The sequence below is a fragment of the Croceitalea marina genome (assembly GCF_042684265.1).
Taxonomy (GTDB): domain Bacteria; phylum Bacteroidota; class Bacteroidia; order Flavobacteriales; family Flavobacteriaceae; genus Croceitalea; species Croceitalea marina.
In genome coordinates this window covers 1-426809 of sequence record NZ_JBHULB010000006.1, presented here as the reverse complement: position 1 = coordinate 426809, position 426809 = coordinate 1, and the positions used below count along the sequence as shown (strand labels likewise).

Here is a 426809-nt window from a genome sequence, read left to right as displayed (position 1 = left end):
ATAATAATTAGTTATCCGTTGTTCGGATAGCTAATTGTAGGATATGAGGTTCCTGGGATGCTTTAGTTTAAGAATCTCAGAGGTTCTTTGATGGCTGACATGAGTATAAATCTGGGTTATGTTAATAGAGCTATGTCCCAAGAGTTCTTGAATATATCTAATGTTGATATTGGCTTCTAAAAGTTGTGTAGCAAAAGTATGTCTGAAAACATGCGGAGTTATACCACGGTTGATTCCTGATTCTTGAGATATTTTTTTGATAAGATTACGAACAGATTGCTCGGAAAGGCGATGATTCAAACGATTTATAAAGAAGAAAGAGTTCTCATTTATCTTTTCTCGAAATAAGCTATGGTAGTCTTTCAACGCATTTATTGTCTCGCCATTGGTGATGGGAATGATACGTTCTTTATTTCCCTTACCTAGGATTCTTACTGTGCCAAAGTCAGAATGTATGTTAGACATTTTTAGAAAACAAAGTTCTGAAACACGAATTCCAGTTGCGAATAACAACTCCACAATAGCTATATTTCTAACAATTTGTCGGTACGTCATAGAACTCTTGGAAGCTTCTGATTTTTGAGATTGAAGCTGTTTAAGTATTGCGGTAACTTCCTTTAGTGACAACACTGAGGGTAGTGACTTTTGGACTCTTATGTTAATACGTATTTTATCAAATGGATTTTCCGAAATGCAATCTTCATATAAAAGATGACTATAGAATACCTTAAGGGTTGCTATTTTTCTTTTGACCGTCCTAGGAGCATACTTATTGATGTGAATCAAATGCTTCTTAATATGTTCTTTTTGAATTAATCTAAAATCCTGGATGTCAAATTCATCTTCGATATATTTTTTGAATTGTTTGAGATCTGATGTATAGGCCTCAATAGTTTTTTCACTCAGTTTTTTTTCCGTTTTACAATGAGAAAGAAAGTGGTTTAAATACATAATCTGGTTTTTGGTTAAAACCAATCAATGTAGAATTATTTTGACATACTGAAAACTAAAAAAAGATAGAATGCTTGAACCAAAACAAACATTGACTATCTATTGATTACAATTGGTGTCATTTGACTTTTATTTTGGATATTCTCTTTCTATGTATTCTATACAAAATACTTAATCTAATAAATAAGACTTAAATCAAATTTTTGCCACTTTTTAATTTTAGTGGTAAACTTTTGATTTCCAATTTTTGCCACTTTTTTGTATTTTTGGTAAAAATTTGATTTTTAACAATGCCAAGAATTATTGAAAATAGGTTGATAGACAACTTTAAGGGACGTGATTCTTTTGATAGGAGCGAACTCTATGAGTTTTATCTCGATTTTGAACCTGACCTTAAAGAAAGCACGTTTAGTTGGCGTATCTATGACCTTAAGAAGAAAGACATCATTAAGACGATTGGTCGTGGTCGGTATGTAATTTCATACAAGCCCAAATACAAGGCAAATCCATCTGAAAATATCCTCAAAATAGCAAGAAAGGTGAATGACCAGTTTGAGGATATTGACTACTGTATCTGGGAAACCCAGTGGCTTAATCAGTTTTCAAGGCATCAGACCTTCAATAAAATAATTCTTGTTGAGATAGAGCGAGAATTTGTTGATTCATTGTATTACTATCTCAATGATAATCTCCGTATGGATATTTATCTGAAACCTGATGAAAAGGATATTCAATTCTATATTTCAGAAAGTGATACTTCCGTAGTCATACAACGGCTTGTGACAAGAGCACCCAAGAGCAAATTGAAGGTCGGTAAAACATCGGTTTTTGTCGCTACCCTTGAAAAGATAATGGTTGACCTGTTTGCTGAAGAGCGCCTTTTCCACTTCTACCAGGGCTCCGAAATGACCCATATCTATGAAAATATCATCAAAGCCTACAGTATCAACTTCACCAAGCTTTTTAGTTATGCCAAGAGACGAAAGAAAGAACAGGAGATAAAACAATTTATGAGCAGCCATCTTCTCAATACCCTAGATAATATACTAAATGATAGATACTAAGAGCTTTTCAAGAGAATGGATGGATGGTTTTCGCGGTAAGAAAGAGCATAAGTCCATCAACGCAACTATATTAGAGAAAATGGTGAATGCCCTGTCGCTTTTGGAACAGCTGAAAGTAGCAGGTCTTGATTTTGTCTTTAAGGGAGGTACTTCTCTGGTACTGCTTTTGAAAGAAGGCAACCGCTTCTCGATTGATATTGATATCATTGCCCAAATCGAACGTGAACCTCTGGAAGCCTTACTCAACGATGTGGTCAAAAATTCCCATTTCAAAACTGTAACACTCAATGAGCGGCGCAGTTATAAAGAAGGTATTCCAAAAGCGCACTATACCTTTGAATTTGATTCTGTTTATAATCCCGACGTTCCCGGAACTATTTTACTCGATATCCTTTTCGATAGTTCGCATTATCCAGAGTTTATAGAGGCTTCTATTGATACATACTGGCTGGCCATTAATGATGAGCCCACAATAGTAACTGCCCCATCGGTCAATGCCATAACCGGTGATAAATTGACGGCTTTTGCGCCTGAGACCATAGGTATTCCATATTATAAAGGTGACGAATCTTTTGCAATGGAAATATGTAAGCAGCTTTTTGATTTAGGTCAGTTATTTGAACGAATTACCGATGTTACCATTGTTAAAAAGAGCTTTTCGGCTTTCGCGAAAGCAGAGTTGGGCTATCGAAATTCAGATGAAGAATTTAAGGCAAGAAACCTTTCAGAATCAAATGTACTCTGGGACACCATAAACACTTGTGTTATCATTGCCAAAAGAGAACGGAATGCATCAACTGACACCAAGGAAAAGTTTGTAGATCTGTTCAGAGGAATTCGTAGTTTTTCAGCCTTTTTGATGACAGGCCATTTTAGGATTGAGCAGGCCATGGCGGCTTCGGCCAGAGTAGCGTATTTATGTGCCAACTTATTGCAGAAAGAGCCAACAGCCATTGAATATTTTGAAGGTCAGGACACGGCCAAGTTGGCTATAAAGCATGCAGATTGGACATTTCTGAATAGACTTAAGCGTCAACCTGACAAGTCTATATTTTATTATTGGTATAAAGCAGTGGAACTGATGGAGGATTAATGAATGGCCCCAATGAAAAATTTAAAAACGAAATACTTCAATCCCACTTTGGATTTAATAGAGATTCTGAATCAAGACCAGACCTTTACAATTGTTGCTATTGACCATCATTTGGATGGCTGTTCCCTTGAGTTGAAAAAGTCAGATGGAGAATTTAGCTTTGAAACCATCTCTCCGTTAGTAGGTGGTCTGCAAAACCACAAAGAAATTCAATTTGAAAGGTCGGACAGTCTGAAATTCGTCAATGAAAACAGAACACTCCATTTGCAGGGAAAGGACTATCTGGCAAACGATATTGGTTACTTGGAGCATGATTCCAAGTATTCCAAGGGAACCATTTCATCATTTAGTACCAATGTGATAACGAATGATTCGAAAGAGGTTTTATTGCGGTATGTTGTTCCAGTTGGTGAGAAAAACAAATTGGACTTAAGGGATTTTAAAAAAACACTGTTCCAAGTTGGAAATGGTACTTCTTTATTATTTGCCTGTAATATAGATGGCCACGGCTTTGACCTTATCAATGTTCGGAAAGATGGTTTTTATTATTTTATCATAGATTGCTTAGAGCCTATTCAAAAAAAAGAGTTCCAAAAAAAATGTTACAATACCCTTTTGGGCATCGCATTGCTTAAGGGTGATCTGGTGCTTAATGAAAGCTACCTGTTGACCTTTGACGATAGTAAATTAAAAGAACCGAAAAGTATAGAATATACTTCGATGCGCTCTTCGGTGTTTTCCAACCAACCTCTGATAACAACAAACCCCTTTTCAGTAAGAATCTTTGATGAAGATTTTGAGAGGGATGAAAAGGGAATGATTTCCGAATCTCAAAGGAAAAAGTTGTATGAAGGAATAGTTGATGTCTCCTCAGACGTTTTCTCAAAACTTGTTACGCTCTTCTGTGAAGAAGAGAAGGTACAAAGGGCAGCATTACTGTACATATTGGGCCATAAAGCCACATTGGAAATTAGGATACCCAACTATTACGTGGCACTTGAAGCCATTACTAGTTACTTATCGCGTACTGTAATGGATAGTTCGAAGAAACTAAACCCAATCAAGGACAAAAAGATAGCCAATGATTTGATTGAAGAAATCAAGATATTGATTCAGGATAAGAAAGAACAAAAGGGATTAACGGATGAAGAAATCAATATACAAGTGTTATTCAAAAATGTAGATAGGCTTAATAGTCCACCAAATGCAGATAAATTGGCAAAATCCTTTGAGATTATTGGTTACGGGCTCACCTCGGAACAATTTAAGATGATTAAGGATAGAAATAGCTATTTGCACGGGAGTTTTATTAAGACCGAAAGTGAAGAGGAAAGATTTCGAGATGCTCTTCATTTGAGTTTAAGATTACATTTTCTAATTGGAGTACTTCTTTTAAAGCAAGTGGGTTATGATGGTAAAATTATCAATTATGCCAAGTTGTTGTCGCATATAACTGGAAAGGAGATTGATGAAGAAGTTTTGATCAACATAAATGAACAAACAAATGCAGTTTAAGTTAGGCGTAACATTTGAAGCCTGTTTTCCCGGGGAAGACCGAAAATCTCTCAATGAGTATCTGAGTGCAATAAGTCGTGATACCTTATTGAAAACAGGTTCTCACTTTCTTGGCTTTAATACAGAGAAATCTAGGTACAGTGATGTCATTTCTTTTATGAATATGTTCTTCTCGAAAGGGAACCAAAATTTTGCTAACAATGCATACCAGAATCTATTGAACTACGTAGCACAGGCTGAGTACGCTATTGCCGACTATGAAATTCCATATGTCGGGAGTAGCCTTTTGTTTTTTGAATACGTTTTTGATAATGTTTCCGAAGATATTGAAACAGAAAAAACTAATGAGGAAATGGAACAGGACATATTTAAAGCCTACCTAAACCTCAATCAGATTGCATTCACGGATAGAGGAATTGCACAAAAGGAGGCCGATGAAAAATCAGGTATACAATTTACGCCTGCTCAGGTATTGCTAATGTTGCAATTTCATAATTATGATTTAACAAATTACAGAACTGACAAAGTCTTTACCTGTCAGTTTCTGAGAGCTATATCTTACTTTGAGTTTCTTTCTGGTATTGAGCAGTGTGCGCCTTTATTGAATGCCTTTTACAAGTACTATGGTGTTGAGAATTACAATGAATACTTGCGACGTCTATTGGGTATTACCCATTCAGTTTTAATGAAAGATAAGGAAACCCATACGGAAATTCATCTAGAAGACCCTTCCCACGAAGATTTCATAGATAAGCACATTTTATCACCTGATGACATAGCTTCAGAGCTTGATTTTGTGACTTTAAGAAGTAAGCCGCTGTACAAGATTGAAGACCTAAGATACCGTATTATCTCACCTCTTTTCGTAATCGAGATGATTTACAATGGACTATATTTTAGGCTAAAATTAATTAACGATAAGTTACCAGATGACCAAAAAGTAAAAGGGTTGTATGGACTTAAAACTTATGAATACAGTGAGCAATACGCTCTCGATACAATACTGAAGGAAATATTCGGGAACCGCTACGTTCAAAAATCAGGAAAGGAACTTGACCAAGTAATGAATAGTGCACCAGATTACTATGTTCGAAATGGTAAAAGATCGATGCTATTTGAATCCAAGGATATATTAATATCCAAAGAGTCAAAAACAAGTCCTGATTATAAGGTTCTTAACGATGAACTCAGATTGAAGCTGTTTGAAAACGAAAAGAGCAAACCAAAGGCCGTTAGACAACTTGTAGCAAATATTGAGATTCTATTAAAGGGTGAAGCTGCTTACGACCCAATTTTCCCAACAAAGCGTGGTATAATAAGACCAGTATTGGTGGTGCATTATCGAATGTTCAATACGGCCGGCATGAACAGTATCGTAAATAGTTGGTTTAAGGATGAACTCACCAAGTTGGAAAAAAGTGGTCTGGATGTTTCTAGAGTTCAAGATATTGTCATTATAGATATAGATACTCTCATGTTTAATAAAGAAGCCCTGCAATCAAAAAAAATACAATTATGGGACGTTCTAATGGAATATCAAGAAGATTATCTAAGGTTTGAATTATCAAAGGCAAAGCCAAAACCTCGGTCTGAAGAAGAGGGTATCGCAATGCTGAAATCGTCGTATAAACCATTTTCATTCTTTCTTGATAACAAGGTCGAAAAATTCAAACTCACCAGAACCCCTAGAGAGCTATTGGAGAAAGCAGCTCCACTTTTTCCAAAGTAGAAGTTTTATTCGTTCAATTCAGTTCTCTCATTCAAGGGAAAGATTCATACCAAGCGTAACTTGGACATATACCTCAATTCTGACGTATAAATACTAGAACCTAAATTCTAATTAGCTTATTTTATTGGGATTTCAGTGTCTTCACATTTTTGTGCTCACCGAATAGGTAACTTTTCATAGGCACGACCGGATTAACCGCATTAAGTTTTCAAAAACAATATTTTTGGTATTCAAACTGAGGTAAGGATGTATTGTAGATATCTAATTACCGTTATAGCGGTAATTAATCGGTATTATCGAAGGTTATTAAGACTTTTAAGTGGTTAAACTTTATTTTTACCGCTATAACAGTAAAATATATTAAATTCTTTGTAGTTAGAGGCCTTATATTATTAAATTACTTACTTTTACCGTTTAAACAGTAAAAATGAATGATTTTGATTTGGGCCTGATGGTGAGAAACCATCGTAAAAAAGCGGGGCTCACTCAGCTGGAATTGGCCAATTTGGCCGGAATTGGGAAGACCACTGTTTTTGATATTGAAAAAAACAAGGAGACAGTCCGTTGGGACAACCTTCTCGCGGTGCTCCGTGTCTTGAACATAAAGATAGAATTTAAGAGTCCCTTGACCCATTAGGTATGAGAAAAGCAGTGGTACTTGTCCATGGAAAAAGAGCAGGAGTCCTTACGGAGGTCTCCGCTAACGAATATAATTTTGGCTATGATAGTGATTACGATGGCGAGGCCATCTCGTTGACCATGCCCATTGGCCAGGAAAGATACAGTTTTAGATCCTTCCCCGCTTTTTTTGAAGGTCTGTTGCCCGAGGGTATCATGTTGGAGGGGTTATTGAGGATCGCAAAAATCGACGAAAAGGACTATTTCTCACAGTTAATGGCCACAGGGGCCGATCTAGTCGGTGCCGTGACCGTAAAACCAATAGATGGCGAATAGGTGTCCGATTACATACGAACCTTGCGGTACGGCGAAATATAGTCGGGGCGGACTCAAAATGATCGCCCCCAAGTTACTTGATTTGAAGGATTTGCCCTATACGGCGGCCGAATTGAGACGGGAAGCGGCAAACAGGGCTAAAAAACTGTCTATTCAGGGGGTACAGCCCAAATTAAGCGCAACTGTTTCCGTGGTGGATCAGGAATTCAAAATTGTGGATCAGTTTGGATCATATATCATCAAGCCTCAAAACGATTTGTTTCCCCAGTTGCCCGAAAATGAAGACCTGACCATGCGTATGGCCAAAACCTTTGGTTTAAATGTGCCCTTTCATGGGATGGTCTATGCCAAAGATGGTAGTTTATCGTATTTTATCAAACGTTTTGATCGCTATGGCAAAGGGAAAAAATACGCCGTTGAGGATTTTGCACAACTGACTGGAAATACAAGGGATACCAAATACAGCTTTACCATGGAAAAATTGGTTCCCGTCATTGACGAATTTTGCTCATTTCCTTTGGTGGAAAAGGCCGATTTTTTCAAAAGGATTATCTTTTGTTATGTTACCGGAAACGAGGATATGCACCTAAAGAACTTTTCCCTGATCACTAAAAATGGAAAAATTACCTTGGCACCGGCCTACGATTTGTTGAATTCCTCAATTGCCATCAAAAATCCCGATGAAGAAATTGCATTGACCCTTAAAGGAAAAAAGAGCAATTTAAAGGCATCCGACTTTATGGATTATTATGCAAAGGAGCGATTGAAACTTAACGAAAAAACCATAATGGGAATCTTAGGGGAAATGAAGGAAACAATACCGGAATGGAAGGAGTTGATAGAAATTTCGTTTCTTTCAGATGAGATGAAAGAGAAGTATTTTAATTTGTTGGAATCAAGGTCTGATATGTTTTGACATTTAGAGTCAATTTACCTGTTTGCCATTGAAGGCTTGCCATTTCGGACAATGTCATTTGAGTGCAGTGCAGGTCGTTTTTGCCAACTTGTTTTTTGAATATCACCAAATCTTTGGGTTTTATCTGTGGTAAACTGCTTTTGTTAATAGTATTCCATATCACGATATGGAATATTGAAATGTAAAATGCTACAAGAAATTATCGCGTATCGCGATACGCGATAATTATATTTTAAATATGAATTCCCAGTTCTAACTCTCAAATCGCCAAGCTTAGTGGGGTCTGAATTTCGTTACATTTTTGTGTTCCATTAAATAGGTGACTTTTGATTATACCGAACGTAAAAAGCTATTGATGACAAGCTACGCCCTTTAAACAAAAAAATCCATTCGAGTTAATGTGCCATAAATGGGATTTCGTAATCGGAAGTCCAAAGACTGGATTTTCTTTACACAATTATTGGCAAATGATACTTTGGCCTTAGCTCAATACTTCTTGAAAATCCAGTCTTTGTCCAGATCATTTTAAGGGGTTTATAATAAAAGAGGCCCCGGTTGTTTTTCGGGGCATCGAAAAACAGGCAGGACATAACCAATTCCAATTCAAAACCCACTTGCCGCGGTCGCTTCATTTCCCATACGCTTCCCTTACAATCGGTTTTGAAGGAATTGCTAATGCCCTTATGGAACTTGTCAAGACCATGCTGGGTTTTGGAAAGAAATAAGTTCTTCACTGCCTTGTTTTTAGCCCGTTGGTAAAAAACTACGTGGCGAACCTTCCTGATTTCTTCCCAAAAGTCTTGACAAAACCCACCGCTTTTATTGTGCTGTGCACGCAAGAAATCAAACAAACACCCCTTAAAATTCAATTTCAATTGAAATCCAAAACAGGGGAATTAGTAATCCTGTCTGCCGACAAGGCAGGCCTTTAAATCATTTAATTATGGGTACTATCAAGAATCATGTACAGTTGATTGGTCATATCGGGGAAGATCCCAAAGTGACTACTTTGGAAAGCGGAAGAAAGGTTGCCAGGTTTCTTTTGGCGACAAACGAGCATTACAAGGATGCCAACGGGGCCAAGCAAACGGACACCAATTGGCACAGCGTGGTGGTCTGGGGCAAGACCGCCGAAATCATCGAAAAGTATACTTCCAAAGGCAAGGAAATCGGTGTTTCGGGTAAACTCAAGACCCGAACCTATACCACCGATGACGGCAACCAACGCTATGTAACGGAGATCGAGGCGAACGAAATCCTATTGCTCGGGGGCAAGAACGGCAATGCAAATAAGGCCTAACAAAGAGAAAGAGGGCGCACACTAACCACAGTTTTGCCCTCTTTTTTCATTTCTACAATCTAAAACTAATGTAAAATGAGAAATAAAGTTAACGAAATAAAAGTAAGCTACTGTGAAAAACTCGGGGTCATCGATTCCCAACCGATGACAGATTCGGAACAAGTGGCCAAATTGCTCTATGACAACTGGGATGGAAATACCATCGGTTTGCAGGAAACCTTTAAGGTGTTACTGCTCAACAATGCCAATAAGGTCAAGGGCACTTATCAGGCCTCCACGGGGGGTATCGTGGGTACGGTGGTGGATATACGCCTGCTCTTTGCGGTGGTATTGAAGACCGCATCGACAAACATCATCTTGGCGCACAACCATCCCACAGGTACGTTGAAACCAAGCCAAGCGGACAGGCAAATCACCAAAAAGATACAAAAGGCCGCCGAGCTCTTTGACATTCGGGTATTGGACCATCTGATCATCGTCCCCCATGGAAAGTACTTTAGTTTTTCCGATAGTGGATTGCTGTAAAACCCGTGGTCATGATACCATGCAATTACAACAATCTGGATGAAGAAACCCATGCCTATCTGCATTCGCTGTCCAGAAAGGATGTGGAGATTCGGTTTGGCGAACAGTTGTGGGCGTTGCCAAAAAATACCATTTGGACTATGACCAACTGGTGGAATCGGAAACACAACGAAACCTTGACAGTTACAAGTATGTGTTCCGTATTTGAACACCAAAACGAAGCAAAAAAGCCCATCCATAATGATGGGCTTTCGTTGTATATTAAACGCTGAAATCCCTATATTTATAATACAATAAATCACGGTCAATAGTTCCGATACGAATCGGAATAGATTTGACTTTCCCATTGACCGTAACTACATTTTTTAAAGAAAAGCAATCTGTCCTCGGACAGGATTGTTAGAAATTTTGGTCCCGCGAGCGGGACGAAAAGGAGAAGCAAGAGGATAACAGGCTAACGCCCTGTTACGGGTTTGCGGTTTTTGTCAAAACATTGATTTATAACGAATTACCCAAATTAGAAAAAGGATGTTAAGGGAAACGGTCGATATTTTTCACGGAAAAATGCCACCAGCCCAATAAAACCAGCAAATTTTTCACGGAAAAATGGACAAGGGATATGAAAAAGAACGTTTTGAGAGCTTGAGCATCAAGAGCTCGATTGCAAAAAAATTTAGACGGTTCAGTAAGAGAATGGGAGCCTCCCAATCCATGACGCTGCTCTTGATGCTTGACTTTTTTGAGGCCAACGGGCTTTCCCCAAAGGAATCCCTGGGACCGCATATGCATACGCTCGAAAGCCTGATAAAAAAACGCATCAATGCGGTGATGGCGGTCATCAAGGACATCGAAAAGAACCAGACCAAGCCCACCGCTGCCATGATGCATGCACTCTTTGAGGGAGAAAAGGAAACCGATAAGAAGCCCCTGTTGACCGAACGGAAGAACACCGCCAAAACGCTGGAATCCGAATTGGAACAATGGAAAAACAAAACAGGGCAGTCCCGTACCCCTGAATCCTAAAAGCAAAACAGCATGTATATCACCATCAGCCCCCAACAGACCAAGGGCAACTTTAATCAAAGTGTATCGGATTATGTGGCCTATCTCGAAAAAGAAAATTTGGATTTGGCGATTCCCGAAAAAGAATATTTTTTTAACCAAAACGGGGATGAAATTGCTGCGGAGCAGGTCATTGTCGAAATCGACAAAAACACCGCACGGCTCAGCAAGCATGAACCCAAGTTCTATGCCATTACCGTCAGTCCAAGCCCAGCAGAACTGCGACACCTCCAAAATCCAACTATGGATGTAAAGCACTATACCCGAGAACTGATGAAGACTTATGCCGCATCCTTCCATCGGGAAATTGAGGGCCGTCCGCCCAATGTTGACGACATCAAGTATTTCGCCAAAGTCGAACACCAACGCCACTTCAAGGGTACTGATCGGGAGATACGGGAAAACCAGCCCACGGCAACCAAAATTCTGGAATTGCAGCACCACATGCGACGCATCCAAAGAGGGGAGGAGCAAGGGAAGGTTTCCACACTCCAAAAACGAATTGCCCGATTGGAACAATCGGCCCCACACCAACTCGACGGAAAACGTATCGTACAGGGTATGCCCAAACCAGGGATGCAGACTCATGTGCACATCATCGTTAGCCGTAGGGATGCCAGCAACTCGGTCAGCCTTTCCCCCGGAAGCAAGTATAAAGCGTCCGAAGTAGTACTCCATGGAAAAACCGTAAAACGGGGCTTTGATCGAGACCGTTTTTTTACCGAGAGTGAGAAACTGTTTGACAAGCAGTTTGGCTACCAACGGAACTTTGTGGAACGCTATCAATCCCGTAAGCTTTTGCTCAACAACCCCAAACTGTACTTCGGCGCCATCCTGGGACTGCCCGCAAATGAAAAGGACCTGGCACTAAAACTATTGGGGAAGTCGGGCATTCCCATATTGCCCAGTATTCCGACCAATAAAGTGCAGTTCGCCCTAAAGACCATCAAGGCCCTAAAACGTGGTATGGGCAAAGCCATTAACTCAGGTTCCATTGGAATTTAAACCGTAAACGAAAGGACCATGTCAGAACATTGGAAGTTGATTATCGCAGTAGGTGTCCTGGGGAGTGTAATCCTGTTATTTCTCTACAAAAGAACACGCTTTGCACTTCACCTTGGTATTTTGGTCATTATTGGATTATCCTTCATGCTTCATGGCTATGGGAAGGTTCCCTGGCCACCTGTATTGCTGGGTTTGGTCTGCCCTTTACTATTGGTCCATGTGGTCTTTTACGTATTTTTACACAAAGACAGTGGACAGGAAAAACTGACCCCGTTTACAGCGGTGCTGCAGCATCAAAAAGGCAAGTTGGTCCTTCGGAACATCCGTAGGGGCATTTCCATCATTGCCTCTGCAGGGAGCGGAAAAACGGAAAGTGTGGTCGCTCCCTTGCTGCATCATTTTGCCCAACACGGGTTCTCGGGGGTTATCCACGACTATAAGGATTTTGAGCTTACCGAGATTGCCCATCCCCTGATCGATTCCAAATTGACCGATTTTTATTGTATCGGGTTCAATCCCATCCACCATCGGGTCAACCCCATTGCACCCCGCTATATGGACTCCGAGGAAAGTGTCAACGAACTCTCCCGGGTGTTGGTCGAAAACCTCCTGGAACAAAAGGAGTCCGGAAGCACGGGCAGCAACAAATTCTTTACCGATGCCGTGGAAGGCCTCTTGGGCGGGATGATCTGGAAACTTAAATCGGAATATCCCCAATACTGTACCCTGCCCCATTTGATGGCCCTCTACCAATATCTGGATATGGAAAGCCTCGAAGCCTTTTTAAAGGGCAACCATACCGCCAAGGCCATGGCCGATGCCTTTATCAATGGCACCAAATCGGAACGCCAGACCGCAGGGGTACGGAGTACCTTGTCCAACGCCCTGAAAAAGATCAGTACCAAACGGAACTTTTATGTGCTCTCTGCGGATGAAGTGCCGCTCAACATCAACCAACGGGAACGGCCCACCATCGTTTCCGTGGTGAACAATCCCAAATACGAGACCGCCTATGCGCCCGTAATCGCTACCATCATCCATACCCTGACCAAGCAGATGGCAGTACGTAGAGCGCGGCCTTCTTTCTTGTTAATGGAGGAGGCCCCGACCTTGCGTTTGCTCAATATGCACCGTATTCCGGCCACCTTGCGCAGTTATGACATTTCCACCATCTATGTGATGCAAGACAAGGTGCAGAACGATATGCTCTATGGCGAGAAGGCCAGTCGTGCCATTTTGAGCAACCTCTCCTACCAGTTCTTTGGTAAGGTAAACGACCCTGATACGGCCAGATATTACGAACGCTTTTTTGAATTGGTCAAAAAGCCGACCACCAGTGTCAACCGAAGCCGGACCATCAATTTTGATACCCGTGTGACCACGGGGGAAAGGGAGGTGAGCAAGATACGGGCGGATGTGTTCTTTCGTTTGCGGCAGGGGGAGTTTATAGCTTTTGCAGACGGGAAGGAGCAAAAAATACGCTTCAAAGAACCCCAATTGCAAAAAGGACTGCCCGAGGTCCCGAACAAAGGGGCCATTGATTTGGAAGGGAACTTTTACCGCATCCACGACGAAATCCGTGCCCTCTTCGAGAAATGAGCTAAGGCAGCTTTACGGTCAAATTTCGGCTGCCGTGGGTCTCCAGGACTTTCAGTTGCAAGCGTTCTTCAGCGTTTAGGGTAAACTTCGGATAGACGACCACAAAACGGAGTTTTGCACCAGAACCGATGACCTTGGGCATTTGATGGAAGTACAAGGGCGAAATGGGCAATTCCTGATAGGAGGCCTTCCGCTTTTGGGTGCCCAGGACCTTCAACAATTGCAACTGCCCCAATTCATAGGGGATGGCAGAACGATTTTTCAGTTCATACACGACGTAGACCTTATCACCATGGTACAAGCTTTCAGCCATACGGATGCGGAGGCCCTTTTGTCGTTTGATATGATGAAAGGAACCTTGGCGTTCCAGTAATTTTTGGCAGTTCTGGGCATAGTCCGGTTTAGGGTCGGGTGGAATCCGAATCGTATCTTTTTCCAGTGTGCCAGTCCCGTCCTTTTGGAGGGGCTTTTTAATTTGTTGATCCGTTGAAATAAAATGGTGCAATTCACTCAGGGTATCCCGATAGGCCAGGATAAAGCCATAGAGATTTCCATCCAAAGTTCGCACCAACAGATTGCTCTCCCTGCCTTTTTGGGCCTGCAACAGTCCGAGGTTTTCCGCTATCTCCCGGTTAAAGCCAAACGTAAAATGCTCACTACCGGTGATGCCCTTATCGATGGGGCTTTCAAAGGATAGGGATAGGACTTGGTGGGCATTGGCATAGAGTGTATCCAAGAACTGCCCTTGGGCCAGAATGGCGGTGTGGGTTCCTAACAAAACGGAAAATAATAGGATTTTTTTCATGGGAAACGGTTTATGGGTTTCGTGTGATGTAATTAATCGATATTGGGTTGTAGCAGTAGCTGGTGGCCGTCCAAAACAGTAATCTTAAGGTTACGTTGCCGCCGTTGAAAGACGTTTTTCAGACCCCTGACCTGGGGCAGTCCGGCGATATTGATGTCTTGGACCACATCCTCGGCGACTTCCCGGGTCGCTTCCTCCCGAAGGGAGTTTTCCAGATACAGCCCTTGCATTCCGTCCTGCAGGTCATACGCTTCCCAGTCCATGGGGAGCTGACCGATTTGGGTGATGTGCAACAGCACCCGGTTGGGCCGAAAACGCACCGTCCCGAACACCACCGTATGGGCTGGAAAATGCTGCCCTTCCAAGATTACGGCTTCCACCAACCGCAATCGGATACGGCTGTTCTTGCGCAGGACCTGTTTCCCGTCCACTGCGACCAGTATGTTGGCCGTGTGTAAATGTTCAAAGGCTTCGGGATTCGCAGCAAAAAAAAGTTGGTGCTCCAGGCCCAGCTCTTCGGGAGATAGGGCAGTTTCAGTAACCATTTTGATGGGATCGTTTGGAATCGATTGGGCAGCTTTGGAGTCGGCTTTCTTTTCAAAATCAAATTGGTAATTTTCTGCATACGGCCGTTGTTCCCGGATGCTGTCAATGATTCGTTGCTTTTCATACTCCATATAGTCCGGATTGAAGTACCCTTTCTCATCGATCATATGTTCCGGATAGACGGAAGGCACTTGGGTCTCCCGTTCTTCCTTTAGCGCATCGATGGCCTCTAGTTTGCTGGAGTACTCGGATTCAGTGTCTTCCCACTGCGGAACTTCGGGTTGGGTCAGGGTATCCTCTGGTTCGTCGTTTCCAGTCATTAGGATATACCCGTAACTGCCCAGAAAGATTAGGAGGATCCCGATGACCCCTGCAAATACGATTTTGTTCTTTTCCAGTATCATGGTGTACTATTTTTCGTTTTGGATTTTACGTAAGGTTTTTTCAAAGAAATCAGTGATTAACAACCCATGGGGATTGTTGGGAAAATGCCGCTCCACTTGGATCAGTTTTCCCGTGGTAAGCAGTTCGTAACGGTCTATGACCGTTCCGCGCTTGATTTCAAAAAGGGTACGGGTCTGGAAGGGAAGCGGCCAATCCTCTAACTCGATTTGGGTATCCACGTGGGTCACTTCCTGTACCAGGGAGTACTGTACCAAACGGTTATAGGTGCCCTCCAGTTTCTTTTGGCGGTACAGTTCGTCCACCGAGGCATCGCCCCACCACAGCGCCTTTTCCATATGGGCCTCAAAGGTGGAGGCATCGATACCATAAAAAACTTGATGGAACCGCTCCAGATGGGCCAGGGCCTCCACTTCCAGTTGTTGGTGTTGGTCTTCCCACTTTAGGGGCAGCACTTCGCCCTGGGAGTCGATGGCAAAGGCATTCTGTAGGCTTTCCTTGTGGATATGGTAGGCCATCCATCCGGAGAAGCCACTACTGAGCAGGGCCATCACCGCCACACTGATGACAATGACACGGTTGATGCGAAAAAGGGTGTGGATGTTTTGATACGAAAATTTCATAGGGTTTATAATTAATGCCTCAATGAGGCTTTAGGAGCTGAATAGTTTTAGGGTAAAGGAAGTGGCCTTCTTGTACAGTTTGAACTTCAAAAAGACGATAAAACCAATGGTGCCAAGTTCCACCACCGGACCGAAAATACGACCGCCCACATCGGTACCGAACAGCGTGGACCAAAAGTTGGTGGTAATCTCGGTATAGAGATTGTTGACAAAGACATTGACCAAAAAGAAGGCGGGCACCAACATATAGACCCCGGCATAGAGCTTAAAGAAACCATAGGCCATGGAGCGGAACTTTTCAAAGACGGCCAGACTGATGACCAGCGGGAAAAAGGCCTGCAGGATGCCCAATAGAAAATACCGCTCCGCCAAAAAGAGCGGATAGATGAACAGATCTACCAGCCAGAGGAACAGGCTCAGGATAAAGGCCAGGATCCGCCACCCAAAGAGGGGCGTCACCAACGCTTCATAGAGCAAGGCCATCGCTTTTTTGGCGGCCTCCATAGCGCCCACTTCCTCCTCGATCGGAATATCCTGTAATTGGAGGGGGAGGAGCGCCGGGGCCGTGTCCCGATATTGTCCCTCAATGGCCACCAAAATACCATCAAAAAAGCCCAATACCTGATCGGAAAAGATGACCAGGAGCACCACCATCAGATTCTTGGCCAGGTCTCTGGGATGCAACCCCCAGGTATAGCCTTCCTTTTCGGCCACGCCCTCATTGTATTTTTTGAGGATGTTGACCAAAAAGAAGAGTACGGCCAGAACTTTTATCCCAAAAATGGTGTATTGGGAAAAGTCACTGTCCCGGATGGTCTGAAAGACCGCATCCACATATTCGAGGCCGATGCCCAAAATGATGGTCGCAACTTGCATCAATAGTTGGTTTCGCGGTTATTGATCAAGTCCTGCATCCTTCGAAAATCAATGATGTCCCGGTACCGCTGGGTCTTCTTGGTGATCTCGGCCGCCATTTCCTGGGACTGCCGCTCCTTTTCCTTCAGCATTGCCGTGCGCTCAGCATCGGACATTTTCAGAAAATCACTGGACAAAATATGGTTGATAAAATCGAGGTCATCGATGGCCGTGGCCATGATCAGCTCAAAGGAGGTGCTTATCTGTTCCACTTCCTCGGGATGGACAAAAGGGGAACCCAAAATAGCGTTCAAGTCCTGTCGTACGGTACGCAGCAAAATATCGTGGTTCCGGGCCAGTTCCCGAACTGCTTTCAATTGTTGGATGGCATTGTTCACCTTGACGATATTATCTTTTTGCTCTTTCAGAAATTCCACGGTCTTCAACAGCTCGGCGGTTTGTTTGGCGGACTCCACCAGCGATTTGGCCATGCCGATAAAGTTGGTATTATCATAAACCGGCATCCCCTGGGCCACACCGTGGCCTTTTATTAGAAGAATGAATACGGTAGTTGTGATAATGGTTCGAACGTTTTTCCTGAAGGTTCGTGTCTTTTTTGTTTTCATGTTGTTGTGCTTTTTTGGGTTAAAAATTCATTGATGGCTTTTTCCATCGAGCCATACTTTCCATAAAGGGCCATGATCGCCTCGGATTCGACGCCGTCGGTGAGGTAGGCGGCGTATACCTCAGGAGGCACTTCCAGACGGAAGACATTGCCCTCTTTCCCTATCTTCAAAAAGAACTCGGTATATTTTCGTTCCCCGGTCAGGTCGTTCTGCATGGATCGGAGTTGGTCCATATCGTGGTCAGAAAGGTTGAGTCTATCCTTTAGGTCTTTGTAGCCCTTTTCATTGCGAAGGCTATAAATGACCTGGGTATTTTCCAAAATACTGGCCGAGGTATGGGTGTCTGGCAATTGGTTGATGCTCTGTAGAATGATACCGATGGCTCCGTTCTGCTTTCGGATGGCCTGATAGTAGAATTCCACACTCTCCAGCACATTGCCGAACTTCAGTTGCTTGGCGAACTCATCAAAAAGGATAATGCCCCGCTCAGAGCGGTTACGCCAAATGGTGCGCTGGATGGCGGTCTTGATAAGCTTGAGCATGATGGACAGCAGTTCCTTATGGTCCTTTACCTCGTCCAACTCGAAAATAATCAGGCGTTTGTCCTCCAAGCGATACGTCTGGTCTTCACTGGAGGCAAACAAAAAACTGTACAGACCGTTGTCTACATATTCGGATAGGATATGGAGAAAGTCGGCTACATCAAAATGCACGGCATCAATATTCAGACGCTCCAGCAATGCCTTATGGTGTTCAGCCAAAAAAACATAGAACCCGTTGAGGGAATGCCCGGAGCGAACGGCCTCATAGTAGGCCAACAACAGTTTCTTCAGGGCCACCGACTGTGATTTGGAAATTGGACTATCGGCGGCATAAAGCTCGAATAGAAAATGGGCCAGGTCTTCCAAACGCTCGGGGTCCAAATCGGCCTCAGAAGTGATGTAAAAGGGATTGATGCCTAGGTTCTGCCCCTTTTCATAGCGCAGGATGGCATGTTGATCGGGGTAGAGCTGGGCAAACTTGGTATAGGAACCCCCCAAATCGATGATGACCAGACGTACCCCACTTTCAAAATATTGACGCAAAATATGGTTGGCCAAAAAGGACTTGCCCTCGCCTGTGGGCGCAAAAATGGCAAAGTTCCGGGCCTTGATACGTTTCTTCTGTTCGTCCCAGACATCCTTAAAGACAGGGATGTTAAAGACCCGTTCATTGAATAAAATGCCCGTGGTATCGGATTGGTAATTGGTCGTATTCAAAAACAGGCAAAGCGCATGCTTTAAATCGGTCACATAGAGATCCCCATCCGAAAAGTTGGGGGCATGGCAGGGATAGCTGTTCAAAAAATAGTGGATGCGCACCGCTCCCTTGGGATGGTAGGGGAGAATATCCAGTTCTTTCAAAGTGGCCTTGATCTTGGAGGCAACGGATTCCAATTGGGACTTTTCTTTATGCCAATAGATGATATTCAGGTGACCTCGGATGACCTGGGATTGGTCGTCCTCATTGATGTGGTCCCGGATTTTCGAGACCTTTTCAAGTACTACTTTGTTTTGCGAACCAAAATTGGAGCTCTTGTTCAGCTCTTCAATTTTCTTGTCCAATGACTTGCGCCATTTTTGTTTGTCATCCAGATAGAGAATCTGGTTGACGATATGGTCTTCCTCCAAGGTAAGGCCCAACCCATCGATAAAGCCCTGGTGGAAGCTAAAGGCGTCCGAAGTATAACTTGGGTTGGGGATACTGCTCTGCACGGTTTCCCCAAAACACAGTTCGCTGTTGATCGCCAACACATCAAAATGATGGTCGCCAACTTGGATACCCTTACTTCCCAAGAGGATATCCGTATCCATATCCTCGGCAAAGCCATTGAAATAGGCATGGGTGTGGGCTTCAAAGACTTCAGATTGCATGGGTTGTATGGAAAACTTCCGACTGTTGTTGAGATAGTTGACGGCATCCGTAACGTTTCGGACAAAGTGTTGCAAACGATCATCCTGTTCCTTGGGAAGTGCTTTGGGAACCTTCAAAAAAGGGTTGCAATATTTGGACTGCTGCATTCCCTTGTTGTGCGGAAGGATGAAGTACAGCTGGCTTTGGTGTTCCATAGTTTCCCGACCTTGGAAATGCTCGGCCGTGGCCTTTTCCAAAAAACTGTGTTGGGGCAGGGCAGAAGTATCAAACGCTTTTTTTCGGTAAGTGTCCTGTTTGTGGATGATTGTTCCGGTGGGCAAGGATTTTAAGGCCTGGAACCAAGTGGCGTGCAGTTCCTCAAAATCCGTTTCCGAAAGGGAGTGGATTTCGGGAAGGGAGATTGCATAGGCCAGGACCACATTGCCATTACTGGCAAAGACGGTATTTCCTTCCATAGTCAAAATGGGGGAACGCGAAGCAAAATCAATGGTCTTCATAATCCAAAAAGCTGTTTTGTTTATTGCTGATATGTTTGGGGAAGGGATGGCCCAGTTGGAGCAGCTGTGGCCGATGGGCGATTTTGGTCAATACCACATACAGTATGGGGTTCCAGAGCAGGGCACCCAAAATGCTTCCCAAACCAAAGGAAAAGATGATGACCAACAGGGAACCTATCACGGAGACCATCTGTAGGGCAAACAGGGTCAATGGCAGCCCAAACAATAAGGCGCGTTTGCGTATGTTTCGATACACTTCGTACTTTTTCATTAGACAGGGATTAAAAAGGCCTCTTTAGGTCTTAGACCACGATTCCGATGAGATAGGTGAAGATGCCCACAACGGCCCCCGCTATAAGGACGAAGACCAATACTCGGGTAATGCCTTTTTTGAGGTCTGCATTCTCTCCAAAAAAATGTCCCGCATTGAACAGAAAGCCAATCAAAAAGATGACCCCCAGAATGATGGGAAAAATGGCCCGGATGGTATCGGAAACATCATTGACGGAATCCTCAATTCCGCCGATTTGGGCAAAAATGGAATTGGAAACTAGAACTAAAAAAAGGGTAACATACAGTGATTTTCTCATATCAAAAGTGCTTTAGGTTTTGATTTTTTTTGATATTCGGAAATTACTATCTGGAGTACCTAAAACACCTGATTTTCAGTTATTTGTTAGTAAAATTATGATTGACTGAAAATATCTTGGCTTAGTTACAAATGGCATTGATTTATATGGATTGCAAATCTGCCGGTGTTCATAAGTCAGATTGTTGGAAATTCATAATTGTAAAAAAAAGCTTTTTGTAATCTAAGTAAGAGAAGCAAGAGGGGAAATTAGAAGGAAGAGGAGGAGGAGGCAGATTCAGTTAATATATTCTGAATAAATAATTATTTTCTCCATTGGATTTCCTGAAATCGGGAACTACATTCACGTGTATGTTTGAATTATGAAGCAGGTTCAGTATTTCTTCTAAATCCAGTTGTTAAAGTTATAATTTATAAGTATTTTCCTATTTCTTATAAGGAAGCTTAATGCGAATACTGGACCGGACAATTATCATTAGATAGAATATACTCTTGTTCTTCAACGTTCCGATTACGAAGAAAACTAAATTACAATACAATATCATATGGCCTTTGACCATAAAGAATTAATACTTGAAATTCAAGATCAATATCTTGCAGATGACAACAATAGACCATGGATAGTGGGCTTTAGCGGGGGAAAGGACTCCACTCTTTTACTGCAACTGACATGGTTAGCAGTAAAGAAGATTTCAGAAGCTAATAGGACTAGGCCAATTTACGTGGTATGTAATAATACTTTGGTTGAAAATCCGAAAGTAATTGAGTTTGTTGAAGGGGTTTTAGGTAAGATTCAGAAAGCGGCACATGAACAATCGATGCCGGTTTTTGTAAAACAAACTACTCCAGCTTTGGAAGATACTTTTTGGGTCAACTTAATAGGGAAAGGCTATCCATCTCCAAATAATGTTTTCCGGTGGTGTACTGAAAGACTCAAGATAAATCCTACTACAAAATTTATCCTTGAAAAGATTAGTGATTCAGGTGAAGTGATTATACTACTTGGAACAAGAAGTGATGAAAGTTCCAATAGGGCCAAAAATCTCAAAAAGAGAGAGGTTAAAGGTAGTAGGCTAAGGAAACATATTTTGCAGAATGCCTATGTATATGCGGCTATTAAGGATGTTAAAACAGATGACCTCTGGCAGTACCTTGCCCAAGTTCCCTCTCCATGGGGGGCTTCCAACAAGGAGCTCATTACACTTTATAAAAATGCCAACAGTGGTGATTGCCCCTTAGTGATTGATAAAACTACCCCTTCTTGTGGAAATAGCCGCTTTGGATGCTGGGTCTGTACTGTAGTAAAGAGGGATAAATCTATGGAGGCGCTTATTGAAAATGGGGAAGATTGGATGGAACCCTTAATGGAGCTTAGGGATTTGCTTGCTGCTTCAAGGGATGATGAAAATGCAAGAGAAAAAAAACGTAAGGATGGAACGGAGGAAGATGGAAAACTAGGCCCTTACAAGCCAAAATTTAGGGCAGATTTTCTTGAATCGCTTCTCAAAGCTCAAAAAGAGATACAAGTGGAGCAACCTGATATCAACCTGATCAACTATCAAGAATTAGTGGCGATTCAAGTGCTTTGGCACAGAGACAACATTTTTGATTTTAATGTTGCCGAGATTTATGGAAAAGTACTTGGTAGAACTCTTGACTTACAAGATAGTAACGATCAAGTTATAAGAGAAAAGCAAATGTTAAAAGAGGCCTGTCAAAATGACAATGAAGATTTCCAACTTATTAATGAACTATTGGCCCTACAAAAGAGCAAGACCATCTTGATGAAAAATTATGGGTTGCAAAATGACCTTGAAAATCACCTTGAAAAAGTTGTAAAAAACAGTAAAACAAGCTAACAGTGGTTATCAGTAAGGTAGAGTTTTGTAATTATGGTGTTTACAAAGGGTTAAATCACATAGATTTTGCACCGACCGTTGACAAAAATGTATTTGTCATTTCTGGTGAAAACGGTTTCGGCAAAACAACTTTCCTAACAGGCTTAGTTTGGTGTCTCTATGGGAAACTCATGGCGGATGTTGATGAAAAATATAAAAGGGAGATTTATGAGGCAGGAGGATATAAAAAGTATGCTGCCAAGCGGTTGAACCGAACAATATCAAATAAAACCTCATATTATGTGAGCTTAACCCTTTCTGACGTTTATATTCCTTCCGTTCCTTGTGAGAACATCAAAATAACACGTCGTTTTGATCTGGTAAAGAATAACGACCGGTTAGAAATACTGATTGATGGACAAGAGAATGAGTTAACCAAATCAGTGGGGTTAGAGATTTTCATCCATGATTTCATTTTGCCCAAGGAAATTGCAAAATTCTTTTTCTTCGATGCAGAGAAAATAGTTTCGCTTGCAGAAATGAAATCGATAGAGGATAAAAAAAACCTTGGGAAGGCATATTCGGAGGTTTTGGGTATTAAAAAATACGTTGATCTTAAGAACAACCTTCAAGATTTGAGATTACGTCTTAAAAGAAATTCCGCTTCATTGAGGGAACAGCAGAAATTTGTAGATCTCAAAGAACGATTGGACAAGCTTCAAAGTCGAATGGAATTCAACTTAGAACAAGTCGAAATGCTCTTGGAAGAGAAGGAAACAAAAAAAAGACAATCGGAGCAATTTCAAGAAAAGCTGATTCGTGAAGGCAACTCCTTATCTGTTGAAGAGCTAATAGACCTCAAGAAACTACGAGAACGACTTACCGAGGAACGTAAAACAATCAGAAATCAGCTTAAGGATTTATTGGAATTGGCACCCTTTGCCATTGCTGGCGCGAAACTAAAAGAAACACATCAGCAGGCCAATCGTGAAGCGTTGAGCAAATCAGGAAGGATAAACCCCGATATTCTAACTGACAAGGCAAGAAGAATCGTGGATAGGTTCAAGAAGTTGGGATTTGACGATGCCGACTTATCAATAAATGACAGGGAGGAACTGATACAAGGGCTGCAAAAGGCAATAGTGGATGAATTTGCAGGTGACAAAGAAGACTTTAAAGTGCTTTTAGATTTTAGTGAAGCTGAATACAGAGAATTTAACGCAATTTGGGATAACCTTACGCTTTCGTACAATACCGCTTTCAAAAATCTTATCACTGAAGACCGGAACAATAGATTGGCTTTCAACAAAGTGATTCGAAAGATCTCCAATGCCGAATCCAAGGAAAATGACCTTTTGGTTAAGGAAATTCGTCGGGAAAAAAATATGGTCGATAAGCGGATTCTGGAAATAGACGAAAAAATGGCTACTATCCACCAGGATATAGGGAGTAAACAAAGGGAACTCACAGTAATCTCTAGGCAAGTTTCCGAACTAGCTAAAAAAATAGAGTTGGAGGAATCTGATAGAAAGAAGGATGAATTGGCAAAAAGACAAATGGAAAACCTTGAGCGATTTCTTGTTCGGCTCAAAAATGATAAAAAATCAACACTTGAACAAAGGATAAAGGATGGTCTCAATCGACTAATGCACAAAACTGATTTCGTCAATCAGGTGGAAGTTGAAATACAGGATGAAATCATTGATATCAACCTTTATGATAAATCCAAGGAGATTATTTCAAAGGAATCCTTATCGAAAGGGGAGCAACAGCTTTATGCAACATCTATCCTGAAGGCCCTGGTGGACGAATCCAATATTAAATTCCCGATTTTCATCGACAGTCCCCTTCAAAAGTTTGATAAGAAACATTCCAATAATATTATTAAGGATTTCTACCCCAATGTTTCCGAACAAGTGGTGTTGTTCCCTCTTTTGGAAAAAGAATTAAATAAAGAAGAATATGCTTCCCTACTACCAAACATAAACGCCACATTTTTAATAAAGAATATAGGATATAGTCATTCGGAGTTCCTAAAAATCAAACCATCCAAACTATTTGATACTTACCATGAGCACGTTTACACATATTAGGACTTCCAGTGCAAATAAATTAAGAGTTACGGAGTTGACCAGGAGACTGCAACTTGGTCCCGAAAATGTAATTGCCAGAATCGCATTAACCTATTCCCTTTCCAAGAATGAAAAGCTGGATTTGAATAATATTCAAAATTCATCAGGTAAGGAGTACAGGCAAAGCGTTCTTTTTGGGAATTACACTCAAAACTATATTGCTTTAATCTGTTCTCATTATGGTCTTTATCGAACAGATAAAGACATTCCCAAGTACATTAAAATGCATATCGACCATGGTTTAGAACTGATTGATGATGAAATTCAAAATAACCCCAATTTGAATGGCTTCGATTTTCTAGTGGATAAAATTGATGAAGGGCTTAAAACAATGTAATTAATGCTTCGTGATGCTACATTTGAAATTGTTTATTCGACAGGGGAGAATGATCCTATAGAATTCTACATCGAGGCATTAATGGAAAGTCAATTCCTTGATCTTGGACTTGGTTTTTTTAGTTCCAGTGGTTTCAAGGTCCTTAGTCATGGATTTGCCTATTTTTTAAGCCAAGGTGGAAAGGTAAGGCTCATCATTAACAACATACTTACAGAAAAAGACAAGGAAGCCATTTCGAAAGGCTTACAGCCCAATAGAGGGGTTATTATTGAGAAACGCTTGGTAGCGGATATCAAATCGCTTCAAAAAACTTTATCCAAGCAAGATTGTCATTTTTTCAACTGTTTATCTTGGCTTATTTCGAAAGACAAAATCTCTATTATATCCATAGTTCCAAAAGATAATAATATCGGTATCGCTCATCAGAAATTTGGGATTTTTATCGATCGTAATTCTGATAAGGTTGCCTTTACCGGATCGCTGAACTTTTCCGAAAGCGCCTTTTTGTACAATCTTGAAACTATAAGTTGTTACCGATCTTGGACAGATGAAAAGGACCGAGTAAATTATTATAATACTTTATTTAGAAAAATTTGGACTGGTCAAAATCCGTATGTGGAATTTGTGCCAATTGATAATATTAAAACAACTATATCCAATCTTTTTCCAGTATCAAACATTGAGGAACTTCTAGGTACGGAGTTGGATTTAATTGATCAAAAGCTGAAAAACCCTTCTACCGATTCGGTTAGTGTTAGATTGAACAAATTGAGGAGTAAAATTTTGAGCAAAGGTATTAGCAATTCGTCGGGACATTTGGCAAATTCTTCAACCTTACAACCGAGGGACTATCAGCAAGAAGCCATTGATTGTTGGATAAAAGATGACTATAAGGGCTTTTTTGAAATGGCAACAGGTACAGGAAAGACTTATACAGCATTATTCGCTTCATTGGCCTTAAAAGAAAAGCTTGGGGGCAAGTGTTTTATTCTTGTTCTTGTTCCAACAATCTCGCTAGCAGAGCAGTGGAAAAAGGAAATTAAAAATGTAGGTTATAACTCGGTAATAGTTGTTTCGTCTTTTCATTCCAAATGGGATCAGGATCTTACAAGAGCCATAAACGCTTTTAAGCTTGGAAGCATAGATCATATAGTTTGTATTAGCACTTATGATTCCTATAAGTCAGACCGTTTTAATGGTTTTCTTGATAAATTTCCAAGTCAAAGTCTGCTCATCGCCGATGAAGCCCATGCAATGGGAGCTCCTCAAATGTTACAAAACTTACCTTATCAGATATCAAATAGATTAGGTCTATCCGCAACGCCTCACAGACATTTTGATGATTCAGGTACACAGAGGTTATTAGAGTTTTTTAGTTCCGAAGATAGACCAACCTTTAAACTCGGTTTGAAACAGGCTATTTCATTGCAGTTCCTTTGCCAATACAAGTTGTTCCCCCATTTGGTAGAGTTGAATGAAGAAGAATATGAGTCCTATATTGAACTAACTAAAAAAATCTCTAGACGGGCACATATAAAGCAAAACAAATTTGAAGAATCAGACCATTATCTGGAAAAGCTTTTAAGGGACAGGAGAAACATCTTGAATAGAGCCTCAGGGAAGTTTGAAATCCTTGATAAGATTATCAACAAAATCATTGAGGAGGATGGTGAGGTAAAACATACGTTGGTATATTGTCCGGAGGGAAGTGATTCGGAGGAAGATGGCCGAATCATAGATAAATATGGTAGGTTTTTAGGGCTTGAAAAAGGATTGAGAATTGGAAAGTTCATTGGAGAAACTACCGTAGAGGAAAGACAACGCCTTCTAGAAGACTTTGATAGCGGAAAAATCCAATGTCTTATAGCAATGAAATGCCTTGACGAAGGCGTTGACATAAGACAAACAAAGACAGCGATTTTTTTGGCGAGTAGTACTAATCCAAGACAGTACGTTCAAAGAAGGGGAAGAGTTCTCAGAACACACCCCAAAAAGAGTTTTGCATATCTACATGATATTTTAGCCGTTCCGCCGAATTTGCCAAAGGATCAAGGTGTGTTGGAAGTAGACAAAGCTATTATAAGCCAAGAGATGAGCAGATACATTGAGTTTGCTGAAGATGCAATCAACTATGTTGAAGCAATAGAGCCAATTAAACCAACAATCGAGAAATACCAGCTTACGATATGAGCAGCAAGTATGATGAAATATTGACCAATCTTCTCACTAGGTTTTCTACAGATTCAGAAGTTGAAGAGTCCACAAGAAGAATTGTTAGAGACGTGATTAATGCAGAAATGAACAAACTTAGTCTCAAAACCCCACATAAAATATTGGTGGAAATTAAACAAATCATCGAGCGTGAGGCTAAACAAATCTCTTCCAAGACATGAAGATATTGCGATTAACCATAAAAAACTTCAAATCTTATAGGGAATCGCAAACCATTGAGTTTGCTACTGATAACGTGAAATCCATTACTATTTTAGAAGGACAAATGGGGCATGGGAAGTCGAATTTTCTAAACGCTTTTTATTGGTGTTTATTCGATCAGTATTGGGATGGTGATAAGAATGAATTGATTGAATCTCCAGATCCCAACACAGTTTACATGTTTAACAAAGGGGCTACACTTGACCTCTCGAATGAGGGCGAACACATCGAGATGAGTATTCAAATAGAGTTCCTTGATGATAATGGAAACAAATATATCGCCTCTCGTTCGCAGACAGGGTTTTATAGCAAGAAAAAATGGACCTTTAAACGACATTCTGAATTAAATCTTGAAAGAAGAAGCGCAGCAGACGGCACAAGTAAGATTTATGAAGGAGAAGCAGCTATTAACGAAGTAGAAAAATTGTTTCCACCTTCACTTTCCAATTACTTTTTGTTGAGAGGTGAGAACCGAACGGAACTGGTGAAATTACAGGGGAAATCAAAGTTTCAAGAGGCCCTTAATGAATTGTCCAAAGTCGCCCTTTTCAAACGGTGCGTGTTGCATCTAGAGAAAATAAAGGATGAATTGAGAAGAGAGCTAGCTGAAGATGCAGAAGAAGAAATTAAACGCCAAATCGAAGATGCGCTCAGTAGGAAAGAAAATGCTATCAAGGTTAATAATGATTACCAAGAAACACTTGCCCAGTTAGAAACTGTTGAACAAAAGAAAAAGGATGAATATCAATATTATCGGGATCGCATAAAGAAAGACCGTGACGCCTTAGAACTTAAGGGTAAAATTGAGATAGAAGAAAACCAAATAAAGCAGATAGGAAAACAACTCGATCAACTATTTGAAGACCAAAGGAAACAAGTAACTCGACATTGGGGAAGCTTGCTTATCCAAGACTTGATTGAAAAAACCCAAAAGCGGTACCAGGAAGCCGTTAATTCTGGCACTTATCCACCCGATATTAAATCCTCAGTAATAAAAAAGATACTTCACGACCTAAGATGTATCTGTGGCCGTGAAGTTGAAGAAGGTTCTCGGGAATACCAACTTATTGAACGACTAAAAGAAATCAATTCGTATGATCACCTTATTGGTCAAATTGAAGCCATAGCCAGCAACTTTGACCGATTAAACAATTTGTTAGAGTGCTATCCTATTGATATCAAAGAACAGTCGACCAAAGCCCAAGGCTTTCAAGCAGAAATACATACGAAAAATGAACTCATTGAGAACTACAAAAAAAGGATTGGAGATATTGATGAAACGCTGGAAGAGTTGCAAAACAAACAAGATGAAGCTCATAAAGAACTAATAAATACCAACAACAAAATTAAGGAGACCAAAGAACTAATTTTAACCAAAAGGAAAGAGCTTGAAAGCATTGAAAAAGAGTTGACGGAATATGAAAAGAAAATTAAAAAAAGTAAACTCCCTGCTATTAAACTGAACCTAGCGGAAAAATCTTTGAGGGAAGCGCGAAATCTCAAGAAACAATATGAAAAAGCAATCTATAGAGACCTAGAAAGTTATACTCAGGAGCATTGGGATTTACTTGTGTATGATAAGCTAAACTATGATCGTATCAACCTTGATCCAGATGAGATGTATTTTGAAATATATGATAAGGAGGGCAACCCTAGTAGGTCCATTATGAACACCGGGCATTCCATACTACTGGTACTTTCTTTCATCTCTGCGCTGACACGTATTGCTCGTGAAATATGGAAAGAAGAGTATCCATTAGTTATGGACGCCCCTACTTCTGAAATTGGTGAAAGCGCCATGGAATCAGCTTTAAATGGTTTCACGAAGGTATTTAATCAGGCTATAGTAATTCTTAAAGATGGCAGTGTAGCCCATGATTTGCCCAAAAAATTAAAAGAAAAGGTTGGGAAACGCTATTGGATAGAATTTCAAAAGGAAAAACAGCATTCAAGTATAATAAGCAAAGAATTGAACCATGCATAACGATTTCAGGCTTTACACAAGTAAGCAGGCCTTTGAGATATACAATGAGAATTGTGGAGACAAAAAACTTTTTCCAAAAAAATCGGATATGTATTTCTGGTGTGTGACTTTAGGGTACAAGCATGCGCCAAACCTAATACCTTCCAGTTTAGGTCCTGAGAGACAAGGTGAAATACACTGGGGAGCTTTTGACGATGATATCCAAAAGCCTTTTCTTAACATGGTAGCAGTAGAAGCCAATAATAGTTTTGATGTTTTAGCCGATAACAAAGAGGCGCAGGAAAAATTCAGGGATATTATTCAAGCATATGCTGAATTAGGATTTACTTTATTGTGTACTAATATGAATGGGCATTTTACTTCGGATAAATTGATGGAGATAATCATTAATGAAACAATCTAATTTGTATGTTTAAAAAAATACTAAAAAGACTCAGCAGCCTCATCTTCACAGCAGAACAAAAAAGAATAATATCAGATTGCAAAGTTGCTAATAACGAAGAACACAGTCAATGGTTTCTAAATAATGTTCTATTCCCCTTGATTGTTATTGGTTTTCCTCTAATGATGTATTTTTTCATTCCCTCAAAAATAAAAAATTGGGAAACACTGGTTTTCAATGGTAGTATTTCGTTACTAGGTATTAACATACTATTCAGTATGTCTAGCTACCTTATTAAATTTCAAAAGATTGGTTCTACCGTCAAAAGCAAGGATGAAGAGGACAAACAAGAAAAGGATAAAATCAGCGTGCGCATGTACCACCTAAGAAGTCGGCTGGATATCTACAAAAACGTTCTGATTTTGACAGGTGGGATTCTGTATTTCACTCAAGTATTCTTTATTATGCCAGACAACAATTGGAGTTATTATTTCTTCGTGGTAATTACTGTAATAATATTGATAGTTTCAATATATATAGGTCGATATATGTTCATAATCAGAGATGATTTTTTTCAAAAGACTTTTTACAAAGAACTTAAGGGCCCAATTGTGGATAACAAAAATAGATGGCAAGAAAAATATGGTCAGACCCAATAAGTGGAAGTATGATGAAGGTAGATAATGTAATTAAGACGCAAAAGGTCAAACAGAACAATCAAGAGTTCTTGATTGGTGTTTTTACCATTGGACAGATTCTTAAATTCACAAGATACACCGAACGGTTAATCGTAAATTACGATGACAACAATTTCCCAATTTATAATAAGGAAATCCAAAGGAAGACTGAGAAGTCAAGAGTTGATAAGATTGCAGATTTTTTGATTAATGACCCTGACGCCACTTTTCCTACAAACATTGTATTGGCAGTGCCTGGGGCTGTGATTGAACACTTAGATGAAGAAGGTGATATGGTTTCTCTAACGCTAAATAGGGTGGTATTTGATGAGGTTGCAAAACCTGAAGGGGACGTACATTTGACCATTATTGATGGTCAACACCGTATCAAAGGAATTGAACAAGCGATTTGGCGTCTAGAGCAGCAGATAAAAAGTCTTAGAGATGTTTTACGAGGAGGTGCGCAAAATAATTCTATAGAAAATAGATTATCCCATTTTAGCAAAAGATTAAAAGAGCTCAAAGAGATTGAGTTAATGGTTTCCTTTTTCGTGGATCCTACGCTAGAATTTCAAGCTATGATTTTTTCAACCATAAACAGAACCCAAAAAAGCGTTCCACAAAGCCTTGTTTATGAGCTTTTCGGATTGAGTACTGGTGATTCTCCACAAAAAACAGCTCTCCAAATCACACTTTCTTTGAATAGTTATGAAAACTCACCCTTTTACAATAGGGTGAAATTACATGGAGGATCTTACGCAATTAACCAAAGTCCACCTCTGACCCAATCAATGATGGTCAAATCCATTATTGATCGTATATCCGTTAATATTAGAGAAGCTGAAAATGATCGTTTTAGGTCAAGAAAAGAATTATTAAAAGGTGGAAATGACAGTCATATTTTTAGAAAATATTATGCCCGGAATGAAGATGATAAAATCGCTGATATCATGTTTTCCTATTTTGAAGCAGTAAGAAGAACATTTCAGGATGCTAATGGCAACAGTCTTTGGGAATTCCCTAGCAATGTCACTAAACCTCAAAACATATTGCACACAACAGTAGGGTATCAAGCTTTGTTAATTCTACTGGCAGAAATCCTATCCAATGTATCAACAGATAAAAGAGATGACGTAAACACATACCAGAGCTTTTTGAAAAAAGCAAAGGGCATTGATTTCTTCAACATCGAAAGATATCCTTTCACAAGTAAATCCCGAAAAATATTTTATTATGACCTTAATCTAAGGATTTGGCCTCCCAAGAATAACCAAGACGAAAGAGTAATTAAATTAAATGATTCATTATCAAAGCTCTAATTTCAGTTTTTGAGGTTAGAGAAATTTTGACAGCGAATACTGGTAATTTCAAAACATAACCTTTCCATTTGTTTAGTTGAAAAGGTTTATTAAGTTAAGATTTAATCTATTCAATTTTTTTAATTCCTATTTTTATTTGTAATAATCAATTAAACCTAATGTCATGTCAGTTTTCTTCCATGGAAGTTTCGGGCTAAACAGAAGTTATATGGCTGGAGTGCTTAAAACACTCATCGATAGTCCTTCATCGAGTGCTGAAGATATAGCTAAACCATTTGGATTTAAAGCACCTTTCACCAATCGATACAAAGCTTGGCTTCAAAAAACAGGTATCTTAAAAGGCAAGGAACTTACTGCGAATGGCGAAATTATCTTTAATAACGATTCAAAACTAGATACTTTGGTTACCCAGTGGTATATGCATCATCAATTGACCAAAAGTCCTATCAATGCAGAGGCATGGCACTTTTTCATCAAAGAATTCCTTCCTGGAAAAAGTAAATTTAGCCGAGACGAATTGGAGCAGGCTTTGGGCGTGAAGCTTATGGGGCATAGTGTAGAGCATTTTTCGAAAGGGCGTCCTATGAATAAGAGAATCTCAAGAAAGTTACTTGATTGTTATTTGCAAGATGAGGGATTAGGTAAACTTGGTTTTTTGGAAGTACGTGGAAAAAACCAATACAATGTTCAACAGCCTAGGGAAATACTAGGTCCGTGGAAAAATATTCAGGAGTTATCCAACACATACTAAGTACTCATAGCCCTAAGTTCTTCAACCACCGACCGAACTTTTTCAATAGTGGTTTTGATTTCCTCCCTATTTGTAAAACGACCAAGGCTAAAACGAATGGTCGAATAAGCTTCCTGTTCTGAAAGTCCCATGGCTATCAACACATGGGAAGGTTCAATCTTAGTAGAAGTGCAAGCTGAACCATTCGAAACAATAATTGACTTCAAACCCATCATAATGGCATCGGCATCGGCTCCGCTAAAACAAACACTGCAAATGTTGTAAAGACGATTGATTTTGTTACCATTTAGTTTTGTATCCGGGATTTTCAGTAATTCTTCTTCTAGTTCATTTCTCAGTTTTTCAATAGCTTCTTTGTCCTTTTCCATATCTCGAGCGGCAATCTCAGCAGCCATGCCAAGCCCCACTATCCCCGGAACATTGGAAGTGCCGCTACGCATACCACGTTCATGTCCTCCACCGTGAATCAAAGGGACAAGTTTGACCTTATTGGGTCTTCGTTGCCTAACAAAAAGTCCCCCTATTCCTTTAGGGCCATAAATTTTGTGTCCAGAAAAAGCCATGATATCTATTCCTACGGTATCTACATCAATCGGTATTTTTCCAAAAGCTTGGGTAGCATCCGTCATAAAAAGGGCTCCTGTCTTATGGGTCAAATCAGCAATTTTCTTAATTGGTTGAATCACCCCGGTCTCATTATTTGCCAGCATGACAGAAACCAAAATGGTATCCTCTCTTAAAGCATTTCTCAATTCCTGCAAATCGATAAGACCTTCTCTGTCAACTCCTAGATAGGTAATTTCAAATCCTTTGGTTTCTAAGAATAAACAGACATCCAGAACTGCACTATGTTCCGTCTTAACCGTAATGATATGTTTTCCTTTACTTTGATAAGATTCCAATACACCTTTGATAGCAAGATTGATAGCTTCAGTAGCTCCCGAAGTAAATATGATTTCGTGCTGCTCTGACCCAACTAAGGAACCAATTTGTTCTCTTGATTTTTTTATTGCATCCTTGGCTTGATGGCCAAATCCATGATTGCTTGAAGCATTGGCATATTGCTCTTTCAGAAATGGCATCATTGTCTCCAAAACTTTGGAATCTATGGGTGTGGTAGAACTATTGTCCAGGTATACCAAGGCTGTAACTTCTTTATTCAAAAATAAGCAACTATTGTCTCTTATCCCCACTCCTCCCATCAAAAGCCACCAAATTGAACAGCTCCCGCATCCTGCTTCTGACACGGTTCCCATACAACTCCTCCAGCTCCTGCGCATTCAGGTTCGTAGTAGCATGCGTCTTGATACCATGCTTTATAAAAAGCTCATGACGGGAGAGCAGGATTTCCCCCAGCACATTACAGTCCTTTCCAAAATGCCTGCCCATCGGTTCCACCCCCAAGTCATCAAAACAAAAGAATGGGCCATTACCGTAATCCTCAATGGTGCGATACCCGATATGGTTAAAAGCAAAGACCACATTCCGGGAGGGGATAATCTGGTAAGGCCGTTGGTGGGGCACGATATGGCGCAAGAGTTTCATCAGACTCGTCTTCCCACAGCCTACCGGGCCGGAAAGCAATAAGCCCTTATCAGGTTCAATACCGTGTTTTTTACAGTTTTCAAAGTCCCTGATATAGTAATGGGAGAGTTTTAAAAGAATGTCATGATCTTCATCATAAATCTTGAAATCTTTTCCAAAAAGCAGTTTCCCTTTGGCATTGAGATAGATCAAGATTTTCGGAAAATCATAGACCACCGTGCGCCCGTCAAATTTTCCGATGGAATATTCCACGGCACCTTCCTTGATTTTACAGGGGCTCACCATAATCCTTTTCTTTGGTGGTTTTCAAGTTGTCTCGTATCGGGACAGTGGCAGCAGGTTTCTTCCCGTTTTTTGGTTTAGAAGTTTCAAAATTTTCAGGTTTATTTCTGTTTAGCTTGTTTTTTAAGGTTTGTATAGGTTTGTTTATAGGTACCACCGCTTGTCCATCACCTGTCCCATTTTGGTCAGAGCTTGGGTACAGCACTTGTTCGGAACTTGTCCCAAATTCGAACATCTTAATACGGCTTCCCCGAAAAGGATTATGCGAAGGGGTGTACAGCAAATAACACCAATGGCTCAACTCCTTGATGCAACGGTGATAGGTGGATTTGGAACCGATCTTGGAGAGCTCCATCACCTCTTCCCGATTGATATGAAAGGTCTCGGAAAAATGATATTGGTTCCAAAGTTGGAACAGTCCCATATACAGGCTTATATGGGTAGGATTCAAACGACCATCCTTGGCAAACTGTTGAAAGACCGCATTCAAATGTCGGATATAGTTCATCTAATAGCGATTGTAGATGCGGTTTTCCTCCATTACCCTTTGGATGTCCTCGGCATCATAGAAGATGACACCACCTACTTTGGAGTAGGGTAGGGTGCCATTGATCCGCAGGTTCTGCAGAGTGCCCGGACTGATTTTCAAGAATTCCATCACCTCATTGGATTTTAGGTACCGTTTTAGGCCACTGCCCTTGTGTTGGGCCAGGAGCTTTCGCATATCCTCCAGCAGTTCGACTTTGAACTCTCTTAAATCATCAGTGGTAATAATACTTGTTGGCATAGTAAAGGGTTTTAAAGAAAGGGGCCATCCGTTTAACCTTTTTTTGACGGCCCCTGACCTGATTTGACTTTCGTTGGACAAAACTGTTGCGGTTTTTTTGAACTATTTCAATAGCTATGATAGAGGTGGGCTATTTTTTTTACCATTTAATTTGAACATGATTATCTCTAATTTGTAATGAAGATTAAGGGCATTTCGAGGTTTTTTGGAGACTGGAGGGTATAATTGGAAATTACCCAAGTTGGGTCATAGGTGGGTATTAATGGTACGTCTATTCGTCCAAAGATTCCATGCGTTGGTTCAGCATTTCAATTAATTTGTCCAAGAACTTGGTCCTACTGGTTTTTCGTGATCTTATTTCAATAAAGGTATGGTAGTAATTTCCTAGGTCAATATTATAAAAATGCTCAAAATGGGAAGCCAGTTCCTTGATGTCCACAGTTCCACTATTAATTGAACTACTGGCATGGAGTGCATAAAGTAGCTCTATTAAATCGGTCTTGCTCCCTGTCCAAAAAAGATTTGAAGGTTTTTGTATAGGCATATTTTCTGGTGTTTCTATGATTTTGTCCAAATAATCCACTTCCCCTTGTAGGTAAACGATAAGCATATCAAAGGCCATTATGGTCGAAACCGTACCATCTTGACATGTTGAAAATTGATCATCAATAAAGAAATGGAAAGAATCCAATGGAAGTCTTAGGTCGCGGTTGCCCCGAACAAAGTAATGTTCGTCTAAAGATTTAGCACCACGACGGTAGTAATTGTAGAACTCAAGATTATCGTTAAAGAAGGTCTGGAGCTTATCTATTTGATGTTTTAAATACTTGATTTGAGAGGTGTTGTTGCCTCTAGGGCGCTTACTTTCGATATTAAAGAGCTTTCCGTAATAAATGAGTTTACTGAAAATTTGGGGTTTTACATGTTTGAAGAAATGGATTTCACACTCTTGGGTAGTGAAGGGTTTTTTCTCAATCTCCAGATGTAGTTTCTTAATGTATTTTTCTGCTAATACAATACCCTTTTCGGCTTTAAACAGAATATCCCCTTGGCCATTTTCCAATTTTTCCAGTCGGGCCTCGAATTCCGTAAGCAGTTTTTGGTATTTCATTTGTCGTTGTATGTCTCACTGACCTTCCATTATTCCGAGGAGTTCTAAGGCATAGTTGTCAGCGGTCTGTAAATAAGCATACTTTTCAATGACCTGAGCTCCCAACTTCTTCTTTTCAAAAGAAGCCGTCATCCCCATATCAATTTTTTGGTAGCCTAACTCAATTGCTCGATCGATGGTCATCAATAATAAGAGCCTATAGGTACTGAAATCACGAAGCCGGTCATAGTCCATTCCGATGAAAGCTGGTACATATACCTGACCAGAATTCTTGTAGCAGAGCATGACCCCAATTATGGTTTCAGGCTTGCCCAAAGGATAGACCGTAATGAATTCCCATTGTGGGTGTACGTTCATTTCGCTAAATAGTTTTTCAGGGAAGGGAAATGTATTGAGTCCTTGATTGTTTCCGTGTACACTACCATACAACTTTTTGATCTGTACTAGTTCGAACCGGGTGGTTTTCTGAACGACCTTTACTTGAACCTTTTCCAAATAGGGTTTTATGTCTTTTCGATAATGTTTTCGGTTTCGGCTGGATAACTTGTTTAGGTAATCCTGAAGGTCAACGACATCCGTCAGGTTCACGATACAGGAATTGGGCATTTGAACTCGTACAAAGCCATGGCCCTGAAGGTTTCGGTGCCAAGGTGTTTCTTTTTCAAAATCACGGAGAACGATCATTTTTGCATCGAACTCACGTTGCAAATCTTCCATTATGCGGATCAAATTGTTGATTGCAGCGTTGGCTTTTGGGTGATTTCCGTCCCAGTAGAGGTGATCTCCTTCAGTGAATAAAGACCCAATGGAAACGACCATCGAAGTCAAATGATAGGGGTCTTCTAGACGTTGCGTTTCTATCGCTCGTGAAACATTTTCGTTGGCCAGCATATCATCTTTCCACAAGGCATGGGTCAAGAAAGTTGTCAGTATGATTTTGTCCTGCTCATCTTTGATAACCACATAGCGAAAGTCCCAATTGAACTCTTTTACATGGTTATCCTGAAATACATTTTCAAGAAACTTTAACCCTTCCCAGTCGTATGCTCCTTGACCTGCCATTCGACTATTCCATAACCCTTTATCCACTTCCTTGATGGTTTTCTTAATGTCAATACGAAGACCATCATTCGAAATATTTCCGCTGGTTGTCTTTGGCGCTAAGTTGAAGGCATGAAAAACACGTTCTGGGGTCGTCTGGGTTTCTTTCAGGGCTTTAGGGTAATGATATTCCATGGCGGCAACCAATGCCTTGATTTCTTCTTTTTGATTGTGTCGGGAGATGGTAATTCGCACTCCTGTATTCTTTACGGGAACGGCAGGAAAAATCCCTAGGTTCACATAGAACCCTTCATTCATTAGCCGGTTGACAAAATTGTATCCGGTTTTTGGCATTCCTGTCCCAATATAAAATACAGGGGATTCATTGTGGTCAATAAGCGGAAGATCGGTACTTGCCAAAAATGCATTGAAACAGTCAATCCGTTCTTTCAGTTCCCCTTGTAGTTCGTAGATGTCTTTGGACAAGTGGATTTTGGCCGATGCGATGGCCGCAGCTACCGATGCCGGTTCTAACTGGGCCGAAAATGTCAATGGCCCACCAAAGGTCTTGATTTTTTGATATAATTCCATATCGGAACAGGCCAATAGGGCGCCGCTGGCTCCGAAGGTTTTGCTCAAGGTTCCGAAAAGCAAGACATTCGGGGGTAGTTCTTTCAGTTTACTCAACACATATCCAGTTCCGTTCTTTCCGACCCAACTCATGCCATGAACGTCATCAAAATAGAACCGTAATTGTGGATATTTTTTACCGAGTTCCATTAAATCATTTACCGGGGCGAAGTCGCCATACATCGAATAAATCCCATCGGCCATATACCATATGTGCCTTTTGGAATGGGTGTATTTTTTTAGTTTGTCCTCGAGCATTTCCAGATTGTTATGCCGAATCATTTCTATGGGAACACTTCGTGTTTTTAACATTTTGGCCGCATTTTGTACGCTCCAATGGACCTGATGATCTAAAATGATAACGTCATTATCATCCACGGCACTGGGGATGACCCCAAGATGTCCTAAAGTGCTGTTCTTCGTTATGATAACAGGTGCTTGATACATTGCAGTAACAAGCTCCTCAAGCTCACGGTACAACGGGTTGGAAATGTAGGATTTCGATAATGGAAATTGTGTGCCGTAATTCTCAATGGCCTGAATCGAAGCCTTTTTTAATCGTTGGTCTTGTTCAAGTCCAAGATAGCCCGTAGTCCCAAAATGGAACAGGTCCCGATTCTTGACTTTTATCTTCCTTCCGGAAAAGGAATCACCTTCGGCATATAAATGCAGGACACCCTCTTGCTTGGCATCCGTAAATACTTCATGTACCGTGTTTAAAAAGTTATGATGTTTGATCTTCGCCATACCACTAAATTTTACTGTGAAGTAAAATGTAATAGTATTTGTAGGAAAATAGTTTTTTAGTGCATTCTAAAATCCTTTAGAGTAAAATTATAATCCTTTATGATTAAGATTTATTTCCCTTTGAATCAATAAACATCAAAACTTTAGTCAATTTAACAGTTTATGATTTATTAACTTTAAGGTATTAACCAGTTTTCTATTTTAATGACTTCCTTTAAAGAAAATGAATATGCCACATACCATATTCAAGAAAGTATTTTGCATATCGTTTACAAATCAAAGGTGACCATAGATTTACCTGCAGCAGTGCGAATTGTGCAAGATCGCCTAAGGTTACAAGAAGGGCTCTCCTATAAAGTCTTGTGCGATATACGGGGTATTTATGAAGTGGATAAACCGGCAAGGGACTATCTCGCCATTGAAGGGTCGACTATGGTTACCAAGGTAGCCTATCTCATTGAGCCAACAATTTCAAAAGCTATATCTGAATTTTATTTGCGAATCACTAACCCGCCTATACCTTCAAAAGTTTTCTTTAGTGCAGAGGATGCCAGACTATTCCTTCTTGAAAATGAATAGATGAAATTGTTGGCTGGGGTCAGTGAAACTTTATAGAGGGGTGACAAAAACTATGGAAAAATTGCAAAAAATAACGCTGGACCGAATCAACAAAATGTTGATGGAAATGGCCAGCGGTAATTTTTTCTACAGGTTGGAACGTTCCAACGAAAATGATAGCCTAGAGTCCATGACCCTTGTTTTGAACATGTTGGCCGAAGAGGTTCAGGAAATCCTAATACATCAGGGATATGCCAATACGAACGGTATTGCAAAGTATTTGATACAGCTCAATTTTCTGTTGGATTTGCAGGGGGTCATTAAAGGGGTCAATAAGAATACATCGTTGACATTGTCCTATTTAAAAGAAGACTTAATAGGTCAACCTTTCGATACATTCCTCGATATGAAATCTAAAAAGGTATGGGTCAAGTTTTTTAAGAAAGCGGCCTCGAAAGGGCTTTGTGAAACTTCGTTGAACCTCACCTTTGTTTCTAAGGAAGGACTTTTACTGCCTCATACATGTCATGTCGGTTGTTGCGAGGGGAAAGGCGGTGATACTTGTGGGTTTTGGATTACCGTTGTGCTTTTTTCAAACGACCGCTCCGAGCGGGACGAGCTTCAAAAGAAGGATGTCATATCCAGCAAAGAAAAGAAAACAGCGATTGAGGCCGGAGGTTTGAAGACGACAAAGAATCGTCCAAAACTGAGTTTCGAGGATATCCGAAAAATAAGGGAGGGAAGAAATCTTATCCTCAATAACCTTGAGAAAGATCTGCCTTCACTGCGAGAATTCGCATTGCAATTGGGCACCAATGAATTTAAACTTAAATATGGTTTTAAAGAGCTGTTCGGAACAAGTGTATACCGTTTTTTGCTACGGGAAAGATTACGGAAAGCAAAGATGTTGATTGAGTTTACCGATTTTACCATAAAGACCATTGCTTATAAAACAGGATTTAAAAGTATACCACATTTTTCAAGGGTGTATAAGAAAACCTATGGTTATGCACCCAGTGAACTAAGAAAAATCTCTAGAAAAGAACGCGATAAATGAATTGCCCTGGTCAATTCCTGTTGGATATCAAACAATCCTTCACAAGTAAATAGCGACCGCTATTTTTATCATATCAGCACAAATGATATGATTCAAATGCAAAAGTTAAAGCAAGTAACCCCTTATGGTATAAGCATGCTATTTGGTGCGCTGTTTTTGTATGCGGCTACCATCAAGCTGTTAAACTATCGCGAATTTAGTTCCCAATTGACAGAGCCCACCGTTTTAAGGAACTATTCAGCAATCATGGCTTCTGTGGTACTCGTTTGCGAACTTGTAGTTTCGTTCTTATTGTTCGCAAAAAAGTTTAGGCTTCAAGGGCTATGGGGTGGTTTTGGCCTAATAAGCATTTACACGATTTATCTTTTATCCATCTTGAATTTTAGTGATGTTGTCCCTTGTTCTTGCCTGGGAGTGTTTTCCGGTTTGGGATGGAACAATCACATCTTTTTCAATGCGGTCTTACTGGCAGTTGCATTAGTAGGAATCTATTGTTCCAAAAGACACGGTATCAACCTAAAACAGAATACTGCGTAGTAACAGGGTAAGCCGAAAACCTGTAAAAAAGAGTAGGTATTAATATTTAAATGTTATCGTATGAAAACTAAGTTGATTAAATTTATGTTGCCAGCTTTCGCCATTGTATTGGCCTTTAGCTTTGCTTTTGCTTCGGAAGGAGAAACGGCTAGTCAAATAGCCTATTACAACCATCCGATTCTAGGAGTGCAGTCCACCATGGTAGGAAGTGAATGTGGACAGGGCGGTCAGATTGCATGTCAGTTCAACGGGTATCAATTGTACGCCGAACCTGCATTATCTACTGAATTGCGTAAAAACTGATGCTAAACCCTTTTGGTCGTCAAAATGAAAAGGTGCCTTGGAACAAGGCACCTTTTTAACTAATTCAAATTAACAAAATCGCCATGTCCGGTCATCGCACGAATTCCAACACATGGTTTCTTTTCAAAGCCTTCCTTGAAAAGCTTGGTGAAATGGTTATAACATCTCGTTTATTTTTTTTAGGCAAAGCTTCCAGTGACCTTTGGAAAAAACGTTTTCCTCTCTTTCCATGGTGTTTTCAACAGCTTCCTTTAGGATTATTAGTTGGCCCATCAATATGCCCTTTGAATAATCGGTATAGTCCATGGCCTTACTGTTGGAATCAATGTTCATTCGTTCCTGTTCCAATATAGATTTCATTTTATCTAAATAGGTCATTTGGATTTCCTGCTTTCTTCGGTCAATAGGTTCCGTACCAATCTTTAGCTCCTTAAATATTCCGGACTGTAGTGTTGTTAGATAGTTCTTAAGTAAACGGTCATAACCCTCAAGGGTTTCCATATATTCTAGACGTTTCATCCTTTGGGGTCGTAATAGCTCGAACAATAGTTGTTGTTGGAAAGCCAATATTTTATCTGGATGACTGCTATAATTAATTCGAAGGCTAAAGTCTGGTCTGGTCAACCATTTGGGAGGATTGAACGTTTGTTCAATTAAAAATTCAAGGGCTTCTTCTTGGGTCCCCAAACCCAAGGGGGTATAAATGTTGCCAGGTTGGTTCAAGGATTTGTAGTGGATATGATAGCCCCCGATTAATGAGGTGACGTGGCGCATATGCTTATACCATAGTTCCAAGGTTTTGTGATATAGTCGCTCCAATCTAACATTGTCGTTTTGTTCATGGCATGCTTGAGGTAGGAGTTCAATAACCCGCTTCACATTCTTCAATGCCAATTGGGTACTCTTCACAGGGTCATTCGTCTCAACGACCTCATTGGTTTCGGCGGGACCGATAACCTCATACTGACCATTATTGTAACGGTACCATGGAACGGAATCCTGCAATCGAACAAGGTGCTCCAATGCAGCTTCCTCGTCCGTTCCTTCTGAAAATTCCGTGTAACCCCATTGGATATTGTAGATATCGGTTGGCCCTACTTTTTGAATTAATAACGAAGGCGGTATGCTATCCTCTGGTTGTGGGATGTTATTGGGCCTGGTATAGTTCATAATGCTTGGGGTATATCCCATGGTTTCCAACCAGTTGATATCGTTCATCTTTTCAACGGGATAGCTGAATTCCCCAAAGTTGCTGTCCATGATTCCAAAAGCATGTCCCGTTTCGTGTGCGGCTAGGCATTGGTACATCCTTCCTAACAACGCATCCGGTAAGGGAAATTTTTGTGCCCTTTTATCCAAAGGGGCCAATCTGGTAAAGTACCTATCCTCATAATTTTGACGTGATGCCTCTAAAATGATATCACACCTTAATATCTCCCCGGTTCTGTAGTCTTTTATATCCGATGGTTTCCCTCCATATTCCTCCTTTTCGCTGCCTCTAAAATATTTTTCCTGCGACCAATACACGATATTGTTGTTAATGCTGTTCCTTTCCCAATCGCTAAGACTATCCATCTCCCGAACCAAGATGGCATCCTTGAATCCCGCAGCCTCAAATGCTGGAAGCCACTCCTCTATGCCTGCCTTGATATAAGGCCTCCACTTTTTGGGAATTTCCGGAGCCATCAGAAACGTTATGGGTTTTATCGGCACACTTAATTTTTGGTCGCTGTATTTCTTTTCAAGGCGCCAACGGGAAATATTGGCAATATCGTTTTTGGTGCCATCGTTATCAATCCCAAAATCGATACCGAACACCTCTTCGTTCCAAAACCCCATGCGATAATCGTAGCGTCTTGCTTTCATGGGTTTCCCTAAGGCACAGAATCCGAAATAAATGGGGAAGGAGATTTTAGATCCGTCCCTAATGACACCACGCCGGGTTTTGATGATGACCTCGCGGTCAAAGTCCTTGGAGCCAAGAAGCAAGGAAATCTGGGGAATGGGACTACCTGTAAAACCAGAGGGCCATTGGGGCCATTCGATATCCATTCCCAATACAAGCTTCGTGATATTTATGCAATGGCCACTTTGGTTTTCATTTTTGTTTTCCAGCGGAAATACGGCCAGAATGTTGTCCAGTAAAGGAAGTTTTCTTTTAAAGGGTATGATTATTCCTGATGTGGATCGAACGCTCTGAGACTTTAAGATCAGGTTGTTCCTATGCCGTGACCAGACCACCTGCATATATTTGCGCATATACTTTTCTTCGTAACGAACGAAGAGCATGGGCTTTTCAAGCAGGTGTTCGGGAACCTGTAAATAAAGTTGGTCCCCTTCAATGAAAGTGGTTAAAAAAGTCTTGCTGTCAATCGATTCCAAGGTTTTGGCGTCTCCCTTGGTTAGCATAACACCTTTGGACGGGTACGCCAAGGCATACAGAAAGAAAAAGCAACTTATAATGACGTTCTTCATGATGTTGAATTTATTTTGAAGCGAGAAGGGGAAGTAATATGCTCCTGATTTTGCAAAATGTTGGTGCCATGCAGAATCCATTAATATCCGGGGTTCTGCGGTAAGAGATTGGGGTTGGTCTCAAGTTCTGTTTCAGGAATGGGAAGCAGTACATTTGTTGGCTTCCAGTTCATCTTTAAATCCCCTAGTGCTTCTACTGCTGTAGCCGTTCTTTTGAGGTCAAACCAACGTAATCCTTGCTCGGTAAAAAGTTCGACACGCCGCTCTTGAAGTATGGCGTTCACGAGTTCATCTGCGGTGGCAAAGGAAGTGTCAGGCAATCCCGCCCTATTTCTGATGATATTCAAGTCTTGTAAACCCCCAGGAATATCACCTGTTCGTGCCCTGGCTTCCGCACGTATCAAGTATTGTTCCGCCAAGCGGAATAGAATGGAGTATTCCAAAGATTCCGTTTCATTCAGGGTAGCCTTGTATTTATGGGCAAACCTTAGGGTAACGGTGTTGTCCGTATCAGAAATGGTATCGGTCCATTGGGTCTTACGTAGGTCACCTTCTTCAAAGGCCGACGATAGGTTATCGGTCAAACTGTAGGTCTGTCCTGGAATGAACCTGATGACCAATTGGTTCGCTATTTGTGTATTCTTTGGGTTCTCCCCGTCCCTCAGTTGCCATATGGTTTCCGAGGATTCTTTTAGGAAGACATTGCCGAGGTTCGCTTCCAATATAAAAGTATTGATGAGTTCAGACGCTAAGAATGTGGCCTCTTCCCAATTTCCTGTCCATAGATACATTCTTGACAATAAGGCCTTGGCGGCCCATTCGTCGGGAAGCACCCGTTCTGCGGAATTCTGTCCAGTTCCCTCAAGCAGGTCTACCGCCGTAATAAGGTCTGATATGATAGTATTTACAACAGTTGTCTCTGGGTCGCGCACCACAACGTTATTTTCTAAATAATCGGTTGTGGTGATGTAGGGCACATCGCCATATAACATGACCAAAAGGCTGTGCATATAGCAACGAACAAACAATGCCTGTCCTTTGAACAGGTCTTTTTCCGCTGCGGTCAGGTCAGTTGAATTCTCGATGCCTTTTATGATATCGTTGGCACTATAGATGATGTTGTAGGCCTGGCCCCACCACCCAGTGATAACATCATTGCCTGGCAAAACGTTATGGAGGTATAATTGTGAGTATCCGGCATCGAACCCATAGTAGTCCAATTCGTCGCTATAGATGCCCAAACCTGTGGTCACCCCAAAATTTCCAGAAACCATACCTTGTTCCCGCATTTTAAAATAGATACTGGCCAAGGCAGATTCAACCGTCGCTGGATCGTCAAATACAGTTTCTGACACCAAAAAATTCTTTGGTGGTCCTACGTCTACAAAGTCGGAACAACTGAAAAGCCCAAGTGTTAAAAACAGAAAAGTAATATTGGGGGAGTTGAATATACGTTCAAACCAATTTTTGGTACGTGGTGGGTTGCCGATGGTGTTTTTTGTTCTGTATGTCATTTTTCAAGATTTTGGTTAAAAGCCTAATTGAATTCCGAGAGTAATCTGTCGTAACTGGGGTAATGTGGTGTTTGAGGGTTGTTCTGGGTCAGGACCCCTGTAGTTGGTAAAGGTCAAGAGGTTTTGCCCTTGTACGTATACGTTGAGGTCGAGCCCAATTTTAAGGTCAGGTACTTTATAATTGATTGAAATATCACGCAATCGTATAAATGAGGCATCGGAGACGGCAGCATTGCTGCTTTCTTGAAATGAACCCGTATCCTCCTCGAATGCCAAGCCCCCAGAGGCTCTTTGTATCGGGCTTTCGTCTCCGGGCTGTTGCCATCTATCCAAAAGCAACGTACTGGAGTTGCCTCGAAACCCCGGAGTGGCACCAAATCTCAATTCATTGAATGCCAGTTGTTTTTTAAACTGTAGAAAGAAATTTAAAGTTAAGTTCCGGTAACTGATGCTATTGCCCAGACCTCCAAACAATCGGGGTCCAAAATCTTCTACCCATTGCCTATCCTCTAAACTGCTGATGGTTCCATCCCCATTGTAATCCTCAAACTCATAAATGCCCGTTTCTTCGTTTACGCCCAGGGCATTGTAAAGTCTCACAATGGTTAAGGGCTCACCTATAATGAAGCGATTGGCAAAGGTGGAGGATTCCAATCCATCGAAAGCAACAAGTCTGTTTCGGGGAACCGTTAGATTTAAAGTTGTTGACCAAGTGAAGTTCTTTGCTTTGAAATTTACGGTACGAATGTCCACTTCAAATCCCGAATTTTCCACAGTGGCATCAAAATTTCCCGTCAGTTCGGGAAAACCCGTCGTAGCTGCCAATGGGATTCCGATCAATTGGTTCGATGAGCGATTCCTGTACCATGAGGTATTGATCAAGAGGCGGTCCTTAAAGAAACCGAGTTCCAGAGCGGCTTCCAGTTTTTTATTGGCCTCCCAGCCAAAGAGGGGATTGAAAATACCCGTTGGTTCCAGAATTATAGTACCGTTATAGTCGAACCCGGTAATGTTGTACGTATCTAAAAACCTATAATCTCCAATGTTGTCGCTTCCGGTGGCGCCAAAACTACCCCGTAATTTCCCATAGCTTAATATGGAGCTTCCTTTAAGGCCATTTTCCTCCGAGAATAACCATGCCAGACCTATGGCACCAAAATTTCCGAACTGTTTTCCCGGTCCGAATCGGGAAGATCCATCCCTGCGCCCGGTTAGGTTAAGGATATATTTATCCCAGAATTTTAGGTTCAAGCGTCCAAATAGGGCATTGTACTTATACTCGCTGTCGGAATCCTGCAGCACCTCTAAAGTGTTGGCAGCCGTCAAATTCTGTAAAAGTTCATCATTGGGAAAGCCCGTACCCCTTTGTATGAACTGTTCCGTGTTCTCTTCTTGAAAGGTCGTTCCGATCAAGAAGTCCATCTTCATCCAGTTCCATTGGTTCTTCCAATGCAGCTGTGGTTCCACGATCCATGAGTTCCTTTTGGAGCCATTGGTAGTCAGTGAGGCATAGTTTTGAGGGGTTAACCCCAGACTGGGGTTTCTTGCCGAACTGGGTAGGGTTCGATAAGAATCCAACCGATAACTGTTAAAGCCCAAGCTGGTTTTAATTTCTAGGTTGGGTCTGATTTTATAGGATACCAGTGCATTTGTAATCAGCGTATTGGTCGTCACCCCAAATTGTTCTTCCAGTGAGGCCAACGGATTGTCCCATGTATTGTTTTCCCAATTGATATTCCCTTCATCATCCAATAGTTCGGGAGCATTGGGTTCTAGCGTATAGGCCCTATTCGTAAAGTCCGTTCTTGGAAGCATATTTCTTTCATTGGTGAGGCTGGTGGAAAGATTCAATTTGAAACGTTTGTCGGTAGAGCTGTGGTTCAGGTTGCTGTGAAGGGTAGCTTTTTTGTAGTTAGCGTCCCCAAGAAATACTGTGGTTTCTTTATTGTACGCTCCACTGACCAAAAACTGCGTGTTTGAACCACCTCCCGAAACCGAGACCTGAGCATTGTTTCTGTAAGCTGTTCCGCCAATAAGCTTTTTTTGCCAATCTGTTTGGCGGTCATTATCCCATGATTTAACATCTGGCCAAACAAAATCGAATGAGGGATCCTCTAAAAACTCACCGAAACCATCATTTTCGATTCCTTCCCGGCGTATTTCCAAATACTGTTCGGTGTTGAGCAGCTCTATGAAATTGGATACACTCCCCAAAGAAGTACTGAAATGGGCGTCAAACCGTGTTTTTCCGGTTTTCCCCTTTTTGGTGGTGATAAGCACAACGCCGTTTGCCGCCCTAGAACCATAAATTGCTGTGGCATCAGCGTCTTTTAACACCTCGATGCTTTCAATATCATTCGGATTTAGGGCATTTAAAGGGCTGATGTTTCCCCCAAGTATTTGCCCCGAAACGTTCGATGAGCCCAGGCTTTGTGAGCTGAATGGAACGCCATCAACAATGTAAAAGGGATCTGAGGCCCCATCAATAAAATTCCGGCCCCGTATTTCAACATCGAAACCACCACCGGGAACACCCGTGTTCTGGACGATGTCAACGCCGGATAAACGCCCCTGCATGGCTGATAATGGATTGCTCACCGGTTGTTTTTCCATGGTCTTTGCCTTGATGGTAGCAATATTACCGGTACGTTCTTTCTCGGTGACCGTGTAATAGCCAGCGTTCAGTATCACCTCGTCCAACTGGGTGATTGCCTCCTGTAGCGTCACATTTATCACCTGTTTGCCGTTGATGGCAATTGTAAGGGTTTCAAAACCAATTGCTGAAAAGAGAAGTTCACCATCGGGTTCAGCAGCAATACTGTATGTGCCATCCATGGTTGAAATTGTGCCATCATCAGTCTGACCCACCAAGATGGTCACCCCACCAAGGGGCAGGCCGTTGACATCGGTAATCGTTCCCGAAATGGTACTCTGCTGCGCTTCCCCATATCCGACGTTGGGTGGTGTGTTGGTAGCTCGGCCCTCCACTTTATGGCAAAATAATGGGGAGAGCAGTGCGTACCCGATAAGCATAAGGGTAAGGGGATTGTTTAAAGTTGGATGTTTCTTCATAATTCAATGTGTTTCGTTAGTTATTGGTTTTATAGCCCGGTATTACCAAAAAGAGGTATGGCGGTCTATGTTTTCCGCTGTGTACCCTTTTCAAGTCAAAAGGCATAACAGGCCCTGTTCTTTTTATGCAAGGGTTATCCGTTCCAAGTCATTGCGCGCTTGGATCTGGAAAAATTAAAATTGTGATGGCTATAATGCCCTGTATGGCCGGTTACCATGAAGTACGCTATCGTCGGCTATGGGAAAAGGAGTGTCGTCAACCGGAGATTAATGTCGTAGAAAATACCCATAACTACAATCAAGGATCAAATCGGACCTTTTGGCTTCTTTTTAAAGAGGACATCGAATACCGTTGCCTCATTCCTGTATCGAAATGTTAGCAGCGGTATCGTACCTGATATTAAAAGCACTGTGTATTTAGTTGCCATTTTAACCTTTAATGGTTTGGCGAAATACGTACAAATCAATTTCAAAAAGCGCTAAGAAAAGTTGGGCGTGAAACTCAACTTACCCACTAGAGGTACTGGTATACCGTGCAGAGATAAGAGAGCTCACGCCCGGGTCGTGAGCCAATCTACTTATCATCTCTCTGCAAAAATTACCAGTTTTCTAGTAGAGACTCTAAGCGATGACTTCAAATATGTTCTATACGAAGAATCGCAAAAATATTAAATCGGATACTAATATAATGAAATATCATAATGCGGTAAAATATTACCGCATTTTTTTATGCTAAAAAAAGCATATTCCAAAATTGAAATCATTTTAGGATGAAAGAAAGATTGAAAAGAGAAATTTTGGTATTATTTGGTAAAAGACTTAAGGAACTTCGCAAGCAAAGAAATCTTAGCCTAAGAATGTTGGAGAAGGAATGTGAAATTGACAACAGTTATATCAGCAAAATCGAGCACGGTAAAACAAATATTAGCTTTCATACAATTATCGAGTTGGCAGGGGCATTAAAACTACATCCAAAAGAATTGTTTGACTTTGAGTTTGAATGGAAGCATGACGATTTGGGTTAACATATATCTTTAAAGTTCATTATGGTTGTTCATTTTATTTCATTTTCCCTTTTCTTTATTGCCTTCAAAGTTTAATGGCGTATACCTTTAGATGTGACAAGTGAAAGGTTTATGCCCTTCTTTGTGCAACGTTTAAAATTTAAGACTACCTTTAGTATTAATAGCCATAATAATTGGTCATGTGCGCATTGCCGCCACGCTCTTTAAATCCAAATCATTAGAAGGCGAATACAACGAAAAGGTTACTCTGCGGTATAGGACAATCAGATATTCAAGAAACCACTATTACATTAACCAAATATCCCTTTGAACCTTCAGTGGCTTATCCGCAAAAAGTATTTTCCGCTATTGAAATGGAATCAATTTGTATTGAATTTGGAGTGTGCAAAATTCATGTTGCCGGTGATATAGTTTTTGTATCCTCAGAAAAGAAAGAGGAATTAAGGGATTTTTCAATAAGAAATACCATCACCTTATCAAAACATAGTTGGAACTGGGATTGGATTTTGGAACCGTATCTAGATACAGAGTTTACTGCTGCAAATGAAAAAATGGTCGAACAAAGACTCGTCGAAAACGGATTTAAAATAGCGGAAATAGAAAACATCAGAAATGAAGTTGGCAAGCAGATGCTTAAGTACAATTTTAACACCATGCTATGGGATTGGTCTAGTTTAGGACTGGCAGATGTGTTATCAGCTATGAGGGCCAAGTATAACAGAGAACGGTTCAGGGCATTTTACATGAGAGCCTTGGAAATAGAGCTGCGAGCACCTGGCAGCTAACCCTGTAACAAAAATAAAATGAAGAAAATTCAACTTTTAATTTTCAATGACCTGTAAGCACCTGAACAGACTGGAAAAAGACCTTATTCGTAAAAAGGTTAAAGTCCGTTTTCGGGGTCAGGCTTGGGGTCGTGATTGCAGGGAGTGGGTCTATTTTGACTGTTTTTTTTCAGATTTAGAGGAAACCATACGACGTTTTGATATGGATGGTGAAATCATTAAGATACACACGCACCTCGGTACTCATGATGGTCAAGAGCATGGTTTGGTTTGTAGCAAGTGTAATGATGGTATTATGGGGTATCACCCCAATTCTACAAAGCAGAAGGGCGATACCGCAATTACCTACACCTAGATATAAAGGCATATAGGTATCGTTATACCACCTCTTACTCCAAAGTTTTTTTAAGGTATGGTATACCGGACAATGTGACACAATCAATACAATCTTGATTTCTGCACTATTGAATTATCAGCAGGCATATGTATGAACCGATATTTAGTCAAAATATCAAAAAGGTAAAAAATGATTCGCTTGTTTAGGGGTTAAAGCATAAAACAAGTGATTTGTCACCAACACAAAATGATAAAATCAACCTTTTATCAACCCTAAATTACTTGCTCACCTTGATATTTACATTGAAATTGTATCAAAACAGTATTCAACATTTAAATAAATATCCAATAGTCTCCGCTATGATATAACCTACCTAATTTCTTACGCAATGAAAATGATTATGCATAGTATTCCGTTAATATAGTATTAGGGTTTCCCTCAAAAGGAGTATTTTTTTATTGGGATGTGATGGACTTCATTTACCCAAAAAGAAGCCAGGCAAAAACAAAACGAACTTTCTTAAACTGCAGTCAAACAACCATAATAAGGTCAACATCATGAAACGAACAACTATGAAATATTCAACTATTGCCCTATTAATTATTTCGCTTCTAATCACTGGTTTCAAATCAAAAGAAAACGCAGATATTAAAGACCAAGAACCTAAAGTTGTTACTATTAGTATTGAAATAGATGCAGGTACTTCAAAAATATGGGATATAATTACCAACAAGGATTACGCAAAAATATTGGGTAATATATTTGTTAAAAATGGATTTGTTCAATCTGAATGGCAACTCAATTCAAAAGTGGATTTCATCTACGAGCCTGATTACATCGTATATTCAGGCACGATCACCAAACTCATAGAAGAAGAATTGATTCAAATTGATTACAGCATCAATGGATTGGAATACGTAGAAAAATTTTCAATTGAAAACGACGATTCCAGTACTAAACTTTCAATTGTCATCAGTCCTTATGGTAACGATTTTAACCAACAAAAAGTTATGTGGCAAAATTGGCTATTAAAAGTCAAGGAATTAAGTGAACAACAATGAAAATAGTATAAGCTTGAAACATACACAGCATTGAATAGTTTGTAAAGCGAATTTTTTCTTGATTAACAACAGAATAACTTCGGTCAATAAAAAGATGTTTCATGAACTGCTAGGTCTGCGTACACAAAAGATGCTACCCATTTCGTCTGGCTCGTTATCATTCGTTAACTTACTGATTAAAAATAAATACGTTAAATAATAAGAGCCGCTTTCAACTATGAAATTTGAAAGGATACTATTAAAATATAAAAAGTATTTTCTTGTACTCGCTATTGTGTTGACTTCTGTAGCAATTTCAATAAGATCACATGATGGCAAAGTGGATTTAATCCTAAGGGATTATCCAATCATTATATTTTTAATGATGATAATCAGTATATTCTTATTCGTCCTCTATGCTGAAGTTAATAAAAGGAGCATTGGGAATCTTTCACTTCAAATTAAGGAGCGGTCAAAAGACAAAGGTGAAGACTTTAATCAATTACTTTTCGAGTTGACCGGCAGACAAAAGGAAGTTTATGATTTGATAATTGCAGGTAAAACGAATAAGGAAATAATGTCTGAACTTTTCATAGAACAGAGTACTTTAAAAACACACATCAATCAAATCTATAGAAAGTTGGATATTAAAAACAGGAAAGAGCTAAAATCAAAATTAAACCACCAATAAGCGAGCACGAAACTATAAATCAACCTTTTCTCAACCTTGAATTACTTGTCTTGGTGACTTGCTTTTTGGAAATTGCAACACTGAATTTTTAATAAAAACCATATTATTATGAAAAGCAAGTTGTTGTATCTCACTATGTTTTTACTAATTGTTTGTCTCCCATTTCGTGGAAGTGAGAATAAAGTTCGTTGGCTATGGGAGGATTTGCCATGGATACCTGTGGTATTGATATTGATTTCTTTGATTTGTTTAGGGACCTATATTTTCAAGATAGAGAGAATCAATAAAAAAAATCTTCTTTCATAAGCGAAGATATTTCCCTTCTTATGTTTTGATATGGATGGTGAAATCACTAAAACACACATGCACCTTTGCGCTCATGATGACCAGCATGTCCTGATTCTTTCTAAATATTAAAGGACTTTAGGGATATCATCCCCATACATTAAAAGAAAATATAGATGAGGCCTTATAATATGAATAGTACTAAACATGCTGCTTTTTATGGTACTTCTAATGTTCGAAACCAATATAGAAAACAGCTGTGACCAATAAAGAATTAGCAATAGCCTCAGTCAATACAGTACGGGGTCAATTTCATTTGTTGGTTAACGGCTTAAAGGAAGAACACTTATCGAAACCTTCCAAGTTCACCAAAAGAACGATACGCGGTGTTTTGGCACATATTATAATCGCAACGGACAGGGCATACCCCATGTTGCTTGAAAAAGCAAAAAAATCGAAACCTATGCCGTTGTTTTTTGGAACTGCATTGGGACACTACTTTTCTTACAGGTATTCCGAATATGCAGGCAGTAGGATACGTTTTGGTGAGATGATCGGCACTTACGAAAAGGCACATGAAAAGTTAGTTCAATTGATTGTTAAAATAGAGGATGATGAATGGCAACTTACAACGAAACTGCCTAAACCAAGCAACCGTTCGTTGACCATATTAGAGCTATTTACCTATCAGGTCCCCCATCACTTTAAAGTGCACCGCGATGAAATCACCAAGACAATTTCTTAAAAGGCATGAAGGGTCTGGAAATTTAATGCCACTTAACATTATGCAAAATGGTAGTTTTTAAGAAGGGAATAATATTAAATTCAACCGATGCATTGATAAGGAAGATAACTGTATATAGTTTTTAGAGTAAAGCGCATCGATGTTGGGCGAGGCTTGTCAATTTTACTTGAAAACAGCCTTTAACAATAGTAAAGCTAAAGCATCGTTACATTCCCCCCATTTATCAATATTTTTGGACGGATGGTATAATCTGGCATTACGATACATTCAATCTGCCCTCGATTTCTAACTATGGCATTGAGTTTTTCAATAGAATCCCGTAGTGACCAAGTCATTTTAAAACCAAAAACGATACTTATGGTAATTCCTTCATTATCCGTCCATTCACCAAGATAGTGCACAATGAAAGGTTTGTTACCGCTTGATTGCCTTTTTCTTGCTTTTTTAACCAAGCGAACCTTTATACTGTCACCAGGTTGTAGACCACAGCTCTTAATTTTTCTGTTATCCTGTTTCTTGAAAGAACGGATTTTACGTTGCAATGCCAGATGCCCAATTGCTAAACCTACTATATGAACAATAGGAAGGACTAGAAATGGCATCTTGAATATTTCATAAGAGATACTGGCGCCATCGGTTGAGCTGGCATGTTGTGCTAGAATTTCATACATGCCTAGACAGCCGAAAACCAAAGCGGGATATTGGAAAATCACCAACATCAACTGTGACTTCAAATTATGAGCCAATACGCGTTCTGCATGTTCTGGTTGGGATCCATAACGCAGCATATGACGACAGGTATATAAGATATCAATTGAGGTTGTGAAGTTGAAATCATATTCCCCAACACGTTTTTTCACTTTAAAACGTTTTTTTTCAGGGTCTTGAAGGTCATAGTAATAATCCGTATCCCTAAAGAAACCTGAGCCTATCCAAACATATTCAACAGGTCGTCCATAAATGATTTGGGAAATTAACATCAACCATTTGCTTATCAGCGGTACAAACGCAAAAAGTCCGAAAGAAAAGAAGATAATAGCCGCATGTCCACCACCATTTTGCCACCACCATTGTAAGACTTCGACGGCACTTGCACATGACCCGTAACTAAGTATAAAGTCCGCAAAGTATAGTATCCCAAAAAGAGCGATTATTAGGATGATGGTAGCAAAGGTTTTCATATTTTAATAGTTTAATAATCGAGAAGATTGAATAAAAACAAAACTGTTATCAAAGTCGGTTTTATTGCCATAATCATAGGATTGGCACTCTATACCTACATGGCATATTTTACCGGTTCATACGAGGGATATGGTGGGGGAGGAATGAGTGGCCTTCCTGCTGCGGTTATCATTATTATCTCTTTTATCTTTATGGGACTTGGAATTATGATGTCCCTCTCGGCTTTGCTTTGGCGTTTTTTGAAAAAAGCAAAGGATGCCAAAAACTGATTTTTAAAAAATGGTAAGCAGTGGAACCGTTGAAAAATGGAAAGCATGGTGTAGGTTTAAAAGTGATTGCGTGTGGATGTTTTATCTGAATGATTCGCCGTTTCGTTTATGAGTTGTCCAAAAAGGCCATTACTATTCTAACGGTGATTAGTGACCCTATGATAATTAGCAGAGCCAAAATATAAGCTCTGGTAAGAGTTCGCTTTTTTGTGTCGTTTGAACTACTGGATTTTCTTCGTGACTTCTTCTTGTTTCCCAATAGAAAGTCTTCAAACACCAGTAAGAATTCCATAATCGCATCAATCATTTTAGAAATTTTAATTCTTGTACCACCCCTCTTTACTTATATATTCAGTCGATTGTTTTAAAAAGTAATACGACACTCTTTTGGAGCGTTCTTTTTTATGATTTTTTTATCTTCTTTTGAAATAGAATTCTGGGTCAAAATGAGGTCTTTTAATTCTTTCAATTCGGACAAAACATTCGGGAAATGACGAAGTTCGTTGTTGTGCAACATCAGTCTTTTTAGAGCCTTCAACTGTCGTAATTTGTCCGGCATCACCCTAATTTGATTATCATACAGGTCCAGTTCTTCCAGCTTGGCCAGTTTAAACAAGGCATCAGGGAGTTCGCTGAGTTCATTCTTCTCTAAATACAAATGGGTCAATTGGCCGAGTTTCCCAACTTCAGAAGGCAATGTTTTTATGGTATTATTTTTCAAGTTCAATACGCGAAGATTTTTGAGGGAATACAGGGCTTTTGGCGATTCTTTGATACGGTTCATGTTCAAGTCCAAAACTTCAAGATGCTTAAGTTGGTCAATCCAAGGAGGTATTACTTTAACGTTATTACAGAATACATCCAAATGCTGAAGTTGGGGCATTTCAGATAAAAATTCCGGTAATTTTTTAAAATTATTATAGCAAATCTTTAGTGTTTTTAGTCGCTTTAGATTTTTGATCTCTTGAGGTAGGTCACGCAGATTATTTGAAGAAAGGTCCAGTATTTCCAATTGTTCCAGCATCCCGATTCGTCTGGAAAGTAATTTTAGATTTTTACGGCTTAGGTCGAGCTGTTTTAGGTTTTTAAAATAGGGCAGTTCCAGCCCTGCCACCAAACATTGAAAGGGGTAGTTCCTTATCCTAGAAGAAAACTTGGTCTGTTCATCTTCTGATAGCTTTGCAATCAGGCGAAATGCTTTGTTCAATTGTGACTCATTTTCGGTATCCAGCAATTTGTAGATGTCCTCTGATGTATCGCTCCGGCCGACCTTTATGATATTGATTTTTACAGATTTTTTACTCTCGTTAATATCCAACAATTGTTGGACCGTCTTGGTTTCCATATCCAAGACCTGTATTTGGTTGTTATCCTTGTATAGGATACACTTGGAACCGGATATGGAAAAACCCATCAATTTTCTTCCTGTCCAAACCGAAACCTTTTCACCGGTATCTAGGTTCCATTGCTCAAGTTTATCATCACAATACGTAAAAATCCGTGTTCTTTCAATATCAGTTTGTATGCTTGCGTTTTTCTTAGGAAGTGTGTAAGTGCCCAATTGTTTCGCAGTTCTTAGGTCAAAGACATGTAATTCGTTAAGGTTCAGCACCACCAAATTGTCGTTACAAACCGATACCTTCGGGTACTCCAGTCCTTCAATAGCATAGCGCTTTACTTCATGGTGTATGGTATCAGTAATGGTATACAGGTTAAAATCCTTGCTTCCATCCAAAGTTTCAACAACAGTTTTCTTACCGTCATATTCCCAAATGTCGCTGGTGAAGTATTCAACGGGTGATTCCCTTATCATATCATCTACGAGCAGTTCATCTTCATAGTATTTTAGGCCTTTAAAACCTGGATTCCAGCCCATGTACTCTTCTAACTCCTCGGCAGGATAGCCTAGTAATTCGTTAAGATTGATGGTGCCGGCACCACCGTGGTTTCCCGAAAAAATGGGATGGTTGTCATCGACCCAACCTAAAACCTGGGTATTTAGGGTAACCCCTCCCAATTGCCGAATTTCATTTTTTTCCAGATCCCAAATCGTGGCTTGTGCCCCAAGGTTACTTAGCACCAATCTTTTTCTGTTTGGTGATAAAGAGGTGGCAAATACCTCAATTCCGATTTCTTTCTGGAAATGGTGCAGGGCAGTACACTCTTCAAGGTCTACTAAAAAACGATGGTTTTCGTAATGAACCAGAACCCAATGGCTGGTTATGAATAATACGGATTTTAACTGCTTCATTTTAAAGGTCTATTTCTTGCCGACGCATGCACTTTTAACCAATAACCTATGGGGTATAGCTGTTTAGTAATTCGGCTTTCCGTTCTGTATCCGCATTGGACATTTTCAGTATCAGGTCGGTCAGCTTTTCTTCATCTATATGTTTAATTTGACCCAAATAGATATTCATTTCCTGAGCACCGATGGCCTCGTTCAATTTCACGGCACTTCTATAGAGCATCCCTTTGGTTTGTGATGGTTTGAATCGTTTGTCAATAATGAGGCAAATGTACTTTTGACCAGTAATCGTAGTGAAATAGGCATCTTGAATCAACTCCCAAACAATGTAATTTCTACTGGCACTTCTTGCATAAATCCCAATTTCATTGATAATTAAATTGGGTCTGTTGTCCAATAGGTTTATGATTCCCATGATGAAACTAAAACCGAAAATGACCACGGATCCCCAGCCCAGCATCGGTTTTTTTGAAATGAAGTAAATCCCGACTATGATAAACGGTACGCACGATAGCATGAGTAAGATTGCCTTTTTCTTCGAATTGTAAAAGCGTATTTCTGGTATATCGTGTTTCATTTTTTTATGGTAAAAGTTAAGGTTCGTCTATGTGGAATAGTCCTCTATCTGTATTAACTTCCATTGCTTATCTATATATCTGAAGGTGTATTTTAGGTGCACACCATTGGCAACACCCCTAAACAAAAGCACTCGGTAGTCTGATTCTATATTTTGATTTAGCGTTACCAGTTCTCTTAATGATTTGTTCAAGTTGATATATTTCCAAGTGTCAAGAAGGAAGGTGTCCTTAAGGGTTTCGTATTCATTTTGGTAATCCAGATGAAAATAAGGAAGGGGGAATCTGATATGATGTCTTTGAAAAACCGAGTCCAAAGAGAAGGTATTTATAAAGGAAAAAAACGCATAGTCATCGTTTTCCGATAGGTGCGTTCTGAAGGTCTTATCCAGGTACCAAGTTTCAGATTTCGGATAAAAAGTCAGATTTTCGATGGTTAAGGTTTCAAAGCAGATAATCGATACGTTTATGGGATTAATACCAAAGTCCCTTTCAAAATAATTCAGGGTATCAGATTGTATTAGGGAGTGAAACACTTTTTCTTTTGAAAAAGACATAGGACTCCAATGCTCCTTTGTCGTGATGGTTTTTTGGTCTACTTGTGCAGGGAAACGTACCTGCTCTTTTTGGAAAGTGCTGTCAGACATGAAATGGATAAAAAAATCCATAAAATTCCCTTTTCCTTTTTGGGAACTAATGGAAGAAACTGCATTGGATGCTCCACCAGGGGTTTGAACCTGTGTCTTTTTCGGTTTCGGTTGACAGCTAAGAATAAAAAGGGCCAGTAGGGCTATTCCTGTTTTTTTCATTGTTTTTTTAGTTTAGACCAATCGTTGATTACAATTAGGAGGAATACTAAAAAGAAAACCCCTGCGATAGGAAAGGTGATAAACAAATACCACGGCATACTCATCCAATAACAATTACCCTCATGACAGGGTTTACCAGTATTCAGCTCGGTGATATACGCACCAATCAGCCCAATTAAGATTGGGCTTAGGGCAAACAGTCCAATAATCAATAGACCAACGGGAATTCTCCATAGGTGCTTTTTATGTTTGATCAGTAGGGCCTTCATATACGGTGTGTTTGTTTGTTCTTAATTCAGTTCAATTGGTCTCCGAAATCGAACGGGGCATTTCTTTTCTTTAATTCTGCCAGGCTTTTCAAAATATCTTCATGGCCGTTGTTCAGTAGTTCGCGGTAGGCTAAATCAAGTAGTTCCCAATGTTCTTTTAGGTAGCCCTTGAACAAAGCATAATTGATATTGCTTCGTATTTTTTGAATGGTATTCCTTCTTTTCAAATAGCTTTTAATGTTGTCTATCAAGACCCTTTCCTTAAAGCAACCCCATTCACCCGCGATGTTCGTTAAGTTGTGATAGAGTACCGGGAAAACTTCGTTTTTGTTGATTGCTTTTATTTCTGTGACGGTATAGGGGCTTAAAAGAACATAATAAGCGATATCCAGGTAGTCACTTTTTTGAAGTTCCGTATCCAGATAAAATAAGGATAGTGCTATCCATATGGGTTTTCGCTTGGCGATGTCTATTGTACCCTTCATTCTTTAAGCTTTCAACCCGGATCTTCGCTCCGGTATTCTAGTTTTACAATTAGGTTTTGCTCATTGAAATAAATCTTTATGTAGTCGGATTCCCCGCCGCCCATGATATAAAAAATGTGAAGTTCCATTTGGCGTCCGTCCGTAATTTCATATCGGTTCCAATCTTTGACGAGCTGTTTGAGATTGAATTGATATACATAACTACTGTGTCCCTTTCTTTCACAATTGCCCCAGCCATAGCCATCATTATTCAATGTAATTTCAATATCCGAATCAATTTGGTGAGCTGTCAAATCACCTAAACGTCCCATGGTCATCCCTTCACAACGGTCGTCTTTATAATATTTTAAGGTCCATGAGTCACCGAAATAGCTACTTAATTCGGATCCTTTACGCAATCGATTAAGAAATTTCTCTGCGGGTTTTCGAAAAGGGTTGTCTTTTTTAGCGGATTGTTTTGGTAAATTGACTTCAAAAATTTCCTTGTTGTCCCTTGCAAAGACCAATAACTCCTCGGCGAGTTCAATTTTTTTGTTCAATTGCTTTTTCCCTTTTTCGGTCAAGCTCCACATCATGTTTTCACCATCGATTTCCTTTTGTGCTTCTGAAATAAACTCGTACAAGAAAGTTGTGCCTTTTGCAGGCAATCCCTTTAGCAGCTCAAGCCTACCGATTGAAAATTTTACCTCATAAGATGATACTTCAGAACGCTCAACATGAAGTGCTTTTTCATATTTTTCAGTGGCATCGATATAATGTTTGTTCTTCTCAAGTTTTAAACCCCGATACCACAAGTCATAAAATAGGCTATCACCTTCGTATCCATTGTTCAAACTTGCTTCATATTGACTTTTCACCGTTTTAAAGTCAAATGAAAATGCCTTTTTAAAAATAGTGGTGCTCGGGTCAACCTGTGCTGTTCCGATATATGCAAGCACAAAGAGCAAAGGGACTGTAATCAAAATGTTTTTTCTCATCCTATCGTTCAATTCGTTGTATTTCTATTGAGTACCAAAACTGCCTTTTCCTTTGCAAGTCCTATTTCTGCAGTAGCACCACTATTAAAGTCCAAAAAATCCGTTTCGATACCATCACTAAAAATGATACCGTTCGAGGGCATCAATGATTCTATAAAAAGCTTGGTGGAATTTTGGATTTCCCCCACTGTGATTCCTATTTTGGTACGTACACTTTTAAAAGGTTCTCTAACGGCAAAGAGTAACTGGTTGCTTTTGACCGCAGGTTTTCTCCTCTCCAAATCCTCATGGAGCATATGGGTTAAGCCATAGGCCATATTGAACAGCGAACTCAGCCAACCCGTGGCCCCCGCCGCGGTAGAAATAATAATCCCGCTGGAAGACTGTTCCTCCTTGTAGTTTTTAAAGGAAATCATATACCGTGCTGAGGTATGGGATGATGGCCCAACAAATAAATCATTGAAGGCCAATAGCCGTTGCCCATCATTTAATTTGGCTTCGGCGAACTGTAAAGTGTTCGCATAATGGTTATCCTCAAATACTGAAAAAACACCATCAATGAAATCGTGCGAATCAAAGGGCAATAATACCCCATCATATCGCTTTTTATCGGGGTTTATGGCTATCATGGGCAAACCTTTGGAATATTTGGCCGTATTGGCCACAAGTCCATCCTGGCCTACTACTACAATGATATTGTTATCTGAAAAAATATAGGACGGTAAAAATTCCCGTTCCACGATTTTGCACTTGATGACCTTTGAAAGATTGGTCTGTACACTATCCAGAACACGGTGAAACGTATCATGCTCCAGCTCATAATCCCTAAAATCCCCACCAAGGCGTTCGATGTAGAACTTTGCCTGAGCCTTTGTGTTGAAGCGTGTCACCAAGCTTTCAAGACGGGTTTTGTTTTTAACGATTATGGCGTATTCGGCGTCCATTATTGGGTGTCTTTTGATTCCGTTAACAGGGAATTCAACAATTCTGGACTGATGTTTAAATTGCCGATTTTTTCCGCATTATCAGCCAGTTCCCTAAAGGCAAGGGCCATGTTCATTTTTGGGTCCGCATTAGTATGAAGCGCAGTCAGTAATTTCCAATCCAAGTTTCGATATGGTTTTAAGGTAGCCTCTAAAACATAACCTTGGGTTTCGGCTTCGGTTCTATCATTTGTTGTTTTTAAGGCGATAAATTCTTCACGCTGTTTTTCTACCGCTATATCCGCACCTAGGGTCATTTCCCTTAACTTTTTATCGTTTTCGGCTTTCAAGACATCCGATTCCATTTTCTTTTGGACTATCTGTTTGTTCTTTTCTTCTACGGCTATTTCGGTGTTCAGTTCAGATTCTTTAATGATACGTTCTTGCTCTACGGCGAAATTTCGTCGCTCATAGATGGCCTGATCCGCTTCTTGTTGCAGTTTTTCCCTGGTTTCCGTTTCCAGTGCTTTCCGCATATCGGGCGTGGGTCGCACTCCTGAAACGTTGACACCGGTAATTTGAATTCCTATTTTACCAAGGGCTTCTGACGATTGTAACCCTGATGTTATAGTGGTTTCAATATCTTTCGCCGCATGAATAGCGATTTTCATATCAGTGTTCAGTATAAAGGCCGATACTGATGACCGGGCCATATTGATGATGCGTTGGTTCAGTTTTTCCAGGTCATTTTTTTTGTGCTTACCTTCTTTGTCCACCGTAAAATCAAATATATCTGCCAGCTTTTTTGGGTCTTCAATGTGATAACTCACTTCGCCTTGTATGGAAACAGTCTGATAGTCCTTCGTGGTTTCGGGGAAAATAAAGGGGAGGTCATTGCTTCCCATCGGTATGGCCACAATAGAACTTTTAGGTTCATAATAAAAGAAGGAGAGGCCTCTGCCTTCTTTTTTGACTTTTCCGTTTTTGTAGTGTAAAACGTAGGTCATCGCATCAAATTTGATATGTTTTATTCCAAGCATAATTTTGTTTTTTCTGAAAGGGTATGTTTTATAAGTCTTGAATTTTTTATGAACTACAATCGGTCGTTACCCGATCAATTAGGGTCAAATACCATCTTTTATCCAGTCGCGTTAGATAAAAAATAAACTCACCTTCAGTACGGTCACATACCACTATTCTATGACTGTTTTTTTCCAGCTTCTCGAAGGATTTAATTTCTTTTTCAGAAATGTTGGCATCCATATAGGTATTTAGGTTTTTCGCTGTTTTGGATAGTAGGTGACTCGTTTTAGTGGTGTCACAATACATTCCGGTTTTTGTCCATTCAAAAGTTTCACAATCATAGGATGGCAGCGGTTCAAAGGATACTCTATAGTCGGTGGAGAAATCGTAATATGGAAAATAGTCTGGAACCGGAGTTTCAAAATCCAGGATTGCAGTCTTCTGGTATTGGTCAAATATTCCGAACCTAAACACTATGATGACGCCTTGTTTTTTGGATACAAAGCCATTTACCGTAGCTTGATCTTTTTCCTTGAATGCAGTGACCAATTTTACAATGGCACTTTCAAAATCACTAGGTGGTAACTGCGCAGAACAGGCCAGGAGCGATAACCCCATTAAAAGTGATAGATGGTATTTGATTTTTTGTTTTTTCATTTCCGGTCACATCATATAGTCTAATTTGGTACTGAAGGAACTAGTCATACATATTGATCATCCTGAAAATTTTCAAAGACCCATTGGGTTCCCTTTTCCAAAGCTTAATATTCTTGCTTGTACTGATGCCAGAGCTCCAATCATCCCTCCAATTTTCAATGGTAGAGCTGTATTCAAGCGCATAGCCGTCCAATTCAATTATTCCATCCGTCCGCACATCCAATTTTTCAAACAGCGGTTCTTCTTCACTTAATTCGATTAAATGGTTTTCAATGGCCTTGCGTCCTTTCGCAATAGGATGAAAGCCCCCTATGAGCATCGCATCATTTGAATAGAACAGAGACCATCGCTTGGTGTCCCCTTCCATAATGACCTTCTCCATGAGACAGTTTAATGCCTCAATCTCAAAGCTGATATTGTCGTTGACTAAAATGTGAGGTTCTAGCGCCATTCGCACGGAAGGCACATCCTTGAATCTCAGTTTATCACCAAATTCGACCCAATTATCATAGCTCCATGCCTCGGTAATAAGCTCATAGGTGCCCTTTGAAGTGAGTTCCCAAACGTTTTGGTATTTTCCCGTTAAAAGATATTCTCCTTCAATATCAGAAATATTCATTTGGAACCTTCCGAGCTCCACCACTCTTGATTCCAAATCCAAGATTTCAATGTTTTCCCTTCCATAGCTGTCTATTTCGAACCTTTCAAAAAACGCCACATAATACATGGCGGATGGGATTAAACCCAAAACGGTTTCTTGGAACTCAGGCATCAACCGCACGTTCTCTCCATATCGGTCCTGCACAAGTCTAAAGTTCTCGTTCCTGTACATGGCCTCATAATCTTTGCGAAACGTATCCAAGAAAGCCACCACTTCTTTACTTGGTGCAGTATCTTTTTGGGAATAACCGAGATGTCCAAGACATATGGAAAGTATTAAGTAAACAGCTTTTTTGTTGATTTTTAATTTCAATTATTGTAGTTGTGGGTTCAGTGCTTTTTCTTTGGCTTGTTCATTTGAAATAACCGGTATTACTTCAAACTCACAAAATTCCTTCCAATGGTTCATCCATTCTTTGAGTTGCTCGTAGGTTTCGCTTTCCATAATAGTATAACAGGTACTCATTCCTTCGTCCACCCAACTATCAACATAGGTTACGCCTTCTGGAAGTTGTCGACCTACGATTTCCATTCGTTGATACAGTTTTTTGATTTTATAGCGATAATATCGTTCGATGATCATGTATGTCATAGTTTAACTTTGGTTTTATAGACCTGTTGTTTTATCTTTTCTAAATTAGTTTTGTGCATTATTTCCCAATGTTTTTGATGGATTCAATAGTGCAACCTTATAGGTCTGAAAGCCGATGGTAATCAGGGCCAAGACCATGACAAGACCCAAGGCCACTAATAAGGTCCACCAAGGGAATTCAATACGGTAGCTATAATTTTCCAACCATTGCTGCATGGCAAAGAACAATAGGGGAACGCTGATCAATGTTGCCATGGCCACGAGATAAACAAAGTCTCTGTAAAAAAGCAGTACAATCTGCTTTATCGAGGCACCGAGCACTTTCCGTACCCCAACTTCTTTGGTGCGCTGTGCGGTCATAAATGCTGCTAGACCGAACAAACCGAGGATGGCAATACAAATGGCAAAGACGGAGAAAACACCAAAAACTTGACCGAAGCGCTGTTCTTCTGCATAGAGTTTGGCAAATCGGTCATCCAGAAAATTATATTGAAGTACTGCGGTAGGAAAAAAAGCACGCCACTTCTCATTAATATAGTCTAAGGAACTGGCCATGTTTTCAGGCCGTATTTTTACCATCATATTTCCGTATCCCCAGCCACCGCCATATCCCCAATCCGAAAAATAGGCAGTTGGTTCAATGGCACTTTTCAAAGAGGTACGATTTACATCTTTTACAATGCCGATGATTTCATAGGCAATACTGCTTTGGTCTTTACCGTAACGTATGCGCTTTCCAATGAGCGATTCATTGACCTGTAGCCCCAAATTTTCTATAAAGGCCTCATTTACAATAACCGCTTGGGCATCATCAGCGAAGTCTTTTTTGAAGTTACGTCCTGCCAGTAAGTCCATTTGAAGCAATGGGATTGTTTTTTCATCAATTCCAAGGCTGTAGAAGGTGCCTTCGGTTACTTCCGTCAGCCCGATCAATTGCACTCCTGCGCCCGATGAATTGATATCGGCACTGCCTCCACCTGGTAAATTGGTTAAAACAGCGGTTGAGAGTACGTTGCTATTTTTTTTCAGTTCGTCCTCAAAATTAGTTGCCTTTTTCAGTGCCGATTTCCATGAATCCGCTTCTAGCTCGGGCAGGCCAAAGCCAATAACCTGATTTATGTTCATTCCCTTGTCCTTGGAACGCATATAATCCACTTGGGTGACGACCACCAAGGTGGCACTGATCAGTAGAATGGATATGGCAAATTGAATCACCACAAGCCCCTTACGTAGAAAAACACCTTTTTTAGAATGCCTGAACTTCCCCTTGAGAACCGTTACGGAATCGAAGCCCGACATGAGCATGGCTGGGTAAGCCCCTGAGATAACGGTGCCAATCAAAAAGAAGATAAAAAGGCGTTGGATAAAGAATGTATCCTTCCAAATGTCCACCAATATTTCCTTACCCACCAGATTATTGAATAACCCAGCCAATAATACACAAAGAATATAGGCAACAAAAGCAGCAATGAAGTTGATAAGAACAGATTCTAAAAAGAACTGGGTGCCCAATTGCCAACGGTTCGCTCCGATTACCTTTCGCAGCCCAACTTCTTTTGCACGGTTTATGGCCTTCGCCGTCGAGAGGTTGATATAGTTCACCCATGCAATCACTAAAATGAACAGCGAGATGAACATTAGAATTTGCACAGATCTTGCGTTGCCGTGAACTTCGGGCTCGTAGGTAAAATCAGAATATAAGTGAATACGCTCCAGAGCTTGTAAATTGAGTACCAATTTGGTGTCCGAGCCGATATATTTTTTGGAAAGCTCAGATAATTGTGGTCTTAATTTGGTTACATCCGTATCTGGCAGAAGACGTAAATAGGTGTAGTAGTTGAAGCCACTCCAGCCATCTTCTTCCAAACGCTCCTTTATACTGACGATGGACATCAGCATCTCAAATTTATAGTGGGTGTTGGGGGCAATATCTTCAATAATGGCAGCCACATTGAATGATCTGTTAAAATCGTTATGTATAAAAAGGATTTCACCAACCGCATTTTCCTTGTTGAAATATTCAAGGGCCTTGGATTTTGTCAAAATCAGTTGATTGGGTTCCTGTAATTTAGCGGCACTTCCATAAAGAACTTCGTAGTCAAAAAAGTCAAGAAAGTTCTGGTCCACGCCCAAGACCAGAGGCTCTTGTAATAAGTCTGAATTATTTGTAAAAACAAGGGGGCCGAATTTAAAGGTGGTGGTGTGGCCTACCACCTCAGGTAACTCTTCTTCCAAGGCTGGCCCGGAAGGATAAAAAGACATGGCGTCACGAACCCTTATTTCACCGTCAACGACCTGATCTGATGTCAATCGGTAAATATTTTCGAATTCAGTAAACTGTTTATCGTAATTTTTTTCAAAAGTAATATAAGACGATACCATAAGATAGGCCACAAGACCAAGTGCCAACCCAAAAACATTAATGATGGTGTAAAACTTATATTTTACAAGGTTTCTGAACGATATTTTAAAATAGTTGCGAAACATAGCATGGATTTAAAAAATGCGATAGTAAATCAATGGCCATTGTATGATGATACTACCCATAAGGTTATCGTTAAAAATATTGATCATCTCAATCACAATTTCATAACCTATTGTTATTTAATATTTTACATCTTATTATTTTAAACCCAACCATGACACAGCATTTCGGATAATTTGTCCGTAATTACTTCCGGCCTCATAGTTTTCCTTTCGTTCACCCGGCTGCAAAAACACCAATTTGCCGAAGACGCCGTCACCGTTATCATCAAAATATTTAATATGGCCAGAGGTATGGGGGTTGGGCGTTCCGGCTATCGTGTGTGAAAAGAGCGGTATAATTTCGTTGATTTCATGGCCAAAATTTGCACTCGGTTTAAATTCAATATTGTTATAGATTTCATCATATATGGTGATATTGGGGTAATGCGAATAGCTTGGATTACCACTTTGATAAGGGCCTGAAGTCCAATTTGCAGGGCTTTGTAAGGCAGTTTCAAGGGCGGCAATACCGTAGGTTGTTATAAAATGCCCGTGATTGGTGGCCACTAAGTTATAGCTGGTCAAGTTGGAACCGGACCACGTAGATGCCCCGGATTCTATTTCAAACAGCTCGTCGGTGATAATGTCCTTTCCATTATCATCATATAGGCCATGGTGAATGCCCAATATATTGCCTCCATTATCTGCATACTCCAATAGGGCGTTCTGCAAATTGACCGATACCCCACTGGCCCAGTGTTTATAGAAAATGATAACGTCATAAACACCTAAGAAAGCCCTGATTTCATCTACGGAATCTTCATTATAAGGAAGATCGTCCGTAATGTTCACCTCTTCGACACTAAAATTAAAATCGTCCATAGGTGAACTATTCTCCAACAAATCCTGTAAATGGGTATAGTCCGCTGGTAGGTCATCGGGCAAGGTTCCAAAATTACAGGGAATATCATTGGTGGTTGTATTACTGGCATCACAGTCCTCAGGGTTTACAGGACCACCATGAAGAACGAGTACCGATAACGCACTTGAAAGGTCGGAAGCCATAGGATGCGTTTCAATAGTATTTAATAGCGATTTGGCTGCGTGGGCGACCGTTTGGGAATACCAGTCCCTTGTGGTCAGTACCTTATAATCGCCTGCATTGGAGCCAAAGGAGGAATGGGGGCTGGATATGGTTACCCGATCTGAACTGCCAAAGGCCAAATCACCTGTTTCTTCACCACGGTAATTGACATTGAGCAGTGCTAGATTCTTGGCCGTTTCAGATTCTGGAAATCCCGTGGCATAACCATCTTTTAGAAGACTGTAGCCCAAAGACTCCAAACCCGGTCCGGAAGTACCGGGTATTCGCCAAAATGGGGCCAAAGAGGCTCCATGGCATTGCGCCATGACCGGTTTTCCCTGAGATAGGGCGTCAAGGGCCAGGGCATTCAATTTTTCGGCCGTGGCCTGTATCGATTCTGCGCTTACCGTTCGATCACCTGTACCTTGTGCGGTATATGTTCCATCTACGCGATAGTCTTGGGCTCCGGTGCCACCAACGATAATCAGGGCATCATAAGATGCCATGTTCTCAATATCTAAAATACTTCCGTTAACATTGACAAAAGGAGGATTGGGTAGCTCATTGTCCACAGAGTTCCAAGTGGCGCCAAAGGACTCCTGAAACTGGGAAAGAAAAATATCATGACCTACACTGGGGAGGCTGGTGGAAACAATCCCTCCTGTGAGGGTATAGACTGCTGCGGGCTGCTCATTGGCGCTGCGTACATCAACGGTATAACCAACGGCCTCCAAAGCCCTGCGCATGATAATATATTCCGAATAGTAGGCATCTTCGTGTGAAATGAACAGGAGTACGTTTTTATCAGTTAGGCCGGTATCCGGTTCTGGTAAGAAACCTACGGTGACTTCATAATCTTGTGTTGAACCGTCTTCTGCGGTGACCGTATAAACTATGGGATTCATGAAATCTTGAACTCCTTTTGGTTCATAGTCCGCATTGGGTGACACTTCAATGGTAGGGGTTAGGGCCGATCGGTCAGCCCTAAAAGGAACAAAAGCGGCCACACTAAAGGCGGTCTGTTCGATGTCGCCCACCACATCTTCAGTAAGCTCAGTATTGTCTTCTGCCCTAAATCCAAAACCAATAAGCACTTTATCTGAAGGTAAACTAAGCTCGTTATCGGGCACAGTAGTACCATTGCCATCATCGGTATTGCACGAGTATTGGACGATTGCCATTAAACTGATCAGTAGGTATGTTAACTTGGGGTGTTTCATAGTTTAAGGGTTTTATAGTAGTAGAACCTTCCCGATCCAGTCAATGAAATCGGGAAGGGTGGCACCAACCATCAACCAACATTAATCCGTAATGTTAAAGATTGTCGCTATTTCTGAATAGGTCATTTTTGAGTAGTCTAGCTGTGCTGATTTTCCCATAGTGTCGGGGGTACCTCCATCAATGAGTACATATCGGTAACTCTCTAAAGCTGGCACAGGTGCCAATAGGGTCAAGGTCACTTGTACTGCCAGTATACCTGGAGTATCAATTGCATAGGTATGGATTTGGCCGTTACTGCTAGAAAAATAAACGGGCAGTGGATAGACCTCAGTGTTTTCCCTTCCGAACACTAAAATGACCCCATTATCCATGATATCTTGGGTCAAATCTGGTGCCTCAATGGTAAAACGCGTAACTTCTTGCGTTAATGGATTGGGAAAGCCAGAGGTAATCCAAGGGGAGTAAGTTACATTTTCAGTCCCTTCAGGACCTTGTTGCCCAGCTTCACCCTGCAGGCCTTGCTCGCCCTGTGGCCCAACAGACCCATCGGCCCCATCTTCGGAGGAACAGGAAACCAAGGATAGTATCAAACCAAAAATTATGGTGATACCTATGTTACGAAATTTAAAATATGATAGTCGTTTCATCGTATGAATTCTTTTTGATTAATCGGTAATGCCAAAATATTGCGCTACTTCTGAATAGCTCATTTTGCTAAAATCTTGTGCAGGGGCTTTACCCGTTTCCTGTTCTGTACCAGGGATGATGATATAGCGAACGCTTTCTATCAAGGGTGTCGTAGAACCCATTTCTGCAATGTTGACCACAAGAATGCGAAGTTGATCATCGTCTGTAATTGAAAAATTATATGCCTGTCCAATAAGAGGGTTCTCAAAGGGTAAGGGTGTAACTTCTTTTGACGTTAATTGAGCATACACAAATAAAGCTCCATTTTCTTTAAGCAATGAAGTGAATTGCTGAGAATCGATGTTGAAACCGGAAAGACCATTAGGCAATGGGTTTTCTAACTCGGATGGAATCCAATCGGAATAGAAAAAATCAACAGTTCCCGTTGGACCGACCTCTCCTGCTTCTCCCTGTTCGCCCTGTGGACCCTGAAGTCCTTCCAGACCAGCATCACCATCAGAACAGGCAGTGATTGCCAGTAATGGCAATAGGACAGAAAAAAAGTGTTTTAAGCCATAGTATGTTTTGTGAAAATTCTTCATCGTAATGTGTTTAAGGTATGTCTATCGTTAATCTTGAATGTCAAAATAGGCGGCGACTTCTTCATAGGTCATCGTATTTAAATCTTTGTTTGCACCTTTGCCCGAGTTTTCGGTACCCCCGGGAATCAAAACATAACGGTATTCCTCAGCCAGTAAGAAAGATGCCGTTCCTGGTGCAGGCCTATTAACGGAAATGGTCAGTTCATTGAGGGCCATTGAAAATTGATATTCTCGGACAACAAAGCCAGAGTCTAATTCAAAAGGTAATTGCCATAGGGCAAAAGTCCCATCAGATTCAGTCTCTAATTTGGCAAAGACCAGAACAATACCTTCGTCAATCATACGCTGACTGAGAGAAGGTGCATTAACGGTAAAACTGCTGGTGCCGACGGGCAAGGGGTCGGGAAATTGCGTAGGAAACCAGTCTGAATAGATGACGGTACCCACCCCGGTTTCACCTACAGGCCCGGGTAAACCTTGCTCGCCCTGTGGGCCGTCTGCGCCGTCCATACCATCTTCGCCTGAGCAGCCCGTTAGAATTACTGAACAGCACAAAGGCAATAGGACGCATGACTTTATAAGATATTTAAAACGTTGTTTCATGGTGTTATTGTTTTGTAAAAAGACTGCCCTCACTCTTAAAAGGGTTTGAAGAATGAGGGCAATCCCGTTTTATAGATTAAAATACGCCACGACCTCATCGTAGGTCATTTTGGTAAAGTCTACTGTCGTACCGTTTTTTTCAGTGGTGTTGCCGGGGTTGGGAATGATAACATAGCGGTAATCTTCGATTAGAGCTCCGTTTCCATCTAAATCAATCAATTCATTTACCGTAGAAACAATTATCGTTAGCTCTCCCAATCTTTGTTGAAAGCGAAACTCAAAGTCATTGTCGATAAGTGCTGGTAGACGTTCTATGATTTGATTTTCCAAAAGGTCTTCCCTTCTACCAAACACCAAGACCAGACCAGTATCCATTATATCTTGGGATAGCTCTGAGGCATCAATGGTAAAACTGGCGCTGGTCGCAGTTCCAAAATCTTCCTTTAGCTCGGAATTAATCCATTCCGAAGCAAAATAACGTTCAGGGCCAAGCTCGCCCGGTTCCCCTTCGGATCCTTGAGGCCCTTGGTCGCCAACCAATCCTTGCTCTCCTGCAGGACCTTCAGGTCCAATAGGGCCATCCTCTGATGAGCAGCCCACCAGTAGTGTCAATAACAGTGACAAGCACAGGATGCAGCCTTTAATTTGAATTATATGTCCTTTCATAATCGATTTAATTTTATTGTGCTTCTTTTTAATTCCTCCTTATACCTTAGCTTAAAAGAGATAATCAAGTACATTATTTTATTTTTCTAAATAGGCCATAAGCTCTTCATAGCCCATCTTGGTATAATCTACACTTTGTCCCTTGTTTGCTCTAGTCGCGTTACCAGGATTGGGTATGATGACATAGCGATAGTCATCTATCAACTGGGCATTTTCATTGATATTATCAAATTCTACTGCGGTGGAAACAAGAACATTCAGTTCGCCCACCCTTTGCTGAAACCTAAAATTGTAGCTATTGTTTAAAAGTACAGGCAGGCTTTCTATAATATCATTGTCAAAAGCATCTGTACGCCTGCCGAACATTAAGATTAGACCTGTATTCATAATCTCTTCGGTAACTTGCGGTGCATCTATAAAAAAGCCTGCGGTGGTGGTGGCGGGATAATTTTCTTCAAATTCATTAGGGATCCAACTAGAAGAAAAATACTCTACAGAACCAGGTTCGCCTTGTTCCCCCTGTGGTCCTTCGGGTCCGGCAACTCCTTGCTCACCTTGTGGGCCAGCAGGCCCTATCGGGCCTTGATCGCCATCGTTGGAACAAGAAATAACCAAAGCGGTGATGCATAGTACACTAAGAATTGATTTAAAAAATTTCATTTGTTTCATAATTGAATGATTTAATTATAGATAAGGTTTACTTGTTGGGAAACTCGTTTTGTTCAATAGGTATATTCCGTCAATCTTTGATCTCAAAGAGTTCGGCAATTTCTTCGTAGCTCATTTTGGTGTAGTCCTTCACAGCTGACTTTCCAGAATTGGATTGCCCACCTGGAATGAGGACATAGCGGAAATCTTCAAAAAAATCAAAACCACCGTCCCCATAAAGAAGGGTGGCATCTACAAATAAAGAAGATTGGGTTGCCGCGCCTGCTGTTAACCTCACCGAATATTGAACTGATTCAGACGCCCCTGATACAGTATGAGGTAATTGATAAATATCGTTTAAAACAGCGTTTACGGGACGACGCCCATACACCAACAACACATCGGTTTGAGCATCAAAATCAGAATTGAGAAGGTTATCGAGCAACATCGAATCAAATGCTGAGGTTTCAAAATCTGCGGGAATCCAATCGGAAAAGATGACATTGGCCGTACCGGGTTCCCCATCCTGCCCATCTTGACCGTCCTGTCCGTCCTGTCCGTCCGCACCAGGAATTCCTTGCTCACCTTGTTCGCCTTGTGGGCCTTCGGGGCCTTCTGGGCCAATAGAGCCTTGGTCACCGTCTATGGAGCAAGAAAATAACACAGCTGTGATACATACTGTTGTAGCAATTGTTTTTAAAAAATTAATTTGTTTCATGATAAAATAATTTTAATTAGGAATTAAGTTTACGTTTTGGGAACTTGTTTTATATAGGATAGGGAGACATCAAATCATCAATCTTTTATATCAAAGAGTTCAGCAATTTCTTCATAGCTCATTTTGGTGTAGTCGGGAGTAGAATTACTTGACTTTGATGCTTCGGAAATGGGTTGACCATCCATGATGACCACATAGCGGTACTGATCAAAATAGTCAAATTGACCATCACTAAAGTTGTTTGGAGCATCGGCGTAAATAAAAAGCTCATTGCCGTTGTCTAAAAAAGACCAGTAGTATTCATCATCGGTAACCTGATAAAAGGGAAGTAAAAAAATGGATGCATTACCATCAGTATTAACTCGACCATATACCAGCACCAAATCGGTTAGTGCATCTAATTCTTCAATAGGAATTTCACCCAAGTCTTGAAAACTAAAAGTTCCAATACTACTAAAACTTTCATCTATCCATTCTGAATAAAACACATTGGCCGTGCCATCTTCACCATCTTGTCCATCCGCTCCCGATGGGCCTGGCACTCCTTGTTCCCCTTGTGGGCCTTCGGGGCCAATAGGGCCTTGGTCACCGTCTTTGGAGCAAGCGAAAAGAAGACAAACAATGCATGGGATGAACAATGATTTCTTCAAAAAAAATTTGAATATGGTCATGGGCAAGATTTTGAATAGGTTGTTTCTGTTGTTGGGAACTTTCGTTTCAGACTTTGTTACATTTTATATGCATCTAGCCTAAAGTTTGTTTTGAACCAAAACTATTTTATAAAACCTTCTGTTTCAGTTGAATTCGGATGGATGGTACAAACCAATTTGTCAGCTATATGGTTATCTTTATAGATGGTCAACAAACTGCCGATTGGACCATTTGTGCATTTCATACAGCTACATGACCATTGATACACTAGTTCTTACGGTTGGTCATTATTGCTAAAATAAAACGCCAACTAGATCGTACTTTGAATGTAAACTGAACCAACACATGATCCGAGCCATTATTATAGACGACGAGCTGGCGGCCGTAAACAATTTGAATTGGGAGCTGCAAAAGTTTTCCAACTACATTAAAGTTGTGGAAACGTTTACGTCGCCAGTTGAGGCCATATCCGGTATCAATTATCTAAAGCCCGACTGTGTTTTTTTGGATATTGAAATGCCTGAAATGAATGGCTTTGCTCTCCTTAAAAAATTGGAGTTCCGCAATTTTGCCGTAATCATTACCACGGCTTATAACCAATATGCTATTCAGGCCATCAAGGAGAATGCACTGGATTACCTTTTAAAACCCATTGGTGGTGACGAGATAAAGGATATCATTGAAAAGCTCAAAAACCAAAGTAGCCCGCAACAATTGCAACATCAGTTTCAAGAAACCATGAAGGCCTTGTCGTCGGTGAATACCGTGAAAATGATTCAGATCCCTGTAAATGGAAAGATCGTATTCATCAAAGTGGACGAGATTATTTACTGCCAGTCTGATGGTAATTATACCCGCATATTTCTGGACACGGGCAAAAATAAGTACGTTTCTAAAAAGTTGAAGGAAGTGGAAGAGCTACTTCCGGAGAGCCTTTTTTTTAGAATACATAATTCATACATCATCAACACCCTCAAAGTAATGGAATACTTTAAGGGAGACGGGTATGTGGTGTTGAGCAATGAAGAGAAGATTCCCGTATCGCGAATCAAAAAAGATGCCTTTCTGGAAAAGATGTCATTTTGAGCAGTATGAAAGGCAAATCACATATTATGGAGTTTTTGGAGAACGGCAGTCAGAATGGCCTTGGCTTTTTGGTGGTAGCTGTGCTTTTCTATCTTTTCGTGTTTTTCCTCATCCAATATTTTCAGCACGAAAAACGCTTTTATCTATGGTACAGTCTATATGCTGTGGTCAATGGTATAAGTCTGATGCGGCATGTTAAGGGGGTGTTCTTTACTGATTTTTTTGAATCTTCTGAGGGGCTACGGTTTTCCATGGATTTCCATTATCCAGCCCAATACTTAGGTACGGTCCTGTTCACCTATTTCGTGGTTGAAATCATGCGGTTGCGGGAGAGCTTTCCAAAATCGATTAGAATTATAGATTATTACTATGGTACCAGTGCAGCTGTGTATCTCATATTATCAACCTTGTTCATTTTTGACCATCAGAACATGGTCGTTCGATATTATCATGCTTTTGTTCATATTCCCTTGGGGTACGGAGTATTCTTTTGGACGCTTTTTATGGTTTTCAATAAGCGAATGATTATCAAGCCTTACATTCTTTCGGGTATGTTGGTTTTGGGTATTTCATACCTACTGCTGTTCATTACCACTATTAAAGAGGTTACCGTTGACGACCAATACCTGTATATTTTTTATATCGGTATTTTGGTTGAAAGCCTTTTGTTCGCCCTTGCCATTGGCCTAGAGCAAAAAATGGTCTACATACAGAATGTTGCCATTCAAAAAAAGTTGGTCTCCCAATTGGAGGAAAACCAAATCATAAAGAACGGTATCAATCGTGCCCTTTCTGAGGAGCTGGAACTTACCAAGAGCAGCGTTTTGGAACTTTCGGAAGAGGCGCAAAGGGAACGCACCGAAAAACTGACCTTAAAATTCGAGAACAAGTTTTCCCAATTGCGGTTGGATGCCCTTCGGAGTCAAATGAACCCCCATTTTATTTTCAACGCCCTGAATTCCATAAAAAGTTATCTCATTTTAAACGATCAAGAAAGGGCAGTATACTACCTCGGGCGATTTTCAAAATTGATTCGTAGTCTTCTGGAGAATTCCAGAAAGGAAGAGATTTCATTGGCTGAAGAGCTCAAAACCCTGAAAATGTATATGGAGATTGAGGGTGACCGGTTTAAAAATGATATGGCAATCACGATTGATGTTGATAAATCTTTGGATGTCCATAACATAAAGGTTCCCGCTTTGTTTTTACAGCCCTTTGTTGAAAACGCGATTTGGCATGGATTGACCACAAAAAGGGGTAAAAAGGAATTAAATATTACGGTGTACAAAACGACAGCTTCCCCCAAGTGCATTTCCATACAAATTGAGGACAACGGTATTGGTAGACAGGCGACCCAAAAAAGAAATGCCCAGAACCCCCTTAAAAAGGAGTCTTTGGGCCTAAAGCTCATAACCGACCGTTTGGAACTTTTTTCCAAAAAAAATGGGAAGAACTATTCCTTTCAAATTAAGGATTTGTTCGATGATACGGGCAAGGCAACTGGCACGGTTGTAGAGATAAAAGTGCCGTATGAAAGCAATGAAATATTGCAAAAAATGAATACAGATTAAAATGTAAATACATGAAAATTAATTGGTTAAAAGTAGTACTGGTTTCCGTTTCCATAGCAGTTGCGGGATACTTTATAGGAAATATGCATAAAACAGCCAAACAGTATGACCGTTTTGTACAGGTAAAAGGCCTATCTGAGAGGGAGGTAGACGCTGATCTGGCCGTTTGGCCCATAAATATCACTTTAACGGCAAATAACTTAATGACGCTGAAAAAGGATATTGAAAACCAAAACGAAGCACTCTATAACTATTTTGTAGAACAAGGTTTTAAGAAGGAGGAATTGACCCAGGGAAGTACCAATATCAATGATACCTGGTCAGACCTGTATAATAATAAGAACGCACAGTTCAGGTATTTGGCAAAGTCGGAGTTTACGGTTCGAACGAAAAATATCGGTCAGCTTCAAAAAGCACTTTCCGAATCTACAGACCTTATGACCAAAGGAATATTGATAAGTTCCAAAAATACATGGAGACCCATTGAATATATTTTTGATGGTTTAAACGACATCAAACCTTCCATGATAGAAGAGTCCACCAAAAATGCACGTGAGGTAGCGGATAAGTTTGCCCTTGATTCCGATTCTAAGGTGGGCAAGATACGCATGGCAAAACAAGGTCTTTTTACCATAAGTGACCGCGACTTGAATACGCCACAGATAAAAGTGGTCAGGGTGGTCTCCACCATTGACTTTCAATTGGAGGATTAGTTACCCTAAAAAAGAGTATTTAGAACCCAATACGATTTTACCGATAGTAATGACGGAATTGCTTATACATTTTCGAGAATCTGAGTGGGAATATCCCAAAAAAGGCGTGGCTCAAAAAGTCTATTCTTTTGGTGGCAGACAACTGCGATTGGTACGATTTGACGATGGTTTTAGGGAGGAATATTGGTGTCAAACAGGTCATGTTGGGTATGTTTTGGAGGGTGAAATGGTCATTGACTTTGAAGATAGATTGGAATACTACAAAAAGGGAGATGGACTATGGATAGAGGAAGGTTCAGGTCAAAAGCATTGTTTGTTTATACCAAAGAACAAATTTGTCGAGCTTATTCTCTTTGAAACCAAAAACCAATAAAGGACCCAAATATTGTAAAGAACTATGATAAAGTTGAGATTGGCCACCATAGATGACCTTGAATTGCTAACTTATTGGGAGACTAAACAACATGTTATAGACAGTGATCCGAATGATGATGAATGGAATTGGGAACTGGAACTTAAAAGGAATCCTGAGTGGAGGGAACAGTTGATTGCAGAGGTAAATGGTAAGCCTGTTGGAGTGGTACAGATTATAGACCCCGATAAAGAAGAAACACAGTATTGGGGTAATGTGGAACAAAATAAAAGGGCAATAGATATATGGATTGGAGAGGAAGAAAACTTGAACCGCGGATATGGTACCCTAATGATGAACTTGGCTATCGCCAGATGTTTTGAAAATCCAGTAGTGGCTAGCATTCTTGTGGACCCACTTCAAAGCAATATCAAGGCACATCGGTTTTATAAAAGACTGGGATTTGAATTTATTGAGGAACGAGAATTTGACGGTAATGTTTGCCTCGTCTATGAATTAAAAAGAACTGTTGAAAATAGCGCTGAAATACAATGAAAACCTTCCTAACATATCTCATAGGGCTTATTGGGGTAGTGGTTTATCCTCAAAATCCTGAGGTGTGGATTGCATTTAAAAAGAAAGATTCACAGTTGATTGGTTTTAAGGATTCAAAGGGTCAAATAAAAATTGAGCCTAAGTTTATGGGGTTTACCATTGCCAAAAAATTTGAAGATATCATTGCCGTAATGGAAGAAAAAGAAACTGGCTACAAGACTTATTACCTAACCAAAACAGGTGAAAAAGTCGGAAAGGATAGCCTGTTCATTTATGATAATAGGGCCGATTGTGAGCATGAGGGCTACATAAGGTTTAGGGATAAGAAAACGGATAAGGTAGGGCTATTCAATAAGGATGGAAATGTTGTTATCCCTGCTGTCTATGATGCGCTTTCAAGGGCACATGATGGTTTGGTTTGGGGACTAATGGGGGCACAAAAGAAGTGTTTGGACGAGCACAATAAACATGGGTGTGAACACTTTAGTTGGGAAGGTGGAGAGGAGTTTTTAATAACCACGCAAAACAAGATTGCCGTAGTCGGTTTTAAACATGCCGGTAAACTTGATATGTATTCTATGACTGTTGAAAGCGAAGCCACCACCGATACAACCAAAAAGAGTTACAAAGGCCTAAATGGCAAGTACTACACCTTTCTTGATGTTGAGAGGAACTTTAATCGTTGGATGAAAAATAAATTACTACCTCATCTCAGGGCAAGTAAGGCAGCTGGTTTCATGCATGATAGCATTACCTCATGGAACGAAACAATCGGATGGGTAACTGAACCTAGAAAGGAGTTTGGTTCAAACCATTTTAAAGAACTTAAAAAGAGCCTATTTCAAGTAAAAAAAAGAGGTATGGATTTTTTCGTCACTCGCAATGGTTTGAATCCATTCATCTATGATTCGCCTGGTTTTGAAAAATATTTTACTAATTGTGGAGAAGCTAGAATTGAAAAATACCCGGTAATGACCTTAGTTCTAAACCACTCAAAGGATGGGGCCCGACAGGATCATTTTGAGTTTTTAAAAACGGATAACGGTTATCGTTTGATAGGTATGTCCCTTCAAAATGATATGGAATGAATCGAAAAGTAAAACTATTCATACTCCTTATGAATTTTATGGTGTTGTTTTTCCTTTTTCAAACGGAGTTTGGACCTAATGCTTGGAGGTTGCTCACTGGCAACGGCTATGACATACCCGTGGAAAGTTCAATTTTCGAGTTTAAAGTAACCCAGATGAACACGGGAAGCGGCGATTATTGGCTTTATGGAGAAGACAATGAGAATTATTATACGAAGATGGAAAATAGGGATAATGTGCCATACAAGGCCATATCCAAAAACGTGGCGTCAACAATCCAAAGTTTTAAAAGCTTGGACTACACCACATGGAATTTAACCGAATAATAATTTAAAATTAAGAGTTATGAATTCTATTGTCAGATTCGTATTTGTTTTGTTCTTTTTCTCATTTTGTTTTTTTCAAACGGGGTGCTCCTCAGATAGTATTGAATCCGTGGGTTCCGAAGACCCTATTTCAGAAGACCTGCCCCCAGCACCAGATGAACCCGATGTCGATACTGGCGACATTGAATTGGGCATATCGGGTATATCAGTAGCTGACTTTAATCTACCGCCGCAGGATGCTGATGGATTTACCGTATTGGTGCCTAATGCAGACAGTCAATTTATTTATGTGCATGCTACCAATGGCAATGACGAAACAGGTCAGGTTTACCAGGCCAACAACCCTACCATCGGTAATGACCCCACAAACCCAAGTGGTGAGGTACAAGCTTTTGCCACCATTGCCGCGGCTTTTGCGCAAATGAGGGAGGGAGAGCCGGATTGGTTGCTCTTGGCTGCCGGAGAGCATTGGGAAGAATCACTTGATTTAAATAGAGGCAGGTCTGCTTTAGAAAGATCGGTGGTTACGGCTTATGGTGAAGGTGATCGACCCCAACTAAGGACAGGCACAAACAGGGGTATAAGATCTGGACAGCCACGATTTGTTATACTCTCTGGAATTAATTTCTGGGCACATACACGTGATGATGAAAGTGATTTATTTGTCTCCTATGCTTCTGAAAATGACACCAAGAGTTTTAGGATCTTTACTTTTGCGAACGAGGCGGCTAAAATTGAGGATGTCCTCATCGAAGACTGTGTATTTAGATCTTATGTAACTGCCGAGGTATTGGGTTCGACCGCACCAGATTTCCCTATGGAACGTGTGGTATTCAGAAGAAATATTTTTTCTAGAAACTATTCTTCAGGTATTGGGATTGTGCATTCTCAAGGTATTTACCATGATGGGTCTAATGATAACGGCCAACCGGTATTTTTGTTGGAGGAAAACACCTTTGATCATAATGGCTGGAGAATACAGGCTGACCCCGGTTTTGATAATAATCCATTGGATGGCCGGGCAACGGGTTTTAATCACAACATCTATTTTTCATCAGTAAAAAATGTAGTCGTTCAGGGCAATTTCTTCTTGAGAGGTTCTTCAGCAGGAAACAAATGGAGGTCAGATACCGAGGGAAGTTCTCACAATGTATTGATTAATAATAATTTGTTTTTTGATAACGAAGTATCGCTCAGCATTGGAGGAAATGATCGTGAAAGCTATAGATTTCAAAACTTTGAAGTCATCAACAATGTCATTACCGATATGGGGTTGTCAAGACCTACGAATAGGGAATTGGGTTGGGGCATTGATTTTAACGATGTGTTGAACGGTATTGTGGATAACAACATCATTACACGGCAGGAAAACCCAGAAGTGACAACCGTTTTTGCCATGGCCGTTTATGCCACGCAGGGATCCCAAGCAGACGCATTGCAGATCAGCAACAATATTGTGTATAACATTGATGCAAATCTTGCTGCCACACCCAATTGGGGTTCAGGCGTCGTCAGGATGGGTGGTGATATAACGAATGTTCAATTTGAGGGTAATCAATTTTATTTTAATGGAGGGCAGTCAGGTACGTTGCTGACCTATTTCTCGGCCGATGTTGATTTTGATGGCAATCAATACTTCAGTGCCTTGGAGAGCGATAGATGGTTTGCTTTTAATGAGGAATTCATGAGTCTTGAAGCATGGCAAACTCAGGTGGAAGCAGGTGCTACTCTATTGGACGTTTCCCAATGGCCAAACCCAGATAGAAATATTGATAGCTATATTAGCACCATTGGTTTAGGTTCGACCAATGAGGATTTCATTGATGCGCTATACCAACAGTCCAAAAACAGTTGGGACACCCGTTTATCAGCACCAACGGTAAACGCTTGGATACGATCAGGTTTTGGAAGCAATGAATAGTTACTTATATGTTCGCTAACATAGTAATGGAATCAAAGAATATGCTATCAAAATATCAGAAATATTTTATTGGAATTGCCATAGTATTATCATCAATAGCAATTTCAATAAGATCTAGTGAAGGAAAAGTTAGTTTAATCTTAGGTGAATACCCATTCGTTATTTTTTTATTGGTAGTATTTAGTTCATTTTTAGTTATAGTATATTTTCAAATTAATAGAAGAAAAATTTCAAGGCTTTCAAATCAAATCAGGGAGCAGTCAAAGATTAAAAGTGAAGAAGCTGATGCGCTTCTCAATGAATTGACAGAGAGACAAAAGGAAGTCTATGATTTAATTATTTTGGGAAGGACAAATAAAGAAATAATGACTGAGCTATTCATCGAACAAAGCACGCTGAAATCTCACATTAATCAGATATATAGAAAAACTAATATTAAAAGTCGGGGTGAACTGAAGTCAAAAGTGAAACGTTGACAGTCAGTATTTTGCATAAATATCAACCCTTTATCAACCCCAAATTACTTGTTTAAATGAATCACTAAATACAAATTGCGACAATAAATCTTTAATTAAAACTACACTGATATGAAAAGTTATTTATTGTATATCGCAATTTTTTTACTAATTCTTTGTCTACCATTAAGAGGTAATGAAAACGAAGTTCGATGGCTATGGGAGGGCCTTCCTTGGATACCCTTGACATTGATATTTATCTCATTGATGTGTATGGGGTTCTATTTGCACAAGAAAGAAAGAATTAAATAATATAGTATGTATAATTTTTCATATTTCAAGGAAAAAGACCAGAGCAAAATTTTGGATTTTATAGAAGATAATCCGTTTGCATTTTTAACCGGTAGTGATGCCTCAGGGAATCAAGTAGGAACTCAAACTCCTATTTTAGTTGAAGAACGGCAAGGAGAGTTGTTTTTACAAGGGCACATCATGCGTAAAACAGACCATCACAAGGCGTTTGTCGAAAATGCACAAGCATTAATTGTGTTTACAGGTCCCCATACGTATGTGAGTGCTTCTTGGTATTCAAATCCTAAAATTGGTTCCACATGGAATTATATGAGCGTGCATGTTGGTGGTGAAATGAATTTTATGTCTTCCGCCGACCTAGTCAAGTTTATGAAGAAATTGACTTTAAAATTTGAAGGAGGAAATAATCAGTCTCCCACATATTTCGATAACCTTCCTGACCATTTTTTGGAAAAGATGATGCCAGCGATTGTTGGATTTGAAATTAAGGCAGATAACATTCAGAATGTCTTTAAATTGAGTCAGAATAGAGATGAAGAAAGCTATCATAATATCATTTCACAACTTGAACAGCAAGGAGGAAATGCTACTTTAATCGCTGCAGAAATGAAAGATAGAATTACGGAATTATTCCCACCTGGTGCGGTGTGGGATCCGGACCAATTTGATTCTTAGAATGATGAATTTATAACAAGCCTTTTTGGAGGGTTAGTTGAAGTACTTCTTCAGGAACTTCATATTATTACATCAATTGTTGATGTATCAATAAAATTAGTATATTTGGTCCATGCAAAGAATTGAAGATGTTATATTGTTTCAAATAGATTGGACGAGCAAGGTTTCAAAACAATACTCCCAAAGCGAATTTGACAGGTTGTGCCTGGGCATTACCGTTGAACAATGGATCATATTGAAGATAGTTTCTGAGTCTACCGCAGTATCACAAAGGGAACTGGCAAACAAGTCCCATCGAGATCCAGCATCCATTACCCGCACACTTGATATTCTGGAAAAGAAAGGGTTGTTAATAAGAGAGGCCATTCCAGATAATAGGAGAGCTTATAATATCGGTTTAACAAAAAAGGGAGAAAAATTTATTAAAAACAATATGGAATTGATAAATATCCATCGAGCCAATAGTATCAAGGGCCTATCCAAAGAAGAGATTGGAACGCTAAGTGAGATACTTGGAAAAATAAGAAAGAATATGAGTTGATATTTTTTATTCTTTAAATTGATATATCAACAATTGATGATAAATATAATTGCAATATAATGAAAAAACTAGTTTTTGTTTTGTTAATATTCATTACTTCAAAACAGTGTACGGCACAAGACATTCCCAAGAAAGTAATTTCCAAAAATGGAATGGAGGTGAGTTGGTATTTTGAAAAAGACACTGTTCATTTTGAAATGACCGCTCCAACAAAAGGTTGGGTAGCTATAGGATTCAACACACATTCAGGCACTCAGGGAACGTATCTTATCATGGGGAATGTCGTCAAAGGACGACCTAATGTTGTGGAACATTATACGCTATCTCCCGGTAACTATAAAACCATAGAGTCCCTAGGTGGGGTGGTACAGCTGAAAAGTATTTCGGGTATTGAAATCAACAACAGTACGATGCTTCAATTTTCATTGCCAAAAGACTTTACTAGTACCCATCAAAGAAAATTATCTGAAAATACTCAATACACCATGTTGATTGCCTACAGCCAGCAAGATGATTTTCAACACCATTCTATCATGAGAACTTCAATAAAAGTCAAACTTTAATTAGATGCCAATGAAATGATGAAAACATAATTATTCGCTGTCCTTATAGATTAAACAAAAAAACAAAAAACATGAAAAATAATAATTTAGTATTGATTGTCTTTGCCCTGATGTTTATTACTGGTTGTGTCGCCCAAGATGATGACAATTCCAGGATTAAAGCAGTTATTACCCAGTTTTCAAAAGCCGGGGACAATAATGATGCAGTGATGTTGGAAACATGTTTGGATGATAATTACAGAATTGTAATGAATCGTTTATTCGGTAGTTCTGATGTCTCTGTTATGGACAAGGCAGTTTATTTGGATAAAATACATTTAAAGGAATTTGGTGGTGATTCAAGGATCTTGACCATTGAAAAAATTGTCTTGAATGAAACAACAGCAAGCGCTAAAGTAGTTCTAAAAGGAACGAAATCGACATTTACATCGTTGTTTGCCCTTGTTAAGGACACACAGGGGAATTGGAAAATAATAGGTGAGATGCCCATAATGCAGCAGATATAACTACTTCTGGTTATTTTGAGAAGATAGGTCTGTGGTGCTAACTCCATGGGCCTATTTTATTGATACCCAAATCTTCAAAATTCCATCCCTGCAAAGTTGTGAAATTTGTAAAAAGATATTTTGCCCAGCTTTTGGTCTTGGAATTGTTCTGCCATTAAATCACCATTTTTTACCTATGATTTCCAGATAACTCATTCCGCTTCCAAATATCTCATTTGGGCATTTCGTGAAACCGTACTTTTTATAAAACTCTTCCTTGTTTGGAGCCGCTAAAAGTCCAATACTTGATTGTGGTAAGGCATTCTCTTTTAAATAGGTTCTAATACCATCCATTATGATGTTTCCATAACCTTTTCCCATGGCTGTAGGATGAACAATAACATCTGAAACATAAAAGAATAAAACCCCATCTCCTACAATTCTTCCAAAGCCAACTAGTTCTCCATTGTCTAGGATACTAATTGAGAATACTGAATGCTTTAAGCTCTTTTTTGCCGTCTTCTCGTTTATATTTCCCCATCCAGCGTATTTCCTTAATCTTACATACTCCGAAGGAGTAGGCAACCGATTTTCTAAAACCTCCTTTCCCATCGTGTTCCTGTTCTAATTATTCTCACTTAATACTTCGGTATTATTTGGTCTGAGCCCAGAAAGTGTTTGCCTTACATTTGCGCTAGCTTTTTCTTCAGTATGGCCATGTCATCCGATACTTTTTCATTAATGATTTTGGCATAGTGTTGTGTGGTTCTCAGGTTTTTATGTCCCAACATCTTTCCTACGGTTTCAATGGGTACGCCATTGGAAAGGGTTACCGTTGTGGCAAAGGTATGACGTGCCAAATGAGTGGTCAGATTCTTTTTTATGCCACAAAGGTCGGCAATCTCCTTTAGATAAGCGTTGGCCTTTTGATTGCTAAGAACAGGCAATACACAATCGCCGTTTACTACATTGGGATGGTCTTTGTATTTTTCTAGGATGGTAAGGGCAGTGGGGAGTAGGGGAATGCTAAATTTTGCATCTGTTTTGGTTCGTTTTGCCTCTATCCATAACTCTCCATCAATATTTCTGACCAAATTATCTTGAGTCAGTTTCTTAACATCAATATAGGCTAGTCCTGTGTAGCAACAGAAAACAAACATATCTCTAACCATATCAATGCGTGGCCAGTTAATGTCAAGATCTACTAGACGTTGTAGCTCTTCCGTGGATAAAAATTCACGATCGACCCATTTGAATTTTACTTTGTAATTGTAAAAGGGATCTCTCGCCAACCAGCCATTCGCCACCGCCAGACGGATAATCTTCTTAAAATTATTGATATACTTCAGAGCACTGTTATGATTGCAGTCTTTAACAGATTTCATAAAGTATTCGAAACGGGCAATGAATTTTAGGTCTACATCTTGGACAGGCAAATCTTCCCGTTTGTATTCATGGCGTATAAATTCCGCGATATGGTTTCTTGTGGTGAAGTACCGTTTCCAGGTACCGATGGCAAATTCCTTGTCCACCAGTTTTCTCATTTGGCGGTTGTGTTCGTCAAATACCACAAGGAGCATTTTAATTTCTTTGTCTTTGCCTAGATAAATATTTTTGATATCGATAGCAGTAAATGGATTCCCTTCCTCAACGAATTGAAATTGAATCTTGTTTATCTTGGCACGAATCATATCAAGATACTGATTTAATTGAACAGCTTCCATACCGGAACCACGCATTCTTCCTGTTTTGGCATTCCACTTTTCAGGGTCTACTTTACGAGAAATACTTAGTTCACTTCGCTTGCTATTTACAGTCAAACGCAGGTATATCGGTACTTTTACGTGTTTTTCGAAATGTTTACCTTTTAAGTAAAATAGCTGTGAGAAAGAATTATTCATTTTTCGTTCCTTTTTAAACGTGTATCAAGTTACAAAAAATAAAAATATCTATTTTATAATTAACATAAAATCAGTAAATTACAAAGAAATCGGTGAGTACTTTGTCTAATATAAATACTCACCGAATTACTCACCTAACATATGATGTTATTTGGGTATAAACGAAATTGTATAAAATAAAAAAGTCCTGTAAATCAAAGATTTACAGGACTTTAGTATAATTTGACATTCTAAAAGTGGAGCCGGGGAGAATCGAACTCCCGTCCAAACAAGCAATTATAAAGCTTTCTACATGTTTAGTTTTCGTTTGATTTTCGATATGTACCTGACCGAAAACCGCCCAATACATACTTAGCTCCTTAAGATTTTGGTGACACTACCAAAGCGAATAGTATCCTTGTGTTGACTTTTATGGTGTCTTTAAACGAATCGCCGTCAACAAGGGCTATTCAAAGACATCTCGCTTCACTACCTTGTAGTGACGAGGCAAATCTTACTATAATTCAGATTATGCGGCAAGAGCGTAATTATTATCGCCAATTAAAAGTGTGAATCCTGAGATTAACGAGCTATAATCCAGCGCTCGACATGCTTACATTACCATTGGTCTCGCTGTCAAAACCAGTCGGCCCCATAATTTCAATGAACAATTTTTAAAAGGATAGCAAAGTTACATAATTTATCTACCTAGAGCAGAAAAGTTTGCCCACCCTTTTCAATACCCTTATTTTAGGTCAATAATTATACCAATTGACAATGAAGTTCGGAATTATACAAGAACGTAAGAACCCACCAGATAAAAGAGTCGTTTTGTCACCTGCATTATGTCAAAGCGTTTTAGATAAATTTCCCGATGCAGAACTAGTAGTTGAGCCATCTCCTATTCGGGTTTTTTCTGATGAAGAATACACCAAAGCAAGAATAGAGGTTGCAAGTAAGATGGAAAATTGCGATGTCCTTTTAGGTGTAAAGGAAGTACCAATTAGTGCTCTAATTCCGAATAAAAAGTATTTTTTCTTTTCTCACACCATTAAAAAACAATCGTATAATAGGGATTTGTTGCGTGCTATTTTGGCAAAGGATATCGAATTGTACGACCATGAGGTTATTACCAATCAGAACGGGCAGCGTTTAGTAGCTTTTGGCAGGTATGCGGGCATTGTAGGGGCCTATAATGGAATACGTGCCTATGGACTAAAATTTGAGTTGTTCGAGTTGCCCAAGGCCGAAAATTTAAAGGATCAAGCTGCTTTAATTGCAGCGCTAAAAGAAGTGCATTTACCGAACATTAAAGTGCTTTTGACTGGGCGAGGAAGGGTCGGTAATGGGGCTAAGGAAATGTTGGATGCCATGAAAATGAGAAGGGTCAACGTCTCCGAATATTTAGAGGATAGTTTTGATGAGCCTGTTTATTGCCAGATAGATGCTTCAGAGTATAACAAAAGAAAAGATGGTGTGCGGGGTAACAAAGCTGATTTTTTTGCTAACCCTGAGGCATACAAATCGAATTTTTTTCGATTCGCGAAGGTTACGGACTTCTACATTGCAGGTCATTTTTATGGTGCTGGAGCTCCTTTTTTATATACTAGGGAAGATGCGAAACATTCAGAATTTAAAATTAAGGTTGTAGCCGATGTTAGTTGCGATATAGATGGGCCAATAGCTACTACAATTAGGTCTTCAACAATTGCTGAGCCTATTTATGGGTACGAACCACAATCGGAAAGAGAGGTGGATTTTAAAGATAAAGCGGCCATTGCCGTAATGGCGGTCGATAATTTACCGGCAGAATTACCTCGTGATGCCAGTGATGGTTTTGGGGAGGCTTTTTCAAAATATGTGATTCCTGCATTTTTTAACGGTGACAAAGATGGTATTCTTGACAGGGCAAGAATGACTTCGAATGGAAAGCTCACCGAAAGGTATCAATATTTGCAAGATTACGTTGATGGTAATGAAAATTGAATAGATTGATAAATTCTATTCTCTGCAAGTTAAAGGTGTCTTCAAAATAATTATATTGTAGCGCTTTAAACCAACCATGAGATTTATTTGGACCAATACCTTTGAAGCTACGGATGAGACAAAAAAGCTCTGTCTGGACATGGAATATCTGCTCAGAAAAAAGATTTCAAGGTTTTTAATTTCAAACTGGGACGAGCTAATGGACGATTTCGATAAGCTTGTTTTTGATATAGATATGGTTACAAAAGAGATAACCATATCAGATGATTCTCCCATCGGTTTAAAAAATATAATACTTCAAGATTTTTACCGAGAATTTAACCCAAATGGGCCAGGGCCAAAACCCATAGGCAAACTGCTTTAATCTGTCAGTTTAAGCTTCCAAGGTCTATCAGAATCTTTTTTGATGTTATTTTTTTGTCTACTTGGCGTTAGACAAACCATTAACAATGCTTTTAAATCGAAATAGTGTCGTTAGCATAAGTGTTCCAAAAAATATAGCTACAAGCCAAGCTAAGGGTTGCGTAGTGCTTTCCATAATTTGGATGAAAGTTTTCCATGGATTTATAAAAATATCCCAACTATTTAAGCGAATTACCCTTCCTAAATAAACCCCAAATCCGCATAAGAAAGCTATTAATACCGTATAAACATTAATCATTTTCTTAGCATAGTTGAGACTGTATAATTCACGCATTATTTTAAATGAATAAATGCCAGAAAAGAATCCTGTTAAGGCAAAGCTGGCGATTGTTAGAAAATCGAGCAAAAAGAATGTAGGGTTTGAAAGCTGAAGATGGATAAAATCAGTAATGATATAAGGTGCATTAGGCAAGAAAAGTAACCAGAGAAAAGTAAAACCTATTTTACTCCATGGTTTTGCCATTAGTTCGGGGTTCTTATAGATGATAAGCGCTATGATAAACGGAATTAGCGCCAAAAGTAAGTTCCATCCTAAGAAAAGAAGAAAAAATTCTTGTGTAAGCTTAATACGTAAAATGAGTATTAAAACTGAACATGCTACACCTGCGGACAGATAACTTATCTCTTTGAATTTTTCGTTTACAAGTTCTCTTAATTTCATTGAAGTTTAATTATTAGGTGAATGAATTCTTTGTGATTTAGAGTAAGGGCTACTGCTATAACACAGTAAGCCCTTCAACAACCAACTAAAATATTTTAAGACTGATTCCAATCTATTTTTTTTGAGGCAAACATTATTATCGCCAGAATTACAAAAAGACCGATACTACCAACCAATAAGGCATAGTTTTCTAACTGTATGATGACAAAAATGAATGCATAAAGTGCCGTCATAGAAGAAAATACGAGTAATGGAAATTTGATATTTTTTAGGATCGTTCGTGAATAAATAGTAATCAAGCCGATAACCGCCGACCCTGCTATTAAGTAGGCTTTTAGATAATTTTGATGTTCAGAAATAGAAATCAGTAGGGTATAGAACATGACTAGGGCCAAACCGATCATTAAATATTGAAAGGGGTGAATGTCTATTTTACTTATAATCTGAATGAGTAAAAATACAAGTAGGGTTAGCCCAATAATCATAAGACCATACTTACTGGTGCGTTCTGTTTTTTGATAGTCATCAACAGGTATGATCAGATTGGTGCCAAAAGAAAAAGCAGAAAGACTTGGTAGTCTGTCAAAGAACTGTTGCCCAAACTGACGATTGGTTTCCAGTACTTTCCAATTGGCTTCAAAACCATTTTTACTTATTTTTTTGGTTTTATCATCAGGTAAAAAATTACCGTTGAAACTAGGGGAATGCCAATCAGATTTCATGTTTACCAGCGTCTCTCTACCAACAGGAATAAATTGTAAGCGCTCACTTCCATTTATCTTAATATCCATAGAAAAAGCCAATTCAGTGTCATTCTTAATGTTTTTTAAAAAGTTACTGGATAATGTGCTCATGGCTTGATCGTCAAATAAAGGCTTTAGGTTTACTTGGCTAGTGTCTAACTGAATGGATATTTCATTGCGAATACCTTTTAAATTTGAGGTCTTCATCAGAACTGTTGCTTTGTTCCAAAAAATATCCTGCTCAGGAATTTCTTCTGCTGAAAAGTCGAAACCCTGAAAATTGCCTTTAAGATGGATGTCGGAAGTATAAACCACGGACTCATAAATACCTCGTTCGAGAGATTCCGTGTCTATTTGAGCATTTATATCGAGATTTTCAGGAAAAAAATAAGCATCATGAAATACATCTTCAAAGGTTTTTATATAGGTCTTTGAATTCGGATCAAACACTTTTTCCTCTTTGTAAGTTTTATAAGGAATTTTAATAATCGGTCCGTAAAGAGTGACCTGATTGCCCCATTTTTGGTTGATCTCTTGAATAACCTCGGTCTGTCTATAGCCTCTTTCGCGTATCAGGTCTTTTACAAAACTTAAGGGAATTAGAAGTATTACTAAAATAAACCCTACAATGAGCATTCTTGCTGAGATAGATGTTTTGAACCAGTTTCCTATTCGACTTCTTTTTGTTTCCATAATATATATTTAAAGTACTTTGTTTTTCAAAGTGAATTCATAAAAAAATTAGTTTTTCTTGTTTATAAGGTTTTCCAAAGCGGCAATATGTTCTTTAAACGCAATTCGACCGCTTTTGGTAACACTATATTTGGTATTTGGTTTTCGCCCTATGAATGATTTTTCCACTGTAATATAATTTGCCTTTTCTAATGTTTTGGCATGGCTGGCCAAATTGCCATCGGTGGCACCCAATAGCTCTTTTAAGGTGTTAAAATCCACATTTTCGTTAACAACAAGTACTGACATTATACCCAAGCGAATACGATGGTCAAATAGTTTATTAATGTTATCTATAAGCCCCATGTTATGCTTTATCTTCTTTGAAGTAGATTAAGCTCCCATAAATGATATGTAAAAAGCCAAAACCAATAAGCCAGAACCAAAACCCATAACCTGGCATTGCTGCGCAGATAAGTCCTAGAACAATCTCAGTATAACCAAGATACTTTATAGTGCCAATAGTGTATTTTGAAGCGCTTACCAAGGCAAGACCATAGAAAATGAGCATGAGAGAACCTGTTAAACCATAATGCTGACTGCCCAACTTTATAAGTATGTATATGCCTCCGGTCACCAGTGGTACTAAAAAGCTCGCTAAGAGCCTTTTGGTTGTGGCATCCCATAATTTTTCGTTGTTCTTTTTGGCTTTTTTCGAGCTCAGTAAATAGGCGGTGATAAGGCTTAGACCGGCCACGGCCATAAGAATTGCAATAATCAGCTTAAAGTTCCAGCTATGTAATGTAACATAGCTTCCCGGTTCTGGAAGCAGAAAGAAATAGGTTATGGCAGCTCCGGTTATGGCGTATAGACCAGCCATTATTCCCGATAGCCCGCTCAATGAGATAAACCGCGATGAGCGGTTCATCAAATCTTTGATTTGAGAAATGTCTTCTAAGTATTTTTCCTTTCCCATATTAAAGTACTTTGAAATTCAAAGTTAATATTTTTTTGAATTACACCTCCTTTTTTAACAAAGTTTATGATTGTTGATTATTTTTAGTTTATGAATCCTGCGGAAGATTACATTTTAAGTCAAAATGAACCTTACAGAAGTATTTTGCTGCATTTAAAGGCAACGATTGAAGCAGTAGTGCCAAATGTTGATTTAAAATTTAAATGGAACATTCCCTGCTTTTATGCTGGTAAAAGTCCGATCTGTTACTTGAACGCATCACCAAAAAAGAAGTTTGTAGATATTGCCTTCTGGAACTCCGCTCATTTGACCAAGCATTTAGATAAAATGGTCACCGAAAACAGAAAGGTGGTCAAATCACTTCGATATACAACACTTGAAGAAATAGATGATGCTATATTAGTAGCTGTTTTGGAGGAAGCTTATACCTTAAGAAGTAAAGGGTTCTACTAGTTGTACTAGAGATTATTTATGGTAGCCCTAATGGCGACCAAATCTTGCAGTAATTTCTCCAACAAGCTTAAATCCAACATGTTTGCCCCATCACTTTTTGCATTGGCAGGGTCAAAATGGGTTTCCATAAAAAGGCCATCTACTCCCGCGGCTATTCCTGCTCTGGCCATTGTTCCTATAAGCGCTGGTCGGCCACCGGTTACGCCAGATGATTGGTTGGGTTGTTGTAGCGAATGTGTTACATCTAAAACAACCGGAGCGTACTGCTTCATAGTTGGTATACCCCTAAAATCTACGACCATATCTTGATAACCGAACATGGTGCCTCGATCTGTAATCCACACTTTTTCGTTATCAGATTCTTTCACTTTGGTAACGGCATGTTTCATACTTTCAGGACTCATAAACTGTCCTTTCTTAATGTTTACGGTTCTTCCTGTCTTTGCGGCCGCTACAATTAAATCTGTTTGGCGGGCCAAAAACGCAGGAATTTGTAGAACGTCAACATACTGGGCAGCCATAACGGCATCTTGTTCCGTATGAATATCAGTAATGGTAGGAACATCAAAGGTCTCGGATACTTTCTTAAGGATTTTCAATGCTTTTTCATCCCCAATACCCGTAAAAGAATCTATCCGGCTTCTGTTGGCCTTTTTAAAACTTCCTTTAAAAACATAAGGTATTTTTAGATCATCAGTAATTGCTACTGCTTTTTCTGCAATGCGTAAAGCCATTTCTTCACCTTCAATAGCACATGGACCAGCCAAAAGAAAAAAGTTGTTACTATCTGTATGTTTTAGCTGAGGAATGAGACTTAACTGCATAAGTATATGTTTTAGGCAAAAATACTATTTTGAAAAAGTATCTGTTACTATACCACCCAAATTTACCTACTATGCAAAAAATAATACTCTTGGTCTTGGGACTATGGACTATCAGCGCCCATGGGCAATTTGGTAAAAACTGTGAACTGAGGCAGTTGAAAATAAATCTATTTAACCCAGGTGTCGAATACGAAATGGCACTCGGAGTAAATAGTACACTAGACTTTAGGGTGGCTTGGCAGGCTGCTATTGAACCCGCATCTGAGAACCCTGTTGAAGATTATGATTTCTTTCCGGCAATAACGGTCCAGAATAGATATTACCACAATTTTAATGGACGAGATAGAAGAGGAAGGCAGATTTATGGTAATTCAGGGAATTATATAGCACCTTCTGCTGCGGTTTTCTCACCAGACTCCAGACTGGTCGATGGAGTTCTTGTAGATGGTATACATGGCTATGCCGGGTTGGTCTATGGAATACAACGAAGTTATAACTCTGGCTTAAGCTTTTCTGTCGATGCGGGAGCAGGATATTATGTTGGACCTTTTAGAGGTGGAATTCAACCGGTAGTGAATTTAAGTATCGGTTGGATAGTAAGTGAGAAACGTTGGTGCGTAGGGAAATGATTTTCACCTCTCTGATAGAACGCTTATAATGTTCTAGTTGATTTTTGCGGTATGGTATTTGGTAAATCAATCGAATAACTAAAGATCAAGCAAAAATGAAAACCAAGTTTTTTCTAATTACTTTATTAATAGCTTCATTATCATTTGCTCAGGCTACTAAAAATGTTGAAGAATCCCTGATAAAGGTGAATTTTATAAATCCTGGAATTGAATATGAGTGGGGTTTTGCAAAAAATCAAACATTTGATGTCTCGGCTGCACTACAATTTGGAGCAAGAGGTGGCAGTGACAGAGGTTTTGACTGGGCACTGATACCCGCTTTTAATGCGTCCTATAAATATTTTTATAACTTAAATCGAAGAAAAGAAAAAGGCAAACGTATTAGGGGTAATTCGGGTAACTTCATTGCCCTAAACAATACAACTTTTTTAAATGAGACCATTATTGGAAACTTAAATGTTACTGGTGGTTATTTTGGGCAATTAGGTCCCGTTTATGGAATTCAAAGAACATATTCGAAAGGATTCAATTTTAGCTTAAAAATGGGTTTTGGATATTATTATGACGATTTTTATGAAGGAGAATTTGGTCCAATTTTAGGTTTTAGCATTGGCTGGGTTTTAGGAAAGTCGAAATAGTTGGAAACCCTCTCATAATCAATAAGATAAAAATAACATTTGTTTGTGTTGTGGCGTAGATAAATCAGAGTATCTTTGCACGCTCAAAAACAAGGTTATGTCTAAAATTAAGAATATTGCCATTATTGCTCACGTTGACCACGGTAAAACCACCTTGGTAGACAAGATTATGTTTCACTGTCAATTGTTTCGTGAGAATGAAAACAAAGGTGATTTAATTCTAGACAATAACGACTTAGAACGTGAACGCGGAATCACTATCGTTTCTAAGAACGTATCCGTTGTATATAAAGACACGAAAATCAATATTATCGACACCCCTGGTCACGCCGATTTTGGCGGTGAAGTAGAGCGGGTATTGAATATGGCAGATGGCGTTTTGTTGTTGGTCGATGCCTTTGAAGGTCCAATGCCGCAAACTCGATTTGTACTACAAAAAGCCATTGATTTAGGTCTTAAACCTTGTGTAGTCATTAATAAGGTGGATAAAGAAAACTGCACACCTGAAGAAGTTCATGAGAAAGTATTCGATTTAATGTTTGAACTGGGTGCCGAAGAATGGCAGCTAGACTTCCCTACTGTTTATGGTTCTGCAAAGAACAATTGGATGAGTGATGATTGGAAGAACGAAACCGAAAATATAGAACCCTTATTGGACATGGTCATCGAACATGTGCCAGAATTTAAACCAGAACAGGGTACAACACAATTATTGATTACTTCGTTGGATTTTTCTTCTTTCACAGGGCGTATTGCCATTGGAAGATTACAACGTGGGACTTTAAAAGAAGGACAACAAGTTTCTTTGGTAAAAAGAGATGGAACCATAGTAAAGTCTAAAATTAAAGAGCTTTACACCTTCGAAGGCCTTGGCCGTATTAAAGTGCAAGAGGTCGTTGCTGGTGATATTTGCGCCATTGTTGGAATGGAAGGTTTTGAAATTGGTGATACTGTTGCCGATATTGAAAACCCTGAAAAACTAAAGACTATCGCTATAGATGAGCCAACGATGAGCATGTTGTTTACAATTAACGATAGCCCATTTTTTGGTAAAGATGGTAAGTTTGTTACCTCACGTCATATTAAAGAACGTCTTGAAAAAGAATTGGAGAAAAACCTAGCCCTTAGAGTTGAAGAAACCGATAGTGCTGACAAATTCATGGTGTTCGGTCGTGGAGTATTACACCTTTCTGTTTTAATTGAGACCATGCGCCGTGAAGGTTACGAACTACAAATCGGACAGCCTCAAGTCATTATAAAAGAAATTGATGGGGTTAAATGCGAACCCGTAGAGCATTTAACAATTGATTTGCCGGAAGAAGTTTCTGGTAAAGCCGTTGAGATGGTTTCTATCCGTAAAGGGGAAATGACAAGTATGGAGGCCAAAGGTTCAAGAATGCTTTGTGAGTTTATAATTCCATCTAGGGGTATTATAGGTTTGCGAAATCAATTGCTTACCGCAACGGCAGGTGAAGCTATCATGGCACACCGTTTTTTAGAGTACCAACCTTTAAAGGGAGATATCGCCCAACGTAACAATGGTTCGTTGGTTTCTATGGAGAATGGTTCTGCAATTCCGTATTCTATAGATAAATTACAAGATCGCGGAAAGTTCTTTGTTGATCCAGGTGAAGATATTTATGAAGGTCAAGTCATCGGTGAAAACTCTCGTGCAGATGATATGACGGTTAATGTAACTAAAACTAAAAAGTTGTCTAACGTACGTTCATCCGGTGCAGATGATAAGGCAAAAATTGTTCCGGCAATTAAGTTTTCGTTAGAAGAGGCTTTGGAATACATTCAGAAAGATGAGTATGTTGAGGTTACACCTTCGCATTTAAGACTAAGAAAAATTTATTTAAAAGAAGTTGATCGCAAGCGGAATAAGATAGCTTAGTTGATTACTTTGATAATAGAGCCGGCCATCGCGGCACCAATAATACCTGCATGATTTTTTAATTGTGCAGGTCTGATAGGAGTATCAATAGTAATGTACTCTTTATACTCCACCCAGTCTTTAGATGCCCCACCACCAAGAATAATATAATCGGGTGAAACAATCAAATCAACAATATTTAAAAATTTATTGAAGCGCTTGGCCCATTTTTTATAAGTAAGACCTTCTCTTTCCATTGCTGATCCTGCAGCCCATGTCTCAATTTTCTTAAAATTTTTATAAGGTATTTGACCTAGCTCAAAATTTGGTAAAAGTTCACCATTAAAAAAGGCACCACTTCCGAGCCCTGTCCCAATGGTAACTATTAAGACTAAACCTTCAAGGCCTTTTCCAACATCATGGTTGATTACGGCATAACCTGCTGCATCGGCATCATTAATTACCGAAAATTGTTGCCCGGTGGCTTCTTCGAATAGTTTATCAACATCAACACCCAACCAAGATGGGTCTAAGTTACCTGCCGATTTGCAAATGCCTTTTTTAATTACCGTAGGAAATCCGCAACCAACAGGGCCCGAGTAGTCAAAATGTTTTACGAGCTGGGCAATAACATCGGCCATTGCTTCCGGTGTTCTTGATTTAGGAGTTGGAATTCGGTGTCTTTTGGTAAGCATCTCACCAGTTTCTGTATTAACCAATGCAGCTTTCATGCCCGATCCACCAACATCAATACCAAGAATTTCCATAGTAGGATAAAAATTTTATTTGGCAAAGAAACAAAAATCTTTTTGCAAGCGATTTCCGAAGAACATAGAATGTTGATAATCACCCTTAAAGTGTTTCTTCTAAAGGCTCAATGAAGTAATCTATAGAATTTAAAGAGTGATTTGGGTCTATAAAATCCAAAATATAATCTATTGCTTTTCCAAAACTGGTCAACATCTCTAATTGTTTGTTTTTTCCGAGTACGCTAGAAATGGTTTCATCTCTATTTCCGAATTTATACCCTCCTTTTTTAATCCAAATAAGATTAAATAGATGCTGCATCATTACATTGCCTAATTGATCTATAGAAATAGCAATTTTTAGCGCGTATTCCCCAATTCCTCTTAACCCTTTGGTGAAAAGCTGATGAAGAAGTCCAAAAACAAACCCAAATAGCCCTGTTGTAAATAATAAAGCTATAGAAATCAATAGTAGAACCAATCCGATTAGGGGGTTTTTACGTTTTGGCTTTTCTCCTTCAATTTCTTTGTAGACCATTTTAAACCGCTTTTTGTATTACCTCGAACATCTTACTATTATCACACTTTAAAGTTTTGTGTGGGTATTTTAAAATAAGTGCATAATCATGAGTAGCCATAATAATTGTGCGCCCACTTTCATTAATTTCTTGCAATACCCGCATAACTTCAACACTGGTCTGCGGATCAAGGTTACCTGTAGGTTCATCGGCGAGAATTAGTTCAGGGTCATTCAGTAGCGCCCTAGCGATGGCAATGCGCTGCTGTTCACCTCCGGAAAGCTCATGCGGAAATTTAAAACCTTTGGTTTTCATACCTACCTTATCAAGAACTTCTTCAATCTTTGCATCCATTTTTGAAGTATCTGTCCAGCCCGTAGCTTTTAGCACAAACTTTAAATTGTTATTGATGTTTCTGTCAGACAATAATTTAAAGTCTTGAAAAACGATGCCTAATTTTCTTCTTAGAAATGGTATCTGTTTTTCTTCTAAAGACTTCAGATTAAAATCTACAACACTACCATAGCCCTGTTTTAAGGGTATGTCACCATAAAGCGTTTTCATGAAACTACTTTTACCGCTTCCAGTTTTACCGATTACGTAAACAAAATCTCCTTTTTTTACCTCAAGAGTTACATTGTTAAGTATGAGATTTTCATTTTGAAAAATGGCAACATCCTGCAGTTTTAGTATCGTTTCGGGCATTTTATATCTTTAAGCAATTAAAGGTACGAAGTTCTATAAATTCTACGAATCTTAAATTTTGAAAAACATTAAATATACTTTGGCGCGGATTTTGACGTTATGGTATCATCAATCGAGAACAGCGTAGAACACTATGAATCGGAGAATCACTGCATTTCTTTTCCTATTTTTCTTAGGATTTAGCCTTTTGTGCACTGCACAGGAAACCAAAATATACAATCACGGAAAGAAACAATTTCAAGATGCTTTGGCACTGTATAATAATCAACAGTATCAGGCAGCACAGGCTTTGTTCGAGAAAGTAAAATCATCTACCGACGATTATGAAACCGAAGCCAATAGCAGTTACTATGCTGCTAATGCTGCGATTCGATTAAACCAACGTGGTGCAGATAAGTTAATGGAAGATTTTGTGGAACGTTACCCCACATCTACCAAAAGAAATTCTGCCTTCATGGATGTGGCTGATTATTATTTTGAAACAGGCAAGTATCCGTATGCCTTAAAATGGTATAACAAAGTTGATAAAACTGCCATGTCAAAAAAAGACGAAGAGCGTTTCAACTTTAACAACGGCTACTCGCTTTATGCATCTAAAAAACCAAAGGAAGCCGAAAGCTATTTAAGTAGGGTAAGTAACTCTGCAAAATACGGTTCTCAAGCAAAGTACTACTTGGGTTATATTGCCTATGAACAAGACGATTATGAAGAGGCCAACGCACGTTTCGATAAGATAACGGACCCTAAACTTCTAGAAGAAAAGCTTTCGTATTATCAAGCCGATTTAAATTTTAAGCTGGGTAATTTTGAGAAGGCCATAGAAATGGCAAAAAAGCAGTTGCCAAAATCGGACAGAAGAGAGATTTCTGAATTAAATAAAATTATCGGTGAAAGCTATTTTAATCTAGAAAAGTATGGTGAGGCCATTCCGTATTTAAAACAATACAAGGGAAAAAGAGGTCGATTTAATAATACGGACTATTATCTCTTGGGATATAGTTACTATAAGCAAGGTGATTTTGAATCGGCAATAGGGCAATTCAATAAAATTATTGGAGGCGACAATAGCGTTGCGCAAAATGCCTATTATCATTTGGCGGAGTGTTATTTAAAGTTGGACAAAAAATCGGAAGCGCTTAATGCTTTTAGAAATGCCTCCCAAATGGATTTTAATGCAGAGATTGAAAAAGATGCGCTACTTAACTACGCTCGTTTAAGTTATGATATAGGCAATGCCTATGAACCGGTTCCGCAGGTAATGACTGCCTATTTAGACAAGTACCCTAAAGATGAGCATCGAGAAGAACTGCAAGAGCTACTAGTAGACTCATACATTACTTCCAAAAATTTTGAAGGCGCCCTAACACTTCTGGAGAAAAATTCTGGTTACGCAAGTGATGAAACGTATCAAAAAGTGGCTTTTTATAGTGGAGTAGAACTTTTTATCGATAACAAGTATGAAGAGGCTTTGGAGCGTTTTTCAAAATCACTCAAAAAATCTGAAAGCCCTATATATGAGGCACGTTCTCAATATTGGAAGGCAGAGTCTGCGTATCGTTTGAACCGTTTCGATGATGCCCTAGTTGGTTTTGAGCAATTCAGAAAGAATACCAATGCTAAAAATGTTGAAGAATACAAACAACTCGACTACAATTTGGGGTATTGCTACTTTAAGATAAAAAATTATAAAAATGCAGTAACCTTCTTTAAAAATAGTATTAAGAATAATGAAGATGAAGGTTTGGTCAACGATGCTTATCTAAGATTAGGAGATAGTTACTTTGTAACCAGTAGTTATAAAGCCGCCATATCCGCTTATGATGAAGCGTCAAAACTTGATGGTCCCGAACGTGATTATGCCGCGTTTCAAAAAGCGATTTGTAATGGTTTTTTAGGAAATAATAAGGCTAAAATAGAAGGCCTCAATCAATTTATAAATCGTTATCCGAAGTCCGCTTTACGAGATGATGCGCTTTTTGAATTGGGTAATACCTATGTTAAAACGGACCAAGAAAGACAGGGCCTTGAGGCTTACGACAAGCTTATTGCTCAGTTTAGCAGAAGTAAATTTGCACCCAGGGCTTTATTGCGGCAAGGCTTGGTCCACTACAATGCAAACAGAAATGAGCAGGCATTGACCAAATTGCGAAACGTTGTTTCTGAGTATCCGAACACTCCTGAAGCCAAACAAGCGGTGGCAACTGCAAAATTGGTCTATGTGGATTTAGGAAGGGTTAGCGAATATGCGGCTTGGGTCAGAAACCTTGACTTTGTTGAGGTAACCGATTCTGAACTAGATGCCGCAAGTTTTGAAGCGGCAGATAGAAAATATGCTCAAGGTAACAGAGAAGCAGCTATTCGTTCTTATGAAGACTATTTAAAGGAATTCCCCAATGGATTGGAAGCGACCAAGGCCAATTTTAATCTTGCGCAATTGTATTTTTCTAAAGGAGATAAAGAAAAAGCGTTGTCAAAATTCAAAATAGTTGCCCAGAATGATTTCGGAGAATATACCGAACAAGCGCTCACAAGAGTATGTGAAATTTATGTTGGAAGACAAGACTACGAAAGTGCCATTCCGTATTTACAACAGCTTGAAAACGCCGCTGAGATTGATCAGAATAGAACTTTTGCCCAGTCGAATTTAATGAAAGGCTATTACGGTCAAAAGAATTACGAACAAACATTGATTTATGCCGAAAAGGTATTGAATGCTCCAAAAATAGACAACCGCATCAAAAGCGATGCCCAGATAATGATAGCGCGTTCTGCAATCGAAACAGGCGACGAGCAAAGGGCCGAGCTTGCTTTTTCTGAGGTGAAGAAAATTGCAACAGGAGAAACTGCTGCCGAGGCCTGGTATTACGATGCGTATTTTAAAAATAAGAATCAAGATTTTGAAGCTTCTAATACCTCAGTTCAAAAATTGGCTAAAGACTATGCTTCGTATAAAGAATGGGGCGGAAAGGGGCTCGTACTAATGGCTAAAAACTTTTATGCTTTAGGCGATGCTTTTCAGGCTACATATATTTTAGAAAGCGTTATTGAAAATTTTGCAGAGTTCAATGATATTGTTGCAGAGGCTAGAGGAGAACTTGCATTGATAAAGTCAAGAGAAGCAGAAATAAATTCATCAGTCAATCCGAACGAGAACTAAAAAGAAAAAGATGTTTAAGTCATATCTACTATTTTCCATCATTGTTTTGAGCCTATTTGGGGTGGTTCAGGCCCAGAAAACTGACGATATTGGTACTGAGACGGTAACTGTGGTAAAACCATATTCACCTACCGTCTCAGATGCCTTTAAAATAAAGTCTGTTCCTAGCTTGAATGATTCCATAGTGCTTCAAAAAAAGCCGATTACCTATAGTATTTTCTCTGTGCCGGTAGCATCTACATTTACCCCGGCAAAAGGGCAAGCCTCTCGTGTAGAGAAAACGCCTCCACCAACTTTATATAATTCATACGCTTCCGTCGGATTAGGAAATTTTAATAATGCCCTTGTAGATTTTTATACAAGTAGAGAGTTTAATAGGGGTGAAGATTTATTGGATTTTGGCTTGAGCCATCATTCTTCTAGAGGCAATATCGATAGTACTCCGCTAGAGACCGATTTTTATGATACAAAATTTGATGTTTCCTATGCCAAGAAAGACCGTGATAGGGATTGGGGAGCTAGTATTGGTTTGCAACATCAACAGTACAATTGGTACGGTATAGAACGCGGAACATTTACCGAGGCACAGTTAGCAGGTGTAGATGAACAACAAAACTATTTTAATGCCGAGGCCAAAGCGCATTTGAATTTAGAAGATTCTTTCTTTAAAAGTGGTAAAATTTTACTTCGAAGATTTTGGGATGCCGTTGAATCTGGTGAGAATAGAGTGTTGCTAGAACCATCAATAGAATTGCCTATAACCGAAGAATTGGTGACCATTAATACCAAATTAGACTATGTCGGGGGTACTTTTAAGAACGAAAGCTTAAATAATACGGGGAACACCCAAGAAATAAATTATGGTCTATTTCAAGTTTCTGTCAACCCCAGTCTTTTGGTTTTACGTGATGACTTGACGTTAAATCTTGGGGCCAATTTTGTCTATGGAACTGATTTGGAAAATAATGCCGGTAATTTTTACATCTATCCGGCAGTCACGGCTTCTTACCGCGTTTTAGATGAACAGGTTATCGCTTACGGCGGATTGGAAGGGCAATTAAGACAGAATTCATACTATGATTTTGTAAATAGTAACCCCTACGTTTCTCCGACTTTAGACATTCAACCTACCGATAGGCAATATGAGGCTTATGCTGGTTTAAAAGGACAGTTATTTTCTAACGTGGGCTACAATGTTAAAGGATCATATACAGCGGAAAACAGGTTGCCATTGTTTTTGCTAAATCCGCAAAACTTAGCCCGTGATGATGAAAAGGGATACAATTTGGGCAATTCTTTTCAAGTTTTTTATGACGATGTAAAGACACTTGGAATTTTTGCAGAATTAAACATAGACGTCAATCGAAATTTCACTCTTGGTCTTAATGCTGAGGTGTATGATTACACTACAGAAACTGATAACCCCGCATGGAACCTGCCTAATTTAAAAGGGTCGCTATTCATGGATTATCAGATCTCGGATAAATGGTTTATGGGTGCCAATCTATTCTTTGTTGGCGAACGTGAAGACTTGGTCGCTACGGCCCAACCAAATACCCCTGCGAACTTATTTCCTTCGAGTATAGTAACTTTAGAAAGCTTTTTTGATGCCAACGCTCACCTAGGCTATCGTTTTAATGAACAACTTTCAGTTTTTGCGAAGGCTTCTAATATTGCGAATAACAATTACCAGCGCTGGTCTAATTTTCAAGTTCAAGGTTTTCAAGCTTTGGCTGGGGTATCCTATAAATTCGATTTCTAGAATAGGCGAAAATAAGAATGTCTTCTCAAGCATGACAATTTTCTTATCTTAGAAATGTATGCGCTGGGTTATCTATGTAGGGGTAGTACTTTTTTGTTTTCAAACTTGTTCTGTTTTTGCTCAAAATCTGGTAAAAAATCCAAGCTTTGAAGACTACCACGAATGCCCTAATATTTTAGGAACATTTAATGAACATGTGAAATCATGGTCAACCCCGACAGCAGGAACTACTGATTATTTTAATACCTGTAGTAAGGTAATGAGTGCTCCAGAAAATTTTAACGGAGTCCAACACCCGAAAGATGGTGAGGCATACGCAGGACTTTATTTTTATGCCCCTGGCGATTATCGAGAATATATTCAAGTAGCGTTAAAAACAAAGCTTAGACCAGATAAAGAATATCAATTAAGTTTTTATATCAGTTTAGCCGAAGGTTCCGATTTTGCGGTAAAAGATTTTGGTGTGGTCTGTTCATACAAACAAATAGCCTTAAAGACTAAAAAAAACCTCTCTAGAAGGCAATTGTATAGTGTAGAGGGAAATAAATTCCATTCTTTTGAAATTAATCATCCAGATTTTCATGAGGATAAAAGTAGCTGGCTGAAAGTGTCGGTTTCTTTTGTGGCAAAAGGTTACGAGCGATTTTTGGTATTGGGCAACCTTAGAAATAATAAACTGACCAGAAAAGTGCAGACCAAGAGAAAGGAATCAAAAAAAGGAGCATATTATTATATTGATGAAATTTTATTGAAAGGAGAGCATGTAGAGGTTCAAACTAAGTTTAAATTGGAGACCCTGCATGAATTTGAAAATATATTGTTTGATTTCGATGTGTTCTCATTAGATGAAATTTCGGCGAACACCCTTAAGGAATTGTATACCCACCTAAATGAAAATCCAAGACTCCATATTACTATTCTAGGTCATACAGACAATAGGGGCTCTAAGAGGTATAATAAATTACTTTCTTTAAAAAGAGCTGAATCTATTGCAAAGTATCTTGTTGAATTGGGTTTGAGTAAAGAACGCATAGATGTTATCGGTTATGGCAGTTCAAAACCTCTTTTGTCAAATAACAGTGAAGAAGGAAGAAAAAAAAATAGAAGGGTAGAGTTTATTTTAAAAGAATAAAACTACTATTAATGTAAGATAATATTTACAATTTTAATACGTTATTTAATATTCAATAACTATTATAAATGCTTTTAGAAGGTAGGTGTTTATAGCTAAATCTAAAATATGGCTCCCGATAAGAGAATTATTCTTATTCTACTTTCAGTCTTTCTATGTAAAGTTATAAGGTCTCAAAATTTGGTTTTGAATGGAAGCTTTGAAAGCTATCTAGAATGTCCTAAAAAGAAGGGTACTCTTGAAGATAGTTGTAAAAACATTAAAGCTCCGACCAAAGGATCAACAGATTATTTTCATGAATGTGGACTAAATGGGCTAGGGATTCCTAAGAATTTTAATGGAGAGCAATTTGCCTACGAAGGAGATGCTTATGCCGGCTTATATCTTTATAGTCCAAATAACTATAGAGAGTACATTCAATTTGAATTGGGCGAATCTTTGAAAAAAGGGAAAACATATAAAGCATCAATACGATTATGTATTGCGGAGAATTCAGTGCTTGCTGTTCAAAATGTTTCTGTTCTTTTTACGCAGCAGGAACTAGACTTAAATATTAATGAAAATTTATCTCCAAAGAGGCTAAATCATTTTAAAGTAAAAAAATTTTCATATCAAAATTTGGAAATAAAAGAATCAATATTCAACTATGAAAAGTGGGGACTATTAGAAGTTGAATTTGAAGCAAAGGGCTATGAAAAATATATGATTTTTGGCAATTTCAAAAATGATAAGGATTCTAGAACCGTTCGTTTAGATTTACAAAAGAGTACCCTAAGACCAATTTCATATTATTATATAGATGACGTTTCTGTACAATTAGAAGAAAAGCAGGAATATGCTATGAATACTCCTTTTGTTTTAAACAAGCTTCAATTTAAGTTTGATAGTTTCGAGCTGACCGATAAGGCTAAAGAAGATGTGCTTAATGTATTTTACTATTTAAGGAAAAATCCGAATGTTCAGCTTCATATCTCAGGTCATACTGATAGTGTAGGGAGTGATTTTTATAATCAATATTTGTCCTCTAGAAGAGCCAGAGCTGTTGCATTATTTTTACAAGAACGAGGTATTGCCTCAGACCGTATAAATTGGGAAGGAAAAGGAGATAAAAGCCCTCTTTATAAAAATGACACGGAAAAAGCTAGAGATGCCAACAGAAGAGTTGAGTTTGTAATAACTGAATTCGAAGATAAGAATTAAGTAATTCTTTAGTAATCTAGTTAAAATGGCTAAAATAAAATTGGTCGGATGGTTTAAAATAGACTCCTGAAACCAATGTGAATTCTTTCTTAGATTTCGATAAAAAGTTAAATCTATAAAATGTTTTTCGATAATGTTTTTTATTGAAGCCAACTTTTTTTTCTAAAATACTTTGCATTTCTGCATCATACTCGAGCATCAAGCTTTCCGTTTTACCGCCACCTAGTACAAAAAAAGATTCTGATTTATAGCCTTTCGATTTGATATTCACTTTCCAATGAAAATCCTTCTTGCTGGTAAGTGTAAACTCCCCTTCATAATTGGTATAGGTAATGTCGTCTGTTTGGTCAATTTCAACAGACGCCATATAAATTGGCAGACCTAGCTCATCAACAACTTTTCCAGATATGGTATTTTGGGAAATACCAAAAAACGGAATATAGGTTAATAGGAGCACAAGGGTTAATTTGTGCATTTCAATAAGATTTGGACTAGTATAACGTATTTTATTGATAATTAGTATGTTTTTGTAGTCTCGGTTGCAGGTAATGTTATCGCTACAAAAGTTTGTAGACAAACAATAATACCATAAAACCAGCGTTTTTTATGCGGAACGAGAACCAAAAATTAACATAAAGGTATGGTGCATTTTTATTCTCGTATAGTATTAGGTTTCATTTTTTTATCAAGTATTTCGCTCTCAGCGCAAAACTTGATTCTTAATCCAAGCTTTGAAAACTACAAAGCGTGTCCTTCTAACATTACCAATTTTAACGTTCTGGTCGAAGATGTATCATTACCAACTTCCAGTTCGGGCGATTACTTTAATGAGTGTGGTACCGGTGATTTTTCGGTTCCTGAGAATTTCAAGGGAGCACAAAAGGCCGTTGAAGGCAAAGGATATGCCGGGCTGTATTTTTATGCATTGAACGATTACCGTGAATATATTCAGTTAAATACGGCAAAAACCCTACGAAGTAAATTTCCTTATAAGGTTTCTTTTAAGGTGAGTCTTGCCGAAGCATCAAGTTTGGTCTTAAAGGGTATGTCGATAGTATTGACCAATGCAAAGGTTAGAGTGCCTAACAGTTCTGCACTTACCCCTTCAAAATTAGATTTACAAGAAGGTCTAGAATTTTATGAGGTAAAACTCACCCCGAATAACTCAATGGCAGATACCGAAGGTTGGATAACATTATCTGGCGAGTTTGAGGCTAAGGGCTTTGAAGAACATATCATCATAGGGAATTTTCAAAATAACAATAGCACGGCACTCTTAAATAAAACAGGGCCTGTTTTATCCAAAGACTTCTCTTATTATTATATAGATGATTTTATGCTTGAAGAACAGCCGAGAATCAACTACGAAAAAGATAAAATTTATGTTTTAGAGCGTAACCCATTTGAGCCTAAAGGCTATGAGCTCGATAAAGAAGCTGTGGCTAGTGTAAAGAAAATCTTTAAGTTCCTTAAAGAGAATGCTGAGGTGCAAATGAAGATTACCGGGCATTCTGATAATGTTGGAAATCCTGAATACAACAAGTTTATTTCTTCACTAAGAGCTAGAGCGGTTGCACTATATCTTAAAAAGTTAGGTATTGATGACAATCGTGTTGTTTGGGAAGGTGCAGGTGATACAAAGCCCCTTAGAAACGGAAAGATCAAGGAAAAGGCTAACCGTCGTGTAGAATTTGTGATGACCACCATAGAGAACCAATAGAAAAAGCTAACATTATATCTGATTGTGTATTTTTGGGGAAAGTCAATTCCTAATGAAAATACACATTCTTACTTTTTTATTTTTAGTCCTTTTTTTTTCTTGCAATTCAAAAGAAGAAGTCGATCTTATCATTTACAACGCCAATATTTATACGGTAGATGATAGTTTTTCGACAGCAAATGCCATGGCCATAAAAGATGGTGAATTTGTAGCGGTTTCCGAAGATAATTTGGAAAACTACATGGCCAAAGAAGAAATAGATGCAAAGGGTAAAACTATTGTTCCAGGTTTATTTGATGCGCACTGTCATTTTTATGGTTTGGGATTAACCCAACAAGTTGTCAATCTGCGCGGAACAACTAGTTATGATGATATTCTTCAAAAAGTTGCCAATTTTCATAAAGAAAAGCCTTCAAACGTTATTCAGGGTCGTGGCTGGGACCAGAATGATTGGGAAGAAAAGGAATTCCCGACAAAAGACAAACTAGATAAACTATTCCCAGATACTCCTGTAGTACTAGAGCGTGTAGATGGTCATGCCTATTTGGTCAATCAAAAAGCTTTGGATTTAGCAGGAATAAACAATGAAACCAATGTGGAAGGCGGCGAAATAGTTAAAGACAATAGTGGAAATATCACCGGAGTTTTGGTAGACAACCCTATGGGCTTGATAGACGCCGTAATTCCTAAACCCACCAGGGCAACGCAGATTCAGGCGCTAAAAGATGCGCAAGAACTTTGTTTCGATTACGGTTTGACTACGGTGAACGATGCAGGTCTAAACAAAGAGACCATTGAATTAATAGATAGCCTACAGCAAGCTGGTGAATTGGATATTCGGGTGTATGCCATGATCAGCAATAACAAAGAAAATTTAGATTACTACTTACCAAAAGGTATCGTAAAAACGGATAAATTAAATGTACGCTCGGTAAAAGTATATGGTGATGGCGCTTTGGGGTCGCGAGGAGCTGCCTTACGTGAACCCTATTCAGATAAACCTGGACATTTTGGAGCCATGATTACTCCTGTAGATGCCATTGAGTCACTGGCAAAAAGGATAGCTGCTTCAGATTACCAAATGAACACCCATGCTATTGGAGATTCTGCAAATATTGCGGTATTAAGGGCTTATGCGAAAGCCTTGCCCGATGGTGCCGATAGAAGATGGAAAATAGAACACGCACAGGTAGTATCAGAAAATGACTTCCAATATTTTGGCACTGGTATTATTCCATCAATACAACCCACACATGCCACTAGCGATATGTACTGGGCAGAAGATAGGTTAGGCGAAGAGCGTGTAAAAGGAGCTTATGCTTTTAAGACACTACTTGATAATGCCGGGATGGTTGTTTTAGGAACTGATTTTCCGGTAGAAAAAGTAAGCCCGTTTTTGACATTTTATGCCGCGGTGGCAAGACAAGATTTAGAAACTTATCCCGATGGAGGATACCAAATGAAGGATGCTTTATCTAGAGAAGAAACTTTAAAGGGAATGACGATATGGGCCGCCTATTCTAATTTTGAAGAAGACGAAAAAGGAAGCATAGAAGTGGGTAAAAAAGCCGACTTCGTGATTTTGAGTGATAATATTATGGAAGTTCCAACCTCGCAAATTCCAAATCTAAAAGCAGAACAGGTTTTTGTTGGGGGCGAGAAGGTGAAATAATGAATTTCTACAAGATTATATTAGGTGTTTTCATCGTAATTGGTTCTGTCTGGTATTTCAGTCATCTTCGAAAAAATAATCTTGAAGATGAAGATAAGAGCCCTATTGAGAAATCTTTTGATATTGAAATATATTTTGGCTTAATGATAATTTTTGTAATTGGCTTGGTAATGATTTATCGAGAATTATTTCAATAAAATTTTGAGAGTTTATAAAGAGTCATTTCGAAATGAAATGCGAAGCATTGATTGAGAAATCTGTTAAGCTGAATAAGATTTCTCATATGCATTCGAAATGACAAAAAGTGAAAGATTGTTACAAAAAAAGCCCCCAAACAACTGTCTGGGGGCTTTTCCGATTTTATAAAATTTCGTTTAAAACATAATCGGCGTAGCAACTCTTGTAGTTCCCCAACCCATTACGAGATGTGCTCCACCCTTAACTTCTTTAAAAGCGATAGAGAAAGCTTCTAAAGATTCAGAATCAGAACTTACTTTAGAACTAACTCGAACCACATCGGCAGCATTATCATAAGAATAAGCGCCCCATTGATTTAAATTGTTGTTTAAAATTACGGTCCATTCACCGTTTCCAGGTATGGTAAACAAAGCATATGTGCCTGCTTTTACACTTTTACCTCCAAAGCTAACGTCTTTGTAAAATGTAATTTCAGGAGCCTCGTTTGCTCCAGTACGCCATACTTTACCGGCAGGTGCCAAATCGGACATGGTACGTCCTTTTAATTGAGGTCTGCCATAGGTAACTTTTACAGCTTTATCAGATACTTTGTAACTGGACGGAAAAGCGGCAATGTCTGCGGGGCTTTTATCCAAGCCACCAAATTTTTGGGCTTTGGCTTCGGTACTAAAAATTAAGGTCATTGCAAAAAATGCAATAGCAACTATTTTTTTCATAATTAAGATTATTTATTAAGTTTCAAAACTACCTGATATTTTGGGCCACTTGCTATAAAAAGAAGTTAAAGTTTGGCTTCTTCTAAAATGAAATATTTTACTTTTTTTCATCCACTTATTGTTCCGAATAATGTATAAAAGTCATTTTTTAGTTATAATATGTAAGTATATTTAAATACTATGTTTTATTAATGTAATAATTAGGTGATTTTTGTCTCTTAATTGTTATCAAGAAAAGATTATGTGTGGTATTGTTTGTGCATTTGATGTAAAAGAGCCCGTTGAGTTGCTTAGGCCTCAACTATTGGAGATGTCAAAAAAAATTAGACATCGTGGTCCGGATTGGAGTGGAATATTTGCTTGCGATAATGCTGTAATGGCTCACGAACGGCTAGCCATTGTTGATCCGGCATCCGGAAAGCAACCTTTATTGAGTACTGATGGAAAACTTGTTTTGGCCGCTAACGGAGAAATATACAACCATACCGAGCTACGAGAACAATTTCAAGGAAAATATGATTTTAAAACAGCATCCGATTGCGAGGTCATTCTAGCCTTATATCAAGAAAAAGGAGTTGATTTTTTGGACGAAATGAACGGTATTTTTGGTTTTGCGATATATGATACAGAGAAAGACGAATATTTTATCGCTAGAGATCATATGGGTATAATTCCGCTATATATCGGATGGGATAAGCACGGTACATTCTATGTAGCTTCAGAACTCAAAGCTTTGGAAGGGACTTGCTCCAAGATAGAGTTGTTTCCTCCCGGTCATTATATGCATAGTGCTAACGGTGAATTTGTGCGCTGGTACAAACGCGATTGGATGGTGTATGAAGCTGTAAAAGAAAATGAAACCAGTATTCAAGCGATTCATGATGCTTTGGATGCCGCGGTGAAAAGACAGTTGATGTCAGATGTGCCTTATGGCGTTTTACTTTCCGGAGGTTTGGATTCTTCCGTTACATCGGCACTAGCAAAAAAATATTCACAAAAACGAATTGAATCAGGTGGTACTAAAGATGCTTGGTGGCCACAACTGCACTCATTTTCTGTTGGCCTAGAGGGCTCTCCGGATCTTGCTGCTGCACAAAAAGTGGCCGACCATATTGGCACGGTACACCATGAGATAAAGTTTACCATTCAAGAAGGTTTAGATGCCATAAAAGATGTCATCTACAACCTAGAAACTTATGATATAACGACAATAAGGGCTTCCACACCTATGTATTTAATGGCACGTGTCATAAAATCTATGGGTATAAAAATGGTACTTTCTGGTGAAGGGGCCGATGAGCTTTTTGGTGGGTATTTATATTTTCACAAAGCTCCAAGTCCAAAAGATTTTCATGAAGAGACGGTTCGTAAATTGGACAAGCTTCATATGTACGATTGTCTAAGGGCCAATAAATCGCTCGCTGCCTGGGGCATTGAGGGTAGAGTTCCGTTTTTGGACAAAGAATTTATGGATGTTGCCATGCGTATCAATCCCAAAGATAAAATGATCAATGGCGAGCGAATGGAAAAATGGGTGGTTCGTAAAGCTTTTGAAGCTTACCTGCCAGAAAGCGTTGCCTGGAGACAGAAAGAACAGTTTTCGGACGGTGTAGGCTACAGTTGGATAGACACCTTGAAAGAGGTAGTGAACGCTGAAGTAAGTGATGAGCAATTAAAGAGTGCCAATTTTAGATTCCCTATCCAGACTCCAACTTCTAAAGAAGAATACTATTACCGTTCTATTTTTGAAAGTCATTTTCCTTCAGATGCGGCAGCATTGAGCGTTCCTCAAGAACCTTCAGTGGCTTGCAGTACTAAAATCGCGCTTGAATGGGATGAGGCATTTAAGAACATGAACGACCCTTCGGGCAGAGCTGTGGCCAATGTGCACGATGATGCATATGTAAAATAATTTGTTTTCATATGTGAGCGTGAGAACATCATTTTTATTAGCTAATAAGAAGCGACAGATACTGTCGCTTCTTTTGTTTTGGAAGTTTTTTTCTTGGATAAATTTCAACGAAATATAGCATAATATTTTCCACAATCATTGTTAATAACTTAGAGGTGTCAAAATATCACAAACCCCTAATTCTACTGGGTATTGGTTATATTTGTGAGATTTGAAAAACGCAAAATAATTTAGTTATAAAACTATGAGCGAAGAAGCTAAAAACGAAGACGAAGAAATCAAAAAAAATAGTGATTCTGGGCAGAAAGACGACACTCCTATGAAAGACTATTCCGCAGACAGTATTCAGGCTCTAGAGGGTATGGAACATGTGCGCATGCGTCCGTCCATGTATATTGGTGATGTTGGAGTTAGAGGATTGCACCATTTGGTATATGAAGTAGTGGATAATTCCATAGATGAGGCCATGGGGGGGCATTGTGATACAATAAGCGTCACCATTAATGAAGATAACTCCATAACAACTAGGGATAACGGTAGGGGTATTCCTGTTGGTATACATAAAAAAGAAGGCGTTTCGGCACTTGAGGTTGTAATGACCAAAATTGGTGCAGGTGGTAAATTTGATAAAGACTCTTATAAGGTATCAGGGGGTCTGCATGGTGTTGGTGTATCTTGTGTGAACGCATTGTCATGCAAATTGAAGGCCACGGTTTTTAAAGAAGGCAAGATTTGGCAGCAAGAGTATGAGCGAGGTAAAGCAATGTACCCCGTAAAGACCATTGGAGAATGCAAGGAGGAAGATAGAGGTACAGAGGTTACTTTCTTGCCCGATACCACTATTTTCACACAAACTATTGAGTATAGCTATGAAACGCTTTCAAATAGAATGCGTGAGCTTTCTTTTTTGAACAAAGGGGTTACCATTTCGATTACCGATAGGCGTCAAAAAGACGAAAAAGGAGAATTTGTTTCTGAAGTATTTAGCTCTACGGAAGGTTTAAAGGAATTTGTTAAGTTTTTAGATGCCACGCGTGAACCGTTGATTCAGAGTGTGATTTCGATGGAAGGAGAGAAAAACGGAATTCCTGTTGAGGTAGCTATGATCTACAATAATGGGTATTCTGAAAATTTACATTCCTACGTGAATAATATCAATACCCATGAGGGAGGAACACACTTATCTGGTTTTAGAAGGGGATTGACGTCTACTTTGAAGAAATATGCCGATAATTCTGGAATGTTAGATAAGCTTAAGTTCGAAATTCAAGGTGATGACTTTAGGGAAGGACTTACAGCAATTGTTTCTGTTAAGGTTGCGGAACCTCAGTTTGAGGGTCAGACCAAAACAAAATTGGGTAACAGAGAGGTTTCTTCGGCAGTTAGCCAAGCAGTTTCTGAAATGTTGACCAATTATTTGGAAGAACATCCTGATGATGCGAAAATTATTGTACAAAAAGTAATTCTTGCCGCTCAAGCAAGACATGCCGCAACAAAGGCCCGTGAAATGGTACAGCGGAAAACCGTAATGAGCGTTGGCGGCTTACCAGGAAAATTATCTGACTGTTCTGAGCAAGATCCTGCACTTTGTGAAGTGTTTTTGGTAGAGGGTGATTCTGCAGGTGGTACCGCTAAGCAAGGTCGCGATAGAATGTTTCAGGCTATTCTGCCTTTAAGGGGTAAAATCCTTAACGTAGAGAAAGCTATGCAGCATAGGGTTTTTGAGAACGAGGAAATAAAGAATATCTACACGGCCCTTGGTGTAACCATTGGCACTGAAGAGGACAGTAAGGCATTGAATCTTGAAAAATTGCGTTACCATAAAGTGGTAATCATGTGTGATGCCGATGTTGATGGTAGCCATATTGAAACTTTGATTTTAACGTTCTTCTTCCGTTATATGAGAGAATTGATAGAAGGAGGTCACGTTTACATTGCTACACCTCCGCTATATTTGGTCAAGAAAGGCTCTAAAAAGCGTTACGCTTGGACGGATGCCGAACGTGACGAAATAGTAGAATCAATGAACGGCGGAGCAGGTATTCAGCGATATAAAGGTCTCGGTGAGATGAATGCGGAGCAATTGTGGGATACCACTATGAATCCCGCTTTTAGAACGCTAAGACAAGTTACTATTGATAATGCTACCGAAACGGACCGTATTTTCTCCATGCTAATGGGTGATGAGGTACCTCCGCGAAGAGAGTTTATAGAGAAAAATGCCGTTTATGCGAACATTGATGCATAGATAACGACAGTTCACAACAAAAACTCGCTCCTACAGGGCGAGTTTTTTAGTTTTAGGAAAAATTTTACAAAATGAAGAGAATAATTCTTTTTGGTATAGTAGGTGTTTTTTCCTTAGGGCTAAGTGCGCAATCAGATTTTAGTGATGTTTTCGCGGCTGGTGTAGAAGATGCCGAACGTTTTAGTAACGATTATTTCGGACCTATGTCCGAAGCCGCCATTTATAGTATGGCGAACGGATGGTATAACTCTGCAGATTCAAAACCGCTCGGTGGATTTGAAATTTCGCTTGTAGGTAACATCACGGGTTTCAAAAATAAAGAGGACAAAAAAGCATTCTTGTTTGATGAAGCGAATTACACCAATTTACAATTGGTCGGTGGCAATGATGCAAGAACAGATACACAATTGGTGTCTTCTGCTCTTGGTGATATTGAAGGGGTACGTGTTTTTGTTGAAGACCCAAATGGTGTGTTAGACCCTCAAGAATTTACCTTACCCTCTGGTCTTGCTTCTGAAGGACTTAATTTTGTGCCATCAGCTTTTTTACAAGCTAGCGTTGGACTTGTGAAGGGATTAGAAGTGAAAGCACGATTTTTACCGAGCATTAATTTTGATGATGATGTAGAATTTGGGCTTTTTGGTGCAGGATTACAATATGATTTTACGAAAATTCTTCCTGGTGATAAAATTCTACCCGTTGCCCTATCAGCAGTTATTGGGTATACCAATTTGAATGCTTCTTATGATTTTACCGATCAAGGCTTGCTACCAGGCGAAAATCAAAGAATAGAAACTACATTTAATACATGGACTTTTGCTGCCGTGGCATCTACTAAATTGCCCATTATCAATTTTTATGGTGGTTTAGGATATATTACAGGAAACTCTGAAACTGATATTTTAGGAACCTATAGTGCGGGTGTTGGACCATTTCAAGAAACGGTAACCGATCCTTTCTCTCTTCGAAGAGAAGTAAGTGGTGTTACTGCCAACATGGGAACCAAATTGAAATTAGGGTTCTTTAGGTTAAACGTAGATTATAACATTGCAGAATTCAATACGCTAACAGCTGGTATAAACTTTGGTCTTAGGTAGGTTAGGTAGAAGAATTTAAAACAAAAAATAAGAAAAGCCCATAGTAATTAAACTAAGGGCTTTTTCCTTCATTCGCATCCAGTGTCTATGCTATTCCCTAATGGCAAATATATCTCCGTCTTCAAGCGCCAGCTTTTCTGGTGTAGCTGCTTCTTCAAGATTTACCTGTACCTTAGGTTTATCTGTTCCGGTATAAATTATGGTGTAGGTTTCACCTTCTAAGCTCCAACTAAAATCCGTGTAGAAATCTAAATCACCGTTGGTATAATTGTGGTATCGGCCTAGGTAGGCATCGTTGAAAATCCATTCTTGTCGAACCTTATCTCCGCTTTCTTCACCTTCCGATGCAATTTCTGATTTGGACCAAATGCCTAGAATAGGGTCGTTGTTTTCGGGTATTTCCGAACAATTGCTCACAGCAATAAGGGCCAAAATGGCCAATAATGAAAAGAACTTTTTCATGATTAAGTAGGTTATGTCTTTTAATTTGGGACTATTAGAACGGTCAGAATCAAGTTGGTATTGCAAAAATTCGATGTATGACCACTTTTAGATAATTTCTTCGTTAAAGGGTGCTTTTTTTTAACATATCTACGAAATTATGTAGTCTTTAATAATCAAAGTCTTCACCTATTTTGACCTAAAAAATCCATATTTTTGCCCCAAATTCAAGAACTTCTTAAAAACACACAAATGAAAGTTACCGTAGTTGGAGCTGGAGCAGTTGGCGCAAGTTGCGCTGAATACATAGCTATCAAAAATTTTGCATCAGAAGTAGTATTGCTAGATATTAAAGAAGGTTATGCCGAAGGTAAAGCCATGGATTTAATGCAAACTGCTTCTTTGAATGGATTTGATACTAAAATTACCGGAAGCACAAGCGATTATTCTAAAACCGCAAATAGTGATATTGCAGTAATCACATCTGGTATTCCTAGAAAGCCGGGGATGACCCGTGAAGAATTGATTGGTATCAATGCAGGTATTGTAAAAACGGTATCACAAAGTTTAATAGCGCATTCTCCAAATGTGATATTGATTGTGGTCAGTAATCCGATGGATACAATGACCTACTTGGTTCATAAAACCACGAACCTTCCAAAACACAAAATTATAGGTATGGGCGGGGCACTGGATAGTGCACGTTTTAAATACCGTTTGGCTGAAGCTTTAGAAGCTCCTATTTCTGATGTAGACGGCATGGTAATCGGAGGCCATAGTGATAAAGGCATGGTACCTTTAATTAGTCACGCTACGCGCAACAGTGTAAAGGCTTCAGAGTTTTTATCTCAAGAAAAATTAGATTATGTAGTTCAAGAAACTAAAGTCGGCGGCGCTACCTTAACAAGTCTATTGGGTACTAGTGCCTGGTATGCACCAGGGGCAGCGGTTTCTGGTTTGGTACAAGCGATTGCTTGTGACCAGAAGAAAATGTTTCCATGCTCTACCTTTTTAGAAGGTGAATATGGCCTAAACGATATTTGTATCGGAGTTCCTGTAATTTTAGGGAAGAACGGTATCGAAAAAATCGTAGCTATCGATTTAAGTGATGCCGAAAAAGCGAAGATGCAAGAAAGTGCCGAAGGGGTTACAAAGACTAACGGATTGTTGCAGCTGTAATAAAAACAATTGATTAAAAAATAAATGCCATTTCAAACCCAAAAGGGGATGAGTGGCATTTTTGTTTGATGGACAGCTCGTTACAAATAAGAGAATTCTATTGGCAAATCCTATTTGAAATGATATATTTGCACGCTGTTTAAGAAAAATATCGTAATCAATGCAGAATAAAGGACTTATAAAGCTTTTCGCATTCCTTTTTGGTTTGGTGAGCATCTATCAATTATCATACACTTTTATCACAAGCAAGATTGAAGGTGATGCCGAGACCTATGCGGTAAATCAGATTTCAGAGGGAGAAGAAGACTATGTAGCAAAGAGAGAAGCTATTGAAACTTCTTATCTAGACTCCATTGGTGCAAATCCTATTTTAGGATACACCAGCTATGATGATGCCAAAAAACGTGAACTCAACAAGGGTCTTGACCTTAAAGGTGGTATTAACGTAACACTTCAGATATCCGTAAAGGACATTTTAAAAGGATTGGCAAACAACACCAAAAGTCCAATTTTTAATAAGGCCATTGCTGATGCTGATGAAGCTTCAAAAAGTAGTGATGATACCTATTTGGATTTGTTCTTTGACGCTTTTGACAATGTAAAGGGAGATTCAAAATTGGCTTCACCAGACATTTTTGCCAATAAGGGACTAAGTGATGTAATCAATTTTCAAATGTCAGATGATGAGGTTAAACCTGTTATCCGTAAAAAAATTGATGAATCTATCGTTTCTGCATTTGAGGTTCTTAGAGAACGTATCGATGGTTTTGGGGTAACACAACCGAATATTCAAAGAGAAGGTAATTCTGGACGTATTTTGGTAGAGCTGCCTGGAGCGCGCGATATCAATCGTGCACAAGAACTGCTTTCAAGTACGGCACAATTAGAGTTTTGGGAAACCTACCCACAGAACAATCCAAGTTTAGGTCAGTTTTTTGTCAGTGCTAACGAGCGTCTTCGTGATATTCTAAAGCCCGAAGAAAAAGAACAAGAAGTATCGACCCCAGAAAGTGAAATAGATTCTTTGTTGTCGGATGTTGCTCAAGATTCTTTGGATTTGACTACAGAAGCAAATCCGCTATTAAGCAAACTATTGCCAGGCACAAACAATGCAATAGCTAGAGTTGCCATTTCTGATATGGAGGCAATTGATTCATATTTAAAAATGCCGCAGATTAGAAGGTTGCTTCCTGCTGATATTCAATTCGTAAAGTTTGCATGGGAACGCCCTGCTGCAGAATCTGAACTTGTAGGGCTTTATGCTTTACAATCCAATCGTGATAATACACCAAGAATTAGTGGTGATGTGGTTTCTGATGCGCAGGATACATTTGACCAATTCAATAAGCCTGCGGTTAGCATGACCATGAATACCCGTGGTGCTAAAGAATGGGAACGTTTAACAGGTGACGCTTTCAATAACCAAACTGGCATTGCAATTGTTTTAGATAACAAAGTATATACTGCACCAGGTGTTTCTACCGGGCCAATCTCGGGTGGTCGTTCAGAAATAACAGGAACCTTTACAGTTAACGAAACAAAAGATATTGCAAACGTTTTAAGAGCGGGTAAATTACCGGCTTCAGCAGAAATCATTCAATCAGAAGTTGTTGGCCCTTCTTTAGGTCAAGAAGCAATTGATAGTGGTTTTATGTCATTTATGATTGCAATGGCCTTTGTTTTACTATGGATGATTTTCTATTATGGTAAAGCAGGTATTTTCGCCGACATTGCTTTGATTTTCAACATCGTCTTGATTTTTGGCGTATTGACCAGTTTAGGTGCTGTATTGACTTTACCTGGTATTGCGGGTATTGTCTTGACCATTGGTATGTCGGTTGATGCCAACGTACTTATTTTTGAACGTATTAAAGAAGAGTTGGATAGAGGTAAAGGCAAGGCGCAAGCTGTAGCCGATGGTTTTAGTAACGCGCTTTCTTCAATTTTAGATGCAAACATCACAACAGGTTTAACAGCAATTATTCTTTTCATATTCGGTTCTGGACCCATCAAAGGTTTCGCAACTACCTTATTAATAGGTATTGTAACCTCATTGTTTACAGCAATATTTATTACAAGATTGTTGGTGGATTGGTACATTTCTAAAAAAGGAAGAGATTTACAATTCTCAACCGGTATTACCAAGAACTTGTTCAAGAACATGAGCATTAATTTCTTAGGAAAAAGAAAAATCGCTTACGTTATCTCTTTAATCTTGGTTGGTGTAGGAGCATTCTCTTTATTGACAAAAGGCTTACAGCAAGGTGTTGATTTTGTTGGTGGACGTTCGTACCAGATTCGTTTTGAACAGGCTGTTAATCCTTCTGAGATAGCGTCAGAATTGAACGATGTGTTCGGTAGTGCCAGTGTAAAAACATTTGGTGATGCCAATCAGATTAAAGTTACCACAGCTTATAAAGTTGATGTTGAGGGTATTGAAGTTGACTCGGAAATTCAAAATAAGCTTTATACATCGCTACAAAAATATTTACCGGATGGTACTTCTTTTGAAGACTTTACGGTGGGTGCTTCTGAAAAATCTATCGGAATTTTACAGTCTGTAAAAGTAGGTCCTACCATTGCTGATGATATCAAGAAAAACGCATTATTGGCTATTATCGGATCGCTAGCGGTAGTATTCTTATACATTTTACTGCGTTTTAGAAAATGGCAATTCTCATTAGGAGCTGTTGTTGCGGTTTTTCATGATGTTATGATAGTATTAGGCATCTTCTCGCTTACAAGTGCTGTGATGCCTTTTAATATGGAAATAGACCAAGCATTTATAGCGGCTATTCTTACCGTAATCGGTTATTCCTTAAATGATACTGTGGTCGTTTTTGACCGTATTCGTGAGATTGTGAACCTAAAGGGATGGAATAAAGGTAACAATGTGAATGAGGCATTGAATAGTACGCTGAGTAGAACATTAAATACTTCATTAACGACCTTGATAGTGCTTTTAGCCATTTTCATCTTTGGAGGTGAATCGCTTAGAGGATTTATGTTCGCAATGATCGTTGGTGTAATTGTTGGTACGTATTCATCGGTATTTATTGCAACGCCAATCATGTTCGATGCACTTAAAAAAAGAATTTCTTCCGGTAAGGAATAGATTTTACTAGCTAACTCAAATAATGGCCATCTGCATTGCAGATGGTTTTTTTGTTTTGTGCATTCCCTTTCTGACTCGAATACGTGGTTCTACTCCTTACTATTTAAAGCTCTTGATTTTCCCGGTAGAACCATTTTTTATAGGTATCAATTCAAATACCTTTTTTGGGTCCAGTCCTTTTTCTTCTCTATGGGAAACATAAACAATAGCGGTAGTACTATCATTGGCTATTTTATTTACAAGGGATACAAAAAGAAGGGCGCTTGAATCGTCAAGGCCCGAAGTTGGCTCATCTAACAATAATAATGGTGGGTGCTTTATCATTGCCCGGGCGGTAAGTAACATTCTTTTTTCAGTAGTGGATAATTGGTGAAAGTACTGCGTTTTTTTAGCGGATAGCTGCAATAGCTCAAGCCAATCAGATGCCAATCTTTTTTCGATTTCGGTGGGTTTTACATAGAGTCCGATGGAGTCATGAAGCCCTGAAATTAGCATATTTTCTAGTGTATGATAGCCTCTGAATTTGTCGGTCATAGCTGGTGTGAAATACCCGATATTCTTTTTGATGTCCCAAACACTTTCACCACTTCCTTTTTTAGTGCCAAACAGGTACAGCTCTTGCCCGTATCCTTTTTGACTATCGCCAGTTATCATAGCCAGTAATGTGCTTTTTCCGCTGCCATTAGGGCCTTTTAATTGCCAAAAGTCTCCTGAATGTATCTGCCAGCTGATATTTGACAAAACGGGTTTGTCATTAAAACTGACCGATACACTTCTAAGCCTCACCAGATTATTACCCGTGAACAATTTGGCATTCAAGGGTCTGGGAATATTCAATTTAGAAAAAGTGCTTTTTGTTTTGATAGTCTCACTAAAAAGATGTGTTTTACTATCAAAGTGAATTAGTTTATCACCCTCTAACTTAGCGTAATTTGCTGCTAACGGTAAAAAGTCCTCAACTCGGTTTATAATTTGGATTATAGGTAAATCTGCAGCTAGGGTCAGCAGTTTTCCCTTAAGTTCTTTTTGATAGTGATAATCTAAATTATCAAACGGATTAACTACTATCAAATAGTCTGGTGAGCTTTCTAAAGTATAATTGAGCAATGCTTTCTTTCGTTCACCACTGCTCATGGTAATCAAAGATTGCGAAGTGTTTTTTGTAATTAGTTTTATGCCATGTTTTTCTTCTTTATCAAGATAATGGGCAATTTGTGAGCTTGAAAATAAGGCGCCGGTTTTTCCTGCCAATTCACTAAAATCAGGAAGTAATTTATCGTTTAACAACAGATTTAGAAAAGTATCGGTCTGTGAAGTACTATCAATAAGAATGGTGTAATGGACGATATTCATCTAAACTATATGTTTAAATTATCGAGAAAAGTAACGAATATTCATTTGGTAACCCTAAAAATATGCACAGGGTTTTCTTTGTAAGTGGTGGTTTTGTTCAATTGCATTTTATTTTTTAAGGCTACTTTTTGAGAAGGAATGTTATCAACGTGAATAATAGAGATAAGTGATTCGGTCAAATCGTTTTGAAAGGCATAATTCCTGCATTTCTTGGCTGCTTCAAACGCAAAGCCTTTGCGCCAATATTTGGGCAAAACAGAATAACCAATTTCTAATTCTGTTACATTATCAACAGTTTGAATTAATAAGCCACACATACCAATAAGCTCATTGGTGGTTTTAAGGACTAAGGCATTCATACCCCCTAAATGCTGCTCGTATCTTTCAAAAATCCTTTTAAATTGTTCTTTGCAGGCTTGTTCCGGATTTTCAGGTAGTCCATCCCAGTATTGCGTTGAAGCTGGATTTTGATAAAAGGGCAGCCAAAGTTGATAATCTTCTGGTGTTATCTTTCGAAAATATAGGCGTTGACTTTTTTGACCTTCTAAAAGATAAGGTGATACCATTATTTTCTGGTAAAAATGACGCTATCCTTAACTTCTAATAACCATTTTTCTGCAAGTCCAGCATTTACCTCTAGTACATATTTAATAGGCACTTGTGAAGACAGACCTGTTTCATTGTAGGGCTGCGCATTTTCTTGAAAACTGGCAATTTTCAGGTTTTCATCTATAAAGACAATATCTAAAGGAAACTCGGTATTCTTCATGTAAAAAGAATGCATGGCCACATCAGGAAAAATAAAAAGCATTCCCTGTTTTTCTTCCATAGATGACCTGTACATTAATCCTGTCTCTGTTTCGTAATCGGTTTCGGCGATTTCAATATCAAGATTAACCAAAAGCGAATCTTTCTTGAAAATCGATAATTCACCTTCTTTAGTAAAATCAATAGTTTCCGTCTTTATCTCAGTCTTTTTCTCTCCTTTACAAGACGTAAAAACTATAAAAAACACGGACAAAAAAATTGTACAATACTTAAAAAAATATTTCATCTTACTACTTACTACTTACTACTTACTACTTACTACTTACTACTTACTACTTACTACTTACTACTTACTACTTACTACTTACAGGTCTGAACATAAAATACAAGCCAACTAAAATCATAGGGATACTAAGCCACTGCCCTGTTGTGAAAGTTCCCCAGGTATCTTCGAAACCTCCTTGACTTTTCTTAAAATATTCAACAAAAAACCGAGCCGACCACAAACCGAGCATAAATAGCCCAAATAAGAATCCAGGTTTTTTACTTTTATCAGTTTTCCAGTAAAAGAAAAACATAATTGCAAATAGAATTAGGTATAAGAAAGCTTCGTATAATTGCGCAGGGTGTCGGTAGGGGATACTCTCTAGAACGCTGGCATACTCAGGATTGTTCTCAATAGCTTTGTAAGCAGCACTGGCTGTTTTTTCTTTAGTTAATTGCATTGCCTTATAGGCCGGCATGTCGTCTGAGTCTCTAACGAAACGCGTTGCAAAAGCAAAAGACTGGTCAACAACCTTACCGTTGATTTCTGAATTAAAGAAATTACCTAACCTAACAAAAGCGGTACCTATTGAACTCACTACTGCAACTCTGTCTAAAAGCCACATAAAGCTCATATCCTTAAATTTTCTAGAGAGCAAATACAATGCTATAAATGCTCCGATAGTTGCTCCATGACTGGCCAATCCCGTAAAACCGGTAAACTCCCAACCATTAATGATTCCGAATAGGGTGCCATCTGCGCTCTCGCGTATCGGAAGTAAAATCTCAAGAAGGTGGTCTTGGTAGTAATCCCAATCATAAAAGATGACATGCCCCAATCGAGCGCCCAGCATAATTGAAACCACCGCATATACAAAGAGAGAGTCGAGCTTTTCTAAAGACTTATTTTCTTTTTTGAAAATCTGTTTCATTAGGTACCATCCAACAACAAAAGCTAAAATCCACAACAGGTTGTAATACTTGATTTGGACAAAGCCTATCTTGAAAAGAATATCATCTGGATTCCAGTTGAAAGCTAAAAAATGCATGCAAATAATTTTTGGACTAAGATAAATAAATAGAAATTAGACCGCTCCGCTTTTAGATATTAGATTTCAGAAAATTGTGGTCCATGGTTTGAGTTTGAATCTTTCACACAAACTTTGTCAAACTGAGCCTGTCGAAGTTTTGAACTTGACTCTTAAATTTGATTCCTGAATTTGTATTTCTACGGTACAGGGTCATAACCTTTTCCACCCCACGGGTTACAGCTAAAAATCCGTTTTATTGCGAGCCATCCACCTTTAAAAAGCCCATGTTTTTTTAAAGCTTCTATCGTATACGTAGAACAAGTAGGGCTGTAACGACAAGTCGCAGGAGTATAAGGGGAAATCAATAGCTGGTATGCACGTACTAAAAATACAAACGGGGCTATCAATATTTTTTTCAAACTAGTCTAAGCTAAAAGTTGTTCCGTCTTTACCATCCTTAAGCTGAATTCCCAAAGCGATAAGCTCATCTCTTATTTGGTCTGAGGTAGCAAAGTCTTTGTTGGCTCTAGCCTTATTTCTAAGTTGAATTAAGAGTTGCACGACTCCCGCTAGAGTATCCGATTTTCCTTCTTTTGATGTTGGGCTTTCTAATCCGAGAACATCGAAAATAAAATTGTCTAAAGTAGTTTTGAGAAACTTTTTATCGGCCTCAGAAATTGTTTCACCGCCATCTTTTATTAGGTTTATTTGTTTTGCGGCATCAAAAAGATGTGCAATCAAAATAGGCGTGTTAAAATCGTCGTTCATCGCGTCATAGCATTTTTGTTGCCATGCTTTATAATTAAAGGAGCCCGTGTTTCCGGTTTCTAGACTTTCTAAAGTTTTGTAGGCTTCCATTAACCGGTAATACCCTTTTTCTGAAGCTAACAAGGCATCATTACTTAAATCTAAAATACTAGTATAATGTGCTTGTAGCATAAAAAAGCGAACTACTGATGGTGCAAAAGCTTTGCTTAGTATGTTGTTATCGCCACTAAAAATTTCATTCGGATAAATATTATTGTCGGTAGATTTTGACATTTTTTTACCGTTCAGGGTCAGCATATTGGCATGCAACCAATAATTAACGGGCGTATGTCCATTGCTTGCCTCTGCCTGTGCTATCTCACATTCGTGATGCGGAAACTTTAAATCCATTCCACCACCGTGAATATCAAAATTCTCCCCAAGGTATTTAGTGCTCATAGCGGTACATTCTAAATGCCAGCCAGGGAAACCGTCGCCCCAAGGCGAAGGCCAGCGCATAATGTGCTGCTCCTCTGCTTTTTTCCAAAGTGCAAAATCTTGCGGATTCTTCTTATCACTTTGTGCGGTAAGCTCACGCGTGTTAGCGATCATATCCTCTAGCTTACGTCCACTAAGCTTACCATAGTCATTGGTTTCATTGAATTTGACAACATCAAAATATACAGAGCCATTTATCTCATAAGCAAAGCCTTTTACCAGAATCTCCTTAATGATCTCTATTTGTTCAATAATGTGCCCCGTGGCAGTCGGTTCAATACTTGGGGGTAAAAAATTAAATTTTTGTAAAGTTTCATGAAAATCTACCGTGTAACGCTGCACTACTTCCATGGGCTCTATCTGCTCAAGTTTCGCTTTTTTGGCAATCTTGTCCTCACCTTCGTCCGCATCATTTTCTAAATGCCCGGCGTCAGTAATATTTCGTACATAACGAACTTTGTAGCCAAGATGCTTGAAATAACGAAAAATCATATCGAAAGACATGAAGGTGCGGCAATTGCCTAAATGCACATTGCTATACACTGTCGGGCCACAAACATACATGCCAATGTACCCTTCTTTCAAAGGTTTGAACTGTTCTTTTTTTCCAGTAAGTGAATTATAAACTTTTAGAACTTGGCTACTGAATAATTGCATTAAAATTCGGTATCTAGGTTGATGTAATCTAAAAACTCCCTGCGTAGCGCTTCTTCTTTAAACTTACCACCATACTCCGCAGTTACAGTACTACTTTCAATATCACGAATTCCGCGAGAGTTTACACATAAATGTTTTGCATCTATAACGCATGCTACGTCTTCGGTACCTAAAACGCTTTGTAGTTCTTTTACTATCTGAATATTCAAACGCTCTTGTACTTGAGGCCGTTTTGCAAAATAATCAACAATACGGTTCATTTTAGAAAGACCAACAACAGTGCCGGCAGAAATATAGGCTACATGAGCTCGGCCAACTATTGGCAATAAATGATGTTCGCAGGTAGAATAGAGTGTAATATTTTTTTCGACCAACATTTCGCCATACTTGTACTTATTGTCAAAAGTTGATGAATTTGGTTTTTTATCAGGATTTAATCCTCCGAAAATTTCTTTTACATACATTTTGGCGACTCTATTCGGTGTGCCGCTTAGGCTGTCGTCCGTTAAGTCAAGACCTAAAGTATGCATGATGTCACTGACATTCTTCTTTATGCGCTCAATTTTTTCTTCATCGCTCAACTCGAAAGCATCTTTTCGCATGGGGGTGTCCGCAGATGAACCGACATGGTCGTTACCAACATCTTCATAGTTATCTTCCAATACTTGCTCTATTTTCATTTCACACCTAATAAAGGTTGCAAAGATATACATTAATGCAGTATTTAACATCGCTGTTCTAGCCTTTGACAACATAAATTCTTGTTAACGGTGGTAGCAAATTAAATTTGTAACACCCCAATTAATAAGTACTTATGCCTAAGCGGTATGCGCTTTTTATTTTATTGATTAGTATTGGCGGTCTTTTGAACGCACAAGTTTCAAGCGATTGCTCAAGTGCTGTGCCCATTTGCTCGAATACCCCGGCAAATGGTGGTGCAAACGGCTTTGGTCTTGACGATTTTAACGGAGCTACGCGCAGTGGTTGTCTCGAAGCCACAACAACCGGGGCAATAGAATCGAATTCTTCTTGGTATCGATTTAGAACAAGCGCTTCTGGTCAATTAGGATTTAACATAGGTCATGATGCCTCAGAAGATTGGGATTTCGCATTGTATCTGGCAGATAATTGTAATGATTTAGGAGAGCCTATCCGTTGTAATTTTTTTGATAATCGAGATGAAAATCAATTTATCGGAGTAGGAGAAGACCCGACAGGAAATACGGCATCATTACAATATGAAGATTGGGTCAATGTTGAGCCTGGTCAAAACTATTATTTGTTAATTAATAATTTTTCAAGTTCTGATTCAGGATTCTCAATTCAGTTTACTGGGGATATTTTCAATACCAACCCTACCGATGCCTTGGATTGCTCAATAATTAGTAATCTCTTAGGTGCTCCGATTGTAGCATGTGAAAATGAAACGGTGCAATTAGACGCTACAACAAGTAATGCTGTAAGTTACAGATGGTATAGAGATTTTGGTAGTGGTTTTCAATTGATACAAAACCAATCAAATTCAACTTTAACCATTAATATAGCAGCTTTGTACCGGGTTGAAGTCATAACTAGCGCAGAGACTATTATAAGTGATGTTCAGGTCGCTTTTTCTTCACGACCGGTTGCAGGGCCTTTAGTTCATGAGGTTGTTTGTGTCAGTGCAGATGTGCCTTATGACCTAGGCCAGAAAGATATGGAAGCCTTAAACGGGCAAGACGCCAATAGTTTTTTAGTTGGTTATTATAGTTCTTTGGCCGACGCTCAAATGGGTATAAACGAACTGCCTAAAAAATATGAAAAAACAACAGGGGTTGAAACCATTTTCGTAAGAGTAAGTTCTTTAGAAAACCCAAATTGCTATGATGCATCTCAAAGTTTTGAATTTGAAGGTATTGCAGCTCCAATTCTTGATCTAGATCAGCAACTTTTTCTTTGCGAAGATGGCTCTACGGCCACTATTGGCCAAGCAACATCAAATCCGAATTACGCATATTCATGGAATACGGGCCAAACAACGCCATCTATTACCGTATCGGAACCAGGAACTTATATTCTAACCGCTACTACCTCTCAAGGTAACGTAAACTGCGTACGTACCAGAACTATTGAAGTAATTACCTCAATTTCTCCTGAAATCAGCGCTTTTGAGATTGATGGTTTTAGCATCTCTAACACAGTAACTATACTAACCGAGCTCGATGGTGATTTTGAATTCCGTTTAGATGATGGAGAATTTCAAACAGAACCGATATTTGAAGATGTATTACCTGGAAATCATACGGTTTTTATGAGAGATTTAAATGGTTGCGGCGTGGTTACGGAAGAAATAGCAGTTGTGGGGTACTTCGCTTATTTTTCCCCTAACGGAGATGGCATAAATGACAGTTGGCGCATTGAGGGAATGGAGTATTTAAATGAGCCTGTGATTTCGATATACAATCGTTACGGAAAATTAATTAAACAATTAAATGCAAACGATCCCGGTTGGGACGGCACCTTTTCTGGTCAACAAATGCCGGAATCTGATTATTGGTTTAAGCTGAGTTATTTAGACGATAACGGTACTAGACTTGTGGATAAATTTTTACAGAAGAATTTCTCGCTACGACGATAAAATGGCTTGCTTTAAAATAGCTAGAATGCATTTTATCGATTAACTGTATTTTTTTTCGGTTTAAACATACTAAATGGTGCACTTTGGTAGTTATGTAAGATAACTGAAAGCATAACATTAGCCCCACACTACTATGCGAACACTATTTAGTGCTACTTGCTTTTTTTTCCTTTTTTCAATAGGATTAACTGCCCAAACCGCAAATTCTGGGGATTGCCGAACGGCCATACCTGTATGTGCCGATGGTGAACCTATTATGCCATTTGTTGATGGTAGTGGCGATATCGATGAATTTGATGCCGATGTAATACGACAAACAGGTTGTTTAGAAAAAGGTAGCGTAGCTTCCGCCAACATAGAGAACAATACCTCTTGGTTTGTTTTTAGGGCAGGCACGGACGGTCAGATAGGTTTTGACATTGAAACATTGTCCGCCACGGCAGAGTGGGATTTTGCACTTTATGGGCCTTTTGATCAAACAGATGGTCAAAATTATTGTACGATTATTGGTGACGGAACGGCACAGCCAATCCGTTGTAACTACGAAGTGAACTCCACAGGCTTTACCGGTATTGGTGTTAACCCAGGAAACGGACAAGTTGGTGCGCCCTTTGTAAAAGGAAGTCAAAATACATATGATGAGTGGTTAGATGTGGTTGCAGGAGAACTCTATTATTTATTCATAAATAACTACAACACCAATTTTGATGGTGATCCAGAACCATTTTCTTTAACCTTTACAGGTTCGTCCGTAGATGCAGATCAAGATACTGCCTTGGATTGCACCTTGAGAGATGAGTTTTTAGGATTGGACATTGTTGCATGTGAAGGCGACCCAGATATCGTGTTGAATGCTAGAAATTCCCCTGCAGGACCAAATGTAAACAATGTTACTTGGTCTGTAGATACCGATGATGACGGTACCTTAGATAATGCAAATCTTTTAAGTGGACCGGCCGAATTTGAGTATACGGTTACTAGTCCTAATTCGGGGCGTTATTTTGTAACAATCGAAACACCTTTTGGAGATATTGTAGATGATATTTTAATTACATTCTTCCCCACACCAGAACTTGATGAGGTTATTATTGTTGAAGATTTAAGGGATAATCCTGAGGTGGATACCTATGACATTGAGATAACGACACTCACAACAGGAGATTACGAGTATGCTATAAATGGTGGGGAGTTCCAAGATGAAGCAATATTTCTTGATGTACCCCCAGGTTTAAATACCGTAATTATAAATGATAAGAATGGTTGTGGTATGGTAGAGGAGGACTTTTTGGTAGTTGGTTATCCCAAATTTTTCAGCCCTAACGGTGATGGTATATATGATGAATGGCAGATATTAGGTATTTCGGAGTTATCAAATCCTGATGTATTCATTTTTGACCGTTATGGAAAATTGTTAAAACAAATAGATGAAAATTCACCTGGTTGGGATGGTACTTTTAATGGGCGCGCACTTCCTTCTTCCGATTACTGGTTTAAACTAGAATATGACAGAAATGACCAAGGGGTAGTAGTCGCAAGCACAACACGAAGACATTTTACGCTTTTGCGATAAAAAAAAGGCCAGCAAAGTAGCCGGCCCGTTTCAATAATCTTTCTTTAGAATTTCATTGTAAAACCTAGGCTGACATTCGTATTGATACGATTGACCATGGCCGAGTTTGATGCTCCTGAATCAAAGAAAAAAGCATTGGTATCCTGTTCCGTTCTATTATAGGCCAAGTCTAATCGGTTGGCACCAAAACTATAACCAATACCCCCAGAATATCCGATAAGGTCCCCCAATATCAATTCATTCTCATATGGGCTTTCTTCAAAACGGTAGCCTGCTCTTAAGCTTACACGTTCAATTCTATACTCACCGCCAATTCTATAGCTATTAACGTTTCTTAGTTGCTCGGCTATTAAATCGTTTTCACCAGCAAAAGCAGGGTCAGAAGTGGGCCTCAGTTCAGCCTTCGACATATCTTGGTAGCCATAGTCGAAACTTAACAAGCCTTCCTTTCCAAATACAATCGCGGCACTACCTGTAAGTTTAGATGGTGTTTTGATATTGTAGTCAGGAAATATGCTGACTAGATTAAAATTGATTAAATCCAAATTAGGATTCGCCACAGGTGAAGTCACACTGATGCGTTGTGAAATATTGTCGGTTAGGCTATACCATGTAGGCGATTGGTAACTACCGCCGACTCTAATATTATCGTTCAATTTGGCAATAGCACCTAAACTGAACGAAAAGCCGTTTCCTTCGGTCTGTAAAAAGTTATCAAACGCTGCAAATTGTACATCAGAAGCTGGGTCATAGCCGGTTTCACTGAACGTTGTTGACTTCTCGTAAAAAACCGAGTGAAAATTCAATGAAGCGCCCAAATATAGATTTTCTTGATATTGACCGGCTAAATTTAAGGTAAACTTACTGTTGTAACCGCTAGTTACCTGTGTGTAATCTTGATCTAGGTTAGCATACTGTGCATTTGAAAAGTAGCTAGTATTTTCATCAACATCCTCATTTGGCTCGATCAAGCCCGATTGAAAACCTAAAAAAGCCTGTTGGGCACCAAAACCTAGCGAAGATCCGATATCTAAATAGGCATCATCAGCTCGTTCGCCTTCAAATGTTCTAAGGTTTCTAAGTTCTTGCCCTTGTGCAAAATTTAAGAAGTAATTATCTAATCCCTCTGTAGAACTTCCAGCAGCGCTGAACTGGTTATCAAAGTTTTGTACCAAGTCATAATTCACGGCTAAGGATATTTTTTTCCACGGATTGTCATCAGAAGCCTTAAATACAAATACAGCGCCTACTTGATTAATTTCAAGTGAATTTAAGTCTGTATTCAACGTTCTATTTCCATAAATAGCACTGTTGTCACGATTGTAATTGGAACCTGTGACGGTAAACTCACTAAAATTAAAAACAGCAGAACCCGCAGGATTTATGTTTAGCGATGACAAGTCACCTCCTAATGCTCCAAAGGCGCCTCCCATGGCTTGAAATCTAGCTGTTCCTTGAAGATTGTCACTGCTATATCTTACTACGTCGTTTATATTTTGGGCGCTCACGAAAGTGCATAGCATTCCCAAGCTTAAAATAAATAGCTTTCTCATTGCTCTAAAATTTGTTTGATGAATTTAGTTTCTTCTTCCGCTGCTTCTTCCTCCTCCAGAAGATCTTCCGCCTGAAGATCTAGAACCTCCAGATGAACTTCTAAAACTTCCGCTACTGCGCGATGAGCCACCTGAACTTCTAAAACTTCCGCTGCTTCTTGAGGAGCTTCCTGAACTTCTGTATCCAGAACTTCTGGAGCTGCTACCCGAACTTCGATAGCCTGAGCTTCGTGAACTGCCTCTAGAAGAACTTCTGTAACCACTACTTCTTGGTGCAGTTCTTCCTGAAGATTGGTATCTTGAAGTACTACGTCCTGTCGCTGAGCCTCTATACGAAGGGTTTCTACCCGAAGTAGAACTTCGATATCCGCTACTTCTTGGGCTTGTACTTCTGTATGTTTGATTAGAACGTGTAATACCGCTATATCTAGGTACAGATCTTGTACTACGGCTACTTCTAAAATTTCTATTTCTAGCGATAGCATCTGAACTTACAGACCTTCTAGCAGAAACATGACTTCTAGAGCTTCTTGATGTTGCCGAGTTGCTTCTTGTGACACTAGAACGACCTGAATTCGAACGATACCTGTTTGAAGAACCAGTTCTGGCACCTAAATTTGATCTTCCACGTAAAGAATTGCTAGCAACCCTGTTGTTATTGTTGTAACCTCTTCGGGTTCTATTATACGCATAGTTGTTGTAAAATCCGCGGTTGTTGAAGTTGTTGAATCTATTCCATCCATAATGACCGCCCCAGCCAAAGCCGGCATTCCAGCCCCATCCGAAGCCTCCATTCCAACCCCAGTTGTTCCAGCCCCAGTTATTCCATCCGAAGCCGCCGCCCCAGCCCCATCTGTTCCAACGGTTCCATCTCCATGGATTGTTCCAACCCCATCCAAATCCACCATTCCATAACCAAGGGTCGTTCCAGCCCCAACCGAAGCCTCCGCCCCAGCCCCAGTTGTTCCAACCATTATCATAGACGTTTATATTTATACTCGTAGGATTATCGCCCCAACCTGGATTTCCCTCATAATTGTTATTGTAGGCAAAATAGTCGGTTTGTTCACCTACTTGAAGTGTATCATTTACCCCATTACTAGTATAACCATCAATATCTGTAAAAACCTCACTATCCAAAATTTCGGCATACTGATCTGCTCTTTGACCGAAGTATTCTCCATAGGTGTTAGTTTCCAATTCTTGGGTTCTAACCGCTTCTGGTGATCTCTTTTCTACTGCTACGGTACGATTTCCGCTGGCGTAAATACCATCGTTCTCATAATAGGATGCTTGTTGGTACGAACCACAAGACGCTAGAAAGAGGACGCCTAACAACGATGTTAGGACAAATTGAAATTTTTGGCGGGGTAAAGTATTATCCATCTTTTAAATTTTATTGTTGAACATAGTAAAAATAGTTAGTTTTACCGCTCTATTTTTCTGTTAACTTAATCACAAGTTTTGTGCCAAACTATAATTAATGAGTAAAAATTTAACAAGCAGAGCGGAAGATTATTCCAAATGGTACAACGAACTTGTTGTAAAAGCTGACCTTGCCGAAAACTCTGGCGTACGTGGCTGTATGGTCATTAAACCCTATGGTTTTGCGATATGGGAGAAAATGCAGGCCCAGTTAGATAAAATGTTCAAAGAGACAGGACACGAAAACGCCTATTTTCCACTTTTTATACCAAAATCGTATCTCAGCAAAGAAGCAAGCCATGTAGAGGGTTTCGCAAAAGAATGTGCTGTTGTTACTCATTATAGACTTAAAAATGCCGAGGATGGAAGTGGAATTGTTGTCGATGAAGACGCAAAATTAGAGGAAGAGTTAATAGTAAGACCCACTTCAGAAACTATTATCTGGGATACGTATCGCAGATGGATACAATCTTACCGTGATTTACCATTATTAATTAACCAATGGGCCAATGTTGTGCGCTGGGAAATGCGTACACGCCTTTTCTTACGTACTGCTGAATTTTTGTGGCAAGAGGGTCATACCGCCCATGCGACCAAAGATGAGGCAATGCAAGAAGCTGAGCAAATGATGCATGTATATGCCGAGTTCGCGGAAGAATTTATGGCCGTTCCGGTTATTAAGGGTACAAAAACAGAGAGTGAGCGTTTTGCAGGTGCCATTGAAACATTTTGTATCGAGGCTTTAATGCAAGATGGAAAAGCACTTCAGGCAGGTACCTCTCACTTTTTAGGGCAGAATTTTGCTAAGGCCTTTGATGTTAAATTTGCGAATAAGGAAGGAAAACAAGATTATGTTTGGGCTACTTCGTGGGGAGTTTCCACACGTTTGATGGGCGCGTTGATCATGACGCATAGTGATGATAAAGGTTTGGTGCTTCCACCAAAACTGGCTCCGATTCAAGTGGTGATAGTGCCAATATACAGAGGACAAGAGCAATTAGATGTAATATCTGAAAAAGTGAATCCTTTGGTAAAAGAACTTCGTTCTAAAGGAATTTCGGTGAAGTTCGATAGTAGAGATACACATAAGCCAGGTTTTAAGTTTAATGAATATGAGCTTAAAGGGGTGCCGGTGCGTTTGGCAATTGGTCAACGCGATATTGAAAATGGGACTTTTGAAGTTGCCAGACGCGACACTTTTGAGAAACAGTCAGTGCCAGCAGATGAGGTGGTAGAAAGGGTAATATCACTTATGGATGAGATTCAGAAAAACATTTATAAGAAGGCTTTAGACCATAGAGCAAGTCATATCACGGAGGTTGATTCTTATGAAGAATTCAAAAAAGTTTTAGAAGAGAAAGGTGGTTTTATTTCTGCTCATTGGGATGGTACTATGGAGACCGAAGATAAAATTAAGGAAGAGACAAAGGCTACAATTCGATGTATCCCCATTGATGTAAAAGAAGTGGTTGGAGAATGTATAGTGACAGGAAAACCTTCTCCTTATCGCGTATTGTTTGCGAAAGCATACTAAAAAATATATTTAGCTCTTGCAATAGTTAAAAATAGTTGTATTTTTGCACCCGCCTTTAGAATAAATTGATATTTTTAGGCTTGCAGCAATGCACCCACGTTCTAATTATAATGGCCCGTTCGTCTAGGGGTTAGGACGCCAGGTTTTCATCCTGGTAACAGGGGTTCGATTCCCCTACGGGCTACGAATAGTTTTAGTTAATAGGTTTGGCTTTTGTTCGAACCAAGAACTAAAACGATTTGAAATCTTAATGGCCCGTTCGTCTAGGGGTTAGGACGCCAGGTTTTCATCCTGGTAACAGGGGTTCGATTCCCCTACGGGCTACTAATAAAAACTATAAACGAGGTATAAGTTGATTTTTTTTCGATTTGTATTTCACATTTTAAATAAAAGTAATGGCAAACCATAAGTCAGCATTAAAAAGAATTAGAAGAAACGAAGCAGTACGTTTACGTAATAGATACCAGCACAAAACAGTGCGTAATGCTATTAAGAAACTTCGTAGTGAAGAAGATAAAAAGGCCGCAGAGACTTTGTTGCCATCAGTAGTTAGTATGATAGATAAATTGGCAAAACGCAATATCATTCACTCTAATAAAGCTGCTAACTTAAAAAGTAAATTGATGACAAAAGTTGCAACATTGTAACGCTTTATCATCTCAATATTTAGAGCCCTAACTACTTAGTTGGGGCTTTTTTATTGTCTATATATCACCTAAAATCACGTCGTTTACTTTTAAGAAAACCAATACAGAAAAGCGTGTACATGATCACAATGAATACCTGCAGAATTTTTCTAAAATTATAGGTTATCCAGATTTCTGGAAATTCGAAGCCTACAAAGAATAAATGTGGAAAGACAAGGTAAAAAATAAAAAACCCTGAACTTACCCAAAACATAAGGTTGTTTGGTTGGATTAAAGGAAATCCTTTTTCCTTTTTGTCTTTGAAGTACAGTATAATGGTTAGCAATAGGGAATATGAGGAAATTAGATCTGCGAAATAGAGTCCCGTATGCATGGGGTCTTGAAGTAGAGCGTTTACTATAAATGAAATCGTAGTCAGTAGAGAAAGAAAAAGAATAGTCTTTTTATATTTTCTATTGAATACTAATTTCCAATACATCCAGAAAAAAAATAGAAAGCTTAAAATGGAATAGATGTTATAAATGATAACATTGTGCCAGGCATATTCCTTTTCTTCAAAAAAGCTAAATTCTTCAAAGTTTACGATGAAGTAACCTAAGGTTTCCGTAAAAAAGGTATAGGCGATAAAGATTGGAAAGAAACGCATTACTGTATCAAAATACTTTTTGTAGGTAAGCATTGAAATGACCCAGGCAATAAAATATACCGGGATAAAAAAACTACTTATTAGAAATTCTATCAAATTATTGGTTTAGCGGAAAGCCCTTCTCTTACTGATAATAAAACCAGTACTGAATAAGATGTACATTAATACAATCATAAATAAGTGAGATTTATTTAAATACGCCGCGTAAAAATCAAAATTTATATTCCGTACAAGTTTAACGGGGAAATAATAGATATTAAATGCAAGTAAACCATAAGAAATCCATACCAGTAAATTATATTTTTTTGGAATGTTAGTATGGTGTTTGTTTAAATCGCTTAAATATAAAAGTATACTTAAAATCAACACGAATACTCCCGTTAAATACGAGTATAATTGCGGGTAAACAGAAAAATTCTGTAGAATAGAATTTGTCAACGTACTTATTAAAAAGAGAACGGCACCGACTTTAATTATATTTTTTTTGCCTTTAGATTTTATTGAATGATGGTAAAGGTATAAGAAGTATAGAAAAAAAATAAAATTGTATATATTGTATATTACAGTATTATGAGTAGCATAATTTTCTTCTGATATAAGTTGAAAATGATTAAAATCCCTGATTAGTACACCCAATAACTCATTAAAAAAAGTATAAGCTATAATAATGGGGAAGTATTTTAATACCGTATCAAAATACTTCCTATAGTAGTAAATTGAAATTATCAAGGTTAACCCGTAAACTAAAATAAAGCAATAGGCACCTAAAAACGCAATAATTTCATCCATTAGAAGTCAGTTTTTGGAGGCGGGGATAATCCACCTTCATTCAAAATCAGACTCTCATCTTGATAAAACAATGTATTCAAGGAAGGAAGTATACTTGCCTTAGATTTTTGACTTTTTATTTCGTTGGACCAATAATCATATAATAATTTTGCACTGCCATCCGCACCAATATAAATTCCCCCATAATCACCATCTACTTGCGCTGCAGGAACAAAGAAAACGGTATTCCTATTTTTCTTTTTCCATCCTTTCTTTTTGGTGCCATAATTACCCAAATAAACCCTCAGACTATCAACTTCGGTTCCACCCGCTTTAGCTTTTTTCTCTACATAAGCAATATAACTCTTAAGGTCTTTTACATTAAAAGATACAAAACGAGAGGGTATAAAAGGCTTTGCTTCTTCCTCTTCTTGTCTATTTGTTTCAAACTCTAAAATAGCATCAGCTCTATTTTTAGTATAATTCACATAGAGCGTATCTGCTTCAGCTAGCGTAATTATTCCTTCCGGCGCTTTAGTAATTTCCTCTTCTTGTTCATGTTTTTCTTTTTCCTCTTTTGGTTTTTCTAAACATGAAGTGGCAACTAAAATTAGAATGGATGAAAGGGCAAGAACCCATTTTTGATTGTTTTTCATAAGTAAATGGTTAAATGTTTACAATTAGATGGGGGAATCTTGATTTAAAGATAGGGTTTTTCTTTAAAGAGAAATCAAGAAAAAACCCTAACTATTATTATAGATAGGGCCTTTATTATTCTCAAGAGAAATTTTTATTGATTCATTGTCATTAAAAATTCTTCATTGTTTTTGGTTTGTTTAAAACGTTGTTCAATAAACTCCATGGCCTCAACGGGGTTCATATCGGCTAAATATTTTCGCATAATCCACATACGTTGAATTGTGGACTCATCCAATAATAAATCATCTCTACGAGTACTGGAAGAAGTAAGATCAATCGCCGGGAATATTCTTCGATTAGCAATCTTACGATCTAACTGAAGTTCCATATTACCAGTACCTTTGAATTCTTCAAAGATAACTTCATCCATTTTAGAGCCAGTTTCGGTCAATGCTGTTGCGATAATCGATAAAGACCCTCCATTTTCTATATTACGGGCCGCCCCAAAGAAACGTTTTGGTTTGTGCAGTGCATTTGCATCGACACCACCACTTAATACCTTACCAGAAGCTGGTTGTACCGTGTTGTATGCTCTGGCCAAACGTGTAATGGAATCTAAAAGAATGACTACATCATGACCACATTCTACTAAACGTTTTGCTTTTTCAAGAACAATATTTGCAACACGAACGTGTTCTGTGGCTTCCTTATCAAAAGTAGATGCTACTACTTCTCCTCTTACATTACGCTGCATGTCGGTAACTTCTTCGGGCCTTTCATCAATCAATAATATAATTTGATAGACTTCTGGGTGGTTGGCCGCAATTCCGTTGGCAATGTCTTTTAGCAACATCGTTTTACCGGTTTTAGGCTGAGAAACGATCATACCACGTTGTCCTTTTCCGATAGGAGAGAACAAATCGATGATTCTTGTTGAAATAGAAGCCTGACGTTCCGCTAGTTTAAATCTCTCTTGAGGGAACAATGGTGTCAAATGCTCAAAAGAAACCCGGTCGCGAACAACTTTTGGATCAATACCATTAATTTTGCTCACCTTAATCAGTGGAAAATATTTTTCACCTTCCTTCGGTGGTCTTACATTTCCTAAAACGGTATCCCCGGTTTTTAATCCGAATAGACGAATCTGAGATTGCGATACATAAATATCATCTGGTGATGATAAATAGTTGTAATCCGATGATCTTAAAAAACCATATCCATCTTGCATGATATCAAGAACCCCTTCGCTTTCAATGATACTATCGAATTCAAATTCTGGTTCTTTGTATCTGTTTTTTAGATCTTTATCAAAATTGCTGCTCTTTTTCTCGTGCTGTGGCCTAGGGTTAGGCTTGCGATTTTGATTTTTGTGTTGTGGATTGGGTTTGTGTTGTTCCCTTTTTTGATTGGGACTATTTTTTTGTGGCTCTCGTTTTTCTTGAGAAACCTCTGTGTTATCTGAACTAGGGTTGTCTGTTTTAACAGCTTCTTTTGCTTTGGTCTCGATTTTTTCAACTGGCTTTTTTGCCTGCCTAGGTCTTGGTCTCGGTTTTGGTTTTTCTTCTTTAGTATCTGAAGAAGGTGCAGCTTGGGCTACAGCTTTTGGGTTAGATGCTTGTACATCTAAAATTTGGTAGACCAAATCCAGTTTTTTGGTGGTCTTGAATTTAGGAATATTTAATCCCTTTGCTATTTCCTGTAATTCAGGAAGCTTTTTTGCTTTTAGATCTGAAATCTCGAACATTAAGTAATCAATAAGTTAAACTTGTTATCTAATTTTGAAGTAAATTGTTATTGGAATATTACAATTAGGAAAGATGTTCCCGGGTAAGTATACTTGATAATAACAGTACAATGATACAAATTATTTTTAAAGATGGACTGTTATTTATCGAAAAGACACGTATTTTTGCCCATCAGAAACTGAAATAAGCAATGATTCAGAGAATTCAGACGTTATATTTACTGTTTGTGGCACTTTTGGCAGGTGTTGTGCCGTTTTTTTTAAACCTATGGGGAGAAACTGAAAACGGTGAAATTTTTGCTAAAAACGATATGTTGATTTCTATTGCCTTTTATGCAATTTCGCTAATGGCAATTATAGCTATATTTCTTTTTAAGAAAAGACAAAATCAATTTGTGCTGAACAGATTGAATATGATATTAAATCTTTTTTTACTAGGATTTTTCGTTTACCGGTCGCTAAATTTATCCGGAGAGACGGCGGTCTCTGAGAAGGGTATTGGGATGCTGATTCCTGTATTTTCTATCGTTTTTCTAGTTCTGGCCAACAGAGCTATCAAAAAGGATGAAGATCTTGTAAAATCTGTTGATCGTTTGCGTTAAACCTAACATCTTAGTAGTATTAGTGCGTAAAAACCCCGATGGTAACATCGGGGTTTTTTGCTTAAATATTATAAGGTAATCGGAGCTTAGGACCAAATTTAATCGGCAGAAGCCATTAAATTTTCTACTGTGAAACCATTGTCAAAAGAAATGTTGGTAAGTGTTTGAACAAGATTAGGAGCTTTTGCATAGCCATTCTCGCTAGGCATATAATAACTGCGTTTGGTCGCTATCATTTGACCTTCAACATCTTTATATTCATAATCTGCAATTATTAAAGGTTCGTTGACACCCATAAAAGGGAGTGAAAAATAAAAACGGTCTATTAATTTGGTTTCGGGGTTTACATAAAGCACATAGCTGTCGTTTTGAGTTTTACCTGTAATCTCTGGGTCATAGGTCACGTTTAATTTATCATATGTTGTACCGTTTAACGCTTCTTGACCTAAATAGGTAGTAATTGTACCCTCGTCATTTAATTTGTAGGGCATTACAAACCAGAAATAATTGGCTTTTCTTAAAAAATCGCCTACCACATTTGCTTGCTGGTCTTCTGTTACGGTACCATCGACTAGAACCATGGTTTCTTTACCGTCAAAACACTGTGTTACTTCACCTGAGACACCTGGCATTACATTGATTTCGTGCTTGGTGTAATGTCCGTAAGAAGCCTCAGAACTAAAAATATAGCGTTCGGTAGAAATATCCGTTTTATTCGCATCTGTGCTGTGGTAGTTGTATGTGTATTGTACATCTTTCTTTTTCCAGAGGTCTCTCCAACCACCATGGGCATATTCAATGGCGGCCAATATGCTTTGTGGGTCGGCCGTGGTATATTCAGGGGCCGTCTTTGTTTCGACGATAGCTTCAACTTTTTCACTGGTTTTCTTTGCTTTTTCTGAGCACGAAGCAAGCATAAAAAGAAAAGCAATTGCAATAAATCTTAAATTTTGTGTTTTCATGTTTTGTCTAAAATTGTTTGACATCTTAGACGACAAAATTGTCTTTTCTTACAAAAGGGCATTACAATTTATAAACGAATTCTTTGCCCGAATTGCGCGATGTGAAAACCTTGATTTAAGACTGTAGATGTTTGCCTACTTTCTTCATTTAGAACAGGATTTGTGTGATTAAAGTGGATAAAATGAATTTTATCTTTTTCCGCTTTTGAAAGCTTTTTAAAAAGTTCTAAACTTTCGATAATAAAAGGGTGCGGAATTTCCGATATATCACGATTGTTCAGTTCCGCTCCATCATAAAAGGTAGCATCCAAAAACGCAAAATCGACATCTTTGATTTCGTCGATAATATTTATGTCCCATTTAGACCATTTGTTAATATCCGGAATAAAAAGAATGGATTTATTAGGGCCAATAATTTTGTAACCCACCGTCTCAGAAAATTCATCTCTGTGGGGCACCAAGAATGGAATTACCGTAACATTTGAAGTTAACTTCACTTCTTCGTTGTGCTGTAGCCCTTTTAGTTCGATGTTCTCTAAGTTTACCAATTGGCTCCACGGGCCATTATTTTCGATAAATGACTTCATCTTTGGCATTGCATATACAGGAACATTTTGAGCGCCGAGGGCTTCCCTTCCTAAATACATTAAGCCAGTATAATGCCCAATATGGGCATGTGTAACAAAAATACCCGATGGTGTTTCTGAAGCAATTTGAGCGTGCTCTTTCAATAATTTCAACTGCGCTGGCATATCTGGGGTCGCTTCAAATAAATAGGTCTTCTCATGCTCATGGTCAATTACGCCCAAAGAGACGACCTTTCTATCGAAATCTGGATTTTGAAATAGCTTAGAACAGCATGTTTTTTTGCATCCTATATGAGGGCTGCCAGCATCTTGGATAGTGCCTAAAACCAAGACGGTCACCGTTGATTCAGAGATGGCAGTAGTCTGCCCGTTACAGGCACAAAGCATCAAAATATATAAAAGTGTCAGTAGTTTTTTCATACCTATCTGCTACCTAATTCGATGACTTCTAGGTCACTTATTTTTTTTTCATCAATGATGAACCTAAGCATCGTACGAACCTGGTGAAAACCGTATTTTCCACAAGCACCAGGGTTCATATGGAGCAAATCGAGCTTTTTGTCGTTCATCACCTTAAGAATATGAGAGTGCCCGCAAATGAAGAGCTTAGGAGGGTTTTTTCTAATCTCTTCCCGAACACGGGTGTTGTACTTAGTTGGGTAACCACCAATATGGGTTATCCAAACGTCAACCCCCTCACAAAAAAAACGATTATTTTCAGGAAATTCTTTTTGAATGATATGATCGTCAATATTACCATACACTCCACGAACCGGTTTTACGCTTTTTAAAGTGTCCGTGACTTCTAAGCTGCCGATATCCCCGGCATGCCAAATTTCGTCAGCCTGTCTGGCATATTTTAAGATATCATTATCCATATGGCCGTGGGTGTCTGAAAGCAATAGAATTCGTTTCATAACGCTAAAAATATGCTAAAAAGACTTGGCATTATCTGCCATGCGACAGATTCAAGTATCTTTGTTCTGCTAAAAATAGCTGTTTGCCTTGAGATATTTTATCCAATTCTCTTATTTCGGAAAAGCTTATCATGGTTGGCAAAGACAGCCCAACGCCATTACGGTGCAGCAAGTTTTAGAAGAGGCGCTTTCTATGCTTTTACGGGCAAAAGTTGATATAGTAGGTGCTGGCAGAACAGATGCTGGGGTTCATGCAAAGGAGATGTTCGGTCATTTTGATTTTTCTGAAATAGAAAACACCACTGATTTAGTAAATAGGGTAAATAGTTATCTGCCCGCGGATATTGCCATTACAGATATTTTTCGAGTAGATGATACTTCTCATGCTAGATTTGATGCTATTGAACGTACTTACGAATATTGGATTACCCAAGAAAAGAATCCCTTTTATATTGAAAGCAGTCATTTTATATGGTCGACCTTAGATGTTGATGCAATGAATAGGGCTGCTGAGATTTTAATAGAGTATAAAGATTTTGAATGTTTTTCAAAATCACATACCGATGTAAAAACCTTTATTTGTAAATTAAAGAAGGCAGTTTGGGAGAAAAAGGGGGATAAGTTGGTGTTTACAATTACGGCGGATAGATTTTTAAGAAATATGGTACGCGCAATAGTGGGTACCCTTTTAGAAGTAGGCCTAAAAAAAATAGAGCCAGAAGGCGTCAGAGCAATAATCGAAAGCAAAGATAGAAGCCGGGCAGGAGCTTCAGTGCCTGCAAAAGGGCTATATTTGACCAAGGTTTTATATCCAGAAAATAGAACTAAATGAGCCAAGATAAAGAAACCGGAAAAGCATTTGATTTTAGATTGTTCAGGCGTGTCTTTCAGCACACGAGACCTTATAGTATTACTTTTTATGGGGTTGCTTTTATTGCAATTCTACTTTCCGCCTTTTCAGTATTTACGCCGCTTATTATTGGCGACGTCGTTGATAACGCAATAACCAATAGAGATTCTGAGCGGCTTCTATTTTTGGTAATGGCAATGTTGGGGGTGCTTATTGGTGAAGTTACCTGTCAATTGCTGTTTACCTATTATGCAAATCTTTTGGGCGAATCTGTTATTAAGGATATAAGAATACGTTTGTTTGAAAAAATAATGGGTTTTAAAATGACCTATTTTGATAACTCGTCCATAGGTATTTTAGTAACAAGGGCAGTTGCTGATATGCAGCGCATTGGAGAAATTTTTAGTCAAGGTTTTTTTGTTATTGTTGCCGACCTTTTAAAAATGCTTGTAGTAGCCATAATTATGCTAGTGATGAACTGGAAATTGGCACTAATTGTTTTTGCGATACTACCGCTTATTCTTTACGCAACTCGATTATTTCAAAAAGCAATGAAATCTGCCTTTATAGAAGTGAGGGCGCAAGTATCTAATTTAAATTCTTTTGTACAAGAACGTATTGCGGGTATGAAAATCGTGCAATTGTTCAACAGAGAAGAAATTGAGAAAGAAAAGTTTAGGGAGATTAACGAAAAACATCAAAACGCATGGTTACGCACGGTCTGGTACAATTCGATATTCTTTGCAGTAGCGGAATTATTGGGTGCGGTTAGTATTGGTCTCATCGTATGGTTCGGTGGGCTTCAAAATGTCAATGGAATTAACGCCGAGGAGTATGGCGATATTTTTACTTTTATCCTTTTTTCAGGCATGCTCTTTAGGCCATTACGACATATTGCTGATAAATTCAATACACTTCAAATGGGTATGGTGGCCGCGAATAGGGTTTTTAACATTCTAGACACCGAAAGTAGAATTTCAAACGAAGGAACCCTTGAAAAGGAAAGCATGAAAGGTTATATTAAATTTTCTGATGTACGTTTTGGGTATATTGAAGACGAGGAAGTACTTCATGGAATTTCCTTTGAAGTTAAAGCGGGGGAGACCATAGCCATAGTTGGTTCCACCGGTGCAGGAAAGTCTACCATTATAAATCTTTTAAACCGTTTCTATGAAATAAACTCAGGAACAATTCTAATAGATGATATCAATATTCAAGAATATTCCTTGGAGTCACTTCGTTCACATATCGCGGTTGTGTTGCAAGATGTTTTTCTTTTTGCAGATACCATCGCAAACAATATATCCTTAAAAGATGAAACCATAGACGTTAATGATATTGAAGCTGCCGCAAAGCAGATTGGAGTTCATGAATTTATTTCTAGTCTGCCAGGTGCTTATGAATACAACGTGAAAGAACGTGGAACAATGCTTTCTAGTGGACAAAGACAGCTAATAGCTTTTTTAAGGGCTTATGTAAGTAATCCTAGTGTTTTGGTATTGGATGAAGCGACATCTTCCATAGATACGTATTCTGAACAACTCATACAACAGGCAACAGAAAAGATAACCGAAGGAAGAACTTCCATAATTATCGCGCACCGTTTGGCAACGATCAAAAAGGCGGATAAAATTTTGGTTATGGATGCAGGGCAAATCGTTGAAAATGGCACGCATAAAGAACTTCTTGAAAAAGGAGGTTATTATAGCGATTTATATGAAGCTCAATTTTTAGCTGAGGAAGAGGTTGCTTGATTTACTTTGGTCTAAAATCTTCTAGACTCAGATTACCGGAAATAAATCCGATTAGAACAACAAGAATTCCAATGCCTATGAAGACTATGAGCATCATAAAGAAATAGGCAAAGGCCCTTAAAATGGTACTTGCGATTCCGGTTTTATGGATTCTTTTAAAAACATAAAATTGGTAGATAATAGAACCCAATAGAAAAAACCAATTAAAGGTTTCAAATTGTAAATCAAATATGCTAAAAAGGATTAAACCTAGAGCAACTTGAACAAAAGAAGCCTGCCCAGTGGTATATGCATTAGTGACCAAGTGTTCGGTATAATTAAGTTTGTTTTTATCTAAAAACAGCAGCCAAGTAAGTACTGCATATATTGGAACATTTAAATACGAGAGAATGGCTTGATAGTCAAACACAAAATCCATATTTGGTGAGTCAGCATTGCTGAAACTACTTTTTGTGATATCTAGCTCATAAATATCCCTAAGAACAAAAAATAAAACCCCTGAAAGGGTAATTGCGATGGCAAAAAAACTAACAGGGTTCATGTACTTTTTTCGAGCGCCGGATATATAACTTTCTACAACCACTTCGGGTTTTGTAAAAAGGTGCTTAAAAGTTTTAAGTAGGGTATTGTCTAAATCAAAAACTTGAAACTTTAAATCTTCCCAAATATTTTTTAAGGTCAATCGATTACGAATTACCTTTCCTCCGCAGCTTGGGCAATAGCTAAAATCTGATCGCAAACTATTTTCACAAGTTTTACAAACCATTATTCCAAGTCTTTTTTAATCATTTCTGTAAGCTCTTCAAGACTCTTATAAAGAACAAATTCTCCGTTTTTAATATAAGACACAAGTCCGGTTTCTTCACTTACAACCAAACATAGCGAGTCTGTTTTTTCAGTGATGCCAACAGCGGCACGATGACGAAGTCCAAAACGCAAGGGAATATTACGACCATTAGATACCGGTAAAATGACCCTAGTTGCGGTAATGTAATTGTCTTGAATAATGGCCGCGCCATCATGTAACGGACTATTTTTGTAAAAAATACTTTCTATGATAGGCTGAGTAATTTCAATGCTCATTTTGTCTCCAGAAGATTTTACAAAATCAAGACTATTGTTCCGTTCAATGACTAGAATAGCTCCTGTTTTACTTATGCCCATTTTTTCACAAGCACTTATAATAGCGTCAACATTTGTCTCTGTAGGAAGCCCTTCTTGACGTAAGAACTTGAAATGTTTGATGAAGTTTCGCTTTGATGCAAAATTGGTAGAACCGATCATCAAAAGAAATTTGCGAATTTCTTGTTGAAAAACAATGATAAGGGCAATTAACCCAATATTCATAAAACCACCTACCATGCTGCTTATCATTTTCATTTGAAGCAATTCGGTAAGCTTCCAAAGGGCCCAAACAATAACAATACCTATGAAAATATTTATAGCAACGGTACCCCGTACGAGTTTATAGACATAATACAAGAGCACAGCGACCAAGATAATATCAATAAAGTCTGTGATTTTAAATTCAAGAAAGTTTAGGAAATCCAAACGCTGTGTTTTTGTAAAATTAACAATTTTAAGAGAACTACTTACGAATCGTGCGATGCCTTTAATTCGTTGAAAAGGCCAACACATTCCATTGCTTCTTTAACGTCGTGAACCCTTAAAATATTGGCACCATTGATAAGGGCTTGCATGTTTAAAGCTGTCGTGCCGTTTAACGCGTTCTGCGCTGTTGAGCCGAGCGTTTTGTATATCATCGATTTTCTGCTAAGGCCGGCCAGAATTGGTAAATCAAAAGTTTGTACTAAATCAAGATTTGCCAATAGTTTAAAGTTTTGTTGAATTGTTTTGGCAAAACCGAAACCAGGGTCTAAAATAATATCATTTATTTTTTTTAGCCGAGCCTCTTTAACGTTTTCAGAAAAATAGAATAGCACTTCTTGAAGTAAGTCTTCGTAAGCGGTCATTTCTTTCATGCTCTGCGGAGTTCCTTTCATGTGCATCATTATATATGGAACTTGATGCCTTGCAACCGTATCCATCATTGTAGCATCTAATTTTCCTGCGGAAATGTCATTTATAAGGGCCGCGCCAATAGATAAACATTCAGTGGCTACCTTACTGCGAAAAGTGTCTATCGAGATCAATAGCGACGGAATTTCTTTTAGTATGAGTTGGACAATAGGTGTAATTCTTTGCAATTCTTCTTCGACAGAAATAGCTGTAGCCCCAGGTCTAGAACTATATGCCCCAATATCAATAAAGGTGGCTCCTTCAAAAAGCATTTTTTCAACTTGCTTTAGTATTTCGGATTCATCTTTATACTTTCCGCCGTCGTAAAAAGAATCTGGTGTTAAATTCAATACCCCCATTACTTTGGGTTTAGATAGGTCTACAAGCTTTCCTTTACAGTTTATGGTCATAAAAAATGTACGCTTTACAAGGTTTGTTTATCTTTGGCGAAGTGCATATGCACTGATAAAAGTCGAAATTTACGCAAATAAGCGCTTACATGCAGCAGACCTCTAAACAGTACGATGCGGTAATAGAATCGTGTAGAGAACTATTCCTCAAAAAAACAAAAGATTACGGTACCGCTTGGCGAATATTACGATTACCTTCTTTAACAGATCAGATTTTTATTAAGGCCCAACGTATTAGGGGTCTTCAAGAAAATGCCGAACGTAAGGTTGATGAAGGGGAACAATCTGAGTTTATTGGAATTATCAACTACTCTATCATGGCCTTGATTCAGATAGACAAAGGTATTTCTGAACAGCCAGATTTAAGCTTACAAGAGGCCGTTCAACTGTACGACGAAAAAGCCTCTCTTACCAAAACCTTAATGGAGAATAAAAATCATGATTATGGTGAGGCGTGGCGCGAAATGCGTGTTAGTTCTTTAACCGATTTAATTTTACAAAAGCTTTTACGCGTAAAACAAATAGAAGATAATAAAGGTAAGACCTTGGTTAGCGAAGGTATTGATGCCAATTATCAAGATATTATAAACTATGCAGTTTTTGCACTAATTCATTTATCGCAATAATGAAGTATTTAGTTGGTTTTTCAAGAATTTTTGTTGGCGTTCTGTTTATTATAAGCGGCCTCATAAAGCTTAACGACCCGGTTGGGTTTTCTTTTAAGTTGGAGGAATACTTCAGTCAAGGTGTGCTTGATCTACCTTTTTTTGAACCCTATGCATTGGCAATTGCAATCGTTGTGGTGATAATAGAAGTATTATTAGGTGTAATGCTTTTGATAGGATATAAGCCCAAATTTACGGTTTGGAGTTTGTTGATAATGATTGTGTTCTTTACGTTTTTGACCTTTTATTCAGCTTATTTTAATAAGGTTACGGATTGTGGTTGTTTTGGTGATGCCGTAAAACTAACGCCATGGGAGTCTTTTGGCAAGGATATAATTTTATTGGTGTTGATTCTAGTTTTGGTGGCAGGATCAAAATTTATGAAATCGATATTTAGAAATGCTACTGGTTCAGTGGTAATGGTGCTTTCGCTTTTAGGCTGTATTATATTCTGCTATCATGTTTTAAATCATTTACCGGTAAAAGATTTTAGGCCCTATAAAATCGGGGCTAACATTGAAGAGGGAATGCTCGTTCCTGAAGATGCGCCAAAGGCATTATATGAATATGCTTGGCGATTTAAGGTCGATGGTGAAGATAAGATTGTGGTTACTAACGGTGATTATCCAAGCGTAGAGGGGGAGTTTTTAGATGTAGAAACCACTGAAATTCAAAAAGGATATGAGCCTCCAATCCATGATTTTGCTATAGAAAAAGATGGCGAAGACTTTACATCAATTTATTTGGCCGAGGAGCGATTAGTTGCGGTTATTGCCTATGATTTGGCTAAAAGTAATTCTGAAACTTTTCATAAAGTTAAAGAAGTTACTGATGAAGCAATAAGGATGGGTTACAAAGTGATCGGCATGTCGGCCTCTGGAGAAGATAGGTCAAATGAATTTATTGAAGAATACGGATTAAATTTTGAGTTTTACTTTACAGATGAAACCACATTAAAAACTATAGTGCGTTCAAACCCAGCATTGTTGGTTATTGAAAAGGGAACCATTTTGCAAAAGGCACATTATAATGATTTAGATGAATTGAACCTAAAAGAGCCAAAAAATGGTATTTATTTCAATCTTGATTTAAAGAAAAGTTTGGATAGCGTAATGGTTTTAGATCAAAAATATAGGGCTAATTGGACCCCAGAGAACTGGTCAAAACAGATTGAAATTGATAGTTCAAATCTAGGTTACGTAGAAAAAATAATGAAAGAGCATGGCTATCCGGGAAAAAGTATGGTCGGAGAAAAAACAGCTAGTGCAGCATGGTACGTAATTCAACATTCTGATAAAATTGACGTTTACATAGATGAAATAAAGCAGGCCGCTGACAACGGTGAACTTCCTTTTAGACTATACGCAATGATGCTAGACCGGCATTTAATGTATAACGATAAGGCGCAAATATATGGAACGCAGGGTTCATCTTATTTTATAGGTTCGCCCAAAGAAATAAATTTCATTTGGCCAATTCAAAACCCCGACTCCGTAAATATTTTGCGAAAAGGAGTATTTGGAACTACGGTTGAAGAATACGGAAAAGATTTGTTTGGTGACGATTTTGAGTTCAAGAATCTTACCATAGAAGAAGCCCTAAAAATAAAGAATAGTGTAAACTAGAAAATTTAAAGTCAGTACAATAAACTTAAAAACTATGAGAACCAAAATAGTTGCAGGAAACTGGAAAATGAATAAGACGCAACAAGAAACAGAAACGCTTGCGGCAGAGCTAGCGGCCAAACTACCTGATACAGGTGCAGAAGTTATTGTTGCCCCTACCTTTGTAAATCTTACAACTGCGGTACGGAGCTTAGAGAACTCTGTTATTCAGGTAGCTGCGCAAAACATGCATTTTGCTGATAGTGGTGCCTATACGGGAGAAATTTCGGCGGATATGTTATTGGATATTGATGTTGATGTGGTCATTCTTGGTCATTCCGAAAGACGTTCACATTTTGGAGAGACCGATGATATGCTTGCTAAAAAAGTAAATACGGCCCTTGATAAGAATATGCGTATAATTTTCTGTTTTGGTGAAGAATTGGAGGATCGTAAATCTGACAACCATTTTGCGGTCGTAGAAAGTCAGCTAAAAAATGCGCTTTTTAGTTTAAAAGCTGAAGCATTTAAAAATATTGTTCTTGCTTATGAACCTGTATGGGCTATCGGGACCGGAGAAACAGCAAGCCCAGAACAGGCACAAGAAATGCACGCTTTTATTAGGAAAACAATGGCTGCCAAATACGATGCGGCAGTTGCTAACAACATATCAATATTATACGGCGGAAGCGTAAAACCGGCCAATGCGAAAGAAATTTTTTCGAAACCAGACGTAGATGGTGGGTTAATAGGCGGGGCTGCGCTAAACGCTGATGATTTTATTGCAATAGTAAGGGCAATATAATCAGACTTGCATGACCTATTTAGAGTTTAATTTTAAGGTAGTACCGTTAGAAGTTGGCACTGAAATCCTCATTGCCGAATTAGGTGAAGCAGGTTTTGAAAGTTTTGTAGAGAACGATTCAGGCTTTCTTGCTTATATCTTAAAATCGGACTTTGAAGAAAGCAAACTTAAAAACCTTCAGCTTTTAGGCAATGCTGAATTCGCGATTACATGGAGCTTTAAAGAAATAGAACAGCAAAACTGGAATGCCGAATGGGAAAAGAGTTTCAATCCGATTAGGGTCGGTGACAAATGTATGGTAAGGGCTCCTTTTCATAAACCAGAGAAGGTAGATTTTGATATTGTTATAGAACCAAAAATGAGTTTTGGTACGGGGCATCATGAAACTACTCATATGATGTTGCAGCACATTCTTGACCATGATTTTAAGGATAAATCTGTTTTGGATATGGGCTGTGGTACCGGAATACTGGCCATTCTGGCCGAAATGAAAGGCGCTAAACCGATAGAGGCAATAGATATAGATAACTGGTGCTATTTAAATTCAATTGAAAATGTTGAACGTAATAATTGTGAGCATATCGAGGTATTCGAAGGTGACTCGCGTTTGTTGGCTGCAAAAAAATATGATATCATTATCGCAAATATCAATAGAAATATTTTAATGGATGATATCCCAAAGTATTCAGAATGTTTGGCTAAAGAAGGTTTATTATTCCTTAGTGGGTTTTATAAAGAAGACCTAAATATTATTTCTTCAACATGTAATTTACATGCTTTAGAGTATTCTGGCAATCTTGAAAGAAACGATTGGATCGCTGCAGTTTATCGAAAAAGCTAAACAATTATGCATTTTACGAAATCGTTTTCGTAATTTTTTTCCTCATTGAAATAACCACTTAATTTTTAACCCTAAACCTTTTTACTATGAAAGATTTAAGAATCTTATCATGCGCTCTAGCGTGCGCATTTATTTTATCCTCTTGTGAGAAAGATACTGTTGACGAAACAGCGGTAGAAGCCAATAACGAGGGAGTAGTGCTTGATGCCGACTTATCACTTACTGAAGATGTGATGACTACACTTAAGACCAGTAATTTTAATACAAGTGAAGTGGGTATTATAGATTTTCATCTGCCTGATGGTTCAATTCAGAAGAGATACCAATTAGAAGGAGACATAGCTTTGTCAAAAGAACAAATGAATCAGTTTATAGAATTGGAAAGCAATAATGATAGAAACTATCATACCAATAATCTGGTAAACCCGAGAACCTTGTCAATAATTGGCTATACTGGCGGTAATTTTGCTTTGAGCAATAAAGAACGTACAGCGCTGCAGTGGGCTGTAAATAATTACAATCGATTGAATTTGGGGATTCGTTTTAACCTAACATTCGGAACGAACTTTCAGAATAAGGACATGGTCGTTTATAACAACACGATAAATAACCCTGGAGTAAGTGGCGGTGTTGCTGGTTTTCCAAGTAACGGCAACCCTAACAAGTTCATTCAAATTTATGGTTTAAGCAGTTTTTCTACGAATGTCAATGAACATGTTATAACGCATGAAATGGGGCATTCGGTAGGTTTTAGACACACAGATTGGTTCAGCAGGCAAAGTTGTGGAGAAAACATTAATGAAGGTGCCGGGAGTATCGGTGCAAATCCGATTCCTGGAACTCCGGCGGGATATGACCCAACTTCACTGATGTTGGCTTGCTTTAGTTCATCGGTAGATGGTGAATTTAACAGTAATGACGTTACAGCACTTAATTACCTGTATTAATCATTTCAATTTTTATAATAATCATGGTTATGACAATGTAGAAGAAGCGCCCTTAATGGGCGCTTCTTTAATTTTTGATGTTCTTTTTTGGGTCAAAAGGTTTATTTCAATACATTTATTCAAAAAGAAGGGTAATCATGTTTAGTACTAAAGAAAAGGTTTCCGAAGAACTACTGCTAGAAGAAGAAACTGTAAAGCAAAGCGAAATCGTACTTTTTAATGACGATGTCAATACTTTTGATCATGTAATAGACACCCTTATTGCTGTCTGTGAACACACCCCAGAGCAAGCTGAACAATGTTCTTTAATCGTTCATCATAATGGTAGGTGTACGGTAAAAACTGGCGAGTATGACGATTTAAAACCTAAATGTACTAGACTTTTGCAAGCTGGTCTAAGTGCTGAATTGGTATAAATCTTTTGCGATTTTCGTTCGCATTATTTTCTTTTCCTATATTTAGACAAAGCTGTCTTCTATGCGTGAGCAAATTACGTTTGTATCTATTTTAGCATTATTTCTGCTAAATTTCAAATTTGTTTCTGCTCAAGAGAATTATCCCATCCAAAATTTTCTGCCATCTGAATATGACGGGGAGAACCAAAACTGGTCGATTTCGCAATCTGCCGATAAATTAATTTATGTAGCTAATAGTAAGGGGTTGTTAGAATTTAACGGTGCAAGTTGGGCGCTTTATCCATCGCCCAATGAAACCATAATGCGTTCTGTAAAAGTTGTAGAAGATAGAATCTATACAGGTAGTTTTATGGAATTTGGGTATTGGACGAAAAACAACTTCGGTACTCTAGAGTATACTTCGCTATCTAAAAACATAAATGTTGATTTAATTGAAGACGAAGAGTTTTGGAATATTATTAGTATTGATGAATATATTGTGTTTCAATCATTGAAACGTATTTATATCTACAATATAAACGAGAACACTTTAAATACTATTGAGTCTAATAGTACGATTACAAAGATGTTCAAGGTCGGTCAAAAGATATATTTTCAAAGAATTGATAAGGGACTTTATAAAATTGAATCTGGCAAAGATTTTTTGGTTTTTGAAGATGATATCGTTCGAAACGATGAGGTAATAAATCTATTCGGTAATGAAGAAGCGCTATTAATATTGACCAAGAACAATGGATTCTATGAATTAGTTGACGAAGGGTTAATTCCGTCCAGCGGGTTTCCCAATGCCTTTTTAGCTGATTTCAGTCTATATGATGGGCTTCAATTAGATAATGGAAACTATGTTTTAGGAACAATCGCTGATGGTTTCGTCTATCTAAGCGATGAAGGGGAATTGCTTTCGCAAATTGATCAAAACTCTTCGTTATCAAACAATACCGTACTATCACTTTTTGAAGATTTAGAGCATAATATATGGTTAGGGCTCGATTACGGAATAAGCTATATAAATATTGATTCGCCCTATAAGGTTTATAATGATACTAGAAGTTCACTGGGTAGTGTTTATGCATCGGCTATTCATAACAACAATCTGTATTTGGGTACCAATCAAGGGTTATTTTATAAAAAATTGGATGGTAAGAATGATTTTAGCTTCATTCCTGGAACTCAAGGCCAAGTATGGTGTTTAGAGGTTATAGATGATAGTTTGTTTTGCGGGCATAACTCCGGAACCTATATGGTTAATGCAAATCAAGCCAAAAAAGTATCTAATGTACAGGGCACCTGGAAAATAGCTAAGTTGACTAATAGACCTCATCTTTTACTACAGGGTAATTATGACGGACTATACGTATTGGAGAAGCTTAATAATACTTGGCAGCTTAAAAACAAGATAAAAGGTTTTGATAATTCATCTAGATATTTTGAGACGCTCGGTAATCAAATATTCGTGAATCATGAATATAATGGTGTTTTTGAGCTTACTGTAAATGATTCTTTTTCAGCAGTTGAAAATGTACGTATAGATACCATAATAAAAGGCTCCAATTCTGGTATTGTAAAGTACAATGGAGACTTGTTATATGCTTATAAAAAAGGCATACTAAAATACAATCGAAACAAAAAAGGCTTTTTTAAAGACAGTTTGCTTAGCAGTATATATAATGAGTCGGAATATGAGTCGGGCAAATTGGTTGTTGACAATAATGCCAACCGCTTATGGGTTTTTAACCAATCAAATATCAGCTATGTGAGTCCCGATGGACTAACCAATACACCTAAGATTAAAAGCATTCCATTAACAAAAGAGATGCGAGACGGAATTTTAGGCTATGAGAATATCATAAACCTCGATAACCAAGGGAACTATTTGTTAGGTAATACCTCGGGTTATATTGTCATTAATACAAACGCTTTGAGGGCTAAAAGCTTTGAGGTTAAGATTGATGAAGTAAGTAACGGCGGTATTTATACGGATAAAAAAAACTATAGTCTTATATCGGATGGTAGTTATAATAGTAAAGAAAATGATTTCAATTTTTCATTTTACGCTCCAGAATACAATAAATTTTCAGTAACGCAATATCAATACAGGTTACTAGGAAGATATGAACAGTGGAGTGAATGGTCTGCAAAAGCCGAAGTACTTTATGAAAATCTTCCTCCTGGCGATTATGTTTTTGAAGTAAAAGGAAAAATAGGAAATGATCTTTCCAAGAACAAAGCTTCGTATTCTTTTGAAATAGCTAAACCTTGGTACATCAGTAATGTAATGGTCGTACTTTATGTTTTGGGGGTATTGCTTTTTTCATTCTTCATGCATAATATGTACAAGCGGTATTATAAGAAACAACGTGAAAAATTAATTGAAAAAAATAAGCGTGAATTAGAATTCACACAAATACGTAGTGAAAAAGAAATCATTAGAATTAAAAATGAGCAATTAGAACTAGAAAACAAGAGTAAGGGTAAAGAATTGGCGGCCTCCACAATGAGTATAATTAAGAAGAACGAATTGTTATCGACCATTAAAGAAGAGTTGAATAAAATAGCTGATCAAGAGGCGCTTAAACCAGTAGTTAAGATTATTGATAAAAGTTTAAAGCGCAATGATGATTGGGAACTTTTTCAAGAAGCCTTTAATAACGCCGACAGTGAATTTTTAAAGAAAGTAAAAAACCTACATCCGTCTTTATCTCCAAACGATCTTAAACTATGTGCATACCTAAGATTAAACCTATCGTCTAAAGAAATAGCACAACTTTTGCATATCTCACCAAGAAGCGTCGAAATAAAGCGCTATCGATTGCGTAAAAAGCTGGATTTAAAGCACGAAGAAAACTTGGTCAACTATATTTTAGGACTTTAGTTAGTACATCATTTCTCAATCTAGCCTCAACACTTAGAATTAGAACCTCAACATTACCTATACAGTCCATTTTTAACGGTATTTTTTTTGTCTAGCGATAATAAAGAAATACGTGTCTTTTTGAGTTTTTTATTAAACAAAAAGGGGTTCATATGGTAAATTCCTAAAATTTACACCCCAAAAATGTTATGTATACTTTTTGTAGGGGTTCATTTTATGGAATTCGCATTCTTTCCATATATATTGGACTAACCAAAAAAAACTAAATGGATACACTTCAGAAAAAATTACTCCAACTAACGTTTTTATTATGTACATCATTTGCATTTAGTCAAGCAGCGAATGTTTCTGTTGTTAATGATGATAATGGGGCGAGGCTAGTAGTCAATGGGGAGGACTTTATGATTAATGGTATGAATTGGGATTACATTCCAATTGGAACCAACACCGTTAATGCTAATTTTTGGAAAAAGTCTGATGACGTAATCAAGGCAGGTCTTGATACGGAGATGTCACTTTTAAAGAATATGGGTGTTAATGTGATAAGGCAGTATACCGGTGTCCCTGCAAAATGGATTCGGTATATCTATGAAAACTATGGTATCTATACCATGTTGAATCATTCTTTTGGGCGCTACGGCTTAACGTTGGATGGTGTTTGGACTCCGGTAACCATTTATGATGATGAGAAGACAGCTGCTTTTCTGATGGCAGAAATGGAAGAGCTGGTTAAGGGCTATAAAGATACCCCTGGACTTCTAATTTATCTTTTAGGAAATGAAAACAACTACGGTTTGTTTTGGGCTGGGGCGGAAACAGAAGATTTTCCCGATGATGAAGGAGAAAAGCAATTTATTGGTGAAAAACGGGGTCGACCTATGTATCGACTAATGAATGAAGCCGCAAAGCTTATGAAAGCTGCTGACCCATCTCACCCCGTAGCTATTTGTAACGGAGATGTACTCTTTATTGATATAGTTGCCGAAGAATGTAAAGACGTCGATATCTATGGAACAAATACGTATCGCGGGGCTTCTTTTGGTGACATGTTTCAAGTTGTTAAAGAAAAGCTTAATAAACCAATAATGTTTACCGAGTTCGGTGCCGATGCGTTTAACGCGGTTGAGAATAAGGAAGATCAATATTCTCAGGCCTATTACATGGTAGAGAACTGGAAAGAGATTTATCAGAATGCCGCTGGTTTGGGTAAAGCCAACAATTCTATTGGTGGCTTTACATTTCAATTTAGTGATGGATGGTGGAAATTTGGTTTTGACGATAGAAAGAATGCCGATGTTCACGATAATAATGCATCCTGGTCCAATGGTGGTTATGCAAGGGATTTAGCATCGGAAGGGGCGAATAACATGAATGAAGAATGGTTTGGAATTTGTGCAAAAGGCGCTACAAACCCCAGAGGTCTGTATGAACTTTACCCTCGGGCGGCCTATTATGCTTTACAGGATGCGCATCAATTAAATCCGTATGATGAAGGAGTTAATCTTGATTTTGTAAACAATCATTTTAAAAATATTCAATTGATGGATGCCGTGCTCAAAGCACGTGGTGATAAAGCTGCCTTAACATCAGAGCAAAGTGATTTACTTCGGCTAAGTAACCTTCAAGCGAAGTTCTCAACCTTTAGCACTGGTGGTAATTTACTAACTACACCTAATAATGCAGATCCTGATGACCCGAACACCTTTCCTAATCAACTAGGTTTTGACCATATGCAATCTTACTTTATTGGTGTTGAAGGAAAACCGGCACCGAATATGAGAGCTGAGGTCAATGTTAATGTTGTGGGTAATGTGGCACAAAATCCTATAAATGAAATTTTTTATGAAAATAATTCTAGACCTATAGAAGTCAATACAGATCAAGGTAATGTTCTTGTTCAAGATGTAAATAGAATAAGAGTATATCAAGCAGAATTTGAATGGAATGCGAAAGAGTTTGATTTAAGAGGTTTTTACAGAACAGGTCATTACCATTGGGGTTACGAAGGTGACTTTTTCGGTTTTTATCCTGAAGCTAATTATGGACCTAATCTTGACATTTATAATGGTGAGATCTTAGGTATGGAAGTTGATGGTAAGGGCGCTTTAAAAGGTCTAAAAGCCGCAATTGGACCTCAACTATGGTGGGGTGCTAACCCTACAATGCTTTTTAAGTACAGCACCCACCTAGGTAAGTTCGGAGTTACCGGTATTTACCATAGAGATTTCGAAAAAGACGTCGTTCTTGATGATAACGGAAGACGTTTACTAGATGTAAACCAAACGCGTAGTGGGGTTATCCCCGCATGGCCTACAGAAAGAGCTTCTATCGCTATCGAAAGGGAATTTGGCAAATTTGGGATTGCTCTTGGAGGAATCTGGAGTGGTAGTCCACTTAACGATATTGCCTTTCAAGATGTTAGAGGTGAATCCGGCAATTATGTGGTGTTTGAAGATAGAATTCAATCAACGGACAACTGGGGCGGTAAGGTTAAAATAACCTATGAAGGCGGAAAGTTCAACTGGTACGGCCAAGCGGCTGCCATGGGGCTCATCGCGAACGGGGGTGCAGACCAAACATTGACCTTTACAGGTTGGAAATTAAGAGATTCAGGTAGCGGCAATCAAACGAACGTTTTATCGGGCTTTACATTCGCTACCGGTAATTTTCAAATTGCACCAAATTTCTTGTGGCAAAAGCCTCTGGTAAATGCAATGCCAAATGATGTTCAGGGCCCCGGTCGTTTAAGAAATATAATTGATGACCCATTTTCGGTACGAGCAAACCGTGAGACTGTAGGTGGGGAGATATTGTTGACCTTTGATCCAACACCAGGAACATGGATGTATGAGTGGGATAATGATAGATCAGAAGACGCCAAGTTCGCAGCGAATTTAGGTTTTGTGTATCGTCACCTTCCTACAACGCAAGATGCGGCTATTGGATTTTTGGCGAATCGTACTTTTTTCGCTTTTCCAAACTCAGCTCCGGCCGAAGACTTATGGGAAGTGCATTCAAGAATGGTATCTAAGCTAGGGTCCGATTTCGGAATAATCGGAAACTTCTATTACGGTAATGGTCAAGCAAATGGAGACAGTGATCGATTGATAAGACGTTTTGGTGGAGACATTAGAATGCTTTATAAAAAATGGAAAGTACAGTATACCCAGAAAATTAATGATTGGGGACCATTTGATTATCACCGCGATTTCAACCTAACCTATCCTGTACAATTGATGTTGGATATATCTACGACTCTTGGTAAACCAGATTGGTTTATTCTACCAAGCACGCAAGTCGGTATTAGAGGTACATGGCGTTCCTTGAACGAGTTTTCACCAAGGTACCTTCCTAACAATGCTCTAGAATTTGCTACGGAGCCAATTATAAGTCCGGTCGGATTTGGAAATGGTAGCGAATGGGAAATAATGACTTACGTACACATCAATATCGGGAAATAAAAGAGAAAAAAATGGAGAATAAAAAATATATCAATTTACGTTTTATAATTCTTTTAAGTTTAGGGATTAGTATTTTTTCCGGCTGTGAAAGAGGACTCTCAGATGATGTAGAATTTGCAGAATTTCCGTCTAATGGTGATGTTTTTTTAGATGCTTTTTCATCGGGATTGGATTACTTCCCTTTTGTTGATGCAGGGGCTGATCCTGAAGCATTTAGTGTTGAAACTGAGGAGGTTTTTGAGGGAGATGCCGCCATGCGATTTGATGTACCTTCCTTTGGTAATGGTTTTGTAGGGGCTACCTTTAATACAACGGCCAAGAGAAATCTTTCGGAATTTGATGCCCTAACCTTTTATGCAAAAGCTTCAAAAGCTGCATCAATTGATGCTATAGGTTTTGGAATTTCCGGAGAAACAGGTAATCAATTTCAAGTAACACTTAACGGTTTGCAAGTCAGTACAAGATGGCAAAAGTATGTAATACCGATACCAGACGCATCAAAACTAATCGCAGAAACAGGTTTGTTCTGGTTGGCGGAGGGTGCTTCTTTTGAAGGAGATGAAGGCGGTTATTCCTTGTTTTTTGATGAAATTCAATTTGAAAACCTAGGTACTATTGCCCAGCCTAGTCCTGCTATTTTTGATGGTCAAAACGCTGTAGAAAACACCTTTACTGGTTCTAGCCTTGCTGTTAGTGGACTTACCCAGACATTCAATTTAGAAAGCGGAGTCAATCAAACTGTAACCGTGGCCCCATCGTATTTTGATTTTACATCTTCTAATACCGATGTGGCTATAGTTAATGAAAGAGGCGAGATTTCTGTTGTAGGTGAAGGAACGGCTGAAATATCCGCAATTCTTGCAAACGTTGCCGCAAGTGGTAGTTTAGAGGTTATATCAGGTGGTGGATTGCAAGCAGCCCCGACACCAACGTTACCGCAAGCAAATGTAAGTTCTATTTTTAGTGATGCCTATGTAAATGCGACTGAAAGCAATTTTACTCCTGGTTTTGGTGGCTCCACTACAGAGACTACAACAACCTCCGCCAATGGCGACGCAGTACTATCATATGTCAACAACAACTTTACCGGAATCATTTTCGATAATACTGTCGATGGCTCCGCAAGAACTTTTTTACACGTTGATGTATTTGCTCAAGAAGCAAACATCGAAGTAGGGCTACAAATTAGAGACGTTGGGGCCAATCAAACCATAGAATCTGATAACAATGGTTTTCCAATAGCAGATGATGTCGATTTTAGGTTTACGCTGAACAACTTAACAGTTGGTGAATGGACTTCTTTTGACATTCCACTTTCAGGAGATATAGCAAATCAGAAAAATAATTTGGGGGCAATCATTCTTGTGGGTGGACCAAATTTCTTATTGGATAACATCTATTTTTTTAACGAGTAAAAGAAATTTAAAAAAGAGAAAATGAAATTAGAAAATAGATTACATAAAGTAGTAGCAACCATTATTCTTGTAGTTTTCATGGTTGCTTGCGAAACTGAAGACACACAAAGGGTCGTAAACTTTACACAACTCGTGGTTGCGGATGAGTTTAATACAGATGGCGCGCCCAACAGCAATATCTGGGGTTTTGATATTGGTACCGGAGAAAATGGTTGGGGTAATAATGAACTTCAATATTATACGGATAGAACAAGCAATGTTAAGGTAGAAAACGGCGTGTTGGTTATTACTGCGCAAAGAGAAAATTTTGAAGGTTCTGCTTTTACTTCTGCTAGATTGCTCACTAAAGATAAATTTGAACAGCGATATGGTCGTTTTGAAGCTAGAATTCGACTTCCGTTCGGGCAAGGAATGTGGCCGGCATTTTGGATGCTCGGCGCAGATATCGATGAAAATCCATGGCCGGCTGCAGGTGAAATAGATATTATGGAATACAGAGGGCAAAACCCTACTGTTCTTATTGGTAGCGTGCACGGACCTGGATACTCTGGAGGTAATGCAATTTCAAAGGAATATATTTTAGAGAATGACAGATTTGATACTGGTTTTCATGTATTTGGTGTAGAATGGGGTCCAGAAGCTGTTAATTTTTATGTGGATGATGTCTTATATAATCAAATTACACGAGAGGATGTTACCGGAGAATGGGTTTTTGATAAGCCCTTCTTTATGTTAATGAATCTTGCCGTAGGAGGCTCTTTTGTAGGCTCACCAAACGAAGAGACCATTTTTCCGCAATCCATGTTGGTAGATTATGTTAGAGTCTATGAAAATACAAACGAGAACTAAAAAACAAACTAATACTAAACTATAACTATTATGAAATATTTAATGAATAAGACCAAATATATCTTCTTATTTATTTTAAGCATTTCCTTTTTGGGGTGTGAAGAAGAAGATGAGGCTAATCTACCGGAAGTAGTTGCGGGTTTTACTTTTATACAAAGTGAAACCACGGGGACCGTTACATTTACAAATATCTCGGAAGAAGCTCAGCTTTATGAGTGGGATTTTGGGAACGGTACTACTTCAACGGAAATTAATCCGATTAGAACTTTCGCTGAAGGTACTTTTACGGTTTCTTTAAAAGCTTCAAATATTGCTGGTGCATCTAATACATTTGAAGACCAGATTACTATTGATATTCCGGATACTATGCCCGATTTTGACTCCGGCTTGTTGACCAACGGAGGCTTTGAAGCAGGTGGTGACTCCTGGACTGGTAATGCATTGAACGTGCAAACAGAGGGTGGTAATAGTTTTAATTTGGCCAATGTTGAAACGGCAGGAAATCCCTTTGACGTTAATTTAAGCCAGGTCGTTGCGATTACTCAAGGCACGAACTACATTTTATCTTTTGATGCAAGTTCCGACCAAGCAAGAACAATGCTGGCCGGTATAGGATTGAACGAGGCACCATTTACCAATACGACTGTAGAGGTAGACTTAACAACTGATATGCAAACATTTACATTACAATTAAGTGCAGCGGATTTCGGTGGAGCCAATAGTCGTGTATTATTTGATATGGGGGCAGCCGTAGGTACCGTGGTAATTGATAATGTATCATTAGTTGAAGGTGGAGATGGAAGTGATTCTAATACTGGAGGAGATAGTGGTTCTCTAGAGGCCTGTGACGGTGGAGAATTGGTAAATGATTTTGAGACTGCCGATGATTCTATATTCAACAATTTTGGTGGTGGCGTAGGAAGCATTATCGATAATGCCGATACTTCGGTGAACAGCAGTGCCAAGTTAGGTCAGTATGTAAAGAATGCAGGCGAGGTATTCGGTGGAATTACAATCGCTTTGGAGAACAACATTGCTTTGAACAACGGAACGTTTACGATAGACGTAAACTCAACATCCGTGAGACAGTTGTTGTTCAAGTTGGAAGGATTGAACCAAGAGCTGATTTTACCGACATCGGGTGCTGGATGGGAGACCATATCATATGATTTTACCGGTCAATCAGGTGAAGTGACGGGCATCACTTTGATTATGGACAATGGTACCCAAGGTGATGGTACCGCAGATTGGACCATTCAGTTCGATAACATCAGATTGTGCGGAAACGAAAGTTCCGGAGGTGGTAATGCTCTAGAGGCATGTGACGGTGGAGAACTGGTAAACGACTTCGAGACTGCCGATGATTCTATATTCAACAATTTTGGTGGTGGCGTAGGAAGCATTATCGATAATGCCGATACTTCGGTGAACAGCAGTGCCAAGTTAGGTCAGTATGTAAAGAATGCAGGCGAGGTATTCGGTGGAATTACAATCGCTTTGGAGAACAACATTGCTTTGAACAACGGAACGTTTACGATAGACGTAAACTCAACATCCGTGAGACAGTTGTTGTTCAAGTTGGAAGGATTGAACCAAGAGCTGATTTTACCGACATCGGGTGCTGGATGGGAGACCATATCATATGATTTTACCGGTCAATCAGGTGAAGTGACGGGCATCACTTTGATTATGGACAATGGTACCCAAGGTGATGGTACCGCAGATTGGACCATTCAGTTCGATAACATCAGATTGTGCGGAAACGAAAGTTCCGGGGGCGGCGGTACTTGTACACCTCCCGCTGCAGGTGAGTTTATTACTGATGGAGGTTTTGAGCAGAATGCAGGATGTTGGCAGTTGATCAACAACGGTGGAACCGTTACAATTTCTACAACGGTTAATAATGGAGGTAGTAATTCTGGTCAAATCAAAACAACACCAGGTAGTAATCCGGCCCTTAAACAAGAACGTGTTGGAGCAGGAACCATAACTCCTAATACAACTTACGTCGTGCAGTTCGACATTCAGGCAAGTACAACCGATGTACCTGCAGATGGTGCTGTTTTTCAAGCATTCACTTTTTCTGAGCCAGCCGAAGGTTCAACTGATCCGGCGGTACAGCATGTTCTAGTGACAGGTGACGCTAGTTTTCCGACGACATGGGAAACCAGAACATACACATTTACCACGGCTGCTAGCGTAGATGGCGGTGTGTCCTTACTACTAGAACTAGTTTGCGGCGGTGCAGGAACATGCACAGGAACAATTAATATCGATAATGTTTCTATTACGGCTCAATAGAATAGAAGAGTATCCTATCGTTGATGCGACGGATATAGAATAGATGTAAAATAAAAGGCTAGTTAGAAATGTGTTCAACTAGCCTTTTTCAACCAAAATCAATCAAAAAAGGGGTGTCACCTTGTGGTACTTTAAAAAGTTGAACCAATCAATGAGTTCCAAAGAAATTACAGGCAAGCAAGTCAAGTTCGAAAATGAAAATTTTTATAAAATTTCGAACAGTGATAAAATGCGACCATTTTTTATGAGCATTGTAAGTGATTCCAATCACTGGATGTTTATCTCGAGTAACGGGGGGTTAAGTGCCGGGCGAAAGGATAGTGATAACGCGCTTTTTCCTTACTTTACAGAGGATAAGATTACCGAGTCTTATGATAACACAGGAAGCAAAACAATTTTTCAAGTAACGGTATCTGATACCATTAGAATATGGGAGCCATTTTCTGAGCGATATACAGGGGTGTTCGCAATAACGCGAAACTTATATAAAAACGAGTTTGGAAACAAAGTAGTTTTTGAAGAAGTAAATCATGATTTAGGACTAACTTTTCAATACCAATGGAATTCAAGCAACCGCTTTGGCTTCGTTAGAAAAAGTAAAGTAGTTAACCATTCTGGTAAGGCTATCCAGATTAAGGTTTTAGACGGAATTCAAAATATTATGCCTTATGGTGTTGGGGCCAGCACCCAACAGGCCAGTAGTAATTTGGTCGATGCATATAAGCGAAGTGAGCTGATACAAGATTCCCAACTCGGAATTTTTGCGCTTAGTGCTATAATAGTAGACAAAGCTGAACCAAGTGAAGCCTTAAAAGCAAATGTAGTTTGGAATTTAGGTCTAGATAATCCCAAAATCCTTTTGTCCTCATTACAACTCAATGCCTTTAGAAGCGGAAACATCGTTCATGAAGAGATTGATGTAAAAGCCGAGAAAGGAGCTTATTTTATTGTTACCGACTTTAAACTTCAAGCCGACGAAGAAAAAAAATGGGCACTAGTTGCCGATGTGAATAAGAGTTCAGCAAAGGTTCTTGATTTATCTAAAGAACTGGTAACAAATAAAAACCTAAATAAAGAGGTTTTTGAAGACATAGCTCTTGGTACTAGAAATTTGATAAAGCTTACCAATGCTTCTGATGGAAAGCAGCTTACTGCCGATAAAAGAAGTAATACGAGACATCATTCCAATGTGATGTTCAACATAATGCGTGGCGGAATTTTTGATAATAACTATACGATTGAAAAAGACGACTTTAAGCATTATCTGGAAAAAGCAAATAAACATGTTTTTTCGAGCAAAAAAGAAGTTCTAGATGAGCTGCCAACTCATTTTTTATATAAAGAATTAAAAGAACTTGCCGAAAAAAATAATGACAGCAATTTTAAGAGGCTATGTCTTGAGTACTTGCCCTTAAAATTTAGTCGAAGACATGGCGACCCAAGTAGACCATGGAATAGATTTTCAATCAATACCACTACGGAAGAAGGCGATAAAGTCTTAGACTATGAGGGTAATTGGCGCGATATATTTCAGAATTGGGAGGCTTTGGCACATTCTTACCCCGAGTTTATAGAGGGTATGATACATAAGTTTTTGAATGCTTCCACTTTTGATGGTTACAATCCCTATCGAGTGACCAAAGATGGTTTTGATTGGGAAATTATTGAACCAGATGATCCATGGTCTTACATTGGTTATTGGGGCGATCACCAAATTATATACCTATTAAAATTCTTGGAGTTTAGCGAAAATCACTATCCTGGTGAATTGGCTAAATACTTTGGCCAAAAAATATTTGTATATGCCAATGTACCTTACAAGATTAAGAGCTACACCGATATTTTAAAAAATTCCAAGGACACTATTGTTTTTGATGAAGAATTAGATGCTCAAATTAATAAAGAGAGAATTAAAGTAGGTGCCGATGCTGCACTTTTGAAGAATCAAAATTCAGAAATCTATAACGTAAACCTCCTAGAAAAACTCCTGGCGACAGTGTTGTCAAAGGTATCCAACTTTATTCCTGAGGGGGGTATCTGGATGAATACCCAGAGACCGGAGTGGAACGATGCAAACAACGCCTTAGTGGGCAATGGAGTGTCTATGGTGACTTTGAATTACCTAAGAAGGTTTTTGAGTTTCTTTGAAAAGTTAATGGAAGAAGCTCCTTCGGAGCACTATGAGGTTTCAAAAGAAGTAATAACTTTTTTCAATGAAGTCAGGTCGACCCTGAGTGCAAATATCTCCAAGCTTTCTGGAAAAATATCCAATGCCGATAGAAAGAAAGTGATGGATGGTTTAGGCAATGCAGGAAGTGATTTTCGGAATCTTATTTACAAAAAGAGTTTTACTTCCAAAACAGGAAAACTTACCAAAGAAGATGTTTTACAGTTCATTCAAATAACGTCAATACATTTAGAACATGGTATACGAGCCAATAGAAGGGATGACAATCTCTATCATGCCTATAACTTAATGACCGTTGAAAATGAAACTGATGTTTCCATTTCGTACTTATCCGAAATGTTAGAAGGTCAAGTAGCTGTATTGAGTTCAGGTTATATTTCGGCGAAAGATTCGTTAGCGTTATTAGATGGCTTAAAGCGTAGTGCTTTATTCAGAGAGGATCAATATAGTTATCTACTTTATCCTAATAAGGAGCTGGCCAAGTTTGTCAATAAGAACAATATTCCCTCATATAGTATTGAAAATTCAGCTTTAGTACAGCGACTTTTAAAAGATGGAAATTCAAAAATTGTCGAAAAAGATAATGATGGAAATTACCATTTTAATGGTTCGTTCAATAATGCCGACAGCTTGAAAGAAGCTTTAGCAGCCTTGCCCAAAGAACTTTATGGAGAACTGATTCAAAAAGACAGAGAATTATTGTTGTCAGTCTTTGAAGAAATATTTGATCATAAATCTTTTACAGGTCGATCAGGAACTTTCTTTGGTTATGAAGGTTTAGGGTCCATTTATTGGCATATGGTCTCTAAATTGCTTTTGGCTGTTCAAGAAACTTGCCTAAGGGCTATCGAAGAAAAAGAAGATGAAGAGACCATAGGTAGATTATTAGAACATTACTACGAAATTAATGAAGGTATTGGTGTACACAAATCCCCAGAATTATATGGTGCTTTCCCTACCGACCCTTATTCACATACTCCTGCAGGTAAGGGAGCACAACAGCCAGGAATGACAGGTCAAGTAAAAGAAGATATCTTGAGCAGGTTTGGTGAGCTTGGTGTTTTTGTTAGACAGGGGAGGGTAGTTTTTAAACCAAATTTGTTACGAAAAGAGGAGTTTTTGAAAAATCCGTCAACTTTTGAATATCTCACCATAAATGGCAAAGAAGATAAGATTGAATTAGAAAGAAATGAGCTTGCATTTACGTATTGTCAAGTGCCAGTAGTATATAAAACTGCCGGTAAAGATAGTTTGATTGTCTTTTTTAATGACAACTCAAGAGCTGAGTTTACTAATTTGTCATTAGATGTGCCAACGAGCAAGAAAATTTTCGGAAGAACTGGTGAGGTCAAGCAAATTCTCGTCGAGATTAAGAAGTAAATATTGAACTGAAAAAACAGAAAATTATGAAAAACTACTTTAAAATAGTCACCTTTATCATTATGACATTGGTAGTTTTTTCATGTAAAAAGAATACCAATTCAGAAAGTAAAACAACCACAGTGAGCCAAGAATTGAGCAAAAGTGCAGAAGATATTTTAGGGAACCCTAAATACCTAGCTATGTCATATGGAGGATATAGAGAAGTTGATCATGATATAGAACCGACCATAGCGCAATTAAAAGAAGACATGAAGATTTTGAGTGCTATGGGCGTTAAAATATTGCGAACCTATAAAGTGCATCTACCACATGCATCAAATGTTTTAAAAGCAATTAGTGAACTAAAACAAGAAGATGCAAGCTTTGAAATGTATGTAATGCTTGGTGCTTGGATTGACTGCAAAAATGCTTGGACCGATATGGAGCCGGACCATAATCAGGAAAGTGAACGTAATGCCGTCGAGATTAAAGAAGCGGTAAGGTTGGCCAATAAATATCCAGATATTGTTAAGGTTATTGCCGTAGGCAATGAGGCCATGGTAAAATGGGCCGCTAGTTATTATGTGCAGCCATGGGTAATTTTAAAATGGGTGGATCATCTTCAAGAGTTAAAAAAATCTGGAACGCTTTCAAAAGACCTTTGGATTACCAGCTCAGATAACTTTGCATCTTGGGGCGGTGGAGATACCGAATACCATGTAGAAGATTTGAATAAGTTGATAGCAGCGGTAGATTTTCTTTCAGTGCATACCTACCCAATGCATGATACACATTACAATCCTGTTTTTTGGGGTGTTTTAGAATCTGAAAAAGAATTGTCGGAGGTAGAAAAAATTGATGCGAATATGCTTAGGGCGAAAGAATATGCCATGTCTCAGTATAATAATGTTCGAAATTATATGAAGAGTTTAGGAGTAGATAAACCTATTCATATTGGAGAAACGGGTTGGGCAACTACGTCAAACGGGCACTATGGGCCAGAGGGTTCTAAGGCTACCGACGAATATAAAGAAGCATTGTATTATAAGCATATGCGAGAATGGACCAATGAAGAAGGAATAGCGTGTTTTTACTTTGAAGGTTTTGACGAACAGTGGAAGGATGCTGCCAACCCTTTAGGTTCAGAAAATCATTTTGGATTGATAAACCTTAAAAGTGAAGCTAAATATGCTATTTGGGATTTGGTGGATAAAGGAATTTTTGAGGGTCTCACTAGAGATGGTAAACCAATTACCAAAACTTTTAATGGAGACAAAGATGAATTAATGAAAGAGGTTTTAGTTCTACCTTACAAACAATGAGCAACAGGCAATCACATAACAATATTGTATCCTTAAAAGCGAATGGAATTTGCTTATTAATTGTCTTCATAACCTTAATGCTAATTGGTTGTATGGATAAAGAAGAAAAATTGCAAGTCACGGTATATGAGACAAATGCTAACGGTAAAAAGTTAGAGAAAACAACAGAATTTTCAAACGCTGATAATGCTATACAACTTACAGTATTGCCAAATGAAGAATACCAAAAGATTACTGGTTTTGGAGGCTCTTTTACCGAATCTTCAGCACATCTATTAAATCAACTAGGAAAAGAAAATAGGCAAGAAATCATAGAAGCTTATTTTGGAGAGAACGGGGCAAAATATTCTTTGACGCGAACCCATATGAATTCTTGTGATTTTTCCCTAACTAACTATTCCTACGCGCCGGTAGAAGGTGATTTAGAGTTAGAGCATTTTAGTATTGCAGAGGATAAAGACGATATTATTCCTATGATTAAAGATGCTATGAAGGTGTCAAAAGAAGGTTTTAAAATTCTATCCTCACCTTGGACGGCTCCACCATGGATGAAAGATAATAAGGATTGGAGAGGTGGAAAATTACTGCCAGAATACAATGACACTTGGGCGCTATTCTTTTCAAAATATATTGAAGCCTATAAAAATGAGGGTATTGATATTTGGGGATTTACTGTTGAAAACGAACCTCTTGGAAACGACAATAACTGGGAGAGTATGCATTTTACCGCTCAAGAAATGACCCAGTTTGTACAAAACCACTTAGGGCCAAAATTAGAAAGTGAAGGGCATAAAGTTAAGATATTGGGCTATGATCAAAATCGCGAGCACCTAAATGAATGGGTAGATACGATGTTTGCAAGTGAAAATACTTCAAAATATTTTGACGGAACCGCTATTCACTGGTACGCCAGTACCTATGAGGTTTTTCCAGAAGCCTTACAGTATGCACATGAGAAAGCGCCTAATAAACATTTAATACAGACAGAGGCTTGTATAGATGCAGAAGTGCCAAAATGGAAAGATGATGCCTGGTATTGGCAGAAGGAAGCTACTGATTGGGGTTGGGATTGGGCACCTGAAAAAGATAAACACCTACACCCAAAATATGCGCCAGTCAATAGATACGCAAGAGATATTATAGGTTGCTTAAACAATTGGGTAGATGGTTGGATAGATTGGAATATGGTGTTAGATAAACAAGGCGGACCAAATTGGTTTAAGAATTGGTGTGTTGCCCCGGTAATTGTTGACCCAGAAAACGATGAAGTTTATTTTACACCTATCTATTATACAATGAGCCATTTTAGCAAGTTTATACGACCGGGTGCCACAAGAATAGGTTTAACTATGACGGACGATTCAATTATGGCAACGGCTTGTAAAAACCCTGATGGTTCTATTGCTGTTGTGATATTTAATCAGGATGAAGAAAAAAAAGACTTATCAATTTCTTTAGGTGAAAGAAATACCACTATACAAATAGATGCTAAAGCTATTCAAACGATAATTATAAATGAGGTAACCAAATAGCAATTATTTACGCTACCAACTAAACAAACAACTATGAGTCAAGTAAAAACCCTTTCAAAAGATAAAGTCCCCATGGGGCAAAAAGCGGCCTTCGGAGCTGGTCACTTTATATTGAATATCTTACCAGGAACACTGGGAGTGTTTATCCAGTTCTTTTTACTTACAGCCTGGGGCGTAGACCCTTTGTGGGCTGGACTGTTAGGGGGCTTGCCTAGAATATTCGATTCTATAACAGATCCGATAATGGGTTTCATTTCTGACAATACAAAATCAAGATGGGGCCGAAGAAGACCTTATATTTTTATAGGTGCCATTATAAGTGGAATACTCTTCTTTTTAATGTGGCAGATTGATGACAATGCTTCACAATCTTATATTATTTGGCATGTAATGGTACTTCAATTGTTATTTCTTATCGGTAATACCATGTTTGCAACTCCACTTGTTGGACTGGGTTATGAAATGACTTCAGATTATAATGAGCGTACACGCTTAATGGCCTTTTCGAATACTATGGGCCAAATAGCTTGGATTATTGTGCCATGGTTATATGTCATTATTCCAGATACAGAAACATTTAATACACAAACAGAAGGTGTAAGAACAATGGCACTAATTGTTGGGGCAATGTGCATCATATTTGGTATTCTGCCGGCGATATTTTGTAAGGGTATAGACTCTGCAAATATGGAAAATCGCGTAGCAATAAATTTTAGAACCTTAGCATCTAATTTAAAAGAGTTATTAAAGGGCATCGTTCAAGTTTCAAAGAATAAACCTTTTATGAAGTTATGTGGAGCCACTTTTTTAGTCTTTAATGGATTTCAGTTGGTAGCAGCTTTTGGGGTTTTTATCATAGTATTTTATATGTATAGCGGTAGCTATGAGTTGGCAGGCACATGGCCAGCTTGGTTCAATACCATTAATGCGATGATTACGGCATTTTTAGTTATACCTATTATTTCTAGAATGGCGAACAAATGGGGAAAGCGAAAAGCGTTTATCATATCTACAGTTTTATCCATTATTGGGTATATCTTAAAATGGTGGGGCTTTGATAAAGAACTAAATAGTGAGTTCAACCAAACGGGATTAGGCGAAAGTTTAAACTCTGGTATCGGTTCTCTTTTCGAGTGGTTGAATCCTACTCTTAATAGTATAGGCATGTCATGGTTTTCAATAGATCCTGGGAGCGAAGTGCCATGGTTAATTTTTGTGCCAATTCCATTAATTGCTTTTGGTATGGGTGGTTTATTTACGTTAATGATGTCTATGACTGCTGATGTATGTGATTTGGATGAATTGAAAAACGGTATGCCCAGAAAAGAAGGCACTTTTGGGGCTATCTACTGGCTAATGGTTAAAATAGGGCAGTCCATCGCACTTGTTTTAGGTGGTGTTATTTTGAGTATTGTAGGATTTGATCCCAATGTAACGGAACAAACTCTTGACACTATGACCAATCTTAGAATAGCGGATATAGTAGTACCTTCTGTAACTGCTGCATTGGCCGTATGGGTAATGTGGAAGTATAGTCTAAACGAGTCTAGGGCAAAAGAAATTAAGGCTGAATTAATAGAGCGTAGAGGAGAATTGTAATCTAATTTTTAACTAAGAACACCATAATGTCATATAGAGAAGGTCATCATTTTTCACTTGCAAAGCATACTTATAAAGGACATGCAGGAGTTGATTTCACTAAAATTTCTGAAGATGAGTTGCGTAAATTATGGATAGAGACCATGCAAAATGGAATGCACGGCCTTTGTTTTAGTATGTATGAAGATGGCCAGAAGCCAGGTGATGTTATTACAGTAGAACAAGTACAGCGTAGGATAGAAATAATTAAGCCATACACAAAATGGGTTCGTTCATTTTCGTGTATTGAAGGAAACGAGCACATACCACGGGTTGCCAAAAAAAATGGTCTTAAAACTTTAGTAGGGGCATGGTTGGGCGATGATTTAGAGATGAACGAAACGGAGATTGAGGCACTAATAGCCTTAGCTAAAGAAGGCTGTGTAGACATCGCAGCAGTTGGCAACGAAGTTTTGTATAGAAATGATTTAACCAAAGAGCAGCTTTTAGGCTATATAAATCGTGTAAAGCAAGCTTTGCCCGATGTTCAAGTTGGGTATGTGGATGCGTACTATGAGTTTACGCAACATCCTGAAATTGTAGACGCTTCCGATGTTATCTTATCCAATTGTTATCCCTATTGGGAGGGCTGTCCAATTGAACACTCTTTAGGGCATATGCAACAAATGTTCGGTCAGGCAACCGATGCCGCCTGGGGCAAAAAGGTTATAATTACCGAAACAGGTTGGCCAAGTCAGGGGAGCAGCTTAAAAGGAGCTGTTTCAAATGCCGAGAATGCCATGAAATACTTTATAAACACTCAAGTTTGGGCTGCAAAAGATAATGTTGAGATATTTTATTTTTCATCTTTTGATGAATCTTGGAAAGTAGGAGCAGAGGGCGATGTAGGAGCATATTGGGGACTTTGGGATAAGAATGAAAAACTAAAGTTTTAAATTTCAAAGATCTTTTTAGATCTAAATTGGCTTTTCATAAATATTTATTGGAGTAAAATGATTTTCAGATTTAAGATTCAATTAAATTTGTAAAACCATTATGAGTTTCCCCATAAATTTTTTGATTGCCCAATCAACAATGAGCGGATTTTTCAAAGCTGAACTAAAGGATAAGTTTTTGCATTACGCCTCAGATAGAGACGATTATTTTGAAATGCAATTGCTTTATGACGAGTTTTTACGGCCCAATTACAGTCTTGAATTTGCTGAGAAATTAGTTCGTGAGATTATCGATTTTAATCCAGAACTCTTGGATATCATGAGTGGTAATGGCGCCAAAATATTCATGCTCTCGGCAACGGCCATTACAGAAGATTTTGTTGAAGAGGGTGGCTTTAAAGACATCTATATCGCAGAAGAAGAAAAATGGGATGTGTTTTTAGAGCAACTATCAAATACTCGAAAACTCAGCATAGCCGAAAAAGTAGATCTTGGAAAAACAGAGAAGACCTCATTTGGTAGAGAGCGCAAGCTATTATTTATGCTAGTCGGCGCTGTAGTGATAAGTTTTTTATTTACGCTTTTTAGTATTTTTAAAAGTGTCTTTTCTGAATCGGAACAAATTTCTTCAAATGAGTTAGAAGAGCGATTAGTAGAGATGCAGCTTCAAAATTACAAAGAGCAAGAAAAGCTTAAGCAAGAGATTCAATTTTTAAAAGAAAAGATTGAAGATAAAGCTGTGCTGAATCAACAATAAAGTCATTGAAGTTTCTAGTTTTTAGTAGTTTTTGGTAAACAAACTTGGATGGCTATAAAAAATAATCTAAACACTTATATTTAGGTCTATCATATAATCTCAAATCTTTTATGTCAGGGGAGCTTGAAGAACACTACCTAAATAATCTAAAACACAAGATTTTATCTTACACCAAAGTTGATGAAGAGTGGCTTTCGCATGAAATGCAGTACTATAAAAAAATTGAGTTGGATAAAGGCGACAACTTGATATCTGAAGGGCAACTGGTAAAACATTTCTATTATGTCGCCAAAGGTTGCATTTATTATTATAAAATTGAAAACGGCGAAAAGAAGGTATTGGAATTTTATACCGATAATGTTTTCTTCACTGATGTTCCGGCTTATGTTAAAGGCACCCCTTCCAATTATAACCTAAGTGCTACGGAACGTACAATTCTTTATGCCATTAAAAAAACCGATGCAGAAAGTTCTTTTGATAAATCACATCAATTAGAACGTTTTGGAAGACTGTCTATGCAAGAAGCTTTTATAAAATCATTCAACCGTATTGAACGCTTAAATAGTAGGAGTAATGAAGAACGTTATGTAAGGCTGTTACAAAAAAGACCAGATTTATTCCAAAGGGTGCCACAATACCTAATAGCCTCGTATTTAGGGCTTACGCCTGTTGGTCTTTCCAAAATCAGGAAACGCCTCGGCAAAGGATAGCACTTAATTTTTGATTTGCTCACTAAGTTTTTTGTTGCTCCAGTAAATAAATACTCCTGCGGTAAAAAACATAATAATGCCATATACGGCTGGTGTAACTGCGTAAGCTGTATTTTGTAATAGAATGGTAGCGATACTTATGCCCAATGTTCCATTTTGGATACCTCCTTCAATCGCAATAGAAAAGCGCTGTTTTAGAGATAAATGGAATGCATAGCCCAAAAAATAACCAACTCCCATGGTAAGGATATTCAATGTTAGTGAAACCAAACCAGCTTGTTGTATATACGAAAAAAGCAATGCCCTTTCTTTAGCGATAACTGCCACTAGCACTAAGACAAAAAAGATGCCTGAGGCCCTTTTTACAGGTTTTTCCATTTTTAGGGCAAAGTCCGGCTTTTTAGCTTTTAATAACATTCCAAATGCTACAGGAAGTATCACAATAATAAAAACCTGCATTATAGTGGCTGCTATATCCAGCTGAATTAAGGTCCCTTCACCCAGAACATACTGTAGCCCAAGATTAATTATAAAAGGAATTGTGATTAAGGTAATCAGGCTACTTATCGCCGTAAGGGAAACCGATAATGCAGTATCCCCATTTGCCAAATGCGTAATTAAATTTGAGGTAGGGCCACCAGGGCAAGCCGCCATAATAACTACCCCAATTGCTATTTCTGCGGGCAGCATAAAAACAGCGATTAGCGAAAAACCAATAATTGGTAGTAGCACTAGTTGACATACCAAACCGATCAAAACTGCTTTGGGCCGAACAAAAACCTCGACAAAGTCTTTGGTGTTCAATGATAACCCCATGCCGAACATGATTATTATGAGTGATAATGCAAGAATAGCATTGGAAATATTGTCCATAAAATTTTACGATTAGCGATACTCTATTCTAAATATAGGCATCTTTTAATAACAGTATTTTATTATACCAGTTTAATGAGATTGGCATAAAATAATTTTAACTTGAAGAACTTATAATTTAAGAAATACAGCTATGGCAAACCAATATGTTGATATAGATACCCTAAAGTTTTTGTTGTATAAGGTGCATAATTTAGAAGAAGTTCTTCAACAGTCTAAATATGAAGATTATGACAAAGATTCCATAGAACTATTGTTGAATTCGGTAAAGGAGTTCTCTGATAAAGAGCTGTACCCATATTTCCGTGAAATGGATGAAAATCCAGCTCATTTTAAAGATGGTGAGATTGTAGTGCATCCACAGGTTAGAAAATATATGAAAGCAGGGGGGGAGATGGGTTTTATCTCGGGGGGATTCCCTTATGAAGATGGCGGCATGCAATTGCCTTCAATGGTTATAAATGCATCTGCTTTTATACAAGATGCAGCAAATAATCATTTACCCGGCTATATAGGGCTAACCGTAGGTTCGGCCGAGCTGATCACACATTTTGGGAATAAAGAATTGAATGAAACCTACGTTCCTAAAATGCTGGAGGGTACTTGGGGCGGAACAATGTGTTTAACTGAACCTCAGGCAGGTAGTTCTTTATCTGATATTATTACATCTGCAACCCCAGATGGGGATGCCTATAAAATTCATGGTCAAAAAATATTTATTTCAGGAGGGGACTATCAGGGCGCTGAAAATATTGTCCATTTAGTATTGGCCAGGGTAAAAGGTGCCCCTGCTGGTACTAAGGGCATATCATTGTTTGTAGTCCCTAAAAATAGACCTGATAAAAATGGAACCCTTACACCAAATGATGTACAGACAGTTGCAGATTTCGAAAAAATGGGACAGCGCGGATACTGCACTACCCATCTTTTTTTTGGAGATAAAGAAGATTGTAAAGGTTGGTTGGTAGGTGAGGAGAACAAAGGTCTTAAATACATGTTTTTAATGATGAACGGGGCAAGAATAGCTGTTGGCAGGGGTGCTGCGGCAATAGCTTCGGCTGCATACCAGGCTTCTCTTAATTATGCCAACGAACGGGCGCAGGGTAGAAAGTTGACCAGTACGGGTAAAAAGGATGCCAATGAAGAGCAGACCTTGATTATTAATCATCCAGACGTCAGACGAATGCTATTACTGCAAAAAGTAGTAACGGAAGGTTCATTAAGCCTAGTGTTTTTAGCGGCAAAATATCACGATTTATCACAATCACATGCCGATAAAGAAGAGCGGGAGAAATATAATTTATTGCTTGAAATTATGACTCCTGTCGTAAAAACATATCCATCTGAAATGGGTAGGATAGCTGTTGATAACGGATTGCAAATTTTAGGGGGATATGGTTTCTGTTCTGATTATGTATTGCAGCAATACTTTAGGGATATTCGTATTTCAGCTTTGTACGAAGGCACTACGGGAATTCAATCACAAGATTTGTTAGGCCGAAAAATAACGATGCATAATGGAAAAGCATTACAGTTGCTTTCAGAAGAAATAACAAATTCCATAAAGGCAAGTATGGCTCACACAGCATTAGCTCCTCATGCAAAAAAACTAGCTGAAAAGTTAGAGTTGACCCAAAAAGTTCTCAAATCACTAATGGGGTATGCAATGAAAGGGGATTATGAACGCTTTTTGGCAGATGCAACACCGTTTATGGAGTTTTTCAGCAACATCGTATTGGGTTGGGTATGGTTGGGTATCGCCGAAGAAGCCCAAAATGCATTGCTAACCGGCAGCAAAGAAAATAGCATGGAGTTTTACGAAAATAAGATTCATGCCATGCGATTCTACTTTAAATATGAATTGCCAAAAACAAACGGATTGGCCGAAATATTAATGGATAATCAGGATCTTACAGTTGGAACAAATGAAACCATTTTCAAATAATAAAAGGACTTAGGAAAGTATGGGCATAAAACAAAAATTTGAACTCAAGGGTAAAGTAGCAATTGTAACAGGTTCAAGCAAAGGTATTGGACTTTCAATTGCTAAAGGATTGGCAGAGAATGGTGCCAAAGTGGTCATTAGCAGTCGAAAGCAAGAGGCAGTTGAAACCGTTGCCAAAGAATTTAATTCGGCTGGTTTGGAAGCTATTGGAATAGCTTGCCATATTGGTGATGAAGCGCAGCGCAAAGCATTGGTAACAAAAACTATAGAAGAATATGGCCGAATTGATATTTTGGTAAACAATGCGGCGATCAATCCATTTTACGGGCCTTTAGAGACTTCAGGGGAAGAGGTTTTTGATAAAATAATGAACGTTAATGTAAAGGCCCCTTGGTTGCTTTCCAATCTCGTGCAACCATACATGAAAGAAAATGGAAGCGGCAGTATTATAAATATTTCTTCTGTTGAAGGTATTCACCCTGGCTTTAGATTGGGCCTATATAGTATGACCAAATCAGCGTTGATCATGCTCACTAAAAACCAGGCAAAAGAATGGGGCAGATATGGTATCCGTTCCAATGTGGTCTGCCCGGGGCTAATTAAAACAAAGTTTAGCGAAAGTTTATGGTCCAATGAAAAATTGGTCGCTGGTTATAACCAAATGGTGCCGCTACAACGAATGGCAGAACCAGATGAGATGGCCGGGTTGGTGATGCTTTTAGCTTCAGATGCGGGTTCTTATATGACAGGCGGGGTATATGCCGCTGATGGGGGGTATTTAATTTCAGGATAAAAAGCGAATATGAATTTTGAGTATAGTGAAAAGTCAGTTGAGCTTCAAAAAAAATTGGAGCAATTTATTGTCGATTATATCACTCCGGTTGAAAAGGAGGTTGAAACATTTCATTTAGATCCTGCCAATGCTTGGAAAAGATGGCCTGGGCTTGAAGGGTTAAAACAAAAAGCTAAAGATGCCGGTTTGTGGAATTTATTTCTTCCGAAGTCTTATGGCGATTTAAGTCCTGGACTGACGAATATGGAATATGCGCCTTTAGCCGAGATTATGGGCCGTATTTTATGGTCTTCAGAAGTATTTAATTGCAGTGCTCCCGATACCGGTAATATGGAAGTGTTGGCAAAATATGGCACACCTGTACAGCAAGAGCAGTGGCTAAAACCATTGATGAATGGAGCTATTCGCTCGGCTTTTTTAATGACAGAACCAGATGTAGCCTCCTCCGATGCTACCAATATTGAAACTTCAATTGTTGCTGACGGCGATGATTATGTGATTAATGGAACAAAATGGTGGTCGTCTGGTGCAATGGACCCAAACTGTAAAATTGCTATTGTTATGGGGAAAACAAATTTCGATGCCCCAAGACACTTGCAGCAAAGCATGATTTTAGTGCCTATGGATACTCCTGGGTTAGAAATTGTGAGACCTCTTAAAGTTTTTGGTTATAACGATTCCCCAGAAGGCCATGCCGAAATAATATTGAAAAACGTACGTGTCCCAAAACAAAACCTATTGGTCGGTGAGGGGCAAGGTTTCGCGATTGCACAAGGACGCTTAGGTCCTGGTAGAATACACCATTGTATGCGATTAATAGGTATGGCGCAGCGCTCATTAGAAGTAATGTCTGCTCGTACTACCGAACGTAAACCTTTCGGTAGAACTTTGGATACGTATAGTAGTATTCGGCATGATATCGCAAATTCTGCCTGCGAGATAACTCAAACACGATTACTGGTATTGTCCGCTGCTGATAAAATGGACCGTTTAGGTAATAAAGAGGCTAAAGATTTAATCGCCATGATTAAGATTGTCACTCCAAATATGACCTTACGTGTGGTGGATAGAGCCATACAGATTATGGGTGGCAGAGGAGTAAGTGGCGATACGCCCTTAGCACACTTTTTTGCAGCCGCAAGAATGCTGCGTTTAGCGGATGGCCCCGATGAAGTACATATGAGTCAGCTAGGTAAGAATATTATTAAAAAATATGCCAAAGGATAAAAATGGGTCATAATCAACATACAAAACCAGTTAGGGAAGGAGAAGAGTTAAATGCAAAAAATTTAAAAGACTTCTTGCGAAATCACGACCTAATAGAAGATGAGAAAAGTGAATTAAAGGTTTCTCAATTTTCTAATGGCTTTTCTAACCTTACTTACCTTTTACATATTGAGAATAAGGAATATGTTTTAAGGCGCCCACCCTTTGCGGCTCCCAAACGAGGTCATGATATGGGTAGGGAATATAAAGTGATTCATAAACTCAATGCCGTTTTTGAAAAAACCCCAAAAGCGTTTGCTTATACGGAGGATAAAACGATTATTGGAGCTCCTTTTTATATAATGAGTAGGGTTTCTGGTGAGATTTTAACGGCAAAGGAAGCACATAAAAGAAGTGTTGGTCCAACCGAATTTAAGACAATTTCAAACACATGGTTAGATACATTTGTTGCCTTTCATGATATAGATTATAAGGAAGCAGGATTAATAGATTTAGGAAAACCAGAAGGTTATGTCGAGCGACAAGTTACCAATTGGGGTAAGCAATACTTGGCCGCAGCTACCCATGATGTGCCTGCTGCGAAAAAAGTAATGCAATGGATGCAAGATAACCAACCCACAGAATATGACCATACAATTATTCATAACGACTTTAAGTATGATAACGTGGTATTTAAAGATGATTCTTGGAAAGAGATTTCGGCTATTTTGGATTGGGAAATGTGCACATTGGGAGACCCTTTAATGGATTTAGGAACTTCTTTGGGATATTGGACAACCATATCAGATCCGGATTTCATGAAGCAAGGTCTGCAGTCGCCAACGGTAATGGAGGGCAATCCGTCGCGAACAGAGATTGTTGAGCAATACGCGCTCAAGAGTGGTCGAAATATAGACAATCTGACTTTCTATTATGCTTACGGATTATTTAAGATAGCGGTGATCGCACAACAAATTTTTTATAGGTATAAACATGGGCATACTTGTGACCCCAAGTTTGCTTATTTGGATAAAGCATCAGAATTATGTTGCAACACCGCTTGGCAAGCAATTAAGAAAAACCAAATGGACAATTTATTTTAAACCCTATGGCGAAAGAATCTTTTTTGGAAATTAATAAGGCGCAATTTCAAAGGTTTATGAAATTGCCAATGGATACTCCGGTGGTTATGTTGAATTTATTGAAGTTTAAAGAAAAAGTTTCTGAAACAGGCTTGTCTGGTGAAGCTTCCTATAAAGAATATATGAAAGCAGCGACTCCTTTTTTTGCCAAAGCTAATGCAGAAGTTCTTTTTATCGGAAAACCCGAGACAATGCTTATCGGTCCAGAGAATGAAGGTTTGTGGGACAAGGTACTATTGATGAAATATGATACCATTGCCGGTTTTCTTGGTATGGTACAGGCAGAGGGTTATCCTAGCCATTTAAGAGCAAATGCATTGGAAGATTCGAGATTAATTCATTGTAAATGGTAATTGAAGACATAAGATATGAACCTAGATACTAAAGTAGTAATAATAACAGGTGCGGGCAGCGGTATTGGTGCCGCCACTGCAAAGCTTTTTGCGACACATAATGCGAATGTAATTGTCTCGGACATCAATTTAGAAAGTGCCCAAAAGGTAGTTGATGAGATCATTGCTGAAGGCGGAAATGCTTCGGCGATTAAAACTGATGTTACCCAATTTGAAGAGGTAGAAACTTTAATTAAAAAAACCGTTGAGCATCATGACAGACTAGATGTTATGGTCAATAACGCGGGCATTGGCGGTAAAAACCAGTTAAGGACTGCAGATCATACCCATGAAGATTGGCATAATGTAATCGCCGTTAACCAAACAGGAGTATTTTATTGTATGAAACTGGCACTTCAACGAATGGTAAAGCAGGGAAATGGGAATATAATCAATGTGGCCTCGCTTGCGGGTTTAAAAGCCTCGGGAAACAATCTTTCTTACAGTGCTAGTAAATTTGCGGTTGTGGGAATGACTAAATCAGCTGCATTGGAATATGGTAGAAAAAACATTCGTATTAATGCCGTCTGCCCTGGTTTTACCAACTCTGCACTTCTAGACCAATTGCTGTCGGTCAGTTCTGATATGGGTGATAAGTTAAAACGATTTATCCCCATGGGAAGATTTGGTGAAGCAACTGAAATTGCTGAAGCAATTTGCTGGTTGGCATCCGAAAACTCAAAATTTATAACTGGCCAAACAATCACCTTAGATGGTGGAACATCCTTATAAAATATGGAGAATATAAATCTGATAAAAAAAGAAGGTTACGCCATAGTTCAAATGAACCGCGGAAAAGTTAATGCTATCAATCGTCAAATGGTTCTTGAGCTGCAAAAAACATTTGAAGCCTTAGCGTTAGATTCTGATACAAAGGGTGTTATTTTAACGGGGCAGCCCCATTACTTTTCAGCTGGCTTAGACTTGATTGAATTATTTCAATATAATAAGGAAGAAATTACAGAATTCTTTAGCGCATTTGGCAGTTTGTACCTGCAATTAGTCCAATTTAAAAAGCCCTTTATTTCAGCAATTACAGGGCATTCGCCAGCTGGAGGGACCGTTTTGGCCGTAACAAGTGATAACCGATACATGGCACAAGGAGAAAAATATGTTATCGGTTTAAATGAAGTCGCTGTAAATATTCAAATCAGTCAAAACCTAACTGAAATATATGCTTTTTGGATGGGCGATGGGTTATCGAGCAGGTATATCCTTGAGGGTAAATTATTGAATGGTGATGAAGCACTCGCAGCTGGTTTGGTTGATGAGTTGGTTCCTTTAGAAAATGTATTGGATAGGGCAGAAAAGAAAATGAGACACTATTTAAAGGCTGATCAAGAAATCCTACTAAATACGAAAGCGAAACTTAGAAAACACCTTTGGGACAAACTGGATTTGGACGCTGAAAATTCTTTAAGAGAAGCATCCGAGCTTTGGTGGAAACCTGAGATCCGCGCTAAAATGAAGGCGTATGTCGAGAGTTTTTCAAGTAAAAAGAAATCATAGAAAACACAAAAATGAATAAGCAATTGTTATTTGTAAAACGGCCAATCGGGGCTGCAGATGCCGCTACGTGGTCCTTAGAAAAAAATCCTATCCCCGAAATTAATGAAGGGCAAATTTTGGTAAAACAACATTATGTGTCCCTAGATCCTGCCATGCGCGGTTGGATGAACGAGGGAAAATCGTATATCGCACCAATGGAAATTGGTTCGGTAATGCGTGCCGGTTCGGTTGGTGAGGTTATCGCCTCTAAAAATCAAAAATTTGATGTTGGTCAGTATGTTGCAGGAACGGGAGGTGTTCAACAATACGCAGTTTCGGATGGAAAAGGTTTTTATCAAATAGACCCGAAGTTAGCTCCGTTACCCATGTATATCGGCACCTTGGGTATGCCGGGTATGACAGCCTATTTTGGAATTACCGAAGTAGCCAAGGTAAAAGAAGGTGAAACCGTTTTGGTGTCGGGTGCTGCCGGTGCTGTGGGTAGTATTGTGGGGCAGGTTGCCAAAATAAAGGGTTGCAGAGTAGTGGGTATTGCCGGAGGACCTGATAAATGTAGGTATGTTGTAGAAGAGTTGGGTTTTGATGCATGCATAGATTATAAAAATGAAAATGTAGCATCACGATTTAAAGAAGTGTGCCCCAAGGGGATTGATATTTATTTTGATAATGTTGGAGGCGAAATACTAGAAATTGCATTGACAAGGCTTCGTATGCATGCGCGTATCGTTATATGTGGTGCCATATCTCAGTACAATACTAAAACAAAAATTAAGGGTCCGAGCAATTACTTGTCATTATTGGTAAATAGGGCAAGTATGACAGGAATGGTGGTTTTTGACTATGCAGATAGGTATAAAGAAGGTGCTCAGGTTTTAGGAGGATGGCTTGCACAAGGAAAACTAAAAAGTAGGGAAGATATTTATGAGGGCATAGAAAATTTTCCTGAGACCTATAACCGTTTATTTTCTGGTGATAAAATGGGCAAACTAGTATTAAAAGTGATTGAAGATTAATGAAAGCAATTAGATGTAAAGCATATGGTCCACCAAATACTCTGATTTTAGAAGAAGTTGAAAATGTAAAACCAAAAGCAAAAGAGGTTTTGGTAGCGGTTAGGGCTTGCGGCCTTAATTTTCCGGATACCTTAATTATACAAGGCCTATATCAAATTAAACCCGAATTACCTTTTACCCCTGGTAGTGACGTTGCAGGGGTAGTCAAGAAAGTAGGTGAAGGTGTTTCGCATGTAAAAGCTGGTGATGAGGTTTTTGGTTTTGTGGCACATGGTGCCTTGGCGGAAGAAGTTATAATCTCCTCAAATGCCTGTTTTCCAAAACCTTCTCAGATGGATTTTCCAATTGCAGCCTCTTTTATGATGGCATACGGAACTTCTTATCATGCCCTGAAGGATAGGGCAAAGCTTAAAGAAGGAGAAACCTTGTTGGTTTTAGGGGCTTCCGGTGGCGTGGGTTTGGCAGCGGTAGAACTTGGAAAATTGATGGGAGCTAGAGTTATCGCTGCTGCTTCCAGTGATGAAAAGTTGGCAGTATGTAAAAAATATGGAGCTGACGAACTTATTAATTATAATACTCAGGAATTAAAATCTACACTAAAAGAATTAACGAATGGTGCCGGGGTCAATGTGGTTTACGACCCCGTTGGAGGTGCATATTCAGAAGCTGCATTGCGTGCAACAGCCTGGAACGGTAGATTTTTAGTGGTTGGGTTTGCCGCAGGCGATATTCCCAAAATACCTCTTAATCTACCTTTGTTAAAAGGAGTTGCCATAGTAGGTGTTTTTTGGGGAGGATTTGCAATGAGAAGCCCTAAGGAAAACAGTCAGAATACCATGACCTTGATGCAATGGTATGCTGAGGGAAGATTAAGACCACATATTCATGCTATTTATAATTTGGAAGATACATCCAAAGCACTTGAAGAAATGATGAATAGAAAAGTAAAGGGAAAACTAGTGATCAAAATTAATTAGGAGCATATGAGATTAAGGGATAAAATAGCAGTAGTCACCGGTGGTGCCAGAGGTATTGGGCAGGCAATAGCAGAATTATTTGCAAAGGAAGGAGCAGTGGTCATAATTGTGGATCTGTTACCTCAAGGTGAAGAAGTTGCAACCGCAATAAACAATACAGGCGGTAAAGCTGAATTTCATGCAGTTTCGGTAACTGATAAAAAAGCTGTAACGCAACTTTTTGCTGATGTTCACACCAAACACGGTAAGTTGGATATCTTGATCAATAATGCCGGAATCACCCGCGATAGAACCCTTGAAAAAATGAGCGAAGAGGAATGGGATTCGGTTGTAGATGTAAATTTAAAAGGGGTTTTCATTTGTACTCAGGCTGCTGTAACTTACATGAAAGCCAATAACTATGGCAGAATTGTAAGTGCGGCATCCAATGTTGGCTTACGTGGAAATTTTGGGCAGACCAATTACGCGGCCACAAAGGCTGGGGTTATTGCTATGTCCAAAACATGGACTGTTGAATTTGGAAAATATGGAATAACGGCAAATGCAATCGCACCAGGATTCACTATGACCGATATGGTCGACAAAATTCCGAAAGAACACATTGAAGCGATCAAAGCAAGTATTCCCTTAAAAACTGCTGCACAGCCCATTGATATTGCCTATGGATATTTGTATTTGGCATCAGATGAAGCAAGATTTGTTTCCGGAATATGTTTAACCATAGATGGGGGAACTTCAAGATAGAACTATGGAAAAATTAGTTGTAGCCGACTTTAATGCTTTTAAAAGTTTAAAAGGTGAAAAATTACCCACCGGAGAGTGGTTAACGGTAACACAGCAAATGATAAACGACTTTGCCAAGGCAACGCACGATTTTCAATGGTTACATGTTGATGTTGAAAAAGCTAAAAAACACTCCCCTTTTAAAAAGCCTATTGCACACGGTTTTATGTCCATAGCATTATTGTCGAAGATGTTGATGGATATAATCCATGTAGAATCATCTAAAATGGGTGTGAATTATGGGTTGAATAAAGTACGTTTTCCAAGCCCACTTTTGGTAGATAGTAAGATTCGTATTCATAGTGAAATTTCAAACATTGAGGAGTATGGTGAGAATGGCTTGAAAATTACATGGAACTGCAGTGTAGAGATCAAAAATCAAGAGAAACCGGCATGCGTGGCAGAGTTTTTAAGTCTAATGTTTGAATAACATGTTTTAACTAAAGCAAGAAGGTAAAAAGATGTCCATATATCAAAAAATGACAAAAATTGGTTCTAAACTTATGGGTTGGGACAAGCTTTTTAAATATGGGTTTAATCTGTCACCAATGTATAGAAGAAGCACGGCCAGAATCATCGATACTTCTAAAGATTTAGCAAAAGTCACCATTAAGCTTCCAATATCCTATAAGAACAGAAACTATGTAAGTTCCATTTTTGGAGGAAGTATGTTTTCTGCAGTTGATCCTATACCAATGGTACAATTAATTAATATCTTAGGAGAAGATTATGTGGTTTGGGATAAATCGGCTGAGATTTTTTTTAAGCGTCCCGCCCGTGAAAACCTATATGCTGATTTTGAATTTACCCTAGAGGAAGTGAATGAAATAAAAGCTGGGGTCATTCAAAAAGAAGAAATTGAAATTATAAAAATTACCCAGCTTACCAATAAGGCAAAAGACAAAGTGTTTTGTGAAGTACGTAAAACGATTTATATCGCCGACAAGAACTTCTACAAAGAGAAGAGAAAGAATTCAAAGAAGTAAACCGAACCTAAAACGCCATACCATGACCAGACTATTTGACCTTCTTGAGCATCAAATAAAAAACCACCCGCTTGATAAATCTGTAAGTTATCGTGATGCATCGGGTAATTGGAAGTCATATAGCTCGCAGCTGGTGCATGAGATGGCAATGCAAGCAGCCTCTGGGTTATTGCAGCTAGGTTTAAAAAAAGGTGATAAAGTAGCGGTCGTTTCTTATAAGAATAGGCCTGAATGGCTTATCATGGATTTTGCAATTCAGATGGCAGGATTAATCAGTATTCCCCTATATCCAACAATTAGCTCCAAAGAGTATGAATATATCTTGAACGAAGCTGAGGTGAAAGTAGCTTTTTGTGGAGGTGGTGATTTACACGATAAACTTACGGTTAGCCAAAAAAACACCGAAACCCTTGACCATATTTATACCTTCGATCAAGAAAAAGGAAAACCGTATTGGGAGACCATTTTTGATACTGCAAACCAGAACGCCGTTGAGGAGGTTAAAAAGACCATTACAGCAGATGATCTGGCAACGATCATTTATACCTCTGGTACCACGGGCAACCCAAAAGGTGTGATGTTAAAGCATAGTAACATCATGCATATTGTAACTAAAACTTCAGATTTACTCGAGGCAAATGCAGGGGAAAAGGTCTTAAGCTTTTTACCGTTATGCCATATTTATGAAAGAACAGTGTCATTTGCATACTACTATAAATGTGTTTCCGTCTATTTTACCGGAACGGATAACCTGAGCGGTCCAGAAGGTGATTTGGCACTTCTTAAACCAGTGATGTTTACCACAGTGCCCAGATTATTGGAAAAAGTTTATGAAGCCATTTACAATAAAGGACTTGCCCTAGAAGGAGTAAAAAGGAAGTTATTCTTTTGGGCATTGGCACTAACGGATGATTTTGATATTGACAGAAAACTATCTTTTGTACAAAAGCTCAAATGGAAAGTTGCCGATAAACTAATTTTTAGCAAATGGCGAGCGGCTTTAGGAGGTAATATTAGAATGATTATTACCGGGGCGGCCCCCTGCCCAGTAAAAATATTACGTGTTTTTTGTGCCTCGGGTATTAATGTTAGGGAAGCCTACGGGCTCACCGAAACATCACCGACCTTAACTGGTAATACGATGAAGCCCAATGGAACATTAATAGGTACTGTCGGTTACGCAATTGATGGGGTAGAATTATATATAGATGGCTCAGATGGAGATTATAACGAAGGTGAAGGTGAAATACTAGCCCACGGACCAAATGTAATGCTTGGCTATTATAAGAAACCGGAGGTTAACGCTAAGGTGTTTAAAGAAGTAAACGGGAAGACGTGGTTCTGCACTGGAGATATAGGAAAACTAATTAAAGGTCCGGGGAATAGGGAATTCCTTAAAATTACCGATAGAAAAAAGGAGTTGCTTAAAACCTCTGGTGGAAAATATGTTGCTCCTGCACCTATAGAAAATAGGGTTAAAGAAGACTTTCTTATTGAACAGATGATGGTTGTTGGCGACAAACAAAAATTTGTTTCCGCTTTAATAGTACCGGCTGAAGAAGCACTAAAAAATTGGTGCCTTCATAAAAAAATGAAATGGACTACTTTACCCGAGATGGTGAAGAAAAAGAAAGTTATTGCCAAGTATGAAAAAATAGTGGCGATTTACAATTCGGAGTTTGGCCATATTGAACAAATAAAAAAAATCAAACTAATTTCGACCCCTTGGTTGCCCATACATGAAGATGGTTCAGATGCAGAATTAACACCTACTTTAAAACTAAAGAGAAGGGTTATCAGAGAAAAGTATAAAACGGAGATAGCGGCTATATACGCCGAATCTTAACAAGACTAAATTCTGACACAGAAGGCCTTATTTTTTTACCGCTAGTTTAAATGCGTTTTCAACATTTAGAATACCACCCGCCATGCAAAGGTCAGTAAACAGTACTTTTGTTTTTCCTCCCTCATCCAGAAATATTTCACCATTATATTTTGAAACCGATTGTAGTATAATTTCCCGTATTTCTGCTGCTTTAAGTTTCGGATGGTACAATTTTATTGTTGCACAGGTTGTAGCTACTATTGCCGAAGAAATTGAGCTGCCCGAAGTTTTAAAATATTCATTTTTAGGGTTAGTGGTTAAAAAATCAGTACCAGGTGCAAATAGGTCAACAGTTTCTTTTCCATAATTTCCATGAATTGGTTTTAAATTGGGGCCAATGGTCGAATCACTCATTCCAACCATTATTAAGTTCGATAATCTATATTTTTTATATTTTTTTCGAGGATGTGTCATTATCTTATCTAAATTTTCCCCTGTATTACCAGCACTCGTTACGATTAAGACGTTATGTTTTTCAGCATATAACAACGCTTCATACAATAAGCTTGGTTTTAAGAGAAATCTAATGCTGGAGCTGTAATTAATAATATCAGCACCGTTGTTTACGGCATAGCGTATAGCTTTTGCTATATCTTCTTCGAACTCCGCTCCATTTTCGGGGAATATTGAAATTGGCATAATCTCAATATTTTCAGCTTCATCAGGTAAATTTTCTGTGATAGCTTTATAGGTTTTCACAATTACTCCACCGATTTGTGTTCCATGTTTTTCGTTTGAAATATTGATATCCAATCTATTTGAACCTAACTTAGGAAATGTGTTATTTATGCTCGAATGATTTTCAGTTAAGTTTTCATTTAGAGCATAGTATTTGTTTTTGTTCAGATAATCTAGAGAAAGTTTATAATCCTCTTCTCGGTTGTTCTTCAACTTATCTAATGAAAAATAAATTAGCCTTCCACGTTCTTCATCATTTCCTTTTGTGTACACTTCGTTAAAAAGACTATCTAGTGAAGAAAGATTGTAAGGTTTTTTAAAATCATAAGTCAGTAAGAGACTATCTGACGCAATTTGAGATGTCTCATACCATTCAATATACTCTTCATAAGGCGCAAGACGCATTTTCTCTTCTTTAATGGTATTTAAGGCTTTATTATAGGTTGCTAAAAAATCCAATTCTTTAGAATTTAACTTCCCCTTCTTTTTACTTAATCTCTCATATTTTTGCTTGAATGCTCTTGTAAATCGAATTGAGGTATTGTTGGCATACTTGATAATTTTCTTATCACCTTTGGCTAGAAAATTCCATCCATGAATATCATCTATATAACCATTTTTATCATCATCTAAATTGTTGCTCTTGACTTCTTTGGTATTAGCCCAGATATATTTATTTAAATAGTGGTGATTTACATCAATATCTGAATCAATCAATGCTATTATAACCTTGTCGTTTTCATTTTTAGATAAAACAACAGAGGACAAATCACTACTTATTCCAGAAAAACTGTCCTTTCCAAATTGGTCAAACTGCCAGTACGAAATACTATCCATAAGGTTTGTTTCGCCTTTTTGGGCATTCAAAAAGAAACTTGATACAAAGAGTATGAAAAAAAGGGAAGACTTCATAAATTGAATTTAAAGCCTTTCTTATTAATAAAGGCTTTTATGGCATAATTTATAAGTTTTTCAGGCATAATTATCTTCAAGTTATTAAAACAATCTATTGACGTTTAAAACCAAGTCTAATCAAATAATATGATTTCCTAAAAACTTGAAAACCATGTAAATGGCAAGACTTACATGGTTTTAGAGCTGTTTGTTACAGCTTTTGGTGACCTCGACAGAATTATCATTATTGTACTTTCTTCGTGTTTTTTGATATCTAATGATAGCAAAATATTATATTTTCTTTATATCAACGTCGCTTTAGACATCATAGCATATCAAACTTTATGAGCAATGATCGAGCAGATTTCTGTTCTGAAGACTTCGATTTTTCAATAAGTTCTTAAGTATTACTTGCATAAGGAAAATATCATCCTAGTATAATACTAACATTATACATTATATATGTTTTATTATATATAATGTTTTCCATATAATGATAAAAATTATATATTTGTATTTCAAAAGAAATCCCATTGGAGTGGGATTATCTTTTTTGGGTTTCGGCGAAACTCCAATAAATTTTGTAGGTAATTATAATGCAAAAGTACCAAAAGGATTGGAAAAATCCAAGAAAAAGAAGAGTTGTCTCGTTAGACGAGTGCAAGCTCGAATTAAAAGAGGCACTGCCTCTAATGTTCACTGCCTTTAAAGAGGCATTAAAGTCTTACAATCGAGATGTTGTATTGACAAGACCAGAAGCAAGGGCTAGAGGATTTGAAGCCTCCTTGTTAAATTCTAAGATGATTGAAAGTGTTCAAAACTTTTTTCCGAACAAGTGGAAGTTTGCGAAGTATAAAAGGTTTGTTCTTAATGTAAAAGGTTTTGTTATTCTTTTTAAAAAATTGAATAATAAAAATCTACCGATGAATATAAAAACAAAATCGGTTAATGCAATTTCAAATCAGTTGAGCCTTCCGTTGTTTAATGATGTGGGTACAACGGAAAATCCTATTTTGTTTTTTGGGTATAAAAAAGACATATTAGGGAATATTTCAGAGCCTAAACTTGTATATATAGACGAGGATAAGGTTAAGTGGACAATTACTCAGGACGATATAGATGATTTAGGGCAACTTGGTGTTATTAAACCAATTAATACTAGTCCATCTTTACCTGTTTTAAAGGAAAATGTCCGAATTAAAAAGAAGAATATTAATTAATTAACCGGAGTTTCGCCGCACCTATTTTCCAACTACTAAATAAAATGAACATAAATTATAGACAATTAATATTTGCAAGAGAATACAGGGGGTTAACGCAAACAGAACTTGCCTGTAAAATTGATGGTTTGTCTCAATCTAATCTTTCTAAGTTTGAAAAAGGAGTAGAGACATTATCAGAAGAACTGATAGAAAAAATCATATTATTCTTAGATTTTCCAAAAGGTTTTTTTTCTAAGAGAATTTCTACAGTTATCGAAAACGCGCACTATCGCAAAAGAAGTGGAATTACAAAAAAGTTGAAGACTGAATTCGAATATTCCACAAAACTTGTGGGCTACATTGTAGATAGCATGGCTGAATCTATTCAATGGCCTGAGTTTAAATTAAAAACATTTGACCTGGAAGAAGGTTTTTCGCCTGAATATGCAGCACAACACACAAGAAAAATGTTGAATCTGAAAGCTGATGAACCGGTAAGGAATATTTTTCATCTTTTGGAACAAAGTGGCATATTAATAGTGGAGATTAGTGCAGATATGAAGTTTGATGCTGTCACTATTCAAACTGATGAAGGCTATCCTGTAATCATATTAAATAAGCACTATCCAAATGACAGAAAACGCTATAATTTGGGACATGAGTTAGGCCATTTGATTATGCATGTCATTGGAAATATAGCCATTCCAGAGTCAAGAAATAATACAAAGCAAAAAGAATCAGAAGCCAATAGATTTGCTGCGGAGTTTTTGATGCCCTCCGAGTCAATTCGAAATTCATTAAAAGGCCTTAGATTATCTTATTTGGCTGAGCTGAAACGCTATTGGCTTACTTCAATGAGTTCTATTATAAGAAGAGCTAAAGATTTGGATTGTATCACAGAAGACAGATATAAATATTTAAACATGGAGTTTAGTCGCAGAGGATTTAGAAAAAATGAAGGATTAAATGTTTTTATTGATTCTCCAGTTGCTTTCTATAAAGGTTATGATTTACATAAAACGGATTTGGAATATTCTGATAAAGAATTATCTGATGCGTTTTGCTTACCACAAAGTATAATTGAGGATTTCTGTACTGTAAAACCAAGTAATGGAAAATTACGATTGATTTTATAGATTAATTAAAATCAATCCTTATGCATACATATATAAATTTACTTTTTTACATAAACGTTACTCTAAATATTAAATTAAAATCTACACCAAATAATTGACCTTGGGAGGATTCAATATTTGATATATAAAAGTTATTCTACATATCAAATAGGGCTTGGTATGGCTATAAATGACCAAATCTGCGCAATATATTGATATGAAAAGTAATATAATGGTCTAAAAAAGGGTGAAGATTCAGGGTATTTTGTAACTAAATGAAAATGAGTTATATACGGAATCAAGTAAATGAGCAAGGATCGAGCAAAAATCCTCTAAAAACACGTAACTCCCTGATTATCAGGGAGTTATTTGTGACCTCGACAGGATTCAAACCTGTAACCTTCTGAGCCGTAATCAGATGCGCTATTCAGTTGCGCCACGAGGCCTTTTTAATGGGGTGCAAATATATTTCTTTTTAAATTTACAACAAAACCCTAGCAAGCAAAAACTAATGGATTTTAAGCCCTTTATAAGAGATGTGAACGATTTTCCTAAAACAGGAGTCATTTTTAAAGACATAACCCCACTCTTGAATGACAATAATGCTTTGAAAGCCGCTTGCCAAATACTCTTTGAAAAAGTACATGGGCAGCATATAGACAAGGTCGTCGGAGTAGATAGTAGGGGCTTTATTTTTGCCCCGCTCCTAGCTTCAAAACTAAATGCTGGCTTTGTGCCTGTGCGTAAAAAAGGCAAGTTACCGTATGAAACACTTTCGGAGTCGTACGCACTGGAATATGGTACAGATTCGCTAGAAATTCATGCTGATGCCATTAAAAAGGGAGAGAAAGTGCTAGTTCACGATGATGTCTTGGCCACCGGTGGCACAGCTGAAGCGGTATGTAAGCTAGTGGAGCGTTTAGGAGGAGAAATCGTGCAATGCAATTTTTTAATTCAATTAGACTTTTTAAATGGCGCTGAAAAATTGAACGGTTACGATATTAAAACCCTGCTGAAGTATTAGCCTAATGCTTTTGTGGTTACAAAATATCGCCACCCGATAATGGCCAATTGAAATTTGCTTGCTTTGGCCAAATCCAACCTTTTTTTTGTAAAAGAAGGCAAAATTATCTTGTTGATTTTTGCCAAGACCTTAAAAAACGATTTTTCCACTATTATTTTTTTGACAAAGTACAAAAAATAAAAAGCCCGCTTTAGAGCGGGCCGTTGATTGATTGATGTATTCTTTTTAAAAAAGGAGGAAAATGTTCAGTTCAGGTTTTTAAATAGGCATGAAAGGCATTCATTTATATTTAAATAAATAAGCCTACTACACTCATAAAAACAAGAACAATAAATTTTACAATGGCGATCATAAGTTTAAAATTTTCTGGTTAATATTTGATTACTTCGATTGATTGTTTTTTCAATATATGTTGATAAATATCATGTTTCCAAAGATTTGGACAGAAAACAATACAATTGAATACGGAAATGAAACTTTTTGAACGAGTTAGTATTTAGAAATGATGTGACCCTCTACAAACAAGTTATAATTTGTAATAAAAAACTAAGATTCTGTATTAGATTATAATAATTGTAGAGCGTTTTTTAATGTTTTTTGAAAAACCTAGGGGCGTTTCGTTTAAAAAAAGATGTTTTTTGCTGATTTCGTTTTTGCCACAAACAAAAAACCAGTCACTTATGTGACTGGAGTTTGACTAATTTAAAAACAATTTTTGAGCTTTAGTTTTTCTTTTTGGTAGTAATTTCTACAACACCATTTTTACCTTTTCTACCATATTTTTCTTCCGCTGCTTTACCTTTTAGAACGTTTACAGATTCTATGTTATCCGGGTTGGTATCTTTTAACTTTTTAACTTTCTTGCCATCTACTACAAATAATGGTTTTTTACCTTTGGTTACAAATTTGATGTCATTAGAGAAATCACCTGCCTCGTTTGTATCTATAATGAACACGTTATCATCTTTTTCTATTTGAAGACCGTCTGAGTTATTGCGAAGTACAATTTGCTTTTTATCTTTTGTAATTATTTCTATTACCCCATCTTCACCTTTTTTACCATATTTTTCTTTTGCTGATGTCCCTTTTAAAACATGCACGGTTTTGATATTTTCGCTAGGTAGATTGCTGATTTCTTTTTCGTCTACCTCTTCACCGTTAACAATAATTATGGGCTTGTCCGATTTGTTAGTTTGACCCCTACGAATTTTAATTTTTGTTTTTTTTGTATCATCATTGTCGTCGTTTTCAAAAATAAAGACACCTCCGTTGCCTTCTTCTTTACTTTCAGAATCAATGATGAATTTCATATTGTTTGATTTTCCTTCCTTAATTCTGAAGATATTCATTTCTTCAAGTTCATCTTCGTCCACTTCTTTTCCGTCCACAGTAATGGTCTTTTTACCATTGATAGTTTTGATGACTATTCTTTTTGATTCGTCTTCATCAGAATCTACCCAAATTATCGATTCGTTGTCGGCGGCACTAACAGTTGAATTACTATTCCAAAACGAGACAGCGTTACTTTCATCATCATATAAAATCGTTATTGGGTTAATAGGGCTGTCTGAGCTAGTGTTATAACTGCCATTGAATTTCTCTCCGTTGGTTCCTTCGCCGTTAATCTGTATGCTGATATCTATAATTTCCTTACTTGAATTTCGTACTACTGTATATGAAAAATCAGCACCTTCTTGCGCCAAATCATCTTTCATTTTGGCTAAAGATGCATCGGTGGTATTTTTGTCAATAGACAGTTTTATCGTTTTAATCGATGAACTAAAAGATGTCTTTTTTTCTTGTCCTGTTTTTTTATCCGTTTTGGTACTTGTAAATGGAATAAAGTTGGCAGGGTCAAGTTGGGTTTCAGGACTTGTAGAATCTGGCATATCCTCTTTGTTTGTATTTGAACTTACCGGATTTTCTGCGAATTTAACTACCTCTTTCGTATTGAACCCAAAAAGGAAAATACCAAGAAAAGGAAGTACGACTAAAAGTTTAAGACGATTGATTGATTTTGATTGACTTTGATTTAACATGACTATTCGTTTTTTGATTATTGAATTATAAAATGGATTTGCGATTGAAATTTGATGATTTCCAATGGCTTGCTTAAGCATTAAATATTGGTAAAACTTCTTATTTTCATCGGCTTCACAGGTTTTGGCATCGGCCAAGAATTCTAGATTTTGCTTTATAATGGTTTTATAAAACCATATAACTGGATTAAACCAAAGCACTATAAGAAGCATTTGAGTAAGAAGAATGTCTATTGAATGTAATTCTCTGGCATGCACCTCTTCATGGGCAATGATGGTGTCAAGTTCCTCTTCGGGAAATTGATTTGGGTAATAAAATATATGTCTAAAAAAGGAAAAGGGAGAAATGTTCTTTTTCGTTCTTACATGAAAAAAACTTTTATTTTCGACCACTTCACTATTCTTTTTAATCTTTTTAATGGTCTTTAATTGAATAACGAGCTTTGTGGAAAATAAGAGCACACCGGCAAAGTAGATAATAGCTAAAATTGTTTTCCAACTCAGCAAACTATGGGCTGAAGTAGTGCTAATTGGTTGCTCAACAAGGTATTGATAGCCTTGAACCAAGGGTACAGGCTCAACGATAATGGTTTTCGTAATGATTACAAAAGGCAACAGTAAGGCGATAATCAACCCAGCTAATAGAAAGAGTCTATTACCGCTGAAAAAAGTCTCTTTCTTGAGAAAAAGATGATAACTTAACAAGAACACCAATAAAATGGACGAAGACTTTAAGAGATGAATGAAGAGCGGATCCATTACTTTTTATTTTCGATAAGGTGAATAATTTCTTTTAACTCTTCAACAGAAATCTTTTCTTCTTTGGCAAAAAAGGAAACCAAGCTTTTATAAGAGTTATCGTAATAATCAGCGATGGTAGAATTCACAAAGGTTTTTCTATAGTCTTCTTTGGTAATAATAGGGTAGTAGCGATGCGTATTGCCAAATACCTCGTAGCCAACATATTTTTTTTCTTCTAAATGCCTAACAATAGTTGAGAGCGTATTGTAATGCGGTTTATCGCCTGTGATTTCTGCCAGAATTTCTTTTACAAAAGCCTTTTCAAGCTTCCAAAGAATCTTCATAACCTCTTCTTCTTTGTTCGTTAGTTTTTGCATCACTTCAAATTTTAGATTTCAAACATACTAAGTAAAAAATAGTTAAACAACTATTTTTATAGTTATTTAACTATTTATTTAGTTTTTATGTTCTATAAAAAAGCCCGATTCTACATTTAAAACTTCGGTTATCTTTGCCGTAAACACACCATTAATGCAAAATATACTTTTTATAATCCTTGGTCTTTTTTTATTGATTGTAGGAGGTAATTGGCTTTTAAAATCTGCCGTAGCGCTTTCGTTAAAACTTGATATTCCGAAGATTGTAATTGGAATGACGGTAGTTTCCTTTGCAACCTCTGCACCTGAGCTCATTGTTAGTATAAAAGCAGCTTTAGATGGTTTTCCAGATTTGGCCTTGGGTAATGTGGTGGGTTCTAACATTGCAAATTTGGGTTTGGTTTTGGCCATAACCATTTTGTTAAGCAGTATTGAGGTCCGCAAAAGTTTTTATACTACTGATTGGCCTGTGATGATAGTAGCTTCATTGTTGTTTGTAGGGTTTATCTATTTTGACGGTAGGCTCGAGCGTTATGAAGGCATAATAATGCTGGCGTTTTTGTTTGCATTTCTAATTTATATACTAAGATTTCAAAAAATCGCTGTGGTAGATGAGTTACCGGAAGATGATAAGCCATTACCCTTATACAAAACTGTACTTTTTTTAGGTTTAGGAGGAGTAGCCCTTTGGGGTGGGTCAGAATTTTTGATTGATGGTGCCGTTGGTTTGGCCTCTAAATTTGGCGTTAGTGATAGAATAATTGGGGTGACGGTGGTTTCTGTGGGTACTAGTATACCAGAGTTGGCAGCTTCTATTATTGCAATCATTAAAAAAGAAAAGGCAATTTCACTTGGTAACCTGATAGGTTCCAATATTTTTAACCTGCTGGCCGTTTTAGGAATAACCTCGATTATTACCCCAATAAATGTAGTTGATGAGGGTTTGTTGACCAATGATATTTTCTGGATGCTCGGTATTTCTTTCTTGATCCTTCCGCTGGTCTTGTTGCCAAAAAGCCTTCGATTGGGCTGGCGAGATGGTTTGATATTGATTGCGGTCTATATCACTTTTGTGTATTTAACCTTAGTGTAGTACAATAAAAAAGACCGCCTTAATTTTAAGACGGTCATTTTTATCAAACAACAACTAATAGTACTAAATCTTCGCAGACTTTACTGTTTTTACAATTCTACCTGCAATTTTGTATGGGTCACCGTTAGAGGCCGGTCTTCTATCTTCCAACCATCCTTTCCAACCACTTTCTACGGTTGCGATAGGAATACGGATAGAAGCACCTCGGTCAGAGATACCAAAACTAAATTCGTTTATAGACTGCGTTTCATGGTCCCCGGTTAAACGTTGGTCGTTAAACTCACCATATACTGCGATGTGTTCTTTTACAACCGGACGGAAAGCTTCACATATTTTCTCATAAGTTGCCTTATCTCCACAAGTTCTTAATGTAGTATTAGAGAAGTTCGCGTGCATACCAGAGCCGTTCCAGTCCATGTCCTTACCAAGTGGCTTTGGGTGGTATTCAATATAGTAACCATATTGCTCTGTTAATCTATCTAAAAGGTATCTGGCTACCCAAATTTCGTCACCTGCTTTTTTGGCACCCTTTGCGAACAATTGAAATTCCCACTGTCCGGAAGCAACTTCTTGGTTTATTCCTTCAAAATTGATTCCTGCAGCGATACATAAATCGGCATGCTCTTCAACTAAATCTCTACCATGGGTATTTTTACCACCTACGGAACAATAATACATTCCTTGTGGAGCAGGGTAACCACCAATAGGGAAGCCTAATGGTAATTGGGTTTGCGTGTCCATTATAAAGTACTCTTGTTCAAAACCGAACCAGAAATCATTGTCATCATCATCAATAGTTGCTCTTCCGTTAGAAACGTGTGGTGTTCCATCAGCATTTAAAACTTCGGTCATCACTAAAAAACCATTTGTTCTTGCCGGGTCTGGAAAAATAGCAACTGGTTTTAATAAACAATCTGAAGAACCCCCTTCAGCTTGTCTTGTTGAACTTCCATCAAAAGACCACATTGGGCAGTCTTCTAATTTACCGCTAAAGTCATTTACTACTTTAGTTTTGCTTCGCATGTTTTGCGTTGGAAAATAGCCATCCAACCAGATGTACTCTAATTTTGACTTACTCATAATAGTGGGTAGTTTACTTTAATTTTAATAAGCGGTAAAAATAATTATTTTATCAGCATTATGAATTTTTTGGGGAGGTAAATCGTTAAAAGTTATCAAAAATTTGTTAACCCCCATTTTGAAGGGGGTTAATTAATAAAATATCATTTTTAAGGCTATATATTGCTAAATTGTTAATTTTACAGTCCTAAAATTCATTCAAAATGTCTAAAATGAGATTCGATGCCTTGGCAGACAGCCATAAAAGAGAGAAAATATTGATTGATGAGACCGGAAAACGCTCTGATTTATTTGGTAAGAATGTGTTTAACGAGTCAAAAATGCTTCAGTTTTTGACCACAAATGCCTATGATAAAGTAAAGTCTGCAATTTTATCTGGCAGCAAAATAGATCGGAAAATTGCCGATCAAGTTGCCGAAGGCATGAAAGCTTGGGCGCTATCAATGGGGGCAACCCATTATACCCATTGGTTTCAACCATTAACTGGAGCTACTGCAGAAAAACATGACGCCTTTTTTGATTTGTTGCCAGATGGCAGGGCTATGGAAAAGTTTGGTGGCGGTCAATTGGTGCAACAAGAGCCAGATGCCTCAAGCTTTCCAAGTGGCGGTATCCGCAATACGTTTGAAGCTCGCGGTTATACGGCTTGGGACCCAACTTCTCCGGCCTTTATTTATAAAACTACACTTTGTATTCCTACTATTTTTGTGTCTTATACGGGAGAGGCCTTAGATAACAAAGCTCCATTGTTGCGTGCGCTGAACGCTATCGATGAGGCGGCCACCGGTGTAGCGCAATATTTTGATAAGAATGTTAGAAAGGTTAATGCTACTTTAGGTTGGGAGCAAGAATATTTTTTAATAGATAAGGCCTTAGCGCAATCTCGCCCCGATATTCTCATGACAGGAAGAACATTGGTCGGTAATTCTGCGGCAAAAGGGCAACAATTAGACGATCATTACTTTGGTGTTATTCCTAGTCGAGTTTTGAGCTTCATGAGCGAATTGGAAAAAGAGTGCACCCAGTTGGGCATTCCCGTTAAAACAAGGCATAATGAGGTGGCACCAAACCAATTTGAATTAGCGCCTGTTTTTGAAGAAGCAAATTTATCCGTAGATCATAATCTACTTTTAATGGATGTGATGGATGAGATTGCCGATAAACATGGCTTTAAAGTGCTTTTTCATGAAAAACCGTTTGAAGGTATAAATGGTTCTGGCAAACACAATAACTGGTCATTGGCAACTGATACCGGGGTTAATTTGTTGAGCCCGGGCAAAACACCAATGAAAAACCTTCAATTCTTGACCTTTTTTGTAAATACCATTAAAGCGGTAGATACCTACGAAGAACTGTTACGTTCGTCCATAGCATCTGCAAGTAATGACCATCGTTTGGGGGCAAATGAGGCTCCACCGGCAATTATCTCAATATTTGTTGGCAAGCAACTAGGTGAGGTTTTAGATGAGTTGGAAGGTGTTTCTAAAGGAAAGCTTTCCCCTCAAGAGAAAACGGAGCTAAAGCTAAATGTAGTCGGTAAAATACCTGAGATTTTATTAGACAATACGGATCGCAACCGAACTTCCCCTTTCGCGTTTACAGGAAATAAATTTGAAATGCGCGGTGTCGGTTCAAAAATGAATTGCGCCAAACCAATGACCATTTTAAATACAATTGTGGCAAAGCAATTGACCGATTTTAAGAAAGAAGTCGATGAGCTAATTGACAAGAAAAACCTGAAAAAAGATGAAGCGGTCTTTAACGTACTTAGAGAGTATATTAAAAACTCAAAACGAATTCGCTTTGATGGTGACGGATACAGCATAGATTGGGAAGAAGAGGCACGTCGCAGAAAATTAAGTAACAATAAAAATACCCCCAAAGCGCTTCAGGTACTTACATCAAAAGAAAGTATTGCACTGTTCGATGTTACAGGGGTAATGAATGCGAAAGAATTAACGGCCCATAAAGAGGTGGAGTTGGAGAATTACATATTCCATATTCAGATAGAAGGTCGAATTTTAGGCGAGCTAATTTATAACCATATCATTCCTGCTGCCATTAAATATCAGAACCTTCTTTTAGAAAATGTTGCTGGACTAAAAGAGGTCTATGGAGCAGCGCATAAAAAGATTACCGAGCCGCAATTGAACATCTTAGAGAAAATTGCCGAGCATATTATGGCAGCAAAAAAACTTACCGATGCCATGCTGCTTACAAAAGATAAGGCCCATAAGGCAAGCACTATCGCTAAAAAAGCACAGGCATATTGCGATGACGTAAAACCTTATTTTGATAAAATTCGTGCTGAAGCCGATGGTTTGGAGCAGTTGGTAGCAGACGATATGTGGCCCTTGACAAAATACCGTGAGCTGTTGTTTGTAAAATAATTTCAAGTTGTGATTCCCGCGAAGGCGGGAATCCATATTTTTATGCTATGCAACTGGAATTAAAAGACATACAGGCGGCAAAAAATCGAATAGAACCTTATATCAATAAAACCCCTATTCTCACTTCTTCGCTGCTTAACGATTGGCTAGGTCATGAGATTTATTTTAAAGCCGAAAACTTTCAAAAAATAGGTGCTTTTAAGGCTAGGGGAGGGGTAAACACCCTGGCTTGGCTTTTAGAAAACGGACATAAGCCCAAGCACATTGTAGCCAATAGCTCTGGTAATCACGCACAGGCTGTAGCTTATGCCGCTAAGCAGTTTAACATTCCTGCTACGATATTTATGGCAGCCTATTCCTCAAAAGTAAAGGTACAGGCTACAAAAGCCTACGGAGCGGAGGTTGTACTTAGCGAAACCAGGGATATTACGGATGCAAAGGTGGTGGAGGCAGCAAAGGAAGAAGGTGTTTTTTGGATCCCCCCTTTTAACCACGAACAGATCATTTGTGGTCAGGGAACTGCGGCCTATGAAGCGTTAACCGAGTTAAAAAATATAGATGCCGTGTTCACCCCCTGTGGCGGTGGTGGACTCACATCAGGTTCTTTGATCGCTACGCGCGGATTGGCCCCTAAGGCAAAGATGTTTGGGGTCGAGCCTTTAAATGCCAATGACGCAGCAGAATCTTTGCGAAAAGGAAGTATTCAACGCTTATCGGGGGTGCCAGATACCCTTGCAGATGGTGCCATGACCATGGCAGTGGGTGACATTACTTTTGAGTATTTAAAGCAACTGGATGGTTTCTATGAAATTGAAGAGGAGTATTTAATCTATTGGACCCAATGGCTCACCCATTTGCTTAAATGTAGAATAGAGCCAACCTGTGCCATGCCTATGGAAGCTATTCGCAGATGGTTGCAAACCCAAAAAACAAAACAACGGGTTTTGATGGTGATTTCTGGGGGTAATGTAGACCAAGCAACAACACAAAAAATCTGGGCAAAAGATTGTCTTGTCCAAGAGCCTCATTTCTCTGATTAGTATTTCCTTACATTTAATGATTTATATTGAAGGTTTTATTTATATAAATTTTTAAGCTGGATAGCATCAATAACTATATCCAATTGTTGCCTGCAAGCTGAAAACCAACATTGAAAATGCCAAAAATCACATACAAACACCTTAGGCTCAATAAAAAATAATTGAATATGTTAAACTATAAAGTATCACTAAATGCAATTATAATTTTCAGTTTTCTTCTATTAATTGGATGCAAAGAACAAGTCAAAGAGCTTACTTTAGAAGAGAAAATAACATTAGCTCTAGAGTCAAGGAAAATACCCACTTCAAAAGACCATAAAGTAAGTTTTACTCTTCCTGAATCGCTTATTGGAAGAGGACCTCAAATAACAGAGGTATTTAGGCATATGGAAAACTATATTCCTACTATTCTGATAGAAAAAGGAAATACAAAAACAACAAAGCTTCCAGAAAATATCAGTCATACATTAGGTCAAGAGATTCTTACCAGTGCCTACTTTGAAAAGGAAACGTCACTTGACCAAATTTGCGATGAAAAACAAGTTAATGGAGTGATTGTTCTACATAAAGGCCAAGTGGTTTATGAAAGGTATCCTGAAATGGAACCTACTGACAAGCATTTTTTGGGCTCTGTGAGTAAAACATTTTTAGGAACTATAATCGCACACTTGGCAGATGAAGGAAAACTTAACGAACAGGATCCGATTGGAAAGTATATTATAGAGTTTAAAGGTAAGCCATTGGAGAATGTGACTATTGAAAATTTGTTACGAATGACCTCGGGAATCAACTGCAGAGAAAGCGATAAAGGATCCTATACTGACCCAAACCATTGTTTTTATAAATTGCTGCAGCATTCTGCCGTTTATACAGAACCAAATCCTGGATTTGAAGAAAGCCTAATGGAATTATTGGCTAATTCCGGAACAATCGAACCTGCTGGAAAAACTTATGACTATACTTCAGCCAATTCTGCTATTTTAACTGCAATCGTTGAGAGAGTTTCTTCCAAACCTTTTCATCAGTTGGTTCAGGAATATATATGGACAAAAATCGGAGCTGAAGATGATGCAAGGGTAACACTATCAAGTACTGGTGTTGCAGGAAGTTATGGTTTAATGCTAATGCGTTTGAGAGATCTGGCCAGATATGGACTGGCCTTTACAGATGATGCTACTACGAAAATAGCATCGGAACGATATATAAATCAAATTCATACGGGAGATAGAGCATTATTTAGATCTGAAGGAGGAACTGATCAGCATTTGAGAAAAAAATATTATGAAGGACAAGGTGCAGATTTTCAGAGCTATCATTGGGATGTGATTTTTGAAGATGGTGACTTCTTCAAGGAAGGCTTTGGAGGTCAGGGTCTTTACATATCCCCTTCAAAAAGATTAATTATTGCATTTTTTAGTGCAGGCAAGGATGAGACCAATAATAACCGTAATATGATATCCCTTGTTCGTAGTTTGGCATTATTAGAACAGTTTAAAGAATAAATTAGTAATACTACTGAGCATAACAACTTGTATGATTAATTACCAATCGGAAAACGACAATCAACATGAAAACAAAGCCTATTCTAATTTTACTTATATCTCTTCTAGTTGGTTGCTATGGAAAATCTGACAAAAAGGAAGAAGAAAATAAAATAAGCGAAAATAAGTTTGTAGAGGTTTATAAAGAGCCAAGACATAAACTAGTCTTTGAAAATAAGGATTTTAAAATTTTAGATGTTCAAATAAAACCGAACGATACAACATTGTTTCATAGACATGTAAATCCAATGTTTTATGTTTCACTTGGTTGGCAAGACTATTCTGAACAATTAATAAATACTGATTGGAAAATTCCTGCCAAAAAAGGTTTGCCGAATGGAAAAACGGTTTTGGATTCTACTTATCTAGCCCAAAATTTAATCCATAGAATTACTAATGTTGGAACAAAAACCTCGCGATTAATTGGAATCTTGAACACTGGTGACGGATTAAAATTGAATAATGAATCGAATACTAGTGAATTATCTAATAGATGGTTTCGTTCAAAACGAATAGAACTGAACGGAAATGAAAGTCTTGTTTATCAAAAAATGGAATTCCCTACAATAATCATTAATGTTTCTGGCAATGAAATTGAAGTTATTAAAGATAATAAAAATAGCATCCATAATTTAAGATGGCTTGTGTTAGAGGATATGACCCAATTGAAAAGTACAAGTAATAACAAGATTGAAATGATTCAAATTGAGGTGTTGAAATAAAAACCAGCAGGCAACACCGTGTATGATTCATTGCTAGTAATCGCCTACTTACGAAAATCCTCGCGGATTTTCTATTCGGTTTCTATTTGCTAGTTTAGTTGCTGAAACACGCAACGAAATCATACACAAACATGTTGTATATCATCAAAACCAAATGTTCAAAGTAGTACTCTCAATTATTCTAATTTTTGCGCTAATTGCTTGCAAATCATCTGGGGAATGCAATGACTATTTAGGTCAATCTTACCCTGATGATACTCCTGAGGTTTTTGCGCCAGATATCGTTTCAAAAAAAGGCAAGTTTGAGCATGGCATTTCTTTTACTCCTAACATCAAAGAAGTAGTTTTTGGTACCCTTAATGATGATTTTAGCGGTGACATATTTTACGCGAAAAAGACTAGTGACGAGTGGTCTTCACCAACTTTGTTCAAACCCCTAAAAAACGAGAGCGTATACCTCCTTATTTTTCGCCTGATGGAAAGTCTATGTTATATGCTAAAAGTGGGGCCGATATAAGTACTGGGGTTACTGATATTTGGATGTTAACTAAAACAGATGATTCTTGGGGTAATCCAAAAAAAATGACTAGCCCGATCAGCTCTTTGTCAAGAGAAGCTTCGGCCTGTATGACTTTAGACAATACAATTTATTTTTCTTCGAACAGAAACTGTGAGGGTATCGAAAACTGTTACACTGCCGATTTGTTTTCATCAAAGTTGGAAGGTGGTACATATCAAAATACAGAACTAATAGCTGAATTGGCTTCTGCCAGTGATGAAGAAAGTGTATTTATTTCTCCAAAAGCAGATTTTATCATTTTTTGTCGTTTTACCAATGATAAAACTTGGATGGATTTATATATAAGTTATCGTGATGTAAACAATGATTGGATTGCACCCATTATGCTCGATTCAAGCATTAATTCAAAAGATTGGGATAGGAGACCATTTGTAACCCTTGACAACAGTTTTTTGTTTTTTACACGGCTACAATTTGAAGAAAATACCCTGGTAGAATCTGATATTTATTGGGTGAACACTTCAAAGGTATTCAAGCCCTTTGTGTTCAATTCGCTTTCTGACAAGATACTCAAGGTTGGAGAAAAATTTGAAATAGAGGTTCCTTCAAATTACTTCAAAGACATAAATGATGAGCTATTAACTTTAGAACTTAATCAAGAGGATTTTGATTGGCTAACTTTTGATGCCAAACAAATGAAGCTATCGGGGGTTCCTTCTCAAGAGGGTGATTTTGAATTGACTTTTACCGCTACTGACACCTCTTTAAATAATACAGAGGATAAGGTAGTTATTAGAGTGGTTAAGTAAATACAATGTCAAAAATGGTATAAGGTCAACTGCCCCTGAATTCTTAACTTGGCTTATTAATGATTCAAATAAAACTTTAGATTATAATGGTGAAAATCTTTTCTCTGCTGCTTACCTTTTTTATGGTTAGCAATGTAGTTGCCCAAAATATTTTTCAAAAGAATTACGATAATGAAACAAGATCTTCGCATTCGCAGATGCGTATCGATTTTAAAGATAGCCTCGGTAATACGGCTTATCTGCCTATTTCTATAATTAAGGGTAAAACAGAAGGTCCTACTTTTACTATTGTTTCTGGGGTGCACGGTTTCGAGTACCCTCCAATTGTTGCGGTACAACGACTACTAAAAGATATTGATGTAGATAAACTCAAGGGTACTTTGATTATCATCCCAATCGCCAATACTGCCTCATTTTTTAAACGAACACCTTTTATCAATCCTCTTGATAAAAAGAATTTGAATAACGCCTTTCCCGGAAATGTGGCAGGTAGTGTTACGGAGCAAATAGCCTGGTTTATAACTGACAATATCATTCCGGTGTCCGATGTTTTTCTTGATGTTCACGGGGGAGATGCCTGTGAAGATTTGATACCCTTCGTGTGCTACTACAACAACACCAAAAGCACCAAGCAAACTGCATTGGCAAAGAAACTGTCTGAGAATAGCGGATTTGAATATGTTGTGTCCTATCCTTATACCATTTCAGATACAGACCCGGCAAAGTATGCTTTTAAACAAGCGGTACAAGATGGAAAAACTGCCTTAAGCATTGAATGTGGTAAAATGGGTAACGTACAAGAAGAGAATGTAGGTTTAATAGAAAAAGGAATCTATAATATGTTGGCTACCATGGCTATGTACGATAAGGGTACCGGCCCAAACAAAAATATTAGCTATCTTAATAGTCAAACCTATATAATTGCCAAGGTGAACGGTATTTTTTATAGTACCTATAAAGCGGGCGATAGCGTTAAAAAAAATGACTTGGTGGGGTATACTTCCGATGAATTCGGAAAAGTAATAGAAGAATATAGATCACCAAAAGATGGTATTATTCTGTATAAACTGGCCACGCCACCCATAAATGAAGGCGATACTGTAATGTGCATTAGTTCTTCCGAATAAGGGCTAGCCTATTTTCTGTATCCAGCGAACTTGAAAATAATTTAAAAGACTTTTATGAAAACAAAATTTCACCTATTAATCTTTGCCATTGTCATTTTAACGGGCTGTCAAAGTAAAATAGCAGATAAGTCAGAAATTAAGGCAGGTATGGTCAAAGTGACCATAATGTATCCTAACGGCGAAGGAAAAACATTTGATATGGACTATTATGCGACTAAGCACATGCCCATGGTCGCTGAATTGTTAGGAGAGTCTTTAAAGTCTTTGTCTGTAGATAAAGGTATATCAGGAAGAACACCAGATGACGACATACCATATGTAGCTATTGGATACTTGTATTTTAATAAGCTTTCAGACTATCAAGAATCTTTTGGACCTAACGCACAAAAAATTGTTGGTGATATTCCCAATTACACTAATATTCAACCAATTATTCAAATTAGTGAGGTTTTTAAGGTTCCGAAGAAAAGTTTATCAGATAACTAGACAAGTTATGGAAGCTAATATTAAACTAATGGGGTTTATACAACCTTATGATAAAAGAATTCAAGAGTTAACAATTCAATTGCGAGATTATGTAGTCAATTTGGTTCCCGAGGCCAATGAACTTATTTGGGATAATTACAATGCGGTGGCGATGGCATATTCTAAATCTGAAAAACTAAAAGACGCTTTTTGTCATATTTCGGTATATGCTAAACATGTGAACTTTGGATTCAATAGAGGTGCAGAATTGAAGAACAATAACGTGAAACTGGAAGGGAAAGGAAAATTGATTAGACATATTTCCTTAACAGCGTTTGAATCTTTTCCTAAAGAGGCTATGGAGAAAATGATTTGGGATGCTGTTGAAATTTCCGAAAAGTATAATACAGACTTATGTGAAAAGCAAACACCTGGCAAGAGTTTGGTCATGTCGGTTTCTGAAAAGAAAATAAGACCAATGAAATAACTAATTTGTTTTTTGAGAAGGATGTTAATAAGCAAGATATACTACTCTAGTTCTCTTTTGTAATTTTCAATCAACTACTTTCCTTATTTTTGCGCAAAACCGATTAGATGTCCTCAGACGCCAGTAAAAGATATGCCCAGCGAGGTGTTTCCGCTTCAAAAGAAGATGTTCATAATGCCATAAAGAATATAGATAAAGGGCTTTTTCCCAAAGCGTTTTGTAAGATTGTTCCTGACCATTTAACGGGCAGTGAAGACCACTGTTTGGTGATGCATGCCGATGGAGCGGGTACCAAGTCTTCGCTGGCTTATATGTATTGGAAGGAAACTGGTGATGTTTCTGTTTGGAAAGGTATTGCGCAAGATGCGCTCATTATGAACATAGATGATTTAATTTGTGTTGGCGCGACCGATAACATCATGCTTTCTTCCACCATCGGGCGTAATAAAAATTTGATTCCAGGAGAAGTGATTTCAGCAATTATCAATGGTACTGAAGAATTGATTGCCGATTTAAAAGCTTACGGAATGACCATTCATTCCACAGGGGGTGAAACTGCCGATGTAGGCGATTTGGTGAGAACCATCATCGTTGATTCCACGGTTACTGCAAGAATGGAGCGCAATCAGGTTATAGACAATGCCAATATAAAAGCAGGAGATGTTATTGTCGGGCTTGCTTCTTTCGGCCAAGCTACTTATGAAAAAGAATACAATGGCGGTATGGGAAGCAATGGTTTGACCTCTGCACGCCATGATGTATTCTCAAAGTATTTAGCGGAGAAATATCCAGAAAGCTTTGATGCATCAGTACCTGAAAATTTAGTGTATTCAGGTAAAACAAAACTAACTGATTCGGTAGAAAATGCCCCGCTGGATGCGGGTAAATTGGTATTATCGCCAACACGAACATATGCGCCCATTGTAAAGCGCATTCTTGAAAAATATAGCGCTCAAGAAATTCATGGTATGGTGCATTGCAGTGGGGGTGCTCAAACCAAAATCCTCCACTTTGTAGATACGCTACACATTATAAAAGATAATCTTTTTGATGTGCCACCTTTGTTTAAATTAATTCAAGGGCAGTCAGGCACAGATTGGAAAGAAATGTATCAAGTATTTAACTGTGGGCATCGCCTTGAGTTGTACGTTGATGCGGAGATTGCCGAAGACTTAATTTCAATCTCCGAAGCTTTTAATGTTGATGCTAAAATTATAGGTCGTGTGGAAGAAAGTACGGCCAAAAGGCTTACTATTAAAAGTGAATACGGAACATTTGAGTACTAGTCATACGATTCGTTAAAATCTCACGTTCTTTTAATAAACATATCACGCTATGGAAAGAAAAGAATTTTTGAGAAGCCTTGGAGCAGGCGCCGCTTTTGCCCTTACATTTCCTTGTTTAAACGGATGCTCTTCCGACTCGGAAGATTTGGAAACATTTCCAGAACCTACTGGGGTTGATTTTACGGTTGATTTAACAGATGCGAATTCGGCACCACTTGCTAATAACGGAGGTTTTATTTTGGCAAAATCGAACCCGGCCGATAGATTGACCGATATTGTTGTCGCACGGAATTTAGAAGGTAATTTTGTGGCCGCTAGCCAAATATGTAGCCATCAACAAACAGATGCTGTTCGTTTTATCAGCGAGGATGGCGGTATTTTCAGATGTTCTACGCATGGCTCTAGATTTAGTCAAACGGGTACTCCTTTAAATTCTGTTACAAATAATCCGCTTAAAGTATTTCAAACAGAATTAAATGGCGACATACTTCGCGTTTTTGAAAGCTAAATCTTTTAAGACTTATGAAGTATCTGCTAGTTAGTGTTATACTTTTTTTTTCAGTAGGAGTTTCGGCTCAAGACTGGAAACAGGATTATGGTGAAGCCTTGGAAAAGGCAACTAAAGAGAATAAACCCTTAATTCTTGTATTTTCGGGCTCAGATTGGTGCACTCCATGTAAACGATTGGATAAGAATATTTGGACATCGGAAAAGTTTATTCAATTCTCTTCAGAAAAGTATGTGTTGTATAAAGCAGATTTTCCTAGAAAGAAAATAAATAAACTCCCCCAAGAGCAGTTAGATCAAAATAAAAGATTGGCCGAAAGATTTAACCCAAAAGGCCATTACCCCTTGGTTTTGGTGCTGGATAAGTCAGAGCAGGTTCTTGGTTCTACCGGATACCAAAAAATAAGCCCAGAAGCTTATATCGCTGTTCTGAACTCTTTTCTATAATGAAACAAATCGCTGTAATTCTCTGCTTTTTCTGTTCCCTTTCCTATGGTCAGGAACGAGAAAAACTTGTTACGGTGAAAAAGGTTTTGAAACTCATGGGAACCCGTTTTGAGTTAACGGTTGTTGCCCAAAACGAAGAGATTGGCTATATAAATATTCAAGAGGCGGTATCGGAAATTACCAGAATCGAAAAGATGATTTCATCATGGGATGCCGATAGCGAAACTTCCTTGATTAATAAAAATGCAGGAATCAAATCGGTAAAAGTGAGCATGGAACTCTTTAGGCTAATTGAGCGCGCCAAGAAAATTTCTGAAATTACTGATGGCGCTTTTGATATCTCGTATGCCTCCATGGATAAAATTTGGCGTTTTGATGGTAAAATGGATAAGTTGCCTACTGAAACGGCCATAACTTCTTCCATAGCGAAAATAGGGCATAAGAAAATACTACTTGACAAAGAAAGACAGACCGTTTTTTTAGAAGAAGAAGGAATGCGTATTGGGTTTGGAGCAATAGGTAAGGGCTTCGCCGCCGATAGAACCAAAGAACTTTTAATCTCAAAAGGGGTAAAGGCCGGACTTATCAATGCATCAGGTGATTTAACTACTTGGGGCACAAAGGCTACTGGAGAAAAGTGGATGATCGGCATTGCAAATCCGCTTAGTAAGAATAAGGTGTTTTCATGGCTCCCGGTTGTAGAGTCTTCTGTAGCAACTTCAGGTAATTACGAAAAGTATATAATGTTCAAAGGCGAAAAATATTCCCATATTATAGATCCAAGAACCGGGTACCCGACCAAGGGCATAAATAGCGTTTCGATTTTCGCAAAAGATGCGGAGCTCTGCGATGCTTTGGCAACAGCGGTTTTTATATTGGGTAGAGATAGTGGCATACATTTAATCAATCAAATACCCGGAGTTGAGGTTGTTGTGGTAGATGGCGAGAATAAAATCCATAAAAGCTCAGGTATTTTGTTCGATAATAATCAGTAGTTTTAGATATGCGTAAAATATTTGTTGCAATACTATTGTTGATTTGTTCTACTTCTTGTGTAGCTGTTAAAGAGTATGATAAAATTTATTTAAACGATAGCGACATGCAATTGAGCGCAAAATCGGTAGAGCGGTTCGAAACCAATTTTCAGCTTTATAGAGAAGCTTCTTCTGGAGCTAATGGCGGAAAAACTGGGGGAGGCTGCGGATGTAATTAAGTTCGACTAGACATTTTTAGCAGCGCTAAAAATGTCTAGTCGAACTTACCCTGAGCTTGGCGAAGGGTCTTTTTGATATGATGATAGGTTTAGACTCATTTTTAGCAGCGCTAAAAATGTCTAGTCGAACGTATCCTGAGCTTGACGAAGGGTCTTTGTAATTTTTTAATCCTTTATAAAGAAAAAATGCTAACGACAATTAACCCTAAACTTCCAATGCGGAATAAAACCGTAACTGAAGATTATTATATTAATAAACTTGGTTTTGTGAAATTTGGAGTTGCAGATTACCCTGACTACTTGATGTTGCAAAAAGATAGTATTCAAATCCATTTTTTTCAGTTTAAAGGATTAAGACCAAAAAAGAATTATGGGCAGGTTTATATTCGTACAAGTGAGATTGACAAATTATATAGGGAATTTATAGCTAATGGTATAGCTATTCATCCAAACGGAGCTTTAGAAACCAAACCTTGGGGGCAAAAAGAATTTTCGTTACTTGACCCAGATAGTAACTTACTAACTTTTGGTCAGGAGCTATGAAGAAAATTGTAGAAATACTTATTCTATTTTCTGCAATTGGCATATTTGCCCAGCAAAATGATACGTCCTACAAAAAAAGGGTTCTTGAGACCGGTGAGTTAGATGTATTATTTAGTTATTACAATCAAGATGGTCAAAATGCTGCAGTTACTGGCGGCGAGGGTACCGAAGAATTGACCGATGCCACTTCTACATTAGTATTAAGAATGCCCTTAAACGAAGATGATGTGCTAACTGTAGATGTCGGTATATCTGCTTATACTTCGGCATCATCAAGTAATGTAAATCCTTTAGATGGCACTAACCCAAATGTAACTCCGTTTGATGCTTCATCGGGAGAGTCGAGAAAAGACGTGTTGGCTTATTTCAATCCTACTTACCAACATAGTTCTGATGACCGAAATTCAATTTGGAGCGCTAATGCCTATGTTTCTAATGAGTATGATTATTTTTCGATAGGTTTTGGAGGTTCTTATGCCAAACTTTTTAATGAAAGAAATACCGAAATTTCTATAAGCGGAAGAGTGTTTTTAGATAACTGGAATTCGCAATACCCAATAGAATTAAGGCAAGGATTTTTTGATGATAGGGTTACAGGAGTCGGTGCCTATGCCCCAAACTTCTCAGAATTTACTAATGAGAAAAGAAACACTTATTCGGTTTCCTTTTCTTTTTCGCAGATTCTTACTAAAAAATTACAGGGCTCCCTATTTATTGATTTGGTCTCTCAACAGGGTTTATTAAGCACTCCTTTTCAGCGTGTTTATTTTGGTGATATCAATGATTTCTTTATTGATGATTTTCAATTGGCGGATGATATTGAAAGACTGCCAGAATCAAGATTTAAAATTCCTGTTGGCGGACGTTTGAACTATTATTTAAACGATGCTGTCGTATTGCGCTCTTATTACCGTTTTTACTATGACGATTGGGGAATAATTGCTCACACAGCCAATATAGAAGCACCAATAAAGTTGAATGATAAATTCACCCTTTACCCCAGCTACCGTTATTATACCCAAAGTGCAGCTGACTATTTTTACGCAAAAGAGGATGCCTTGTCAACTTTTGATTTTTACACAGCTGACTATGATTTATCGGAATATCAAGCTAATCAATTTGGATTTGGACTGCAGTATAAAGATATTTTCAATAGTGCAAAATTTTTCTTTTTTGGCCTTAAAACAATAGACCTTCGCTTTAGTTATTATGATAGAAGCGATGGGTTAAATGCTTCTATATTTACCTTGGGAACTACTTTTATTTTAGATTAAATCACTTTTTTTTCTTCAGAATATCCCACTAAAAAAATTGTAAATTCGCATTTTAAGGAGGATTGAACTATGCTAGATAAATTGAATATTGTAAAGCAGCGTTTTGATGAGGTTTCGGACTTGATTATTCAGCCCGATATTATTTCAGACCAAAAGCAATACGTAAGGCTGAACAAAGAATATAAAGATTTAAAAGCCCTTGTAGACAAGCGTGGGTTGTACATTGAACTTACAAATAATTTAAGTGAGGCGGAAGAGATTATCTCTGACGGAAGTGATGCAGAAATGGTTGAAATGGCCAAGATGCAGTATGACGAAGCAAAGGACGCTATTCCTAAACTGGAAGAAGAGATAAAACTAATGCTCATCCCCAAAGACCCTGAAGATGAAAAGAACGTAGTGATGGAAGTTCGTGCCGGTACCGGGGGTGATGAGGCAAGTATTTTTGCGGGAGATTTGTATAGGATGTATGCTAAATATTGTGAATCTAAAGGTTGGAAAACGAACATCATCGATTTAAGTGAAGGTACTAGTGGGGGTTATAAAGAAATACACTTTGAAGTTAATGGCGAAGATGTGTATGGAACTTTAAAATTCGAAGCGGGCGTGCACCGTGTACAACGTGTTCCGCAGACAGAAACTCAGGGTAGGGTGCATACAAGTGCCGCGACGGTAATGGTTATTCCAGAAGCAGAGGATTTTGATGTTCAAATCGACCCTAAAGATGTTCGCATCGATTTTTTCTGTTCATCCGGTCCAGGAGGTCAGTCGGTTAACACGACATATTCGGCAGTGCGTTTAACACACGTTCCAACCGGTTTGGTAGCGCAGTGTCAGGATCAAAAATCACAGCATAAGAATAAAGAAAAAGCCTTTAAGGTCTTACGTTCTAGATTGTACGATTTAGAATTGGCAAAGAAACAGGAAGAAGATGCGGCTAAACGTAATTCTCAGGTGAGCAGTGGTGACCGTTCAGCTAAGATTCGTACTTACAATTACCCACAAGGAAGGGTTACAGACCATAGAATTGGATTGACCTTATATGACTTACAGAATATTATCAATGGAGATATTCAGAAAATCATAGATGAGTTGATGTTGGTAGAGAATACCGAGAAATTGAAAGAAGCTTCGGAGATATTTTAAGAACAGTTAAAGCTGTCCGTTCGAGCGCAGTCGAGAACTTTGGACATGAATATTTAATGACCTCTCGACTGCGCTCGAGGTGACAAAGCATGAAGATAGAGACACTGATTGACCAAATCAACAAGAAAAAATCGTTCCTCTGTGTTGGCTTGGATACAGATTTAGAAAAGATTCCGAATCACCTTTTAAAGGAAGAAGACCCAATTTTCAGCTTTAATAAGGCAATTATTGATGCGACCCAAGAATTTTGTGTGGCCTACAAGCCTAATATTGCATTTTATGAGGCTTATGGCCTAAATGGTTGGAAATCGCTTGAGAAGACCATTAATTACCTTAATTTAAATTATCCCGAGCAATTCACTATCGCAGATGCAAAAAGAGGGGATATTGGAAATACCTCAACACGTTATGCAAAAGCATTTTTCGAAGAGCTGGCTTTTGACTCCATAACCATTGTGCCTTATATGGGTAGGGATTCGGTAGAGCCCTTTCTGGAATTTACAGATAAACATACCATTTTATTGGCATTGACTTCAAATCAAGGTGCTTTTGATTTTCAGACTAAAAAAGTCAACGAGAAAGAACTTTATAAAGAGGTGTTAAGCGTCTCTAAGAGCTATAAAAATTCAGAAAACCTTATGTATGTAGTTGGAGCTACAAAAGCTGAATATCTCAGAGATATTCGCGAAATAATTCCTGATAGCTTTTTATTGGTGCCAGGTGTTGGTGCTCAAGGCGGAAACTTGCAAGAAGTATGCAATTACGGCCTAAATTCTAATGTAGGTTTATTGGTAAATTCTTCTCGTGGAATTATTTATGCTTCTACGGAAGAAGACTTCGCTCATAAGGCAGCTTTGAAAGCAAAAGAAATGCAAATTCAAATGGCCGAAGAGTTAAAAAAACTATACTAGATTCTCAAGTATCTTTTTGATGTTTTGGGCTTTGCGCTCAAAAAACTCACCAAGCTTAGTGTCCATATAATTGGCATCCATAGCTTTGCTTAAAAAGTTCTCATATCGGTATCGTAATATCGCTACAGAATGGCTTCCGCTTGTTATTGGAGTCACAGCTCCAACTCTACAATATTGATTTTCCATAATTCAAAAGATTTGTTCTAACAAAGATACGTTTGAAACTAGGTTTTGGACTACTGTGATTTAGTCTACACACCTAAAAATCAGGCAGTTTGTCTAATTTTTAACTAATAATTAGTAACAAGGGGACGATTTCTGGGTTTCGTTGGCTAAAAATTAACGTACTTTTATAAAAATTTAAGCTTGCTTCACTATACCAAGTATTTACATAAAACTTCAGATGAATGGGTGACCTTTGTGCATGGTGCAGGAGGGAGCTCTACTATTTGGTATAAACAGCTTCGTGATTTCAAAAAACACTTCAATATTCTTTTACTCGATTTAAGGGGTCATGGCAATTCAAAGCCTAACTTAAAAGATGCTTTTAGTGATAAATATACCTTTGATTCGATTACAGACGATATTGTTGAGGTAATCGATCATGAAAGTATTAAGAAGTCTCATTTTATTGGAATATCGTTAGGAACTATTTTAATACGCAATCTTGCTGAAAAATATCCTGATAGGGTATCGAGTATGGTAATGGGCGGGGCAATTATGAAATTGAACCTTCGATCTCAGGTTTTAATGCGATTGGGGGTTATTTTCAAATCAATTGTACCATATATCTGGTTGTACAAATTTTTTGCCTTTGTGATTATGCCGAATAAAAATCATAGAGAGTCGCGTTCGTTGTTCGTAAGGGAAGCAAAAAAATTATATCAAAAAGAATTCATAAGATGGTTTAAACTTACTTCGGAGATTAATCCGTTGCTTCGTTTTTTTAGAACCGTAGACATTGAAATACCAACATTGTATATCATGGGAGGTGAGGATTACCTTTTTCTGCCTACCATTGAAAAGGTGGTGAAGTCGCACCGCATGTCTCAACTTGCGGTAATTGATAATTGTGGTCATGTTGTAAATGTTGAACAACCGATTGTTTTTAATAATAAGGTAATACACTATTTATCTAATTTGAAATGATTTCCGTAAAGGGTATACTGACCAATTTAATGTTGCTACTTGTTTTCACAGTATCTTCACAAGAAGTAGCTTGTAGTTGTTGCTCTGAAAATCACAAGGACTTTGATTTTTGGTTAGGTAGTTGGAGCGTCACGAATGCTGATGGTTCAAAGGCAGGTACGAATACGATTACCAAAGACCAAGATAACTGTATTTTAAGGGAGAATTGGGTTAGTGCTACCGCAGGTTATACAGGTGCTAGCGTTAACTTCTACAATTTGAAAACAGCGCAATGGGAACAACTTTGGATCGATAATTCTGGCAACCATTTAAAGTTAAAGGGAAATAGAGTTGGGAATCGAATGATTATGTCTTCAGATGAATTTAAAAATGAAGATGGTAAGCTGTACTTAAATCGAATTACTTGGACTTTAAATGACGATGGTACTGTGAGACAATTATGGGAGGTTTTGCACAATGAAAAGGCGGTGAATGTACTTTTTGATGGACTTTATACGCCGATAAAGTAAACTATATAAAGACGACTCTGAAGATTTTGATAGCTAATTCAAATAAATCACCCTAAAAATGAGACATAATTTTTTTTAGAAGTATGTATCAGAGCCGCCTTATATAGTTAAGCTGAATGTAAATTAACACCATAAATAGTAGGTTTTAGGTAATCCTTATAAACCATTACTCGCTCCCGATAGATAATTACTATGTTTGTTTTTTACTGAAAATAATAGTTCAGAATTTTAATCAAATCCTGTTCTGAGGATGTTTTTAAGTTTTGAGTTTTAATGTACTTGCTCATTTCTTTAGCTCTGTTTCCAAAAAAGTTTAGAAAAACTTTCTTTTTTCTAGGTAACTCTAACAAATGACCTGGATTTTTCTCGAGATTCATTACATAATAGATAGCATCTAATGGTATAAATTCGGGGTCTGTTGCCGGTTCATAACTGCTCTTAGCAGGCTTCGCAGGTTGAAATTTTATGCGATGTTTTTTGTATAGCTTGTACTTTTTAGAAGTATGTATACTTTCAAAAAAAGTATTCTCTATTTTTCCATCGGTATTAATAAATTGTTGTGTTTCATAAATGCCCGTACCATCTAATAATTCGATTTTGTACTGATATTTTTTAGATAGACTTAATATTTTGTTGTCTTCTTTTTTGAGTTGAATAATATTATCCACTGGGTCAAATCGCACTAAATGTGACCCAGAAAGACCCTCAATCTTTGCCAGTTTAAAATCAGCATAGATATACTTAGAGCCTTGGGCATTGGCGTACTTTTTATTATTGACATCTATAAAAAAGGCAAGATCTTGTAATGTGCTGTTACTATTTGGTGGTTGCAGTTGTGAATACCCTGATAGTGTATACAAGATTGCTAAACCAAAGATTATTCTTTTTGATCTGTACATAGCTCTTAATTTATGAAAAAACCACCACCCAATTAAATTGAATGATGGTTTCTCAATTGATTGATGAAATTATTTAAAAATTACCCGGATTTTGAGTAATATTTGGATTGTTTGTGGTTTCATCTTCCACTATAGGGAATATAACCTTATTGGCTCCAGGTGCCGAAGCGGCACCCCCATCGGGTCTAAGGTTTAAGTTATTCCTAAGCAAGTCCATTCTTCTATGACCTTCAAAACAAAGCTCTTTTCTTCTTTCCAGCGCAATAGCATCCAAATCAACAGAAGCAAGATTTCCTAAACCTGCACGAGTTCGAAGTAGATTAATGTCGTTTAAAGGACTGTCTCCTACAGATGAACCATTTCTTAGGTTCGCTTCAGCACGAATTAAGTACATTTCAGTAATGCGAAGCGCCATACCATCTGAAGCATTGTTCACAATGTCAGGATATTTGGTCGTGAAAAAGGTATCGTTACCGCCCGCATCGGATGCAGCCTGAGAGAGTTCACTAAATCTTCTATCACCAGCTTCCGCAGCAAATGCATCTATCAACTCTTGGCTGAAAGGTGCGTCACCTCTTCCCCCTGGTGCTGGATTATAAAAATTCACGTATACTTCATCAGATCCAGCGTTCTCCTGTGGACCATCTGTAGGGGTATTAACCACTACGAATATGTGCTCTGAGGAGTTAGGGTTGTCATCATAGAAATCATAATCGCTAGCTAAGGTATATTCGCCTGAAGTAATTACTTGATTTGCCAAGTCTGCCGCTTCGGCCCATTGCTCTCGATACAACGCTAATCTAGCTAATAAAGCTCTTGCGGCCCCAGCTTCCGCTCTTACCCCATTATTTTCAGGTAAGGCTGCTGCCGCATCTAAAAGGTCTTGCTCTATAAAAGCATGAACTTCGTTTACTGTAGACCTTTCTAATTGAAATTCAGATATGTCGCCGCCTTCAAAAGGTTGTGTCACGAGTGGAATACCAAGATTAGTTCCATTTGAAAATTGGAATGGCTGTGCAAATAAATTGACCAGCTGAAAATTGGTGATAGCTCGTAAGAACTTTGCTTCTGCTACAAAAACTGTTTTATCAGCTTCTGTAAGACCAGTGACATCATCTACACTTACTTCAGGCAGATTTACAATGATATTGTTTGCAGCACCAATTAACTCGTAACCATCGAACCATATATTATCAATGGATGCATTTGTGGCCAACGTTTCAAATTGATCAATTTCTTGGAGGGATGGAAAACTCCCAACAAAGTTTACATTATCAGACATGAAATCTGACATTAACTGCGGATTTCCGTTTAAATCCCCACTTTGGTTCTTACTATAAATACCGACTACGGCGCCATTAATTGTGGCAAAACTACCAAATACGGTATTTGAAGCAACATTATCTTCAGGTACAACATCTAACTGATCTTCACATGAAAAAGCAAAGATTATTGCTAGAAATGCTACTGTTATTTTTAAGGTTTTCATTTCTATTTTTTTTAGTTAAAATTGTATTCTCGCTCCGAATGAGTAAGATTTTGCTTGTGGCGCCGTAAAGAATGATTCTCCTTGAAATAAAGGATCAATATCATCTGTCACCTCCGGATCAATACCATCCATTTCATCAGCTTTGATGGTGAATAGGTTGGTAGCGGTTGCATATAACCTTATGGACTGAAAGAGACCTCCTAGTTTATCCAAGGCTTGTTGAGGAAGACTATACCCAAGAGTAACATTCTTTAACCTCAAGTAAGAAGCGTCAAGTTGTTGTTGACTGGATCTTTGGTTGAACAGGTTAAAAGTAGAACTGGTCGGGCTCGGTAAAAATGCATTATCACCGGGTTGTCTCCAATAATTCAAGTTTTGTCTTCTAATATTTACAATACCGCCAATGGCATCATTTCCATCAGCAAAACGTAAACCATCGATTACAACTTCGTTACCATATGAGTAATTCATTAAGAATGAAAAATCGAAATTCTTATAGTTGATGATATTTGTTATACCTCCTGAAAAATCTGGCAACGGACTTCCGGTAACAACACGATCGTTTGAGCTTGGGTTGTTTGTGATATTTCCATCAACATCGAGCCATTCGGCATCACCTGTTTGCGGATTCACCCCTACATAGCGTATTAAAAAGAAGTTGTTCAATGATTCCCCTTCAATAGCTCTTTGAATAGGTCCATCAATAATTCTTCTACCCTGTGTATCAGTAGCTGCATCTTCGTTTAATCGCAGCACCTTGTTTTTAATTGAGGTTAAGTTGAAGTTAGTTCTCCACGTGAAGTTTTCTTTTCTAACATTTACGGTGTTCAACTCAAACTCCCAACCTGTATTTTCCATTTCACCAATATTTCTACTGATACTAGTAAAACCTGTTTGTGGTGGTAAAACCTGATTCAATAATAAATCACTAGTGGTTTTTTGGAAATAAGATGCATTAAATGTTACTCTACCATTTAAAAATGTAGATTTAAGACCAATATCCAAAGTTTCACTTTCTTCCCATTTTAAGTCAGGATTTTCAGGTTGATTTGGAATTACACCAGATTCTCCATTGTAATCTGCAATAGGTCCGGCATTAAACAATCCTAATGATGGAAAAGTTCCTAATCTATCATTACCTACGGTACCTATACTTGCTCTAAGTGATAGAAAATCAAAGAAGTTCAAATCTCGAATAAAGTCTTCTTCAGATAATGTCCAACCTGCTGCTGCCGACCAGAAATATCCAAATCGATTATTAGCCCCAAACCTTGAGGAGCCATCTCTACGAATAGATCCTTCCGCAATATATTTTCCTTTGTAGTCGTAAGTGACTCTTGAGAACAAACCGAACAGCCTAGACGGAAATCTATCTCCGTTTAATACCGTAGGTGTAGAGCCAGAACCTAAATTACGAAGGTCGTCTGTAAGAAAACCGGTTGAAGATACATTTGAGCGTGTTCTTAATGTTTCTTCGTAGTTAAGACCTAATAGTACTGTTAGGCTATGATCTTCAGCAAAAGTATCTGTATAATTCAGAGTTTGGTTAGTCAGCCAACGATCCTCATTAACAAATATTTGCTGTGCAAATCCACCTGGTGAATTGAATTCAGCATTTCGAATAAATTCCTCTAAACTTAATTTATCAATACCAAACTCTGAACGCCAAGTTAAACCTTTAATAGGTGTAACTTCGGTAAAAGCATTACCGATAACACGAAAAGTTTTAAGCTCATCTGTATTTAAAGCAACACGAGCAAAAATATTAGGAATAAAGGAACCAGATTGCGCAAAATTACCTTCATCATCAAATGCACGTACTACTGGGCTTTGAAGAAACGCTGTAGTAAAAGGAGCATTAATATTATTCTCTACACCAACTCTATTTAGGCGGTTATTAGTAACCCCCAGATTCATTCCAGCTTTTAACCACTCCGTAACTTCTGTGTCTATATTAATTCTTGCACCAGCTCTTTGCTGATCATTACCAACAATAAAACCTTCGGTATCTTGAAAATCCAATCCAAAGAAGAAAGAAGTTTTTTCGCTACCTCCTCTAATACCTAAGTTATAGTTTTGAGAAATTCCTGTTCGTTGTACACCACCTAACCAGTCTGTACCTCCAGAACCTAAAGCTCCTAATCCTAAATCTTCAGGAGATGTTGGTGTACCATTTTGTAAGGTTGCTACTTCTGACTTAAACTGACGAAATTCGTCGGCTGTTAATATATCTGGAACATCTGTGGATTCAGAATACGCGGTATTTACGTCTAATGTAACCGAAGTTCTAGAGTTCTTTCTACCTTTTTTAGTAGTAATCAAAATTACACCGTTAGCTCCTCGAGAACCGTAAATAGATGTTGCACCAGCATCTTTTAAAACCGTTAAAGATGCAATATCATTTGGGTTAACATAAGATAGTGGATTGATACCTGTATTTCCACCTCTATTTAAGGTATTACCAGCGGTATCTGTAATAGGTACCCCGTCAATCACTATTAGTGGTTGACTACCCGAGTTAATTGAGTTAACCCCTCTTACCCTAATAACGGCGGCAGACCCGAGAACCCCAGATGCATTTACAATTTGGGTACCAGCACTTTGCCCCTGTAATAATTGATCCGCGGAAACCACTTGCAAATTTTCAATGGCCTCTTCTTTAACAATACCCACATTTTGAATAATTTTTCGTTCTTCTTGATTGCCATAACCAACAACAACGACTTCTTCAAGTGCCTGGGTGTCTTGTTCCATCTGAACATTTATAGTATCAGATGCCCCCACAGTAATTTCAACCGTTTTTTGTCCTAAATAGGAAAAAACCAATACGTCTCCAGTACTTGCCTGAATAGCATAGTTTCCATCAAAATCTGATTGCGTACCGGTAATGGTACCTTTTACCAAAATGTTTACTCCTGGTAGCGGCAAACCTTCAAAATCGGTAATTGCTCCAGTTACATTTTTTTGTTGTGCGAATACGGAGAAAATCCCCATTAAAAAGAGCATGCACAACCATTTAGTCCTGTTTTTCATACTTAACTATTGTTTTGAGTTAGAATGTAAGTACAGCCCTGACGTTTTGATGACTAATTCAAATAATTACTCTAATAGAAAATGAGACCAAAGTCTAGTCTTTTCGTGTAAGCGTAAATGTCTCAGGGCTGTCTACATTTTTAAGTTATTAGGTCAAATTAACAGCGTGAGCAATGGTTTTCAGGAAAGTCCTATAAACGTTTACTAATCCGATAAATGTTTACTAGTAATTTACGCCTGTATTTGCGGGGTAAGTCTTTGAAATTGACTAGGGGTGAGTTGGGTGTCTTTTTTAAAGGCCTTGTTAAAAGTTACCTTATTGTTATAGCCTACCTCATAGGCTATATCTATAATATTCAGATTGCGTTGTTGATCATCGGTTAAAATTTTCTTGGCTTCTTCGATTCTATATTTATTTACCAACTCATGAAAACTAACCTTAAAATGTTCGTTTATGACTTGTGAAGCATTATGTCTTGAAGTGTTCAATTTATGGGCTACCATTTCTAAGTTAATATCATTTTCTTTATAGATTTTTTCGTCTTTAAAAAGATGCTCTAAGTGATTCTTGAGTTCTAATGATAAACTTGTTGTAAGACCAGACTTTTCGTATTTCGGAAATAGACGATTGGCATATGAAATCACGCCATTAAAGACACTTGGCTGAATGTTTGCGGAATAACCAATATATAGTACCATTAAAGCCATGCTACCCACCTGAAAATTGAAGAAAAACCCAGATATTATACTATTACTAATAAGAATACCATAAATTAAGTAAGAGAATATATATAAGAAATGAATATGGTATAAATTGCGTTGCCATAACCTACTTTGTTTTTCTAGATTCTTGCGTCCGACACTTTTTAAATACATTTTTCTTATAAAAAAGCCATAGACTATTAGTGAAACAAGTTTGAGTATTACTATTATTATTAGCGTTTTTGAATCGGAGGCATTTACGCTGTTCTGAACTCTATCTAGCATTAGGTCGAGTTTGTCATTTGGAGATAGAGAATACGTTGGAATCAGATAAATAACCACAAGTATAGTGGGTATAAAATGTGCCAAGTCTACATATTTAAAAGAATAGTTATGAACTATTTTTTTAAAGTATAAGAAAAGAAGGGGTCCGTACAAAAATGAAAAGCAAGTTGACATTCTATAAGTATGAGGATATTCAAATTGGTAATTGGTAATTAATAATCCTATATGGAATATGAAAAAGGTATGTATGAATATAAAACCACTTATTAACAACCTCGCCGGAAGTTTTATTTTTTTATTAAAGTTTAAAATAAGAAATGTGTAAAATCCGACAAAAGATATAAAGAGATAAAAGAAAGACCAGAAGTTTAATTTAGGACTGTATTTGGTTTTCAAAAGTTTAAAATCATCTGAATTTCTAATATCATCAAAACCCTCATGATTTAAAAAATCTGTATTGAATTCTAGAAGAAAGTAGGATTCAATATATTCAATAGATTTCGCGGTATCTCCAAGTCCAGCTTGACTTAATGCAAGCTTTTTTAAGAATTTTGATTTGTTAACTCCTTTTCGCTTTATGCCTTTTTCATATAGTGTTATGGCATCTTCAAACCGCTGAATATTATAATAATAGTCAGCCCAACGAATAGAATCCTGCGGATAAGCCAAGTTAATGTTATCTTTTTCAAGTATTGTATTCAAGGGTGTGATTGCACCGAATACAATTTTCGTGGCTAGCAGGAGCAAAAAAAGTATTTTAACTTTAAATGAACCCATTTTTTGATTGATGAATTAGCACTTACATACAAGGTAAAAAATGTATAGGGCTGAAATCTTAAAAAAATCTTAAAAAAAGTAAACCCCGATAAGATGTTACCTTCTGAAAAATTTAGCCTGGGATTATTTTGAATTCACTAAATGAAACTCCTTTCTAGTAAAATATTGAATGTAAAAAAAAAAACCGGCATGAACACCGGTTTTAAACTAACTAACTCAAAAAAATGTTAACTCAAATAAACTTTTACAAAATTCATTTAAAAGGCTTTTACCAAGGTTAAATGAATTTTAGCAATATGTTATAATTGCTACGCTTTCTTAAAACAGTAACGGTTTTTTTTGAGTCTTATTGTCTGCCTTGATCTTGAAAAGCAAAAACCTTCTTGAGAATATCGGTCGTGCGAGACGATATTTTTGTTCTTATCGCTTTTTCTTCAATCTCGACCATAGTAAATACCCCATCAAGAGCTTCTTGGGTCACATAGTCGGTCAAATTAGGATTTACATCATTCGTAAGCGGGATATTATTGTATTTGGTAATTAGGTTTTCCCATATCTTATCAGCACCAACTTTCTCAAAAGAGTTTTTGATTATCGGATTGAACTTTTCGTACAATTTGGTTTCTGTTCCTTGTTGCAAATAGTTCGTTGCAGCATTATTGCTTCCGAGTAATATATTTTTTGCATCATTAAAAGTTATACCTTTTATAGCTTCCACAAAAATTGGGGTCGCTTCGCTTACGGCATCTTCTGCAGCTCTATTTAACACTTTTAGGCCCTCGTCGGCAAGGTTGCCAAGGCCAATATTTCTTAAGGTATTGTCAACTTTTTTCAATTCCTCCGGAAGTAGTATTTTGACTAGTTCATTTTTGTAGAAGCCATCTTTTAAGGTTAATTTACTTACCTGCTTTTCAATGCCCATATTAAGGGCTTCTTTTAGACCTAGAGCTATTTCGGCATTTCCTAAAGTGCCACCTTGAGGCAATTGATTAACCACCTGTTGTAGCTCGGCACAGCCCATCAACTGAAAAATTATAAGAAATATGACTATTTTTTTCATGATAATTTGTTTAAGGTAAAGGTACCATTTATGAAAATACCAAAGTTTTATTATTGCACACCATGGTTTTTCTGTCTATATGGAGTTTAACAGCGGTAGAAAGAACAATTTTTTCCAGATCTTTTCCTTTGGTAATAAAATCTTTAATAGAATGCGAATGGGTGACTCGAGTTACACCTTGCTCTATTATTGGCCCGGCATCCAATTCTTCGGTAACATAATGACTTGTAGCACCAATTATTTTTACACCTCGCTTGAATGCCGCATGGTAAGGCTTAGCACCAGCAAAGGCAGGTAAAAAGGAATGATGAATGTTTATAATCCTATTAGGGTATTCATTAATTAACTTTGTTGAAACTATTTGCATATACCTAGCTAAAACAATAAAGTCTATCTGGTGTTTTTTCAATAACTCCAATTGCTTTGATTCAGCCAGGTATTTTGATTCTTTGGATACTGGGATATGGTAAAAAGGAACATCAAATTGTTGGGGTATGTAGGCCAAATCATCATGGTTGCTGATTATAAAAGGAATTTCAACTGCAAGCTCTCCCGAATTATATCTGCTTAACAAGTCATATAGGCAATGGTTGTATTTAGAAACAAAAATTGCCATTTTGGGTTTAACATTTTGAGCGTGCGAACTCCACTGCATATTATAGCTATTCCCTAATTGCGAATTAAAGTCAATATCAAAATTGGTTTTATTGAAACCATTATCAAACTCACATTCAATACGCATAAAGAATACGTTTGTTTCTGTATCAACATGCTGGTCTAAATAAACAACATTTCCACCTTTTTTGTGTAAAAAGTGGGTAACGGCACTGATTATGCCAATTTGGTCCGCGCAATGTATTACTATAGTAAGCTTCAAAATAGATATTTAGCCTTCAAAATTATAGTATTCAAAAAAGAGTAGGCTTAATGTTAAGTATTTTTATAAAATTCGAAATGCAATCCTTTTTTCTTTGCATTTATCGTAAATTGCACCCAAAAATTTGATTCTTTTTTGCTAATGGAACAACAAGCGCCATACCAACCTAAAAACAAAATTAGAATTGTAACCGCAGCATCGTTATTTGATGGTCATGATGCTGCTATTAATATCATGCGAAGAATTATTCAGGCGACCGGTGTTGAGGTAATTCATTTAGGTCATGATAGAAGTGTTGCCGAGGTAGTTGATTGTGCAATTCAGGAAGATGCAAATGCCATAGCAATGACATCTTATCAAGGTGGTCATAATGAGTATTTCAAATACATGCATGACTTGCTAAGGGAAAAAGGAGCTGAGCACATCAAAATTTTTGGTGGTGGTGGAGGCGTAATTCTTCCGGAAGAGATCAAAGAGCTGATGGATTATGGTATTACTAAGATTTATTCTCCTGATGATGGCCGAAAAATGGGCCTGCAAGGCATGATTAATGATTTGGTCTCAAAAGCCGATACTGCGGTGCCGGAATTGAAAATTGGCAAAGAAGCTAATTTAATAGATCTACTTAAGGCAAAGAATACAAATACCATTGCCAGAATGATATCGTTGGCCGAAAATCGCCACGAAGAATTTGAAGCTCATTTTACAAGCTTAAAAAAATCTGATGTTAATGTCCCCGTCTTAGGAATTACGGGAACTGGCGGGGCCGGAAAATCTAGTCTTGTAGATGAGTTGGTAAGAAGGTTTCTGATAGATTTTCCTGATAAAAATCTCGGAATAATTTCTGTCGACCCATCAAAACGAAAAACAGGTGGGGCATTATTAGGTGATCGTATTCGTATGAATGCGATTAATGACGAGCGTGTTTATATGCGGTCCTTAGCAACAAGGCAATCAAACTTGGCCTTGTCCAAATATGTGAGTGAAGCGGTCGATATTCTAAAAATCGCCGAATTTAATCTAATAATTTTAGAAACCTCTGGTATTGGCCAATCCGATACTGAGATTTTAGAACATAGCGATGTTTCTTTATACGTAATGACCCCCGAATTTGGTGCGGCAACACAGTTGGAAAAAATCGACATGTTAGATTTTGCCGATATAGTAGCCATCAATAAGTTCGATAAAAGAGGTTCTTTAGATGCCTTGCGCGACGTTAAAAAGCAATACATGCGTAATCATGGGCTATGGGATATAAGTCAAGATGCATTGCCCATTTATGGTACCATTGCTTCTCAATTCAATGACCCTGGGATGAATCGATTGTACAAATCGATAATGAATATTTTAGTAGACAAAATAGATGCTAAATTAGATTCTACTTTTGAGGTCGGTAATGAAATGGCCGAGAAAATTTTTGTGATACCACCTGCAAGAACGAGATATCTTTCTGAAATTTCTGAAAATAATCGGACGTATGATTTAAAATCTAAAGAGCAGGCAGATGTAGCGCAACGCTTGTACGGTATTTTCAAAACCATTTCATCTGTTTTACGACTAAATTCGCCAGAGAACGAAGAGTCCATTTTATTAAAATCGGGACTAGATGAGACCAAAATAATAGCGCAGTCGGATGAAAGGGATAAAGAGCTGGTTTCACTTTTAATAAAAGAGTTTGATAGGGTAAAAATGGATTTAAACCCGCACAATTGGGATTTGATTCTAAATTGGCTCCAAAAGGTGGAAAGTTATAAAGCGCCTATTTATTCTTTTAAAGTCCGCGATAAAGAAATAAAAATAGAAACACATACAGAGTCACTTTCACATTCACAAATACCTAAGGTTGCGTTGCCAAAATATAAAGGTTGGGGCGATTTATTAAATTGGATGCTTCAAGAGAATGTTCCAGGAGATTTCCCATACACCTCAGGATTATACCCATTTAAAAGAACCGGCGAAGATCCTACTCGAATGTTCGCAGGTGAAGGTGGGCCAGAACGCACGAATAGAAGATTTCATTATGTGAGTCTTGATATGGATGCAAAGCGTCTATCAACTGCTTTTGATTCAGTAACTTTATATGGAAATGACCCAGGTCATCGCCCCGATATTTATGGTAAAATCGGTAATGCTGGTGTTTCTATTTGTTGTTTGGATGATGCGAAAAAATTATACTCAGGTTTTGATTTAAGTAATCCAATGACCTCGGTGAGTATGACGATTAATGGTCCTGCTCCGATGCTACTTGGGTTTTTTATGAATGCCGCGATTGATCAAAACTGTGAAAAGTATATTCTTGAAAACGGACTACAAAAAGAGGTTGAGGAAAAAATCAAAAAGATATACAAAAATAAAGAGGTAGAAAGACCTTCTTACGTTGGTGATTTACCCGAAGGTAATAATGGTTTGGGTCTCATGCTTTTAGGGGTTTCTGGTAATGAGGTTTTACCTGAAGAAGTATATCAAAAAATAAAAGAAAATACCTTAAGTCAAGTGAGGGGTACGGTGCAGGCCGATATTTTGAAAGAGGATCAAGCACAGAATACCTGTATTTTTTCGACAGAGTTTGCCCTACGCTTAATGGGTGACGTACAAGAATATTTTATTCAAAAGAATGTAAGAAATTTTTACTCGGTATCTATATCAGGTTATCACATTGCCGAAGCGGGAGCAAACCCAATATCACAGCTGGCATTTACCCTTTCTAACGGTTTTACATATGTAGAGTACTATTTAAGTAGGGGAATGGACATTGATAAATTTGGTCCAAACCTGTCGTTTTTCTTTTCTAATGGAATTGACCCTGAATATGCAGTAATAGGACGTGTTGCCAGACGTATCTGGGCCAAAGCCATGAAAGAAAAATATGGTGCCGGACCACGTGCACAAATGTTGAAGTACCATATTCAAACTTCGGGTAGAAGCTTACATGCCCAAGAGATTGATTTTAATGATATAAGAACTACGCTTCAAGCATTATATGCCATTTATGACAATTGTAATTCGCTACATACAAATGCCTATGATGAGGCAATCACGACACCTACGGAGGAATCGGTAAGAAGGGCAATGGCGATTCAATTAATTATAAATAAAGAATTAGGTCTTGCTAAAAATGAAAATCCGCTCCAGGGCTCGTTTATTATTGAAGAATTAACCGATTTGGTTGAAGAGGCAGTGCTTTTAGAGTTTGATAGAATTACAGAAAGAGGTGGGGTTCTTGGTGCTATGGAAACTATGTACCAACGTTCTAAAATTCAGGAGGAAAGTCTTCATTACGAAACCTTAAAACATTCTGGTGCCTATCCCATAATAGGGGTAAATACTTTTCTATCTTCTAAAGGGTCACCGACCATATTGCCTGCGGAAGTTATAAGGGCGACGGAAGAGGAAAAACAAAATCAAATACGAACACTGCAGAGTCTGCAAACTAGAAATAAAGAAAAGTCTACAAAGCTTTTAAAAGAGTTGCAGGAATCCGCTATTAAGAATGAAAATATTTTTGATAAGTTGATGGAGGTTAGCAAATATTGTTCTTTGGGTCAGATTACTAATGCACTTTTTCAGGTGGGTGGGCAGTATCGCAGAAATATGTAAACAGAGCGTCTATTTTAAAAAGCATAGCAGCGTATAAAGAAGAGTTCGAATCACTTACACATAGCTCGCAGAACTGCCCTTTTTGAAATTTTGTTTCGGCCTGTTTTTAAAAGTTTTAAAGGTATCTATTTCAAAGATTTACGCCATTGCTTAAAGGAAACGCGGAAAGATTTTAACTCCCTGCGCAATAAGTTTACATACTCTTTTTCCTTAACCCCATCATAATCAAGGCCATTGCAGTATGAGCTTAAATTTCTTGTAATCGTATTAATAAAAGAGGCACTTTGTAGTCTAGCTTCATATGAGTTAGTGGTTACGGCCTGCTCTATCTGTTTAGCAATTAGATTAGAATCTATAAATAAAGAACTTGCAATTTGCTCCCTCAAACTAGCGGTTTTTTTAAGCTTCAAAATATTTTTTTCCTTTGAGAAATATGAAGCTACCGCCGAACTTAAATCATGAAGTGCTAGCGATTTTTGATAAACAGGTAATGCGTAGTAGGGTGTGTGCTTCATCTTTTTTCAAAAAAAATTTCTACCATAAAATTACATCTGAAAAATAAAAATTAAATTTATAAAATAAATGATAAAGTTTTTTTTACTTTATTAAAAGAAGAATTAAAACTATAAGACTTTGGAAAACAAAGTAGATAAGATTAATTGGAAAATACTAGAGTGTTTGCAATTAAATGCAAGGGAGTCCTTTGTGAATATTGGAAAAAAAGTTGGGCTAACTCCCCCAGCGGTGGCGGAGCGCGTAAAGAAGATGGAAGATTTGGGAATAATTGAAGGTTATAATACGGTTATTTCTCATTCAAAAATCGGATTGCAACTAAGGGCGATAGTTGCTTTAAGGGCTTTCGTCGGTAAATTGAAACCCTTTTTAAGTAAGGTTGATACCTTTAATGAGGTAGTAAACTGCTATAGAATTACTGGTAATGAAAATATTATAATGGAAGTAGTTTTAAAAGATCAGTTCCATTTAGAACAGTTTATTGATACCTTAATAACCTATGGAGAGACAAGAACGCATATTATTTTGTCAAATGTAGCTTCGAATGTTCCCATAACTAAAATAGGTAACACATAAAAACGTTAATTTTATGGAATATCCAGAATCTTTTTGGCTAGATTTTTGATGTAATTGCTGTATGAAAAGAAATTATTTACCTGTACTTCTTGTATTTTTTGTTTTAAATTTTAGTTTTTCTCAAGGTCTCGTTTTGCAGAAGGGTGCAATTATAGACTCCATAGCCGTCAAAGATTCTATTCAAGAAACGTTTTCGTTATACCTGCCCACAAAATTTGAAAATAAAGGACAATGGCCAATTCTTTTCGTATTTGATGGTGAGGGAAGAGGTAAGCAGGCTTTAGGGATGTTTCGTCAGGTTGCCGAAAAAGAGAATTATATTTTAGCTGCTTCCAACGCTGTCAACGATTCAATATCGGTAGCGAAAAATGTGCTTATAACCAAGCGGATGCTCTCTAAAGTAAATAGCATACTGCCGATAAACTTAAACCGAATTTATACTGCTGGTTTTGATAGTGGTGGACGTATGGCCAATTTGATGCCTATTTTTTTTAAAGATATCGAAGGCGTAATTTCTTGTGGTGCCGGATTGGCGAATGTGGAACTTCTAACTTCTAAAAATCCTTTTCACTTTATTGGTATAGTGGGTAAAGAAGATTATGACTATCCAACTTTATTATCGCATGAAAAATTTTTAAATGGACTTAACATTCCAAATAACCTGCTTGTATTTGATGGCGGAAAAGAATGGCCTAAGGCCGTATATCTTCAGAAAGCCTTGCGGCTATTTACTTTATCGGCAATGGCAAAAGGCCACGAAATCAAAGATTCTTTATACATCAAAAGAGCTTACAATGAAGATGTTACTCTTATTGAACAATTAAAGAAAGAACAAAAATTGCTCTTGGCAGATAGAGAAATCTCTGAAATGCTTAATGTATACCGAACGCATAAAGATTTAGACTCGCTAAAAACCATAGGAAAAAATATTAAAAAGGATAAGCAATATCGAAGTTTGAAAAGAAACGAAAGTGCTGCTTTTTTCAAGGAAGAGCTTCTAAGGGAAGATTATATCTATTATTTAGAAGAAGATTTATACACCTATAATTATAATAATTTGGGCTGGTGGAATTATCAGGTAGGCGAATTGAACAAGTTTATTAAGGGTGATACGGAAGCTGAGCGACAAATGGGCAAACGCCTCTACGGATTTTTGAATGCCCTCATAGAAGATAACATCGATATTGTAAAGTCTGAAAAAATTGTTGATGATGAAGCTTTGATTTTGTTATCTATGCTTAAAACAATCAGTGAGCCAAAAAACTATGATTACTACTTAAATGTAATTTCATTAAGTTCAAAATATGAGGAATATGGCACGGCACTTTTTTATTTAGAAGAAGCCTTTAAAAAGGGATTTAAAAACAAAGAGAGGCTTGATAGGTTAGAGCATACAGCGCTACTTCGCATAGCACCGGAGTATAATAAATTAGTAGAGAAGTATTTTGACGAGGCCCGTTATAAAATCACCGATTAATAAATTTCGGCACTTCCGATAAATTCCAATCAATTACAAGACCGCCTGCTAACGACTCTGCAATTTCCTTTCCATAGAGGTACTCACAGAGATATAGTGCTGCTTCAAAACTTTTAGCCCCTCCGGCAGAGGTAATGTACTTTCCATCGTGCACAAATAAAACGCTGTCTTTTACCTTCAATTTTGGAAACATCTTTTTATAGCTGCCAATATCACTGGGGAAAGTAGTAGAAACAGCACTATCTAGTAATCCTGCTTTGGCTAAAACAAAAGCACCATCACAATGTGAGGTCATAAACAGGGCGTCTTTATCAACTTTTTTAATGAAATTTAGCATGATAGTGTCCTTAAGGTCAGTATCTAAATGATGTTCGGCACTCGGTACAACCAAGATGTCAATTTTAGGGAGCGAATCTTCAGTATAGTCAAAATCTGGTAAAATACGAACGCCTTCAAAAGATGTTATAGGAGTAAGCGTATTAGCTACGGTAAAGGTATTCATGGCTTTAATGCCTTTTCTGTACTGCGTATGCTGAAAGATATCATATGGTGCTGTAAACTCTGTGTTATAGACTCCGTCCATTATTAAAAAGGCTACATTATACCTGTTTGGCTCTAATTTAGGAAGATGTCTTTTTTCTTTTTTAGCTACTGCGGGTGTTTTTTCTCTACATTCAAAGAGGATAAAACCCAATATTATAATGAGAACTATGTTTCGCATCCTGTAAATTTGAAATTGGATTTCAAGGTAAAAATTTAAAAAGGAAATCCTTAGTATTTTTGTAGTATGAGACAGATAATCTTATTCTTTTTTAGTTTTTCGTTGTTAGCCTGTGGTCAAGATAAAAAATACCATGACACTAATAGCGATGCAGAAATGGCTGCATCAAAAGGAATCGCTGCCATTTTAAATTTTCAAGAGGAGTTGAATGCTGAGTACAAAGACCCCGAAACTTCACCTTTGCCTGATAGGTATCGGAAAGATTTTGAAGAGCTAGATTTCTTTAAACCAGATACAAGTTATATTGTTGAGGCAAGGTTTGAACGAACACCTGATGCCCTGCCTTTTATGCTAGCTACAACTACGGATAGAAAAACAGAGGAGCTTTTATACGGTATAGCTCATTTTGAGCTTAACGGTGAAAAACATGAACTTGAAATTTATCAAAGCTTAGGTCTTATAGAAAAGGAAGAATATAAAGACTATCTGTTTTTACCTTTTTTAGATGAAACCAATGGTGATGAAACATATGGAGGAGGCCGATACATAGACTTAACGATTCCGGAAGGAGATACAATTATTATCGATTTCAACAGGGCCTATAACCCATATTGTGCTTACAATAAAAAATACTCCTGCCCCTTAGTGCCAAGGCAAAATTATTTGAAAACTAAGGTGATGGCAGGAGTAAAGGCTTTCGATAAAAAATAAAAGTCCCCCAACATGCCGTTGGAGGACTTTAAGAATTTATATGTCCTCTATTATTTAGAAAGAATAGACTGCTGCAATTAAGAATGAAGACAATCCATTTGTTGCTTCTCCGTCATTGTCAAAAAATACCGGAGCATCATCGCTCCAACTGTCCAATCTAATTTCTGGTTTAAAAGTTAAATTGTCCACACTATAGCTCCCTGTTAATGTTAATCCTAAAACGGATGGAATATCTCCTGTATCGATACCGTCAATTGTTGGTTGAAAATATTCACCTCTCAAACCAAGCGTGAAAGCCTCGCTTGTTTTATACTGTGGATACAACGCTGCGCCGTAAAAACCGTTTCCTTCATCCGTAGCTAATGCCGCATTTATCCCCAAAAAGAAGTCATCAGATAAATCAACACCGCCAGTGTAGTCAACTTCAAACCCTAAGACTTCTCCGCCGTCATAGTAAAAATTCAAATACTGACCAGAGTAACCGAGTTGTGCACCCAAAGAATAAGCTCCGGTTCCTGAATTAAAGTTGGTGTCAGTTGGGTTCATAATGGCCAGCATTAAACTAAAATCATCTGATAAGGCAAAATCAGCCTTCAATCCTACATGTGAAAAAGGACCGCTAGAGAATAAATAAGAAGTACTGTAGTTGAAATTTCCTGTTGGGGAAATAACCTCATACCCTAAGAATGTATTGAACCTACCGAAAGTAAGCGTAGTACTTTCGGAAACATTCCAATATGCGTACAGTTGATTTACATAAGGAATATCACCACCTACAGCGGCATCGCCCCTTGGACCAAAAACTAAATCGGCCACGGCACCTACTTTACCGCTCTCGTAAGAAGCAATTAAATTAGCCATACCTAGATTAAAGCCGGTACCATCTGCAAAAGAGGTCCCCGGATTTTGGGCGCCAACATCTGTTGAGCTTAAGTTAGTTCTAAAATAGGTATCGACCGAACCCCCAAGTGTAAATTTCTTTTCTGTTTCTTCTTCCTCTTGCGCAAAAGAAGCTGTTGACATTAATGCAAAACCTGCCAAAAATAAATTTTTTACGAAATTTGTATTTATAATCGTTTTCATATTTCAATGTTTAGGGCACCCAAAAGGCGCTATTAAATTTTTGAGTTTAATTGTAACTGATTAATTTGTTGAAAAGGTTATTAACGGAGCACTCTGCCAAGTGCTCCGTTTCCTTTTTTAGGTTTAGTGCTCGTTTGTTCTAAAGTCAGGATAAGCATCCATACCATGTTCATGAATATCCAAACCTTCTAGTTCTTCTTTTTCTGATACTCGTAAGCCTGCCACTTTTTTGATTATGAATAGAATGATGAAGGCAGAAAGGCAACAAAATGTTCCTGCTGCGCCAACTCCCGCCAGCTGAACCAAGAACTGGTCGAAACCAGCCATAGCTCCAAAAATCCCCACGGCTAAAGTTCCCCATATTCCACATATCAAGTGAACTGCAACTGCACCTACTGGGTCATCAAGTTTTAACTTATCAATTAATGCCACACCTAATACAATGATTACCCCGGCAATAAGCCCGATAATGACTGCTTCGTTTGGTGACATTTGGTCCGCACCTGCTGTAATACCGACTAGACCACCTAAAATACCATTTAAGAACATGGTCAAATCATAGTTTTTATAAAGTACAGTTGAGGTTAAAAATGCTGCAACACCACCGGCTGCGGCTGCTAAACAAGTGGTTACTAATACTAAAGAAGTAGCTGCCGGATCGGCTGATAAAACTGAGCCTCCGTTAAAACCAAACCATCCTAACCATAGAATTAACACACCTGCTGCTGCCAATGGTAAATTATGACCTGGTATTGCCTTTGGTTTTCCATCTTCTCCAAACTTTCCAACTCTAGCCCCTAATAAATAAATTGCAATTAAAGCTGCCCATCCACCAACGGAGTGAACTAATGTTGAGCCTGCAAAGTCATAAAAGCCTTCTGCTTCTCCATAAGCAAGTGAAGAAAGAAATCCTCCACCCCATTGCCATGAACCTACAATAGGATACACTAGGCCTACATAAATAATAGTGAAAATCATAAAGCCACCAAGCTTTACGCGTTCAGCAACAGCTCCAGAAACTATTGTTGCTGCAGTGGCTGCAAACATCCCTTGAAATAGGAAGTCCGTCCACCACGTGTAACCTCCATCTGCATATTCTGGGGTCATGCCATTTTCTGGTGCCGCAATACCGAAACCGGCAAATTTGAAAAAACCAGTTGCCCCCTCTTCAAAACCAGGGTACATTAAGTTAAAGCCTCCGATATAATAAAGTAAAAGTCCAACGGTAATGATAAAAACATTTTTAAATAAAATGTTTACCGTATTTTTTTGTCGTGTTAGTCCGATTTCCAAAAAAGAAAATCCTAGATGCATGAAGAATACCAGTGCGGTACAAACCATCATCCATACGTTGTTTGCTGTAAATAATCCTGCTTCCATATTAAAAATGTTCGTTGGTTAGTTTTAGTTGATTCCTGCGTGACCGCTTTCTTTGGTTCTAATTCTGTACGCTTCACTGATTTCAGAGACAAATATTTTTCCATCTCCTACATTACCTGTCATTGCAGATTCTAATAGTGTGTTTACGGTTCTTTCTAGAAATTCGTCAGATACCACTATTGAAAGATATCTTCTTTGAATATCTGTAGTGCTGTATGAAATACCACGATATACATGACCTTGTTTTTCATTGCCTACTCCGGTTACATCCCAATAACTGAAGAAGTTCACCTCGATTTCATGAAGTGCTTTTTTCACCTCATCAAACTTTGATTTTCGAATAATTGCCTCGACTTTTTTCATAATTGATTTTGTTAGTTAACTGTCCAAATATATATTAATACTTAAATAAAGGTTAATTTAATAAGGGTCTGATATGTATTTTTACGACAAAAAAATATATACCCCTATTTTTTTAGGGGTATCTCAAATTAAATACGAAAAAAATATATTATTGTTGATTCTACTAAAAAGTTTAGTAAACGCGTGACCAGATAATCGGTTTAATAAACTCGATTAGGTAATTAAGTATTTGAACGATAGAGGTAAAAAGTATTTAAGACTTGGTAAGCCATAGCCCAAGTGCGACAGCCATAATACCTATGGCGATGCTTAAAAGAGTATAAACTGAAAAATGAAGTAGTTCTCCAGATTTTAATAAAGAGTGTTTTTCAAATGCAAATGCTGAAAATGTTGTAAAGCCCCCGCAAAAACCGGTAGCTAGAAGAAGCGTATGATTTTCAGATAGAAAATTGGTTTTCGCTGAAAAACCAAGTATGAGACCTATTAGTAGGCAACCTAGTATATTAACCAAGAAAGTACCTAAAAAGAAATTTTGAAAAGTTGGGTTTAAGGCTTTTGCTATTAAGAACCTTAGTGCGCTACCTAAACCACCACCTATAAATACAAATAAGACTTGCTTCATTTACTTGTCCTTAATTCATGCAAAGGAGAGGAATAAAAACCGTAGTGACAGTCTTTTTAAAATAACGACTCGACCAGCATATTAATTATCCTTATAAAGATATAAATTAAACAGCTTTTTTGTAGGAGGTTTTCGAGTATTGTTCAGGATAAAGTTTAGGAACAGCGTTCTGAGAAATCTTATGAATGTTCTTTTTACTGTTTCCAGACACGCCTTTTAAACTAAACACAAGTAGCAAAATATTAATGCCAAGCAGTACAAGAAGAATGCTAAAAAATGTAATCATGGGTCTTCGTTAATTTTGCACTACAAAAGTACGTGTTTTCTTATATTGTAAGCTCAAGAGCCCAATTATGTTGTGAAAGTCGAAATTTTTGTGGTGTAAGTAATTTTCTTGTTAATTTTTAAGGAAGTATTTAATTAAAAAGAGAAATATTAAGAAAAATACAAACGAAAACACCACCCAAACCACACCTTTGTAATTCTTTAAATGTATTTTTTTGTCTTTTTTATAAGAAAAGATGATAAGGGATATAAAAGATATCGCGAAAAATACTGCAAAAATCAATTGTCCGGTGCTGAACATAAAACATTTATTTTAGCGCAAATTTAATTGATTTAAACAATGAAAGATAAAATAGCTGCAGTAGAAAAATTTCACAGTGCATTCGGACTTGGTATTAAGCATGAACCGACCGCAGATTTGGGCAAAGCAAAAAACTTATTGCGTTTTAATTTGATGGATGAAGAGAATAAGGAATATCATGAGGCCGCCCAGAATAATGATTTGGTCGAAGTTGCAGATGCTTTAGGCGACATGTTGTATATACTTTGCGGAACAATCTTAGAGCATGGTATGCAATATAAAATTGAAGAAGTTTTTGAAGAGATTCAGAGGAGCAATATGAGCAAGTTGGGTGCAGATGGAAAACCCATTTATCGTGAAGATGGTAAAGTACTTAAGGGACCCAATTACTTTAAACCGAATATTGAAGCTATCTTAAAAAAATAAAAAAAGCGCCATCGGCGCTTTTTTTATTAGATAACCCTATAGCGCCATCCAAACTTGTCTTCGGCCCTGTTATATTGTATGTCCGTAATACGCTTTTTCAATTGCATGGCATAGCTGTTCTCCAACTCAGGTAGGTCATAATCCGTGCCTTGATGTCCAAAACCAGAAATTGGAGAAACCACGGCTGCCGTACCAGCACCGAACATTTCTTTTAACTCCCCTGATTTTGCTGCCGCAACCACTTCTGCAACACTTATTTTTCGAACCTCGGCTTTAATACCTTCATCTGCAGCTATATCTAAAATACTTTTTCGCGTAATTCCGTCAAGTATACGATCACTGGTCGGCCCTGTAATAAGAGTATCGTTTATTCTTACGAAAATATTCATTGCTCCGGCTTCTTCGATATATTCATGTGTGTTGTCATCTGTCCAGATAACTTGTTGATATCCTTTGGCTTTAGCTAATTGGGTAGGGTAAAATTGACCTGCATAATTACCTCCTGCTTTTGCAAAACCAACACCACCGTTCGCTGAGCGAGAATATTTCTCTTCAATAAGTACTCTTACTTTTCCAGAAAAATAAGCTCCAGAGGGGGCGGTAGCGATTATAAATTTATACTCATCGGCAGGTGAAGCGTGAAAACCATTGCCCGATGCGAACATAAAAGGCCTTATATACAACGAGCTTCCATCGTTTTCAGGAATCCAGTTTTTATCTACCTGTAAAAGGGAAGTTAGCCCCTCCATAAAATATTCTTCCGGCAATTCGGGTATCGCCATACGTTTTGCAGAAATATTAAGGCGTTTTTGATTTTCTAATGGTCTAAAAAGCCAAACACCTCCATCTTTATCCTTATAGGCTTTCATGCCTTCGAAAATGGATTGTCCATAATGAAAGATTTTTGAAGATGGATCCAAAGTTATGGGTTGGTAGGGAACAATTTTCGGTGTTTCCCAAGCGCCATTTTTATAGGTGCACTCAAGCATGTGATCAGAAAAGACACTTCCAAACGCCAAGTTGTCAAAATCAACTTCATTGATTTTTGAAGACGTTACTTTTTCTACTGCTATATTCATTAGTTGAGCATTCATTTTAAAAGGTATTATAAAAGTTAAAATTAGCTATTTATCATAAGTTTTTACCTTTTTCTTAATTTTAAATCCGTTGTTTTGTTAACGTGTAACTAATTTTTAAGTACAATGAAAAGATTTAACATTTTTACTATCATTTTAATGGTTTGTTTCATGTTTGCAGGTGCTTATGCTCAAGACAATGCATCCTCCAAAAATTATGGAGCATTCGGAGCAAATTTTGAAGAGGTCGAAGGCGCTGAAGATAATTCTATAGTATATCAAAATATTCAAGCAAAAGATACCATTACCACACAACTTATTGGTTCAATAAAGGAAGTTTGCCAAGCCAAAGGATGTTGGATGAAAGTTAACTTAGCAGGAAATAAAGAAGTTTTCGTAAAATTTAAGGACTATGGTTTTTTTGTGCCCTTAGATGCTTCTGGCAACAAGGTTGTCATGAATGGAAAGGCTTTTGTAGAAGAGGTATCCGTAGACGAGCAAAGACACTATGCTGAAGACAAAGGAGCAACTAAAGATGAAATAGAAAAAATCACAAAACCAAAGAAAACGCTACGTTTTGAAGCTGACGGGGTACTAATTAAAAAGTGATTTGGAGCGTAAAATTATTACTACCGGTGACGGTTCTAAGACCATTCAAATAACAGATTGGAATGAGCAGTACCATTCGATTCATGGAGCCGTTCAAGAAGCCTATCATGTTTTTATTAAAAATGGTCTTGACCAATTTAAAAATGATGAAATCGCATTGCTCGAAGTTGGATTTGGGACCGGACTTAATGCGTTGATAACCCTTTCGGAAGCGACAAAAAGGGGTTTAAAAATTCAATATGAAGGTGTAGAGGCTTTTCCTGTAAGTATGGAAGAAGTAGAAGCCTTGAACTATATTGAGACACTTAATCTTTTATCCTTTAAAGAGCATTTTTTTCTAATGCACCAATCAGCATGGGGCAAGCGGCAAAAAATAACACCCGACTTCTTACTTTTTAAAAGTCAATCGGATTTTCAAGAAATAGCGTATCAAAATTTGTTCAACCTTATTTATTTTGATGCTTTTGGTTATCGGGTGCAACCAGAATTATGGTCAGAGGCTATATTTGAAAAAATGTTCAGGGCTTTAAAACCAGGGGGTATTTTGGTTACCTATTCCGCTAAAGGCAGTGTCCGCAGAGCAATGCAAGCGGTCGGTTTTAATGTAGAGCGTTTACCTGGCCCACCAGGAAAGCGAGAAATGTTGAGAGCGACAAAATAAATGGTTTTCATAAAGTCTTCTTAAGAGCTATTAGTATTTTTTAGATAAATTAACCTAAGCCTTAAACAATACTGTTAAACCTTTTTTAAGTATTCTTCATCAGCCCTTGAATCATATACATTTGTAAAAAAGGATAGCATGAAGGTACTGATTACAGGCGCGACTGGTTTGGTAGGAAAAGCGATTGTAAGAGAATTGAATGATAACGGAATTCAGGTAAATTACTTGACCACTTCGAAGGCAAAACTTGTAGCAAAAGAAAATTATAATGGATATTATTGGAATCCTGTAAAAAATGAGATTGATTTAGATTGCTTTGAAGGTGTTACTTCCATTATTAATTTAGCAGGAGCAAGCATATCAAAACGTTGGACGACTTCATACAAGTCCAAGGTTTTAGATAGTCGTATCGATAGTTTACGAACCTTAAAAGAAGGTATCGAAAAATCTGGCTCAGACACAATTACCTCTTTAGTGTCCGCTTCGGCAATAGGTATTTATCCAAATTCCCTCTCTTCTTTTTATATCGAAGAAGAGCAACAGGTCGACGAGAGCTTTTTGGGTGATGTCGTAAAAGCTTGGGAAGAAGAAATAGATACGTTTAAAAATTTTGGTTTTAACGTCGCAAAAATTAGAATTGGCCTCGTTTTGTCTAATGAAGGCGGAGCACTGCCGCGGATGGCAAGACCAATAAAAAATTATGTTGGTGCAGCATTTGGTTCTGGTGAACAATGGCAATCATGGATCCATGTAGATGATTTGGCAAGAATGTTCGTTTTTGCAATAGCGCATAATCTTAAAGGTATTTACAATGGGGTAGCACCGAACCCTGTGACCAATACCAAAATGACTAAAGAATTGGCTAAAGTGTTGGAAAAACCTTTATTTCTGCCAAACATCCCTGAATTTGCGATGAAAACAATTCTTGGGGAAATGTCATATTTGCTTTTCGCTAGCCAACGCGTTAGTAGTAAGCGAATTGAAACAAAAGGCTTTAAATTTAATTTTAAATCTGTTTGTGACGCTTTAAAAGAAATTTACGGGAAACAAGCCGCAAAAGAAGAAACGATGTCTTCTTTTTCCAAAGAATACGTTTAGCGAGAACTTTTTTCGAAACAAAACAAAATCCGCCATAGGGCGGATTTTTTTATAAATAGTGATGACATTTTGACATTTTGAGTCAATTGGCAGTACTTTTGCCATCTTTGAAATGATATAAATTTTAATCACATGAGTAAAAAAAGTAAGGTTCAAGAAATGGATGAAGAAATGGAAAACTCACAATCCGTTAATGAAACTGAACTTAACGAAGAGGTAGGGCAAGAACAGCAAGAAGAAGAGGTTTCCGTAGAAGAACAACTTCGTGAAGACCTTGCCAAAGAGAAGGATAAGTTTTTGCGTCTTTTTGCGGAATTTGAAAATTTCAAGAAAAGAACCTCTAAAGAGCGAATGGATTTGTTTAAAACAGCAGGACAAGATGTAATAGTTTCACTTCTTCCTGTTATGGATGACTTCGATAGAGCTTTAAAAGAAATTTCTAAATCTGAAGACAAAGAATTGTTCAAAGGGGTTGATTTGATAAATAACAAATTCCGAGAAACCTTAAAGAATAAAGGCTTGGAGGAGATGGAGGTAAGTCAAGGAGATGCGTTTGATGCTGAGATGCACGACGCGGTAACTCAAATTCCTGCCCCTGAAAAGAAATTAAAGGGCAAAATTATAGACGTTATTGAAAAAGGCTTTAAGCTTGGTGATAGAATTATTCGACACCCAAAAGTTGTAGTAGGTAACTAAGACCAATTTATGAAGGAAGATTTTTACGAAATATTAGGTGTTTCCAAAAGCGCCTCGGCGGCCGAGATAAAAAAAGCTTACCGTAAGAAGGCCGTTGAGTATCATCCTGATAAAAACCCTGGTGATGCTGCTGCTGAAGAGATGTTCAAAAAAGCGGCCGAGGCTTATGAAGTTTTAGGCGACCCAGACAAACGTGCAAAGTATGATCAATTTGGCCATCAGGCATTTGAAGGTGGCGGCTTTGGTGGCGGTGGCATGAATATGGATGACATATTCAGTCAGTTTGGCGATATCTTTGGCAGTGCTTTCGGTGGCGGTGGTTTTGGTGGTTTTGGTGGCGGCGGTCAAAGGCGAGTAAAAGGAAGTAATCTTCGTATTCGTGTTAAACTTACCTTAGAAGAAATAGTAAATGGAGTAGAGAAGAAGGTAAAAGTTCGAAGAAAAGTACAAGCGGACGGAGTAACCTATAAAACATGTTCTACTTGTAATGGTAATGGGCAAGTAACCAAAATAACCAATACTATTTTAGGTAGAATGCAAACTGCTGCAACTTGTAGCACTTGTGGCGGAGCAGGCCAAATGATAGACCAAAGACCTAGTGGGGCGGATGCTCAAGGTTTAAAGGTAGTTGAAGAAACCGTATCCATAAAAATTCCTGCAGGTGTTGAAGAAGGTATGCAGCTTAAAGTTTCAGGAAAAGGTAATGGGGCTCCTGGTAACGGAATTTCGGGAGATTTATTAGTAGCCATTGAGACCGAGGAGCATTCTACATTGAAAAGAGAAGGTGATAATTTGCATTACGACCTATATATTAGTTTTTCGGAAGCGGTATTGGGCAATTCAAAAGAGATTGATGCTATTGGAGGTAAAGTGCGTATCAAATTAGAGCCAGGTATTCAATCGGGTAAGATTCTCAGACTAAGAGGTAAAGGGGTTTCCAGTATTAATGGATATGGTTCAGGTGATCTTTTGGTTCATGTTAATGTTTGGACTCCGAAGGAATTAAATCGTGAACAAAAAGAATTTTTCGAGAAAATGCAAAACGACGAAAATTTCGTACCTAAACCAGAGAAATCTGATAAGTCTTTCTTTGAGAAAGTAAAAGATATGTTCTCCTAATCAAATAAAATTTTAGAATTAAATAAAAAACGTATATTTGGAATTGATACTGTTTTACAGTATCTAATTTTCTTTTTCATAGCAATTTTTTTCCCATCCTTGATTTGTTTTAAGGGTGGGTTTTGTTTTTAGGGCAATTTCAATTAAGAAATGTGCCTTTTTAATAAAGTTGGCAATAGAACCTTTTCGATATCTTTACCACTAATAAAAATAACTGAATGAGCCATATACTTGTTGCCGAGGGGGTTTCTAAAAAATTTGGAACACACACCGCACTAAGCAACATTTCCCTTGAAATTCCTGAAAATTGTATCTACGGTTTGCTCGGACCTAATGGAGCTGGTAAGACTACTTTAATTCGTATCATTAATCAAATCTCGTTTCCTGATACCGGAAAAGTATTTTTTGATGGTGAACTTTTAGCACCTCACCATATTGCGGCTATAGGTTATTTACCAGAAGAAAGAGGTCTGTATAAAAGTATGAAAGTAGGGGAGCAGGCGCTCTATTTGGCACAATTAAAAGGGCTTTCTAAAACGGAAGCAAAAAAACGCTTAAAATTTTGGTTTGAGAAATTCGAAATAGGAGATTGGTGGAACAAGAAAATACAAGAGCTATCAAAGGGAATGGCCCAGAAAATACAGTTTATTGTTACCGTATTGCACGAACCGAAACTGCTTATTTTTGATGAACCCTTTAGCGGGTTTGACCCGATTAATGCCAATAAGATAAAAGATGAGATTCTGTCGTTAAAAGAAAAAGGAACTTCCATTATTTTTTCAACCCATCGAATGGAATCTGTTGAAGAATTATGCGAATATATTACACTGCTTCATGAATCTGAAAAATTATTGGACGGGAAACTTTCAGATATAAAAAAGGCCTACAAGAACAATGTGTTTAAGATAGGTTTGCAGACTGAAGAAAATACTGAAAGCCTGTTACAGGATTTAAATGAGGCCTTTGAAATTACGCATTCAGAATTCAACACCGAAGAAAAACAGTTTGATTTTACCGTAAAATTACCTTCAGATGATACCTCGATCATCCTTAAGAAATTAGCGGCTTTGGGAAACATTAATCATTTTAATGAAACGATACCTTCGGCAAACGATATTTTTATACAAACCGTTAATTCTAAGAACGCATGAGCAAGCTTAAATTGATAATAAAGCGGGAGTATTTAGCGAAAGTTCGAAACAAGTCTTTTGTTATTATGACATTTTTGAGTCCTATTTTAATGGTAGGCATGATAGTTTTGATTGCATTCTTGACCAAGGTGAACGACAGTGAGAAAAGAACAATAGCGGTATTAAATGAGAGTGATTACTTTTCAAATGAATTTAATGCATCGGCATCTGTTTCTTATATAAAGTATAAAGATTTAGACCTTGAAACTGCCAAAGATTCTACCCTTTCAATGGGCTTATATGGACTGCTTTATATTCCTAAAGAAGAGAGTCTAGAGAAAGTATCTAACGGTGCCTTTTTATATACTAAGGATAACCCGGTAAGTTATATTTTGGAAAGGTTGGAACGGGTTTTTGAAAATCGCTTAAGGCAAGACAGGTTGCAAAAAATAGGGGTTTCCTCAGAAGATTTTGCAAGTATAGAAAAGAATTTTGATATACGAACGGCAACTTTTAAAGGCGAAGAAAACGTAAAAGGACTAAATATGATGAAAGCTTTTGTTGGTGGGGCATTTGGTTACCTGATTATGATGTTTATCATTATTTATGGGGGCTTTGTAATGCGAAGTGTAATCGAAGAAAAAACAAGCCGAATAATCGAGGTGATTATTTCTTCGGTTAAACCGTTTCAATTGATGTTAGGTAAGATTATTGGTACCTCGTTGGCTGGATTAACGCAATTTGCTATCTGGATTTTCTCAGCTTCATTATTGCTCATTGTTGCTTTGTTGGTACTCGATATCGATTTGGGTGTTATGGCTTCAAACCCTGCGTTAACCTCTAACCCTATGATGAATATGCCAACTCCGCAAGAAAATGAAATGGAGTTTTGGGCAAAAGAATTCTTCAATCTACCATTATTGTTATTATTGGTGTCTTTTATTATTTATTTTATACTAGGCTATTTAATTTATAGTTCTATTTATGCTGCTATTGGTGCCGCGGTGGATAATGAAACGGATACCCAACAATTTATATTTCCAATAATTTTACCTTTGATGTTGGCAATTTATGTAGGTTTCTTTTCGGTTTTTAGTAATCCTCATGGACCAATAGCCGTTGGTTTTTCTCTTTTTCCACTGACCTCACCTATTGTGATGCTAATGCGATTGCCTGGCGGAATAGGCGAAGGTGGTGTGCCTTTATGGCAATTAGTAACAAGTATTGTACTTTTAATTATTACCTTTTTGGGTATCGTTTGGCTTGCCGCCAAAATATATCGAGTAGGTATATTAATGTATGGTAAAAAACCTACCTATCGTGAATTATTTAAATGGTTAAAATACTAGCACATGCTTCAAGATGAAGAAAATGGTATAGAAGAAATCATCAAAGAAGATATCTGGGGCTCTATTGAAGAGTTTTTGGGTTTGGGTTTTCACTACGGTGAAGGTGAAAATTCAATTCATATTACCGTTGGGCTTTTACTTCTGCTAACGGTGACCATGATAATGACAGGTTTTGTCTTAAAATGGCTCCGCAAATTATTTACCCGTAAAATGGAAAGTGACGATAAGTTGAAATTTATCAGCATTTTCAAGTTTATTAAATATGTAGTTTATGTCGTTGTTATTTTATTAACAATGAGTGCTGCGGGTATTAATGTAACGGTTATTCTGACCGCTTCCGCTGCACTATTTGTGGGTCTGGGTCTTGCCTTACAAGAGTTGTTTCAAGATATTATCGGTGGTATATTCATAATAATAGATAAATCGCTTAGAGTTGGTGATATTGTGGAGGTAAATGGTAAAGTCGGAAAGGTATTTGAGATTAAGTTACGAACAACAAGGGCCATTACGAGAGACGACAAGGTTATTATCATACCTAATCATCACTTTATAAGTGATATTATTTATAACTATACGCAGAACCATAAAAGTACTCGTGAAAAGGTTAGTGTCGGTGTTGCCTACGGAAGTGATGTTGAATTGGTGACCAACTTGTTGTTAGAAGCCGTAGGTGAACAAAAAGGGGCTTTAAAAAATCCGAAACCGTTTGTGCTGTTTGATGATTTTGGAGATTCTGCATTACTTTTTTCGGTAAATTTTTTTATTAATGATAGTTTTAGTGACCCAAGAATAAAAAGTGAAATACGTTATCGTATAGATACAAAGTTTAGGGCCAATAATATTAGTATTCCATTCCCGCAGCGTGACGTTCACATTATTCAACAACAGCTTAATAAGGATAATGTATAATACCGGCGTTACTAGTATTGGAGTTCTAATTTTACTGTTTTTTGCTGGTATTTTTTGTCATGCCCAGAGCACCGATCTATTGCGGATAGAAACAACCCACGTTCCAGAAAACAATAGCGGAATCGAAACAACGAGATATCGATTTCTGGTAAATGTTCCTATTAAATTGAAGAATGATAAGTATTTGGTGACCGGTGCGGAATACAACCGTTTTGACTTTGAAACTTCGGTGCAATTTCCTTTTGAGACCAGAGAACTTAACCGCCTATATGTAATAGACTTAAATCTTGGTTATATTACAAAATGGAATGATAACTGGCGTTTAATAGGTATTGTAACACCCCGTTTGGCTTCAAATTTTACAGGAGAAATTTTGGCCGAGGATATGCGGTTGAATTTAACGGCTACTTTACTAAAGGATGTTAAGGACATTGAAAAACCTTTTCGTTTAGCTTTAGGTCTGGCGTACAATAGTAATGCAGGGCTGCCTTTTCCTTTGCCTCTGGTAATTTACTATAAAAGGTTTCATCCAAATTGGTCATATACCCTTGGTATTCCTAGAATGAACTTTAAATATCACCCTTCAAAAAAACATACCTTACAAACGGCATTATTATTGGATGGCTACTATATAAATATTCAAAACGATATTGTGCTGCCAGACGCTGAACTAGGTAGCAATATTTCGCTATCCGCATTAGTAGGGGCTTTTGGATATCAATATCATATAACTAAGTACATTTCGCTCTACGGCCTATTTGGCTATACCTTGACACAGAACGGGGTCTTGCGAGACGATTGGCGTAACGAAGTTTTTCTCTTGAACAATCAGGGAAATATGTACTTTAGGGGAGGTTTTAAAATTGGAATTTTTTAAATAAAAAAGAATGTCAAAAATACTGGTAATAGAGGACGAGGCGGCGATTAGAAGAGTTTTGGTGAAAATATTAAGTGAAGAAAGTGATTCGTACAATGTGCAAGAGGCAGAAGACGGACTTAAGGGTATCGAAACCATTAAAAAGGAAGATTTTGACCTAGTACTTTGCGATATTAAAATGCCAAAAATGGATGGGGTCGAAGTTCTTGAGGCCGCTAGAAAGCTAAAGCCTGAAATTCCCTTTATTATGATATCCGGTCACGGCGATTTAGACACCGCAGTAAACACGATGCGTTTAGGAGCTTTTGACTATATCTCAAAACCACCGGATTTGAATCGTTTACTGACCACAGTGCGTAATGCGCTCGACAGAAAAGAATTGGTTGTTGAAAATAAGATTCTCAAGAAAAAGGTCAGCAAAAATTATGAGATGATTGGTGAGAGCAAAGAAATCGGTGTCATTAAAGATATGATCGAAAAAGTTGCCCCTACCGATGCACGTGTTCTTATAACGGGTTCTAACGGTACAGGTAAAGAATTGGTAGCCCATTGGATCCATGAAAAAAGCCAACGTTCTTCTGCCCCTTTTATCGAAGTTAATTGTGCTGCAATTCCTTCAGAACTTATTGAAAGTGAGCTTTTCGGGCACGTTAAAGGGGCGTTTACTTCGGCTGTGAAAGATAGGGCAGGAAAGTTTGAGGCCGCGAATAAGGGCACTATATTTTTAGATGAAATAGGAGACATGAGCCTTTCTGCCCAAGCTAAAGTTTTGAGAGCTTTACAAGAAAGTAAAATTTCTCGTGTAGGTACCGATAAGGATATTAAGGTAGATGTACGGGTAGTAGCTGCTACAAATAAAGACCTAAAAAAGGAAATTGAAGAAGGTAATTTTAGAGAAGACCTTTATCATCGTTTGGCGGTTATTTTAATAAAGGTTCCCTCTTTAAATGACCGAAGAGATGATATACCAATGCTAATTTCGCACTTTTCAAAAAAGATTGCCACGGAACAGGGCACGGCACCAAAAGACTTTTCTAAAAAAGCTGTCGAATTGCTAAAAACCTACGATTGGACCGGTAATGTACGAGAGCTACGTAACGTAATAGAACGTTTAATAATATTAGGAGGAAAAGAAGTTACTGAAGATGATGTAAAGCTATTTGCGAGCAAATAGTTATTTACAATCTTTTAGTTTGGTAAGTGCGTTTGCCGTTACTTCTTTAATTCGTTTATGAAAATGTCTTTTACCCGGTGAAACATTTTCATCTATTGATTTTTTTGAAGAGGTTTCATGGGTTTCTTGTACATAATTTAAAGCAGTAGCACAGTCATTTGAAGCAATCATATTCTCTAAAGACTTTTGAAATTTAGCTACTCCGTTTTCTATTTTATCAGAAAGTGTTCGTCCTTCCAACTCCATAATATCGTTGACAATCACTTTAGACTGTTTGGTGTTCATGGTTAAAAATCCCTCACCATAAGTGCTTTTGCTGTTTTTTTTATACTTGGTTAAGGCGTCAATACTAAGTGCTGTGTTTTTAAGCGCTATCTCAACAAAAGTCTTGGCGTCATAAATAGAAGGCGACTTTGTTGCATTTTTTAGATTCAGTTTTGTACGATCTATACTTTCGATGGCAGTGTCACAACCACAGTCTTTAAAGCTGTTTTTGGCTCTTTCGATTCCTGTTAAAGCTTTGTAAGCGTGGTATTTTACCATTTTAAACTCATCAGCTTCGTAAGCAAGTAAAGCTTGGTCTTTAATGTAGATAGAGTTATTGTTGGCAAACTCACAAGCGTTGTAGCTAGTGAAAGAGGTTATCGGTAATAGGCCAAATATACCGAGTAGGGCGGTAATAAGAAGTATATGGCTTCTGTAGGTTTTCATTATAATTAATTTGGGATTCTAAAGATATGGTACCACTAAAAGATTATAAAAATCTATCGGTAGAAAGCCCGAATTCTCTGCGTTCTGCACGCTTAAAACAAAAATATCGTTAAACAGTAGTGTTTTTACGAGAACTGAATTTTGAAATTTATGTATCTTACCTCTTATGAATGAATTAAAAGAAAAAAGCTTTCGCATAGAAGGGCAAGTGAAGCTTTCAGAAATTGATACTTTACAAGATTTAGGGCGCTCTGATAAAGAACTGAAGAAAGAACTAGAAGATGTAAGAGAAGCATTGGGTAAATTTCAAGACACTCTTTATGCTCACGGTAAATATGGTGTTTTGGTCTGTTTACAGGGTATGGATACTTCTGGGAAAGATAGTCTAATACGCGAAGTATTTAAAGATTTCAATGTTAGAGGCGTAGTAGTCCATAGTTTTAAAGTGCCTACAGAACTTGAGCTAAAACATGATTATTTGTGGCGACATTATATTGCGTTACCGGCAAGGGGCAAATTCAGTGTATTTAACCGTACGCACTATGAGAACGTTTTGGTTACAAAGGTCCATCCAGAATATATTTTAGGTGAAAACATTCCGGGTATCAATAATGTATCAGATATTGATGAGAATTTTTGGGATAATAGATACCGCCAAATCAATGATTTTGAAAAGCATATTTCCGAAAATGGTACATTGATTTTTAAGTTCTTTCTACATCTTTCAAAAGAAGAACAGCGACAGCGTTTGCTAAGAAGATTGGAGCTAAAAGAAAAAAATTGGAAATTTTCCCCTGGTGATTTAAAAGAGCGCAAGCTTTGGGACTTATATCAAGAGTGTTATGAAGAGGCTATAAATAAAACCTCAAAACCGCATGCCCCTTGGTACATTATTCCTGCAGATAATAAGAAAGCAGCGCGTTTGACCGTAGCTTCTATCCTTTTGGAAGCGTTAAAAAAATACAAAGATATTGAGGAGCCCGAGTTAGACGAAAAAATAAAGGCTAACTTGGAGAACTTCAAAGAAGAATTGGAAAAAGAAAACAAATGAGAATTCTAGTATTACTTATTGTATTGTGTATTTCGGGCTCGACAATTGGGCAGTCTGATGATGAAAAACAGCTAAAAGCGATATATGATAAGGCTTTAACCGATGGCAAGGCGTATGAATGGTTAAATTACCTATCGAATCAAATAGGTGGGCGTTTGTCAGGCTCCGTAGAAGCACAACAGGCTGTAGAATATACAAAAAGGCAGATGGATTCTCTTGGGTTGGATAGGGTTTGGCTACAACCGGTTATGGTGCCAAAGTGGACCAGGGGAACTCCCGAATTTGCCTATATAGAAACTAAGCCAGGTTTAACTACCAATGTGCCCATTTGTGCACTTGGTGGTTCTGTTGCGACACCAGATGGCGGATTAAAGGGAAATGTAATTGAAGTTCAGGGTATTGAAGATTTAGAAACCCTAGGGGCAGAAAAAATAAAAGGGAAAATAATCTTCTTTAATCGCCCCATGGATCCCACGAAAATAAGCACTTTTGAAGCGTATTCAGGTTGTGTAGATCAGCGTTACTCAGGCGCTGAAGCTGCAGGAAAATATGGTGCTGCCGGGGTAATTGTCAGGTCTATGAATTTGCGCTTAGACGATTATCCACATACCGGTTCTATGGGTTATGGCGAAACATCAATTGCAAATAGAATACCTGCAGCCGCAATTAGTACCAAGGGTGCAGAATTACTTAGTACGACGTTAAAGTTGAATCCTGATGTGAAATTTTACTTCAAACAGAATTGTAGACAATATGCCGATGTAGAATCGTATAATGTTATAGGTGAAATACGGGGTTCGGTATATCCTAACGAGGTTATGGTCGTTGGTGGCCATTTAGATTCTTGGGATTTAGGTGACGGTTCTCATGATGATGGTGCGGGGGTGGTACAGAGTATGGATGTACTTCGTTTAATCAAAGCAAGTGGGTATAAACCAAAAAGAACCATACGTGCGGTTCTTTTTATGAACGAAGAAAATGGTCTACGAGGAGGAAATAAATATGCTGAAGTGGCCAAAAGCAAAAAAGAAAATCATGTATTCGCCCTTGAGAGTGATGCTGGCGGATTTACGCCTCGTGGCTTTTCTTTTGATTGTTCAGATGAAGATTTTAAACAGATTTTGGGTTGGAAGAGTCTTTTCGAGCCCTATTTGATTCATATGTTCGTTAAAGGGGGAAGCGGTGCCGATATAGGGCCTTTAAAAGATGAAGGATTAGTACTTGCAGGATTAAGACCCGATTCACAACGTTATTTTGACCATCATCATGCTGAGAACGATACTTTTGAACACGTTAACAAAAGAGAATTAGAACTGGGTGCTGCAACTATGGCCAGCTTGGTGTATTTGGTCGACAAGTACGGTTTTCAACAGCAAAAGAAGGTGAAAGGGTGATTTTGGCTAGATTTTATTGAGTCTTATCTTTTTTCTGACAGGGATATCACTATATTTTTATGGTAGATTTCTAAACAACGCTCAGGTATTCTCATTTTTCAAAATTTCTGTAGAAAAGCTTTTGTCCAAGAAATTTTCATAAAGTCTAAAAACCCCTACCTTTGCCGCTCAATAAAAATGAGTACGATGCAAGACGGTATTTACGCAAAATTTAATACTACAAAAGGCGAGATTTTAGTAAAATTAACCCACGATAAAACCCCAGGAACAGTAGGTAACTTTGTTGCCCTTGCCGAGGGAGATATGGAAAATAAGGCCAAGCCACAGGGTAAACCTTATTACGACGGTCTAAAATTTCATAGGGTAATTCCAGATTTCATGATACAAGGAGGGTGCCCGCAAGGAACCGGAACTGGAAGCCCAGGATATCAATTCGATGATGAGTTTCATCCTGAACTGAATCACTCTGAGCCAGGAGTTTTATCTATGGCAAATGCTGGCCCAGGTACAAATGGAAGTCAATTTTTTATCACTCATGTGCCAACACCTTGGTTAGACAATAAGCACACGGTTTTTGGCCATGTTGAACACGGACAAGAAATTGTAGATACTATAGCTCAAGGAGATACGATAGATAGTTTAGAAATTGTTAGGTCTGGAGTTGAGGCAGAAAATTGGAATGCAATTGAAGCTTTCCGCACTTTTGAAGGCTCTCGCGCAAAAAGAATTGCAGAAGAAAAAGCTAAAGCCGAAGCTGCCATGGAGAAGCTGGCTGCCGGTTTTGATAAAACCGAATCTGGATTGCGTTATAAAATGATTCAAACTGGTTCTGGTGCCAAAGCCGAAAAGGGGAAGACCGTGTCGGTTCATTATGAAGGTAGTTTGCCAAACGGGCAGGTTTTTGATTCTTCTTTTAAAAGAAATCAACCAATAGATTTTCAACTTGGCGTAGGGCAGGTAATATCTGGTTGGGATGAAGGGATTGCATTATTGAAAGTAGGTGATAAGGCCCGCTTTGTAATTCCGTCGCATTTAGGTTATGGTAGTTCCGGTGCGGGGGGAGTGATACCACCAGATGCAACTTTAATATTTGATGTTGAATTGATGGATGTCAAATAGTAGAGCGTAAAAGACTTTAAAAAAGAAAAGCTTCCTATTTCAGGAGGCTTTTTTATTTTGCACTATTAAGACTGACCAATAATAAAAAAATATTGATGATCAGTAAAAAAAGTAGAATCGTAAAGAATGTGTTCATAAGGATATCGGTTATTTTTTACAAAAAATGACGCTTTCACGTATAACAACTTAACGCAGAAAAACCCTACTTATTTTTTAGATTTACTAATACTCGCAAATAACATAAAAATATTAATGGCAAGCAGTATAGAAAGTATTCCAAAAAAGGTAATCATGGTTATCTTCATTTAAAGTCTGGGAAACTTATATTGTTTAACAATAAGAGGCAATATTTTGTATTGGTTGCGTAAAAAGTTAAACAAAATGAAAATAAAAAACCCCGGCCGTTTGGCGGGGGTTTATACTATAAAAAAGTGTGCTGTTTACCTTAATCTATAACTTGTACATTTACGGCGTTCAATCCTTTTTTACCTTGTTGTAGTTCGAATTCTACAACATCACCTTCACGAATCTCATCGATTAAGCCTGAAATGTGTACAAAGTGATCTGTGTTTGAACCGTCTTCAGTGATAAAACCATAACCTTTAGAATCATTGAAGAATTTTACTGTTCCTTTACTCATAATAAATATTAAAAAAAATTAATTGAGGTGCAAAAATACAATTAATTTGTTGGTAATGAGGAATTTTATTTTAATTCTTTGTAAGTTTTCTATTAAATAAAGTGAAAGTCTAACTAGAAATTGTAGTTTAAAATATGGAAAAAGATACCTTGGAGCACTTAAAATACCCCATTGGTAAATACGAGATACCAAAGCCGATAACTACCGAACATTTAAATGATTGGATTGCAATTCTGGAACACTTGCCCGCTAAATTGGAGGCATTGGTAAAGGGCCTTTCGGAAGAACAATTAGAGATTCCTTATAGACCAGAAGGTTGGACTGTTAGACAGGTAGTTCATCATATTTCAGATAGTCATCATCATAGCTATATCCGTTTCAAATGGGCACTGACTGAAGATAACCCAATAATAAAACCCTACTTCGAAAAAGAATGGTCCAACTTGTTCGATGCTAAAACTGCACCTATTCAAATGTCTTTAAATCATTTAAGTGCTGTACATGCTAAGCTAGTGTATTTGTTAAAAGGCCTTTCGGTCGAAGACTTGCAGAGAAAATTCACGCATCCTGAAGGTAACCAAGAAACTACGCTAGCCGAAAATGTAGGTCGCTATGCCTGGCACGGAAGCCATCATTTTGCACATATCAAAAATCTCATAGAAAGAAATGTTTGGTAGCTAAAGTTTTTTAACCATTAGCCACATTTCTTTTTCTTCGTCAAGAACATGGGGTAAATGAATAAAAGCTTCTTTGAGTACATCAAAGCCATGATTTTTATAAAAGTTTAAAGGCCTACCTTTCTTCATGGCATACAACCAAAGAACTTTCTTTTGGTATTTCTTACCTAAATCATAAACGAATTCCAATGTTTTACTACCTATACCCATCCCCGAATATGATTTGAGCAAGTAGATTTTATTAAGTAAAAGATTCCGTTTAGGGATGTTCTTTTCTTGCTCTACGTCAAAAGTAAGATTTAAAATGCCCACATTGCTAGTGCCTGCTTTTATCAAATAAAATAGCTGTTTAGGGTCTTTCAGTGCCTTTAAAATAGGTTCTTTCTTAAGATATGCATCAATAAATGGAGTTGGATCGTTATTCTGCCATAGGTGGAGGTAGTGCTCTTTGTATGATTGTTTACCAACAGCTATATAATCATTAATATTTTCCTTTGTAACAGCATCAATGGTTACTTCCATTTTATATTGCAGCCTATACTTGGTTTTTGATTTTCATCAATTGCTTTATTATTTAAAAGACTATCCAGTGCATTACGCAGGTCGTTGCCGGTTAAGGGTATTCCGTTTCCTGGTCTAGAATCGTCCAGTTGACCGCGGTATGCTAGATTTAAATCAGAATCGAACAAATAGAAGTCTGGAGTGCAAGCTGCATTATAAGCCTTGGCAGTCTCTTGACTTGCATCATATAAGTAAGGAAATGGGTATCCTTCCTGCTTTGCCACCTTAGTCATTAAATCCGGAGCATCTTGAGGATAATTTTCCACATCATTGCTTGAAATCGCAATAAAACTGATTCCTTTTTTTTGGTAAGCATTTCCTAACCGTACTATCTCTGGATTCACATGTATGACAAAAGGGCAATGGTTACAGATAAACATTACTACGGTACCTTTTTCGCCTTTTAATTGTTGTAAACCTAAAACAGTGTCGCTAACAGTGTCAAAAAGCTCAAAATCAGGTGCTTTAGTCCCTAGGGCCAGCATATTGCTCGGTGTTCTCGCCATTATTTTCTCAGTTATTTATTTTCAATGCAAAGTTAATTCTTATCGATTGAACCGCGGGTAATTAAATTTCACCTTGAGTTAGTTCCTTAATAGGAATGCGGTTACAGACCTTATTAGCGAATATCTTATCTTAGATGTTATTGCATTCTATTTTAATATGCCTAACCGACCAAAAATGACTATTATTTGGAGCAAATCATAGATAACGTTCATATAAAATTTGACCCTAGCACGCTTTGGACCTTGAATATGGCTTTAGCCCTAGTGATGTTCGGAATTGCCTTAGAAATCTCAGTAAAGGATTTTAAAGAACTATTTAAAAAACCGAAAGTCGTAATTACAGGCGTATTTAGTCAGTTTTTAGTGCTGCCTTTTGTGACCTTTTTATTGATTTGGCTATTGCGACCACTGCCTAGTATTGCATTGGGGATGTTTATGGTCGCTGCTTGCCCAGGAGGCAATATTTCTAATTTTATTACGCATCTTGCTAAGGGTAATACTGCCCTTTCTGTTACCTTGACCGCTATAGCAACCTTGTTAGCCATAGTGATGACGCCGCTCAACCTTCAATTTTGGGGTTCACTTTATGAACCTACCGGAATTCTCTTGAAAGAAGTTGCTATTTCTTCAATAGAAATGATAAAACTGGTAGCATTACTGCTAGGTCTTCCATTAGTTTTAGGTATGTTGGTCAACTATTTAAAACCTCGGTTGGCCATTAAATTGGCCAAGGTTTTTAAGATAGTATCGCTACTGTTTTTTGTAACATTGATTTTTTTGGCGCTCTATAAAAACAGGGATATTTTTTTAGAATATGTGTTCTATGTTTTTTGGATTGTAATACTTCACAACCTACTTGCTTTCTTAACTGGGTTTTCACTGGCTACAGCTATGGGTTTTTCTAAAGAGAATGTAAAGAGTATTACTATTGAAACAGGTATTCAAAATTCTGGATTGGGATTGTTGTTGATCTTCACTTTTTTTGATGGATTAGGTGGAATGGCCCTATTGACCGCTTTTTGGGGTATATGGCATTTAGTATCAGGTTTGGTGTTGGCAAGTGTGTGGGGTTATAAACCAATTAAAAAAGAAGAATTAGTTTGAGGCAAATCGGGTATTATTTTTTTAAATATTGGATCTCATTAGGTCTCTTTTTTTATTTTAAGAAAATAAGGATTACTGGTTTGGATGATATGCCATCTAATAAACCGACACTCCTTCTTTCCAATCATCAGAACGCTTTGTTAGATGTATTGCTAATTGCTGCAAAAAGTAATCTTAAACCTTGGTATTTAACACGTTCAGATGTTTTTAAGAATAAGCTTTTTAGTCCTCTGTTTTATTTTTTACAGATGTTACCTATTTACCGGATGCGGGATGGGAAGGATACTTTAGCAAAAAATGAGGCTATCTTCAATCGTTGTGGAGATTTATTGGCAGATAGACAAACATTGCTCATTTTTCCTGAAGCAAACCACAATTTAAAACGTCGGGTAAGGCCTTTAAGTAAGGGTTTTACCCGAATAATATTTAAAGCCTTGGAAAAAAATCCGGAGTTGGATATAAATTTAGTTCCTGTAGGTCAAAACTATAAATCGGCAGCTAGTTTTCCCGATAGTGCGGCCCTGTGTTTTGGTAAGCCAATAGCTGTTCAAGATTTGTTAGAAGAGAACACTAACAAAACGGTTTCGCAAATTAAATTGACTGTAACCAAACAATTAAAGCAGTTAACCACTCATATTGATAGTGAAACTGGGTATGACTATATTTTAACCGCATTAAAGAATGAAGGTATAGATTTTTTAAACCCTGAATTAGCCAATAATTCGATTAAGAACTTAGATGCAAAAGGGTTTTTAAAAACAGAAGCAAAACACCAAGTTTTGAATAAAATCATGAAATGGATATTCGTTTTATTCAATTTTCCATTGGTTTTTGTTTGGCGCACTTTTGTTAAACCTAAGGTTCCAGAACCAGAATTTATGAGCACCTTTCGATTTGCATTTTCAATGATAGCTTATCCGATATGCTATTTATTTTTTCTGGTAGCACTGGCGAATGTCTATTCCATAAAAAAAGCATGCCTAATTATTGTATTGCATGCTTTTTGTAACATTCTTTTCGTAAAATTCGCGCTTACATCATCGGTCCAAAGAAAATAGCGTTCATAAGCAACTTATTGGTGCCATACCAAAATGCTCTAAAGTTAGTATTATCCGTAAATAGAATTACACGTCCTCTACCCATTCGAGTTACTTTAAAGGGAACACTACTTTTAATTAATTCGGCATTCTCTTCAGAAATATAACCGCTCTGCAGCGGGCTATTGGTGTATTGAATCGGGTTGTTATAGCTATTTTTATCAGGTTTTATGTAAATGTTGGTATTTCTGAATAAGGATATTTTAGTATTCTTATAGCCATAATTTATGGGGTGTGAGCGATCTTGCGTTGCTTCAAAAATTGCGCCTCCAGTAACTTGTGCTCCCAAGAAATCTCCTTTTTGGTCGAAAGAAATATTTTTTGCAACCAAAGAGTCTTTCTTTAGTTCCATTTTCATTAATCCATTTTTCTTGTACCAGTTTGCCACATTACGGTAACCAATTACCGTACCTCCATCTTTTACCCATTCCTTAACCTTATCAGCCCCTTTTTTATCTAAGATATTACTGCCCCATCCGCTAGGGAGAATCAAATCGGTGTATTTATCCAAATCGACACTATTAAAATATTCAGTATCTATTTTGGTGATTTTCATATCATAACGCGTATCGAATAAATGCCAAATTTCACCCGCATCATAAGAACGCACGCCATCGCCTACTAGAATGGCCACTTTCTGTTTTCTAACGGGGTCGAAATCGTTACTTCCTAAGTCAATTCCCTTTGTGAGCCCTGTAGTGACACCTGTAATTTGCAGCTGATTTTCTTCAGCAATTTTACCTAAAAAACTATGAAGTTCTTTAGCGTTTAGTTTTTGATTTTGCACAGGAATCATAATGGTGCCATAATCATAATTTTTACCCTCAAGACTAAAAGGTGACTTCGCGGTTTTTGCCCGTAAGCCTTTTTCTAGAATTGCATTTAAAGCGCGCGGGGTATAATACTCATGCCATTCGAACAAATAAGCATAATTGCTATGTCGGCTAATTGAACCCGTAAGGGGTTTAAAATCTGTAATCTGATTACCAGCATTTGCTAGTGAGGTTAATTCTGCGTAATCTAGATTAAACGATAAAGGTAATGTCCAGGCAGAAACGTCATAGAAAAGACTGTCTGTAAACGTTGTTCTTTTTTCGAACATCGCGTTAATTAATCTTGGATTTTTCTGATTTAACGGCACTACATAACTCGATCCTTTTTTATATGATTTTCCCGCTATGGTAGCATCGGAAGCCAGTTCATGAAATTTAATTTTATGGCGGTTTAGAATTTCTGCTAAGTGCCAAGCTCTTGAGGCATCTTTACTATCGCCAAAAACGTATCCTTTTGTTCTATTACGAGCTGCTTCGTTCTTAATATCGCTATAAAACTTGCGTTGGTAATCCAAAATTTTAGAACGCATATTCTTTGCTGCATCGATGGTAGATAAGGCCGTAGTGAATTGATTACGTATTGTAAAAGGGAAAGTCAATATTCCGTTTTCACTTTCTTGAATGTGACCGCGAGAACTACCTTGTTCAAAAAGGATTCCAATACTTCCGTTTACATCAGGAAAAGTTGAGCCTTTTCCGTAGTAATAGTCATCATAATTCTCTTCAGAATAATACAGAGAACCTATTTTATCCAATGCTTTGGCATGATAAGTTCCTATTTCTGCCGTTAACTCTTGATTCATCTTTGGTGTAAGCGGATTTACCCTTGTTGGCTCACCTGGTTGAAAAAAGAAAGTAGAATTTGTACCCATCTCATGATGGTCCGTTAAGATGTTTGGCAGCCATTTGTGAAAAGTCTTTATTCTCGCACGACTTTCGGGTAATTGTACAGGCAACCAATCTCTATTCATATCGAACCAATAGTGGTTTGTGCGACCGCCCGGCCAAACCTCATGATATTCTCTTTCATTGCCATCAGGATTCAGGTTTTGACTTCTATTGGTATTGGCCCAATATGCAAAACGTTGCAGACCATCAGGATTAAAACTTGGGTCTAAAAGAATTACCATGTTGTCTAACATTGCATCTATTTCTGACCCTTGGGCTGCGGCTAAATAATAAGCATATGCCAATGAAGCATTGGATCCGCTAGGTTCATTGCCATGAATGGAAAACCCCTGATATACCACTATCGGCATTTCAGAAGTATTTAAATTGTTAGAGCCGCTTTCGCTCAAGGCGATATGGTCTTTACGTAGCTGCTCTAGGTTATTATGATTTTTTGCTGAAGTAACAGTGAGCAATAAAATAGGCCTTCCCTCAAAAGTTTTACCTCTGGTTTCGATGGTCATTCTATCACTAGCCTTGGCCAAAGCCTGCATATAGAAAACCAGCTTGTCATGGGTAACATGCCATTCACCAACCTCGTGACCAATAATTTCGGCGGGCTTCGGAATTGTCGAATCATAAGAAACATCTTGGGGTAAATAATAATCTAACGATACCTTGTCTTGAGCAAATAGGGCTAAAGTGGTTGTTAAAAATAAGAGCGTAAAGAATTCCTTCATGGTTGATTTTTTAATTATCTAAAAATAAAAAACGACCTGCGGAAACAGGTCGTTTTATTAATTTATTTTTTCTGGCGTTTTATATATCATCGAAACTTACATCTGTAAAATTACCAGAAGTAGAATCATCTTTCGCCGAACCGTTTTCTTCATCCTCTTTTTTGAAATCTTTTTGATGGCGCTCAGAGATGACCTCTTGTCCTTTTTCATCAATGATGTAGTCCATCATCTCTTCCATAATTTCTTTAAATGCCGTAAAGTCTTCTTTGTACAGGTAAATTTTATGCTTTTTATAGTGGAATGAGCCATCATCATGAGTAAACTTTTTACTTTCTGTAATAGTTAGATAGTAGTCTCCTGCCTTTGTGCTTCTAACATCAAAAAAATAAGTCCTTCTTCCTGCTCTTAGAACTTTGGAGTAAATTTCTTCCTGGTCCATTAAATCTTTATCGCCCATCTGGTATAGTGTTCTTTAAGTGTTCTGTTACTTAATAGTATCAAAAATGTAAAAAAAAAGCTAATTCAGCAACTTTTTAGATTAATCTTTATCTGACAATTGATCCAAGAAAAGTTCTTTATAATATCCTTCAGAATTATTCAGTTGTTCATGGGTTCCCTCTTGAAGGATACTACCATCCTCTAAAACAATAATTTTATCCGTGTTTTTTGCAGAAGACACCCTATGGCTTACAATAAGTGTTGTCTTATCGGTTGAGGCGTTTTTTAGATTTGCCAAAATTTCTTCTTCGGTCTCTGTGTCTACAGCAGAAAGGCAGTCATCAAATAGGTAAATCTCAGGGTCTTTAAGTAGTGCCCGAGCAATAGATACCCTTTGTTTTTGGCCACCGCTTAAAGTTATGCCGCGCTCGCCGAGTATGGTGTTGTATTGCTTTGAGAAACCAATAATATTTTCATGGACTACCGCTTTTTTTGCGACCTCAATAATTTCATCTATAGAGGCGTCCTCTTTTCCGAATCTGATGTTATTCTCTATAGTGTCTGAAAATAAAAAGGCATCTTGGGGCACGGCACCTATAGCGCTGCGCAAACTATAAAGATTTAGTTTTTTAATCGGGATATCGTCGATTAGAATTTCACCCGAAGAAACATCATAAAGCCTTGAAACCAAGTCTAAAATTGTTGATTTTCCTGAACCTGTTTTGCCCAAAAAAGCAACGCTTTCACCAGGTTCAATAGTAAAAGAAATATTTTTTAAGGCCGTAATTTCGGTGTCTTCGTAAGTAAATGTAACATTTCTAAATTCGATTTTCCCTTTTATTGGTGTAGGCTCAAGAACTTCATTTTTAATGGTTGGCTGTTCGGTTAAAAACTCATTTATTCTTTTTTGAGAAGCCTCGGCGCGTTGCACGATTGAGGTTAACCAACCTACTACCGCAACAGGCCATGTAAGCATGTTTACATAGAGAATGAATTCTGCAATAATTCCAATAGATTCAATTTCACCATTGATATATTGTTTACCACCAATGTAAATGACAAAAATGTTGCTGATACCTATTAAAAGAATCATTAATGGAAAAAACCAGGCGTTTACTCTGGCCAAATCCATACTTGTATCTTTTCCTTCTTTGGCCAAGCCTCTTAATTCAGCATTTATTTGAGGTTCTAAACAATAAGCCTTTATAACGGAGACCCCTGAAAATGATTCTTGGGTGAAAGTGGAAAGGGTAGATAGATACTCTTGTACTTTTGTGCTTCTTTTATGAATGACCTTGCTAATCTGATAAATTAAAACTGATAATATGGGCAGCGGTATTAGGGTATAAAATGCTATTGTAGGTGCCTTTATAAACATTAGCGGTATTAGACAAACAAATAGAGTCAAAGTTTGAATGCCATACATGATAGCTGGACCCGCATACATTCTTACTTGACCTACATCTTCGCTAATTCTGTTCATTAAATCTCCAATGCGGTTGCGCTTGTAAAAATTAAGATTTAAGAATTGGTAATGGTCAAAAACTTCGTTTTTTAAGTCATATTCAATATACCGCGAGACGTTAATAATCATCTGGCGCATTAAAAAAGTAAAAAGCGCAGATAGCAATGCAGCCCCTACAATTATGAGTATATATTCAAGTAAAACGTCTTTTGCCTCAGATTTAGAAATCGAATCACCGATATAATTTTCGACCGCTTTTATCGATTTGTTTACGTAAGATGGCATTACCAAAGAAAAAATCCTCGCAATAATCGTAATAAGTATCCCTGCAAATATTTTAACCCAGTATTTTTTAAGGTACTTATTTAGGTATTTAAGTTCTTTCATAAATTTAAAAAAGGACAGGTCAAATTGGTAATCGGGCAAAGATATAGGATTAGCACAAAAACTAATGTTATAAAACTGATAAGATATTTTTTGGTCTAGGTATGCTGAAAATATAGCATTACTTTTGCGATGTGCTACTGACCATATTTACTTTAAAGTTCTTTTAAATGCTAACAAGAAGGCATATTCGCGTAAAGGTAATGCAGTGTATTTATGCATTAATTCAGTCTAAAGACGATTCTTTGGAAAAACAAGAGAAATTCTTGAAATATAGCATAGATAGTATGTACACCCTTTACTTGTTGATGTTTAGCTTGTTGACCGAGTTACATCAGCTTGCAGAAAAACACGTAAACCATGCAACTAAAAAGTATATGGCTTCTGAAGATGACAACTTTCCTCAGCGTGATAAGTTTCTTAAGAACAAGCTTTTGCAACAGATAGTTTCAAACGAAAGCTTGCAAAAAGAGTTCTCAAAGCGAAAACTTCAAAATTGGTACCTGAACGATGAATATGTAAAGCTGATTTTTAAAGATATGATTGCTAGTGATATCTATAAAAATTACATGTTGTCTTCCACAAACAGTTATCAAAAAGACAAAGACGTTATCATTTCGCTCTACAAGGAGGTAATTGCGCCGAACGAAAAGATTTATGAATATTTTGAGGATGATAGACTTACTTGGATAGACGATATTCCTATAGTAAACACCTTTATATTTAAACAGTTGAAAAAGGTGAAAGAAGATGCGCCTGATGGTTTTTTCTTACCCCGATTGTTAAAAGATGAGGAAGATATGGTCTTCGCAAAAGAGTTATTGACCAAAACTTTATTGAAGAATACCGAATGGGAAAAAGAAATAGAGGGTAAGACCCCTAATTGGGACAAAGATAGAATAGCCGAAATCGACTACATTCTTTTAAAGATGGGTATTTGTGAGCTACTGAACTTTTCGTCGATACCTGAAAAGGTGACCATAAACGAGTATTTAGAGATAGCCAAAGAATATTCTACACCAAAAAGCAGCATTTTTATCAATGGTATCTTAGACAAATTGGTCAAAGAATATAAAGCCGAAGGAAAGTTGCAAAAAATTGGCAGGGGGTTGTTATAAGTAATATTTCGTTATTTTTGCATTAAATTAAAAATTCATAAGATGAAAAGAATAGTTACAGCGCTAAGTGTTGTTGCACTTTTGTTTATTTCGACTTCTTGTAAAGACAAGGCAATTGCTAAGATTAATTCTGACAATGTTGAGGTTGCTTCAAATAGAGATGCGGCTCAAAAGAAAATTCCTGTAATGAGTTTTGATAAATCAGAGCATGATTTCGGAACCATAGAACAAGGTACTCCGCAAGAGACTATCTTCAAATTTACCAATACTGGAGATGCTCCCTTGATCATTACTGATGCTAAAAGTAGTTGTGGTTGTACTGTTCCTGAGTATCCAAAAAATACACCTATTGCTCCTGGTGATTCTGGAGAGTTGTTGGTGAAATTTAATGGTTCAGGACAAAACTTGGTAACAAAAACGGTTACGGTAACCGCAAATACAGCAAAAGGTTCTGAATTGTTAAGAATCAAAGCTTTTGTTAACCCTAAAGGAACGGTTGCGGTAGCTGGCCCTGTAAAAGGATAAATAGACTAGATGGAAGGATTAGGACAGTTCCCTTTTTTAATAGCAATTTTTGCAATTTTCTTTGTTTTTATGATTCTACCTCAGATGAGAAGACAGAAAGCGGAAAAGAAGTTCGCAGCAGAATTAAAAAAAGGCGATAAGGTGATGATGAAAAGTGGTCTTCATGGTAAAATATCAGAATTGAACGATAAAGACAATACCTGTGTTATTGAAACCATGGCCGGACGATTAAAGTTTGATAGAAGTGCCATTTCTATGGAGATGAGCAAAAAATTGAATCCTGTTCCTGCCAAGAAATAGTTTTGCAAAAAGATGTAAAAAAGCCTATGACTTTAGTCATAGGCTTTTTTGTTTACCGATACCTGTCGCTAAGACCTTCACCTCTTAAAATCATTGGAATGATTTTTTCGAGCCGTCTAAGTTTGGTTTTTTCTTGCTTCGCACTCGTAATATGCTCATTGAACTCTTTTTGCTTGTAATCACTCATTTTATAAAAAGCTAGCTTTAACTTTTTATCATTGTCTAATTTTTTAGCTAACAGTTCTGGTATCGCAACTTTTTTTGTCGATTTTGATGGAACTAATACCCTATGGTTTTTTTGATTTTCAATCGCTTCGCGGATGTATCCAAGAACTTGAGTTTCGTTTATATCTTCAAGGCTATGAAACTTCCAATGGCGCATTGCTTTTGTTTTCCCTTCTTGCGCATTTTCCAGCACATTAAGCGGATCATTAAGAAATACCCCATTGAAGAACCAAATGCCAAAATGGTTCTTAAACTTGCAAACGGAGAGCACATTTTTGTTGTTTAGGGTATAGGTGGGAAAAAGCCATTTGAACGTTTCCTCTAAGTCGGTTTTTAAGGCTAAATCCCTTAAAATACCAATGGCTTTTTTGTAATGATGTTCTTCGGCAAAATAGGCCTCAACTTTTTCAGACCGATTCATAATTAGAATTTTTCACCAGTAAGTTCGCAAATTTTCACAATAGTTTCAACTGCTTTTTGCATACTTTCTAGCGGCACGTATTCATACTTACCATGAAAATTATGTCCTCCTGCAAAAATATTAGGGCAGGGCAGGCCCATAAAACTCAATTGTGAGCCATCAGTGCCTCCTCTAATAGGTTTAATTATAGGTTCGATTCCTATTTTCAGCATGGCCACTTCGGCAATTTCGATAATATGAAAAACAGGCTCTATTTTTTCTTTCATATTTCTGTATTGATCATTGATTTCTACTGAAATAATCGCTCCATATTTGTTATTCAACTTTTCAGAAATAGCTCGTAACAAGCCCTTTCTCGCCTGAAACTGCTCTTCATCATGATCACGTATAATTAGCTCGAATTCGGCATTTTCGATATCTCCTTTTATACCATGAATATGAAAAAAGCCTTCATTGCCCTCGGTCATTTCGGGTACCTCTCGTGGAGGCATAAGACTTAAGAACTCATTAGCTACACCAATGGCGTTGATCATTTTGTTCTTTGCATAGCCTGGGTGTACACTTTTACCTTTTATAATCACCTTTGCCCCAGCGGCATTAAAATTTTCATATTCGAGCTCACCGATCTGACTTCCATCTACCGTATAGGCCCAATCTGCCCCAAACTTTTTTACATCAAACTTATGTACGCCTCTACCAATTTCTTCATCAGGGGTAAAGCCTACGCGAATTTTCCCATGTTTTATTTCAGGATTTTGAATTAAAAACTCCATAGCGGTTATAATTTCGGCTACTCCGGCCTTATCATCAGCTCCTAATAAAGTCTTTCCGTTTGTAGTAATCAGCGTTTGCCCTTCATATTGTTTTAAATCTTCGAAATAATCGGGCGATAAGACTGTATTTGAAGCTTTATCCAAAACAATATCGCCACCATCGTAATTTTCAATGATTTGTGGTTTTACATTAGCGCCTGTATAATCTGGTGTGGTATCATAGTGCGCTATAAAACCAATTGTAGGAACTTCTTTGTTTAGATTGCTGGGCAAGGTGGCCATGATATATCCATTTTCATCGATAGAGACCTTTTCCAGGCCAATCTTACTCAGTTCAAGTACAAGTTTTTTAGCTAATTTCCACTGTTTTTCTGTACTTGGGGTGGTTTTGGAATTAGGGTCACTTTGTGTATCAATTGAAACATATTCCAAAAATCGAGGTAGTAGGTTTTCCATAAAACATGCTTTTCATCAAAAATAATGCTTATTAAATCGGAAATATGATAAAAAAAAAGCCGATTGCAGCTATATTGTTGTACTAACTTAACTGATTTGATAAGAACTTTACTCTCTTTATTTCTGCTACTAATGCACTTTTCCGCCTATTCGCAAGAAGTATGTTACTTGGGGATTGGTGGTAAAGACGATGATACTATTAAAAATGTCTTTAAGTTAGATTCTACTCAAGTTCAAAAACTTAAAGATTGGGGGGCAGAGCTAAAATACCGCAATAGTTTTTTAATCGATCAAGCGAATAATTTGGTCAAAAGGCATGCAGAGAGCTCGCCAGAAGTACTCATGACGATGTCATACCAATACAGGAAATTATTGGATAGTATGCAAAGTAATTTGCATATGCTCGATAAGCGTATGTTAGGTATTTTTACTGACGAGCAATACAGCCTTTACGTTAAACTCTGCCATGAAATTTCTAGTAGTCCGCTTTACCCGACCATTTCTGTTAACGAAAAATAGCAAAAGATGTCAGATTACCAGGCAAGAGTTTCTATTTTTGCGCAAATTTCAGAGTAGATGTATAAGTACCTAATTAGGCCCTTATTGTTTTTATTGGATGCTGAAACTGCACATCATTTTTCTTTCTTTTCTATAAGAATACTATCTAAATTGGGCTTTGCTTCGATTTTTAGGTCATTGTACTTAGTAGATGACAAAAAATTGGAACGCGAAGTTTTTGGTATAAAATTTAAAAATCCCGTGGGTTTGGCAGCAGGTTTTGATAAAGATGCCAAGCTTTTTAATGAATTTTCAGACTTTGGATTTGGTTTCGTTGAAATCGGAACGCTAACACCAAAGGGCCAACCAGGTAACCCTAAACCAAGATTATTCCGCTTGAGAGATGATCAGGGAATTATTAACCGAATGGGTTTTAATAATGGCGGCGTTTTTGATGCGGTCGAAAGACTTAAGAAAGAACATCGTGTAATTGTTGGTGGAAATATTGGTAAGAACAAGATTACTGCTAATGAAGATGCGGTCAAGGATTATCTAATTTGCTTTGATGCCCTTTTTGAACATGTGGACTACTTTGTAGTAAATGTGAGCTCCCCTAATACACCAGGACTAAGGGAACTACAGGATAAAAAACCCTTAACAGAACTATTAAAGCAATTAAAACGAGAGAATTCAAAAATTGCCAAGGCAAATAATGTCAAAGAGAAACCCATTTTATTAAAGATAGCTCCCGATTTGACCGAAAGCCAGTTATTGGACATAATTGATATCGTAGCAAATACAAAGATTGAGGGAATTATCGCCACGAATACGACCATCAATAGAAAAGGTTTGAAATCTCATTTAACACTGGCAGAAGAAAAGGGTGGACTTAGTGGAAAACCCTTAAAGAACAGAAGTACCGAAGTAATACGTTTTTTGGCAGAAAAGAGTAATAAGGCATTCCCTATTATTGGGGTTGGCGGGATTCATTCTGCTGAAGATGCTTTGGAAAAATTGGAAGCTGGTGCGGACCTAGTCCAATTGTATACTGGTTTCGTCTACGAAGGACCGGGTTTGCTTAAGAAAATCAATAAAGCTATCTTGGAAAGGGAACAGTAATCCTTTTCAAATGAAGCAATTCACACTAGTTTTAGTAGCATTAATTTCTACCACCTTAGTATTTAGTCAGCCAGAAAGCGAGCTAAAAACCGAGTTTACAAAAATGTATCTCCCCGTTTGGCTAGAGGCGCAATCGCATTGCTTGGAGGTTGCCGAGGCAATGCCCCAAGAACTATATAGTTTCAGACCAACCCCTGAAAGTAAATCCTTCGCAGAGCAAATGGTTCATATCGGGTATACTATAGAACTTTTGACCAAACGTTATGTTCAAGGTATGGAAGTGGTTCCAAATACCCCGGATGCTTCCAAACTTAGCAAGTCTGAAATTATCGCCTTGTTAAAATCAGGGTTTTCCTATACTACAGAAATCATTAAAACTATAGAACAAGAAAAACTTGATGAAACCTGCGTGATGTATCATAGTGGAAATACTGTAAGCAGGGCTTTCGCATTTTTTTATGTACAAGACCATTTAACCAATCATAGGGCTAAAGCCAACCTTTATCTAAGAATGAATGGTATTGAACCCCCAGAATATACTTGGTAAATCTTACTTTGCCCAGTAATCTAAGACCAAGACATCATCAATATGAGGTGAAGCAACGGCTATAAAAGCCTTATGATCTGGATGAGGCAGATAGATAGCCCTATCTTCTTCATTTTTAAAGCTTACAAAAAAGGAATGGGTAAAACCTTTGTCCAAACCTTCAGGGCTATTGTTGGTTCCCCATTCAAAATCTACAATTTGCGGAATTTTTCCTGGTAAAGCTGCAAATGTCTTTTCAATAGTAGCTAGCTCTTCTGCGCTTGTATCTTCTTTAAATTTAAAGAGTACGATATGGCGTAGTAAGCTGTCTTGTGTTATTTTTTCAGTGGTCATTGTTGATTTTTCTTTTACATCGATTGAAACACACCCTTGTATAAGGAAAAAGGAGACTAGTAAAAATAATGTACTGATTAGATGATTGATTCTCATATTTGATTTATCAGGAGCTCGAATTTAGCTTTTAAAATTATAGAATTTGTATTTTGAGCACTTAAAATTCAATTTTGAATTACGAAATACTACTTGGTTTTATTCTTGCCACAGCTGCGCTTGGTGTATCTCCAGGACCGGATAATATTTTTGTACTTACCCAGAGTATTGCCAATGGCAGAAAATATGGTTTAGCGACCGTTGCGGGGCTAATGACCGGTTGTTTGGTACACACCAGCTTTCTGGCTTTTGGTGTTTCAACGATAATAAAGAATAATAACACGGTCTTTTTAATTATTAAACTGTTCGGTGTAGCCTATCTCTTATATCTTTCTTATTTGGTTTATAAGGTTGGAGATACCATTGAGCTAAATAGAGAAGTAGCTCCACAAAAGGGGGTGTTAGCGCTCTTTCGAAAAGGCTTTGTAATGAATGTCTTAAACCCAAAAGTGACCATCTTTTTTTTAGCATTTTTTCCCGGTTTTCTTTTTAGCAATAGCTTAAATACAATTTGGCAATTTTATATTCTAGGTTTTATCTTCATACTAGTTTCTTTCATGATTTTTGCAGCTATTGCCATTCTTGCAGGCGCTATTAGCACCTATATTTTAAGAACTCCAAAAGCCGGCTTTTTTCTTAAGTGGTTGCAGATTGTTGTTTTCGTTGGTATAGCTATTTATCTACTGCTATCGGATAAATAATGGTAATTTTGAAATTAGAATGTCAAAAGTAAAACTCATAGAATGTCCACGAGATGCCATGCAGGGTATAAAGGCATTTATTCCAACGGAACGGAAGGTCAAATATATTCAGTCGCTCTTAGGCTGTGGTTTTGATACTATAGATTTTGGAAGTTTTGTTTCGCCCAAGGCAATTCCTCAAATGATAGATACGGCAGCGGTTTTAAGTAGGTTGGATTTATCAAAAACCAATAGCAAACTTTTAGCGATTGTCGCTAATGTTAGAGGTGCTGCGGATGCGAGCGAGCATAAAGAAATAGATTATTTGGGCTACCCTTTTTCAATTTCTGAGAACTTTCAAATGCGAAACACGCACAAGACTATTGAGCAGTCCGTTGAAACCCTTAAAAGTATTTTAGACATTGCTACTAACTCTGGTAAAGAAGTGGTTACTTACATTTCAATGGGTTTTGGAAACCCCTATGGTGACCCTTGGAACGTTGAAATAGTGGGGGAGTGGACAGAACGTCTTGCAGGGATGGGAGCAAAAATATTATCGCTTTCTGATACCGTGGGTACTTCAAACCCAGAAACCATAGATTATCTTTTTTCCAATCTTATACCAAAATACCCAGAAATCGAGTTCGGGGCACATTTGCATACGACACCCACAAAATGGCACGAAAAAGTTGATGCTGCTTATAAAGCGGGGTGTAGGCGTTTTGATGGGGCCATACAAGGTTTTGGTGGCTGCCCTATGGCTAAAGACGAATTGACCGGTAATATGCCTACCGAGCGTATGTTATCTTACTTTACCGCAGAAAAAGCAGATTCCAATGTAAACGCTATGGTTTTTGAGGCAGCTTATAACAAGGCAACAGAACTTTTTTCTTCTTACCACTAAAAACGCCCAACGAAAGTCGGGCGTTCCAAATCATAATATCTATTATTTATCTAATACCTTAATTCTAATCCTCCAAAAAAGCCAAAAGGCATTCCTGGTCTAAGTCCAGCAGGTACTCTTGCCACGGCATAAGTTTCATCTAGCAAGTTCATCATATTCGCTGTTAAGGCAATATGTTTTCCTAAACGGTACTTGCCACCTAAGTCCAATACTAGATTCGAATCGACTTTTTCATTTTCTGGAATAGCTCCGCTACCAGCTTGGGTTCTAAAAGCGCCATTAAATCGACCATTAAAGTTTATCTCATACTTTTCATGAACAAAAGAAAGCGTTGCGTTTAATTGATGTTTAGAAAGATAGGGTAGTTCATCGCCGGCATTTACTTCACCCCAAATATCATTTTCGCTACCAAAACTATTCAGAAATTCAGTATCTGTATAAGTGTAACCAATTGTCAATGGGAAAACAAAATTTTCTGAATTTGGGAGCAGGTTATAGTTTAAAAGGACTTCCAGTCCTTGTACTTTTACTTCTCCCGCATTGAACTGATCTAAAGATCCTGTGCCTCCGGTAGCCGCCAAATCGCTTCCAAGTAAGTTGCTATAATCATTATAAAAACCTACGATTTCACCGGTTAAACCACCATATGTAAAACGCGTGCCTAATTCATAGTTTACACTTTCCTCAGGTTGTTCCCCCACTTGATTGCTTGGCGGAGAAAAACCTTTGTGAACTCCTCCAAAGAGCGAAATATTTTCGAAATTATAATTGAAACCCATACCGGGTATAAAAACGTCAACTTTGTTTTCACGTTCCGAAAGGTCGATACCAGTTCGTTCAACATCGTTATTTCCAAAATTCCTCCTGCCAAGATTTATATTCTCATATCTAATACCTGGCGTCAAGGTAAGGTTCTTATATTTTAACTTGTACAGCGCGTACGATGAAAAAGCGGTAGCATCACTAATTCTATTGGCATTAGTCCCAGGTATCCCCGCATTTGTTAATTGCATTATACCATTGGTTATCCCGTAATCATCAATCCATTGAAAACGGTCCTCTTCATCATAATGGTATCGCAGTCCTACTTCTATATCATGAAACGTATTTTCCCCTGTCCAATGATAGTCAAGTTTTGTTTGCACACCTGTTGAGAGATACTTTCTGTTATTGGCCCGAACATTGATTGCATCATCTGCTCCGCTATCTGTATTACCTCTAACAAGATCAATATAAGGGGCAAAGTTTTCCGGGTTATTGAATACCGTCCCTATTCCTTCTCTTTGGCCATTTATTGTTATAAAGTCAGATTTGTACCAATTTCTGCTAAAATCATTAATATATCCAACGGTGGTTATTCTAAAATAATCATTGAACTTAAGAATATGGGTACCCATGAATTGTAGGTGCTCTGTATTCATTTGATCCACTTGAGAACCTGCATATCTTCTAAAAGGAGTATTTTCAAAATCTTCTTGGGTAAGCCCTAAGTAGGTTTCATCTGAGGTTTCATCAGAATATTGAAATTTAAATTCGAATTCTTGTCCTAATTTAGCCTCAGGGTTGGTTCTCACCTTGAATTTTGCAACCAAATCATTTTTGTCAAAACCGGTATCTGCACCGTTATCCAATTGTTTGAACCCGTTAGAATTATAATTCAGATATTCTATAGCGTAACCAAAATTCTTTTTGCTGTCGCCAAGCTGGGCATGAATTCTGCCACTCTGAAAGCTACCATAACTGGAATTTAAGAAAATGCCAAAGTCTTCAGGCACTTCGGTTGATAGCATGTTTATCGCTCCCCCAGTAGTATAGGGGCCATATTGCACTTGACTACTTCCCTTAAGTACTTCCACGGCTTGCATTCTGGCGATTGTTGGAAAATAATATGCGGATGGTGCACTGTATGGAGCGGGAGCAATTAAAACACCATCTTCCATTAATGTAATCTTTGAACTTCTTTCAGGTGAAGTGCCACGTAAGCTTATGTTTGGTCTTAATCCAAAACCATCTTCTTCATAAACATTTACCCCGGGTACACTTCTTAGGGTTCTATTGACATCTGTGTAATTAAATCTTTTAATCTCTTCAGGAGAAATATAATACGCAGAACCTGTTCTATTCTTTGCTTCAAACTTACTTCCAAGAATAACCTTAGCTGAAAGAACCACTTCGTTTAAACGGATGGAATCAATTTTTTGTGGAATATTCTGTTGTGAAAACAATGAAAAGGCGATAAAGAATGTAGGTAAAAATAACTTTTTTGGCATCACTATTTATTTAGACTGATTTAAAATAACAAGGCAAATGTAAAAATGGAGTAGCTAAAATCAAAGCTTATTTAGAATAAATAAAAATAAGAATATTTTAAGTTTTCATTCCCAATGGGTTACATCAAAAATTTAACATACTGGGCTTTAACACTGGTTCAAATTTTTGATAAAACCACCTAAGTAAAAAACAGTATCTTTGCACGCAATTAATCCGTAATTGCAATGGAAGCCCACCTAAACAAAATTCTTGGCGAAGGCCTTACTTATGACGATGTTCTTTTAGTGCCAGCTTTTTCTGAGGTGCTGCCAAGAGAAGTAAGTATCAAGTCTAAATTTACGCGAAATATTACCATTAATGTTCCTATTGTATCCGCTGCTATGGATACCGTGACAGAATCTAAAATGGCAATTGCAATTGCCCAAGAGGGGGGTATTGGGGTTTTGCACAAGAATATGACTATAGAGGAGCAAGCCTTGAAAGTACGTAAAGTAAAACGTGCTGAAAGCGGTATGATAATGGATCCTGTCACAATGCCTTTAAACTCTAAGGTTATTGATGCAAAGGCCAATATGAAAGAGCATAGTATCGGTGGAATTCCTATAGTTGATGACTCAGGAAAATTGATTGGTATTGTGACCAATCGTGATTTGCGTTTTGAAAAGAATAACGAAAGACCAATAGCTGAAGTAATGACTTCAGAAAATCTTGTAACTGCAGGCGAAGGGACTTCCCTTTCGGAAGCTGAGGATATTCTGCAAGAACATAAAATTGAAAAGCTGCCAGTTGTAGACAAAGATTACAAATTGGTAGGCCTTATTACATTTAGGGATATAACAAAACTTACCCAAAAACCAATTGCTAATAAAGACCAATACGGAAGGCTTCGCGTAGCTGCAGCTTTGGGAGTTACAAGAGATGCGGTGGATAGGGCAGAAGCGCTGGTAAACGCCGGTGTAGACGCCGTTGTTATAGATACGGCACATGGACACACCAAAGGTGTGGTATCTGTTTTAAAAGAGGTTAAAAGTAAATTTCCCAAGCTTGATGTGATTGTAGGAAACATTGCTACCGGTGAAGCTGCAAAATATTTAGTTGAAGCTGGTGCCGATGCGGTAAAAGTAGGTATCGGACCAGGTTCTATTTGTACTACAAGAATTGTGGCTGGAGTTGGATTCCCACAGTTTTCTGCAGTTTTAGAAGTGTCAGCGGCTATTAAAGGTTCAAGCGTCCCTGTAATTGCGGACGGAGGAATTAGATACACGGGTGACATTCCTAAAGCAATTGCTGCGGGAGCAGATACTGTCATGTTAGGTTCTTTATTGGCAGGTACCAAGGAGTCGCCTGGTGAAACTATTATTTATGAAGGGCGTAAATTTAAGAGCTACCGCGGAATGGGTTCTGTTGAAGCGATGAAACAAGGTAGTAAAGACCGCTATTTTCAAGATGTTGAAGATGATATCAAAAAATTGGTTCCAGAAGGTATTGTAGGTCGTGTACCCTATAAAGGAGATTTGTTTGAAAGTATTCATCAATTCGTTGGGGGCTTACGTGCCGGTATGGGTTATTGCGGCGCAAAGGATATTGAAACCTTAAAGGAAACGGGTCGTTTTGTTAAAATTACCGCTAGCGGTATTAATGAAAGCCATCCTCATGATGTAACTATTACTAAAGAGAGTCCTAATTATAGTAGATAAGAATTTTTTAGCTTCAGAATTTATAGGTCAAAGTTTTATCTACAGTTTTAATTTCAACGCATGTATACTTGCGTGTTTTAGTTCATCCAAATAAAAAGTACTACTTTTTGTAACAAGTTTGATGAGATATAGTCTCATTGAAACAGCAGTGCTGTTGTCGTTTATAACCGACGATAAATAGAATCATTTAACTAAACCAACTAATCTTCGCAAATGGATTTACAAATTGAAAACTTGAGTAAAACGTATTCTAACGGTGTACAGGCCTTAAAAAATGTCAATCTAACCATACCTAGGGGCATGTTTGGTCTTCTCGGGCCAAATGGGGCAGGTAAATCGTCGCTCATGCGCACTTTAGCAACCTTGCAACAAGCAGACGAGGGTGCGGTAACCTTAGGTGAAATCGATGTTTTAAAAGACAAGGAGAAAGTTCGTGAAATATTAGGCTACCTACCCCAAGAATTTGGCGTTTATCCAAAAGTGAGCTCGTATAATATGCTTAATCATATTGCTTCGCTAAAAGGTGTTTCAAGCAAAGGTGAGCGCAAAGATTTGGTAGAGTCTTTATTGACAAAAACGAATCTTTGGCATGTGCGTAATAAAAGTTTGGGTACCTATTCCGGTGGTATGAAACAGCGCTTTGGCATTGCGCAAGCACTTATTGGAGATCCTAGATTGATTATTGTGGATGAGCCCACAGCAGGTCTCGACCCTGCGGAGCGTGTGCGTTTTCATAATCTATTAAGCGAGATAGGAGAAAATACTATCGTTATTCTATCGACACATATTGTTGAAGACATTTCTAATCTATGTAATAATATGGCCATTATTTGCCTTGGTGAAGTGGTCGCAAAAGGTAACCCGGCCGAATTGACCCAAGCGGTAAAAGGTAGGGTCTGGAAAAAGGCCATTGAAAAGTCTGAACTTGAATCGTATCAGTCAGATCTTCAGGTTATCTCTACACACTTAAAAGCCGGTAAAACTGTAATACATGTTTTAAGTGATAACCAACCCGATGCTTCTTTCGAAGCTAGCGATGCTAATTTAGAAGATGTTTACTTCGCTGAGATTACCTCGCGTATGGAAACTATTTCTGCATAATTGTTTTACTAATCATTAAAATTTTACAATTATGTTTAAAGAAATATTCTTATTCGAAATTAAGTACCGTTTAAAAAGACCAGCCACTTGGGCTTACTTTGGTATACTGTTATTATTTGGGCTTTTTGTGGCTATAGGTGATAATGGTCCGGCATCCGAAAAGGTGTTTGTGAATGCTCCGGTTGCAATTGCAACGACACTCGCTACCATAAGTATTTTTGCGATTATGATTGCAAGTGCGATAATGGGGGTACCTGTATATAGAGATATTGAACACAAAACCGAGAACTACTTCTTTTCTTACCCCATTACGGAAAAAGGATATATACTGGGTCGCTTCTTTGGTTCTATGAGTACGCTATTTTTAGTGAGTATGGGCTTGCATATTGGTCTTATTGTTGGGGCTTTAATTGGGCCGTATGCCGGATATGTAGAGGCAGACCGCTATACCTTTCTTAATCTATGGCATTATATACAACCTACAATAACCGTTTATTGGACAAACCTATTTTTTGCTGGTTGTATCTTTTTTGCTTTGGTAAGTTTAACAAAACGGGTGATGTTGGCCTATGCCGGGGGTGCCATATTGTTTATTACCTATCTGGTAACCTTAACACTTACGCAAGACATTGAAAATAAAACATTGACCAGCTTGTTAGATCCTTTTGGTTTTACAAGTCTTAATAATATTATTCAATATTGGACTCCTGAAGAGCAGAATACCCGACTGATTCCTTTTGAGGGAATGTTATTATGGAATCGTTTGTTATGGGTTGGTATAGGCGTAGCCTTGTTTTTATTTACACTATTTAAATTTGATTTTCAATCCTTTTTAAACAAGAACTTTAGCAGTAAAAAGAAAAAACTGGTTGCAGATGAGGTTAAGAGTAGCGCCGCATTGACTAAAATTCCATCGGTAGCCAAGGCCTTCTCGAGCAGTTTAAACATAAAGTTGCTTTTTAAGCTTGCCTTTATGGAGTTTAAGAATATAATTTCAGATAACTTCTTCAAAGCTATTTTTATAGCGGCGGTGGCCTTTTTGTTTTTTGACGGTTGGTTCGGTGCGCCAATTTATGGAACCCCTTCTTTGCCTTTGACCTATTACATGTTAGAGGTGAAAAACTTCACGTACATCATTTTGATTTTTATACTTATTGTATTTATGACCGGTGAGGTTTTGCATCGTGAAAGGGGTGTGAATTACGATCAGATTTTTGGGTCATTGCCAATTCCTAACCGAATTGTATACGGTTCAAAATTCCTTGCTTTGGTAATGGTGAGCTTTATTTTGGTCAATATGATTTTGGTCAGTGGGGTTCTAAATCAGGTTCTGAAAGGGTACTTCAATTTTGAGTTTGATAAATACTTTACCGATTTATACCTTTTTGAATTTCCGAAATACATCAGTTTTGTGATGTTGGCCTTTTTTGTTCATTCTATAGTTACCAAGAAGTTTTTGGGCCATGTGGTCGCCATCGCTATTTGGACTGTATTATTTGGACTTAATGCCATGGCCGATATTGATAATAACCTATACTTGTACAGTTACGCTCCAGGCTATACCGTTAGTGATATGAACGGTTTTGGTCATTTTGGGAAGGCTCTGTTATGGTTTAAAACGTATTGGTTGGCATGTGGGGGTATTTTAACGGTTATTGGTTATTTATTTTGGAAAAGGGGTACGGATTCTGGAAGAAAAGCAAGATGGAGCCTGGCTAAAAGTCGTTTAAATTCAAAATCAATTGGTGCCTTAGTAATATTGCTCGCTGTTTTTATCGGTACAGGAATCTTTATAAACAAGAATACAAGAACAATAAATAATTACAGAACGGACGATGAGGCAACTATAGGCAGAGCCAATTACGAGAAGACTTTAAGACAATACAATAAAATTGCTCAGCCGAAGGTGATAGATGTAAAACTGAATGCAGATTTAATTCCCGAAGAACGTTCTGCAAATATTAGCACAGTGATGACAATGGTAAACAAGACCAATGAGACCATCGATAAGCTTCATTTAAATTGGGGTGCTGAGGGCTTATTGAAAAAAGAGGTCACACAATTTTTAATAGAAGGTAAAGAACCTAAATTGGATAAGGAATATGCAGATTATGGGTATAAAATTTATGCTTTTGATACACCAATGGCACCGGGCGATACCCTAACAATGAAATTGGCTGTTTCTTCCGGATATAAAGGATTTCCCAATGAAGGTTCAGGTTCTTCTATTGTATATAATGGAACTTTTTTAAATGATGGATTTTTCCCTTCTTTTGGGTATAGTAGTCAAGGAGAATTATCAAGTGATCAAGACCGTAAAAAATACGAATTGCCCGTTAAAGATTATCAGCTCCCAGAACAGACAGATGAGTGGGGTACTAGTAATTTGCTGTTTAATGATGATGCAGATTATATCACTTTTGAAGGCACTGTAAGTACAGCTCCTGATCAAATTGCAATCCTTCCAGGATATTTACAAAAAGAATGGGAGCAAGATGGAAGAAAATACTTCACATACAAAATGGAGGGCGAACTTGATTTCTTTTATAACATATCATCTGCGGCATATGCGGTGCACCGAGAGGTTTGGACAGGTAAAAGAGGTGAGCAGGTAAATATTGAAATTTTCCATCACCCTTCGCATACCTATAACTTAGATCGTTTCGTAAACGGAGTTAAAAAGTCCATGGATTATTTCACTGAAAACTATGGTCCTTATCAGTATCGTCAGATACGTATTTTAGAGTTTCCAAGGTATAGCACTTTTGCACAGAGTTTTCCCAATACCGTGCCTTTCGCAGAAAGTTTTGGCTGGGTTGGTGACTTTAGTGACCCTAATAATTTGGACTATGTATTTACCGTTACTTCGCATGAGGTAGCCCATCAATGGTGGGGTCATCAAATAACACCATCGGCGACCCGAGGAGCCAATCAAATTTCTGAAACGATGGCAGAATACTCTTCGTTAATGGTAATGAAGAAAGAGTATGGCGTAGATGCTATGCAACGTTTTTTGAAGGAAGAGTTAGACCGTTACTTGCGAGGTAGGGCCAATGAGGGAAAATTTGAAAAAACACTTTTGGATAATGATACCCAGTCCTACGTTTGGTATCGTAAAGGAGGTTTAATTTTATACGCCTTACAAGATTTGATAGGAGAAGATAATTTGAATAGGGAGTTTAAGGCCTATACAGAGGCCGCTCGTTTTAGGCCAAAGGCCCCTTTTACCACCACACATGAATGGTATGATTATATGAAAAAGGCAACGCCTGATAGTTTACAGTATTATTTAGAAGATAGTTTTGAGAAAATAACACTGTATTCTAATAAGACTACAAGTGCAACATATAAAAAGAAAGATGATGATACCTATGAGGTTCGCATAGATGTAGAGAGTAGCAAAACCTATTTTGACGGTCTTGGAAAAACTTTAGAATCGCCAGATAAACCTAACTATTTAGAAGTTGCTGTTTTTGAATCAGATACGACCAATGCAAAAGGTTTAACCGTAAAACGGCCTTTAGCATTGAGAAAAGCATGGGTTACCCCGGGTACTTCTTCATATACGTTTATAACAAAGAAACTGCCTGTAAAAGCGGGAATAGACCCCTATAACAAAATGATTGATCGTATACCTGATGATAATTTAATTCCGGTCGAAGAATCAGATGATTAGGATTGCAATCTTGAATTAATCAATAAAAAAAGCATCCTTTTTTGAGGATGTCTTTTATGTTTGTTAAAGCTGTCAGCTATTTGCCTATGCCAGCATAGCTTTTCCAATCTTTCTCTTTATAAATATTTTCTCCAAAATAACGTGCAATTTGCATAAAGGGTTCTACTTTTTGGTATCCTGGAACAGGGGAAAGCATACCAAAGTTTTCATCTAAAAAAACTACTGTTGGGTAGCTCATTTTTCCTTGTAATAAGGCAGCTGCAAACTCATGATAGCCACGTCGGCCTTGTGGCACAAACTTAAAATTTTTACCATTATAGGTGATATCTTCTTTTCCTTCGGCATCCAACTTTACCATATAAAAATTAGCTTTCATATAGGCGGCTACCTCCGGATTTTGAAAAGTATCTTTGTCCATTTTCTTGCACCATCCGCACCAATCCGTATAAACATCTACAAATATTTTTTTAGGATTCTTATCGCTTTTCGATAGGGTATAGGCCTCATCCCAAGAAAGCCAAGTCACCTCTTGGGCCGTCAGAGATACCGTAAAAATAAACAGCAATGAAAAAAGCACTTTTTGCATAACAAAAATTTGAGTTTTTAGTCTTAAGACTATATAAAACCTAACGAAAATTATGCCATATTATTTCGCAACAAGCTTCTCACGTTTTACATCAAACAAATGCTTGGCATCCACTTGGTTGTTTATTATGTCATCAAAGGTTTCCCTTTTCCGTATTAAATGGGCTTCATTATTGTACCATAAAACTTCGGCAGGTCGGTAACGAGAATTGTAATTGCTGGCCATGGTAAAACAATAGGCCCCTGCATTTTTAAAGGCCAAGATATCGCCTTCCGATATTTCGTTTATAAGTCTGTTGCTTCCAAAAGTATCCGTTTCGCAGATATAGCCTACAACAGAATAATATCGTTCACGTCCTTTCGGATTTGATACATTAACTATTTCATGTTGCGATCCATAAAGCATGGGTCTGATTAAATGATTAAATCCAGAATCTACGCTCGCAAATACTGTTGAGGTGGTTTGTTTCACCACATTTACTTTTGCCAAAAAGAAACCAGCTTCACTTACCAAAAATTTTCCAGGTTCAAAAGCTAAAGTAAGTTCTTTGCCATATTCTGCACAGAATTCGTTAAAACGGGTTGTTAATTTCTTACCCAGTTCTTCAACATTAGTCTCGATATCTCCAGGTTTGTACGGTACTTTAAATCCGCTGCCAAAGTCAATAAAGTCTAGGTCTTTAAAGTTTTTAGCTGTCTCAAAAAGAATTTCCGAAGCATATAGAAAAACATCAATATCTAGAATATCACTACCTGTATGCATGTGTATTCCGTTGATATTCATTTTTGTGAGCTCCACAATGCGCAATAAATGCGGTATTTGATGTATGCTTATCCCGAATTTTGAATCTATATGCCCAACGGAAATATTTGAATTGCCGCCTGCCATTACATGAGGATTAATACGAATGCATACAGGCACATCTGGATGCTTGCTTCCAAACTGTTCCAAAACCGAAAGATTATCGATGTTAATCTGCACTCCTAATGTGGCCGCTTCTTCAATTTCTTCTAACGACACCCCGTTTGGGGTATAGATAATTGATTCTGGTTTAAAACCGGCTAAAAGCCCCAGTTGTACCTCTTGAATAGATACCGTATCAAGCCCACTTCCTAAACTATTCATCAATCGTAAAATAGAAATGTTAGAAAGTGCTTTTGCTGCATAGTTCAATCTTAGTTGCCCAACACCTTTAAACGCATCGGTTAGTCGTTTAAATTGCGAACTTATCTTTTCAGCATCATACACATAGACCGGAGCTCCATGAGTTTTTGTTATTTTAAGTAAATCTGCGGACTTCATACCTTCTTTCTGTTTTTGATAAAATTAAATTTCGAGCAACTAAAAAGCAAAATTAATTCACAAAAATAAATAAACACAACAATTTGTTATAAAAATAACAATAATTAGAATTGTACTTTTTAACCTATGTTCTTATTTTTAGCAAAAATATTCAAGCCATGCAACTGCCGTTATTTCCGTTACAATCTGTTTTCTTTCCAGGGGAAACTGTACCTCTTCATATTTTTGAGGATCGTTACAAACAATTGATCAATGATTGCAGGGCAGAGGCCATGACTTTTGGTATTCCCGTTTATATCAACGACAAATTGGAATATGGCGTTGAGGTTCAACTAGTAGAGGTGGTAACCACTTATGAAGGCGGGGAGATGGATGTAACCTGTGTGGCAAGGCAGGTCTTTAAGGTACTCACTTTTGATAATGAAATGGACGGTAAGCCCTATGCTGGTGGTACGGTGGAGTTTTTGGAATCACATTATGACGCCGATGAAGATTTGCGTCAAGAAGTATTGGGTAAAATTGAAGAGTTATACGATTTAATGGCGGTTCAACTTCCACAAATAGCTATAGACAAGTTTAATAGTTATGCTTTTGCCCATAAAATGGGATTGTCCTTTGAACAAGAATATGAGCTGTTGCAACTTACCAATGAAACCAAAAGGCTAAACTATATTAGAGAGCATTTAGATACTACAATAACTGTTCTAAATCAAATAAATAGAACCAAGGCCGTAATTGAGATGAACGGACACTTTAAAAATTTTGATCCATTAGATTTTGAAGACTTCAAGGTGAACTAGTTTAGCTCTTGGTCAAATACACAACTATTAATTGTTAATTGTAAAAGTGGTTTCCTATTTTTGTGCCACAATAAAAACAGTACTCGTCATATGAATCTTCACGAATATCAGGGAAAAGAAATTTTAGCAAGTTTTGGTGTTAGAATCCAACGTGGAATTGTAGCCCATAATGCAAAAGAAGCTGTTGATGCGGCGAAACAGCTAACGCAAGAAACAGGCACAGGTTGGCATGTAATAAAGGCACAAGTTCATGCAGGCGGTCGCGGAAAAGGTGGTGGTGTCAAGTTGGCAAAAAACCTGAAAGAAGTTGAAGAACTTGCGGGAAGTATCATAGGAATGAACCTAGTCACTCCTCAGACCAGTGCCGAAGGTAAAAAAGTGCATCAAGTTTTGATTGCTGAAGATGTATATTATCCCGGCGATAGTGAAACAAATGAATTTTATATGTCGGTGTTATTAAATCGTGCAACGGGCAGAAATATGATTATGTATTCTACAGAAGGTGGAATGGATATCGAAGAAGTTGCAGAGAAGACGCCACACTTAATATATACAGAAGAAATCGACCCTGCTACCGGACTTTTAGGTTTTCAAGCTAGAAAAATTGCCTTCAACCTAGGGCTTTCAGGTACTGCTTTTAAAGAAATGACAAAATTCGTTGCTTCTTTATATAGGGCATATGTAGAAAGTGATTCTAGTATGTTTGAAATAAATCCAGTTTTAAAAACGTCTGATGACAAAATCATGGCGGTTGATGCTAAGGTTTCAATAGATGATAATGCATTGTATCGCAGAAAGCAGTACGCAGAAATGCGAGACCTGCGTGAAGAAAACCCAATTGAAGTAGAAGCACGTGCTGTAGGATTAAATTATGTTGATTTAGATGGAAATGTGGGTTGTATGGTCAACGGAGCTGGTTTGGCAATGGCCACTATGGATTTAATTAAAATGGCCGGGGGCGAACCTGCAAACTTCTTGGATGTTGGTGGAACAGCTGACGCAAAAAGAGTTGAAGAGGCTTTTAGAATTATTTTAAAAGACCCTAACGTTAAGGCCATATTAATAAATATTTTTGGTGGAATTGTACGTTGTGATAGGGTCGCTCAAGGCGTGGTAGATGCGTATAAGAATATGGGTGATTCCATAAAAGTACCGATTATAGTGAGATTGCAAGGTACCAATGCTGAGTTGGCCAAAGAGATTATAGATAATTCTGGTTTAGCCGTGCATTCTGCGGTTCAGTTTCAAGAGGCGGCAGATAAAGTAAAAGCTGTTCTGAGCTAAGACAGGATCAAATTATAGGATTTTAAAAAGGGTGAAGCCAATTGGCTTCACCCTTTTTATTTCTTTAAAATTCTGTTAAAATCATTTTTTATTGTAACAATCATAATCTTAGGGAGTCTCTTATGTATATTCATCAATTTTATTAATCACAAAAAACGAAATTATCATGAGAAAAATTAGTCTAGTACTAGTAGCAGCTTTATTGCTTTCAGTTAGTAATGTTGTAGCGAATGACTACAACCCAGAAAACCCTACAAAAAGAATATCATTTCAAATTCACAAGATGTTAAAGGATAACAGCTTTAATATTAGTGACGATTTAACGGCCGATGTAAAATTCATTATTAATGGCGAAGGCGAAATCGTGGTTTTATCGGTGACCACATCTAATGAAACACTTGAAGGTTTCGTTAAAGGAAGACTTAACTACAAAAAAGTAGACAATGCCCAAGAGGGTAGAGTTTATACGGTTCCTGTCAGAATCGAAGCATAACATACTGTAGTTATTTGAATTAGCTAGAAAATCCCAAGGAAACTTGGGATTTTTTTATACTAAATAGGCGCTACATGGAGTTATAATGTAGAATTAGCTGTAAATATGAGTACCTACCAAGAAAAATTGAGTATACTTTCAGAGATGATTGCCTTTGCACAGGTGGGTAAAACCATAAAACAATCTGAGTATGATTTTTTGATTGGTGTCTCTAAAAAACTTGGTGTTGATAAAAAAGCTTTTGAAGAATTACTACATCAAAAGGTTGAAAAGAAAATACTCAAAAGTCAAATTGATAGAATAGTTCAGTTTCATCGCTTGTTACTTTTAATGAATATCGATAAACGTCAAACAAAGACTGAAATTACAAGATTGCACAATATTGGTCTAAAAATGGGGCTACCGCCATCAGCTATTGATCAGGTGCTGGAAGTAATGCACAAGTATCCAGACAACATAGTTCCTTCTAAAGTTCTAATCGACATATTCAAAGCACATTACAATTAAAAAAGTGACATATTGTCATTATTAATCATGTTAATAGCGTCATAATGGCACTATAATGATGTTGGTACATAATTTGTCCTTTGCTGTGTGAAAGTTTAACTAAAAATAAAATCACATGAGTATAGTAAAGAGAAACAATATGTTATTTCCGGCATTAATGAACGATATTTTTAAACCAGATTGGTTTGGAGGAATGGAAAATTTAAATTCTAATGTTCCTGCTGTGAATATTTTAGAAAATGAAACTGGTTTTGAACTAGAACTTGCCATTCCTGGTTTTAAGAAGGACGATTTTAATGTAGAGATCGATGATAATGTACTTACCATATCATCAGAATTGAAATCTGAAAAAGAAAATAACGAGGACAATTATACGAGAAGAGAATTCTCATACACCTCTTTTAAAAGAGCATTTACTTTACCTGAAACTATTGATGAGGCTAAGATAAATGCAAATTACGAGAATGGTATTTTACGATTATCATTGCCTAAAAAAGAGGAAGCTTTACCAAAACCAAAACGTTTAATAGAAATAGCATAAAGAGGTTACAAAGCTATTTGGCTTTGTGATGGTTTGTTTAGTTGGTTAGTTGAAAAAGTACTGTTCGTTAGAACAGTACTTTTTTATTTAAGTGCAGTTTTTAATGATATATTAGAGTTTTAATATTTACAAACTTGAGTAATCTTAGATTTTCTTTATCAATATTCTTTGTATGTATGTTTTTAGTGACTACAGCACAAAATAGACCAGCAGAAGTTTTTCTTAAGAATGGAACTGTTCTTAAAGGGCTAGGTAAGCTTACTGCAAGTAATCAGGTTAGGTTTAGAACATCTAGAAAATCTGAAAAACAGCTTTTTTCTTTTGCAGATGTCGATACCTTAAAGGTGTTTTATGACAACGAACCAACGGTTTATGTCTGTGTAAAGGTTAAAGATAGAAAAGAGACTATGGTATTGGAAGTTTCTCAGTCAGGAAAAAATGTAGTTCTTTATACTTTGGAATCTCAAGGATATATGGTGAGTCCGATGGGAGCTGGGGGAATGCCAATGGGAGGTAGTTTTTATAGTATTTCAAATTCTTATGTTCGTAAAACGGATGAAGAGGAAGCAGCTCATTTAGGCTCTAATCAACTATTTACAAAGAATTTTAAAAAAGCTGCTGCAAATTATTTTAATGATTGTCCACAGCTCGTTCAAAAAATAACTTCCAAAGAGTTAAAGAAGAGAGATTTAGGAGAAATTATTAAGTTTTATAATGAATCTTGTGATTAATTTTATTCTTTTTCTTGAAGCATTTTTATTTCATCCCGCAGCTTGGCGGCTTCCATAAAATTCAATTCTTTAGCCGCTTTTTCCATAGCTTTTCGCTTATCGCGAATCATTTTTTCTTTTTGATCTGGGGTAAGATATTCTAAATCAGGTTCAGCAGCTCGGAGTTCTTCTTTTTGAAAATGATAAGTTGAGACTGAATTTTTTGCCAAGGCACTATCCAAACTTTTATTTAATGCTTTAGGTACTAGATTGTGTTTTGTATTGTAAGCGATCTGTTTTTCACGACGGTAATTGGTTTCATCTATTGTTTTTTGCATACTGTCCGTTATTTTATCAGCATACATTATGGCCAGTCCATTCAGGTTACGTGCAGCGCGACCAACGGTTTGTGTTAGCGAACGATTACTTCGTAAAAAACCTTCTTTGTCCGCATCTAAAATCGCTACCAAAGATACTTCGGGCAAATCCAAGCCTTCTCTTAAAAGGTTGACTCCAATAAGGACATCAAAAATACCTTTTCTTAAATCCTGCATAATTTCTACACGTTCCAAGGTGTCAACATCACTATGAATGTAACGGCAACGGACATCTATTCTAGAAAGGTATTTGGTCAATTCTTCAGCCATACGTTTCGTTAAGGTAGTAACCAATGTACGTTCATCCAATTCTACACGTTTTTGAATTTCTTCGATCAAATCATCAATCTGATTTAAACTAGGTCTGACTTCAATAATTGGATCTAACAATCCTGTGGGTCGTATTACTTGTTCTACATACACGCCTTCACTTAATTGTAGCTCATAATCTGCAGGAGTTGCGCTTACGTAAACAGCTTGATTTTGGAGTGCTTCGAATTCCTCAAATTTTAAGGGTCTATTATCCATTGCGGCAGGAAGTCTAAACCCATACTCAACCAAATTTTCTTTTCTAGAGCGGTCTCCACCATACATTGCATGTACCTGAGGAATGGTAACATGGCTCTCATCGATTACCATCAGATAATCATCTGGGAAATAGTCGAGCAAGCAAAAAGGTCTTGTTCCTGAATCCCTGCCATCTAAATATCTAGAGTAGTTTTCAATACCGGAACAATACCCTAATTCACGAATCATTTCAAGGTCAAAATTAGTTCGTTCTTCCAAACGTTTTGCTTCCAATGGTCGACCGATTTCCTTAAAGTAGTCAATTTGTTTAACCAAGTCATCTTGTATTTGATGTATCGCATTTTGTAAAACATCCGGTGATGTTACAAACATATTGGCCGGGTAAATATTTAGGTTTTCGTAAACTTCAATAACCTTATTGTTAAACGGGTCCAAAGCCTCAATTTCTTCAATTTCATCACCAAAAAAATGGATTCTAAATGCATGGTCCGCATAACCTGGGAAAACATCCACAACGTCGCCCTTTACCCTGAAATTTCCATTTCTGAAATCAGCTGTTGTGCGCGAGTATAGACTTTGAACTAACTGATGCAGAAACTTGGTTCTGGAAATTACCTGGTCTCTATGAATGGAGATTACATTTTTTTGAAATTCTACAGGATTGCCAATTCCGTATAAGCACGATACCGATGCAACTACCAATACATCCCTTCTTCCTGATAAGAGCGAAGAAGTAGTGCTAAGACGGAGCTTTTCGATGTCCTCATTGATAGATAAATCTTTCTCTATATAGGTTCCGCTTGTCGGAATATAGGCTTCAGGTTGATAGTAATCGTAATAAGAAACGAAATATTCAATAGCATTTTCAGGAAAAAACTGTTTAAATTCTGAGTAAAGCTGGGCGGCAAGGGTTTTGTTATGTGCCAAAACCAATGTGGGTCGCTGAACCTCTTCAACTAGGTTTGCAACGGTGAAAGTCTTACCTGATCCGGTAACCCCCAATAAGGTCTGATGCTTGTCTTTCGCACGCACCCCATTAGCAAGTTGCTTTATGGCTTGAGGTTGATCCCCCGTAGGTTTAAATTCTGAAACTACCTTAAACTTCATAAAGTAAAAGTACTAAAGGGATGAAGGAAAAGAAGAAGATTTTGCTATCTTTTTAAGGTAAAAAATCCTTGTATTTCGCGTTGGGTATCATCCACGGCCTTAAACCAATATCCTCCGGAAGGGAGTGGCTTTCCATTGAAAGTGCCATCCCATCCAATAGACTTAGGATCTACTTGTGCCAAGAATTGACCATAACGGTCATAGATTTTGATGGTTAAAAGAAATACCTCTTCAGAATTAGGGGGCTGGGAAAATTGCCAAAAATCGTTTATAGTATCGCCATTTGGGGTGAAAAATTTTGGAAATCCATCCCTTATTGAATCACTTTTTATTTCTTCAGATACAGTGCAATTTTCTTCATTTATGTCTCTAACGTAGACTGTGTTATCACCCAATGGAGCGTTCCGAAAAACATTACTAATTTGATAAGGTCCATTAATGTCATTTAGGGCAAATTCATATTGACTATCTCCAGTAACCGTTAAGGTAAGTATAAGACTATCTTCATTTCGTTCAACATTGACATTTTCGATAAGTGGACCAGGTATGACTTGAACTTGAAATTCTTTTGAAGTAGTACAGGGAATAGCATTACCATCTGGATCTGCAAAATTGCTAACCTCCAACCTGTAAAAGCCACCTTCAGAAATTTCAACTTCTTGTGTATTTGAAATTACGGCTATTTCGGTGCCAATTGAAGTTGTACTTACCCATCTATAGTTTTCCGCATTCACATCTGTAGTTAAATTGAAAGATGGTGAGTTTTCACAAATATTAAATGTATTTGGAAAATCAAATTCTGGAAACAATGTAATGAATTCGCCGGTTAGCCTATCTAAAAATGGTCCACACCCTATTGCAGTAGAGAAGCTTTCTTGTCCACAATTTATAGCCTCACCCAATTCATTATATGGAGTTATTGTCACGAATATAGTTCGGTTTGGTTCAAAATCTAATACTAAAGTACTGTTGGTTGAAAAATTTCCATTATCGAGAATATTTTTATCCTCAGGAGTCGTTCCAATAGAGACAAGATACCCTGTAGCACCAGGTACTTCTGTCCATTCTAATATTGGAGTTAATGGCACATCGCTATCTCCATTTCTAGGTGATATTAGAGTCGCACACCCCAAATTAACTACAATCTCTGCTGTAGTAAATGTTTGTATACTACAATTTGTAGTCATCCCGATTCGGTTCAAAGCAATTATTTCTACGAATATTTCGGTATTGGTTGGAAGATTAGCAGGGGGATTATAAGTTAAAATATTTCCAACAGGGATATTATCGGCGATATCGGTACCTCCTAAAGTTGTGCCTATGGACAAAATATATGACGTCGCTCTTGCGCTATAATTCCACGTAATGTTTGTACCAGCGTTCACTTCAATAGCCCCATTTAATGGCCTGTTCAGTGTGGTGCATTCCGGGGTTTCCGAAAAATTCTCTGTAGTAAAAGATAGGCTAGTACAAATAATATCGTCAAGATTATCAAAGAAAAACAATGTTATTGTAACATATATCTCAGTATTTTCTGGCAAGCCAAGTGGAGGAGTAAAAAAAGTTGCACTACCCACCAAACGATTTGAAATTATATCATCACCTCCGGGAGTAGTTCCCAATGAAATTCTATAACCCGGTACACCAGCAACCTCCTCCCAGACTATTGTAGATTCTACTGGTACGTTGGTCTGACCGGCAACTGGATTTAGTAGGGCGGGGCAGGATTGAGCAAAAGTTCGTCCAATGCCTAAGACAGTGATTATAAGAAGCAATTTTTTTAACATTTGATAAAAGTCAAACCCTTTAATTTACAAAAAATACCGATTTAAATTATCTTTTTAACGCAAAGTGGCCTTTAAATATTCTTCCATCTTCCAAGGTGGTTCTAAACCAATAATCGGCTTCAGGTAAGGGATTATTATTATAAGTACCATCCCAACCTTCAGAAGTTACATTAAATAGCGCAACTAAGTTTCCATATCTATTGAAAATGGAAATCGTACTATTCGGTTGAAATTTTGAATTTAGACCAATGATTTGCCAAGAATCATGAATTCCATCGCCGTTTGGCGTAAAAAATTTTGGGTAACCAACAACAGAAATTAAATCTTCAGTGATACCACAATTATTTTTGTCTTGAATAAAAATTGAAAAGATTCCCGGTTGAACATCGGTAAAAATATTCGAATCTTGATAGCTCGTTCCGTCCAATGAGAATTCATAATCACCATCACCTGAAACTATAATTTCTACAATGTTATTATCGGAAATATCTTGAATATTAATGTTGTCAATAATGGCTTTATTCGAGGGTAATACCTCAAAACGTTTGGCATAAGTACATTCATAAACCGCTCCTCCTTGAACATACTTATATCCTATTTCCAATTCATATAATCCAATACTATTAACTGAAAGTTCTCTAGCATTACTTAGATCAAAAGATGAACTAGCATTCACCTGTCTCCATCTATAAAGATCAAACCCATCAGGTGCTGTAATTATTTCAGGAGGGCCATCGGTACAGAACAGCATTTGCTCGGGAAAATCAAATTTTGGAGTCGGATTAATTACTAAATCTACTTCTAAGGTATTTACACATTGATTGTTATTTTCTATTCTGGCATATACTGTGTTCGGCTCACTATTATAAACTGTGGCAATCGGTTCTATTTCAAGCGTTGCGTTGTTTCTGTTTTCATAAAAAGACACTTCAAAGTTTTCTAAGGTCGCAGTATCAATGGCATCCAATAGATTAAAATTGCCATTTAGAATTAAATCATTTGGGTTTTCATCACAGGTATAAAGAGTTCTCTTACTATCATTACTTGTAAGGGTTGGAATAACTTCTAGATTAAGTTCACCAATGCTTTCACAACCGTATTCATTGATTTTCTTATAGTATATAGTGCTGGTAAATGGATTTATATTTAGATACCCTACCGGCTCTTGTATAAAATTATTATTATCGCTATCGGTTAAGGTTTCATAGAAAAAATAAGAATCGTTATCGATGATGATCTGTTCAAGGTTAAAAGTAGTAATTCCGTCTTGAGAGTCAATTTCATCGATATCGCATTGTGATAAAAATATTGTCGGAGTTTCCGGTAGTTTGTTAACTGAAATCAAAGCCTCGCCAATAATCGGGCATGTATTGATGTCAGGTAAAATTATTTCTAGGCTATACCTACCAGAGTCCTCAGGGAGTGCGGAATTTATTTGCAGAGTAGCACCGGTATTTGAAATCGGCACACCATCTTTTTGCCAGTTGTAAGTAGCTCCAGCGATTAGCTCCGCTTCGAGAACAAAACCTTCATTTATGCAAATGGATAAGGTATTGCTTTTTGTTCCATCCGTATTTTTAACCAGGGAGGTTTTATCAAAAAACGATTGTATAAAAGGCGGTAAGCCTTGCGTACCATTTCGCCCATTAAGAGTAATGGCATTGTGTAGGTAATTTGCAGCTGTTCCTTTTTCATCAGGATTTTGAATAACTCCTAAACTTGGGGTGCCTCTAAAATAGTTTTCGGCTATGGTCCTATAAATTCTGCCATCTGATCCCAGTTGCAGGGCCCCACGAAATATTGGTCTTTCATCGATTATGATTTGAGAACCTTCAACATCATTTTGTGAAATGTCAAATTGAACAAGAGATGATGTATGTGTGCCAACTTCGCTTGCAGGAGCATTGTTTGATGAATGTACATATAAAAATTGCTGATTTGGGGAAAATTCTACCCCATAAGGAAATGGATTATCGCCGTTTATTGAAAGTACTAGTTGATTTGAAACAACACCGACCTCTTTATCAAAGTCATATAAAAATAGACCATCGTTAGAATTAGCACTTACAAGTTTACTTCCATCCGCATTAAATTTCATGGAACCTCTCGCATCACCTATTTCAATATCGAAACTACTCCTTATAGAATTTTTTTCTACCCCCGAAGTATTAACTTCGAATGCATGGTAGGTATTATAGGCAGCTTCAGAGCCATTTTCTGTCGAAAAGGCCATAACCCAAATCGACTGCTCAAAACAGTCTTTTACAACTGCTGTGATTTTTTCTGAACAATGGTCGAGCAACCTTACATTTTTTTCTACTACTTCCCCATTTCCATTATTCAAGGTCATATCAACTAAAGAATAGTTGAGTCCACGATTTGGATCGTCTTCAGCAATAGAAGTGTCAACGGTAAAAATATAAAGTTTTTCAGGGTCTTGAGGTTTTGGAACAATAATGGCTGATTGCGTGCTTGAAGGATCTCCGAATAACCCATTCCCATTGGGCATTACTTCATGGTTTTTGGTATATACCGTTATACCATCTGTGTAAAATAGTAAATCTCCAAAACTGTCAGATATCGACGCACAGCCTTCAAAAGTATCGATTTGCCCATCAGTCAGGGGTATTACGGTACCATCATTTTGGAATTGTATACCAGCCCTGTTTCCAAAATACCAATTAGAAGTTTCTCCCTGAGCTATTAATAGCAACGGGAAAAAAAATAGTATTCCTATCCAAGCACTTTTTTGAAACATTTTTGAGTATATGCAAAAAGCAATATACTACAAATCTCTTTTCTTTAATAGTGCATAGGATAAATAGATGAAAATTGCTGTCCAAGCGAGAACAATTAGAATTTCATACCAGTGAACGCCGTAATTAAGTGTAATTTTTTCACCAACTTGATCGGCTACGGTTTGTACGGCTTCCAATCGGGTAATAGGTTCTTTTATTAGATTGAACATGGATTGTAATGGAAAGAAACCCATTATGGTGTCAGTGGTATCGGCATCGAATAGTTTCCATCTGATTAAACCTCGTGTAATACCTTCTACTATTTGCCAAATTACCAGAAAACCAAGCGCAAACGCAGATCGCTTTACAAATATTCCTAGAAAAAGACAGAAAGAAAAGAAGCCCATTAATTTTATGAAAAAGGCAAACACAAATTCCAAATCTGAAAATATTATCGATAGTTCGTTGAAATCAGAATAGATCAAACCCAATATGAGTGATACAACGAATACAAAAAGTGTCGATATCAAGGAAAAAGAAACAACCGTTAAAAACTTAGATAGGATAAATTCTTTTTTTGAGAGACCGTCTATTAAGTTCTGTTTTATGGTCTTGTTACTGTATTCGTTTGCCATCATAGATACTATGATAATGGCAAGGAATAGTTTGAAAAAGGCCGTTACAAAAGTGTTGAAATGCCAGATGTATGGAAAGTTGAAAATACCTATTTCGGCCAAATGAAATTTTATAGGCCCAATATCAAACTTTATTGCTGCTACTAATGCAATCGATGTCAAAAGAACAAAATAGGATATGATCAGAACTTTACTAGCTCTATTGTTCCAAAGTTTTATAAATTCTATCTGTAATAATCGTACCATGGCTAGTTAGTTGTTTTTGGTTAGTGTCAAAAATTGTTCTTCTAAACTTTCTTTGCGTTTTACAAGGTGTGAAAGCACTAAACCTTTCTCAAATAACACTTTGTTTAATTCTTCAGCATTCATCTCTTCTTTTAAATATGCTGTAAGAATTCCATTGTTAGCTTCTATTTTACCAAAACTTGCATTTTTTTCCAAAAGCGATTTTAATGCTTCCATATCATTAGTTCTTAACTCAAAAAAGCCATGACTTGCAAGCATACCATCAACTGGACCAGAATACAATTTTTCTCCTTTTCGGAGAATAACAACGTGGCTGCAAACCTTTTCTACCTCATCTAAAAGATGTGAGGCCAATAGAATAGTAGTCCCTTGCGAGGCTATTTTTTGAATGATTTCTCTAATCTGATGAATTCCCTGAGGGTCCAATCCATTTGTGGGTTCATCCAATATTAAAATTTCAGGATCATTCAATAGGGCAGAGGCAATGGCCAAACGTTGTTTCATACCCAAAGAGTAGGTTTTAAACTTACTGGCCTTTCTATCCAAAAGACCGACCAATTCTAATTTTTCAAGAATTTTATCTTGAGAAACCTCTTTGATTTTACAAACCAATTTTAGGTTTTGCTCTGCGGTCATATAAGGGTAAAAGTTAGGCCGTTCAATAATGGCACCAACTTTTTTCAAAGCTTCATGGGTTGAGGTATTTCCATCAAACCAACTAAATTCTCCGGCTGTTCTATTGACCACATTTAAAATAATGCCCAAAGTTGTTGATTTACCACTTCCATTTGGGCCTAGAATGCCATAGACATTACCTTTTTCGATGGTAAACGAAAGGTTTTTTACAGCGGTTAAATGGCCAAATTTCTTGGTAAGGTTGGTTACGGTTAGTATTGTTTCCAAGTTGGAGTTCGTTTTTGATTGTTATACTAACTTGACGACCTTGAATACAAATTGTTACATAACAGGTTGGAATTTCTTCTAATAGTTAAGAATTACGATTGAGTCTTAGTTCTTTTTAACCCTAAACGTTATTCTACGATTAGTGATTACGGTTCTTGGACCAACAGTTAGTGTTACTTCATCAGATATTACCTCATCACATACATAATTGCCATTACTTCCCGTAACAATGACTCTATACACATATCCATTCATACTAGCATCTGCGGATATCACTGTTAGGGTAGCGGTTGATGTACCTGAGTACTCCGTACCATTATTGATATTGTTAAAGGTCGCGCCTTCATTGATACTCACCTGCCATTGATAGGCAGCGGCACTGGTTGTAAGGTCAAAAACTGCATTTTCTGATGAGAATACCTTTTCATCTTCAGGTTGAACTGAAATGGAAGCTCCTACGCCGACCTCTTGAAAGGTATAGTTTGTTGAAGTAGTGCTTATTGCAGGAGTCGTTGTATATGTGTTGCCAGCCCCATTAATACCTGCGGATATTACTAGTCCATTTGTATTGACGTCTGTATTAGTTATGACTCCTCCAAATGTTCCGTCGTTGTTACTATCCGTGCCAAAAAGTGCATAGGCCTCATCGGCATCAGCACAGTCATCATTATCACTATCAGTATCTAAATAGTCTGGTACGTTGTCATTATCCGTATCCCAGAATATTTGTGTGAAAAGGCTGTTAATTTCTGTTTGTGTCAAAGCTGTTGGATAGTGTACTATTTCATCCATTAAACCATTGTAGTAATTAATATCGGAAGAATCGAAACTATCTCCGCCATTAGTGCGACCAAAAGAGTGTGCGCTACTATGAGATGATAAGGTGCCAAAACCAGTGTTGAGTGGTGTAGTCCCTATACCATCAAGATACATGATAACTGTACCATTTTCGTAAGTAAGTGCTAAATGATGCCAATCCCCATCATTGGGAAAAGTTAAACTAGGGATATCGATTTGAGTATTGCTTTCCCTGAATGCACTTTGGAGGCTATTATTGTTAAGACGTATAGCAAGACCGTTAGTGCTACCACCCTCATCCAGTAATGTTTGAATTCCGGATAACGAACTTGGTTTTATCCAAAAAGAGTAAGTGAAATTGGTAATTGCCTGGTTTAGGTAAGTTCCATCACTGTATTGAAGATAGTCTCCAGAACCATCAAACGATGCTGAGTTAAGTCCACATTTGCTATCTGTAGAAAAAGAAACATTCCCTGCAATTAAATTATGTGAGTTACCCGATATATCATCGGTACTGTCGTTAAGTGGCCAATAACCATCAAAACCTGAAACAGGTGGGTCACAGTTGTATTCATCGGTATCTAAGATACCATCATTATCATCATCAAGGTCGGTACTATCACCGACACCATCACTATCTGAATCAATTTCTAATCTTGCACTGCTTTCTATATTGATACAAACATTGTCTGTATGAGTTACAACAAGCGTATAAATGTTACCGCCCAGGCCTGTCATATCGGATATGTTAAGGGTGTTGGTAGAGGTTCCACTATATACACCGCTATCCGAAAGGGCGACACCATTTTCTTGCCATTGATAAGCTAAGGCAATACTTGTATCAGTTGCTGGCGGTAAGGTATAATTTGGATTACCTGAGCTAAAAGTTTGGGTGCTTTCTGCCGAGGCAGAAGTAATCGTGAAACTAGTGCTACTCCCGTCAATAGCTATTTGATCGGTTAAAGCCGTTTCATCGACTGTTGCCTGAGTTGCAATTTGAAAGGTATTGCCTGTAAGAGAGGTTGCAGTAGCAGGTGTTGTTGTATAAGCATCTCCTGCACCGTTTAGCCCTGCTGAGGTCACTAAACCATTGGTATTCACCTGCGCATTTGTAATAACACCACCATAGCTTCCATCACCGTTACTATCTGTACCTGAACTTGCATAGGCTTCATCAGCATCTGAGCAACCGTCGTTGTCACTATCAATATCTAAATAATCCGGAATGCTGTCGCCATCTGTATCCAAACAAGGTGTTCCGCCACTACATTCAAAACTATCTAAAATACCGTCATTATCATCATCTAGATCGGTCGCATCAAAGACGCCATCATTATCATGGTCACTATTTACAATAAGGCTTGCAGATGGCGAATCTGCAGTTAAATTTGTGTCGGTCTGATCTTGTACATGTGTTGCAGTATTGGTAATGGTTTGCGATTCTTGGGTCAGTGGTAAATCGTCCACAGTAACAGTTAATATTATAGTTTCAAGATCACCAGAATTTAAGGTGCCAATAGTCCAATCGGGGCTCGACCATATTCCAACAGATGGTGAAGCGCTGACCAGCGTTAAACCGCTTGGTAGTATATCGGTAACGACTAAATTGGTTACCGGATTTACTCCAAAACTCTGTATTTCAATAGTGAAGATAACCGTATCTCCTTCAGTAGCTGTGGCCGTATTCGAATATTTATTAATTATGATGTCAGGATTGCAATAATATACTGACATCGGATTGGAATCATAGCTACAGGTTCCTTTTGTCACCCTTAAAAAATAATCTCCTGCCGTTGTTGGTGAGTAGGTAGAAGAAGTTGCCCCACTAATTAGACCGTTATCATCATACCACTGGTATGCATCAAAAGTTTCTCCGCTAGCTACTTCTAGAAAGGCACCTGGTAAACACGTGGTTCCAGAAATTTGAAGGCCTACATCGGGTGTGGTATCAAAACCAGAATAATACCCAGCGACTCCTCGGGCACCATTAAATCCAAAAAAACCAACGGCTATTGGCCCTGTAGATTGTACGCTAACATTACCTGTCAAATTCGGTAAATAAAATGTTTTCCAGTCTGAAGTGCCAGTAACAGCCAAGGAAGATGGCAGTGTTACCGTTCCTCCACCATCTGTAACAATGATGTTACTATCAGGAGTCGTAGTCGAGGCGGTAATGGTCACACCACCTGAAATTGTTATCCCTGCTACGTCGGTAATACTGGGGATATTATCCATAGTGTCCCTTAAAAGACAACTAACAGGTGCAACAAAATTTAAGCCTTGGGTGTAGGCATCGGTAGATCCTCCAACACACTGATAAGCGTATGCATCCTTTGATGTTCTAACATACATATTAGAGCCAACTGCATTCGATGAATAATTGGTGCTAGGAATTTCAAAGAAATCACCTTCGTTTATAGTTGCGATAGGTGTGGCTGATCCGTTTATAAAAATTTGGGTGTTGTTTTGAGTTGCGATAATCAAAGGAAATTCCGTCCAACCATTTGCATTTCCATTTCCCCTAATAAATACATATTCTTTACCCAACCTATTTTCCGGTACGGGTTGGTCAATACCAGCATCGCGATTACTGTTTCCTGCTTGACGTCCAAAATTAAGCGAACCATTACTAATGGCAATAGCTCTGTCTGATTCTATTGAAGCCCCAATCCATCCTCTTTCATGGGCAAGGGTGGGTGAATTACCAATATAAGTTTCAAAAACAAAAGATTCATTTTCATCTAAAGTAATTGTATAAGTATTATCTGTAATTCCGGCCCTATTTGTCCCCACTCGAAATTCGCAATTGGGGTCATAACCAGAAAGTGTGACCGTAGTATTATCCTCTGTGGCCATAATACCAAGCGTATTCGATTTAGAATTTTCTGAACCTAAGTTAGGTACCCCTCCCCATTTAAAGCTTGTGCCTAAAGCAATTCTACCTTTTGATGTTAAGGAAGCTCCCTGCGAACCCGATTGACCGCGATAATTCACATAAAAGTTTTCTCCTCCAGGCGCTTCAAAGCGTAATCCTGAATTTGAGAGCACAACACCTGTGTTTGCATCATCAACTAAGGTTATATTATTGTTTCCGGTGGTTAAGGTATATACTGCGGGCGTTGCATTAGAAATAGAAAATGTCGCTATTGGTGTTGTATTGGTTCCACGATAAGCATTTACAGTGAAAGAAGTAGTTTCTGGCGTTGAAAGATAAATAGCTTGATCACTTATAGCTGCATTGTTTGCCCCCTGGCGTAAAGGTGGCAAATAGTGCAAATCACTCAGTTGCGCATAGCTCCATGTTGAGCACAGAAAAAAAGTGGATAGAACTATCCGTTTAACTGAAATCATTACTGTTTGTTTGGTGACCCTAAAATACCTTTACGTTATGCCTTTAACAAGTGTTTGTTGCCAACTTAGATAATATTGTTGTGTTGTGCCTATAACTGTAGCTGATGAGAATTTTTCACAATAAAAAAGCCTCTTAAAAAACTATTTTTAGAGGCTTTTAATATGATTAAAGTTTTGTTTTATCGATATAATGTGAAGTGCCCAACAAATTCGCGTTGGTCATTTTCACCATGTAATTTTATCAAATACCAGTAATCTCCGGTCGGTAAATCATAATCATTATACAAACCATCCCAACCTTCTTCATTGTCAGGTAGTTCGTATACTTGTCTACCATATCTATCATAGACTTTAATAAAAATATTCGGGAACTGCTCAATATTTCTAGGAAGCCAAAGGTCGTTGGTTCCGTCACCATCAGGTGTAAAGAAAGTAGGTATTTCAATATCGATGAACTCCATGAAAATAGTGGTGATAGATTCACATCCATTTGCATCAACTACCCTTACCGTATACGTATCAGTGGCGGTGATGTAGAACTTATTATCCTCGCCATTGTCTACATCATTAAAATAATAAGTGTATCCTTCCCTTCCGCCTTCGACCAGTGCTGTAATTTCGTTTATATCTTGCTGTTCAGCTATAATTTGAAGTGGTAAGAACGCTTCTACTTCAAAAGTGACTGTATTTATACAACCGTTGGCATGGGCAATGGTGACATAGTGTTCACCGGGAGCCATTCCTTCAAAATTTGGTTCTAATACCATATTGTTTGGGTCATCGGTATCCAAACCGTAAAGTAGTGATGATGTCACCGATGGGTCTTCAAAAGTAAGTTCCAATCGGTTGGTAGGGGTGTCTCCCGAACATTCGTAAATCACTTCAGGAACAACATTTAAATTCGCCCCAGCTTCAATTTCTACGATTTCATTGGTAGTACAACCCATTGCATCTCTCACAAAAACTACATAGGTTCCATTTGGAAGACCTTCATAAGTTATTCTGCCTTCTTCAAAATCACCATCGCTATTACTATTTAAACTTGTGCTGTAAGGTGCCGTACCTCCTGCAATTGTAACTGTTATTGTTCCATCCTCATCTCCTGCGCAAATTTCTGGGGTAGAAGTATAAGTCATTTCTAAGGTATCCGGTTCGGTAATCGTAAATTCAATAAGCTCAAAACAACCATTACTGTCTTGCGCTATTACTTCGTAATCTCCTGGTCCTAACTCATTAAAACTATTCTCATCACTAAATTGATTTAGATTAGGAGATATAGCAAATTGATAATCTCCAGAGCCACCTTGTACATCGACCAAAATACTTCCGTCATCTGCTCCATTACATGTGATATCCGTTATTGTCGGATTTATAACAAGTGGTGATGGTTCATCAACACGAATTTCCATGGAAGTAGTCTCACAATCTTCACTTTGTACACTCACAAAATAGGTGCCTTGAGGTAAATCTGTGAAAGTACCTGAAGTTTGATATGGTCTTATTTCTGTGACCAACGCAGCATCGGCAAACAATCCATATTGATAGTTTCCTAATCCGCCATCAGCTATTGCCTCAATCAATGCTGTACTTTCACCATTACAATTAATTACCGCTGCAGTAGTATCCAAGGTCAATGTTAACGGTTCGATAGGATCTATTACAATCTCATTCGAAATTGTTGAAATACAATTGAACCCATCCCTTATATAGTATTGATATGCCCCTGCAGTAACATTTTGGAACAAGTGGGTATTTGGGCCATTTATTTCATTCATTGCATTGAAGTTGCTTCCATCAACACTCCATTCATATGGTGCTGTTCCACCCATTGCCGTGAGCTCTAAACTAGCATCATTACTACAACTTAAAGAAGCTGTGGTCAATAGCATACCATTTGTTTCAATAGGTTCAACGATTTGAACGATGGCGGATTCATAAGTGCAATTAATAGCGTCAATAACACTAATACTATAAAAACCACCATCTAAATTATCAAATGAACTTGAGGTTTGTGAGGTAGAACTCTGCATCAAATTACTACCGCTGCCATCATCATATTTGTTCAATATAAATCTATAGGTGGTGCTTATATTTCTTGGGTCCAAATTAATGGAAACCGTACCATCATTATCCCCTTGACAAACCAAGTCTGTTGCGGTAATGGTACCAGAAATAGGGTCTGGCAGCAATAGTTCAAAAGCATTGGTGAAATTAGTAGTACACCCTAAAGCGTCCGTTATTGAAACATTATATTGTGCTGCGGACAAATTTTCAAAAATATGTCCGTTGACACTTGTTATAGTAACAGGAGTGCCAGTTGTATTATTTGTCAATGTTATATTGTAAGGAGCTTGTCCACCAAGTGGATTAATAGTAGCGCTACCTTGATTATTTGTACAACCAACATCGATTAAATCAATTGTGCCCAAGGTAATTGCTGCACTTGGAGTTGTAATGGTTACCACTCTTTCTTGAGTACATTCAGGATTGGCAGCCTGTACAACGCGTATTAAGAAACTACCTCCGGAAACGGATATTGCAGCAGTTGTTCCTGAACCGGTAAAGGTTCCTTCGTCATCAGTTCTTGTGGTCGACGAACCATCGGTATTCAAAACCTCCCATTCGTAATCACCGGTGTAAGTGGTGTCCGAGAAAGTTAATTCTATACTGCCATCTTCACCAAAACAAACTACATCTGCTAATTTATTGACAGTTACATCAAAGGTGTTCGGATCTACTATGTTATGTGTAATGATTGTTTCGCAACCCGTGCTAAGGTTAGTTACGGCAAAGCTATAAGAACCGGGTTGTAAATCGGTAAATACATTAGAGGTCTGAACAGTTCCACTTGGCAACATTCTGAACTCGTAGTTACTTGGGTGAGAGGTGTGGTTGGTAACTGACCCTACAACAACTATACTGATATCTTCACCGCCATTTGAACAGGATATGGCATCATCAATTAGTATTGAAGCCGATTGTAACTCATCAAAAGGATTTATTGTTGCCGTGGTCGTGCCGGCACAACCATTGGTGTCATAAACATTAATGGTATAAACACCACCTGCAAAATCGGTCTCAACAAAGGTGGCATTAGGACCTGTTTGAACAATCACCGGAGCTTCTACGGCCACAGTATTTGGGTCGTCCTCTTCTATAAATTCATATCGCACGTAAGTTCCACTACCTCCTTGAACAAATGGAGCAATATCATTGATAGTAATAGATGCATTGTTCGAGTTATTACCAGATGAACAACCAAATTCAACAATTGTCGGAGCAGGTACGGTAATTGCCGTTGGCTCCGATAAGGTTATGGAAGCACTATCAACGCTACAATTATTGGTTGTAACATCACCAGTAACAGTGATGATGTAGCCAGCAGTGGTAGTTGTAGGGGCCAATCCGGTAAAAGTTGCCGAAGTGGCCGAAGTACTTGTTGGTGCGATATTGACCAACGCTCCATCCATTGATGTAATCTCAAAATCATAAGGAGCCGCAGCATTATTTGCTGTTGAAATAGTTATAGTGCCATCATTGTTACCAATACAGGTGATATCTGTGGTGACAATGGTAGGGTCTATAATCGGTTCAACTCTATTAGGTACATTTATCACAAATGTTCTATTACAAGCTGTTGAACTTGGGGTGTTAGTATCGTAAATAGTTATCGTATAATCACCTGGTAATGGGGCTTGATAGTCAAAGCTATTACTAGGTGTCGCAGTTTGCGCTACCGGTGTTGCACCGGCAGTATTTGTTATGCTGTATTGGTAATTTCCTGAACCATCTAACACTTCAATGTTGATAATAGCTTCAGGATTAGAGGTACAATCTAATAATTTCGTTAGAGAAGCACTTGCAGACAGTACAGGGTCAACAACAAATGCCGATTGAGAATTTGTACATCCATTACCATCAATCACATATATGTCGTAGGTACCTGGAGTAACGTTTGTAAATACACCTCCGTTATCTTCAAAAGCAGTCGGGGCTGGTTTTCCAGCAGCTACCATTGCATAACGCAAGTTACCTGTCGCCGAAGTACCTGAAGCTGTTACCGTAATAGGTGACTCACAATTATCTTGAGATACACTTAAAGTTGGATTCGGAGATAGGGTTAAGGCAACCGTATTTAATACTAGAGGGCAACTATACTGGTCGTATAGTGTAACGGTATAATTACCAGCTGGGGAGTTCATAGGAATTTGCACAGGATTATTAGTCGTGCCTGTTAAAGCGGTAAACCCTACAGGTCCGCTAACATCATAAGTGTAAGGAGCCCCTCCGCCTCCAGAGATTCCATTTATCGAAATTAAACCTGGTAGATTACATGAAATATTTCTAGTCACGACTGCGGTTCCGGCAAGTGGTGCCAGTTCTGGTACATAAGCATTTTCACTTGCGCCGCGACAAGAATCCACGTTAGATCCATCTACCTGAATAATATTGATATAATACTCACCTTCTGAAAGAGGAACAGTAGTCGTAATTGAATTGTTGTATGCCACATTTATGGCAGTCGCTCCACCACCACTTACTTCAATAGGTGTAGCATTGCCAAGTTCATAAATTTCCCATCTCATACTTGGATGAGAGGTAGTTGGGTTTAAGTTAAATGTTATTGCTCCGTTTGCGGCACTATCACAGGTAGGTCTAATATCTGTACTTATCTCTATAGGCAAACCAATACCAGGTATGTCATTTACATTTACATTACTCTGTCTAATACAGCCTGCACCATCCCTTACATAGAACACATAGGTTCTACCTGGAACTAGGAGTGGAACTTCAGGATATTGAGGTGTCGTAGGGTCAATATTTTGAAAGGTATGTGCTGTTCCGCTTGGTATGTTATTCACCCAAACATTAGGATCTGTAATAAAAGTATTAAAATTTGCCGGGTCGTCTGTGTAAGTATAATCATATCCACCAGTATCATCACCTTCACTACCCTCAACTGTAACGCGTAAATCATTACAACCAACAATTACGGCCGATAATGTAATATCTAAATCGTCTAGTGGGAAAGGAATGATGTAACGGTCAAAATCTCTTTGACAGATAGAGCCACTTGCCAAAGTAACTCGTATAGAAGGAAAAACTTCTGTTCCAGAGAAGGTAGGATTAGCTACAGTACCTCTTAACTCGTTGGAGCTCTGCCATGTTGTTCCACCATCATTACTGTATTCTACAGTACCCGTTGGAGTGATGACATTATCAAACTCAAAACCAAAATCGCTTTCTAAGGTACTCGTACAGTTAGCAGGTAGAATGGGCAATATGTCTGCAGTTATTTCTGTAGCGTTGTTAATGGTTGAGGTTGACGACGTTATATTACAGCCATTCACATCTGTTATAGTTACTTCATAGTCACCTACGCCAATACCATTGAATGTTAGGTTTGAAGCAGAAACATTTGTATCGCTTCTGCCATAGTCTATACCGTCTCCGGTAGATAAATCCGTTAAAGTATATGTGTAGGGGGCAGTTCCACCGCCTACAGTAGCCTCAATAGAGCCAAGCCCATCAAAACATTCGGGATCTGTTGGAACCGCGTTCACAGATAGAGATGTTACGGGTGTTAAGATGATATCTTCTTGTAAAAATGAACATATTGCAGGTGAACCATTGTTGTCTTGAACGTAAACATCATACCCATTAGGGTTTGCCGCGGCCATAGCTTCAGTAATGGTCAGGGTATTTGTAGTGCTAAATCCTGTAGGGCTTGTATTGGCTGGAACGATGGCATAAACTAAAGTTCCATTGCCACCGGTAGCGTTTATGGTAATTGAGCCATCACCACAAGCACTAAGTTCTACAACAGCAACGTCAACTACTAATTGAGGACTAAGAATTACGGTCTGTGTGTTCGATGTTACCGGACAACCTAATTGGTCCCTAACTTCAACATTATAACTGCCATTGGCAAGACCCGAAAAAGTATGTGTTGTTGCCGTGGATGGAGAAGGTGTAGTCCACGGACCACCATCTAACCTAAATTCATAATTACCATTACCCGAAGTAACATTTACTACAATAGAACCATCATTATTACCTGAATAACAAGCAGTAGGTACCGTGTTAAAAGCTACTGGTTGTGGACCATCGACCACAATTGAATTGTCAATAACATCAGTACAACCATTTGTATCCCTAACCCGTACAACATAAGATTCCCCAGTTGTATTTTCAGGTACATTAAGAAATATCGCAGTATTTTGAAATGGTCTTTCTATCGAAGTAATATTATAAGAGGCCTCCATTAGTCCGCCATCATTTATTTCTAGTTGATACGAATAGTTTGGTGTTCCACCAGAGGCGGAAGCGGTCAGGGTTGCACCATTAGTACAAGTTGCTTGAGAAGTCAATGATACCGAACTTACTACAGGAGTAGGTTCTGATAATGTCTGACTAAAAGAAACGGAGCAATTAGTACCTAGATTATCCGTAGTTCTAACATCAATATCATAATCTCCGGCAGACAGTCCTGTAATTGTTATGAGACTTGTACTTTGCGGAGCGGAAAAACCACCTCCATTGACTTGATATTCAAAAGAGGTATCGAAATTCTCTACTTCAAAAGTGATGCTTCCATCATTACCCGAGTTACAAGTGATATTAGAGAATGAGGTAATAGCCCCATCAAAAGCGCGTCCATCTTCTACAACAACAGTGATATCTGTAGTTTCAGCGCAAACTTCTGGTAATTGATATGCCTGTATATCATCTAAAATCAAATCATTTCCATCATTGCTATTCACATTTGTTCTGAAAACAATGTCGATATCCGTATTAGCACTAGGATCAAATGTTATGGTTCGTTGATGCCAATCGGTATCGCCGGTATTTTTAGGAATTTCATTGGTTACTTCACTATAAATTACAGTTCCGGTATTATCTAAAATTTCAACCAATACTTGTGGATTGTTACCAGCACCAGAAAGGTTCATTAAGTTATAGGCCCAAAAATCCAATGTGATTTCTCGGTTCGCTAAGACCTCAAGATTTCGTCTTGCCCATAACACATTGTTAAGTTGCGGATTACCAGTATCGGAAAAAGTACTCACATCTATCGCTAAGAACCTGCCGTCTGTCAAACCTGTATGATCTTGAGGGTTTGTCCAGAATGAAACGGGATTCGTTATAAAGTTTGTTACGGTGTACTCTCCATTCACTAATATTCCCGCTGGGCCCCTATTACAATTTGTAGTTGTGCCATTTTGTGGCTCATAACAATAATCAGTTCCTATCTCGCCAATTTGAGTAGTTGGTCCAGCACCAAAATTCTCATTAAAGAGTATAGTTTGTCCTGGGGCTATTGAAGTAGTATAATCAATATTTACCGTGTAAACGCCATTAGTAACATTTTCAAAAACGTTATTTGTGGTCGGCGTATTTGGTGTTCCACCTAAAGCATACGAGTAAGTAAAATCAGAAGTATTCGATGGGTTAATAGTAATTGTTCCTTCTCCATTGCATGAATAATCTACTGTATAAGGAAAACTAGGGTCATTCACATTGGTAGGAACAGTGAAGTCCATATCAAAAGTACAACCCAAATTGTCTCTTAAAACCAATTGATAGGTGCCCGGCAATAAGTTTTGTTCGCTAATCGCTCCAAAATTACTTCCTCCATCAAAACTATACGCATACGGTGCTTGGCCCCCGTTGGCATTCAATATTTTTACCAGTGCCCCTGCAGGATTACAGGAAGCATCTTCAATTACCGATGGAGATGCAGTCAATCTGAACGGTTGTACTATTTCATAATCAAAGTTTTCTACACAGTTGGTTCCACTACTTGAATCCATTACGGTAATGGTATAAAGTCCGGCTGGAAGATTCACAAACGTGTCCGCATTTTGATAGTTGGCACCACCATCTAAACTGTATTGATACGGTGATGTACCACCTGTAACGGATACGGTTAGCGAAGCGGTGGCTGAATCTGCACAAACAATGCCGGAATCAGAGGCTGAAATAGACAAGCTTCCTAAATCATCTACCCGAACAGCATTTGATATTGCATAGCACCCGTTACCATCTCTTACTATAAATCTATAATCACCATCTTCGTTTGGAAAGTATGTGCTAGGTGTTCCGCGATATCCAAAGAGAAAACTTGATGTTGTTTGATAATCCGAATCTGGAACCGATGCCTCGTCCGTATATAAATCAACACCATCTTTACTCCATATAGCTACTTCGTAGTTAGGGCTTGGTAGGCCACCAGCAGGTGAAAGATTTACAATACCGGCGTTACAGGTAATGTTTTCTGAAGTAACGGCGGTTAGTGTTAATTCTGGAATAGCATCTACAGTTATTTGTTGCGAATCGAAGCAACCATCTTGGGTTCTTGTTACGACCAAATAATCTTCTGGATTAACATTTGAAAACGTATATGAGTTATCGTTTAATGCGGGTTGATTGCTTACCAAAGAACCAAGACCACCATTACTTCCATCATCTAAGCGTAGTTCATAACTGTAGTTTGGTAAAGCATTTAAGGCCTGAACAGTAATGGTACCCAATTGGTTACAGTCCTCTGGGGTAGTACTTAGGCTTACACTGAAATTTCTTTCTTGAATTCCGATATCCTCAGTTTCAAAAATACAGCTTCCGGCAATCGGAGTGTTATCACTTGGATTTAATTGTACAACCTGAACTTTATATGTGCCGTTAGTATTTATATCGAAGTTAGGCCCATTATTTGCCGAGAAGGGAACAATAATATTGTCATTTGTCGCATCAAGTAATTGAAATCCGTAACCTGCACCAACATTGGTTATTCTGATACTACCTGGTGTGCTGCATAATATGTCTGCTGAGGTGTAGTCAATATCTAATACATTTTTGAAAACATCGAAGTAGAAACGACTAAAGCATCCATTTAAGTAGTTGATAACAACTCTATATTCACCATTTTCAGTTGCTGTAAAATTATCTCCTGTTTGAAGGTTATTCCAAGCACAAGTACCATTCTTATTTGCACAATCGTCACCAGTGTCAGAGCAACTGGTCTCATCGAGTTTTTCCCAAACGATACTTTGTGCATCGGTAATACCCAATTGTATGAGTGCTTCATCTGCTGAACCGCATAAAAATATTTTTGGTAATAAATCGCCGTCAATTGAGCAGGTTACGATTTCGCCTTGCAAATCGTTATCAGCATTTGTATCACTATTGACCTGATTGAAATAATTGATTATTGGGTTTGTTTGGGTCGTGCCAAATCGCTCTACGGTAATACGTTCGATCAAATCTGAACATCCACTAGCGCCAGATTTTTCTACAATATAATCTCCAATATTGGTGACAAGCAATGTACTTGGGTCCCCATCGGGGTCCCCGTCGTTTAAAACAGTATCAGAACCGTCTACAACACCATTTCCATTAGTGTCTAAAATCCAATTGTAGGTCGTAAATCCAGAACCTGCGGTTAAAATCGTGTTATCACCACACAACTGTACCGTTCTTGCTTGATTACAGCCAGCAAGATCGTTCGATATCGAGTTGCTTGCAACCTCAGGTGTTCGAGGGCATGCGGTTATGGAACTTGAGCCGCCCTCATCGGTAAATACCGAGGTATTGATTTCACCTTGATAAGTGGAATAAGCGTTATTTTGTAAGGTAGATGAACAAGCTGAAACAAAATCTGAGCAATTATTGGCAATGCTTACCGTGATGACAATTGTGTATTCTGGATCACCAATTTCCACTAGATTGTCAGGTACCGTAAAAGTTATATCTTGGTTTGTTGGGTCGTAAACATGGGTAGTTCCTGGGGCATTGGTCACGTCTATATTATCTAAGGTGACATTATTGGGTAAAACATCTCTTATAGTGAAATTTACGGCATTATCGTCGCCTGTGTTTTGAAAACGAAGTACATAATTAAAGGTTTGGCCCAAGCTTACATTTTGACCATTAATATCATTTCCGCCTAAATCTTCCGAGGTATTGCCCAATAGAATTTCAGGAGCAAAAACTTGATTGTATGATGCTGCATTTACTGTTCCATCACTAGAATCTACAACAGGAGTTCCAGTGCCAAATTCGCCTCCGTCACCTCCATCGGCATTATCATCTTTATAAAATTCATTGGCATCACTACAGCCATCACCATCGCTATCTAAATCTAAATGATTTGGGAAGCCGTCATTATCCGTATCACAACCTGCTGTTAGTAGCGTGCCAGACATATTTGTAGGGCCCACCACGGCTTGACCAACAGTAATGGAATTATTTCCGGAGGCATTCCATGAAAAAGTACCGGCAGGTGTTGTTAAGACCATTGGTTCAAGTATACCATTTGATGTTCTTGTTCCAAACAGTTCAAATTCACCAGCTTGATTTATGACAACTCTTAATAATGGACTCCCTTCTGAGCCAGTTAGTGTATAAATTTGTGGATTTCCATCTTGCCCATATCCAAACCCATCAAGGAATGTTGCAAAATTTCCGCCCGCTCCTGTTTGAAATTGAATTTCTCCCGCAATATCGGTACCATTAAGGTTTAAGTTGAAAGAATTATCTAAACTAAAAATATCTAGGATTAGGTAATTTTCAACGGTCACTAAACTACTGGCGTGACTACCTCCACCGGAAATATTGAACGATAAGGTTTCACATTCGTCTTCATCATAAATACCATCATTATCGTCATCTAAATCTACAATATCTTTTACTCCGTCATTATCAAAATCATTGTGAACTACAATTTTTGCGGACGGGCTATCTGCCGTCAAGTTTGTGTCGGTTTGGTCTTGGGTATGAGTAGCCGTGTTTGTTAAACTTAGTAGCGGTAAGGTATCTATTTCATCAGCCCTAACCTCAAGTTCTAACTCAGCAACTTCGCCACCATCCAAGGTTCCGATATCCCAGGTGTTTCCACTAAAACTTCCGGTTATTGTGAAGGCATTGACTAAAGTGAGCCCCGCTGGAATGTTATCCGTAACCTGTAGGTTGGTCAAAGGGCCTACACCCCAGTTTTGCACCCGAATGGTGAACGTAGCCGTTTCACCTTCCATAATTTCTGAATTATCCACCGTTTTTTCAATATGGATATCTGGGTCGCAATATAACCCAAGAATAGAGTTACTATCGTAAGTACAAGGGCCTTTAGTACCTCTTAAAAAGTACTCGCCCGCGCCATCGGGAGTATAGATTGGACTATTAGCACCTGGAATAATTTCACCATCTTTATACCATTGAAAAGCATCAAAATTACTGTTCGTTGCTTCAAAAATTTCAGATCCAACAAAACAACCGCTGCCACCTCGTATTTCTAGAGTTACCTCGGGAACGGTATCAAAACCAGAAAAATAGCCTGCTACACCTCTTGCACCATTAAATCCAAAAAAACCAACAGCCATAGGGCCTGTGGATGCAACACTGACATCTCCATTTAAATTTGGAATGTAAAAAGTCTTCCAATCGGCAGAACCGGCTACAGGATTGGAAGCCGGCAAAGTAACCGGGCCGTTACCATCATTAACTATAATGTTCGCATCTGGTGTATTTACTGCGGCAATAATGGTCATGCCGCCTGTTACTGTTGTTCCTGCCATATTTCTAATATCAGGAATGTTATCCATGACATCGGGCAAAAGACAGTTTACCGGGGCAACAAAATTTAAGCCTTGTGTATATGGCGTCGTGGCGCCAGCCATACATTGATAAGCGTAAACATCTTTCGAGGTCTGTACAAGCATATTGGCCCCTGCAACGTTTGCAGAGTAGAAGTTGCTTGGTATTTCAAAATAGTCACCATTGTTAATTGTGGCAATGGGGGTTGTCGAACCATTTACAAAAATCTGAGTATTATCCGATATGGCGATAATCAAGGGAAATTCAGTCCAACCATTCGAATTTCCATTACCTCGAACAAAAACGTATTCTTTACCTAAACGGTTTTCAGGTACCGGTTGGTCAATGCCAGCATCACGATTAGTTGCTCCTACTTGTCGACCAAAGTTTATGGAGCCGTTACTGATTACAATATCTTTATCGGAGACGATTGATGCTCCGATCCAACCATCTTCATGTGCCTGTGTTGGCGTGTCACCAATGTATGTTTCATATACAAAAGATTCATTGGCATCTAAGGTTATTTGGTGGGTGTTGGCGGTTATACCTGCTCTGTTGGTACCAACTCTAAATTCACAATCGGGATCATAGCCAAAAAGATTAACGGTCGTATTATCTTCTGTCGCCATGATACCCAGTGTATTTGATTTTGAAGGGTGAGAACCTCTATTCGGTACGCCACCCCATTTAAAGTTGGTACCCATGGCTATCCTACCTTTTGAGGTTAATGAAGCCGATTGGGCACTACTACTACCTCGATAGTTTACATAAAACTTATTGCCACTTGGCGACTCAAAACGCAGACCACTATTAGTTAAGACCACCCCGGTATTTGCATTGTTTACCAGAATGATATTATTATCTCCATTAGTCATTGAATAAACCGCAGGGCTCACGTTAGAAATATTGAAGGTCGCCACTGGGGTTGCATTGGTACCGCGGTAAACGTTTACTGCAAAAGTTGTAGGTTCAGGGGTAGAAAGATATACTGCCTGTTCTCTAATACCGGCATTATTCTGCCCTTGTTTTAAAGGTGGTAAATAATGTAAGTCACTAAGTTGAGCGGTAGCAGAAAAACTTATAAATAAGGCGAAGCCAAATAAGAATGCTTTCAAGTTCATTTAAATAATTTTGATTGGGGCTGGATTCAATGAACCCAGCCTCAAAAAAACATCGAAAGAACAACTACTACAATTTTATGTTGTAAAACCGCTTTAAGATGTTGATAAATATGGGTGTTATGTAAATAACCGATTATATTAGCATCTCAACGGTCTTATGATTTTTTAAAGAAAGTAAGAGAATACTTAAAAATCATTGCGTTAGGGTTTTAACAATGGTGAAAAGTGCAAACTGATGGAAGAAAAATTAATGTCCAAAAAAAAACCAGCTTATCCAGTTAAGAAAAAACTTGATACGTATTTAGGTCGTTACAATCGAAATATTGAAATTCCTATTTTTTATGATGACCTGCTTCGTTTTGCAGGTTCTGTTGCGGTATATGACAATGAAGATAATGATACACTCTGGGTAAGGGTATTTTACTCTGATTTTGACAGGGAAGAAATTGATTTAAGCCTTAAGAAAGTATATTCCATACTGCATTCTGACGGTAGTGAGCGCATATTGGAATATCTGAATATCGATGCCATTGATTACTGCACTTTTGGCAACTCAAAACCTTTTAGAATTAAGGTTAGAAATATTTTAAATGATAATTACACTCATTTTTATGTAAAGAAAACCGATGCTTCAAGAATATATGGTTTAGAATTGGAGCACATGCTTTCACCATACAATTTAAATTTTCTGGTCTATAAAGACACGTTAATTGAAGAGCATATTGCGGGTATTCCCGGTGATGTATTTATTAAAAATGTGCTCCCAAAATGCACGGCATCAGAAAAAGCGCAACTAGCCAAAGAATTTGTCAAGTTCAATGAACGCTGTATGATTCGTTTATTGGGCGATATGCGTTCATACAATTATGTAATTGTACCGGTTCATGACTTTGACCATGTTGTCTATAGAATCAGGGCAATTGATTTTGACCAACAATGTTTTGAAGGTAAATTAAGGGTTTACCTGCCCCAGTTTTTTAAAGAAAACTATAAAATGGTAGAATTGGTTTCAGAAAAACTTCAAGAATATTCTGTTGATCAATATAAAATAGAAGAACGTTCTATTGTTGCCAAAAGAATCATCAGTTCGGGAAAAAGAATAAAACAATTAGTGAGTGCAGCAAGAGCGGATAGAATTTCGCTGCCAGAGAATATTGAACGCTTAAAAAAGGAAATTCATGAATTCACCATGGATGTAGAGTTTAAAAAGTGCAAAACAATGGGTGAAGTTTTAGATACGGCCTTAGATTTTGTTAAAAGAAACTATGAAGACGTTAGTATGAAGCAGATAATCGATAAAAAGTTTTAGCTTTTCTGCTCTTTGTTGAAGTATACCAAGTAATAATACATTTGCCGTTCTTCGTCCCAACCTTTTTCAACAAATTTTTCTGCAGACTCAGGGTTGATAAAATCCATCTTAATCTGAATATTGGTATCAAGATTAATAACGTTTTTAATTTTTTTACGGGCATCAGAAACTGCCTTATTGGCGATATCAAAGTTTGATACATCTTCAATACTGTATTTAGGGCCCTTTTCAACTTTGTAATGTTTGAATTCTGGTATCAATTCGGGGTTTTCCATTACCTCGTTCAAAAAGCTACTTTCTTCAAAAGCATCGTTTTTGGCAAAGTGGTTAACGGCTCTATTCATGAATAGTACTTCTTGCTGCTTATCTTCGGCGGGCAAGACTACGTCTTTTGCAAAGTTTTGACAGAATTTTAAATAGTTTTTGGTGTAAAAATTCTCATCGGTAAGGGGTTCTAGACCCAAGAAATTTTCAAGCCAGTATTTGGCATCATACCTGTTGCTATCGACCGAAAGTACTTTATACCCCTCTTCTTTATCTTGATTAAAGACCAGGCATCCTTTATCTAATTTATTCGTGTTTATTCCCTGACGGATTAAAATATCCAAATTTTGATTTCTTTCTTCAAACTGAAGAAAGTCGTGCTTTAATTCACTTTTAAAAATACCAACTGCTTCAGTTTTTTTGTTATCAATGACCATATCGGAAAAGAAAACGATATATACCTCGCCGCTTTTGATATGGGGGTGGTTGGACTGTTCGTATAAATGTGTAGTTATTTTCTTTGATGTTGCATGTGCTTTTGAAGGGTCTTCAAAAATTTCAACAACGGCTTTGTACACCTCATTGAATTCTACATCTACTTCATTTGAAAACTTAAAATAGTTTTCTTCCTTTTCTCTAAAAGGCCTAAAAAAATACTCCTTAAGCAAGCCGGCCATTTCATCGTTCAATGTATGGGGTTCTGCGGATAAAAAAATAGCTTCGTTTTTATTTTTATTACCGACTCTGTGCAAAGAAACACTTTCAATTTGGGCAGGATAAAGGTTTAGCATTTATCTATGGTTAATTAAGAAATTAGGAATATTTTATTTCAATATGAGTTTGTAGGCAATCAAGACTAGTTCCAATTTTCATCAAAATCTAAATCGTCATAGCTCTCAAAATTATCATCAAAATCCATTGTGGGTTTCGACTCAAAGCTTTTTTCTGGGGGAGAATCAGGCAATTCACCAAAACTAAAAAGTACATTTGGATAAACTCTGCCATCTTCCTTTTCAACAATATCGGCCAGTTCCACAAAAAACGTCCACATACTCAAAAAATCGTAAACATAGATGAGTTTAGGTTCGTTTTCCGTTAGAACATCAGACAATAAGGTTTCATTCATTAAACGAACATCCGAACCAGACTCGCTCATATCAAAAAGTGCAATTTCTTCGTCTTGAACCCATTCTTCATCGCAAGTATAAAAAGAGGCCATTTCATTGCCCATAAAACCAAAAGCTTGAGTAATGGCATTATGAAAATCTTCTAGGGTATTGGAGTTTTCAAGTTCTAAATCCCTAAAAATATCCTCTTCAGTATCAAGTATCACCCTGATTTTATAAATCATCGATAAAAAAATTAATGGGGCTAAAGGTACAAAGTTTTGTGACTTTTAGAAGCTTTTAAGGCTTCTAAAACCAAATAGAATTGTGTGCCAAATAAAATACTGGCAAAAACCAAATGTAAAGGCTGGCTGCCGAATGGAAAGTCTACATAGTACATTAAAATGCCAGTAAACACTTCGAGAATGATTAAGCCAATTACCCAATTCATTTTTTCAAAGCCCAAACTATTTTTTTTGATCGTGTAAAATAAATAACAATTAAGAAGCACTACCAAAATTGAAAACGATCGATGAATATAGAATTGAGCTGTTGGCTTTAATAGCCACAAGTCTTTTGCATTTTCTCCGACCACATCTATTTGCTCATCTACGAATTGCCGCACTTGAGTTCCTAAGATTATTTGTATTAAAGTCAAGATAAGCGATAGTATAAATATTGTGGTCAGCGGTCTCTTATGTTTATGGAGTATATTCTGTTCGTTTACCTCAAATATGACATATAAAATAAAAGCTACGATCAGAAGCGCCATTACCATATGAACGGTTATTTTAACGGGCTCCAATACAGAATACACGACTGTCGCACCCAACCAGGCCTGAAACACCATTCCAAAAACTATCAGCCAAGAAAGTAAAGTGATTCTTTTCTTTTTCTTCCAGAATTTAAAGGAGTAGATAGCTAAAATTAAGGTGGCCAAACCGGCTAAGGCACCAAAAAGACGATTGATATACTCTATCCAAGTGTGCCAGACATTAAATGTAGCATAATCATGCTTTATATATGCTTCCCAATTGGTTTCAGAAAATATCGGCCCGGTGACAAAATTTGTCTTTGCCACCTTTAAAGATTCATTTACAATGATGACCTGTCCTTTTTCAAATTCGCGCTGAGGTTGCCATTCTAATGTTTTCACATTGGTGGGAGGAATGTAATATCCAAAACATTTAGGCCAATCTGGGCAGCCCATACCACTACCTGTCATTCGTACGACAGCTCCGGCAATGATAACCAAATAGACTAATATCAAAGCAGTTTTAGCGAGTTTTCTGAAGTTTCTGTTCATATAACAACTGCTGTTAGACCTAGTTCTTTTCCTTTTTCTAGCATAAAATCGTATGCGGCTTGATGTTCATTGGGTATATCGCCTTCTAAAATGGCTTCTTTTATGGCATCTTTTATTATTCCAATTTCTCTTGAAGGCTTTAGATTGAATACTTGCATAATTTCTTCTCCGGTGACAGGAGGCTGAAAGTTTCTAACTTTATCACGTTCCTCTACTTCAATAATTTTTTCTCGAACTATTTTGAAGTTGTTTTTATACTTTTTCTGCTTTTTTGGGTTTTTAGTAGTGATGTCGGCCTCACAGAGTGTCATTAAATCATCAACATAATCGCCTGCATCAAAAACCAATCTTCTAACGGCAGAATCGGTTACATGTTCTTCAGAGAGTATGACAGGGCGCGAACTCATTAGCACCATTTTTTGAACGAACTTCATTTTGTCGTTCAAAGGCATCCGCAGACGTTTGAATAATTTATAGACCATTTTTGAGCCGACAAACTCATGGGCGTGAAAAGTCCACCCAATTTTTTTGTGAAACTTCTTTGTAGGGGCTTTTCCGATATCATGTAGTAAAGCAGCCCATCTTAACCATAAATCATCCGTAGTTTCTGTAATATTGTCTACAACTTCCAGAGTGTGCCAAAAATTATCTTTATGGCGTTGTCCTTCAATTTCTTCAATACCTTGTAGCGCCGTTAATTCTGGTAAGATAAACTCTAATAATCCTGTTTTGTTAAGTAACGCAAAGCCTTTAGATGGTTTAGAAGTCAATAGTATTTTATGTAACTCTTCAACTATACGTTCTTTTGAGACTATCTTAATCCGCTTTTTGTTTTTGGTAATGGCCTCAAGTGATTCTCGTTCAATGGTGAAATCTAATTGCGTTGCAAAACGTATCGCGCGCATCATTCTAAGAGGATCATCAGAGTAGGTGATGTCTGGATGTAGCGGAGTGCGAATCAGTTGATTTTTAAGGTCTTCAATGCCATTGAAAGGGTCTAATAAGACTCCATAACTATTTTTATTGAGCCCCAATGCCATTGCGTTGATGGTAAAGTCTCTTCTATTTTGATCATCTTCTAAAGAGCCATCTTCAACAATTGGGTTGCGACTATCCCTTGTATAGCTTTCTTTTCTGGCTCCTACAAATTCCAATTCCAAACCTTGATGTTTTAGCATTGCGGTTCCGAAATTTTTGAAAACGGTCACTTCGGGTTTTCCATCTAATTTAGAAGCTACTTTTTGTGCAAGTGCTATTCCGCTTCCAACAGCTACAACATCGATATCTTTAGCATCACCTCTTTTTAGAAAATAGTCCCTTACAAAGCCACCGATGACATAGGCTTCCACATCGAGCTCATTGGCACTTTTACCAATAACTTCAATAATAGGATGTTGTAAGGCCTCTTTATGGCTCATTCTGCTGACTGAATTATTCTCGAATTACTTTCACAATACCATTATTACTTAGTTTAATAATGGATGAGGGAGAAGAATTTTCTTTTTCTTGGTGCAAATTTACCACATAGTCTACTCCTGTTAAAATTTCATTGGAAATAGCTTTAAAATTTTTGGGAGTTGGAAAACCGGAAACATTTGCCGAGGTAGAAACAATAGGTTTTGCAAACTTATTGATTACGTATCGACAAAATTTGTCGGAGGCCACGCGAATTGCAATAGTATTGTCCGATGCTACTAGGCTTTCTGCAAGATCTTTTGGTTTATCAAAAATTATGGTAGTGGGTTTGGTCGCTAAGTCCATTATATCATAAGCTACATCTGGTACGGATTCTACATACCTTTCTAGCATAGCCTGACTTGAAACTAGACAAATTAATGTATCATTGAGCGCTCTTTTTTTTAATGCATCTATTTTTTTAACCGCTTCATTATTGGTTGCATCACAGCCAATAGCCCAAACTGTATCGGTAGGGTAGAGTATAATTTCACCATTTTTTAAGGCTTTGAGGCAATTGTTTAACTCTAGTGAAAACCCAATTTCCTTCATTACTTCGATTTGAGGAATTTTATGTACCTATTCTGTTGATTTTTAAAGCTCCATTTTGAACCCTGATAGAAAACCTTTTTCGATTCATTTTCATTACTTAATCTATCAATTAGTCTAGATAGGGAATCTGCATCTTCATAGAAGAAAGAATGGTTTTTTAAATCTGGGATTACTTCTAGCGGTTTAGGGCAGATGAGTGGTGTTTTATATGCGAAAGCTAGATTATATGCTCCAGTAATTTTATACTTGGTATAACTCTCATTTTTGATTAAAACTGGGGCCAATATATAATCTGATTTTTTCAAATAGGAATGAAAGAGATTATTGGGAATAAATTCGTCAAAAAAATGAAATTTAGCATCAATATTATTTAACTCTAAATATTGTAAAAATGCAATTGTGTCTTCGTTTTGTCTATCTATTTTTCCAAGAATGTGAATTTTGATATTTGTATTTTTAGATATGCCCTTGGCTATTGTTATGTAATCCCTTCTATTAAAATCCAGTCCACCTGGTATGGTTATCCATAATTCATTTTGAGGTTTTATAAGGTCAGCAGTTTTATAGTTAGGAAAAAAAATGGGATAAAAACTTTCAAAAGACAAAGTTTTGTCATCAATTTCGGTCGATTTCAGTAGATAATCGTTAATTACAAAGTATTTTTTAATATACCTGTTGATCAACTTTTGAGAGAGACTTGAATTGACTTTCTTTAGATTATGAATTACGCCGACACATTTCACTTTGTTTTTTAGTAAGAATGTTAGACCGATTACTTCTTTTTTAGAGCTTGCAGTGTTGAAAATTAGGAACAGAAATTTATTTTGACGGATTATTTTATGCAATTTTAAAAAGCGTAGAACTCTCTTTAAGAAAAAGGTTTTTGATGTAGCCTCAATAGTAATTATTTCAGTGAAAAGAGCTTTATAGTCAGCTATCTGATTCACTAATTTAGGATGTATAAATAGATGGACGTCATAGCCTGCATCTTTAAGAAAAAGTGCCTGTGAGTGCAGACATTCTTCATGGTAGGTAGTAAGTTCTACAAGCCCAACTTTTTCTTTCATTGTAATTTTATCATAAAAGTCAAAGATACAGCTAGACTTTTATATTTTTGTCGAAATGGAAGCACCAAAAATATCTGTAATAATAAGTACCTATAATGCTGAAGAATGGCTTGAGAAAGTACTTTGGGGTTTTAATTGCCAAACATTCAAAAACTTTGAAGTTGTTATTGCCGATGACGGTTCAGGTCCAAAAACAAAAGAGCTATTAGAAGAAATAGAAAAAAAGGTCTTCTATAACATCGTTCATGTATGGCAAGAAGATGATGGTTTTCAAAAGTCACGTATTTTAAATAAGTCTGTAGCGGCATGTAACGCCGAATACATTATTATGACAGATGGCGATTGTATTCCTCGTGAAGACTTTGTGCATGTGCATTACATTAATAAACAAAAGGGGTATTTTATTTCTGGAGGCTATTACATGCTGCCCATGAATATTTCTAAGATGATTACTCTAGAGGATATCGAACAGCAAAAGTGCTTTCAAATTAATTGGTTGAAAGAAAAAGGTATTCCTAAAACCTTTAAAAACAATAAGCTTATAGCTAAAGGAATTTTATCAAAACTTTTAAATACGGTTACCCCCACAAATGCGAGTTGGAACGGACATAATTCTTCTGGTTGGAAAAAGGATATTTTGAACGTGAACGGTTTTGATGAAAGAATGCAATATGGCGGACAGGATAGGGAACTAGGTGAAAGGCTTTTTAATTTCGGACTTAAATCAAAACAGTTGAGATATAGTGCGGTTTGCGTTCACTTAGACCATAAAAGGGGCTACAAAACACCTGAATCTATTGCAAAGAACAGAAAAATTAGAAAAGAAACGAAAACAGAAAAACACGTTTGGACCCACTATGGCATAACCAAGTAATAAGCCAACTCATTCTTTTTTTCCAATCGTTTTAACTCACGGTAACGCTCTAAAGTACTTAAGGCGTTCAAATAACAAACAGTTATTCCCTTTTTACCATCTAGAAAACCTAAACGTAAGACGAATTGGTAAAGAAATTTCCAAAGGGGCTTAAATACTAGAAGAAAATAGTTAAATCTCTTTTCTTTATAGAATGCTTCCTTGGCTTTTAACCTTCCGTAATGAAGCATTTTAGATTTATAGTCCTCAAAATCTTTGTAACAGTAATGTGTTAGTTTTTCTTTTAAAATGCAAGAATTGCCATCCACTTCTAATGTTTCGTGAACGAGTTTGGCATCGGTGAACTTTACCTTACTTTTCTTAAAAAGACGATGATTTTTATCGGTTTGCCAACCACTGAAATTCAGTCTTTGGTTTTGAAACATAAATGTTCGGTAGAACCAATATGCCTCGCAAGCTTTGGGATCGTTTATGGTAGAAACAATCTCTGTTTCTAAATTAGGAGTTACCACTTCATCGGCATCAACAAAAAGTACCCAATCGTTTGCTGCTTGTTCTAGGGCATAAGACTTTTGCGCTGTAAAGTTTGCAAAAGGATTTTGAATGACCTTTACATTAGGCTGTTTTGAAAGAAACTCATAAGTTCCATCTGTGCTATAAGAGTCAACAACTATAATTTCATCTGCAAATGAAATTGATTCAATACATCTTTCAATGTAACCAATCTCATTATAGGTTATAATTAATGCCGATAGCTTCTGCTTTGGGGTGTGCATTTCAGCCATAATTTGGTATTCTTGCGGTTTGGTGTTGCAAAACTATAACAAAAAAAAGAAGATAAAATTGTACTCAATAAGTATTTTTCTTACAACTTGATTTTATTTTGTAATACCAACCTTTACTATACAGAGTCTAAAAACCGAAAAGGGTTGTCTTATATTTGAAAAAATATTTTTATGGATTGGTTTATTTGGATTCTTGCCCTAGGAATTTTTGGTTTTTTTCTTGGAAAATTTATAAAACATAAATCTTTATATCCGTTTATGCCTTTTAGGTATGATTTTAGAAAAAGAAGGAATACTTTTTTAAAGGTGATGGATTTAATGAAAACCATTAAAGCAAAAACCATTATCGAAACAGGAACCTCAAGGGAGGGTCTGCACGGAGCTAAAAGTAATGGCGCCGCAACCATAGTTTTTGGTAAATGGGCAAAAGAAAATGAGGCGTTCGTGCATTCCGTGGATATAAGTGAAGATTCTTGTAAAAACGCCCAAAAAGAAGTTGATAAGCAGAACTTAAATGAGTTTGTGAAAATCCACCATTCAGATTCTTTGATATTTTTAGAAAATTTTAAAGACAAGGTTGATTTACTTTATTTGGATAGCTATGACTACAGCAGCGATGTTGAGGTACAGAAGAAAAGCCAAGAACATCATTTGTTAGAATTTAAGGCGATCGAAAGTCGTTTACATCAAAATAGTATTGTTTTAATTGACGATTGCGATTTGCCAAATGGTGGTAAGGGCAAATTAGCAATAGGCTATATGCTGGAAAAGAATTGGAAAATTGTTATGGATGCCTATCAGGTATTGTTACTCAGAGAAGACTTCTCTTTTGATAAATTGCAGTAGCTCTTCCTTAAAAAATTCAGGTTTAAAAAGTTTATAAAGTGCTAACGAATTCTTCTTTCGCTCTTTTTTTGGCATACTGAGAATATTTTTTTCTGAATAGTCGGCCAAGTGCACGGCATAGTTAGCAGGGTTTTCATTGTAGGTTAACCATGCTTTTTTAGAAATCCAAGGGGAAAAAATAGAGAAATTAGGTATGCCAAGGGCTTTGCTCATGTTTGTTGCGCCTCCCTCGTTACCTATATAGGCATCACAAATACTTAATAGCCCTAAAAACGCTCTTAAAGAAGAGCAAAAAACGTTTTCTTTAACTGATTGCCTCGATTTTTCAGAGCAAAGTTGAAGAAGTTCTTTAACATACTCTTTTTGACTAGGAATATAATTTAAAAGCAAAGTTGCCTCATATTCTTGGGTAATGTAATCGATAACTTTGGCCAAATAGTCTAATGGGTAGCTCTTAATAGAACTACTGCCCAACATACCGATCATAAATACCTTTTTGGAAGTATCAATTTTATGTTGCCTCAAAAGTTCCTCAGCGGCTCTTCGTTCTTCTTTAGAAAGGAATATTTTGGGTGATAATTCTGGTTCTTTAAGTTTTGGAATAATAGGAGAAAGTAATAATAATCGATTTTCGATAGCTAAACCCAATTTTGTATCGAGGTTTTGTGAATAGGTGAACAAATGATCGTAAATAAATTTAGAATACCATTTCTCATAAGAGATTTTCAAAGCAGCCCTAGAGAAATAACTAATAAGATTACTTTCTAGCTTGCAGTACACATCAATTACAAGATCATATTGCTCTTTTTTTATCCCCTTAAGAAACGTATAAAACTGTCTTCTTTCTTTTTTATATTTTTTCTTGAACAGAACTATTTTGTCAATAGAAGGGTGGCCGTCAACCACGGCTCTAGTGTGTTCATTGATTAAAAAGTGAACATCGGCATCTGGAAAATGAATTTTAAGATGTTCGCAAAGTAGGGTACTTGCCAATACATCACCAATCATTTTCTGTTGTATGACAAGTATTTTTTTCATCTTGGACTACACAGCTACATCATATTCGCGAAGCGCATCGTTTAACGACGTTTTTTTGTTTGTACTTTCTTTACGTTTACCGATTATAAGTGCGCAAGGTACCTGATAATCTCCAGCATTGAATGTTTTGGTATAACTGCCTGGTATCACCACAGAACCTGCCGGAACCACACCTTTTCTTTCTACTGGTTCGCTACCTGTAACATCAATAATTTTAGTTGACGCGGTGAGTACAACATTGGCTCCGAGAACAGCTTCCTTTTCTACCTTAACTCCCTCCACAACAATGCAACGTGATCCTATAAAAGCATTATCTTCAATGATAACCGGTGCCGCTTGTAACGGCTCTAAAACGCCGCCAATACCGACCCCGCCACTAAGGTGTACGTTCTTTCCTATTTGAGCACAACTACCAACAGTAGCCCATGTATCTACCATAGTACCTTCATCAACATAAGCTCCAATATTTACATAACTGGGCATTAGAATGGTGCCAGAAGAAATATAAGCGCCATGTCGGGCCACAGCGTGAGGTACTACCCGAATTCCTTTTTCTTGATAGCCTCTTTTTAATGGAATTTTATCATGATATTCAAAAATACCGGCTTCAAGCACTTCCATTTTTTGAATCGGAAAATAAAGAACCACCCCTTTTTTGACCCACTCATTAATTTGCCATCCGTTAGAAGTGGGTTCAGCGCAACGTAATTCTCCATCATCTAATAAAGAAATAACTTTGCGTATGGCATTTTGAGTTTCAGCTTCTTTTAAAAGTGCTCTATTATCCCAAGCATTTTCTATTTGGGTTCTTAATTCTGTCATGGTTCCCTTTTTTGGCAAATATAAACGTATCAAAACAATATTTGAATCAAATTTAAGGGCATAACATTTTTAGGGTTATTTTTGCCAAAAATTCAAATTTGGGACGTTTGTTGGCATTGGATTATGGAAAAGTTCGCACGGGAATTGCCGTAACAGACGAAATACAACTCATTGCTTCTGGTCTTACGACCGTTGAAACACCGCAGTTAATGGATTTTTTAAAGACATATTTTCTTCAAGAAAAAGTAGAATGTGTTATTGTAGGTGAACCCAAACAAATGGATGGTTCTGTTTCAGAATCCGAAGTACTTATTCAAAAGTTTTTGAATAAATTTACCAAGCAATTTCCTAACATACCGTTGGAGCGACAAGACGAAAGATTTACCTCAAAAATGGCAGTGCAAAGTATGATTGCTTCAGGTGTTAAAAAGAAGCAAAGACAAAATAAAGCTTTGGTTGATGAGATTAGTGCCACAATAATTTTACAGGCATATTTAGATAGAAGATAGTTTATGATATTACCAATTATAGCTTACGGAGACCCTGTTTTAAGAAAAAAAGCAGATGAGATTACGGAGGCTTACCCCCAGTTAAAAGAGTTATTGGCGAATATGTGGGAGACGATGTACAATGCCAACGGCGTTGGATTGGCAGCTCCCCAAATAGGCCTGCCGATTAGGTTGTTTTTAGTAGATACTACTCCTTTTTCCGATGATGAAGACTTAACCGAAGAAGAGCAAAAAGCATTGAGTGGTTTTAAAAAAGTCTTTATCAATGCTAAAATTGAAGAAGAGACTGGGGAGGAATGGGCATTTAACGAAGGATGCCTGAGCATACCAGACATTAGGGAAGATGTCAATCGAAAGGATACGGTCAAAATTACCTATCAAGATGAAAACTTTAAATCGTATACCGAGACTTACTATGGGCTTCTGGCTCGTGTTATTCAGCATGAGTATGACCATATTGAAGGAATTCTTTTTACGGATAAACTTTCTTCTTTAAAGAAAAGATTATTAAAGAATCGTCTCGAAAAGATATCAAAAGGGAAAATTAATATTGAATACAAAATGCGTTTTCCCAACCCTAAAAAAGCACGTTAAAAAAACTTGCATTCTCAACTAAAAGCATATTTTTGCGCGCATAAATTTTGTTAATAATGGCATTAGATAAAATTCTTTCTATAGGAGGCAAACCAGGTCTATACAAGTTACTTACCCAAACAAGAGCAGGCTTTGTAGGTGAATCACTTTTAGATGGTAAACGGGTCACGGTAAGTTTGCGCAATAATGTCAGTGTACTTTCAGAGATTGCTATTTATACTTTAGAGGAAGAAGTACCGTTAAGAGAGGTTTTTCAAAAAATCTTTGAAAAAGAGAACGGTGGTAAAACTTCTATCGGTCATAAAGAGGACAAAATTAAATTGGAGGAATATTTCTTTGAAATATTGCCCAATTATGATGAGGATAGGGTTTATGCCAGTGATATCAAAAAAATCATCCAATGGTATAATATTCTCAATGACCATGGTATAAAAGATTTTTCAGAAGCTACTGCGGATAATGAATCTGCGAAAGAGATTTCGGAAGAGGAATAGTAAAATATAAAAGTTTTAAAGTAGGAAAGCCTTGATATTTTTATATCAAGGCTTTTTTATTCTTGGCAATGTACTTTATGAATAAAAAGGATTTTTTTAATCAGATTAATTCAACCACAGAAACCCGCTCTTCAACTACATTTTTATATCAGTTATCCATATGAGACCAGCTTTAGAATTTAATCTTAAGAGTTTTGTCATTTGTAATTCGGTAGTTGATTTTTAGAATTGATAAAATATGAATTTAAGTATTAGTGAATCTAATGACCATTTAAAAAGCGTCTTTTTTGAAAAGGCCTATTCGCCACTAGTCATTTTAAACAGTGAATTAGTTTTTGTAGACGTAAACAATGCAGCGGAAACCGTATCAGGTCTTAATAGAAAGCAATTTATTGGTAAAAGTCTTTTGGATATGTTCCCATATCTAAAAGGAACAAAAAGGCTGGAATCTTATAAAAATGTCCTTAAAACAGGAAAACCGCTAGGTTTCGACTCCGTTTCTTTTTTCACCAAGGATGGTATTGAACATAAATTTATGATTAGAGCCTTTAAAATTGGTGACTTTATGGGAATATCAACCCTAGACGTAACTACTTTGACAGACATAATAGGAGAATTAAAAAACGCGAAAACATCATTGCAGAATGCAAATGAACATTTAAAGGTACAGAATCAAGAGTTAGAAGATTTTTCTTATGTTGTTGCTCATGACTTAAAAGCTCCGCTTTCTAACCTAAAAAGTCTGATAAAAATTGTTTTGAGTACCAATGATATTTCTGATGAGCTTTATCCAATGGTTGATAGGATTGGAAAAGTGGCAGAAGTTATGTGCAGTAAAATAAGGGGTATTAATGACGTGATGGCGGTTAAATCAAGTTTTGGAGAGAAACATCAAAAGATTTTGTTCGCTGAGATAATTGAAAATATAAAATTGACTCATTCAGAGGAAATTATTAATAGTAGAACAATTATAAAAGAAGATTTTTCTAAATGTCCCTTTATAGAGTACAACCCTTCGCATATAGATAGTATTCTGCTCAACCTAATGTCTAATGCGCTAAAGTATAGGCATCCTAACAGAAAACTGAATATTAAGATATCTACCAAAGTTATAAAAGGTAGAACACACTTGTTTTTTAAAGATAATGGGATTGGCTTTGATGAGAATTTAGCCACAAACAAAATTTTTGGTCTCTTTAAACGTATGCATACACATGTTGATGGCTTAGGGGTCGGACTTTATATTATTTATACAATAATTAAGAAAAATGGTGGTAACATTAAAGTAAAGAGTAAAATAAATATAGGTACTGAATTTACGATACAATTTTAATTTTAGATATTATGTTGAAAATATTAATAATTGATGACGATGAAATAACCAATTTCATTACCACTACGAACCTTACTAAAATGGGTTACACAAACAATTTAGTAGTAACTAACGGCCAAGAAGGAATAGACTATTTATTGGCCAATCAATGTCCAGAACTAATACTGTTAGATCTTAATATGCCGGTTATGGATGGGTGGGAATTTCTTGAGGTAAAGGAAAGACTAAAAATCTGTCCTGATACTCCAATAATCGTAACGACTTCGTCTGGAAGGCCAGAGGATATGGAAAAGACAGATAGTTTTAACAATATTTTAAAATATATGGTCAAGCCCATAGATTTTGAGAAGGTGAGTACCTTACTCTTAGAGCTGCATAAGAACAAGATTTGTTAACATAAAGAGACTTGGTTAACAAAAATCAAGTTTTATTTTCAATAAATTTAAGAAGGTAAGGGGTAATCTTTATTTACAGTTTAAAAATAGAAATCATCATATTTTTAAGCACTTAATTAAATAAATCGTTTTTCGAGATTCTTCCCAATTATCATAAATACCGAGCTTATGCGAATGTCATTAAAAATAATAGTGTAAATGAACAATATTCTTAACAATTATGACTCAAAGAGTCTAAACATTTTTTATGTAGTGCAGTATAGCTTTTGAAGGAGAATAGGTGAGCATTTATTGTTATTTCTAAGTTAATATCTATTCTTATTTACAGGTAGTTTAGTTATCTTACGAGACAACTAATTAATCAAACTACCAACATGCAAAATCGTATTCTAAGCATCTGGCTGATGCTTTTAGTGCTTTTTAATTTTACAAGCACTTTAGCTCAAGAAAAAGAAAAAGATTCCACCAAAAAGGCAACAAAAGAACTGCCTTTAGAACCAGAACGTACAGTTGAGTTTACCACTGATGAAGGTACTTGGATTTCATTGGATGTAAGTCCTGATGGACAAACCATTGTCTTTGATTTAATGGGTGATATTTATTCCATTCCGATAGCCGGGGGAAAAGCAACGCAGATAACATCAGGCATTGCGTATGATGTGCATCCAAGATATAGTCCAAATGGGAAATCCTTGGTCTTTATATCAGATAAGAGTGGCTCGGATAATATTTGGACAATGGACTTGTCTTCAAAAGAAGACAAACAGATAACCAAAGAGAGCAAACATAACTTCTTTTCGGCCGAGTGGACTCCCGATGGCGAATATATTGTCGGGGTCAAAGGAAGAAGAAATATCAAACCCCATATTTACCATAAAGATGGAGGCTCTGGTAGTCAGTTGGTAAGTGAGCCAAAAAACATAAAGTTGATAGACCCTGCTTTCTCTTCAGATGGTAAATTACTTTACTTCTCTCAGCGTCGCGGTTCATGGAATTATAATGCGCAGCTTCCTCAATATCAAATTGCTACTTATGATATGGAAGATAGCGACATGGCGACCATCACTTCTAAGTATGGTTCAGCCTTTACGCCTACCTTATCACCAGATGGAAATTGGTTGGTTTTTGGTACTCGTTTTGAAGCGGAGACCGGCTTGGTAATACGTAACCTAAAAACGGGTAGTGAGAAGTGGCTGGCTTATCCCGTGCAGCGAGATGAGCAAGAATCAATAGCGCCATTAGGTGTTCTGCCAGCAATGTCTTTTACGCCAGATAGTAAGAATTTAGTTGCTTCTTATGGTGGAAAGATTTATTCGATTTCTATTGAAAATAACACTGCCACCGAAATTCCTTTTTCGGTTGATGTGAAGCTGGATATGGGGCCTTTGTTACAGTTTAAATATCCTATTACAGATGAAGCCGAAGCTTTTGCGACTCAAATACGTAATGCCAAACCTTCCCCAGATGGTTCTAAGTTGGCATTTACAGCTTTGAACAGATTGTATGTTATGGAGTATCCTAATGGTACCCCAAGAAGACTTACAAACAACGATTTTATTGAGGCCCACCCTTCATGGTCCCCTGATGGTAAGTTTGTAGTGTTTACTACCTGGAAACAAGGTGGGGGAGACGTTTATAAAGTTAATGTTGATGGAAGAGCAAGAGCCACCAAATTAACAACTACGCCAGGTGTATATACATACCCTGAATGGTCATACAACTCTGATAGAATTGCTTTTCATCGTGGAAGCGCACAAGTATTTGAAGATTTAGTTGGTCCATTGTCAGGCAGAACAGCTGAAGATTTGGTTTGGATAAATGCGGATGGTGGACCTATTAATGTTATTGATAAAACAAAGGGAAGAGTAAGACCTCATTTTACCAAGGTAGATGATAGGGTTTATCTCTACCAAGGGGGTAAAGGTTTGATCTCAATGCGATGGGACGGTACAGATATCAAAGAACATTTAAAATTGAAAGGGATAGTTACGTATGGTTCGCAAGATGTTTTTCATGATGCATTTGGGGGGCATGATATTCTATCAGGTAAAAATGGAAACGAAGAACCAAATGACCAATCTTCACAACCACAAGAAATTCGTATATCTCCCGATGGTAAATCGGTTCTGGCGAAAATTAATAATGATATCTATAAGGTAACTATTCCCAGATACGGAAAAACACCAACTATTTCTTTGGCCAAAGCAGAAAATGCTGCTTTTCCTGCGATCAAATTAACCGTGATGGGAGGCGAATTTCCTGTTTGGTCATCAGATAGTAAAACTGTTCACTGGTCTTTAGGGTCTAGCTTTTTCGGATATGACCTGGCAGCGGGCAAGCAATTTGCAGATAGCGTTACGGCGGCCAAAAAGAAAGAGAAAGAACTAAAGAAAACAGAGAAAAAATCAGACTCTACCAAAACGGACAAAGAAGACGATAAAGAGAAAAAAGAAGATAAGAAGTTCGAAGCCGATGAGTTACAAATAAAAGTTCCTTTTAAGCGTGATATTCCTCAAGGTAATTTATTACTTAAAGGAGCTCGTTTGATTACAATGAAAGGCAAGAATGTTATCGAGAACGGAGATATTTTAATCGAAAACAATCGAATTAAAGCGATTGGAGCTTCCGGAAGTTTTTCTGTGCCCGATGGAACCAAAGAAATCGATGTGATCGGCAAAACGATAACGCCCGGCTTTGTCGATGTTCATGCGCACATGAGACCGGCTTGGGGGATTCATAAAAATCAAGTATGGTCATATACCGCAAATTTGGCCTATGGTGTAACAACGACCCGTGACCCGCAAACAGGAACCACGGATGTATTGACCTATGCGGATATGGTCGAGTCTGGTCAACTTGATGGTCCTCGGATTTATAGTACTGGACCTGGACTTGGTTTTTGGTTTTACAAGCTAAATAGTTTAGAGCAGACCAAAGATGTATTGAAACAATACAGTAACTACTTTGATACCAAAACAATTAAAATGTATTTGGTCGGTAATAGACAACAGCGTCAATGGGTCATTGAGGCTTGTAAAGAATTAAAATTGATGCCTACCACGGAAGGTGGATTGGATTTTAAATTGAATATGACCCAATTGTTAGATGGATATCCGGGGCATGAACATTCTTTCCCCATTTACCCTATTTATAATGATGTGTTGAAAACCGTAGCCGAGTCTAAAATGGCCGTTACGCCTACTTTGCTCGTTTCTTACGGCGGTCCTTGGGCTGAAAATTATTACTATTCCCGAGAAGATGTTTGGGGTGATAAAAAAATACAATACTTTACGCCCTATGGCGATTTAGCTAGAAAATCTAGAAGAAGACCAGGTTGGTTTATGGATGAAGAGCATGTATTTAAAAAACATGCTGAATTTATGAAGGAGCTGGTTGAAGCTGACGGACTTGCAGGTATCGGTAGTCATGGACAATTACAGGGACTTGGTTTTCATTGGGAACTATGGAGCGTTGCGAGTGGGGGCATGGATAATCATGATGCACTACGGGTAGCAACAATAATCGGTGCGGAAGCAATCGGCTTAGATGGTGATTTAGGAAGCCTAGAGGTAGGTAAACTCGCTGATATCGTTATTCTTAATGAGAATCCGTTAACCAATCTTAGAAACACCAATACGATTTCTCATGTGGTTAAAAATGGAAAGGTGTATAATGCCGATTCGTTGGACGAGGTATGGCCTAAAGAGCAAAAGGCAGAACCTTTTTCTTGGCAAACAAAAAAGCCTCAGGGATTACCGGGTATCAAAAAATAAATATACGGCTCTTGAAAATTTGGTTTTCAAGAGCCTAATTCTTTTTTACTTTTTCTTAATAAAGATTAAATCTTCTTTATTTACGGTCATATCTTCTGATAAAATACCAATTTTCTCACTGTTCTTTTCTTTTAATTTGGAGTACCTTTCCATGCCCTTGGCCACTGTTTCTCCTGATTTAATTTTCGTACGCTGGGTTTCATCAAAAGTTTCTGACTCTCTTTTTGAAAGTAGTTTTTGGATTTTTTTTAGTTTATAATTGTTTTTGTCAACGGGAACTAGTTTGACACCAGCTTTTAAACCACCCATTTGGGGAACTACATCTATAATGTAGATTCCTCCAGATTTTAAATTGGCTTCAACAAAAGACTTGTTTTCGGATTTTGCCCAAAATAAGTGTTCTCCCGGGCTACATTCGTATTTTAAATATTTTGGACCATTAAATTTCCCAATGGGTTCTTCCCCGTCAAAGTAAGTAAAGTTTATAAGTGCACCTAATCCACTGGCCCTAACAAAGTAGACCGTTGCATTATTGGCAGAATTGGAATCATTCTCCTGTGAAAAGCCTAAGAACAAGGTAAGGCAAGCTGTTAATGTTATTAATTTTGATTTCATTTGTCCAATTTTGAGTTTACATTAGATTTCCAATCAATTAATTTGGATGGATAATAATTGACGTTCATACGTTCTAGATATTGTGCTTGTTTGGCCAGTCTTTTTTTATAACTGTCCCAATTTCTATTTTCTTTGGTAGACCAGCTAAGTTCTGAATACCCAATGGCCCTTGGAAAAGCTAAATATTCCAATTCTGAAATGTTACTAATGGTCTCAGACCATAATGGTGCTTCAACACCCAAAATATTTTCTTTAGGTATTCCGCTATACGTTTCAGGAGTCCATACATAAGCAGTATCCACAGGTATATAAGCAGCCCAATGTAATCCATGTTTAGAAAGAGGGTCATACTGCATATCTAAATAGGCTTTTTTGGCCGGTGATAATATCACCTTCATATTATTTTTAACGGCCTCATTAATAAAATTTTCATGTCTCCAGAATTGAGAAATTGAGCTAGAATCTAAATTGGCTTGCCCAATTTCATCCCAACCAATCATTCTCTTATTGTATTTATTTACGATTTTTTCAACCCTTTCAACAAAGTAGACATAATCTTTATGTTTGGTAGCATCACTTTCATCACCTCCAATATGAAAATAGGGATCAGGATTGATTGCTGCTATTTCTCGCACAACATCATCGATAAAAGTATAAACGGTATCTTTTCTAGTATCGAATGTACTGAAGCCTACATGGGTGCCTTCATAAAGTCTTGGAGTTTTTCCATTTCCGTTTAAAAAAGGATAAGAAACGGATGCTGCATTCGTATGCCCTGGCATATCAACTTCTGGGATAACCATCATGTGGTGTTTGCTCGCATAGGCTATAATTTCTTTATAATCTTCTTGAGTATAAAAACCTCCAGCTTCTCCACCAACTTCGGTACTTCCACCAACCTCGGTTAGTTTTGGCCAAGACTTTATTTCTATTCGCCATCCTTGGTCATCAGTTAAATGTAAATGGAGTGCGTTTATTTTATAATATGCTAATAAATCAATATACTTTTTTACATCCTCAACGCTAAAAAAATGTCTAGCAACATCTAACATTGCTCCCCGATATTCAAAATTGGGCTTATCAATAATTTTACCTGTAGGAATAGGCCATATTGAACGCGTGTTTAATGTATCATTGCTTTTCTCAGGGATTAATTGTCTTAAAGTTTGTATTCCTCTAAAAGCACCTTCGTTAGTTTTTGCGTTTAAAATGATAGAATCCTTAGTTATATAGAGTTGATAGGCTTCTTTTTCCTTTAACTCGGTACCATCAACTTGATTTATGTAAATAATTCGGTCAACAGTTTCACCTTCTACAGTATTTACAGAAAGTCTTAAGCCTGTTTTAGCATTAATTTTTTCAGAGAGAAAAGCCCCAACCTTATTTAAGCTCTCACTTCTTGGGGATGTATAGATGGCTGTAAACTGGTCTAGTGCAAAAGCAGAGTTCGTTGGAATTACTTTTAATGGCATCGGAATAAGTGCCTCTTTTGCTAAATCTGTTTCAGGAAGAATAAGTTTTTCTATCTTTTCAGTACATGAAGAAACACCAATAATCAAGCCTAAAAGTAAAAGACTTTGAGAAAGGACAGATTTTATCATTTCATAAAAATTTTAATTTTTTCATACCACAACCCATAACCCTTGGCGTTCATATGTAGACCATCATCAACGAAAAGATCTTTCTTTACTTTTCTGCCATCGAGCATAATGTCCCATACGTTTGCGTAATATAGATTACTGTCCGATAAGGTCAATTTCTCTAATTTTCGGTTTAAACGTCTGTATTTTCCTCTAAGTCCCCATCTGGCAATACTCGGTTTTGCGGAGATTAAAATAATATTAGTGTTCTTATTTTCTTTCTTTATTCGCTGAATGATAGCTTGGGTTGTTTGAATAACCTTTTTTGGCTTTTTTTTTGCAAAAATATCATTGTCACCTTCGTAAATAAATACCTTTTTAGGTTGGTAACGCAGTACTAAATTCTGTAAATGATATAACAAATCTGAGGCTTGAGAGCCACCAAAACCGGTATTTAGAATATGTTGTTCCGGAAAACGTTCCTGAAGATCTTTCCAAAGTCTTATGCTAGAACTTCCGGTGAAAACTATAGTTTTTTCAGATGAATTCCATAAAGAGTCATTTCGTTCAACGATTTCATCAACTTCTTTTTGAAAGCCTTGCTGTGCATTTATGGAGCATAAAAAGAATAGTGCAAGTACCGTGAGAAAGCCAAAACGCATGTATTAATTTTTTAGCACTGTTATTTCTTCGGCGATTGACCATTCGTAAAAACGCTGAATCCATTGATCAGATGGTAAATCTTGTTTTTTCATACCAAATCCATGCCCTCCTTTTGAGTACATGTGCAAGGCCACAGATTTCTCCGATTTTCGTAGAGATTCATAAAGGGCAATAGACCCTTCGGCCAAATCTAATGGGTCATCTGTTGCGCAAATTATAAGTGTTGGCGGGGCATCTGTTTTAGGCTGTTTGACTTCAATTACACGAGTCCAAGGATAAATTGGAACTAAAAAATCTGGTCTATTCTCTTTGGAATAATTATACCCAACACCCATCGTTACTGCTCCACCAGCAGAAAAACCCATAAAACCAATTTTAGAAGGATTAATACCATAGTCGGAAGAATTCTTACGGACATGAGCAATAGCATTTAATCCATCTTGGATAGACAGCGGTAATACCTTTGCTACTTCTTCTCCTATTTTATTTGGGTTAGTAGCTGCTAAATTTGAAATTTCGGCAACACCATCTTTTCCTGTGGGCACAAGTCTATATTTTAATACAAAGGTGGTAATTCCTCTTTCTGCTAACCACTCACCGACATCATTACCTTCGCTGTTTATGCTGTGCGCAAATAACCCCCCACCAGGCGCTACTATTACCGCCGTGCCCGTATTTTTTTCTAGACTGGGTTGAAAGACTTGCATAGTAGGTTGTGAGACATTCGTAACTACTTGGTTCTGCCATATTTCTGAAAAGTACTCTCTTTCAGGATATTCCCAAGTTACATTTTCATCTCCTTTGATGGGTAGTTTTATAATTTCTTGTGCCATTGCAAAAGTCAAACTAAAAAGGCCTAAGCCGATAAGAATACAATTTTTCATTTCGATTTAATTAAGCATGAATAGTGCATTGGCAAGGAATAACTTACCATTCTCCCAGAAACCTCTAAATAGTGGATTGTCAACCATGTAAACCACATTCCCAGAACCATATGATTCTGCGCCGAAAATTAAAGATTTTCCAATTTTCTTTTGGGCTTCACTACCGGCAAAACCCGAAACAGGTTTCGTATTAGTTTCAAGATAAACCGCATTGCCATTTTCTAAGTAATCATAAGAATCATTTCCTAGTTTTAAAGTAAAATATTCCTGATTATAACCATATGCTAGTGGATGAGTATTATCTACTCTTACTTTAAAAATTGCTCCAGTAATGGCGTTTTTAATACTTTCTCTTTGCCAATTTTCGTGAGGCATTGGATCTGTTTCCGTACTATCCTTTTCTGTTTTTTTTATTTTAATATTAAAACCTTTCTCTCCATCAATGGCTTTTATCGCTCCACCCATAGCAATTAAGTTGCCACCATTTCTGACCCATTCTTTAAGTTTTTTAAGTTGGTCTTCTTTAAAAAAACTGCCATACCAACCTCCAGGTAAAATTAAAGTATCGTATTCATCCAAATCAACACGATTAAAATAGTCACTATCTAGAACAGTTAATGGGTAATGCAATTGTTGCTCAAAAAAGTGCCAAATTTCCCCAAAACGGTATGTAGATGTGGGTTTACCAGAGAGTACGGCAATTTTAGGAGGTTTTATCATTTGAATATAAGAGGAGCCAAAATCTTTCCCGGAATCTACGAAACCAGTATTTACGTTAGTTAAGCGAATAGTGGAATTGTTTTGAACTACCTTTTGCAAGGTTCCTATAAAGTCTTTGTGATTTTGATTGTCTGCTGCAGTGATTATTAGGCTTCCACGCTTAAATGAATTTCCTTCAAGAGTAAATGGAGAATAACTAGTTCTTACTTTGATTCTTTCCTTTAAAAGATCACCTAAAAATCTTGCATCATTCATGCTGCTCCAATCGGTAACAAAGGCATAGGTATTTTTACTCAGTTTTGAATTTTGTTCACTTGGTGTTTCAAAATTAGTATTGCTTATTTCAGTAGTTGACGCAATCGCATCCAAACCATAAGCATAAGGCAAAGACCATGCTGTAATATCATACGTTAAAGAATCACTTAATTTAGCATTAGGTTCAAATAAAACCTTTACCATAGTGCTCTTTTTCTGGTTGGTGGAAACTACTAAAGAGTTTTCATTCATTTTTAATGAACCTTGAGAGTTAGTTTTATAATTAAAACCCTTAACCGTTCCATTAGTCCCTTTTCCAAATTCAATTTCATGATGACTTAATAAGTTAGCCAATGCATTAATTTTATCCTTATCACCATTTAATACATAACTCTTGTATTTATAGTTTTTTGTTTGATAGAATTTTTTAAACTCAGAATTCAACTTGTCTACATTATTCGCTGCAACTTCTACTGTAGAAAGTCCGGTCGTTTGGTGGTGGGCAATTCTATCTTTTAAGGTAAGTGTATCCCCATTTCTTGTAATTACACCTAGTCCCGCTCTACCACTTCCACCTTGCTCATAAGTCATGCCAATTGCACCATTGTAGGTTGGGTATGTGTCTCCGTAACTGGGATAAAATAAATCAAATCTTTCTTTAGTAAAATAAAACCAACCATTAGCATCAAAATACTTTGCATGATTTTTACCAATAGTTTTCTGAAAATCAATTTGAAATTTGGTAATTACCTCATGATAAGGTTCTGCAGCCGGAGCAAAGTAATACGGGTCGTTAACCCCTTGTTCGTGAAAATCTACATGAACATGAGGCATCCATTTATTATAAAATTTAATTCGTTGTTGACTTTCAACTTGTGTAAGCCACGCCCAATCACGGTTTAAATCGAACATATAGTGATTGCTACGTCCGTTCCACCATCCTTCATGGTGTTCTTTGCTATTTGGGTCTACTTGATGCGGTGCATTTTTATATTGATTATACCAATTACTATAGCGGTCTCGTCCATCTGGGTTAATACACGGGTCCATAATTACAATGGTATTCTCTAAATAATTGCTTTTACTTGTAAGTAATTCATAAATAGTCTGCATAGAGGCTTCTGTACTTACACTTTCATTGCCGTGCACATTATAACTTAACCATACAATAGCTTTGGAGGCGTTGCTTTCTCCATTGGTAGACTTTAAATGCTCCTCTCTTATTGATTCTAAATTTGAAATATTGTTAGCCGAAGAAACATAGGCAAGTAACAAGGGTCTACGTTCATTTGTTTGTCCATATTCGGTTAATTGTACTCTATCATCTGCAACTTCTGCTAAATATTCATAATAATCAACCACTTCATAATGCCTTGTGAATTGTGTACCCAACTCATAACCTAAAAATTCTGAAGGTGATTGTATATTTTGAGCTGTCAATAAAGTTGATAGAAAAAGTGCAGTGAATAGTATAGAACGATTCATATCTAGATTGGTTTTTTGGTAAATTCAAAGCTAACAATATTTAGCAATTAACGTATTTTTAGGAATGGAAAAACACAAGTGGCTTATCTTTAACCCGTTTTTACGCTTTTTATGGAGGTAGACTGTATTGCTTTTAATGAAACTGGTTATTTTTCTGAATTAATTTGTGATTATTTAGATGGGAAAAAGGAGCTAAAACCTTTTTATAATCGATTACCAAAGCTTGAAAATTTTAGAGAGCAAATAGAAGAGAAAGGAACTAATTTTCCACAAAAAAATCGAAAGATATTAGTAGATTCACTAAGGAAGCAGTATGCTAATATCGATGCTTCTGATTATACAGTTTCTAATATAAATTCCCTTGCAGATAAGAGCACATTTACTATTGTTACTGGGCATCAATTAAACCTATTTACCGGGCCGATATATTTTTTGTACAAGATTATTTCTACCATTAATCTAACAGAACAACTTAAACAAGAATATCCTAATTCTAGTTTTGTACCTGTGTATTGGATGGCGACTGAAGATCACGATTTTGAGGAAATAAACTATTTCAATTTTGAGGGTAAAAAAGTTCAATGGAATACCAAATCCTCTGGTGGGGTTGGACGTTTGGCTACCGACGGATTAAATGCGGTTTTTGAAGTAATAACAAACACCTTTGGTGAAACGGACAATGCAAACTATTTAAAAACTTTATTCCAAAAGGCGTATTTAGAACATGCTACGCTGACTGAAGCCACACGTTTTTTGGCAAACGAATTATTTGGCCAATATGGATTGGTAATTGTGGATGGAGATGATTCAGATTTAAAACGTTTGCTGATACCGTATGTCAAAAAGGACATTTTTGAACAGCTTCCTCATAAAATAGTTTCAAAATCTATTGCTGAATTGGAATCCATTTCAGATAATTATAAAATACAGGTAAACCCAAGAGAGATAAATTATTTCTACCTAAAAGATTCCATTAGAAAACGTATTGTAGAAAAAGATGGGACATACTTTGTAAATGATACAGAAATACATTTTACCGCTAAAGAATTGCAAGAGGAACTGGAATCCTATCCTGAGCGTTTTTCACCAAATGTTATTGCAAGGCCGCTATATCAAGAAGTTATTCTTCCTAATTTATGTTATATCGGTGGAGGTGGAGAATTGGCATATTGGCTTGAGCTGAAAGCATATTTTGAAGCTTTGGATATTACTTTTCCCATGCTTTTACTTCGTAATTCCGCTTTGGTAATTACTGAAAAGCAAAGCGAGAAAGTCAAAAAAATGGATTTGTCAATGGCAGATTTATTTTTAAAACATAATCAGCTTATTAATAAAAAGATTCGAAAGATTTCCAATATTGACATTGATTTTTCTCCTCAGAAGAAATTAATAGAAGAGCAATTTGCAGATATGTATAAGCTTGCTGAACAAACAGACAAGTCTTTCTTAGGTGCCGTAAAAGCTCAAGAAATAAAACAAAAGAAAGGTTTGGATGCTTTAGAAAAGCGCTTGCTTAAGGCTCAAAAACGAAAGTTAAAAGATCATGTAGTGCGGCTAACAGAATTGCAGAATCAATTGTTTCCGAATCAATCTTTACAGGAACGTCAACTTAATTTTTCAGAATTGTATTTAGAGTATGGCACAGCTTTAATTCCATTTTTAATCAAGGCTTTAAAGCCCCTGCAAAATGAGTTTTTGGTGCTAAGGCACTAAAAATTCTCCACGCCAATTTTTATCTGTTTTAGTAAAAAGAATTCGCTGATGATTTGGCTGTTGTAATTTTAAATAATCAATTGACTCAGCTTTAATTTCAACAATACAAAAATTATGCTCTTCCTCTAGGTAAGAAATGGCATCTGTATTATCAATTGAGCTTCCTGGGGCTTTACTGGTAGTATAATCTTTTCTTGCATGGGTTGGTATGCCATGCCAATATGTATTTGTTACTTCGTTATTAGTAATTTTTTCAGCTTTTCCTTGAATGGTTATTTGAATTCGCTTTTTAGGATGATAAAAAAGCAAGTTTACATTTTCATTGCTTTTTATTTGCTCAATTTTTGGTGAGCGACAATCGGTATAAAAAGTAAACTTTAAATCTTCAGATATTTTTCTTAAAACAACAGTTCTTTGTTTTGGTCTGCCATTATTTAAGGTAGCTAATGTAAAATATCTAAAAGGATGTCCTTTTTTGTTTACGCCATTAAATAACTCTTTTTTTAACTGCTCAAAAGCCTTTTTACACATGCTACACTAATTTTTTTCAAAAATAATTGAAAAAGTGGGTAGGGTTTTTTTAATGAGGATTGTTTTATATACAAATTGTTATGAAAAAGGTTTTTAACCTTTAAAAAAATATGAATTAGTTAATTCATGTGTTTAGGTTGGTTTTGATTTTATTTTAAAAGCCTCGGAGTGGTTCCCGAGGCTTTTCTTTTTAACTAACTCAAACTTATTTAATTACTACAAGCATTTGGAATATCCCTAGTTACGATTTCTCTTGATATTAAATGACTTATTACAGTGGTACCCCTTAATGTTATATCGATAAAATCAGAGCCAATCTCATTTACGACTCCAGAAAATCCGTTAAAGTTGAATTGAGACATAATTTCTAATCCAGTTAAAGAATTCCCATTTTGATAATTTCCTCGTATAGTATATTCTTGAACATAGGGTACACGAATATTTTGATACTCTTGATAAATATCTGCAGCAGTTGTTCCTCTGCCAGCAGGTACGGTGATAGTTCTCTTGGAAGCAAGTTCTATGGTTTCCGAAGTACTGGTTTCAGTTGTTTCTGTTCTAGTTTCAGTGGTGGAATGCCCCACACTTAAACCTGCTGTTACTGATGCCGTTGTAGAATTTGATGCTCCAAAAAATTGTGTATTCACGCTGGTTTCTACGGTAGAAGAAATGGTTGTAGATAAACTCGCTTCAACCGATGTAGCTACTTGAATAGATTCGGACCAGGTATAAGAGTCTGTTCTGGTTAAGGTTTTTGATACGCCTACTTCGTCCATCAATGGACCACTACCACAGTTTTTAAGGGCGGTATTGTATGCCGCAATAGTTTTAGATGGTGGAAGTATAGGTGCTAAGAAACTAGTTTTGCGTGATTCGAAGTTCCAGTCAATCTCAAAGTTTAGAATCCTAAAATGTGAAGGAGTTTCAACTGTCTGGGAAGTGATAGATTCCAAACTTTCCGAAGCAATTAAGGGAATATTCGTAGTCTGTGGCATGATAAAAAATTTGCCTATGTCAACTTTTTGAATCTTAAATTGATAGTTGGTTCGTGTTGCTGCATCTAGAGTATTACCATTATTATTGTTATAGTTAGCTTCAGATTGTACATTCAACCGATTGTTGGAATCCATATACAAATAATGTTTTTTACCTCCGTTAGGGTTATAAATGTTGAAAATATTATTTTCAGCGTCTATTGTTTCAAATCTAAATTTGGTAAACGGAATAGTCTGTTCTGTATCATTTAGATAATCTAAATCTGAAGATTGACGCACCTTTACTTGAGTATCAAAGTTAGTTGTTGAGGTGCGTAGCGTTGCCGAAGGTGCCCCTAGAACCGAAGTAATATTGTCGTTTAAAATTTGTAGATAATAATCTACTTCAGGGTTTAAAACTATTGGGTTGATATCAATTTTTGTAGGGTCATCTACCTCTGTTTCCGTGGGACTTGAGGTTAAAGACTTTTTTGTACTTGTAAACACTGCTAGAACTTCACCAAGCTCATTTTCAATGGTAATGCTCATAGCTACACCATCTTCAAGTTCTTCTTTTTCGGCTTCTGACAAAGTTTTATTTTCAAATGAGAAGCTGGCTAAAAAAGTGTCTTGGCCTATATTAACTTCATAGTCGCCGGCTTTTGTTCCTTCCGATATCGTAATAATTGCCTTGGTTGGATTGTACCCTCTTCGTTTTAAGCTTCTCGCACTAATGCTAAGACCTAATTGTCCTTCGTCTATTTCATATTCATTAGTGTTTACATTACTTTGGGTTTCTTCTAGTCCTGAATTTGGATTAGTGGTATCTGAATCATCTTTACTACATGCCATTGCTGTAATCAACAACATTAGTATTAAAACTCTGTTTAAAATTTTAAAATTTGTTTTCATCACTTTTTGTTTTGTGGGTTAAACTGGATTCGTTGTTTTGCGTGACTCACTCGGTAACGGTCTGCAGCCCTTAGCCGAGCAAGACCACAAAACTGGGTGTCATGAGTTCATTAGATTTCTGATGACACAACAAACCTAAAGCGTTGATTTTGAGGATAAAAAAAAGTAGGGTGGACAAGAGGTGGACACCCCTAAAATAGTGTAAGGACAATTGGTGGACTACTCTGAGAAGTATCTATTTTAAAGGCTTAACACGAGGTCTTGTAAAGAATCTTCTGTAGTAATATCTAACTTTTTTCGCAGACGATAACGTGCTTTTTTTATCCCTTCACCAGAAATATTCAAGATGCTCGCTATTTCTTTTGAGGATAAATTCATCTTTAATAGGGCTAATAACCGCAGTTCGTTTGATGTGACTTGTGGGTATTTGATTTTTACATTGCTGTTAAAGTCTTTATGTACTTCTTCAAAATAACGGGAGAAGTTCTCCCAATTATTATCATCTTGTAGATCAAAGTTGATGGTGCGGATCAATTGTTGGTAGCCATTTTTGGACTCCTCTCTTTCCTTTAACTCTTGAGCCTTTTGTTTTAAGCTTTCCAATACCTCATTCTTTTTGGCCAGATGGAGGGCATGAGTGGTCAACTCCTTCTTTTTAAAGGCCAATTCTGCATCCACTTTTTCTTTTTCTAGCTTATTTCGTTTTAATTTCTGTCGAATACCATAAAACCCAATCAATGATATGACTAATAATCCGCCAAGTAGTATTTTTTGGAGTGTGCCGATTTCAGCTTGTTGTTCTAAAACTGTAATTTCTTTTTCTTGAAGCGCTATCTGTTGTTCTTTTTTTTCGGTTTGGTATTTAATTTCTAACTCATTTATCTTGTCGACACTTTCTTTTTTTAAAATACTATCTTTAATTGAAGAGCGAGCTCTGTAGTAAGCCAAAGCATTTTTAAACTTTTTAAGACCTTGATACGCTTTAGTGAATTGAGAATAAGTAGTTATTAAAAGTAATCTGTGATTAATTTCTATGCTTATTTTTTCGGAGCGTTCTAAATAGTCAATAGCTTTATTGTAATTGCCTAATCTATTGTTTAGATTTCCTAAGTTATTTAGGGTAACTGCTATTTCATTTTTTCTATCGGAAATCTCACCTGCTTTCAGAGCTTTTAAGAGATAATTTTCGGCAATCTTTAAACTATCTTTTGATAAATAAAGATTTCCTAAATTATTATAGTTATTTGCTAGATTGACATAATTTTTATTTTTCTCGTTTATAGCGGCACTTTTTCTAAAAAAAGTCGCCGCCTTATTGTAATCTTTTAATTTCTTATAATTTACCGCATAATTGTTCCAAACGGTGGCTAATCTGTTTGTATCACTATACTTTAAACAAACTTTCTCCCATTCAGAATTATAAAAATTGGATTTTTCTATATTATTTATTTTACCATAAATTTTTACTAAAGTTGCATAATTAGAACCTTTACTTTTATCCGTGAAACCTAACTCTTCCTTTATTTTTAATGAGATAAGTACATTTTTTGCCGCCTCTTCATAATTCCCTATTTTTTGTTGAATGTTACCCAAGTTCTTATAATCAGTAGCCAACCTTTTTTGGTTATTATTTTTTAGGTTGATAGCTATTAACTGCTTAGTAGTCTCTTCTACCTTTTTGTAATTAGAAATTCGGTTATAATACTTGCCTAACTTGTTTAGCAAAAAAGCACTATTTGTTTTTTTTGTCTTTTTATAAATAGTATTTGCTGAATCTAAATATGTCTTTGCTAAATCTGGATTTTTACGTAGTTTTTTATCAAAGAGTAAAACGTAAGATTTAATTTTTAAACTATCATGTTGAAAAGGTATAGTATTTTTAATACTATCTATTTCTGTATTTTCTTGGGCATTAATAGGTGAATGAAGTAGCAGAAAAAGACTGAGTACAGGTATAAAAAATTTCATCCTAATTGATTTTTTAAAACATTCAAAAGACTATCCAGTTTTTGATTTTGCTGGGCACAGAGCGGGGGAGATATGACACAAACAAACAAAAACCAAAAGATGATTTTAGAGTTCATAGAGTTTTGGTTTGTTTTAAAGATACATTTTCTAAATCTATTTAAAATAAAAAACAGGCCCGAAAGCCTGTTTTTAAATGACTAACTCACATTAAATTTTCACCCAACACAATTGGCTGCTACATCCTGTACTTCGCTTTTGGCACTGAGTACCTTGCCCAAAGTTGCAGTACCCTTGACCGTGATATCTATGAAATCTGTGCCAACCTGAAATACTACTCCGGAAAAACGACTGAACTGTAATTGCGAACGTAATTCTTCGCCCGAAAGTGAATTCCCTGATTCAGTGGCCCTTAATCTGAAGCGTTGTACAAATTGTACTTTGGTATTGTCATATATCTGCGCAACGTCATACACCAAAGATGCGCTGCCCGGTGGTACCGTAACGGTACGTTGAAAGAAGATAGTTTCCGTTGTAGTACTTTCAGATTCGCTGAAAACAGAAGATTCAGAAGTCATGCTTACGCTTGCCTCCAAGGTTGAAGTAACCGATGCGTTATAATTTGCAGTATTGCCAAAAAATCCGGCCTCGAACTCTGTACCAATGGTGGCAGAAACACTTGTGCTTACTGAAGTTGCTAATGAAAAGCTTTCTTCCCAACCTATAGAATTTGTGATGGATACCGACTCGTCACTGCCCACTGTTTGTGATAGCTCTCCAGTACCACAATTGGTGAGCGTGCTATTGGCGCCAAAATCGGTACCCGGTGCGGACAATATTGGTGCTAAAAACGTTGTGCTGATGTTTTCTGCGCTCCATTCCAGAGAATTGGAAATAATCCGTAACAAAACATCATCATCGTTCGTTCCCAATACAAACCCTATGCCTCCCTTCACTTTTACCGTTCTATTGCCTGGTTTTGAGACGAGATTGTAAACGCCATCGGATACTTTTTTAATGATGAATTTGTAATCGTCAACATTAGCTGCATTCAGTACTTCTTCAAAAGAGTCAAAAAAGGACAGTCTTGGTGCATCAACGACTTGCCCTTGAATAGTGAGGCCATTGGCTACTGAGAAAAACTTGCCGTCTGCCTGTATTTTTATGGCATAGGTGTTTGGTTCATCTGGAAACGGAACAAAATTGAAAATAAAGTCGGGCTGGGTTTCAATACCTGAAAACGTAGAATTTGAAGATCTGGTCATGATATTGCCAAACCCACTATTCCTGTTGACCCTTAACGCACTTTCCAATGGTGTTCCATTGCTATTCACCGTTTGCATATAGTATGGTGTATCTTCTTTAAGGGCAATGGTGTTAATGGCTTCAGTTTCCTCTAAATCTGCTATATTTAACTGTATAGGTTCAGGATTGGGTCTAAAAATGACCGCTGATCGCTCTTGGAAAATTATGGTATTCCCGTCGTTATCTTTAATTGTGATGCTTACGGCAACGCCATCTTCAAGTTCTTGCAAAGCCACTTCACTTAATCCTTCGATAGCGATACTTACTTGCCCCATAAAAGTAATTTGTTCAATTTCAACTGTTTGCGAATAATCACCATTGGTCGTTGTAATACTTACTTCGGCCGTTGCCGGAGTATATCCTTTTTTCGCAATGTTTCGGGCATTGATAATCATCCCAAGTTCCCCAGCAAATTTTTCAAAATCATCTTCAGTTATTTGTCCATCGGTCTCTATAATTTCACCTATGCCTTCAGGACAACCTTGGTTACTGCTCGGACCAGATTGTGTAGGGCAATTATCAATCGAATCTGCAATACCATCACCATCAGTATCTACAATAGGCGTTTCTGTAGTACCTTCATCTTTACTACATGAAATACATGCAGTCAGAAAACAGATACTAAGTATTGTAGCCCGTAAAAAAAGTTTTTGTGTTTTCATCTCTTTAATTTTTGTGGTTAAAAATGAACTGTTTTTGCGTGGCCTACCCGGTCGCGTTCTGCAGCACTGGGCCGAGCAAGTCACCACAAAAAGGTTGTTGCCATAAGACAACACCACAAACTTATTGTGCTTGCCAAGGGATAAAAAAAAACAAGGGGTGACAAAGGGGTTACAACAAAACAAAGAGGGGTGACAAAAGGGTGACAACTAAAAAACACCCTATTTTCAGGGCGTTTCAAGAGCTTTTAAATAAGGTATTAAATAGCTATAATCGTTGTTTCCAAAGAATCTTCAGGTGCCAACTGCATCTTTTTGCGCAGTCTATTGCGTGCTTTTTTCACACCTACCGCCGAAATATTCAAAATGTTAGCGATTTCTTTAGACGAAAGGTTCATCTTAATCAATGCCATTAATCTAAGTTCATTTTTGGTGATATCAGGATATTTTAAAACTACCTCTTTTTCAAAGTCTTTATGTACCGCTTCAAAATAACGGGTAAAATTTGCCCAAACCTTATCATCTTGTTGATCAAAAGTGATGGTCTTAATCAGTTCTTGGTATGATTTACCGTTATCATCGGTTTGTTTGAGCTCAGATGCTTTTTGCTTTAGGCCCTCTAAGAGTTCGTTCTTTTTGGCAAGATGTAGGGCATGGGTGGTCAATTCTTTCTTTTTGAAGTCAAGTTCAACCTCGACTTTTTCACGTTCCAGTTTGTTGCGTTTGATTCTTTGACGAAAACCGTAAAAACCGGAACCAAAAACTAAAACGGATAATACCAGACCAGAAGCTAAAAACCATTTTTGTAATGCGCTCACTTTTTCTTTTTCTTGTAGCAGTGCAATTTCTATGTTCTGTTGGGCAATTTGCTGCTCTTTTTTTTCAGTATCGAAAATGGCGCGCATTTCTTCTATTTGTTGAGACTTACTTTCGTTATAAATACTATCCTTTAAGACCAAATACTGTTGTAGGTCTTCATAAGCAAGCTTGTAGTTACCTAGACGTGCATACGAAGTTGAGCGCTCTTGATATCCTAAGTTTTTAAAGGCTTTATTGCCGATGCTATCAGCTAAGGGAATCACCTGGTCAAAATAGGTTATCGCCCGCTTTTCATCGCCCATAGCGCTATAGGTGACCCCTAGGCCATTCAAGTTTTCCACAATTTTGTTTTTACTGCCGATTTCCTTGACAATGCGAAGGCTTTTTTTTCCAAAGTCCAAAGCTTTGGAGTAGCGTCCCATTTTTGTATTGGTAATGCCCAAATTGGCCAAAACAGTAGCCTCCAAGTTAACGTTGCCTAGTTCTTGCGCCAGTTTTAGCCCCTTCAGCAAATAGTTTTCCGCACTTTCAAAATCATCAGTATTGTAATAGGCCATTCCAATATCATTATTGGCCACCGCCTGATAAAAGGTATCGTTATATTCTTGGTAAATGCCCAGGGCCTTTTGGTTATAGGCAATAGACTGTTCAAAATTTTCATTTGTAAGTTCTATGGCCGCCAAGTTATTATACGAGTCCGCAAGCATTACCCTTTGGTCAAGGTTTTCTAAAATTTTTACTTGTTCAAGTATTTGCTTTAGGGCGATGCGGTAGTTTCCTTTTTGTATCTGAATAGATCCGTTGATTCCATAAGCTCTTGCTAAAGCCACTGAATCATTTAGTTTGGTCTTCAACAAGGTGATAACAGTATCATTTATTTTTAGGGCGGCATCAAAATCACCACGGTCAAATTCAAAAATGGCCATTCCGCTTTTGACCAAAATATGGCCTTTTAAAGAGGGTATTGTCTTGTACAGAGCTTCTGCCTTATTGTAATAGGCCAAGGTAGAATCTTCTTGTGAGGCGTTGCTATGATAAACCCCAATATCATAATAACTTCTGGCAATCCCTTTTTTATAATCGAGTTCTTGAGCCAAGTGAAGTGCTTTTTCGGCATATTTCAATGCTTGTTTAGGCTGGTTGTATAAATAGGATTGAAATAGGCTTTGAAGCGTTTTTACCTTGCTGGTGTCATTGGGTTGGGTTTTGTATACGTGTAGCAAACTATCCAGTTTGGTATTGTCTTGCCCAAATATGCATTGTGAACAAAAAATGAAACAGATTACAACAATATGGGAATGGAAGCTTTTTTTCATCTAACTTGGTTTGGCATGGGGAATATCACTAAAGTACTAGATTATTTTAATTGTCGTTAAAAATGGCTCTTTAACTTCAAGAAAGTGACCTTTTTCTAAATCTAAATTTAGCAACAATAAAAAACAGGCCCGAAGGCCTGTTTTGAATAACTAACTCAAATTGAATTTTTATCCTCCACAATTAGGCTCTACATTATCTGCCGATGTACGGGTATCAATTAGACGGTCTATGGTATTGGTACCTCTAATCGTAACTTCAATAAAGTCAGCCCCTATTTCGGTGACTACTCCAGAAAAACTATTAAAGTTGAATTGGGTAAGGATTTCCTCGCCGCTTAAAGGACTACCATCTTCTTGGAAATCTCCTTTAACTCTAAATCGTTGCACAAAAGGGACCTTAATGTTTCTGTAGGTTTGGTAAAGGTCGGAAACCTGTGTAGCTCGCTGAGGCGGAACGGTAATACTACGCTCTGTTGAAACCGTAACACTACGGCTATTTTCCAGTCCTCCAGATCTTGTATTTGTTTCGGTTTCGGTCTTGGAAAATTCATAGCCTCCGGTTACTTCTATCCCTACAGTTGCCTTATTACCAAAAAAATTGCCTTCTACTTCTGCACTTATGGTTGCCGATATCGAATAAGTATCGGTGGTACTTACGGAAAAGGTATCTTCCCAAGCGGTAAAAGTTGTTGAGGTCAAGGTTTCTGCTTGACCCACCGTTTGTACTAGTTCTCCACTACTGCAATTACGTAATGTACTATTAAAAGCGGCGTCTGTATTTGCGGGGGGTAAAATAGGTTGCGTAAAACGGGTCTCTAATTCTTGTATATCCCAATCGATATCAAAAGTAACAATCCTAAAAAAAGCTGGACCATCATTACTTTTTGAGCCAAATCGAATGTTTGCTGCAACAGGATCCCCAGATGCTAAAAAAGGCCCAATACTACCTTCATCTAAGAGAGAAGTTATTGTGTATAGGCCTAATCCTGCTTTTTCAATTCTATATTGATAGTTCAATAAATCTGCTGTGTTGGTATTACTACCGTTTCGTCTTCTATTTGCACGGGTCTGGATATTTAGTGTTCCTGTGGAAGATCCTGAATTGACATAGGCATATAACCTATCTTCTTCTCCATCCCTTACACCAAAGGAGAAGACATTTGGTTTTCCAGGAATTTCTTCAAAAAAATAGGCGGTAGAGGTATCATTTGCATAGTTTATAGCATCGGTTTCGCGGAATCCAATAGTTCTAGAAAGATTACTACCATCGGTGAATGCCCTATTGTCCAGCCCTCCTACAATTTCAGTTCCATCAGCTTTATAAGTCTGAATATAATAGGGAATATCACTTCTAAACTTCACTACATCTGTAAGGTCTTCCAAACCCTCTCCTGGCATTACTAATTCATCTGGACTATCGGTAAAGGAAGTTTTGGTAAAATTTAAAACTTCTAGAACAGCTTTTGAGGCATCTTTAACCGTAACTACCAACTCAACACCATCTCTAAGTTCAGCTTCTTGTTCTTCCGTAAGGTCGTCAATTTCTAAACGCAGTGCAGCTATATTTGTAAATTCGTCTATTGGGACATCAATTTGACTAAAATTTCCTGTTGATGCTTCCACTAGAATATCTGCAAATGCAGTATTATAGCCTTTTTTGGTAATTTCACGTGCGTTGACCATTAGACCTAGCTCACCATTATCCTTTTCTACACTTTCCAAATCAATACCCGGACCAGTTTCAATGTTACCATCTCCTGAACCTCCTCCATCGATAATTTCATCAACAGGCGGAGCTACTGTATCCTTACTGCAGCTTGTAATTGTTAAAACCAAGGCGGTTAAAAAAATACTTAAAATTCGTTGTACACTTTTAAAAATTGTTTTCATCACTTTTTGTTTTGTGGTTAAACTTTAGATTTTGTTTTGTGTGACCTACTCGGTTTAGATCTGCAGTACCGTACCGAGCAAGACCACAAAACGGTTGTCAATGTCTTAATTGTTTTTCATCGACAGCACAAACCTAAAGTGTAGTTTAGCCTATAAAAAAAATGAAAGGGGTACAAAGGGGGTACAGCCTATAAGGTCAATATTTATAGGTGTTTCAAGAAGATGTTTAAATAGGATTAAATTGCTAAAACGGTATTTTCAAGTGAAATTTCTGGTGTCAGCGCCATTTTTTTACGGAGTCTTTGCCGTGCTTTTTTGATTCCGTCTGGTGAAATATTCAAGATAGTAGCAATCTCTTTTGAAGACATATTCATTTTTAGCAAGGCCATAAAACGGAGTTCATTTTTAGTGACATCTGGATATTTATTTTTAACGTTTTTAGCAAAATCTTTATGTACCTGTTCAAAGTACTGGGTAAAGCTTTCCCAGTTTTTATCATCTTGCTGGTCAAAGTTAATGGTCTTAATCAGTTCTTGATAGCCTTTAGTATCACCTTGCAATTTTAAGTCTTTGGCCTTTAGTTTTACGTTTTCCAGCACCTCGTTTTTTTTGGCCAGATGTAGGGCGTGAGTAGTGAGTTCTTTCTTTTTAAAATCCAATTCGGCTTCTACCTTATCTTTTTCGAGTTGATTGCGCTTTGTTTTTTGGCGAAAGCCATAAAAACCAAAGCCAAGTGCTAGTATTGAAAGTGACATACCACCACCAAGCAGCCAGCGTTGCTGGTGGCTGATTTTAGCTTCTTGCTCTAAAACCGTAATCTCTTTTTCTTGAAATGCTATTTGTTGTTCTTTCTTTTCGGTTTCGTAGATGGTGCGTAATTCTTCTATTTGCCTAGATTTATTTGTGTTAAAAATGGAATCATTTAGAATCTGAAATTCTTTTTGATCGGCAAATGCTTTATTAAACTCACCTAATTTTTCATAAACCAAAGCTCTACTTTCATATCCGGTTTTTAATTCATTTATACTTCCAATAGAATCAGATATTTTAATGGCATAGGTGTAGTTCTCAATTGCCTGTTTATAGTTATTTTTTGCATTGTAAGCATCTCCTATTATGGTATAGATGTTTGATTGATTGGATTTTGAATTTTCATTTAGTTTTAGACTTTTATTTAAATAATCTAACGCTTGTTCGGGATTGCCATTTTCAACCAATACCATACCAATATTGGCATACGAGATTGCAATAAAATTATCACGTTCCATCTCTACAGAGAACTCCAAAGCTTTTTTAAAGTGCTCTAGGCTCTTGTCATATTCTTTCATTTTAAATAAGGAAAGTCCAATTTCAGTATTTGTGATACATTCGTAAGTGGTATTTTTTTCAGCAATAAAAATTTCTAACGCCTCGTTTAAATAATCTACGGAAGTATCATAATTTTCTCTTAAGCCCTCTATTCGACCAATACCTATTAAAACATCGCCTTTCTGTTTTTGATTATTCCCTTCTAAAGTATCTAAAACCTTTAAGGAGAAAAGAAATTCTCTGAGTGCTAATTCATAGTTACCCTTTTCCATATAAACAGTTGCCTTATCTCTTTTTGCCCAAAATAATTCTATACCATCACCAATTTCCATAGCCATTTCTATAGCTTCATCATACATTTCTAATGCCTTATCATAATTTCCTTCGAGTTGCTCAACCTTGATTAAACTATTTTTCATAGAAAGTAGCTCTCCTTTATCACCTAATTTTTCCCATAGTTTACATGATTTTTCATAGTAATATCTGGCAGAGTCAAGTACATAAGTACTATTATATATAATGCCTAAATTGCCTAAAGCTTTTGCCTTACCTCTTTCGCTATTCAATTTTTCAGCTAGTTTTAATTGAATTTTCACATAGCGTTTGGCTTCACTAATTTTACCATTACGGAGCTGTTGTATAAATATTTTATGAAGCGTTGTGAGTTTATCAATATTGTCAGCTTGTGTTTCATAAGACTGAATTAAACTATCAAGTTTTTGATTTTCTTGCCCCCAAGAGTAGAAGGAAATACAAAGAAAAAAGAGTCCAAATAAGGTGAGGTTTTTGGTTTTCATAAAAGTTTGGTTTGGTGGGGGAATATTTTTAAAGATACAATTATTCCTTTGTTAAGTGCTAAGAGTCATATTTATTGATATAGTTAAGGTGTTAAAAACCTCTTGTAAATATCTAGAAAGAAGACTTCTTTAAATTTTCGATTTTCCTATTTTTGCCCATGCAAAACAAAGTCCTAATTCTAGACTTCGGTTCTCAGTATACTCAACTCATTGGTAGACGTGTTCGAGAGCTGAATATTTTCTCTGAAATTAAACCTTTTAATAACCCCCCAGAAGACCTCTCTGAGTATAAAGCGGTGATACTTTCGGGTTCTCCATTTTCTGTTAGAGCTGATGATGCACCGCATCCAGATTTGTCGGAAATTCGAGGAAAGAAACCTTTATTAGGTGTTTGTTATGGAGCTCAATATTTGGCTCATTTTAATGGTGGGAACGTCGAAAAGTCAAATACTAGGGAGTACGGTAGAGCCAACCTCTCCCATGTAGAAACAGATAATCCTTTTTTAGCAAAGGTCAATACCGGAAGCCAAGTGTGGATGAGTCATGCGGATACCATTAAACAACTTCCTGAGAATACCCAGCTTTTAGCAAGTACGCATGATGTAGAGAATGCGGCATTTAAATTTGATGGGGAAGAAACCTATGGTATTCAATTCCACCCTGAAGTATATCATTCGACAGACGGAAAACAGTTGTTAGAGAACTTTTTAGTCAACATCGCGGGAATAGAACAAACTTGGACACCCGATGCTTTTGTAGAGACAACGGTAGCTGAACTTAAAGAAAAACTTGGAGATGATAAAGTGATTTTAGGCTTATCTGGAGGCGTCGATTCTTCGGTTGCCGCAGTTTTGCTTCATAAAGCTATTGGCCCCAATTTGCATTGTATTTTTGTGAACAATGGCTTGTTGCGTAAAAATGAGTTTAGCGGAGTATTAAAACAGTACGAAGGAATGGGGCTCAATGTAAAAGGCGTAGATGCTTCGGCACGCTTTTTGGATGAATTGGCAGGGGAGAGCGATCCCGAGAAAAAACGTAAGATTATCGGTCGTGTTTTTGTTGAGGTATTCGATGATGAATCTAAATTGGTTGATGGTGCTACATGGTTGGCACAGGGGACTATTTATCCTGATGTGATTGAATCGGTTTCAGCAACGGGAGGACCTTCAGCCACCATAAAAAGTCATCATAATGTTGGTGGATTGCCCGATTATATGAAACTGAAAGTAGTAGAGCCTTTGAAAATGTTGTTTAAAGATGAAGTGCGAAGGGTAGGAGCCAGTATGGGATTAGATAAAGAACTTTTAGGAAGGCATCCCTTCCCAGGACCTGGATTGGCAATTCGAATTTTGGGTGACATTACTCCAGAAAAGGTGTCTATTTTACAAGAGGTAGATGCTATTTTTATTGATGGTTTAAAAAGTAATGGCCTTTATGATAGCGTTTGGCAGGCAGGTGCTATGCTTTTACCCGTAAATAGTGTGGGCGTAATGGGTGATGAACGTACTTATGAAAAATGTGTAGCTTTAAGAGCTGTTGAAAGTACAGATGGAATGACGGCAGACTGGGTTAATTTACCCTATGAATTTTTGCAAAAAACGTCAAATGACATCATTAATAAAGTCCCTGGAGTAAATCGTGTCGTATATGATATTAGTTCAAAACCTCCAGCGACTATAGAATGGGAATAATGAAAAGATTAGTTTTTAAGATAGTTTGTGTATTCGCCGTAGTATTTTTTTTCAGTAACAAGGTTGCTGCACAACAAAAATACACTACACATCAGGTAAAGAAGGGAGAGACTTTAACCAGTATTGCAAAGCAATACCGTGTAACACCCTATTCTATACTTCAACTAAATAAAGAGCTAAAAAACTCAGAAGATATTAAACCAAATACGGTTTTGGTTATACAAGTAGCTGGAAAACCTGTTGTTGAAAAGGAAAAACCAAAAGAAAAAGTAGCTATAGAACAAGAAGTTCCTATTAGTTATAAAAAGCATAAGGTTAAAAAGCGCGAAACCATGTTTGGCCTTACCCAGCTATACGGTGTTAGCGAAGAACAAATAAAAAAGTATAACCCCACATTATATGCTGAACAACTTAAAAAGGGAATGGTATTGCAGATACCGCAATATCCCGAAGTTGAAGAAGAAAAAGAATTAGAGGTTGAAATTTATACCGTAAAAGCAAAAGAAACACGATGGAGTATTGCCAACAAATACGGTATTACGGTGGATAGCTTGCTGGTTTTAAACCCAGAATTGCCCAAAAACACTGCTTATTTAGCTGAAGGGCAAGAATTGAAACTGCCTAGACCAAAAGGAGATGGTCTCAGTGAGCAAGAAGTAGTGCTGTTTGAGTCTTATACCGTGCCAAAATCTATAGGGATATTTAGAATAAGTCAGAATTACGGTATTCCCATTGATTCTGTTATAAAACTTAATCCAGAAATTAATGAAGTAGGAGGTCTAAAAGAAGGTATGGTATTGCGTTTGCCAAAAAGAAAACCTATTACCGAAACCGTAAATACAGATAATTATATTTTTTATGAGGTAAAGCCAAAGCAAAATATTTTTAGGTTAACTCAAAACTTACAAATTTCTCGTGATTCTCTTTTTGCACTTAACCCAGAATTGGAGAATGGATTAAGGGCCGGTATGGTTCTTAAATTACCAAAAGTAAAAGCAAAACAGCTAGCAGTTAAAAATGCTTTAGTACTAGATAAAATAAACTTAATAGATAGTATTAATATTGAAAATAGGCCAAGTCTTCTTTTTTTACTACCATTTAGGTTAGATAGAGTAGATTTTAATGATAAGAAGAAGACTGAAGCTCAAGTAAAAGGTAGAAGAGATATGAGTGCTGCTTTGGGTCTTTACACCGGGGCTATGGTTGCCTTAGATTCTGTAAAAAAGATGGGGCTTTCTGTAGATGTAAAAGTTTTAGATACTGAATTAAGTTATGAAAAGACGAAAAGTTTATTACTGCAACAGTCTTTAATTAATGTAGATGCCATAGTTGGTCCAATAAGTCCAAATTTAATAGCGGAAGTTGCTGTCCAAGCATCTAATTATAATATACCGGTAATTGCACCATATGCTTCTAACAACCAAATGAGTTTAAGCAATGTTTTTTACTCTATGCCTAATGATGAGAATCTTAGAGTTAGCATTTTAGATTATGTTGCAAAGAAAATAGATAAAGAAAAAATTCTGGTAATTGCAGATGATAAGCACCAAGCTGTAAAAGATTCTATTCTTGCCAAATTTCCAACCGCACGTGTTGCTAAAATGGCTAAAGATGGGTCCTTGCATTTAGAGGATTTTTTATTGATGTTATCTGAAAATCAAGAGTATTGGGTTTTTGTAGAAACAAAAAAACAGAATCTTGTAGCCAGTATAAGCTCCATTTTAAATGCAGCAAATTCAGAAGAAAACTATACGGTGCGTATGTTTACTACTAATTACAATAGTGCTTTTGAAGGAGACGAAGTTTCTTTGCCACATCTATCAAATTTAAAATTTACATACCCATCTGCCAACAGAGAAATTAATGGAGATTATTTTACCGATGCTTATACCAAAAAGTATGGTAATGAGCCTGATCGCTATGCCACTCGTGGTTTCGATTTAACCCTAGACTTGCTATTAAAGCTAGCATATAAAAAGAATTTGGAGGCTACTTCACAGTTGATTGGTTTAACCGAGTATAGTGGTAATAAATTCAATTATTACAACAAATGGACAAAAGGTTACTTTAATAATGCATCTTATTTGATGCAATATGACCAACTTCAAGTAAAACAAATCGAAGAATAATGACGTCTAAAGTTACTTATACTGGTGAATTGCGAACAACGTGCCACCATTTGCGTTCTGGTAATGAATTTATTACCGATGCACCGGTCGACAATAATGGTTTGGGGGAAGCATTTTCCCCAACGGATACGGTCGCTACAGGTTTGGCAAGTTGTATGCTTACCGTTATGGGGATAAAAGCCAGAGACCTATCGGTCGATTTAAAAGGAGTGACTGCTGCCGTTACCAAACATATGGCTTCAGAGCCCAGAAGAATAGCGAAAATTGAAGTGCATATAGAACTTCCTTCGGCTGTTTCTGATAAACATAGAACTATACTAGAGCGCACGGCAAATACCTGCCCAGTGCATCACAGTTTGCATCCAGATATTGAAAAAGAAATTACCTTCAATTGGACAAAGGCCTGATAATAACATATATTTTTCTAGTTTTTGGGATAAGTTGTTTTTCTCAAGACTTAGAGGAGTCTTATGTCTGGAATGCCAATAAAAGACTTACCTGGAAAGATTTCAAGGGAGAGGTGCCTCCTGATGCTGCACCGGCCGCTACAACTGCAAGTGGTATCAGCTATAAGTATTCTGCTAATTTGTTACATCATGAAGTAAAACTTGATTTTGAGGTCAATGCATTTTTTTACCCCAATGAATCATGGTATAAGCCTTCGGTTTGTAACGATTTAATCTTGAGTCACGAACAGCTTCATTTTGATATTTCAGAATTGTTTGCAAGAAAAATGCGGAAACGGTTAAATGAAACTTCATTTTCTGATAATGTGAAAGCTGAGGTTCGAGCGATCTATAAAGAGACCCTAAAAGAACTTTCAGATTTTCAAGACCGTTATGATTGGGAAACCAGCTTTTCAAGAAATAGAGAACAGCAACTTCGTTGGAATGAGCAGATAGCGCTGGCCTTGGCTAAAGCAGATTAAACGTCACAGCGCGAAAAAGCATCTTTTAAAGCGGCTATTTTATCATCCCAGGTCACGATAAATTCTTGCGCTACATACCCCTTAAATCCGGTATCCAAGATGGCTTTCATAATGGCAGGGTAGTATAGTTCTTGGGTTTCATCAATTTCATTTCGCCCTGGTACCCCGGCAGTATGGTAATGCCCAAAGTAGTGATGATAATTCTGAATGCTTCTGATAATATCACCTTCTTGAATTTGCATGTGATAAATGTCATAAAGCAACTTAAAGTTTTCGCTGCCAAGATGTTTGCAAAGTTCTATTCCCCAAAGTGAGTTGTCGCACATATAATCTGGGTGGTTCACCTGATTAAAAAGTTCCATTTGAATTACAACGCCATGTTCTTCGGCCAAAGGAATAATTTTTGAAAGTCCATCTACACAATTCTGCAGACCTACATAGTCGTTCATACCTCGTCTATTGCCGCTAAAACAAATTAGGTTGGTATAACCTGCCTCCGCCACTTGAGGTATAATTTCAGTATACTGCTTAATTAATTGTTCATGATATTTTGGGTCGTTCCATCCTTCTGTCAAACTGATTTCTGCACCATTGCACATTGAACAATGAATATCATATTTTTTAAGTAGCGGCCAGTCTTTTGGGCCAATAAGGTCTATAGCTTTAATACCTAATGTATTCAACTCTTTTAAAAAATCCTCTAGGGGAATATCCCCAAAGCACCATTGACAAACACTATGGTTTATATTGTTCTTGAGTTCAAAATCTTTTTTTACGGTATTTGTTTGTGCTAAACCAGATGTGGTGACCATACCTGCTGCACCTATTGCTGAGGCAGCTACAAAATCTCTTCTTCTCATTAGTGGCTTTTCTAAAATGAAAGATAGTATTTTTAGCGAAATAAATGGAAATTAAACCAGACAAACAAGAACTGCTAAAGTTGGTGCATTACAAAATGCCCTTTGGTAAATACAAGGATAGGTATTTGGTCGATTTGCCTATTCCCTACCTAGTATGGTTTAAACAGAAAGGCTTTCCTGAAGGAAAATTAGGTGACTACCTCCAAACCATTTTAGATATTAAATCGAACGGTTTAGAACCCATGATTAGAAAGCTACGAAAAGAATTCCCGAAGGATTAGCCTAAATATCTGCCTATAATATGTACCTTTATGCCCCGTAAAAGCAGATACAATCATGTCACAAACCAAGTACATTTTTGTTACGGGAGGCGTAACATCTTCATTAGGTAAAGGTATTATCGCCGCTTCTTTGGCTAAATTACTACAGGCCAGAGGTTATAAAACAACCATTCAAAAATTAGACCCGTACATTAATGTTGATCCAGGTACATTAAACCCTTACGAGCATGGCGAATGCTATGTAACCGACGATGGCGCGGAAACAGATTTAGACCTTGGGCATTATGAGCGTTTTTTAAATGTAAAAACCTCTCAGGCCAATAATGTTACCACGGGTAGAATTTATCAGAGTGTCATAGAAAAAGAGCGTAGAGGAGAGTTTTTGGGTAAAACCGTTCAAGTGGTGCCCCATATTACCAATGAAATTAAAGAACGCATTCAAATTCTTGGTAATAGTGGTGAGTATGATATTGTAATTACTGAAATTGGAGGTACTGTCGGTGATATTGAATCTTTACCTTATATAGAGGCGGTTCGCCAACTTCTTTGGGAATTAGGTGATAACAATGGTATTGTCATACACCTCACTTTGGTACCTTTTTTATCTGCAGCGGGGGAGTTAAAGACCAAACCTACACAACACTCGGTAAAAACCCTGATGGAAAGTGGAATAAAGGCCGATATTTTGGTCTGTCGTACCGAGCATGAAATATCAGATGATATTAAGAACAAGTTGGCACTTTTCTGTAATGTGAAAAAGGAAGCTGTAGTTCAGTCTATTGATGCATCAACCATATACGATGTGCCTATTCTTATGCAAGAGGAAGGTTTAGATACCGTAGCGCTTCAAAAGTTGGCTTTGCCCGATAATTCAGAGACCGATTTAGATAATTGGAAGCAGTTTCTGCACAAACATAAAAATCCAAAAAGTGAAGTTACCATTGGTTTAATAGGTAAATACGTTGAACTGCAAGATTCTTATAAATCCATTTTAGAATCATTTATTCATGCAGGTGCAGCAAATGAGGTTAAGGTAAATGTACGGTCCATACATTCAGAACATATCACCGTAAAAGACTTGAATAAAAAGATGATGGGCCTTAATGGTATTTTGGTGGCTCCTGGTTTTGGTGAAAGAGGTATAGAAGGTAAGATTCTTGCAGTGCAGTATGCTAGGGAAAATAACATTCCCTTTTTAGGTATTTGTTTGGGTATGCAAATGGCGGTCATTGAGTATGCAAGAAATGTTTTGGGTTATACCGATGCGAATTCGACCGAAATGGATGAGCAAACGCCACATCCGGTAATTAACTTAATGGAAGAGCAAAAGACCGTGACCAGCAAAGGAGGTACGATGCGTTTAGGTGCATGGGACTGCAATTTGAAAAACGGTACACTTGCTAAAGAGATATATAACGGCAAAGCAGAAATTTCAGAACGTCATAGACACCGCTTTGAATTTAATAACAAATACAAAGAAGAATTAGAAGATGCAGGGCTTATTGCTTCGGGCATAAATTCAAAAACCAATTTGGTAGAAATAGTAGAGATACCTTCGCACCCTTGGTTTGTAGGGGTGCAATATCACCCAGAATATAAAAGTACTGTTGCCGACCCGCATCCACTGTTTATCGGATTTGTGAAGGCGGTCTTACAACAGAAACTGCAACAAACTAATGCCAGTTTGGCATAAAAACCACATTTGGATATATATTTGCCAACCTAAGTTTGTAGATAAGCACCACTAAATAACTTTCATGGAAGAAAAGAAGTTTGATATTAATACGGTTATAGGCTTTGTATTAATTTTTGCCGTAATGATAGCGATGTTCTACTTCAATCAACCCACACCTGAGGAAATTGAAGCTGAAAAGGCCAAACAAGAACAAGTAGCAGTAGAAGCCAATAGCAACCAAGTTGAGAAAATCGAAGAACAAAAACCAACTGTTATTGATCTGCAAGATTCCACAGCGGTCGCAAATTATAAAAGTGCTGTAGGGGCATTTGGTTTCACAAAAACTTCAGAAGGAACTACCAAATTGGAAAACGAAGTTTTATACTTAGAAATTTCCAATAAAGGTGGGCAGATTGTTGAGGCAAAGATGAAAGACTTTGTTACTTATGACTCTATACCTGTACATTTGATAAAAGATGGTAATGCAAATTTTGCCATTTCTTTTTCTACAAACGACAACAGGGTTTTAAGTACTTCGGATTTGTTTTTCGAACCTACACTTAGCAGTAGTGGCAATAATCAAATTCTTTCTTTAAAGGCCAAAGTTTCTGAAAACCAGTATTTAGAATACCGGTATGAAATGAAACCAAAAGATTATTTGGTAGATTTCACCGTTAGATCACAAGGTTTAAACGGGGTTTTGAATTCATCGAAACCGCTAAACCTAGAATGGAAACTGAAGGGTATACGACATAACAAAAGTGTGCAGTACGAAAGTCGCTATACTGAAATGATGTACAATTATGAAGATGGTAAGATAGATTATCTTTCAGCTAATAGTGATGATGAAGAAACTGAAGAAGATGTGCAATGGCTTTCTTTTAAACAACACTTTTTCACTTCTATTTTAGCGACCAAAAAGAACTTTAAAACCGCGGAAATTAGCTCCGTTAATTTAGTCGAAGAAGAAAGTAAAGAGGTTAAGTTCACTAAAGATTTTTCCGCAACTATCCCCTTGGCCCTCGAGGGTGGTGAAATTTCAGAGAGTTTAGATTGGTACTATGGCCCAACTGATGTCAAAGTGCTAAGCCAGTACGATGAGTATCAGTTAGAAGATACCATTTATTTTGGATGGGGTATTTTTGGTTGGATCAATAGGTACGTTTTTACGCCTTTTTATACTTTTTTAAGCTCTTTCTTACCATATGGCATCGCTATTATCATAATGACCATCATTGTTAGATTGGCATTATCACCTGTAACGTACAAGTCATACCTCTCGCAGGCAAAAATGAAAGTATTAAAACCGGAGATAACGGAGATCAACGAGAAGTATAAGGACAATGCCATGAAAAAACAGCAAGAGACCATGAAGTTGTATGGTAAGGCTGGGGTCAGCCCCATGAGTGGTTGTGTGCCAGCATTGTTGCAATTGCCTATTTTCTATTCATTGTTCATGTTCTTTCCTACGTCATTTGCCCTAAGACAGAAATCCTTTTTATGGGCGGAAGACCTAAGTTCATATGATACTATTTTTAATCTTCCATTTACAATTCCTTTTTATGGGGATCACGTGAGTCTATTTCCAATATTGGCCTCGGTGGCTATTTTCTTTTATATGATGATGACAACGGGTCAAAGCATGCAAATGCAACAGCAACCTGGCATGCCAAATATGAAATTCATCATGTATTTGTCACCATTAATGATGTTGTTCTTCTTTAATAACTACGCGAGTGGGTTGAGTTTGTATTATTTTGTTTCTAACCTAATTACGATTGGTATCATGTTAGTCATCAAGAATTATATTCTAGATGATAAAAAGATACATGCCCAAATACAAGAGAATAAAAAGAAGCCTAAAAAAGAGAATAAGTTCCAGAAAAAGATGCGTGAGATGATGGAACAGGCCGAAGCACAAAAGAAAAATAAATAAAAATTTCTAGGGGAACTTTTGTTAAAAAAAACTTCCTCCTTTCGGAGGAAGCTTCCGCCATAATAGGCATAGTTTGGAAAGATTCGGGACTCCAAAGATGCGACCTAATTCCTTTCAAAAAAATTAATAGTTGTCAAGCGGTGTTTTTTGTATGGTAAAGGATACCCTTTTGATGTCTCATCGACGAACGGTTAATACCATAGATGAAAAAAGCCTTTCATTAGATAATGAAAGGCTTTTTTGTAGTCCTTAACTTACTAATAGCCAAGCTTTATTTTAGTGTAGCGCATCTAAAACTTCTTGTGGAAGTAAAACTTTGTTGATAACATGTACTATACCATTGCTAGCAACATTATCTGCACCAATAACTCTAGCATCAACATGTGTTTTATCTCTAATAAATACACCGTGGTTTAGTATTGCGAAAATCGACTCGCCTTGTAAAGTTGTAAACTCTTGGTGATTGCTTAAATCTCCAGAAGCTACGACGGCGCCGGCAACAACATGATAGGTTAGAATTTTTACAAGAAGCGCTTTCTCTTCTTCGGTATCAAAATCTTCTAAGCTATTATAGTTACTACCTAAGGCATGTAATAAATCTGTAAATGCTTGATTGGTAGGAGCGAATACCGTGAAAGGGCCTTCACCACTTAAGGCTTCGACTAAACCTGCGTCTGCCTGAATTAAGGCAGCGACCAAATAACTTAAATCATCTACTGATTGCGCTAATTCAACAATGTTTGGTGTTTGCATCGCCGTAACAAAATCAACCGCTTCCTGCGGTAACAATACTTTGTTGATTACGTGTACGACTCCGTTACTGGCATCCACATCAGGAATCACCACGGTAGCATTATCATCGGTAGCGTCAATAATGTGAACAGTATGGTTTGTAATATTGATGCCTACTGAAGCTCCGTTTACCGTTGCGATTGACTGTCCATCGGAAAGGTCTGCGGCGAAAGCTTCGGTTCCCGCCACTACGTGGTAGGTAAGAATCTTAACCAAAAGGTCTATCTCTTCCTGAGTATCGAAATCGGAAAGTGCGTTGTAGTCATCACCTAGGATATCCAATAGACCGACAAAAGCCTCGTTGGTAGGGGCGAATACCGTGAAAGGACCTTCACCGCTCAAAGTTTCCACCAATCCGGCGTTAGCAGCAACAAGTGCATCGACAAGAATGCTCAGGTCATCGGTAGCGATAGCTATTTCAACAATGTTCTTAAGCTCAAGGGTTGCCAAAAAGTCAATGGCCGATTGTGGTAATAAAACTTTATTGATGGTATGTGCTACACCATTAGTAGCCATGATGTCCGTACCCGTTATTACAGCATTGGTATCAGAAGCATCGCCAATCACAAAAGTTTCTCCATCGGCAATAATTTCAATAGTATTCTCAGCTAAAGCAGTTGCAACGCTACCTTCAGCTAGATCAGCAGCCAACACTTTAGCTGGAACAACGTGGTATAAAAGAATATCTTTTAGTAATGCGATTTCTTCTTCAGTATCAAAATCCTCTAAAGAGTTATAGTCCTCTCCCAAGGCCATAAGAAGGCCTGCAAAAGCATCATCTGTTGGAGCAAAAACGGTAAAAGGACCTTCGCTCTGCAAAGTCTCTACTAAATCTGCTTTTATAACAGCTGCTTCAAGAGCGGATAAAGCCTCAGTCGCTACTACTAGGTCTACCAAATCTTGAGGCGGACTAAGTATATTGAGAACCTCTTGGGGCAATAATACTTTATTAATAACATGCACTATACCATTTGAGTTAGGTACGTCGGCAAGAATAACCTTTGCATCATCTTCGGTAGCATCGCCGATAAATACGCCACCATCAAGGCTAACCGAAACACTTTCTCCTTGCACCGTAGTTATGGTCTGACCTTCTGACAAGTCTGTAGATGCTGCGGCAACACCAGCAACAACGTGATATTGTAGAATCTTGGCCAATAATGTCTTTTCTTCTTCAGTATCAAAATCTTCAAGAGAATCAAAACCTTCTAAACCTTGTAATAGCGCTGTAAAGGCTTCATTTGAAGGTGCAAATACGGTAAATGAACCATTACCGCTCAATGTGCCAATTAAATCCGAGTCTTCATTCTCGTCGGCTTTAGATAGAGCTGCCACGAGAGAGCTTAAACTTTCTTCTCCTTGCGCAGTTTCTACAATAGTAGTTTGGCTTTCCATCGAAGCCATCAATTCTTCTTTGTCATCATCGCAGGATACTGCAAATACCGACAGTAGCAGTAGAAGAAATACGTTTTTAAATGTGAGGTTTTTTTTCATTTTTATATAGTGTTAAAGGTTAATTAGAAAGGGGCCACCGCTTAAGATGGCCCCTATTTATATTAGTTTGTAGTGTCTGGTATTAGAACAGTATTTAAAACATGGATTACTCCGTTTTTAGCTTGTACATCTACTGCAATAATGCCTATCCCATCGTTACCTGCACCGTCGGTCACATCTGCGATATTACCATCTGTTCCTGGTAAGGTGATTGTAAACGTATCTCCTTCTAAAGTTGCAGGAGTGGTTGTTGTACCATCTGCAGTTAAATCACTGGAACGAATATTTGCTCCAGCAACAACATGATGTTGTAAAATTGGGATTAAATCCTCTTCAGCAGGAATAGCACTCAACGCAGCAAAAGCATCATTTGTAGGTGCAAAAACCGTAAATGGATCATTACCATTTCCATCTTGGGCAGAAAGTACTTCGACAAAATTTACACTAGGCGTTAAATCTGTCAAGGCTTGAACCAGTGTTGAGAAATTGGGGTCAGCAGCAGCAAAAGTAACTACCGATGGTAGGTCTATAACTGCATCTACCGCATGTACTACGCCATTTACAGCAACGATGTCTGCAATGGCAACATTACTGCTTGCATTAATACTTACACCATCATCGGTATTAATATACTGGCTTAATGCATCTCCGTCTGCATTGGTTGCAGCGGTAGAAACATACATATTCATTAATTCATCAGAAAAAGCTGCGTCTCCTGAAATTACATGATATGATAAAACATCATTGATATCATTACTATTTGGGTTTGTGTACACCCCAAATGCCGCATTTACAGGCGCAAATACAGTAAAGTCTGTAATAGTGCTTGAAAGAAGTGTAGTAAATGTAGTATTGTTATCAGCAGTTAAAGCTGTTACCAAAGAAGACAACTCACTATTGGATACTGCATGGTCTACGATTGTAGGCAGTCCGATAACAGCATCGACAATATGCACAACTCCATTGTCTGCCTGAATATCTTCAGTTACCACATCGGCAACTCCATTAATGGTAACTCCAGTTGATATATTGATATAAAGACTTAAGTTTCTACCTTCAGCTCCAGCTGTTGATAAGCTAGAAATATATCCTGTGGAAAGTGAAGAAGATAAATTTTCTCCGCTTACTACATGATTTAATAGTACTTGCGTTAAAACGTCATTTGGTACATCTTCTAAAGATGCAAAATCGTTTGCTTCCAAAAATGCTTCAAAAGCGCTGTTGGTAGGGGCAAATACTGTAAAAGGGCCGTCACCTTCCAGGGTTCCGGCGAGATTGGCACTGGTTAGGGCATCGACCAAAATACTTAGGTCGTTAGTAGCCACTGCAAGGTCAACAATAGTTGTGGTTTCCATGTCAGTTCCACCTCCGTTGTCGTCATCCGAGCAAGAAGCTATTACGAATACAGATAAAACCAAGCTGATTTTAAAGAAATTTGTTAGTTGTTTCATGAAAATTGATTTAGAATAATTGTTTAACAAAAATTGATAAATTTTAAACTTTTTATTGTTTGAAAATCAGGTACTTATATGTATTTTACACACAAATAACTGATAATCAATTTATTTTTAATTACTTCTTTAGGATATTTTGTTTGACAAAAGGTTGCTTTGGTTAAACACTATTTAATAAACGTTTAACATTTGTGTTAAATTTTGAAACAACATTTACAATGTAAAACCTAATTGTTAATACCCTGATTACCTGACTGAAGAGTACTAGTATTGCCTATTTTTAAAGCCTATTTTGTACTTTTACACCTTAGATTAAAATGATGAAAAAGAAAGTTGTTGTCGGATTATCTGGTGGAGTAGATTCTAGTGTTACGGCATATCTGCTCAAAGAGCAAGGATATGAAGTAATTGGACTTTTTATGAAGAACTGGCATGACGATTCTGTTACTATTTCAGATGAATGCCCGTGGTTGGAAGATAGCAATGATGCCTTGATAGTAGCGGATAAACTAGGTATTCCTTTTCAGACTGTTGACTTAAGTGTTGAATATAAGGAGCGTATCGTAGATTATATGTTCAATGAATATGAAAAAGGTAGAACTCCTAATCCTGATGTGCTGTGCAACCGCGAAATTAAATTCGACGTTTTTTTAAAAATTGCTTTGGGTCTCGGTGCCGATTATGTGGCTACCGGGCACTATTGTAGAAAGGGAACAATTAAAAATAGTGATGGAACGGAAACTTATCAACTTTTGGCAGGAGCTGATACTAATAAGGACCAATCTTATTTTTTGTGTCAGCTTTCACAAGAACAGTTGGCAAAAACACTTTTCCCTATTGGAGAACTAACGAAACCAGAAGTGCGTAAAATTGCCGCGGATAATGATTTGGTAACGGCCGATAAAAAAGACTCCCAAGGATTATGTTTTATAGGTAAAGTACGTTTACCAGAATTTTTACAACAAAAATTAAAGCCTAAAAAGGGTTTAATTGTAGAGGTGCCTGCCAATGCAAATTATTATGTAAGTGACACCGAAAACTTTACCAATAAAATTGATGAACTGAAGCACCATTCAGAGAAAATAGCATATTCGAAAAATGGAGGAAAAATTGTTGGAGAGCATTCTGGAGCCCATTTTTTTACCATCGGACAACGAAAGGGCCTTGATGTAGGAGGTACAAAAGAGCCTCTATTTGTTATTGATACCGATGTAAATGAAAACGTTATTTATACAGGACAGGGAAAATCACATCCTGGTCTTTTACGAAAAACCCTTTTTGTTAATGAAAAAGAACTGCATTGGGTAAGAGAAGATTTAGCACTGAAGGTTGATGGGATAATTACTGTTATGGCTAGAATCCGTTATCGTCAACCTCTACAAAAAGCAACTTTATATCGAGTTAATGCAGGCCTGTATGTTGATTTTGATGAAAAACAATCGGCCATAACGGAAGGCCAGTTCGTTGCCTGGTATATCGAAGATGAGTTAATCGGTTCGGGAGTCATATCTTAGCATTATGCAAAATCGAATAACGGATTTATTCCATATAAAATACCCTATAGTTCAAGGAGGTATGATTTGGGCAAGTGGTTGGAGATTGGCTTCAGCCGTTTCCAATGCAGGCGGACTAGGCTTAATAGGTGCAGGTAGCATGTATCCAGAGGTATTGGTCGAGCACATTCAAAAGTGCAAAAAAGCCACTGACAAACCATTTGGGGTTAATATTCCCATGTTGTATCCGGATATTGATAAATTGATGTCCATAATTATTGGTGAAGGGGTCAAAATAGTTTTCACATCTGCTGGAAACCCTAAAACTTGGACGACTTTTTTAAAAGAAAAAGGAATTACTGTGGCACATGTTGTGAGTAGTGTAAAGTTTGCACTTAAGGCCCAAGATGCAGGAGTAGATGCGGTAGTCGCTGAAGGTTTTGAAGCAGGTGGTCACAATGGCCGAGATGAAACCACAACACTGGTGTTGATACCCGCCGTAAAAGAGAAACTAGCCATTCCTTTAATAGCTGCCGGAGGTATAGCGACCGGTCGTCAAATGTTGGCCGCTATGGTCTTAGGAGCAGACGGGGTTCAGGTCGGCAGCCGTTTTGTTGCCAGTAATGAAGCTTCTTCACATCTTTCTTTTAAAGAGGAAGTTGTTAAGGCTAAAGAGGGTGATACCCAGTTGACTTTAAAAGAATTAGCTCCCGTGAGGTTGCTTAAAAACAATTTTTACCGTCAAGTTCAAAAGGCCTATGAAAAAGGGGCTTCTATTGAAGAATTAAAAACAGTCCTGGGTAGGGCAAGGGCAAAAAGAGGGATGTTCGAAGGAGATTTAAAAGAAGGAGAACTTGAGATAGGTCAAGTATCTGCTTTAATTCATGATATTAAACCTGCAGCTAAAATTGTGGAAGAAATGGTGACCGAATTTCAACAAGCAAAAAAAGAGATTATAAACTAAAGAACTGAGCTGCTCAGTTCTAAGTCAGAATGTTCCCAAGCTTTTTCGAGTTCTAGTTTTACTTTTTTAGCCTCTTCATTTTTACCTTGAGCTTCTAAACTTTTGTAAAGCCCAGTAAGCGACCAACCATTTTGACGTAACTCTTTTAAGTCATCACGGTAAATTGCTTCAGCCTCTTGGTACTGCTTAACCTTTAGTAACATTGCTCCCAAGTTTTGTCTAGGTGGTATATACCACGCCGAAGGCTCGTTGTAAGTGAGATTGTCTTCAAGTTCAACGGCCTCTCTAAAATGTTTTATTGACTTTTCATTTAAGCCTTCAAGAGACGCTACTTCGCCAGCAACAACTTCATAGGCTAATTCTGCAATGGCAAAACTAGAGTCAAAACCTACTGCCATTATTTCTTTCATTTCTGGATCTTTTAAGATGTTTTCAATAGCATCTAATTCTTCTTTAGCTTCTTTTAGATTTTCTTTTCTAGTAAAGGCTACACCACGAGCATAATGCCAAATTAATTTAAGATGCTTAATTTCAGAATTAGGGCTTGGCATAGTCAAAATATCATTCCATTTTCCGAATCGAACGTAGGCTAAAAGTGGGGTGGAGGCAAAATTTTGAAGAAAATGTAATTCTTTCATTTCTCCGATTGGTACTTTTTCGGCAGTTTTTTTGGCGGCATCTAGGGCAATCTCACTATTACCTAGAAGACTTGCCGCTGACCATAAAAAATGAATATTGTGCGGGTAATACCCTAATGGATACATACCTTGAGAATAGCATTGAGAGATGTAGTCTTCATCTGCTAGTATGGCTTTTTGATTCACTTTTACGGCATCTAAATAACGCCCCACCCTAATATATATGTGTGAGGGCATATGCACTATATGACCTGCTCCTGGCATTAATTTGCCCAATATATCTGCGCTTGGTTCAGCTAAATCAGGCTTCGGAAGTTCTACCATATGTATATAATAATGATGTGCTCCAGGGTTTTCTGGATTTAGCGCTATGGCTTTTTCTAAGGCAGCTTTTGCTTCATTTATGTTTGGTGACGGATTTCCATCTTTGTCCCAATAATTCCATGGTACGGTATTCATTACTGATGCAGCATATAATACTTGTATATCCGCATCTTTAGGAAACTGCAAGGCCACTTTTTCCATGGCTTTCATATAAGCCATGTTCAACTTTGCAATATCAGAAGTACTATCACTAGAATATCTTTTAGATAGGGCCTCTATTAAAGCTTGCTCTTTTGCTGTGGACTTCCTAAGGTTTTTTTTGGCATTCAGAATAGCTTCCCAAGCTTTTTGCCTCCTTTGGTTATCTGGTAAAGGGTCGTTAATATTTGGTCCTAAAACGTAGGCCTGCCCCCAATAGGTCATTGCAGACTTTGAATCTAATCGGGCGGCCTCCATAAACGAGCGATGAGCTTCAGCGTGATTAAATGCATAGGTTAGTCTCAATCCTTGATTAAAGAAAGTCTGCGCATCTTTTTTTGCAGTTGTGATAGTAAAACTATGATTGCCTAGATTTTCAAATAGAGGAGATATCTGTTTTGTACTATCAATATTACCTAACAAAAATTTTGCAGTAGTGCACTTAATGAAGTTTAGCGAAGCATATTGTGCGTCTTTATTTTTTAATTGTTGGGTTTCTTGAACCGAAATGTAAAGTATGACACCGGCGGCCAAAATCCCTATCAATATTTTTTGATATACTTTCATGAGGATATGAATAAAACATTGGTTAAACTAGAAAAGGGGGAATTATTTAAAATAGGAGGGAACTGGATGCTAAATATAGGGTTATTATGTAAATAACTGATTATTAATATGTTAAATTGCTGGTTTATAACTTTCATAAATAGTATTAGCTGCTTCACCAAAGTTGATTGTATTTTTAAATAAAATTTGAAAAATGAATTCAAGAGAAGGTCAACTCAAAGCTTTTGATAGGTTGCTTACGATTATGGACGAGCTCAGAGCCCAATGTCCTTGGGATAAGAAGCAGACACTTCAAACGCTAAGACATTTGACCATTGAGGAAACCTATGAACTGGGGGATGCCATTCTTGACAATGATTTGGAAGAGGTAAAAAAAGAGCTGGGCGATCTGTTATTGCACATTGTTTTTTATGCCAAAATAGGTTCTGAAACAAAAGACTTCGATATTGCCGATGTAGCCAATGAAATATGTGATAAACTCATTAATCGTCATCCGCACATTTATGGAGACGTAAAGGTTGAGAATGAAGAACAGGTAAAGGAAAATTGGGAAAATATAAAACTTAAAGAAGGTAAAAAAAGTGTGCTTGAAGGCGTACCTAATAGTTTGCCAGCCTTGGTCAAGGCAAATAGAATACAAGAGAAAGTTGCTGGGGTCGGTTTTGATTGGGAAAAACCTGAGCAGGTTTTCGAAAAGTTGCAAGAAGAATTAGCAGAGTTTCAAGAGGAAGTAAAGGTTGATGATACGGATAAAATGGAAGCTGAATTTGGCGATGTTCTTTTTTCTATGGTCAATTACGCCCGTTTTTTAAATATAAGTCCTGAAAATGCCCTTGAACGAACCAATAAGAAGTTCATAAAAAGATTTCAATTTTTGGAGACAAAGGCAAAAGAGCAAAACAAAACACTTAAAGAAATGACCTTGGCCGAAATGGATATTTTTTGGGAACAGGCTAAAAAGCTTCCCAAGAGCTTTTCTAAATAGTATTATCAATCAACATAATTATATTCAATACTTAAAAAGTATCTTTAGATACTCTAAACCATTCAGGGTTGTTCCAACAATACACCAAAGAGTTTCGCTATAATCTAAAACTGTCCTATCCTGTTATCTTGGGTATGTTAGGGCATACTTTTGTTGCCTTTGCCGATAATATTATGGTGGGGCAATTAGGCACCGCTGAACTTGCAGCCGTTTCTTTGGGCAATAGTTTTGTTTTTATTGCCATGTCTTTGGGTATTGGCTTTTCCACGGCAATTACACCTTTGGTCGCCGAGGCCGATGGTGCTGGAAATAGGGCAAATGGTAAAAGTGCACTTAAGCATGGATTAGTACTTTGTTCTTTTTTAGGGCTTTCACTTTTTGGTATCATTTTGCTGTGCAAACCGCTGATGTATGTTATGCAACAGCCCAAAGAGGTTGTAGAACTGGCCATACCCTACCTTGAACTAGTAGCCTTTTCATTGGTGCCATTGATTATTTTTCAGGCGTTCAAACAGTTTTCTGAGGGCCTATCACAAACAAAATACCCGATGTATGCGACAATTTTGGCCAATGTGGTAAACATCGTTTTGAACTATTTGTTAATTTTTGGCTCATTCGGATTTCCAAAATTGGGTATAGTCGGTGCTGCAATCGGTACATTGGTATCTAGGGTAGTAATGGTTGCCTTTATATGGTATTTATTAAAGAGTAAGAAGAAGTTCCATGAGTATGTTACCGGTTTTAATTTCAAAAAGATAGAGAAAGGTGTAATGCAGAAAATCATTAATCTCGGTTTTCCTTCAGCACTGCAAATGTTTTTCGAGGTGGCCATTTTCACGGCGGCAATTTGGTTAAGTGGAGTTTTAGGAAAAAACGCGCAGGCCGCCAATCAAATTGCTTTGAATCTAAGCAGCATGACATTTATGGTGGGTATGGGCTTGGGTGTAGCGGCCATGGTACGAGTTGGTAACCAGAAAGGCTTAAAAGATTTTAAGGCTCTCAGAAGAATTGGAATATCAATTTTCTTGTTGACCTTTTTGCTTGAAATTGTTTTTGCGACCATATTTCTTCTAGGTAGAAATTGGTTGCCTACCATTTATTTAGATGTTGATGATGTTGCGAACCAAATAGATAATACCGAGGTAATATTTTTAGCGGCCAAACTTTTATTGGTAGCAGCGGTTTTTCAAATTTCAGACGGTATTCAAGTCGTTGTCTTGGGCGCTCTACGTGGCTTGCAAGACGTAAAAATCCCCACACTCATTACCTTTATAGCCTATTGGCTTATTGGTTTTCCTGTAAGTTATTACTTAGGATTATTTACGGAATATAAGAGTACAGGTATATGGATTGGACTATTATTGGGACTTACTGCATCTGCAGTAATGTTGTATCTTCGATTTAATTATTTAACAAAACGATTGATTTTAAATTCGTAAAGAATGGATTTGCCAAAGTTTCTCTTAGGGGATAATACAGATTTTCCTAACGGTATTTATATCGTGCATACCGAGTTCCCCAGATTTATCATAAACCTAGAAGATGATGAAGTAGAGTGGTTAGAAGAGTTTTCTAAAGAAGATGAAAAGGAACTTGAAGAAGAAACTGAAAATTTAATTGAAGCCGCTACCGCCTTTTATGACAGGGAAGTGGCACGTTACGATAGTTAGTAATGTTAGAACAGCTTTTACAACTAGATAAAGAGCTTTTTCTATTTTTAAATGGATTGGGTACAAAAAGTTGGGATGGTTTTTGGCTTTTCATTACTAATAAATGGAATTCTATTCCCTTGTACGTAGTTCTTCTTTGGTTAGCGTTTAAAAACTTAAAACTTAAAAAAACCATTCTTCTCTTGGTCACCGTTGCCATATTAATAACCGTTACGGACCAATTGGCCAACTTTTTTAAGTATGGAGTTCAGCGTTTTAGACCTTGTCATGATATAGAAGTGTCCGCAGTTATGCGTTTAGTGAAAAGCTATTGTGGTGGTAAATTTGGTTATTTTTCGGCCCATGCCGCAAGCTCTTTTGCCTTGGCTACTTTTTTTGGTTTGCTATTTAGGGGCAAAATAAAATTTATTGGGGTCCTTTTGGTGATTTGGGCACTAATGGTCGCTTACAGCAGAATATATATTGGAGTACATTTTCCGTTAGATGTGATTACAGGTATTGGAATAGGTATTCTTTTTGGCTGGTTATTTACCAAGTTATATATCTTTACTACTTTAAAAATTAAGGCTTGATTTCTACAACCAGATATTGGTTTTTAATTGCTTTGGTTATTCTGGTGTATATCATCGGAATGTTTTCTCCGCTATTTGAGTATGATTCTGCACAATTTGCCGTAATGGCAATGCGAATGGTTCAAGAGAATGATTTTGTAAATCTCTTTAAAGGAACCAATGAGTATTTAGACAAACCTCATATGCATTATTGGTTAGCGGCATTGTCCTATAAAATTTTTGGTATTAATCATTGGGCCTATCGTATACCAGGGATATTGGCCACACTTCTGGGGGCTTATAGCTGTTACGGATTAGCAAAGTTGCTCTACAATACCGATATTGGAAAGTTCGCTGCACTAATTTTTATGACCGCTCAAACCATTGTGCTATCGAATATCGATGTAAGAACGGATGCGGTCTTGACCGGTTTTACAATTTTTGCCATCTGGCAGTTGGTTGCATACATTGAAAATAATACAATTAAGAATATTGCGCTTGGGGCATTTGGGGCCGGAATTGCTTTTTCTACAAAAGGTCAGATTGCTTTATTGGTAATAGGGATCTGTATTTTGTGCCACCTCGCTTATACCCGAAAATGGAACAAGCTTTTGAATTGGCGGGTATTGGTTGCTTTACTTGTTTTTGGCCTTACCATTGCGCCTATGCTTTATGCCTATTATCTTCAATTTGACCTACACCCTGAAAAAGTAATTAGAGGGAAAAACAACCGAAGTGGAATTTTCTTTATTTTTTGGGAACAGAGTTTTGAGCGATTAAGTGGCGAAGGACACGGAAAAAATAGTAGCGATTATTTTTTCTTTTTCCACACTTTTCTTTGGGTCTTTTTACCTTGGACAGTATTGGCCTTAATAGCTTACTGGTGGCGTCTGAAAGTATTTTTAAAGTCTAATTTTAAGTACCATAACAAGTTTGAGTTTTTGACAGTTGGAGGTATAACCATAATCTTTTTCATCATCAGCTTTGCACAGTTTAAGTTACCGCATTATATGAATATTATGATGCCACTTTATGCTGTTCTCACTGCGTCATACTTGCACAGTTTGTATAAGCATACCAAAAGAAATACCATAAAATTTCTGTTGGGCGTACAATATTTTATTCTAAGCTTAGTATTCATTTCTTCAGTGTTAATATGCTTTTACGTCTTTAAGTTTGAAGAATGGTATAGCTATGTAATTTTAATACTGGTGCTACTGGCCATAACATATTTCTGTTTAAAACGTGAAGAATATTATATGCGGATTATAACATTATCCGTTTGTAGTTCTTTGTTGCTGAACGGAGTACTGAACACACATTTTTATCCCAATCTACTAAAGTATCAGGCAGGTTCTACCATAGCTCAACGAGTTGAAGAAAATAACATACCAACGGATAAAATCTATAAAATCTCTGAAATGCCTACATGGGCTCTTGATTTTTATAACAAAAAACCCGTTATACCCTCATCCTTAGCAGAGATAGCCAATAAGAAAGATATTTGGGTTTACGTTGATGATATCGGTTTAGAAAGTTTAAGAAAATCAGGTTTTGATTGGGATAGGCGGTTTACCGAAAAGCAATTTAGAATTACCCGTCTACAAGCAAAATTTTTAGACCCTACAACAAGAAAAAAAGTTCTTAATGAAATGCACTTGGTGCATATTTACTAAACTTCGTTAACTTCTAATGTAGGTTTTTTAAAGTGGTAATACATGCCGCCAAGAGAGACTAAAGCTGTAATTAAGAAGAAGACAAAGCTTATGCTTACCGATGAATCTGTTTGTAAATTAAGCCATTCTGCACCGTATAAAAAGGTAAGTTCTCTACTGCCAATACCGCCTATTGTTAACGGAAGTACCGAGACAATAGAGGAAACCAAGAAAATAAATAGATAGGCAATAGTGGCTAACTTTATCGATAGGGCTTTTAGTATAAACCAAACAGCTATAAGTTGTGATAATTGTACTATCGAAGAATAGGCAAAAGACTTCCAAAAAACAGGAAGGGTATAGGCGAAAAACCGTTTGACTAAGTACCAATACACACTAACACTCAGAGGAATACAGGATATAAAAAGCCAATTAAAGCGACTTAAAAAATCGTTTTTTATAAAAACGGCAAGCACACAGGCGTATAGAAAAAGAAGAAGCATTCCACTTAATCTGTCTAACACCAATACTCCGGCACTTTTCTTTACACCCACTTGATAATTCTTTTGTATCAAGTATCCTTTATACGCATCACCTCCTATACCACCTGGTAAAAAAAGGTTGTAAAACATACCTAATAGGTAAAGTTTAAGATTGCTCTTTTGCTTAAGTCTTACACCTACTTCATGAAAATAGAGATTTAGCCGAAAAGAGGCCATAATTTTTGAAAATACAACCAAAACAAAAGCTATGAACAGATAAAAGGGATTGGATGTTTTTAAGATAACCAAGACATCCTTTAAATTTATTTTGGTGAATATGAAATAAATTAGTGCTACACTAATTACCAACTTCAAAAACGTAATTAGATGTTTACGCTGTTTTTTGGTCACCAATTGATATTTTTTTGATACGGTACGGTCTTTTTTGTTGTGATTCATAATAGGTTCTAATGAGCAACTCCATAACTATACCGATAGTAAAAAGTTGAATTCCTCCTAAAATAAACATCATACCAAAAATCAATAAAGGTCTGGTACCGATATCTTGTCCAAATCCGAATTTTACAATCAAGAGATATACTTCAATAAAGGTGCCCAGTATTATCAATAAAACGCCCAATATACCGAACAAGTGAATGGGGCGTTGAAAATATTTTCTAATAAAGAGTAGCAGCATCATATCTGCAACCACTTTAAAAACACGCTCCAGTCCGTACTTCGAGACTCCTGCATGCCTTGCATGATGTTTTACCGGAACTTGTTTTATTTGCGCTCCTTCCAAAAAAGCCAAAAGCGTAATAAAACGATGCATCTCGCCATAAAGATTAAGACCTTTTGCGATATCCTTGGTAAATACTTTTAAGGCACATCCATTGTCCTTTATATCTAATTTGGTAACCCTTCGAACCAAAAAATTGGCAATTTTTGAAGGTATCTTTTTTACCAATGAATCTTTACGTTTTTGCCGAATACCCGTAATTAAATCGTAGTCATCACTTTGTGCGAATTCAAGCATTTGGGGAATATCGGAAGGGTCATTTTGCAAGTCGCCGTCCATTGTTATAATGTAATCGCCTTTAGCGTAATCGATACCGGCTGCTAGTGCCAGGCTTTGCCCGTAATTCTTTTTCAGTTCTATTAAATGAACTTTTTTGTCATCCATTCCCTTAACAACGTTCTTGGTATCGTCGGTTGAAAAATCATCGATATAAATAATTTGATAGTTATAGCCACCCAAACTCTCATGGATTTTTTGGGTAAGAAGAACAACATTATCTTCTTCATTATAAAGTGGAACAACAATGGATAATAAAGTATCGGTCGGTAAACTCATTAATAGGGAATAACTGTGGGCAAATTTAGGCTTTTTATTTAAGGTGTATTTTGTAGGGCTAAGAGCTTTCTAGCTGCAAAAAAGGGAGAAATTTGGTTTTTTTGAATTGCCAGTAATAGCTTATCCAGTTCATGTTTTACTTCAGGGTTGGTATAGAAGTTTTGATAAATGTTATGATTTACAGTTTCAAGAAACCAATTTTGGTTTTGTTGAATCCGATTTCTATGAAATGACCTGCTCTTTTTTGCAATGGTGGTATAATCGGTAATCATATCCCAGATATCGGTAATTCCTTCATTATGTAGGGCAGAACAGGTCAATACTTTGGGATACCAGTTATTTTCTTTGGCTGGATAAAGATGAAGCGCACCAGTAAACTCTACTTTGGCTTTATCGGCTTCAGTTTTATTGGCCCCGTCAGCTTTATTGATGACAACCCCATCAGCCATTTCCATAATACCTCGTTTTATGCCTTGCAGCTCGTCACCTGCTCCGGCTAACTTTAGCAATAGAAAAAAATCGACCATGCCATGAACTACCGTTTCGCTTTGCCCTACACCAACGGTTTCTACCAATATTACATTATAGCCAGCGGTTTCACATAACATAATACTCTCTCTGGTTTTTCGCGCAACACCGCCCAAAGATTGGCTAGATGGTGAAGGGCGTATAAATGCATTAGGGTCTTTTGCCAGAAGTTCCATTCTTGTCTTATCACCAAGAATACTGCCTTTCGTTAATGAGCTTGTAGGGTCTACTGCTAGCACCGCTACTTTATTTCCTAAACCGGTTAGCATTTTACCAAGCGCTTCAATAAAAGTACTTTTGCCAACACCAGGCACTCCTGTAATGCCTACACGAATACTTTCTTTATTATTCGCCAAACAACCTTCTATAATTTCGTTGGCTTTTTCAGAATGATCTTGATTTGAACTTTCAATTAAGGTAATTGCTCTAGCTAAATGGGCCTTATCTCCAATTCTAATACCCTCTATTAGGGCCGAGGCCGAGGGTTCTTGTCTACGAAGCTGTTTAATTTTATCAATGCGTTTGCCGGCACTGGTTTCTTTTTTCTTAGGAATCATAATATGGCAACTACTTACGAAGGTAGCAAGTTTTAACTATATTACTATTCATTTTTATAGCGGAAATTTTCATGTTGAGATGATTTATTTTCTCTATTAAACAACTGATTAACAGGGTTTTTTTGTAAACTGATTAGTAGTGGGCTTATTTTTTTTCATTTAAATTCCTGTTATTTTGCCACATCGTTTTTTTTATCTCGTCTTTTAGATAACAACTAATTACACAAACCAAAACTGACCACATTGCAATTAGAACTTGTAGAACAATGTAAGTTGAATGACCGTATGGCGCAAATGAAGCTTTACAAACAGTATTGTGATGGTATGTTTTGTGTTGCGATGCGATTTTTAAAGAATGCCGATGATGCAGAGGATGTTTTACAAGAATCCTTTATCAAAGCGTTTCAACGCATTCATCAATTTAAAGGAGAAGTAACCTTTGGAGCATGGTTAAAAAGAATCGTCGTTAACGGAAGTATTGATTTTTTAAAATCTAAGCATCAAAAAACTATTGAATTGGACGAAGGATATATGCATATAGCAAATGATGAGAGTTGGGATGTTGATGAAAACATAGATATAAATGCGGTTAAACGTAAAATTGAAGAATTACCAGAAAAGTACAGATATGTTGTACAACTTTTTTTGGTAGAGGGTTATGATCATAGAGAAATTTCAGAGATCTTAAAGATTTCTGAAACCGCAAGCAGAACCAGACTATTACGAGGTAAAAGTTATTTAAAAGAATCTTTAAGCGAATTGAAATATGGCACAAGATCTTAGAAAACTGTTTAAAGAGCAGCGAGAAAAAGAAACACATCAAATGAACAAAGGTCATGAAGACCGTTTTTTCGCAAAACTGGAAGAAGAATTACCTGAAAAAGTAAGACCAAATTCATATTTCTGGTTAAGAATAGCCGCTTCGTTGGTAATATTTGTTAGTGTGGCAACTTACTTTTTTATGAATTCGAAAAAAGATAATGATTCAACCGAAACCATTGTTAACAATAACAATGAAACGGAAAGTAGTATTTCTCTAGGTGATCTTTCACCAGATTTAGAGAAGATAGAAAACTATTATGTGGCCAATATAAATCTAGAACTGGCAAATCTTGAAGTATCAGAAGAGAATAAGGGAGTTGTAGACGGATATATGGAACAATTGGCGGAGTTAGATGCAGAATACAAAAGATTGAATAAAGAGCTGAATGAAGTAGGCCCTAATGATCAAACGATTGAAGCATTGATTCAAAATTTGCAATTACGCTTACAATTATTAAAGAAGTTAAAAGAGAAGTTAAATCAATTAAAATTATCAAAAAATGAACAGACAGCTATTATTTAGTGCAATTACCTCGGTGTTCATCACCACCGGGGCATTTGCCCAGACCAAATCCAAAACATTTAAAGAGACCTTTAATGTGGGTGACAATGCAACACTTAATATTAATACCAGTAATGCGGATATCGAGTTTGAAACTTGGGATAAAAATGAAGTGGAAATCACCGCGGTCATTGAATTGGAAGGAGCCAAAGAAGAGGAAGCCGAGCGTTATTTTAGTAAAAGCGGAGTTACGATTAAAGGAAATAGTAAGGAAATTGACATTACTACTGGAAGAGAGGGCAAGGGTTTATTCAGTTATAATAATATAAGTAGATGGGACGATACTAATATAGATTTTGATGTTGAACCACTTTTTGAAGATTTACGCCTGCCAGAGCTAGCTGAACTTTCAGAACTCTCTGAACTCTCTGAACTTTCGGAATTATCAGGGTTGTCCGAATTATCCAAGCTATCAGAACTTTCTAAGTTGTCGGAGCTTGCCGTAATACCTGAAATGCCGGTAATCCCTAAACTTCCTAACATGCCGAATTTTACATTCGATTATAATGAATACAAAAAGGACGGCGAGAAATACATGAAAAAGTGGAAGAAGCAGTTCGATAAAGGTTTTGATGAAGAGTTCAAAAAGAATTTTGAGGAATGGGGTAAAAAGTTCGAAGAACTTAATGAAGAACGTAATGAAAAGTTAGTAGAGCGTTTAGAGCAACAGAAAGAGACGCTTAAAAAACGCAATGAAAAGTATCTACAACAAATGGCTACTAGAGAGTTGCAACGTGAAGCAGCAAGAATCAAACGCGATTCTATGAGAGCAAAAAGAGATTCTTTACGTTTTTTCTTAAGAGATAGTCTTAGAGCCTCTAAACCCAACATCTTTTACTTTTCTTCGGATAAGGACAGCAAACGCTATAAGGTCAAAAAAACAATCAAGGTAAAAATGCCTAAATCTGTAAAATTAAAAATGAATGTTCGCCATGGCGAAGTAAAATTGGCCCAAACTACTAACAATTTAGATGCAAGCTTGCAGTACGCAAGCTTGCTCGCTTCAACGATTGAAGGCAGCGCTACCAATATTAGGGCTTCTTACTCTCCCGTTTCTGTACAAAAATGGAACTATGGACAGTTGAAAACAGATTATTCAGAAAGGGTAAATCTAAAAGAAGTAGGGGAGTTACGTTTAAACGCTATTTCTTCCAATGTGATTATTGATAAATTGAACAATAGTATACTGCTCACCAATAAACTGGGGGCTGTTGAAATTAATTCGGTATCCAATAACTTTAAAGATATTGATGTAACCGTTCAAAATGGGGAGTTCACTTGTAAAGTCCCTAAAACACCGGTATCACTTTATTTAAATGGAACACGTTCTAATTTAGTTTACCCAACATCATGGAAAATGGAACGAACCAAAAACTTTGACAACGAGGTTTGTAAAGGGTATCAAACAAATGGTGACTCAGGCAAGTCTATCCGAGTGAACTCAAAATATAGCGAGGTTGTATTGAAAAACTAACTTTGGAGTCCCGAATAAACCTACCTACTATCTTAATGCGCATCTTCTTTCAAATAGTCCTTAAAATTCTCTTTAAATCGGTTATATCTAGGTATTGAAACAGCTTTGATATAAGAATTATTCGGATTTTTTCTTTCGTAATCTTGATGATAATCTTCTGCACCGTAAAAAACATCAAACTTTTCTACTTCGGTAACTATAGGTCTGTCATAAACACCTTCAGAAACCAATAGTGTGATATAATCATCTATTATTTTCTTTTCTTCCTTAGTCTCATAAAAGGCTATGGAGCGGTATTGTGCACCCCTATCCGGACCCTGTCTGTTCAGGGAAGTAGGGTCATGAGAACCAAAAAATACTTTTACCAACTTCTGAAATGAGATTATTTCTGGGTCGTAATATACTTTAACCGCCTCGGCATGTCTTGTTCTGCCATATGCTACCTGTTCATATGTCGGATTTTTTTCTGGCCCGCCAGAGTATCCAGAAACTACTTCTTTAACTCCTTTTACACTTTCAAAAATGGCCTCTACACACCAAAAACAACCACTTGCAAAATAAGCAGTTTCATATTGTTGCAAGTCTTCCTGAGACAATAGCACTTTTTCAGGAATGGGTTCAACAGCAACTTCTTTTTTGGTTTTTGATTTCGGTTGACAACTGAACGATATTAAAAGAACGGGTATTAAAAATAATTTTTTCATCAACATAAAATTTTAAGATTAGTAGTAAAAGACCAATAAAACTTACCTGTATTGTGATAGAATCTTCTAGTTTTTAAATATGGATGGACTCGCCAATTGCGGGTAGTAAAAGTTCTTTTCCTTTGTTTTTAAAATGGTCTACGGCCTCTTTTTTATTTAAAGGAATAGGAGGGAAGGTATCGTAATGGCAACCAAGCACTTTATTACATTCGACAAAATCGCTAGCTATAGCTGCATCTTCATATCCCATCGTAAAGTTATCTCCTATAGGTAAAATGGCCAGATCAATTTGCTTGAACATTAAGGGTAATAATTTCATGTCCATGGTCAAAGCAGTATCTCCTGCTATATAAATGGTCTTATTCTTTGAAGAGACTACAAAACCACCAGGGTTGCCACCATTGCTACCGTCTGGAAAAACACTCGAGTGAATCGCGTTTATATATTTTACAATGCCAAAGTCAAAATGCTTTTTTCCGCCATGGTTTAAGGGGTATCCTTGAATTCCTTTTTTATCGAACCACTGAACAATTTCGTAGTTTGAAATAAGTTTGGCCTTAGGGTTGTTCTTTACAATAGCCTCAACATCAAGTATATGATCTCTATGAGCATGGGTAACAAGAATATAGTCAGCCTTTAAATCATTTAAATTTATTGACTCCGCTTTTGGATTTCCACTAATAAAAGGGTCAACGATTAAATTAATATCATCAATTTTAATATGTAATGAGGCGTGGCCTAAAAATGTAATCTCCATTTCTTATTTAGTTTTGTACTAGCTTTCAAGTGCTTTAAATTACTAAGATGTAAACTATATTTGAAATGAACCTTTTAGTTTTAACTTTTTAAATAGAAATTAACGCTTTGATTTTTTCAAATTTAAAGTTTAGTAAAGCCCCCATAGCTATACTGGACAATAAGATACCCCTTGAATTCTATATGAGTATTGATTTGTCCTCTACGAATAAAGAGCTTAAAGGAGTTGATATCACAAACCCCGATAGTTGCCAAAAGTATATTGATGAAGTTTTAGCACGAAATGAAGCATTGGTAGCCTATGGTGGCTATTTGGAGAAAAGGAACCTATATGACGCTGCTGACCGATTTTCAAAGGGAAGCACTAGAAATATTCATTTAGGAATCGATTTTTGGTGCGAGGCAGGTACACAAGTGATAACACCAATTACAGGCACGGTCCATAGTTTTAGCAATAATGATGATATCGGTAACTATGGACCGACAATAATTTTAGAGCATAAATTCGAGAATATTTTGTTTTATAGCCTATACGGTCACCTTTCCATTGAGTCTTTATATGAATTATTTATTGGCAAAAAATTTAGAAAGGGAGAAACACTTGCTACTTTAGGCACACCCGATATTAATGTTAACTATGCACCTCATCTTCATTTTCAAATTATAAATGATTTGGGAAGTTATCAAGGGGATTACCCAGGTGTTTGTAGTGAAAGCGATTTGGATTTTTATAAAACCAATTGTCCAGATCCAAATCTTTTACTTCAACTATATTAATATGTCATCGATGAAATGCATACGAAATCGATGTGTAGTTCATCGGATTAAAAACCGTTGCCGATACTTTTTTACACTTTATCCAACTATTGGTTTTTAAGCGAAAAATTAGTGTCCTAGACCGAGTTATATCTGCCTAAGCTTTCATGTGAAATTACATTTACGATGTAAAACGAAACAAACATGAAAGCAAGTTTAACTTTAATCGCAATAATCTTCTTTGGAACTTTTGCAGTAGCACAAACTACTATTAAAGAGATAAAGGTGGAAACTATTACTGAAAATGTGATATTGATTAAAGAAGTTAAGCAAGAACTTAACTTAGAAGGTAAGGTTGCCCGATTGTATATGTTCAAAAACTCTAGAATCAAAAAAGAGTTAGCGTTCAAAACAAAAAGAAACCGTTCTAAACTTGCATAATTGATTAGAAAGATTGGCTTTGCCTAAACCATCATTCTAAATGCAAGTCTTGGTGGTCCAAAAAGAACCAAAAGCTTGTTTTTAAATGCTGACGTCTTTTTAAATTAAAATTCTAGTAATTCTATTTAGCGTGTCTTACCGATTAAATGCATTTCAAATCGATGAGGTGCTTTTTGGGTTAAAAACGTTTGTCGAAGATAAAATACATTTTATCTGTATAAATACCTTTTAGCGAAAATTTTGTGTCGCAGAGCGAGCAAAATCTATGGACTGCCATGGGTCGAGGTACATTTACCATGTAATAAAAACCCAAATCATGAAAGCAGTTTTAACTTTAATCTTTATAATCTTTTTAGGAACAGCAGCAATGGCGCAAACTCCTTCTAAAGAAACTAAGGTTGAAACAAAAACTGCAACCGTCGTATTGAACGTTAAAATTGAAAAATCTGAAACACAGGTTGCCCGATTGTATATGTTCAAAAACTTTAGAGTTAAAAAAGAATTGAGCTTTAAGACCAAAAGAGACGGTGCAAAATTAGCCTAATTATGATACTATCCTTATTAATCGTTACTACTGTAATTGCACTTACCTTAACAAGTATTGCTTTTGCAATGGAAAATTCTAAGCGTAAAAAAGTACGAGTTACCTCTAAATAAAAAGATAAGCTCAACTGTTTAGGGACTTATTTTGTTATTCTTTCACAATCTAGATACTGAAGTCTCTAGGTTTAAGTGCATTTTATATCGGTGAAGTGTTTCCTATGTTAGGGTTGCTTATCGGTAAATTAGTGCAGTTTGCCGTATGTAATCATTTATAACGAAAAATTAGTGCTTTTCAACGAATGAAACCGTATTCAGATATGTATGCTGCGTTATAGTTATAACAAAGCCCAATATTATGAAAGCTATCTTAACCTTAACATTTGTACTTTTCTTAGGAGCAACTGCAATCGCTCAAAATGTAAATACCGATAAAAAGATAGCTACCATAGAAATGGGTGTTGTATTGACTACTAACGTTAAAGTTGAGAACAAAATAACGACTACAACAGAAAGAAAAGTTGCTAGAGTCTACAAATTAAAAAATACTAGGGTAAAAAAAGCTTTAGTTTTCGAAACTAAAGCTACTTCTAAAATTGCTTAAGCAGTTATTCTTTGATGCCGGGCTGCTTTAAACTATAATCTATTTTTTCTTTTTCATTTGTCACCATTCTTTTTACATCTTCTAAAAGGGCCTTTGAGTTAAAAATAATACCATCTTTAATAGTGTATTTTACGCCACCTACCCGAACAACTTCATTATCATCGGTTAGTTTAATGGCTCCTGTACCATAAAGTACTTTTAAATTTTTCAACGGGTTTTCTTCTACGATTGCAAAGTCTGCCAATTTCCCAACCGCTACGGTACCCACTTTGTCTGAAATTCCTAAAGCTTCCGCTCCATTAAGTGTTGCAGAACGAATTACCTCTAAAGGATGAAAACCAGCTTCTCTAAGGAGTTCCATTTCTCTAATGTAGGCGAACCCATATAGTTGAAAAATAAACCCGGAATCAGACCCTGTGGTTACCCGACCGCCTCTATTCTTGTATTCATTGATAAAAGTCATCCAAAGTTTATAATTCTCCCTCCAAGCTACTTCTTGCTCCGTGCCCCAATCATGCCAGTAGGAGCCATGACTAATTTTACTAGGTTGGTAAAACTCCCAAAGCGAAGGCAACGTATAATCTTCATGCCATTCGGCTCGTCTTGCCCTTTGCAGGTCTCTACTGGCCTCGTAAATATTAAAGGTTGGGTCCAAAGTGAAATCTAAACTTATTAGTTCGTTCATTACATTGTTCCAATGTTCAGAATAGGGTTTTGAAGCTTGTTTCCATAATTTCCCGGCTTCTTCAAAGCGGTTTTGTTCATTTTGGTAATTATAGTCTAGTGGATAATCTTGAACGGTTCTATCTTCAAAAAGTGCTTCGGGCAGTCCATACCAGTGTTCCATGCTCGTTAAGCCTGCTCTGGCGGAGTTGAGCACATTCCATCGGGCTACATCTAATTGTGCATGATGGCATGCAGAACGCAGCCCCAGTTTTTTATTTTCATCAAGAGCGGCCGACATAATCTCCGGTGATGCTCCAAAGAATTTGATACCATCTGCGCCACGTGCAGCGTTCGCTCTAACCCATTTTCTTGCTTGTTCAGGGGTTGAGATAGGTGCGTCGTTCAACGGATTGAAATCTTTTGTCTGCTGTCCAAAACCAGTATAGGCAAAGATTCTGGGGGCAATTATTTCGTTCTTTTGGCTCTTTCGTTTTAAATCTAATGTCCAATCTATTCCACGTCCGCTTGGCTCTCTAACTGTAGTAATGCCGTGCGCCATCCAAAGTTTAAACACATAATCTGCTTCAGCCCCTTGCGCAATGCCTCCTATATGACCATGCATATCAATAAAGCCGGGTAGTAAATACATACCTGAACAGTCAAGTTCTTTTCCACCAGGTTTTAATTTAGGTCGTTTAGCGTTATCAATTGTTACTCCGGGGTAGCCGACAACTTGAACTTTTACAATTTTATTATTTTCTACGACGATGTCTATCGGACCTCTTGGGGGTGCCCCATTTCCATTTATTAGGGTTACTCCCCTTATTACTAGTTGGTTAAAGGGCCCTTCGCTCAGTTTCTCTTGAGAGAAGACAGTTTGACTTAGCGCTAAGGCTAAAAAAAATGTGAGTAGTTTTTTCATTTGGTTCAAGGTTATTTTTTATCTAATTCCTAATCCCATATCTTCGATTTTGTACAAATGATTATGGTCATGCATTAACAAATGCCTTAACATAATATATGGGGTGTAGGTTTTGTATTCTGGATGAACGGCCTGCTTAGACCAGTCGTTTAAACTAAACATTTTCGCTAATTCAACAGTTTTTCGCCTTATTTCAAAAAAGTCGCCTAGAGTCTTTTTTAGGTCCAAATTCAAAAAAAACAAGTCGTCAAAATTATCTCCGGAGAGCGGTTTGAAAGTGGGCTTTTCTTTATGGCTGAACATCTTTAGCCTTTTTTGAAAACCATAAATATCACCCACCGCTATATGGGTCGCATGTTCATGAATAGACCATTTGTCTTTTATAATCTTTGCCTTGTAAAGTTCTGGGTCAATTTCATCAATTAGCTCACTTAGCAATCTAGGCGTTTCATTTAAAGCATTTAGTAGCGGCTCAATTTCTCTATTCATTATTCTATTCAAGGCCCATTTTGGAATTATTTGGGCATAAAGCATTATATATTTTAATCTGGCACATCTATTTTATCTCCTAAGAACAAGGCATTCAAAAATAGTCGGTTGGTACCATACCAAGACCCTCTAAAGTTGGGATTGTCTGCAAATAGCACAACACGTCCTCGACCAACTTTACTAACCACTAAAGAGGCAGATTTTTTTAAGTATTCATTACTATTTTTCTTTGTGATGAAACCGTCAATTAGCGGATTTTTTGAATATTGTACGACTGTTGAATACTCATTTTTGCTTGGAGCTATCCAGACGGAATTATTCTTATAAACGGGAATTTGAGTATCTCGATACCCAAAAGCCAAAGGATGGGTTAGATCTAAATCTACATTAAAAATAACACCGCCAATAGCCTCTTTGCCAATATTTTCAGGGGCATCGACATAAGGCTTCCTTTTAACAGTTTCAGTAGAGTCTTTTTTATCGGTACTGATCAATTCTTCTTTAACCAGTTTTTTATCGATAGCCCATTTTGACGCCGTACCGATGGTAATTAGCGTATTTCCTTTACCGACCCAATCTTTGATTTTTTGCTGTTGGGTTTTGGATAGATTATACCTACCCGAGACCATGACCAAGGTATTGTATTTATCGAAATTGATACGATTAAAGTTTCGCATCGGAATTTTGGTTATCGGCATATGAACGCGAGTATCCAATAAATGCCATACTTCTCCCGCTTCATAAGAACGGACACCATCACCAATTAACATTGCAGCTCTGGGTTTACTAATGGGTGATACATAGCGACTACCTAAATCTATACCCTTTAAGCTGTAGCCGGTTTCAACGGAATAGGCAGGCACCTTAAATTTATTTTGCGCTTGCTTCATTAAAGCGTAAACTTCGTTATCATCTTTTTTCTGTAGACTTACCGGAACGACTAGGGCTCCATAATTAAAAGTGATATTACCACCACTAGTTTTAGCAGTAAAAGGCTTAAAGGATGAAGAGACTTTAATATTGTTTTGTTGAAGGAAGTTCAATGCTGCTATAGCATTGTAGTCATCATAATCAACGATATAGGCATATTCTGACTTCTGTAAGGCTTTTGTTTCAACGAAACTGTCCGTGCTAATGACTTTTTTACCAAGATTTAAACTGGTCACTGCTTTATATTTCATATTGTAGAAATTAGCAACGGACCAAGCCGAAGCATCGTAGTAGACGCTGTCCCGATACTTATTATAGGTTTCAAACATGGTCTGGACCATACGATATTGGGGTTGTTTTGTCGGCACTACAAAACTGTTTCCGGACTCATATACATCAATTTTATGAAGGAGTAGTTTATCAATAAAAGCCTTAACCCTATTTTTGTCGTAATCATCACTAAAGGAATATCCTCTTACTTTTGATTTCCCTGAATTGGTTAATGCACTTTTAAAGAACTCTTGCTGATATTTTCTCAAGTATGCCTTGTTTTCAACAGCAGCTTTTACTGTAGTAATGCTAGAGATGTATTGATTTCTTATGGTGAAAGGAAAAGTAATTTCGCCGAATGCCGTTTTTTGTTTGTGTCCTCGCGAGCTCGCCTGTTCAAAAAGAAGCCCTAAACCTCCTTGCAAATCAGGATAGGAAGAGCCATAACCCGGATAAGTACCATCAAATACTTCTTTTGTAAAGTAAAAAGAGCCGATGCTATCTAAAGCCTTTGAAAAATAATTGCTAAAGAGATTGTTTAAGTCCTCATAGTTTTCCTTGGGCATAATGGGATTTAGAGATCCATTGGTTTTCATAGGTTCAAAGAAGTAGGAGCTTTGACTACCCATTTCATGAAAATCTGTAACTACGTTCGGATACCACTCATGATACCAATTTAATTTCCCTCGACTTTCGGGGTTTATACCTAAAAGCCAATCACGATTTAAATCGAACCAATAATGGTTGGTTCGGCCCATAGGCCAATATTCGTTATGTTCAGCGTCTTGCGGGTCAGCAACCAGTGGACTACCCTGATAAGTGTTTGCCCACTGCGTATGCCGATCTCTACCATCTGGATTAATGGTAGGATCGATAAAAATGACGGAATGTTTTAAGTATGTATTGATTTCAGAGTTTTGCGATGCAACCATTGTATAGGCCGTTAGCAAAGCAGCTTCTGAACTAGAGGGTTCATTACCATGAACGTTATAGCCTAAATTGATAAAAATAGGAACCTCATCAAAATTCGTAGGTGATTTTGACGGGTCCGTAAATGCTAAATGTTGCTTTTTAAGGGCCTCAAGATTTTTAAGATTTTCAGGTGTAGTGATGGTGAGAATAACCAATTTTCGGCCTTCGTGAGTTTTTCCATACTCATATATACTTGCTCTTTCTGAGACTTCTGCCAATTTGGTCAAATAGCTTACTATTAAATCGTGTCTGGTATGGTGTTCTCCGATACCGTATCCCAAAAATTCTTCCGGCGAAGGTATATCAGGATTAAAAGGGTGAAATTTTTTATAAAAGTAATCTTGAGCAGAAAGCGTACCACTAAAACATAGTGCTACAAGAAGTAGTTTCTTGAACATTTGGTTGGTCCCATTTTTAGTTATCCTTTAAAGATAAAAAAACAAAACCAGTTAATCGACCGAATTAAACTCTTCGATTATTTCCTCAAAAACAATACGGTAGTAGGTTCCTTTTGTTTCCATATCCCTCTCGATAGTGCCCCTAAGCTGGCGAGATAAATTGTGGATCAATTTTAAACCTAAAGATTTAGAATTTTTTGGATTAACACTTTCAGGAAAACCAATGCCGTTATCACCAAGATACAATTCGTATTTTTTCTCTTCTTGGGCGCTTAGCTTGATTAGTATTTCCCCTGAATTCTCTTCCGGGAAGCCATATTTTAAGGCATTGGTGACCGTTTCATTTATAATTAGCCCTAATGGGATAACGGTATCAATACTCAATTTAATATCGGCAACATCTAATTTTAAATCAATTGTATTCGTACCACCCTTAATTGAACGGATTAAGTATTCACACAATTCTTCTATATATGGTTTAAGTTCTATTTTAGATAAGTAGTCATCTCGTTTGTAAAGCATTTCGTGTACCATTGCCATAGATACCACTCTATTTTGACTACTTTTTATGATGCTACTTATTTTATCGTCTTCGATAGATCTTGATTGCAAGCTTAAAAGACTCGATACCGTTTGTAGGTTATTTTTAACACGATGGTGTACTTCTTTTAAAAGGGTTTCCTTTTCTTCAATACGGGCTTGTACTTCACGCCGAGATTTATAAAGTTTATGATGTGCCTTTAATAGATTTCTTCCAAAAACTCCTCCTAAAAGGTACACTGCAAATAGAATACTTAAAAAAGCGAACCAATCTTTTGAGGTCTCTGGTATCGTATCATGACCATGATTAAGGTTGCTTACATCATGTAAAAAAATAAGACCGACTAAAAGAAGATTTATAAAAAGATAAATTTTGCCATAAACCTTAGTGGTTACGTAACCTGCAAAAACCACTATGGCTAAAACAAAAATGAAGGGACTTCTGATTCCACCACTGTATAAGGTGATTATAATACCGCAAACCATTGCCAGAATAGAGGTGATATTATAAGTAAGTGTTAGGTTTTTGTGTGATTTGAATAACAGTGTATTAATAAAATTTAAACCCGAAAAAGCAAAAAAGAAGTAGGGTACAACTCCCTCTATATCCAATAAAAAGAAACATATTAACCCGAAGAACAAAGAAAAAAGACAGGCAAAGTAATTTACCTTTAAAACCAATTGGGTTTTATCCTGCAATCTATAGTTATCCTTATTTGGAATGTTCATGCTAAATTGGTTATTTCAATAAGCTTAAAAATAAGCCTAAATCTTAGGTTTGGGGGCCGAATTATAATGTAAATCTAAATATGTTTTGCTACATAATCAAAAACGGCAACCTAAATTTGGTCACCGTCTATTGATATTACAATTTTTTACAAAATTCTAATCTTCTATAATAACCCACTCACCTTTATCAATAAGGGGTTCCGCCTGTTTATACTTGACAACTTTACTCTCTCCAGACATTACATTTTTAATAGTGACTCTTTCGTTTCGCCCAATTTTGGGTCTTTCCCTAACAATAGTTTCGGTTTTTTGAGGTCTTTGACCTTGAGATTGACCTGCAGCTCGGTTTTGTGCCGCTAGCTCATCGCTATTCGGAATTTCCTCTTTCGATATTTGCAATTTCTCTTTTGGTCTTCTAACGTTTCTAGCTTCTTGAATCTGATTTGTATTTTCTGAAGGCAGTTCTCCTTTGAATAAAAAGGAAATCACCTCTTTATTTACCTTGTCGATCATACTCTTAAAAAGTTCAAAAGCCTCAAACTTGTAAATAAGTAGGGGGTCTTTTTGCTCATGTACAGCTAATTGCACAGACTGCTTCAATTCATCCATTTTACGCAAGTGCGTTTTCCAAGAATCATCGATTATTGCAAGAGTAATGTTTTTTTCAAAGTCTGTAACCAACTGTTTTCCGTTACTATCATAAGCCTCTTTTAGGTTGGTGACCACGTTTAAAGATTTTATACCATCTGTAAAGGGTACAACAATACGCTCGAACTTGTTGGTTTGGTCTTCGTAAACTTTTTTGATTACCTGAAAAGCAGTTGTGGCACTTCGCTCCATTTTTTGCTGGTAATGCTCGTATGCAATTTTATAGACCATATTCGCAATTTCTTGAAAACTTAATCTATTAAAGTCTTCTTCTGAAATTGGAGAGGTAATTGAAAAATATTTAATGAGTTCAAATTCAAAATTTTTGAAATCATCGGCCATTTTATTGGTCTCTGCAATCACTTCACAAGTATCGTATATCATGTTGGCGATATCTACCTTTAGGCGCTCACCTTGTAACGCATGTCGCCTTCTTTTGTAGACTACTTCACGTTGGGCGTTCATGACATCATCATATTCCAATAAACGTTTACGAATACCAAAGTTGTTTTCTTCTACTTTTTTCTGGGCACGTTCTATAGACTTGGTCATCATAGAATGTTGGATTACCTCACCTTCTTCAAGCCCCATTCTATCCATCATCTTCGCTACTCTATCAGAACCGAACAAACGCATTAGGTTATCTTCTAAAGAAACATAAAATTGAGAGCTTCCAGGGTCTCCTTGTCGTCCAGAACGACCACGTAATTGTCTATCTACACGTCTAGAATCATGTCTTTCAGTACCAACGATGGCTAAACCACCGGCAGCTTTTACTTCTGGAGAGAGTTTAATGTCGGTACCACGACCCGCCATGTTTGTTGCGATAGTTACAATACCACCTTGACCTGCTTCAGCAACAACATCAGCTTCCTTTTTGTGCAGTTTTGCGTTGAGCACGTTATGCGGAATCTTACGAACGCTCAATAATTTCGAAAGTAATTCTGAAATTTCTACTGATGTTGTACCGATCAATACTGGTCTACCCGCTCTTGAAAGCTCAGTAACTTCTTCAATTATCGCGTTGTATTTTTCGCGTTTCGTCTTGTAGATTAAATCATTTCTATCATCACGGGCAATAGGTCTATTAGTAGGAATCTCTACAACATCTAATTTGTAAATTTCCCAGAATTCGCCGGCTTCGGTTACGGCAGTACCTGTCATGCCTGACAGTTTATTGTACATTCTAAAATAATTCTGAAGGGTTACCGTGGCAAAAGTTTGGGTTAAGGCTTCAATCTTTACATTTTCCTTAGCTTCAATAGCTTGATGTAACCCGTCTGAATACCGACGACCATCCATAATACGTCCGGTTTGCTCATCAACAATCATTACCTTATTGTCCATCACAACATATTCCACATCTTTTTCAAAGAGTGTATACGCCTTTAGCAATTGACTCATGGTATGAATGCGTTCACCTTTTACAGCGAACTCTTTAAAAAGCTCTTCTTTAAGCTCGGCTTCTTTTTCTATATCAAGGTCTTGATTTTCAATCTTTGCGATTTCGCCACCGATATCTGGCATTACAAAGAATTCTTTATCCATATCACCAGAGATATAGTCAATACCTTTGTCAGTAAGTTCTATTTGATTGTTTTTTTCTTCAATGGTGAATAACAAATCTTCATCAACCTTAGGCATTTCACGGTTGTTATCTTGCATGTAGAAGTTTTCGGTCTTCTGTAACAACTGTTTTACCCCCTCTTCACTTAAAAATTTGATGAGCGCCTTATTTTTTGGTAATCCGCGATGAACACGTAGCAATAAAAATCCGCCTTCTTTGGTGTCGCCAGCGGCTATAAGTTTTTTAGCCTCTGCCAATACGCCCGTAAGATGTTGACGTTGTTTTTGAACAATATCCGCAACCTTAGGTTTTAACTCGTTGAATTCGTGTCTATCGCCTTCTGGTACCGGGCCAGAAATAATCAAAGGAGTACGCGCATCATCTACCAAAACCGAATCGACCTCATCTACAATCGCATAATGATGTGGTCTTTGTACCAAGTCACTTGGTGTGTGTGCCATATTATCCCTTAGGTAGTCAAAGCCAAATTCGTTATTGGTACCGTAAGTAATATCTGCGTTGTAGGCGGCTCTTCTACCTTCTGAGTTAGGTTGATGTTTATCTATACAATCTATGGTAAGCCCATGAAATTGAAAGATAGGAGCCATCCAGGCACTATCTCGTTTTGCTAAATAATCATTCACCGTAACTAAGTGCGCCCCTTTACCGGAAAGTGCGTTCAAATACAGTGGTAAGGTCGCTACTAAAGTTTTACCTTCACCGGTCTGCATTTCTGCAATTTTACCTTGGTGCAAGGCAATACCTCCAATAAGCTGCACATCGTAATGGACCATATCCCAGGTTACTTCTTTTCCGGCAGCATCCCATGAGTTTTTCCAAACGGCCTTATCATCTTCTAAACTTACGTAATCGGCAGAACCGGACAAAGATCTATCAAATTCATTCGCGGTTACGGTTAGCGTTTCGTTGTTGGCAAAACGTTTAGCAGTCTCTTTAACAACGGCAAAAGCTTCTGGTAGAATTTCATTTAAGGTTTCTTGAGAAATTTTGTAGGCTTCTTCATTAAGCTTGTCAATTTCAGTATAGATTTCCTCGTTTCTATCGATATCTGTAGACGCTTCAACTTCTTTTTTAAGTTCAGCTATCTTATCATGGATGTCTTTGCAGTTTTCTTGAATTTTGGCTTTAAAAGAAATTGTCTTTTGACGCAGCTCGTCGTGACTTATAGCTTCTAATTCTTGCTCAAAAGACTTGATCTTTTTGACCAAAGGCTGCATCGACTTTACGTCTTTCTCTGATTTATCTCCTACAAAAACCTTTAATACAGAATTTAAAATACTCATTAGGTGATTTTTTGTTTAATTCAGCAAAAGCTATTCCATAGTTCGGAATGGCTAAAACTTAATTGTAAGGCTGCCAAAATTACATAAAAAAAGCCTCAAAAAGAGGCTTTTTATTAGGGTTTTGTTTATTGAAAATTAATACTCATCCTCATTCCAGAGGTAATCTTCCTCAGTGGGATAGTCAGGCCAAATTTCCTCGATGGACTCGTAAATTTCACCACCTTCTTCTTCCATTGATTGCAGGTTCTCTACAACTTCTAACGGAGCTCCAGTTCGGATGGCATAATCTATTAATTCGTCTTTGGTGGCTGGCCAAGGCGCATCACTTAAATATGAAGCTAATTCTAATGTCCAGTACATAGTAACGGTTTGATTTTAAATTTTTTGCAAAAATAATTTTTAAACCCAAATAGCCAAGCAATTTTCTATTTATTTAAAAAAATATTTTAAACAATGTTATTGTGTAACGCTGAAAATTGAAATTTATTAGTCCAACTTTTCAGGAATCCATTTGACTTCTTGAGCTTGTAAGTCTTTTGACAATTTTCGTGCCAATACAAAAAGGTAGTCTGAAAGCCGGTTTACATACGAAAGTACAGTATCAGGTACTGGCTCATTTTCATGTAAATAAGATATCATGCGTTCAGCTCTTCTGCAAACCGTTCGGGCTACATGACAGTATGACACGGTAGTGTGGCCTCCAGGTAAAATAAAATGTGTCATTTCAGGAAGTTCTGCATTCATCTTATCAATCTGCTCTTCTAATAGGGCAATATCCTCTACATGAATTCTAGGTATTTTTAGTCGATTATCTTTTGAGGGTTCAGTTGCTAGAATAGCCCCTAGGGTAAAAAGCTTATTTTGGATCAATGCTAAAACTTCTTTTAAGCTTTTATCCATTTCTTGGTCTCTTAACAGGCCTAGATATGAATTTAATTCATCTAGTGTACCGTAACTTTCAATACGGATATGATGTTTTGGTACGCGTTTACCGGTAAAAAGAGCAGTTGTAGCCTTATCGCCTGTTTTGGTATATATTTTCATTTATTATGTCTTTTTTTACCCTCCATAAAGGAACGCGACTTGCGCTTTTTATTGTTTCGTTTGTTTTTGAACAGAATGGCAAAATAGATCAATATCAAAACGCCTAAAATATAGAAAACGGTATTGTTCATTTCAAGAAAACTTTATCCTTACAAATTACTTTTTTAAATTCGAATGAAGAAATGTTCTTTCTGTTGCTCCCTTCGAATGAAAATAACTCCGCAATGGTACATGTTTATGCTTACGGTTACTTTTTCAGATTGCACAAAATTCAACCAATTTGTTCTAGACTCTTCGTCCTTATTGATGTGGTTGAAAATAATTAAACTTTCATTATGCAAATTAGTGTTTGAAAATAGTTGTTTTGGGTTCAAATTTTTAATTGATTCAAAAAACAGCATATCGGTTTTGTTTGGGTCGAATATGCTATTTGGAAAACTCAATTTTAATTTTTGTTTATAAACAGAATTGCCCTTTATTTTTATGTTTTTAAAACCAAAATAGAGAACGCTCTTAATCAAAACATCTAAAGTTTTATCCTTTGATTTTCTTGGTTTCTTGTACAAACATTTTGTCAGGTAATTAAATACAAAAGGCGAATGTACACCATGATGGTTGGTAGAGTTTAATAGAAACTTTAAATATGTGAAAAATGGAAAATACATTAGCCTTCTAAAAGTGCGCCCAGTTCAAACCATCTTTCGGTCTTTTCTTCGATATTGGTGTCTAATTCACCTAACTCCATAGAAAGAGCATTTATTTCATCCCCTGACAAACCACTATCTGTAAATTTAAGCTGAAGCTTTTGTTTTTTCTCTTCTAATCGCTGTATTTCCTTTTCAAGTTTGTTGTACTCCTTCTGTTCATTGTACGAAAGTTTATTGCTTGAATCTTTCTCTTTCCTATTTGCTTTTTCAGATTTTTCAGCTCTATTTTTTGTTTCTCTTTCTTCGATAAGTTTACTGCTTTCGTAAGAACGATAATCTGAATAATTTCCAGGAAAATTTTCCACCAAACCATTTCCTTTGAAAACAAAAAGATGGTCTACAATTTTGTCCATAAAGTACCGGTCATGGGAAACCACTATTAAACAGCCCGGAAAGTCTAATAGAAAACTTTCTAAAACATTAAGTGTAACAATATCAAGGTCATTGGTAGGTTCATCTAATATCAAAAAATTAGGATTTTGAATCAAAACGGTACATAAATAAAGACGCTTGCGTTCTCCACCACTTAATTTCTCTACAAAATCATATTGTTTTTTTCTGTCAAATAAAAAACGCTCTAAAAGTTGTTGTGCCGAAATTTGGCGTCCCTTTTTTAAGGGAATAAAATCTCCGAATTCCCTAATTACGTCGATTACTTTTTGTCCCTCTTTTGGATTTATACCTCGTTGGGTGTAGAACCCGAATCTGATGGTATCTCCAATAACAATTTTACCAGAGTCTATAGATTCACTTCCTGTGAGAATGTTTAGAAAGGTTGATTTTCCAGTTCCGTTTTTACCAATAATACCAATACGTTCTCCTTTGGTAAAACTATAGTCAAACTTATCTAAAATTGTCTTTTCACCGTATGATTTATTGATGTTGTGGAGTTCCACTATTTTACTGCCAAGGCGCTCCATATTCAATTCTAATTGAACTTCATGTTCTGTTCTACGTTGACTGGCCCTAGCTTTTATTTCATGAAAATCATCTATTCTAGACTTTGATTTTGTGGTTCTAGCTTTTGGCTGTCTGCGCATCCAATCTAACTCTTTTTTGAAAAGGATTTTACTTTTGTGCTGTTCAACGGCTTCACGTTCAAGTCGAGCATCTCTTTTTTCTAAATAATACGAGTAGTTACCTTTATATCCATAAAGTTGATTGTCGTCTAACTCTATTATTTCATTGCACACTCTTTCTAGAAAATAACGGTCATGCGTTACCATAAACAAGGTTATGTTCTCTTTTTTAAAGAACTCTTCTAACCACTCTATCATTTCTAGATCAAGATGGTTGGTAGGCTCATCTAAAATTAAAAGGTCAGGCTTGTTTATCAATGCATTTGCAAGGGCTAGACGCTTTTTTTGCCCACCGGAGAGTACGCCTACCTTTAAATGAAGTTCAGTAAGATTTAACTTGAAAAGTATTTGTTTGTACTGCGTTTCAAAATCCCAGGCGTTCAAACGTTCCATTGCCTCAAAGGCACTTTGATAAGCGTCTTGGTCATCTGGATTTTTAACAGCTTCTTCATAATCGGCAATAACCTTCAATACTTCGTTGCCGGAATCAAATATGGTTTCTTCTATAGTTAATTTGGGGTTTAAATCAGGTTCTTGTTCCAAAAAAGAGATTTTGATTCCTTTTCTAACCGTGATTTGTCCTGTTTCAGCTGAATCTTTTCCTGAAATGATATTTAGAATAGAGGTCTTGCCACTTCCGTTTTTGGCGATTAGCGCTATTTTTTGATCTTTATTAATTCCAAATGAAATATTGGAGAACAATACCAATTCACCGTACGATTTCGAAATATTCTCTACAGTAAGTAGATTCATAAATATTTAATTAAGACTTAAATTTTCTTCAGTAAGAATAAATACCTTGTGACCAAAGCAAGCATTAAAGGGATGTTGAGTGGTGATAGAATTTGAATTTTTAAAATCCATATTAGAATAACAATTGCAATGCAGGTCAATGCAAACCACAAATAGCGCCGAAGCCAGGTAGGTCGCTCTTTTTTTGAAATAAGGCTAAAAGCTACAAAAAGGTTTGCGGGCATTAACCATAAAAAGTTGAAATTTTTAATGGTAACAATGTGGTCGGTAGCTAGCCATAGCACTAAAATTAGTAGCCCCGCAATTCCTGAAATAAGAAATAATATAAAATCGAGCCATTTATTGTTGCCGTGATGTCTGTGGTCTAAAATGGTAATGGCAATTACAAAAGACAAGAACATCATAAACCAGAATAACGGAGAAGTAAGAAGCGAATCTTGGTCATTACCCGAATCTTCAGGATAGTTTAAAATAGTACGTTCGCGCTTTAAAATTGGTTTGCCACTCTTTTCGGTATTTTTTAGTTGTTCCATGGCGTAATAAGGCATAAACATATGTTCCCTGAGGGTTGCCGTTCTGTCTGTAATGCCTCCAAATGCCAAATCAATACCAAACGCCCCCCAAGAGTTTAGGGGTAAATACTGTCGTACCAATTGTCTAAAAGTATGTCTTTCTTTTAGGTGCTTGTCGTTGAATTCAATTTGATCTTTAAATTGATTTTCTAAAATATCGCCTGTAATCGTCGAGCAATTGTTAAAAAGGGGGTCGTAGGCATAGTCCCTATTTTCAGGTAGATAATTCGTTTCTAAAAATTGAAAAAGTTCTCTCGTTTCTTCTGGGGTCAAGTCCAAAATTTGCTCTTTTACCCATCGTTTTTCCAATTCATAGTCATAAAGAAAGTTTTCAAATCTTCTTCGGGATAGTGAATAGATTAATTTCCCCTTTGCAAAATTCAGATAGAAATTAGGTTTATTAAAATCAAAAGTACCATAGTTGTATACTACATCGATACCCAGTTGGGTATCTTGTACTCTAAAAGCGGTATGACCGAATGAGGAAAACAACTGATTACCAGTACCGCAGGTAAGCACACTTATTTGGGCTTTACTCGATAGTTCTGGTGTCTGAGAAGATAGTCCTAGACTAAATAGAAAAAAAGAAAATACTAATAACTTTAGTTTCATTGTTTGTAATACGTGCGCAAATATCAAAATAAAAACTAGCAATAGAATGGCTACCAAATATAAAAATGGATTTTTAGCTTATTTTTACGAAAACCAAGTGTTTTTATGAAGCGACATATACCCAATTTTATCACCTTATTAAATGTTTTTAGTGGATGTGTTGCCACAGTCTTCGCTGTTTTAAATCAGCTGGAATTTGCAGCTATTTTTGTATTCTTAGGTATTTTCTTTGATTTTTTTGACGGTTTAGCCGCTCGCTTATTGGATGTTCGAAGTGAACTAGGGGTGCAGTTAGATTCATTAGCCGATATGATTACCAGTGGTTTAGTGCCAGGTATCGTAATGTTTCAATTAATAAATGATGCAGTGGATTTAAATATTATGTCTTCTTGGGAAGGAACGCTATATGCTTTCTCAAGCGGATCATTTGATACCAACCCAAATGAAATTCATTTTCTTGGCTTTTTTGGTTTTATAATAACATTGGCATCGGCCTATAGACTGGCCAAATTTAATATTGATGAGAACCAAGTTTCTTCATTTATTGGTTTGCCTACACCAGCGAATGCCCTATTAATTTTATCGTTACCACTCATATTGCTTTATCAAAATAATGAGGTTTTAAATGAAATTATTTTAAATCAATGGTTTTTAATTGGAGTGACCTTACTGAGCGCGTTTTTATTAAATTCAAAAATTGAATTGTTCTCTTTTAAACTGAATAATGCAGGTTTTAAAGAGAATGGAATAAAATACCTTTTTCTAATAGGTAGTTTGGTTTTGTTACTCACCATGAAGTTTCTTGCGATACCTTTAATTATAGCCTTTTATATTTTGGCTTCCCTTGCGGAAAAGCAGTTTAAAACTGCCTAAAAATCCAGTTTCTTTTTACGGAGTTCAAAATTCTGACCCAAATATACCTGTCGCACCATTTCGTCTTCGGCTAAATCTTCTGGAATACCGGCTTTTAAGATTCCACCTTCAAACATAAGATAAGAGCGCTCGGTAATAGCTAAAGTTTCTTGTACGTTGTGGTCCGTAATTAGAATTCCAATATTTTTGTCTTTTAGCTGCGCTACAATACGTTGTATATCTTCTACAGCGACTGGATCCACCCCAGCAAAGGGTTCGTCCAATAAAATAAATTTAGGGTCTGTGGCCAATGCCCTGGCTATTTCTGTACGCCTTCGTTCGCCGCCAGAAAGCAAATCTCCTCTGCTTTTACGAATATGGCCCAAACCGAATTCGTCAATTAGGGATTCCATCTTCATATGCTGCTCTTTTTTAGAAAGATTGGTCGTTTGAAGCACGCTTAATATGTTTTTCTCGATGCTTAACTTTCTAAATACAGAAGCTTCTTGTGCTAAGTAGCCAATTCCGTTTTGTGCTCTTTTGTACATGGGGAAGTTGGTGATTTCCATATCATCCAAATAAATATTTCCTCCATTTGGTTTAATAAGACCAACTATCATGTAAAAAGAAGTCGTTTTGCCAGCACCATTAGGCCCAAGTAATCCTACAATTTCTCCTTGGTTGACCTCGAGGGATATACCTTTTACTACTTTTCGACCTCTATAGGCCTTCATTATGTTCTCAGCACGTAACTTCATGTGGCACCAAATCTAAACATATTCTGTTTTAACAAATTGGTCTTTGTGATATTTTTAAGCCTTGGCATTTTCCAATTCTTCCCAATATTCATAGGCTCTTCTCAAATGAGGGATAACAATGGTGCCCCCTATAAGAGTGGCAATGCTCAATGTCTCCATTACTTCATCTTTGGTTGCTCCATTTTCCTGTGAGCTTTCTAAATGGTATTTTACGCAATCGTCACATCGTAAAACAGCCGAAGCCACTAAACCCAGTAACTCTTTGGTTTTAACATCAAGTGCTCCTGGCATGAAGGCATTGGTATCTATATTAAAGATGCGCTTTATTACCTTATTATTTTCTGAGAGTAACTTATCGTTCATTTTTGCCCTGTAGGCATTGAACTCTTCAACTTTATTTGGCATTTTTAAATTCTTTTTCTTTTTTGGCTTCTCGTTTTAAAACCAGTTTAGATATGTAAATACTTACTTGGTACAAAATTAAAACAGGAATTGCAACTACAATTTGACTTGCAACATCTGGAGGAGTAATGACCGCAGACAAAATCAATACTATGACCAACGCTATTTTTCGGTATTTCTTTAATATTTCAGGTGTAACTAGCCCTACTTTGGTTAAAAAGAAGATGACAATGGGTAGCTCAAACATAATACCACAGGCAATAACTGCGGCCCGCACAGTGCCTACATATGAAGCCAAGTCAATTTCATTGGTTACTTCTTGACTAACCTGATAAGTTCCTAAAAAATTTATAGATAATGGGGCTACTACATAATACCCGAATAAGACACCTAGAAAAAACAGAAATGAAGCGACAAAAATAAAGCCTTTTGAATACTTTTTCTCATTGTCTTTTAGCCCAGGGCTAATAAAACGCCATAATTCCCATAAAACATAAGGGAAACCAACTATGAAACCGACCCAAATAGATGTCCAGATATGGGCTGAAAACTGCCCTGACATAAGTCTACTTTGAATTGTAAAAGGGAGTGAGTCACCACAAAATTCGGAGTCAATTCCAAAAAAAGTAGCAACATTACAAAAGAACCTGTAGGTGGGAAAATCTAGATTTTTTGGACCGAATAAAACAGTGTCAAAAATAAATCCTCTCATTGTAAATGCCACGCAGCCTACAATTACAACAGCTAAAGTGGAACGAATTAAGTGCCATCTTAGCTCTTCCAAATGGTCTAGAAAAGACATTTCGTCTGGACTCTTTACTACTTTTGCCATTATAAAATACCTTCTTTTATAAGGTTGTGAATATGAACTACGCCTACATATTCTTCTCCATTTAAAACTAAAAGTTGCGAGATGCCCAAGTCTTGCATGGTCTCTAGCGCTTTTACAGCTAATATGTCTGCTTGTATAACCTTCGGGCCCAAGGTCATGATATCTTTTGCCTTTAAGCCCGCAATATTCTCATACTTGTTAAGCATTCTTCGAATATCACCATCAGTAACCACACCAACCACTTTATCATTTTCTATTACTGCGGTAACACCAAGCATTTTCTCCGAAATTTCAACGATGACACCTTTAACATCTGAATTGATATCAACTTGAGGTTTAAGATTGGCACCTACAATATCATCGACCCTTAAATATAGTTTTTTGCCCAAAGAACCACCAGGGTGATATTTGGCAAAATCTGAGCTGCTAAAACCTTTTAGTTCTAAAAGAGATATAGCCAATGCGTCACCCATGACCAATTGTGCTGTTGTGCTGGTTGTAGGAGCTAGGTTATTGGGGCATGCCTCCTTTTCTACATAGGTATTAAGCACGAAATCTGCTTGTTTGGCAAGCACAGAGTCCATATTACCCGTTATACCGATTAATTTGTTTTTCCCTCTTTTAATAAGTGGAATAAGCATTTTTATTTCTTCAGTATTTCCACTTTTAGAAATACAGATAACTACATCGTCTTTTAAAACCGTTCCTAAATCACCATGTATGGCATCAGCGGCATGCATAAAAATTGCAGGAGTTCCGGTAGAATTAAATGTTGCGGAGATTTTAGTTGCAATGATGGCACTTTTGCCAACGCCGGAGACTATTACTCTTCCTTTTGACGCTAAAATACACTTGGTGGCCGCTTCAAATTGAGAATCGAGATTCGAAATCAAATTTTTGATTGCATCCGCTTCATTTTCAATCGTTCTTTTGGCAATCGATAAAATAGACTTGTCGTTTTTCAAGGTAATATTGGGCTTATAATTGTATTCCTCAAAGATTGTCTTATCTTTAAGATTACAAAATTAAACAAACTATATTTTATAAATCGTGATGAAGGCCTCAATTATTGATTCCTTCGTTTAGAAATCTTTAAAATACACACCCTTTTAAATCTTTGTATTTATTAGGTCGATTTAACAAATATCGGAACCCTCGTAATGAGTCTTATAACTTCGGATTTACATACTTCTTTAAAAAAATATTTTGGCTTTTCTAAATTTAAAGGGCTACAAGAACAGGTTATTTTAAACGTACTTGAACAGAAAGATACTTTTGTAATAATGCCTACCGGCGGCGGAAAGTCTTTATGTTACCAGCTGCCGGCCCTAATGCAGAAAGGAACCGCAATCGTTGTTTCACCGCTGATAGCACTGATGAAAAATCAGGTAGATGCCATACGCGGTGTGTCTTCTGAACACGGTGTTGCCCATGTTTTAAATTCTTCCCTTACCAAAACAGAAGTAAGACAGGTAATGGAAGATATAATCAATGGTGTCACAAAATTACTTTATGTCGCACCAGAATCTTTGACTAAGGCTGAATATGTTGATTTTTTAAGAACGGTCACCATCTCGTTTGTTGCGGTCGACGAAGCCCATTGTATCTCTGAGTGGGGGCACGACTTTAGGCCAGAATATAGAAATCTTAAAAGTATTATCGATCGCTTGGGAGATAACATCCCTATTATTGGTCTTACCGCTACTGCAACACCTAAGGTTCAAGAAGATATTATAAAGAATTTAGGCATGACTAATGCGAAGGTCTTTAAAGCCTCTTTTAACCGACCTAATCTGTTTTATGAAGTTCGGCCAAAAACAGTAAATGTTGATGCAGATATTATTCGTTTTGTAAAACAAAATCAAGGTAAATCAGGTATTGTGTATTGTTTGAGTAGAAAGCGTGTTGAAGAACTGGCTCAGACATTGCAGGTCAACGGCGTCAGCGCGGTGCCTTATCATGCCGGTTTTGATGCCAAAACACGCTCAAAATACCAAGATATGTTCTTGATGGAAGATGTAGATGTGGTTGTTGCAACAATAGCATTTGGTATGGGTATAGATAAACCTGATGTACGATTTGTTATCCATCATGATATTCCTAAAAGTATAGAAAGCTATTATCAGGAAACTGGAAGGGCAGGACGTGACGGAGGAGAGGGCCACTGCCTTGCTTTTTATTCGTACAAGGATATAGAAAAGCTAGAAAAGTTCATGTCGGGCAAACCGGTTGCCGAGCAGGAAATTGGGAATGCCTTATTGCAAGAAATTGTCGCTTACGCGGAGACATCAATGTCCAGGCGAAAATTTATTCTTCATTATTTTGGGGAAGAATTCGACGGTGAAAATGGTGAAGGTGCCGATATGGATGACAATGCGCGCAATCCAAAGAAAAAGGAAGAAGCTAAAGAGGAAGTAGTTAAGCTTCTCAAAGTGGTAAAAGGCACAAAAGAAAAGTTTAAGACTAAAGAAGTTGTCAAAGCATTGGTAGGTAAAACAAATGCACTGATTTCTTCACACAAAACGGATGAAAAGGAATTTTTCGGGTGTGGTGCCGATAATGATGAGAATTATTGGATGGCCCTAACAAGACAGGTGCTTGTGGCCGGATTACTTAAAAAAGAGATTGAACAATATGGGGTGTTGCATTTAACTGGTCAGGGAGAAGAGTTTTTAAAAACACCATCATCTTTTATGATGACCAAAGACCATGTTTATAGTGCTGAAAATAATGATGCTATAGTTACCGCCGCAAAATCTGCAGGAGCTGCAGCAGATGAAAATTTACTTAAACTTTTAAAGGACTTAAGAAAAAAAGAGGCCAACAAACATGAAGTTCCTCCGTTTGTTGTATTTCAAGACCCTTCATTAGATGACATGGCATTGAAATATCCTATCTCTATAGAAGAATTACTCAATATTCACGGGGTAGGAGAGGGTAAAGCAAAAAAATATGGAAAGCCTTTTTTGGCGCTCATAAGTGCCTATGTAGAAGAGAACGATATCATGCGGCCTGATGATTTGGTTGTTAAAAGTACAGGTGCCAATTCTGGGTTAAAACTATATATCATTCAAAATATCGATAGAAAATTGCCACTTGATGATATAGCAGCCGCAAAAGGACTCGAAATACCACAACTGATTAAAGAGATGGAGCAAATCGTTTTTAGTGGTACTAAGTTAAACCTGGCTTATTGGGTAGACGAAGTACTTGATGAAGACCAACAAGAAGAAATTCATGAGTATTTCTTAGAAGCAGAATCTGATTCTATCGATGATGCGGTGGAGGAGTTCGATGGCGACTATGAAGAGGAAGAACTGCGATTGTATCGCCTTAAGTTTATAAGCGAAGTAGCGAATTAAACAAAAAACCCGAAGTTCAACTTCGGGTTTTTTTAGAACTATTTAAAGACTAATAATTATTAAACTCTCCGGAAGAGACCATAGCAATGATTACCCCAAAGTAAATTATTAGTAAAACCAGCGAAATCATAGAAAGTGCAAGACCAATATAGGAAAGAATCCTCCCTGTCTTAATATTGCTGTAATCACTATACTGATCTGGATTTTCATTATATAATTTTTCAGCTGTTTTGGCCTTAGATAAGCCAATAATGCTAAAAATCGCTGCAAAAGGCCCACAGCAGACTAGAGATCCAACTATTGAAATTATTCCCATAGTCATAACCGTACTAGCTCCTGGTAAAGGTTGTTGATTCATAATTTACTTCAATTATTGGTATTGTTCCATTGCATCTTGTACCTTTTCCATGTAGCCATCCCAGCCTCCCATTTGGTTTATTGACCATAACGTATAAATGAAATATAAAATACCAATTATCATTCCTACAATGGCGAGAATTTTTACAGTTTTAAGGGTACTATAATTTGAATATCCTTCGCGATTTTCTAAATAAGTCTTTTCATCCTTTCTGATGACAAAGAAGGCTATGGCTGATAAAATTAATGCAGGGACACCTCCAAAACAACAGCATAAAAAAGAAAATATTACTAAGACTAGTCCTATGGTTACATTAGGTAATTTTTTTTGTTCCATTATTAAAGTATTTAGTTTAAAAGTTTAATTAAAAAGTTGATTAGTATTAAAGCAACACTAGAAATACTAAAACCGATGATAAATAGGTTTCCGTATTTTAAAGTAAATAACTTGTTTAAAATAAGTATTCCCATTAACGGAATTAACGTGAAGATTGCCGGATACATATGAAAAGCAGCTACAAACTCTCCTTTAAATAGCAATAAAACCGATCGTTGCAAACCACAACCGGGGCAATCGAGACCAAATAACCGCTTGTTTAAACAAGGTAACATATAGTCTTTAACGGCCAAAAAGTATATTGCTAATCGGTAACTCACTTAAATTTTGGTTATTCGGGCTCAAAATACTATTATTTTTGAAATAGGGTTAGCAGTTAATTGTATTTTTTTGAACAAGTAATGCATACATTTAAGATAGGGGATAACGTTGAGGTTTTAGATGAGGCTATAAAAGGAAAGGTAATAGCTGTTTCTGATATGGGGGTACGATTAGAAACTACTGATGGTTTTGAGATGGATTATGAGCCTTCGCAACTTGTCAGAATAGAAGGTGAGCTGAAAGTTACAAATTATGATGTAGCGAAAATTAAAAGCAGTAAGGATAGCCCTAAAAAAAGAAAAAAAGAAATTGTTAAACCAAAAGAGCGAAATGCTCCAAAGATGGAGGTTGACCTTCATATCCATCAACTAACAAATTCCACTCGAGGTATGAGTAATTTCGACATGCTGAATCTACAGTTAGAAACGGCAAAACGGCAACTGGAGTTTGCCATAAAAAAGCGCATTCAAAAAGTAGTTTTTATACATGGTGTTGGCGAAGGTGTTTTGAAAGAGGAGTTAATATACCTTTTTAAGCGATATGAAAATGTAGAATATTACGATGCAGAATATAAAAAGTATGGCTTAGGGGCTACCGAAATTTACATTTATCAGAATAACAACTAGTTAGTAGTTTCAATAGTTTCAAACTCACTTGTAGTAAGGTCAATAATACTTTCACCCGCAGTATTTGTAATAATAATACCTTCTAATTGTATCGTATGGGTAAAGGTTACGGAGTCTGTGGTGGTGGTTGTAATAAGAACGCTACCTTCACTCGCCTCGATTTCTCCTATAACATTTGGTGTGGCCGGGGGTATATCGTCGCAGAAATAACCAGAAGTGATGGTTCCGTCAAAAAGGCGATATGTTAATTGTGAATTGCCAGGTATGTCACTGGTAATAACTTCGGTTGAAACTTCATTTCGCAACAATCCTTCCCCTAATTGAAGAATTAAAGCTTCATCACCATCAATCTTAAAAAAAAGTCGAGTACCGATAGATAAGGTTTCACAGTTTTGTGCTGTTACGTCATCAAAATCGATAGCTTCAATTTGTAAGTCCCCATCACTGCAGGAAAAAACCACTACTCCTATAATTAGTACAAATAACTTTTTCATCGTTTCAAATTTAAAGTAATTCCATTTGAATAGGGTGATGGTTTAATCTGTTTTTGGAAATAATTAACCTTATTAGGTTATTTTTGCCTACGGAATTCTTAAGATAGTTAATGCAAAAAGTTTATTTAGATAATGCCGCTACAACCCAGCTTCGCCCTGAGGTAATTGCTAAAATGCAAGCAGCTTTAGGTGTTTATGGTAACCCTTCATCTACCCATAGTTTCGGAAGGTCTGCAAAAACCGGTATTGAAAAAGCGCGCAAAACAATAGCTAAGTATCTTAATGCGCATCCTGCTGAGATTATTTTCACTTCTGGGGGTACAGAGGCCGATAATATGATTTTAAGATGTGCGGTTCGTGATTTAGAGGTCAAGACCATTATCACTAGCAAAATTGAGCACCATGCCGTATTACATACTGCCGAAGAACTTGAAAAAGAATTCGGTATCGACCTGTGGTTCGTGGATTTAGATGATTGTGGAAACCCTAGAATTGATCATTTAGAAGAATTGCTTAAGAAAAATGATTCTAAGAAGTTGGTTAGTTTAATGCATGTTAACAACGAGCTAGGCAATTTATTGGATATTGAAGCCGTATCGAATCTGTGTAAAAATTGTGATGCATTGTTGCATTCAGATACTGTTCAATCGGTTGGTCATTTTGAATGGAATCTTGAAGAGACCAAAATTGATTTTTTAACCGCTGCAGCTCATAAGTTTCACGGGCCGAAAGGTGTTGGTTTTGCTTTTGTACGAAGAAATTCAGGCTTAAAACCATTTATTTTCGGGGGAGCGCAAGAACGTGGCTTTAGGGCCGGAACAGAGTCTTTTCATAATATAATCGGTTTAGAGGAAGCTTTTGTGCAAGCTTATGATAATCTAGAAGATGAAAAAAAGTATGTTTCTGGTTTAAAGCAATACTTTACTGCCCAAGTCAAAAAAGAACTGCCCGGAGCCAAGTTCAATGGACTTTCAGGAGATATGGATAAAAGCACCTATACCTTGGTCAGTGTTTGTCTACCTTTTAGTCAAGAAAAGTCGCAGATGCTTTTATTTCATTTAGATTTAAAAGGAATTGCGTGTTCTAAAGGCAGTGCATGTCAATCTGGTAGCGATAAAGGTTCTCATGTGCTTACAGAGATTTTATCAGCTGATGATTTAGCTAAGCCTTCTTTGCGTTTTTCATTTTCTAAGTACAATACTAAAGAAGAGTTAGATTATGTTATTGGCGTTCTAAAGGAATTTTCAAACGATTAATTCTTGCGTTTTTTTCGTTTTTTCTCCTTATCGTAGGGAAACTTTTTGGTTGCGAGTTTCATCATTCTATCGATAAGCTCAGTAGTATTCTTACCGGTTTTCTTTGTTATCTCCTTTTCATACTTCCAAAGCAATTTGCCCGATGCACCATCGCTAATTTTGACCCCAATTCTACCATAATCGGCATCACCACTGAAATAATCTAAAAATTTGAAATCTGTAGGTACACCTTTTGAAAGCAAAATATTCAAATCAAGATTACCGCTAATAATGCCATCAACCTCTAAAATATCTGACAACTGTTTTACTGTGTAGATATCAATATTCTCATAGGTGATGTTGTTTTGAGCTAAAATCGCATTTGTGTTTTTAATGTTCTGAAATTCTACATTGAATTTTTTACGCTTTTTTCTTCTAGAAAAATAAGTCTCTAGAGCATCTTGAACAGCATAACCTTCACGTTCGGCCAACTTTATTTTTTCTTCTTTAGACAAAGTTTGTTTTAGTTCTAATTTGGCTATAAATGGCACTATGGCCAAGACTTCATGATTTTCACTTAACTGATCGAACCTGCTATTCTCATAGATGTTCTTTTGTGAAAAGGCTTGAAAGCCTAGCAGCATTGCTATGAAGAGAAGTATTTTTTTCATAATTGTTTTAAAACCGCATATTGAATTTAAGATTCAAGACACGTGAAGTCAAAAAATTTGGTACCGCAAATTGCCTTTGGGTGTCTGCATCTCTAACCCAGGTATTGGTAATGGAGTTTTGATTATTGAACAAATTAAATATTTCGAAACCTAGACTAAACTCTTTGAATTTATGTAACCAATGCCCTTTTGGATGCAAATTTGTATTATCAGCAAAAATATAGGAAATTCCTAAATCCGCCCGCCTATAATCTCTTAATCTATTTTGAAAATCGTACGGGTCGGCATTGTTGGGAGAACCACCAGGGGTTCCCGTATTATAAACCAGATTTAAATATAACTTCAAATTGGGAATGGTGGGCATATAGTCTTGAAATAACAGACCGAATTTAAATCGCTGATCGGTAGGTCTCGAAATGTAACCCCGATTAGCACTATTTTCTTCCGTTCTCAAGTATCCTAAACTTAACCATGATTCCGCACCGGGAACAAAGGCTCCATTAAGTCTAAAATCAAAGCCATAGGCAAATGCCTCGGCGTTGTTGTTTGCGGAGTACCGCAGTCGTACGTCTTCAACGGTATAAGTGTTTACATCGGATAGTTTTTTATAATATACCTCACTCGTTAGCGTAAATGGTCGGCTAGAAAAGTTAAAGCTATATTCATTGCCAAGAACTAAATGAAAGGATTTTTGTGGTTTTACTTCTGGATTTATTTGCCCGGTTAATCTTCTTAACTCCCTGTAGAAAGGTGGTTGTTGGTAACTGCCAATTGCTAATCTAAACAACATGTCTTTTTGCCAATTTGGCTTTATGGCAAACTGGGCACGAGGACTAAAAATAAATTGACCATTAGTTGACAAGCCTATAGGTTTTACAGTATAATACTGCCCTCGAACTCCTAAATTGTAATAGATTTCATTATCATTCCAATTTGTTCGGTTACTGTATTGAACAAAAGCTGAAATTCTATCAGTTTTTACAAAATTCGTAGCTCTGGCACTTTCAAAAGAAACAATGTCTCCCTCAAAGGGTTCATCTGGCTGATTGTTCTCAAAACGAGGTTCCGATGGGCGAATAAAAAATCCGGCTGAATCAATAAATTCAGATTCCCGCAATTGATCTCTAAAATCTTCATGGGTAAATTTTACGCCCCATTTCAAGGTAGTATTATTCTTCTTAAAACTACCGCTATGGGCGATATTGAAAATTAAGGCGTCTAATTGATTTCTTGCTCTATTTTGTTGTGCACCGATTCCTCTAGAATTGGTGGCTTCCCCCAAATTTTCACCTCCTAAATTGGTGTCTACATCGCCCAATTCGTATCGGGCGATAATATCTGAAAATTCCTCTTCAATTGTATGATACAAAGAGGTGGTAATGTTGATTTCGGTATTTTCATTTAAGCTGTAATCTGCTTTCAAAGCCGCAAATTCAGTTTGGTATCGGTTGTTCTCTTGGCCTTCATAAAAAACCAGCAGCGCTCTTGGTTCTTGAATAGTACCAAAATTGGTTTGTCTATTCAATGGTTTGTTCTTGTAATCGTTGATAGCCAGATTGCCTAGAAAATTAAGTTTCAATTTTTTTGAAAATCGATAGGTAAGAAAACTTTGAATATCTAAAAAAGAGGGGTTTACATTGGTTTGGGTTTGTTGGCTATTTACAAAAAGACTATTGTCTCTGTATCTTGCACCGCTCAAAGAAGTGAAATTTTTATTTTTTGATACTGTTTCTAACGTGGCGCTTGCACCCAATAGACTTCCTGCTGCCTGCAGGGAGAACGTCGTAGGAGTTTTATAGTTGATATCCAGAACTGAAGAGAGTTTATCGCCATATCTAGCCTGAAATCCCCCAGCCGAAAACTTAAGGTTTTCAACCATATCGCTATTTACAAAGCTTAAGCCTTCTTGTTGTGCTGAACGTATTAAAAAAGGACGGTATACCTCAATGCCATTTACATAGACCAAGTTTTCATCAAAATTACCACCTCTTACGTTGTATTGTGTACTAAGTTCATTGCTAAAACTGACCCCTGGTAATAGTTTTAGAATGTTTTCTACCCCGGCGTTTGCCCCAGGAATTTTCCTTACCAGCTCAGGCGAAACGTTTACGATTCCGTCAACACTTTTGTTACCAGCAGGTGAAACGACAATTTCTGAAATTTGAATTGCATCCGTTTTCATTACAGGATTGAACTCAAAAGTCTCATTTGTTGTTAAAATGAGGTTCTGAAGAACTACATTTTCATGACCGATATGTGAAAAAGTAATAGTGTTTTTCTGATCCGCAACTAGCTGCAAAATATAGACGCCATTGGTGTCGGTAGTAGTTCCTTCGGTTTTTGAAGTAATGTTTACGCCTAAAAGGGGTTGCCTATTTTCATCTAGAACAATACCAGTTATCGTCGCAGTTTGTGAAAATGCGATGGAAAACACAAAGAAGCATACTAAAAATAGCGGTTTGACTAAGCTCAAAACATTATTTTCTAAAAAATGTATGCGTAAAGGTAGTCGAATTACCTACATTATCGGTGGCCATGACTTTTAGGTTGCACTGCGTTTTACCGTTAATTTTATCATCAAAATTGTAGGTAATGGTTCTTGTTTTTGGCTCATACTCCATTAAAATCCATTCGCCATTTAAGGTTGCCGAATAGGTCTTTATGCCACTTAAGTCATCAGCTATCTCTAGACTTAAATAGCGATAATTACTTAACCACTGTTTCTCCTTAAAATTTCGAGGCTTAATCGATGGGGGAGTGGTATCCTTTGCCAGCGTGAAAGTGCCAAATGTTCTGCTTCGAGCAGAAAAAGTGTTATTTCTTTTATACGTTTTGTAATGCCTTGGTTCTGAATTTTTGTCTATCCGTGCTATAAATAGTTGTTTTTGTTCCTGTTTTGAGTATTTAGAAACATCAAAAGTCATTGTAAAATTTCTATGTGCAGCAACGGTTTCGTTGTGAACAGTTATGGTATCCGCTCCCTTTTTCAAATCGATATAAAAATCTTCATAAAATGTGCTTTCCGGAAAATAAACCTTGGCTGCCCCAAGGTCGAAACTATTGGGTTTGTTCGCCTTTATGAAATAATCCGTCAGCTTTAAGTCTTTTTTAATTTTTATGGGAAGGTTCTTTCCTTCAACGGGAATGATTACTTTAATGTAATTACCCTTTATGTCTGAGATTAAAAGCTCTACATTATAGCTAAGACCATCTACAACAGGTATTTTTCCATCTAGATATAAAGAATTGTAAATATTCAGTTTATTCGAAGCATCTTTAAAACATTTCTGAATTCGTTGCCTGAATTTACCAAAATGCGGATAGTCGATTAGTGTATTTATGTATCTGGTTTCTCCAAATGAAAAGGTCTCAAAGTCGTATTCAGAATAGACCTTTCCGTTCACGGTTTGCTTTACAGAATACACGCCATTTTTATTAGCTGCCAAGTCTTGTCGGTCAAAACCATTAAAACCAAAGCCAATCGTGCAATTGGCGAGCACCTTATCGGCCAGAAAAGAACCATCTTTTTGTTGGGTGAAGTTCAACTGTATTTTTTCTGCACTTTGGTTAACATGCGCGTCTTTTGAGAGTGGGTATCCAAAGAGCCCGACTAGTGTAGGGTTAGTAGCATCTCTTACTTCATAACCATAAAGTAATGGATTGGTTGGTTTTTCGGTAACACTACTTCTTATTTCAAAATGTAAATGTGGTCCACTTGAGCCTCCTGTATTTCCAGAGTAAGCGATTACATCTTCTTTTTTAACCTCTAATTCCCCATAATCAGGAAAAACTTCTACTTCGTAAGATTGCTTCTTATATTGAATTTCTTTAATGTAGGCTTCAATTTCAGGACTAAACTTTTTAAGATGCGCGTAAACCGAAGTGAACCCATTAGGGTGCGCTACATATAAAGCCTTACCATAGCCCCATAATGAAATTTTTATACGGGTAACCGTTCCATCTTGTATGGCGTATATGGGCAGACCCTGTCTTTTTTGGGTTTTAATGTCTATCCCTGAATGAAAATGGTTAGAACGTAATTCTCCAAAGGTGCCCGACAAAATTAAAGGGATATCCAATGGGGAACGAAAGCTGTCTTTTGGGTATTTTTCTTGACAAATTAAAATGGAGAGGCAAAAGAAGAATACACTGAAAAGGCGTGTGCGCATAGTAAGAATAGAATTTTAGTTACGAAAGTAACCATTAACTGGCAGATGAAAAAAAACGGAAATTCATATACTCAACTTATTTAATTATCCGCAAGAGATTAAATGCTAAAACTATTGTTTGGTTGCACTACGTTGGTTAACTTTGTAAGATACGCATCGGTATTTGTATATGGGCGAATTGGTTGAAATTGTTGATTCTCTAGAAAATAAGGTGAGCAAGCTCTTACATCGATTGGAAGTACTCCAGCAGGCGAACTCCAAATTAGAAAAAGAACTATCTCATTTAAAAGAGGAGAAACAATCTGTCCAAAGTTCCATAGTAGATTGGGAGGAAAAATATAATTCTCTTAAGCTCGCAAACTCGATGCTGGGTAGTAGTACGGATAAAACAGAAGCTAAGCTCAAAATAAATACGCTTATTCGGGAATTGGACCTATGTATAGCCCATCTCGCTGAATAGCGTAAAACTAAAATATGGAGGAAAAGCTCAAAATTAAGCTTTCTATTGCGGATAGGGTCTATCCATTAACCATAGACCCAAAACAGGAAGAAGGTTTACGAAAAGCGGCCAAAAACATAGATCAATTGGCCAAAAAGTTTGAGCAAAACTATGCAGTGCGTGACAAACAAGACGTTTTGGCCATGTGTGCATTACAGTTTGCTTCTAAAATTGAGCAAGGTGGAATAAATGAATCTGAGAATAATAAAGCGGCTACAGAGCGCTTACAAGCGTTGGATAAGCTTATTTATGATAAATTAGGTTCAGAATAAGTTCTTTAAAATATATATTGTTACTGCCCACATTGGTAATTATTTTTTGACAAACTCAACGTTATTAAGTTTAAAAAAGGTGAGTTTAAGTTGTAAAAGCGTGCCCTACTCGTATAGGGATTATTGAGCAGCTTGTTAGCCTTAAACCTGTTATTTAGGAGTTTGTACAAAACTTCGGCCAATGTGGGCTTTTTTTATAACCAAACTATACAAATGGATAATACAACATTTATAATAATAGCAGCAATAGCCGGAATACTTATTGGCTTTGTTATTGCTAAAGTGCTAGAAAAAGGGAAGGCCGGAAAAACTATATCGAGTGCCAAAAGAGAGGCTTCAAGTATCTTAAAAGAAGCCCAAAAGGAAGGGGAGAACATCAAGAAAGACAAAATTTTTCAGGCTAAAGAGAAGTTTTTAGAGTTAAAAGCAGAGCATGAAAAAGTAATTATAAATAAGGATAAGAAAATTGCTGAGGCAGAAAAGCGAACCAGGGATAAAGAATCTCAAATAAGCAGTGAACTTGCCAAAGGAAAGCGTTTAAATGAGCAGCTAGAAGGTCAAATCAAAGAGACTGATTACAAACGCGAAATATTAGAGAAGAAACAGGCAGAAGTAGACAAACTTCATAAAAGCCAGGTGCAACAATTAGAAGTTATTTCTGGTCTTTCTGCTGAAGAAGCAAAAAGCCAATTGTTGGAGTCCTTAAAAGAAACTGCCAAAACGGATGCCATGGCATATTTGCAGACTACGCTTGAAGAGGCGAAGCTAACCGCACAACAAGAGGCTAGAAAAATTGTAATAAACACGATTCAACGTATTGGTACCGAAGAAGCTGTTGAAAATTGTGTATCTGTATTCAATCTGGAATCGGATGATGTTAAAGGACGTATTATTGGGCGTGAAGGCCGAAACATTAGAGCTATAGAAGCTGCTACAGGAGTTGAAATTATTGTTGACGACACACCTGAGGCTATTATACTTTCATGTTTTGATTCTGTTCGTAGAGAGATTGCTAGGCTTTCTTTACATCGTTTGGTTACTGATGGTCGTATTCACCCGGCTCGTATCGAAGAAATCGTGAAGAAAACAGAAAAACAGATTAACGAGGAGATTGTTGAAATTGGTAAACGTACGGTTATCGATTTAGGAATCCATGGGTTACACCCAGAGTTAATTAAGGCTGTCGGGCGAATGAAGTATCGTTCTTCTTACGGTCAGAACCTTTTGCAACATTCACGTGAAGTTGCCAAGCTTTGTGGAGTGATGGCTGCAGAATTGGGCCTAAATCCAAAAATAGCAAAACGAGCTGGGCTTCTTCATGATATTGGTAAAGTTCCAAATACTGAGGTTGAAGTAGAAACTCCCCATGCTATTTTAGGAATGCAGTGGGCCGAAAAATTTGGTGAAAAGAAAGAGGTGTGCAATGCGATAGGTGCTCACCATGATGAAATAGAGATGACTACATTGATTTCGCCAATTGTTCAGGTTTGTGATGCGATAAGTGGTGCTAGACCTGGGGCAAGACGTCAGGTGTTGGATTCATACATTCAACGTCTAAAAGATTTAGAGGATGTCGCTTTTGGATTTCAAGGGGTGCAAAAGGCATACGCGATACAAGCAGGTAGAGAATTACGTGTAATCGTTGAAAGCGAAAAAGTGAATGATGATAAAGCAGCCGAATTGTCTTTTGAAATCTCTCAAAAAATACAAACCGATATGACGTATCCGGGTCAGGTAAAAGTTACTGTAATACGAGAGACACGCTCAGTGAACGTAGCGAAATAAGATACACTTTAAAATACAATAAAAACAAGGGCGCCGTTTGATAAAACGGCGCCCTTGTTTTTATGTTTGTCAGAAGCAATTATTCTTCCTCGTTGCTATTTTCCTCATCATGGGAAGCGTCTTCAGCTTCCTTGTTCAGCTTGTTCTCCATTACATTGAGGTTTTTAAGCTTCGTCTTCCAAGTTTCCAGGGCCTCTTTATGGCGATTGATATCTTTCACTACATTTTGCACCACAGGGCTATCTTCCGATGCATTCGAGAAAAATTGAAGGTTGTTCTCTAACTGCCTTAACTCACTCTTGCTCTCATCTATCTTTCTTCTGATAAATACACGTTCGTTACTAATAGCACTATCATTATCTGAATTGGCAAGCTGCTTTATTTTATCACCATACTTAAGTAATTCTGCTTCTTGTCGCGAAATATCTAATTTCTTAAACAGTGCATCTATTATCTTATTGAACTTGCCGTTAATATGTTTTTTATTGTACGGTATACGTCCATATGACTTCCATTCGGCTATAAATTCCTTGATTTTTGGAAGGTCTTTAGTTCTATCACCACTTAGTTGAAAAGCTTTTAAACGTTCTAAGCATGCATTCTTTTCTTCAAAATTGGCATACTCCTCTTTTTGGGAGGCGTTTTTTTCCTTATGTAATCTATCGAAGTAGTGATTACAGGCATTTTTAAACTCGTTCCAGATTTTATCAGAATATTTTCTGGGGACATGACCAATTTTTTTCCATTCGCTCTGAATGCGCTTCATTTCGGGCGTAGCCATGTCATGGTCTTCGCTATCCTTTAAAGCTATGGCCAAACCTAACAGTGCCCGTTTTTTCTCAAGATTATCGTGCTGGTCCTTTTTTAGGTTCTTGTAAAAGTTGTTTTTATTGCGGTTAAAGGCTCTAACGGCATCTTTAAATCTGGACCAGGTCTGTTCGTTAACTTTTTGCGGAACTTTCCCTGCCTTAAAAAAATCATTTCGAAGGGCTTCTATTTCTTTTATTTGCTGTTGCAGACCGCGATGATTATCGGTCACTTTTTCAGAAATAGTCTTTATGGCCGCAATTATTTCATTTTTCTTTTCTAAGTTTTTCTCGTAAGAGGCTTCAAGAGTAGCATAATATTCTTGACGTCTGGCGTGCATTACTTTGGTTGCATTGCTAAAGCGTTCCCAGATTTCTTCTCGCTGTTCTTTTGAAACAGGGCCTATATCTTCTTTCCAGACTTTATGTAATGTCTGCAGCTCTCTAAAGGCTTTGTTGAGATCTGGTTCGTTGGCTAAGGCTTCCGCTTTTTCAACTAATTTGACTTTTTCCTCTAGATTATGCTTAAAATCTAAGTCTCTTAACTCTCTATTTAAGTGCAGAAAATCATAGAAAATTTCAATATGATGGTGGTAGGTTCTCCAAACATCGTTGTAATTATTTCTTGGTATTGGGCCTGAATTGCGCCATCGTTCTTGAATGTCTTTAAAACTCTTATAGGTGGTATTTATGTCTTCTTCAACATTGACCAGACCTTTAAGTTCATCAATAATTGTCAAGCGTTTTTCTAAATTCAGCTTTAAATTTTGCTCTAAACTTTTGTAATATTGGTTGCGCTTTTCGCGATATTCGCCATATACTTCGTTGAACTGTCTCTTAGTTACAGAGTTATACCTAAAGTCTATTTCATTACCGCCACCAGCAATGAATTCTTCTTTCTTATGCTCTAAAAATTCTTGAAATTTTAAATCGAATTCCGTTTTTATACCACTAACATGCTTGTTAATAGCCTGTACTTTTTCATTTTTGATCAATCGTTGTAGCTCGCCTACCAAGTTCTCCATACTCATGGCATGATAATCGGGCATAGCTATATGATGCCGTTTCTCATTTTCTGAATCTTCGGCATCTTCAGCGTTTTCTTGATCAATTTCCTCTTGAACATTTTCTTCAGTTACTACTTTCTTTTCTTCAGAAGTTGCTTCTTCTGTTTCTGTAACTGGTACTTTTTCCTCTTTTGGAGGATTTTCCGCAATGTTTTGTTCCTGAGCTTCAGGAATTGATTTTTCTGAAATAATGTCCTTCCCTCCAGAATCTTCTGGCGGTTTCTGTTCGTTCTCGTCCATCACGATGTTATTTATTGGTTTTTAGATTGATGGCATTTATTGGTAAGTTACTAACTATACCCTGCAATGGCAAAAATAAGCAATACTTCTTTATAGGGGTTCGTTTTCGAGACTGTAGGATTTTATTGGGATTTCAAGAATTCCATATTTCCCATGACTTTTCTGCTTGAAAAGAAAGCATAGGTAGGCCATTCTGAATTGTCGCCCCTTTCTCTTCACCTTCTTTTAAAAATGCGGTCTTTTCAGGATTGTAAATTAAATCGAAAAGAAGGTGATTTTTTGAAAGATATTGATAAGGAATATTTGGCTTTTCAAAAACATTAGGATGTGTTCCAACGGGACTACAATTCACGATAATCTGATATTTTTCAATTATTTTTTTGTCGAGTTCTCGATAAGTCAATTGCTTTTTTTTTGCTTTTCTGGAAACAAGAACAAAAGGGATGTCCAACTTTTTAAAAACATGGGCAATCGCCTTTGAAGCCCCGCCGGTGCCCAAAATGAGTGCTTTTTTATGATATTCTTTTAAATGCACGGTTAATGACTTTTGAAAACCATAAGCGTCGGTATTATAGCCTTTAAGGCCATTTGCGGAAAACTGTATAGTGTTCACGGCCCCAATTTCTGCGGCAGTCTCATCAAGGTCATCCATATACGGAATAACCAACTCTTTATAAGGAATGGTAACATTTAATCCGGATAAGCTATTTTCCTTCAATAAACGCTTAAATTTTGAAATTGAATCCAAATCAAAATTCTCATAACTGTAGTGAGCTAAATTTAGTTTTGCAAATTTTTCGGAAAAATACCCTCTCGAAAAAGAATACGATATATCCTTACCGACGAGCCCGAATCTTTTTTCTTTCTTTTCTATTTTTTCCATACCAATCTAAACTCAATAACACAAAGATTCCGAAGATAACAAAGAATACCGCCCCCCACGTTTCCATTTTTGTAACATCTGGCAAATACCTTTGGTAGTTAAGAATAATCTCATCTCCGTTAGTATCATAAACTACGTTTCCTAGAGGGTCTTCTTTAAAAATAGTTCGTTTCCAAGGCCATATTACACCAAGCGAGCCTGTTATAAAGCCAATAATAACCGCAGTTGTAATTTCTTTGTAGCGTTTTAAAACATAACCTAAAACATGTGATAAGGTGACAAGGCCGGTGGCGGAGCCAAGCGTAAAAACCCCTAAAATAACCAAAGTGTCCATTCTGGCCGAATTCTTAAGAAAGCTAAAATCACCTCTAAAAATTTCGGCAAAGCTTAGGTAAAGTGCATTGACCGAATCTACAAGTAAGAGCACATAGTTTCCTAAAAGAATTAAAATAAAAGAACCTGATAAGCCTGGAAGTGTCATGCCTGAAACACTTATAATACCGCAAAAGAATATAAAGAATAAGTTATCGTTTTCTCTGGCAGGGTTTAAAAAGCTAATTGATATACCAACCAATAGCCCTATAATTCCTGCTGAAATGGTTTTTCTGTTCCAGTGTTCATAATCTTTTGAGATATAGTAAATGGAACCCAAGACCATTCCAAAAAAAGCTGCCCAAACAAATAGTTCTTTCTTTTCTAAAAAATAATCTAAAAGCTGTGATATGCTAAAATAACTTATGAGCATACCCAAGATAAGTAAGGTTAGAAAAGCACCATTTGTATATCGGTAAAAACTTTTGAATCTACCGTTTAGGAGTAATTTAAGGGCCTTTCCATTTATCTTTTGTAATGAATAGATGAACTCTTCATAAAACCCACCAACGAAAGCTACAATACCCCCGGATACTCCAGGAACTTTATTGGCAGCCCCCATGAATAGCCCTTTAATGACTAGAAAGATATTATCAATTAGTGTTCGTTGCTGATGCATTCGCTTGCGAGCCTCATTATTTTTTAGAGGCTATCCTTTCAAGGATAAAAATAAGCGAAAAACCGGTGATTGCTAAACCAATTGCAAGTATTAATTGTGGGTCTCCTTCAAATGTGCTGGGTAATACGTTTTTCTCGCCAATGACAATTGTCTTGTCACCAAAAACTTTCGTTTCCAGTACTTTTTTCCAAGGCCATATTTTGTTTAGAGAACCTAAAATAAATCCGGTCAATAAGGCCAAGGTTGTATTTCTGTAGTTTTTGAACATCCATTTTAATAAGCGGGCAAAACTCAACAAGCCAAATACCGCGCCTAGGGCCACTGTAACTACCATCTTAACGTCCCTTTCATGAACTGCATCTAAAATGGTCTTATAAGATCCTAAAAGCACTAAAATAAAAGCCCCCGAAATACCGGGTAAAATCATGGCGCAAACCGCTAGAGCTCCAGAAAGGAAAAGAAAGGGAAGACTATCTACGTTTTCATTGGGTGGCAAGGTGGTTATAAAATAGGCTATGGCCGCACCTACCAGTAAAACCAATACAGCAAGCCAATTCCATTTTTTGATTTCTTTGCCAACTAAGAAAATACTGGCCAATACCAAGCCAAAGAAAAAGGACCAAAGCAAGATGGGTTTGTTCTCCAATAACCAACTTAAAAACTTGGCAAGAGAGAAGAGACTTATAAAAATACCCAAGAATAGGGCTAATAAAAAGTTGCCATTAAATTTTTGCCAGCATGCTTTTATTCCATCTTTTTTTAAGATAGTGAAGAGTCCGAAATTGATGTTATTGATTGAATTGATCAACTCTTCATAAATACCCGATATAAAGGCAATAGTTCCTCCGGAAACCCCTGGTACTACATCGGCGGCACCCATAGCCATGCCTTTTAAGGTGATTACAACGTAATCGACCAGTTTTCGTGAACTCATTTATTTTGTTTTATGTGGAAGCTTTTTTATGAACTTTAAATGCATCCTTGACCCAAGCCAAACGGGCATACTCAGGAAAATCTTCTTCAAAAAGGGTTATTTTTTTGGTGTCTAATTGTAAAGCAGCAATAAACTTTTCTTTTGCTTTTTCTTCATTGGTCAGTTTCAAGTGCAATCCCGCTAGCTTAAAATTAAGTTCAGCACTTTCTGGATAAAACTCTAGGCCTTGCAACACCACTTGAACCGCAGAGTTAAAATCTGTCATTTTTTGAAGTACCAATGCCCAATCTAACCAAGTCTTTAATTCATAATTGCCTAAGTCAACCGCTTGCTTAAAGGCAAAATCGGCCTCGTCGTAATTTTCTAAAGCTGTATATATTTGGGCGCTTCTTTGCCAGTACATTGGGTTTTCACCGTCAATATTTATAGCCTTGTTTACATATTTTAAAGCCTGTGAATATTCTTCTTTTCTAAAATAAAATTCGGTAATGGCCAGCCAACCTTTGTCAAGCAGTGGGTCTTCATGTACCGTATTATAGTAATAGTATTTCGCTAAAACATCATTACCTAACTTTTCGTGACACTTGCCTATTCGCAGGTATGCATGAGAAGTAGGGTCATCAATATTTATTGTAGTCTCATAACTTTCTATGGCCTCGTTGTAGTTGCCTAATTTTTCTTGAACTTTCCCCTTTTCAAAGTAGGCACCTAAAAATGAGTCATCAGAAATAATGGCAAAGTCAAAAGCGGTCAAGGCTTCTTTATCCATTCCCTTTGAAATGTACATTTTGCCCAATTGATGCCAAGCTACTTCTGAATACGGATTTCGTTCTAAATAATCGTTGAGGTATTTAATGCCTCCGTCGAAGTCCTCTAAAAACTCAAAACAATACACCACATTGTATAAGGAAGAATAGTCTGAATCATCAACTTCTACACACTTGATGAAGTTCTTTTTGGCACTTTCAAAGTCATCCATAAACAGATATTCCATTCCTAAAAGTGAATAAATATCAAAACTATTATCGGCAATATGTAATGCTTCTAGTAGCATATTCACTGCTCCTTGATGATCATCTTGTTTAGAAAGGATATTTGCTCGCTGAATATAAATTTCTTCGTTTCGGGAATCTATGGTTTGAAGCTCATCCAGTATTTTTTCTGCGGCCTCAAATTGGTCCTCAAAAACAAGAACTTCAACGCGCAAGAGCTTTAATTCCATGGCGTTTGGGTGCTGCTGTAACCCAATTTGTATCGCTTTTTTACCTAAAGAAACTTTTCCTGCATTTAAATAATGGTGAATAATATCTTCAAAATCTTCTGCATCAAAGAAATAGACATCGTCTGTCTTGAGCATAGATTCGAATTTATGTACGGTACTTTCAGGTTTTTCGTTAGGTTCTAACGCCATAGGCACGTCTTATAATTAACTATGAACTTAAAATTAGCCTTTTAATGACTAGTTGTAAGCCCGCGATTTGGGTTTGTTATCAACAAATTAGTTAACAGTGCTCTATTGATAAGCATTCAATAAATAAACTATTTGCATACAACCTATCTTTATTTCTTCCTCAGAAATTGTCAACGGAGGTGAAATTCTCACCGCTTTTGGTTCAAATAACAGCCAGAATAAAATAAGCCTTTTCTTTGCTGCTTCCAACACTAAATAATTAGCAATTTCTACTTTCTCGAACAGTAAGGCCAACATTAAGCCCTTGCCTCTTACCTCTTTAATCAAAGGGTGTACCAAAAGAGAACGAAATAGTTGTTCTTTTTCTAAAGTATAGGTAATTAGTTGGCTTTCAGTCACTTCTTTTAGCGTTGCTAAACTTGCGGCTGCAATGACAGGATTACCGCCAAAAGTGGTAATGTGCCCTAATTTTGGATGCTCTTGTAATGTTGCCATCATTTTGTGTGAGGCTATAAAAGCTCCTACGGGTAGACCAGATGCCATGCCTTTTCCGACAACCAAAATGTCAGGTGTAATATCGAAATGCTCAAAAGCGAATAGCTTTCCGGTTCTTCCGAAACCGGGTTGAATTTCATCTAAAATCAGCAATGCGCCCATCTCATTGCAGCGTCGCCTCACCTCTTTTAAATAATCATTTTTTGGAAGTATAAAACCAGCACCGCCTTGAATAGTTTCTAAAAGAACGGCGGCAGTTTTTTTGGTAATCTTCTCGAGATCTGAAAGTGAGTTGAATTGAATAAACCTTACATCGGGAATTAATGGACGGAATGCGCTCTTTCTTGCCTCATACCCCGTTACACTTAGACTGCCCATCGTGTTACCATGATATGCATTATTTGCCGCAATAAGCTCTGAGCGACCGGTATATCTTCGGGCTAACTTTAATGCACCTTCAATAGCTTCGGTACCAGAATTGACCAAATAGGTGGTCTCTAGGTTTTTGGGCAGATGTGACGCCAATAGCTTTGTATAGGCTACAGCTGGTTCTTGCACGTATTCACCGTAGACCATGACATGCATATATTTATTGGTCTGCGATTTTATAGCTTGCACAACTTTAGGGTGGCAATGCCCTAAGCAACATGCTGATACGCCGGCAACAAAATCTAAATGTGCGTTGCCTTCCGTGTCGTATATGTAACTTCCCTTAGCATGTGCAATTTCTAACGCAAGAGGATGTGGTGTGGTCTGAGCCTGATATTTGAAGAAATCATCCTTCATAAATTAACTTCCCACTTTTTTGAGAACAGGGCGCTTGGGTTTGGTCGCTTTGGTGTTAATCTTAGAAATTTTTGTAGTAGGTTGGCCATTGCCGCTACGCTCTTGTTCTTCGGTATCGATATCCACTTCATCATCAATACCCCTGATTTTTACTAAGGTAATATTGTTATCATCCTCATCAAAAATAGCTTCCTTGTTTAGAATACGTTCTTCACCGCGCCAAATAAAACCCTTTAATTTTCTACTGTCTACGGGTAAATCTTTTTCTGGAAAAATATCACCATCAGGATTCACGTAAAAAATAAGTTCATCGATATCGTTATTTTTCATATGCATTCTAATTTTGCTGCATATGGTCTTGTCGATACCGATTAGTTCTTGGTCATCGTTGTACATGTAGTAAATGACTTCGGTGTTTTTGACCAAATCAATGACCTCTAGTGAATTATCAATAAATTTTCCGAATAAATCTTTTCCTTTTGCTTGATTGTACCCTGTTTTACTAATGGTGTCAAGGGCAATAATAAAAGCATTATTAATGACTTTAAGAGAGTCTAATTTTTCAGTTTCTAAATCGGATATTAAATGAATGCTATCACCGGTCATTTGATTATCGACATTCCATAAAATAGGATCGGTAATCAGTTGGGTGATACCTGTTTTTTGTTCAGAATGTATAGAATCGCATTTGCCGCTTAAATCGGTTTTATAAAATTTTGCATTACGAAATGCCCTTAAAATACGTTCTTCAGGCTTTCCAGTGACCATTAATGTATCTCCATGAATGTAAATGGAATCTTGCTCCACAAGATTAATGGCAACTGCTCTTTTTGTTGCAAAAACAGAATCTTTTTCTTTGAAAATCTCCGCATAGTGGGCTCTTATTATCCCTTTATTAATAGTATCTGTAACTATAATATTATTGGTCGCAGAAGCGAAAGAAGTTACTTTGTCAAAATAGACACTATCTCCTTCAATAATTCTATTGCTGTAGTTGATGGTCGTGTTTTTTACGCCGTAACCCTGTTCTATTTTAGTATCGTAAAATCCACGTTCACAATAAATAGTATACTCATCACCAACTATGGTCGAGGGACCGTACATATATGCGTTTTTCGAGACCCTGTAATAATCCAGTTGTTCTGAATCGATGGTGTATTCAGGATTGTCGATATGAACGTTTTTACGGAACTGTACTTTTTTTAACTCTGTGAAGTAAGTTCCGATAATACTGGTCAGCACGTTTACAGAATCTACAACCTTGCCCCCTGAGCGGTAATACGATTCTTGCTTTTCACGATTAAAGTATAATGTATCCGTAGTTAAAGTCATTTGTCCATCAGCTAGGTCGACCTTTTCCCAAGCCTTAGCAAGTTTGGTATCGCCATTATAATCCATCTTACCACTATTCATTTCGATAGAGTCACCTTGTTGCATTCGCACATTGCCAATGGCTTTCAATCGATTCTCTTTGGAATAAAAAATAGCTATATCACACCATAAGTCGGCTCCTTGATGTTCAAATTGAACTTGGCGCTCATCGTCTTTACTGAAAATAGAGGCTCCAGGAAATTTTTCTTCGTCCTTGGTAAAGTTGGCTCCGTAAACTATATTAATCTGTCTACCTTTCGGTTTGGGTTGTTCTTGACCTTTGGAATACAAAAAAGAAAAGAGTGCTAGAAAAAAGAATATGTTTCTCAAATCCATAAGAATTTAGCCAAAAGTAGGATTTTTGGGCAATGTATGTATGCAGATTTAGAAAGGTTTAGGAAAACCTACCTGTGAATCGTCTGTGTTCTATCCGGCCCTACAGAAACTATTTTAATAGGAATATCAAGCTCCTTCTCTAAAAATTCAATATACTGGTTTAATTCTTTTGGAAATTCGGACGCATTTCTCATTTTGGTCAAATCTTCTTTCCAACCTTTAAATTCAGTATATATAGGCGTCACGTTTTCCTCTTCTATATTAAATGGTAAATGCGTGATCGTTTCTCCTTTATACTTATATGCGGTACAAACTTTTAAAGTTTTGAACCCTGAAAGCACATCGCCTTTCATCATGCTCAACTGGGTTACACCGTTGACCTGGCAAGCGTATTTGAGCGCCACTAAATCTAGCCATCCACAGCGTCTTGGCCGACCTGTAACCGCGCCAAATTCATGCCCTATACGTGCCATTTCGGCACCGGTCTCATCAAACAACTCCGTAGGAAAGGGTCCCGAACCTACCCTAGTGGTGTAAGCTTTGAATATTCCGAATACCTCACCAATTTTATTTGGTGCTATGCCTAAGCCGGTGCAAGCTCCCGAAGCGGTAGTGTTAGATGAGGTTACGTAGGGGTATGTTCCGAAATCTATATCCAATAAAGAACCTTGTGCCCCTTCAGCTAAAATGGTTTTCTTACTTGTCAGTGCCTGGTTTAAATACTCTTCACTATCTATAAACTGTAATTCTTTTAAGCGCTCAACTGCCGCAAAGAATTCGTCTTCCATTTCATTTAGGTTGTATTGAATATCTACATTGTAGAATCCGATCATTGCTTCATGCTTGTTAGCTAAAGTTCTATACTTCTCTTTCCAATTGGGTAATTCCAAATCGCCAATTCGAATACCGTTTCGTCCGGTTTTATCCATGTAAGTTGGTCCAATACCTTTTAAAGTAGAACCAATCTTGGCTTTTCCTTTAGAGGTTTCAGAGGCTGCATCCAACAAACGATGTGTTGGCAGTATTACGTGCGCTTTTCTCGAGATAATCAACTTTGATTTATAATCAAGATTAAACTGGTCTAAACCATCTAATTCTTGAACAAAAACCACTGGGTCTATAACAACCCCATTACCAATTACGTTTGTAGAATCTTCATGAAAAATTCCTGAGGGAATAGTTCTTAAAACATGTTTTATACCATCGAATTCTAAGGTGTGACCTGCGTTTGGGCCTCCTTGAAAACGGGCAATGATGTTATAATTCTTTGTAAGTACATCAACAATTTTTCCTTTTCCTTCGTCTCCCCATTGGAGTCCAAGCAATAAATCTACCATGAAGTTTTTTGGTTAATCGGTTAGGTTTTCTTCTTTGTTTCTGGTTCCGTAGAAATATAGAGAATGGGTATTGATCTTAATATCAAAAACCTCTTCTATTGTTTTTTTAATTGACTGAATTCGAGGGTCACAGAATTCTACAACCTCACCGGTATCGGTCAAAATAACATGATCGTGTTGTCTGTCAAAATAAGATTTCTCGTATTGCGCCTGATTTTTTCCAAACTGGTGTTTTCTCACCAGTTTACAGTCTAAAAGAAGCTCAATAGTATTGTAAAGCGTAGCCCTACTAACACGATAATTTTTAGTTTTCATTTTGATGTATAACGATTCTACATCAAAATGATCTTCACTTTCATAAATCTCTTGCAAAATTGCATAGCGTTCAGGTGTTTTTCTATGCCCGTTTTCTTCTAGAAACGTAGTAAACACGTTTTTTACGATTTCCTGATTTTTAGTATTGTCCATGGCGATATTCCTGTGCTATCTTGCAAATGTACAGTTAAAAATTAAATCCTACTTACTTTGTCAATACCTTCAATTCGCTTCAAATTATCAACCAATTTTTTAAGAATATTTTTGTTTTTAACGACCACCGTAATCTTACCGGAAAAAGTACCTCCATCGGTACTAAAATTAAGGTTACGCATGTTTACATGCATGTTATCTGAAATGATATTTGTGATTTCGTTCACCAGACCAAGGTTATCGATGCCAGTGAGTGAAATATCAGCAGAAAAATCTTCTTGTGATGAATCTATCCATTTCGCTGAGATAATACGGTAAGCATAATTGGACTGCAGTGAAATTGCGTTAGGGCAGTTTTTGGTATGTACTTTTATACCATCGGTTACACTAACAAATCCAAAAACTTCATCACCTGGGATAGGGTTGCAGCACTGTGACAATTTGTATTCTAATTTTTCTTCTTCACTTCCAAAAACGAGCATGTCGTATTTAGAGGTAATCTCTTCTTTGTTGATATCTTCGGGTACCGGAGCACGTCGAATCTTGTTTTTAAAGAAGTTGATGAAAGCATTATTATAGTTGGCAACAAAATCTTTGATTTTTTGATTGTCAATTGCACCATTACCCACCCTGAAGAATAAATCTAAACTGGTCTTTAGCTTAAAATAGATGACCATTTTGTTAACTACATCTTCGTTGAGCGTAATTTTCTGAGACTTGAGTTTTCTTCTTAGAATTTCTTTTCCTTCGTCGGCAACTTCTTTCTTTTCTTCACGCAGAGAAGATTTTATCTTGGCCCTGGCTCGAGCCGTATGGGCATAATCTAGCCAGTTTTGGTTGGGTTTTGCAATTTCAGAGGTAATGATTTCTACTTGATCTCCGCTATGAAGCACCGTATTCAACGGAACTAATTTTCCGTTTACTTTGGCACCACGGGTTTTCATGCCGATTTCGGTGTGAATATGGAATGCGAAATCTAAGGGAGAAGCACCTTTTGGTAGTGATTTCAACTCGCCTTTAGGCGTAAAAACAAAGATTTCTTTGGAGTATAAGTTCAGTTTAAACTCTTCAACAAAATCAACAGCGCTGACATTGGCACTTTCCAGGGCTTCTTGTAAGCGGTTGAGCCAAACTTCGATACCTTGCTCTTTTTGGTCGCCGTGTTTGTATTTAAAGTGCGCTGCATACCCCTTTTCGGCAATTTCATGCATGCGCTCACTTCGAATCTGGACTTCAACCCATCTTCCTTCAGGGCCCATGACGGTGATGTGCAAGGCTTCATACCCAGTAGATTTAGGTGACGTAATCCAATCACGCAGTCTTACAGGATTGGGCGTAAAGTGATCGGTAACTATGGAATAAATTTTCCATGCCAAAAACTTTTCATTCTTACGGTCAGATTTGTAAATAATACGAATGGCGAACTTGTCGTAAATCTCATCAAAAGCCACGTTTTGAGCCATCATTTTTCGTCTAATCGAAAAAATGGATTTCATTCGGCCTTTGACCGTGTAGCTAAGTCCTTCAGTGTCTAAAGAATCACGAATAACCTTAGTGAACGCATCGATATATTCTTTCTGTTCGTCTTCAGTATCTTCAATTTTATCATGGATATCATTGTAGACCTCGGGTTCCGTATATTTTAAACTTAAATCTTCAAGTCGTGTCTTAATATTGTAAAGCCCTATTCTATGCGCTAATGGCGCGTAGATGTATAAGGTCTCTGATGCTATTTTTACCTGTTTATGCTCTGGCATGGCATCCATGGTGAGCATGTTATGGTATCTATCGGCAATTTTGATAATGATAACACGAACATCATCATGCAAGGTCAACAGCATTTTACGGAAATTCTCTGCTTGTTGACTAATATTTTTATCTTTTTTTAAATGCGCAATTTTGGTAAGTCCGTCTACAATTCGTGCAACGGTTTCACCGAACATGCGCTCTATGTCATCTAATGTGTATGGGGTGTCTTCCACAACATCATGAAGCAGGGCAGAGGCTATGGATACTGCATCTAACCCAATCTCTGATGCTACGATTTTAGCAACCGCTATAGGGTGGAAAATGTAGGCTTCTCCAGATTTACGGCGTTGGTCTTTGTGTGCATCAACAGCAACATCAAAAGCAGAGCGTATCAGTTTTTTATCCTCAGCGGAAAGTGTCTGATAACTTATGCGAAGCAGTTCTTTATATTGCTTGGCAATTTGCTTGTTTTCTTTTTCTATTGCTTCAACCGTCATTGTTAATTAAAATTACCATAATCTTTATAGGTGAGCAACAAAAATTATGCCTTTAGATTACGAATACGCTGAATTAAGGGCGGATGTGAGTAGTGCATAAAAACATAAGCAGGGTGCGGTGTTAAATTGCTTAAGCTATTTTTTGACAGTTTCTTTAAAGATGTTATTAGTGGCGAAGCCGCAAAGGTTTCTTTCGCGTAGTCATCGGCTTGAAATTCAAACTTTCTGGATAAAAAGTTCATTGCTAAACCAGTTATGGTCGAAATCGGACTGTATAACAGCACAAAACCTACCAAGACTGCATGAAAACTAGGGTTTGATACCCCAATGGCCAATGAAAGTTCTGGATTATTGATAAAGAGCGATAGTATAAATAGCGTAAGTCCAGTAAGGCTGATAGTCGCAAAAAGATTGAAAATAATATGCTTACGTTTATAATGGCCGACCTCGTGCGCTAGCACGGCAACAATTTCTTCTTCGTTTAAATCATTAATCAAGGTATCGAACAAGGTTACGCGTTTTTGCTTACCAAAACCAGAAAAATAGGCATTTGCCTTGGTGGAACGCTTTGAACCGTCTATCACAAAAATATTGTCAAGTTCGAACCCCACTTTTTGTGCATATGATTCAATGGAGCTCTTTAAGCTGCCAGCTTCTAATGGGGTTTGTTTGTTAAAAAGCGGAACAATGAGTTTACTGTAAAATAGGTTGATAAACAGCATTAGAATTGCAAAAAGCCCCCAGGCATACAACCAGAAGCTATCACCTGTCCATTGCAAGAAAAGAATCACCAAGGCAAGAAGCCCTCCGCCTAAAACAGTTGTCATTACCAGTCCTTTTAATAAGTCGATAAAGAATAGTTTTTTGGTTGTTTTATTGAATCCAAATTTTTCTTCTATGACAAAGGTTTGGTAGTACGAAAATGGAATAGAAATAATATTGCTTCCAATAACGATGATTCCAAAAAACGCCAAAGCCATTAGAATTGGGTTTGTCGTAAAACTTCTGACTATTTCGTCAACCCACTCAAAACCTCCAAATAGTAAAAATGATATGGTCAACAGAAGGGAAAAAGCATCGTTGGCTATTCCAAATCGATAGTTGGTCTTTTTGTAAGCCTGGGATTTTTGATATTCGGCCTCGTCGAAAACATCATTTAATTCTTCGGGAATAGCTTCTCGGTATTTTTTTGAATTTAAATAATCTAAAAAAGTATCGATAAGATACTGTGCAATTAAAATTCCAATAATGAGGGAAAAGAGTAATTTACTATCCATAGGCAATTAAAATCCACGTTGGCGTTTGGCTTCAAAGATAAGTATTGCGGCAGAGACGGAAACATTCATAGAATCTATCTCACCTTGCATGGGTATTATAATATTCTGGTCAGAACTGGTCAGCCAAGTATCTGATAGACCCGTGGCCTCTGTACCGACCACAATAGCCGTTGGTTTGGTAAAATCGGCCTCTATATAATTTTGTGAAGCCGTCAGCGCGGCACAGTTTATTGTAATTTTTTCTTTTTGCAAGACCGAAATGATTTCTTCGGTAGTTCCCGTGGCTATCTGGGTGGTAAAAAGGCAACCTACGCTTGAACGAATGATATTGGGATTGTATAAATCTGATTTCGGATTGGCGATGAGTACGGCATCTAAATTTGCAGCATCAGCGGTACGTAGTAGTGCTCCAATATTTCCGGGCTTTTCTGGGGCTTCCGCTACAAGGATAAGTGGATTTTTTGTTTTGAATTTTAGCGTATCCAGAGTATGATGTTTAGACTTGGCTATGGCTAAAACCCCCTCCGTTGTTTGGCGATAGGCCAATTTTTCATAAACGGGTCGTGAAATGGCTATTTCTTCAGGAGCTTGAATTTGTAAATTGGAATTGATAGCATCACAGTATAAAACCGTTTCAATAACATAGCCTCCTTTTTGGGCCAATTCAATTTCCCTTAGCCCTTCAATTATAAAAAGTCCGGTTTTTTTGCGTTCCCTAGATTTTTCTTTGAGTTGTAAAACCTTTTTTACCAAAGGGTTTTGAAGGCTTGTGATTATTTTTTGGCTATCCACTTTATAAAAATAGCCATTCCTGTAAACTTAATTTTTATTTTTCGACAGATGAACAAACAAAAGACCATGAAAAAACTGTTTTTACTTGCCCTATTATTACCCTTTATTGCCTGTAAACAAGCAAGAAAAGAAGCTGCAGAAGTTAAAGAAGAAGTTGAGACTATTGCTGAAAACGCCCAGAACGAATATCCCGAAGCTTTACAAAAAGTCTTTGATGCCCATGGTGGCTTAGCTGCTTGGAAAAAACAGCGTTCACTTTCTTTTGTAGTACCAAAACCTGATAGCCCAGAAACGCACACTATTGATTTATGGTCAAGAAACGAAAAAATCGAAACCCCAGGCTATACGCTTGGGTTTGACGGTAAGGCATGGGTGTTCGATGCGAATAAGGCGTATAAAGGAAATCCTGAATTTTATCATAATCTCATGTTCTATTTTTACGCAATGCCTTTTGTTTTAGCTGATGAGGGTATTATTTATAGTGAAACCGATGACTTGGTTTTTGAAGGCCTTAGCTACCCCGGAATTAAAATCAGTTACAATGCGGGTGTTGGAACTTCCCCAAAAGATGACTACTATATTCATTACAATGCTGAGACCAAGCAGATGGAATGGTTGGGCTATACGGTTACCTATAGAAGTGGAGAGAAGACCGATAAGGTCAATTGGATTCGTTATAACGATTGGCAAAACATAAAGGACTTGGTTTTGCCCAACTCTATTTCTTGGTATACTGTTGAAGAAGGGGAAATTAAAGGACTTAGAAATCAAGTGGTTTTTGAAAATGTAGACTTGTCAAATGAAGCAAAATCGTCTGATTTTTATGAAAAACCTCAAGTAGGGGAGTATTGGGTGAAGTCTGCAGAGCACTAATTTTAATGAGACTTAAATATAAAATCTTGGCATATATACCTGTGAAATGCTCAGGCATCATGGCGCTGTTACTTCGAGCGCAGTCGAAGTAATCGACCTGACTTAAATTATTAATGATTGAGAACGATTTTGTTTGTTTTTTAACTCAGTTCTTTGTTGTGCTTGCGTTATTTTTCTAATCTTCTAATTTCTTTTTTGAGAGCTTTACTAGTATTTTTCAAGTCCTCCAAACAAGGTTTGTAATATTCTAATGCAACAATGTTCTCGTAATAAATGTGTGATAAGAAATTATAAAATTTTCTGTCGTTAATTAACTTATCAATATCATTTGGTGTTTTATTAAAGTCATCGATATTAGTTTCTAAATGGTCAATTAAATAGTGATTTGTTTGATTCATTCCCTCCCATTGGAATTTCAAGAAGTCAGACACAGTTTGATATCTGTAATCATATAGATTTATTATATTTTGCCTTAAGGAATCATTGGTTATTAATTGAATCCCTTGTGATTTAAGACTTTCATAAGCAGATTTTTGGGGATAGAAAATATCAGTTCTATTAATAGATGATAAAGAAGTAGCAATACTTGACGCAGCACTTCGGCTATTAATTATTTTTTCTTTATCCTTATTTTTAAATGCAATCATTAAATTTTTATTAGACACCATAATTAAAGAGTCAACTCTAATTTTGCTTTCAAAATTCACTATATCAATATCTAAATCTCTGTTTAAGTTCTTTAAAAGTTCGAGCTCTATGTTAGATGACTTTTTTTCTTCATTCCAAGTATTAATCTGTAGCGCAATCAAAATTCCAATAACAACAAGTACTATTTCTCCAATCGCATATATCAGATACTTGTTGAATTTATTTTCAGAGAGTAAATTTTGTCTAATTTTTCTAAAGAATTTTATCATTGGTTAGCGGTTTCTGATAATGAAGCACAACGCCGCGCTATGTGCAGTCCGGCTAATTTTAAGGAAATATAGCAAAATACTTTTAAGGATGTCATGTGAATTGGACTTCCTTATTCTCACATGACATCTTTCGCCAAGTAGTCCGCGCTAGCGGA

General features: G+C 37.5%; 379 protein-coding genes, 3 tRNA genes, 2 other RNA genes and 1 pseudogene. 209 read left to right on the top strand and 176 right to left on the bottom strand.

The genetic code is table 11. The features are described from left to right. Positions 1 to 30: 30 nt before the first annotated feature. Complete coding sequence (locus tag ACFSQJ_RS04060) at positions 31 to 951, bottom strand: tyrosine-type recombinase/integrase (RefSeq protein WP_377765788.1); 921 nt, start codon at positions 949 to 951, stop codon at positions 31 to 33. A gap of 290 nt (positions 952 to 1241) precedes the next feature. Between ACFSQJ_RS04060 and ACFSQJ_RS04055 the strand changes: the two genes are divergently transcribed. The 13 genes from ACFSQJ_RS04055 (at position 1242) to ACFSQJ_RS03995 (ending at position 13713) form a co-directional block, all read left to right on the top strand. Next, positions 1242 to 2015, top strand: coding sequence for a DUF6577 family protein (locus ACFSQJ_RS04055; protein WP_377765786.1), 774 nt, complete (start codon positions 1242 to 1244; stop codon positions 2013 to 2015). Further along, positions 2002 to 3108: a nucleotidyl transferase AbiEii/AbiGii toxin family protein gene (locus ACFSQJ_RS04050; protein ID WP_377765784.1), complete on the top strand. Its 1107-nt coding sequence runs from the start codon at positions 2002 to 2004 to the stop codon at positions 3106 to 3108. The genes ACFSQJ_RS04055 and ACFSQJ_RS04050 overlap by 14 nt, the downstream gene beginning before the upstream one ends. Before the next feature lie 12 nt (positions 3109 to 3120). Next, positions 3121 to 4623, top strand: a complete 1503-nt coding sequence (locus ACFSQJ_RS04045; protein ID WP_377765782.1) for a hypothetical protein — start codon at positions 3121 to 3123, stop codon at positions 4621 to 4623. Next, positions 4613 to 6352, top strand: coding sequence for a hypothetical protein (locus tag ACFSQJ_RS04040; RefSeq protein WP_377765780.1), 1740 nt, complete (start codon positions 4613 to 4615; stop codon positions 6350 to 6352). The genes ACFSQJ_RS04045 and ACFSQJ_RS04040 overlap by 11 nt, the downstream gene beginning before the upstream one ends. Before the next feature lie 451 nt (positions 6353 to 6803). Beyond that, positions 6804 to 6989 carry a helix-turn-helix domain-containing protein gene (locus tag ACFSQJ_RS04035; protein ID WP_377765778.1) on the top strand — a complete coding sequence of 62 codons (186 nt, stop codon included), beginning with the start codon at positions 6804 to 6806 and terminating at the stop codon, positions 6987 to 6989. A 14-nt stretch (positions 6990 to 7003) separates the two neighbouring features. After that, positions 7004 to 7306: a HipA N-terminal domain-containing protein gene (locus ACFSQJ_RS04030; RefSeq protein WP_377765776.1), complete on the top strand. Its 303-nt coding sequence runs from the start codon at positions 7004 to 7006 to the stop codon at positions 7304 to 7306. Further along, positions 7296 to 8222 carry a HipA domain-containing protein gene (locus ACFSQJ_RS04025; RefSeq protein WP_377765774.1) on the top strand — a complete coding sequence of 309 codons (927 nt, stop codon included), beginning with the start codon at positions 7296 to 7298 and terminating at the stop codon, positions 8220 to 8222. Before ACFSQJ_RS04030 ends, ACFSQJ_RS04025 begins: the two co-directional genes overlap by 11 nt. Positions 8223 to 9165: 943 nt before the next feature. Beyond that, on the top strand, positions 9166 to 9522 hold the full coding sequence (locus tag ACFSQJ_RS04020) for a single-stranded DNA-binding protein (protein WP_377765772.1): 357 nt from the start codon (positions 9166 to 9168) through the stop codon (positions 9520 to 9522). Between the two features lie 75 nt (positions 9523 to 9597). Further along, positions 9598 to 10047, top strand: a complete 450-nt coding sequence (locus ACFSQJ_RS04015; RefSeq protein WP_377765770.1) for a JAB domain-containing protein — start codon at positions 9598 to 9600, stop codon at positions 10045 to 10047. 11 nt (positions 10048 to 10058) lie between these two features. Beyond that, positions 10059 to 10319 (top strand): hypothetical protein, encoded by a 261-nt coding sequence (locus ACFSQJ_RS04010; RefSeq protein WP_377765768.1) that lies wholly within the window; start codon positions 10059 to 10061, stop codon positions 10317 to 10319. A gap of 334 nt (positions 10320 to 10653) precedes the next feature. Beyond that, positions 10654 to 11070 (top strand): BfmA/BtgA family mobilization protein, encoded by a 417-nt coding sequence (locus ACFSQJ_RS04005; RefSeq protein ID WP_377765766.1) that lies wholly within the window; start codon positions 10654 to 10656, stop codon positions 11068 to 11070. 12 nt (positions 11071 to 11082) lie between these two features. Further along, positions 11083 to 12114 carry a MobB family relaxase gene (gene mobB, locus ACFSQJ_RS04000; RefSeq protein ID WP_377765764.1) on the top strand — a complete coding sequence of 344 codons (1032 nt, stop codon included), beginning with the start codon at positions 11083 to 11085 and terminating at the stop codon, positions 12112 to 12114. A gap of 18 nt (positions 12115 to 12132) precedes the next feature. After that, entirely contained in the window at positions 12133 to 13713 is a 1581-nt protein-coding gene (locus ACFSQJ_RS03995; RefSeq protein WP_377765762.1) for a type IV secretory system conjugative DNA transfer family protein, read from the top strand. 1 nt (position 13714) lies between these two features. Here the strand turns inward: ACFSQJ_RS03995 and ACFSQJ_RS03990 are convergent, their stop codons facing one another. From ACFSQJ_RS03990 to ACFSQJ_RS03965, 6 genes are read right to left on the bottom strand one after another with little or no spacing between them, the layout of a single operon-like run. Beyond that, a complete protein-coding gene (locus ACFSQJ_RS03990) occupies positions 13715 to 14518 on the bottom strand; it encodes a DUF4138 domain-containing protein (RefSeq protein WP_377765760.1) in 804 nt (267 codons plus the stop codon). Between the two features lie 32 nt (positions 14519 to 14550). Beyond that, positions 14551 to 15468, bottom strand: coding sequence for a conjugative transposon protein TraM (gene traM / locus ACFSQJ_RS03985; RefSeq protein ID WP_377765758.1), 918 nt, complete (start codon positions 15466 to 15468; stop codon positions 14551 to 14553). Positions 15469 to 15474: 6 nt separating this feature from the next. After that, positions 15475 to 16089 (bottom strand): conjugal transfer protein TraK, encoded by a 615-nt coding sequence (locus ACFSQJ_RS03980; RefSeq protein ID WP_377765756.1) that lies wholly within the window; start codon positions 16087 to 16089, stop codon positions 15475 to 15477. A 30-nt stretch (positions 16090 to 16119) separates the two neighbouring features. After that, positions 16120 to 16965, bottom strand: a complete 846-nt coding sequence (locus tag ACFSQJ_RS03975) for a hypothetical protein (RefSeq protein ID WP_377765754.1) — start codon at positions 16963 to 16965, stop codon at positions 16120 to 16122. Continuing rightward, a complete protein-coding gene (locus ACFSQJ_RS03970; RefSeq protein WP_377765752.1) occupies positions 16965 to 17570 on the bottom strand; it encodes a conjugal transfer protein in 606 nt (201 codons plus the stop codon). The genes ACFSQJ_RS03975 and ACFSQJ_RS03970 overlap by 1 nt, the downstream gene beginning before the upstream one ends. Next, a complete protein-coding gene (locus ACFSQJ_RS03965) occupies positions 17567 to 19981 on the bottom strand; it encodes a TraG family conjugative transposon ATPase (protein ID WP_377765750.1) in 2415 nt (804 codons plus the stop codon). The genes ACFSQJ_RS03970 and ACFSQJ_RS03965 overlap by 4 nt, the downstream gene beginning before the upstream one ends. Between ACFSQJ_RS03965 and ACFSQJ_RS03960 the strand changes: the two genes are divergently transcribed. Further along, positions 19971 to 20177: a hypothetical protein gene (locus tag ACFSQJ_RS03960; RefSeq protein ID WP_377765748.1), complete on the top strand. Its 207-nt coding sequence runs from the start codon at positions 19971 to 19973 to the stop codon at positions 20175 to 20177. The genes ACFSQJ_RS03965 and ACFSQJ_RS03960 overlap by 11 nt on opposite strands. Positions 20178 to 20283: 106 nt before the next feature. On the opposite strand, the gene ACFSQJ_RS03955 is transcribed toward ACFSQJ_RS03960, so the two are convergent. Further along, a complete protein-coding gene (locus ACFSQJ_RS03955) occupies positions 20284 to 20571 on the bottom strand; it encodes a hypothetical protein (protein ID WP_377765746.1) in 288 nt (95 codons plus the stop codon). A 544-nt stretch (positions 20572 to 21115) separates the two neighbouring features. On the opposite strand from ACFSQJ_RS03955, the gene dndC reads away from it, so the two are divergent. The 10 genes from dndC (at position 21116) to ACFSQJ_RS03905 (ending at position 32423) form a co-directional block, all read left to right on the top strand. After that, positions 21116 to 22429: a DNA phosphorothioation system sulfurtransferase DndC gene (gene dndC, locus ACFSQJ_RS03950; protein ID WP_377765744.1), complete on the top strand. Its 1314-nt coding sequence runs from the start codon at positions 21116 to 21118 to the stop codon at positions 22427 to 22429. Between the two features lie 2 nt (positions 22430 to 22431). Beyond that, on the top strand, positions 22432 to 24501 hold the full coding sequence (gene dndD / locus ACFSQJ_RS03945; RefSeq protein WP_377765742.1) for a DNA sulfur modification protein DndD: 2070 nt from the start codon (positions 22432 to 22434) through the stop codon (positions 24499 to 24501). Beyond that, positions 24479 to 24877 (top strand): DndE family protein, encoded by a 399-nt coding sequence (locus ACFSQJ_RS03940; RefSeq protein ID WP_377765740.1) that lies wholly within the window; start codon positions 24479 to 24481, stop codon positions 24875 to 24877. The genes dndD and ACFSQJ_RS03940 overlap by 23 nt, the downstream gene beginning before the upstream one ends. Before the next feature lie 3 nt (positions 24878 to 24880). Further along, positions 24881 to 27067, top strand: coding sequence for a DEAD/DEAH box helicase family protein (locus ACFSQJ_RS03935; protein WP_377765738.1), 2187 nt, complete (start codon positions 24881 to 24883; stop codon positions 27065 to 27067). Continuing rightward, positions 27064 to 27270, top strand: coding sequence for a hypothetical protein (locus tag ACFSQJ_RS03930; RefSeq protein WP_377765736.1), 207 nt, complete (start codon positions 27064 to 27066; stop codon positions 27268 to 27270). Before ACFSQJ_RS03935 ends, ACFSQJ_RS03930 begins: the two co-directional genes overlap by 4 nt. Continuing rightward, positions 27267 to 29294, top strand: a complete 2028-nt coding sequence (locus ACFSQJ_RS03925; protein WP_377765734.1) for an AAA family ATPase — start codon at positions 27267 to 27269, stop codon at positions 29292 to 29294. The genes ACFSQJ_RS03930 and ACFSQJ_RS03925 overlap by 4 nt, the downstream gene beginning before the upstream one ends. Next, the gene (locus ACFSQJ_RS03920; protein WP_377765732.1) at positions 29287 to 29697 is read left to right on the top strand and encodes a hypothetical protein; all 411 of its coding nucleotides are present in this window, start codon (positions 29287 to 29289) and stop codon (positions 29695 to 29697) included. Before ACFSQJ_RS03925 ends, ACFSQJ_RS03920 begins: the two co-directional genes overlap by 8 nt. 5 nt (positions 29698 to 29702) lie before the next feature. Next, positions 29703 to 30335: a hypothetical protein gene (locus tag ACFSQJ_RS03915; protein WP_377765730.1), complete on the top strand. Its 633-nt coding sequence runs from the start codon at positions 29703 to 29705 to the stop codon at positions 30333 to 30335. Continuing rightward, a complete protein-coding gene (locus ACFSQJ_RS03910; protein ID WP_377765728.1) occupies positions 30305 to 31672 on the top strand; it encodes a DGQHR domain-containing protein in 1368 nt (455 codons plus the stop codon). Before ACFSQJ_RS03915 ends, ACFSQJ_RS03910 begins: the two co-directional genes overlap by 31 nt. 163 nt (positions 31673 to 31835) lie before the next feature. Further along, positions 31836 to 32423 carry a DUF4007 family protein gene (locus ACFSQJ_RS03905; RefSeq protein ID WP_377765726.1) on the top strand — a complete coding sequence of 196 codons (588 nt, stop codon included), beginning with the start codon at positions 31836 to 31838 and terminating at the stop codon, positions 32421 to 32423. Here ACFSQJ_RS03905 and ACFSQJ_RS03900 read toward each other — a convergent pair. The 6 genes from ACFSQJ_RS03900 to ACFSQJ_RS03875 form a co-directional block, all read right to left on the bottom strand. Continuing rightward, on the bottom strand, positions 32420 to 33586 hold the full coding sequence (locus ACFSQJ_RS03900) for a cysteine desulfurase family protein (RefSeq protein WP_377765723.1): 1167 nt from the start codon (positions 33584 to 33586) through the stop codon (positions 32420 to 32422). The two genes, ACFSQJ_RS03905 and ACFSQJ_RS03900, sit on opposite strands and share 4 nt — an antisense overlap. 10 nt (positions 33587 to 33596) lie before the next feature. Further along, complete coding sequence (locus ACFSQJ_RS03895; RefSeq protein ID WP_377765721.1) at positions 33597 to 34253, bottom strand: ATPase; 657 nt, start codon at positions 34251 to 34253, stop codon at positions 33597 to 33599. Then, positions 34237 to 34758 (bottom strand): hypothetical protein, encoded by a 522-nt coding sequence (locus ACFSQJ_RS03890; protein WP_377765719.1) that lies wholly within the window; start codon positions 34756 to 34758, stop codon positions 34237 to 34239. Before ACFSQJ_RS03890 ends, ACFSQJ_RS03895 begins: the two co-directional genes overlap by 17 nt. Next, positions 34759 to 35037, bottom strand: a complete 279-nt coding sequence (locus ACFSQJ_RS03885) for a helix-turn-helix domain-containing protein (RefSeq protein ID WP_377765798.1) — start codon at positions 35035 to 35037, stop codon at positions 34759 to 34761. It abuts the gene before it with no gap. Positions 35038 to 35308: 271 nt separating this feature from the next. After that, positions 35309 to 36148 carry an RteC domain-containing protein gene (locus ACFSQJ_RS03880; RefSeq protein WP_377765717.1) on the bottom strand — a complete coding sequence of 280 codons (840 nt, stop codon included), beginning with the start codon at positions 36146 to 36148 and terminating at the stop codon, positions 35309 to 35311. 15 nt (positions 36149 to 36163) lie between these two features. Continuing rightward, the gene (locus ACFSQJ_RS03875) at positions 36164 to 38566 is read right to left on the bottom strand and encodes an aminotransferase class I/II-fold pyridoxal phosphate-dependent enzyme (RefSeq protein ID WP_377765715.1); all 2403 of its coding nucleotides are present in this window, start codon (positions 38564 to 38566) and stop codon (positions 36164 to 36166) included. 204 nt (positions 38567 to 38770) lie between these two features. On the opposite strand from ACFSQJ_RS03875, the gene ACFSQJ_RS03870 reads away from it, so the two are divergent. From ACFSQJ_RS03870 to ACFSQJ_RS03855, 4 genes are all read left to right on the top strand, one after another. After that, entirely contained in the window at positions 38771 to 39145 is a 375-nt protein-coding gene (locus ACFSQJ_RS03870; protein WP_377765713.1) for a DUF7793 family protein, read from the top strand. Positions 39146 to 39197: 52 nt separating this feature from the next. After that, positions 39198 to 40181 carry a helix-turn-helix domain-containing protein gene (locus ACFSQJ_RS03865; protein ID WP_377765711.1) on the top strand — a complete coding sequence of 328 codons (984 nt, stop codon included), beginning with the start codon at positions 39198 to 39200 and terminating at the stop codon, positions 40179 to 40181. Between the two features lie 96 nt (positions 40182 to 40277). Further along, entirely contained in the window at positions 40278 to 40718 is a 441-nt protein-coding gene (locus ACFSQJ_RS03860) for a MauE/DoxX family redox-associated membrane protein (protein WP_377765710.1), read from the top strand. Between the two features lie 60 nt (positions 40719 to 40778). Next, positions 40779 to 41021, top strand: a complete 243-nt coding sequence (locus ACFSQJ_RS03855) for a DUF6520 family protein (RefSeq protein ID WP_377765708.1) — start codon at positions 40779 to 40781, stop codon at positions 41019 to 41021. Positions 41022 to 41177: 156 nt separating this feature from the next. Here ACFSQJ_RS03855 and ACFSQJ_RS03850 read toward each other — a convergent pair whose 3' ends face one another. The 3 genes from ACFSQJ_RS03850 to ACFSQJ_RS03840 all read right to left on the bottom strand — a co-directional run bounded on the left by ACFSQJ_RS03850 (position 41178) and on the right by ACFSQJ_RS03840 (position 48082). After that, entirely contained in the window at positions 41178 to 43496 is a 2319-nt protein-coding gene (locus tag ACFSQJ_RS03850) for a zinc-dependent metalloprotease (protein ID WP_377765706.1), read from the bottom strand. An 80-nt stretch (positions 43497 to 43576) separates the two neighbouring features. Beyond that, a complete protein-coding gene (locus ACFSQJ_RS03845) occupies positions 43577 to 45010 on the bottom strand; it encodes a RagB/SusD family nutrient uptake outer membrane protein (RefSeq protein WP_377765704.1) in 1434 nt (477 codons plus the stop codon). A 15-nt stretch (positions 45011 to 45025) separates the two neighbouring features. Then, on the bottom strand, positions 45026 to 48082 hold the full coding sequence (locus ACFSQJ_RS03840) for a SusC/RagA family TonB-linked outer membrane protein (RefSeq protein ID WP_377765702.1): 3057 nt from the start codon (positions 48080 to 48082) through the stop codon (positions 45026 to 45028). Positions 48083 to 48852: 770 nt separating this feature from the next. Here ACFSQJ_RS03840 and ACFSQJ_RS03835 point away from each other — a divergent pair. The 6 genes from ACFSQJ_RS03835 (at position 48853) to ACFSQJ_RS03810 (ending at position 52990) form a co-directional block, all read left to right on the top strand. Beyond that, positions 48853 to 49107 (top strand): helix-turn-helix domain-containing protein, encoded by a 255-nt coding sequence (locus ACFSQJ_RS03835; RefSeq protein WP_377765700.1) that lies wholly within the window; start codon positions 48853 to 48855, stop codon positions 49105 to 49107. Between the two features lie 353 nt (positions 49108 to 49460). After that, entirely contained in the window at positions 49461 to 49892 is a 432-nt protein-coding gene (locus ACFSQJ_RS03830; RefSeq protein ID WP_377765698.1) for a hypothetical protein, read from the top strand. 46 nt (positions 49893 to 49938) lie between these two features. After that, on the top strand, positions 49939 to 50247 hold the full coding sequence (locus tag ACFSQJ_RS03825; RefSeq protein WP_377765696.1) for a hypothetical protein: 309 nt from the start codon (positions 49939 to 49941) through the stop codon (positions 50245 to 50247). A gap of 554 nt (positions 50248 to 50801) precedes the next feature. Then, on the top strand, positions 50802 to 51290 hold the full coding sequence (locus tag ACFSQJ_RS03820) for a hypothetical protein (protein WP_377765694.1): 489 nt from the start codon (positions 50802 to 50804) through the stop codon (positions 51288 to 51290). A 217-nt stretch (positions 51291 to 51507) separates the two neighbouring features. After that, entirely contained in the window at positions 51508 to 51960 is a 453-nt protein-coding gene (locus ACFSQJ_RS03815; RefSeq protein WP_377765692.1) for a LuxR C-terminal-related transcriptional regulator, read from the top strand. Positions 51961 to 52504: 544 nt separating this feature from the next. Then, positions 52505 to 52990 carry a hypothetical protein gene (locus tag ACFSQJ_RS03810; protein ID WP_377765690.1) on the top strand — a complete coding sequence of 162 codons (486 nt, stop codon included), beginning with the start codon at positions 52505 to 52507 and terminating at the stop codon, positions 52988 to 52990. A 194-nt stretch (positions 52991 to 53184) separates the two neighbouring features. On the opposite strand, the gene ACFSQJ_RS03805 is transcribed toward ACFSQJ_RS03810, so the two are convergent. Then, a complete protein-coding gene (locus ACFSQJ_RS03805) occupies positions 53185 to 54171 on the bottom strand; it encodes a hypothetical protein (protein ID WP_377765688.1) in 987 nt (328 codons plus the stop codon). 27 nt (positions 54172 to 54198) lie between these two features. Between ACFSQJ_RS03805 and ACFSQJ_RS03800 the strand changes: the two genes are divergently transcribed. Then, positions 54199 to 54441, top strand: a complete 243-nt coding sequence (locus ACFSQJ_RS03800; RefSeq protein WP_377765686.1) for a hypothetical protein — start codon at positions 54199 to 54201, stop codon at positions 54439 to 54441. A 106-nt stretch (positions 54442 to 54547) separates the two neighbouring features. Here the strand turns inward: ACFSQJ_RS03800 and ACFSQJ_RS03795 are convergent, their stop codons facing one another. From ACFSQJ_RS03795 to ACFSQJ_RS03695, 21 genes are all read right to left on the bottom strand, one after another. Next, complete coding sequence (locus ACFSQJ_RS03795; protein WP_377765685.1) at positions 54548 to 54748, bottom strand: hypothetical protein; 201 nt, start codon at positions 54746 to 54748, stop codon at positions 54548 to 54550. A gap of 57 nt (positions 54749 to 54805) precedes the next feature. After that, positions 54806 to 56692, bottom strand: coding sequence for a leucine-rich repeat domain-containing protein (locus ACFSQJ_RS03790; protein ID WP_377765683.1), 1887 nt, complete (start codon positions 56690 to 56692; stop codon positions 54806 to 54808). Positions 56693 to 56738: 46 nt separating this feature from the next. Then, on the bottom strand, positions 56739 to 57266 hold the full coding sequence (locus tag ACFSQJ_RS03785; protein WP_377765681.1) for an STM3941 family protein: 528 nt from the start codon (positions 57264 to 57266) through the stop codon (positions 56739 to 56741). Positions 57267 to 57293: 27 nt separating this feature from the next. Continuing rightward, positions 57294 to 58073 (bottom strand): DUF4348 domain-containing protein, encoded by a 780-nt coding sequence (locus tag ACFSQJ_RS03780; RefSeq protein ID WP_377765679.1) that lies wholly within the window; start codon positions 58071 to 58073, stop codon positions 57294 to 57296. After that, positions 58070 to 58342: a hypothetical protein gene (locus ACFSQJ_RS03775; protein ID WP_377765677.1), complete on the bottom strand. Its 273-nt coding sequence runs from the start codon at positions 58340 to 58342 to the stop codon at positions 58070 to 58072. The genes ACFSQJ_RS03780 and ACFSQJ_RS03775 overlap by 4 nt, the downstream gene beginning before the upstream one ends. Positions 58343 to 58368: 26 nt before the next feature. After that, the gene (locus ACFSQJ_RS03770; RefSeq protein ID WP_377765675.1) at positions 58369 to 58827 is read right to left on the bottom strand and encodes a DUF7079 family protein; all 459 of its coding nucleotides are present in this window, start codon (positions 58825 to 58827) and stop codon (positions 58369 to 58371) included. 11 nt (positions 58828 to 58838) lie between these two features. Continuing rightward, complete coding sequence (locus ACFSQJ_RS03765) at positions 58839 to 59804, bottom strand: hypothetical protein (protein ID WP_377765673.1); 966 nt, start codon at positions 59802 to 59804, stop codon at positions 58839 to 58841. An 8-nt stretch (positions 59805 to 59812) separates the two neighbouring features. Beyond that, on the bottom strand, positions 59813 to 60748 hold the full coding sequence (locus ACFSQJ_RS03760) for a sugar kinase (protein ID WP_377765671.1): 936 nt from the start codon (positions 60746 to 60748) through the stop codon (positions 59813 to 59815). Further along, on the bottom strand, positions 60748 to 61767 hold the full coding sequence (locus ACFSQJ_RS03755) for an SPFH domain-containing protein (RefSeq protein ID WP_377765669.1): 1020 nt from the start codon (positions 61765 to 61767) through the stop codon (positions 60748 to 60750). Before ACFSQJ_RS03755 ends, ACFSQJ_RS03760 begins: the two co-directional genes overlap by 1 nt. 46 nt (positions 61768 to 61813) lie before the next feature. Further along, entirely contained in the window at positions 61814 to 62407 is a 594-nt protein-coding gene (locus ACFSQJ_RS03750; protein ID WP_377765667.1) for a hypothetical protein, read from the bottom strand. A gap of 40 nt (positions 62408 to 62447) precedes the next feature. After that, complete coding sequence (locus tag ACFSQJ_RS03745; RefSeq protein WP_377765666.1) at positions 62448 to 63380, bottom strand: hypothetical protein; 933 nt, start codon at positions 63378 to 63380, stop codon at positions 62448 to 62450. Beyond that, positions 63381 to 63659, bottom strand: a complete 279-nt coding sequence (locus tag ACFSQJ_RS03740) for a DUF3303 domain-containing protein (protein ID WP_377765664.1) — start codon at positions 63657 to 63659, stop codon at positions 63381 to 63383. A 45-nt stretch (positions 63660 to 63704) separates the two neighbouring features. Further along, positions 63705 to 66146, bottom strand: coding sequence for an ABC transporter permease (locus ACFSQJ_RS03735; RefSeq protein WP_377765662.1), 2442 nt, complete (start codon positions 66144 to 66146; stop codon positions 63705 to 63707). Positions 66147 to 66281: 135 nt separating this feature from the next. Further along, positions 66282 to 68429, bottom strand: coding sequence for a hypothetical protein (locus ACFSQJ_RS03730; protein ID WP_377765660.1), 2148 nt, complete (start codon positions 68427 to 68429; stop codon positions 66282 to 66284). 81 nt (positions 68430 to 68510) lie between these two features. After that, positions 68511 to 69077, bottom strand: coding sequence for a hypothetical protein (locus ACFSQJ_RS03725; RefSeq protein ID WP_377765658.1), 567 nt, complete (start codon positions 69075 to 69077; stop codon positions 68511 to 68513). Positions 69078 to 69095: 18 nt separating this feature from the next. Next, positions 69096 to 69659, bottom strand: coding sequence for a hypothetical protein (locus ACFSQJ_RS03720; RefSeq protein WP_377765656.1), 564 nt, complete (start codon positions 69657 to 69659; stop codon positions 69096 to 69098). Between the two features lie 27 nt (positions 69660 to 69686). Beyond that, positions 69687 to 70262, bottom strand: coding sequence for a collagen-like triple helix repeat-containing protein (locus tag ACFSQJ_RS03715; protein WP_377765654.1), 576 nt, complete (start codon positions 70260 to 70262; stop codon positions 69687 to 69689). Positions 70263 to 70331: 69 nt separating this feature from the next. Next, positions 70332 to 70928, bottom strand: coding sequence for a hypothetical protein (locus tag ACFSQJ_RS03710; RefSeq protein ID WP_377765652.1), 597 nt, complete (start codon positions 70926 to 70928; stop codon positions 70332 to 70334). A 78-nt stretch (positions 70929 to 71006) separates the two neighbouring features. Beyond that, positions 71007 to 71597, bottom strand: a complete 591-nt coding sequence (locus ACFSQJ_RS03705) for a collagen-like triple helix repeat-containing protein (RefSeq protein WP_377765650.1) — start codon at positions 71595 to 71597, stop codon at positions 71007 to 71009. Positions 71598 to 71667: 70 nt separating this feature from the next. Beyond that, complete coding sequence (locus ACFSQJ_RS03700) at positions 71668 to 72294, bottom strand: hypothetical protein (protein ID WP_377765649.1); 627 nt, start codon at positions 72292 to 72294, stop codon at positions 71668 to 71670. Between the two features lie 77 nt (positions 72295 to 72371). After that, on the bottom strand, positions 72372 to 72965 hold the full coding sequence (locus tag ACFSQJ_RS03695) for a collagen-like triple helix repeat-containing protein (RefSeq protein WP_377765647.1): 594 nt from the start codon (positions 72963 to 72965) through the stop codon (positions 72372 to 72374). Positions 72966 to 73290: 325 nt separating this feature from the next. On the opposite strand from ACFSQJ_RS03695, the gene ACFSQJ_RS03690 reads away from it, so the two are divergent. The 13 genes from ACFSQJ_RS03690 (at position 73291) to ACFSQJ_RS03630 (ending at position 83609) form a co-directional block, all read left to right on the top strand. Then, positions 73291 to 74031, top strand: a complete 741-nt coding sequence (locus tag ACFSQJ_RS03690; RefSeq protein ID WP_377765645.1) for a LytR/AlgR family response regulator transcription factor — start codon at positions 73291 to 73293, stop codon at positions 74029 to 74031. Between the two features lie 26 nt (positions 74032 to 74057). Further along, positions 74058 to 75602 carry a histidine kinase gene (locus tag ACFSQJ_RS03685; RefSeq protein WP_377765644.1) on the top strand — a complete coding sequence of 515 codons (1545 nt, stop codon included), beginning with the start codon at positions 74058 to 74060 and terminating at the stop codon, positions 75600 to 75602. A gap of 11 nt (positions 75603 to 75613) precedes the next feature. Next, complete coding sequence (locus tag ACFSQJ_RS03680; RefSeq protein ID WP_377765642.1) at positions 75614 to 76315, top strand: SIMPL domain-containing protein; 702 nt, start codon at positions 75614 to 75616, stop codon at positions 76313 to 76315. A 49-nt stretch (positions 76316 to 76364) separates the two neighbouring features. Then, the gene (locus tag ACFSQJ_RS03675) at positions 76365 to 76688 is read left to right on the top strand and encodes a hypothetical protein (RefSeq protein ID WP_377765640.1); all 324 of its coding nucleotides are present in this window, start codon (positions 76365 to 76367) and stop codon (positions 76686 to 76688) included. 24 nt (positions 76689 to 76712) lie between these two features. Further along, positions 76713 to 77222 (top strand): GNAT family N-acetyltransferase, encoded by a 510-nt coding sequence (locus ACFSQJ_RS03670; protein ID WP_377765638.1) that lies wholly within the window; start codon positions 76713 to 76715, stop codon positions 77220 to 77222. Continuing rightward, the gene (locus ACFSQJ_RS03665) at positions 77219 to 78310 is read left to right on the top strand and encodes a WG repeat-containing protein (RefSeq protein ID WP_377765637.1); all 1092 of its coding nucleotides are present in this window, start codon (positions 77219 to 77221) and stop codon (positions 78308 to 78310) included. The genes ACFSQJ_RS03670 and ACFSQJ_RS03665 overlap by 4 nt, the downstream gene beginning before the upstream one ends. Continuing rightward, positions 78307 to 78636 (top strand): hypothetical protein, encoded by a 330-nt coding sequence (locus tag ACFSQJ_RS03660; RefSeq protein WP_377765635.1) that lies wholly within the window; start codon positions 78307 to 78309, stop codon positions 78634 to 78636. The genes ACFSQJ_RS03665 and ACFSQJ_RS03660 overlap by 4 nt, the downstream gene beginning before the upstream one ends. 19 nt (positions 78637 to 78655) lie before the next feature. Then, positions 78656 to 80557, top strand: coding sequence for a hypothetical protein (locus ACFSQJ_RS03655; RefSeq protein ID WP_377765633.1), 1902 nt, complete (start codon positions 78656 to 78658; stop codon positions 80555 to 80557). A 26-nt stretch (positions 80558 to 80583) separates the two neighbouring features. Further along, a complete protein-coding gene (locus ACFSQJ_RS03650; protein ID WP_377765631.1) occupies positions 80584 to 81033 on the top strand; it encodes a response regulator transcription factor in 450 nt (149 codons plus the stop codon). Between the two features lie 297 nt (positions 81034 to 81330). Next, entirely contained in the window at positions 81331 to 81999 is a 669-nt protein-coding gene (locus ACFSQJ_RS03645; RefSeq protein ID WP_377765629.1) for an FMN-binding negative transcriptional regulator, read from the top strand. A 112-nt stretch (positions 82000 to 82111) separates the two neighbouring features. Next, positions 82112 to 82540, top strand: a complete 429-nt coding sequence (locus ACFSQJ_RS03640; RefSeq protein WP_377765627.1) for a MarR family winged helix-turn-helix transcriptional regulator — start codon at positions 82112 to 82114, stop codon at positions 82538 to 82540. Positions 82541 to 82599: 59 nt separating this feature from the next. Further along, entirely contained in the window at positions 82600 to 83103 is a 504-nt protein-coding gene (locus ACFSQJ_RS03635) for a DOMON domain-containing protein (RefSeq protein WP_377765625.1), read from the top strand. A gap of 71 nt (positions 83104 to 83174) precedes the next feature. Next, complete coding sequence (locus ACFSQJ_RS03630) at positions 83175 to 83609, top strand: nuclear transport factor 2 family protein (protein ID WP_377765623.1); 435 nt, start codon at positions 83175 to 83177, stop codon at positions 83607 to 83609. Between the two features lie 159 nt (positions 83610 to 83768). Here the strand turns inward: ACFSQJ_RS03630 and ACFSQJ_RS03625 are convergent, their stop codons facing one another. From ACFSQJ_RS03625 to ssrA, 3 genes are all read right to left on the bottom strand, one after another. Continuing rightward, a complete protein-coding gene (locus ACFSQJ_RS03625; protein ID WP_377765622.1) occupies positions 83769 to 84200 on the bottom strand; it encodes a GNAT family N-acetyltransferase in 432 nt (143 codons plus the stop codon). 71 nt (positions 84201 to 84271) lie between these two features. Next, positions 84272 to 85489 carry a site-specific integrase gene (locus ACFSQJ_RS03620; RefSeq protein WP_377765620.1) on the bottom strand — a complete coding sequence of 406 codons (1218 nt, stop codon included), beginning with the start codon at positions 85487 to 85489 and terminating at the stop codon, positions 84272 to 84274. A gap of 234 nt (positions 85490 to 85723) precedes the next feature. After that, positions 85724 to 86122: a transfer-messenger RNA gene (ssrA, locus tag ACFSQJ_RS03615) on the bottom strand. A 123-nt stretch (positions 86123 to 86245) separates the two neighbouring features. Here ssrA and ACFSQJ_RS03610 point away from each other — a divergent pair. Next, a complete protein-coding gene (locus ACFSQJ_RS03610; protein ID WP_377765618.1) occupies positions 86246 to 87454 on the top strand; it encodes an NAD(P)-dependent oxidoreductase in 1209 nt (402 codons plus the stop codon). 76 nt (positions 87455 to 87530) lie between these two features. Then, positions 87531 to 87818: a hypothetical protein gene (locus ACFSQJ_RS03605; protein ID WP_377765616.1), complete on the top strand. Its 288-nt coding sequence runs from the start codon at positions 87531 to 87533 to the stop codon at positions 87816 to 87818. A 57-nt stretch (positions 87819 to 87875) separates the two neighbouring features. On the opposite strand, the gene ACFSQJ_RS03600 is transcribed toward ACFSQJ_RS03605, so the two are convergent. From ACFSQJ_RS03600 to ACFSQJ_RS03585, 4 genes are all read right to left on the bottom strand, one after another. Then, positions 87876 to 88538, bottom strand: a complete 663-nt coding sequence (locus tag ACFSQJ_RS03600; protein ID WP_377765614.1) for a DUF1361 domain-containing protein — start codon at positions 88536 to 88538, stop codon at positions 87876 to 87878. A 95-nt stretch (positions 88539 to 88633) separates the two neighbouring features. Next, positions 88634 to 89974, bottom strand: a complete 1341-nt coding sequence (gene creD / locus ACFSQJ_RS03595; protein ID WP_377765612.1) for a cell envelope integrity protein CreD — start codon at positions 89972 to 89974, stop codon at positions 88634 to 88636. Positions 89975 to 90022: 48 nt separating this feature from the next. Then, on the bottom strand, positions 90023 to 90319 hold the full coding sequence (locus tag ACFSQJ_RS03590) for a winged helix-turn-helix domain-containing protein (protein WP_377765610.1): 297 nt from the start codon (positions 90317 to 90319) through the stop codon (positions 90023 to 90025). Between the two features lies 1 nt (position 90320). After that, positions 90321 to 90929, bottom strand: coding sequence for a hypothetical protein (locus ACFSQJ_RS03585; protein ID WP_377765609.1), 609 nt, complete (start codon positions 90927 to 90929; stop codon positions 90321 to 90323). A gap of 90 nt (positions 90930 to 91019) precedes the next feature. On the opposite strand from ACFSQJ_RS03585, the gene ACFSQJ_RS03580 reads away from it, so the two are divergent. Next, positions 91020 to 91382 carry a DUF1801 domain-containing protein gene (locus ACFSQJ_RS03580; protein ID WP_377765607.1) on the top strand — a complete coding sequence of 121 codons (363 nt, stop codon included), beginning with the start codon at positions 91020 to 91022 and terminating at the stop codon, positions 91380 to 91382. Between the two features lie 5 nt (positions 91383 to 91387). On the opposite strand, the gene kdsA is transcribed toward ACFSQJ_RS03580, so the two are convergent. Then, positions 91388 to 92206 (bottom strand): 3-deoxy-8-phosphooctulonate synthase, encoded by an 819-nt coding sequence (gene kdsA / locus ACFSQJ_RS03575; protein WP_377765606.1) that lies wholly within the window; start codon positions 92204 to 92206, stop codon positions 91388 to 91390. Between the two features lie 71 nt (positions 92207 to 92277). On the opposite strand from kdsA, the gene ACFSQJ_RS03570 reads away from it, so the two are divergent. The 3 genes from ACFSQJ_RS03570 (at position 92278) to typA (ending at position 95370) form a co-directional block, all read left to right on the top strand. After that, on the top strand, positions 92278 to 92835 hold the full coding sequence (locus ACFSQJ_RS03570) for a hypothetical protein (RefSeq protein ID WP_377765604.1): 558 nt from the start codon (positions 92278 to 92280) through the stop codon (positions 92833 to 92835). Between the two features lie 95 nt (positions 92836 to 92930). Further along, entirely contained in the window at positions 92931 to 93473 is a 543-nt protein-coding gene (locus ACFSQJ_RS03565) for a hypothetical protein (RefSeq protein ID WP_377765602.1), read from the top strand. A gap of 97 nt (positions 93474 to 93570) precedes the next feature. Further along, positions 93571 to 95370 (top strand): translational GTPase TypA, encoded by a 1800-nt coding sequence (gene typA / locus ACFSQJ_RS03560; protein WP_377765600.1) that lies wholly within the window; start codon positions 93571 to 93573, stop codon positions 95368 to 95370. Here typA and ppgK read toward each other — a convergent pair. The 3 genes from ppgK to ACFSQJ_RS03545 all read right to left on the bottom strand — a co-directional run bounded on the left by ppgK (position 95367) and on the right by ACFSQJ_RS03545 (position 97318). Further along, on the bottom strand, positions 95367 to 96116 hold the full coding sequence (gene ppgK, locus ACFSQJ_RS03555; protein WP_377765598.1) for a polyphosphate--glucose phosphotransferase: 750 nt from the start codon (positions 96114 to 96116) through the stop codon (positions 95367 to 95369). The two genes, typA and ppgK, sit on opposite strands and share 4 nt — an antisense overlap. Positions 96117 to 96201: 85 nt before the next feature. Further along, a complete protein-coding gene (locus ACFSQJ_RS03550; protein WP_377765596.1) occupies positions 96202 to 96633 on the bottom strand; it encodes a hypothetical protein in 432 nt (143 codons plus the stop codon). A 1-nt stretch (position 96634) separates the two neighbouring features. Further along, positions 96635 to 97318: a cell division ATP-binding protein FtsE gene (locus ACFSQJ_RS03545; protein ID WP_377765594.1), complete on the bottom strand. Its 684-nt coding sequence runs from the start codon at positions 97316 to 97318 to the stop codon at positions 96635 to 96637. A gap of 133 nt (positions 97319 to 97451) precedes the next feature. Here ACFSQJ_RS03545 and ACFSQJ_RS03540 point away from each other — a divergent pair, with 133 nt between their 5' ends. The 4 genes from ACFSQJ_RS03540 (at position 97452) to ACFSQJ_RS03525 (ending at position 104569) form a co-directional block, all read left to right on the top strand. Beyond that, on the top strand, positions 97452 to 100475 hold the full coding sequence (locus ACFSQJ_RS03540) for a tetratricopeptide repeat protein (protein ID WP_377765592.1): 3024 nt from the start codon (positions 97452 to 97454) through the stop codon (positions 100473 to 100475). Between the two features lie 10 nt (positions 100476 to 100485). Then, complete coding sequence (locus ACFSQJ_RS03535) at positions 100486 to 102237, top strand: TonB-dependent receptor (RefSeq protein WP_377765590.1); 1752 nt, start codon at positions 100486 to 100488, stop codon at positions 102235 to 102237. Between the two features lie 58 nt (positions 102238 to 102295). Further along, positions 102296 to 103369 (top strand): OmpA family protein, encoded by a 1074-nt coding sequence (locus ACFSQJ_RS03530; RefSeq protein ID WP_377765588.1) that lies wholly within the window; start codon positions 102296 to 102298, stop codon positions 103367 to 103369. 108 nt (positions 103370 to 103477) lie between these two features. Then, a complete protein-coding gene (locus ACFSQJ_RS03525; protein ID WP_377765586.1) occupies positions 103478 to 104569 on the top strand; it encodes an OmpA family protein in 1092 nt (363 codons plus the stop codon). A 16-nt stretch (positions 104570 to 104585) separates the two neighbouring features. Here ACFSQJ_RS03525 and ACFSQJ_RS03520 read toward each other — a convergent pair whose 3' ends face one another. Continuing rightward, on the bottom strand, positions 104586 to 105044 hold the full coding sequence (locus ACFSQJ_RS03520; RefSeq protein ID WP_377765584.1) for a carboxypeptidase-like regulatory domain-containing protein: 459 nt from the start codon (positions 105042 to 105044) through the stop codon (positions 104586 to 104588). Positions 105045 to 105209: 165 nt separating this feature from the next. Here ACFSQJ_RS03520 and ACFSQJ_RS03515 point away from each other — a divergent pair, with 165 nt between their 5' ends. From ACFSQJ_RS03515 to ACFSQJ_RS03505, 3 genes are read left to right on the top strand one after another with little or no spacing between them, the layout of a single operon-like run. Next, the gene (locus ACFSQJ_RS03515) at positions 105210 to 106289 is read left to right on the top strand and encodes an OmpA family protein (protein ID WP_377765582.1); all 1080 of its coding nucleotides are present in this window, start codon (positions 105210 to 105212) and stop codon (positions 106287 to 106289) included. A gap of 52 nt (positions 106290 to 106341) precedes the next feature. After that, a complete protein-coding gene (locus ACFSQJ_RS03510) occupies positions 106342 to 107961 on the top strand; it encodes an amidohydrolase (protein ID WP_377765580.1) in 1620 nt (539 codons plus the stop codon). Then, on the top strand, positions 107961 to 108158 hold the full coding sequence (locus ACFSQJ_RS03505; protein ID WP_377765578.1) for a hypothetical protein: 198 nt from the start codon (positions 107961 to 107963) through the stop codon (positions 108156 to 108158). The genes ACFSQJ_RS03510 and ACFSQJ_RS03505 overlap by 1 nt, the downstream gene beginning before the upstream one ends. Before the next feature lie 177 nt (positions 108159 to 108335). Here ACFSQJ_RS03505 and ACFSQJ_RS03500 read toward each other — a convergent pair whose 3' ends face one another. After that, positions 108336 to 108875 carry a DUF2911 domain-containing protein gene (locus ACFSQJ_RS03500; protein ID WP_377765576.1) on the bottom strand — a complete coding sequence of 180 codons (540 nt, stop codon included), beginning with the start codon at positions 108873 to 108875 and terminating at the stop codon, positions 108336 to 108338. A 241-nt stretch (positions 108876 to 109116) separates the two neighbouring features. Here ACFSQJ_RS03500 and asnB point away from each other — a divergent pair, with 241 nt between their 5' ends. The 3 genes from asnB to ACFSQJ_RS03485 all read left to right on the top strand — a co-directional run bounded on the left by asnB (position 109117) and on the right by ACFSQJ_RS03485 (position 114132). Then, positions 109117 to 110787 carry an asparagine synthase B gene (gene asnB / locus ACFSQJ_RS03495; RefSeq protein WP_377765574.1) on the top strand — a complete coding sequence of 557 codons (1671 nt, stop codon included), beginning with the start codon at positions 109117 to 109119 and terminating at the stop codon, positions 110785 to 110787. A gap of 319 nt (positions 110788 to 111106) precedes the next feature. Beyond that, the gene (gene gyrB, locus ACFSQJ_RS03490; protein WP_377765797.1) at positions 111107 to 113035 is read left to right on the top strand and encodes a DNA topoisomerase (ATP-hydrolyzing) subunit B; all 1929 of its coding nucleotides are present in this window, start codon (positions 111107 to 111109) and stop codon (positions 113033 to 113035) included. Between the two features lie 71 nt (positions 113036 to 113106). Beyond that, complete coding sequence (locus ACFSQJ_RS03485) at positions 113107 to 114132, top strand: DUF6588 family protein (RefSeq protein ID WP_377765572.1); 1026 nt, start codon at positions 113107 to 113109, stop codon at positions 114130 to 114132. A gap of 90 nt (positions 114133 to 114222) precedes the next feature. Here the strand turns inward: ACFSQJ_RS03485 and ACFSQJ_RS03480 are convergent, their stop codons facing one another. Then, the gene (locus ACFSQJ_RS03480) at positions 114223 to 114594 is read right to left on the bottom strand and encodes a hypothetical protein (protein ID WP_377765570.1); all 372 of its coding nucleotides are present in this window, start codon (positions 114592 to 114594) and stop codon (positions 114223 to 114225) included. A 231-nt stretch (positions 114595 to 114825) separates the two neighbouring features. Here ACFSQJ_RS03480 and ACFSQJ_RS03475 point away from each other — a divergent pair, with 231 nt between their 5' ends. Both ACFSQJ_RS03475 and secDF read left to right on the top strand, forming a co-directional pair. Continuing rightward, positions 114826 to 115752 (top strand): malate dehydrogenase, encoded by a 927-nt coding sequence (locus ACFSQJ_RS03475; RefSeq protein ID WP_377765569.1) that lies wholly within the window; start codon positions 114826 to 114828, stop codon positions 115750 to 115752. A 160-nt stretch (positions 115753 to 115912) separates the two neighbouring features. Beyond that, on the top strand, positions 115913 to 118867 hold the full coding sequence (gene secDF / locus ACFSQJ_RS03470; protein ID WP_377765567.1) for a protein translocase subunit SecDF: 2955 nt from the start codon (positions 115913 to 115915) through the stop codon (positions 118865 to 118867). A gap of 99 nt (positions 118868 to 118966) precedes the next feature. Here the strand turns inward: secDF and ACFSQJ_RS03465 are convergent, their stop codons facing one another. From ACFSQJ_RS03465 to folE, 7 genes are all read right to left on the bottom strand, one after another. Beyond that, positions 118967 to 120220, bottom strand: coding sequence for an ABC transporter ATP-binding protein (locus ACFSQJ_RS03465; RefSeq protein ID WP_377765566.1), 1254 nt, complete (start codon positions 120218 to 120220; stop codon positions 118967 to 118969). A gap of 41 nt (positions 120221 to 120261) precedes the next feature. Continuing rightward, positions 120262 to 120786: a GNAT family N-acetyltransferase gene (locus tag ACFSQJ_RS03460; protein WP_377765565.1), complete on the bottom strand. Its 525-nt coding sequence runs from the start codon at positions 120784 to 120786 to the stop codon at positions 120262 to 120264. Beyond that, positions 120786 to 121274, bottom strand: a complete 489-nt coding sequence (locus ACFSQJ_RS03455; RefSeq protein ID WP_377765563.1) for a DUF192 domain-containing protein — start codon at positions 121272 to 121274, stop codon at positions 120786 to 120788. Before ACFSQJ_RS03455 ends, ACFSQJ_RS03460 begins: the two co-directional genes overlap by 1 nt. Before the next feature lie 67 nt (positions 121275 to 121341). Next, a complete protein-coding gene (lgt, locus tag ACFSQJ_RS03450) occupies positions 121342 to 122301 on the bottom strand; it encodes a prolipoprotein diacylglyceryl transferase (protein WP_377765561.1) in 960 nt (319 codons plus the stop codon). A gap of 179 nt (positions 122302 to 122480) precedes the next feature. Next, positions 122481 to 122702, bottom strand: a complete 222-nt coding sequence (yidD, locus tag ACFSQJ_RS03445; RefSeq protein WP_377765559.1) for a membrane protein insertion efficiency factor YidD — start codon at positions 122700 to 122702, stop codon at positions 122481 to 122483. 1 nt (position 122703) lies between these two features. Further along, complete coding sequence (cysS, locus tag ACFSQJ_RS03440) at positions 122704 to 124185, bottom strand: cysteine--tRNA ligase (protein WP_377765557.1); 1482 nt, start codon at positions 124183 to 124185, stop codon at positions 122704 to 122706. Beyond that, complete coding sequence (gene folE, locus ACFSQJ_RS03435; RefSeq protein WP_377765556.1) at positions 124185 to 124865, bottom strand: GTP cyclohydrolase I FolE; 681 nt, start codon at positions 124863 to 124865, stop codon at positions 124185 to 124187. Before folE ends, cysS begins: the two co-directional genes overlap by 1 nt. Before the next feature lie 134 nt (positions 124866 to 124999). Here folE and ACFSQJ_RS03430 point away from each other — a divergent pair, with 134 nt between their 5' ends. Continuing rightward, positions 125000 to 126802 carry a T9SS type B sorting domain-containing protein gene (locus tag ACFSQJ_RS03430; RefSeq protein ID WP_377765554.1) on the top strand — a complete coding sequence of 601 codons (1803 nt, stop codon included), beginning with the start codon at positions 125000 to 125002 and terminating at the stop codon, positions 126800 to 126802. Between the two features lie 133 nt (positions 126803 to 126935). After that, positions 126936 to 128372: a T9SS type B sorting domain-containing protein gene (locus ACFSQJ_RS03425; protein WP_377765552.1), complete on the top strand. Its 1437-nt coding sequence runs from the start codon at positions 126936 to 126938 to the stop codon at positions 128370 to 128372. Between the two features lie 44 nt (positions 128373 to 128416). Here the strand turns inward: ACFSQJ_RS03425 and ACFSQJ_RS03420 are convergent, their stop codons facing one another. Together ACFSQJ_RS03420 and ACFSQJ_RS03415 are read right to left on the bottom strand one after the other, a co-directional pair. Next, positions 128417 to 129925 (bottom strand): OmpP1/FadL family transporter, encoded by a 1509-nt coding sequence (locus ACFSQJ_RS03420; protein WP_377765550.1) that lies wholly within the window; start codon positions 129923 to 129925, stop codon positions 128417 to 128419. 24 nt (positions 129926 to 129949) lie between these two features. Then, complete coding sequence (locus ACFSQJ_RS03415) at positions 129950 to 131311, bottom strand: hypothetical protein (RefSeq protein ID WP_377765548.1); 1362 nt, start codon at positions 131309 to 131311, stop codon at positions 129950 to 129952. A gap of 97 nt (positions 131312 to 131408) precedes the next feature. Here ACFSQJ_RS03415 and proS point away from each other — a divergent pair, with 97 nt between their 5' ends. From proS to rpsT, 4 genes are all read left to right on the top strand, one after another. Further along, entirely contained in the window at positions 131409 to 132884 is a 1476-nt protein-coding gene (gene proS, locus ACFSQJ_RS03410) for a proline--tRNA ligase (RefSeq protein ID WP_377765547.1), read from the top strand. A 112-nt stretch (positions 132885 to 132996) separates the two neighbouring features. Beyond that, positions 132997 to 133068, top strand: a tRNA-Glu gene (locus ACFSQJ_RS03405). A 68-nt stretch (positions 133069 to 133136) separates the two neighbouring features. Then, positions 133137 to 133208: transfer RNA gene (locus ACFSQJ_RS03400), tRNA-Glu, on the top strand. A gap of 71 nt (positions 133209 to 133279) precedes the next feature. Continuing rightward, positions 133280 to 133531, top strand: coding sequence for a 30S ribosomal protein S20 (rpsT, locus tag ACFSQJ_RS03395; RefSeq protein ID WP_377765545.1), 252 nt, complete (start codon positions 133280 to 133282; stop codon positions 133529 to 133531). A gap of 64 nt (positions 133532 to 133595) precedes the next feature. Here the strand turns inward: rpsT and ACFSQJ_RS03390 are convergent, their stop codons facing one another. The 3 genes from ACFSQJ_RS03390 to rho all read right to left on the bottom strand — a co-directional run bounded on the left by ACFSQJ_RS03390 (position 133596) and on the right by rho (position 137328). Next, positions 133596 to 134273: a hypothetical protein gene (locus ACFSQJ_RS03390; RefSeq protein ID WP_377765544.1), complete on the bottom strand. Its 678-nt coding sequence runs from the start codon at positions 134271 to 134273 to the stop codon at positions 133596 to 133598. Positions 134274 to 134965: 692 nt separating this feature from the next. Then, the gene (locus ACFSQJ_RS03385) at positions 134966 to 135601 is read right to left on the bottom strand and encodes a hypothetical protein (RefSeq protein ID WP_377765542.1); all 636 of its coding nucleotides are present in this window, start codon (positions 135599 to 135601) and stop codon (positions 134966 to 134968) included. A 134-nt stretch (positions 135602 to 135735) separates the two neighbouring features. Further along, the gene (gene rho, locus ACFSQJ_RS03380; RefSeq protein WP_377765540.1) at positions 135736 to 137328 is read right to left on the bottom strand and encodes a transcription termination factor Rho; all 1593 of its coding nucleotides are present in this window, start codon (positions 137326 to 137328) and stop codon (positions 135736 to 135738) included. Positions 137329 to 137519: 191 nt separating this feature from the next. On the opposite strand from rho, the gene ACFSQJ_RS03375 reads away from it, so the two are divergent. After that, positions 137520 to 137930 carry a DUF4293 domain-containing protein gene (locus ACFSQJ_RS03375; RefSeq protein ID WP_377765539.1) on the top strand — a complete coding sequence of 137 codons (411 nt, stop codon included), beginning with the start codon at positions 137520 to 137522 and terminating at the stop codon, positions 137928 to 137930. 98 nt (positions 137931 to 138028) lie between these two features. On the opposite strand, the gene ACFSQJ_RS03370 is transcribed toward ACFSQJ_RS03375, so the two are convergent. From ACFSQJ_RS03370 to ACFSQJ_RS03360, 3 genes are all read right to left on the bottom strand, one after another. Further along, on the bottom strand, positions 138029 to 138892 hold the full coding sequence (locus ACFSQJ_RS03370; protein ID WP_377765537.1) for a DUF6503 family protein: 864 nt from the start codon (positions 138890 to 138892) through the stop codon (positions 138029 to 138031). A 68-nt stretch (positions 138893 to 138960) separates the two neighbouring features. After that, positions 138961 to 139899, bottom strand: a complete 939-nt coding sequence (locus ACFSQJ_RS03365; protein ID WP_377765535.1) for an MBL fold metallo-hydrolase — start codon at positions 139897 to 139899, stop codon at positions 138961 to 138963. A gap of 2 nt (positions 139900 to 139901) precedes the next feature. Next, entirely contained in the window at positions 139902 to 140396 is a 495-nt protein-coding gene (locus tag ACFSQJ_RS03360; protein WP_377765533.1) for a metallophosphoesterase family protein, read from the bottom strand. An 88-nt stretch (positions 140397 to 140484) separates the two neighbouring features. On the opposite strand from ACFSQJ_RS03360, the gene truA reads away from it, so the two are divergent. Beyond that, on the top strand, positions 140485 to 141228 hold the full coding sequence (gene truA, locus ACFSQJ_RS03355) for a tRNA pseudouridine(38-40) synthase TruA (RefSeq protein ID WP_377765531.1): 744 nt from the start codon (positions 140485 to 140487) through the stop codon (positions 141226 to 141228). After that, a complete protein-coding gene (locus ACFSQJ_RS03350) occupies positions 141225 to 143000 on the top strand; it encodes an ABC transporter ATP-binding protein (protein ID WP_377765529.1) in 1776 nt (591 codons plus the stop codon). The genes truA and ACFSQJ_RS03350 overlap by 4 nt, the downstream gene beginning before the upstream one ends. 1 nt (position 143001) lies before the next feature. On the opposite strand, the gene ACFSQJ_RS03345 is transcribed toward ACFSQJ_RS03350, so the two are convergent. From ACFSQJ_RS03345 to folP, 3 genes are read right to left on the bottom strand one after another with little or no spacing between them, the layout of a single operon-like run. Continuing rightward, positions 143002 to 143739: a DUF3667 domain-containing protein gene (locus tag ACFSQJ_RS03345; RefSeq protein ID WP_377765527.1), complete on the bottom strand. Its 738-nt coding sequence runs from the start codon at positions 143737 to 143739 to the stop codon at positions 143002 to 143004. Between the two features lie 26 nt (positions 143740 to 143765). After that, positions 143766 to 144551 (bottom strand): diadenylate cyclase CdaA, encoded by a 786-nt coding sequence (gene cdaA / locus ACFSQJ_RS03340; protein ID WP_377765525.1) that lies wholly within the window; start codon positions 144549 to 144551, stop codon positions 143766 to 143768. Positions 144552 to 144592: 41 nt separating this feature from the next. Further along, a complete protein-coding gene (gene folP, locus ACFSQJ_RS03335) occupies positions 144593 to 145429 on the bottom strand; it encodes a dihydropteroate synthase (protein WP_377765523.1) in 837 nt (278 codons plus the stop codon). An 89-nt stretch (positions 145430 to 145518) separates the two neighbouring features. Between folP and ACFSQJ_RS03330 the strand changes: the two genes are divergently transcribed. From ACFSQJ_RS03330 to ACFSQJ_RS03240, 19 genes and pseudogenes are all read left to right on the top strand, one after another. After that, positions 145519 to 146055 (top strand): DUF1599 domain-containing protein, encoded by a 537-nt coding sequence (locus ACFSQJ_RS03330; protein ID WP_377765521.1) that lies wholly within the window; start codon positions 145519 to 145521, stop codon positions 146053 to 146055. Next, a pseudogene (locus tag ACFSQJ_RS03325) lies at positions 146055 to 147140 on the top strand (BT_3928 family protein); the annotation flags it as partial. The gene ACFSQJ_RS03330 and the pseudogene ACFSQJ_RS03325, both read left to right, overlap by 1 nt. A gap of 66 nt (positions 147141 to 147206) precedes the next feature. Continuing rightward, positions 147207 to 147719, top strand: a complete 513-nt coding sequence (locus ACFSQJ_RS03320) for a DUF6624 domain-containing protein (protein ID WP_377765796.1) — start codon at positions 147207 to 147209, stop codon at positions 147717 to 147719. A gap of 34 nt (positions 147720 to 147753) precedes the next feature. Next, positions 147754 to 148503, top strand: coding sequence for a triose-phosphate isomerase (gene tpiA / locus ACFSQJ_RS03315; protein WP_377765519.1), 750 nt, complete (start codon positions 147754 to 147756; stop codon positions 148501 to 148503). Positions 148504 to 148513: 10 nt separating this feature from the next. Then, entirely contained in the window at positions 148514 to 149344 is an 831-nt protein-coding gene (gene prmA, locus ACFSQJ_RS03310; RefSeq protein ID WP_377765518.1) for a 50S ribosomal protein L11 methyltransferase, read from the top strand. 86 nt (positions 149345 to 149430) lie between these two features. After that, positions 149431 to 150291, top strand: coding sequence for a zinc-dependent metalloprotease (locus ACFSQJ_RS03305; protein WP_377765516.1), 861 nt, complete (start codon positions 149431 to 149433; stop codon positions 150289 to 150291). 137 nt (positions 150292 to 150428) lie between these two features. After that, the gene (locus ACFSQJ_RS03300) at positions 150429 to 150707 is read left to right on the top strand and encodes an ATP-dependent Clp protease adaptor ClpS (RefSeq protein ID WP_377765515.1); all 279 of its coding nucleotides are present in this window, start codon (positions 150429 to 150431) and stop codon (positions 150705 to 150707) included. A gap of 61 nt (positions 150708 to 150768) precedes the next feature. Beyond that, positions 150769 to 153579, top strand: a complete 2811-nt coding sequence (locus ACFSQJ_RS03295) for a helix-turn-helix and ligand-binding sensor domain-containing protein (RefSeq protein WP_377765513.1) — start codon at positions 150769 to 150771, stop codon at positions 153577 to 153579. Between the two features lie 266 nt (positions 153580 to 153845). Continuing rightward, positions 153846 to 157040 carry a glycoside hydrolase family 2 TIM barrel-domain containing protein gene (locus ACFSQJ_RS03290; RefSeq protein ID WP_377765512.1) on the top strand — a complete coding sequence of 1065 codons (3195 nt, stop codon included), beginning with the start codon at positions 153846 to 153848 and terminating at the stop codon, positions 157038 to 157040. Positions 157041 to 157051: 11 nt separating this feature from the next. Further along, on the top strand, positions 157052 to 158455 hold the full coding sequence (locus ACFSQJ_RS03285; RefSeq protein ID WP_377765510.1) for a glycosyl hydrolase family 16: 1404 nt from the start codon (positions 157052 to 157054) through the stop codon (positions 158453 to 158455). A gap of 21 nt (positions 158456 to 158476) precedes the next feature. After that, positions 158477 to 159304, top strand: coding sequence for a glycoside hydrolase family 16 protein (locus ACFSQJ_RS03280; RefSeq protein WP_377765508.1), 828 nt, complete (start codon positions 158477 to 158479; stop codon positions 159302 to 159304). A gap of 30 nt (positions 159305 to 159334) precedes the next feature. Next, positions 159335 to 161605 carry a carbohydrate binding domain-containing protein gene (locus tag ACFSQJ_RS03275; protein ID WP_377765507.1) on the top strand — a complete coding sequence of 757 codons (2271 nt, stop codon included), beginning with the start codon at positions 159335 to 159337 and terminating at the stop codon, positions 161603 to 161605. A gap of 151 nt (positions 161606 to 161756) precedes the next feature. Beyond that, on the top strand, positions 161757 to 165173 hold the full coding sequence (locus tag ACFSQJ_RS03270; RefSeq protein ID WP_377765505.1) for a hypothetical protein: 3417 nt from the start codon (positions 161757 to 161759) through the stop codon (positions 165171 to 165173). Between the two features lie 26 nt (positions 165174 to 165199). Beyond that, entirely contained in the window at positions 165200 to 166477 is a 1278-nt protein-coding gene (locus ACFSQJ_RS03265; protein WP_377765503.1) for a glycosyl hydrolase family 17, read from the top strand. 77 nt (positions 166478 to 166554) lie between these two features. After that, the gene (locus ACFSQJ_RS03260; RefSeq protein WP_377765795.1) at positions 166555 to 168009 is read left to right on the top strand and encodes a glycoside hydrolase family 30 protein; all 1455 of its coding nucleotides are present in this window, start codon (positions 166555 to 166557) and stop codon (positions 168007 to 168009) included. 33 nt (positions 168010 to 168042) lie between these two features. Continuing rightward, positions 168043 to 169608, top strand: a complete 1566-nt coding sequence (locus tag ACFSQJ_RS03255; protein WP_377765501.1) for an MFS transporter — start codon at positions 168043 to 168045, stop codon at positions 169606 to 169608. A gap of 26 nt (positions 169609 to 169634) precedes the next feature. Continuing rightward, positions 169635 to 170543 carry a glycoside hydrolase family 17 protein gene (locus tag ACFSQJ_RS03250; RefSeq protein ID WP_377765499.1) on the top strand — a complete coding sequence of 303 codons (909 nt, stop codon included), beginning with the start codon at positions 169635 to 169637 and terminating at the stop codon, positions 170541 to 170543. A 100-nt stretch (positions 170544 to 170643) separates the two neighbouring features. Continuing rightward, positions 170644 to 171300, top strand: a complete 657-nt coding sequence (locus tag ACFSQJ_RS03245) for a hypothetical protein (protein WP_377765497.1) — start codon at positions 170644 to 170646, stop codon at positions 171298 to 171300. Between the two features lie 110 nt (positions 171301 to 171410). Beyond that, complete coding sequence (locus tag ACFSQJ_RS03240; protein WP_377765496.1) at positions 171411 to 172010, top strand: Crp/Fnr family transcriptional regulator; 600 nt, start codon at positions 171411 to 171413, stop codon at positions 172008 to 172010. Between the two features lie 3 nt (positions 172011 to 172013). On the opposite strand, the gene ACFSQJ_RS03235 is transcribed toward ACFSQJ_RS03240, so the two are convergent. After that, the gene (locus tag ACFSQJ_RS03235; RefSeq protein ID WP_377765494.1) at positions 172014 to 172883 is read right to left on the bottom strand and encodes a bile acid:sodium symporter family protein; all 870 of its coding nucleotides are present in this window, start codon (positions 172881 to 172883) and stop codon (positions 172014 to 172016) included. A gap of 133 nt (positions 172884 to 173016) precedes the next feature. Here ACFSQJ_RS03235 and ACFSQJ_RS03230 point away from each other — a divergent pair, with 133 nt between their 5' ends. From ACFSQJ_RS03230 to ACFSQJ_RS03170, 13 genes are read left to right on the top strand one after another with little or no spacing between them, the layout of a single operon-like run. After that, on the top strand, positions 173017 to 174828 hold the full coding sequence (locus ACFSQJ_RS03230) for an acyl-CoA dehydrogenase (RefSeq protein WP_377765492.1): 1812 nt from the start codon (positions 173017 to 173019) through the stop codon (positions 174826 to 174828). A gap of 19 nt (positions 174829 to 174847) precedes the next feature. Beyond that, the gene (locus tag ACFSQJ_RS03225; protein WP_377765490.1) at positions 174848 to 175621 is read left to right on the top strand and encodes an SDR family NAD(P)-dependent oxidoreductase; all 774 of its coding nucleotides are present in this window, start codon (positions 174848 to 174850) and stop codon (positions 175619 to 175621) included. 9 nt (positions 175622 to 175630) lie between these two features. Then, positions 175631 to 176848, top strand: coding sequence for an acyl-CoA dehydrogenase family protein (locus tag ACFSQJ_RS03220; protein WP_377765488.1), 1218 nt, complete (start codon positions 175631 to 175633; stop codon positions 176846 to 176848). A gap of 2 nt (positions 176849 to 176850) precedes the next feature. Next, positions 176851 to 177930, top strand: a complete 1080-nt coding sequence (locus ACFSQJ_RS03215) for a phosphotransferase family protein (protein ID WP_377765487.1) — start codon at positions 176851 to 176853, stop codon at positions 177928 to 177930. 5 nt (positions 177931 to 177935) lie between these two features. Beyond that, positions 177936 to 178322 (top strand): hypothetical protein, encoded by a 387-nt coding sequence (locus tag ACFSQJ_RS03210; RefSeq protein ID WP_377765485.1) that lies wholly within the window; start codon positions 177936 to 177938, stop codon positions 178320 to 178322. A gap of 15 nt (positions 178323 to 178337) precedes the next feature. Further along, entirely contained in the window at positions 178338 to 179093 is a 756-nt protein-coding gene (locus tag ACFSQJ_RS03205) for an SDR family NAD(P)-dependent oxidoreductase (RefSeq protein WP_377765484.1), read from the top strand. Between the two features lie 3 nt (positions 179094 to 179096). Continuing rightward, positions 179097 to 179870 carry an enoyl-CoA hydratase/isomerase family protein gene (locus tag ACFSQJ_RS03200; RefSeq protein ID WP_377765482.1) on the top strand — a complete coding sequence of 258 codons (774 nt, stop codon included), beginning with the start codon at positions 179097 to 179099 and terminating at the stop codon, positions 179868 to 179870. 11 nt (positions 179871 to 179881) lie between these two features. Further along, positions 179882 to 180883, top strand: coding sequence for an NADP-dependent oxidoreductase (locus tag ACFSQJ_RS03195; RefSeq protein ID WP_377765481.1), 1002 nt, complete (start codon positions 179882 to 179884; stop codon positions 180881 to 180883). Then, complete coding sequence (locus ACFSQJ_RS03190; RefSeq protein ID WP_377765480.1) at positions 180883 to 181860, top strand: NADPH:quinone oxidoreductase family protein; 978 nt, start codon at positions 180883 to 180885, stop codon at positions 181858 to 181860. Before ACFSQJ_RS03195 ends, ACFSQJ_RS03190 begins: the two co-directional genes overlap by 1 nt. Before the next feature lie 6 nt (positions 181861 to 181866). Beyond that, positions 181867 to 182604, top strand: coding sequence for a 3-oxoacyl-ACP reductase FabG (fabG, locus tag ACFSQJ_RS03185; RefSeq protein ID WP_377765478.1), 738 nt, complete (start codon positions 181867 to 181869; stop codon positions 182602 to 182604). Between the two features lie 4 nt (positions 182605 to 182608). Further along, entirely contained in the window at positions 182609 to 183073 is a 465-nt protein-coding gene (locus tag ACFSQJ_RS03180; RefSeq protein WP_377765476.1) for a MaoC family dehydratase, read from the top strand. Between the two features lie 49 nt (positions 183074 to 183122). Then, on the top strand, positions 183123 to 183629 hold the full coding sequence (locus ACFSQJ_RS03175) for a DUF4442 domain-containing protein (protein ID WP_377765474.1): 507 nt from the start codon (positions 183123 to 183125) through the stop codon (positions 183627 to 183629). Between the two features lie 22 nt (positions 183630 to 183651). Next, positions 183652 to 185475 carry an AMP-dependent synthetase/ligase gene (locus tag ACFSQJ_RS03170; RefSeq protein ID WP_377765473.1) on the top strand — a complete coding sequence of 608 codons (1824 nt, stop codon included), beginning with the start codon at positions 183652 to 183654 and terminating at the stop codon, positions 185473 to 185475. 27 nt (positions 185476 to 185502) lie between these two features. Here ACFSQJ_RS03170 and ACFSQJ_RS03165 read toward each other — a convergent pair whose 3' ends face one another. Further along, positions 185503 to 187104, bottom strand: coding sequence for a S8 family serine peptidase (locus tag ACFSQJ_RS03165; protein WP_377765472.1), 1602 nt, complete (start codon positions 187102 to 187104; stop codon positions 185503 to 185505). Between the two features lie 578 nt (positions 187105 to 187682). On the opposite strand from ACFSQJ_RS03165, the gene ACFSQJ_RS03160 reads away from it, so the two are divergent. Together ACFSQJ_RS03160 and ACFSQJ_RS03155 are read left to right on the top strand one after the other, a co-directional pair. Further along, positions 187683 to 188306 (top strand): hypothetical protein, encoded by a 624-nt coding sequence (locus ACFSQJ_RS03160; protein WP_377765470.1) that lies wholly within the window; start codon positions 187683 to 187685, stop codon positions 188304 to 188306. Between the two features lie 44 nt (positions 188307 to 188350). Then, positions 188351 to 189424, top strand: a complete 1074-nt coding sequence (locus ACFSQJ_RS03155) for an XRE family transcriptional regulator (RefSeq protein WP_377765468.1) — start codon at positions 188351 to 188353, stop codon at positions 189422 to 189424. A 351-nt stretch (positions 189425 to 189775) separates the two neighbouring features. Here ACFSQJ_RS03155 and ACFSQJ_RS03150 read toward each other — a convergent pair. Further along, positions 189776 to 189849 (bottom strand) — tRNA-Arg (locus tag ACFSQJ_RS03150). A gap of 65 nt (positions 189850 to 189914) precedes the next feature. On the opposite strand from ACFSQJ_RS03150, the gene ACFSQJ_RS03145 reads away from it, so the two are divergent. Next, positions 189915 to 190427 (top strand): adenine phosphoribosyltransferase, encoded by a 513-nt coding sequence (locus tag ACFSQJ_RS03145; RefSeq protein WP_377765794.1) that lies wholly within the window; start codon positions 189915 to 189917, stop codon positions 190425 to 190427. Here ACFSQJ_RS03145 and ACFSQJ_RS03140 read toward each other — a convergent pair. From ACFSQJ_RS03140 to ACFSQJ_RS03130, 3 genes are all read right to left on the bottom strand, one after another. Further along, a complete protein-coding gene (locus tag ACFSQJ_RS03140; protein ID WP_377765467.1) occupies positions 190424 to 190576 on the bottom strand; it encodes an SsrA-binding protein in 153 nt (50 codons plus the stop codon). The two genes, ACFSQJ_RS03145 and ACFSQJ_RS03140, sit on opposite strands and share 4 nt — an antisense overlap. Before the next feature lie 573 nt (positions 190577 to 191149). After that, positions 191150 to 193225, bottom strand: coding sequence for a M56 family metallopeptidase (locus ACFSQJ_RS03135; RefSeq protein ID WP_377765465.1), 2076 nt, complete (start codon positions 193223 to 193225; stop codon positions 191150 to 191152). Next, entirely contained in the window at positions 193225 to 193584 is a 360-nt protein-coding gene (locus ACFSQJ_RS03130) for a BlaI/MecI/CopY family transcriptional regulator (protein ID WP_377765463.1), read from the bottom strand. The genes ACFSQJ_RS03135 and ACFSQJ_RS03130 overlap by 1 nt, the downstream gene beginning before the upstream one ends. Positions 193585 to 193738: 154 nt before the next feature. Between ACFSQJ_RS03130 and ACFSQJ_RS03125 the strand changes: the two genes are divergently transcribed. Further along, positions 193739 to 194677 carry a calcium/sodium antiporter gene (locus ACFSQJ_RS03125; protein ID WP_377765462.1) on the top strand — a complete coding sequence of 313 codons (939 nt, stop codon included), beginning with the start codon at positions 193739 to 193741 and terminating at the stop codon, positions 194675 to 194677. A gap of 63 nt (positions 194678 to 194740) precedes the next feature. On the opposite strand, the gene ACFSQJ_RS03120 is transcribed toward ACFSQJ_RS03125, so the two are convergent. Further along, positions 194741 to 195757, bottom strand: coding sequence for a glutamine synthetase beta-grasp domain-containing protein (locus tag ACFSQJ_RS03120; RefSeq protein ID WP_377765460.1), 1017 nt, complete (start codon positions 195755 to 195757; stop codon positions 194741 to 194743). A gap of 203 nt (positions 195758 to 195960) precedes the next feature. On the opposite strand from ACFSQJ_RS03120, the gene ACFSQJ_RS03115 reads away from it, so the two are divergent. From ACFSQJ_RS03115 to pyrF, 18 genes are all read left to right on the top strand, one after another. Beyond that, a complete protein-coding gene (locus tag ACFSQJ_RS03115; RefSeq protein ID WP_377765458.1) occupies positions 195961 to 198147 on the top strand; it encodes a glutamine synthetase III family protein in 2187 nt (728 codons plus the stop codon). Positions 198148 to 198194: 47 nt separating this feature from the next. After that, a complete protein-coding gene (locus tag ACFSQJ_RS03110) occupies positions 198195 to 199187 on the top strand; it encodes a serine/threonine dehydratase (RefSeq protein ID WP_377765456.1) in 993 nt (330 codons plus the stop codon). Between the two features lie 167 nt (positions 199188 to 199354). After that, positions 199355 to 200689: a serine hydrolase domain-containing protein gene (locus ACFSQJ_RS03105; RefSeq protein ID WP_377765454.1), complete on the top strand. Its 1335-nt coding sequence runs from the start codon at positions 199355 to 199357 to the stop codon at positions 200687 to 200689. A 65-nt stretch (positions 200690 to 200754) separates the two neighbouring features. Further along, entirely contained in the window at positions 200755 to 201450 is a 696-nt protein-coding gene (locus tag ACFSQJ_RS03100; RefSeq protein ID WP_377765453.1) for a hypothetical protein, read from the top strand. A 154-nt stretch (positions 201451 to 201604) separates the two neighbouring features. After that, positions 201605 to 201967 carry a hypothetical protein gene (locus ACFSQJ_RS03095; RefSeq protein WP_377765451.1) on the top strand — a complete coding sequence of 121 codons (363 nt, stop codon included), beginning with the start codon at positions 201605 to 201607 and terminating at the stop codon, positions 201965 to 201967. Further along, on the top strand, positions 201937 to 202779 hold the full coding sequence (locus ACFSQJ_RS03090) for a putative Ig domain-containing protein (protein WP_377765449.1): 843 nt from the start codon (positions 201937 to 201939) through the stop codon (positions 202777 to 202779). The genes ACFSQJ_RS03095 and ACFSQJ_RS03090 overlap by 31 nt, the downstream gene beginning before the upstream one ends. Positions 202780 to 202865: 86 nt before the next feature. Further along, entirely contained in the window at positions 202866 to 203906 is a 1041-nt protein-coding gene (locus tag ACFSQJ_RS03085) for a succinylglutamate desuccinylase/aspartoacylase family protein (protein WP_377765448.1), read from the top strand. A 54-nt stretch (positions 203907 to 203960) separates the two neighbouring features. Next, positions 203961 to 204392 (top strand): EthD family reductase, encoded by a 432-nt coding sequence (locus ACFSQJ_RS03080; RefSeq protein WP_377765447.1) that lies wholly within the window; start codon positions 203961 to 203963, stop codon positions 204390 to 204392. Between the two features lie 7 nt (positions 204393 to 204399). Then, the gene (locus tag ACFSQJ_RS03075; RefSeq protein WP_377765446.1) at positions 204400 to 204858 is read left to right on the top strand and encodes a hypothetical protein; all 459 of its coding nucleotides are present in this window, start codon (positions 204400 to 204402) and stop codon (positions 204856 to 204858) included. Positions 204859 to 204965: 107 nt separating this feature from the next. After that, positions 204966 to 206144: an AIR synthase related protein gene (locus ACFSQJ_RS03070; RefSeq protein WP_377765445.1), complete on the top strand. Its 1179-nt coding sequence runs from the start codon at positions 204966 to 204968 to the stop codon at positions 206142 to 206144. A 49-nt stretch (positions 206145 to 206193) separates the two neighbouring features. Further along, positions 206194 to 206652: a QcrA and Rieske domain-containing protein gene (locus ACFSQJ_RS03065; RefSeq protein ID WP_377765443.1), complete on the top strand. Its 459-nt coding sequence runs from the start codon at positions 206194 to 206196 to the stop codon at positions 206650 to 206652. 14 nt (positions 206653 to 206666) lie between these two features. Beyond that, on the top strand, positions 206667 to 207098 hold the full coding sequence (locus tag ACFSQJ_RS03060) for a thioredoxin family protein (protein WP_377765441.1): 432 nt from the start codon (positions 206667 to 206669) through the stop codon (positions 207096 to 207098). Beyond that, positions 207098 to 208093 carry an FAD:protein FMN transferase gene (locus ACFSQJ_RS03055; RefSeq protein ID WP_377765439.1) on the top strand — a complete coding sequence of 332 codons (996 nt, stop codon included), beginning with the start codon at positions 207098 to 207100 and terminating at the stop codon, positions 208091 to 208093. Before ACFSQJ_RS03060 ends, ACFSQJ_RS03055 begins: the two co-directional genes overlap by 1 nt. Positions 208094 to 208101: 8 nt before the next feature. Next, positions 208102 to 208311 carry a DUF4266 domain-containing protein gene (locus ACFSQJ_RS03050; RefSeq protein WP_377765438.1) on the top strand — a complete coding sequence of 70 codons (210 nt, stop codon included), beginning with the start codon at positions 208102 to 208104 and terminating at the stop codon, positions 208309 to 208311. Positions 208312 to 208497: 186 nt separating this feature from the next. Next, entirely contained in the window at positions 208498 to 208854 is a 357-nt protein-coding gene (locus ACFSQJ_RS03045) for a bleomycin resistance protein (RefSeq protein WP_377765436.1), read from the top strand. Then, positions 208851 to 210128 carry a DUF3570 domain-containing protein gene (locus ACFSQJ_RS03040; protein WP_377765434.1) on the top strand — a complete coding sequence of 426 codons (1278 nt, stop codon included), beginning with the start codon at positions 208851 to 208853 and terminating at the stop codon, positions 210126 to 210128. Before ACFSQJ_RS03045 ends, ACFSQJ_RS03040 begins: the two co-directional genes overlap by 4 nt. 69 nt (positions 210129 to 210197) lie before the next feature. Next, positions 210198 to 211274, top strand: coding sequence for a peptide chain release factor 1 (prfA, locus tag ACFSQJ_RS03035; protein WP_377765432.1), 1077 nt, complete (start codon positions 210198 to 210200; stop codon positions 211272 to 211274). A gap of 89 nt (positions 211275 to 211363) precedes the next feature. Further along, complete coding sequence (gene pyrF / locus ACFSQJ_RS03030; RefSeq protein ID WP_377765431.1) at positions 211364 to 212185, top strand: orotidine-5'-phosphate decarboxylase; 822 nt, start codon at positions 211364 to 211366, stop codon at positions 212183 to 212185. Here pyrF and ACFSQJ_RS03025 read toward each other — a convergent pair. Further along, complete coding sequence (locus ACFSQJ_RS03025) at positions 212177 to 212371, bottom strand: hypothetical protein (protein WP_377765429.1); 195 nt, start codon at positions 212369 to 212371, stop codon at positions 212177 to 212179. The genes pyrF and ACFSQJ_RS03025 overlap by 9 nt on opposite strands. Positions 212372 to 212551: 180 nt before the next feature. Between ACFSQJ_RS03025 and ACFSQJ_RS03020 the strand changes: the two genes are divergently transcribed. Both ACFSQJ_RS03020 and ACFSQJ_RS03015 read left to right on the top strand, forming a co-directional pair. Continuing rightward, positions 212552 to 213334: an alpha/beta fold hydrolase gene (locus tag ACFSQJ_RS03020; RefSeq protein ID WP_377765427.1), complete on the top strand. Its 783-nt coding sequence runs from the start codon at positions 212552 to 212554 to the stop codon at positions 213332 to 213334. Further along, on the top strand, positions 213331 to 213843 hold the full coding sequence (locus ACFSQJ_RS03015; protein ID WP_377765426.1) for a hypothetical protein: 513 nt from the start codon (positions 213331 to 213333) through the stop codon (positions 213841 to 213843). The genes ACFSQJ_RS03020 and ACFSQJ_RS03015 overlap by 4 nt, the downstream gene beginning before the upstream one ends. Before the next feature lie 203 nt (positions 213844 to 214046). On the opposite strand, the gene ACFSQJ_RS03010 is transcribed toward ACFSQJ_RS03015, so the two are convergent. From ACFSQJ_RS03010 to purU, 6 genes are all read right to left on the bottom strand, one after another. After that, complete coding sequence (locus tag ACFSQJ_RS03010) at positions 214047 to 214742, bottom strand: hypothetical protein (RefSeq protein WP_377765424.1); 696 nt, start codon at positions 214740 to 214742, stop codon at positions 214047 to 214049. Positions 214743 to 214815: 73 nt separating this feature from the next. Beyond that, the gene (locus tag ACFSQJ_RS03005; protein ID WP_377765423.1) at positions 214816 to 216231 is read right to left on the bottom strand and encodes a RagB/SusD family nutrient uptake outer membrane protein; all 1416 of its coding nucleotides are present in this window, start codon (positions 216229 to 216231) and stop codon (positions 214816 to 214818) included. Between the two features lie 15 nt (positions 216232 to 216246). Beyond that, positions 216247 to 219264: a SusC/RagA family TonB-linked outer membrane protein gene (locus ACFSQJ_RS03000; RefSeq protein WP_377765421.1), complete on the bottom strand. Its 3018-nt coding sequence runs from the start codon at positions 219262 to 219264 to the stop codon at positions 216247 to 216249. 231 nt (positions 219265 to 219495) lie between these two features. Next, complete coding sequence (locus ACFSQJ_RS02995) at positions 219496 to 221028, bottom strand: helix-turn-helix domain-containing protein (RefSeq protein WP_377765420.1); 1533 nt, start codon at positions 221026 to 221028, stop codon at positions 219496 to 219498. 346 nt (positions 221029 to 221374) lie between these two features. Then, entirely contained in the window at positions 221375 to 222088 is a 714-nt protein-coding gene (locus ACFSQJ_RS02990; RefSeq protein WP_377765418.1) for a DUF4197 domain-containing protein, read from the bottom strand. Between the two features lie 28 nt (positions 222089 to 222116). Further along, entirely contained in the window at positions 222117 to 222965 is an 849-nt protein-coding gene (gene purU, locus ACFSQJ_RS02985) for a formyltetrahydrofolate deformylase (protein ID WP_377765417.1), read from the bottom strand. Between the two features lie 141 nt (positions 222966 to 223106). On the opposite strand from purU, the gene ACFSQJ_RS02980 reads away from it, so the two are divergent. Further along, the gene (locus tag ACFSQJ_RS02980; protein ID WP_377765415.1) at positions 223107 to 226562 is read left to right on the top strand and encodes a methylmalonyl-CoA mutase family protein; all 3456 of its coding nucleotides are present in this window, start codon (positions 223107 to 223109) and stop codon (positions 226560 to 226562) included. A 125-nt stretch (positions 226563 to 226687) separates the two neighbouring features. On the opposite strand, the gene ACFSQJ_RS02975 is transcribed toward ACFSQJ_RS02980, so the two are convergent. Continuing rightward, a complete protein-coding gene (locus tag ACFSQJ_RS02975) occupies positions 226688 to 227077 on the bottom strand; it encodes a hypothetical protein (protein ID WP_377765414.1) in 390 nt (129 codons plus the stop codon). Between the two features lie 118 nt (positions 227078 to 227195). Between ACFSQJ_RS02975 and ACFSQJ_RS02970 the strand changes: the two genes are divergently transcribed. Both ACFSQJ_RS02970 and ACFSQJ_RS02965 read left to right on the top strand, forming a co-directional pair. After that, positions 227196 to 227651 carry an Lrp/AsnC family transcriptional regulator gene (locus tag ACFSQJ_RS02970; protein WP_377765412.1) on the top strand — a complete coding sequence of 152 codons (456 nt, stop codon included), beginning with the start codon at positions 227196 to 227198 and terminating at the stop codon, positions 227649 to 227651. A 61-nt stretch (positions 227652 to 227712) separates the two neighbouring features. Continuing rightward, the gene (locus tag ACFSQJ_RS02965) at positions 227713 to 229128 is read left to right on the top strand and encodes an alpha/beta hydrolase (protein WP_377765411.1); all 1416 of its coding nucleotides are present in this window, start codon (positions 227713 to 227715) and stop codon (positions 229126 to 229128) included. Here the strand turns inward: ACFSQJ_RS02965 and ACFSQJ_RS02960 are convergent. Further along, entirely contained in the window at positions 229118 to 229849 is a 732-nt protein-coding gene (locus ACFSQJ_RS02960) for a DJ-1/PfpI family protein (protein ID WP_377765409.1), read from the bottom strand. The two genes, ACFSQJ_RS02965 and ACFSQJ_RS02960, sit on opposite strands and share 11 nt — an antisense overlap. Positions 229850 to 229915: 66 nt before the next feature. Here ACFSQJ_RS02960 and ACFSQJ_RS02955 point away from each other — a divergent pair, with 66 nt between their 5' ends. Next, positions 229916 to 230560, top strand: coding sequence for a DUF1684 domain-containing protein (locus ACFSQJ_RS02955; RefSeq protein ID WP_377765407.1), 645 nt, complete (start codon positions 229916 to 229918; stop codon positions 230558 to 230560). 54 nt (positions 230561 to 230614) lie between these two features. On the opposite strand, the gene ACFSQJ_RS02950 is transcribed toward ACFSQJ_RS02955, so the two are convergent. The 4 genes from ACFSQJ_RS02950 to crcB all read right to left on the bottom strand — a co-directional run bounded on the left by ACFSQJ_RS02950 (position 230615) and on the right by crcB (position 234008). Then, the gene (locus ACFSQJ_RS02950) at positions 230615 to 231643 is read right to left on the bottom strand and encodes an outer membrane beta-barrel protein (protein WP_377765405.1); all 1029 of its coding nucleotides are present in this window, start codon (positions 231641 to 231643) and stop codon (positions 230615 to 230617) included. 123 nt (positions 231644 to 231766) lie between these two features. Beyond that, complete coding sequence (locus ACFSQJ_RS02945; RefSeq protein WP_377765404.1) at positions 231767 to 233023, bottom strand: ammonium transporter; 1257 nt, start codon at positions 233021 to 233023, stop codon at positions 231767 to 231769. A 24-nt stretch (positions 233024 to 233047) separates the two neighbouring features. After that, entirely contained in the window at positions 233048 to 233386 is a 339-nt protein-coding gene (locus tag ACFSQJ_RS02940; protein ID WP_377765402.1) for a P-II family nitrogen regulator, read from the bottom strand. A 253-nt stretch (positions 233387 to 233639) separates the two neighbouring features. Beyond that, positions 233640 to 234008: a fluoride efflux transporter CrcB gene (crcB, locus tag ACFSQJ_RS02935; protein ID WP_377765400.1), complete on the bottom strand. Its 369-nt coding sequence runs from the start codon at positions 234006 to 234008 to the stop codon at positions 233640 to 233642. Positions 234009 to 234633: 625 nt separating this feature from the next. On the opposite strand from crcB, the gene ACFSQJ_RS02930 reads away from it, so the two are divergent. Further along, complete coding sequence (locus ACFSQJ_RS02930) at positions 234634 to 235020, top strand: pyrophosphohydrolase domain-containing protein (RefSeq protein ID WP_377765399.1); 387 nt, start codon at positions 234634 to 234636, stop codon at positions 235018 to 235020. A gap of 26 nt (positions 235021 to 235046) precedes the next feature. Here ACFSQJ_RS02930 and ACFSQJ_RS02925 read toward each other — a convergent pair whose 3' ends face one another. Next, positions 235047 to 236099 (bottom strand): branched-chain amino acid aminotransferase, encoded by a 1053-nt coding sequence (locus tag ACFSQJ_RS02925; protein WP_377765397.1) that lies wholly within the window; start codon positions 236097 to 236099, stop codon positions 235047 to 235049. A gap of 123 nt (positions 236100 to 236222) precedes the next feature. Between ACFSQJ_RS02925 and ACFSQJ_RS02920 the strand changes: the two genes are divergently transcribed. From ACFSQJ_RS02920 to ACFSQJ_RS02875, 10 genes are all read left to right on the top strand, one after another. Next, entirely contained in the window at positions 236223 to 236705 is a 483-nt protein-coding gene (locus tag ACFSQJ_RS02920; protein WP_377765395.1) for a DUF4920 domain-containing protein, read from the top strand. Between the two features lies 1 nt (position 236706). Next, a complete protein-coding gene (mnmD, locus tag ACFSQJ_RS02915; RefSeq protein ID WP_377765394.1) occupies positions 236707 to 237366 on the top strand; it encodes a tRNA (5-methylaminomethyl-2-thiouridine)(34)-methyltransferase MnmD in 660 nt (219 codons plus the stop codon). 138 nt (positions 237367 to 237504) lie between these two features. After that, positions 237505 to 238464, top strand: a complete 960-nt coding sequence (locus ACFSQJ_RS02910; protein WP_377765392.1) for a TIGR01777 family oxidoreductase — start codon at positions 237505 to 237507, stop codon at positions 238462 to 238464. 132 nt (positions 238465 to 238596) lie between these two features. Then, positions 238597 to 239160, top strand: a complete 564-nt coding sequence (locus ACFSQJ_RS02905) for a nucleotide exchange factor GrpE (RefSeq protein WP_377765390.1) — start codon at positions 238597 to 238599, stop codon at positions 239158 to 239160. Between the two features lie 9 nt (positions 239161 to 239169). Further along, positions 239170 to 240279: a molecular chaperone DnaJ gene (gene dnaJ, locus ACFSQJ_RS02900; RefSeq protein WP_377765388.1), complete on the top strand. Its 1110-nt coding sequence runs from the start codon at positions 239170 to 239172 to the stop codon at positions 240277 to 240279. A gap of 218 nt (positions 240280 to 240497) precedes the next feature. Beyond that, positions 240498 to 241430, top strand: coding sequence for an ABC transporter ATP-binding protein (locus tag ACFSQJ_RS02895; RefSeq protein ID WP_377765387.1), 933 nt, complete (start codon positions 240498 to 240500; stop codon positions 241428 to 241430). Then, positions 241427 to 242758 carry an ABC transporter permease gene (locus ACFSQJ_RS02890; RefSeq protein WP_377765386.1) on the top strand — a complete coding sequence of 444 codons (1332 nt, stop codon included), beginning with the start codon at positions 241427 to 241429 and terminating at the stop codon, positions 242756 to 242758. Before ACFSQJ_RS02895 ends, ACFSQJ_RS02890 begins: the two co-directional genes overlap by 4 nt. Before the next feature lie 3 nt (positions 242759 to 242761). Beyond that, positions 242762 to 243667 (top strand): mechanosensitive ion channel family protein, encoded by a 906-nt coding sequence (locus tag ACFSQJ_RS02885; RefSeq protein WP_377765385.1) that lies wholly within the window; start codon positions 242762 to 242764, stop codon positions 243665 to 243667. Then, positions 243660 to 244544 (top strand): DUF6268 family outer membrane beta-barrel protein, encoded by an 885-nt coding sequence (locus tag ACFSQJ_RS02880; RefSeq protein ID WP_377765384.1) that lies wholly within the window; start codon positions 243660 to 243662, stop codon positions 244542 to 244544. The genes ACFSQJ_RS02885 and ACFSQJ_RS02880 overlap by 8 nt, the downstream gene beginning before the upstream one ends. A 10-nt stretch (positions 244545 to 244554) precedes the next feature. After that, the gene (locus ACFSQJ_RS02875; protein ID WP_377765382.1) at positions 244555 to 245718 is read left to right on the top strand and encodes a sigma-54-dependent transcriptional regulator; all 1164 of its coding nucleotides are present in this window, start codon (positions 244555 to 244557) and stop codon (positions 245716 to 245718) included. Here the strand turns inward: ACFSQJ_RS02875 and ACFSQJ_RS02870 are convergent, their stop codons facing one another. Next, positions 245719 to 246429, bottom strand: coding sequence for a hypothetical protein (locus tag ACFSQJ_RS02870; RefSeq protein WP_377765381.1), 711 nt, complete (start codon positions 246427 to 246429; stop codon positions 245719 to 245721). A 166-nt stretch (positions 246430 to 246595) separates the two neighbouring features. Between ACFSQJ_RS02870 and ACFSQJ_RS02865 the strand changes: the two genes are divergently transcribed. The 3 genes from ACFSQJ_RS02865 to ACFSQJ_RS02855 all read left to right on the top strand — a co-directional run bounded on the left by ACFSQJ_RS02865 (position 246596) and on the right by ACFSQJ_RS02855 (position 249993). After that, complete coding sequence (locus ACFSQJ_RS02865; protein WP_377765379.1) at positions 246596 to 247480, top strand: PPK2 family polyphosphate kinase; 885 nt, start codon at positions 246596 to 246598, stop codon at positions 247478 to 247480. Further along, positions 247477 to 248874: a M20/M25/M40 family metallo-hydrolase gene (locus tag ACFSQJ_RS02860; RefSeq protein WP_377765378.1), complete on the top strand. Its 1398-nt coding sequence runs from the start codon at positions 247477 to 247479 to the stop codon at positions 248872 to 248874. The genes ACFSQJ_RS02865 and ACFSQJ_RS02860 overlap by 4 nt, the downstream gene beginning before the upstream one ends. A 186-nt stretch (positions 248875 to 249060) precedes the next feature. Next, positions 249061 to 249993, top strand: coding sequence for a peptidylprolyl isomerase (locus ACFSQJ_RS02855; protein WP_377765793.1), 933 nt, complete (start codon positions 249061 to 249063; stop codon positions 249991 to 249993). A gap of 445 nt (positions 249994 to 250438) precedes the next feature. Here the strand turns inward: ACFSQJ_RS02855 and ACFSQJ_RS02850 are convergent, their stop codons facing one another. Continuing rightward, positions 250439 to 250633 (bottom strand): cold-shock protein, encoded by a 195-nt coding sequence (locus ACFSQJ_RS02850; RefSeq protein ID WP_275648494.1) that lies wholly within the window; start codon positions 250631 to 250633, stop codon positions 250439 to 250441. 134 nt (positions 250634 to 250767) lie between these two features. Between ACFSQJ_RS02850 and ACFSQJ_RS02845 the strand changes: the two genes are divergently transcribed. Next, a complete protein-coding gene (locus ACFSQJ_RS02845; RefSeq protein ID WP_377765376.1) occupies positions 250768 to 251310 on the top strand; it encodes a YfiT family bacillithiol transferase in 543 nt (180 codons plus the stop codon). Here the strand turns inward: ACFSQJ_RS02845 and ACFSQJ_RS02840 are convergent, their stop codons facing one another. Then, complete coding sequence (locus ACFSQJ_RS02840; RefSeq protein WP_377765374.1) at positions 251311 to 251832, bottom strand: GNAT family N-acetyltransferase; 522 nt, start codon at positions 251830 to 251832, stop codon at positions 251311 to 251313. Beyond that, entirely contained in the window at positions 251823 to 252377 is a 555-nt protein-coding gene (locus tag ACFSQJ_RS02835) for a thioredoxin family protein (RefSeq protein WP_377765372.1), read from the bottom strand. Before ACFSQJ_RS02835 ends, ACFSQJ_RS02840 begins: the two co-directional genes overlap by 10 nt. A 186-nt stretch (positions 252378 to 252563) precedes the next feature. Here ACFSQJ_RS02835 and ACFSQJ_RS02830 point away from each other — a divergent pair, with 186 nt between their 5' ends. Beyond that, positions 252564 to 253481, top strand: a complete 918-nt coding sequence (locus ACFSQJ_RS02830) for a bile acid:sodium symporter family protein (protein WP_377765370.1) — start codon at positions 252564 to 252566, stop codon at positions 253479 to 253481. Beyond that, positions 253478 to 254539: a 1-acyl-sn-glycerol-3-phosphate acyltransferase gene (locus tag ACFSQJ_RS02825; protein WP_377765369.1), complete on the top strand. Its 1062-nt coding sequence runs from the start codon at positions 253478 to 253480 to the stop codon at positions 254537 to 254539. Before ACFSQJ_RS02830 ends, ACFSQJ_RS02825 begins: the two co-directional genes overlap by 4 nt. On the opposite strand, the gene ACFSQJ_RS02820 is transcribed toward ACFSQJ_RS02825, so the two are convergent. From ACFSQJ_RS02820 to ACFSQJ_RS02810, 3 genes are all read right to left on the bottom strand, one after another. Next, entirely contained in the window at positions 254514 to 257039 is a 2526-nt protein-coding gene (locus ACFSQJ_RS02820; protein ID WP_377765367.1) for a M14 family zinc carboxypeptidase, read from the bottom strand. The two genes, ACFSQJ_RS02825 and ACFSQJ_RS02820, sit on opposite strands and share 26 nt — an antisense overlap. Before the next feature lie 79 nt (positions 257040 to 257118). After that, positions 257119 to 257496, bottom strand: coding sequence for a PUR family DNA/RNA-binding protein (locus ACFSQJ_RS02815; protein WP_377765366.1), 378 nt, complete (start codon positions 257494 to 257496; stop codon positions 257119 to 257121). An 81-nt stretch (positions 257497 to 257577) separates the two neighbouring features. Beyond that, entirely contained in the window at positions 257578 to 259329 is a 1752-nt protein-coding gene (locus tag ACFSQJ_RS02810; RefSeq protein ID WP_377765365.1) for an ABC transporter ATP-binding protein, read from the bottom strand. A 167-nt stretch (positions 259330 to 259496) separates the two neighbouring features. On the opposite strand from ACFSQJ_RS02810, the gene nusB reads away from it, so the two are divergent. Genes nusB through yajC form a run of 3 tightly spaced genes read left to right on the top strand, consistent with a single transcriptional unit; the run spans position 259497 to position 261269 of the window. Continuing rightward, positions 259497 to 260444 carry a transcription antitermination factor NusB gene (gene nusB / locus ACFSQJ_RS02805; RefSeq protein WP_377765363.1) on the top strand — a complete coding sequence of 316 codons (948 nt, stop codon included), beginning with the start codon at positions 259497 to 259499 and terminating at the stop codon, positions 260442 to 260444. Between the two features lie 42 nt (positions 260445 to 260486). Next, the gene (locus ACFSQJ_RS02800; RefSeq protein WP_377765361.1) at positions 260487 to 260969 is read left to right on the top strand and encodes a DUF1573 domain-containing protein; all 483 of its coding nucleotides are present in this window, start codon (positions 260487 to 260489) and stop codon (positions 260967 to 260969) included. Between the two features lie 9 nt (positions 260970 to 260978). Further along, entirely contained in the window at positions 260979 to 261269 is a 291-nt protein-coding gene (gene yajC / locus ACFSQJ_RS02795) for a preprotein translocase subunit YajC (protein WP_377765360.1), read from the top strand. A 52-nt stretch (positions 261270 to 261321) separates the two neighbouring features. On the opposite strand, the gene ACFSQJ_RS02790 is transcribed toward yajC, so the two are convergent. Together ACFSQJ_RS02790 and pepT are read right to left on the bottom strand one after the other, a co-directional pair. Next, entirely contained in the window at positions 261322 to 261915 is a 594-nt protein-coding gene (locus tag ACFSQJ_RS02790; RefSeq protein ID WP_377765358.1) for a YdeI/OmpD-associated family protein, read from the bottom strand. A gap of 2 nt (positions 261916 to 261917) precedes the next feature. Beyond that, the gene (pepT, locus tag ACFSQJ_RS02785) at positions 261918 to 263144 is read right to left on the bottom strand and encodes a peptidase T (protein ID WP_377765357.1); all 1227 of its coding nucleotides are present in this window, start codon (positions 263142 to 263144) and stop codon (positions 261918 to 261920) included. A gap of 96 nt (positions 263145 to 263240) precedes the next feature. Between pepT and ACFSQJ_RS02780 the strand changes: the two genes are divergently transcribed. Genes ACFSQJ_RS02780 through ACFSQJ_RS02770 form a run of 3 tightly spaced genes read left to right on the top strand, consistent with a single transcriptional unit; the run spans position 263241 to position 265308 of the window. Then, positions 263241 to 263663, top strand: a complete 423-nt coding sequence (locus ACFSQJ_RS02780) for a hypothetical protein (RefSeq protein WP_377765355.1) — start codon at positions 263241 to 263243, stop codon at positions 263661 to 263663. A 57-nt stretch (positions 263664 to 263720) separates the two neighbouring features. Continuing rightward, positions 263721 to 264761 carry a quinone-dependent dihydroorotate dehydrogenase gene (locus ACFSQJ_RS02775; protein WP_377765354.1) on the top strand — a complete coding sequence of 347 codons (1041 nt, stop codon included), beginning with the start codon at positions 263721 to 263723 and terminating at the stop codon, positions 264759 to 264761. A gap of 10 nt (positions 264762 to 264771) precedes the next feature. Beyond that, a complete protein-coding gene (locus tag ACFSQJ_RS02770; RefSeq protein ID WP_377765352.1) occupies positions 264772 to 265308 on the top strand; it encodes a DinB family protein in 537 nt (178 codons plus the stop codon). A 3-nt stretch (positions 265309 to 265311) separates the two neighbouring features. Here the strand turns inward: ACFSQJ_RS02770 and ACFSQJ_RS02765 are convergent, their stop codons facing one another. Further along, entirely contained in the window at positions 265312 to 265641 is a 330-nt protein-coding gene (locus ACFSQJ_RS02765; RefSeq protein ID WP_377765351.1) for a Dabb family protein, read from the bottom strand. A gap of 170 nt (positions 265642 to 265811) precedes the next feature. Here ACFSQJ_RS02765 and ACFSQJ_RS02760 point away from each other — a divergent pair, with 170 nt between their 5' ends. Both ACFSQJ_RS02760 and ACFSQJ_RS02755 read left to right on the top strand, forming a co-directional pair. Beyond that, positions 265812 to 266438 (top strand): LysE family translocator, encoded by a 627-nt coding sequence (locus ACFSQJ_RS02760; protein WP_377765349.1) that lies wholly within the window; start codon positions 265812 to 265814, stop codon positions 266436 to 266438. Positions 266439 to 266457: 19 nt separating this feature from the next. After that, entirely contained in the window at positions 266458 to 267321 is an 864-nt protein-coding gene (locus tag ACFSQJ_RS02755; protein ID WP_377765347.1) for a hydroxymethylglutaryl-CoA lyase, read from the top strand. A gap of 50 nt (positions 267322 to 267371) precedes the next feature. Here ACFSQJ_RS02755 and ACFSQJ_RS02750 read toward each other — a convergent pair whose 3' ends face one another. Continuing rightward, positions 267372 to 269591 (bottom strand): TonB-dependent receptor family protein, encoded by a 2220-nt coding sequence (locus ACFSQJ_RS02750; RefSeq protein ID WP_377765346.1) that lies wholly within the window; start codon positions 269589 to 269591, stop codon positions 267372 to 267374. 225 nt (positions 269592 to 269816) lie between these two features. On the opposite strand from ACFSQJ_RS02750, the gene guaB reads away from it, so the two are divergent. The 3 genes from guaB to ACFSQJ_RS02735 all read left to right on the top strand — a co-directional run bounded on the left by guaB (position 269817) and on the right by ACFSQJ_RS02735 (position 276066). Continuing rightward, on the top strand, positions 269817 to 271289 hold the full coding sequence (gene guaB / locus ACFSQJ_RS02745) for an IMP dehydrogenase (RefSeq protein ID WP_377765344.1): 1473 nt from the start codon (positions 269817 to 269819) through the stop codon (positions 271287 to 271289). 213 nt (positions 271290 to 271502) lie between these two features. Next, positions 271503 to 272390: an ABC transporter ATP-binding protein gene (locus ACFSQJ_RS02740; RefSeq protein WP_377765343.1), complete on the top strand. Its 888-nt coding sequence runs from the start codon at positions 271503 to 271505 to the stop codon at positions 272388 to 272390. Between the two features lie 31 nt (positions 272391 to 272421). Beyond that, positions 272422 to 276066 carry an ABC transporter permease/M1 family aminopeptidase gene (locus ACFSQJ_RS02735; RefSeq protein ID WP_377765341.1) on the top strand — a complete coding sequence of 1215 codons (3645 nt, stop codon included), beginning with the start codon at positions 272422 to 272424 and terminating at the stop codon, positions 276064 to 276066. Between the two features lie 76 nt (positions 276067 to 276142). On the opposite strand, the gene ACFSQJ_RS02730 is transcribed toward ACFSQJ_RS02735, so the two are convergent. Both ACFSQJ_RS02730 and lysA read right to left on the bottom strand, forming a co-directional pair. Beyond that, positions 276143 to 276652, bottom strand: coding sequence for a thioredoxin family protein (locus tag ACFSQJ_RS02730; RefSeq protein ID WP_377765340.1), 510 nt, complete (start codon positions 276650 to 276652; stop codon positions 276143 to 276145). 60 nt (positions 276653 to 276712) lie between these two features. Further along, the gene (gene lysA, locus ACFSQJ_RS02725) at positions 276713 to 277954 is read right to left on the bottom strand and encodes a diaminopimelate decarboxylase (protein ID WP_377765338.1); all 1242 of its coding nucleotides are present in this window, start codon (positions 277952 to 277954) and stop codon (positions 276713 to 276715) included. Positions 277955 to 278112: 158 nt separating this feature from the next. Between lysA and ACFSQJ_RS02720 the strand changes: the two genes are divergently transcribed. The 6 genes from ACFSQJ_RS02720 to ACFSQJ_RS02695 all read left to right on the top strand — a co-directional run bounded on the left by ACFSQJ_RS02720 (position 278113) and on the right by ACFSQJ_RS02695 (position 282310). Beyond that, the gene (locus tag ACFSQJ_RS02720; protein WP_377765336.1) at positions 278113 to 278754 is read left to right on the top strand and encodes an LON peptidase substrate-binding domain-containing protein; all 642 of its coding nucleotides are present in this window, start codon (positions 278113 to 278115) and stop codon (positions 278752 to 278754) included. A gap of 90 nt (positions 278755 to 278844) precedes the next feature. Then, positions 278845 to 280038 (top strand): ADP-forming succinate--CoA ligase subunit beta, encoded by a 1194-nt coding sequence (gene sucC / locus ACFSQJ_RS02715; RefSeq protein WP_377765335.1) that lies wholly within the window; start codon positions 278845 to 278847, stop codon positions 280036 to 280038. A 166-nt stretch (positions 280039 to 280204) separates the two neighbouring features. Continuing rightward, entirely contained in the window at positions 280205 to 280531 is a 327-nt protein-coding gene (locus ACFSQJ_RS02710; RefSeq protein ID WP_377765334.1) for a hypothetical protein, read from the top strand. 105 nt (positions 280532 to 280636) lie between these two features. Next, positions 280637 to 281038 carry a TerB family tellurite resistance protein gene (locus ACFSQJ_RS02705; protein WP_377765332.1) on the top strand — a complete coding sequence of 134 codons (402 nt, stop codon included), beginning with the start codon at positions 280637 to 280639 and terminating at the stop codon, positions 281036 to 281038. Between the two features lie 115 nt (positions 281039 to 281153). Beyond that, on the top strand, positions 281154 to 281579 hold the full coding sequence (locus tag ACFSQJ_RS02700; protein ID WP_377765330.1) for an Hsp20/alpha crystallin family protein: 426 nt from the start codon (positions 281154 to 281156) through the stop codon (positions 281577 to 281579). 176 nt (positions 281580 to 281755) lie between these two features. Continuing rightward, positions 281756 to 282310: a hypothetical protein gene (locus tag ACFSQJ_RS02695; protein WP_377765329.1), complete on the top strand. Its 555-nt coding sequence runs from the start codon at positions 281756 to 281758 to the stop codon at positions 282308 to 282310. A gap of 2 nt (positions 282311 to 282312) precedes the next feature. On the opposite strand, the gene uvrB is transcribed toward ACFSQJ_RS02695, so the two are convergent. From uvrB to ACFSQJ_RS02660, 7 genes are all read right to left on the bottom strand, one after another. Then, entirely contained in the window at positions 282313 to 284301 is a 1989-nt protein-coding gene (gene uvrB, locus ACFSQJ_RS02690) for an excinuclease ABC subunit UvrB (RefSeq protein ID WP_377765327.1), read from the bottom strand. A gap of 44 nt (positions 284302 to 284345) precedes the next feature. After that, entirely contained in the window at positions 284346 to 286076 is a 1731-nt protein-coding gene (locus tag ACFSQJ_RS02685; RefSeq protein ID WP_377765326.1) for a T9SS type B sorting domain-containing protein, read from the bottom strand. A gap of 58 nt (positions 286077 to 286134) precedes the next feature. After that, positions 286135 to 288846, bottom strand: a complete 2712-nt coding sequence (locus tag ACFSQJ_RS02680; protein WP_377765324.1) for a T9SS type B sorting domain-containing protein — start codon at positions 288844 to 288846, stop codon at positions 286135 to 286137. A 27-nt stretch (positions 288847 to 288873) separates the two neighbouring features. Continuing rightward, on the bottom strand, positions 288874 to 289707 hold the full coding sequence (locus ACFSQJ_RS02675) for an ABC transporter permease (protein ID WP_377765323.1): 834 nt from the start codon (positions 289705 to 289707) through the stop codon (positions 288874 to 288876). A 6-nt stretch (positions 289708 to 289713) separates the two neighbouring features. Beyond that, on the bottom strand, positions 289714 to 290610 hold the full coding sequence (locus tag ACFSQJ_RS02670; RefSeq protein WP_377765321.1) for an ABC transporter ATP-binding protein: 897 nt from the start codon (positions 290608 to 290610) through the stop codon (positions 289714 to 289716). 105 nt (positions 290611 to 290715) lie between these two features. Then, entirely contained in the window at positions 290716 to 294759 is a 4044-nt protein-coding gene (locus tag ACFSQJ_RS02665; protein WP_377765319.1) for a LamG-like jellyroll fold domain-containing protein, read from the bottom strand. 179 nt (positions 294760 to 294938) lie between these two features. After that, on the bottom strand, positions 294939 to 307472 hold the full coding sequence (locus ACFSQJ_RS02660; RefSeq protein ID WP_377765317.1) for a T9SS type B sorting domain-containing protein: 12534 nt from the start codon (positions 307470 to 307472) through the stop codon (positions 294939 to 294941). Between the two features lie 232 nt (positions 307473 to 307704). On the opposite strand from ACFSQJ_RS02660, the gene ACFSQJ_RS02655 reads away from it, so the two are divergent. Next, complete coding sequence (locus ACFSQJ_RS02655) at positions 307705 to 308781, top strand: hypothetical protein (RefSeq protein ID WP_377765792.1); 1077 nt, start codon at positions 307705 to 307707, stop codon at positions 308779 to 308781. Here ACFSQJ_RS02655 and ACFSQJ_RS02650 read toward each other — a convergent pair. The 6 genes from ACFSQJ_RS02650 to ACFSQJ_RS02625 form a co-directional block, all read right to left on the bottom strand. Then, positions 308778 to 309836 carry a nucleoid-associated protein gene (locus tag ACFSQJ_RS02650; RefSeq protein ID WP_377765316.1) on the bottom strand — a complete coding sequence of 353 codons (1059 nt, stop codon included), beginning with the start codon at positions 309834 to 309836 and terminating at the stop codon, positions 308778 to 308780. The genes ACFSQJ_RS02655 and ACFSQJ_RS02650 overlap by 4 nt on opposite strands. Positions 309837 to 309901: 65 nt before the next feature. Then, positions 309902 to 310396 (bottom strand): IS1096 element passenger TnpR family protein, encoded by a 495-nt coding sequence (locus ACFSQJ_RS02645; protein ID WP_377765314.1) that lies wholly within the window; start codon positions 310394 to 310396, stop codon positions 309902 to 309904. Between the two features lie 20 nt (positions 310397 to 310416). After that, on the bottom strand, positions 310417 to 311457 hold the full coding sequence (locus ACFSQJ_RS02640; RefSeq protein WP_377765313.1) for a COX15/CtaA family protein: 1041 nt from the start codon (positions 311455 to 311457) through the stop codon (positions 310417 to 310419). Beyond that, a complete protein-coding gene (locus ACFSQJ_RS02635) occupies positions 311454 to 312875 on the bottom strand; it encodes a CCA tRNA nucleotidyltransferase (protein ID WP_377765312.1) in 1422 nt (473 codons plus the stop codon). The genes ACFSQJ_RS02640 and ACFSQJ_RS02635 overlap by 4 nt, the downstream gene beginning before the upstream one ends. A gap of 13 nt (positions 312876 to 312888) precedes the next feature. Further along, the gene (locus ACFSQJ_RS02630; protein ID WP_377765310.1) at positions 312889 to 313464 is read right to left on the bottom strand and encodes an L-threonylcarbamoyladenylate synthase; all 576 of its coding nucleotides are present in this window, start codon (positions 313462 to 313464) and stop codon (positions 312889 to 312891) included. Further along, positions 313464 to 314531 carry a hypothetical protein gene (locus tag ACFSQJ_RS02625; RefSeq protein ID WP_377765308.1) on the bottom strand — a complete coding sequence of 356 codons (1068 nt, stop codon included), beginning with the start codon at positions 314529 to 314531 and terminating at the stop codon, positions 313464 to 313466. The genes ACFSQJ_RS02630 and ACFSQJ_RS02625 overlap by 1 nt, the downstream gene beginning before the upstream one ends. A gap of 55 nt (positions 314532 to 314586) precedes the next feature. Between ACFSQJ_RS02625 and ACFSQJ_RS02620 the strand changes: the two genes are divergently transcribed. Then, entirely contained in the window at positions 314587 to 315405 is an 819-nt protein-coding gene (locus tag ACFSQJ_RS02620) for a glycosyltransferase family 2 protein (protein WP_377765306.1), read from the top strand. On the opposite strand, the gene ACFSQJ_RS02615 is transcribed toward ACFSQJ_RS02620, so the two are convergent. Then, positions 315387 to 316190: a glycosyltransferase family 2 protein gene (locus ACFSQJ_RS02615; protein ID WP_377765304.1), complete on the bottom strand. Its 804-nt coding sequence runs from the start codon at positions 316188 to 316190 to the stop codon at positions 315387 to 315389. The two genes, ACFSQJ_RS02620 and ACFSQJ_RS02615, sit on opposite strands and share 19 nt — an antisense overlap. 171 nt (positions 316191 to 316361) lie before the next feature. Here ACFSQJ_RS02615 and ACFSQJ_RS02610 point away from each other — a divergent pair, with 171 nt between their 5' ends. Continuing rightward, a complete protein-coding gene (locus tag ACFSQJ_RS02610) occupies positions 316362 to 317036 on the top strand; it encodes a class I SAM-dependent methyltransferase (protein ID WP_377765302.1) in 675 nt (224 codons plus the stop codon). On the opposite strand, the gene ACFSQJ_RS02605 is transcribed toward ACFSQJ_RS02610, so the two are convergent. Both ACFSQJ_RS02605 and ACFSQJ_RS02600 read right to left on the bottom strand, forming a co-directional pair. Beyond that, entirely contained in the window at positions 316998 to 318074 is a 1077-nt protein-coding gene (locus ACFSQJ_RS02605; protein WP_377765301.1) for a glycosyltransferase family 9 protein, read from the bottom strand. The genes ACFSQJ_RS02610 and ACFSQJ_RS02605 overlap by 39 nt on opposite strands. A gap of 6 nt (positions 318075 to 318080) precedes the next feature. Next, a complete protein-coding gene (locus ACFSQJ_RS02600; protein ID WP_377765299.1) occupies positions 318081 to 318896 on the bottom strand; it encodes a 2,3,4,5-tetrahydropyridine-2,6-dicarboxylate N-succinyltransferase in 816 nt (271 codons plus the stop codon). 98 nt (positions 318897 to 318994) lie between these two features. Here ACFSQJ_RS02600 and ruvX point away from each other — a divergent pair, with 98 nt between their 5' ends. The 6 genes from ruvX (at position 318995) to ACFSQJ_RS02570 (ending at position 325994) form a co-directional block, all read left to right on the top strand. After that, complete coding sequence (ruvX, locus tag ACFSQJ_RS02595; protein ID WP_377765298.1) at positions 318995 to 319405, top strand: Holliday junction resolvase RuvX; 411 nt, start codon at positions 318995 to 318997, stop codon at positions 319403 to 319405. 3 nt (positions 319406 to 319408) lie between these two features. Next, complete coding sequence (gene def, locus ACFSQJ_RS02590) at positions 319409 to 319999, top strand: peptide deformylase (protein ID WP_377765296.1); 591 nt, start codon at positions 319409 to 319411, stop codon at positions 319997 to 319999. A gap of 56 nt (positions 320000 to 320055) precedes the next feature. Then, positions 320056 to 320493, top strand: a complete 438-nt coding sequence (locus ACFSQJ_RS02585; protein WP_377765294.1) for a DUF5606 family protein — start codon at positions 320056 to 320058, stop codon at positions 320491 to 320493. A 238-nt stretch (positions 320494 to 320731) separates the two neighbouring features. Further along, positions 320732 to 321826 (top strand): ATP-binding protein, encoded by a 1095-nt coding sequence (locus ACFSQJ_RS02580; protein WP_377765293.1) that lies wholly within the window; start codon positions 320732 to 320734, stop codon positions 321824 to 321826. An 11-nt stretch (positions 321827 to 321837) separates the two neighbouring features. Next, the gene (locus ACFSQJ_RS02575) at positions 321838 to 322221 is read left to right on the top strand and encodes a response regulator (RefSeq protein WP_377765292.1); all 384 of its coding nucleotides are present in this window, start codon (positions 321838 to 321840) and stop codon (positions 322219 to 322221) included. A 374-nt stretch (positions 322222 to 322595) separates the two neighbouring features. Then, entirely contained in the window at positions 322596 to 325994 is a 3399-nt protein-coding gene (locus ACFSQJ_RS02570) for an amidohydrolase family protein (protein WP_377765291.1), read from the top strand. A gap of 45 nt (positions 325995 to 326039) precedes the next feature. On the opposite strand, the gene ACFSQJ_RS02565 is transcribed toward ACFSQJ_RS02570, so the two are convergent. From ACFSQJ_RS02565 to ACFSQJ_RS02545, 5 genes are read right to left on the bottom strand one after another with little or no spacing between them, the layout of a single operon-like run. Further along, positions 326040 to 326609 (bottom strand): hypothetical protein, encoded by a 570-nt coding sequence (locus ACFSQJ_RS02565; protein ID WP_377765289.1) that lies wholly within the window; start codon positions 326607 to 326609, stop codon positions 326040 to 326042. Then, positions 326606 to 328210 (bottom strand): family 20 glycosylhydrolase, encoded by a 1605-nt coding sequence (locus ACFSQJ_RS02560; RefSeq protein ID WP_377765288.1) that lies wholly within the window; start codon positions 328208 to 328210, stop codon positions 326606 to 326608. Before ACFSQJ_RS02560 ends, ACFSQJ_RS02565 begins: the two co-directional genes overlap by 4 nt. Beyond that, the gene (locus tag ACFSQJ_RS02555) at positions 328207 to 328851 is read right to left on the bottom strand and encodes a GDSL-type esterase/lipase family protein (protein ID WP_377765286.1); all 645 of its coding nucleotides are present in this window, start codon (positions 328849 to 328851) and stop codon (positions 328207 to 328209) included. The genes ACFSQJ_RS02560 and ACFSQJ_RS02555 overlap by 4 nt, the downstream gene beginning before the upstream one ends. Before the next feature lie 3 nt (positions 328852 to 328854). After that, the gene (locus ACFSQJ_RS02550; protein ID WP_377765285.1) at positions 328855 to 329736 is read right to left on the bottom strand and encodes an alpha/beta hydrolase; all 882 of its coding nucleotides are present in this window, start codon (positions 329734 to 329736) and stop codon (positions 328855 to 328857) included. A gap of 6 nt (positions 329737 to 329742) precedes the next feature. Next, positions 329743 to 332196, bottom strand: coding sequence for a M14 family metallopeptidase (locus ACFSQJ_RS02545; protein ID WP_377765284.1), 2454 nt, complete (start codon positions 332194 to 332196; stop codon positions 329743 to 329745). A gap of 111 nt (positions 332197 to 332307) precedes the next feature. Here ACFSQJ_RS02545 and bshC point away from each other — a divergent pair, with 111 nt between their 5' ends. Then, a complete protein-coding gene (gene bshC, locus ACFSQJ_RS02540; RefSeq protein ID WP_377765282.1) occupies positions 332308 to 333909 on the top strand; it encodes a bacillithiol biosynthesis cysteine-adding enzyme BshC in 1602 nt (533 codons plus the stop codon). Here bshC and ACFSQJ_RS02535 read toward each other — a convergent pair. The 7 genes from ACFSQJ_RS02535 to ACFSQJ_RS02505 form a co-directional block, all read right to left on the bottom strand. Further along, positions 333898 to 334440, bottom strand: coding sequence for a pyridoxamine 5'-phosphate oxidase family protein (locus tag ACFSQJ_RS02535; protein WP_377765281.1), 543 nt, complete (start codon positions 334438 to 334440; stop codon positions 333898 to 333900). The two genes, bshC and ACFSQJ_RS02535, sit on opposite strands and share 12 nt — an antisense overlap. 209 nt (positions 334441 to 334649) lie before the next feature. Then, positions 334650 to 336326 carry a hypothetical protein gene (locus tag ACFSQJ_RS02530; protein WP_377765279.1) on the bottom strand — a complete coding sequence of 559 codons (1677 nt, stop codon included), beginning with the start codon at positions 336324 to 336326 and terminating at the stop codon, positions 334650 to 334652. Positions 336327 to 336566: 240 nt separating this feature from the next. Then, the gene (locus ACFSQJ_RS02525; RefSeq protein WP_377765278.1) at positions 336567 to 338294 is read right to left on the bottom strand and encodes a tetratricopeptide repeat protein; all 1728 of its coding nucleotides are present in this window, start codon (positions 338292 to 338294) and stop codon (positions 336567 to 336569) included. Between the two features lie 215 nt (positions 338295 to 338509). Next, complete coding sequence (locus ACFSQJ_RS02520) at positions 338510 to 340258, bottom strand: hypothetical protein (RefSeq protein WP_377765276.1); 1749 nt, start codon at positions 340256 to 340258, stop codon at positions 338510 to 338512. A 257-nt stretch (positions 340259 to 340515) separates the two neighbouring features. Further along, positions 340516 to 342390: a tetratricopeptide repeat protein gene (locus ACFSQJ_RS02515; protein ID WP_377765275.1), complete on the bottom strand. Its 1875-nt coding sequence runs from the start codon at positions 342388 to 342390 to the stop codon at positions 340516 to 340518. A gap of 168 nt (positions 342391 to 342558) precedes the next feature. Further along, positions 342559 to 344280: a hypothetical protein gene (locus ACFSQJ_RS02510; protein ID WP_377765273.1), complete on the bottom strand. Its 1722-nt coding sequence runs from the start codon at positions 344278 to 344280 to the stop codon at positions 342559 to 342561. A 236-nt stretch (positions 344281 to 344516) separates the two neighbouring features. Next, complete coding sequence (locus ACFSQJ_RS02505; RefSeq protein WP_377765272.1) at positions 344517 to 346385, bottom strand: tetratricopeptide repeat protein; 1869 nt, start codon at positions 346383 to 346385, stop codon at positions 344517 to 344519. Between the two features lie 158 nt (positions 346386 to 346543). Here ACFSQJ_RS02505 and guaA point away from each other — a divergent pair, with 158 nt between their 5' ends. The 4 genes from guaA to ACFSQJ_RS02485 are packed head-to-tail and all read left to right on the top strand — an operon-like array spanning position 346544 to position 351133. After that, complete coding sequence (gene guaA / locus ACFSQJ_RS02500; RefSeq protein ID WP_377765270.1) at positions 346544 to 348076, top strand: glutamine-hydrolyzing GMP synthase; 1533 nt, start codon at positions 346544 to 346546, stop codon at positions 348074 to 348076. Further along, positions 348076 to 350205, top strand: coding sequence for a LysM peptidoglycan-binding domain-containing protein (locus tag ACFSQJ_RS02495; RefSeq protein WP_377765269.1), 2130 nt, complete (start codon positions 348076 to 348078; stop codon positions 350203 to 350205). Before guaA ends, ACFSQJ_RS02495 begins: the two co-directional genes overlap by 1 nt. Continuing rightward, complete coding sequence (locus ACFSQJ_RS02490; RefSeq protein WP_377765267.1) at positions 350205 to 350612, top strand: OsmC family protein; 408 nt, start codon at positions 350205 to 350207, stop codon at positions 350610 to 350612. Before ACFSQJ_RS02495 ends, ACFSQJ_RS02490 begins: the two co-directional genes overlap by 1 nt. After that, a complete protein-coding gene (locus ACFSQJ_RS02485) occupies positions 350597 to 351133 on the top strand; it encodes a DUF922 domain-containing protein (RefSeq protein WP_377765265.1) in 537 nt (178 codons plus the stop codon). The genes ACFSQJ_RS02490 and ACFSQJ_RS02485 overlap by 16 nt, the downstream gene beginning before the upstream one ends. Here ACFSQJ_RS02485 and ACFSQJ_RS02480 read toward each other — a convergent pair. After that, positions 351130 to 351993 (bottom strand): hydroxypyruvate isomerase family protein, encoded by an 864-nt coding sequence (locus ACFSQJ_RS02480; protein WP_377765264.1) that lies wholly within the window; start codon positions 351991 to 351993, stop codon positions 351130 to 351132. The genes ACFSQJ_RS02485 and ACFSQJ_RS02480 overlap by 4 nt on opposite strands. 44 nt (positions 351994 to 352037) lie before the next feature. On the opposite strand from ACFSQJ_RS02480, the gene ACFSQJ_RS02475 reads away from it, so the two are divergent. The 3 genes from ACFSQJ_RS02475 to yidC all read left to right on the top strand — a co-directional run bounded on the left by ACFSQJ_RS02475 (position 352038) and on the right by yidC (position 355885). Then, entirely contained in the window at positions 352038 to 352274 is a 237-nt protein-coding gene (locus tag ACFSQJ_RS02475; protein WP_377765262.1) for a DUF3820 family protein, read from the top strand. Positions 352275 to 352329: 55 nt separating this feature from the next. Beyond that, the gene (locus ACFSQJ_RS02470) at positions 352330 to 353967 is read left to right on the top strand and encodes a CTP synthase (RefSeq protein WP_377765261.1); all 1638 of its coding nucleotides are present in this window, start codon (positions 352330 to 352332) and stop codon (positions 353965 to 353967) included. Between the two features lie 64 nt (positions 353968 to 354031). Next, positions 354032 to 355885 (top strand): membrane protein insertase YidC, encoded by a 1854-nt coding sequence (gene yidC / locus ACFSQJ_RS02465; protein WP_377765260.1) that lies wholly within the window; start codon positions 354032 to 354034, stop codon positions 355883 to 355885. 276 nt (positions 355886 to 356161) lie between these two features. Here yidC and ACFSQJ_RS02460 read toward each other — a convergent pair whose 3' ends face one another. Together ACFSQJ_RS02460 and ACFSQJ_RS02455 are read right to left on the bottom strand one after the other, a co-directional pair. Then, a complete protein-coding gene (locus ACFSQJ_RS02460; protein WP_377765259.1) occupies positions 356162 to 358171 on the bottom strand; it encodes a fasciclin domain-containing protein in 2010 nt (669 codons plus the stop codon). Between the two features lie 62 nt (positions 358172 to 358233). Continuing rightward, positions 358234 to 359622: a fasciclin domain-containing protein gene (locus tag ACFSQJ_RS02455; protein ID WP_377765257.1), complete on the bottom strand. Its 1389-nt coding sequence runs from the start codon at positions 359620 to 359622 to the stop codon at positions 358234 to 358236. A 323-nt stretch (positions 359623 to 359945) separates the two neighbouring features. Here ACFSQJ_RS02455 and mnmA point away from each other — a divergent pair, with 323 nt between their 5' ends. Further along, a complete protein-coding gene (mnmA, locus tag ACFSQJ_RS02450) occupies positions 359946 to 361139 on the top strand; it encodes a tRNA 2-thiouridine(34) synthase MnmA (RefSeq protein ID WP_377765791.1) in 1194 nt (397 codons plus the stop codon). Between the two features lie 4 nt (positions 361140 to 361143). Beyond that, entirely contained in the window at positions 361144 to 362082 is a 939-nt protein-coding gene (locus ACFSQJ_RS02445) for an NAD(P)H-dependent flavin oxidoreductase (RefSeq protein ID WP_377765256.1), read from the top strand. Here ACFSQJ_RS02445 and ACFSQJ_RS02440 read toward each other — a convergent pair. Next, positions 362079 to 363809 carry a tetratricopeptide repeat protein gene (locus tag ACFSQJ_RS02440; RefSeq protein WP_377765254.1) on the bottom strand — a complete coding sequence of 577 codons (1731 nt, stop codon included), beginning with the start codon at positions 363807 to 363809 and terminating at the stop codon, positions 362079 to 362081. The two genes, ACFSQJ_RS02445 and ACFSQJ_RS02440, sit on opposite strands and share 4 nt — an antisense overlap. Before the next feature lie 193 nt (positions 363810 to 364002). Between ACFSQJ_RS02440 and mazG the strand changes: the two genes are divergently transcribed. From mazG to ACFSQJ_RS02415, 5 genes are all read left to right on the top strand, one after another. Beyond that, positions 364003 to 364794, top strand: a complete 792-nt coding sequence (gene mazG / locus ACFSQJ_RS02435) for a nucleoside triphosphate pyrophosphohydrolase (protein WP_377765252.1) — start codon at positions 364003 to 364005, stop codon at positions 364792 to 364794. Positions 364795 to 364862: 68 nt separating this feature from the next. Beyond that, positions 364863 to 366233 (top strand): MATE family efflux transporter, encoded by a 1371-nt coding sequence (locus tag ACFSQJ_RS02430; RefSeq protein ID WP_377765251.1) that lies wholly within the window; start codon positions 364863 to 364865, stop codon positions 366231 to 366233. A 3-nt stretch (positions 366234 to 366236) separates the two neighbouring features. Further along, positions 366237 to 366464, top strand: coding sequence for a hypothetical protein (locus tag ACFSQJ_RS02425; RefSeq protein ID WP_377765249.1), 228 nt, complete (start codon positions 366237 to 366239; stop codon positions 366462 to 366464). Positions 366465 to 366466: 2 nt separating this feature from the next. After that, entirely contained in the window at positions 366467 to 367036 is a 570-nt protein-coding gene (locus ACFSQJ_RS02420; protein ID WP_377765248.1) for a phosphatase PAP2 family protein, read from the top strand. Further along, positions 367033 to 368691 carry a glycosyltransferase family 39 protein gene (locus ACFSQJ_RS02415; protein ID WP_377765246.1) on the top strand — a complete coding sequence of 553 codons (1659 nt, stop codon included), beginning with the start codon at positions 367033 to 367035 and terminating at the stop codon, positions 368689 to 368691. Before ACFSQJ_RS02420 ends, ACFSQJ_RS02415 begins: the two co-directional genes overlap by 4 nt. Here the strand turns inward: ACFSQJ_RS02415 and ACFSQJ_RS02410 are convergent. The 3 genes from ACFSQJ_RS02410 to meaB are packed head-to-tail and all read right to left on the bottom strand — an operon-like array spanning position 368688 to position 371591. Continuing rightward, the gene (locus ACFSQJ_RS02410; protein WP_377765245.1) at positions 368688 to 369611 is read right to left on the bottom strand and encodes a lysylphosphatidylglycerol synthase transmembrane domain-containing protein; all 924 of its coding nucleotides are present in this window, start codon (positions 369609 to 369611) and stop codon (positions 368688 to 368690) included. The genes ACFSQJ_RS02415 and ACFSQJ_RS02410 overlap by 4 nt on opposite strands. Next, complete coding sequence (locus ACFSQJ_RS02405) at positions 369544 to 370506, bottom strand: glycosyltransferase family 2 protein (RefSeq protein WP_377765244.1); 963 nt, start codon at positions 370504 to 370506, stop codon at positions 369544 to 369546. The genes ACFSQJ_RS02410 and ACFSQJ_RS02405 overlap by 68 nt, the downstream gene beginning before the upstream one ends. A 38-nt stretch (positions 370507 to 370544) precedes the next feature. After that, complete coding sequence (gene meaB / locus ACFSQJ_RS02400) at positions 370545 to 371591, bottom strand: methylmalonyl Co-A mutase-associated GTPase MeaB (protein ID WP_377765242.1); 1047 nt, start codon at positions 371589 to 371591, stop codon at positions 370545 to 370547. A 243-nt stretch (positions 371592 to 371834) separates the two neighbouring features. Between meaB and ACFSQJ_RS02395 the strand changes: the two genes are divergently transcribed. The 3 genes from ACFSQJ_RS02395 to ACFSQJ_RS02385 are packed head-to-tail and all read left to right on the top strand — an operon-like array spanning position 371835 to position 374449. Then, positions 371835 to 372374 (top strand): RNA polymerase sigma factor, encoded by a 540-nt coding sequence (locus ACFSQJ_RS02395; protein ID WP_377765240.1) that lies wholly within the window; start codon positions 371835 to 371837, stop codon positions 372372 to 372374. Further along, the gene (locus ACFSQJ_RS02390; protein ID WP_377765239.1) at positions 372358 to 372936 is read left to right on the top strand and encodes a hypothetical protein; all 579 of its coding nucleotides are present in this window, start codon (positions 372358 to 372360) and stop codon (positions 372934 to 372936) included. The genes ACFSQJ_RS02395 and ACFSQJ_RS02390 overlap by 17 nt, the downstream gene beginning before the upstream one ends. Further along, entirely contained in the window at positions 372914 to 374449 is a 1536-nt protein-coding gene (locus ACFSQJ_RS02385; protein ID WP_377765238.1) for a hypothetical protein, read from the top strand. The genes ACFSQJ_RS02390 and ACFSQJ_RS02385 overlap by 23 nt, the downstream gene beginning before the upstream one ends. 32 nt (positions 374450 to 374481) lie before the next feature. Here the strand turns inward: ACFSQJ_RS02385 and msrA are convergent, their stop codons facing one another. Both msrA and ACFSQJ_RS02375 read right to left on the bottom strand, forming a co-directional pair. After that, the gene (gene msrA, locus ACFSQJ_RS02380) at positions 374482 to 375153 is read right to left on the bottom strand and encodes a peptide-methionine (S)-S-oxide reductase MsrA (protein ID WP_377765237.1); all 672 of its coding nucleotides are present in this window, start codon (positions 375151 to 375153) and stop codon (positions 374482 to 374484) included. A 73-nt stretch (positions 375154 to 375226) separates the two neighbouring features. After that, on the bottom strand, positions 375227 to 375910 hold the full coding sequence (locus ACFSQJ_RS02375) for a metal-dependent hydrolase (RefSeq protein ID WP_377765235.1): 684 nt from the start codon (positions 375908 to 375910) through the stop codon (positions 375227 to 375229). A gap of 182 nt (positions 375911 to 376092) precedes the next feature. On the opposite strand from ACFSQJ_RS02375, the gene ACFSQJ_RS02370 reads away from it, so the two are divergent. From ACFSQJ_RS02370 to ACFSQJ_RS02355, 4 genes are all read left to right on the top strand, one after another. Next, positions 376093 to 376686, top strand: coding sequence for a peptidoglycan DD-metalloendopeptidase family protein (locus ACFSQJ_RS02370; RefSeq protein ID WP_377765234.1), 594 nt, complete (start codon positions 376093 to 376095; stop codon positions 376684 to 376686). Between the two features lie 183 nt (positions 376687 to 376869). Then, complete coding sequence (locus ACFSQJ_RS02365; protein WP_377765232.1) at positions 376870 to 377106, top strand: hypothetical protein; 237 nt, start codon at positions 376870 to 376872, stop codon at positions 377104 to 377106. A 316-nt stretch (positions 377107 to 377422) separates the two neighbouring features. Further along, entirely contained in the window at positions 377423 to 377650 is a 228-nt protein-coding gene (locus tag ACFSQJ_RS02360; RefSeq protein WP_377765230.1) for a hypothetical protein, read from the top strand. A 354-nt stretch (positions 377651 to 378004) separates the two neighbouring features. After that, positions 378005 to 378250: a hypothetical protein gene (locus ACFSQJ_RS02355; protein ID WP_377765229.1), complete on the top strand. Its 246-nt coding sequence runs from the start codon at positions 378005 to 378007 to the stop codon at positions 378248 to 378250. Positions 378251 to 378254: 4 nt separating this feature from the next. Here ACFSQJ_RS02355 and ACFSQJ_RS02350 read toward each other — a convergent pair whose 3' ends face one another. The 10 genes from ACFSQJ_RS02350 to ACFSQJ_RS02305 all read right to left on the bottom strand — a co-directional run bounded on the left by ACFSQJ_RS02350 (position 378255) and on the right by ACFSQJ_RS02305 (position 392452). Continuing rightward, a complete protein-coding gene (locus ACFSQJ_RS02350; protein WP_377765227.1) occupies positions 378255 to 379838 on the bottom strand; it encodes an amidohydrolase family protein in 1584 nt (527 codons plus the stop codon). A gap of 18 nt (positions 379839 to 379856) precedes the next feature. Then, positions 379857 to 380327: a DinB family protein gene (locus ACFSQJ_RS02345; RefSeq protein ID WP_377765226.1), complete on the bottom strand. Its 471-nt coding sequence runs from the start codon at positions 380325 to 380327 to the stop codon at positions 379857 to 379859. Positions 380328 to 380380: 53 nt separating this feature from the next. Beyond that, positions 380381 to 382897 (bottom strand): M14 family zinc carboxypeptidase, encoded by a 2517-nt coding sequence (locus ACFSQJ_RS02340; protein ID WP_377765224.1) that lies wholly within the window; start codon positions 382895 to 382897, stop codon positions 380381 to 380383. A gap of 51 nt (positions 382898 to 382948) precedes the next feature. Then, the gene (locus ACFSQJ_RS02335) at positions 382949 to 384166 is read right to left on the bottom strand and encodes a sensor histidine kinase (protein ID WP_377765223.1); all 1218 of its coding nucleotides are present in this window, start codon (positions 384164 to 384166) and stop codon (positions 382949 to 382951) included. A gap of 156 nt (positions 384167 to 384322) precedes the next feature. Next, entirely contained in the window at positions 384323 to 387685 is a 3363-nt protein-coding gene (gene secA, locus ACFSQJ_RS02330; protein WP_377765221.1) for a preprotein translocase subunit SecA, read from the bottom strand. Between the two features lie 135 nt (positions 387686 to 387820). After that, positions 387821 to 388045, bottom strand: a complete 225-nt coding sequence (locus ACFSQJ_RS02325; protein WP_013551418.1) for a DUF2795 domain-containing protein — start codon at positions 388043 to 388045, stop codon at positions 387821 to 387823. A gap of 126 nt (positions 388046 to 388171) precedes the next feature. Continuing rightward, a complete protein-coding gene (locus ACFSQJ_RS02320) occupies positions 388172 to 388729 on the bottom strand; it encodes a cob(I)yrinic acid a,c-diamide adenosyltransferase (RefSeq protein ID WP_377765218.1) in 558 nt (185 codons plus the stop codon). A 164-nt stretch (positions 388730 to 388893) separates the two neighbouring features. Further along, positions 388894 to 389295 (bottom strand): hypothetical protein, encoded by a 402-nt coding sequence (locus ACFSQJ_RS02315; protein ID WP_377765217.1) that lies wholly within the window; start codon positions 389293 to 389295, stop codon positions 388894 to 388896. 98 nt (positions 389296 to 389393) lie between these two features. Continuing rightward, positions 389394 to 391268 carry an ABC-F family ATP-binding cassette domain-containing protein gene (locus ACFSQJ_RS02310; RefSeq protein WP_377765215.1) on the bottom strand — a complete coding sequence of 625 codons (1875 nt, stop codon included), beginning with the start codon at positions 391266 to 391268 and terminating at the stop codon, positions 389394 to 389396. Positions 391269 to 391285: 17 nt separating this feature from the next. Next, the gene (locus tag ACFSQJ_RS02305) at positions 391286 to 392452 is read right to left on the bottom strand and encodes a lipoprotein N-acyltransferase Lnb domain-containing protein (protein WP_377765214.1); all 1167 of its coding nucleotides are present in this window, start codon (positions 392450 to 392452) and stop codon (positions 391286 to 391288) included. A 105-nt stretch (positions 392453 to 392557) separates the two neighbouring features. On the opposite strand from ACFSQJ_RS02305, the gene ACFSQJ_RS02300 reads away from it, so the two are divergent. Beyond that, positions 392558 to 393325 carry a CDP-alcohol phosphatidyltransferase family protein gene (locus tag ACFSQJ_RS02300; protein WP_377765212.1) on the top strand — a complete coding sequence of 256 codons (768 nt, stop codon included), beginning with the start codon at positions 392558 to 392560 and terminating at the stop codon, positions 393323 to 393325. Here ACFSQJ_RS02300 and lptB read toward each other — a convergent pair. The 4 genes from lptB to ACFSQJ_RS02280 are packed head-to-tail and all read right to left on the bottom strand — an operon-like array spanning position 393322 to position 396261. After that, a complete protein-coding gene (lptB, locus tag ACFSQJ_RS02295) occupies positions 393322 to 394062 on the bottom strand; it encodes an LPS export ABC transporter ATP-binding protein (protein ID WP_377765211.1) in 741 nt (246 codons plus the stop codon). The two genes, ACFSQJ_RS02300 and lptB, sit on opposite strands and share 4 nt — an antisense overlap. A gap of 54 nt (positions 394063 to 394116) precedes the next feature. After that, positions 394117 to 394467: a carboxymuconolactone decarboxylase family protein gene (locus tag ACFSQJ_RS02290; protein WP_377765209.1), complete on the bottom strand. Its 351-nt coding sequence runs from the start codon at positions 394465 to 394467 to the stop codon at positions 394117 to 394119. After that, complete coding sequence (gene tatC, locus ACFSQJ_RS02285; RefSeq protein WP_377765208.1) at positions 394457 to 395296, bottom strand: twin-arginine translocase subunit TatC; 840 nt, start codon at positions 395294 to 395296, stop codon at positions 394457 to 394459. The genes ACFSQJ_RS02290 and tatC overlap by 11 nt, the downstream gene beginning before the upstream one ends. Next, positions 395296 to 396261 (bottom strand): KpsF/GutQ family sugar-phosphate isomerase, encoded by a 966-nt coding sequence (locus ACFSQJ_RS02280; protein WP_377765206.1) that lies wholly within the window; start codon positions 396259 to 396261, stop codon positions 395296 to 395298. Before ACFSQJ_RS02280 ends, tatC begins: the two co-directional genes overlap by 1 nt. A 195-nt stretch (positions 396262 to 396456) precedes the next feature. Here ACFSQJ_RS02280 and recQ point away from each other — a divergent pair, with 195 nt between their 5' ends. Then, positions 396457 to 398658: a DNA helicase RecQ gene (gene recQ, locus ACFSQJ_RS02275; RefSeq protein WP_377765205.1), complete on the top strand. Its 2202-nt coding sequence runs from the start codon at positions 396457 to 396459 to the stop codon at positions 398656 to 398658. A gap of 49 nt (positions 398659 to 398707) precedes the next feature. Here recQ and ACFSQJ_RS02270 read toward each other — a convergent pair whose 3' ends face one another. The 3 genes from ACFSQJ_RS02270 to ACFSQJ_RS02260 are packed head-to-tail and all read right to left on the bottom strand — an operon-like array spanning position 398708 to position 399627. Further along, complete coding sequence (locus ACFSQJ_RS02270; RefSeq protein WP_377765204.1) at positions 398708 to 399016, bottom strand: CCC motif membrane protein; 309 nt, start codon at positions 399014 to 399016, stop codon at positions 398708 to 398710. Positions 399017 to 399028: 12 nt separating this feature from the next. Further along, a complete protein-coding gene (locus tag ACFSQJ_RS02265; protein ID WP_377765203.1) occupies positions 399029 to 399352 on the bottom strand; it encodes a CCC motif membrane protein in 324 nt (107 codons plus the stop codon). Between the two features lie 11 nt (positions 399353 to 399363). Further along, on the bottom strand, positions 399364 to 399627 hold the full coding sequence (locus tag ACFSQJ_RS02260) for a DUF2752 domain-containing protein (RefSeq protein WP_377765790.1): 264 nt from the start codon (positions 399625 to 399627) through the stop codon (positions 399364 to 399366). Between the two features lie 126 nt (positions 399628 to 399753). On the opposite strand from ACFSQJ_RS02260, the gene ACFSQJ_RS02255 reads away from it, so the two are divergent. Beyond that, positions 399754 to 400299 (top strand): Smr/MutS family protein, encoded by a 546-nt coding sequence (locus ACFSQJ_RS02255; RefSeq protein WP_377765201.1) that lies wholly within the window; start codon positions 399754 to 399756, stop codon positions 400297 to 400299. Here ACFSQJ_RS02255 and ACFSQJ_RS02250 read toward each other — a convergent pair. Further along, complete coding sequence (locus tag ACFSQJ_RS02250; RefSeq protein ID WP_377765199.1) at positions 400296 to 400793, bottom strand: hypothetical protein; 498 nt, start codon at positions 400791 to 400793, stop codon at positions 400296 to 400298. The genes ACFSQJ_RS02255 and ACFSQJ_RS02250 overlap by 4 nt on opposite strands. 110 nt (positions 400794 to 400903) lie before the next feature. Between ACFSQJ_RS02250 and ACFSQJ_RS02245 the strand changes: the two genes are divergently transcribed. Beyond that, entirely contained in the window at positions 400904 to 402049 is a 1146-nt protein-coding gene (locus ACFSQJ_RS02245; protein WP_377765197.1) for a cysteine desulfurase family protein, read from the top strand. On the opposite strand, the gene ACFSQJ_RS02240 is transcribed toward ACFSQJ_RS02245, so the two are convergent. Genes ACFSQJ_RS02240 through ACFSQJ_RS02230 form a run of 3 tightly spaced genes read right to left on the bottom strand, consistent with a single transcriptional unit; the run spans position 402046 to position 406868 of the window. After that, entirely contained in the window at positions 402046 to 402699 is a 654-nt protein-coding gene (locus ACFSQJ_RS02240) for a hypothetical protein (protein ID WP_377765196.1), read from the bottom strand. The genes ACFSQJ_RS02245 and ACFSQJ_RS02240 overlap by 4 nt on opposite strands. Positions 402700 to 402706: 7 nt before the next feature. Next, complete coding sequence (locus ACFSQJ_RS02235; RefSeq protein WP_377765194.1) at positions 402707 to 405172, bottom strand: TonB-dependent receptor; 2466 nt, start codon at positions 405170 to 405172, stop codon at positions 402707 to 402709. Positions 405173 to 405176: 4 nt separating this feature from the next. Further along, positions 405177 to 406868 (bottom strand): M23 family metallopeptidase, encoded by a 1692-nt coding sequence (locus ACFSQJ_RS02230; RefSeq protein WP_377765192.1) that lies wholly within the window; start codon positions 406866 to 406868, stop codon positions 405177 to 405179. Between the two features lie 169 nt (positions 406869 to 407037). On the opposite strand from ACFSQJ_RS02230, the gene ACFSQJ_RS02225 reads away from it, so the two are divergent. From ACFSQJ_RS02225 to rny, 4 genes are all read left to right on the top strand, one after another. Next, on the top strand, positions 407038 to 407328 hold the full coding sequence (locus ACFSQJ_RS02225) for a hypothetical protein (RefSeq protein WP_377765190.1): 291 nt from the start codon (positions 407038 to 407040) through the stop codon (positions 407326 to 407328). Between the two features lie 14 nt (positions 407329 to 407342). Continuing rightward, complete coding sequence (locus ACFSQJ_RS02220) at positions 407343 to 407639, top strand: cell division protein ZapA (protein WP_377765189.1); 297 nt, start codon at positions 407343 to 407345, stop codon at positions 407637 to 407639. A gap of 53 nt (positions 407640 to 407692) precedes the next feature. After that, a non-coding RNA gene (gene ssrS, locus ACFSQJ_RS02215) (6S RNA) lies at positions 407693 to 407803 on the top strand. A gap of 49 nt (positions 407804 to 407852) precedes the next feature. Next, positions 407853 to 409424, top strand: a complete 1572-nt coding sequence (gene rny / locus ACFSQJ_RS02210) for a ribonuclease Y (RefSeq protein WP_377765188.1) — start codon at positions 407853 to 407855, stop codon at positions 409422 to 409424. A 79-nt stretch (positions 409425 to 409503) separates the two neighbouring features. Here the strand turns inward: rny and ACFSQJ_RS02205 are convergent, their stop codons facing one another. The 12 genes from ACFSQJ_RS02205 to ACFSQJ_RS02150 form a co-directional block, all read right to left on the bottom strand. Then, positions 409504 to 411537, bottom strand: coding sequence for a DUF349 domain-containing protein (locus ACFSQJ_RS02205; RefSeq protein ID WP_377765187.1), 2034 nt, complete (start codon positions 411535 to 411537; stop codon positions 409504 to 409506). Between the two features lie 133 nt (positions 411538 to 411670). Next, positions 411671 to 412420, bottom strand: coding sequence for a shikimate dehydrogenase family protein (locus ACFSQJ_RS02200; RefSeq protein WP_377765186.1), 750 nt, complete (start codon positions 412418 to 412420; stop codon positions 411671 to 411673). Further along, positions 412374 to 413411 carry a DUF368 domain-containing protein gene (locus ACFSQJ_RS02195; protein ID WP_377765185.1) on the bottom strand — a complete coding sequence of 346 codons (1038 nt, stop codon included), beginning with the start codon at positions 413409 to 413411 and terminating at the stop codon, positions 412374 to 412376. The genes ACFSQJ_RS02200 and ACFSQJ_RS02195 overlap by 47 nt, the downstream gene beginning before the upstream one ends. Positions 413412 to 413427: 16 nt before the next feature. After that, positions 413428 to 414345 (bottom strand): DUF368 domain-containing protein, encoded by a 918-nt coding sequence (locus ACFSQJ_RS02190; RefSeq protein ID WP_377765184.1) that lies wholly within the window; start codon positions 414343 to 414345, stop codon positions 413428 to 413430. A gap of 10 nt (positions 414346 to 414355) precedes the next feature. After that, complete coding sequence (locus tag ACFSQJ_RS02185) at positions 414356 to 415756, bottom strand: tetratricopeptide repeat protein (protein WP_377765183.1); 1401 nt, start codon at positions 415754 to 415756, stop codon at positions 414356 to 414358. A 102-nt stretch (positions 415757 to 415858) separates the two neighbouring features. After that, positions 415859 to 417037, bottom strand: coding sequence for an aspartate aminotransferase family protein (locus tag ACFSQJ_RS02180; RefSeq protein WP_377765181.1), 1179 nt, complete (start codon positions 417035 to 417037; stop codon positions 415859 to 415861). 3 nt (positions 417038 to 417040) lie between these two features. Continuing rightward, positions 417041 to 418744, bottom strand: a complete 1704-nt coding sequence (locus ACFSQJ_RS02175; RefSeq protein ID WP_377765180.1) for an OstA-like protein — start codon at positions 418742 to 418744, stop codon at positions 417041 to 417043. Between the two features lie 68 nt (positions 418745 to 418812). Continuing rightward, on the bottom strand, positions 418813 to 420081 hold the full coding sequence (locus ACFSQJ_RS02170; protein ID WP_377765179.1) for an adenylosuccinate synthase: 1269 nt from the start codon (positions 420079 to 420081) through the stop codon (positions 418813 to 418815). 12 nt (positions 420082 to 420093) lie between these two features. Continuing rightward, a complete protein-coding gene (locus ACFSQJ_RS02165; protein WP_377765177.1) occupies positions 420094 to 420549 on the bottom strand; it encodes a Fur family transcriptional regulator in 456 nt (151 codons plus the stop codon). A gap of 41 nt (positions 420550 to 420590) precedes the next feature. Beyond that, the gene (locus ACFSQJ_RS02160) at positions 420591 to 422795 is read right to left on the bottom strand and encodes a RelA/SpoT family protein (protein ID WP_377765176.1); all 2205 of its coding nucleotides are present in this window, start codon (positions 422793 to 422795) and stop codon (positions 420591 to 420593) included. Between the two features lie 44 nt (positions 422796 to 422839). Further along, on the bottom strand, positions 422840 to 424072 hold the full coding sequence (locus ACFSQJ_RS02155) for a M48 family metallopeptidase (RefSeq protein WP_377765174.1): 1233 nt from the start codon (positions 424070 to 424072) through the stop codon (positions 422840 to 422842). Positions 424073 to 424078: 6 nt separating this feature from the next. Further along, positions 424079 to 424864 carry a TrmH family RNA methyltransferase gene (locus ACFSQJ_RS02150; RefSeq protein ID WP_377765172.1) on the bottom strand — a complete coding sequence of 262 codons (786 nt, stop codon included), beginning with the start codon at positions 424862 to 424864 and terminating at the stop codon, positions 424079 to 424081. Between the two features lie 66 nt (positions 424865 to 424930). Between ACFSQJ_RS02150 and ACFSQJ_RS02145 the strand changes: the two genes are divergently transcribed. Then, positions 424931 to 425737 (top strand): DUF6503 family protein, encoded by an 807-nt coding sequence (locus ACFSQJ_RS02145; protein ID WP_377765171.1) that lies wholly within the window; start codon positions 424931 to 424933, stop codon positions 425735 to 425737. Between the two features lie 167 nt (positions 425738 to 425904). On the opposite strand, the gene ACFSQJ_RS02140 is transcribed toward ACFSQJ_RS02145, so the two are convergent. Continuing rightward, positions 425905 to 426654: a DUF6090 family protein gene (locus ACFSQJ_RS02140; protein ID WP_377765170.1), complete on the bottom strand. Its 750-nt coding sequence runs from the start codon at positions 426652 to 426654 to the stop codon at positions 425905 to 425907. Positions 426655 to 426809 lie beyond the last annotated feature (155 nt).

Bases quoted from the DNA above. Each gene is read 5' to 3' on its own strand.
- ACFSQJ_RS02680 (WP_377765324.1), bottom strand. From the start codon at position 288,846: ATGTTTCAAAAAAGTGCTTGGATAGGAATACTATTTTTTTTCCCGTTG.
- ACFSQJ_RS03525 (WP_377765586.1), top strand. From the start codon at position 103,478: ATGGCTCCCGATAAGAGAATTATTCTTATTCTACTTTCAGTCTTTCTA.
- ACFSQJ_RS02675 (WP_377765323.1), bottom strand. From the start codon at position 289,707: ATGGTACGATTATTACAGATAGAATTTATAAAACTTTGGAACAATAGA.
- ACFSQJ_RS02520 (WP_377765276.1), bottom strand. From the start codon at position 340,258: ATGAAAACACAAAAACTTTTTTTACGGGCTACAATACTTAGTATCTGT.
- ACFSQJ_RS02840 (WP_377765374.1), bottom strand. From the start codon at position 251,832: ATGGAAGTAACCATTGATGCTGTTACAAAGGAAAATATTAATGATTAT.
- ACFSQJ_RS02965 (WP_377765411.1), top strand. From the start codon at position 227,713: ATGAAAAGAAATTATTTACCTGTACTTCTTGTATTTTTTGTTTTAAAT.
- typA (WP_377765600.1), top strand. From the start codon at position 93,571: ATGTCTAAAATTAAGAATATTGCCATTATTGCTCACGTTGACCACGGT.
- ACFSQJ_RS03565 (WP_377765602.1), top strand. From the start codon at position 92,931: ATGAAAACCAAGTTTTTTCTAATTACTTTATTAATAGCTTCATTATCA.
- ACFSQJ_RS03975 (WP_377765754.1), bottom strand. From the start codon at position 16,965: ATGCAAGTTGCGACCATCATTTTGGGCATCGGCCTCGAATATGTGGAT.
- ACFSQJ_RS03910 (WP_377765728.1), top strand. From the start codon at position 30,305: ATGGCAAGAAAAATATGGTCAGACCCAATAAGTGGAAGTATGATGAAG.
- ACFSQJ_RS02585 (WP_377765294.1), top strand. From the start codon at position 320,056: ATGGCATTAGATAAAATTCTTTCTATAGGAGGCAAACCAGGTCTATAC.
- ACFSQJ_RS03290 (WP_377765512.1), top strand. From the start codon at position 153,846: ATGGATACACTTCAGAAAAAATTACTCCAACTAACGTTTTTATTATGT.
- ACFSQJ_RS02870 (WP_377765381.1), bottom strand. From the start codon at position 246,429: ATGAAAACCTACAGAAGCCATATACTTCTTATTACCGCCCTACTCGGT.
- ACFSQJ_RS03905 (WP_377765726.1), top strand. From the start codon at position 31,836: ATGTCAGTTTTCTTCCATGGAAGTTTCGGGCTAAACAGAAGTTATATG.
- ACFSQJ_RS02700 (WP_377765330.1), top strand. From the start codon at position 281,154: ATGAGTATAGTAAAGAGAAACAATATGTTATTTCCGGCATTAATGAAC.
- ACFSQJ_RS03715 (WP_377765654.1), bottom strand. From the start codon at position 70,262: ATGAAACAACGTTTTAAATATCTTATAAAGTCATGCGTCCTATTGCCT.
- ACFSQJ_RS03180 (WP_377765476.1), top strand. From the start codon at position 182,609: ATGGAAAAATTAGTTGTAGCCGACTTTAATGCTTTTAAAAGTTTAAAA.
- lptB (WP_377765211.1), bottom strand. From the start codon at position 394,062: ATGAAGTTACGTGCTGAGAACATAATGAAGGCCTATAGAGGTCGAAAA.
- ACFSQJ_RS03895 (WP_377765721.1), bottom strand. From the start codon at position 34,253: ATGGTGAGCCCCTGTAAAATCAAGGAAGGTGCCGTGGAATATTCCATC.
- ACFSQJ_RS03095 (WP_377765451.1), top strand. From the start codon at position 201,605: ATGTTCAAAGTAGTACTCTCAATTATTCTAATTTTTGCGCTAATTGCT.
- ACFSQJ_RS02625 (WP_377765308.1), bottom strand. From the start codon at position 314,531: ATGAAAGAAAAAGTTGGGCTTGTAGAACTTACTACCTACCATGAAGAA.
- ACFSQJ_RS02925 (WP_377765397.1), bottom strand. From the start codon at position 236,099: ATGAATATAGCAGTAGAAAAAGTAACGTCTTCAAAAATCAATGAAGTT.
- ACFSQJ_RS03060 (WP_377765441.1), top strand. From the start codon at position 206,667: ATGAAGTATCTGCTAGTTAGTGTTATACTTTTTTTTTCAGTAGGAGTT.
- ACFSQJ_RS02180 (WP_377765181.1), bottom strand. From the start codon at position 417,037: ATGAAGGATGATTTCTTCAAATATCAGGCTCAGACCACACCACATCCT.
- ACFSQJ_RS02885 (WP_377765385.1), top strand. From the start codon at position 242,762: ATGCTTCAAGATGAAGAAAATGGTATAGAAGAAATCATCAAAGAAGAT.
- ACFSQJ_RS02265 (WP_377765203.1), bottom strand. From the start codon at position 399,352: ATGGAACAAAAAAAATTACCTAATGTAACCATAGGACTAGTCTTAGTA.
- ACFSQJ_RS03690 (WP_377765645.1), top strand. From the start codon at position 73,291: ATGATCCGAGCCATTATTATAGACGACGAGCTGGCGGCCGTAAACAAT.
- folP (WP_377765523.1), bottom strand. From the start codon at position 145,429: ATGACCATAAACTGTAAAGGAAAGCTTGTAGACCTATCTAAACCCAAA.
- ACFSQJ_RS02580 (WP_377765293.1), top strand. From the start codon at position 320,732: ATGAATTTAAGTATTAGTGAATCTAATGACCATTTAAAAAGCGTCTTT.
- ACFSQJ_RS02550 (WP_377765285.1), bottom strand. From the start codon at position 329,736: ATGAAAAATTGTATTCTTATCGGCTTAGGCCTTTTTAGTTTGACTTTT.
- ACFSQJ_RS03965 (WP_377765750.1), bottom strand. From the start codon at position 19,981: ATGAAGACCATTGATTTTGCTTCGCGTTCCCCCATTTTGACTATGGAA.
- ACFSQJ_RS02930 (WP_377765399.1), top strand. From the start codon at position 234,634: ATGAAAGATAAAATAGCTGCAGTAGAAAAATTTCACAGTGCATTCGGA.
- ACFSQJ_RS02505 (WP_377765272.1), bottom strand. From the start codon at position 346,385: ATGAAAACCAAAAACCTCACCTTATTTGGACTCTTTTTTCTTTGTATT.
- msrA (WP_377765237.1), bottom strand. From the start codon at position 375,153: ATGAAAAAATTATTTTTAATACCCGTTCTTTTAATATCGTTCAGTTGT.
- ACFSQJ_RS02425 (WP_377765249.1), top strand. From the start codon at position 366,237: ATGGATTTGCCAAAGTTTCTCTTAGGGGATAATACAGATTTTCCTAAC.
- ACFSQJ_RS03145 (WP_377765794.1), top strand. From the start codon at position 189,915: ATGGATTTTAAGCCCTTTATAAGAGATGTGAACGATTTTCCTAAAACA.
- ACFSQJ_RS02910 (WP_377765392.1), top strand. From the start codon at position 237,505: ATGAAGGTACTGATTACAGGCGCGACTGGTTTGGTAGGAAAAGCGATT.
- ACFSQJ_RS02810 (WP_377765365.1), bottom strand. From the start codon at position 259,329: ATGAAAGAACTTAAATACCTAAATAAGTACCTTAAAAAATACTGGGTT.
- lgt (WP_377765561.1), bottom strand. From the start codon at position 122,301: ATGCATTTTTTAGCTTTCAACTGGAATCCAGATGATATTCTTTTCAAG.
- ACFSQJ_RS03685 (WP_377765644.1), top strand. From the start codon at position 74,058: ATGGAGTTTTTGGAGAACGGCAGTCAGAATGGCCTTGGCTTTTTGGTG.
- proS (WP_377765547.1), top strand. From the start codon at position 131,409: ATGAGTAAAAATTTAACAAGCAGAGCGGAAGATTATTCCAAATGGTAC.
- ACFSQJ_RS02960 (WP_377765409.1), bottom strand. From the start codon at position 229,849: ATGCGAAACATAGTTCTCATTATAATATTGGGTTTTATCCTCTTTGAA.
- ACFSQJ_RS03460 (WP_377765565.1), bottom strand. From the start codon at position 120,786: ATGGTATCACCTTATCTTTTAGAAGGTCAAAAAAGTCAACGCCTATAT.
- recQ (WP_377765205.1), top strand. From the start codon at position 396,457: ATGAGTCTTATAACTTCGGATTTACATACTTCTTTAAAAAAATATTTT.
- ACFSQJ_RS03305 (WP_377765516.1), top strand. From the start codon at position 149,431: ATGAAAGATTTAAGAATCTTATCATGCGCTCTAGCGTGCGCATTTATT.
- ACFSQJ_RS04035 (WP_377765778.1), top strand. From the start codon at position 6,804: ATGGTGAGAAACCATCGTAAAAAAGCGGGGCTCACTCAGCTGGAATTG.
- guaA (WP_377765270.1), top strand. From the start codon at position 346,544: ATGCAAAACAAAGTCCTAATTCTAGACTTCGGTTCTCAGTATACTCAA.
- ACFSQJ_RS03285 (WP_377765510.1), top strand. From the start codon at position 157,052: ATGGAGAATAAAAAATATATCAATTTACGTTTTATAATTCTTTTAAGT.
- folE (WP_377765556.1), bottom strand. From the start codon at position 124,865: ATGAAAATAGAGCAAGTATTGGAAGATAACTATGAAGATGTTGGTAAC.
- ACFSQJ_RS03775 (WP_377765677.1), bottom strand. From the start codon at position 58,342: ATGAAGGCCCTACTGATCAAACATAAAAAGCACCTATGGAGAATTCCC.
- ACFSQJ_RS03630 (WP_377765623.1), top strand. From the start codon at position 83,175: ATGAAAAATAATAATTTAGTATTGATTGTCTTTGCCCTGATGTTTATT.
- ACFSQJ_RS03510 (WP_377765580.1), top strand. From the start codon at position 106,342: ATGAAAATACACATTCTTACTTTTTTATTTTTAGTCCTTTTTTTTTCT.
- ACFSQJ_RS03065 (WP_377765443.1), top strand. From the start codon at position 206,194: ATGGAAAGAAAAGAATTTTTGAGAAGCCTTGGAGCAGGCGCCGCTTTT.
- ACFSQJ_RS03110 (WP_377765456.1), top strand. From the start codon at position 198,195: ATGCAACTGGAATTAAAAGACATACAGGCGGCAAAAAATCGAATAGAA.
- ACFSQJ_RS02575 (WP_377765292.1), top strand. From the start codon at position 321,838: ATGTTGAAAATATTAATAATTGATGACGATGAAATAACCAATTTCATT.
- ACFSQJ_RS02845 (WP_377765376.1), top strand. From the start codon at position 250,768: ATGGAAAAAGATACCTTGGAGCACTTAAAATACCCCATTGGTAAATAC.
- ACFSQJ_RS02615 (WP_377765304.1), bottom strand. From the start codon at position 316,190: ATGGCTGAAATGCACACCCCAAAGCAGAAGCTATCGGCATTAATTATA.
- ACFSQJ_RS03710 (WP_377765652.1), bottom strand. From the start codon at position 70,928: ATGAAAGGACATATAATTCAAATTAAAGGCTGCATCCTGTGCTTGTCA.
- ACFSQJ_RS03195 (WP_377765481.1), top strand. From the start codon at position 179,882: ATGAATAAGCAATTGTTATTTGTAAAACGGCCAATCGGGGCTGCAGAT.
- ACFSQJ_RS03540 (WP_377765592.1), top strand. From the start codon at position 97,452: ATGAATCGGAGAATCACTGCATTTCTTTTCCTATTTTTCTTAGGATTT.
- ACFSQJ_RS03625 (WP_377765622.1), bottom strand. From the start codon at position 84,200: ATGGGAAAGGAGGTTTTAGAAAATCGGTTGCCTACTCCTTCGGAGTAT.
- ACFSQJ_RS03665 (WP_377765637.1), top strand. From the start codon at position 77,219: ATGAAAACCTTCCTAACATATCTCATAGGGCTTATTGGGGTAGTGGTT.
- ACFSQJ_RS03815 (WP_377765692.1), top strand. From the start codon at position 51,508: ATGAAATTTGAAAGGATACTATTAAAATATAAAAAGTATTTTCTTGTA.
- ACFSQJ_RS03890 (WP_377765719.1), bottom strand. From the start codon at position 34,758: ATGAACTATATCCGACATTTGAATGCGGTCTTTCAACAGTTTGCCAAG.
- ACFSQJ_RS02200 (WP_377765186.1), bottom strand. From the start codon at position 412,420: ATGGAAAAAATAGAAAAGAAAGAAAAAAGATTCGGGCTCGTCGGTAAG.
- fabG (WP_377765478.1), top strand. From the start codon at position 181,867: ATGAGATTAAGGGATAAAATAGCAGTAGTCACCGGTGGTGCCAGAGGT.
- ACFSQJ_RS02875 (WP_377765382.1), top strand. From the start codon at position 244,555: ATGTCAAAAATACTGGTAATAGAGGACGAGGCGGCGATTAGAAGAGTT.
- ACFSQJ_RS03500 (WP_377765576.1), bottom strand. From the start codon at position 108,875: ATGAAAAAAATAGTTGCTATTGCATTTTTTGCAATGACCTTAATTTTT.
- ACFSQJ_RS03270 (WP_377765505.1), top strand. From the start codon at position 161,757: ATGAGTTCCAAAGAAATTACAGGCAAGCAAGTCAAGTTCGAAAATGAA.
- gyrB (WP_377765797.1), top strand. From the start codon at position 111,107: ATGAAAGACTATTCCGCAGACAGTATTCAGGCTCTAGAGGGTATGGAA.
- ACFSQJ_RS03225 (WP_377765490.1), top strand. From the start codon at position 174,848: ATGGGCATAAAACAAAAATTTGAACTCAAGGGTAAAGTAGCAATTGTA.
- ACFSQJ_RS03970 (WP_377765752.1), bottom strand. From the start codon at position 17,570: ATGAAAACAAAAAAGACACGAACCTTCAGGAAAAACGTTCGAACCATT.
- ACFSQJ_RS02375 (WP_377765235.1), bottom strand. From the start codon at position 375,910: ATGGAGATTACATTTTTAGGCCACGCCTCATTACATATTAAAATTGAT.
- tatC (WP_377765208.1), bottom strand. From the start codon at position 395,296: ATGGCAAAAGTAGTAAAGAGTCCAGACGAAATGTCTTTTCTAGACCAT.
- ACFSQJ_RS02720 (WP_377765336.1), top strand. From the start codon at position 278,113: ATGCAACTGCCGTTATTTCCGTTACAATCTGTTTTCTTTCCAGGGGAA.
- ACFSQJ_RS03280 (WP_377765508.1), top strand. From the start codon at position 158,477: ATGAAATTAGAAAATAGATTACATAAAGTAGTAGCAACCATTATTCTT.
- ACFSQJ_RS02335 (WP_377765223.1), bottom strand. From the start codon at position 384,166: ATGAACATTCCAAATAAGGATAACTATAGATTGCAGGATAAAACCCAA.
- ACFSQJ_RS03795 (WP_377765685.1), bottom strand. From the start codon at position 54,748: ATGATTGATGCGATTATGGAATTCTTACTGGTGTTTGAAGACTTTCTA.
- ACFSQJ_RS02865 (WP_377765379.1), top strand. From the start codon at position 246,596: ATGAATGAATTAAAAGAAAAAAGCTTTCGCATAGAAGGGCAAGTGAAG.
- ACFSQJ_RS03350 (WP_377765529.1), top strand. From the start codon at position 141,225: ATGAGCCAAGATAAAGAAACCGGAAAAGCATTTGATTTTAGATTGTTC.
- ACFSQJ_RS02405 (WP_377765244.1), bottom strand. From the start codon at position 370,506: ATGAGTTTACCGACCGATACTTTATTATCCATTGTTGTTCCACTTTAT.
- ACFSQJ_RS03675 (WP_377765640.1), top strand. From the start codon at position 76,365: ATGACGGAATTGCTTATACATTTTCGAGAATCTGAGTGGGAATATCCC.
- ACFSQJ_RS02535 (WP_377765281.1), bottom strand. From the start codon at position 334,440: ATGTGTAAAAAGGCTTTTGAGCAGTTAAAAAAAGAGTTATTTAATGGC.
- ACFSQJ_RS02390 (WP_377765239.1), top strand. From the start codon at position 372,358: ATGGCACAAGATCTTAGAAAACTGTTTAAAGAGCAGCGAGAAAAAGAA.
- ACFSQJ_RS04005 (WP_377765766.1), top strand. From the start codon at position 10,654: ATGGACAAGGGATATGAAAAAGAACGTTTTGAGAGCTTGAGCATCAAG.
- ACFSQJ_RS02560 (WP_377765288.1), bottom strand. From the start codon at position 328,210: ATGATAAAATCTGTCCTTTCTCAAAGTCTTTTACTTTTAGGCTTGATT.
- ACFSQJ_RS03010 (WP_377765424.1), bottom strand. From the start codon at position 214,742: ATGTACAGATCAAAAAGAATAATCTTTGGTTTAGCAATCTTGTATACA.
- ACFSQJ_RS04055 (WP_377765786.1), top strand. From the start codon at position 1,242: ATGCCAAGAATTATTGAAAATAGGTTGATAGACAACTTTAAGGGACGT.
- ACFSQJ_RS02370 (WP_377765234.1), top strand. From the start codon at position 376,093: ATGAGTATTGATTTGTCCTCTACGAATAAAGAGCTTAAAGGAGTTGAT.
- dndC (WP_377765744.1), top strand. From the start codon at position 21,116: ATGGCCTTTGACCATAAAGAATTAATACTTGAAATTCAAGATCAATAT.
- ACFSQJ_RS02230 (WP_377765192.1), bottom strand. From the start codon at position 406,868: ATGCGCACACGCCTTTTCAGTGTATTCTTCTTTTGCCTCTCCATTTTA.
- ACFSQJ_RS03045 (WP_377765436.1), top strand. From the start codon at position 208,498: ATGCTAACGACAATTAACCCTAAACTTCCAATGCGGAATAAAACCGTA.
- ACFSQJ_RS03550 (WP_377765596.1), bottom strand. From the start codon at position 96,633: ATGGTCTACAAAGAAATTGAAGGAGAAAAGCCAAAACGTAAAAACCCC.
- ACFSQJ_RS02475 (WP_377765262.1), top strand. From the start codon at position 352,038: ATGGAAATTAAACCAGACAAACAAGAACTGCTAAAGTTGGTGCATTAC.
- prmA (WP_377765518.1), top strand. From the start codon at position 148,514: ATGACCTATTTAGAGTTTAATTTTAAGGTAGTACCGTTAGAAGTTGGC.
- ACFSQJ_RS03860 (WP_377765710.1), top strand. From the start codon at position 40,278: ATGCAAAAGTTAAAGCAAGTAACCCCTTATGGTATAAGCATGCTATTT.
- ACFSQJ_RS03700 (WP_377765649.1), bottom strand. From the start codon at position 72,294: ATGAAACAAATTAATTTTTTAAAAACAATTGCTACAACAGTATGTATC.
- ACFSQJ_RS02610 (WP_377765302.1), top strand. From the start codon at position 316,362: ATGGATTGGTTTATTTGGATTCTTGCCCTAGGAATTTTTGGTTTTTTT.
- ACFSQJ_RS02630 (WP_377765310.1), bottom strand. From the start codon at position 313,464: ATGAAGGAAATTGGGTTTTCACTAGAGTTAAACAATTGCCTCAAAGCC.
- ACFSQJ_RS03725 (WP_377765658.1), bottom strand. From the start codon at position 69,077: ATGAAACGACTATCATATTTTAAATTTCGTAACATAGGTATCACCATA.
- ACFSQJ_RS03480 (WP_377765570.1), bottom strand. From the start codon at position 114,594: ATGAAAAAGTTCTTTTCATTATTGGCCATTTTGGCCCTTATTGCTGTG.
- ACFSQJ_RS02765 (WP_377765351.1), bottom strand. From the start codon at position 265,641: ATGACCACTGAAAAAATAACACAAGACAGCTTACTACGCCATATCGTA.
- ACFSQJ_RS03620 (WP_377765620.1), bottom strand. From the start codon at position 85,489: ATGAATAATTCTTTCTCACAGCTATTTTACTTAAAAGGTAAACATTTC.
- ACFSQJ_RS02600 (WP_377765299.1), bottom strand. From the start codon at position 318,896: ATGACAGAATTAAGAACCCAAATAGAAAATGCTTGGGATAATAGAGCA.
- ACFSQJ_RS03235 (WP_377765494.1), bottom strand. From the start codon at position 172,883: ATGGACAATATTTCCAATGCTATTCTTGCATTATCACTCATAATAATC.
- ACFSQJ_RS02240 (WP_377765196.1), bottom strand. From the start codon at position 402,699: ATGAAAAAAATACTTCTCTTCATAGCAATGCTGCTAGGCTTTCAAGCC.
- ACFSQJ_RS03695 (WP_377765647.1), bottom strand. From the start codon at position 72,965: ATGACCATATTCAAATTTTTTTTGAAGAAATCATTGTTCATCCCATGC.
- ACFSQJ_RS02890 (WP_377765386.1), top strand. From the start codon at position 241,427: ATGAGCAAGCTTAAATTGATAATAAAGCGGGAGTATTTAGCGAAAGTT.
- ACFSQJ_RS03120 (WP_377765460.1), bottom strand. From the start codon at position 195,757: ATGAGTAAGTCAAAATTAGAGTACATCTGGTTGGATGGCTATTTTCCA.
- ACFSQJ_RS02490 (WP_377765267.1), top strand. From the start codon at position 350,205: ATGACGTCTAAAGTTACTTATACTGGTGAATTGCGAACAACGTGCCAC.
- ACFSQJ_RS03535 (WP_377765590.1), top strand. From the start codon at position 100,486: ATGTTTAAGTCATATCTACTATTTTCCATCATTGTTTTGAGCCTATTT.
- ACFSQJ_RS02565 (WP_377765289.1), bottom strand. From the start codon at position 326,609: ATGAAATCAAAATTAATAACATTAACAGCTTGCCTTACCTTGTTCTTA.
- ACFSQJ_RS03220 (WP_377765488.1), top strand. From the start codon at position 175,631: ATGAATTTTGAGTATAGTGAAAAGTCAGTTGAGCTTCAAAAAAAATTG.
- ACFSQJ_RS03530 (WP_377765588.1), top strand. From the start codon at position 102,296: ATGCGCTGGGTTATCTATGTAGGGGTAGTACTTTTTTGTTTTCAAACT.
- ACFSQJ_RS03875 (WP_377765715.1), bottom strand. From the start codon at position 38,566: ATGGCGAAGATCAAACATCATAACTTTTTAAACACGGTACATGAAGTA.
- ACFSQJ_RS02620 (WP_377765306.1), top strand. From the start codon at position 314,587: ATGGAAGCACCAAAAATATCTGTAATAATAAGTACCTATAATGCTGAA.
- rpsT (WP_377765545.1), top strand. From the start codon at position 133,280: ATGGCAAACCATAAGTCAGCATTAAAAAGAATTAGAAGAAACGAAGCA.
- cysS (WP_377765557.1), bottom strand. From the start codon at position 124,185: ATGCAATTATTCAGTAGCCAAGTTCTAAAAGTTTATAATTCACTTACT.
- ACFSQJ_RS03820 (WP_377765694.1), top strand. From the start codon at position 50,802: ATGAAATATTCAACTATTGCCCTATTAATTATTTCGCTTCTAATCACT.
- ACFSQJ_RS02820 (WP_377765367.1), bottom strand. From the start codon at position 257,039: ATGAAGGAATTCTTTACGCTCTTATTTTTAACAACCACTTTAGCCCTA.
- ACFSQJ_RS02350 (WP_377765227.1), bottom strand. From the start codon at position 379,838: ATGAAAAAACTACTCACATTTTTTTTAGCCTTAGCGCTAAGTCAAACT.
- pyrF (WP_377765431.1), top strand. From the start codon at position 211,364: ATGAAGATAGAGACACTGATTGACCAAATCAACAAGAAAAAATCGTTC.
- prfA (WP_377765432.1), top strand. From the start codon at position 210,198: ATGCTAGATAAATTGAATATTGTAAAGCAGCGTTTTGATGAGGTTTCG.
- ACFSQJ_RS03955 (WP_377765746.1), bottom strand. From the start codon at position 20,571: ATGAGAAAATCACTGTATGTTACCCTTTTTTTAGTTCTAGTTTCCAAT.
- yajC (WP_377765360.1), top strand. From the start codon at position 260,979: ATGGAAGGATTAGGACAGTTCCCTTTTTTAATAGCAATTTTTGCAATT.
- ACFSQJ_RS03635 (WP_377765625.1), top strand. From the start codon at position 82,600: ATGAAAAAACTAGTTTTTGTTTTGTTAATATTCATTACTTCAAAACAG.
- ACFSQJ_RS02170 (WP_377765179.1), bottom strand. From the start codon at position 420,081: ATGGTAGATTTATTGCTTGGACTCCAATGGGGAGACGAAGGAAAAGGA.
- ACFSQJ_RS02260 (WP_377765790.1), bottom strand. From the start codon at position 399,627: ATGTTACCTTGTTTAAACAAGCGGTTATTTGGTCTCGATTGCCCCGGT.
- ACFSQJ_RS02635 (WP_377765312.1), bottom strand. From the start codon at position 312,875: ATGAGCCATAAAGAGGCCTTACAACATCCTATTATTGAAGTTATTGGT.
- ACFSQJ_RS02220 (WP_377765189.1), top strand. From the start codon at position 407,343: ATGGAGGAAAAGCTCAAAATTAAGCTTTCTATTGCGGATAGGGTCTAT.
- ACFSQJ_RS02290 (WP_377765209.1), bottom strand. From the start codon at position 394,467: ATGCCAAATAAAGTTGAAGAGTTCAATGCCTACAGGGCAAAAATGAAC.
- ACFSQJ_RS02480 (WP_377765264.1), bottom strand. From the start codon at position 351,993: ATGAGAAGAAGAGATTTTGTAGCTGCCTCAGCAATAGGTGCAGCAGGT.
- ACFSQJ_RS03835 (WP_377765700.1), top strand. From the start codon at position 48,853: ATGAAAGAAAGATTGAAAAGAGAAATTTTGGTATTATTTGGTAAAAGA.
- mnmA (WP_377765791.1), top strand. From the start codon at position 359,946: ATGAAAAAGAAAGTTGTTGTCGGATTATCTGGTGGAGTAGATTCTAGT.
- ACFSQJ_RS02605 (WP_377765301.1), bottom strand. From the start codon at position 318,074: ATGAAAAAAATACTTGTCATACAACAGAAAATGATTGGTGATGTATTG.
- ACFSQJ_RS02525 (WP_377765278.1), bottom strand. From the start codon at position 338,294: ATGAAATTTTTTATACCTGTACTCAGTCTTTTTCTGCTACTTCATTCA.
- ACFSQJ_RS02855 (WP_377765793.1), top strand. From the start codon at position 249,061: ATGCAAGACGGTATTTACGCAAAATTTAATACTACAAAAGGCGAGATT.
- bshC (WP_377765282.1), top strand. From the start codon at position 332,308: ATGGAGGTAGACTGTATTGCTTTTAATGAAACTGGTTATTTTTCTGAA.
- ACFSQJ_RS03515 (WP_377765582.1), top strand. From the start codon at position 105,210: ATGGTGCATTTTTATTCTCGTATAGTATTAGGTTTCATTTTTTTATCA.
- uvrB (WP_377765327.1), bottom strand. From the start codon at position 284,301: ATGAAGTTTAAGGTAGTTTCAGAATTTAAACCTACGGGGGATCAACCT.
- ACFSQJ_RS02735 (WP_377765341.1), top strand. From the start codon at position 272,422: ATGTTTAAAGAAATATTCTTATTCGAAATTAAGTACCGTTTAAAAAGA.
- ACFSQJ_RS03780 (WP_377765679.1), bottom strand. From the start codon at position 58,073: ATGAAAAAAACAGGAATAGCCCTACTGGCCCTTTTTATTCTTAGCTGT.
- ACFSQJ_RS03825 (WP_377765696.1), top strand. From the start codon at position 49,939: ATGACCTGTAAGCACCTGAACAGACTGGAAAAAGACCTTATTCGTAAA.
- ACFSQJ_RS03765 (WP_377765673.1), bottom strand. From the start codon at position 59,804: ATGAGAAAAAACATTTTGATTACAGTCCCTTTGCTCTTTGTGCTTGCA.
- ACFSQJ_RS02770 (WP_377765352.1), top strand. From the start codon at position 264,772: ATGAAGCAATTCACACTAGTTTTAGTAGCATTAATTTCTACCACCTTA.
- ACFSQJ_RS02360 (WP_377765230.1), top strand. From the start codon at position 377,423: ATGAAAGCAGTTTTAACTTTAATCTTTATAATCTTTTTAGGAACAGCA.
- ACFSQJ_RS03075 (WP_377765446.1), top strand. From the start codon at position 204,400: ATGGAAGCTAATATTAAACTAATGGGGTTTATACAACCTTATGATAAA.
- ACFSQJ_RS04050 (WP_377765784.1), top strand. From the start codon at position 2,002: ATGATAGATACTAAGAGCTTTTCAAGAGAATGGATGGATGGTTTTCGC.
- ACFSQJ_RS03050 (WP_377765438.1), top strand. From the start codon at position 208,102: ATGCGTAAAATATTTGTTGCAATACTATTGTTGATTTGTTCTACTTCT.
- ACFSQJ_RS02345 (WP_377765226.1), bottom strand. From the start codon at position 380,327: ATGAATAGAGAAATTGAGCCGCTACTAAATGCTTTAAATGAAACGCCT.
- ACFSQJ_RS02955 (WP_377765407.1), top strand. From the start codon at position 229,916: ATGAGACAGATAATCTTATTCTTTTTTAGTTTTTCGTTGTTAGCCTGT.
- ACFSQJ_RS03915 (WP_377765730.1), top strand. From the start codon at position 29,703: ATGTTTAAAAAAATACTAAAAAGACTCAGCAGCCTCATCTTCACAGCA.
- ACFSQJ_RS03760 (WP_377765671.1), bottom strand. From the start codon at position 60,748: ATGGACGCCGAATACGCCATAATCGTTAAAAACAAAACCCGTCTTGAA.
- ACFSQJ_RS03170 (WP_377765473.1), top strand. From the start codon at position 183,652: ATGACCAGACTATTTGACCTTCTTGAGCATCAAATAAAAAACCACCCG.
- ACFSQJ_RS02660 (WP_377765317.1), bottom strand. From the start codon at position 307,472: ATGAACTTGAAAGCATTCTTATTTGGCTTCGCCTTATTTATAAGTTTT.
- ACFSQJ_RS03920 (WP_377765732.1), top strand. From the start codon at position 29,287: ATGCATAACGATTTCAGGCTTTACACAAGTAAGCAGGCCTTTGAGATA.
- ACFSQJ_RS03205 (WP_377765484.1), top strand. From the start codon at position 178,338: ATGAACCTAGATACTAAAGTAGTAATAATAACAGGTGCGGGCAGCGGT.
- ACFSQJ_RS02940 (WP_377765402.1), bottom strand. From the start codon at position 233,386: ATGAAAAAAGTCGAGGCAATTATTCGAAAATCAAAGTTTGATGAGGTG.
- ACFSQJ_RS02705 (WP_377765332.1), top strand. From the start codon at position 280,637: ATGAGTACCTACCAAGAAAAATTGAGTATACTTTCAGAGATGATTGCC.
- ACFSQJ_RS02250 (WP_377765199.1), bottom strand. From the start codon at position 400,793: ATGAAAAAGTTATTTGTACTAATTATAGGAGTAGTGGTTTTTTCCTGC.
- ACFSQJ_RS03420 (WP_377765550.1), bottom strand. From the start codon at position 129,925: ATGAGAAAGCTATTTATTTTAAGCTTGGGAATGCTATGCACTTTCGTG.
- ACFSQJ_RS02640 (WP_377765313.1), bottom strand. From the start codon at position 311,457: ATGAACAGAAACTTCAGAAAACTCGCTAAAACTGCTTTGATATTAGTC.
- ACFSQJ_RS02320 (WP_377765218.1), bottom strand. From the start codon at position 388,729: ATGAAAATATATACCAAAACAGGCGATAAGGCTACAACTGCTCTTTTT.
- ACFSQJ_RS03165 (WP_377765472.1), bottom strand. From the start codon at position 187,104: ATGAAGTCTTCCCTTTTTTTCATACTCTTTGTATCAAGTTTCTTTTTG.
- ACFSQJ_RS02460 (WP_377765259.1), bottom strand. From the start codon at position 358,171: ATGAAAAAAAACCTCACATTTAAAAACGTATTTCTTCTACTGCTACTG.
- ACFSQJ_RS03055 (WP_377765439.1), top strand. From the start codon at position 207,098: ATGAAACAAATCGCTGTAATTCTCTGCTTTTTCTGTTCCCTTTCCTAT.
- ACFSQJ_RS03990 (WP_377765760.1), bottom strand. From the start codon at position 14,518: ATGAAAAAAATCCTATTATTTTCCGTTTTGTTAGGAACCCACACCGCC.
- ACFSQJ_RS03735 (WP_377765662.1), bottom strand. From the start codon at position 66,146: ATGTTTCGCAACTATTTTAAAATATCGTTCAGAAACCTTGTAAAATAT.
- ACFSQJ_RS03260 (WP_377765795.1), top strand. From the start codon at position 166,555: ATGCTAATTGGTTGTATGGATAAAGAAGAAAAATTGCAAGTCACGGTA.
- ACFSQJ_RS02305 (WP_377765214.1), bottom strand. From the start codon at position 392,452: ATGAAACTAAAGTTATTAGTATTTTCTTTTTTTCTATTTAGTCTAGGA.
- ACFSQJ_RS03295 (WP_377765513.1), top strand. From the start codon at position 150,769: ATGCGTGAGCAAATTACGTTTGTATCTATTTTAGCATTATTTCTGCTA.
- ACFSQJ_RS02385 (WP_377765238.1), top strand. From the start codon at position 372,914: ATGAACAGACAGCTATTATTTAGTGCAATTACCTCGGTGTTCATCACC.
- ACFSQJ_RS03015 (WP_377765426.1), top strand. From the start codon at position 213,331: ATGATTTCCGTAAAGGGTATACTGACCAATTTAATGTTGCTACTTGTT.
- ACFSQJ_RS03265 (WP_377765503.1), top strand. From the start codon at position 165,200: ATGAAAAACTACTTTAAAATAGTCACCTTTATCATTATGACATTGGTA.
- ACFSQJ_RS02495 (WP_377765269.1), top strand. From the start codon at position 348,076: ATGAAAAGATTAGTTTTTAAGATAGTTTGTGTATTCGCCGTAGTATTT.
- ACFSQJ_RS03485 (WP_377765572.1), top strand. From the start codon at position 113,107: ATGAAGAGAATAATTCTTTTTGGTATAGTAGGTGTTTTTTCCTTAGGG.
- ACFSQJ_RS03360 (WP_377765533.1), bottom strand. From the start codon at position 140,396: ATGAAACGAATTCTATTGCTTTCAGACACCCACGGCCATATGGATAAT.
- ACFSQJ_RS03585 (WP_377765609.1), bottom strand. From the start codon at position 90,929: ATGGGAAAGGAAAAATACTTAGAAGACATTTCTCAAATCAAAGATTTG.
- ACFSQJ_RS03655 (WP_377765633.1), top strand. From the start codon at position 78,656: ATGAATTCTATTGTCAGATTCGTATTTGTTTTGTTCTTTTTCTCATTT.
- ACFSQJ_RS02645 (WP_377765314.1), bottom strand. From the start codon at position 310,396: ATGATTTATAAAATCAGGGTGATACTTGATACTGAAGAGGATATTTTT.
- ACFSQJ_RS02455 (WP_377765257.1), bottom strand. From the start codon at position 359,622: ATGAAACAACTAACAAATTTCTTTAAAATCAGCTTGGTTTTATCTGTA.
- ACFSQJ_RS02950 (WP_377765405.1), bottom strand. From the start codon at position 231,643: ATGAAAACGATTATAAATACAAATTTCGTAAAAAATTTATTTTTGGCA.
- ACFSQJ_RS03720 (WP_377765656.1), bottom strand. From the start codon at position 69,659: ATGAAGAATTTTCACAAAACATACTATGGCTTAAAACACTTTTTTTCT.
- ACFSQJ_RS02225 (WP_377765190.1), top strand. From the start codon at position 407,038: ATGGGCGAATTGGTTGAAATTGTTGATTCTCTAGAAAATAAGGTGAGC.
- ACFSQJ_RS03175 (WP_377765474.1), top strand. From the start codon at position 183,123: ATGACAAAAATTGGTTCTAAACTTATGGGTTGGGACAAGCTTTTTAAA.
- ACFSQJ_RS02440 (WP_377765254.1), bottom strand. From the start codon at position 363,809: ATGAAAGTATATCAAAAAATATTGATAGGGATTTTGGCCGCCGGTGTC.
- ACFSQJ_RS03430 (WP_377765554.1), top strand. From the start codon at position 125,000: ATGCCTAAGCGGTATGCGCTTTTTATTTTATTGATTAGTATTGGCGGT.
- ACFSQJ_RS04025 (WP_377765774.1), top strand. From the start codon at position 7,296: ATGGCGAATAGGTGTCCGATTACATACGAACCTTGCGGTACGGCGAAA.
- ACFSQJ_RS03770 (WP_377765675.1), bottom strand. From the start codon at position 58,827: ATGAAGGGTACAATAGACATCGCCAAGCGAAAACCCATATGGATAGCA.
- ACFSQJ_RS03040 (WP_377765434.1), top strand. From the start codon at position 208,851: ATGAAGAAAATTGTAGAAATACTTATTCTATTTTCTGCAATTGGCATA.
- ACFSQJ_RS02710 (WP_377765334.1), top strand. From the start codon at position 280,205: ATGAGAAAAATTAGTCTAGTACTAGTAGCAGCTTTATTGCTTTCAGTT.
- dnaJ (WP_377765388.1), top strand. From the start codon at position 239,170: ATGAAGGAAGATTTTTACGAAATATTAGGTGTTTCCAAAAGCGCCTCG.
- ACFSQJ_RS03025 (WP_377765429.1), bottom strand. From the start codon at position 212,371: ATGGAAAATCAATATTGTAGAGTTGGAGCTGTGACTCCAATAACAAGC.
- ACFSQJ_RS03930 (WP_377765736.1), top strand. From the start codon at position 27,064: ATGAGCAGCAAGTATGATGAAATATTGACCAATCTTCTCACTAGGTTT.
- ACFSQJ_RS03135 (WP_377765465.1), bottom strand. From the start codon at position 193,225: ATGGATCCGCTCTTCATTCATCTCTTAAAGTCTTCGTCCATTTTATTG.
- ACFSQJ_RS02880 (WP_377765384.1), top strand. From the start codon at position 243,660: ATGTATAATACCGGCGTTACTAGTATTGGAGTTCTAATTTTACTGTTT.
- ACFSQJ_RS03980 (WP_377765756.1), bottom strand. From the start codon at position 16,089: ATGAAATTTTCGTATCAAAACATCCACACCCTTTTTCGCATCAACCGT.
- ACFSQJ_RS02165 (WP_377765177.1), bottom strand. From the start codon at position 420,549: ATGGACAATACTAAAAATCAGGAAATCGTAAAAAACGTGTTTACTACG.
- ACFSQJ_RS02740 (WP_377765343.1), top strand. From the start codon at position 271,503: ATGGATTTACAAATTGAAAACTTGAGTAAAACGTATTCTAACGGTGTA.
- ACFSQJ_RS02755 (WP_377765347.1), top strand. From the start codon at position 266,458: ATGTCAAAAGTAAAACTCATAGAATGTCCACGAGATGCCATGCAGGGT.
- ACFSQJ_RS04015 (WP_377765770.1), top strand. From the start codon at position 9,598: ATGAGAAATAAAGTTAACGAAATAAAAGTAAGCTACTGTGAAAAACTC.
- ACFSQJ_RS03375 (WP_377765539.1), top strand. From the start codon at position 137,520: ATGATTCAGAGAATTCAGACGTTATATTTACTGTTTGTGGCACTTTTG.
- ACFSQJ_RS03590 (WP_377765610.1), bottom strand. From the start codon at position 90,319: ATGGGGCTTATAGATAACATTAATAAACTATTTGACCATCGTATTCGC.
- crcB (WP_377765400.1), bottom strand. From the start codon at position 234,008: ATGAAGCAAGTCTTATTTGTATTTATAGGTGGTGGTTTAGGTAGCGCA.
- ACFSQJ_RS03090 (WP_377765449.1), top strand. From the start codon at position 201,937: ATGTTATATGCTAAAAGTGGGGCCGATATAAGTACTGGGGTTACTGAT.
- ACFSQJ_RS03505 (WP_377765578.1), top strand. From the start codon at position 107,961: ATGAATTTCTACAAGATTATATTAGGTGTTTTCATCGTAATTGGTTCT.
- ACFSQJ_RS02185 (WP_377765183.1), bottom strand. From the start codon at position 415,756: ATGGCGTTAGAACCTAACGAAAAACCTGAAAGTACCGTACATAAATTC.
- ACFSQJ_RS03855 (WP_377765708.1), top strand. From the start codon at position 40,779: ATGAAAACTAAGTTGATTAAATTTATGTTGCCAGCTTTCGCCATTGTA.
- kdsA (WP_377765606.1), bottom strand. From the start codon at position 92,206: ATGCAGTTAAGTCTCATTCCTCAGCTAAAACATACAGATAGTAACAAC.
- ACFSQJ_RS03935 (WP_377765738.1), top strand. From the start codon at position 24,881: ATGCTTCGTGATGCTACATTTGAAATTGTTTATTCGACAGGGGAGAAT.
- ACFSQJ_RS03230 (WP_377765492.1), top strand. From the start codon at position 173,017: ATGGCAAACCAATATGTTGATATAGATACCCTAAAGTTTTTGTTGTAT.
- rho (WP_377765540.1), bottom strand. From the start codon at position 137,328: ATGTTCGAGATTTCAGATCTAAAAGCAAAAAAGCTTCCTGAATTACAG.
- ACFSQJ_RS03580 (WP_377765607.1), top strand. From the start codon at position 91,020: ATGAATCCTGCGGAAGATTACATTTTAAGTCAAAATGAACCTTACAGA.
- ACFSQJ_RS02175 (WP_377765180.1), bottom strand. From the start codon at position 418,744: ATGGATTTGAGAAACATATTCTTTTTTCTAGCACTCTTTTCTTTTTTG.
- creD (WP_377765612.1), bottom strand. From the start codon at position 89,974: ATGGAAACAAAAAGAAGTCGAATAGGAAACTGGTTCAAAACATCTATC.
- ACFSQJ_RS03240 (WP_377765496.1), top strand. From the start codon at position 171,411: ATGTCAGGGGAGCTTGAAGAACACTACCTAAATAATCTAAAACACAAG.
- ACFSQJ_RS02990 (WP_377765418.1), bottom strand. From the start codon at position 222,088: ATGAAAAAAATAGTCATATTTCTTATAATTTTTCAGTTGATGGGCTGT.
- ACFSQJ_RS03155 (WP_377765468.1), top strand. From the start codon at position 188,351: ATGAACATAAATTATAGACAATTAATATTTGCAAGAGAATACAGGGGG.
- ACFSQJ_RS02570 (WP_377765291.1), top strand. From the start codon at position 322,596: ATGCAAAATCGTATTCTAAGCATCTGGCTGATGCTTTTAGTGCTTTTT.
- ACFSQJ_RS03995 (WP_377765762.1), top strand. From the start codon at position 12,133: ATGTCAGAACATTGGAAGTTGATTATCGCAGTAGGTGTCCTGGGGAGT.
- ACFSQJ_RS03740 (WP_377765664.1), bottom strand. From the start codon at position 63,659: ATGACATACATGATCATCGAACGATATTATCGCTATAAAATCAAAAAA.
- ACFSQJ_RS03250 (WP_377765499.1), top strand. From the start codon at position 169,635: ATGTCATATAGAGAAGGTCATCATTTTTCACTTGCAAAGCATACTTAT.
- ACFSQJ_RS03365 (WP_377765535.1), bottom strand. From the start codon at position 139,899: ATGAAAAAACTACTGACACTTTTATATATTTTGATGCTTTGTGCCTGT.
- ACFSQJ_RS03130 (WP_377765463.1), bottom strand. From the start codon at position 193,584: ATGCAAAAACTAACGAACAAAGAAGAAGAGGTTATGAAGATTCTTTGG.
- ACFSQJ_RS03670 (WP_377765638.1), top strand. From the start codon at position 76,713: ATGATAAAGTTGAGATTGGCCACCATAGATGACCTTGAATTGCTAACT.
- ACFSQJ_RS03790 (WP_377765683.1), bottom strand. From the start codon at position 56,692: ATGAAGCAGTTAAAATCCGTATTATTCATAACCAGCCATTGGGTTCTG.
- ACFSQJ_RS03210 (WP_377765485.1), top strand. From the start codon at position 177,936: ATGGCGAAAGAATCTTTTTTGGAAATTAATAAGGCGCAATTTCAAAGG.
- ACFSQJ_RS03215 (WP_377765487.1), top strand. From the start codon at position 176,851: ATGGGTCATAATCAACATACAAAACCAGTTAGGGAAGGAGAAGAGTTA.
- ACFSQJ_RS03255 (WP_377765501.1), top strand. From the start codon at position 168,043: ATGAGTCAAGTAAAAACCCTTTCAAAAGATAAAGTCCCCATGGGGCAA.
- ACFSQJ_RS03200 (WP_377765482.1), top strand. From the start codon at position 179,097: ATGGAGAATATAAATCTGATAAAAAAAGAAGGTTACGCCATAGTTCAA.
- ACFSQJ_RS02730 (WP_377765340.1), bottom strand. From the start codon at position 276,652: ATGCAAAAAGTGCTTTTTTCATTGCTGTTTATTTTTACGGTATCTCTG.
- ACFSQJ_RS02365 (WP_377765232.1), top strand. From the start codon at position 376,870: ATGAAAGCAAGTTTAACTTTAATCGCAATAATCTTCTTTGGAACTTTT.
- asnB (WP_377765574.1), top strand. From the start codon at position 109,117: ATGTGTGGTATTGTTTGTGCATTTGATGTAAAAGAGCCCGTTGAGTTG.
- ACFSQJ_RS02515 (WP_377765275.1), bottom strand. From the start codon at position 342,390: ATGAAAAAAAGCTTCCATTCCCATATTGTTGTAATCTGTTTCATTTTT.
- ACFSQJ_RS03605 (WP_377765616.1), top strand. From the start codon at position 87,531: ATGAGATTTATTTGGACCAATACCTTTGAAGCTACGGATGAGACAAAA.
- ACFSQJ_RS03330 (WP_377765521.1), top strand. From the start codon at position 145,519: ATGCAGCAGACCTCTAAACAGTACGATGCGGTAATAGAATCGTGTAGA.
- ACFSQJ_RS03475 (WP_377765569.1), top strand. From the start codon at position 114,826: ATGAAAGTTACCGTAGTTGGAGCTGGAGCAGTTGGCGCAAGTTGCGCT.
- ACFSQJ_RS02750 (WP_377765346.1), bottom strand. From the start codon at position 269,591: ATGCCAAAAAAGTTATTTTTACCTACATTCTTTATCGCCTTTTCATTG.
- ACFSQJ_RS02775 (WP_377765354.1), top strand. From the start codon at position 263,721: ATGTATAAGTACCTAATTAGGCCCTTATTGTTTTTATTGGATGCTGAA.
- ACFSQJ_RS04040 (WP_377765780.1), top strand. From the start codon at position 4,613: ATGCAGTTTAAGTTAGGCGTAACATTTGAAGCCTGTTTTCCCGGGGAA.
- ACFSQJ_RS03115 (WP_377765458.1), top strand. From the start codon at position 195,961: ATGTCTAAAATGAGATTCGATGCCTTGGCAGACAGCCATAAAAGAGAG.
- def (WP_377765296.1), top strand. From the start codon at position 319,409: ATGATATTACCAATTATAGCTTACGGAGACCCTGTTTTAAGAAAAAAA.
- ACFSQJ_RS03755 (WP_377765669.1), bottom strand. From the start codon at position 61,767: ATGCTTGGAATAAAACATATCAAATTTGATGCGATGACCTACGTTTTA.
- yidC (WP_377765260.1), top strand. From the start codon at position 354,032: ATGGAAGAAAAGAAGTTTGATATTAATACGGTTATAGGCTTTGTATTA.
- ACFSQJ_RS03275 (WP_377765507.1), top strand. From the start codon at position 159,335: ATGAAATATTTAATGAATAAGACCAAATATATCTTCTTATTTATTTTA.
- ACFSQJ_RS03080 (WP_377765447.1), top strand. From the start codon at position 203,961: ATGAAAACAAAATTTCACCTATTAATCTTTGCCATTGTCATTTTAACG.
- ACFSQJ_RS04010 (WP_377765768.1), top strand. From the start codon at position 10,059: ATGATACCATGCAATTACAACAATCTGGATGAAGAAACCCATGCCTAT.
- ACFSQJ_RS03850 (WP_377765706.1), bottom strand. From the start codon at position 43,496: ATGAAGAACGTCATTATAAGTTGCTTTTTCTTTCTGTATGCCTTGGCG.
- ACFSQJ_RS03455 (WP_377765563.1), bottom strand. From the start codon at position 121,274: ATGAAATATTTTTTTAAGTATTGTACAATTTTTTTGTCCGTGTTTTTT.
- ACFSQJ_RS02205 (WP_377765187.1), bottom strand. From the start codon at position 411,537: ATGGACGAGAACGAACAGAAACCGCCAGAAGATTCTGGAGGGAAGGAC.
- ACFSQJ_RS03885 (WP_377765798.1), bottom strand. From the start codon at position 35,037: ATGCCAACAAGTATTATTACCACTGATGATTTAAGAGAGTTCAAAGTC.
- ACFSQJ_RS03545 (WP_377765594.1), bottom strand. From the start codon at position 97,318: ATGCCCGAAACGATACTAAAACTGCAGGATGTTGCCATTTTTCAAAAT.
- ACFSQJ_RS03320 (WP_377765796.1), top strand. From the start codon at position 147,207: ATGGTTTTAGATCAAAAATATAGGGCTAATTGGACCCCAGAGAACTGG.
- ACFSQJ_RS02420 (WP_377765248.1), top strand. From the start codon at position 366,467: ATGTTAGAACAGCTTTTACAACTAGATAAAGAGCTTTTTCTATTTTTA.
- ACFSQJ_RS03830 (WP_377765698.1), top strand. From the start codon at position 49,461: ATGGAATCAATTTGTATTGAATTTGGAGTGTGCAAAATTCATGTTGCC.
- ACFSQJ_RS02815 (WP_377765366.1), bottom strand. From the start codon at position 257,496: ATGGGCGATAAAGATTTAATGGACCAGGAAGAAATTTACTCCAAAGTT.
- lysA (WP_377765338.1), bottom strand. From the start codon at position 277,954: ATGAAGTCCGCAGATTTACTTAAAATAACAAAAACTCATGGAGCTCCG.
- ACFSQJ_RS02195 (WP_377765185.1), bottom strand. From the start codon at position 413,411: ATGCATCAGCAACGAACACTAATTGATAATATCTTTCTAGTCATTAAA.
- ACFSQJ_RS02545 (WP_377765284.1), bottom strand. From the start codon at position 332,196: ATGAATCGTTCTATACTATTCACTGCACTTTTTCTATCAACTTTATTG.
- ACFSQJ_RS03805 (WP_377765688.1), bottom strand. From the start codon at position 54,171: ATGAAAACCTTTGCTACCATCATCCTAATAATCGCTCTTTTTGGGATA.
- ACFSQJ_RS02695 (WP_377765329.1), top strand. From the start codon at position 281,756: ATGTTTTTAGTGACTACAGCACAAAATAGACCAGCAGAAGTTTTTCTT.
- ACFSQJ_RS03705 (WP_377765650.1), bottom strand. From the start codon at position 71,597: ATGAAACAAATGAAATTTTTTAAATCAATTCTTAGTGTACTATGCATC.
- ACFSQJ_RS03750 (WP_377765667.1), bottom strand. From the start codon at position 62,407: ATGAAAAAACAAAAAATCAAATACCATCTATCACTTTTAATGGGGTTA.
- ACFSQJ_RS03520 (WP_377765584.1), bottom strand. From the start codon at position 105,044: ATGCACAAATTAACCCTTGTGCTCCTATTAACCTATATTCCGTTTTTT.
- tpiA (WP_377765519.1), top strand. From the start codon at position 147,754: ATGAGAACCAAAATAGTTGCAGGAAACTGGAAAATGAATAAGACGCAA.
- ACFSQJ_RS03100 (WP_377765453.1), top strand. From the start codon at position 200,755: ATGAAAACAAAGCCTATTCTAATTTTACTTATATCTCTTCTAGTTGGT.
- ACFSQJ_RS02470 (WP_377765261.1), top strand. From the start codon at position 352,330: ATGTCACAAACCAAGTACATTTTTGTTACGGGAGGCGTAACATCTTCA.
- mobB (WP_377765764.1), top strand. From the start codon at position 11,083: ATGTATATCACCATCAGCCCCCAACAGACCAAGGGCAACTTTAATCAA.
- meaB (WP_377765242.1), bottom strand. From the start codon at position 371,591: ATGATTCCTAAGAAAAAAGAAACCAGTGCCGGCAAACGCATTGATAAA.
- sucC (WP_377765335.1), top strand. From the start codon at position 278,845: ATGAATCTTCACGAATATCAGGGAAAAGAAATTTTAGCAAGTTTTGGT.
- ACFSQJ_RS03425 (WP_377765552.1), top strand. From the start codon at position 126,936: ATGCGAACACTATTTAGTGCTACTTGCTTTTTTTTCCTTTTTTCAATA.
- ACFSQJ_RS03785 (WP_377765681.1), bottom strand. From the start codon at position 57,266: ATGAAACACGATATACCAGAAATACGCTTTTACAATTCGAAGAAAAAG.
- ACFSQJ_RS03650 (WP_377765631.1), top strand. From the start codon at position 80,584: ATGGAATCAAAGAATATGCTATCAAAATATCAGAAATATTTTATTGGA.
- ACFSQJ_RS02945 (WP_377765404.1), bottom strand. From the start codon at position 233,023: ATGGAAGCAGGATTATTTACAGCAAACAACGTATGGATGATGGTTTGT.
- ACFSQJ_RS03300 (WP_377765515.1), top strand. From the start codon at position 150,429: ATGTTTAGTACTAAAGAAAAGGTTTCCGAAGAACTACTGCTAGAAGAA.
- mazG (WP_377765252.1), top strand. From the start codon at position 364,003: ATGAATTCAAGAGAAGGTCAACTCAAAGCTTTTGATAGGTTGCTTACG.
- ACFSQJ_RS03385 (WP_377765542.1), bottom strand. From the start codon at position 135,601: ATGAAAAACAATCAAAAATGGGTTCTTGCCCTTTCATCCATTCTAATT.
- pepT (WP_377765357.1), bottom strand. From the start codon at position 263,144: ATGGAAAACCTACTACCTCGATTTTTGGAATATGTTTCAATTGATACA.
- ACFSQJ_RS02835 (WP_377765372.1), bottom strand. From the start codon at position 252,377: ATGGCGAGAACACCGAGCAATATGCTGGCCCTAGGGACTAAAGCACCT.
- ACFSQJ_RS03680 (WP_377765642.1), top strand. From the start codon at position 75,614: ATGAAAATTAATTGGTTAAAAGTAGTACTGGTTTCCGTTTCCATAGCA.
- ACFSQJ_RS03880 (WP_377765717.1), bottom strand. From the start codon at position 36,148: ATGAAATACCAAAAACTGCTTACGGAATTCGAGGCCCGACTGGAAAAA.
- ACFSQJ_RS02850 (WP_275648494.1), bottom strand. From the start codon at position 250,633: ATGAGTAAAGGAACAGTAAAATTCTTCAATGATTCTAAAGGTTATGGT.
- ACFSQJ_RS03245 (WP_377765497.1), top strand. From the start codon at position 170,644: ATGAGTTTCCCCATAAATTTTTTGATTGCCCAATCAACAATGAGCGGA.
- ACFSQJ_RS03600 (WP_377765614.1), bottom strand. From the start codon at position 88,538: ATGAAATTAAGAGAACTTGTAAACGAAAAATTCAAAGAGATAAGTTAT.
- ACFSQJ_RS03960 (WP_377765748.1), top strand. From the start codon at position 19,971: ATGGTCTTCATAATCCAAAAAGCTGTTTTGTTTATTGCTGATATGTTT.
- ACFSQJ_RS03000 (WP_377765421.1), bottom strand. From the start codon at position 219,264: ATGAAAAACAGGACTAAATGGTTGTGCATGCTCTTTTTAATGGGGATT.
- ACFSQJ_RS02160 (WP_377765176.1), bottom strand. From the start codon at position 422,795: ATGACGGTTGAAGCAATAGAAAAAGAAAACAAGCAAATTGCCAAGCAA.
- ACFSQJ_RS03865 (WP_377765711.1), top strand. From the start codon at position 39,198: ATGGAAAAATTGCAAAAAATAACGCTGGACCGAATCAACAAAATGTTG.
- ACFSQJ_RS03415 (WP_377765548.1), bottom strand. From the start codon at position 131,311: ATGGATAATACTTTACCCCGCCAAAAATTTCAATTTGTCCTAACATCG.
- ACFSQJ_RS02300 (WP_377765212.1), top strand. From the start codon at position 392,558: ATGAAGCGACATATACCCAATTTTATCACCTTATTAAATGTTTTTAGT.
- ACFSQJ_RS02410 (WP_377765245.1), bottom strand. From the start codon at position 369,611: ATGAATCACAACAAAAAAGACCGTACCGTATCAAAAAAATATCAATTG.
- ACFSQJ_RS04060 (WP_377765788.1), bottom strand. From the start codon at position 951: ATGTATTTAAACCACTTTCTTTCTCATTGTAAAACGGAAAAAAAACTG.
- ACFSQJ_RS02895 (WP_377765387.1), top strand. From the start codon at position 240,498: ATGAGCCATATACTTGTTGCCGAGGGGGTTTCTAAAAAATTTGGAACA.
- ACFSQJ_RS02255 (WP_377765201.1), top strand. From the start codon at position 399,754: ATGCATACATTTAAGATAGGGGATAACGTTGAGGTTTTAGATGAGGCT.
- ACFSQJ_RS03925 (WP_377765734.1), top strand. From the start codon at position 27,267: ATGAAGATATTGCGATTAACCATAAAAAACTTCAAATCTTATAGGGAA.
- ACFSQJ_RS02650 (WP_377765316.1), bottom strand. From the start codon at position 309,836: ATGCTAAACCTTTATCCTGCCCAAATTGAAAGTGTTTCTTTGCACAGA.
- ACFSQJ_RS02995 (WP_377765420.1), bottom strand. From the start codon at position 221,028: ATGGGTTCATTTAAAGTTAAAATACTTTTTTTGCTCCTGCTAGCCACG.
- ACFSQJ_RS02860 (WP_377765378.1), top strand. From the start codon at position 247,477: ATGAGAATTCTAGTATTACTTATTGTATTGTGTATTTCGGGCTCGACA.
- ACFSQJ_RS02340 (WP_377765224.1), bottom strand. From the start codon at position 382,897: ATGTTCAAGAAACTACTTCTTGTAGCACTATGTTTTAGTGGTACGCTT.
- ACFSQJ_RS03160 (WP_377765470.1), top strand. From the start codon at position 187,683: ATGCAAAAGTACCAAAAGGATTGGAAAAATCCAAGAAAAAGAAGAGTT.
- ACFSQJ_RS03940 (WP_377765740.1), top strand. From the start codon at position 24,479: ATGAGCACGTTTACACATATTAGGACTTCCAGTGCAAATAAATTAAGA.
- ACFSQJ_RS02510 (WP_377765273.1), bottom strand. From the start codon at position 344,280: ATGAAAACAATTTTTAAAAGTGTACAACGAATTTTAAGTATTTTTTTA.
- nusB (WP_377765363.1), top strand. From the start codon at position 259,497: ATGCTAACAAGAAGGCATATTCGCGTAAAGGTAATGCAGTGTATTTAT.
- ACFSQJ_RS03465 (WP_377765566.1), bottom strand. From the start codon at position 120,220: ATGAATATCGTCCATTACACCATTCTTATTGATAGTACTTCACAGACC.
- ACFSQJ_RS02355 (WP_377765229.1), top strand. From the start codon at position 378,005: ATGAAAGCTATCTTAACCTTAACATTTGTACTTTTCTTAGGAGCAACT.
- ACFSQJ_RS03870 (WP_377765713.1), top strand. From the start codon at position 38,771: ATGACTTCCTTTAAAGAAAATGAATATGCCACATACCATATTCAAGAA.
- ACFSQJ_RS03660 (WP_377765635.1), top strand. From the start codon at position 78,307: ATGAATCGAAAAGTAAAACTATTCATACTCCTTATGAATTTTATGGTG.
- ACFSQJ_RS03125 (WP_377765462.1), top strand. From the start codon at position 193,739: ATGCAAAATATACTTTTTATAATCCTTGGTCTTTTTTTATTGATTGTA.
- ppgK (WP_377765598.1), bottom strand. From the start codon at position 96,116: ATGGAAATTCTTGGTATTGATGTTGGTGGATCGGGCATGAAAGCTGCA.
- guaB (WP_377765344.1), top strand. From the start codon at position 269,817: ATGGAAGCCCACCTAAACAAAATTCTTGGCGAAGGCCTTACTTATGAC.
- ACFSQJ_RS03730 (WP_377765660.1), bottom strand. From the start codon at position 68,429: ATGAAACACCCCAAGTTAACATACCTACTGATCAGTTTAATGGCAATC.
- ACFSQJ_RS02790 (WP_377765358.1), bottom strand. From the start codon at position 261,915: ATGAATCGGTCTGAAAAAGTTGAGGCCTATTTTGCCGAAGAACATCAT.
- ACFSQJ_RS02245 (WP_377765197.1), top strand. From the start codon at position 400,904: ATGCAAAAAGTTTATTTAGATAATGCCGCTACAACCCAGCTTCGCCCT.
- ACFSQJ_RS02140 (WP_377765170.1), bottom strand. From the start codon at position 426,654: ATGATAAAATTCTTTAGAAAAATTAGACAAAATTTACTCTCTGAAAAT.
- ACFSQJ_RS02530 (WP_377765279.1), bottom strand. From the start codon at position 336,326: ATGAAAACAAATTTTAAAATTTTAAACAGAGTTTTAATACTAATGTTG.
- ACFSQJ_RS02145 (WP_377765171.1), top strand. From the start codon at position 424,931: ATGAAAAAACTGTTTTTACTTGCCCTATTATTACCCTTTATTGCCTGT.
- ACFSQJ_RS02905 (WP_377765390.1), top strand. From the start codon at position 238,597: ATGAGTAAAAAAAGTAAGGTTCAAGAAATGGATGAAGAAATGGAAAAC.
- ACFSQJ_RS02665 (WP_377765319.1), bottom strand. From the start codon at position 294,759: ATGATTTCAGTTAAACGGATAGTTCTATCCACTTTTTTTCTGTGCTCA.
- ACFSQJ_RS03070 (WP_377765445.1), top strand. From the start codon at position 204,966: ATGTCCTCAGACGCCAGTAAAAGATATGCCCAGCGAGGTGTTTCCGCT.
- ACFSQJ_RS02975 (WP_377765414.1), bottom strand. From the start codon at position 227,077: ATGAAGCACACACCCTACTACGCATTACCTGTTTATCAAAAATCGCTA.
- ACFSQJ_RS02270 (WP_377765204.1), bottom strand. From the start codon at position 399,016: ATGAATCAACAACCTTTACCAGGAGCTAGTACGGTTATGACTATGGGA.
- ACFSQJ_RS02800 (WP_377765361.1), top strand. From the start codon at position 260,487: ATGAAAAGAATAGTTACAGCGCTAAGTGTTGTTGCACTTTTGTTTATT.
- ACFSQJ_RS02325 (WP_013551418.1), bottom strand. From the start codon at position 388,045: ATGTACTGGACATTAGAATTAGCTTCATATTTAAGTGATGCGCCTTGG.
- rny (WP_377765188.1), top strand. From the start codon at position 407,853: ATGGATAATACAACATTTATAATAATAGCAGCAATAGCCGGAATACTT.
- ACFSQJ_RS03005 (WP_377765423.1), bottom strand. From the start codon at position 216,231: ATGAAAACCTTAAAAATAACAGTAGCATTTCTAGCAATAATCTTTGCT.
- ACFSQJ_RS03845 (WP_377765704.1), bottom strand. From the start codon at position 45,010: ATGACATACAGAACAAAAAACACCATCGGCAACCCACCACGTACCAAA.
- ACFSQJ_RS03190 (WP_377765480.1), top strand. From the start codon at position 180,883: ATGAAAGCAATTAGATGTAAAGCATATGGTCCACCAAATACTCTGATT.
- ACFSQJ_RS03570 (WP_377765604.1), top strand. From the start codon at position 92,278: ATGCAAAAAATAATACTCTTGGTCTTGGGACTATGGACTATCAGCGCC.
- ACFSQJ_RS02445 (WP_377765256.1), top strand. From the start codon at position 361,144: ATGCAAAATCGAATAACGGATTTATTCCATATAAAATACCCTATAGTT.
- ACFSQJ_RS04045 (WP_377765782.1), top strand. From the start codon at position 3,121: ATGAAAAATTTAAAAACGAAATACTTCAATCCCACTTTGGATTTAATA.
- traM (WP_377765758.1), bottom strand. From the start codon at position 15,468: ATGATACTGGAAAAGAACAAAATCGTATTTGCAGGGGTCATCGGGATC.
- ACFSQJ_RS03645 (WP_377765629.1), top strand. From the start codon at position 81,331: ATGTATAATTTTTCATATTTCAAGGAAAAAGACCAGAGCAAAATTTTG.
- ACFSQJ_RS02190 (WP_377765184.1), bottom strand. From the start codon at position 414,345: ATGAGTTCACGAAAACTGGTCGATTACGTTGTAATCACCTTAAAAGGC.
- ACFSQJ_RS03840 (WP_377765702.1), bottom strand. From the start codon at position 48,082: ATGAAGAAACATCCAACTTTAAACAATCCCCTTACCCTTATGCTTATC.
- ACFSQJ_RS02155 (WP_377765174.1), bottom strand. From the start codon at position 424,072: ATGGATAGTAAATTACTCTTTTCCCTCATTATTGGAATTTTAATTGCA.
- ACFSQJ_RS03640 (WP_377765627.1), top strand. From the start codon at position 82,112: ATGCAAAGAATTGAAGATGTTATATTGTTTCAAATAGATTGGACGAGC.
- ACFSQJ_RS02980 (WP_377765415.1), top strand. From the start codon at position 223,107: ATGGAACAACAAGCGCCATACCAACCTAAAAACAAAATTAGAATTGTA.
- ACFSQJ_RS02310 (WP_377765215.1), bottom strand. From the start codon at position 391,268: ATGAATCTACTTACTGTAGAGAATATTTCGAAATCGTACGGTGAATTG.
- secA (WP_377765221.1), bottom strand. From the start codon at position 387,685: ATGAGTATTTTAAATTCTGTATTAAAGGTTTTTGTAGGAGATAAATCA.
- ACFSQJ_RS03370 (WP_377765537.1), bottom strand. From the start codon at position 138,892: ATGAAAACACAAAATTTAAGATTTATTGCAATTGCTTTTCTTTTTATG.
- ACFSQJ_RS04020 (WP_377765772.1), top strand. From the start codon at position 9,166: ATGGGTACTATCAAGAATCATGTACAGTTGATTGGTCATATCGGGGAA.
- ACFSQJ_RS03105 (WP_377765454.1), top strand. From the start codon at position 199,355: ATGTTAAACTATAAAGTATCACTAAATGCAATTATAATTTTCAGTTTT.
- ACFSQJ_RS02555 (WP_377765286.1), bottom strand. From the start codon at position 328,851: ATGCGTTTTGGCTTTCTCACGGTACTTGCACTATTCTTTTTATGCTCC.
- secDF (WP_377765567.1), top strand. From the start codon at position 115,913: ATGCAGAATAAAGGACTTATAAAGCTTTTCGCATTCCTTTTTGGTTTG.
- ACFSQJ_RS03085 (WP_377765448.1), top strand. From the start codon at position 202,866: ATGGTGAAAATCTTTTCTCTGCTGCTTACCTTTTTTATGGTTAGCAAT.
- ACFSQJ_RS02920 (WP_377765395.1), top strand. From the start codon at position 236,223: ATGAAAAGATTTAACATTTTTACTATCATTTTAATGGTTTGTTTCATG.
- ACFSQJ_RS03610 (WP_377765618.1), top strand. From the start codon at position 86,246: ATGAAGTTCGGAATTATACAAGAACGTAAGAACCCACCAGATAAAAGA.